Raw genomic sequence first — 446,401 nt, 5'->3', positions numbered from 1 at the left:
GGCCGACGCCACAGCGCATCCTTGAAGTCGAATTCTTCCCACTCGGCATCGGCAGCTTCCCCTGGGCGGCATGCGGTCAGCGCGATAAGCCGCAGGCACAGCGCGGTTTCGGGATAGCCCCGGTAACCGCGCAACGCCAGATAGAACTTCTGGATTTGCTCGCGCGTCATCGCCGCCTTGCTTTCGCTCGCAGGCACGCGCAGCAGCCCGCGCAGGCTTGGAATCGGATTGGCATCCACCAGACCACGTACCACGGCGAACTCGAAGATGGCGGAAAGATCGCCTTTGACATGGATGGCAGCCCATGCGCCATGGGCCTTGCATTCCTCCAGCAGCGGGCGGATCTGCTTGACGCCAATGTCACTCATCGGCATCCCGTCGAACTTGGGCGACAGGTACTTCCTGATTCGGGACTCTTTCGTCCGGTAGGAGCTAAGCGCAAAGGCTGGCTTGATTTCCGCCAGGTAGGCCTGCGCCACCTTGGCGAACGAGCTTTCGCGGGCGCGCTTGCGCTCTTCCAGTGCTTCCAGGTTGCGCTGCTTGAGCTGCTGCCGCTCATGAGCAGGATGGATACCCTGCTTGACCAGGGCACGGGCCTTCTCTCGGGCCGCGCGCGCCTCTGCAAGGCTCACTTGGGGAAAGCTGCCGATGGCAAAGAGGTTTTCCTTGCCTTGCAGGCGGTACTTCCAGCGCCAGAGCTTGCCGCCGGTGATCTTGACCAGCAGGAACAGGCCCCCGCCGTCTGAAAGTTTCCAGTCTCGAGCAGCAGGTTTGACCGACTTGACCTTGGCGTCGGTGAGTAGATTCTCGGGCATCGTTGGACTCCACTGCGGGGGAAAGTACCCCCACGGTTGAACACGAGTACCCCCAACGCTACCCCCGATTTTTTTGGACTCCGATGAACAATAGGAACGCTCAGCAGACCGTATTGTTTTGCAAGTCATTGATTTCAAATGACATGCTCAATCCACTGAGCGTTACTGAACGCTCCTGAGTTCCTGAAAAATCGTCAGACGTTGATCACACGTTGTTCATACGTTGAACAAGAAGTTCATCACGTCCCCATCCCTGACGACGTAGTCCTTGCCCTCGCTGCGCATCTTGCCGGCGTCCTTGGCGCCCTGCTCGCCCTGGAAGGCGATGTAGTCCTCGAAGGCGATGGTCTGCGCGCGGATGAAGCCGCGCTCGAAGTCGCCGTGGATCACGCCGGCGGCCTGCGGCGCGGTGTCGCCGACGTGGATGGTCCAGGCGCGCACTTCCTTCACGCCGGCCGTGAAGTAGGTCTGCAGGCCCAGCAGCTTGAAGCCGGCGCGGATCAGCCGGTTCAGCCCCGGCTCCTCCTGGCCGATCTCGGCCAGGAACAGCTGCCGGTCTTCCTCACCCATGTCGGCCAGCTCGGCCTCGATCTTGGCGCAGATGGCGACCACGGGTGCGCCGTGGCCGGCCGCGTAGTCCTCCAGCCGGTCCAGCAGCGGGTTGTCCTCGAAGCCGTCCTCGGCGACGTTGCCGACGAACATCGCCGGCTTGGCGGTGATCAGGCACAGCGGCTTGAGCAGCGCCTGCTCTTCCCGGGACAGGTCGAGCGTGCGCGCGGGCCGGCCTTCGTTCAGCGCGGCCTGCACCGGGCCGAGCAACCTGACCATGGCCGCGGCCTCCTTGTCGTTGCCGCTCTTGGCGGCCTTGGCGTAGCGCGCCAGCGCCTTCTCGACGGTGCCCAGGTCGGCCAGGCACAGCTCGGTCTGGATGACCTCGATGTCGGAGATCGGGTCGACCTTGCCGGCGACGTGGATGACGTTCGGGTCCTCGAAGCAGCGCACCACGTTGACGATGGCGTCGGTCTCGCGGATGTGCGCCAGGAACTGGTTGCCCAGGCCCTCGCCCTTGCTGGCGCCGGCCACCAGGCCGGCGATGTCCACGAACTCGACGATGGCCGGCACCACGCGTTCGGGCTTGACGATCGCCGACAGCTGGGCCAGCCGCGGATCGGGCACCTCGACCACGCCGGTGTTGGGCTCGATGGTGCAGAAGGGGTAGTTCTCGGCCGCGATGCCGGCCTTGGTCAGCGCGTTGAAGAGGGTGGACTTGCCGACATTGGGCAGGCCCACGATGCCGCATTTCAGGCTCATGGCGGGGCTTTCAGCTCGGATTCGGGAAAGCCCGTGATTCTAGGAGCGCGGGCGGCGGAAATCCGGGCGCGCGCGGCGCGCGGTTCAGCAGCAGCGCCCGCCGCCGCTGCCGTAGCGCGCCTGCAGGCGCTCGCGGAAGAACTCCTCGTAGCTCATGGGCGCCCGGTCCGGGTGCGTGGCCGCCATGTGCGAGAGGTAGGTGTCGTAGTCCGGCAGGCCGACCATCAGCCGCAGCGTCTGGCCCACCGTCCGCAGGGCGCGGGCCGAGCGCGCGAGGTAGCGCCCGGCCTGCGGCAGCGAGGTGCTGGTGCTGGACGCCATCAGCCGGCCGCCGCGGGCTCGTAGGGCGTCTCGTGCACCGTGGGCCGGCTGGCCGCGCGCGCCGCCAGGCAGGACTTGACGGTGTAGAACAGCACGCTCAGCACCACCACCATGAACAGCCCGCACAGCGCGGCGTCCAGGCGGTCGTTGAAGATGATGCGCTCCATGGCCTCGGGGGTCTTGGCCGGCGCCACCAGCACGCCGTTGGCCAGGCCTTCGGTGTAGCGGGCCGCGTGCGACAGGAAGCCGACCTTCGGATCGGGCGAGAAGATCTTCTGCCAGCCGGCCGTCAGCGTGCAGGCCAGCAGCCAGGCGGCCGGCGCGGCGGCGACCCAGGCGTAGCGCTCGCGCTTCATGCGGAACAGCACGACCACGCCGAGCAGCAGCGCCACCGCGGCCAGCATCTGGTTGGAGATGCCGAACAGCGGCCACAGCGTGTTGATGCCGCCCAGCGGATCGACCACGCCCTGGTACAGGAAGTAGCCCCAGGCCGCCACGCACAGCGCCGTGGCCAGCAGGTTGGCCGGCAGCGAGTCGGTGCGGGCGAGCGCCGGCACGAAGCTGCCCAGCAGGTCCTGCAGCATGAAGCGGCCCGCGCGGGTGCCGGCGTCCACGGCGGTCAGGATGAACAGCGCCTCGAACAGGATCGCGAAGTGGTACCAGAAGGCCATCATGGCCTGCCCGCCGATGACCTGATGCAGGATGTGCGCCATGCCCACGGCCAGCGTGGGCGCGCCGCCGGCGCGGCCGAGGATGGTGCTCTCGCCCACGTCCTTGGCGGTCTGCACCAGCATCTCGGGCGTGACCGAGAAGCCCCAGCCGGAGATCGTCTGGGCCACGGCCTCGGGCGTGGAGCCGACCAGCGCGGCCGGGCTGTTCATCGCGAAGTAGACGCCGGGCTCGATGCACGAGGCGGCCACCAGCGCCATGATGGCGACGAAGGATTCGGCCAGCATGCCGCCGTAGCCGATGTAGCGGGCATGGCCCTCGTTGTCCAGCATCTTGGGCGTGGTGCCCGAGGAGATCAGCGCGTGGAAGCCCGACACCGCGCCGCAGGCGATGGTGATGAACAGGAACGGGAACAGGCTGCCGGACCAGACCGGGCCGTTGCCCTGCGCGAACTGCGTCAGGGCCGGCATCTGCAGCATCGGGCCGACCCAGACGATGCCCAGCGCCAGCGCGACGATGGTGCCGATCTTCAGGAAGGTGGACAGGTAGTCGCGCGGCGCCAACAGCAGCCACACCGGCAGGCTGGCGGCGATGAAGCCGTAGCCGATCAGCATCCAGGTCAGCGCCTTGCCGTCGAAGGTGAACATCGGGCCCCAGGTCGGGCTGTGGGAGACGGCCTGGCCGCCGAAGATCGCGGCCATCAGCAGCACGAAGCCGATGATGGAGATCTCGCCGATGCGGCCGGGGCGGATGTAGCGCAGGTACAGGCCCATGAACACCGCCACCGGGATCGTGGCCGCGACCGTGAAGGTGCCCCAGGGCGATTCGGCCAAGGCCTTGACCACGATCAGCGCCAGCACCGCCAGGATGATGATCATGATCATGAAGGTGCCGAACAGCGCGATCATGCCGGGCACCGGGCCCATCTCCTGCTTGACCAGGTCGCCGAGCGAGCGGCCGTCGCGCCGCGTGGAGATGAACAGCACGATGAAGTCCTGCACCGCGCCGGCGAACACCACGCCGGCCAGGATCCACAGCATGCCGGGCAGGTAGCCCATCTGCGCGGCCAGCACCGGGCCGACCAGCGGGCCGGCGCCGGCGATGGCGGCGAAGTGGTGGCCGAACAGCACGTTCTTGTCGGTGGGCACGTAGTCCAGCCCGTCGTTGTGGCGGTGCGCCGGAGTCTTGCGGCTGGGGTCCAGGCCGAGCACCTTGTTCGCGATGAACAGGCTGTAGTAGCGGTAACCGATCAGGTAGACGCAGATCGCGGCGGTCACGATCCACAGCGCGTTGATGCTCTCGCCGCGTGAAAGGGCCACGGTGCCGAGCGCGAACGCGCCGACGATGGCCACGGCGAGCCACACGAGGTGGCGGCTGATGCTTGGCATGCGGATGTCTCCTTATTGGACGTGAATTCGTGCATTTTGTCGCACGGCGGTCCCCGCGCGCATCCGTCGCAGCGCGCGGGCGGCCTACGCGCGACCACCTAAGTGCTAACCCGCATCCTGCCCCGGGCCGCGCGTGTGCTCCACGGCATAGCGGATCAGCTCCGCGAGGCCGTCGATGCCGAGGCGCCGCTTGATGCTCTGGCGGTGTGCCTCCACGGTGCGCACGCTCAGGCCCAGCGCGCGGGCGATCTGCTTGCTGGATTCGCCGCGGCCCAGCGCGGCCAGGATCTCGGTCTCGCGCGGCGTCAGCAGCGGGCGCGGCGGGCGCTGGGGAAACAGCTTGCGCGCGACGGCCGGGCTCAGGAAGGTGCCGCCGGCGGCCGCGGCCTCGATCGCGGCGACGATCTCCGCGGCCGGCGCGTCCTTCAGCACGTAGCCGCGTGCGCCGAGCTGCAGGGCCTGCTGCACGTACTCGTGGTTGTCGTACATGCTCAGCATCACGATCTGCGGCGCGGGCCGGCGCTGCAGCACGCGGGCGGCCAGCGCCAGGCCGTCCATGTCCTTCATGCCCACGTCCATCAGCAGCAGGTCGGGCCGGGCGGCGTCGAGCAGGTCCAGTGCCTCGGCGCCGCTGCCGGCCTCGCCGACGACCTCGATCCAGGGCACGGCGCCGAGCCGCGCGCGCAGACCGTCGCGCACCAACGGATGGTCGTCGACCAGGAACAGGCGGACCGGCGTGCTCACCGGCGTCCCTTCGCCGGCACGGGCGGCGGTGCGCGCACCGTGGGGCGGCCCGGCGGCGCTCATGCGGACCGCTCCAGGGGCAGCGGCAGTTCGGCCTCGACCATGGTGGCGCCGGGCGCGGAAACCAGGTGCAGCCGGCCGCCGATGGCCTCCATGCGCTCGCGCATGTTGCGCAGCCCGATGCCGCGGCGCGCGTCGAGCTGCACGGCCAGCACGTCGAAGCCCTGGCCGTCGTCCTGCACGCGCAGGCGCACCGCGTCGCCGTCGAACGCCAGGACGATGCGCACGCGGTGCGCGCCGGCGGCGTGCTTGTGCACGTTGGTCAGCGCCTCCTGCGCGACGCGGAACAGCGCGGTCTTGGCGTCGGGCTCCAGTTCGCAGGGCGTGCCCTGGACCTGCATCCCGGCGCGGATGCCGCCGGCCGCGTCGAACTCCTGCGCCAGCCGCTCCAGCGCGGCCGCCAGGCCCAGCGTGTCCAGCAGCGCGGGCCGCAGCCGGTGCGACAGGCCGCGCACCTCGGCCAGCGCGGCGTGCAGCCGGTCCAGCGCCGTGGCCAGCGCGGGCGGGCGCTGCGCCAGCGTGTCGGTGTAGGACTCGATCTGCAGCTTCACGCCGACCAGTGCCTGGCTGGTGCCGTCGTGCAGCTCGCGCGCGAGGCGGGCGCGCTCGTCCTCCTGCGACTGCACGACGCGCCGCGCCAGCAGGCGCAGCTTGGCCTCGGCCGTGCGGTGCCCGCGCAGGTTGAGCAGCAGGCCGGCGGCGCTGACGCCCGCCAGGCACAGCGCGGCGATGCCGGCGATCCACAGCAGCGTGGCGGCGACGTTGGCGCTGGTCTGCCGGTCCATGGCCGCCAGCGTGGCCTGGATGTCGTCCAGGTACAGGCCGGTGCCGACCATCCAGTTCCAGCGCGGCAGCAGGGTCACGTAGCCGAGCTTGGGCGCCAGCTGGGCGCTGGAGGGCTTGCGCCATTCGTATTCGACGAAGCCGCCGCCGTTCTGCTGTGCGGTGTGCAGCAGGTCCTGCAGCGTGTAGCGGCCGTGCGAATCGCGCAGGTCCCAGAGCTGCTGGCCGACCAGCTCGGGCTGGCGCGAGTGCATCAGCGCACGGCCCTGCAGGTCGTAGACGAAGAAGTAGCCGTCGCTGCCGTAGTCCAGCGCGGCCAGGCGGCGCAGCGCCTCGGCGCGGGTGGCCTCGTCCTGGCGGCCGCTGTCGTACAGCGGCCGCACCGTGCTGACGGCCAGCTCCACGTAGGCGCGCAACTCGTTGCGGCGCTGGGCCATGTGGCTGGCCTCGATCAGCGTGCGCTCGCGCTGGGCGAGGCCGTGCTCCTGGTGGCGCACCGCCAGCGCGACCAGCGCCAGGGCCAGCAGCAGCGGCACGACGGCGAGCGCGACGATCTTGGTGCGCAACTGCATGGCGCCGCCGGGCAGGCCCTTCACGCGAACCGGTAGTCGGCCGCGGCCGGCTGGCCGGTGCGCAGCGCATGGTCGATGCCGTCCAGCACGATGGCGTTCATGCCGAAGGCGATCGCGCCGTCGACCGCCGGGTGTGCCCGGTAGGCCTGCAGCGCGTCGCCGACCTCGGGGCTGGACAGCGCGGTGGCCGGATCGATGTTCGGGATCGGGCAGCGCGGGCAAGGCTTGACCATGCGCAGCCGGGCCAGGCCTTCGCCGGTGGCGATCTGCAGCTCGTCGAGGCGGTCCTCGTCGTGCGCGTCCAGGCCGTCGAGCACGAGGTTCGGGCGGAAGCGCTCGACGCCGGCCGGTGCATGCCCGGCCGCGGCCAGGCGCTGGTTCAGGCCGTCGAGCGAGGCCTGGCTCAGCACCAGCACCGGGTAGCCGTCCGAGAACTGGTTCGGCGCGTCGGCCTCGCCGGTCCAGCGCTTGCTCGACAGGCGGCGCTGCTCGGGGTCGAAGCGCACCAGCCGCAGCCGCTGTGCCGGCCGGCCGGCCGGGCGCCCGGCGTTCAGGAAATCGCTGAACCACTGGGCGGCGACGTCGCCCATGTCGTAGGCCTTGACGCGGTCGTTCCAGACCGTGACCTCGACCGGCGCCTCGACCGCGTCGAGCGCGATGTGCAGCGCCAGCATGCCGGGCGCGCGCAGCACCATGTCGAACTGCCGCAGCTGCGGGCGGATCAGCGCCATGCGCGGCAACTCGCGCTGGGTCATGAACACGCCGGCCTCGTCCACCACCATCCAGGCGCGGTCGAACTCCAGGCCGGTCTCGGTCAGCAGCACCTCGGCCAGCTCCACGCCGGCGCAGGACTTGATCGGATAGACGAACAGGCGCGCGATGCGGGCCTGCACGTCGGCGGAGGGAAGGTCGGCGGTCATGGGCGGGGCATCGGGCACGGGCTGGCGGCGGAAGCTAAATTGTGCCTGCGCGGCCGCGGGGCACTGGGTAGGGCAGCCGTGGCGCGGGAGGCGGCTCCTACAATGCCGCGATGCCCTCCTGCCAGGCTTTCGACATCTGTGTGCGCGGCGGCGGCATCGTCGGCCGCACGCTGGCCCTGCTGCTGGCGCGCGAACGGCTGCGGGTCGCGCTGGTGCCCGGCGCTGCGGCGCGCGCCGGCGAAGCCTCCGACGTGCGCGCCTACGCGCTGAACGCGGCCTCGCGCCAGCTGCTGGAGGGCCTGCGCTGCTGGCCCGATCCGGAACATGCGACCGCCGTGCTGGCGATGCAGGTGTTCGGCGACGACGGCGGCGAGGTCAACTTCGACGCCGCACGCCAGGGCCGCGGCCTGCCGCTGGCCTGGATCGTGGACGTGCCGGCGCTGCAGGTGCGCCTGGCCGACGCGGTGCGCTACCAGCCGCAGATCGAGGTGCTGGAGCAGCCGCCGGCGCAGGCAGCGCTGACGGTGGTCTGCGAAGGCAAGGCCAGCAGCAGCCGCGCCGAGCTGGGCGTGGCCTACGACGTGCACGCCTATGGCCAGACGGCCATCGCCACGCGGCTGCAGTGCGAGCGCCCGCACGGGCAGGTGGCGCGGCAGTGGCTGCTGACCAACGAGGTGCTGGCGCTGCTGCCGATCGGCGGCGCGGAAGGCCGGCAAGTGGCCGTGGTGTGGTCCGTACCGCAGCAGCGTGCCGCGGCCTGCATGGCGCTGGACGATGCCGGACTCGCCCAGGCGCTGGAAACCCTGAGCCATGGCGCGCTGGGCCAGTTGCAGGTCAACGGCGAACGCGCCGCCTGGCCGCTGCAGCTGGCGCAGGCGCAGCATTTCGTCGGGCGGACAGCGGGTTCGGCGGATGGCCCGGCCTTCGCTTGGGCACTGGCGGGCGACGCGGCCCACACCGTGCACCCGCTGGCCGGCCAGGGCCTGAACCTGGGCCTGGGCGACGCGGCCGAACTGGTCGAGCAACTGCGCGGCCGGGCGCCCTGGCGCAGCGTGGGCGACATGCGCGTGCTGCGGCGCTACGAACGCGCACGCAAGGCCGCACTGGCCGCCATGCGGCTGGCCACGGACGGCCTGCAGCAGCTGTTCGCACGCGACGTGCCAGCCTGGCAGAGCGTGCGCAACCTGGGCATGCAGGGCTTCGAACGCAGCGGGCCGCTCAAGCGCTGGGTCACCCGCCAGGCCATGGGCGTGCAGGACTGACGCTCCATTTTTTGATGAAGGATTTCCCGTGATCGCATCCCTGATCCGGCCGCGCGCGCTGATGGCCGCACTGGCCCTGGCGGCGCTGGCCAACGCCCACGGCGCCCCGCCCCAGCCGCCGGCCGGCGGCCCGCAGGCGGCCATCCGCAAGAACCTGGCCGAACGGCTGCCGCAGCTGCCGGCCATCGAGGAGATCACCGCGACCGGCATCCCCGGCCTCTACGAAGTCCGGCTGGCCGGCGCGGAGATCGTCTACACCGACGCGCAGGGCGACTTCCTGCTGCAGGGCCAGCTGTTCGACACGCAGCAGCGCCGCAACCTGACCAAGGAGCGCATCGACAAGCTGACCGCGATCGACTTCGGCGCACTGCCGCTGAAGGACGCGTTCAAGCTCGTGCGCGGCAACGGGCAACGCAAGCTCGCGGTGTTCGCCGATCCGAACTGTGGCTATTGCAAGCGCTTCGAGCGGGATCTCGAAAGCATCGACAACGTGACCGTCTACCTGTTCCTGTATCCGGTGCTCGGTGCCGATTCGGTCAAGAAGTCGCAGCACATCTGGTGCGCCAAGAGCCCTGCGGAGACCTGGTCGAACTGGATGGTGCGCGGCCAGCCGATCCCGGCGGCGGACTGCGATGCGGCGGCCGTCACGCGCAACGTCGCGCTCGGCCGCAAGCACAAGATCAACGGCACGCCGACGCTGCTGTTCGCCGACGGCACGCGCGTGCCCGGCGCCGTGCCGGCCAGCGAGGTCGAGAAGCGGCTGGTCGCCGCCAGCGCGCCAGCCAAGCCCTGAACGGCAGCGGCGCTCCTGTATTCTCCGGAGCATGCCGACCTCCCCCTCCGCCGCGGTGCTGGCGCGCCAGCCGCAGCTCGACACGCCGCCGATCGCCTACCACGTCGAACTGGCCGATCTCCACGCGCACCTGTACCGCATCACGCTGACGGTGCAAGCGCCTGCGGCGGTACAGCGTGTCTCGCTGCCGGTCTGGATTCCGGGCAGCTACATGGTGCGGGAGTTCTCCAAGCACCTGCAGCAACTCGAAGCACACCAGGGCCGGCGCACCGTCGCCTGTACCCAGTTGGACAAACACAGCTGGGAACTGCAGGCCGAACCGGGCAAGCCGCTGGTGCTGCGCTACCTGGTCTACGCGCACGACACCTCGGTCCGTACCGCATTCCTCGATGGGCGGCGCGGCTTCTTCAACGGCACCAGCCTGTTCCTGCGCGTGCATGGCCAGGAGGCGCAACCGCACGGACTGGAACTGACCCCTTCGCGCCAGGCCGTCGGCTGGTCCGTCGCCACCGGATTGCAGCCCGCCGCCGTCGACGAGCACGGCTTCGGCCACTACCTGGCGCCCGACTACGATGACCTGGTCGACTGCCCGGTCGAACTCGGCAGTTTCTGGCACGGCGAATTCAAGGCCTGCGGCATTGCGCACCGCTTCGTGGTCGCGGGCGCTCCGCCCTCGTTCGACGGCAACCGGCTGCTGCAGGACACCCAGAAGATCTGCGAGCAGCAGATCCGCTTCTGGCATCAGCAGCACGGCCCTGCACCGCACGGCAAGCCGCCGCACAGGCGCTACGTCTTCCTGCTGAACGCCGTCGACGACGGCTATGGCGGGCTGGAGCACCGCAACTCCACCGCCCTGGTCTGCAACCGGCGCGACCTGCCGCGCCGCGACGAGGCCGGGGGCGAAGCTGCCCGCCAGGGCGAGGGCTACACCACCCTGCTCGGCCTGATCAGCCACGAGTACTTCCACACCTGGAACGTCAAACGCCTGCGGCCTGCCGAGTTTGCCCGCTACGACTACGACGCCGAACAGTACACCCGCCTGCTCTGGTTCTTCGAGGGCTTCACCAGCTACTACGACGACCTGCTGCTGCGCCGCTGCGGACTCCTGGAGAACACCGGCTATCTCCGCCTGCTCAACAAGACCATCAACCAGGTCATGCAGACGCCTGGCCGGCTGATTCAGTCCGCGGCGGAAGCCAGCATGGACGCCTGGGTGAAGTACTACCGCACGGACGAAAACACGCCCAACGCCACGGTCAGCTACTACGCCAAGGGCGCGCTGGTCGCGCTGTGCTTCGACCTGACGCTGCGCCTGGAAGGCAAGGGCACTCTGGACGACGTGATGCGCCGGCTCTGGGACCGATGCGCGGCCGGCCCGATGTCCGAAGCCGACGTCGCCGCTGTGCTGGCCGATGTCGGCGGCCGCAGCTTCGAGCAAGAACTCGCAGCCTGGGTCCACGGCCGCGGCGATTTGCCGCTGCGCGAGTTGCTCACCCGCCATGGCGTCGCCATCCATGACGAGCCGTCACAGCTGGCACAACGGCTCGGGTTGCGCGCCAGCGATGGCCAGGGCAGCGTGCAACTGAAAGTCGTGCTGCGAGGCGGCGCTGCCGAGCAGGCCGGCATGGCCGCCGGCGACGAATGGATTGGCGTCGAAACGGAAAACGAAGGCTGGCGCCTGAGCCGCCTGGACGATCTGCTGCTCTACACCGGCCGCACGCGTTCGATCACCGCTCTGGTTGCCCGCGACAAGCTCCTGATGCGCCTGCGCCTCGAACTGCCGGCACTCCAGGACGAGAAAACTTGGCGTATCGATATCGAAAACCAACAAGCCGTCGATGGCTGGCTTTCCGGATCGACGTAGGGAAAATGGCTCGCCCAAAGAAAAACGCCCAATCTTTCGACTGGGCGTTTTTGGCTGTAGGAGCCTGACGATGACCTACTTTCACACGGGAACCCGCACTATCATCGGCGCGGAGGCGTTTCACTGTCCTGTTCGGGATGGGAAGGAGTGGGACCACCTCGCTATGGTCATCAGGCATAACTTGTTGCTCAGCGGTTTTTGGGTCCGCTGGGCGAATTCATAGAGTTCTGGTCAGCTGTATTTTGACTGCGTCACTTGGCATAACGACCTTGAATCGGAAGCGATCAAGGTTATAGGGTCAAGCCGCACGAGCAATTAGTATCGGTTAGCTTAACGCATTGCTGCGCTTCCACACCCGACCTATCAACGTCCTGGTCTTGAACGACTCTTCAGGGGGCTCAAGGCCCCGGCAGATCTCATCTTGGAACGAGTTTCCCGCTTAGATGCTTTCAGCGGTTATCTCTTCCGCACATAGCTACTCGGCAATGCCACTGGCGTGACAACCGATACACCAGAGGTGCGTCCACTCCGGTCCTCTCGTACTAGGAGCAGGCTTCCTCAAATCTGCAACGCCCACGGAAGATAGGGACCAAACTGTCTCACGACGTTTTAAACCCAGCTCACGTACCTCTTTAAATGGCGAACAGCCATACCCTTGGGACCGGCTACAGCCCCAGGATGAGATGAGCCGACATCGAGGTGCCAAACACCGCCGTCGATATGAACTCTTGGGCGGTATCAGCCTGTTATCCCCAGAGTACCTTTTATCCGTTGAGCGATGGCCCTTCCATACAGAACCACCGGATCACTATGTCCTGCTTTCGCATCTGCTCGACTTGTCAGTCTCGCAGTTAAGCACGCTTATGCCATTGCACTATCGTCACGATGTCCGACCGTAACTAGCGTACCTTCGAACTCCTCCGTTACGCTTTGGGAGGAGACCGCCCCAGTCAAACTGCCTACCATGCACTGTCCCCGACCCGGATCACGGGCCTAGGTTAGAACCTCAAACACACCAGGGTGGTATTTCAACGTTGGCTCCATGCGATCTAGCGACCGCACTTCAAAGCCTCCCACCTATCCTACACAGATCTGTTCAAAGTCCAATACAAAGCTACAGTAAAGGTTCATGGGGTCTTTCCGTCTTTCCGCGGGGAGATTGCATCATCACAAACATTTCAACTTCGCTGAGTCTCGGGAGGAGACAGTGTGGCCATCGTTACGCCATTCGTGCAGGTCGGAACTTACCCGACAAGGAATTTCGCTACCTTAGGACCGTTATAGTTACGGCCGCCGTTTACTGGGACTTCAATCAAGAGCTTGCACCCCATCATTTAATCTTCCAGCACCGGGCAGGCGTCACACCCTATACGTCCACTTTCGTGTTTGCAGAGTGCTGTGTTTTTAATAAACAGTCGCAGCCACCGATTTTTTGCAACCCATTCATGCTCCGTTGCTCACTTCACACTACTAGGGCACACCTTCTTCCGAAGTTACGGTGTCAATTTGCCGAGTTCCTTCTCCCGAGTTCTCTCAAGCGCCTTAGAATACTCATCTCGCGCACCAGTGTCGGTTTGCGGTACGGTCGTGTGCAGCTGAAGCTTAGTGGCTTTTCCTGGGACCTCGTTCAATCACTTCGCGAGCAAGCTCGCTCGATCGGCAGCCTCGGTATATGCCAGGCGGATTTGCCTACCTGACGCCTACTTCTGCCTAAACCGGGTAATCCAACACCCGGATGACCTATTAAGATCCGTCCCCACATCGCACTGCACATCGGTACAGGAATATTGACCTGTTTCCCATCAGCTACGCATCTCTGCCTCACCTTAGGGGCCGACTCACTCTACGCCGATGAACGTTGCGTAGAAAACCTTGCGCTTACGGCGAGCGGGCTTTTCACCCGCTTTAACGCTACTCATGTCAGCATTCGCACTTCTGATACCTCCAGCAGCCTTTACAAGCCACCTTCACAGGCTTACAGAACGCTCTCCTACCACGCACATTGCTGTGCATCCGCAGCTTCGGTAACTGGCTTAGCCCCGTTACATCTTCCGCGCAGGACGACTCGATCAGTGAGCTATTACGCTTTCTTTAAATGATGGCTGCTTCTAAGCCAACATCCTGACTGTTTTAGCCTTCCCACTTCGTTTCCCACTTAGCCAATTTTAGGGACCTTAGCTGGCGGTCTGGGTTGTTTCCCTCTTGAGTCCGGACGTTAGCACCCGGTGCTCTGTCTCCCAAGCTGTACTCTTCGGTATTCGGAGTTTGCATAGGTTTGGTAAGTCGCCATGACCCCCTAGCCTAAACAGTGCTCTACCCCCGAAGGTAATACTTGAGGCACTACCTAAATAGTTTTCGGAGAGAACCAGCTATTTCCAGGTTTGTTTAGCCTTTCACCCCTATCCACAGCTCATCCGCTAGTTTTGCAACACTAGTCGGTTCGGACCTCCAGTACCTGTTACGGCACCTTCATCCTGGCCATGGATAGATCACCTGGTTTCGGGTCTACACCCAGCGACTGAATCGCCCTGTTCGGACTCGGTTTCCCTACGCCTTCCCTACTCGGTTAAGCTTGCCACTGAATGTAAGTCGCTGACCCATTATACAAAAGGTACGCCGTCACCCTTTCGGGCTCCGACTTTTTGTAAGCACGCGGTTTCAGGATCTATTTCACTCCCCTCCCGGGGTTCTTTTCGCCTTTCCCTCACGGTACTAGTTCACTATCGGTCAATGATGAGTATTTAGCCTTGGAGGATGGTCCCCCCATCTTCAGACAGGATTACACGTGTCCCGCCCTACTTTTCGCTAGCTCAGTACCACACGTCTCTTTTCACGTACGGGGCTATCACCCGCTATGGCCGGCCTTTCCAGACCGTTCCGTTAAGAGTCGCGCTATCACTAGCAGGCTTCTCCGATTTCGCTCGCCACTACTTTCGGAATCTCGGTTGATGTCTTTTCCTCGAGCTACTGAGATGTTTCAGTTCACCCGGTTCGCCTCGTGACCCTATGTATTCAGATCACGATACCCTTGCAGGTGGGTTTCCCCATTCGGAAATCTCCGGATCAAAGCTAATTTGCCAGCTCCCCGAAGCTTATCGCAGGCTATCACGTCCTTCGTCGCCTATCATTGCCAAGGCATCCACCACGTGCTCTTATTCACTTGACCCTATAACTTTGACGCCTCTCACGATTGACCAAAGTTGCCAAGGAATTGTCAGGTCTCGCACCTGACGCGTTATGCCGTTCTTCAATTTCTTGAAGACTTGAATTTCAAACAAAGTTTGATATTCGATTCGACGCAATCAAATTTGTCGCTGGCGGCACGGTATGCACTAAACCTTTACGAATGTGCACTTTCCGCCAGCAACGCTGATTCGAACTCTATGAATTTTTTAAAGAACAGCCGATCGATCAAGAGATCTTGATCAACACCAAAGCAGCCTTGGGCAAAGCCGCTTTGGTGTTGAACGATTTTTTGGTGGAGGTGACAGGACTCGAACCCGCTACCTACTGCTTGCAAAGCAGCCGCTCTCCCAGCTGAGCTACACCCCCGCAAACGCATGGACATTGGAGGGATGGTGGGTCTGGTTGGTCTCGAACCAACGACCCCCGCCTTATCAAGACGGTGCTCTAACCAACTGAGCTACAGACCCAAGCCGGTCGCTTCAGCAGGCAGCAGATGCCTGACCGTTGGCGACAACCTTCCAACAACCGATAAGTGTGAGCGTTTGAGCTTCGTTGCAGTTTCCAGAAAGGAGGTGATCCAGCCGCACCTTCCGATACGGCTACCTTGTTACGACTTCACCCCAGTCACGAACCCTGCCGTGGTAATCGCCCTCCTTGCGGTTAGGCTAACTACTTCTGGCAAAACCCGCTCCCATGGTGTGACGGGCGGTGTGTACAAGACCCGGGAACGTATTCACCGTGACATTCTGATCCACGATTACTAGCGATTCCGACTTCACGCAGTCGAGTTGCAGACTGCGATCCGGACTACGACTGGTTTTGTGGGATTAGCTCCCCCTCGCGGGTTGGCAACCCTTTGTACCAGCCATTGTATGACGTGTGTAGCCCCACCTATAAGGGCCATGAGGACTTGACGTCATCCCCACCTTCCTCCGGTTTATCACCGGCAGTCCCATTAGAGTGCCCTTTCGTAGCAACTAATGGCAAGGGTTGCGCTCGTTGCGGGACTTAACCCAACATCTCACGACACGAGCTGACGACAGCCATGCAGCACCTGTGTTACGGCTCTCTTTCGAGCACCAAGCCATCTCTGGCAAGTTCCGTACATGTCAAAGGTGGGTAAGGTTTTTCGCGTTGCATCGAATTAAACCACATCATCCACCGCTTGTGCGGGTCCCCGTCAATTCCTTTGAGTTTCAACCTTGCGGCCGTACTCCCCAGGCGGTCAACTTCACGCGTTAGCTTCGTTACTGAGAAAATTAATTCCCAACAACCAGTTGACATCGTTTAGGGCGTGGACTACCAGGGTATCTAATCCTGTTTGCTCCCCACGCTTTCGTGCATGAGCGTCAGTGCAGGCCCAGGGGATTGCCTTCGCCATCGGTGTTCCTCCGCATATCTACGCATTTCACTGCTACACGCGGAATTCCATCCCCCTCTGCCGCACTCCAGCAATGCAGTCACAAATGCAGTTCCCAGGTTAAGCCCGGGGATTTCACATCTGTCTTGCATTACCGCCTGCGCACGCTTTACGCCCAGTAATTCCGATTAACGCTCGCACCCTACGTATTACCGCGGCTGCTGGCACGTAGTTAGCCGGTGCTTATTCTTACGGTACCGTCATTAGCCCCAGGTATTAGCCAGGACCGTTTCGTTCCGTACAAAAGCAGTTTACAACCCGAAGGCCTTCATCCTGCACGCGGCATTGCTGGATCAGGCTTGCGCCCATTGTCCAAAATTCCCCACTGCTGCCTCCCGTAGGAGTCTGGACCGTGTCTCAGTTCCAGTGTGGCTGGTCGTCCTCTCAGACCAGCTACAGATCGCAGGCTTGGTAGGCCTTTACCCCACCAACTACCTAATCTGATATCGGCCGCTCCAATCGCGCGAGGTCTTGCGATCCCCCGCTTTCATCCATAGATCGTATGCGGTATTAGCTACGCTTTCGCGTAGTTATCCCCCACGACTGGGCACGTTCCGATACTTTACTCACCCGTTCGCCACTCGCCACCAGGATTGCTCCCGTGCTGCCGTTCGACTTGCATGTGTAAGGCATGCCGCCAGCGTTCAATCTGAGCCAGGATCAAACTCTATAGTTCGATCTTGATTGTTTGCCCGATCTCTCGGGCGACTCATAAAAACGGAATTGAAGTGACTTCACTTCTATTTCCATGAGCATCTGAGTGCCATGCACTCGTTCCGAAGAACTTCGCATCTCCACCCAAACGCCCACGCTTATCGGCTGTATGTTTTTAAGGATCAGAAGAACTCAAGCTCGCACTTGACTTTTCTTCTCGGCTCGCGCTGCGATCAGCGGAACCTTAGATTCTAGCACAGTTTTATCGAACCGGCCGAATTTTTTCGCATCTCTTTTTCACCCCACCCCGACAACCGCCCGAAGGCCCCTGTCGTCGTCGTGAAGCGCTGTGATCAGCGAAGCCCATGACTATACACCATCCTTTGCGGCATGCGCAAACTTTTTTGGACGGCGCTGATAATTTGCCTCCATGGCACTCATCACACTCCTGGACGCCCAGCTGGCCTTCGGCCACGTCGCGCTGCTGGATCACGCGCAGATCGCGATCGAGAACACCGAACGCATCGGCCTCATCGGGCGCAACGGCGCCGGCAAGTCCTCGCTGCTGAAGATCCTCGCCGGCATCGAGCGGCCGGACGATGGCGTCATGCACCGGCAGCAGGGGCTGCGGACCGCCTACGTCGCCCAGGAGCCGCAGCTGCAGGAGGACGACACCGTGTTCGCCGCCGCCAGCGCCGGCCTGGCGCAGGCGATCGCCGCGCGCGAGGCCTACCTGCGGGGCGACGGCGATGACCTCGACGCGCTGCAGACGCAGGTCGAGGCGTTCGACGCCTGGAACTGGGAGCAGCGCGTGACGGAGACGCTGCAGCGCCTGCACCTGCAGGCCGACGCCCGCATCGGCGAGTTGTCCGGCGGCACGCGCAAGCGCGTGGCGCTGGCCCAGGCGCTGGTGGCGCGGCCCGATGTCCTGTTCCTGGACGAACCGACGAACCACCTCGACCTGGAGGCGATCGCCTGGCTGGAGGATCTGCTGCTGGACTTCAAGGGCAGCGTCGTGACGATCACGCACGACCGCAGTTTCCTGGACCGCGTGGCCACGCGCATCGTGGAGCTGGACCGCGGCCAGCTGCTGTCCTACCCGGGCAACTTCGCCGCCTACCAGGCGCAGAAGGAAGCCCAGCTGCAGCAGGAGGCCGTGGTCAACGCCAAGGCCGACAAGCTGCTGGCGCAGGAGGAGGTCTGGGTGCGCAAGGGCGTGGAGGCGCGCCGCACCCGCAGCCAGAGCCGGGTGCGGCGGCTGCAGGCGCTGCGCGCCGCACGCAGCGCCCGCCGCGAGGCCCTGGGCCGCGTGCGCATGGACGTGGACGCCGGCCAGGCCGGCGGCAAGATCGTCGCCGAGCTGCAGGACGTGCGCCTGGCCTTTGGCGACAAGACCATCGTCGACGGCTTCTCGGCCACCCTCCTGCGCGGCGACAAGATCGGCCTGCTGGGCGCCAACGGCGCCGGCAAGACCACGCTGCTCAAGCTGATCCTGGGCGAACTGCAGCCCGACGGCGGCAGCGTGCGCCGCGGCAGCAACCTGCAGGTCGCCTATTTCGACCAGATGCGCAACGCCCTGGACCTGGACGCCACGCTGGAGCACTTCATCAGCCCCGGCAGCGAATGGATCGAGATCGGCGCCCAGCGCAAGCACGTCAGGACCTACCTGGGCGACTTCCTGTTCTCGCCGGCGCGCGCGGCCTCGCCGGTGCGCTCGCTGTCCGGCGGCGAGCGCAACCGGCTGCTGCTGGCCCGGCTGTTCGCGCGGCCGGCCAACGTGCTGGTGCTGGACGAGCCGACCAACGACCTCGACATCGACACGCTCGAGCTGCTGGAGGAACTGCTGCAGAGCTACGAAGGCACGGTGTTCCTCGTCAGCCACGACCGCAGCTTCGTCGACAACGTGGCCACCGGCATCATCGCGCACGAGCCGGACGCCGGACGGCCGGGCGTCTGGCGCGAGTACGAAGGCTCGGTGCAGGACTGGCTGGTGCAGTCGCAGCGCATGCGCGAGCGCCTCGCCGCACAGGCCCCGCCCCCCGCCCCCGCGGCGGCAGCGCCCCAGCAGCCCGCGCCCAAGACGGCGGCCGCGCCGGCGGCGCCGCGCCGCAAGCTCAGCTACAAGGACCAGCGCGAACTCGAGGCCCTGCCGGCGCGCATCGCCGCGCTGGAGGCCGAGCAGCAGCGCATCGACGCCGAGCTGGACGGCGGCGCCCTGTACGCACGCGACGGCGTGCGCGCCGCCCAGCTCGCCCAGCGCCACGCCGAACTCGACGAGGAATTGATGCAGGCGCTGGAACGCTGGGAAGCGCTGGAGCAAGGCGGCTAACACCCACGGCCATGCGGCGACCCGGCCTACAGACATCGCCGGACCGGTGCCGCTACGCTGGCGCCGCCATGCCGCCCCTCCGCTCGTCCGCCGGCCTGCCTTTCTGGGCCCGGGTGCTGGCATGGCTGGCCCTGCTGCTCGCCGCGGGCGGGCTGCCCGGCTGCAGCAGCCTGCCGACCGAGGTGCAGCGCCCGGTCTCGTGGGCGCTGCGCACGCCCGAGACCACGGCGCTCGGCCGCGCCGTCGCCGACTACGCCACCCGCACCGGCCAGCGCCAGGATTCGGGCTTTCGCCTGCTCGGCGGCACCGAGGCCGCCTACGCCAGCCGGCTCGCCCTGATCGACGCGGCCGAGAAGACGCTGGACCTGCAGTACTACGCCATCCTCGCCGACCCCAGCACCGCCCTGTTCGCGCAGCGGCTGCGCGCCGCCGCGGCGCGCGGCGTGCGCGTGCGCATCCTGCTGGACGACTTCAACACGGCCGGGCCCAACGCCCAGGTCCTGCGCCTGGGCTTCGTGCCGAACATCGAGATCCGGCTGTTCAATCCGCTGGCCGGCTCGCGCCGCTCGCTCGCCGGCCGCCTGCTGGGCTCGCTCGGCAACCTCGACCGCATGCAGCGCCGCATGCACAACAAGATGTTCATCGCCGACAACGCCATCGGCATCATCGGCGGACGCAACCTGGGCGACGCCTATTTCGGCCAGAGCGCGGACAGCAACTTCATCGACGTCGACGTGCTGGCCGCCGGCCGCATCGTGCACCGCATGTCGGCCAGCTTCGACGCCTACTGGAACAACCCGCTGGCCTATCCGGTCGCGTCGCTGCTGACGCGCGGGGAGCTCGACGCGATGCGGCGCCCGGACGCGCCGTCGCCGCTGCCGGACGCCGGCCCCGGCGGCGCCTCGCCGCTGGACCTCTCCCCGGCGCGGCTGACCTGGGCGCCCTCGCTGCTGCTGGTCGACCAGGCCGACAAGCTCGCCGCCGAGGAGCCCGGCGCGCAGGACACGGTGGTCGACGGCCTGCTGCGCCTGATGGCCGGCACCCGGCGCGACCTGTTCATCGTCTCGCCCTATTTCGTGCCCGGCGGCGCGATGATGGACGTCCTCGCGCGGCTGCGCGCCGCCGGCGTGCGCGTGCGCGTGCTGACGAACTCGCTGGCCGCGACGGACGCGCCGCTGGCCCACGTCGGCTACGCCCGCTACCGCGAGCGGCTGCTGCAGATCGGCGTGGAGCTGTACGAAATGCGGGCCGAGCCGGGCCCCGGCGGCTCGGCGCTGTCCAGCGGCTCGGCCCGCGTCGCGCGCGTGCTGCGCCGCGGCTCGGAAGGCAGCCCGCCGCGCGCCGCCGGCGCCGGCGCCGGTTCGGTGTCCGCCTCGCGCGCCAGCCTGCACGCCAAGACGCTGGTGCTGGACGGCAGCGTGCTGGTGGTCGGCTCGATGAACCTGGACCTGCGCTCGCAGCTGCAGAACAGCGAGGTCGCGCTGCTGATCCGCAGCCGCGCGCTGGCCGGCCTGGCCCTGGAGATGGCCGCGCCGGTGCTGGCGCACGATGCCTACCGCGTGCAGCTGCAGGACGGCCGGCTGGCCTGGCTGCCCCCCGACGGCGCGCCGCCCCACACCGGCAGCGAGCCCGACGCCGGCCTGGGCCTGCAATGGCTGCTGCGGCTGATCGGGCCGCTCGCGCCCGACGAGGTGCTGTAGCGAGGGCCGCGAAAAGCACCGTCGCCGGACATATCCACGGCAGATATTCGATCGCATACCGAACGACTCACGCCGAATGTGTAGGATGCGGCGACGAACCCAGGCACCCGGCCGACAGGCGCTTGCCGGGCCTCGCCGACCGCCGAAAGTGCCCCTGCCATGGCCGACGACGCTGCTGCCGCCCCCCCGATCCGCATCCTGCACCTGGAGGATTCGGAGATCGACCATCAGCTGGTGGCGCTGACGCTGCGCCGCCACGGCATGGCCTGCAGCCTGGCGCGCGTGGAGACGCTGGACGAGTTCGCCCGGGCCCTGGCCGGCCCGCCCTGGAGCCTGATCCTGGCCGACTACCACCTGGGCGGCTTCACCGCGCTGGACGCCTGGGCGCTGTCGCGCGCGCAGGAGCACCGGCCGCCCTTCGTGCTGCTGTCCGGCGCGATCGGCGAGACGGTGGCCGTGGAGGCCATCCGCCTGGGCTTTTCCGACTACGTGCTGAAGGACCACATCGGCCAGCTGCCGCACGTGATCGAGCGCGCGCTGGAGGTCTGGCAGGCGCGCCGGGACAAGGCCCGCGCCCATGCCGAACTGGCCGAGTCCGAGCGCCGCCTGGCCGCGCTGGCCGAGCACCTGCAGACCTCGATCGAGCAGGAGCGCGCCGCCATCGCGCGCGAGGTGCACGACGACATCGGCGGCTCGCTGGCCGCCATCCGGCTGGACCTGGCCTGGATCGCCCGCCACAGCCAGGGCGACGCCGCCATGCAGTCCCACGTGGCCGCCGCGGCCGACATGCTGCAGCACGCGCTGAGCGCCAGCCAGCGCATCATGATGAACCTGCGCCCCCCGATCCTGGACCAGGGCCTGGTCGCCGCCATCGGCTGGCTGGCCGAGGCCTTCGAGCGGCGCACCGGCGTGGCCACCACGGTGCGCGCCGCGCGCGAGCGCATCGAGGTGGACAAGCAGCTGGCCCTGGTGGCCTACCGCACCGCGCAGGAGGCGCTGACCAACGCCGCCAAGTACGCCGGCTGCAGCCGCGTGACCATCGAGCTGTCCGACGCCGAGGGCGTGCTGACGCTGGAGGTCAGCGACGACGGCTGCGGCCTGGCGCCCGGGGCGCTGGCCAAGCCCCGCTCCTTCGGCCTGCGCGGGCTGGCCGAGCGCGCCCGGACCGTGGACGGCTGGCTCGACGTGTCCAGCCAGCCGGGCCGCGGCACCACCGTCATCCTGTCCATTCCCCTGCATGCCGAGGCGGCCGAGCGCGTGGCCGCGGGAGAAGCCGAATGATCCGCGTCGTGCTGTGCGACGACCATGCCGTGGTGCGCCGCGGCATCCGCGACACCCTGGCCGAGGCCGTCGACATCCAGGTCGTCGGCGAGGCCGGCAGCTACGGCGAGGTGCGCGAGCTGCTGCGCGGCACGCCCTGCGACGTGCTCGTGCTGGACCTGAACCTGCCCGGCCGCGGCGGCATGGAGGTGCTGAGCAGCCTGACCGAGGCCGGCTCGCCGGTGAAGGTGCTGGTCTGCTCGATGTACCCGGAGGACCAGTACGCGATCCGCTGCCTGCGCGCCGGCGCCCAGGGCTACGTCAGCAAGGCCGGCGACCCGGCCGAGCTGGTCCGCGCCGTGCGCACCGTGATGCAGGGCCGCAAGTACGTCACGCCCGAGGTCGCGCAGATGCTGGCGGACAGCCTGGCCCGGCCGCAGCACGAGGCGCTGCACGCCGCCCTGTCCGAGCGCGAGCTGCAGACCGTCGTCAAGATCGCCAGCGGCAAGCGCCTGTCGGACATCGCCGAGGAGCTGATGCTGAGCCCCAAGACCGTCAGCGTGTACCGCACGCGCGCGCTGGAGAAGCTGAACCTGGCCAACAACGCGGAGCTGACGGTCTACGCGATCCGCAACGGGCTGGTCTGAACCGAAGGAGAACTGCATGCAGCAACGCGCCCTGGGCCGCACCGGCCTGTCCATCGCCCCCGTCGTGTTCGGCGGCAACGTGTTCGGCTGGACCATCGACGAAGCCACCAGCTTCGCCGTGCTCGACGCCTTCGTGGACCACGGCTTCAACGCCATCGACACCGCCGACGTCTATGCGCGCTGGGCGCCGGGCAACCGCGGCGGCGAGTCCGAGACCATCATCGGCCGCTGGCTGCGGGCCCGCCCCGGCCTGCGCGATCAGGTGGTGCTGTTCACCAAGGTCGGCTCCGACATGGGCGAGCCCGGCCACAAGGGCCTGTCCGAACGCTGGATCGTGCAGGCCGTGGAAGACTCGCTGCGCCGGCTGCAGGTCGAGCGCATCGACCTGTACTTCTCGCACTGGCCCGATCCCGACACCGGCCACGCCGAGACGCTGGGCGCCTACGCCCGGCTGCTGGCGGCCGGCAAGGTGCGCGCCATCGGCGCCTCCAACCTGGACGCCGGGCAACTGGCCGACGCGCTGGCCGTGGCCCGGCGCGAGAACCTGCCCGCCTACCAGGTGCTGCAGCCCGAATACAACCTGGCGGACCGCAGCGGCTTCGAAGGCCCGCTGCGCGACCTGTGCCGGCGCGAGGGCCTGGGCGTCGTCACCTACTACAGCCTGGCCTCGGGCTTCCTCTCGGGCAAGTACCGCAGCCAGGCCGACCTGGCCGGCCGCGCGCGCGGCCAGGGCGTGGCCCGGTACCTCGACGCGCGCGGGCTGAAGATCCTGCAGGCGCTGGACGCCGTGGCCGCCGCGCACGGCGCCGCGCCGGCCGAGGTCGCGCTGGCCTGGCTGATCGGGCGCGCGGGCGTCACCGCGCCGATCGCCAGCGCGACCAGCGTGGAACAGGTCCGCAGCTTCGCGCGGGCGGCCGGCCTGCGCTTGTCCGCGCAGGAGACCGCGGCGCTGGACGCGGCCGGGGCGTGAGGCGGCGACGCGGCGCGCGGCCTGCTCGCCCGGCCTGATCAGGCCGGGCCCGCGGCGTCGCTGCCCGGCGCGCCCGCGCCCTGGCGCAGGATGGACACCAGCTCCGGCACGAGCGCCTGCGGCCCGGACCGCTGCAGCGCCGATTCCAGCGTGGCCAGGACCGCGGCCGCGATCTGCCGCGGCAACGCCGCATCACCCGCCATGGTGTGGTAGTAGTCCAGGTCCTTGCGCGCGTTCGCGATCGAGAAGCGCAGGCCCGAAGGGTCCGCCGCCAGCAGGTAGGGCTTGAGCCGCTCCAGCGCGATGCCGCCCCCGCCGCCCTGGGCCAGCACGTCCACGAAGGCCTGGGGCGCCACGCCGCAGGCCTGTGCGCAGGCGGCGGCCTCGGACAGCAGCGCCACCATGCCGAGCGAGACGTAGTTGTGCAGCAGCTTCATGCCGTGGCCGGCCCCCGTCGGGCCGACGTGCGCGACGTTCTCGGCGAAGCACGCCAGCAGGGGCCGGCAGGCCTGCAGCAGGCCGGCGTCGCCGCCCACCAGCAGGTTCAGGCGGCCCTCGGCCGCCTCCTTGGGCGTGCGGGTCATCGGCGCATCCAGGAAGCGGCCGCCGGCCGCCTCCACCGCGGCGGCCATGCGCAGGGTGGACGAGGGGATCGAGGTCGAGCAGTCGATCACCACGCTGCCGGGCCGCAGGCCCGAGAGGATGCCGTCCGGGCCGGTCAGCACCGCCTCCACCTGCGGCGAGCCGGTCAGCACCAGGATCACGGCCTCGGAGCGGGCCGCCAGATCCTTCAGGCTCGTGCAGCCTTCGGCGCCGGCGGCCTTCAGCGCGTCCAGCGGCTGGTTGCCGGGATGCTCGAACAGTGCAAGCGCATGGCCGTGCCTGGCCAGATTGGTCGCGATGCCGTGGCCCATCAGGCCGATGCCCACCATGCCGATCTTCTTCATGGGTCTCCTTCGTTCGTTCATGCGTTGGCGGGGACAGCACGGCCGACGGTGCAGCCGCGGCCTGTCTCCCTGGATGCCGGGCCATGCTAGAGCGCCGCCCCCGGCGGGACCATCTGAATTTGGGCAACGCCGCGGACGCCGATTCCGAAGTGCCGCCGCCCCGGGCCTTCGCATTCCTCGAACCCGGCGTATCCCGAAATCGGATTGTTCGCCATGCGACCGCGCCTTAGGATCGCCCTGCCTTAGCGAACCGGAGACAAGACATCATGGCCCAGCAGATCACCTACAAGCGCATCGGCCTCGTGCAGCGCAAGAAGTCGCTGACGCGCGAGCAGTTCGAGGCCCACTGGCTCGGCACGCACGCGGAACTGTGCAAGAAGCTGCCCGGCATGCGGCGCTACTCGGTCAACCTGATCGAGCCCGGGCGCTTTCCGCATTTCCCGTACGACGGCTTCTCCGAACTGTGGTTCGACTCCGAAGAGGCGCTGAACGCCGCACTGGACAGTCCCGAGGGCCGTACGCTGCTGGCCGACCTGCCCAACTTCGTCGAGAAGATCGATCCGCTGGTGGTGCAGGACCACCTGATGCTGTGAGGCCGGGCGCGCCATGGACCTCGATCGCCTGAGCATCGGCTTCGTCGGCTGCGGCCGCCTGGCCAAGGCGCTCGCCTGGCATGCCGCGGAACGCGGATTGCGCGTGGCCGGCGCGGCGAGCCGGCTGCACAGCGAGGCTGAGGAACTGGCGCAGCGCCTGCCGGGCTGCGCGGTGCTGGACGCGCAGGCCGTCGCCGACCGCTGCGACCTGGTCTTCGTGACCACGCCCGACGAAACGATCGAGTCCGCCGCCCGCGCCGTGCGCTGGCGCCGCGGGACCTTCGCCGTGCATTGCAGCGGCGCCACCAAGGTCTCGGCGCTCGCGAAGGCGGCGGCCGACGGCGCCCACATCGGCGGCTTCCACCCGCTGCAGACCTTCGGCGACCCCGAGGCGGCGGCGCGTTCGCTGCCCGGCTGCACCGTCACGGTCGAGGCCGCGCAGCCGCTCGACGCGCTGCTGGTGGCCCTGGCCCAGCGCCTGGGCTGCGCGGTGAACCGGCTGCCGCCCGGCGCGCGCCCCCTCTACCACGCGGCGGCGGGCTACACGTCGCAGTTCGTCAACGCGCTGCTGCACGAGGCCGCGGCCATGTGGCAGTCCTGGGGCGCGAGCGAAGAAAGCGCGGTCCGGGCGCTGCTGCCGCTGGTGCGCGGCACCGTGGCCTCGATCGCCCAGGCGGGGCTGGCGCAGGGCATGCCCGGACCGGTCTCGCGCGGCGACGTCGCCTCGGTGCGCAAGCACGTGCAGGCGCTCGAACGCTTCGGCGCCGACAGCGTGCCGCTGTACCGCGCGCTGTGCGAGCGCACGGTCGTGCTGGCGCTGGCCGGCCACCGCATCGACGCGGCCACCGCGCAGCGCGTGCGCGGCGTGCTGGCGCAGGCCGGCCGGCCGGAGCCCAGCCGCGCGGCATGAGCCCGCAGGCATTGCGGCGGCTGTTCGGCACGGAAGAGGCCGTCGCGCCCGCGCTGGCCCTGCACGCCGGCCCGCTGGCGGCCCGGCTGCAGGGAACGCGGCTCGGCCCCATCCTCTGCGAGGGCCACGAGGTCTGGCACGGCGTGGACTTGCTCCACCGCGATCCGCACTGGGGCACGCCCGCGGCGCACGTGCAGCAGGTGGAACACCTCCAGTCCGGCGCGGGCTTCGAGGCCTGCGTGCGCGGCCATGCCGGGCCTGGCGCGCAGATCGCCTTCGAGATCCGCATCGCGGGCAGCGCCCGGAGCCTGCGCTACACGGCCACCGCCACCGTCCGCGAAGACCTGTGGACCAGCCGCACCGGCATCGTGCTCATGCACCCGCTGGCCGCGTGCGGCCGGCTCGTGGAGGTCGAGCACACCGACGGGCGCCGCAGCGCGTCCACCTTCCCCACGCTGATCGCGCCCTGGCCGCCCTTCACGCTGGTGCGCGCGCTCCGGCACGAATTCGCGGACGACGCCTGGGCCGTCGCCCGCCTGACCGGCGACGACTTCGAGCTGGAGGACCAGCGCAACAACGCCGATGCCTCGTTCAAGACCTACAGCCGCTCGAACCTGATGCCGCGCCCCTACCTGCTGCGCGCCGGCACCGTGCTGCGCCAGTGCGCGGACCTGTCGATCGAGTCCGTGCCGCGGCCTGCGCACGGGCGCCGCGCCGGGCCGGTGCACGTCGGCATCGGCGCGGCCGAAGGGGAACTGCCGGCGATCGGCACGGCCGTCTCGGCGGCCGACCTGCACGCGCCGCCGGAAGTGCACGCGGCGCTGCGCACGCTGGCGCCGGCGCACCTGCACCTGTCGCTGCAGTCGGGCGACGCGGTCGACGGGCCCGGCATCGCGCGCCTGCTGGACGCGGCCGGATGCGCGCTCCACCTGGAGATCGACACACCGGCCGGCGGCGACGCGGCGGCCGCGCTGCAGCGCATCGCCGCCGCGCTGCGGGCGGCGGCGGTGGTGCCGCGGGCCGTCGCGGTGTTCCCGAGCACCGCGCCCGTCATCGCCGCGGCGCGGCGCGCCTTCCCGGCGTCGCGCATCGGCGGCGGCACCCCCTTGTTCTTCACCCAGCTCAACCGCATCGAAGACCTGGGGACCTGCGACTTCCTGTGCTTCGGCACCGCCAGCGTGGTGCACGGCAGCAGCGACGACGAGATCATGGCCGGGCTGCAGAGCCTGCCCGCCATGGTCGCGACGCTGCGCCAGCGCCACGGGCAGGTGCCGGTGCACGTCGGTCCGAGCGGCATCGGGGCGCGCCGCAGCCCTTTCGGCGGGCAGCCGGACTCCGACGGCGGGCGCCGGACCGCGCTGGCGCGGCGCGACCCACGCACGCGCGGACAGTACGGCGCCGCCTGGGCGCTGGGCTACCTGGCGCAGTTCGTGTGCAGCGGCGCGCAGGCCATCACGCTGTTCGACCTCGCGGGCGACGCGGCGCTGGTGGCACCGGACGGGCCGGTGCCGGCGTTCGAGGTGATGCGCCGCCTCGGGCGCCCGGCAAGCTGGCGACGGGCCCGGGTCTTCGAACCCGAGGCCGTGGCCGCCCTCGCGCTGGAAGCCGACGGCCGCCGCGAGGTCCTGGTCGCGAACCTGCAGGGCACGGCGGTGGCGGTGCAGATCGACGATGCCGGCGCCGGCCGGCGCATCGACCTCGGCCCCTACGACGTCGCGGTGTTCCAGGCCGGCGGATAGCGCGCCATCTTCGTGAGAACCGGACGAGACAGCCATGCTTCCTGACATCGACTCCCTGGCCCTGTTCGTTCGCGCAGCGGAACTGCGCAGCCTCACCAAGGCCGCCGAGGCCTCGCACATCGGCCTGGCCGCCGCGAGCCGGCGCATGGCGCTGCTCGAGCACCGCTTCAAGACGGCGCTGCTGGAGCGGTCGCCGCGCGGCGTGGAACTCACCCCGGCCGGCGAGTCGCTGCTGCCGCACGCCAGGACGCTGCTGCTGGAGATCAACCAGATGCAGGCGGAGATGCAGGACCACGCCGACGGCCGCAAGGGCGCGCTGCGGGTCCAGGCCAACACCTCGGCCATGACCGAGTCGCTGCCGGCCGACCTGGCCGCCTTCCAGCGGGCCAACCCCGACATCCGCCTGGCCCTGCAGGAACGCTGGAGCAGCGAGATCGTGCACGACCTGCTGGCCGGCGAAGCGGACGTGGGCATCGTCGTGGAGGGGGTGCAGACCGACGGCCTCGACATGCGCGTCTACTGCACCGACCGCATCGCGGTCGTCATGCCCGCCGACCATCCGCTGGCCCGCCTGCCCACGCTGAAGTTCGCCGACGTGCTGGACGACGACCTCGTCGCGCTGGAGTCCAACGCGTCGATGATGCGGCTGCTGACGGAGCAGGCCGTGATCGAGGAGCGCACGCTGCAGCTGCGCGTGCAGGTGCGCAGCTTCGAGGCGGTGTGCCGCATGGTGCAGGCCGGCCTCGGGCTGGGGCTGCTGCCCTTCGAGAGCGCCAGCGTGATCGGCGACGCGCTCGGGCTCGTGGTGCGCCCGCTGCCCGAGCCCTGGGCCGAGCGCAACATGCTCGTGTGCGCCAAGAAGGACCGCAGCGCGAGCACCTCGGTGGCGAAGCTGGTCGAGCACCTCGTCTCGGCGCGCGCGGTGAGCCCGGCATGCTTCGAAAAACACAGAGTCCGACTTGACCAGATTCCCATGGACGGTGGCTGCGGCAGCTCGAAGAATCTCCCGCATGGCTGACCCGCGCATGCGGCGCGGGCGGCCGCCAGCCCAAGGAGCCAGTCGATGCAGCCCGCCGATCCCGACCTGTACCCCCATGCGCGCCGCTGGCGCGACGCCCTTCCCCAATACGGCCACCTGATCGGCAACGCCTGGCACGAGGCCGGCGACGTGGTCGGCGTGGCCGCGCCGGCCAGCGGCCGGCCGCTGGCCTGGCTGGGGCGCGGCACGGCGGCCGACGTCGATGCGGCCGTGGCGGCGGCGCACGCGGCGCTGGCGGGCGAATGGGGCCGCACCGACGCCGCCGGCCGCGGCCGCATCCTGCAGGCCTTCGCCCGGCTGGTGCTCGCGCACGAGGAACGGCTGGCCTGGGTCGAGGCGCACGACACCGGCAAGCCGATCTCGCAGGCGCGCGCCGACATCCGCGCCGTGGCGCGCTACTTCCAGTTCTACGGCGAGGCCGCCGACAAGGTGCACGGCGAGGTCATCCCCTACCTGAACGACTACAGCGTGGCCGTCGTGCGCGAGCCGCTGGGCGTGACGGCACACATCACGCCGTGGAACTATCCCGCCCAGATGTTCGGGCGCACACTGGCGCCCGCGCTCGCGATGGGCAACGCCGCGGTGCTCAAGCCCGCCGAGGAAGCCTGCCTGGTCTGCCTGGAGCTCGGCGCGCTCGCGCTGCAGGCGGGCTTTCCCGCCGGCGCGCTCAACATCGTGACCGGCCTGGGCGAGGAAGCCGGCGCCGCGCTGACGCGCCATCCCGGCATCGCCTTCATCTCCTTCACGGGATCTCCCGAGGTGGGCCGCCTGGTGCAGGAAGCCGCGGCGATCCACCACATCCCCGTCGTGCTGGAGCTCGGCGGCAAGTCGCCGCAGCTCGTGTTCCCGGACGCCGACCTCGACGCGGCCGCCGCCAGCGTGTGCGGGGCCATCACGCAGAACGCCGGGCAGACCTGCTCGGCGGGCAGCCGCGTGCTGGTGGCGCGCAGCATCTACGCACCCTTCATCGAACGGCTGGCGGCGCGCTTCGCCGCGCTGCGCATCGGCGTGCCCGGGGAGGACGCCGACCTGGGCCCGGTGATCAACGCGACGCAGCAGCGCCGCGTGCTCGACTTCATCGAGAACGCGCAGCGCGGCGGCCTGCCCCTGCTGGCGCAGGCGCCGGTGCCGGCCGGCACCGGCGGCTTCTTCGTGCCGCCGACGGTGTTCGGCCCCGTGCCGTCGGACGACCCGCTGGTCTGCCGCGAGGTCTTCGGGCCCGTGCTCGCCGTGCAGGTGTTCGACGACGAGGACGAGGCCGTCGCGCTGGCCAACGGCACGGAGTTCGGGCTGGTGGCCGGCGTGTGGACGCGCGACGGCGCGCGGCAGCAGCGCCTGGCCCGCCGCATCGTCTCGGGGCAGGTGTTCATCAACTGCTACGGCGCCGGCGGCGGCGTCGAACTGCCCTTCGGCGGCACCAAGCGCAGCGGCCACGGGCGCGAGAAGGGCCTGGCGGCGCTGGACGAAGTCAGCACCACCAAGACCGTCGTCCACTACTACGGCTGACACGGCGCAGGCCGCAACCAGGCAGGAGACACCCATGAGCAGCAAACCGCTCGAAGGCATCGTCGTCGTGGCGCTCGAGCAGGCCGTCGCGGCCCCCTACTGTTCGAGCCGGCTGGCCGATGCCGGCGCGCGCGTCATCAAGATCGAGCGTCCCGGCGGCGACTTCGCGCGCGGCTACGACACCGCCGTGTTCGGCGAATCCTCCTACTTCGTCTGGACCAACCGCGGCAAGGAATCCGTGGTGCTGGACCTCGCCCGCGCCGAGGACAAGGCGCGGCTGCACGCCCTGGTCGGCATGGCGGACGTGTTCATCCAGAACCTCGCGCCCGGCGCGGCGGCGCGCCTGGGCTTCGGCGCGGCGCAGCTGCGCGCCGCGCACCCGCGCCTGGTCACCTGCGACATCAGCGGCTACGGCGAAGCCGGACCGCTGCACCAGCTCAAGGCCTACGACCTGCTGGTGCAGGCCGAGAGCGGGCTGGTCGCGGTCAGCGGCGCGCCCGGGCCCTGGGGCCGCATCGGCGTCTCGGTCTGCGACATCACGGCGGGCATGAACGCGCTCATCGGCGTGCAGCAGGCGCTGCTGCAGCGCGCGCGCACCGGCCGCGGCAGCGGCGTCAAGGTCTCGCTGTTCGACTCGGCCGCCGAGCTCATGGCCGTCCCCTACCTGCAGGCCCGCTACGGCTCCGGCGCGCCCGAACGGGTCGGCCTCAAGCACCCGAGCATCGCCCCCTACGGCTCGTTCATCTGCTCCGACGGCCGCGAGGTGGTGCTGTCGATCCAGAACGAGCGCGAGTGGGCGAGCTTCTGCCAGGTCGTGCTGGGCCAGGCCGAACTCGCCGCCGACCCGCGCTTCGCCAGCAACAGCCTGCGCACGCGCCACCGCGAGGAGCTCGAGGCATCCGTGCAGGCCGTATTCGGCCGCCTGACGTATGCCCAGGTGATCGACCGCCTCACCGAGGCCCAGACGGCCTACGGCGCGATCAACTCGGTGCACGACCTGATCACCCACCCGCAGCTGCGCACGCGGCGCATGGACGTGCACGGCCGGGTGGCGGAGGTACCGGCGCCGCCCTATGTCACGGAATGGGACGACCCGGCCTTCGCGCCGGTGCCGGGCATCGGGGAGCACGGGCCGCTGCCGGCGACGCCAGCATGAACGCACCAGGCTGAACGCACGAAGGGCCGCGCAAGCGGCCCTTCTCGCTCCTGCCGATGCGCCGCGACGCAAAAGAGCCCGGCCGCGCCGGGCGCGCGGGCGCTGCGCGCCGTTCAGGCCGGCGGCGCCGCCCCTTCCACGAGGATCAGGTTCGAGACCGCGGACAGCTGCCGCAGGCGGCGCGCCGGCGCGTACTCCGGCGAGTCGATCCAGGCCCGGGCCTGCTCGACGCTGGGGAACTCCAGGATGACCAGGCGCCGCGGCGACCAGGCGCCTTCCAGCACCTCGGTGCGGCCGCCGCGCGCGAGGAAGCGCCCGCCGTACTGCGCCACCGTGGCCGGCGACAGCTTCTTGTACTCCTCGAACCGCTGCGGGTCCGTCACTTCCATGTCGTTGATGACGTAGGCGGGCATGGCGATTCCTTCCGTGGGCGCGGGTTCAGGCGGCCTGGGTTGCGGCCGGGCCCTGGCGGACCTGGATGCCGAGCTCCCGCTCGCGCTCGAACAGGATGGCGGCCGTGTCCCGGTCGCCCAGCCCGCGCGCGATGGCGTTCTCCATGGTCTTCTGGGCGGCGCGGCCGACCAGCGGCTGAAAACCCAGCGCCTCGCCCAGGTCGCAGGCCAGGCGCACGTCCTTGCAGGCCAGCTTGATCGCGAAGCCCGGGCTGTCGTCGCCGACGAAGGCCTTCTTGGGCATGGCCACGGCCAGCTGCTGGTTCCAGCCCATCGTGGTGCGGATCACCTGCTGGATCAGCTCCAGCGTCAGGCCCGACTTGATGCCGATCGCCAGCGCCTCGGTGTTGGCCATCATGATGGTGGTGGCCAGCAGGTTGTTGGTGATCTTCATCGCGTGCCCGGTGCCGGGGCCGCCGCAGAAGAAGGTGTCCGTGCCCATGCACTTGAGCACCGGCATCGCCTGGTCGATGGCGGCCTGGTTGCCGCCGACCATCAGCGTCAGCGTGCCGGTCGCGGCGTGCTCGGAGGTCTTGCCCACGGGGGAGTCCACCAGCTCCATGCCCCGCGCGCGCAGCGCGTCGCCGACGCGGCGCGAGGTCTGCGGGTCGATGGTGCTCATCTCGATGACCAGCCCTCCCGGGCGCAGGCCCTCGATCACGCCGTCCTGGCCCAGCACCACCTGCTCCACGTGCTGCGGCTCGGGCAGCATGGTGACGACGACCTCGCTGGCCGCGCCGACCTCCCGGGGCGAGGCGGTCGCCTGCGCGCCCGCCTGCACCAGGCGCTCGACCGCCTGCGGGCTGCGGTCGTAGACGGTCAGCGCGTGGCCGCCCTTGAGGATGTTCAGGGCCATGGGGCCGCCCATCACGCCGAGACCGATGAATCCGACTTTCATGTTCACTTCACTTTCAGGTTGGGGAATTGCGGGAAGGGTGCGCTCGGAAGCGGTGCATGGTGAGGGGTGCGTTCACCGCGTCTCAGCCGGGCTGCCCCCATTGGTCGATTTCCCACACCGGGCGGCCGCGCAGGTCGGCCACGTCGGTGCGCAGGAATTCCGATGCCTCGGGCTTGGCGCCCAGCTTGTCGTAGGCCTGCTTGACGAGCGGCGCGGCGCGCTGGAACTGCGCGCGCACCGTCTCCCAGGACAGCGGCTTCTGGATCTGCTTGTTGTCGGCCATGTACCGCGACGAGGCCAGGATCGCCAGCGCGTCCTTCTCGGTGGGCCAGGACCAGCCGCGGGCGAACAGCACGTCGTCCTTCACCACCTTGCCGCCGGCGGCGGCGTCCAGCTTCCAGTACTGCTTGACCAGCTGCGACACCTCGCCCGGGTCCATGGCCGAGAGCGCCGCCACGGCTTCCTGCTGCGCCACGATGAAGGCCGCGACCGCCCGGGGATGCTGGTCGATCAGCGCGTTGCGGCCGATCCAGAACGAGCGGTGCAGGTAGTAGCCGTCGGGGAAGAACTGCGACTTCTTCACGGACGGCATCAGGATGCCGCCGCCCTTGCCCAGCGGGCCCTCGTAGTAGTCCTCGGTGTAGCCGAAGGAGTTGGCGATCGCCACGGTGCCGCTGGCCTGCGCGGCGTAGTAGGCCGGCGAGATGGTGCAGGTGGCGTCGACCCCCGTGGGCACCGACGCGGCCTGCGCATGGGTGGGCATGTTGACGTAGCGGATGCCGGCCTCCTTCATCACGTCCTGCACGCCCAGCTCGGCCTTGAGCATCTCGGTGAGCGCGCTCTGCGGGTCGCCGCCGAGCGAGACGCCGATGGTCTTGCCGCGCAGCTGTGCAACGTTGCGGATCGGCGAGCCGTTGCGCGTGGTGATCAGGAAGCGCAGGTGGCCTTCGCCGACGACCAGGGGGCTGATCGGCAGGCCGGAGGCGATGGCCCGGATGATGGGCGTGTTGCCCCACATGCCGATGTCCAGGTTGTTGCCGACCATCGCCTCCACCATCGGCAGCGCGGTCGGGTACTCGCGCCAGTCGATCGCGAGGTCGTAGCCGTACTCGGCGGCGCGCTTCTCCAGCAGCTTGTGCTCGATCATGTACTGCGTCATGGGCGAGTTGCCGGCCGACCAGGGAATGCGCCCGATCGACAGCTTCAGCGGCTGGCGCGAGCCCTGGGCGTGCACGTAGGCGGGCGCGCCCACCAGGGCGCCTGCGGCCAGCGCGGCGCCGCCCAGCGCCAGCCGGCGGCGGGAAATGGCGGGAATCGGATTGGACATGGGTGTCTCCTGTCGGGGGTGGTCGGTGCGTGGCCCGGTTCAGGCGCTGCTGGTGGCGGCCGCGCCGGTCGCCGCCTCCGCGCCGTCGATCGCGCGGTAGGCCTCGTCGCGGATCAGGCGCCAGATCTGCTCGGCGAGCTCGCCGAAGCGCGGATGGGCGCGCGCGTGCTCGTCGCGCGGGCGCGGCAGGTCGATCGGCAGCACGGCGCGCACGCGGCCTGGGTGGCTGCTCATGACGACGACGCGGTCGGCCAGGAACACGGCCTCCTCGATGTCGTGCGTGATGAAGACGGCGGTCTTGCGCTGCGCGCGCGGGGCGGTCTGGCCCCAGATGCGCAGCAGCTCGATCTGCAGGATGAGCCGCGTCTGCGCGTCCAGCGCGCCGAGCGGCTCGTCCAGCAGCAGGATGTCCGGCCCGTTGGCCAGCAGCCGGGCGAGCGCGACGCGCTGGCGCATCCCGCCCGAGAGCTGGTGCGGGTACTTCTTCTCCGCGCCCTTCAGGCCCACCAGCTCGACGAAATGGCGGATGCGCTCCTCGCGCTGCGCGGCGGAGAACGCCTTGCCCGGCGTGCCGTAGCGCAGGCCGAAGCCGACGTTGTCCTGCACGGTCTGCCAGGGCATCAGCGCGTAGTCCTGGAACATCACGCCGCGGTCGGCCCCGGGGCCCTGGATCGGCACGCCGTCCTTCTCCAGCACGCCGGCGGTGGGCTTGTCGAGACCGGCGATCAGGTTCAGCACGGTGGACTTGCCGCAGCCCGAAGGCCCGACGATGCAGATGAACTCGCCGTCCTCGATGTCCAGCGAGACGTCGGCCAGCGCCAGCGTCTGCTGGCCGGTGCGCGGCGCGATGAAGCTCTTGGTAATGCCCTGGAGGTGCAGCTTGGGCGCGGTGGGTGTGCTCATGTCAGGTTCTCCAGCGGAGCAGCCGCGCCTCGGCGGCGCGGAAGACGCGGTCGATCAGAAGGGCGACGACGCCCACCATGACCATGCAGACGACGATCGCGTTGAGGTCGATGTTGTAGGCATAGAAGACGAACATCATCTGGCCGATGCCGCCCGAGCCGCCGCCGCCGGACTTCGCGCCCACGGCCAGCTCGGCGGCGATGATGGCCGTCCACGCCACGCCCATGGCGAGCCGGGCACCCAGCAGGATGCTCGGCGCCGCGCCGGGCAGGATCACGCGCAGCAGGATGGTCGGGCGCGGCACGCCCATGGTGAGCGAGGCCAGCACCAGCTTGCGGTCCACGCGGCTGACGCCGTACACGGTGTTGACCACCACCGGGAAGAAGGCCGCGTAGCCGACGATCGCCAGCGCGGTGGGCGTGCCGGTGCCGAACCACAGGATCGCCACGGGCAGCAGCGCCATCGGCGCGATCGGCCGGAAGCTCTCGATGATGGGGTCCAGGTTCTCGCGCACCGCGCGGCTCGAGCCCATCAGCAGGCCCAGCACCACGCCGACGACCAGCGCACCGGCGAAGCCGAGCGCGACGCGGCCCAGGCTCTGCGCCGTGGCCTGCAGCAAGTTGCCGGTGGCGACCAGCTCGACGGCCGCGCGGGCCACGCGCAGCGGCGCCGGCGCCGGGCTATCGGCGGGCAGGGTCGAGGCCCAGGCCTGCCACAGCAGCAGCAGGACCAGCGGCAAGGCGACGCTGCGGGCGCCGCGGCGCCAGCGCGATGCTTCGCCGGGGACGGCGGCAAGGGTCGGGTTCATGCGAGCTCCGTTCCTTCGGACCAGGGGGTGAGCCGGCGCTGCAGCGCGCGCAGCGCGAGGTCGCACAGGTAGCCGACCAGGCCGATGACGGCGATGAACGCGAACACGTTCGGCGTCATGAGCATCTGGCGGTTCCACTCGATGGCGAAGCCCAGGCCGCTGGGCGAGCCGATCAGCTCCGCCGCCACGATCGCGGCCCAGGAGGCGGCGAACGCCAGCCGCACGCCCACCATCACCATCGGCAGCGCCGCCGGCACCAGCACGTGCAGCAGCAGCGCGGTGCGGCCGACGCCCATCGTGTGCGCGGCGGCAACCAGCTTGCGGTCGGTCTGCCGCACGCCCGCCATGGTGTTGATCAGGATCGGGAAGAAGCCGACGTACACCATGATGAACACGGGCAGCGTGTCGCCGATGCCGAAGATGAACAGGGCCAGCGGCAGCCACGCGATGCCGGAGATGGGGCGCAGCAGCTCGACCATGGGGTCGATGTAGGCCTCGGCCGTGCGGCTGGCGCCCATCCAGAAGCCCAGCGGCACGGCCAGCACGATCGCGATGGCCAGCGCGACCAGCAGCCGCGTGGCGCTGATGCCCGCATGCTCCAGCAGCTCGCCGCTGGCCGCCAGGTCCCGCAGCGCGGACAGCACCGAGGCCGGCGAGGGCAGTTGCAGCGGATTGGCGTTCCACAGGAACAGCGCGTGCCACAGCGCGACGAACACGGCGAAGGTGCGCACGGCGACGAACCAGCGCTGCCGCAGCACGCGCCGCACCCCTGCCTGGCCGGACCCGGCGCGGCGCGCTGCCGCGGCCCGCGGCGCCTTGGCGAAATTCATGGCAGCCTCCGACATCGCCGTTCAGCGCGTGACGGACAGGAAGCCGCCGTCGATGTACAGCGTGTGGCCGTTGATGTAGGCGCCCGCGTCGGAGGCCAGCAGCAGCGCGGCGCCGCAGATGTCCTCCGGCCGGCCCCAGCGCCTGGCCGGCGTCCAGCCGGTGACGAAGGCGTTGAACTCCTTGTCGTTGGCCTGGCTGAACTCGGTGGCGGTGTAGCCGGGCGCCAGCGCGTTGACCGTCACGCCGGTGCCGGCCAGGTCGGCGGCCAGCGCGCGCGTGAAGGCGGAGACGCCGCCCTTGGCCGACACGTAGGGCACCAGCCGCGGGCGCGCCACGTGGTTCATGATCGAACCCATGTTGATGATGCGGCCGCCGCCCTGCGCGACCATCCGGCGCGCGGCCTGCTGGGCGACGAGGAAGCAGGCCGTCAGGTCGACGTCGATCACCTTCTGCCACTCCTGCTTCGTCAGTTCGAGGAAGGGCGTGCGCACGATGACGCCGGCGTTGTTCACCGCGATGTCCAGGCGGCCGCAGGTCGCGACGGCCTGCTCGATCGCGGCGGCGACGGCCTGCTCGTCGGTCACGTCGAACACCAGCGCGTGCGCGTCGGCACCGGCCTCGCGCAGTTCCTGCGCACGCTGGTGGACGGCCTCGCTGCGGTCGGCCAGGACGATGCGCGCGCCGGCCGCCGCGAAGCCGCGCGCCAGGCCCGAGGCGATGCCGCCCGCGCCGCCGGTGATCAGGGCGACCTTGCCGGCGAGCGAGAAAAGGGCGCCGGGCGCAAGGCCCTGGAACAGGTGCCGGTCCGCGCTGTGCGCGCCGGGAACCGGGGTGGCGATGTTCATCGGCTGGTCTCCGTACGGAAGTTTCGGGAGGATGCTAGGAGCCGATGCCCGCGCGCAGGAATTGGAACTTGGGCAAGGCGCACTTCGCGAAAAGTCGAATCCCCGGGCATTCCCTGACTTCGCGGTGCGCGAACCCCCGGTTGCCGCAAAGCAGATGGCCGGCGGCGTGCCGGCGCGCCTACGATCCGGCCCACTTCGGACACACACACGCATCTGGCCATGACTCCAACCGTGCGCATCGGCAGGCAGCGCGACATCCTGGGCGAGAGCCCCCTGTGGGACGAGCGCGCGGGCTGCCTGTGGTGGGTCGACATCCGCCAGCCCGCGATCCGCCGGCTCGACCACGCGAGCGGCGCGGTGGACACCTGGCCCCTGCCCGATCTGGTGGGCTCCATCGCGCTCGTGGAGGACGGGCGCCTGCTGGTGGCGCTGCCCCGGCAGCTGGCGCTGTTCGATCCGCGCGACGGCAGCCTCGCGCCCTTCGTCGAGCCGCCACCGATGCCGGCGGAGCACCGCTTCAACGACGGCCGCTGCGACCGCGAGGGCCGCTTCTGGGTCGGCAGCATGCACAACCGCACCCGGGCGCCGGAAGGCGTGCTGTACTGCCTGGACGGGCCGGTGCTGCGCGCCGAGCGGTCGGGCGTCTGCATCCCCAACAGCCTGGCGTTCAGCCCGGACGGGGCGACGATGTATTTCGCCGACTCGCTGCGCTACACGCTGTTCGCCTACGACTACGCGCCGGCGACGGGGCACCCGGGCGCCGAACGCGTGCTCGCGGCGACGACGCCGCCGGGCTTTCCCGACGGCTCGGCGGTCGACGCGCAGGGCTTCCTGTGGAACGCCGAGTTCAACGCATGGCGCGTCGTGCGCTACGCCCCCGACGGCCGCATCGACCGCATCGTCCCGCTGCCGGTGCAGCGGCCCACCTGCTGCGCCTTCGGCGGCCCCGGCCTGGACGTGCTGTACGTCACGACCGCCAGCCAGCAGATGACGCCCGCCCAGCTGCAGGCGCAGCCGCTGGCCGGCGCGCTGCTGGCGCTGGACGCCGGCGTGCGCGGCCTGCCCGAACCCCGCTTCGCCCTGGCGGGCGCCCGAACCGAGAGAACCCCGACGCCATGAACCCGATCCAGCTCGCCTCCATCGAAGCCTTTGCCTTCCGCGTGCCCGTCGCGCAGCCGATCAAGGTGGCCTTCGGCACCTTCCGCGACCGGCCGTTCGTGCTGGTGCGCGTGGTCGACCGGGACGGCGCGGTGGGCTGGGGCGAAGCCTGGGCCAACTGGCCCGCCGTCGGCGCCGAGCACCGCGCGCGGCTCGTGGTCGACCTGGGCGAGCGCCTGGTCGGCCAGACCTACGACACGCCGCAGCAGCTGTTCGAACAGTTCAGCCGTTCGCTGGAAGTGCTGGTGATCCAGACCGGCGAGGTCGGCCCGATCGCGCAGGCCGTGGCGGGCATCGACATCGCCGTGTGGGACCTGGCCGCGCGCAAGGCCGGGCAGCCGCTGCACCGCCTGCTGTCCGCGCGCGAGGTCGAGAGCGTTCCGGTCTACGCGACCGGCATCAACCCCGACGCGCCGGAGAAGTTCGCCGCGGCGCGCCAGGCCGAGGGCCACCGCGCCTTCAAGCTCAAGACCGGCTTCGGCCACGCGCTGGACGTGCGCAACCTGCGCGAGATGCGCGCCGCCCTCGGGCCGCAGGCGGTGATCACCTGCGACGCGAACCAGACCCACGGCCTGGAGGAAGCCATCGCCTTCGCGCGGGCGGTCGAACCCCTGGGGCTCGACTGGTTCGAGGAGCCGATACGGGTCGACGCGCCGCCGGCGGACTGGCAGGCGCTCGCGCGCGCCTCGACCACGCCGTTGGCGGGCGGCGAGAACCTGCAGGGCGCGCAGTTCGACGCCGCCATCGCCGGCCAGGTGCTGCAGGTCATCCAGCCGGACGTGACGAAGTGGGGCGGCATCACCGGCAACTGGGCGGTGGCGCGCCAGGCGGTGGCGGCCGGCAAGCGCTACTGCCCGCACTACTTCGGCGGCGGCATCTCCCTGCTGGCCTCGCTGCACCTGCTCGCCGCCGCGGGCGGCGAGGGGCTGCTGGAGTTCGACTGCCACCCCAACGCCGGCCGCGAGGCGGTGGTCGGCGCGCTGCTGCCCGTGTCGGACGGGCGCGTGCCCGTGCCGCGCACGCCCGGGCTCGGCGCGGTGCCCGACCTGCAGGCGCTGGCGCCCTACCGGACCTGGCCACCGCGCGCCTGAGCCCGCGGCCGGCGGCGCGGCAGGCCGCGCGGGCGGTCGGCGCCCCGGCCCCGCCGGCTCGCCCAGGCCGGGCGCGGCCCGCACGCGCCGGGCTATAGTGCCCGCTTTGCTCCGCCGCGCCCGCTGCCGTGTCCATCCAGACTGACGACTTCGCCGTGCCGCCGACCCGCCGCGTGGTGTCGGCCGCGCCCGCCTCGCCGAACGAGGAAGCGATCGAGCGCGCGCTGCGCCCCAAGCTGCTCGACGAGTACGTGGGCCAGGCCAAGGCGCGCGAGCAGCTGGAGATCTTCATCGGCGCGGCGCGCAAGCGCGCCGAGGCGCTGGACCACGTGCTGCTGTTCGGCCCGCCGGGCCTCGGGAAGACCACGCTGTCGCACATCATCGCGCAGGAACTGGGCGTGAACCTGCGCCAGACCAGCGGGCCGGTGCTGGAAAAGCCCAAGGACCTGGCCGCGCTGCTGACCAATCTCGAGAAGAACGACGTGCTGTTCATCGACGAGATCCACCGCCTGTCGCCGCTGGTCGAGGAGATCCTGTACCCGGCGCTGGAGGACTACCAGATCGACATCATGATCGGCGAGGGCCCGGCCGCGCGCTCGATCAAGCTGGACCTGCAGCCGTTCACGCTGGTCGGCGCGACCACCCGCGCCGGCATGCTGACCAATCCGCTGCGCGACCGCTTCGGCATCGTCGCGCGGCTGGAGTTCTACACCGCCGAGGAACTGGCCCGCATCGTCGCGCGCAGCGCCGGCCTGCTGAACGTGCCGACCGAGCCGGCCGGCGCGATGGAGATCGCCGCGCGCTCGCGCGGCACGCCGCGCATCGCCAACCGGCTGCTGCGCCGCGTGCGCGACTACGCCGACGTCAAGGGCACGGGCACCATCACCCAGGACATCGCCAACCGCGCGCTGGCGCTGCTGGACGTGGACCCGCAGGGCTTCGACGTGATGGACCGCAAGCTGCTGGAGGCCGTGATCCACCGCTTCGACGGCGGCCCCGTGGGCCTGGACAACATCGCCGCCAGCATCGGCGAGGAGCCCGGCACGATCGAGGACGTGATCGAGCCCTACCTGATCCAGCAGGGCTTCCTGCAGCGCACGCCGCGCGGGCGCATCGCCACGCAGGCCGCCTGGCGCCACCTGGGCGTGGCGCCGCCGCAGGCCGCGCCGGATCTGTTCTCCTGATGGTCCCGCCGGCGGAGGCCCAGGCGGACGCGCCCGGCGACGGACCGTTCACGCCGCTCGAATTCGCGCCCACGCGCCATACCCAGAGCCGGCTGCTGGCCGTGGCACTGGCCGCCGGCGGCCCGCTGGCGGCCTGGTGGATGCTGGCGGGCTCCCTGCGCGACGCCGGCTGGCCCGGGCGCGTGGCGGCGGTGGCCGTGCTGCTGGCCGCGCTGTGGCTGGCGCACCGGCTGTGGCGCCAGGCGGCGAGCCGCGCGCCGGTGCTGCGGCTGGATGCGTACGGCATCGGCGGCGCGGCGCTGCCCACGCCCGTGCCCTGGGAGGCGCTGGAAGACGCGACGCTGGAACGCGGCAGCCTGCTGTGCCTGCACCGCCGGCCCGCGGCGCCCGGCGCCGAGCGGCGCGGCAGCCGGCTGCGGCTGAGCCTGCAGCTGCTGAGCCCGCAGCAACAGGACGCCGCCCACGACGCGATCCACGCCCGGCTCGACCTGCTGCGCCAGCGCAGCGGCGCCGGCGAGGCCGCGAGCCGCCGCGAGGCCCGGGAGGAGGCCGCGTTCGAGAGCCGCCTGGACCGCCTGGTGCCCACGCCCTGGGCGCTGTACGCGGTGGTCGCGGCCAACGTGCTGGTCTGGGCCATGACGGTGGCGGCCGGGCTCAGCCCCTGGCGGCCGGGCACGGCCGAGCTGTTCCGCTGGGGCGCCAACACGGCCTCGGCCGTGGTGCTGGACGGCCAGTGGTGGCGGCTGCTGACGGCGGCCTTCCTGCACGGCGGCCTGGTGCACCTGTCGTTCAACATGCTGGGCCTGTGGGAGGCCGGCAAGCAGCTCTGCCGGCTGCTGGGCAACGGCCAGTTCCTGCTGGTCTACCTGGCCAGCGCGCTGGCCGGCGGCACGGCCAGCCTGCACTGGGCAGCGCAGAACACGGTGTCGGTCGGCGCCTCCGGCGCGGTGTTCGGCGTGCTGGGCGCGCTGCTGGCCGCCAGCTGGCACTACCGCGCGCTGGTGCCGGCCACCAACCGGCGCCGGCTGTGGGCTGGCCTGAGCTTCTTCATCGGCTACTCGCTGCTGCACGGTTTCATGCAGCGCAACGTGGACAACGCGGCCCACGTCGGCGGCCTCGCCGGCGGCCTGCTGCTGGGCCTGGTGCTGCTGGCGCCGATCGACCGGCGCGCCTCGCCGGCGCGGCGCCGCCGCCGCGCCGCGGGCGCCACCGCGCTGAGCCTGCTGGCGCTGGCCTACGGCGTGCTGGCCACGCCGCTGCCGCGCGGCTGGCAGTCGCAGGTGTATGCGGCGCAGGAACGGCTGCCGGCGCTGCAGCGCCAGCTCGACCTCGCGCTGCACGCGCTGGCCCAGGCCGGCGCGCGCGTGCAGCGCGGCGAACTGCCGCAGGCCGCCTACCTGGCGCAGGCGCAGCAGATCCTGGCGCCGGCCTGCAGCGACATCGAGGCCGGGCTCGCGCCGCTGCGCGTGCCGCTGTGGGAACGCAGCGGCCGCGCCGTGCAGGCCCAGCTGCGGCTGTGCACCGTGGCCATGCGCTCCCTGCAGCTGGAAGCCGCGCTGCTGCGGCGCGACCCGGCGCTGCCGCCCGATGCGCCGGCGCAGCTGCAGCAGCTGTCGACCGAGCTGAAGTATTGGCTGCGGCAGCGCGGCGCGCTGCCGCAAGACGCCATGCGTCCATCCGGAGGTCCGCGTGCGGCCGCGCCCGGCGCCTAGGCGCCGGCGCGCCGTGCGCCTGCTGGCCCTGGCCGCGCTGCTGGCCGCGGCCTGGGCGGAGCGCGGCACGCTGGCCGACGCCTGGCCCTGGTGGTTCGGCGGCGCCGCGCCGACCCTCGCCCGGCCGCTGGCCACGCTGTCGCCCGCGCTGGACCCCGCCGCGCTGGCCGCCCGGCTGGGCGCGCCGCCGCTGCGCTGCCAGGACACCGACGCCGGCCGCCAGTGCGAGGGCACGGTGCCGGCGGCACCCGGCGGCCGGGCCGCGGCCACGCTGCAGGCGCGCTGGGTGCAGGGCCGGCTGGCGGAGGCCGCGTTCCACCTGCCCTGGGCCGGCTGGCAGCCCGCGGCCCGGGCGCTGGTCGCGCAGCTCGGCGCGCCGACCGCGCTCGACATCCAGCCGCCGGGCGCCATCGTCTGGCTGCCGCCCGGCGGCGCGGTGCGGCTGCCGCAGGCGCCGGGCTGGTCGCCCTGGCAACCGGTCACCGTGCGCTGGAACGCGCGCCCGGCGCCGGGCTGAAAAGCTCTGTGAACGCATCCCCCTCGCCCACGCGAGGGCCCCGGATGAGCCTCCACGCGCATCGCCAGCGCCGTGCCCGGGGCGTCGCCCTGCGGGCCGGGATACGCCTCCCAGGCGGGCGTTGCCGTCCTGGCCCCGGCACCCGCCGGGGCGGCGGCCTGCGCCTGTGCATGTGGCCCGGCGCACCCCGTCGTGGGCGCGGCCGAGCCCTTCACAGCCTCTGCGCCGTGCAGGAAAACCGGGTGCGTGATAAGGTCGCCCCCAGGGTTTTCCCTAGCATCCGATCCCGGTCCGGCCCCTCGCAGGCCGCACCCTTTCCAGGAGTCTCCGTTGAACCGCACCGACACCGCCGGCGGCGCCACCGCGCCCGCCGCCGCCCCGGGCTTCGCCCGCGCCGTCTTCGCGCTGGGCGTGGGCGGCTTTGCCATCGGCACCGGCGAATTCGTCATCATGGGCCTGCTGCCCGAGGTGGCGGCCGACATCGGCACCACCATCCCGCAGGCCGGCCACGTGATCAGCGCCTACGCGCTGGGCGTGGTGCTGGGCGCGCCGGTGCTGGCCGTGCTGGCCGCCGGCATGGGCCGGCGCGCGCTGCTGGTGGCGCTGATGGCGGTGTTCGCGCTCGGCAACTTCGCCAGCGCGGCGGCGCCGGGCTACTGGTCGCTGAACCTGCTGCGCTTCGCCGCCGGGCTGCCGCACGGCACCTACTTCGGCGTCGCCGCGCTGGTGGCCGCCACGCTGGCACCGCCGGGCCAGCGCGCCCGCGCCGTGGGCCTGGTCATGCTGGGGCTGACCGGCGCCACGCTGGCCGGCGTGCCGCTGGCGGCGGCGCTGGGCCAGTGGCTGGGCTGGCGCGCGGCCTTCGTGCTGGTCGGCCTGATCGCGCTGGCCGCCGTGGTGCTGGTACAGCGCAGCGTGCCGGACCTGCCGGCCGACGCCGGCGCCAGCCCGCTGCGCGAGCTCGGCGCGCTGGCGCGCCCGCAGGTCTGGCTCACGCTGGGCATCGCCGCCATCGGCTTCGGCGGCATGTTCGCGGTGTTCAGCTACGTCAAGCCCACGCTGCTGGAGGTGGCGGGCCTGCCGCTGTCCTGGGTGCCGGCGGTGCTGGGGCTGTTCGGCCTGGGCATGGTGACCGGCAACCTGGTCGGCTCGCGCCTGGCGGACAAGGCGCTGATGCGCACGATCGGCGCGATGCTGGCCTGGGCCGCGCTGGTGCTGGCGCTGTTCACGGTCACGGCGCACCACCCGGTCACGGCGGCGCTGAACGTGTTCCTGGTCGGCACCATCGTGGCCATCGGGCCGGCGCTGCAGGTGCGGCTGATGGACGTGGCCGGCGACGCGCAGACGCTGGCCGCCGCGCTGAACCACTCGGCCTTCAACGTCGCCAACGCGCTGGGCGCCTGGCTGGGCGGCGTGGCCATCAGCGCCGGCCTGGGCTGGACGTCCACCGGCTGGGTCGGCGCGCTGCTGGCGCTGGCCGGCCTCGGCATCTATGCCTGGGCGCTGGCGCATGCGCGCCGCCGCGCGCGGCAACCGGCCACGGCGCCGGCCTCCTGCGCGGAGCAGGCCGGCTGAGCCCCCGGGCCGGCGTCGGAAGGTTTGAACGAACCGGCCGCGCCCACGGCGAAATGGAAAGTGGGCGGGCCGCAGGCGTAGGCGCGGCCGCCGCCCCGGCGCATGCCAGGGCAAGGACGGCAACGCCCGCACACCGCCTGACGCGCCCCGGCCCGCAGGGCGAGGCCCGGGGAGCGGCGGTGGTACGTACAGGAAGCAGCTGGCCACCGGACCCCGCCTCGGTGTGCGCGGTTCGTGCACACCTCGTCAGCCGGCCGGCGACTCCTGCACCACCTCGCGGATCGCGTCGAGCGCGGTGCGCACGGCCCGGCGGTCCTCGGCGTCCTTGCGCCAGTACAGCGTGATCGACACCGACACCTGCAGCGGCACCGGGATCACGGCCAGCAGGTTCAAGCGCCGGTAGCGCAGCGCGGGCCGGCGCGAGGTCACGCCGATCATGTCGCTGTTCAGCAGCAGCGTGGTCGTCAGCGTGGCGGCGTTGGACTCCACGTAGTGCGCCGGCGGTACCTGGCCGGCCTTGACCAGCGCGCGGTCGAACGCCGTGCGCACCGGCGTGCCCTTGGCCCACAGCGCCCACGGGTAGCCCAGCACGTCGGGCCAGCCCATGGTCTGCAGCAGGAAGATCGGATGGTCGGTCCGCGCGACCAGGTGGATCGGCTCGACGTACAGCAGCTCGGAGCGGATCAGCGGGTCCGGCGAACTCATCTCCGAGGGCCCGACCACGATGTCGGTCAACCCCGTGGACAGCCCGTCCATCAGGGCCTCGACCTTGTTCTCGGACAGCTGGATGTGGGCGCGCGGCAGCTTCTCCACGATCTTCAGCACCGCCATCGGCACGGTGTCGACCGACGAGGCGCCGGCGAAGCCGATGGTCACCAGGCCGGCGCCCTCCTCGCGCATGCGGAACATGTCGTCGCGCGCCGTGTCCAGGTGCGCCTGGATGCGCCGCGCGTGCGCGATCAGCGCCTCGCCGGCGGCGGTGGGCCGCAGGCCGCGCGCATGGCGCTCGAACAGCACCATGCCGACATCGGCCTCCAGATCCTTGAGCCATTTGGACAGGCCGGGCTGCGTGGTGTGCAGCGCCTCGGCCGAGTGGCTCATGTTGCCGGTCTGCGCCAGGCTCAGCAGCATCTGCAGGTTGCGCAGGCGCAGCCGGTGGGTCCAATCCATCGCCATCGGAATCGTTCAGGCATGACCGAGAAGCTATGGATCATATGAATTCTCCATTTCCCCGGATATGGCTACGCGCGCATAGTCCCGTCCGCACACAGCAACACGACGGAGACAGAACGCGATGCAGCCACAGCATGCAGCCGCCGCGATGCGGCGTTTCGAGGGCCGGGTGGCCCTGGTGACGGGCGCGGCGTCCGGCATCGGCCGGGCCACGGTGGACCGCCTCGTGCGCGAGGGCGCACGCGTGCTCGCCTGGGACATCGACGCCGCGCGGCTGGACGCCTGCGCCGGCACGCACGGCGCCGCCGTGCTGGCGCAGCCGGTGGACGTGACCGACGCCGCCGCCATCGACACCACGCTGGCCCAGGCACTGCCGGCCTGGGGCCGCCTGGACATCGTGGTCAACGGCGCCGGCATCGTCGGCCCGAACGGCCCGTTCTGGGAAACCACGCCGGCGCAATGGGACCGCGTCATGCAGATCAATCTGCGCGGCACCTTCCTGGTCGCGCGGGCCGCCTGCCAGCACCTGGTGCGCAATGGCTGGGGCCGCATCGTGAACATCGCCTCGGTCGCCGCCAACGAGGGGCCGAAGAACCTCTCCGCCTATGCCGCCACCAAGGCCGGCGTGGTCGGCCTGACCAAGGCCATGGGCAAGGACCTGGCCGGCACCGGGGTGCTGGTCAATGCCATCACGCCGGCGCTGATCGCCACCGAGCTGCTGCAGCAGCTCACGCCGCACTACAAGGCCGCGGCGCTGGCGCGCATTCCGCTCGGCCGGGCCGGCACGCTGGACGAGGCCGCCGCGCTGATCACCTGGCTATGCTCGGAAGAGGCCTCGTTCTCCACCGGCGCCACCTTCGACCTGTCCGGCGGGCGCGGGCTCTGAACCGCGCCCGCCACACCACCACCGCACCATGACCTCCTCCGCCCCCGCCTCCCGCCTGCCGGTCGCCGTGCTCGGCGCCGGCGCCATCGGCCGCATGCACATCGAGCGCATCGTGGCCCATCCCGACGTGCGCCTGTCCGCGGTCGCCGACCCGTCCGACGCCGCGCGCGACCTGGCCGCCGCGCTGGACGTGCCCTGGTTCGCCGACCCGCGCGCCCTGCTGGCCGACAGCCGCGACACGCGCGCCGTGATCGTCGCCACGCCGAACGCCACGCACACGCCGATCGGGCTGGACTGCGTGGCGCGCGGCCTGCCGCTGCTGGTCGAGAAGCCGATCGCCGACACCGTGGCCGACGGCCAGCGCCTGTGCGATGCCGCGGCGGCGGCCGGCGTGCCGTTGATGGTCGGCCACCAGCGCCGGCACAACCCGATCCTGCGCCAGGCACGCGCGCTGGTGCGCGGCGGCCTGCTCGGCCGGCCGGTGTCGGCCACCGTGATGGCCACCTGGCTCAAGCCCGACAGCTATTTCGACATGGCCTGGCGCCGCCAGGCCGGCGGCGGTCCGGTGCTGATCAACATGATCCACGACATCGACCTGCTGCGCTTCCTGCTCGGCGAGGTGGTGTCGGTGCAGGCCCAGGTCTCCAGCGCGGTGCGCGGCTTCGCGGTCGAGGACACCGCCGGCGCGCTGCTGCGCTTCGCCAGCGGCGCGCTGGCCACGCTGGCCGTCAGCGACGCCACCGTCGCGCCATGGAACTGGGATCTCGCCGCCGGCGAGGCCGCCCACTACGCCAAGCAGGACGTGGACGCGATCTTCCTCAGCGGCACCGAGGCCTCGCTCACGCTGCCGCAGCTGCAAATCGCGCGCTACCGCGGCAAGCGCGGCTGGCACGAGCCGCTGACGCTGGAACGCACGCCCGTGCACCGCGGCGACCCCTACGTGGAGCAGCTGCGGCACCTGCGCGCGGTGGCCGAGGGCCGCGAGGAACCGGTGTGCTCCGGCCTGGACGGCCTGCGCACGCTGCAGGCCACGCTGGCCGTGCACGAGGCCGCGCGCAGCGGCGGCACGGTGCGGCTGGCGCAGGACTGACGGCGCCCTACATCCGCGCCAGCATCCCCCCGTCGATCGCCAGCGTCTGCCCGTTCACGAAGCCGGCCGCCGGAGACACCAGGAACAACACGACCGGCGCGATGTCCTCCGGGCTGGCCCAGCGTCCGGCGGGCACCGCCGTGCGCAGGAAGTCCTCGAAGCCCTCGCGCTGCTGCAGCCCGGCCGTGAAGGCGGTGCGCACGAAGCCCGGCGCGATCGCATTGGCCGTGATGCCGTGGCCGCCGCACTCCACCGCCACCGCGCGGGTGAACGCGGCGACCGCGCCCTTGGCCGTGGCATAGGCCGCGATCAGCGGCATCGTGGCCTGGCCCGCGACCGAGGACATCAGCACCAGGCGGCCGAAGCCGCGCGCCCGCATGGCCGGCAGGAAGGTGCGCGCGCAGTGGAACGCGCCGTTCACATGCACCTCCATCAGCTGCTGCCATTCGGCCGGCAGCATGTCCTCCAGCGGCTTGCGGTTCTGGTTGCCGGCGTTGTGGACCAGCGTGTCCACGTCCCAGCCCGCGGCCTGCAGCGCCTGCTGCGCCGCGGCGACCGCCCCGGCATCGGCGACGCTGAAGCAGGCCGCGCGGGCCGCGATGCCCTCGGCCTGCAACTGCGCGACGGCCGCGGCGCAGGCCTCGGCCCGCAGGTCGTTGACGGCCACGCGCGCGCCGGCCAGGCCCAGCGCGCGTGCGATGGCCAGGCCGATGCCGCGCGCCGCGCCGGTCACCAGGGCCGTGCGGCCGGCCAGGCCGAAGGTCGATTGCAGGTAGTCGTTCATGGGCGTGCCTCCTGGCGGGACGGGTACAGCGGGTCGCGGCCCGCGGCATGCATGGCCACGCGGTAGCCGAAGGTCAGCGCCGGGCCGAGCGTGGTGCCCGGGCCGGGATAGGTACCGAGCATGATGGACGCCATGTCGTTGCCACAGGCGTACAGGCCGGCGATGGCCCGGCCCTCGGCGTCGAGCACGCGGCCATCGGCATCGGTCCGCAGGCCGGTGCTGGTGCCGATCTCGGCCGGCCACACGGCCACGGCCACGAAGGGGCCGCGCTCGATCGGCCGCAGGCAGGGATTGGGCCGCTGCGCCGGATCGCCGTTGAAGCGGTTCAGCGCGCTGCTGCCCTTGCCGAAGTCGGCGTCGTGGCCGCTGCGCGCCAGCGTGTTGTAGCGCTCCACGGTCGCGGCCAGCGCAGTGCCGTCGATGCCGAGCTTGGCGGCCAGCGCCTCGATCGTCGGCGCCGTCCGGAGGTAGCCGGCGCGCTCCAGCGGCGCCAGCCGCGTGGTGCCGGGATGCACGTTGCCCAGGCCGTAGCGGCGCACGAAGTCGGCCTCGCAGACGAGCCAGGCCGGCATCGCCGGCACGCCGGCGTGGTGCGAGGCGTACATGGCCTGCACGAAGTCGTGGTACGAGTCGGCCTCGTTGACGAAGCGCCGCCCGGCGACGTTGACCGCGATCAGGCCGGGCTTGGCCCGGTCCAGCGACAGGTGCGGGAACAAGCCCTCGCTGCCGTCGGCGCGGCGGGTGCGCGACACCGGGGTCCAGAACGCGCCGGGGCCCTGTGTCTGCGGCGCGATCGTGCCGCCGTGCCGCAGGCCCAGCTCGATGCCGCCGCCGGTGTTGCTGGCGCAGGCCATGGTGAACGGCGGCGTGGGCAGCGGCATGCAGCGCTGGCGCAGCGCTGTGTGGTGGCCATAGCCGCCGGTGGCGATGACCACCCCCTTGCGCGCGCCGATGCGCAGCAGGCGCCCGCCCTGCTCGACCCGCACGCCGGCCACGCGGCCGCCCGCGTGCACCAGGTCCTGCACTGCGGCCTCGAACAGGATGGGCACGCCGTTGTGCCGCAGGCTGTGGAACAGCCGCGCGACCAGCGCATTGCCCATGACCAGGCGCGTGCCGCGTGCATGGCGCAGCCGGTCGCCCAGGTAGCGCAGGAACAAACGGCCCGCGTACACGAAGTTGCCGACCGAGCGGAAGCGCCCGACCAGGCGCGGGATGTCGTCCTTGCCGGCCATCATGCCGCCCAGCACCATGAACTCGGGGATCGGCGGGCGCACCCGTGCGAAGTCGCGGCCGAGCAGGCGGCCGTCGAACGCCTGCGGCGCCAGCGCCCGGCCGGTCACGGCGGCACCGGGCATGTCGCGGTAGTCGGGATGCCGGCCGCAGGGCACGAACTGCACCGCGCTGCGCGCGCGCAGGTAGTCCACCGCCACCGGCCCGGTGGCCAGGTAGGCGCTGCGCAGGCCGTCGCCGTCGGGCGCGCCGATCAGGCCGTCCAGGTAGCGCGCGGCGGCCGCGGCGGTGTCGTCGTAGCCGGCCGCACGGCTCTGCGTGTTGCCGGGGATCCAGACCGTGCCGGCCGAGGTGGCGGCCGTGCCGCCGACCTGGCCGGACTTCTCGAGCACCAGCACGTCGAGCCCCTCCAGCGCGGCGACCAGCGCGCAGGACATGCCGCCAGCGCCGGCGCCCAGCACGACCAGGTCGGCCTCGCGGTCCCAGGTGTTTGCAGTCGCTGCCATCGCCTGCGCCTCAGGCCGCGCCGCGCAGCGCGGCCACGATGGCCTCGCCGGCCAGCATGCCGAACACGCCGGACTTGGACAGCCCGCCCGAGTAGCCGGCCGCGGCGCCCTGCCCCTCCAGCCCGCCGGTGCAGGCGCCCGCCGCGTACAGGCCCGGCAGCGGGCGGCGCTGCGCATCCAGCACCCGGCCCTGCGCATCGGTGGCGATGCCGCCCATGGTGTAGGTGATGCCGGCGCACAGCTCGACCGCGTGGAACGGCCCGTGCCGCACCGGCCAGGCCTTGTAGGGCTGCGTGGTGCGCGGCGGCTGGCCGTCGGCGGCGGCGCCGTCGGCGAGCCGGTTGTAGCGGGCCACGGTGTCCTGCAGCGCCGCCGCATCCAGGCCGAGCTGCTGCGCCAGCTCCGGCAGGGTGCCGGCGCTGACCAGGCTGCCGCCGGCGCTCAGCAGGTAGGGATTGGCCGGCAGCAGCCAGTCGCGGCCGGGGCCGTTCCAGGTGGCGTCGTCGAACACGGCCACGGCCGACAGCGGATCGTCGAGCCGCGCGACCGCATTGGTCACGTAGACGCCGCCCAGGCCCTCGTCGCAGAAGCGGCGCGCGCCGGCATCCACCACCAGGCCGGCCGTGGCCAGCGAATCCAGCACCGGGTAGGGCCACAGCGCCTGGTCGGTCATGGCGCGGCGGTGCTGCAGGTGGCCGTAGAAGCGGTCCATCCCGACCAGCTGCGCGCCGGCCGCCTCGGCCATGCGCAGGCCGGCACCGCGGCCGCTGCCGGCGTTGCGCTGCAGCAGCCGCTCGGGCCGGCGGCAGATGAAGCGCGCCAGCAGCTCGGGGTCGGCCTGGAAGCCGCCGTCGGCGATCACCACGGCGCGCGCCGCGAAGGCGAGCGCCGCGCCGCCGGGGCCGGCCGCGTCCACGCCCTGGCAGCGCCCCTCCTGCATGCGCAGGTGCTGCGCGGCCACGCCGCGGCGCAGCTGGCCGCCGCGCGCCGCCAGCCGTTCGCCCAGCGTGCGCAGCATCACGTCCCCGGCGCGGCCGCGCCAGTTCAGCCCGGTCTGGCGCACGCCCGGCGGCGCCAGCGCATTGCGGCGCAGGCCGTCCGGCCCGGCCTGGATGAAGCGCACGCCCAGCGTGGCCAGCCAGCGCAGCGTGCGGCGGGCGTTCTGTGCCAGCGCGTCGGCCAGCGCCGGGTCGGCGGTGCCGCGCGTGGCGTGCACGAGGTTGCCGCGCACCCAGTCCGGCTCGCCGGCCATGTCGTCCATGGCGATGTGGAACAGGCCGCCGGTGTAGCGGCTGTTGCACAGGTAGGCCTCGTCCGGGCTCTGCTCCAGCACGGTCACGCGCAGGCCGGCCTCGGCCGCCTTGTTGGCCGCGGCCAGGCCGGCCAGGCCGGCACCGACCACGAGCACGTCGGTGTCTTGCACGGGGGTCATGGTCCGCTCCTCAGTACTTGGGGATCAGGGTGTCGGCGATGATGCGCAGCACCTCGACATAGCTCAGCAGCAGGCCCAGCAGCACGCCGGCCGCGACGAGGGCGGCAGGCAGCAGCCACAGCGCGCCACTGGCCAGGCCGAAGCCGCCCAGCACCAGCAGCAGCAGCCCGCTCAGCGCGATGGACAAGCCCTTGCCGCGCGCCACGAGGAACTGCACGACGGGATAGGTAGGAGTCTGGTATTCGGTGGTCATGGTGATGGTGCGGAAACGCGGGAAAGAAAATCAGGCCGCCGTGCCGGCCCGCGCCCGGGCCTGCTCGGCGGCGAAGCGGCCGGCACGCCGGCCCGAAGTCACGGCCCAGCCGATGTGGTGGCCGTGGCCGGCCAGGATCACGCCGCCCTGCCCGGCCGAGCCGGCCGCGAACAGCCCCGGCACGGACCGGCCCTCGGGCGTGACGACCTCGTGGCGCGCATTGACGGCCAGGCCGCCCTCGGTGAACACGATCCAGCTCATGACCGGCCCCAGCGCGTAGACCGGCCCCTGGTGGATCGGCAGGCGCGCGTCGCCCGGCGCCAGCGCCGCGTTGTGCGCCTGCACGCTCTGCTGCAGCGCGGACGCGGGCACGCCCATGCGCTGCGCCAGGCCGGCGAGCGTGGGCGCCTCGTGGTACAGGTCGGGCCGCGTGCGGCGGTAGTCGTCCAGGTAGGCGTAGGCCACGCCGGGCGCGGTCGACACGAAGTCGGGCCACTGCCGGAAGCGCCGGCCGACCACGCCGTCGAACACCAGGAAGGCCTCCTTCCCGGGCTGGTGCGGCACCTGCAGCTCGGGCCGCGCCAGCTCGTCGGCGAAGCGCTCGCCACGCCGGTTGACCAGGATCGCGCCGGCGCGCAGCAGCGAGGGCTCCGGCGCCAGCGAGGCCGTCATGAAGCGCGTGACGAAGGGCCGGAACATCCACAGCGGCAGATGGGTCAGCGCGAACTGCATCGGCCGCGTGATCCAGCGGTACGGCGGCAGGCGGCGCAGCAGCGTGTCCACCGGCGGCGCCTTGAAGCGCATGCTCGGCCCCCACATCACCTCGGCGTTGCGGATCCAGCCGCCGACCTGCTGCGCGATCACATGGCCGTCGCCGGTACTGGCCGGGTTGATCGCATCGACGTGCGCGGCGTGCGGCACGTGCGCCTGCTTCAGCGCGGCGCCGGCACTGAAGTCGCCGCTGGCCAGGATCACGCCGCCGCGCGCGCGGAACTCGGTCGGGCCCTCGCCCGCGTCGGCCACGATGCCGGCGACGCGGCCGTCCTCCACCACCAGGCGCAGCGCACGCGCGTTCATGCGGATGTCCACGCCCTGGCGCCGGCACTCCTTTTCCAGGTAGTAGGCATAGGCGCGCGAGTTCGGCAGCACGTTGTGCATGCGCCGCTTGCGGTGCGGCGGCTCGGGCATGGGGCCGTAGAAGCTCAGGCCGATGCGGACCAGCCATTCCAGCGCCTCGGGCACGTGGTCAACCAGCACGCGGCGCAGCTCCAGGTTCTCCTTGGCCGCCAGTTCCTCGTTCAGGAACAGCGACATGTCCGCGAAGTGCTGGTCGGGCGTGTCGTCGATGCCCTTGGCCTTCTGGAAACGGGTGCCGGCGGCGGTGATGGAACCGACCGACAGGCGCGTGGTGCCGCCCAGGTGCGGGTTCTTCTCGAGCAGGACGACGCGGGCGCCCTGCTCGGCGGCGGCAATGGCCGCGGCCATGCCGGAGCCGCCGCCACCGACGACGACCACGTCGGCCTGTTCACGGCGCTGGGCAATGGGAGTGGGATGCAGCATGGTGTGCGGGTTCCAGGACAGGGACAGGCGGCACCCGCGCACCGGCGCGGATGCCGGCGGGCGATCACATCTTGCAGAGCGGCGACGGCGGCGGCGTCAGCGAGGCCGGGAAGGTCTGCTCGATCACCGGCGTGACCTGGCCGTCGACCAGCTTGGCGCGGCCCACGTAGTTGGGCAGCAGCAGCTGGTTGTCGGCCGCGCGCATGGTCACGCTGCCGTAGACGGTGTCGAACTGCGCGCCGCGCAGCGCCTTGGACACGTCGGCCGGCTTGACGCTGGCGGCCAGGCGCACGCCCTCGAACAGCACCTGCGCACCGTTGTAGGCCTGGCCTTCGGTATCGGTCGGCACCCGGTTGAACCTGGCCTTCCAGGCCGCGACGAAGGCCTTGTTGCGCGCGCTGTCGATGTCCGGCGCATAGCCCAGGTTGCCCGGCGTGTTGGCCAGCGCCTTGCCGGTGGCGTTGAGGATGAAGTTCGACAGCAGCGCGTGGCCGATCAGCGGCGTCTTGGCCAGCAGGCCGAACTCCGCGGCCTGCTTGACGAAGGCGATCGCGTCGCGGCCCGGAATGGCCACCCAGATCGCGTCGACGTTGGCGGCCTGGAGCTGCGCGATGTAGGGCGCGTAGTCCTTGGTGCCCAGCGGCACGAACAGCGACAGCGGCACCTTCTTGCCGCGCGCCTCCATCGCCTTCTTGAACGCGCCGCCGGAATCGCGGCCCCACACGTAGTCGGCGCCGACCACGGCGAAGTTCTCGCCGGGGATGTTGCGCGTCCACTCGTTGATCATCGCGATGTCCATCGCGTCGGAGTGGTTGGTGCGGAAGCTGCGCGGGCGGCAGGTGTCGCCGGTGAGCTTGTCGCTCTTGCTGGCCACGATGAAATAGGCCGCGTCCCAGCGGTCCAGGTTCTGCGCGATGGCCAGCGAGATCGACGAGGGGATGGCGCCGATCAGCAGGTTGTGGCCCTCGCGCGCCAGCTTCTCGGCCACGCGGCGGCCGGCCTCGGGCGTGCCCTCGTCGTCGCCCTCGGCCACCTCGACCTTGCGGCCGTCCACGCCGCCCTGGGCGTTGGCCTCGTCGATGGCGAAGCGCACCGCGCGGAACACCTCCTCGCCCATCTCGGCCCAGACGCCGGTCTTGGTCGACACCAGGCCGACCTTGACCGGCTCCTTGCCCTGGGCATGGGCGCTCATCGCAGCGGCCGCGCACAGCGCGATTGCGGCCATGGCGGCCGGCGGGCGTTTGATCTGGAACATGGGTACTGTCTCCTTGGTGTGGATGTGCCGGAGGCGGTCCGACGGCCGTTGGTTGAAGGGAAGATGTGCGGCGGCGAGGCAATGCGGCCGTCAGACCGTCACATGGGCCTCGAGGTCGAGGAGGCTTTGGCGGGAGTTGAGGACGGGGCCGTGGGCGATGACGGTGCCCTTGGCCATGGCGTAGTAGCGCTGAGCCACGCGCACGACCAGGCTCATGTTCTGCTCGATGAGCAGCAGCGCGGTGCCCTGCTGGGCGACGCGGTTGAAGATGTCGGCGAGCTGGTCGACGATGACCGGCGCCAGGCCCTCGGTGGGCTCGTCCAGCAGGATCAGCGCCGGGTTGGCCATCAGCGCGCGGCCCACGGCCAGCATCTGCTGCTGCCCGCCGGACAGCGCCGTGCCCGGCGTGTGCGCGCGCTCGCGCAGGATCGGGAACAGCTGGTAGACCGCTGGCACCGTCCACGGCCCCTTGCGCCCGGTGGCCGCGCCCAGCAGCAAGTTCTCCTCCACCGTCAGGTTGGCCACGATGCGCCGGCCCTGGGGCACCACCACCACGCCGTGCTGGGCGGCCTGGTAGGTGCGCGGGCGCGCCAGCGTGCGCCCGCCCACGCGCACCGTGCCGGCGCGCAGGCTGGCGATGCCCAGGATGGTGTTGACCACCGTGGTCTTGCCCACGCCGTTGCGCCCGACCAGCGCCACGCGCTCGCCGGCGCGCACCGACAGGCTCAGCGCGTGCAGGATGTGCGCGGAGCCGTAGAAGGCATCGACCTGCTCCAGTTCCAGCAGCGCGCCCGTCATGCCGCGCTCCCCAGGTAGGCCTCGCGCACGCGCGGGTCGGCGCGCACCTGGGCCGGCTTGCCGCTGGCGATCACGCGGCCCAGCTCGAAGACGGTGACCTCGTCGGAGATGCCGAAGACCACGTCCATGTCGTGCTCGACCAGCAGCACCGAGACGTTCCAGCGCGTGGTCAGCGCCTTCAGGTGCTGGGCCAGGTCCAGCGACTCCTTGACCGACAGGCCGGCCATGGGCTCGTCCAGCAGCAGCACCGTGGGCCGCCCGACCAGCGCCAGCGCCAGGTCGAGCCGGCGCTGCTCGCCGTAGCCCAGGTCCTCGGCGGTGTCGCCGGCGCGCGCCAGCAGGTCCAGCTCCTGCAGCACGGCCTGCGCGTCGGCCTGGCTGTTCTGCGGGTTCATGCAGTGCGCGGCCAGCTCGACCTGGCGGCGCACCTGCATCTGCCCGAAGACACTGGTGCGCTGGAAGCTGCGCGACAGCCCGCGCGCGCGGCGCTGCACCGCGCCCAGCTGCGTGACGTCCTCGCCGCCCAGGCGCACCCGCCCGCGGGTGAGCCGGCGCCGCCCGGTGATGGCGTCGATCACGGTGGACTTGCCGGCGCCGTTGGGCCCGATCAGCCCGCGGATCTGCCCGCGCTCGAGCGTCAGCGCCACGCCGTCGAGCGCCTTGACGCCGCCGTAGTGGATGGCCACGTCCTCGGCCTGCAACACGTACTCGGTCATGTCTGCTCTCTCCTGTGCACAAGGGGGGGATTCAGTGGGCCGCGGCCGGGCGGGCGGGCGCGGCGCGCGGCTTGCGCCGGCCGGGCAGCAGGCGCTGCAGCGCGCCGGCCAGGCCGGTGGGCGAGAACACGATCACGCTGATCAGCGCGACGCCGAAGATGGCCATCCAGTGGCTGGCCCATTCGCCCAGCACGTCCTTGAACAGGAAGTACACGATGGCGCCCAGCGGCGGGCCCCACAGGGCCTTGTAGCCGCCGACCACGACCATCATCAGCGCCACGCCCGAGACGCTCCAGTGCAGCGCCTCCGGGGAGATGAAGCCGGTGTTCAGCGAGGACAGCAGCCCGGCCAGCGCGGCGATCACCGCCGACAGCGCGTAGATGGCCGCGCGCGGCACCAGCGTGCGCAGGCCGATGAAGCGCGCGCGCTCCTCGTTGTCGCGCACGGCCTCGGTGACGGCACCGAAGCGCCCGCGCAGCAGCAGCGCCAGGCCCAGCACCAGCAGCACCAGCACGCACCAGCACACCAGGAACAGCACCGCCGGGCGCAGCAGCAGCGACTGCGGCACGCCGAACAGCGTGGCCGGCCAGTTCACGTTCATGCCGTCGGCCCCGCCGGTCAGCCCGCGCGAGCGCGAGGCCGTCAGGAAGAACATCTGCCCGATGGCCAGCGTCATCATGCTGAAGGCCACGCCGGGCACGCGCACGATGACCAGGCCGATGACGAAGGCGAACACGCCCACGGCGGCCAGCGTGGCCAGCATGGCCAGCTCGGCCGGCAGCCAGTGCAGCTCCAGCGCGATGCCCATCGCGTAGCCGCTCAGGCCGAAGTACAGCGCGTGGCCGAAGCTGACCATGCCGTTTTGGCGCAGCAGCAGGCCCACGCCGCTGGCGAACACGGCGTAGACCACGGCCTGCGTGAGCAGCGACAGCACGGTGCCCGAGCCCACCAGCGCGGCCAGCGCGCCGCCGGCGGCCAGCGCGCAGGCGGTGTACAGCCCGATCCGGACGATCGTCATGGGTGTCTCCTGAGGAATGGGAAAAAAAGGGGGGAGGAGGGGGTGGCGCGCCCGGCAACTGCGAGTGGTGCGTCCACGGCCGCTCAGGTGCGGCTGCCGGCGAAGCCCGAGGGCTTCCAGATCAGCACGGCGACCATGATCGCGAAGGGCAGCACGGCCGACAGGTCGGGCAGGTAGACCGCGCCGAGCGCCTGCACCATGCCCAGCACCATGGCGGCGACGAAGGCGCCGGCCAGCGAGCCCAGCCCGCCGACCACGACCACGACGAAGGAGTCGATGATCACGTCGCTGCTCATGGAGGGCGACAGCGACAGGAACGGCGCGGCCACCACGCCGGCCAGGCCGGCCAGCGCGGTGCCCAGGCCGACCACGCCGGCCGACAGGGCGTCGGTGTTGACGCCCTGCATGGCGGTGGTGGTGGGGTCGGTGCTGGCCGCGCGCACGAACAGCCCGACCCGGGAGCAGCGCAGCCAGGCCGTCAGGCCCAGCGCCACGGCCGCGCCGATGGCGATCACCGCGAGGCGGTAGGCCGGCAGCGGCGTGCCCAGGAAGTCCACCGAGCGCGCCAGCAGCGCCGGCGTGTCCACCGTCAGGTTGCTCTTGCCCCACACGGTCTGCACCGCGTCCTCGATCACCAGCAGCAGCCCGAAGGTGACCAGCACCACCGTCAGCGGGTCGCGCTCTTGCAGCAGCCGAAAGCCGTAGCGGTCCAGCGCCACGCCCAGCAGCGCCATCAGCGCCGGCGCGGCCACCAGCGCCACCCAGAAGTTGCTCTGCTGCGCGATCGAGTACCCCAGGTACGCCCCCAGCATGTACAGCGAGCCGTGCGCGAAGTTCACCACCCGGCGCAATCCGTAGATCAGCGCCAGCCCAGAGCACATCACGATCAGCAGCGATCCGTACACCAGGCCGTTGAACAGGTTGATGGTCAGCATCGTCGGTCTCCTCTCGAATTCGGGGGACGTACGCGTCCCCCACCGCGTGCTCCCCGGGGTGGAGGCGGTCGGATGGCGGGTGCCGCAGCATGGCGGCGGGGGAAGTGGAGCGGGGCGGCGCAGCCCCGCGCGGCGAGGCCCCGGCTAAGGCGCGCGCTGCGCCCCGCGTGGAAGCGGCGGGTGCGGGCGGTGGGTCAGGTGCTGCTGCATGCTGTTGTCTCCGGCTCTCGGTCTGTGCAGCACGTTCTGCGCTGCGATCTGCGGGACAGTGTCAGCCCTCATCCATGCCAATGAAAATGAAGAAATCATCTCATCCATACGGTGAGAGACATATCTGGAATGAACCGTGCCAGGCCTGGGCACTGGCAGGGGCAGCCCCGGGCCAGGACCGGGTACCGGTGCCCGGCAGGTGGCGGCCGAAGGCCTGCGCGGCGTCGGCCACGGCCCGGACGAAGGCCCGCACGCCCAGCGCGTTGTCGTGCCGGCCGGCGTCGGAAGCCGGGAAGCGCAGGTACGGCGACCGCTCCTCGTCGGGTATCGCCCTGGGGGCCTGCCCCCCGGCTGCGCGGCCTGGCCTGCGCGCACCACCGCGCACACAGGCCCTGCAGCGTGCCGCGCTGGCGATGCTCGCGGCGACCATCGCGGCCCGCCTGCACGCGCACCAGCATTCGGGCTCCACTCCACATGCCTCATGGGTGGATCGTTCGCGGCTTGTCAGACGAGAATCGATCCGAAAACCACCTCGATGAACTGGTTCAGGGAGACATCGCTTTTCTCCGCGCGCATGCGCAGCAAGGCGCCTTCCCAACTGTTCAGAAGGAACTGAGCGAGCAATGCAGCAGGCATCCGGTTGCGAATGGCACCAGTCTGCTGCGCCTGCTCGATGCAGCTTTCGAACAGGCTGCTCCATGTCCGGAAATGCACGGCGAGCCGATCACGGATGAGGGGGCTGTGGTCGGCCACTTCCAGGCTGAAGTTCCCGAGCAGGCAGCCTCTGACATAGCCCGCACTGCGAAAGCCGCGAACCCTGAGCTCGAAATAGTTGCGCAGGCGCTCCAGAGGAGCGGTTTTCTCGTCGCACAGCAACTCGCGCAGCTTGGAAAGGCCGCTCTCGAAATAGAGGTCGATCGCCTCTTTCCCGAAGGCTTCCTTGTTCTCGAAGTAGTTGTAGAACGACCCCTTGGGAACCTGGGCGGCATCCACGATGTCCTTGATGCCCGTTGCCGTGTACCCCCCCTCGTGGAGCATCTTCACCCCCAAGCGCAGAAGGTTCTCTCGCACGTGCGGCCGGGGCTTCGGGCCGCGCCGCGCCCCTGTTGATTGCGTTTCCATCGAGCAGCTCTCACAAATATCAGGCGACTGGTCATCTGGAGTCTTGCCGACGCATGGGATTTGTCAAGCGACCCGCTCGGCGCGGGTTGCATGAATGGCGACTGTCCCGTGTGCGACATCGGTGCGTCATAAATTAAAGACGACCGGTCATATAATTATAAAGATCAAGCGCTCGCCCGAGGTGCCGCTGGACAGTGGGAACGCCAAGGGCGCGATGTGTCCTTCTCCAAGGAGTGTGCCGATGTCTCTACCGTCCCTGTTCTCACCCCTGCGCATCGGTCGCCATGACCTGGCCCATCGCGTGGTGATGGCTCCACTCACGCGCATGAGAGCCGGCCCCGGCAATGTGCCGAACGGGCTGGCCGCCACGTACTACGGCCAGCGCACCAGCGAGGGCGGCCTCCTCATTGCCGAGGCCACGCAGGTCACACCGTCCGGACAAGGCTATCCGGCGACACCGGGAATCCATTCCGCCGAGCAGGCCCAGGGCTGGAAGAAGGTCGTTGACGCCGTTCATGCCAGGGGCGGGGTCATCTTCCTGCAACTGTGGCATGTCGGCCGCTCGTCCCATTCGAGCTTCCAGCCGGGCGGCGTCCTGCCGGTCGCCCCTTCGGCGATCGCCATCACCAGCCTTGCATCGTTCACCCCGGAATGGAAGCAGGTGCCCTACGAAACGCCACGCGCGCTCGCGCTGGACGAAATCCCCGCCCTCATCGAGGCCTACCGGGATGGCGCGCGCAACGCCTTGGCCGCAGGGTTCGACGGTGTGGAAGTGCATGGAGCCAACGGCTACCTGCTGGAGCAGTTCCTGCACAGCCGTTCCAACAAGCGCTCCGATGCCTACGGTGGAACAGTGGACAACCGCGCCCGCCTGCTGCTCGAAGTCACCCAGGCGGTGATCGAGGTATGGGGCGCCGACCGCGTCGGCGTGCGACTGTCGCCGTTCAACCTCTACGGTGATGTGGGGGATGACGATCCGATCGGGCTCTACAGCCACGTTCTCGCCCGGCTGGCGGAGCTCGACCTGGCCTATCTGCACATGATCGTGGGACGCGATGGCCCGGGATTCGACGGAGAGAGCCCGCCCGAGATCGACGACCTGCGCCCGTTCTGGCGCAAGCCGCTGATCCTGGCTGGCGGCTTCACCGGGGAATCCGCGGACGCCGCCATCCGTGCGGGCCGTGCGGACGCCGTGGCGTTCGGCCGGCAGTTCATTGCCAATCCCGATCTTCCCCAACGGCTCCGGCGGGGCGCCCCGCTCAACGCCTACAACCGTTCGACCTTCTATGGCGGCGGCGCGGCTGGGTACACCGACTACCCGGCGCTGGAAATGGAAGGTTGAGTCTTTGTCTTTGCCGCTGTTTCTGAAAAGCACAGGCCGGATTTCGCCCGGTTCTGCTTCGTCCGCTCGACAAGGAGTATTCCCATGAACGTCGTTCTCCTGGCCGCGACCGGCCGTGCCGGTCGCACCATCCTCCATGAACTCATCGGCCGTGGCCACCAGGTCACGGCGGTAGCCCGCAATTTCGACAAGCTCCCCCAGCAACTGCCCGAAAGCGTCCAGCGCGTTCAGGATGACCTGGGCAATGCCGACCGGATCGCGCACATCGTCGCCGGCGCGGACGCCGTCGTCAGCGCCTTCGGGCCGTCCTCCAGCGACCCACGCTACACCTCGGACGAGCGTTACACCGATCAACTGGTCAGCGTGACGGAACGCGCGATCACGGCCGTGCGCAAGGCCGCTGTGCCGCGCCTGATCGTGGTCGGCGGCTGCGGCTCGCTCGAGTTCTCTCCCGGCGTGACCGTGCTCGATTCCGGCCATTGGCCCCGGCAGTACGGTCCCATCGCCAGATCGCACATGAAGGCCCTTGCGGCGCTGCGCACGTCGAGCATCAACTGGACGTACTTCAGCTGCCCCATGTCGATCACGCCCGGCGAGCGCACGGGCAGGTTCGTGCTGGGCGGCGACAGGCTCATCCAGGATGCCGAAGGCAAGAGCCGGATTTCCTTCGAGGACTATGCCGTGGCCCTGGTGGACGAACTCGAACAGCCGGCGCACGAGCGCGCCCGTTTCACGGCCGGCTATGCCTGAAACGCCGTTCTACGGCTGGCGGATCGTCGCCGCCTGCATGGCCTTCGTCTCGGTCAGTTGGTCGCTCGGGATCTTCGGCATGGGCGTCTATGTCTATGCCCTGACGGAAAGCCGCGGTTTCTCCATCGGCACGGTCTCCACGGCCGTGACCACGGCCTACGTCGTCAGCGCCGTGCTGATGGTCGGCGTGGGGCGCTTCATCGCACGCCGGGGGCCGCGCCCTGTGGTCGCCGTCGGCGTGCTGGCCATGACCGTCGGCGTAACCGCCATGCCGCATTGCCAGCAGCCCTGGCAAGTCCATGCGGCCTTCCTGACCCTCGGTCTGGGCATGGCCTGCCTGTCCACGAACACAGTGGGGAGCACACTCGCGCCATGGTTCGAGCGGCACCAGGGCCGGGCCATGTCCACGGCCATGTTGGGCGCCAGCATTGGCGGCATGACCGGCACGCCGCTGCTGATGGCCGGAATACGCGCCTGGGGCTTCCAGGCGACGATGGCGCTGGCCGCTGTCATCGCCGTCGTGGTGGTATTGCCCTTGGCGGCCTTCGTGCTGAAAACACGGCCGCAGGACATGGGGCAGCTCCCCGATGGCATGCCTGCCACGGAACAAGGCCAATCCGCCCAGGCCATTCGGTGGAATCTCAAGGAGGCCATCGCGACACGGCAATTTCGCAGCCATGTCATGGCGTTCGGCCTGGGCCTGATGGTTCAGGTCGGGTTCCTGAGCCACCATGTTCCCATCGCCATTCCGGTGCTGGGGCCGCGAGGCGCGGCAGCAGCGGTGTTCTCGGCGGCAGTGGCCGCGTTCCTCGGCCGCCTCCTGCTGGCCCGCTATGCGGACCAGGTGGACATTCGCAAGGTCGGCGCATGCGTGTTCCTGCTGGCGGCGGCTTCTTTGGTCTGCATGGCCCTGCTGCCCGGACCGTGGGCACTGATGGCAACGAGCGTCAGCTTCGGCCTGACTGTCGGCAATGTCACCACGCTGGCACCGATGATTCTTCGGCGAGAGTTCGGTGCTGCGTCGTTCGGCGTGGTCTTCGGATTGGCTGCCACCCTGAACCAGCTCTCGATGGCTCTTGGGCCGACGGTGTACGGCTTGCTACGCGCTGCTTTCGGCAGCTATGGGCCCGCGCTTCTGCTGTGCGGCTTGCTGAACCTGGGAGCCGGCATGGCGATTGTCTGGGGTGGACGGCGCCCGCTGACTGCGCCTCATGGCGTCGCCCGCGTGCGATCGGCGAACTGAGCACCGTCCACTCCACGCACATGCCGCAGTTTCTGCGCCCTGGGCTCGGTGCCTGGTGAGCCTCCTGTCACCGCGCTGGCGCACGGACCCGCACGGACGCCACGCGCATTGCGGGCCTGCCGGGCCCGGTGCCGCAGCCCGATTCCTGCGCGCCGGTAGACTGGCCAGAACGTGCCGTGGTCATCGAGCGGCGCATCCGAATGCTGGCAAGTGGATGAAACCCTTTGACGACTTGGTCACCGAGGCGGAGGCGGCCGATGTGAGCGGCTGGGGTTTCGACTGGCTGGCCGGGCGGGCCAGCGAGGAGCGCCCGCCCTGGAGCTATGCCCGGCTGCTCGCGCAGCGGCTGGCCCGCGTGGCGTCGGCGCTGGACCTGGACACGGGCGGCGGCGAGGTCCTGGACGAGGTGCCCCGGCTGCCGCCGCGGATGTGCGCCACGGAGGCCTGGCCGCCCAATGCACGCGCGGCACGCGATCGCCTGGGCGCACGTGGCGTGCAGGTGGTGGAGGTGGCGAGCGGCGCCGCGCTGCCTTTCGCCGACGCGTCGTTCGCGCTGGTCACGTCGCGCCATCCGGTGCGCCCGGACTGGGCGGAGATCCGCCGCGTCCTCGCACCGGGCGGGCACTACTTCGCGCAGCACGTGGGGCCGGCCTCGGCCTTCGCGTTGATCGAGCATTTCCTGGGCCCTCTGCCGCGCGAACGGCACCTGCGCGATCCGCAGGAAGAGGCGGCAGCGGCACGGGCTGCGGGACTGACGGTGACGGACCTGTGCACGGCACGCTGCCGCATGGTGTTCCACGACGTCGGCGCGGTGGTCTGGATTCTTCGCAAGTGCGTGTGGTGGGTGCCGGACTTCTCGGCGCGCAAGTACCGGAATGCGCTGCTCGGGCTGGATCGCCAGATGCGTCAGGGCGTGCCCTTCGTGGCGCACTCGACCCGCCATCTGATCGAAGCGCGGCGCTGACGCGGCGGGCAGAACGCCCGCACGTATCGGCACGATGCGCCGCCGGCCGATGCGGGCAGCGCCCCATGCCGTCACCGTGCAGCAGCGTCAGCGCAAAAGGACGCCCGACGCGTCCGGCATGTTGCAGGTGTGCAGCAGCAGCCGGGCCTGGTCGGCGATGGCCTCGGCAACCCGGCATGGGCATGCCCAAGGCTGGTCACGACGCCCCCCGACAACGGCGTCGGAATACTCCGCACCATCGACATCCCACAGGCGCGCACCCCGCCCGCGAACGCACGAAACGGATTGGCGGGAATAGACATGCGCCAGGTGGGCGCGGGATACCGGCATGCGCCGCGCTGTCCTGGATCTGGTCGTTTCAAGCGTCGAGGGAAACGGACGCGGCCAGCACGGGCATCGCCATGCCGTTGCCGACCCGGCCGCGGGTCACCAGCGACTGCACGGAAACCACGCCGAGGAGCAGCGGATGCCGCGGCGGCGCCGGCCCGCAGCCTCGGCCGGACGCGTCACCGGGCGTCTCCCGTTCCTTCCGGTGGCCAGTAGTCGGTGTCCGGCGTGGCGCGCGCACCGAAGATCGCCTGTCCGACGCGCACGACGGTCGCGCCCTCCTCGATGGCGATCTCGTAGTCGCCGGACATGCCCATCGACAGTTCGTCCAGCCCGATGCCGTCCGGTGCATCCTGGCGCAGCCGGTCGCGCAGCTCGCGCAGCAGGCCGAAGCACCGGCGCACGCGCCCGGGCTCGGCCGACAGCAGCGCCAGCGTCATCAGGCCGCGCACGCGCAGCGCCCCGCAGGCGGGCAACTGGCGCAGGAACGCGGCGACGGCATCGGGCGGCAAGCCGTACTTGCTGGCCTCGCCCGAGGTATTGACCTGCACGAACACATCGAGCGCGCGGCCTTCGGCCTGCAGGCGCCGCTCCAGCGCCTCGGCCACGCGCAGGCTGTCCAAGGCCTGGAACTCGCTGGCGCAGCGCGCCACCAGCTTGGCCTTGTTGGTCTGCAGATGGCCGATGACCGACCAGCGCAGGCCGGGCAGGTCCGCCAGGGCCTCCCATTTCCGGCAGGCCTCCTGCGGCTTGTTCTCGCCGAGTTCGCGGCAACCCGCGGCATAGGCCAGGCGGATGCTGGCCTCGGGCTTGGTCTTGCTGACCGGCAGCAGGCGTACGCCCGCGGGGTCGCGCCCGACCCGCGCGCAGGCCGCCGCGATGCGCGCATGAACGGCCGCGAGGTTGTGGCGGAAGTCGTCCACCGATTCCGCCTGCGGCCAGCGGCCATGCCGGTCGTGCCGGGTGAGGGTTTCCAGTGAGGAGCCAGAAGTCACGGGTCGCATCCCAACGTCAGAAGGCGGATCGCCGGCGGGCAGCGCCGCCACCGCCGGGGTCATGTACCATTGTCCTATGACAAACTCTAGCATGTCCTAGTCACCATGGACATCGTCGGAAGAACCGCGGCAGAGATCTTCGAGAGCATCCGCGCGCAGACGCGGACGGGCGCCTTCGTGCCCGGCCAGGAACTGCCCTCGGTGCGCGACCTGGCCACCACGCTGGGCGTCAACCGCAACACGGTGGCGATGGCGTACAAGCGCCTGGCCGCAGCCGGGGTCGCGGCCACGCAGGGGCGCCTGGGCACGGTGATCCGCGAACCCCTCGGCCCCGGCGAGCAGGAAGGCCTGGTGCCCGGTTCGCCGCTGACCGACCTGGGCGGCGGCAATCCCGGCCTGCAGTGGCTGCCCGACATGGCCGCCGTGCTGGCAGGTGCCGCTTGCCGCCGCCCCCGCCTGTATGGCGAGGCGACGGTCGATCCGGCATTGGAGGCCGCCGGGCGCGACTGGATGGCAGGGCAGTGCCCCCGGGACTTCGCAATCACCCTCACGCACGGCGCGGTGGATGCGGTCGAGCGTCTGCTGGCTGCCTATCTCGTCGCTGGCGACAAGGTGGCCGTGGAAGACCCGTGCTTCCTCGGCACCATCAACGTGCTGCGCATCCACGGGTTGCGGCCCCTGGGCGTCGCCATCGATGCCGAGGGCATGCAGGCCGCGGCGCTGGAACAGGCGTTGGCCCAGGGCGCGCAGGCCGTCATCCTCACACCGCGGGCGCACAACCCGACCGGGGCCAGCCTGGGCGCGGCACGCGCCCGCCGGCTGCGTGCCGTGCTGGCCCGCCACCCGCAGGTGCTGGTCATCGCCGACGACCACTTTGCGCGCCTGGCCGCCACCGGCTACCACGACGCGGTTCCGCCCGGTGCGCGGCGCTGGGCCCTGGTCCGCTCGGTGTCCAAGATGCTCGGGCCCGACCTGCGCCTGGCCTTCGTGGCGAGCGACGAACAGACCGCCCAGCGGCTGCGGCTGCGCCTGGCGCCCGGCATGAACTGGGTCAGCCATCTGCTGCAAGATGCCGTCCGGGCCTGCCTGGCGTCCCCGGAGATCGGCGCCCGGATCGACCAGGCCCGTGCGGACTATGCCCGCCGCCGCCAAATCATGGCGGCGGCCCTGGCCGCGTACGGCATCCGTGTGGCCGGGCCCGCCGACGGCCTGAACCTGTGGCTGCCGTTGCCGGGCAGCAGCCAGCCGGTCGTGCTGGCGCTGGCGCAGCGCGGCTGGCTGGTGCGTGGCGGCGAGCCCTTTGGCGTGCAGTCGCCGGCGCATGGGTTGCGCATCACGGTCTCGGCCGTGGACGAAGCGAGCGCGCAGGCCTTTGCGCAGGCGGCCAGCCATGCGCTCCATCCGCGATAGCGCCGCCCCGCGGAACGGCCCGGCCCGCCGGGGTCTCATCGACGGCCGTGGATGGCCGAGGAGGAACATCATGATGAAGGTGCATTTCGTCGTACACGAATCGTTCGAGGCGCCGGGCGCCTACGAGACGTGGGTCAGGCAGCACGGCTACCAGGCCGGCTATTCCCGCGTCTACAACCGCGAACCGCTGCCGGAGTCGATCGACGGGATCGACCTGCTGGTGGTGATGGGCGGCCCGCAGTCCCCCTCGACCACGCTGGCAGAGTGCCCGCATTTCGACGCCCAGGCCGAGCAAGCCCTGATCGCGCGATGCGCTGCCGCGGGAAAGGCTGTCGTGGGCGTCTGCCTGGGCGCGCAGCTGATGGGCGAAGCGCTGGGCGCCCCCTGCGAGCGCAGCCCGGAGAAGGAGATCGGCAAGTTTCCGATCACGCTGACGGCGCAGGCAAAGGCCAGCGGCAAGTTCGCCCACTTCGGCGAGAGCTTGGAAGTCGGGCACTGGCACAGCGACATGCCGGGGCTGACCGAAAGCGCCAGGATCATGGCGTACAGCGAAGGCTGCCCGCGCCAGATCATCGAGTATGGCGATCTGGTGTACGGCTTCCAGTGCCACATGGAGTTCACGCCCGAAGTCGTCGAGTTGCTGATCGCGGCCTCGGAGCCGGAGCTCAAGACGCTTGCCGCGCACCGGTTCGTGCAGCAGCCCGACGCCCTGCGCGCCCATGACCATGGCGCCATGAACCAGGCGCTCTTCGGCTTCCTCGACCGCCTGGTGGAGGCCTACATCCAGAAGCGGTAGGGCGGCACGGAGCGCCGCTCGAAAACGCACCGGCACAGGCGACCGCCCACATGCCGAACATCCAAAGGCAGTGCATGGCCCGTCCGTCGCTCTGCCTGGATCCCGATCGCTGACGTGGAAGGACCGCACCACCATGAACCGAGAGGACGATGTCCCCGATGCCCTCTACACCGCCACCTTCACGTTCGCCAAGCGCGCGTTCGACGATGCGTTCCACGCGCTGGACAGCACCATTGCCCGGATCGCCAGGTCCATCCCCGGCTACATCGGCGAGGAGGCCTGGGAGAACGCCGCCACCGGCTTGATCTCCAACGTGTACTACTGGGACAGCCTGGAGGCGCTACGCACCCTGATCGACCATCCCGCCCACCAGGAGGCGAAGCGCCGGCAGGCCCGCTGGCTCAACGGCTACCACGTCGTCATCGCCCGGGTGGTGCGCACCGATGGCGATGGCGGCATCCCGCATCCGCTGGGCGCACGGCAGGTGCCACGGCGCTGAGAAGCCCCGTCAGGTGCTGGCACCCGGCAGGTGGCGGCCGAAGGTCCGCGCGGCGTCGGCCACGGCCCGGACGAGGGCCTGCATGCCCAGCGCGTTGTAGTGCCGGCCGGCGTCGGAGGCCAGGAAACGCAGGTACTGCGACAACTCCCCGTCGGGCACGGCGGCATAGGCCCGGGCCGACATCGCCAGCGACACGGCGCGGTACGACTGCACCATCTGCGCGCGCTGGGCCTGCAGCGCCGCCCACTGCTCGCCCGGGCTGGCGGCCGCGGCCTGATCCTGCAGGCTCGCCATCCCCTGGGCCATCGCCACGGCGGCGGCGATGGTCAGGTCGGCGCCCATCTCCGCCAGGCCGGTGACCCGGACGAGCTCGTCCAGCAGCGCGCGGCGCGGTGCGGGCAGGGCCTGGAACAGGGCCGCGCCCTGCTCCACGGCCACCGCCGGTTCCGTGGTGTCCGCGGCGGCGGCTTCCTCGGCCTGCCGCAGCGCGCGGCCCGCGGCGCTGTCGTACCAGGCGTCCAGCGCGGGCAGATGCCGCGGGTCCAGCCCGGCAGCGATGGTGGCCGCGCAGGCGGCGCGCAGGGCCGGCGCCGAGAACGCATGCTCGGCGGCCTGCACCAGCCGCTGCACGGTGTCGGCGTCCGGCGCGGGCCGGGACTGGGCAGCGGCGGCCTCCACGCCGGCGCGCATCTGCTGCGGGATCTCGGCCAGCTGCTGCCACAGGCCGGACTTCTTCATCAGCGCCTCGGTGGCGGCCGCATCGGCCTGCGCCGACGCCCCCGCGGCGAGGAACGACAGGCCCAGGCCCAACACGAACAGACGGGCAATGCGCAGCACGGCGATCTCCGGAAATGAGGGGATGCCGCGTGCCCCCCGGCACGCGGCCGCGCATTGTCGGCCGCGCCGCCGGCTCAGTGCGCCTCGGCCTGCCGGGCCGCGGCGATGGCGGCGGCGGCATCGAACTTCGTGCCGTTGAGGAACACGTTCAGCAGCACGGCGGTGATGGAGGTCAGCAGGATGCCGGACTCGATCAGCGAATGCAGGCTGTGCGGCATCCACTGCTTGAAGTTGGGCGCCAGCAGCGGAATCATGCCGATGCCGATGGACACCGCCACGATCATCGCGTTGTAGCGGTTGTGCTTGAAGTCCACGCCGGCCAGGATGCGGATGCCGGTGGCCAGCACCATGCCGAACATCACGATGCCGGCGCCGCCCAGCACCACGGACGGCAGGGACTCGACCAGCGCCGCCATCTTGGGCAGCAGCCCGAGCACGATCATGATGCCGCCGGCGGTGGCGCAGACGTAGCGGCTCTTCACGCCCGTGATGGCCACCAGCCCGACGTTCTGCGAGAAGCTGGTGTAGGGGAAGGTGTTGAAGATGCCGCCGATCAGCGTGCCCAGGCCGTCGGTGCGCAGCCCGCGCGTGAGGGTGTCGCGGTCGACCGGGCGCTCGCACATCTCGCCCAGCGCCAGGAACATGCCGGTGGACTCGATCATGATCACCACCATGATCAGCGTCATGGTCAGGATCATCATCGGGTCGAACTGCGGCATGCCGAAGTGGAACGGCGTGACGATGTCGAACCAGGCGGCCTCGCCGACCTTCTCGAAGGTCATCAGGCCCAGCGCCGTGGCGACGACGGCGCCGACCACGATGCCGAGCAGCACCGAGACGTTGGCCAGGAAGCCCTTGGCGAACTTGACGATCAGCAGGATGGTCACCAGCACGATGGCCGAGATGCCCATGCCGGTCAGGTCGGCGTAGCGGGGGTTGGGCACGGTGGGCGCCGGCATCAGGCCCTGGGGCGGCGGCAGCGGCGAGCCGGGCGCCGAGGCGTCGGACAGCCACTTGAGGTAGGCCGGGTCGACCACCGCCGGCGCGGTCGGCCCGACCGGGTTGCCGAAGATCCAGTTGATGCCCACGCGCATCAGCGTGATGCCGATGACCGCGATGATGGTGCCGGTGACCACCGGCGGGAAGAAGCGCAGCATGCCGCTGATGACCGGCGCGATCAGGATCGCCAGGATGCCGGCGCCGATGATGGAGCCGAACAGCAGCTGCGCGCCCACCGCGCCGGGGTTGGCGCCGGCGATCGCCACCATCGGCGCGACCGAGGCGAAGGTCACGCCCATCATCACCGGCAGCTTGACGCCGAACCAGCGCGTGAAGCCCAGCGCCTGGATCAGCGTGGCGATGCCGCAGCAGAACAGGTCGGCCGAGATCAGCATGGCGACCTCGTGCGGGCTGAGCTTGAGCGCGCGCCCGACGATCAGCGGCACGGCCACCGCGCCGGCGTACATCACCAGTACGTGCTGCAGGCCGAGCGCCGCGGCCTTGGTGGGCGGCAGGGGTTGGTCGACGGGATGCACGTCCCCGGGGGGACGCGAGAGGGAGGGGCTCGTCATGGTTGCTCTCCTGGACGATTGCGCAACGGCGCGGGGCCTGCCGTCATGCAAGAACAGGACCAATCGGCGATCGGGGAAGCCGCACAATCCGATAAATCCATCGCCACCACCGATCAAACGGAGCCCACCCGTGCACCCCAAGTCCTCGCTGCCCGAACTGCGGGTGTTCCTGGCCCTGGCCGAGAGCGGCCACTTCACGCACGCGGCCGAGCGGCTGGGCATGTCGCAGTCCTCGCTCAGCGCCGCGCTGGCCCGGCTGGAGGACCAGCTCGGCGTGCGGCTGTTCGACCGCCACACGCGCGCCTGCCGCATGAGCGAGGCCGGCGCCGCGCTGCTGCCGGCCGCGCGCCGGCTGCTGGCGGACTGGGAACACCTGTTCGCGCAGGCGCGCGACGTCGCGCGCTTCGCCAGCGGGCGGGTGGCGGTGGCGGCGCCCAACGTGCAGTGCTCGCTGCTGCTGCCGCCGGTGATCCGCGCGTTCCGCGACGCGCATCCGGGCGTGCGCGTGGTGCTGCACGACGTGGCGGAGCACGAAGTGCACCAATTGGTGCGCAGCGGCGCCGCCGACCTGGGCATCGCCACCCAGACCGGGGCGCGGCTGGACCTGGTGGCCACGGCCATGGCGGCCGACGCCTTCGTGGCGGTGATGGCGCCCGGGCACCCGCTGGCCGCCCGGCGCACGCTGGAATGGGCCCAGCTGGCGCGCGAGCCGGTGATCGGCTACCTGCCGGGCAACCCGGTGCGCCGGCTGCTGGAGGAGCGGCTGGCCGCGCGCGGCATCGCGCTGGACTACGCGTTCGAGATCGCGCTGCCCTGGACCATGATGGGCCTGGCGCGCGAGGGCCTGGGCGTGGCCGTGGTCACGATGGCGCTGCGCCCGCTGGCGCAGTGGCACGGCCTGGAGGTGCGCGCCGTCGGCCGGCCGGAGATCGCGCGCACGATGACGCTGCTGCGCGCGCCCGGCAGCACGCTGGCGCCGGCGGCCGCGGCCTTCCGCGACATGCTGCTGGGCCTGCCGGCGGCGGCGGACGGCGCGCCGGCGCTCACGCCCCCCGCGCCAGCATCCGCCCCTCGCGCGCCAGCACCTGCGCCGCGCCCTCGCGGTACGCGCAGCGGCCGTTGACGTAGACCGCGGCCACGCCGACGCTGGGGCTGACCGGCTGCTCGTAGGTCGCCGTGTCGGCGATGCGGGCCGGGTCGAACAGCACCAGGTCGGCCGCGTGGCCGGCGCGCAGCAGGCCGCGGCCGGCCAGCCGGAAGTTGCGCGCCGTCATGCCGGTCATCTTGTGCACCGCCTGCTCCAGCGTGAACAGGCCGCGCCCGCGCCAGTAGCGCGCGAACACGCGCGGGAAGGCGCCCCACAGCCGCGGGTGCGGGTGGCGGTCGTGCGGCAGGCCGTCGCTGCCGATCATGCTGCGCGGGTGGGCGATCACGCGCTCCACGTCGTCCTCGTGCATCTGGAAGTAGCAGGCGCCGCCGGGCATCAGCCGGCGCGCGGCAGCCTTCTGGTCCACGCCCCAGCCGGCGGCGATCTCCGAGAGCATGCGGCCGCCCAGCTCGGGGTGCGGCGCGCTCCAGGTCAGCATCACGTCGATCACGCCGTCCACCAGGTCCTCGCGCAGCACGGTGGAGCCGGCCACGTAGGGGTAGACGTCCATCGCCACGTCCTGGCGCTCGGCCAGGCGGTCCACCAGCGGCAGCGTCTCGCGCGTGCGCCCCCATTGCGTGGGGCCGGCACACTTGTGGTGCGAGAGCACCAGCGGCACGCCCGCTTCGAAGGCGCAGTCGCCGGCTTCGTGCATGGCCTCCAGGATCGTCGCCATCTCGCTGCGCAGATGCGTGGCGTAGACGCCGCCGTGCCGCGCGACGATGCGCGCCAGCGCCGTGACCTCCTCGGCCGGCGCGGCGAAGGCTTCCTCGTAGAACAGGCCGGAGGACAGGCCCAGCGCGCCGTCGGCCATCGCGGCGTCCAGCAGCGCGCCCATGGCGGCGCGCTCGGCCGGGCTGGCGGCGCGCGAGAGGTCGTCCATGGTGGCGAAGCGCAGCGTGGTGTGGCCGACCAGCGCGGCCACGTTCAGCGCCGGCCGGGCCGTGTTCACCGCGTCGCGGTAGGCGGCCATGCTGGGATGGCGGAACGAGTCCGCGCCCAGCAGCGTCAGCGGCGGCCGGGCCTCGGCCGTGGCGTAGGGCGCCAGCGAGATGCCGCAGTTGCCGGTCACCACCGTGGTGATGCCCTGCGACAGCTTGGCCAGGTACTCGGGCGTGCGCAGCACGATGGCGTCGTCGTGCGTGTGGCAGTCGATGAAGCCGGGCGCGACGGCCAGGCCGCGGCAGTCCACCGCCTGCACCTCGTCCGGCGCCAGGCCGTCCGGCAGGCGGCCGCGCAGGCCCTCGCCCAGGCGCAGGATGCGCCCGTCCGCCACCAGCAGGTCGCCGGTCCACGACGAGCCGCCCGATCCGTCCACGATCAGGCCGTTCTCGAACAGGGTTGCTTGCTCAGCCATGCTGTACTCCTCCGCCATCCCAGCTCTGCAGCGGATGGGTCTGCACGTCGATGCCATGGCGCTGCAGCGCCTCGCGCACGCCGCGCAGGCGGCGCACGGCCGGTTCGCCCACGCGCTGGGCCACCAGCACCGTGAGGATCTCGATCAGGGTCAGGTGCACCAGGTAGGCGTCGATGCCCACGTGCATGACCGCGTCGTCGGGCACCGTGAGGCCCAGCAGCCAGTCGGCGCGCTGCGCCAGCGGCGTGCCGGGCCGCGTGATGGCGACCAGCCGGGCGCCCTGCGCGCGCGCGATGTCCACCGCGTCCAGCAGGCTGGGCATGCCGCCCACGTGGGTGATGGCGACGACCACGCCGCCGGCCCGCTGCGCGCCGGCCGCGACCTGCTGCAGGTGGTAGTCGGCCCAGGCCGTGGCCGACAGGCCCAACCGGAACAGCCGCGCCTGCAGGTCGCCGGCCATGAACCAGGAGGTGTTGCCCGCGCCCACGATGTCGATGTGCGGCGCGGTGGCGATCGCGTCCACCGCCGCCTGCAGCACCGCCATGTCGAGCTGGTTGCGCACGCCGGCCACCGAGGCGGCGGCACTGCGCGCGATCTTGCCGACCACCTCGTCGGCGGCGTCGGCGATGTTCACGCGCCGGTGCAGCGGCGAGCCGCCCAGCGCCAGCTCCTGCGCCAGCGCCAGCTTGAACTCGCGCAGGCCGGCGAAGCCCAGGGCGCGGCAGGTGCGCATGATGGTCGGCACCGAGCTGCCGCTGCGCTCGGCGAGCTGCTCGAAGCTCTCCTCCAGCGTGCGGTCGGGGTCTTGCAGCATCGCCTCCAGGATGGCGCGGCGCGTGGCCGGCGCGGCCTCGCGCGCCTGGGCAATGCGTTGCAGCAGGCTGGCGTCGTGCATCAGAAGTTCGTGGTGATCGCGTCCACCACGCCGTAGTGCTCGTCCACCACCGGCATCCAGCGCCATTTGTCGAAGGTGGTGCAGGGGTGCGAGATGCCCAGGCCGATGCGCTCGCCGACCGCGGGGGCCAGCGCGTCGTCGGCCGCGTCCCAGCGCAGGTAGGCGTGCTGGTCGTTCAGCGCGGTGATGCGCCAGCCCTCCGGTACCGCCTGCGGGGCCGCCGCGCCGCGCGCGGCGCGGGCGATGGGCCGCGGCAGCGACAGGTCGAACGAGATGTCGCGCCGGCCGACCGTCAGGATCGCCAGCTGCGGCTCGGGGCGCGACTGCACGGCGGCCCAGACCTCCAGCGCGGGCTGCAGGCCCTCGCCGCAGCCGCAGCCGATGCGCCGGTCCACGGCGTCCACCATGCGGGCGTAGAAACCGTGGTCGTGCGTGACGTAGCAGCCCGAGCGCAGCAGCCCGCGCACCGGCCGGCCGAGCGCGGGGCGCAGCCGGCCGGCCACCAGGTCGAAGATGGCCGAGCCGCCGGCCGAGAACAGCAGCTCGCCGGCCTCGAACAGCCCTTCGTCCACGCAGGCCTGGGCGACGGCCTGCACGCGGTCCATCAGCGCCGTGGCGTAGGCGGCATCGGGCCCGTCCTCGCCGGTCGCGCCCTGGCCCTCGTAGCACTCGATGCCGACCAGGCGCACGGCGGCGCTGGCCCGCAGCGCGCGCGCCAGCGCCAGCGCCTCCTCGTGCGTGCGGCAGCCGGTGCGCGCGCCCGGCACGCCGATCTCCAGCATCACCTCGAACGGCGGCCGGCCGGCACCATGGCGCGCGAACCAGCCCTCGACCAGCGCCAGCTGCGCCAGCGAATCGACCAGGAACACCACGCGCAGGCCAGCGTGCACGGCCTGCAACTGCGCGATGCCGGCCAGGTCCTCGTCCTGCACGACCTGGTTGGCGATCAGCGCGTTGCGCACGCCGGCCGCCGCGCCGACGGCCAGCTGCGCCACGGTGGCGAAGGTGATGCCCCAGGCGCCGGCGTCGAGCTGGCGCGCGAACAGCTGCGGCGACATAGTGGTCTTGCCGTGCGGCGCCATGTCCACGCCCTGGCCCTGCGCGTAGCGCTGCATCCAGGCCAGGTTGTGCGCCAGCGCCTCGCGCTTGATCAGCGCCAGCGGCAGCGGCAGGTCGCCGGCCAGCACGTTCCAGCCGGCGCGGCCGACGGCACTGCGCGCGCGCGGCGGCTGGCTGCGGGGGTAGCCCTTGTAGGTGGCGTCGAGGAGAGGGTCGATGAGTTCGGTCATGGAAGCGTCAATATCCAACGGCATGTCGAGGGCCCGGCGGCGCGGCACGGCCCGCTGCGCCAAGGGCCGCGGAGCGGGCCAGGCCAGCGGCCGCCGCGGAACCGGCTTCGCCGGGCCGCAGGCGGCGCCCCCTGGAGGGGGTGGACGGAGCGGAACGAAGTCCGCGCAGGCCGGGGGTGTACATCAGTATCCGCCCGCGATCGGATGGCGGGCGACGAAATGGCCGGGGCCGACTTCCACCAGCGGCTGCACCACCGGCTCGTCGCCCACGGCGCGGATCGGGCTCGGGATCTCGCCCTCGATCAGCGCGCGCTTCAAATGCCGGCGCTGGGGATCGGCCACCGGCACGGCGGCCATCAGCCGGCGCGTGTAGGCGTGCTGCGGATTCTCGAACACCGCGCGGCGCGGGCCGATCTCCACGATCTGGCCCAGGAACATCACGGCCACGCGGTGGCTGATGCGCTCGACCACCGCCATGTCGTGCGAGATGAACAGGATGGCCACGCCCATCTCGCGCTGCAGCTGCATCATCAGGTTCACGATCTGGGCCTGGATCGAGACGTCCAGCGCCGAGACCGACTCGTCCGCCACGACGACCTTGGGTTCGAGCGCCAGCGCGCGGGCGATGGCGATGCGCTGGCGCTGGCCGCCGGAGAACTCGTGCGGGTAGCGCTGCGCGGCCTCGGGCGGCAGCTGCACCTTCTGCAGCAGCCACTGCACCCTGGCCTGCACCTCGGCCGAACTGCCGACCTTGTGCACCAGCAGCGGCTCGGCCAGCGAGAAGCCCACGGTCTTGCGCGGGTTCAGCGAGGCGAACGGGTCCTGGAAGATGAACTGGATGTCGCGCCGCAAGGCCTGCACCTGGCCGACCGGCAGCTCCAGGATGTTGCGCCCGCCGAACTCGATGGCGCCGCCCTGGCTGTCCACCAGCCGCAGCAGCGAGCGCCCGGTGGTGGACTTGCCGCAGCCCGATTCGCCGACCACGGCCAGCGTCTCGCCCGGGTACAGGTCGAAGCTCACGTGCTCGACCGCGTGCACGCGGCGCGTGACCTTGCCGAAGGTGCCGTTCCTGAGGTCGAAGCGCGTCACCAGGTCGCGCACGCGCAGCACCGGGGCCGCGCCGGCCGGGCGGGTGTCCTGCGCCGGCGCGGGCTCCGGCGCCGCCGTGCCGTCCACGCGCAGCAGGTCGAACGGCCGCGGCAGCTCCGTGCCCTGCATCGCGCCCAGGCGCGGCACGGCCGACAGCAGCGCGCGGGTGTAGGCGTGCGCGGGGTGGGCGAACACGGCGTCGGTGCCGCCCTCCTCGACCCGGTCGCCGCGGAACATCACCAGCACGCGGTCCGCCACCTCGGCCACCACGCCCATGTCGTGCGTGATGAAGATGACGCCCATGTCCATCTCCTCCTGCAGCTGGCGGATCAGCCGCAGGATCTGCGCCTGGATGGTCACGTCCAGCGCCGTGGTGGGCTCGTCGGCGATCAGCAGCTGCGGCTTGCACGACAACGCCATCGCGATCATCACGCGCTGGCGCATGCCGCCGGAGAGCTGGTGCGGATAGCGGCCGAGCACGTTCTTCGCCTCGGGGATGCGCACCAGCTCCAGCATGCGCAGCGCCTCGGCGCTGGCGGCGGCGCGGTCCTTGCCCTGGTGCACGCGCACGGATTCGGCGATCTGCTCGCCGACCGTGAACACCGGGTTCAGCGAGGTCATCGGCTCCTGGAAGATCATGGCGATGTCGGCGCCGCGCACCGCGCGCATCTGCGCCTTGTCCGCCTGCACCAGGTCCAGCACCTGGCCGTTGCGCCGGCGCAGCAGCGCGCTGCCGCCGGCGATGCGCCCGCCGCCGTGCTCGATCAGCCGCATCAGCGACAGCGAGGTGACGGACTTGCCCGAGCCCGATTCACCGACGATGGCCAGGGTCTGGCCGCGGTCCACGGCGAAGCGCAGGTCGCGCACGGCCTGCACGCCGCCGCCGGGCGCGTCGAAGCACACCGTGAGGCCCTCGACGTCCAGCACGCGGCTGACGGGCAACGCGCTGGCGGACAGTGCGCGCGCGGACGCTGCGCGTTCCAGGGTGGTGGTGGTGGCGTCCATGCTCATGCCGCCTTCTTCAGCTTGGGATCGAGCATGTCGCGCACGCCGTCGCCCAGCAGTTGCAGCGACAGCGCCGTCAGGATGATGGCCAGGCCCGGGAACAGCACGACCCAGAACGCACGCTCGGCGTACTGCTGGCTGCCGGCGACCATGGTGCCCCAGGTCGGGATCTCCGGCGGCACGCCCACGCCCAGGAAGGACAGGCCGGCCTCGGCCAGGATCGCGTAGGCGAAGATGAAGGAGCCCTGCACCAGGATCGGCGACAGCAGGTTGGGCAGCACGTGGTGCCACAGGATGTGCGGCGTGCGCGCGCCGATGGCCCGCGCGGACTCGACGAACAGCAGCTCGCGCACCACCAGCGTGGACGCCCGCACCACCCGCGCCACGCGCGGCGTGTAGACCAGCACCAGCGCCAGCACCACGTTGGTCAGCGAGGGCCCGAGGATGGCCACCAGCGCGATCGCCAGCAGGATGTCGGGGAAGGACATCATCGCGTCCACCACGCGCATCAGCGGCGCGTCGAGCCGGCGGAAGAAGCCCGCCACCAGCCCGACCAGCGTGCCGAGGACGATGGCGCCCAGCGCCGTCAGCGCGGCGATCGACAGCGAGTAGCGCGCACCGTGGACCACGCGCGCGTACAGGTCGCGGCCCAGCTCGTCGGTGCCCATCAGGTGGGCGGCGCCGGGGGCCTTCAGGCGCTCCAGCACGGCCGTGTCGTTGGGGTCCGCGCTGGCGAACTGCGAGGCGCCCAGCGCCAGCACCACGATGGCGGCGAGCACCAGGGCCGCGGCCAGCACGATGCGGCGGCGGAACAGGCGAGAGAGGACAGCTTTCATCGCTCAGACCTTCACGCGCGGATCGACCACCGCATAGAGCATGTCGATCGCGAAGTTGATGAACACGTAGATCGCCGCGATGACCAGCAGCGCGCCCTGGATCACCGGGTAGTCGCGCCGCAGCACCGCGTTGACGACCAGGTTGCCGACGCCCGGCAGGCCGAACACCGTCTCGGTGACGACGGCGCCGCCGATCATCAGCGCCGTGGTCAGGCCGACCACGGTGACGATGGGCACCAGCGCGTTGCGCAGCGCGTGCTTGAGCACCACCACGCCCTCGCCCAGGCCCTTGGCGCGGGCCGTGCGCACGTAGTCCTCGCCCAGCACGTCGAGCATGGAGGCGCGCGTGAAGCGGGTGATCAGCGCCGAGTTCAGCAGGCCCAGCACCGTGGCCGGCAGCACCAGCGCGTGCAGGCGCTCGGCCAGCGGCGCGCCGGGATCGCCGTAGCCCGACACGGGGAACCAGCCCATCTTCACCGCGAAGATCTGGATCAGCACGATGCCCAGCCAGAAGCTCGGGATGCTGGCGCCCAGCATCGCGATGCCGGTGAAGAACTGGTCCACCGCCTTGCCGCGGAACACCGCCGAGACGATGCCGCAGGGAATGCCGATCAGCGCCGCCAGGCCCACCGCCATCAGCGTCAGCAGCGCCGTGGGCTCGGCGCGCTCGGCCAGCGCCTGCGTGACCGGCCGCTGCAGGAAGATGGATTCGCCCAGGTTGCCCTGCAGCACTTCGCGCAGCCAGTAGCCGAACTGCACCGGCAGCGGCCGGTCCAGCCCGTACTGCTGCTGCACGCGGGCGATGTCGGCCGCGGTGGCCTGGTCGCCCAGCAGCACCGCGACCGGGTCGCCCGAGGCCGCGCGCGTAAGCACGAACACCAGCACGGCGACGATGGCCAGCACGGCCAGCATGCCGGCGGCCTTGGAGAGGATGAAGCGGTGCACGATGGCGCCTCCTTCCGGGTCGATGAAACTTGTCGCTGTCGGAATCCTGCGCGGCGGGCCCGGCCGCGGCGCCGAAGGCCGCGGAGCAGGCCATGCCAGGGCCCCGCGGAACTGGCTCCGCCAGGCCGCCGGGGGCGCCCCCTTGGGGGAGCGCGCAGGCGCCTGGGGGTTACTTGACCTTCACGTTCCAGAAGAACGGCCAGGTCGCGGGCGTGTAGCCTTCCAGCGCCGGGCTGCGCGCAGCCAGGCCGCTGAACTTGCCGACGTTGATGTACGGCACCTCGTCGTAGACCACCTGCTGCACCTTGCCCCACAGCGCGCCGCGCCGGGCCGGGTCGGGCTCGGCGTTGAACGCGGCCAGCGCGGCCTGCTTGGCCGGCGTGTCCCACCAGCCTGGCGCGCCGTCGCCCAGCTGCGGCGGCGACAGCATGGGCTCGGGGAACTGGCCGGAGTGGGTCACGTAGACGTCCCAGAGCTTGGGATCGTTGCGGCGCTGCACCAGCGTGGCCCAGTCGACCACGTTCAGGTCGACCTTGAAGCCGGCGCGCTTGAGCTGCTCGGCCATCAGCAGCGCCATGTTGTAGTGGAAGTCGTACTGCCGGCTGGTCAGCACGCGCACCGGCTCGCCCTTGTAGCCGGCCTTGGCCGCCAGTTCCTTCGCCTTGGGCGCGTTGCGCTGGTTGTACTGGTCGGTGCCGGCCGTGGAGTAGAACGGCGACCCCTTCGGAAAGTGGTTGCCTTCCACCGTGAAGAAGCGCGTGTCGCCGAAGCCGGCGGCCAGCATCTCGCCCTCGCCCAGCGCGGTCTGCAGCGCCTGGCGCAGCGGCTGGCTGGCCAGCACGCCTTCCTTGGTGTTGAGCACCAGGTAGGGGAAGCCGAAGGCCGGCGTCAGCACGGGCACCGTCTTGCCGGCGGCCTTCTCCAGCCGCGGCAGGGCCTCGGTGGGCAGCAGGTCGGCGAAGTCGTACTGGCCCGCCAGCGCGCCCTCGACGCGGGTGTTGGCATTGGGCACGGGCACGAAGCGCAGCTCGCCGATCAGCGCCTCGCGCCGGCCCCCGTAGCCGTTGGCCGGCTCCTTGCGCGCGCTGTACTTGTCGAAGCGCTCCAGCAGCAGGTACTGGTCGGGCCGGCGCTCCTTGAACTTGTAGGGGCCGGTGCCGACGAATTCCTTCAGCGGCGTGGCGATCGACTCCTTGGCCATGATGGCCGCCATGCCGCTGGGCAGCGCCAGCTGGGCCAGCAGCGGCGCGTACGGCGACTTCAGCGCGATCTCCACCGTCAGCGGGCCCTTGGCCTGCAGGTGCTCGAGCTGCCGGCCCACGGCCTTGCCGCGCGGCGCCTGCTCGATCCAGCGCTGCAGGCTGGCCACCACGTCGTCGGCGGTCAGCGTGCGGCCGTTGTGCAGCGCCACGTCCTTGCGCAGCGCGATGGTGTAGACCTTGCCGTCGGCCGAGATCTTCGGCGCGCCTTCGGCCAGCATGGGCACCACGTTCCACTTGGCGTCGTAGGTGTAGAGCGTCTCGTAGACGTGCTGCATGATGGTCCCGACCAGGTCGGCCGTGCTGGCCATCGGGTCCAGCGTCTGCGGCTCGGCCACCATGGCCAGCGTGGCGTGCGCGCGCGGCGCCTGGGCCGCGGCCTGGCCGGCCGCGCACACCAGGGCCAGCACGGCGGCGCCGTGCACCAGGCTGCGGCGGCGAAGGGTCGGGATCATCGTCATCGGGGCTCTCCTATGGTGCGGGTGGCACCGGGATAGTGAAAATTAATTTCAGAAAACCGTACTCTGATCCAACATCGCAAGATGCGTACCCGGGTTTTCCCGATGCTTTGGCACGAATGTTGAAATAAACTTTCCTTCTCGACCTTTCAGGAGATCCCATGCCACTCGAATACCTGGGCAACCCGCCCGTCGCCTCCGACCGCCAGGCGCGGCCGTTCTCGCCCGCCGTGCGCGCGGGCGACTTCATCTACGTGTCCGGCCAGGTGCCGGCCAATGCGCAGGGCGAGATCGTGGCCGGCGGCATCGAGGCGCAGACGCGCCAGGTGATGGAGAACCTGCGCGCCGTGCTGGCGCTGGCCGGCGCCACGTTCGACGACGTGTGCAAGTGCACCTGCTGGCTGCACGACGCGCGCGACTTCGGCGCGTTCAACCGCATCTACATGGAGTACTTCCCGAACGGCCGGCCGGCGCGCTCGACCACCGAGGCGCGGCTGATGGTCGACGCCAAGGTGGAGATCGACATGGTGGCGTACAAGCCCAAGGGCTGAGCGGTCACACCAGCCGCGCGATCCGCCGCCGGCGCCAGACCAGCTGGAAGTACGCGGCGTTCAGCACCAGCATGGCCGCGAAGGTGATCGGGTAGCTCATCCAGACGCCGCGCAGGCCGACGGCGGCGGACAGCGCGTAGGCAGCCGGCAGCTCGACGCAGGCGATGCAGGCCACGCTCAGCAGCATCGGCACCATGACCGTGCCGGACGCCCGCATCACGCCGCCCAGCACGCTGGCCCAGCCGTGCAGCAGCAGGCTCCACAGCAGGATGTGCAGCAGCGACTGCGCCAGCGCGATCACGTCCGGGCGCGTGATGAACAGGGCCAGCAGGCGCTCGGAAAACCCGTAGCCGAGCAGTACCAGTCCGCCCGTCACCACGAGGTTGAGCCCCAGCGCCGTGCGCGTGATCGCGCCCAGGCGCTCCGCGCGGCCGGCGCCGATGGCCTGCGCGCACAGGATGGACGCGGTGATGGCGATCGACATGGCCGGGAACTGCACGTAGTTGACGATCTGGTTCACCGCGCCGTAGGCCGCCACGGCGTCCGGGCCGTGGCCGTTGACCAGCGCCAGCAGCACGATCTCGGCCAGCGAGACCACGATCATCTGCACGCCCGCGGGCATGCCGATGCGCAGCATCAGCCGCAGCGTGGGGCCGTGCGGCCGCATCTGGCGCAGCAGCTGCGCATCGAGCGCCAGCGGATGCCGCCGGCGCCGCAGATGCCAGGCCAGCCAGCCCAGCGCGGCGACGTAGGAGGCCACCGTGGCCGCGGCCGCGCTGACCAGCCCGAGCTGCGGCAGGCCGGCCCAGCCGCGGATCAGCGCCGGCGTCAGCACGCAGGACAGCGCCGTGGACAGCAGCATCGCGACCATCGGCGAGAAGGTGTCGCCGACGCCGCGCAGCAGCTGCGAGAACAGGATGAACAGCAGCAGCCCCGGCATCGCCAGCATCAGCGTGCGCGCGTAGAGCACGGCGTCCGCCAGCACCTCGGGCGGCGTGTGCAGCGCGCGCAGCGCCGGCGCGGCGAACGCGCTGCCGAGCCATGCGGCGCACACGCCGACGACCAGGCCCGCCAGGATCGCGTTGCCGGCGATGTGGCGCACCTTGTGCAGCTCGCCCGCCCCCCAGGCCTGGCCGATCAGGATCGACGCCCCCGCGCCGACGCCGATCACCAGGGACACCAGGAAGAACACGATCGGGAACATGCCGGCCGTGGCGGCCAGCGCCTGCGTGCCCAGCATCTGGCCGACGAAGATGCCGTTGAGCGTGCCCGACATGCCCTGCAGCACGTTGCCGAGCACCATCGGCCCGAGGAAGGCGAGGAACACGCGCCACAGCGGGCGCGCATCGGGCGGCGCTGCTGGCGCCGAGGGCGCAGCGCGCGGCGCGGTCGAGGAAGCCTCCACCGCGGTCAGCCCGGCGGCGTGCCGAAGGCGCCGTCGGCCAGCGCGCGGCCGTGGGCCAGCACGTCGTCCGGCCAGCCGGCGGTCGCCGCGTCGAACGCGGCCAGGTCGCCGCGGAACAGCGCGCGCAGCGCCTCCTCGTAGCCCGGCAGGTCGCCGGCGATGGCGCGCAGGAACTGGTAGCAGCGCTCCTGGGCGGCGCGCACGGCACCGCGCCCAGCCAGGTTGCGGCGCGCCTCGTGCACCAGCTTGCGCAGCGCGACCGAGGCGCCGCCCGGCTGCAGCGCGAGCCACTCCCAGTGCTGCGGCAGCAAGGTCACTTCGCGCGCGACGACGCCGAGCCGCGGCCGCCCGGGCGGCGGTGGCGGCGCGGCCTCGCCGCCGCGCGGTGCGGCGGTGGCGGTGGCGGCGTCAGAGGCGGACGGCGGCAGGTCCAGCTCGACCAGCGCGCCGCTCGCGTCGTCGAACACCAGCAGCGGCGCCGAGGCCGCGGCGGGCGAGCCCAGAACACGCCGCGCGGCCCGCGCCACCGCGGCGCGCGAGCCCCGGCCGATGCGCCGATGGCCCAGGAAGGCGGTGACCGCGCCGCTGGCGGACGCAGCCGGGTCGGGAGAGCTTGGATCGGAAGTCATGCCGGAATATTACCCGGGTGAAAATAACCCGCCCATTTACCCGGGTAAAACTCAGATCCTTCCACGACTGGGCGCGGCGAATGCGCATGCCGTCACGCATACAGATCGTCGCGCGTCCAGTGGCGGGAACCGGCCGGGCCAGCAGGGCGGTGCGCGCAGCCTGCCGCCCGCGCACCATCGGCCCCATGCGCGCCACGGGCGTGCCGTGCCATGTCACGACCACTTCGCCGCCCTGCGCCACCTTGCGCAGGAGGGCGGAGAAGCGCCGGCGGGCATCCCCCGGGCGGTGACGGTTTCCACGTGAGCCTGCAAGTCGTTTCTCCCATGACTTCATGCAGGCAGACTGTCACATCGCTCCACGCACCCGCTCGAACACCGTCCAGAACGCCTGCGCCTGCGTGGTCGTGAAGTTGATGCGCATCAGCAGCCATCCCGCGGCGCTGTCACCGCCACAGCGCGCGCATGCTCAGACCTTGAACGGATTCAGCAGCGGTACGCCGAACGGCTTGAAATCGGCCACGTTCCTGGTCGCAACCGTAAGGCCATGGACCTTGGCGGTCGCCGCGATCATGGCGTCCTCGTACACCGTGTTCGACCGCCGGTGCATCAGCTGCGCCCAGGCTCGGAAGGTGGTGGCGTCCATCGGCAGCACGTTGTACGAACTGGCAACCATCTCCAGCCAGGCTTCGATCTCCGATGCCTTCGCCGCGTCCTGTTCCCGCGTGATCTCGATGCCGGCCTGAATCTCGCCGACGGTCACCGCCGAGAGGTGCAGTTGGACGTCGGCGAGGCTCTCGATCCATGCCAGCACAGCGCCATGAGGCTTGGGCTTGCGCAACTCGGAGACGACATTGGTGTCGAGCAGGTACATCAGCTCACCGCCATCGGAGCGCGCCTGCGGGCCGCGCCACGGGGCGGGACGACAAGCTCCGCACGCCCTTGGTCAGAGAGCAGCAGTTGCTTGAGAGACGGTCGCGCCGCGGCCTGGAGCCGGCGCCATTCTTCCACCGACACCAGCACCGCTGCCTCTGTACCGCGCTTGGTCACCATCTGCGGCCCCTCGGCCAGGCAAGTCTCCAGGAACTCGCTGAACCGTGCCTTGGCATCCTGGATCGGCCATGTCTGCATGACGCCCCTCGAAATGACTAGAACTCTGACTAGTTTACCGTCGCTGCTGGCCAGCCGCCGCCTGATCTCGGCCCGGGCTGGCGGGCCATGGCAAGGCAGCCGCCGCTACATTCCCGCCCGCACCCGCTCGAACACCGTCCAGAACGCCTGCGCCTGCGTGGTCGTGAAGTTGATGCGCATCAGCGAGCCGGGGCGCCGGCCGGCGTGGAACAGCGCGCCGGGCGCCAGCAGGTAGCCCTCGTCCAGCATGCACTGCGACAGCCGCTCGGTGTCCACCCCGGTGTCGACCCAGCCGAACAGGCCGGCCGGCTCGCTGACGAAGCGGCAGCCGGCCGCGCGCGCCAGCCGCACGCTGCGCTCGCGCGCCTGGTCCAGCCGCGCGACGACGCGCTGCGCGTGCCGGCGCAGCCGGCCCTGGGCGATGCACCAGGCCATGGCCTGCTCCAGCAGCGCCGGCGTGGTCAGCGTGGCCAGCAGCTTGGTGTCCAGCAGGCGCTGGACCAGCGCCGGCGGCGCGGCCAGGTAGCCCACGCGCCAGCCCGGCGCCAGGATCTTGGCGAAGCCGCTGACGTAGACCGTGCGCTGCAGCCCGTCCAGCGCCGACAGCCGGGTGGCGTGGTCCGGCGCCAGGTGGCTGTAGGTGTCGTCCTCGACGACGTGGAAGCCGTGCTGGTTGGCCAGTGTCAGCACCCGGTGCGCGCTGCCGGGCGACAGGCAGTAGCCCGTCGGGTTGTGCAGCACGCTGACGCTGACGAACAGCTTGGGCGCGTGCGCCTCGCAGTAGCGCGCCATCACCGCCAGGTCCGGCCCGTCCGGCCCGCGCGGCACCGGCAGGATCACGGCGCCCAGCGCCTGCAGCCGCGCGAACTCGATGGCCCAGCCCGGCTCCTCGACCATCACGTGGTCGCCGGCGCGCAGCAGCGTGCGGCTGACGATGTCCAGCGCATGCGTGGCGCCCAGGGTGGTGACGATCTGCTCCGGCGCGGCCGGCACGTTCAGCCCGGCCAGCTTGTGCGCCAGCGCCTGGCGCAGCCCCGGGTCGCCGGCCGGCTCGCCGTACTGCAGCGACAGCGGCGCCAGGGCCTGGCGCGAGGCGACGTGGCGCACCGCGGCGGCCACCACGTCGCTGGCCAGCCAGTCCGGCGGGAACACGCCGATGCCGGGCTGCGGCAGTTCGCCGGCGCCGTGGAACATGCCGCGCATCAGCGCCGCCGCGTCCACCGGCGGGCGCACGGCGCCGGCCGTGCGCGCCGCCGCGCCCGACAGCGGCCCCAGGCGCTGCTCGCGCACGAAGAAGCCGCGCTGCGGCCGCGCCTCCACCAGGCCCTGGGCCAGCAGCCGGTCGTAGGCCGCCACCACGGTGGCCGGGCTCACGCCGTGCTGCTGCGCGCACTGGCGCACCGAGGGCAGCCGCGTGCCGGCGGCCAGCAGCCGGTCGGCGATGCGCTCGGCAAAATGGGCCGCCAGCTGCTCGGTCAGCGATTGCGAGGCGGTGCGCGTCAGCATCGTGGCGGGTCCTCCATGTATCGGCCGGGTGAGCGGTACAGCGGCGCCACTGGCCCGCCAAACTGTATTGGTACTGTGCTGGTCGAGACTATAGAGTCTGTGCTCCCATGAACGCAAGCGAACTGAGCGCCCTGCTGTTGCTGGCCACGGCGATGAGCTTCACGCCCGGGCCGAACACCACGCTGTCCTCGGCACTGGCGGCCAACCACGGCCTGCGCCATGCGCTGCCCTTCATCCTGGCGGTGCCGGCCGGCTGGGGCCTGCTGCTGCTGGCCTGCGCGCTGGGCCTGGGCGCGCTGCTGCTGGCCGCGCCGGCGGCGGCGCTGGCGATCAAGCTCGCCGGCGTGGCCTACCTGCTGTGGCTCGCGTTCAAGCTGGCGCGCAGCGCACGGCCCGGCCCGGTCGATGCCGCGCGCCTGCAGGTGGGCTTCCTGCAAGGCATGGCGCTGCAGTTCGTGAACATCAAGGCGTGGATGCTGGCGCTGGCCATCGTCGGCGGCTGGATCGCGGGGCGCGAGGACCTCGGCCTGCGGCTGGCCCAGGTGCTGCCGCTGATGCTGTGCTTCGCGTTCTTCAGCAACCTCAGCTACGCGCTGGTCGGCGCGCTGCTGCGCCGATGGCTGACGCAGGGCCGGCGGCTGCTGTGGTTCAACCGGGCGATGGCGGCCATGCTGGCGCTCACCGCCGTGTGGATGCTGGGGGCGGCGCGGTGAAGGACGCAGGCAGAGAGACCCTGGGCCTGTGGCTGGGCGTGCTCGGCGTGGCAATGTTCGCGGTCACGCTGCCGATGACGCGGCTGGCCACCGGCACGGCCGCGGCGCCGCAGCTGTCGCCCTGGTTCGTCACGCTGGGCCGCGCGGCGCTGGCGGGCCTGCTGTCGGTGGCCTTCCTGCTGGCCACGCGCTCGCCGCTGCCGCGGCGCCGGCACCTGCTGCCGCTGGCGATGGCGGTGCTCGGCAACGCGATCGGCTATCCGCTGCTGCTGGCGTTCGCGCTACGCATGGTCACGGCCAGCCATGCGGCCGTGGTCACCGCGCTGCTGCCGCTGGCCACGGCGGCGATCGCGGCCTGGGTCATGCACCAGCGCGCGCCGGTCGGCTTCTGGCTCTGCGCGGCGGCCGGCAGCGCGCTGGTAGTGGCGTTCTCGCTGTTGCGCGCGGCGCAGCACGGCGGCGGGTTCGGCCTCGAATGGGCGGACCTGCTGCTGGTCGGCGCGGTCTTCGCGGCCTCGCTGGGCTACGTCTACGGCGCCAAGATCACGCCCGAGCTGGGCGCCGAGCGCGTGATCTGCTGGGTCTGCGTGCTGGCGCTGCCCCTGAGCCTGCCGGCCGCGCTGGCGCTGTGGCCGTCCACGCCGGTGGCGCCCGCCGCCTGGGGCGGCTTCGTCTACGTCGGCCTGTTCTCGATGTGGATCGGCTTCTTCGCCTGGTACCGCGGCCTGGCCCTCGGCGGCGCGCTGCGCGTGAGCCAGACGCAGCTGCTGCAGCCGTTCCTCTCGATCCTGGCGGCGGTGCCGCTGCTGGGCGAGCGGCTGGACGCCGTGACGCTGGGCTTCGCGGCGGCCGTGGTCGCCACCGTCGTGCTGGGCAAGAATCTGGCCCGGCCCCCTCATCCCCCCGCAACAAGGAACACATGATGTCCTGGACCCTGGCCGCACGCGCCGACAAGATGAACCCCTCGGTGATCCGCGAGATCCTGAAGGTGACCGAGAAGCCCGGCATCATCAGCTTCGCCGGCGGCCTGCCGTCGCCCAAGACCTTCCCGGTCGCCGAATTCCGCGCCGCCTGCGACAAGGTTCTGGCCGAGGACGGCGCCGGCGCGCTGCAGTACGCCGCCAGCGAAGGCTACGGCCCGCTGCGCGAGATGGTGGCCGCCGCCCTGCCCTGGCCGGTGGCGCCCTCGCAGGTGCTGGTCACCACCGGCTCGCAGCAGGGCCTGGACCTGATCGCCAAGATCCTGATCGACCAGGGCAGCCGCGTGCTGGTGGAGACGCCGACCTACCTGGGCGCGCTGCAGGCCTTCACGCCGATGGAGCCGCGCCACGTGGCCGTCGCCAGCGACGACGAGGGCGTGTCGGCCGAGGACTTCGCGGCCCAGGCCGGCCAGGGTGCCGAGCGCGCCCGCTTCGCCTACCTGCTGCCGAACTTCCAGAACCCGACCGGCCGCACCATGACCGAGGCGCGCCGCGCCGCCGTGGTCGCCGCCGCCAGCGCGGCCGGCGTGCCGCTGGTCGAGGACAACCCCTACGGCGACCTGTGGTTCGACGCGCCGCCGCCGGCGCCGCTGACCGCGCGCAACCCGGAGGGCTGCGTGTACTTGGGCTCGTTCTCCAAGGTGCTGGCGCCCGGGCTGCGGCTGGGCTTCATGGTGGCGCCGCCGGCGCTGTACCCCAAGCTGCTGCAGGCCAAGCAGGCGGCCGACCTGCACAGCCCCGGCTTCAACCAGCGCATGGTCGCGCAGGTGATGCAGGACGGTTTCCTCGACCGCCACGTGCCGACCATCCGCGCGCTGTACAAGAGCCAGCGCGACCACATGCTGGCGGCGCTGGCGCGCGAGATGCCGGCCGGCGTGCAGTGGAACCAGCCGGCCGGCGGCATGTTCCTGTGGCTGCGCCTGCCGGCCGGGCTGGACACGGTGGCCCTGCTGCCGCGTGCGGTCGAGCGCAACGTGGCCTTCGTGCCCGGCGCGGCCTTCTACGCCGAGGCGGCCGAGGCCAACACCATGCGGCTGTCGTTCGTGACGGCCAGCCACACGCAGATCGACATCGGCATCGCCGCGCTGGCCCAGACCATCCGCGAGGCGCTGGACGCGCAGCCCGCCGCGCGGCAACCGGCCGCGGTGCAGCCATGACGCCGCCCATGCTGCACCTGTGGGGGCGCCTGAGCTCCCTCAACGTGCGCAAGGTCGTCTGGACCATCCAGGAGCTGGGCCTGTCGGCCCAGCGCACCGATGCCGGCGGCCAGCACGGCCTGGTCAACGCGCCCGAGTACCGCACGCTGAATCCGAACGGCCTGGTGCCGCTGCTGCAGGACGGCGAGGTCACGCTGTGGGAGTCCAACGTGATCGTGCGCTACCTGTGCGCGCGCCACGCGCCCGGCACGCTGTACCCCGAGCCGCTGGCCGAGCGCTTCGCCGCCGAGATGTGGATGGACTGGCAGCAGACCACGCTGAACCCGGCCGGGCGCGACGCCTTCATCCAGCTGGTGCGCACGCCGCCGGCCCAGCGCGACGAGGCCGCGGTCGCCCGCTCCGCCGCCGCGACCGAGCCGCTGCTGGACCTGCTGGACGCCGTGCTGGCCACGCGCGCCTACCTGGCCGGCGAGCGGTTCACGATGGCCGACATCCCGGTGGCCTGCGAGATCCACCGCTGGACCGGCCTGCCGCTGCAGCGCCCCGCCCGCCCGCACCTGGAGCGCTGGTACCAGGCCGTCGGCGAGCGGCCCGGCGCCGTCGGCGTGCTGGACCAGCCCCTGGCATGAGACACCCCGCCCTGCCGCCGCGCGGCATCCGCCGCCCCGGGCCGCGGATGGCGCGGCGCCGTGGAGAACCGACATGAAGAACCGACCGTTCCGCCAGCTCGACGTCTTCACCGACCAGCCCTACCTCGGCAACCCGCTGGCGGTGGTGCTGGACGGCACGGACCTGGACGACGGCGCGATGCAGCGCTTCGCGCAGTGGACCAACCTGTCTGAGACCACCTTCGTGCTGCCGGCCACGGCGCCGGAGGCCGACTACCGGCTGCGCATCTTCACGCCCGGCGGCGAACTGCCGTTCGCCGGCCATCCGACGCTGGGCAGCTGCCACGCCTGGCTGGCCGCCGGCGGCCGGCCGCGCGGCGGCGACGCCATCGTGCAGCAATGCGGCGCCGGCCTGGTGCGGATCCGCCGCGAGGACGGGCGCCTGGCCTTCGCCGCGCCGCCGCTGCGCCGCGCCGCGCCACGGCCGGCCGAGCTGGCGCAGGTCGCCGCGGCGCTGGGCCTGAAGGCCGCGCAGGTCGTCAGCAGCCAAGTGCTGGACAACGGGCCGGTCTGGTTCTCGCTGCTGCTGGACGACCCGTCCACCGTGCTGCGGCTGCGGCCCGACCACGCCGCGCTGAAGGCGCTGGGCCACAAGGTCGGCGTGGCCGCGCTGGACGGCGCCGCCGCCGTGCCGCTGGTCGCGCGCGGCAACCGCGAGGCGCGCGCGTTCGGGCCCGCCGCAGCCGCGGCGGACACGCCGGCGCTGGTGGTGCGCGCGTTCGCCGCCGCGATCGGCGTGCCGGAGGACCCGGTCACCGGCAGCCTGAACGCCAGCCTGGCGCAGTGGCTGCTGGCCGACGGCCAGCTGGCCGCGCCCTATGTCGCCGCGCAGGGCGCCTGCCTGGGCCGCGACGGGCTGGTGCACGTGGCGCGCGACGCGACCGGCCAGGTCTGGATCGGCGGCCACTCGGTGGCCTGCATCGAGGGCGAGGTGCGGCTGTGAACGGCCTGCCGACCCTGCAGGACATCGAGGCCGCGGCCGCGCGCGTGCACCGGGTGCTGCCGCCCACGCCCCAGTACCGCTGGCCGCTGGCCAGCCAGCGCCTGGGCACAGACTGCTGGATCAAGCACGAGAACCACACGCCGGTGGGCGCGTTCAAGATCCGCGGCGGGCTGACCTACTTCGCCGCGCTGGCCGCGCGCGGCGCGCTGCCGGCCGAGGTGGTCAGCGCCACGCGCGGCAACCACGGCCAGAGCATCGCCTTCGCCGCCCGCGCGCACGGCGTGCGCTGCACCATCGTCGTGCCGCACGGCAACTCGGCCGAGAAGAACGCCGCCATGCGCGCGCTCGGCGCCACGCTGGTCGAGCACGGGCACGACTTCCAGGAAAGCCGCGAGCACGCGATGGCGCTGGCCGCCGGGCGCGGCGCGCACATGGTGCCGAGCTTCCACCGCGCGCTGGTCGAGGGCGTGGCCACCTACTGGTGGGAGTTCCTGCGCGCCGTGACGCAACTGGACGTGGCCTACGTGCCGATCGGCCAGGGCTCGGGCGCCTGCGCGGCGATCGCGGCCAAGCGCGCGCTGGGCCACCCGGCGCGCATCGTCGGCGTCGTCAGCGCGCACGCCACCACCTATGCCGACTCGCTGGCCGCCGGCCGCGTGGTCGAGGCCGCGGCCACGACCCGGCTCGCCGACGGCATGGCCTGCCGCGTCGCGGACGCCGAGGCGCTGCCCATCCTGGCCCAGGGGCTGGAACGCATCGTGCAGGTCACCGACGACGAGGTCGCCGCCGCCATGCGCGCGCTGTTCGCCGACACCCACAACGTGGCCGAGGGCGCCGGCGCGGCCGGCTTCGCCGCGGCGCTGCAGGAGCGCGCCGCGCTGCGCGGGCTGGCCGTCGGCACCGTCCTCAGCGGCGGCAACGTGGATGCGCCGATGTTCGCCGGCGTGCTGCAGGCCCGGTAGCCGGCCGATGGACGGCCTCGCGCTGGCCGTGTCGGGGCGCGAGGTGTCAGGATCGGCACGGCGGCACGGCGACATGCCCGGACGTGCGCACAGGAAGCACCCACCTCGCCGTGCGCGGATTCACCCCGCCGCCCGCGCCGTGGTGAGCTGGTAGCGGAACAGGTCGGCCCGGTACACCGTGCGCTCGAAGTGCAGCGGCGCGCCGTCGGCCGCCGCCAGCACGCGCTCGACCTGCAGCACCGCGCTGGCCGGCTCCACGCCCAGCAGCCGCGCCTGCGCCGGCGTGGCCAGCGCCGCGCCGATGGCCAGGTCCGCATGGTGCACCGCCAGCCCCAGCTCGTTCTCGTAGACCGACAGGATGTCGCGGTTGCCGATGTCCAGCCTGGCCAGCCGCGCGCCGATCGCCTGCGGCAGCCAGGAATGGTTCAGCGACAGCGGCGCCAGGTCCAGGTAGCGCAGCGTCTGCAGCTCCAGCACCCGCACCCCGGGCGCCAGGCCCAGCCGCTCGGCCACCGCCGCCGGCGCCTTGACCAGCCGGCGCGCGAGCTGCCGGCCGCGCACCTGGTGGCCGGCGCCGGCCATGGCCTCGCCCAGGCCGCGCAGCCGCGTCAGGTCCTGCGCGACCGACGGCCGGGCCACGAAGCTGCCCTTGCCGCGCGCCTTGACCACCAGGCCTTCCTTCTGCAGGTCGTTCAGCGCCTGGCGCACGGTGATGCGGCTGACGCCGTGGTGCGCGGTCAGCTCGCTCTCGGACGGCAACTGGTCGCCCGGCGCGCGCCGGCCTTCCAGGATCTCGGTGCGCAGCTGTTCGCGCAGCCGCGCGTACAACGGCTGTGCACCCGGCACCACGATGGCGCGCGCCTCGGCCGCCACCGCCCCCGCCCGCCGCCGCGCGGCCGGCTCCGGCGCTGGCATAGGGTTTGCATCAGTTGTCACGACTTGTCATAACAAGTTGAATCCGCATCGTCATGGTGCGTTCTCCCTTCCCGTCCACAGGAGTCGATCATGCGTTTTCCGAACATGTGCAGGACGCTGGCGCTGCTGGCCGCCCTGGCCGGCACGGCCGCGGCGAGTATCGCGCAGGGCCCGCAGGCCGGCGCCTGGCCCGCGGGCCCGGTGACCGTGGTGGTGCCGTTCCCGGCCGGCGGCAGCGTGGATGCCGCCGCGCGCATCGTGCTGCAGCGCCTGGCCGAGCGGCTCGGCCAGCCGGTGGTGGTGGACAACGTGCCGGGCGCGGCCGGCACCATCGGCACGCAGCGCGTGGTGCGCGCCAAGCCCGACGGGCAGACCCTGCTGTTCGCGGTGGCCAGCCCGGTCACCGTGGCGCCGCTGGTGTCGCCGCAGACCGTCAAGTACGACGCGCTGAAGGACCTGGCGCCGGTCAGCGGCGTGGCGGTGGCGCCCTTCGTGCTGGTCGGCCAGCCGGCGCTGGCGCCGCGCACCACGGCCGAGCTGGTGGCGCTGGCGCGCCGCCGGCCCGGCACGCTGAACTACGGCACCGACGGCGTCGGCACCTCGATGCACGTGGTGGCCGAGCTGATCAAGCAGCAGGCCGGGCTGGACCTGGTGCACGTGCCCTACAAGCTCGGCCCGCAGGTGCTGACCGAGCTGGCCGGCAACCAGATCGAGCTGGCCGTGCTGCCGGTCACGCTGGCCCAGCCGTTCATCAAGGAAGGCCGGGTGCGCGCCTACGGCGTCAGCTCGCGCCAGCGCTGGCCCTCGCTGCCGGACGTGCCGGCGCTGGCCGAGACGGCGGAGCTGCGGCAGGTGGACGTGGAATCCTGGTACGGCCTGCTGGCGCCGGCGCAGGTGGACCGCGCCATCGTCGAGCGCCTGGCCGGCCAGGTGGCGGCCGTGCTGGCCGAGCCGGACATCCAGCGCAAGCTGGACGACGCCGGCCTGAAGCCGCTGCCGATGCCGCCGGCGCAGTTCGCCGCCTACCTCGCGCGCGAGCGGCAGGCGCTGGGCGCGGTGGTCGCGGCCGCGGGCATCCGCGTTCCATGAGCCCCGCCCGGCCGCCCGAAGCGGCCCGCACCGCAGCCCATACGGGCGAAAGTACTCCCGTGGGCGCCACGCGGAAGAAGGCGGCCCGGTGAGCCTGGCGGCCCTGGCCCTGGTGCTGTTCGCCGGCCTGGCGGTCGGCATGACCAGCATCGGCGGCGTGCTGCTGGTGCCGGTGCTCAGCGCGGTGGACGGCGTGCCGATCGCGCGCGCGGTGCCGGCCGCGGTGTTCGCCTTCCTGCTGACCGGCGCCGCCTCCGCCGGGCAGTACCTGTGGATGCAGCGCCGGGCGCTGGCGCAGGGCCGCCCACCGACCGGCGCGCCGCGCGCCGCCATCCTGGCGCTGCAGGCCGGCACGCTGCTGGGCGCGGCCGCCGGCGCGCTGAGCCTGCGCTGGGTGCCGGTCGTGGCGCTGCACCTGGCACTGGCGGCGATGGCCCTGGGCAGCGGCGCGCAGGCGCTGTTCGTGCGCGCACCGGCCGACGCCGGCACGCCGCCGCCGCCCGCCGCGCTGGCCGCGATCGGCCTGGCCGTCGGCCTGGGCTCGGCCTGGACCGGCACCGGCGGTCCGATCCTGCTGCTGCCCATCCTGCTGGCGCTGGCCACGCCGCTGCGCGCGGCGATCGCCATGGCGCTGGCGGTGCAGATCCCGATCGCCGGCGCCGCCAGCGCCGTGAACTGGTGGGCCGGCCAGCTCGACCTGCGCCTGGGCCTGCTGCTGGCCGCGCCGCTGATCGGCGGCTGGGCCATCGGCCTGGCGATCGCGTCGCGCATGTCCACCGCGCGGCTGCGCCAGGCGCTGGGCCTGCTGCTGATGGCCACCGGCCTGTGGTACGGCGTCCACATCCTCACGCACTGAACACGACATGAACGACGAGACGACCTCCCTGCGCGCCGCGCTCGCGGCCCCCGAACTGCTGCTGGCGCCCGAATGGCTGCTGCTGGACGAAGGCCCCGCGCCGGGCCAGGCGGTGCACCTGGCCGGCGGGCGCATCGCCGACGTGGGCCCGCTGGACGCGCTGCGCCAGCGCCATCCGCAGCTGGCGCCGCTGGCCCTGCCGCGCCGGCTGCTGATGCCCGGCTTCGTGGACACGCACCACCACCTGACGCAGTCGTTCGGCAAGGCGCTGGCGTTCGGCGAACCCTCGGAGATCTTCCGGCGCATCTGGGTGCCGCTGGAGGCCAGCCTGGACGCGCGCAGCCTGTACCTGGCGGCCAAGCTGGCCAGCCTGGAGGCGCTGCGCGGCGGCTTCACCACGGTCTGCGACGCCGGCACGCGCGCGCAGAGCGGGCTGGAGGCGATCGCCCAGGCCACGCAGGACGCCGGCATCCGCTGCGTGCTCGGCCTGACCTGCAACGACGCCGGCACCGACGCGGCCGGACGCGCCGCGCTGCAGGCCGCCGCCGCGCGCCACCTGGCCGGCTTCGCCGGCCAGCCGCTGCTGCACCCCTCGCTGGCGATCTCCATCCCCGAGGCCGCCAGCGACGAGCAGTTGCACGCGATCTCGCGCATGGCGGCCGAGGCCGGCGCGGTGTTCCAGGTCCACGTGAACGAGCACCTGGCCTCGGTCGAGCGCTCGCTGGTGGCGCGCGGCCAGCGCCCGCTGGAGCACCTGGACGCCGCCGGCGCGCTCGGCCCGCAGGCGCTGATCGCGCACGCCACCATGGTCACGCCGACCGAGATGCTGCGCCTGCGCGACACCGGCACGGCCGTGGCCTACAACCCGGTGGCCAGCAGCTGGAAGGGCAACGCCGTGGCCGACGCGCCGATGATGGCGGCGCTGGGCATCCGCTTCGGACTGGGCACGGACGGCACGCGCAGCGACGGCTTCCGGCTGATGGACGCGGCCGAGACCGCGCAGCGCCTGACGCAGGGCCTGGCCAACGGCGACTCCTCCTGCGGCGCCGGCTGGCTGTGGACCGAGGCCGCCACCGGCGCCGGCGCCGATGCCGCCGGGCTGCGGGCCGTGACCGGCCGCATCGCGCCCGGCCTGGCGGCCGACCTGCTGCTGCTGGACCTGGACGTGCCCGAGCTGTGCCCGTCCTGGGACCTGGGCTGGGAACTGGTGCGCCTGGCCGCGCGCGACCAGATCGAGGCCGTGCTGGTGGCCGGCCGGCTGCGGCTGTGGAAGGGCTGGCCGGTCGACTGGGACGCGCGCGCGCTGATGGAGGAAGTGCGCCGCGTCGCGCGCGAGGACGTGGCGCGGGCGCCGATCCACAAGGTGCACCCGGTCTCCCCGGCGCACCGCGCCGCGGCCGCGGCGCAGCGCCAGAGCCGCTAGAGTCGCGGTCCATGGGAACTCCTGACCTCGACCTGCACCTGCGCCGCAGCGCCGCCGGCGCGTCCGCCACCACGCCAGGCCGCCGCGGGCTGCCGGCCGACGGCACACGGCCGCCCCCTGCGGGCCACGCCGGCGGGATCGCCGTCGCCTGACCAACCACCACCGGGCCGCGGCACGCGGCTTGCTGGCCGCCGAGCATGGTTCCCCCGACCGGATCCGCCGACTCCCCCGCCGCGCACTGGCATGCGCAGGAAATGCAGCTGCTGCAGGCGCTGGTGGGCCGCCTGGGCGCGCATGGCGAGCCCGACCCGCTGCTGCACGCCATGCTGCAGCTGATGGCCGAGCTGGTGGGCCTGAACCGCGGCCGCATCGTGCTGCAGGCCGGCGCCGGCCGGCACACGATCCACCACGCCTACGGGCTGGCGCACGAGGAGAGCGCGCACGGCGAAAGCGCGATCGGCCACGTGCTGACCACCGGCCAGGCGCTGGTGGTGCGCGACCGGGACGTCGCGCACGACGGCTCGCTGTTCCTGGCGCTGCCGATCCAGCGCGGGCTGCGCACCATCGGGGTGCTGGCCTGCCAGCGCAACCGCCGGCCGGGGCGCACGCTGGAAGACGACCTGGCGCTGCTGCGCATCCTGGCGGCGCTGGCCGCCCACCGGCTGCAGCGGCTGGACGACGCGGCGGACGACGGCGCGCCGCCCGTCGCGCCGCTGGTGCGCACCTACCTGCCGGCCGCGTCGCACACCGTCGAGCAGCTGGAGCACGCGCTGGCCGAGCACGACGGCGTGCTGCGGCGCGCCGCCGAGTCGCTGGGGCTGACGCCGCGCCAGTTCAGCTACCGGCTGCGCAAGGCCCGCGGGGACTGACCGGATCAGACGCGCAGCGTGTCGCCGGCCGTGCGGTCCAGCCGCGCGAACCACGGCAGCGACAGCATGGTCATCGCGCCGACGCACCAGAACGCCGGCGCGAAGTCCGCCGCCAGCAGCTGCGCGGCATCGCCGCCGCGCCAGCGCGCGGCCGCGGCCAGCAGCGTGGCGCCCAGCAGCACGCCGGCCGACAGCGAGACCTGCTGCGCCATGGTGTTCAGCGTGGTCGCGTGGCTCATGCGCGGCTTTTCGATCTCCGAGAAGCCCAGCGTCTGCAGCGCCACCATGCCCATGGAGTTGACCAGCCCGCCCAGCAGCAGCACCGCGAAGATCAGCGGATGCGGCGTGGCCGGCGTGAACAGCCCGTAGCTGGCATAGGCCAGGCTGGTCGCCACCGTGGTGCCCAGCAGCAGCGGCTTGAAGCCGAGCGCGCGGATGGTGTGCGTCATCACCACGCGCGTGGCCAGCGAGCCGACGGCGGTGGCCATCGTCAGCGCGCCCGACGCCAGCGGCGACAGGCCGAAGCCCAGCTGCAGCATCAGCGGCAGCAGGAACGGCGAGGCGCCGATCGCGATGCGCAGCGGCGTGCCGCCGACGATGGAGGCGCGGAAGGTCGGATGGCGCAGGATCGCCAGGTCGATCAGCGGATGCGCCACGCGCCGGCTGCGCCAGGCGTACAGCACCAGCGCCGCCAGGCCCAGGCCCGCGGCCAGCCACTCCAGGCCGCCGGACACCAGGCCCTTGCCGGCCGTGTCGATGGCGCCGAGCAGCGCCGTCAGCCCGACCGCCAGCAGCCCGAAGCCCACGCCGTCGAATGGCGGCGGCGCCTGCAGCGGCGCGCCGGAGCGGTCGATGAAGGCCAGCGCCAGCGCGATGCCGAGCAGCCCGCACGGCACGTTGATCAGGAAGATCCAGCGCCAGGAGGTGAAGCTCACGATGGCGCCGCCGACCAGCGGCCCGAGCATGCGGCCGATCGCCGGCGGCACCGTGAACCAGACCATGGCGCGCACCATCAGCTCGGTCGGCACGCTGCGCAGCAGGATCAGCCGGCCGACCGGCACCATCAGCGCGCCGCCCAGGCCCTGCAGCACGCGGAACACCACCAGCTGGTGCAGCGACTGGGCGACGCCGCACAGCGCCGAGCCCAGCGCGAAGCAGCCGATGGCCCAGCAGAACACGCGCCGCGCGCCGAAGCGGTCCGCGCACCAGCCCGACAGCGGCAGGAACACCGCCAGGCTCAGCAGGTAGGCGGTGATGGCCAGGTTCAGCCGCAGCGGCTCGACCTGCAGCGCCTGCGCGATGCCGGGCAGCGCCGTGGTCATGATCGAGGTGTCCAGGTTCTGCAGGAACAGCGGCGCCGCCACCACCACCGGCACCACCCGCATGCGCCAGCCCGCGGGCGCCGCCGCCGGGCTCGGGGCCGGGGCCGTCATCGGATGCGGCGCCGCGGCAGGTCCGGCGCGCCGGGCGGGTAGCGCAGGCCCAGCCCCTCGAGCCGGCGCTTGAGCAGCGTGGCGATCATCAGGTTGCGGTGCGTCTTGGAGTCGGCCGGCACGATGGTCCACGGCGCCCAGGGCGTGCCGGTGGCGGCGATGGCCTGCTGGTAGGCGGCCTGGTACTCGTCCCAGCGCTTGCGCACCAGCAGGTCCTCGCTCTGGAATTTCCAGCGCTTGTGCGGGTCGTCCAGCCGCGCCTGCAGGCGCTCGCGCTGCTCGTCCTTGCCGATGTGCAGCATGAACTTGCAGACCACGGTGCCGGTCTCGACCAGCATGCGCTCGAAGTCGTTGATCTGGGCGTAGCGCTGGCGCGTCTGCTCCGGCGTGATCCAGGCGTGCACCACCGGCACCAGCACGTCCTCGTAGTGGCTGCGGTTGAACACCACGATCTCGCCGGCGCGCGGCACCTCGCGGTGGATGCGCCACAGGTAGTCGTGCGCCTTCTCCTCCTCGCTGGGTGCCTTCCAGCCCACGGTGCGCACGCCCAGCGGGCTCATGCGGCCGAACACGCCGCGCAGCGTGCCGTCCTTGCCACTGGTGTCGATGCCCTGCAGCACCACCAGCAGCTTGAAGCGCCGGTCGGCGTAGAACAGGTCCTGCAGCGCGTCGAGCTCCACGGCCAGCGCCTCGACGGCCGCCTTGTCCGCGGGCTTGTCGCCGCAGGAGAACGGCTTGGCCGCGGGGTCGATGCGGTCCAGCCGGAAGCGGTCCGAAGGACGCTGGTGGACGAAGGCGGCGAGCTGGCGGGCGCTCGGCCCGGGCGCGGTGGCGGCTGGCATGGCGCGACGATACCGCAGGCCGCCGCCGGCCGCAGCCCATAGACACCGGCGTCATAAGCAACCGACGATTCGATCGTTCCCCTTTGCGCGGCGCACTCCCAGAATCCGCGGCTTTCAACGATTCCGCGAGCCTTTCCGATGCGCACACGCCGCCACCTCCTGAACCACGCTTCCCGCGCCGCGCTGGCGCTGTCGCTCGGCGCCACGCTGGCGCCGCTGGCCGCGCAGGCGCAGCCGGCGCCGGTCACGCTGCTGAACGTCTCCTACGATCCCACGCGCGAGCTCTACGTCCAGTACAACAAAGCCTTCGCCGCCTACTGGAAGGCCAAGACCGGCCAGGAGGTCACGGTCAAGCAGTCGCACGGCGGCTCGGGCAAGCAGGCCCGCTCCATCATCGACGGCATCGACGCCGACGTGGCCACGCTGGCGCTGGCCGGCGACATCGACGCGCTGGCCGCCAACGGCCACCTGGTCCCGGCGGACTGGCAGAAGCGCCTGGCCCACAACTCGGCGCCGTACACCTCGACCATCGTGTTCCTGGTGCGCAAGGGCAACCCCAAGGGCATCAAGGACTGGGACGACCTGGTCAAGCCCGGCGTGAAAGTCATCACGCCCAACCCCAAGACCTCCGGCGGCGCGCGCTGGAACTACCTGGCGGCCTGGGAATACGCCCGCCGCACGCTGGGCGGCGACGCCAAGGCCCGGGAGTTCGTCGGCGCGCTGCTGAAGAACGTGCCGGTGCTGGACACCGGCGCCCGCGGCGCCACCGTGACCTTCGTGCAGCGCAACGTCGGCGACGTGCTGCTGGCCTGGGAGAACGAGGCCTTCCTGTCGATCAAGGAATTCGGCGCCGACAAGTTCGAGATCGTCGTGCCCTCGGTCAGCATCCTGGCCGAGCCCTCGGTCACGGTGGTGGACAAGGTGGTCGACAAGCGCGGCACGCGCGCCGTGGCCGAGGAATACCTGAAGTACCTGTACTCCGACGAGGGCCAGGACATCGCCGGCCGCAACTTCTACCGCCCGACCGAGGAACGCGCCAAGGCCAAGTACGCCAGCCAGTTCCCCAAGCTCGCGCTGTTCACGATCGACCAGGCCTTCGGCGGCTGGGCCAAGGCCGACAAGGCCCACTTCGCCGACGGCGGCAGCTTCGACCAGATCTACGCCAAGTAGTCCACCACTGCCGCGCGAATTCGTGCGCGCGGGATCGACAACCCATGGCGGCATGCGTATGCTCGCCGGGCCCTCAACGACCGGAGACCCCCGCATGCACGCTGCCCCCCGCTTCCCGACCAGACTGCTCGCCGCCACGGCCCTGGCCGCTGCCGCCGCTTCGCCCGCCTGGGCCCAGAAGGCCGGCGACGTGTTTCTGGGCGCCGGCTGGCTGCGCTACTCCCCGCAGGAGGAAAGCACGCCGCTGCGCTTCACGCAGCCGGTCCAGCGCGAGGTCCCGGGCTCGGGCTCCTCGATCCCCAGCGTCAACACGCTGGGCCTGAACGTCCACTACTTCTTCACCGACAACTTCGCGATCGAAGGCGTGCTCGGCGTGCCGCCCAAGCTCAAGCTCGACGGCGCCGGCTCGCTGGCCGGCCTGGGCAAGCTGGGCAACGCGCGGCTGTACGGCCCATCGGTGCTGGCCAAGTATTTCTTCGGCCAGTCCAGCGACCGGCTGCGCGTGGGGGTCGGCGCGGGCGTCACCTACGCGCGCTTCGCCGACACGCAGCTCAGCCAGAACCTGCAAAGCACGCTGGGCGCCACGCTGGGGCTGCCGCCCGGCGCGTCCACGACGTCCGCGAAGATCGACAGCCGCTTCGGCCCGGTGGTCAGCGTGGGCGTGAACTACGCGGTCACCGACCGGCTGGGCCTGACCGCCTCGATCTCCTACGTGCACATGAAGACCAAGGCCACGCTGTCGACCACGGCCGGCGGGCGCGTGGTCGCGGTGTCCGAGAGCAGCCTGAAGCTGAACCCGATCATCCCGTTCGTGTACGCGACCTACCGGTTCTGAGGCTCACACCCCCGCGCCATGGTCGACGAAGACCTTGGCGCGGCGCGGCGTGACCACCAGCGTCTCGCCCTCGCGGAAGCCGCGGGCCTGGAACTCTTCTGCCGTCAGCTGGGCCTCGATGACGGCGTCGCCGTCGGCACCCTGCTGGGGCACCAACTCCAGCCGGGCGATCGGGCCGACCACCAGCGCGCGCGTGAGCTGGGCGACGATGCCGCTGGCGCCGGGCGAGTAGCGCTCGACCTCCAGATCGTGCGGGCGCACGTAGGCGAAGGCCTTGGCGTCCTCGGCGCCGTGGTGCTCGGGCGCGTCGATCTTCAGCCCCTCCACGTGCAGCTCGCCCTGGTGGGCGCGGCCGTGGAACAGATTCACGTCGCCCAGGAAGCCGTAGACGAAGGGGCTGGCCGGGTGCTCCCAGACCTGCTGCGGCGTGCCGATCTGCTCGATCCGGCCCTTGTTCATCACGACCACGCGGTCGGCCACTTCCAGCGCCTCCTCCTGGTCGTGCGTCACGAAGATGCTGGTCACGTGCAGGTCGTCGTGCAGCCGGCGCAGCCAGCGGCGCAGCTCCTTGCGCACCTTGGCGTCCAGCGCGCCGAAGGGCTCGTCCAGCAGCAGCACCTTGGGCTCCACCGCCAGCGCGCGCGCCAGCGCGATGCGCTGGCGCTGCCCGCCCGACAGCTGCGAGGGGTAGCGGTCGGCCAGCCAGTCCAGCTGCACCAGGCCCAGCAGCTCGTGCACCTTGCGCTTGATCTGCGCCTCGGCCGGGCGCTGGCCGCGCGGCTTCATGCGCAGGCCGAAGGCCACGTTCTCGAACACCGTCATGTGGCGGAACAGCGCGTAGTGCTGGAACACGAAGCCGACCTGGCGGTCGCGCACGTGCACGTCGGTCGTGTCCTCGCCGGCGAACAGGATGCTGCCGGCGTCGGCGCTCTCCAGCCCGGCGATGATGCGCAGCAGCGTGGTCTTGCCGCAGCCCGACGGGCCCAGCAGCGCGACCAGCTCGCCGGACGCGATGTCCAGGCTGACGTCGTTCAGCGCGCGGAAGTCGCCGAACTGCTTGCTGACGTTGCGGATTTCGATGCTCATGGGAAGGGCTTTCTCAGGTGGCCGCGGCGGCCGGCTGCGGGCGCTCGGGCGGCAGCTCGGCCGCGGCGGCGATCTCGCGCTCGTGCTTCCATTCGACCCAGCTCTTGATGACCAGCGTGACCAGCGCCAGCAGCGCCAGCAGCGAGGCCACGGCGAACGCGGCCACGGACTGGTATTCGTTGTAGAGGATCTCCACGTGCAGCGGCATGGTGTTGGTCTGCCCGCGGATGTGGCCGGAGACCACCGACACCGCGCCGAACTCGCCCATGGCGCGCGCGTTGCACAGGATCACGCCGTAGATCAGGCCCCACTTGATGTTGGGCAGCGTGACGTGCCAGAAGGTCTGCCAGCCGTTGGCGCCCAGCACGATGGCGGCCTGCTCCTCGTCGTTGCCCTGGGCCTGCATCAGCGGGATCAGCTCGCGCGCGATGAACGGGAAGGTCACGAACACCGTGGCCAGCACGATGCCGGGGATCGCGAAGATGATCTTGATGTCGTGCTCCGCGAGCCAGGGACCCAGCCAGCCGTGCGCGCCGAACACCAGCACGTACATCAGGCCGGCCACCACCGGCGAGACCGAGAACGGCAGGTCCACCAGCGTGGTCAGGAAGGCCTTGCCCCGGAACTCGAACTTGGCGATGGCCCAGGCCGCCGCCACGCCGAACACCAGGTTCAGCGGCACGGCGATGACGGCCGTCAACAGCGTGAGGCGGATGGCGGCCCAGGCGTCGGGCTCGCGCAGCGCCTCCAGGTAGGCGTCCAGCCCCTTGCGCAGCGCCTCGGTGAACACGGCCGCCAGCGGCAGCACCAGGAACAGCGCCAGGAACACCAGCACCACGCCGATCAGCGTGCGGCGCACCCAGGGCGCCTCGGTGGTGGTGATGCGCTTCTTCGTGAGGTCGCTCATGCGCCGGCCCGCTTTCTCTGCCAGGCCTGCAGCCCGTTGATGACCAGCAGCAGGACGAACGAGATCGCCAGCATCACCACCGCCACCGCGGTGGCGCCGGCGTAGTCGTACTGCTCCAGCTTGCCGATGATGATCAGCGGCGTGATCTCCGACACCATCGGCATGTTGCCGGCGATGAAGATGACCGAGCCGTACTCGCCCACCGCGCGCGCGAAGGCCATCGCGAAGCCGGTCAGCAGCGCCGGCGCGATGGCCGGGAAGATCACCCGCGCGAAGGTCTGCCAGCGCGTGGCGCCCAGGCACATGGCGGCCTCCTCCAGCTCCTTCTCCGTGTCCTCCAGCACCGGCTGCACCGTGCGCACCACGAACGGCAGGCCGATGAAGATCAGCGCGATCACCACGCCGTTGGGGTTGTAGGCCAGCTGGATGCCCAGCGGCTCCAGGTACTGGCCGATCCAGCCGTTGCCGGCCAGCAGCGCCGTCAGCGCGATGCCGGCCACGGCCGTGGGCAGCGCGAACGGCAGGTCCACCAGCGCGTCGACGATCTTCTTGCCCGGGAACTCGTAGCGCACCAGCACCCAGGCCACCAGCAGGCCGAAGAAGGCGTTGACCACCGCCGCGATGAGCGAGGCGCCGAAGGTCAGCCGGTACGAGGCCAGCACGCGCGGCGAGCTGACGGCCTCCCAGAACTGCGGCCAGGACAGCGTCAGCGTCTTGAACACCAGCGCCGACAGCGGGATCAGCACGACCAGGCTCAGGTACAGCAGCGCATAGCCCAGCGTGATGTTGAAGCCCGGCAGCACGCGGCGGCTGCCGGTGCGCCGCGCGGGCGTGGCGCCGGCCGGCGCCGCCAGGGCGCCGGCGGAAGATCCGGACATGGCGTTACTTGACGGTGTAGAGCTTGTCGAACTGGCCGCCGTCGTTGAAGTGGACCTTCTGCGCCTCGGCCAGCGAGCCGAAGTAGTCCTCCACGCGGAACAGCTGCACCGGCTTGAACACGTCGGCGTGCTTCTTCAGCACGGCCGGCGAGGTCGGGCGGATCGCGTGCTTCGCCGCGATCTCCTGCGCCTCGTCGGTGTACAGGAAATCGAGGTAGGCCTTGGCCAGCTCGGCCGTGCCCTTCCTGGCCACCGTGCGCTCGACCACCGCCACCGGGTTCTCGGCCACGATGCTGACCGAGGGATGCACCGCGTCGACCTTGCCCTTGCCGAACTCGTTGTCCACCGACACGACCTCGGACTCGAAGGTCACCAGCACGTCGCCCATGTTGCGCTGCAGGAAGATCGTGGTCGCGTCGCGCCCGCCCTTGGCCAGCACCGGCACGTTGGCGTAGATCTTCTTGACGAACTCGGCGGCCTGCGCGTCCGTGCCGCCGGTCTTGCGCACGTAGCCCCAGGCGGCCAGGTAGGCCATGCGGCCGTTGCCGCCGGTCTTGGGGTTGACGACGATGACCTTCACGTCCGGGCGGGTCAGGTCGTCCCAGTCCTTGATGTTCTTCGGGTTGCCGTTGCGCACCAGGAACAGCATGGTCGAGGTGGTGGGCGCGGCGCCGTTGGGGAAGCGCTGGCGCCAGTCCTTGGCCACCACGCCGGTGGAGGCCAGGAAGTCCACGTCCGTCGTGGTGTTGAAGGTCACCACGTCGGCGGCCAGGCCGTCGTTGACGGCGCGCGCCTGGGCGCTGGAGCCGCCGTGGGCCTGCTCGACCTTCACGTCCTTGCCGGTGGCCTTCTTGTAGGCCGGCACGAAGGCGGCGTTGATGTCCTTGTAGAACTCGCGCGCCACGTCGTAGGAGACGTTCAGCAGCGTCTGGGTCTGGGCGGAAGCGGCCGTGGCGGCGGCCAGCACGGCAGCGGCCAGGACGGAACGGGCCGTGCGGCCCCGGAAGAAATTGGTCATGACAAGGGATCCCTGAGCAGAGCCGCGCATTGTCTCCATGCCGGCGCTATGCGTAAACGACAGTTTTTTTGTTTGCTTTCATCCGAAAACTTATAAGCGATACCCTCGATTGTCACCAGGACGTGAACAATCCATTTCAGCCAGGCCGGTTGGTGGCGACTGCGGCGCTGCGGACAATCGAATCCATCGTTTCCACCACCTCGAGCACCACCATGCGCATCCTGCACGTCGACTCCAGCATCCTCGGCCCCGACTCCGTCACCCGCCAGCTCACCGCCCGCACCGTGGCCGCCTGGCGCGCCGCCCATCCCGGCGCCGAGGTGGACTACCTGGACCTGGCCGCCGAGCCGCCGGCCCACTTCACCGCGGACGCGCTGGCCTTCAAGCTCGGCCTGGACGCCGCCACGCTGACCGAGGCGCACCGGCGCGAGAACGCCGTGACCGAGCGCTACCTGCAGCAGTTCCTGGCGGCGGACGTCGTCGTGGTCGGCGCACCGCTGTACAACTTCTCGATCCCCACGCAGCTCAAGGCCTGGATCGACCGCCTGGCCCAGCCCGGCCGCACCTTCCGCTACACGGCCGAAGGCCCGCAGGGGCTGGCCGGCGGCAAGACGGTGATCGTCGTCTCCGGCCGCGGCGGCGTGTACTCGTCCAGCGAGCGCGGCCGCGCGCTGGAACACCAGGAAAGCTACCTGCAGGCCATGTTCGGCTTCTTCGGCATCACCGACGTGCGCTTCGTGCGCGCCGAAGGCGTGGCCATGGGCCCGCAGGCACGCGCGCAGGCGCTGGCGCAGGGCGAGGCCGCCATCGCGCAGACGCTGGCCGCGGAGCCGGCCGAAGCAGCGGCCTGAGCCCCGCTCAGGGGTGCAGGCTCGCGTTCAGCTGATCCACCACCTCCGCCCAGTCGGCATCGCGGCTGACCTGCTCGCGCAGGAACTGCGCCTGCGCGGGCGACCAGAACGGCGCCTCGTGCAGCGGCACGTCCTGCGGCAGCGGACGGTGCCGGGTGATGAACTGCTGCACCGACGCCTCGTCGTTCGGCAGGCCGAGCTGGGCGAACAGGTCGTGCATGGTGGGGCTGTCGATCTGCATGGCGGGTTCCTCCTGCTAGTGGGTGGGCGCAAAGCGCCATGATGGCGCGTTCGCGGCGGGGGCGCTGTAGGAAGGCGGAGCAAGCATATGCTGGCCTTGTCGACGCGCAATGTGGCATGTTCTATGCACCCATGCACATCAGTCGATCAAATGTAACGATGCCTCCTTCGCCTCTCCACGCAACCTGCAACTCCAAGTCGCAAACGGCGCTTCGCAGCATGCTGGGAAATATCGCAAGCCGTACTCGCGAAACCCCTTGATCTGCTCGTTTCAATCCGCGCCGGGTGTGAATTTAAGCCGCCCGGATACTCCGGCCCCACAGTCACGGTCAGGCATCGCCCGGCCTCATTGCCGAGTGTATATTGAAACAATCAGGGCCATCCGAACGCGCCGCCGCGGGTGCGGCATCGTTCGGCTTAGTTTCACGACAGCCAATTCGACCGATGCCGACTAAAAGGCAGAATAGCAGCACTTCGATCCTTTCAATCCACGTCTGGCATCCAAATCCAAGAACATCAAAGAACATCAAAGAACATGGCCTGATCGAAATCTGCAAGCAAGAGTTTCAATCCGGACCCGGGAAATAATCGTGACCACACATGCCAAGGATAGCCCGATCAATCCTATCAAGCCGATTATTCAAATCAGCCCGAATGACTCCGCCATCGTAGGCTTCCATTAACCCGCATCAATCCACACCTTGCGATTACGACGAGCAAAATTCTAGTTGACTAGCCTGCTTCGTCCACACCGACCAGGCTTCAATCCGAGCCCGACGATGAAATCAGGCAATGCGTACGAGTCGCACCATGATCTGCGACCTCTGGAGTTTTCAATCCAAGCCCACTATTTAAATCCAGGCGACGCGGCGGCACATCGGCACTGCCGTACTACGAAGCCCTGTTTCAATTCACGCCCGGTAATGAAACCGAGCGATGCGCTGCCCCGCGTTATTCACCATGCTCTGCGTCGTATTTCAATCCATGCGCGGCGATTAAGCCGGACGGCACCTAAAGACTCTGTCCCGAGCAGTTCATGGCGTAGTTGCAATCTACGCCTAGCGATTAATACTGGCGATGCACGCATGATGATGAGACCGAGCGCATCCGTATGGCGCTTCAATCCACGTCCGGCAGTGAAGCCAGGCGATGCTCGAGAACGTGCGTCGCCCGCTAATCAACACGATGCTTCAATCCACGCCCGGCAATTAAGCCAGGCGATGCTTCGAGATCGGAGGCGCTTGATGGCGACCATCGAGTTTCAATCCACGCCCGGCAATTAAGCCAGGCGATGCGGCCCAGGCCGTCCAGCTGGGCCGGCGCCCAGTGGTTTCAATCCACGCCCGGCAATTAAGCCAGGCGATGCAGGCGGCTAGGTTCGCGCTGATGATGAAGATGAGGTTTCAATCCACGCCCGGCAATTAAGCCAGGCGATGCCCGAGGATTGAGACGGCGAGGCCGCACACCTGATCGTTTCAATCCACGCCCGGCAATTAAGCCAGGCGATGCCCACACGCAGCGCGCCACGCTCGACCCGTGCCAAGTTTCAATCCACGCCCGGCAATTAAGCCAGGCGATGCGGCTTCACGATGCCGCCTCGGACCAGCTTGGCGCGGTTTCAATCCACGCCCGGCAATTAAGCCAGGCGATGCCTCCTCAGGAATGTCCACCTCTGCGCCGAGACGGGTTTCAATCCACGCCCGGCAATTGAGCCAGGCGATGCGGGCCTTGCCGCATCTGCCTTGCCCAGGCCCGCGCGTTTCAATCCACGCCCGGCAATTAAGCCAGGCGATGCAAGCGTGCTGCGCTCGGCCTCCGACACCTGATGGGTTTCAATCCACGCCCGGCAATTAAGCCAGGCGATGCGCGGCCGTTGGCGCCACTGCACGTCACCCGTGACGTTTCAATCCACGCCCGGCAATTAAGCCAGGCGATGCCTGGTCGCCGCCTCGGCCGCCCAGCGCCTGGCGATGTTTCAATCCACGCCCGGCAATTAAGCCAGGCGATGCGGGGGGGGTGCGGGGTAGTTTGCCGTCGCCAAAAAGTTTCAATCCACGCCCGGCAATTAAGCCAGGCGATGCTCTCGGGCTACGTCAGCACCTTCCCGTTCAGCTTTGTTTCAATCCACGCCCGGCAATTAAGCCAGGCGATGCGCGCGCGAACGGTGGTACTGGTCCAGCACGCAGAGTTTCAATCCACGCCCGGCAATTAAGCCAGGCGATGCCCTCCGCCAGCCGGCGGAAATTCTCGGTCTTGATGTTTCAATCCACGCCCGGCAATTAAGCCAGGCGATGCGCTTTGCAGCAAGCCAAAAATCACTCTCTATCCTGTTTCAATCCACGCCCGGCAATTAAGCCAGGCGATGCGCTCGACGATCTTCTGGGCCTCCGCCAGCCGGCGGTTTCAATCCACGCCCGGCAATTAAGCCAGGCGATGCCAACGGAGGCGGCGGCTGATGGCGCACGCCTCCGAGTTTCAATCCACGCCCGGCAATTAAGCCAGGCGATGCCCAACCAGTACGCCGGGCGAACCCTAACTGTAAAGTTTCAATCCACGCCCGGCAATTAAGCCAGGCGATGCGACCAGTCGCCGGCGGTGTTGCCGTGCGAGGCGAAGTTTCAATCCACGCCCGGCAATTAAGCCAGGCGATGCCATGCGGCGCTACGTTAACAGGGAGAACTGAAATGTTTCAATCCACGCCCGGCAATTAAGCCAGGCGATGCGCGGACGGACTGCTGGTAAGGGACAGCGCTGCAGAGTTTCAATCCACGCCCGGCAATTAAGCCAGGCGATGCTGCTGCACAGCCACTGCCCGCGCTCGGTCCAGTCGTTTCAATCCACGCCCGGCAATTAAGCCAGGCGATGCGCGCCGACGGCGTGCGCGTGTCGCGTGACGCCGCGTTTCAATCCACGCCCGGCAATTAAGCCAGGCGATGCTCGTCGACTGCGACCTCGTCGGCGCGATGACGCAGTTTCAATCCACGCCCGGCAATTAAGCCAGGCGATGCGGGGCTGGCAGCAGGCATGGCTGCACCCGGACGAGTTTCAATCCACGCCCGGCAATTAAGCCAGGCGATGCGCCCACCGGTGTGCCGCGCTGGCCGAGAATAGTGTTTCAATCCACGCCCGGCAATTAAGCCAGGCGATGCCCGAGGAGGAGTTTCGGGCCCTGGGTGTGCCGCTGGTTTCAATCCACGCCCGGCAATTAAGCCAGGCGATGCGTTGGAGTTCCGCCTCGAGCGCTTCGAGCCGGCGGTTTCAATCCACGCCCGGCAATTAAGCCAGGCGATGCAGTGGGTCTGGTACCGGCCCGGGATGCACCCGGTGTTTCAATCCACGCCCGGCAATTAAGCCAGGCGATGCGTCGCGGCATCCATCACGACCGTGACCTCCGGCGTGTTTCAATCCACGCCCGGCAATTAAGCCAGGCGATGCCGGCGTTGACCCAGACATTCAATCGCTTCGTCAGGTTTCAATCCACGCCCGGCAATTAAGCCAGGCGATGCCGAGGATGCCGCCAGGCGAGGACCGGTTGCCGAAGTTTCAATCCACGCCCGGCAATTAAGCCAGGCGATGCGACGATGGCCGCCAACTTGGCAAGGAGCGCGCTAAAGTTTCAATCCACGCCCGGCAATTAAGCCAGGCGATGCCGGCTACCGTGGCGCGCTGGTCAGCGATGAGCTGCGGTTTCAATCCACGCCCGGCAATTAAGCCAGGCGATGCACGACGGCCATGTTGAGGAGGCGCCAGTTGAGGCGTTTCAATCCACGCCCGGCAATTAAGCCAGGCGATGCGCTTCGCTCGTAAGTTGCCCCCACTGCGGCACATTCCACCGGTCTTGCGCGAATGTTGCAGAGACGAAGTGCCGCGCGGTGCCAGTCGACCGTTTCTGCATAAGAAATCCATGCAAAACAACAGCTTACGAAGCGCGCGAACCCTCAAGGCCGGGAACCGGCACTTGGGGTTCGCGTCGAGATGTTAGCCGGGGCCGGGCTCAGAACACCAACGGTCCTTCGAAGTCGACCGCCTTGAATTGGCCGTACTCGCGCACTTCTGCGCCGCGCGTACTGGGCAGGCGGTACAGGCGAAGGCAGTCTTGCGCAAGGTCCACCTCGGCCAGCAGGCGCCGTTCGAGTTGCTCGAATTCCGCGAGAGTAACCTGGCACTCGAACACCGACTTCTGAACCCGCTGGCCTGTGCTTTCGCACACCTTCGCCACCCGGCGCAGCCGCCGGCGGCCGGCCCTGGTTTCAGTGCTGACGTCGTAGCACACGATGATCAGCATTGCAGGCCCCTGCCTGCTCCGCCGTGCGGGCGGCTAGCGAACGATGAACGGCACATATCCCGCCTCCTGGCCCTGGATGTCGCGCTCGCCCCGGACGGCTCGTGCCATCACACGGGCCTGCACCAGCGGAACGAGGCCCAATGAAATCGGCTGTGCCAGCAGCGGGTGCTGGATAGCTTCCTGCTTGCGCTCCTGGAACGCCACCACCACAGCTCTGCGCGCCTCCGCGCGCAGCGACACGCCGCCACCGTCCCGCACGTCGAACCCGCTGGCATCGATCTGCCCGCGGTTGACCAAGGTCAGCGCCAAGCGATCGGCGAACGGACGGAATTCCTCCATCAGGTCCAGGGCCAGTGCGGCGCGCCCAGGCCGCAGCGCGTGCAGGAAGCCGACCTGCGGATCCAGCCCCGCCGCCTCCAGCGCGCTGCGACAGTCGTTCATCCACATCGCGTAGAGAAACGACAGCAGCGCGTTGAAGCGATCGCGCGGCGGTCGGCGAGTACGCCCGTCCATGGCGAAATCCGCGCGCAGGTCGGCCCGCACCAGATGTGGCAGGCGGGCGAAGTACTGGCGGGCAGCCTCGCCCTCCAGTCCGCGCAAGGCATCCAGGTCGGCCGCGTCCGGCAGCGCCCGCAGCGTCGCGGCCAGGTCGAGAGCGCCGCGCGCGAGCGCCGATGCATCCTCCTCGGTCTTGGCCTCCCGCGCACCGCGCAGCAGCACCTGCCGCGCATTCTTGACCTTGCCCGCAACGCAGGCACGCGCCACGTCGAGGCTGAAGCGCGCATCGTCCGACCGTGCATGCTGGGCGCGCCGCAGCAGCACGTTGCCGGACACGCGGCCTTCCAACCGCGCCCTGAAGCGGCCGCTGTCGTCCAGCAGAACCAGCGCGATGCATTCGTCCGCGAGCCGGTGCATCAGCGGCACCGACAACCCGATGCGGCCAAAGCACACCACGGCATGCAGGTGGTGCAGCGGCACACGCAGCCGCGTCTCTTCCGCCACCTGCACGCGCAGGGTATCGTTATCCAGCCGGAGGTAGCTCTCGGGCTGCGTGACGTACAAGGTATTGAGCAATTGCATGGGAGCGTCGGACGTCAACGGATTCAGGCATCCGGATCGAACAGATGCGCACGCACCGCCGCCCAGGCCGGCGACGCGGCAGCCTCGGGCTGGCAGCGCTCCTTCAGCGAGCAGCCGCGGCAGCGTTGCGCCGCTATGGCCCCCACCAGTGGCGGCGGCAGGGTCTGCGACTGCAGCATGGCCCGCACCGCCGCCGCAGCATCCGCAACGGCTTGGCGCAAGGCCACGTCGATCGGCACCACGCGGCGCCGCTTGGAACTGGCGTAGTACAGCGCACCTTCCGGCACCGCCTGGCCCGTCATCGATTCGAGGCACATCGCCTGCGCGGCCAGCTGCAGGTCGTCGCAGGCCGCGATGGCGGCAGCCTTGTGCCGGCTGCCGTGCTTGTACTCGACCGGATAGGGCGCACCCGCCGGCGTGAACTCGACCACGTCGGACTTGCCGATCAGCCCCAGCACGTCATGCCAGACCGGCAGGGCCCGCGCCACCCGCACCCCCTTGGCTGTCTCGACGCCCGGCTGGTCCACGCGCGCATGCACGGCGTTGCCGCGCAGCGTGTGCAGGTTGTCGTCGAAGGCCTGCTCCAGGTGGATCAGTCCGCACTGGCGCGGGCAGTAGGTCCAGTGCTGGAGGGCGGAGAGGGGGATGGGGTCGGGCGGGTCGGCGTCCATCGCGGGGCGCGGCGTTCAGCCGACCTTGCGCAGCAGCGTCACGTTCGACGGCATGCCAGCCTCGTCGATACGCACCTCGTAGTCCGAGAAGGCACGCGGAACTTCCACGGTTTTGCGAACCTGTATGCGGTCGAACAGGGCATGCGCCGGCGCGTTGCCCAGTTCACTGCCATGCTGGAACACGTACAGCCCGCGGGTGGACATCTCGCCACGCGCGGCCGAGCGGTCGTGCTCGAACATGGTCGACAAGGCCTGCCACAGCAGTTCCAGGTCCTCCGTGCCAAAACCCGTCTGTTTGGCAAGAAAAGAGGAAACAAAGCCATGGGCCACATACAGGCCATATGGCACGGTGTGCTTGCGGCCCATGGTGCGGTTGTCGCCTTCCTGCTTTTCCGATTCGGCCTCGGTCGCCACGGCCATGCGGGTGATCGAGTGCTCGCTGGCGATGATCGGATCGACAGATCGGGCGAAGGTCAGCTGCACCGGACCACGCACCTGGCCGCAGTTCACGCCGGTGGACATCACCGCGCCGAAGGTGCGCACGTCGAAGTAGTTCTGGCACATCCAGCCGCGTGCCTTGCGCACGCTGTCTTCGCTGCCCTTGCGCTTCTTCTTGGCGTCCTTGGCCTCCTTGTCGTCAGCCAGCTCGTCCGCCGCACCGATTTCCTTGTAGGCCTCGCGATGCAGGCGTTCGAGCACGCCCTTCTCCTTGACGTAGATGTCGTACGGCCGCTGGCAGTCCTTGACCATGCCGACGAAGTTGCGCACCTTGCGCTTGATCGATACGTCGGTCACCAAGCCGTGCCCGGTCTCGGCATCCAGGCGCGGCAGGTTGCCGGCATCGGGGTCGCCGTTGGGATTGCCGTCTTTCACGTCGAACAGCAACACGAAGTCATAACGGTTGGCGATGGGCATGTTCAGGCTTCCTCGGTGGTTGCGATGGAGGTGGCGGAGGGGTGGGGAACGTCAGCGGTCGGTGCTTCGTCCTTGCGGCTGTAGAAGGCCTGGCGCTGGTGGTAGTAGCCGAGCGCAAAGCGCCCCTGGTCGGCCAGCGTCAGCTGGCGCGGAAACTCGGTCATGGCCTGCACGGTGTCGCCGATCAGGCGCTCGAAGTACGCCACCTGGCCGTCCGACAGCTTCTTCAGATGGGCGTTCTTCAGCCGCAGCAGCGTCGTAAACACGACTACCGGCGTCGTGCTGGCCGCGCCGTAGTAGCGGTCGCGGATCGTCGCATTGATGCCCGGCTGCGCCTGCTGCTGGATGCGCTCCAGCACGGCGAACAATCGGCCGAGCCGGTAGGGCACGTTGTCTTGCTCCATGTCCAGGTTCTCCTTGAAATGAGCGTGGTGAATCGGAAGCGTGGGATCGGCCCGCCGCTGCTCGCGGTTGAGCCAGGCCTTGAGCACGGCGGCGCGCAGGTAGGTGACATCCCGCTCGGCCTTGCAGCGGATCACGGCCGCATTCAGCAGGCCCGCGGGGTACGGCAAGCCTTCGAGGATGGCGCGCATCCACTCGCCGCCCAGCCGCGGCGGCACGTTGTCCAGCTTGCCCTGCAGCGCCAGGCCCGACAGCAGGCGGAACAGCGATGGCGTGGGCGGGTCGTTGTCGAATCGGCGCACGACGCGCAGGTCGTCGAAGTGCTGCAGGATGCGCGGCGCCAACTCGCCGAACGGCGCCTTGATCCAGAAGCGCACACTGATGCGCGCCGCATTGGGTGCCAGGCCGAGCACGAAGAACTGCACGTCGTGTTCGCTGTGCGGCAACTGGCCGCTTTGGAGAGCATTCAGCAAGGCGGCGACCGTGTTGCGCCCACGGTCCGGCTCGTCCTTGTCCTCGCCGAACAGGTCCGACAGCAGCGTCGGGAATGCGGTCGCACGGTCGGCCCAGAACACGGTGGACGCATCGCCGACCTGCAGGCGGTTCTTCGAGTCCTTGCCCAGCAGGCTGTTCAATGCCGTGGTGTAGGCGAAGGCTGCTCGCTGCCCGATGGGTGCGTTCTCACCCTGGCGCTTGGCTTTACCGTAAGACTCGAAGGCACGCTCGTTGAATGAGACCACGTTGGCCCCCGACGTTTGCGCGTCCCGCACCCCCTTGATGGAAGCGTGCACGCGCTGGATCGGTTGTTCGACCCCGTCCACCAGACAAAGACCGACGGCGTCGTCCGGCGCAGCGGCAGGCATGGCTGCAGCGACCACCGCGGGGCGCTGGCAAACCAGGTCGGCGTCCCGCGCCAGTTGGAAGGTCATCACCGGGTTGGTCTCGCGGATCTCGGGCCAGGCCGGATGCGCTTCCAGCACCGACCAGTCGTTGCGCTCCAGCGCCGCCAGCACCGCGCGCACGCCGGCGTCGCTGCGCGCTGCTTCCGGCAGGGTTTCGATACGCTGGCGGTAGGCCTGCGCCGGCGTCAGTTCGGCTTTGCCTTTGCGCTCGCGGGCCAAGCCGATCACGTAGGCCGCCGTGTCCCACAGCAGGTTGGCCTTGATCCCCGACGTCTTCTTCTCGCCCAGCGGAACGAGGTGGACCTTGGCGCGCAGCTTCTTGCCGACGGGCATGCGCGTATCTTTCAGCTGCAGCACCGTGCCGTCTGGCGCCAACTCGATGACAAACGGAATCTCCTTTTCTTCCAGGCCGAAGGCCGGCAGACGTTGCGCCGGGTCGGGGTCGGCGCAACGGCGGTCGTAGTAGTCGGTCAGCGCCTGCAGGATCATCGCGCCACCCCGCCGGCGCCCACCTCGATGGCACCACGCCGCATCTGCGCCCGGAAGAACACCGGCTGCGGGTCGGACGGGTTAGCGAAATCCATGTCGTGCAGCATCCAGCCCAGGTCGCGGCTGTCGTCGATGGGCGCGGGCTCGGCCGAAATATCGGTCACCAACCGCACCCGTGCCGCAAACTCGCGGCACCCGAGGTAAGGCTGGTTCACGCACTGGCCCGCCAGTGCCCGCCGCTCGAACATGGTGTGGAATTTGGCTTCCGGCGCTGGATCGCTGCGGTCGGCGCACACCTCCATGTCGGCATGCAGGCGATACGCTACGTCGCGCAGGAACAGCGCGGCCCGCTGCACGCGCTCGTCGGGCTCGTCCGCATAGATACCGACGTCGGCGTCGCCTCCTTGCATCGCGCTGACCACGGACGACACGGAGACCTTGCTCTTGACTTCATTGCGCCGCAGGTTGACCCAGCGCACGGGGGCCAGCACCTCGATACGCCGCACATGCCAGCGGATCGACGGCTTCCAGAAGATCGACTCGAACACGGCCCGCGCGGCCGACGGCGTGATCACGTCGTAGGACACGCGTTCGACTTTCATCTCGGGCCGTGTGAAGCAGGCGAAGTCGCCGGTGACTTCTAGGCAGAAGCGTTTCACGGGTTGGTTCTCCTTCAGTGAACGGTGTCAAACATAGAAGTATTCGGGATCGAGCGGAGTGTCGTCGGGCAGCAAGCCCATCCGGTCGTCGTAGCGCACGTCGTCTTGCAGGACGAAGCAACCGGGTAGCACTTCTTGCACATCCTTTTGCTGCTGCCATTGCCCCACTTGCCGTCTGCGTACCGTCACGGTGTAGCGCTGCAACGCGCGCATCAGCCAGCGATCCACTTGGCCCGCCCGCAGCTTGGCGATAAGCGGCGTCGGGTCTGCCACGCCCTCAGTGGTGCTCACATAGGGCACGATGACCTGTACCTGGTCCTCGTCGTCGATCAACTTGAACTTCGCGGCTGCGGAGCGAAAGCTGAAGTCGAAGTCTTTGTTGAACTTCAGCAGACCAACGATACCGTGCGCATCACGGCTGTGGAAAGCGTCGTAAAACTGCGGGAAGTAGCGCTGGAACACGGCCGGCCCGAGCGTATCGCCCATGCCTCCGGAACGGACACTGATGCTGGCTTGCACACCATTGCGCAACTCGGTCAGCACCTTGGGCACCACGCGCACAAACACCACGACGCGCCCCTTGGCACCGCCAGGCAGCAAGCCCTCGCGGTTGCAACGCCCAGCAGCCTGTGCGATCGAATCGAGCCCAGCCAGGGCGCGGAACACCACGGGGAAATCGATGTCCACGCCGGCTTCCACCAACTGCGTGCTGACGACGCGCAGCGGACGCGGATCGGTGCCGGCCCGTCGAGCAGCCAGGCGCTCGCGGATCTCACGGATCACATCGGCCCGATGCTGGCCGCACATGGCAGCCGACAGGTGCAAGGCGCGGTCGCCCGTCGCCGCGTCCAACGCTGCGACGATCTCGGCCGCATCCCTGCGCGTGTTGACGATGGTCAGCACACAGGGCTCGGCCGCCAGTCGCCGAACGAGCACGTCAGTCGGCAGCGGTGTCTGCAGGTCGGAAGGCCATTCGATGCATACACGCTCCAATGCGGTAAATAGCGCAGCCTCGTCGTCGATGATGGGGGTCGCCACAGGCAGGCCCCGCAGACTTTCGCGTGGATCGAAACGCTGACGATCGGTCAACGCCGGCTGCGTGGCCGTGCACAGGAGCAGCGTAACGCCATAGTGCGCCACCAGCACATGCAGTGCATCCAGGATGGGCTGCAGAAAGGAAGGCGGCAGCAGTTGCGCCTCGTCGAGAACGATCACACTGCCAGCCAGACGGTGCAGCTTGCGGGAGCGCGACGTGCGAGCAGCGAACAGCGACTCGAACAACTGGACGTTGGTCGTCACGATCAGCGGCGCATCCCAGTTCTCGCACGCCAGCCGGCTGCGCGGCGTCTCGGCCTTGGGGTCCACATCCGCCTGGCTGTGGTGCTCGATCACCGCATCGGCGCCGAAGATGCCAGCCAGCACGTCGGCAGTCTGCTCGATGATGCTGGTATATGGAATCGCATAGACCACCCGGCGCTGCCCATGCCGCTGCGCATGGGCCAGCGCAAACGCGAGCGACGAAAGGGTCTTGCCCCCGCCGGTTGGCACCGTCAGCGAGAACACGCCGGGAGGCAGCGCGGCCTTGGCGCGGCATTGGGCCAGCACGGTCTGGCGCGCCAGCATCACAGGATCGTGGCCGCGGCCGGCTGCATCCACCTTGCTGGCCATCTGTGCCAAGTGCTGGTCGAGCCGTTCACGGTAGGCAGAAAGCGGCATGAAGCCAGCGCGGCGGTCGCTGCGACCCGCATCCATGAAGCGCTCGGTATCGAGAAAGTCGGCGTCGACCAGGGCCGAGAACAGCATGCGGACCCAGACCGAGAACGCGAGTGGATTGCGGCTGCGCAGCCCGGGAATGGTGGCCGCAGCCGAGCGCAAATCGAAGTCGGTCGGCAGTTTCAGCAGTTCCGGCGCCTCTCGGAGGCATTCGGCCCGGGCCTCGTCGTATTCCCGACGGCTGTCCGGTCCACGGGTGCCGAGCAAACGCGTATCCAGCCCGTTCGTCCAGTCATCCAGCCCGGCATGGTGCCCCGCGATGATGTAGGCGAGCACCCGGGCAAATGCCCGGCCAGCCGGCCCATCGCGTCGCGCAAACGCGTCCAGTGCATGCAACGCACCGGCTGCGGAATGGCTTTTTTCGCTACCGGCGGGCCACTTCCCTTCGATATGGGCATCGACGCCGGTCACGGCACGGATATAGCGATAGAAGCCCGGTCGGAACTTGCCGAGATCGTGCCAACGGCCGGCAATCTGCGCCCATTGCGGACCGAAAGCGGCCGCAAAGCATTCGGCCAGAGCGGCAACGTCGTTGGAATGGTCGACCAGCCAATGCTCGACGATACGTTGCGTGTCCTGCTCCACGCGGATGTGGGCCAACGCAATCTTGGTGTTGTTCACTGCAACCCTTTCACAGACGCCGAGCCCCACGCCCCCTCACCTGGCATTGAAACAACGGCCATCCATCTGCTGTCCATGTACGCGATCCTCGCGCCTCTCAGGCTCACCAAATGACCCTCGCCCCGGCTCTTTCCCTGATCTTTCATCCAGCCTCCCCCATCCTGCGCAGCCCCTCCCGCAATCGCTGCCGCACCTCGTCGGCCAGTTCCTCCGGCCACAGCACCTCCACCTCCGGCACGTGGCGCAGGATGTCCATGACCAGTTCGCGGTCGTCGGTGTACGGCAGATCCAGCAGCCAGTGGCCGTGCGCGTCGTAGCGGCCGCGCTGGTCGCCGTGCCATCGCTCGGCCGCCACCCAGCGCGCGCGTTCCGGCGTGAAGCGCAGCCGCGCCCAGCGAATCTCGTGGCCAGCGAAGACGCCGTAGCCCTTGGCCAGCAGGTCGTCCAGATCGGCGTCGGCCATGTCGTGGGCGACGGCCTCCAGCACCTGCGCGCGCTCGACCGCATCGAGGCTGAAGCGGCGCAGTTGCTCGCGTCGGTGGCACCAGGCGTCCAGGTACCAGTTGTCGCGGTAGTGCACCAAGCGCTGCGGCGAGACCTCGCGCTCCTCGACCCGCCCATGGCTGCGCGCCCGGTAGACGATGCACAGCCGGCGACGCCGCAGCACGGCGTGGGCCGCCGACTGGAAATGCGGCAGTTCCAGCCGGCGCGCGCCCAGCGCCAGCACGCGGATGCGCCGGGCCACGTCCACCGGCGCGCGCAACCCCTTGTCGAGCAGCCGGCCGAGGCGCTGCTGCAGCGCCGCCACCTGCGCGCCCAGCAGGCCACCGGGCTCCAGCTGCGACAGCAGGTGCTGCATGCTCAGCAGCGCGTGGATCTCGTCCTCGCGCAGCGGCACGCCCAGCGTGTAGCCGCTGCCCGCCCTGGCCGCGGCGGCGTCGAGCCGCCAGCCGCCACGCGCGCGGTCGAAGCCGATCGGCATTCCGCAGCGGTCGCGCAGGTAGGCGATGTCGCGCTTGAGCGTCGCCTCCGAAACCTCGAACTCCGCGAGCAATCCCCGCTTGCTCAGCGTCTGCCCCGCGTCCAGCCTGTTCTTGATCTTGTGGTGCCGTTCCGTCTGTGCCATGTGCGTCCACGTCGGTGTGCAACGCGGACCATGGTAGGCGGGCCGCCGCGCCGGCCTGCGGCCCGGAGCGACCGGACGTCGCACGCGCCACCGCGCCGGTCACCGAGGCAACGGGGCGCCACGGCCTCGCCCGCCCGCGTCAATGCCCTGCCGCCGCGCCCAGCGCCGGCCGCGCCGCGGCGCGCTGCGTGCCCGGCACGACCGCGCCGGCGATGGCCGCCGGCACGGCCAGAGGGATGGAACGCGCCGCCCGTCAGTTGCCGGCGGCCAGCCGCTGGTCGATCCAGGCGAAGGCGTTCAGCACGTCGTAGTTGCCGGCATGCCCCTGGTCCCAGTGCAGCGCAAAGTCCACATCGCCGACCTTGGCGTCCGCCTTCAGCGCGCGGCTGAGGTTGTACGCCACGGTGAAGGACGTGTCGCGGTCGCGCGCGCCGACGCGGATGCGCCAGTGCTTCGTGATGCCGTCGGTCTTGCCGACGTAGGGCAGCGCATTGATCATCTTGTACTGGTTCAGCAGGAAGGCCTGCTGCGGGTTGGCGGCCCAGGTGTAGCCGCTCTTCGCCAGGCCGACGTCGCTTTGCGTGGCGTTGACGGCGTCGCCCCCGTTGTTGTTGTTCCAGGCGTATTCGGTGAAGTTGGAATAGACCTGGGCCGCGGTGCCGAACAGGTTGGACTCGCCGCCGCTGTAGTTGCCGTAGATGACGGCGCCGGCCTGGGTGGTGTCGGCCGTGGCGGTCGTCGCGAGGGCGGGGGTCTGGCCGACCTGGTCGAATGCCGGCACGGCCTTGAGCCGGGCCTGCTTGGCGACGAACTTCAGGTAGTTCGACATGTCGAAGTGCGTGACCGTGCCGCTCGCGTCCACGTCGATGAAGTCGTTCTGGTAGTACAGGGTCCCGCTGCCGCCGGCCACGCCGTTGGCGGCGGCCGTCCCGTAGGCGTTGTAGGCGACGATGCTCTTGCCGGACTGGACGTACGCGCTGGCGGCCTTCTTGAACTCGGTCTGCAGGGCCGCCAGCATGTTGTCGGCGGTCAGCGCCGTGCCGTCCTCGTTCTTCAGGCCCAGGCCGGCCTGGTAGGCGACGAACTGGTTCATCAGCGCGGCGCTGCCGGCGGGGTCGGGGTTCGAGGCGCGGACGAGCTCGTTGCCGCTCGCATCGACGATCAGCCCGGCCTTCTGGTCCGCCGAGACCAGCGCGCGCGTCCCCAGCACGTTGAACATCCATTCGTAGGCCAGGTCGGCGCTGCCCATGTCCTGGATCGGGCAGTAGGCGACGATGGCGAACACGCTGTCGCTGATCGAGCTCTTGCCGTTGGCGTCGATGCCGGCCGCGCCGACGGCTTGCAGGTAGGAGAAGTAGTCCGCGCTGTCGCCCGCGGCGCCGAGCTGCGTGCTCTGCGCGCCCCCGCCGCTGGTGCCGTTCACCACGATGCGGCTGGCGTTGCCCGGCATGAGGTTGTCGTTCAGGCGCAGGTAGCGCACGGCGGCCTTGGCGTCGACGATGGCGGCCGGCGCCTTGCCCTGGTAGATGCCGTCGTCGTAGACGCCGGCGGGGGCGGTGGCGCCGCGGCTGCGCGAGGCCATGTTGATGTACACGAAGCCGCGGGCGAGCGCGGCGCCTCTCTTGTCGGTATCGCTGGTGCTGACGTAGGTGCCGCCGTTGACGATGTCGGCGCCGGCGTAGTTGGCGTTGGTGATCGGGGCCGAGCCATCCCAGCCGCCCTTGCCGCCCTGGTAGCTGGCCAGCCAGCCGGCGTTGTTGACGTTCAGCAAGATGGCGTTGTCCTGCCTGGCCGCGTCCACCTCGCGCACGAAGATGTTCATGTTCTGGTAGCCGCAGGCCTGGTTGTCCACCGCGCCGGCGGACTGCGTGGGCGCCAGCCGCATCGGCTTGCCGACGTAGCACACCTCCCGGTACCAGCGCACCGGCGTGCTCACGCCGTCGAGCGTGACCGTGATCGTCGTGTACTTGGTCTTGTCGAAGGCCAGCGCGCTGTCGTAGACGCCTGGACTGTCGCCGTCGCCGCCGCCGCAGGCGGTCATGAGGCCGGCGGCCGAGATCGCGGCGATGGAGGCCGCAAGTGCGCGCGGCTTGAATTGGGAATGCATGGAAGTCTCCTGGGCCCGTGGGGCTGGTTGATGGAATCGTGGTTTTTCCGGAGCCGGCGCACGGCGTGTCACGCCGCGGGCTCGGCGTCCCAGGCCAGCGGCTGGCTGTCCTGGCCGGCGACCGAATACAGCGCCTTGGTGTTGCGCGTCTTCTGGAAGTCTTCGAGGCTTTCGCCGCGCATCGCGGCGTAGATGTGCAGGTTCGACACGCCGACCACCGCGCCCAGCTTCTCCAGCAGGAAGAAGATGACGCCGTGTTGGATCAGGCCGCGCCAGTTGCGCGCGCGCACCAGGCGCCGCTCCTCGTCGGCCAGGCCGGCCGCGCGCATGGCGCCGTCCTCGTCGGCCAGGAAGCGCGCGCGCTGCGCCGGGTCGATCAGCCCGTGCAGGAAGTGGTTGAGCCGGTAGCCCTGCACGCTGCGCGCCAGCGTGAACGGGTAGGTGCCCGCCAGCGCCTCGGCGCCGGCCAGCTGCTCGGCCACGCGGCGGCGGTGGCGCTCGGCCGCGCCGGCCGGCATCTCCTGCTGCACCGGCTCGTAGATCGCGGTGGCGATGCCGGTCATCGACGGCAGGTAGTAGCTGCGGTGCAGGCACCGCACCTGGCCGGCCAGCGCGCCGCGCATGACCAGCCACATGATGACCTCGGCGCCCTCCATGCCGCCCAGCGCGGCGTACTCGGCATGGGTGATGCCGGCCAGCGCCTCGGGATCGCGCTCGAACAGGTCCAGGAAGTGCGCGTCCCACTCGGGGTTGTTGAAGCCGGCGCGCTCGCCGTGCACCTGGTGCGACAGGCCGCCGGTGGCGACGATGGCGACCCGCAGGTCCTCGGGCCAGCTCTCGATGGCGCGGCGCAGCGCCTGGCCGAGCCGCCAGCAGCGGCGCGCGGTCGGGATCGGGAACTGCAGCACGCCGACCTGCAGTGGCACCAGCCGCACCGGCCAGGCCGGGTCGTCGCAGTCCCCGCGCGCTTCGCGCTGCGGTGCCGAGCTCCTCGGGTCGGCCCGGCGGTGCCCGTGCGGGCACATCACCGACAGCGGCGAGAAGATGCCGTGGTCCAGCGCCCTGTGCTGGAAGAACGCCATGTCGAACTCCTCGGCCATCAGGCTGTGGCCGATGTGCGCGGCCAGCGCCGGATGGCCGGCGATCGGCGGCAGGTCGCGCGCGCCGCCGCCCTCGTCGGCCACGCTCCAGGCCTCGCCGATGCCGAGCGCGAAGGCCGAGTAATGGTCGAAGAAGAACGAGGTGACGTGGTCGTTGTAGACCATCAGCAGCACGTCGGGCCGCTGCGCGGCGATCCAGTCCTGCACCGGGGCGAAGGCGTCGAAGATCGGCGCCCAGTCCGGGTCGTGGCGCTTGCCGCGGTCGAAGGCGAAGCCGATGGTGGGGGTGTGCGATGCGGCGATGCCGCCGATGATCTGGGCCATGGATGTGCGGGACCGTTGAGGTGGGTCAAGGACGACGGGACGCACTGTAGGCAGCGCTGCCGGCGCGGAGAAGATGGCGGAATCGGAGGCGCGATAGCCGCTGGTTATCATGGTTTTCCATGGGGACGATCAAGCTCGCGGCGCTGCAGGCGCTGCTCGCCGCCACCGACGAGGGCAGCCTGCGCGGGGCCGCGCGCAGGCTCGGCGTGTCGCAGCCGGCCGTGACCAAGGCCGTGCGCGAGCTGGAGCGCGCGGTGGGCGCGCCGGTGCTGCAGCGCTCGACGGCCGGCGTGTTCCCGACGGCGCAGGGCAAGGTGCTGCTGGAGCACGGCCGGCGCGCGCTGCGCGAGCTGGACGACGCGCAGTCGCAGATCGACCAGCTGGGCGGCCGCATGCTCGGCACGCTGTCCGTCAGCGCCGTGCCGCTGGCGGTGCTGCTGCTGATCCCCGAGACCATGCGCACCTTCGGCCGCGACTATCCGGACATCCAACTGCAGGTGCGCGAGGAGCTGTACGTGGCGCAGCTGACACAGCTGCGCGCGGGCGAGGTGGACGTGATCGTGGGCCCGGTGCCGGCCAGCCTGCCGGCGGGCGAGTTCGAGGTCGAGGCGCTGATGCCGATCGAGATGGCGGTGGTCGTCGGCAAGGGCAACCCGCTGGCGCGCACGCGCTCGCTGCGCCAGCTCGCGCAGGCGCGCTGGGTGTTCACCAGCCTGACCGGCAAGTCGGGCTACGCGCGCCAGCTGTTCGAGCTGCACGGGCTGGTGCCGCCCTCGCCGGCGGCGGTGGTCAATTCCACGCTGACGCTGCTGGCGCTGCTGACGCAGGGCGACTACGTGGGGCTGATGCCGATGCCGATCGCGCAGCACCCGCTGGCCGCGCAGTTCATGGCCGTGGTGCCGATCCGCGAGGGCCACCTGCCGCTGGCACTGGGCGCGATCGTGCGCCGCGGCGCACTGCTCAAGCCGGCGCTGCGGCACTTCGTGGCGCACCTGCACCGGGCGGCGGCGCAGGTGCGCCGCAGCTGATCAGCCGGGCGGCACGGCGGACGCGCCGCCCGAGCGAACGGGGATCACCCCACCGCAGGCGCCCGGTCACGGCCGGGCGCCCCCCGCCTGCATGCCCGCGACGATGAAGCGGATCAGGTAGTCGGCCTTGTGTTCCAGGTCGCCCGTATGGGTCTGGCCCTCGGAGATGCGCTCGATGCGGCGGTCGAACACGCTCATCACCAGGGCGCCCACGGCGTACAGGTAGGCCCAGTGCGCATAGTGGGGATCCTGCTGCGGCAGCGCCTTGCGGATCGCCCGGATGAACTCGACGGCGAAGGGGTCGAAATAGTCGGCCACGATGCCGCGCTCGGCCTCGCGCGGGTCCGACGCTTCCCGTGCCACCAGCTTGGCGTAGGCCATGCCCGCTTCGCCGCGCTGGGCCTGCAGCACCGGCAGCACGAAAGCGCGCACGATGTGCTCCAGCGGATCGGCGCCCGGCGCCATCGGCGCATGCAGCGCCGCCAGGCGCGCGTCCAGCAGCGCCTTGAAGCGGACGAACAGGGCGCGATACAGGTTCTGCTTGGTCTCGAAGTGGTAGACGATCAGCGGCAGGCCGACGCCGGCCTGCGCGGCGATGTCGCGCATGGACACGCCGTCGTACCCGCCCTTGGCGAACAGCGCCTCTGCCGCATCCAGGATCCGGTCGCGCTTGCTCAGGGTGGCCTCGTTCCGGGCAGGGGCTGTGCGCTTTGACAAGGGCTTGTCGGGCATGCATCTCCTTCATGAAGCCCCGGAATTCTAGGGAGCCGGCGTCCGGCCCCTCGCCACGCGGGTTTCCCCTAGAAAACAGAAAACTGACTGCTCGTACAGTCCGTTCTTCCCGAAACTGACTGATCGATCGTGCAGTGCCCTCCCCACAGCGGCATGCACCAGGAGACAACCACCATGCCCCCCTCCCCATCCACGTTGAAATGGCGCGTGCTGACCGGCTACTTCCTGAGCTACATGTTCGATGCGGTGGACATCATCATCCTCGCGATCGCCATGCCGGCCATCACGGCATCCCTGCAGATCGGCCCGGCGCAGGCCGGGCTGCTGGTCACGGCCACGCTGCTCGGCGTGGGCCTGAGCGGCCTGGTCATGGGCCCGCTGGCCGACCGGTGGGGCCGCCGCGCCGTGCTGCTGCTGTCGCTGGCGGGCTTCGGCGTGCTCACGATGGCCATCGCCGCCGCCACCGACTGGCGCCAGGTGCTGGTGCTGCGCTTTCTCTCCGGGCTGGGCCTGGGCAGCGTCTGGGGCATCGCCGCCGCGCATGTGAACGAGACCTGGCCGGTCCACCAGCGCGCGCGGGCCACGTCCTTCGTGCTCAGTTCGTTCTCGATCGGCGCGGCCGTGGCGTCGGCCGCGGCGGCCTACGTGCTGCCCACGCATGGCTGGCGCGTGCTGTTCTTCGTCTGCGGCGCCGCAGTCGTGATCGCCATGGCCTACGTCTGGCTGCGCGTGCCCGAGTCCGAGGCCTGGCAGGCCGAGCAGCAGCGCAAGCGCAGCGGCCAGCAGCAGGCCGCGGGAAGCCAGGGCATCGCCTCGCTGTTCTCCCCGGCCCTGCTGCGCGTGACGCTGCTGGGCACGCTGACCTCGGCGCTGGCGCTGGCCGCTTACTGGGGCGCGAGCACCTGGCTGCCGACCTTCCTGGTGAAGGAGCGCGGGCTGGACATGGGCACCATGGCGCGCTTCCTGATCTTGCTCAACATCGGCATGTTCGTCGGCTACAACGCCTTCGGCTACATCGCCGACCGCATCGGCAAGAAGAAGGCCCTGATCCTGTCGCTGGTCTGCTCCGGCCTGCTGCTGCCGCTCTACGTGCAGGCCACCGACCACACGCTCCTGCTGCTCCTCGGCCCGGTGTACGCCTTCTTCATGTCGTTCGCAGGGCTGATGGGCTCGTATTTCGCGGAACTGTTCCCCACCCAGGTACGGGCCACGGGAACGGGCTTCTGCTTCAACGTGGGACGCGGCTTCTCCGCGTTCGCGCCGCTGCTGCTGGGCTCGATGTCCAGCGCCTTCGGCTTCGGCCCGAGCATCGCCGTGTGCGGCGGCGTAGTCTTGGCTGCCGCGCTCGTGGTGGCGATGCTGCCACCCGGCGAAGCCGTGCCCCCGGAAGAAGCCGTTGCCGCGCACTGAACACGGCCGGTTCTGTTCCCTCCCCCCAATGAAAAGGAGTCCCCGCCATGCCCCGCAAATTCGTCGATCTGTCGATCTACCTTGAAAACGACGTGATCTCGGACCCGCCGCCCTTCGCGCCCAAGATCCAGTACTTCACCCACGAGACCACGGTCGAGCAGATCGCGCCGTTCTTCCCCGGCCTGAAGAAGGAAGACCTGCCCGACGGCGAAGGCTGGGCCGTGGAGCAGATCAACCTGTCCACCCACAACGGCACGCACCTGGACGCGCCCTTTCACTTCCACAGCACCATGGACAAGGCGCTGGGCGAGAAAAAGCGCGCCTGGACCATCGACGAGGTGCCGCTGGAGTGGTGCTTCCAGCCCGGCGTGAAGCTGGACTTCCGCCACTTCGCCGACGGCTACGTGGTGACCGCCGCCGACGTGCAGGCCGAGCTCGCGCGCATCGGCCACACGCTGCAGCCGCTGGAGATCGTGGTGGTCAACACGCGCGCCGGCAGCCGCTACGGCCACGACGATTTCGTCTCCACCGGCTGCGGCATGGGCTACGGGGCCACCATGTACCTGCTCGAGCGCGGCGTGCGCCTGACCGGCACCGACGCCTGGAGCTGGGACGCCCCGTTCGTGCACACCGCCGAGAAGTACGCCGCCACGCACGACGCCGGCCTGATCTGGGAGGGCCACAAGGCCGGGCGCGACATCGGCTACTGCCACCTGGAGAAGCTGCACAACCTGGAGGCGCTGCCGCCCGACGGCTTCTTCATCAGCTGCTTTCCGCACAAGATCCGCAACGCCTCGGCCGGCTGGACGCGCGCCGTGGCCATCTTCGACGACGCCTTGATGGCCGCGCGCTGAGCGCGGGCGCGTCGGCAGCGCCTGCTTCGTCCCCCCTTCATCCCCCTCTTCAGGACTATCCATCCATGAGCAAGACCATCATCAGCTGCGCCATCACCGGCTCCGTGCACACGCCCACGATGTCGCCGTACCTGCCCTGCACCCCCGAGGAGATCGCCGAGCAGAGCATCGCCGCGGCCAAGGCGGGCGCCGCCATCATCCACCTGCACGCGCGCAACCCGGCGGACGGCAGCCCCTCGCCCGCGGCCGAGGTGTACATGCAGTTCCTGCCGCGCATCGCCGAGCAGACCGACGCGGTGCTCAACATCACCACCGGCGGCAGCGTGGCCATGACGCTGGACCAGCGGCTCGAAGGCGCCCTGCGGGCCTCCTCGGAGATGGCCTCGCTGAACATGGGCTCGATCAACTTCGCCATGTTCCGCATGGCCGACAAGCCGCGCCAGTGGAAGCACGACTGGGAGGTGCCGTACCTGAAGTCCACCGAGGACGGCATCTTTCGCAACACCTTCCGCGACATCCGCTACATCCTGGAGACGCTGGGCCAGACGCACGGCACCAAGTTCGAGTTCGAGTGCTACGACATCGGCCACCTGTACAACCTGGCCTACTTCGTGGAGATCGGCCTGGTCAAGCCGCCGTTCCTGATCCAGTCGGTGTTCGGCGTGATGGGCGGCATCGGCGCCGACCCGGAGAACGTGCTGCTGATGAAGCAGACGGCCGACCGGCTGTTCGGCAAGGACTACGTCTGGTCGCTGTTCGCCGCCGGCCGCCAGCAGATGCCCTTCGTGACCATGGGCGCGGTGATGGGCGCCAACGTGCGCGTGGGCCTGGAGGACAACCTGTACATGGGCCGCGGCCAGCTCGCCACCTCCAACGCCGAGCAGGTGGCCAAGATCGGCCGCATCCTGACCGAGCTGGGCCTGGACATCGCCACCCCAGACGAGGCGCGACAGATCCTGCAGCTCAAGGGCCGTGCCAACGTCGCGTTCTGAACCACAGGCCCTGGAGGCAGCCGCCAGCGCTGATGTTCCAGCTGTGGCCGACGTTGAAAACAAGCGAACTCCCCAAGAGGCAAGGCCATGATTCAAACCATTCAAGGCAAGGTGGCCCTCGTCACGGGCTCGACCAGCGGCATCGGGCTGGCCGTGGCCCGGCAATTGGCCCAGGCGGGCGCCGGCGTGGTGCTCAACGGCTTGGGCGATGCCGCCCAGATCGAGCGGCTGCGCGCCTCGCTGGCCGAGGAATACGGCGTGCCCGTGCGCTACAGCGGCGCCGACATGTCGCGGCCCGAGCAGATCGCCGAGATGGTGGCCACCGCCGAGCGCGAACTCGGCGCGGTGGACATCCTGGTCAACAACGCCGGCATCCAGCACGTGGCGCCGGTGGACGAGTTCCCGCAGGCCAAGTGGGAGCAGATCCTGGCCATCAACCTGTCGTCCAACTTCCACGCCATCCGCGCCGCGCTGCCGGGCATGAAGTCGCGCGGCTGGGGCCGCATCGTCAACATCGCCTCGGCGCACGGCCTGGTCGCCTCGCCGTTCAAGTCGGCCTACGTGGCGGCCAAGCACGGCGTGGTGGGCTTGACCAAGACCGTGGCCCTGGAAGTCGCCGAGTCCGCGATCACCTGCAACGCCATCTGCCCCGGCTACGTGAAGACCCCGCTGGTCGAAGGCCAGGTCCGCGACCAGGCCAAGGCCCACGGCCTGAGCGAGGAGCGCGTGGTGCGCGAAGTCATCCTGGCCTCGCAGCCCAACAAGCGCTTCGTCGAAGCGCAGGCCATCGGCGACATCGTGCTGTTCCTGTGCTCGCCCGCGGCCGATGCCATCACCGGCATCGCGCTGCCGGTCGAAGGCGGCTGGACCGCGCGCTGACCAGGAGCCCGCCATGGCCCGCACGCCCCGCGCCCCCACCATCCCCTTCGAGCACCGCGACCGCGGCAAGCTCGTCGCCGCCGAGGCGGCCGTGCGCCTGATCCGCCCCGGCGACACGCTCGCCACCGGCGGCTTCGTCGGCATCGGCTTCCCCGAAGCGGTGGCGGCGGCCCTGGAAGCGCTGTACCTCGACCCGGACGTGCCCGCGGACGAGAAGCCGGCGGACCTGACGCTCATGTACGCAGCCGGCCAAGGCGACGGAAAGGCGTGCGGGCTGAACCGGCTGGGCCATGCCGGCCTGGTCCGGCGCGCCATCGGCGGCCACTGGGGACTGGTGCCCAGGCTGCAGAAGCTGGCGCTGGACAACGCGATCGAGGCCTACAACCTGCCGCAGGGCGTGATCACGCACCTGTTCCGCGACATCGCCGCCGGCAAGCCCGGGCACCTGAGCCGCATCGGCCTGGGCACCTTCGTCGACCCGCGCCACGGCGGCGGCAAGCTCAACGCGCGCACCACCGAGGACCTGGTGGAGCTGATGCAGCTGCGCGGCCAGGAATACCTGTTCTACCCGGCGCTGCCCATCGACGTGGCCATCGTGCGCGGCACCACGGCCGACCCCGAGGGCAACATCACCATGGAGCGCGAGGCGCTGACGCTGGAGATGCTGTCCATCGCCATGGCCGCGCGCAACAGCGGCGGGCTGGTGATCGCGCAGGTCGAACGGCTGGCCGCGCGCAGCTCGCTCAACCCGCGGCAGGTGAAGATCCCCGGCATCCTGGTCGACTGCGTGGTGCTGGCGCCGCCCGAGCAGCACCGCCAGACCTTCGGGACCACCTACAGCGCCGCCTACGCCGGCGAGCTGCGCGTGCCGGACGACACGGCGCAGCCGATGCCGCTGGACCTGCGCAAGGTGATCGCCCGCCGCGCCGCCATGGAGCTGCGTGCCGGCAGCGTGGTCAACCTGGGCATCGGCATGCCCGAGGGCGTGGCGGCGGTGGCGGCCGAGGAGAAGATCGCCGAGCTGTTCACCCTGACGGCCGAGCCCGGCGTGATCGGCGGCATCCCGGCCGGCGGCCTGGACTTCGGTGCCGCCCTGAACGCCCAGGCCATCATCGACCAGCCCTACCAGTTCGACTTCTACGACGGCGGCGGACTGGACGTGGCGGTGCTCGGCCTGGCGCAGGCCGACGCCGAGGGCAATGTCAACGTCTCCAAGTTCGGGCCGCGCCTGGCCGGCGCAGGCGGCTTCATCAACATCAGCCAGAGCGCCAAGAAGGTGGTCTACACCGGCACCTTCCTCACCGGGGCCTGCGAGATCGACGTGACGCCCGAAGGACTGTGCATCCGCCGTGATGCGCGGGCGCGAAAGTTCGTGTCGGAAGTGGAGCACCGCACTTTCTCGGGCCGGCATGCCGCCGCGCAGGGCAAGGAGGTGCTGTACGTGACCGAGCGCTGCGTGCTGGAGCTGCGCGCCGACGGCCTGGTGCTGACCGAGATCGCGCCCGGGGTCGACCTGGAGCGTGACGTGCTGGCCCACATGGCCTTTCGCCCGCGCATCGAGGGGCCCAGGCTGATGGATGCGCGCATCTTCCGCGACGCGCCGATGGAGCTGCGCAAGCGCCTGGTGGGCCTGCCGTTCGAGGCGCGCTTCGCCTATGACGCCGCGAAGAACGTGCTGTACCTGAACTTCGAGCGCCTGGAGATCAAGACCGCGCAGAGCGTGGACGCCATCGGCGCGAAGGTCGCCCAGCTCTGCGAGCCGCTGCTCGCCCAGGGCCGGCGCGTGCAGGCCGTCGTCAACTACGAGGGCTTCGAGCTCGAGCGCGACCTGGAGGACCGCTACGCCGAGATGGTGCGCGAGTGCGTGCAGCGCTACTACGCCGGCGTCACCCGCTTCACCACCAGCGCCTTCATGCGCGCCAAGCTCGGCCAGGCCCTGGCGCGCCGCAGGCTCGCGCCCCATATCTTCGAGAGCCAGGAGGAGGCCCTGGACACGCTGGCCACGCTGCGGTCCGCAGGGGCCGGCGGCGCGGCCGACGGGCCGGGCACCGGACGCTGAACGGGACCGCGCCGGGCGCCGGCGCCGCCCGCAGGCACAGGTCAGCCGGCCAGGTCCGGCCGCTCCACCAGCGTGCTCAGCGGCAGCCGCGAGATCTCTTGCAGCAGCGCCGCGAGCTGCCGCCCCGCCGCTTCCACGACCAGGCGGCCCTTCTCGGCCGTGGCCGCCGCGGCGTTGCCGGCCGCGCCCTTCGGGTTGTAGTCCTGCATGTGCCAGCCGAGCTTGGCGCTGCGGCCGTTGCCGAGGATGGGGTAGGCCGCGGCGCGGTCGCGCGAGGTCGAGTGGAAGTCGCGCGCGGCCTGCATGCGCACCAGCTGCGGCTGCAGCGCCAGCATCATCGAGGTCTCGATGTCGCCGCCGTGCACGCCGAAGCGGTGCTCCTCGGGCGGGAACAGCGCGTCGACCGCCTCGCCCAGCGGCAGGCCGTACCAGCTCGCGCCGTAGACGATCAGGCCGCAGCGCCCACGCAGCTCGCGCGCGACGAGGTCCATGGCCGAGACCTGGCCGCCGTGGCCGTTGAACAGCAGCAGCTTGCGCACGCCGGCGCGGGCCACGCCCTCGCCGATCTCGGTCCACAGCCGCAGCAGCGTCTCGGGCGACAGGCTCAGCGTGCCCGGAAAGCCGGTGTGCTCGGCGCTCGCGCCCACGGCCTGCGTGGGCAGGAACAGCACCGGCAGCTGTTCCGGCAGGTGCGGCAGCGCGGCGGCGACCACGCCGTCGACCAGCGCCGCGTCCACGCACAGCGGCAGGTGCGGGCCGTGCTGCTCGGTGGCGGCCACGGGCAGCACCGCCACGGTGGCGGCCGGGTCGATGCCCAGGAAGTCGCGCGTGCCCAGTTCGGACCAGAAGCGGGAGGGAAGAGCCATGCGGGCATCTTACGGGCGCGCCCGGGCAGGCCGCGGGGACGGCTAACATGCCGCCCTTCCCCCGCCCGCCGTATGCCGTCTTCTCCCCCTGCCGCGCCGCCGCGCACCCCGGGCCCCTGGGCCGTGGCGCTGGCCGGCGCCGTCTCGCTGGCCGTGGCCATGGGCATCGGCCGCTTCGCGTTCACGCCGCTGCTGCCGCTGATGCTGCACGACGGCCTGCTCGACCTGCCCGGCGCGAGCTGGCTGGCCAGCGCCAACTACCTGGGCTATCTGCTCGGCGCGCTGCTGTGCACGCTGCAGCCCTGGCTGTGGGCGCGCATCGGCCACCCGCCGCCGCCCGACCCGGCCGCGATGGCGCGCGGCGGGCTCGTCGCCACCGCGCTGCTGGCCGTGGCGATGGCGCTGCCCTGGCCGGCCGCCTGGCCGGTGCTGCGCTTCGCCGCGGGCGTGGCCAGCGCCGTGGTGTTCGTCTACATCTCGGGCTGGTGCCTGGTGCAGTTGGCGCGGCGCGACCGCGCGGCGCTGGGCGGCACCATGTACACCGGGCCGGGCCTGGGCATCGCCGGCAGCGGGCTGGTGACGGGCGCGGTGCAGTCCGCCGGCGGCGGCGCGGCCGTCGGCTGGGGCGTGTTCGGCGTGCTGGCGGCGCTGCTGGCGGCCACGGTCTGGCGCACGCTGCAGCACGGCACGCTGGCCGCGCCGCCCTCGGCCGCCGCCGCGCCGGGCGCCGCCGGGGCCGCGGCACCGCCGGCCGGCCGCGGCGAGGTCGCGCTGCTGGCCGGGGGCTACGGCTGCGCCGGCTTCGGCTACATCATCACGGCGACCTTCCTGCCGGTGATCGCACGCGCGGCGCTGCCGGCTTCGCCCTGGCTCGACCTGTTCTGGCCGATCTTCGGCATCGGCGTGATCGTGGGCGCGCTGGCCACCACGCGCGTCTCGCTGGCCGGCGACATGCGGCACCGGCTGGCCGCCTGCCACGTGGTGCAGGCGGTGGGCGTGGCCGCCAGCCTGGTCAGCCCGACGACGGCGGGCTTCGTGGTCGGCAGCGCGCTGCTGGGTTTGCCGTTCACGGCCATCACCTATTTCGCGATGCAGGAGGTGCGGCGCCTGCGCCCGGCCAGCGCCGCCAGCACCATGGGGCTGCTGACGGCGCTGTACGGCATCGGCCAGGTGCTGGGGCCGCCGGTGGCGGCGCTGCTGATCCGCTGGTCCGGCTCGGCCGACCGCGGCTTCACGCTGGCGCTGCTGGCGGCGGCGGCCACGCTGCTGCTGGGTGCGGCGCTGTACCTGCAGGCCGCGCGGCGCCATCCGAAAGCCATCCGCCGCTGAAGCCGGCCGCTTCCGCCAGGCTGCCGGCGCCCGTGTAGACGGCTTCCTTCGGGTACGCACACGGCGGGCGCGTGCGGCCCGTCCAGGGCGCGCCGGCCCGCAGCCCGACTGGCCGACGTTACTCATCGCCGCCACCTCCCGGGCCAAACGCACCCATGCGCGCCATGCACGCCCTCCTCTCTAACATCGCGCCATGCACTACACCGTCGCCGTGCGCACGCTGTGCGAGTTCACGGCCAAGGCCGGCGACCTGGACCTGCGCTTCACCCCCGCGCCCACGGCGCTCGAAGGCATGGCCGGCCATGCGCTGGTGCGCGGCCGCCGCGCGGCCGGCTACGAGGCCGAGGTGGCGCTGCAGGGCACACACGGCGATCTGCTGGTGCGCGGCCGGGCCGACGGCTTCGACGCCGCGCGCGGGCGGCTGGAAGAGATCAAGACCCACCGCGGCGACCTGGCGCGCCAGCCGGCGCCGCAGCGCACGCTGCACTGGGCGCAGCTGAAGGTCTACGGCGCGCTGCTGTGCCGCGCGCGCGGCCTGCTGGCGCTGACGCTGGCGCTGGTGTACTTCGAGCTGGAGAGCGAGCGCGAAACGGTGTTCGAGGAGCGGCACGAGGCGGCGGCCCTGGAGGCCTTCTTCGCGGCGCACTGCGACCGCTTCGCCGCCTGGGCGCGGCAGGAGCAGGCGCACCGCGCGGCGCGCGACGCGGCGCTGGCCGCGCTGGCCTTCCCGCACCCGGAATTCCGCCCCGGGCAGCGCGCGCTGGCCGAGGGCGTGTACCGCGCGGCCGTGCGCGGGCGCGTGCTGCTGGCCCAGGCGCCGACCGGCATCGGCAAGACTGTGGGCACGCTGTTCCCGCAGCTCAAGGCCATGCCGGCCGCGCGCATCGACAAGCTGTTCTACCTGGCGGCCAAGACCCCGGGCCGCCAGCTCGCGCTGGACGCGCTGGCGCGCATCGCCCCCGGCGGCCAGCCGCTGCGCGTGCTGGAACTGACCGCGCGCGAGAAGGCCTGCGAGCACCCGGACAAAGCCTGCCACGGCGATGCCTGCCCGCTGGCGCGCGGCTTCTACGACCGGCTGCCGGCCGCGCGCGCCGCTGCGCTGGCCGCCGGCCCGCTGGCCCGCGCGCCGCTGCGCGCCGTGGCGCTGGACCACCAGGTCTGCCCCTACTACCTGGCGCAGGAACTGGCCCGCTGGGCCGACGTGGTGGTCGGCGACTACAACTACTGGTTCGACGGCAGCGCCCTGCTGCACGCACTGGCGCAGCAGGACGCATGGCGCGCGGCGCTGCTGGTGGACGAGGCCCACAACCTGCCCGAGCGCGGCCGCGCGATGTACTCGGCCGCGCTGCGCCGCGCCGAGCTCGGCGCGCTGCGGCGCCAGGCGCCGGCGGTACTGAAGCGGCCGCTCGACCGGCTGGACCGGCGCTGGCGCGCGCTGCTGGCCGAGGACACGCGCGCCTACACCACGCGCGACGCGCTACCGGCCACCTTCGTCGCCGCGCTGCAGGACGCGGCCGGCGCGCTCGGCGCCTACTTCGCCGAGGCCGCGCCGGCCGCGCCCCATGCACTGGACGGCGCGCTGCAGCAGTTCTGGTTCGCGGCGCTGCAATTCCTGCGGCTGGTGCAGAGCTTCGGCCCGCATTCGCTGGTCGACCTCGCGCGGCTGCCGGGACCGGCGCGCGGCGACGCGCTGCTGGGCATCCGCAACCTGATCCCGGCGCCGTTCCTCGGGCCGCGCCTGGCCGCGGCCTGCACCGCCACGCTGTTCTCGGCCACGCTGACGCCGCCGGCCTACTACCGCGACATGCTGGGCCTGCCGGAGGACACCCCCTTCCTCGACATCCCCTCGCCCTATGCCGATGGCCAGCTGGAGGTGCGCTTGGCCACCCACATCTCCACCCGCTTCGCCGCGCGCGAGGCCTCGGCCGGGCCGATCGCAGCGCTGATCGCCCGGCAATACCAGGCCGCGCCCGGCAACTACCTAGCGTTCTTCAGCAGCCACGACTACCTGGCCCTGGTGGCCGAGCGCTTCGCCGCCGACCACCCCAGCATCGCGCACTGGCGCCAGGCGCGCCGCATGGACGAAGCCGAGCGCCAGGCCTTCCTCGACCGCTTCGCGCCCGGCGGGCGCGGCATCGGCTTCGCGGTGCTGGGCGGCAGCTTCGGCGAGGGCATCGACCTGCCGGGCGACCGGCTGGTCGGCGCCTTCATCGCCACGCTGGGCCTGCCCCAGGTCAACCCGCTGAACGAGGCCATGCGCGCCCGCATGGACCAGGCCTTCGGCGCCGGCCACGACTACGCCTATCTGTACCCGGGCCTGCGCAAGGTCGTGCAGGCCGGTGGCCGCGTCATCCGTACGCCGGCCGACCGCGGCGTGCTGGTGCTGATCGACGAGCGCTACCGCCGCCCCGGCATCCGCCAATTGTTACCGGCGTGGTGGCTGCTGCGCTGACGTTCACTGCGCGATGCAAATCGGCGCATGGATTTGCTCAAATTATTAAACCATTGATTTGATTCGATATTTTTCCGATCGAATCGCCTGTCGGAGGATCTGACAGGTGCTGTTTACCGTCGATCATGGCCTCATGCGAGACCATTGAATGTATTCAATATTTCCAATCAGGCACACAACCTGCTGTATGTATCAGGTCGCCACACAGTGCGACACAAGACTGAAACAAACCGCACGCGTATACAGAGGAATCGACCATGAGCATCGCCTTCCGCAAATCCTTCGCCGCACTGGGCGTGGCCGCCACCATGGCCCTGGCCGCCGGCAGCGCCTCCGCCGCTGCCATCACGAACTGGGAATACCAGGTCAGCAGCATCTTCACGGCTGCCACCTTCACGAACGGCACGGGCAGCCATCCCGTGACGGCCTCCTCCATCACCTGGGGCGGCAACGGCGCCTCCAACCGCAGCGGCATCGGCATCGAAGACAGCCCGAAGAGCGGCACCATCGTGACCGACGGCGGCGCGGAAGATGCCAATACCTATACGCACACCAACAACCCGATCAGCTCGGCCTACGCCACGCTGAGGACCGCCACGATCCAGGCCACGCTGCTGCTGCGCCCCGAGGGCAGCTCCGACCCGTTCCAGTCGTTCGACACCACCTACACCATCCGCTTCGCCGAGACCCCCAACCAGACGCCTTGCGCCGCCGCCAGCGTGACCCCCTGCGCCGACATCTGGGTCATCGAAGGCTCGCTGAACAAGAGCTTCACGATCGACAACTACCAGTACTTCTTCAGCTTCTACGCCGTGCCCGAACTCGCCGCGCTGCCGACCAACGTCTGCGCCGCCGCCGGCGCGCCGGCTGGCTGCATCGGCTTCACGACGCAAGAAGGCCGGGTGAACGAAGTGGGCTTCCGCATGGAAGTCACCAGCAACGAACTCGAAGTGCCGGGCGGTGAAGTGCCCGAGCCCGCCTCGCTCGCGCTGATGGGCGCCGGCCTGCTGGGCATGGCCGGCCTGCGCCGCCGCCAGCAGAAGAAGGCCTGATCGCCCCGGTCAGCCTGCTTCCGGCATGAAGCCCCGCCACCCGGCGGGGCTTTTTCGTTGCTGCGGCACCGTGCACGGCCTGCGGCGACCGTGCCGGCGCCGGGGCCCGGCACGGTTCGTGCAAACTTCCGGCTTTCGTTTTCAGGAAACAGTCCCCATGCACGTCGTCCACGGCATCGCCGAACTGCGCCGGGCGCTGGCCGACGGCCCGCGCCCCGCCTTCGTCCCCACGATGGGCAACCTGCACGAAGGCCACCTGGCCCTGGTGCGCCAGGCCAGGAGCCGCGGCCTGCCGGTGGTGGCCAGCATCTTCGTCAACCGGCTGCAGTTCGCCCCGCACGAGGACTTCGACCGCTACCCGCGCACGCTGGCGCGCGATGCCGATCTGCTGGCCGGCGCCGGCTGCGACCTGGCGTTCGCGCCCGACGAGCGCGAGATGTATCCACAGCCGCAAACCTACGAGGTCCGGCCGCCGGCCGCGCTGGCCGACATCCTGGAGGGCGCGTTCCGCCCCGGCTTCTTCACCGGCGTGTGCACCGTCGTCATGAAGCTGTTCCAGATCGTGCAGCCGGGCGTGGCCCTGTTCGGCAAGAAGGACTACCAGCAGCTGCGCGTGATCGAGGGCATGGTGCGCGACTTCGCGCTGCCGGTCGAGATCGTGCCCGGCGAGACCGTGCGCGCCGACGACGGCCTGGCCCTGTCCTCGCGCAACGGCTACCTCAGCGCCGCCGAGCGCACCGAGGCGCTGGCGCTGCGCCGGCAGCTGCAGGCCGTGGCCGACGCCGTGCGCGCCGACCGCAACGGCGCCGCGGCCGCCGAACAGGCCGCCATGCAGGCCCTGCGCGCGCGTGGCTGGCAGCCCGACTACGTGGCCGTGCGCCGCCGCAGCGACCTGCTGGCGGCCGAAGGCGACGAGCCGCTGGTCGCGCTGGCCGCGGCCCGGCTGGGCAACACGCGCCTCATCGACAACCTGGAGATCTGACCATGGCCATCCTGGACGCCTTTGCCGACGTGGGCCGCTTCCGCGCGCTGCGCCGCGACATCCACGCCCATCCCGAGCTCGGCTTCGAGGAGCACCGCACCTCGGACCTGGTGGCCGGGATGCTGGCCGAATGGGGCATCGAGGTGCACCGCGGCATCGCCGGCACCGGCGTGGTCGGCGTGCTGCGCGGCCGCCGGCCGAACAACGGCCGCACCATCGGCCTGCGCGCCGACATGGACGCGCTGCCGCTGCAGGAGGTCAACCAGTTCGCCCACCGCTCCACGCAGGCCGGCAAGATGCACGCCTGCGGCCACGACGGCCACACCACCATGCTGCTGGCCGCGGCCTGGCACCTGGCGCAGCGGCCCGACTTCGCCGGCACGGTGCATTTCATCTTCCAGCCGGCCGAGGAGATGGGCAAGGCCGGCGCCAGAAAGATGATCGACGAGGGGCTGTTCGAGCGCTTCCCGTGCGAGGCGGTGTTCGGGCTGCACAACTTCAACGTCGGCAGCGTCGGCAGCTTCGCGCTGAATCCGGGCGCGCTGATGGCGTCCAGCAACACCTACCGGATCACCGTGCGCGGCCGCGGCACGCACGCCTCGATGCCGCACACCGGGCTGGACCCGGTCGGCGCCGTGCTGGAGATCGCGCAGGCGCTGCGCAGCCTGGTCGCGCGCACGATCCCGAGCACCGAGCGCGCGCTGCTGGCCGTCACGCAGATCCAGGGCTCGGACGCGCCCAACGTGATTCCCGACGAGGCCTGGGTCGGCGGCACCGTGCGCACCTTCTCGGTCGAAGCCATCGACAAGATCGAGGCGCGGCTGCGCCGCCTGGCCGAGCACATCGCCCAGGCCAACGAGTGCACGGCCGAGGTGATGTTCCGCCGCGCCTCGCCGCCGGTCGTGAACCATCCGGCCGAGGCTGCGTTCGCGGCCGCCGTGATGCGCGAGATCGTCGGCGACGCGATGGTGGAGGACGCGCTGCCCGGCGTGATGGCGGCCGAGGACTTCGCCCACATGCTGATGGCGCGGCCCGGCTGCTACGCCTTCCTCGGCAATGGCGACGGCGACCACCGGCTGGACGGGCACGGGCCCGGTCCTTGCATCCTGCACAACACCTCGTTCGACTTCAACGACGACATCATTCCCGTCGGCGCGAGCTACTTCGTGCGGCTGGCCGAACGCTGGCTGGCCCGCTGATCCACCCCATCGCCCCTGGAGCCTCCATGCACCGCTTCTCCCCCGTCCCGCTGTACGCCGCCGCCGCTCTGGCGCTGGCCTGCACACTGCCCGCCCACGCCCAGCGCGTGGTCCACCTGGTCGTGCCGTTCGGCACCGGCGCCGTGCAGGACACGGTGGCCCGCGCCATCAACAACGAACTGGGCCGCGCGCTGGGCGCCACCGTGATCGTGGAAAACCGCGCCGGCGCCGGCGGCAGCGTCGGCACGTCCTACGTCGCCAAGGCCGCGCCAGACGGCAACACGCTGGTGCTGGCCGCAGCCAGCCACCACATCGCGGGCTACCTGTACAAGTCGCTGTCCTACCACCCGCTGAACGGCTTCACCGGCGTCGGCTACATCGGCAACTCGGGCTACGCCATCCTGGCCAGCGCCGGCCTGGGCGCGTCAGACACGCGCGAGTTCATCGCCAAGGTCAAGGCCAAGCCGGGCGCCTACAACTATTCCTCGGCCGGCAACGGCAGCGCCACGCACCTGGGCATGGCCGCCTTCGTGGCGATGGCCGGGCTGGACATGCAGCACATCCCGATGAAGTCCACCGGCGACGCCGTGAACGAGGTGCTGGCCGGCCGCGTGCAGGCCGTGACCTCCTCGCTGGTCGGCGTGCTGGGCTACAAGGACGACCCGCGCGTGAAATTCATCGGCTACACCGGCAAGCAGCGCTCGCGCTTCCTGCCCAATCTGCCGACCGTGGCCGAGAGCGGCCTGCCCGGCTACTCGTTCGACTCCTGGTTCGGCCTGCTGGCGCCGGCCGCGCTGCCGCGCGCGGAGGTCGAGCGCATCCACGCCGCGCTGCAGAAGACGCTGGCCGACCCGGCCGTGCAGGAACGCCTGGCGCGGCTGGGCATCGAGAGCAAGCCGATGGGCGTGGACGAATTCAACAAGCTGCTGAAGGCCGATTGGGACGGCATGGGCGCGATCGTGAAGTCCTCGGGCGCGAAGATCGAATAAGCGCCCACCGCCCGCCCGCCCGTGGCCGGGCGGCGCGCGGCGGAACTTCGCCGCGGCCGGGCGGCTCCCATCCGCGCAGTTTTCCCCACATCGATGCCGATCCGATTTCTCGTTCCGTTCCTGGCGCTGGCCTGCCTGGCCGCGCTGCCGGCCGCGGCCCAGCCGGTGCCGTCCGCCGTCGTCACCACGCCGCGGGTGCGCGCCGAGCTGGTGGCCGTGGCGCCCGAGGGCGTGGCGCCGGGCAAGCCGGTCTGGGCCGGGCTCGCGATCACCCACGAGCCGCAGTGGCACACCTACTGGAAGAACCCGGGCGATTCGGGGCTGCCGACCGAGCTGCAGTGGCAGCTGCCCGGCGGCGTGCAGGCCGGCGCGATCGCCTGGCCGCTGCCGCACAAGATCCCGTTCGGGCCGCTGGCCAACTACGGCTACGAAGGCACGGTGCTGCTGCCGGTGCCGCTGACCGTCGGCACGGACTTCGCGCCTGCCGGCGGGCAGCTGCAGATCCGCCTGAGCGCGCGCTGGCTGGTGTGCCGCAAGGAATGCATTCCCGAGGAGGGCGAGTTCGCGCTGTCGCTGCCGGCGCAGGGCGCGACCGCGCTGCACCAGGCGGCGTTCGACGCCGCGCTGGCCGCCGGCCCGCAGCCGCTGCCCGCCGGCAGCACCACGCAGGTGGTGGACGGCACGACGCTCGCCGTGGCGGTGCGCGGCCTGCCGGCGGCAATGCAGGGCCGGGCGCTGGAGTTCTTCGCCGAGACGCCCGAGGTCGTCGAAACGGCCGGCGCCTGGACCCAGGCCTGGGACGGAGCGGTGTGGACGGCGCAGGTGCCGCTGTCCGCGCTGCGCAGCCACGGCCCCGCCGTGCTGCCGGTGGTCGTGGCGCTGGAGGACGGTGCGCAGGGCCGCCAGGGCTGGCGCGCCGAGGCCGCCGTGACGAACGCCTGGCCGGCCGTGGCCGGGGCCACGCCAGTGCCGGCGGCACTGAGCGAGGCCCTGGCCGCCAATGCCGCGGCAGCGGCGGCCGCGCCGGTGCCGGCCGGCGGCGCGTCGCCGGGCTGGGTCGCGGCGCTCGCCGGCGCGCTGCTCGGTGGCTTGATCCTGAACCTCATGCCCTGCGTGTTCCCGGTCCTGGCGGTCAAGCTGCTGGGCTTCGCGCGCCACGGCGGCGCTTCGCCGGCGCGGCTGCGGCTGCACGGGCTGGCCTATGGCGCCGGGGTGGTGCTGTCGTTCGTGGCGCTGGGCGCCCTGCTGCTGGCGCTGCGCGCGGCCGGCGAGCAGCTGGGCTGGGGCTTCCAGCTGCAGTCGCCGGGCGTGGTGGCGGCGCTGGCCGGGCTGTTCACGCTGCTGGGGCTGAACCTGGCGGGCCTGTTCGAGTTCGGGCACGTGCTGCCCTCGGCGCTGGCCACGGCCCAGGCCCGGCACCCGGTGGGCGATGCCTTCCTGTCGGGCGTGCTGGCGGTGGCCATCGCCTCGCCCTGCACGGCGCCGTTCATGGGCGCCTCGCTGGGCTTCGCGGTCGGCCTGCCGGCCGGCCAGGCGCAGGCGCTGTTCGCGGTGCTGGGCCTGGGCATGGCGCTGCCGTTCCTGCTGGCGGCCTGCGTGCCGGCGGTGGTGCGCTGGCTGCCGCGGCCGGGGCCGTGGATGGAGGTGTTCCGCCGCTGCATGGCGTTCCCGATGTTCGCCACGGTGGCCTGGCTGGTCTGGGTGCTGGGCCAGCAGAGCGGCATCGACGGCGCGGCCGCGCTGCTCGGCCTGCTGGTGGCGCTGGCGGCCGTGGTCTGGGCGCTGGGCCTGTCCGGGCGCACGCGCTGGTGCATGGGCGCGCTGACGCTGGCACTGGGCGCGCTGCTGCTGGGCTGGCTGGGGCCGGCCGTGGTACGGCCGGTGGAGGCCGCCGGCGCCCCGCGCGCCGACGCCCGCTGGCAGCGCTGGACGCCGGGCCGCGTGGAAGAGGCACTGGCCCAGGGCCGGCCCGTGCTGGTGGATTTCACGGCCGCCTGGTGCGTGACCTGCCAGTACAACAAGCGCACTGCGCTCGCGGACGAAACGGTGCTGGCCGACCTGCAGGCCAAGAACGTGCAGCTGCTGACGGCCGACTGGACGCGCCGCGACCCCGAGGTCACGGCGGCGCTGCAGGCGCTGGGCCGCAGCGGCGTGCCGGTCTACGTGCTGTACGCACCGGGCGCGGCGCCGCAGCTGCTGTCCGAGATCCTGCGCGTGGCCGAGCTGCGTGCCGCGATCGCCCGCCTGTGACCGCCTGTGACCACCCGCCGGCAGCTGCCATGGCCCGATGCGCCTGTCCGTCCCGCCGCCGCGCCTCGCGGCGGCGAGATCAGCGGCGAGAATCGCGGGGGTTCGCATCCTCGAACCCCTAGCGCCCCTCCTCCTGCCATGCCTTCCGGCCCGCACGCCGCCCCCCGCCGCCCATCCCTCCTGCCCGCCTTGCTGCTGATGCTGGCCCTGCTGGGTGCGCCCGCGCGGGCCGAGCCCTTGGAAGGCCTGAGCCTGCGCGATGCGCTGGCCGGCGTGCTGGCCTACACGCGCTGGCCGCAACCGCCGGACCCGCTGCGGCTGTGCTTCATCGGCAACAGCCCGTATGTCGAAAGCCTGCTGCGCGAGGGACTGCCGAGTCTGCAGCGCACGCTGGTGCTGCACCGGCTGCCGTCGGAGCGCCTGGTGTCCGGCCAGTGCGACGCGCTGTACGTGGCCTCGGTCGCGGTGCAGGACTGGCAGCGCCTGCAGGCCGAGCTGGACGGCCAGCCGATCCTGACGGTCTGCGAGCGCTCGGACGCCTGCACGGCCGGCGGCATGGTGCGGCTGAACCTCGATGGCGGCAGCCACAACGTGCGCTTCGAGATCAACCTGGACGCGGTGGCGCGCAGCGCGGTGCGCATCCATCCGCAGGTGCTGCGGCTGGGCCGGCGCAGCGCGCGGGAGGTGACGCCGTGAGCCGCCACCGCACCCCGGCGCCGCAGCCGCCGCGCCAGAGCCTGCTGCGCACGCTACAGCGCGCGCACCTGCGCCTGGCCATCGTGAGCATGGGCGCCGGCGCACTGGCGCTGACGCTGGCCGCGGTGCTGGCGCTGCGCACCTACGCCGGCAGCCACCTGGAGCTGGTGGCGCGCTCCATCGCCTACAACGTGGAGGCGGCGGTGATCTTCCGCGACAGCAACGCGATCGAGGAACAGCTGGCGGCCATCGCCGGCCGCGAATCGCTGCGCAGCGCGGAGCTGGCCGACAGCCAGGGCCGCCTGCTGGCGCGCTACGCGCCCTCCTCCGCCGACGAGAAGCTGCTCGACCGCGCCGGCGAATCGCTCGGCCGGCTGCTGATGCCCGGCCCGGTGACCGCGCCCATCCTGGACCGGGGGCGCCGCATCGGCACCGTCAGCCTGCGCGGCAATGGCGCGGTGTTCGCCGGCTTCCTGGCGACGGCGGTCGGCGGCATCGCGCTGTGCATGCTGCTGGTCGGCTGGACGCTGCGCATGTCGCTGCGCCGGCTGCAGCGCGACATCGTCGATCCGATGCGCGAACTGATCGAGCTGACGCACGGCGCGCGCACGCAGCGCAGCCGGCCGCGGCGGCTTCCGGCCTCGCACATCACCGAGTTCCACCAGCTGGGCGAGGACTTCGACGCGCTGCTGTCGGAGATCGAGGCGCAGCAGGCCCGCCTCGCGCAGGAGAACCGCTCGCTGGCGCACATGGCCAACCACGACAGCCTGACCGACCTGTACAACCGGGCCTACTTCAGCCGCCGGCTGGCCCGCATCCTGCAGGACGCGCAGTCCCAACGCTCGCGCATCGCGGTGCTGTACATGGACAACGACCATTTCAAGGAGGTCAACGACCGCTACGGCCACGCGGTCGGCGACCTGCTGCTGGTCGAGGTGGCGCAGCGCATCCGCGCGCAGCTGCGCGAGGGCGACCTGGTCGCGCGGCTGGGCGGCGACGAGTTCGCGGTGCTGCTGGCGCCGGTGCACCACCGGCGCGACGCGCTGCGCATCGCCGAGAAGATCAACGCCGCCGTGGCGCAGCCGATGGCGCCGCCGCATGCGCACATCACGCCCTCGGTCAGCATCGGCGTCGCGCTGTACCCGGAGCACGGCGAGAGCGCCGACCAGCTGCTGCGCGCGGCCGACCGTGCGATGTACCTGGCCAAGAAACACCGCCGCGGCACCAGCCAGCTGGCCGAGGGCACCGAGGCGGCTTCCGATCTGACGGAGTTCTGATCCCCATGCAAGCCCATCCGACGCGACTGCGGCGCCAGTGCCTGGCAACGGCGCTGGCCGGCACCGCCTGGCTGCTCGCCGCCTGCGCGACGCGCCCCCTGCCGGCACCGCCGGCGCCACCGGCTGCAGAGAACGAGGCGACGCGCCGGGACCAGGCGCTGCGCGCACTGGGCTTCCAGCCGATCGAGGACGGCTGGGAGTTCACGCTGAACGGCCGGCTGCTGTTCGGCACCGACGCCGACGGCCTGGACGCCGAGGCCCTGGCCACGGCCGAGCGGCTGGGCCACGCGCTGGCCCAGCTCGGCGTGGAGCATGTGCGCGTGGAGGGCCATTCCGACAGCCTGGGCAGCCATGCCTACAACCAGGCGCTGTCGCTGCGCCGCGCGCAGACGGTGGCGCGCGTGCTGGAGGACGCCGGGCTGCGCGCCCGCATCGAGGTGGTCGGCCTGGGCAAGACGGCGCCGATCAGCGACAACCGCACGCCGCAGCAGCGCCAGCAGAACCGGCGCGTGGCAGTGGTGGTGCCGTCGCAATAGCCGGCCGCCGCGCCTAGCGCGCGCCGAAGATCGCGGTGCCCACGCGCACCAGCGTGCTGCCGGCGGCGATGGCGGCCTCCAGGTCGGCCGTCATGCCCATGGACAGCGTGTCGAACGCCGGCCCGAGCCCCCCGCCCGCGCGCAGCTGCTCGAACATCTCATGTGCGCGCGCGTGCACGGCGCGCTGCGCCGCGAAGCCGGCCACGGGCTCGGGGACCGTCATCAGCCCGCGCAGCACCAGCCGCGGCAGGGCGGCCACGGCCGCGGCCAGCGCGGCCGCCTCCTGCGGCACGACGCCCGACTTGTTCCCGCCGCCGTCGATGTTGACCTGGATGCAGACCTGCAGCGGCGCCAGTTCCGCCGGCCGCTGTTCGGACAGGCGCTGGGCGATCTTCAGCCGGTCGACGCCGTGGAACCAGTCGAAATGCGTCGCGGCCAGCCGCGTCTTGTTGCTCTGCAGCGGGCCGATCAGGTGCCACTGCACGGCTGCCGGCGCCGCGCCGCTCTCGGCCTCCCAGGCGCGCACGGCCTGGATCTTGGCCACGCCTTCCTGCACGTAGTTCTCGCCGAAGGCGCGCTGACCGGCCGCGCACGCCTCCAGCACCGCAGCCACCGGCATGGTCTTGGACACCGCCAGCAACTCGACGCTGTCCGCGCGGCGCCCGGCGGCGGCACAGGCGGTGGCGATGCGGGCCTGCACTTGCTGGAGATTGTTGCGTATGCTCGTCATAATTGGCTTGGCAAGAGTATCAAATCGGGGAAGGCTTTCCGTGGACATCACCCAGCTGCTGGCCTTCACGGTCAAGAACAAGGCCTCCGACCTGCATCTCTCGGCCGGCCTGCCGCCGATGATCCGCGTGCACGGCGACGTACGGCGCATCAACGTGGACCCGCTCGACCACAAGACGGTGCACGCCATGGTGTACGACATCATGAGCGACAGCCAGCGCAGGCACTACGAGGAATTCCTGGAGATCGACTTCTCCTTCGAGATCGAAGGGCTGTCGCGGTTTCGCGTGAATGCGTTCAACCAGAACCGCGGCGCCGGCGCGGTGCTGCGCACGATTCCCTCGAAGATCCAGACGCTGGAGCAGCTGAACGCGCCGCGGGTGTTCGGCGACCTGGCGCTCAAGCCCCGCGGGCTGGTGCTGGTGACGGGGCCGACCGGCTCGGGCAAGTCCACCACGCTGGCGGCGATGGTGAACCACCTGAACGAGAGCCACTATGCCCACGTGCTGACGATCGAGGATCCGATCGAGTTCGTGCACGAATCCAAGAAATGCCTGATCAACCAGCGCGAGGTCGGGCCGCACACGCGCTCCTTCGCCAGCGCGCTGCGCTCGGCGCTGCGCGAGGACCCGGACGCGATCCTGGTCGGCGAACTGCGCGACCTGGAGACCATCCGCCTGGCGATGACGGCGGCCGAGACCGGCCACCTGGTGTTCGGCACGCTGCACACCTCCAGCGCGGCCAAGACGATCGACCGCATCATCGACGTGTTCCCCGCCGAGGAGCAGGGCATGGTCCGCGCGATGCTGTCCGAATCGCTGCAGGCCGTGATCTCGCAGACGCTATGCAAGACCAAGGACGGCCAGGGCCGCGTGGCGGCGCACGAGATCATGCTGGGCACCAGCGCCATCCGCAACCTGATCCGCGAGGCCAAGGTGGCGCAGATGTATTCGACGATCCAGACCAGCAACGGCGTCGGCATGCAGACGCTGGACCAGAACCTGACCGACCTGGTGCGGCGCAACGTGATCGCCGTGGCCGAGGCCCGCAGCAAGGCCAAGATTCCGGAAAACTTCCCCGGATGAGCGACCTGCCGCGCAAGGATGCACCGCCATGAGGAACTGGTTCGGCCGGTGGCGCGCGCAGGGGGCCGGCGACCGGGCACCGGCGTCGGCTGCTAGCGGGCTGGACAGCGCGCTGTTCGCCCTCGCGCCGCAGGGCCTGGACGACGCGGTGATGGTGCCCTGGGAGGCGCGCGCGGCCGAGCTGGGCGCGCGCAGCATCGCCGCGGCGCCGGCGGTCGAGACGCTCAAGACGCTGTGGGCGCGCGACCGCCACATGGGCAGCCTGGAGCCCGGCGAGGTGCAGCGGCTGCAGCGCTTCCTGCAGTTCGTGGCCGTGGGCGCGGGGCGCGAGATCATCCGCCAGCACGAGTACGGCAACTTCATGGTGGTGCTGCTCCGCGGCGCGATGGCGGTGGACCGGTGCCAGCCCTGGGGCGAGCGGCTGCGGCTGGCCGAGAGCCGGCCCGGCGAGATCCTGGGCGAGATGTCGCTGCTGGACAGCGGCGTGCGCTTTTCGGCCTGCACCACCCTCACGGACTGCGACGTCGCCGCACTGTCGGCCGAAGCCATGGATGAGATGATGCGCAGCGACCCGCGCCTGGCGGCAGCCATCGCCACGCTGCTGGCGCGCAAGCTGTCCCTGCGGCTGCGCGCGGTCAGCGCGCGGCTGAGCGACCGCCCCCACTAGGAAGCCCCCTCATCATGGAACGCGACCAGGCCAGTAAATTCATCAACGACCTGCTGCGCCTGCTGGTCAGCCGCAGCGGCAGCGACCTGTTCGTGACGGCGGATTTCCCGCCGGGCATCAAGGTCGACGGCCGCATCATCAAGGTCTCGCCGCAGCCGCTGCAGGCGGCGCACACGATGGCGCTGGCGCGCGCGATCATGAACGACCGGCAGGCCGCCGAGTTCGAGCGCACCAAGGAGTGCAACTTCTCGATCGCGCCGGGCGGCATCGGCCGCTTCCGCGTCAATGTCTTCCTGCAGCAGGGCAAGGTCGGGCTGGTACTGCGCGTGATCCCCAGCACGCTGCCGTCGATCGACGGCCTGGGCATGCCGCCGGTGCTCAAGGACATCGTGATGGCCAGGCGCGGCCTGTGCATCCTGGTCGGCGCCACCGGCTCGGGCAAGTCGACCACGCTGGCGGCCATGGTGGACTGGCGCAACGAGCATTCGCAGGGCCACATCATCACCATCGAGGACCCCGTGGAGTTCGTGCATCCGCACAAGAACTGCGTGGTGACGCAGCGCGAGGTCGGGCTGGACACCGAGAGCTGGGAGGCGGCGCTGAAGAACGCGCTGCGCCAGGCGCCGGACGTGATCCTGATGGGCGAGATCCGCGACCGCACGAGCATGGACCAGGCCGTGGCCTTCGCCGAGACCGGCCACCTGTGCCTGGCCACGCTGCACGCCAACAACGCCAACCAGGCGCTGGACCGCATCGTCAACTTCTTCCCCGAGGAGCGGCGCGCGCAGCTGCTGATGGACCTGTCGCTGAACCTGAAGGCCGTGGTCTCGCAGCGCCTGGTGCCGCGCCAGGACGGCCGCGGCCGCGTGGCCGCGGTCGAGGTGCTGCTGAACTCCCCGCTGATCGCCGACCTCATCTTCAAGGGCGAGGTGGCCGGGATCAAGGAAGCCATGAAGAAGAGCCGCAACCTGGGCATGCAGACCCTGGACCAGTCGCTGTACGACGCCTTCGAGGCCAACCTGATCGGCTACGAGGACGCGCTGCGCCACGCCGACTCGGTCAACGACCTGCGGCTGCAGATCAAGCTGAACAGCCAGCGCGCGCGCAACAGGGATCTGGCCGCCGGCACGGAGAGCCTGAGCATCCTCTGACTCCGACCGGCGGCTTCCTAGAATCGCGGCCTCGTTCGCACCAAGGAGATCAGACCGCATGGCATCCACCAATCCCCGCAGCTACGCCGCCACCCCTGCCCGCAAGGTGGCCTTCCTGGGCCTGGGCGTGATGGGCTTTCCGATGGCCGGCCACCTAGCCCTGGCCGGCCACGAGGTGACGGTCTACAACCGCAGCGCCGCCAAGGCCAGGGCCTGGGGCGAGGAGTTCAGGGGCCGCGCCGCCGCCACGCCGCGCGAGGCCGCGGCCGGCGCCGAATTCGTGTTCTGCTGCGTCGGCAACGACGACGACCTGCGCTCGGTGGTGCTGGGCGCGGACGGCGCCTTCGCCGGCATGGCGGCCGACGCGGTGTTCGTGGACCACACCACGGCCTCGGCCGACGTCGCGCGCGAACTGCACGCCGCGGCGCGCGCGGCCGGCCTGCATTTCGTGGACGCGCCGGTCTCCGGCGGCCAGGCCGGCGCGCAGAACGGCATGCTGACCGTGATGTGCGGCGGCGACGCCGCGCCGTTCGCGCGGGTGGAGCCGGTCGCGCAGGCGTTCTCGCGCTCCTTCGTGCGGCTGGGCGAGAGCGGCGCGGGCCAGCTCGCCAAGATGGTCAACCAGATCTGCATCGCCGGGCTGGTGCAGGGGCTGTCGGAGGCCATCGCCTTCGGCCAGCGCGCCGGGCTGGACATGGAGCAGGTGCTGGCCGTGATCGGCAAGGGCGCGGCCCAGAGCTGGCAGATGGACAACCGCGGCAAGACCATGGTCGAGGGCCGGTTCGACTTCGGCTTCGCGGTCGACTGGATGCGCAAGGACCTGGGCCTGGTGCTGGACGAGGCCCGGCGCAACGGCGCACGGCTGCCGGTGACGGCGCTGGTCGACCAGTTCTATGCCGACGTGCAGCAGGCCGGCGGCAACCGCTGGGACACCTCCAGCCTGATCACGCGGCTGAAGTGAGGCGCGCGGGCCCCGCGGCCCGCGCACGGCGCATCACCTGGCGCCGGACTGCTGGCCCAGGCGGGCCAGTTCTTCCTCGGAGATGCTCTCGAACAGGCGCACGACCTTGGCCACGTCCTTGACGCCGCGCGCGATCTCGGTGGCGCGCGCCGCCTCGCGCGGCGTCACGCGGCCCATCAGGTAGACGACGTTGCGCTCGGTCACGACCTTGAAGGCGTTGGCGTGCAGGTCCTTGGCATCGATCAGCGAGGCCTTGACCTTGCTGGTGATCAGCGTGTCGGCCGAACGCTGCGTGAGCGTGGACGGCATGCCGACGATCAGGTCGTTGACGACGGAGGACACGTTCTCCACGCGGGCGACGATCTGCTCGGCGCGCTGGATGTCCTCGTGGCGCGCCACCTCGCCGGTCAGCAGCACCTGGCGGTTGTAGCTGGTCACGCTGATGTGGGCGCCCTCGCCCAGCGCATCCTTCAGCCGGTTGGCCGCGCGCAGCTCGATGCCCTGGTCTTCCAGCTGGGCGCCGGAGGTGCGGCGGTCCATCGCCACCAGCGCGCCGCCGGCCACGCCGCCCACGACCAGCGGGGCGCAGGCCGACAACAGGCCGGCCGCCAACGCAGCCGCCACCACGGCCATCGGCACGAAGCGCTTGGAACTCAGATTCATAGACTCGTTTCCTGATCACCTAGCAGTTGGGAATCCACGCCGTCGCACAGGCAGTGCAGCGTCAGCAGGTGCACTTCCTGGATGCGGGCGGTCCGCTCGTGCGGCACGCAGACATGCACGTCGGTCTCGCGCAGCGCACCGGCCATCTTGCCGCCACCGCGGCCCGTCAGCGCCACCACCGTCATCTCGCGCGCATGCGCGGCCTCGACCGCGGCCAGCACGCTGGGCGAATTGCCGCTGGTGGAGATCGCCAGCAGCACGTCGCCGGCCGCGCCCAATGCACGCACCTGGCGCGCGAACACCTGGTCGTAGCTGTAGTCGTTGGCGACGGCGGTCAGGATGGAGGTGTCGGTCGTCAGCGCGATGGCGCCGAGTTCGGGCCGCTCGCGCTCGAAGCGGCCGACGAACTCGGCCGCGAAGTGCTGCGCATCGGCGGCCGAGCCACCGTTGCCGCAGGCCAGCACCTTGCCACCGCTGGTCACGCTGACGAGGATGGCCTGCACGGCGGCGGCGATCGGCTTGCTCAAGGCCTGGGCCGCCTGGTATTTCAGGTCGGCGCTGTCGATGAAATGCTGTTGGATGCGTTGCTCGAGCATGGCCGCGGATGATACGCCGGCGGTATTCCCCGGAACCGGCAGGGACGCCAGTGCCCGCGCGGCGGTCACTCCGCGTCGAACGCGGCCTTGAGCCACTGCGGCCCGGCCGGGTCGAGCACCAGCACGTCGAAGCGGCACGGCGGCAGCGCCGGCAGCCGCATCAGGTAGTGGCGCGCCGCGAACACGATGCGCCGGCGCTTGGCCACGCCGATGCTGGCGGCGGCCCCACCGTGCGACAGGCTGGCGCGGCGGCGCACTTCCACGAACACCAGCGTACCGTCGGGCTCGCGCAGAATCAGGTCGATCTCGCCGCCACCGCGGCCCGGCGTCCGATAATTGCGCGCCACCAGCCGCAGGCCGGCGCGCTCGAGCAGTGCCAGCGCCTGCGCCTCGGCCGCGTCGCCGGACTGCTTGGTCGTCGGGCGCGGCGCCTGCGACCTGTTCCAGAGGAATCCCATTGAGCGCTTCTTTCGCCTTGGCCCTGCGCGCGGCGCACGACGCGGCCGCGGCCCAGCATTATCCGAAGCCGGCGCTCTACATGGTCGCCACGCCGATCGGCAACCTGGCCGACATCGGGCTGCGCGCACTGCACGTGCTGTCCCTGGCCGACGCCATCGCCTGCGAGGACACGCGCCACACCCAGGGCCTGCTGCGCGCCTACGGGCTGGACCGCCCCGGCCTGCCGCTGCTGGCGGCGCACCAGCACAACGAGGCCGAGGCCGCGCAGGCGCTGCTCGCGCGGCTGCAGCAGGGCCAGCGCGTGGCCTACGTCAGCGACGCAGGCACGCCGGCGCTGAGCGATCCGGGCGCGCGCCTGGCGGCGGCGGCGCACGCGGCCGGCCACCCCGTGGTGCCGCTGCCGGGCGCCAGCAGCGTGACGGCGGCGCTGTCGGTCGCCGGCATCGCGGACGACGGCGGCTTCGTGTTCGCCGGCTTCCTGCCGTCCAAGTCCGGCGAGCGCGACACCGCGGTGCAGGCGCTCGCGGCCGAGCCGCGCGCCGTGGTGCTGCTGGAGGCGCCGCACCGCATCGAAGCGCTGGCGCGCGCGCTCGCGCCGCTCGGCGCGCGCCGGCTGACGCTGGCGCGCGAGCTGACCAAGCAGTTCGAGGAGATTGCGCAGCTGACCGCTGCCACGCTGGCCGGCTGGCTGGCCGAACAACCCCAGCGCCGCCGCGGCGAATTCGTGCTGGTATTGCACCCCGCTCCACCGCATGCGCACGACGACGTGCACGACCTGCGCGTGCTGCAACTATTGCTACCGGAACTGCCGCTGAAAACCGCCGTGCGGCTGGCCGCCGAGATCACCGGGCAGGCGCGCAACGCCTTGTACGCGCAGGCCTTGAGGCTGAGGCCGCAGGCCACCGATGACGGGGAGAAACACTAGGACTGGCGCGGCTGGCGGGGATCGAACCCACGACCCTTGGCTTCGGAGGCCAATACTCTATCCACTGAGCTACAGCCGCAACCGGGCGCGATTGTAGCGGGGCGCACGAACGGCCTTCGGACGAACACGGCCGGGACTGCGCGGCCGGGCCGCGCCAGCTGCGTCATCGCCCAGACGACGCCGGGCTTCAGTCGCCGCGCGCGCCGTCGGATCCCAGCCCCAGGCCGACCAGGTACACCGCCAGCATCTGGTCGCCGAGCGCCGGCAGGTCGAATGCCTGCGGGTCGAGCAGCCAGTTGGAGATCAGCCCGTCGATCAGCGCATGCAGGCCGGCCGCCGCGCGCGCGGCCGGCATACGCAGCCGGCAGCCGCGCTGGCGCGCCGCCAGCCGCAGCGCGCGGCCGATGTCGACCACGCAGCGCTGGCGCACGTGGAGGTGGCGCATGCGCACCGCGTTCATGTCGTCCACGTATTCGACCCGGTGCATCGCGATCTCGACCACGCGGCGCAACTGGGCATCGTCGCGCATCTGCGACAGCGCGGCCAGCAAGGCCGCGCGCAAGGCCGCCAAGGGCCCGCCCCGGGCGTCGGGCGCCTGCTGCAGCGACTGCTCCAGCGGCAGCGTGACGCGCTCCATCATGGCGTTGAACAGGTCGGCCTTGTCGCGGAAATGCCAGTAGATCGCGCCGCGCGTGGTGCCGGCTTCGGTCGCGATCTGCTGCAGCGAAGTCTGCGACACGCCCTGCCGGTGGAACACGCGCTCGGCGGCGTCGAGCAATCGGTGGCGCGTGGCCTGGGCCTCTTCCTTGGTGCTGCGCGCCACTGTTTCTCCCTGGGCAAAAGTCCGTTGTAGACAACCCTCCCAATATACATTCATCGATGCATGTAAGTAAGCTACACTCCGCGCACGTCGGGGATCGGGAGCCGGCTGCAGCGCTGCCGGTCGGCTCGCCCGATGCGCCGCCACCCCCACCGATTGATGAGACCGCGCCACCGCGACGGCGGTGGTCGCGGCGTTGTGTTGCTGTTCGTGGAAGGAATCGCATGTCCGTCTCGCGTCTTGGTTCCCTGAATGCCGTGGCGGCTCCGCTGCGGCCGGCCGTGCTGGCCACGCTCGTCCTGTTGGCCGCCTGCGGCAAGGGCGACGACAAGGCCACCGGCCATGCCGCGCCGGCCGGCGGCGGCATGCCGCCACCCGAGGTCGGCGTGATCGTGGCCACGCCGGGCGACATCGGCCTCGTGACCGAGCTGCCGGGCCGCCTAGAGGCCTCGCGCGTGGCCGAGGTGCGCGCGCGTGCGGCCGGCATCCTGCAGCGCCGGCTGTTCCGCGAGGGCAGCGACGTGAAGGCCGGCCAGCCGCTGTTCGCGATCGACCCCGCACCCTACCAGGCCAGCTACCAGAGCGCGCAGGCGCAACTGGTGCGCGCGCAGGCCAACCTGACCAAGGCCAGCGAGACGGCCAAGCGCTACGAGCCCTTGGTGGCCGCCAACGCGATCAGCAAGCAGGACTATGCAGACGCCGTGGCCGCGCGCACGCAGGCCGAGGCCGACGTGGGCGTGGCCAGGGCCGCCGTGCAGACCGCGAAGATCAGCCTGGACTACGCGGCCGTCACGGCGCCGATCTCCGGCCGCATCGGCCGCGCGCTGGTGACCGAGGGCGCCCTGGTGGGCCAGGGCGAAGCCACGCCGCTGGCGGTGATCCAGCAGATCAACCCGCTGTACGTGAACTTCACGCAGTCGGCCTCCGACGTACTGCAGCTGCGCCGGGCCATGGAAGCCGGCACGCTCAAGCGCGCCGGTGGCGAGTCCGCCGCGGTGCGCATCCTGCTGGAAGACGGCAGCACCTACGCCGAGAACGGCAAGCTGCTGTTCTCCGACCTGACGGTGGACCAGGCCACCGGCCAGGTCACGCTGCGCGCCGAGGTGCCCAACCCCAAGGGTGACCTGCTGCCCGGCCTGTACGTGCGCGTGCGCATCGAGCAGGCACAGGCCAGCAACGCGATCGCCGTGCCGCAGCAGGCCGTCACGCGCACGGAGACCGGCGACAGGCTGACCGTGGTCGGCGAGGGCGGCAAGCTGGAGCAGCGCCAGGTGAAGGTGACGGCCGGCCAGAACAACCGCTGGATCGTGACCGAAGGCCTGAAGGCCGGCGAGCAGGTCATGGTCGACGGCTTCCAGAAGCTGCAGATGCTGCCGCCCGGCACGCCGGTGAAGGCCGTGCCCTGGCAGGCGCCCGGCGCGCAAGCGGCCGCGCCCGCCGCGCCGGCCTCGGCCCCCAAGCAATAAGGCGGATCCATGGCCAAGTTCTTCATCGAACGCCCCATCTTCGCCTGGGTGATCGCGCTGTTCATCATCGTGATGGGCGCCGTCTCGATCACCCAGCTGCCGATCTCGCAGTACCCGCCGGTCGCACCGCCGGCCATCGTCATCAACGCGTCCTACCCCGGCGCCTCGGCGCAGACGCTGGAAGACAGCGTGCTGTCGGTCATCGAGCGCGAGATGAACGGCTCGCCCGGCCTGATCTACATGGAGTCGGTCGCGCAGGCCGACGGCACCGGCTCGATCACGGTGACCTTCGAGCCCGGCACCAACGCCGACCTGGCGCAGGTGGACGTGCAGAACCGGCTGTCGCGCGCCACGCCGCGGCTGCCGGCGGCGGTGACGCAGCAGGGCGTGCGCGTCGACAAGTCGCGCAACAACTTCCTGCTGTTCACCATGCTGTCCTCGGACAACCCGGACTTCGACACGGTGCAGCTGGGCGACTACGCCGCGCGCAACATCCAGCCGGAGCTGCAGCGCATCAAGGGCATCGGCCAGGTGCAGCTGTTCGGTTCGGAGACCGCGATGCGGATCTGGCTGGACCCGGCCAAGCTGCAGGGCTTCGGCCTGTCGTCGGCCGAGGTGCTGGCGGCGATCCGCGCGCAGAACGCCCAGGTCGCCTCGGGCACGATCGGCGACCTGCCGAACGTGGCCGGCCAGGGCATCTCGGCCACGGTCGTCGTCACGGGCCAGCTGTCCAGCGTCGCGCAGTTCCGCGACATCGCGCTGCGCGCCAACCCCGACGGCTCCACCGTGCGCCTGAAGGATGTGGCGCGCGTGGAACTGGGCGGCCAGAGCTACGCCACCTCGGCGCGCCTGGACGGCGTGCCGGCCGTGGGCATGGGCGTGCAGCTGTCGCCCAGCGGCAACGCGCTGGAGTCGGCGCGGCTGGTGCGCGAGAAGATGGAGGAGCTGTCGGGCTTCTTCCCCAAGGGCGTGAAGTGGAGCATTCCCTACGACAGCTCGCGCTTCGTCAAGATCTCCATCTCCCAGGTCACGGAGACGCTGCTCGAAGCCGTGGCGCTGGTGTTCCTGGTGATGTTCCTGTTCCTGCAGAACTGGCGCTACACGGTGATCCCGACGCTGGTGGTGCCGATCGCGTTGCTCGGCACCTTCGCCACGCTGCTGGCGCTGGGCTTCTCGATCAACGTGCTGACCATGTTCGGCATGGTGCTGGTGATCGGCATCGTGGTGGACGACGCCATCGTGGTGGTGGAGAACGTCGAGCGCATCATGAGCGAGGAAGGCCTGCCGCCGCACGAGGCCACGAAGAAGGCGATGCAGCAGATCTCCGGCGCCATCATCGGCGTCACGGTGGTGCTGATCTCGGTGTTCGTGCCGCTGGCCTTCTTCGCCGGCTCCACGGGCAACATCTACCGCCAGTTCTCGGCGGTGATGGTGGCCTCGATCGCGTTCTCGGCCTTCATGGCGCTGTCGCTGACGCCGGCGCTGTGCGCCACGCTGCTCAAGCCGGTCGAGGCCGGCCACCACCACGAGAAGCGCGGCTTCTTCGGCTGGTTCAACCGCAGCTTCTCGCGCACGGCCAAGGGCTACGAGGGCGTGGTCGCGCGCATCCTCAAGCGCGCGGCGCGCTACCTGATCATCTACGCAGCCATCATCGGCGCCGTGGTGGTGGTGTACCAGCGGCTGCCCACCTCGTTCCTGCCGCAGGAGGACCAGGGCAACATCCTGGTCAACGTGCAGCTGCCGCCCGGCGCCACGCAGGAGCGCATGCTGGAAGTGATGCAGCAGGTCGAGGGCTTCATGCTCAAGCAGCCGGAGGTGCAGAGCATGGTCGGTGTGCTGGGCTTCTCGTTCTCGGGCCAGGGGCAGAACGCCGGCATCGCCTTCGTGACGCTGAAGGACTGGGCCGAGCGGCACGATCCGCAGCACTCGGCCCAGGCGCTGGCCGGCCGTGCGTTCGGCGCGCTGTCGGGCATCCGCGACGCCTTCATCTACCCGTTGTCGCCACCGCCGATCCCGGAACTGGGCGCCGCCAGCGGCTTCTCGTTCCGGCTGCAGGACCGCGCCGGGCAGGGACACCAGGCGCTGGTCAACGCGCGCAACCAGCTGCTGGGCCTGGCGGCGCAGAGCAAGGTGCTGTCGCAGGTGCGCCCGGACGGCCTGGAGGACGCGCCGCAGCTGCAGATCGACATCGACCGCGACAAGGCCCAGGCGCTGGGCGTCGGCTTCGACGCGATCAACAGCACGCTGTCGACCGCGCTGGGGTCCAGCTACGTGAACGACTTCCCGAACCGCGGCCGGCTGCAGCGCGTGATCGTGCAGGCCGACGCGCCGGCGCGCATGCAGCCGGAGGATCTGCTGCGCCTGAACGCGCCCAACGCGCAGGGCCAGCCGGTGCCGCTGTCGGCCTTCGCGACCACGCGCTGGATCACCGGCGCCATGCAGACCGTGCGCTACAACGGCTATCCGTCCATGCGCATCAGCGGCGACGCCGCGCCCGGCCAGAGCACCGGTGCGGCCATGGCCGAGATGGAGCGGCTGGCGGCCCAGTTGCCGGCCGGCTTCGGCTACGAGTGGACCGGCCAGTCGCGCGAGGAAAAGCTCGCCGGCTCGCAGGCCATCATCCTGTACGGCTTCGCGATCCTGGCGGTGTTCCTGTGCCTGGCCGCGCTGTACGAGAGCTGGTCGATCCCGCTGGCCGTGATCCTGGTGGTGCCGCTGGGCGTGATCGGCGTGCTGCTGGCCACGCTGCTGCGCAGCTACGCGAACGACGTGTACTTCCAGGTGGGACTGATCACCATCATCGGCCTGTCGGCGAAGAACGCCATCCTGATCATCGAGTTCGCCAAGGACCTGCAGGCGCAGGGGCGCAGCGCGGTGGAATCGGCGCTGGAGGCCGCGCACCTGCGCTTCCGCCCGATCGTCATGACCTCGCTGGCCTTCGGCCTGGGCGTGGTGCCGCTGTTCATCGCCTCGGGCGCCGGCTCGGCGAGCCAGCGCGCGATCGGCACCGGCGTGCTCGGCGGCATGGTCACCAGCACGCTGCTGGCGGTGTTCTTCGTGCCGGTGTTCTTCGTCGTGGTGCGCAGCGTCTTCAAGGGCAGCAAGCGCCAGCAGGAGATTTATGCCGCCCATGCACGCGAGGCCGGCGTGGGCGAACACAAGGGAGCCGCCCATGAGTAAGAAGCAACTACCCCGTCTCGCGGTACTGGCGGCTGCGGCCTGGCTGGCCGGCTGTTCCTTCATGCCGGCCTACGAGCGGCCCGCCGCGCCGGTGGCCGCCCAGTGGCCGGTTTCCGGCCCGCCCGCCGACACCGCCGCGCAGCCCGTGGCCGACATCCCGTGGCAGCGCTTCGTCAGCGACGCGCGCCTGCGTGCGCTGATCGAGCTGTCGCTGGAGAACAACCGCGACCTGCGCGTGGCCGTGCTGAACATCGACAAGGCCCGCGCGCAGTACCGGATCCAGCGGGCCGATCGCCTGCCGACCATCGGCGTCGGCGCCAGCGGCTCGCGCACGCCGCAGCCGGGCGGCGAGGACGTGACGGTCTACCAGGCCGGCCTGACCCTGTCGTCCTGGGAACTGGACTTCTTCGGCCGCGTCGCCAGCCTGAGCGAAGCCGCCCTGGGCCAATACCTGGCCACCGAGGAGGGCCGCAAGTCCGCGCAGATCAGCCTGGTGTCTTCGGTCGCCAACGCCTACCTGGCGCTGCTGGCCGACGACGAGCTGCTGGCGCTGACGCGCCAGACGCTGGCCACGCGCGAGGACTCGGCCCGGCTGTCCCGGCTGCGCTTCGACAGCGGCGTCGCCTCGGAACTCGACTGGCGCCAGGCGCAATCGCTGCTGGAGGCCGCGCGCGCCACGCTGGCGCAGCTGCAGCGCCAGCGCGCGCAGGACCAGAACCTGCTGACGCTCCTGGTCGGCCAGCCGGACTGGGCCGCCCGCATCGCCGGCGTGCCGGCGGCCGGCAGCCTGGAGTCCACGGTGATGATGGCCGAGCTGCCGGCCGGCCTGCCGTCGGACGTGCTGACGGCGCGGCCCGACATCCGCCAGGCCGAGCAGCTGCTGCGCTCGGCCAATGCCAACATCGGCGCGGCGCGGGCGGCGTTCTTCCCGCGGATCACGCTGACGGCCGGCTTCGGGACGGTCAGCACGCAACTGTCGGGCCTGTTCGAGAGCGGCAGCTGGGGCTGGAGCGTGGCGCCGCAGCTGCTGCTGCCGATCTTCGACGCCGGGCGCAACCAGGCCGGGCTGGACGTCGCCAACGTGAACCGCGACATCGCGCTGGCGCAATACGAGAAGGCGATCCAGACGGCGTTCCGCGAAGTGGCGGACGCGCTGGCCGGCCGCGCGACGCTGGGCGAGGAACTGCGCGCGCAGCAGGCCCAGGCCGAGGCCGAGGCCACGCGCTTCAGGCTCTCGGACCTGCGCTACCGCAACGGCGTGGCCAGCTACCTGGACCTGCTGGACGCCCAGCGCTCGCTGTTCGCGACGCAGCAGGCGGTGGTGCAGACCCGGCTGGCGCAGCTGCAGAACCAGGTCGCGCTGTACCGCACGCTGGGCGGCGGCTGGACGGCCCAGCCCTGAGGGACGGGCGGGCGGCGCCCTTCCGCGCAAGCCCTTCCGCGCAAGCCCGGCCTCGCAAAGGCCGGCCGCTATACTTGCGGGTTCGACGAAAGCCCCCGACGAGACTGAGGACAACATGAGCGATCACGCGTACGAGCATGCGGACGGCGGCGCCCACACGGGCCCGATCAAGACGCCCCAGCAACTGCTGATGGCGACGCTGTTCTCCTTCATCGTGCCGATCTTCGTGATCATCGGCCTGGTCTATTTCGTGGTGTCGGCGGTCAAGCCCTCGGGCAGCACCGATGCCGATGCGCGCACGCTGGGCGGCGTCAGCGAGCAGGCGCTGGCCCAGGGCGTGGCCCTGCGGCTGCAGAAGATCGGCACCGTGGAGATCCGCGATGCGAACCGTCCGCTGGCCAGCGGCGAGGCCGTGTTCAAGGCCCAGTGCGCCGCCTGCCATGCCACCGGCGTGGCCGGTGCCCCCAAGTTCGGCGACGCGGCGGCCTGGGCCGCGCGCATCGCCACCGGCTTCGACGCGCTGGTGCACTCGGCGCTCAAGGGCAAGGGCGCCATGGCGCCGCAGGGCGGCGGCGACTTCTCCGACTTGGAGATCTCCCGCGCCGTGGCCTACATGGCCAACGCCGGCGGCGGCAAGTTCGAGGAGCCGGCAGCCCCGGCGCCTGCCGCCGACGGCGCCGCCGCGCAAGCCCCCGCCGCCCAGTGACCTGAAACGGCTCAGGCCCGCGGCAATTGCTGTGGGCTGAGCACGAAGCCGTGGCGTGCGGGCAGTTCCGCCGCCCGCACCTCGCGCAGCACCCAGCCGGCCTGCTCCACCGCCGTGGCCACGCGGTCCACGTCCAGCGTGTGCACCAGGCCCAGCCCCAGATCCGTCGCCAGGAACACGCGGCCCTGCTCGTCCAGCAGGCACTCGCGCAACGCAGCGCCAACGCCGGTGTGGCTGGTCAGCAGGAAGTCGTCGGCCACGCGCCAGATCCAGGGCGTGACCTCCAGTTCCACGTAGACGCGCTGCGGGCCGTTCTGGAAAAACCAGCAGCCGCGCGCGTCGCACTCGTAGTTGCGGCCGATGAACGCCAGCAGGCCCTCGTGCCGCAGCCGGTCGCCCTTGGCGCCCGGACGGCCGCTGCCGAACGGCCCGGCCGCCTGGGCCTGCGCATCGCGCAGGTACCAGTCGCCGCGCGCATCCAGCCCGAGCCAGCCGTAGCAGTGCGGCACGTTGGGCCATTTCGCGATGGCCTGGTGCACGATGTCGTCCATGGCGCGGATTATCAGCGGCACGCCGCCAGCAGCCAGTTGCCAACGATTTCCGGCATGCCGCGTACGTGGCCGGGCCATTGCCCGAAGGGAAAGCCGACATGCCCGCCCTCCTGCGGTTGCCACAGCGTGACGTGCGGCCCGGCCTGCCCGGGCCCCGGCAGGCTGGCGGCCGGTACGAACGGGTCGTTGCGCGCATTGACCACCAGCGCCGGGATCTGGATGCGGCACAGGTGCGGGCCGGCGGAGGCCCGCGTCCAGTAGTCCTCCACGCCGCGGTAGCCGTGCAGCGGCGCCGTGAACACGTCGTCGAAGCTGTACAGGTCGCGCGCGGCCAGCAGTGCGTCGCGGTCGAACAGCCCCGGATGCTGCGCCAGCTTGCGCAGCGCCTTGGGCTTCATCGAGCGCAGGAACATGCCGGTGTAGACCAGCCGGTTGAAGCCCCGGCCCAACGCCCGGCCGCCGGCCGCCAGGTCCAGCGGTGCGCACACCGAGGCGACGGCCGTGACGCAGCCGGCGGCCGCGGCCCCCATCTCCTGCGCCCAGCGCAGCAGCGCATTGCCGCCGAGCGAGACGCCGACCGCGACGATGGGGCCGTCGTGCCGCGCGCGCATGCGCTGCAGGATCCAGCCGATCTCCTCGAAGTCGCCGGAGTGGTAGGCGCGCGGCGCCAGGTTCAGTTCGCCGCTGCAGCCACGGAAATGCGGCACCGCGTAGACCATGCCGTGCGCGCGCGCGAAGTCGCCGAACGCCTCGGCATAGTGGCTGCGGCTGGAACCCTCCAACCCATGGAACAGCACCATCAGCGTGCGCTGCTCGGGGCTCGCCACCGGGTCCACGGCATCGGCGGCGGCATCGGCGATGTCGACGTCGATGAAGTCCATGTCGGGCGTGATCCAGCGTTCGCGCTTGAACTGCAGGGCCGGCCCGTGGCGGCGCCGCGCATGCAACGCGGCCCAGATGGTTTGCAGGTTGCCGCCGGGCAGCCACCAGGGGGCGCTGTAGTCCATCGTGCGGGTCAATGCAGGGTCGGCGGCCTGCCCGGAACCTCGGGCGCATCGCCGTGGCCGACACGGTCCACGCTGGTGTGGTGGACCACCAGGCGCCAGCCCTGCGCGGTCTTGTGGTAGACGTTGGTGGCGAGTATCCGGGCCGCGCGCGGCCCCTGGTCCGTCAGCACCTCGATGCGCTCGACGACGCCGTGCACGACGCAGGTCAGCGACTCGATCCGGCGCAGGCGGTGCGCCGACACTCGGACCGGTCCGGCGGCGAACAGCGCCTCGTAGGCCGCGCGGATCGCCGGGCCGCCAGCCAGGCGCGGCCCGTCCGGATGGACGCACACGATGTCGTCCTCGTCGGCCCAGCAGGCCATCATGGCTTCCACGTCGCCGTGCTGCATCGCGTCGTAGAACGCGGCCTCGGTGTCGTCGGCGCTGCCGGCGAACGCGGCAGACGGCAGTCGGGCTCTGGTCATGCGTGCGGCCTGCGGATCGTCTAGCCGGGCGATTGTGCAACGAAACGCACACGGCCGGACGCCACGGCGAGCGGCCGCGCAAGCTCCGGTATGCTCGCCACCGACCGGCCGGGTATGCCGGACGCACAGGAGAACGAGGACATGCAACGCTGGCTTTCCATCATCGCGCTGGCGCTGGCCCTGACGGGCTGCGGCTACAACGACTTCCAGCGCCTGGACGAGCAGTCCAAGGCCGCCTGGAGCGAGGTGCTGAACCAGTACCAGCGCCGCGCCGACCTGGTGCCCAACATCGTGGCGACGGTGAAGGGCGAGGCCGCCTTCGAGCAGGACACGCTGACGCGCGTCGTGGAGGCGCGGGCCAAGGCCACCTCGATCCAGGTCACGCCCGAGACGCTGAACGATCCCCAGGCCATGGCGCGCTTCCAGGCCGCGCAGGGCGAACTCGGCAGCGCGCTGTCGCGGCTGATGGTGGTCAGCGAACGCTATCCGGACCTGAAGGCGAACCAGGGCTTCCGCGACCTGCGCGTGCAGCTCGAGGGCACGGAGAACCGGATCACCGTGGCCCGCAACCGCTACATCCAGACCGTGCAGGACTACAACGTGCTGGCCCGCAGCTTCCCGACCAACCTGACGGCCATGGTGTTCGGCTATCAGGCCAAGCCCAGCTTCAGCGTGGCCAACGAAGCGCAGATTTCCGCGCCACCGGTGGTCGACTTCGAGAAGAAGTAAGCCTTGCTGCGCGCCTGGATCGTCCGCTGGGCCTGGCTGGCCGCGCTGCTGCTGGCGGCCGTGGCCGGGCCTGCCCGGGCCCAGCCGCTGCAGCCGGTGCCGGCGCTGACCGCGCACGTGGTCGATACCACCGGCACGCTGGACGCCGCGCAGCGCGCAGCCCTGGAAGAGGCGCTGGCACGCCTGGAGCTCGAGCGAGGCGCACAGGTCGTGGTGCTGCTGGTCGGCACCACGGCGCCCGAGGACATCGCCTCCTACGCCAACCGCGTGGCCAATGCCTGGAAGATCGGCCGGCGCGACATCGGCGACGGCGTGCTGGTGCTGGTCGCCAAGAACGACCGGCAGCTGCGCATCGAAGTGGCCAAGGCGCTCGAAGGCGCGATCCCCGACCTCGCGGCCAAGCGCATCATCGACGAGGCGATCACGCCGCGGCTGCGCCAGAACGACTTCGCGGGCGGCCTGCTGGCCGGCGTGGCCCAGATCGATGCACGCATCCGCGGCGAAAACCTGCCGCTGCCCGGCGCTGGCGGGAACGCTGCGCCGCCCGACACCGGACTGGACACGCTGCCGATCCTGCTGTTCGCGCTGGTCTTCGTAGTGCCGATCGCGGCCGGCGTGCTACGGGCCATGCTGGGCCGTCGCCTGGGTGCGGCAGCCACCGGCCTGGGCATGGGCGCGTTCGCCGGCCTGGTCCTGCAGACCGGCCTGGCGCTGGCCGCGGGCGCAGCGCTGCTGGCCTTCGTGGTGGCGCTGCTGGCCGGCCTGGGCCCGCTGCTGCGGCCCTCATCCTCCGCCCGACGTCCGCGCGACCCCCGCTCCGGTGGCTGGCCGGGTGGCGGCGGTTTCGGCGGGGGCGGGGGCTGGGGCGGTGGTCGCGGTGGCGGTGGCGGCTGGGGTTCCGGCGGCGGTGGCAATTTCGGCGGCGGCGGCGCCTCCGGCGGCTGGTGAGGAACGCCATGCAGATGTGGTCCGGCCTGAAACGCTATGCGAAGCACCGCTGGCACGACGTGCACGACGCCCAGCGCGCGGTCGACGCGGCCATGCAGCAGCGGCTGGAGCAGCGCATCGCCGCCAGCGAACAGCGCCATACCGGCGAGGTGTGCATCTGCGTCGAGGCTGCGCTGCCGCCGAGCTACCTCTGGCGCGGCGCCAGCGCACGCGAGCGCGCGCTGGCGCTGTTCGGCAAGCTGCACGTCTGGGATACGGAGCACAACAACGGCGTGCTGATCTACCTCTTGCTGGCCGAGCACGCGATCGAGCTGGTGGCCGACCGCGGCCTGAACCGGCACGTGGATGCCGCCCGCTGGCAGGCCATGGCGTCGCATCTGAGTGACGCGCTGCGGGCCGGCCGGCTGGAAGACGGACTGACCATGGCGCTGGAGGAAGTCTCGGCGGTGCTGGTCGAATACTTCCCGCTGGCCGCCGGCACGGCCCGGCCGAACGAACTGCCCAACCGCATCGACATCCGCTGAAAAACGAAAGCCGCTGCGACCAGGGCCGCAGCGGCTTTCGGGCCGGACGCCGCACCTGCGTGCGGCCCGGCATCACTTCTTCTGGCGGTACTTGCGCAGGGCTGCGATCTGTGCCGCCATCACGGCCAGTTCGGACTGCGCGCGCGCGATGTCCAGTTCGCCCTTGGCGTTGCGCAGCGCCTCCTCGGCCGCAGCCTTGGCCGCGTTGGCTTTCTCGTCGTCCAGGTCCTTGCCGCGGATCGCGGTGTCGGACAGCACGGTCACCGCGTCAGGCTGCACCTCCAGGATGCCGCCGGCCACGAAGATGAATTCCTCGCTGCCGTCGGGACGCTCGATGCGCACCGAGCCGGGCTTGATGCGCGTGATCAGCGGCGTGTGGCGCGGGTAGATGCCGAGCTCGCCGGCCTCGCCGGGCAGAGCCACGAAACGGGCCTCACCCGAGAAGATGGACTCCTCGGCGCTGACGACGTCGACTTGAATGGTCGTTGCCATGGAATTCCTTCAGCCGCCGGCTCAGGCGATCTTCTTGGCCTTCTCGAAGGCTTCGTCGATCGTGCCGACCATGTAGAACGCCTGCTCGGGCAGGTGGTCGCATTCGCCGGCCACGATCATCTTGAAGCCGCGGATGGTTTCCGACAGCGGCACGTACTTACCGGGCGAACCGGTGAACACCTCGGCCACGTGGAACGGCTGCGACAGGAAGCGCTGGATCTTGCGGGCACGAGCCACGACCAGCTTGTCCTCGGGCGCCAGCTCGTCCATGCCCAGGATCGCGATGATGTCGCGCAGCTCGCGGTAGCGCTGCAGCGTACCCTGCACGGCACGGGCCGTCTCGTAGTGGTCGGCGCCGACCACCAGCGGGTCCAGCTGGCGGCTGGTGGAATCCAGCGGGTCCACGGCGGGGTAGATGCCCAGCGCCGCGATGTCGCGCGACAGCACCACGGTGGAGTCCAGGTGGGCGAAGGTCGTGGCGGGCGAGGGATCGGTCAAGTCATCCGCCGGCACGTAGACGGCCTGGATCGAGGTGATCGAGCCGATCTTGGTCGAGGTGATGCGCTCCTGCAAACGGCCCATTTCCTCGGCCAGCGTCGGCTGGTAGCCCACGGCGGAGGGCATGCGGCCCAGCAGCGCGGACACCTCGGTGCCGGCCAGCGTGTAGCGGTAGATGTTGTCCACGAAGAACAGCACGTCGCGGCCTTCGTCGCGGAACGACTCGGCGATCGTCAGGCCGGTCAGCGCCACGCGCAGGCGGTTGCCGGGCGGCTCGTTCATCTGGCCATAGACCATGGCCACCTTGGATTCGGCCAGGTCGTCCAGCTTCACGACGCCGGACTCGGCCATCTCATGGTAGAAGTCGTTGCCCTCACGGGTACGCTCGCCCACGCCGGCGAACACCGACAGACCCGAGTGGGCCTTGGCGATGTTGTTGATGAGTTCCATCATGTTCACGGTCTTGCCGACGCCGGCGCCACCGAACAGGCCCACCTTGCCGCCCTTGGCGAACGGGCAGACCAGGTCGATCACCTTGATGCCGGTTTCCAGCAGTTCCTGCGAGGGAGACAGCTCGTCGTAGGCAGGAGCCTTGCGGTGGATGGAAGCGGCCAGCGCGTGATCGATCGGGCCGCGCTCGTCGATCGGGTTGCCCAGCACGTCCATGATGCGGCCCAGCGTGGCCTTGCCGACCGGCACCGTGATCGGCGCGCCGGTGTTGAACACCGTCAGGCCGCGGCGCAGGCCGTCGGAAGAGCCCAGCGCAATCGTGCGCACCACGCCGTCGCCCAGCTGCTGCTGCACTTCCAGCGTCAGCGGCGAGCCTTCCATCTTCAACGCGTCGTAGACCTTGGGCATCTCGTCGCGCGGGAACTCGACGTCCACCACGGCGCCGATACATTGAACAATCTTGCCTTGTGCTTGGGCCATGTTGTGCTCCAAAAATTTCGATTCCGGGTCGGCGTCAGACCGCCGCGGCGCCGGCGACGATCTCGGACAGTTCCTTGGTGATCGCCGCCTGGCGCGACTTGTTGTAGACCAGCTTGAGTTCGGCGATCACGTTGCCGGCGTTGTCGGTGGCGGCCTTCATGGCCACCATGCGCGCGGACTGCTCCGAGGCCATGTTCTCGGCCACGGCCTGGTAGACCAGCGCCTCGACGTAGCGCACCAGCAACTCGTCGATGACCGACTGCGCATCGGGCTCGTAGATGTAGTCCCAGCTCATGGCCTTGCCCTTGGCCGCGGCATCGGCCTTGGACTCGCTCTGGATCTTGGCGGCCGACAGCGGCAGCAGCGGCTCGACCACGGCCTCCTGCTTCATCGTGTTGATGAAGCGCGTGTAGCACAGGTAGACCGCACCGAGCTTGCCTTCGGCGTACGCGTCCAGCAGCACCTTGACGGGGCCGATCAGCTTGTCCAGATGCGGCGTGTCGCCGAGTTGCGTGACATGCGAGACCACGCGCGCGTTCACGCGGTTCAGGAAGCCCAGGCCCTTGTTGCCGATCGCCACCGTGTGGGCGATACCGCCGGCCGCCTGCACCTCGCGCAGCTTGGTCGTGACCATGCGCAGCACGTTGGTGTTCAAACCGCCGCACAAGCCCTTGTCGGTGGTCACCACGATCAGGCCCACGTCCTTGGCGTCGTTGGCCTTCATGAAGGCGTGCACGTACTCGGGGTTGGCCTCGCCCAGATGGGCGGCGATGTCGCGCACCTTGGTCGCATAGGGGCGCGCGGCCCGCATGCGGTCCTGCGCCTTGCGCATCTTGGACACCGAGACCATTTCCATGGCCTTGGTGATCTTCTTGGTGTTCTCGACCGACTTGATCTTGCCCCGAATCTCTTTACCGGCAGCCATGCAGGACTCCTTCGGTCAGTGCTTCAGGCAAAGGACTTCTTGAACGCGGCGATGGCGTTGTTCAACTCGGCTTCGGCATCCTTGTCCATGGCCTTGTCGGCTTCCAGCTTGGCCAGCAGCGCAGCGTGCTTGTCCTTCAGGTAGCCGTGCAGGCCGTGCTCGAACGGCAGCACCTTCTTGACGTCGATGTCGTCCATGAAACCCTTGTTCACGGCGAACAGCGTGGCGCCCATCAGGCTGATCGGCAGCGGCGCGTACTGGGCCTGCTTCAGCAGTTCGGTCACGCGGGCGCCGCGGTCCAGCTGCTTGCGGGTGGCCTCGTCCAGGTCCGAGGCGAACTGCGCGAACGCGGCCAGCTCGCGGTACTGCGCGAGGTCGGTACGGATGCCGCCGGACAGGTTCTTGATCAGCTTGGTCTGGGCTGCACCACCGACGCGCGACACCGAGATACCGGCGTTGATGGCGGGGCGGATGCCGGCGTTGAACAGGCTGGTCTCCAGGAAGATCTGGCCGTCGGTGATGGAGATCACGTTGGTCGGAACGAAGGCGGACACGTCGCCGGCCTGCGTCTCGATCACGGGCAGCGCGGTCAGCGAACCGGTCTGGCCCTTGACCTCGCCCTTGGTGAACGCCTCGACATAGTCGGCGTTCACACGCGCGGCACGTTCCAGCAGACGGCTGTGGAGATAGAACACGTCGCCCGGGAAGGCCTCGCGGCCCGGCGGGCGGCGCAGCAGCAGCGACACCTGGCGGTAGGCCACGGCCTGCTTGGACAGATCGTCGTAGACGATCAGCGCGTCCTGGCCGCGGTCGCGGAAGTACTCGCCCATGGTGCAGCCCGAGTAGGCCGACACATACTGCATGGCCGCGGATTCGGAGGCCGAGGCAGCCACGACGATGGTGTACTCCATCGCGCCGGCCTGCTCCAGCGCGCGCACCACGTTCTTGATCGACGACGCTTTCTGGCCGATGGCGACGTAGATGCAGGTCATGTTCTGACCCTTCTGGTTGATGATCGCGTCGATCGCCACGGCCGTCTTGCCGGTCTGGCGGTCGCCGATGATCAGTTCGCGCTGGCCGCGGCCGATCGGCACCATGGAGTCGATGGACTTCAGGCCGGTCTGCATCGGCTGGCTGACCGACTGGCGTGCGATCACGCCCGGAGCGACCTTCTCGATCACGTCCGTCATCTTGGCGTTGATCGGGCCCTTGCCGTCGATCGGCTGGCCCAGGGCGTTGACCACGCGGCCGATCAGCTCAGGGCCGACCGGCACTTCCAGGATGCGGCCGGTGCACTTGACGGTGTCACCCTCGGAAATGTGCTCGTACTCGCCCAGAATCACCGCGCCGACGGAGTCGCGCTCCAGGTTCAGCGCCAGGCCGAAGGTCTGCGCGCCACCGGGAGCAGGCGGGAACTCCAGCATTTCGCCCTGCATCACGTCGGACAGGCCGTGCACGCGCACGATGCCGTCGGTCACCGACACCACGGTGCCCTGGTTGCGGATGTCGGCGCTGACACCCAGGCCTTCGATGCGGCTCTTGATCAGTTCGGAAATCTCTGCGGGATTGAGCTGCATGACTCTTTCCTTCTTTCAATATTGGGAGACGCCGTCGCCGCCGCCTAGGCGGTGAGCGCAGCTTTCATCTGTTCCAGGCGGGCCTTCACCGAGGTATCCAGCACTTCGTCGCCGACCACGGCGCGGATGCCGCCGATCAGCGAGGGATCGACCTCGACCCGCGTCGTCAGCCGGCGGCCGAAGCGCTGCTCCAGCATGGACGTGACGTCCTGCAGCGTGGCGCCGTCGATCGGGAATGCGCTGTAGACCACGGCGTCCGCCGCGCCGCTGACGGCGTTCTTCAGCAGCCGGAACTGCGCAGCGGCTTCCGGCAAGGCCTGCAGGCGGCCGTTGTCGATCAGCACGCGCAGGAAGTTCTTGCCCATCTCGGGCAGGACAGTGGGCGTGGCACCGGCGATCAGATCGAACACCTGACCAGGCGTGACCTTGGGATTGGCCGCCAGGTCGATCACCTGGGGATCGGCCACCACCGCGGTCAGCTGGTCCAGCCAGTTCTGCGTGCCTTCCAGGTCGGATGCACCCGCCTTGAACAAGGCCTCCGCATAGGGGCGTGCAATGGTCGCGAGTTCTGCCATGGCGCGCTCAGAGCTCCGTCTTCAGGCGCTGCAGCAGATCCGCATGGACGCCGGCATCGACTTCCTTGCGCAGGATCTGTTCCGCACCCTTGACGGCCAGCACGGCGACCTGCTCGCGCAGCGCCTCGCGGGCACGCACGGCCTGCTGCTCGGCCTCGTCGCGCGCGTTGGCGACGATCTTCGCAGCCTCCTCGTTCGCACGGGCCTTGGCCTCTTCGATGATCTGCTGGGCGCGGCGCTCGGCATCGGCCAGGCGGCTGGCGGTCTCGTTGCGCGACGCCGCCAGTTCCTGCTCGACGCGCTGGTTGGCGGCGTTGAGATCGGCCTTGGCCTTCTCGGCGGCCGCCAGGCCCGCGGCGACTTTCTGTGCCCGTTCATCCAACGCCTTCGCGATGGGCGGCCACACGAACTTCATCGTGAACCACACCAGCAACAGGAAGACGACGGCCTGAACGAACAGGGTAGCGTTGATGCTCACGTCAACACCTCTCTACTCGTTGGGACGTCTACCGCCGATCAGGCTGCCGGCAGGGCGGCGATGAAGGGGTTGGCGAAGGCGAACAGCAGCGCAATGGCCACGCCGATCAGGAAGGCCGCGTCGATCAGACCGGCCAAGATGAACATCTTGGTCTGCAGATCGTTCATGAGTTCAGGCTGGCGCGCCGAGGACTCGAGGAACTTGCCGCCCATCAGGGCAATACCGATGGAAGCACCGATCGCGCCGAGACCGACGATCAAACCACAAGCCAGAGCGACGAGACCGAGAACGTTTGCCATGATGACTCCTTAAATCAATGAAAAGGCAAGAGAAAGCGAAAACGAGAGAGAGGTGCCGCGGGATTCAGTGCGCGTCATGCGCCTGGCCCAGATAAATGAGCGTCAGCATCATGAAGATGAATGCCTGCAGCGTGATCACGAGGATGTGGAACACCGCCCAGATGAAGCCAGCGACCAGGTGACCCACCGTGAGCGCCATGCCGGAGAAGCTGAAGGCCATGGCGCCGCCCATGAGGGCGATCAACATGAACACCAGTTCGCCTGCATACATGTTGCCGAACAACCGCATCCCATGCGAGACGGTCTTGGCAAGGTATTCGATGGCCTGCATCAGCAGGTTGATGGGCCACAGCAGCGGGTGGGCGCCGAAGGGCGCGGTGATGAGCTCGTGGCCCCAGCCCCCCAGGCCCTTGATCTTGATGCTGTAGAGGAAACACAGCAGCAGCACGGAGGTGGACAGGCCCAGCGTGGTCGACAGGTCGGCCGTCGGCACCACGCGCATGTAGGCATGGTGCGGATCGTGGCCCATGGCCCCATTCAGGTGCGTCCACGCCGCCGGCAGCAGATCGACGGGCAGCAGGTCCATCGCGTTCATCAGGAAGATCCAGACGAACACGGTCAGCGCGAGCGGCGCGATGAACTTGCGGCTGTTGGCATTGTGGATGTTCGCCTTGGCCTGGTTGTCGACCATTTCGACCAGGATCTCCACGGCCGCCTGGAAGCGCCCCGGCACGCCGGAGGTGATCTTGCGCGCGGCCAGCCACATGACCAGGCAGCCCAGCACGCCCAGGATCACCGAATACAGCACGGAATCCAGGTTGATGACGTTGAAATCGACGATGGAGGTCTGCTTGACGGGGTTGAGCCCCCAGTCCACCTGCCAGTGCTGCAAGTGGTGCACGATGTACTCACTTGCGGTCGGTCCATGTCCTTCAGCGGCCATCTTGTAGGTCTCTTCAGTTCCGTTTCAACAACTTCGGCCGCACCACCAGGGGCAGCCAGTACATCTTCAGCGCAGCCACCACCCCGCACAGCAGGGCCAGCCAGTGCAGGCCGTCGACCAGCCAGGCCGCGCCGGCGAGCATCAACACGCTCAGCGCCAGCTTGACCAGCTCCCACACCGCAAACCTCAGCATCACCGCGGAATGCGGACCCGCCGCCACGCGATGCGTCGCCCGCACGAACAGGGCCGCGGGCAGCGCCACCGCCAGCGCACCGTACAGCGCCGACCAGGCAGCGGACCACTCCCGCACCCACGCCAGCGCAAGCACGGCCACGAGCACGCCCGCACCCACCTGGGCCGCGATCACCCACAAGGGTGACAGCGCGGGATTCGCGTCGCGCAGCCGCTGCGCTTCTTCGGCCGTCAAGGGCTTGAAATCTGCGACTTCAGCATCCATCTCGGACACAGGAGCATGGGTTGTCATTCGTTGTCGCTCCTGATGCGCAGCCATCGCCGGAACCGCCCAACCGGGGCGTGGCATCGACCACGAACCCTGTTGCTGCGTGCCCCTCGAAGCCTCCCCCGAGAATTTCACAAAGCCTCTTATTATACGTAGAAGCTCGTGGCGCTCGACTTCTCCACGATAGCGCGCTCTGCCAAGGACGATCCGATGACCGCACCGACCCCGCCCCGCGACACGCGGGACTCGCTGATCGAGTACCCCTCACTCTTCCCCATCAAGGTCATGGGCGCCAAGGTGGACGGCTTCGTGCATGCAGTGACCCACATCGCGCGCCAGTTCGATCCCGCGTTCGACGCCAGCCGCGTGGAGCTGCGCGAGAGTAAGGGCGGCAACTACCTGGGCGTCACCATCACGGTGACGGCGACTTCCCGCGAGCAGCTCGACGAGCTCTACCGGACGCTGACCACGCATCCGATGGTCAAGGTCGTGCTGTAGCCCGCGCCGCATGGCATCGATCCGTGTCGTCACGCGTGGCCTGTTGGACTGCGCAACAGCATGCGCCGAGATGCAAGCCTTCACCCAGGCACGCACCGCGCAGACATCCGACGAACTGTGGCTCTGCGAGCATCCGCCGGTGTTCACGCAGGGCCTGGCCGGCAAGCCCGAGCACATCCTGCTGCCAGGCGACATCCCGGTGCTGGCCACGAATCGCGGCGGCCAGGCCACCTACCACGGCCCCGGCCAGGTGGTGGCCTACCCGCTGATCGACCTGCAGCGCGCCGGCTACTACGTCAAGGAATACGTGTACCGCATCGAGGAGGCGGTACTGCGCACGCTGGCGCATTTCGGCATCACCGGCCACCGCGTGCGCGGGGCGCCCGGGATCTACGTGCGGCTGGACGACCCGTCCGGCCACGCGCGCCTCGCAGCCACGCCGGCCGACGCGCCGCTGGACTTCGCCGGCCTGGGCAAGGTCGCCGCGCTGGGCATCAAGGTCAGCCGCCACTGCACCTACCACGGCGTGGCGCTGAACGTCGCCATGGATCTCGAACCCTTCCGGCGCATCAACCCCTGCGGCTATCCTGGCCTGCAGACGGTCGACCTTTCTACAATCGGCGCCCCCATCACCTGGAGCCAAGCGGCGTCCGTGCTGAGCGACAAGCTCGTCGCGCACCTCGCGCCCTGACCGAACATGAGCAGCACCGAAGTCGTCCGCGAAGCCCAAGACGCCGCCTCCTACAACGCGCTGGCCAAACAGAAGGCCGCAGCCAAGCTGTCGCGCATCCCGGTCAAGGTGGAGCAGGCCGAAGTCCTGAAGAAACCCGAGTGGATCCGCGTCAAGGCCGGCTCGCCGACCACGCGCTTCTACGAGATCAAGCAGATCCTGCGCGAGAGCAACCTGCACACGGTCTGCGAGGAAGCCTCCTGCCCCAACATCGGCGAATGCTTCGGCAAGGGCACGGCGACCTTCATGATCATGGGCGACAAGTGCACGCGGCGCTGCCCGTTCTGCGACGTGGGCCACGGCCGCCCCGATCCGCTGGACCCCGAAGAGCCCCTGAACCTGGCCCGCACCATCGCCAAGCTCAAGCTCAAGTACGTGGTCATCACCAGCGTGGACCGCGACGACCTGCGCGACGGCGGCAGCGGCCATTTCGTCGAGTGCATCCGCCAGACGCGCGCGCTGTCGCCGCAGACGCAGATCGAGATCCTGGTGCCGGACTTCCGCGGCCGCGACGACCGGGCACTGGAGATCCTGAAGGCCGCGCCGCCGGACGTGATGAACCACAACCTGGAAACGGTGCCGCGGCTGTACAAGCAGGCCCGGCCCGGCAGCGACTACCAGTTCAGCCTGAACCTGCTGAAGAAGTTCAAGGCGCTGCATCCGAACGTGCCGACCAAGAGCGGCCTGATGGTGGGCCTGGGCGAGACCGACGAGGAAATCCTGGACGTCATGCGCGACATGCGCGCGCACGACATCGACATGCTGACCATCGGCCAGTACCTGTCGCCCAGCAACAGCCACCTGCCGGTGCGCCGCTACGTGCACCCGGACACCTTCAAGATGTTCGAGACCGAGGCCTATGCGATGGGCTTCAGCCACGCGGCCGTCGGCGCGATGGTGCGCTCGAGCTACCACGCCGACCAGCAGGCCGGCCACGTGCTGGCCGGCCACTGACACCGGGCCGACGCCGGCAGCTCAGGCCTTCTGGGGCTGGGCCAGCAACGGGGCCGGATCGTCGGCCTGCAGCACCTGCTGCGCCCAACCGACCAGCTTGCCGGAGTCCGCGCGCAGGATCTCCTGCTTGACGGCCAGGATCTGCGCCGGATGCATCGAGAAGCTGCGCAGGCCGAGGCCCAGCAGCAGCCGCGTGCACTGCACGTCGCCGGCCATCTCGCCGCAGACGCTGACGCCCTTGCCCTGTGCCCGGCACTCGGCGATCGTGTCGGCGAGCAGGCGCAGCACGGCCGGATGCAGCGGGTCGTACAGATGGGCCACGGATTCATCGGCGCGGTCGATCGCCAGCGTGTACTGGATCAGGTCGTTCGTGCCGATCGACAGGAAGTCGAAGTACTTCAGGAACAGCTTGACCGTCAACGCCGCGGCCGGCACCTCGATCATGGCGCCGAGCTGCACGGGGCCATGGGCCACGCCGCGGTTGTCCAGTTCGGCACGCGCGAAATCGATCAGCGACAGCGTCTGCCGGATCTCGCTGCCATGCGCCAGCATCGGGATCAGTAGATGCACCGGCCCGTGCACGGCCGCGCGCAGGATGGCGCGCAGCTGGGTGCGGAACATCGACGGATCGGCCAGGCTCCAGCGGATCGCGCGCAGGCCCAGCGCCGGGTTCAGGTGCGCCTCGTCCTTCACCGCCCGGTCCAGCGGCTTGTCGGCCCCCACGTCCACGGTGCGGATCGTGACCGGCAGGCCTTCCATGCCGAACACGGCGCGCCGGTAGGCCTGGTACTGCTCTTCCTCGTCCGGCAGCTGGCCCTGGCGGCCCATGAACAGGAACTCGCTGCGGAACAGGCCGACGCCGGCCGCACCGGCCTTGAGCGCCCCCGGCGCGTCGTCGGGCATCTCGATGTTGGCCAGCAGCTCGATGCGTTCGCCGTCCAGCGTCACGGCCGGCGTGTGCCGCAGCCGCGCCAGGCGTTCGCGCTCCAGTTCGCCCTGGCGCTGCTTGAAGCCGTACTCGGCCAGGATGATCGGCGAAGGATCGACGATGACCACGCCGGCATCGCCGTCGATGATGACCCAGTCGTCCTGGCGCACCAGCTGGCTGGCGCTGCGCGCGCCGACCACGGCAGGAATGTCCATGCTGCGCGCCACGATGGCCGTGTGCGAGGTCTTGCCGCCCACGTCGGTCACGAAGCCGGCGAACACGCTCTGCTTGAACTGCAGCATGTCGGCCGGCGACAGGTCGTGCGCGACCAGCACCAGCGGCACGTCCACCGTGTCGTCGAGCAGCAGGTCCTGCTGCGTCTTGCGCCGCGGCGTGGCCGGCGGCGCCACCGGCGACGCCACGCCCTTCATGTAGCGCAGGATGCGCTCGACCACCTGCTCGAGGTCGGCCTTGCGTTCGCGCAGGTACTCGTCCTCCATCTCGTCGAACTGGCGCGCGATGATCTCCAGCTGGGTCGTCAGCGCCCATTCGGCGTTGTAGAGGCGCTCCGTGATCCAGTGCTTGACACCGCTGGTCAGCGCTTCGTCCTGCAGCAGCATCAGGTGCACGTCCAGCATGGCCGACAGTTCGTGCGGCGCATCGTTCGGCCCCATCTGGGCCACGCTGAGCTGCAGGCGGTGCAGTTCGTCGACCACGGCGTTGCGGCCCGCGCGCAGGCGGTCGATCTCGCCCTCGATGCGCTCGGGCTCGATGAAGTAGTGGGCGACGTCGACCCGGCTCGACGCCATCAGCACGGCGCGACCGATCGCCACGCCGCGCGCGACTGGCAGTCCGTGCAGCGAGAACGTCAACGCCGGCCCCGCATCGCGGTCACTCCGCCTCGCCGAACTTGTCGGCGATCAGCGCCAGGATCGCATCCATGGCTTCCTGCTCGTGCTGCCCCTCGGTATCGATCACCACGGTGCTGCCGACGCCGGCAGCCAGCATCATGACGCCCATGATGCTCTTGGCATTGACCCGGCGCTCGCCCTTGGCGATCCAGACCTCGCAGGGAAAGCTGCCGGCCAGCTTGGTCAGCTTGGCGGAGGCGCGCGCGTGCAGGCCCAGCTTATTGTTGATGCTCGTGGTGGCTTTGATCATTCCTCTTCCTCGCCTGGTTCTGGGGTGCCGTGATCGCCACCTGCATGACCCCCTGGGTGCCGCCCGCCAGCGCCCGCGCGACCAGCCCCTCCAGCGGCTCGTGCCGGTAGCTCACCGTGCGGAGCAGCATCGGCAGATTGACACCGGCCACGAGCTTGGAGCGCACGCCGTCCACCAGCCGCTGGGCCACGTTGCAGGGCGTGGCGCCGAATACGTCGGTCAGCACCAGGACCGGCCCCGCGCCCATCTGCGCCATCGCGATCCGGGCACTGGCGAAGGTCTCGTCCGGCGACACGTTCGGCTGGACATCCACCGCATGGACGCCGTCCCCGCAGTCGGGGAACACGTGCAGCGCACACTGCCGCAGGGCATGCGCCAGCGGCGCGTGGGCAACGATCAGGATGCTGGTCATCGGACGGGATTATGGTGCGGCGGCCATGCCGGCGAAAAAGGTTTCGGCCAGCTCGGGCCGTGCCTGCGGCGCCAGCACGACGGCGTGGTAGAGATGGACGCCCGCGCCGTCCCGGGCGGCCAGCCATGCCGCGTGCACGGCCAGCGGTGTTCCGCCGCCGCGCCGGCCCCGGGCCTGCAGCTGCAGCGCCGGCGGCACCGCCATGGCGCCGGCAGGCGCCCAGGCCCGTTCCTGCACATCCTGCGCCTGCAGGTGCGCCAGCACCGCCGCCTTCCAGCCGGCCAGCAGCGCCTCGGGGGCCGGTGCCAGCACGTGCGAGACGGCGAATGTCGCGCCATCCGCCTCGCAGCCGAGCATCTGCAGCGTCAGGTCCTGCCCGCCCATCGGCACGGTGCGCTCGGCCCGGTCCGGCTTGCACGGCAATGTCAACCGCAGGGGACCGGCCGGTACGGCGCCCTGGGGAAACATCGCGTCCAGCCGCAACGCGCGCCAGTTCAGGGCCGGACTGCAGCCGAGCAATGCCAGCACCAGCAGACAGCGAAGCCCAAGGCCAAGTCCACGCATCGCCGGATTATCGGTGGCCGCTGCGCATGCCCCGCCGCCCCGGCGGACGCGCGGGATGCAGGCGGAAGGTGCACAATCGGCGCAGCCGACGGCTGTCAGCCTGCCCCTGCACCGCGCCGTGCAACGGCCGGACCGGCAGAACTTCCGCCCCGGCTGCGAGTCCTGCAGTTGGCGCCTTGCGTACACCCGATGAAGAAACTCACCACCCTTGCCATCGCCGCCGTCGTGCTGACGGCCGGTGCGCTGGGCTATCACGTGATGGCCCGTCCCACGCCGGCCCCGGACGCGCAATACGTGCTGCTGGACGGCAGCAGGATCAGCACCCAGGAGTTCAAGGGCCGCGTCACGCTCGTGAACTTCTGGGCGACGAGTTGCACGACCTGCGTGGCGGAGATGCCGCGCATCATCGACACCCACGCCAAGTACCAGGCGCGCGGCTACGACACCGTCGCGGTGGCCATGCAGTACGACCCGCCCAGCTATGTCGTGAACTTCGCCGAGACGCGCAAGCTGCCGTTCCGCGTCGCCATCGACAACACCGGTGCCGTGGCCAAGGCCTGGGGCGACATCCAGCTGACGCCGACGACCTTCGTCGTCAACAAGCGCGGCGAGATCGTCAAGCGCTATGTGGGCGAGCCCGATTTCGCCGAGCTGCATCAATTGATCGAGCGCCTGCTGGCGGAGGCCTGAACGCAGGCCGCGCCAGCGGCGCAGACGGCAACCGCTATTTGCGGAAGTTGTCGTGGCAGGCCTTGCAGCTCGCCGCCGTCGGGCCAAAAGCGGCCTTGAGGTTGTCCAGGCTACCGGTCTTGGCGGCCGCGGCCAGCTTGACGGCCTCGCCCTGGAACTTCTCGGCCGCAGCCTTGAATTTGTCGTTCTCGGTCCAGACCGCCGGCTCGGCCCGGGTGGAAGCCCCCTTGTCGGAACCAGGAACGAAACCGGCCCACGGCAGATGCGACAGCGTCAGCACGAGGTCGGCGTTCTCGGCCGCGGCCTTGGCATCGAAGGGCGCGCGCCCGTTGGCCATGGCACCCAGGCGGCTGAAGTGCTGCCCCATCACGAACAGGGCGCCTTGGCGGTATTTGATCGCGTCTTCCGACTTGGCGAACTGGGCGGCCGCCGGAAAAGCCGTTGCGAGCAAGGCGCTGGCCAATGCGAACACGGGAACTGCTTTCATCATGGTGCGGTCTGCTTTCTACGAGTGGGAAAAGGGCACCGCCGGGGTATCCAGCGGTGCAGACTACAGTGTCCGCTGAAAAGCTTCGCGTCGGTACCATGCCCCCCAAGGGTTGTCCGGTAGCGTTGCGCCAGCACTTCGCCGCCAGGAGCTGCCATGAATCATCGCGTCCGCGTCTGGGATCTGCCCACGCGCCTGTTCCATTGGATCCTGTTCGGCTGCGTCGTCGCGCTCGTCGCGACCGCCAAGGCCGGCGCGATGCAGTGGCACTTCCGGCTCGGCTATGCCGTGCTGGCCTTGCTGGTGTTCCGCTTCGCCTGGGGGCTGTTCGGCGGACGCTGGTCGCGCTTCGGCAGTTTCCTGTACGGTCCGAGCAGGCTGCTGGCCTACCTGCAGGGGCGCGGCCACCCGGAATGGTCGGTCGGCCATTCGCCGCTGGGCGCGCTGTCGGTCTTCGCGCTGCTCGGCGCACTGGCCTTGCAGGTGGCCAGCGGCCTGCTCAGCGACGACGAAATCGCCTTCGCCGGACCGCTCGCGCACCTGGTCTCCAGCGACTGGGTGAGCCTGGCGACCTGGTACCACAAGGACATCGGCCAATGGCTGGTGATCAGCCTGGCCGGCCTGCATGTCGCCGCCGCCCTGTTCTACCTGTGGGGCCGTGGACAGAACCTGATCGGCCCCATGGTCGGCGGCGACAAGCATCTCGACCGCGCCGTGCCTCCGTCGCGCGATGACGCCGGCACGCGGCTGCTGGCGCTGGTGCTGGCGGGGGCCAGCGCTGCGCTGGCCTGGTGGGTTTCCGGGTTGAGCGCCTGAACGAACTGGCTACACTGGAACGCGTGCCTTCATCCACCCTCCTGTTGAAGCCGCAGGTCAGCATCCTCCAGCCTGCCACGCCCGACTTGCTGGATGCGACGCGCGACATCTTCGTCGAGTACGGCGCCAGCCTCGAAATCGACCTCGGGTTCCAGCAGTTCGACGACGAACTGGCCGGCCTGCCCGGAGACTACGCCGCGCCGCGTGGCGCCCTGTTGCTCGCCCTGGTGGACGATGCCGTGGCCGGCTGCTGCGCCCTGCGCCCGCTGGAAGACGTCGACTACCCGAACGCCTGCGAAATGAAGCGCCTGTACGTCCGCAAGGCCTTCCGCGGCTTCGGCCTCGGCCGCATGCTCGCCGAAAGCGCCATGGATGCGGCCCGCCGCGCCGGCTACGGCTGCGTGCTGCTCGACACGCTGGACGAAATGGAAACGGCCCGGGCCCTGTACGAAGACCTGGGCTTCGAGGAAGTGCCGCCCTACTACCACAACCCGATCGCGGGCGCGCACTACCTCAAGGCGGAACTCTGACGCAGGCTCAGCCCTTCGCCTGCCGGAGCAGCGTGGCGGCGTCGCTGACCTCGAACTGGCCGGGGCCCTCGACGTTCAGCGCAACGACCTGGCCATCCTTGACCAGCATCGAATAGCGGTTGCTGCGCAGCCCCATGCCCCGCGCCGTCAGATCCAGCGTCAGGCCGGTGGCCTTGGCGAACTCGGCGCTGCCGTCGGCCAGCATGCGCACCTTGCCGTCCGTCTTCTGGTCGCGCGCCCAGGCGCCCATCACGAAGGCATCGTTCACGCTGAGGCACCAGATCTCGTCCACGCCCGCCGCCTTGAACGCCGCCTGGTTCTCGACGTAGCCGGGCAGGTGCTTGGCCGAGCAGGTCGGGGTGAACGCCCCCGGCAGCGCGAACAGCGCAATCGTCTTGCCGGCGCTGGCCTTGGCCACGTCGACAGGATTGGGGCCGAGGCTGCAACCCTCGCCCTCGGTTTCCGAATACTCCATCAGGGTCACGGCGGGCAGCGTGTCGCCGACTTTGATCATGGTGCTCTCCTTACGGTGGTGTGAAAAAGCAAAACGGCCCACATTGTGGGCCGTTTCGGCAATGGATCCGCCGGGGTCGCCGGCGACTCCATCAGGCTTCGGGGGCCTTCTGGACCAGACGGGTCGCGACCCAGGTCTTGGTCTTGGAGATCGGCCGGCTCTCGGTGATCTCGATCAGATCGCCCAGCTTGTACTCGCCCTTCTCGTCGTGGGCGTGGTACTTGCTGGAACGGGCCACGATCTTGCCGTACAGCTCGTGCTTGACGCGGCGCTCGATCAGCACCGTCACCGTCTTGGCGCGCTTGTCGCTGACGACCTTGCCGATCAGAGTGCGCTTGAGGGAGGGTTTGGCTTCCGTCATGGTGCTACTCCTTACTTGGCAGCCGCATCAGCGCTGCGCTTTTGCGCCAGGATGGTCTTGGCGCGCGCGATCTCGCGGCGCGTCAGGCGCAGCGAAGCCGTGTTGTTCAGCTGCTGCGTGCCCTTTTGCATGCGCAGGCCGAAATGGGCCTTCTGCAGCGACTTGACTTCGGCCTCCAGGCCGGCCACGTCCTTGGCGCGCAGGTTCTTGCGGGATTCCGTGATCTTGGACATTCGGGTCTCCTCGCCTTACTGGCCGATCATGCGCGTCACGAAGGTCGTGCGCAGCGGCAGCTTGGCAGCCGCCAGGCGGAACGCCTCGCGCGCCAGTTCTTCCGGCACGCCGACGATCTCGAACACGATCTTGCCGGGCTGGATCTCGGCCACGTAGTACTCGGGGTTGCCCTTGCCGTTGCCCATGCGGACTTCGGCGGGCTTCTGCGAGATCGGCTTGTCCGGGAAGACGCGGATCCAGATGCGGCCACCGCGCTTGACATGGCGCGAGATGGCACGACGGGCCGACTCGATCTGGCGCGCCGTCAGGCGGCCGCGGTCGGTGCACTTCAGGCCGAAATCGCCAAAGGCGACCGAGTTGCCGCGCGTGGCGACGCCCGTGTTACGGCCCTTCTGCTCTTTGCGGTATTTGCGGCGAGCGGGTTGCAACATGATTACTCTCCTTTACCGTCGGCCGCGCCAGCGGCCGGCGCGGCTACCTTGCGGACGCGCTGAACGGTAGATTTCGGTGCATTCGCACCTGCGGTTTCATTGGCACCATCGCGGCGCGGACCGCGGCCGGGACGGTCGCCGGGGCGGCCATCGCGGCGCGGGCCACGCGGGCGGCGCTCTTCTTCGGCGCGCGGCTCCTGCGCCGCCGGCACATCGCCACGGCCCAGCGTATCGCCCTTGTAGACCCAGACCTTGACGCCGATGACGCCATAGGTGGTCTTGGCCTCGGACACGCCGTAGTCGATGTCCGCGCGCAGCGTGTGCAGCGGCACGCGACCTTCGCGGTACCACTCGGTACGGGCGATCTCGATGCCGTTCAGGCGGCCGGCGGACATGATCTTGATGCCCTGGGCGCCCAGGCGCATCGCGTTCTGCATCGCGCGCTTCATCGCGCGGCGGAACATGATGCGCTTTTCCAGCTGCTGGGTGATGCTATCGGCGATCAGCTTGGCATCGATCTCGGGCTTGCGCACTTCCTCGATGTTGACCGCCACCGGCACGCCCAGCTGCTTGGCCAGTTCGCGCTTGAGGTTCTCGATGTCCTCGCCCTTCTTGCCGATCACGACACCCGGACGGGCCGAGAAGATCGTGATGCGGGCGTTCTTGGCCGGACGCTCGATCAAGACGCGCGAGACCGAGGCGTTCTTCAGCTTGGTCTTCAGGTAGTCGCGCACCTTGATGTCTTCGGCCAGCATGCCGGCGAAGTCACGGTTGCTGGCATACCAGCGGCTGGCCCAGTTGCGGCTGACCGCGAGGCGGAAGCCGGTCGGATGGATTTTCTGTCCCATAGCTTTCCAGCCCCTCAGTTGCCGACCGTCACGTACACGTGGCACGTGGGCTTGCTGATGCGGTTGCCGCGGCCCTTGGCGCGCGCGGCGAAACGCTTGAGCGTGGCGCCTTGCTCGACGTAGATGGTCTTGACCTTCAGCTCGTCGATGTCGGCACCGTCGTTGTGCTCGGCGTTCGCGATCGCGGACTCCAGCACCTTCTTGATGATGACGGCGGCCTTCTTCTGCGTGAACTGCAGCGTGTTCAGCGCCTGGTCCACCTTCTTGCCGCGGATCAGGTCGGCCACCAGGCGGCCCTTGTCGACCGACAGACGGACACCCCGCAGGACTGCACGTGTTTCCATGGTCATTCCTTACTTCCTCTGGACCTTCTTGTCCGCGGGGTGACCCTTGAAGGTACGGGTCAGCGCGAACTCGCCCAGCTTGTGGCCGACCATCTGGTCAGTGATGTAGACCGGCACGTGCTGCTTGCCGTTGTGCACCGCGATCGTCAGGCCGATGAACTCGGGCAGGATCATGGAGCGGCGCGACCAGGTCTTGATCGGCTTCTTGTCCTTGGTGGCGACGGCCTTGTCGGCCTTGGCCACCAGATGATGGTCCACGAAGGGACCCTTCTTGAGAGAGCGGGTCATGTGCTATCTCCGTTACTTCTTGCGGCGCGACACGACCATCACCTGGGTGCGCTTGTTGTTGCGGGTGCGGTAGCCCTTGGTCAGGTTGCCCCACGGGTCGACCGGGTGGCGGCCTTCGCCGGTGCGGCCCTCGCCACCGCCGTGCGGGTGGTCGATCGGGTTCATCACCACGCCGCGCACGGTCGGGCGGATGCCCATCCAGCGCGTCACGCCAGCCTTGCCCAGGCGGCGCAGGCTGTGCTCCTCGTTGGCCACCTCGCCGATGGTCGCGCGGCACTCGATGTGGATCTTGCGCACTTCGCCCGAGCGCATGCGCACCTGGGCGTAGGCGCTCTCACGCGCCAGCAGCGTGGCCGAAGCACCGGCCGAGCGCGCGATCTGCGCACCCTTGCCCGGCTGCAACTCGATGCAATGGATCGTCGAACCCACCGGGATGTTGCGGATCGGCAGCGTATTACCGGCACGGATGGGTGCCTCGGAACCCGAGACCAGCGTCGCGCCGACTTCCACGCCGCGCGGGGCGATGATGTAGCGGCGCTCGCCGTCGGCATAGCACACCAGCGCGATGTGGGCCGAGCGATTCGGGTCGTACTCGATGCGCTCGACCTTGGCCGGCACGCCGTCCTTGTCGCGCTTGAAGTCCACCACGCGGTAGTGGTGCTTGTGGCCGCCACCCTTGTGGCGCACCGTGATGTGGCCGTTGTTGTTGCGGCCGGACTTCTGGAACTGCGGCTCCAGCAGCGCCGCGTGCGCGGCACCCTTGTGCAGGTGGCTGCGCGAGACCTTCACCATGCCGCGACGGCCCGGCGAGGTCGGTTTCATCTTGATGACGGCCATGTTATGCAGCCTCCCCGGTCAGTTGGAGCTCCTGGCCCGGCTTGAGCGTCACGTACGCCTTGCGCACGTTGTCGCGGCGACCGATGGAGCGGCCGAAGCGCTTGGTCTTGCCCTTGGTGTTGACCACGGACACGCCCTGGACCTCGACCTTGAACAGCAGTTGCACTGCCGCCTTGATTTCGTGCTTGGTCGCGTCCTGCAGCACCTTGAAGGTGACCGCATTGGACTTCTCGGCGACCATGGTGGCCTTCTCGGAGACGACAGGCGCGACCAGCACCTGCATCAGGCGGCCTTCGTCGAACTGTTGCGTTGCCTTGGAGGAGCTCATGCGAACATCTCCTTGAGTTTATCCATGGCGCCCTTGGTCACCAGCACCTTCTTGTAGTGCACCAGCGACACCGGATCGGCGTAGCGCGGCTCGACCACCAGCACGTTGGCCAGGTTGCGCGAAGCCAGGTACAGGTTCTCGTCGACCTCGTCGGCGATGACCATCACCGAGGACGCCAGGTTCATGGCCTTCAGGCGCGTGGCCAGGGCCTTGGTCTTGGGCGTGTCCACGTTCAGCGACTCGACCACGGCCAGGCGGCCTTCGCGCGCCAGCTGCGAGAAGATGGACGCCATGCCGGCGCGGTACATCTTCTTGTTGATCTTCTGCGTGAAGTTCTCGTCCGGCATGTTCGGGAAGATCCGACCGCCCCCGCGCCACAGCGGCGAGGACGTCATGCCGGCGCGTGCGCGACCCGTGCCCTTCTGCTTGAACGGCTTCTTGGTCGAGTGCTTGACCTGTTCCCGGTCCTTCTGCGCGCGCGTGCCTTGGCGAGCGTTGGCCTGGTAGGCCACCACCACCTGGTGCACCAGGTCTTCGTTGTAGTCACGACCGAACACGGTATCGGGCGCATCCACCGTGGACGCGGCCTGGCCCTGGTCGTTCAGGAGTTCGAGCTGCATCAGTTCGCTCCCTTCTCAGCCTTGGCCTTGACGGCCGGACGAATGGTGACGAAGCCGCCCTTGGAGCCGGGCAAGGCACCGCGCAGCAGCAGCAGCTGGCGCGCTTCGTCGACACGGATCACGTCGAGGTTCTGGGTCGTCACGGTGTCGGCGCCCAGGTGGCCCGACATCTTCTTGCCCGGGAACACGCGGCCCGGATCCTGCGCCATGGAGATCGAGCCCGGCACGTTGTGCGAACGGCTGTTGCCGTGCGACGCGCGCTGCGAGCCGAAGTGGTGGCGCTTGATGGTGCCGGCGAAGCCCTTGCCGATGGTCGTGCCCTGCACGTCCACCTTCTGGCCTGCGGCGAAGAGTTCGGCGACCGGCAGCTGGCTGCCTGCGGCGTACTTCGCGGCGGCTTCGGCCGTCACACGGAATTCCTGGATGACTTCACCGGCTTCGACACCCGCCTTGGCAAGGTGGCCGGCTTCCGGCTTGGTCACGCGCGAGGCCTTGCGCGTGCCGAACGTCACCTGCAGGGCGACGTAGCCGTCGGCCTCTTGGGTCTTGACCTGGGTCACTCGGTTGTTCGACACATCGACCACCGTGACGGGCACTGCATCGCCGTCATCGGTGAACAGACGCATCATGCCCACCTTGCGCCCCAGCAACCCGAGGGAGTTGCTCTGACTCATTTGTTTCTCCGAAGCTTCCACCGCCGCGACTGCAATTGGCCGCGGCGTTTGGATATGGAAGATGGTTGATGAACTCCAGCCCAAAATGGGCGGAGCCAAAAATTATAGCCCGAAGCTGCCGAATCGGCAACTTCGGGCCAGGCCAGAAATCAGGCTGCCTTTACTGCAGCTTGATCTCGACGTCCACGCCGGCCGGCAGGTCCAGCTTCATCAGCGCGTCCACGGTCTTGTCGGTCGGATCGACGATGTCCATCAGGCGCTGGTGCGTGCGGATCTCGAACTGGTCGCGGCTGGTCTTGTTGACGTGCGGCGAGCGCAGGATGTCGAAGCGCTTCATGCGCGTGGGCAACGGCACGGGGCCCTTGACGATGGCGCCGGTGCGCTTGGCGGTGTCGACGATCTCGGCCGCGGACTGGTCGATCAGCTTGTAGTCGAAGGCCTTCAGGCGGATGCGGATCTTCTGCTTGCTCATGACGCCTCCGCTCACTCGATGATCTTGGCGACCACGCCTGCGCCGACGGTCTTGCCGCCTTCGCGGATGGCGAAGCGCAGGCCTTCTTCCATGGCGATCGGGGCGATCAGCTTGACGGTGATCGACACGTTGTCGCCGGGCATGACCATTTCCTTGCCTTCGGGCAGGCTGATGGCGCCGGTCACGTCGGTGGTGCGGAAGTAGAACTGCGGGCGGTAGTTGTTGAAGAACGGGGTGTGGCGCCCGCCTTCGTCCTTGCTCAGCACGTACACCTCGCTGGTGAAGTGGGTGTGCGGCTTGATGGAGCCGGGCTTGCACAGCACTTGGCCGCGTTCGACTTCTTCACGCTTGGTGCCGCGCAGCAGGATGCCGACGTTGTCGCCGGCCTGGCCCTGGTCGAGCAGCTTGCGGAACATTTCCACACCGGTGCAGGTGGTCTTGACGGTCGGGCGGATGCCGACGATCTCGATTTCCTCGCCGACCTTGATCACGCCGCGTTCGACGCGGCCGGTGACCACCGTGCCGCGGCCGGAGATGGAGAACACGTCTTCCACGGGCATCAGGAAGGTGCCGTCCACGGCGCGTTCGGGGGTGGGGATGTAGCTGTCCAGCGCGTCGGCCAGGTTCAGGATGGCTTTCTCGCCCAGTTCGCCCTTGTCGCCTTCGAGCGCCAGCTTGGCCGAGCCCTTGATGATGGGGGTGTCGTCGCCGGGGAAGTCGTACTTGCTCAGCAGTTCGCGCACTTCCATCTCGACCAGTTCGAGCAGTTCGGCGTCGTCCACCATGTCGCACTTGTTCAGGAAGACGATGATGTACGGCACGCCGACCTGGCGGGCCAGCAGGATGTGCTCGCGCGTCTGGGGCATGGGGCCGTCGGCGGCCGAGCACACCAGGATGGCGCCGTCCATCTGGGCCGCGCCGGTGATCATGTTCTTCACGTAGTCGGCGTGGCCGGGGCAGTCCACGTGGGCGTAGTGGCGGTTGGCCGTCTCGTATTCCACGTGCGCGGTGTTGATCGTGATGCCGCGCGCCTTTTCTTCAGGGGCCGCGTCGATCTGGTCGTAGGCCTTGGCCTGGCCGCCGAACTTGCTCGACAGCACCGTCGTGATGGCCGCCGTCAGCGTCGTCTTGCCGTGGTCCACGTGTCCGATCGTCCCGACGTTCACGTGCGGCTTGGTACGCTCGAATTTCTCTTTTGCCATGTCAAATCTCCAAAGAACATTTCCCGTGAAAGCGTTTTAGGTCTGCACGGCATTGCGGGTTCGCCACGCACGGGCACGTGGCGGCATGCCGTCGCAGACCGGTTCGAATTACTTGGCGCGCGCGGCGATGATGGCCTCGGCCACGTTCTTCGGAGCTTCGGCGTAGTGCTTGAACTCCATCGTGTACGTGGCGCGCCCCTGCGACATCGAACGCAGCGTGGTCGAGTAGCCGAACATCTCGGACAGCGGCACCTCGGCCTTGATGACCTTGCCGCCGCCGACCATGTCGTCCATGCCCTGCACCATGCCGCGGCGGGACGACAGGTCGCCCATCACGTTGCCGGCGTAGTCCTCGGGCGTCTCGACCTCCACGGCCATCATGGGCTCGAGGATGACCGGGCTGGCGCGCTTGGCGGCTTCCTTGAAGCCGAAGATGGCGGCCATCTTGAACGCCTGCTCGGACGAGTCCACGTCGTGGTACGAGCCGAAGGTCAGCGCGACCTTGACGTCCACGACCGGATAGCCGGCCAGCACGCCGTTGTTCAGCGCCTCTTCCACGCCCTTCTGCACGGCCGGGATGTACTCGCGCGGCACCACGCCGCCCTTGATCTCATCCAGGAACTCGAAGCCCTTGCCCGGCTCCTGCGGCTCCAGGCGGAACACCACGTGGCCGTACTGGCCCTTGCCGCCGGACTGGCGCACGAACTTGCCTTCGACGTCGGAGACGCTCTTGCGCACGGTCTCGCGGTAGGCCACCTGCGGCTTGCCGACGTTGGCCTCCACGCCGAATTCGCGCTTCATGCGGTCGACGATGATTTCCAAGTGCAGCTCGCCCATGCCGGCGATGATGGTCTGGCCCGATTCCTCGTCGGTGTTGACGCGGAACGACGGGTCTTCCGAAGCCAGGCGCTGCAGCGCGATGCCCATCTTCTCCTGGTCGGCCTTGGTCTTGGGCTCCACGGCCTGGCGGATCACCGGCTCGGGGAACACCATGCGCTCCAGGGTCACGATGGCGTCGGGATCGCACAGGGTCTCGCCCGTGGTCACGTCCTTCAGGCCCACGCAGGCGGCGATGTCGCCGGCACGGATCTCGTCGACCTCGATGCGCTCGTTGGCGTGCATCTGCACGATGCGGCCGATGCGCTCCTTCTTGCCCTTGACCGGGTTGTAGACGGTGTCGCCCTTGGACAGCACGCCGGAGTACACGCGCACGAAGGTCAACTGGCCGACGAACGGGTCGGTCATCAGCTTGAATGCCAGCGAGGAGAACTTCTCGCCGTCATCGGCCTTGCGCGTCGTCTCTTGCTCGTCCTCGTCCAGGCCGGCCACCGGCGGGATGTCCACCGGCGCCGGCAGGTAGTCGATCACGGCGTCCAGCATGCGCTGCACGCCCTTGTTCTTGAACGCGGTACCGCACAGCATGGGCTGGATCTCGGTCGCGATCGTGCGCGTGCGCAGGCCCAACTTGATCTCGTCCTCGGTCAGGTCGCCCTCTTCGAGGTACTTGTTCATCAGCTCCTCGCTGGCCTCGGCCGCGGCCTCGATCATCTTCTCGCGCCACTCCTTGGCGGTCTCCACGAGGTTCGCCGGGATCTCGGCGTACTCGAACTTCATGCCCTGGGAAGCTTCGTCCCAGATGATGGCCTTCATCTTCAGCAGGTCGACCACGCCCTTGAAGTTGTCCTCGGCGCCGATCGGGATCACGATGGGCACGGGATTGGCCTTCAGGCGCAGCTTCATCTGATCGTGCACCTTGAAGAAGTTGGCGCCGGTGCGGTCCATCTTGTTCACGAAGGCCAGGCGCGGCACCTTGTACTTGTTGGCCTGGCGCCAGACGGTTTCCGACTGGGGCTGCACGCCACCCACCGCGCAATAGACCATGCAGGCGCCGTCCAGCACGCGCATGGAACGCTCCACCTCGATCGTGAAGTCCACGTGGCCCGGGGTGTCGATGATGTTGAAGCGGTGCTCGGGATAGGACAGGTCCATGCCCTTCCAGAAGCAGGTCACGGCCGCCGAAGTGATCGTGATGCCGCGCTCTTGCTCCTGCTCCATCCAGTCGGTGGTGGCAGCCCCGTCGTGCACCTCGCCCAGCTTGTGGTTCACACCGGTGTAGAACAGGATGCGCTCGGTCGTGGTGGTCTTGCCGGCGTCGATGTGCGCCGAGATACCGATGTTGCGGTAGCGCTCGATGGGGGTTTTGCGGGCCATGGAAAAAACTCCTTGAACGGCGCGGAGCCCGCCCGCCTCGTGGGCAGGTCGGGCTCCAGGCCTTTAGAACGACAGAATGGAGATCAGAAACGGAAGTGGCTGAACGCCTTGTTGGCCTCGGCCATGCGGTGCACTTCGTCGCGGCGCTTCATGGCGCCGCCACGGCCTTCGGTGGCCTCCATCAACTCATTGGCCAGGCGCAGCGACATGGACTTCTCGCCGCGCTTGCGGGCAGCTTCCTTGATCCAGCGCATCGACAGCGCCAGGCGGCGCACCGGGCGCACTTCGACCGGCACCTGGTAGTTGGCGCCGCCGACGCGGCGGGACTTGACCTCGACCATCGGCTTGACGTTGTTGATGGCGATCGTGAAGGCTTCCAGCGGGTCCTTGCCCGGGTTCTTCTTCTCGATGAAGTCGAGCGCGCCATAGATGATGCGCTCGGCGACCGCCTTCTTGCCGCCCTCCATGATCACGTTCATGAACTTGGACAGCTCGACATTGCCGTACTTGGGATCCGGCAGGATTTCACGTTTGGGAACTTCGCGACGACGCGGCATGTTTCACCTCTTTGTTGCTTCAGTTGGCCCTGGCTCCAGGACCGCGGGAGTCATCCAGACCCCCACTTACTCGACCCGCCCGGAGCATTCCAGGCTGCGGGCCACTACGCCCACCGCGCATGCCTTGCGCACGACGGGCACCGAATGGCAGACCTGCGGTCAGGCCTTCTTGGGACGCTTGGCGCCGTACTTGGAACGCGCTTGCTTGCGATCCTTGACGCCTTGCAGGTCCAGCGAGCCGCGCACGATGTGGTAGCGCACGCCGGGCAGATCCTTGACACGACCGCCGCGCACCAGCACCACGCTGTGCTCCTGCAGGTTGTGGCCTTCGCCGCCGATGTAGGAAATGACCTCGAAGCCGTTGGTCAGGCGGACCTTGGCCACCTTGCGGAGCGCCGAGTTCGGCTTCTTCGGGGTCGTGGTGTAGACCCGGGTGCAGACGCCGCGGCGCTGCGGGGAGTTTTGCATCGCGGGGCTCTTCGAGTTGATGGTCTCGACCTCGCGCCCCTGACGCACGAGCTGATTGATGGTTGGCACTCAAGCCTCCTTGTGATGGCCACCCCTGCGCCCCAACAACGCGAGATGGCCGACAACCGTAAAAACGGCAAACGTGAATCCCTCGGAATTTTCCGAAAAGCCCGCGAGTATAGCCGGGCCCGCCGGATGCGGCAAGAAGCGCCGCGCCTACTTGATCCAGAGCCGCAGCGCGTCCCAGGCGCGGCCGAGCACGCCAGCCTGCTCCACGGGCTCCAGCACGACCAGCGGCACGTTGACCAGGTCCTGGCCGTCCAGCGCGACCTTCAGCGTGCCGACGGCCTGGCCCTGGGTGAACGGCGCGACCAGCGGGTCCGGGCGCGCGATGTCCGACTTGACGCGGGCGGCGCTGCCGGCCGGCACGGCGACGACGATCGGCTCGGTCCGGCCGAGCTTGAGGGTGTCAGCCTTGCCCTTCCAGACCGGCGGCGTGGCGACGGGCTGGCCGGCATCGAACAGGCGCACGGCCTCGTAGGCCGTGTAGCCCCAGTTCAGCAGCTTCTGCGATTCGTTGGCACGCGCGTTCTCGCTGGAAGCGCCGAGCACGATGGACAGCAGCCGGCGTCCGCCCGTCAGGTTCGGGAAGTCGCGCTTGGCCGTGGTGATCATGCAGTAGCCGGCGGCATTGGTGTGGCCGGTCTTCAGGCCGTCCACCGTCGGGTCGCGGAACAGCAGCAGGTTGCGGTTGGTGTCGTTGGAGACCGGCGTGCCCTGGTAGCGGTACTTCTTGATGCTGTAGTAGTGCACGTACTCCGGGAAGTCGTGCATCAGCCGGGTCGACAGGACGGCCAGGTCGCGCGCCGTCGTGGTGTGGCCGGGCTCGGTCAGGCCCTCGGGATTCTTGTACGTGGTGTTCTGCAGGCCCAGCGCCTTGGCCTGCTCGTTCATGAGCTGCACGAAGCGCTCCGCCGTGCCGCCGACCGCCTCGGCCAGCGCCATGGTCGCGTCGTTGCCGGACTGCACGATCATGCCCTTGATCAGGTCCTCCACCGGCACCTGCATCTTGGGGTCGATGAACATGCGCGAGCCGGGCATCTTCCAGGCGCGCTCGCTGACGGGCAGCGCCTGGGTCAGGCTGAGCTTCTTGGCCTTCACGGCGTCGAAGACCAGGTAGGCCGTCATCAGCTTGGTCAGCGAAGCCGGCTCGACCGGCATGTCCGCATCCTTCTGCAGCAGCACCTGGTTGGCGGTGACGTCCATCAGCAGGTAGGCGCGGGCGGCGATTTCGGGCCCCTGCGGGGCCTGCGCGGACGCGAGGGAAACGGCGGCGGCCAGCAGCGGCGCCGCCAGCATTTTCAGGAAACGGTTCATGAGGATCGGCAGAAAAGACACGGCCCGGCTCCGACACGCGGAACCGGGCACAAGTTTCAGGCGGAAGCGCGGGCCCGGAGGTGGCGCACCACCAGGCCCTTGAGCAGCGGCAATTGTCCGTGAAAGAAGTGGCCGCCTCCGGGCACGACGGTGACGGGCAGCGATTGCGGGCGCGCCCAGTCCATCACCGAGTCCAGCGGCACGGTGTCGTCCTGCTCGCCGTGCACGACCAGGGTGCGCTCGTGCAGCTCCGCCGGGACGGGCTGCACCGCGAAGCGCGAGGCCGCCGTGCCGACGAGCACGAGCTGCTCGATGCGCCGCGCCGCGTGCACCGCGGCCAGCGCCCGGCTGGTCACGAAGGCGCCGAACGAGAAGCCGGCCAGCGCGGCCGGCGCCGCGGCCTCGCCGCCGAGCTGGGCCAGCACCGCCAGCAGGTCCTCGGTCTCGCTGATGCCCGCGTCGTGCTGCCCGGCGGTGGCGCCGACGCCGCGGAAGTTGAAGCGCACGGCCGTCCAGCCGCATTGCACGAAGGCGCGCGCCAGCGTCTGCACGACCTTGTTGTCCATGGTGCCGCCGAACAGCGGATGCGGATGCGCGATCACCGCCACGCCCTGCGGCGCGGCACCGGCCGCTGGCGCGTCGCGCAGCGCTTCGATGGCGCCGACGGGGCCCGCCAGCATCAGGCGTTCGGTCGATGCGTTCATGCGCCGGCTCCTCAGCGGCCCAGGTGCGGCGGCGTCAGCAGGCGCTCGACGACCTTGCCGTGCTTCAGGTGCGACTCGACGATCTCGTCGATGTCGTCCTCGTCCACGTAGCTGTACCAGACGGCCTCGGGATAGACCACGGCCACCGGGCCGGCGGCGCAGCGATCCAGGCAGCCGGCCTTGTTCACGCGCACCTGGCCGGGCCCGGCCAGCCCCGCCGCCTTGACCTTGGCCTTGCAACGGTCGAACGCCTTCTGGGCGCCGTGCTGGGCGCAGCAGTCCTCGCCGCTGGCGCGCTCGTTCAGGCAGAAGAAGACGTGGCGCTGGTAGTAGGAGGGAGGAGACGTGCTCATGCGCGGCATTTTAGGAAGCCGCCGGCGGCTTCGCGTCCGGCCGCGACAGCCGCCGCAACAGGTAGGCCGCCGCGCCGTAGGGCCACAGCCAGCCCAGCCACTGCACCAGGCCGTGGAAGCGGATGAAGCGGCCCTGCTCCCAGGTCTGCAGCGTCTGCGCGAAGTAGGCACTGGTGGGCGCCTGGTTCAGCAGGCTCAGGTGCAGCGCCAGCGCCAGCAGCGCCAGCGCCGCGCAGCCGCGCCGGCGCAGCGGCAGCAGCAGGCCGGCGATCAGCACCGCCGCGCCCCAGCCCGCGCGCACCGGCGGCGTCCACCAGGTCCAGGCGTGCGCCGGACCGTAGCTCAGCGCGGCCGACAGCGCCGTGGCGCCGACACCGACCAGCGTCAGCAGCAGCAGGAACCAAGCGCGCCGCCGCACGCCGGTGACCACGCCGTAGCCGACCAGGCAGGGCACCAGCGCGCCGAGCATCACGCACAGCATCTCGGCGCCGGGCACCAGCGGCTGCAGTTCGATCGCGCGCACCGGCAGCCACTCCAGAAACGGCGTGTCCGCCAGCATCGCCGCCAGCGCCTCCTCCACGCGCTCGAACACCTGGCCCAGGCCCAGCGGCACCGCCACCGGAAACAGCAGCGCCACCGGCCACAGCGCCAGCAGCACCATGGCGCCGCGCGCATCCGGCGCCAGCCAGGCCTCGCGGAAGCGGCTCCAGCGGTCGATCGTGCCCGCGCGCTGCAGCAGCCAGGCGAGCACGGCGCCGAGCCAGCTGCCCGCCGCGTTCAGCGCGAGATCCACGTTGGACGGCACGCGCCGCGGCAGGAAGCCCTGCGTGGTTTCCATCAGCAGTGCCACGCCGGCGCCGGCCAGCGTGGCCAGCAGCACGGGGTGGCGGGTGCGGCGGGAGCGCAAGCCGCTCAGCGCCAGCAGGAAGCCCAGCGGCGCATACCCGGCGACGTTGACCTGCACGTCGAACCACGTCCACCAGCGCGGCAGCGGCGCCCCCAGGAAGGCCCAGGGCGCAATGCCCTGGTCGCGCCAGCCCTCGAACGGGTACAGGCTGGCATACACCACGAGCCCCAGGTAGGCCAGCGCGAGCGGCCAGGCCGAGGTCTTGTGCATGCGCGTGCGGCCGCGTTCAGAACGGCTTGACGACGGCCAGCACCACGGCGGCGATCAGCAGCAGCACCGGCAGTTCGTTGAACCAGCGGTACCAGACATGGCCACGCGTGGCCTGGCCGCGGCGAAAGCGCCCGAGCTGCCGCGCGCAGGCATGGTGGTAGCCGAGCACCAGCGCCACCACCAGCAGCTTGGCATGCATCCAGCCGTTGCCCGGGCCGCGGCCGATGCCGTAGTACAGCCACAGCACCAGGCCCAGCGCCAGCGCCGGCACGGCCAGCAACGTCGTGAAGCGCAGCAGCTTGCCGGCCATCAGCAGCAGCCGCGCACGCTCCGCCGGCGAGTCGGCCGGCACCATCGCCAGGTTCACGAAGATGCGCGGCAAATAGAACAGGCCGGCGAACCAGCTCGCCACGAACACGATGTGGAACGACTTCACCCAGAGCATGGCGGCAGTGTAGGGGCCGCGCTCCGGGCAAAAAAATACCCCGACCGGCGCGAAGCAGTGGTACGGGGTGGCAAGCCTGTCGGCTGTTACACGTCGAGGCCCCGCTCAGGGAGGTGAAGCGGGCAGGCGGCGAACCGCCCGGAGCGCAATCTAGCAAAGGCCACCCCGGCCAGTACTAGGGCTTGCCCTGGGCTTGCGGCACAATTTTCGGCATGAGCCACGACCTGTCCCCCCTGGCCGCGTTTCCGGCCGCACGCCCGCGCCGGCTGCGCCGCGACGCCTTCACGCGCAACCTGGTGCGCGAACACGCGCTGTCCACGCACGACCTGATCTACCCGGTGTTCGTGCAGGCCGGCGAACGCCGGCGCACGCCCGTCCCGTCCATGCCCGGCGTCGAGCGGCTGAGCCTGGACCAGTTGCTGCCCGTGGCCGAGGAATGCGTGCGCCTGCAGGTCCCGGTGATGGCGCTGTTCCCGGTGGTGGACGGCAGCCTGAAGACCGACGACGGCCGCGAGGCCTGGAACCCCGACGGACTGGTGCCCCGCGTGGTGCGCGCGCTGAAGGACCGCTTCCCCGAGCTCGGCGTGATGACCGACGTGGCGCTGGACCCTTACACCAGCCACGGCCAGGACGGCCTGCTCGACCCCACCGGCTACATCCTCAACGACGAGACCACGGCCGTGCTGGTGCGCCAGGCGCTGGCGCAGGCCGAGGCCGGCGTAGACATCGTCGCTCCCAGCGACATGATGGACGGCCGGATCGGCGCGATCCGCACCGCGCTCGAATCGCGCGGCGCGATCCACACCCGCATCATGGCCTACAGCGCCAAGTACGCCTCGGCCTTCTACGGCCCGTTCCGCGACGCCGTGGGCTCGGCCGCCAACCTGGGCAAGAGCGACAAGAAGGTCTACCAGATGGACCCGGGCAACGGCGACGAGGCGCTGCGCGAGGTGGCGCTGGACATCGCCGAGGGCGCCGACATGGTCATGGTCAAGCCCGGCATGCCCTACCTGGACGTGGTGCGCCGCGTGAAGGACCGCTTCGGCGTGCCGACCTTCGCCTACCAGGTCAGCGGCGAGTACGCGATGCTCAAGGCCGCCGCGCAGAACGGCTGGCTGGACCACGACGCCGTGATGATGGAAAGCCTGCTGGCCTTCAAGCGCGCCGGCGCCAGCGGCGTGCTGACCTACTTCGCGCTCGACGCGGCCCGCCTGCTGCGCGCCTGACCCGGCCGCGCGCGCCATGCAGATCGTCGAGTTCGGTGCCGGCACGCTGCGCTTCGCCGATGCGCTGCCGGCCCGGGCACCGGCCGCCGGCTTCGTCTGGATCTTCCTGGACCGCGGGCAGCTGGAAGCGGCCCTGCCCGCCCTGCAGCAGGCCGCGCAGCGCCTGGGCGGCTCGCAGCTGCTGGACCTGCACTGCGCCGACCTGCTGAACGCGGCCCACCCCTCGCACTACGACTACACCTCGGTCTACGACCTGGTCGTGTTCCGCCGCCTGTCCACCCAGGAGGAAGGCGGCCAGGACGCCGCCCGGCACGCGCCCGCCGGCCGGCCCGAGGCGATGCCCGCCGCGTTCCGCCGCATCAGCACGCGCGCGGTCGGCTTCGCGGTATTCGACAGGCTGCTGATCAGCGTGCACCCGGACGGCTGCTCCGCCGCGCACACCTTCCTGCAGCGCTACCTGGCCGACGCCGTGCACAGCGAGGGCCTGCCGGCCGCCGCGCGCAGCCGGCTGCCGGCCAGCGCCGCCGACCTGATGCTGCGCATGGTCAACCAGATGGTCGACAGCTACCTGGAGCTGCGCAAGCAGCTGAGCCAACAGCTGGACCACTGGCAGCAGGAGCTGCTGCGCCCGCACTCGCGCTTCGCGAACTGGAACGCGCTGATGGCCGCGCGCAAGGAACTGCACGTGCTCGAAGACCTCTGCGAGGAGCAGCACGACGCCATGCAGGAATGGCTGGACACGCTGCGCGAGCAGCCCGCCGGCCAGATGCCGCAGGCCGAGCGCGACGGCCTGATCGCCCGCTCGCGCGACGTGATCGAGCACATCCAGCGCGTGGTGCACCACGTGCGCCGGCTGGAGCAGAACGCCGAGACCGTGGTGCAGATCCATTTCTCGGCGCAGAGCAACCGCACCAACGACATCATGCGCGTGCTGACCGCGCTGACCGCGGTGTTCCTGCCGCTGAACCTGATCGCCGGCATCTTCGGCATGAACTTCGAATTCATCCCGCTGCTGCACGAGCGCGGCGGCTTCTGGTGGGCCATCGGCGCGATGGCGCTGATCACCGTGGCACTGGTCACGCTGTTCCGGCGCAAGCGCTACCTGGCCCGCACCGGGCGCTGATTCAACAGCGCGCGGCCTCGCGCTGCAGGCGCACGATGCGCAGCGCCTCGGGCTGGTCGACCATCACGCAGGTCTTGCCGGTGCGCCGGCAATGGTCGCGCACGCGCCAGTAGTCGCCATGGCTCAGGCAGCCGGTCTGGCAGATCACCAGGTCGGCGGCCACCAGGCTTTCCTCCAGGGCGGCGCTGTCGCCCTCGCCCACCGCCGCCACGCCCTGCTGGCGCGCCCAGGCCAGCGCCGTGGTGCGCACCATCACGGCCGCGCGCGTGCGCAGCAGCTCGGCTTCGAGCTGCTGGATGCGCCGGTGCTGCGCGCTGATCACCTCGCTGCAGCGCTGCTGCGCGGCGCCCAGCCGGCGCCACGGCAGCAGCAGTTCCGCGGCCTGCAGCCGCAGCTCGACATCGTCGGTCATGCCACCCCTTTCCACGAGAATCTCGATCTTAGTTGAGAATGGTTCTCAACCAAAGACGATTCCCGGATGCGTGCCAGGGGCGCCCCTCAAGCGAGCGGCAGCAGCGGCTGGAACTTCGCCCGCCGCAGGCTGAAGAAGGCCTTCACGTTGCGCACGTTGGCGTCGGCGGTGAACAGCCGCTCGGCCAGCGCCAGATAGTCCGGCATGTCGCGCGCATGCACCACGAGGCAGAAGTCCGGCCCCGGCGACACGCGGTAGCACTGCTGCACCGCGTCGTCCGCCACCACGCGCGCCTCGAACGCGGCCAGGTGCCCGGCGTCCTGCCGGTCCAGCGTGATCTCGACCAGGGCGGTCAGCCCATGGCCCAGCAAGGGCGCCAGCCGGTCCGGCGAGAGGATGGCGATCTGGCGCTCCACCACGCCGGACTCGACCAGCCGCTTGACACGCCGCAAGCAGGTCGGCGGCGACACGTGGGCGCGCTCGGCGAGCGCCTGGTTGCTCTGCGAAGCGTCGCGCTGCAGCAGATCCAGCAAGCGAAGGTCTACGGCATCGAGATCGATTGATTCCATGAATCGATCATCGGCGAAATTTTCAGTCTCCATGATGTAACAAAGAAATTATCGTTCGTGGTGCGTGAAGAAATAAACGAAATTATCCACCTCCTTCTTCTAGGATGCGCGCCATTCGATTGATCGGAGAACACCCATGTGCGGCATCGTCGGCGCTGTTTCCAAGCGCAACATCGTTCCCATCCTGGTCCAGGGCCTGCAACGGCTGGAATACCGGGGCTATGACTCCTGCGGCGTGGCCGTCCACGCCGGCAGCCTGGGCACCACGCGCCGCGCGGCGCTGCAGCGCACGCGCAGCACGGCCCGCGTGGCCGAGCTGGCGGCGCAGGTGGAGCAGGACCACATCGAAGGCGGCACCGGCATCGCCCACACCCGCTGGGCCACCCACGGCGCGCCGGCCGTGCACAACGCGCATCCGCACTTCAGCCATGGCGCCGGCCCCGACGCGCCGGAACGCCCCGGCCGCATCGCGCTGGTGCACAACGGCATCATCGAGAACCACGACGCGCTGCGCGCGCAGCTCAAGGCCCGCGGCTACTACTTCGCCAGCCAGACCGACACCGAGGTCATCGCGCACCTGGTCGACAGCCTGTACGACGGCGACCTGTTCGAGGCCGTCAAGGCCGCCGTACAGCAACTGCATGGCGCCTACGCCATCGCCGTGTTCGCCAAGGACGAGCCGCACCGCGTGGTCGGCGCCCGTGCCGGCTCGCCGCTGATCCTGGGCGTGGGACGGGAGGGCGGCGAGCATTTCCTGGCCAGCGACGCCATGGCCCTGGCCGGCGTGACCGACCAGATCGTCTACCTGGCCGAAGGCGACGTGGTGGACCTGCAGCTGGGCAAGTACTGGATCGTCGACCAGGCGCACAAGCCGGTCGAGCGCCCCGTGAAGACGGTGCAGGCGCACAGCGGCGCGGCCGAGCTGGGCCCGTACCGCCACTACATGCAGAAGGAGATCTTCGAGCAGCCGCGCGCCATCGCCGACACGCTGGAAGGCCTGGTCGGCATCGTGCCCGAGCTGTTCGACGGCCAGCCCGACGAGCAGGGCCGCAGCGCGAGCGCGCACCGCGTGTTCAAGGAGATCGACCGCGTGCTGATCCTGGCCTGCGGCACCAGCTACTACAGCGGCTGCACCGCCAAGTACTGGCTGGAGAGCATCGCGAAGATCCCCACACAGGTCGAGATCGCCAGCGAATACCGCTACCGCGACTCCGTGCCCGACCCGCGCACGCTGGTCGTCACGATCAGCCAGAGCGGCGAGACGGCCGACACGCTGGCCGCGCTGCGCCACGCCCAGGGCCTGGGCATGGCGCACACGCTGACCATCTGCAACGTGGCCACCAGCGCCATGGTGCGCGAATGCAAGCTGGCCTACATCACGCGCGCCGGCGTGGAGATCGGCGTGGCCTCGACCAAGGCCTTCACGACCCAGCTGGCGGGCCTGTTCCTGCTGACGCTGGCGCTGGCCCAGGCCAAGGGCCGGCTGACGGACGAGGAAGAACAGCAGCACCTGCAGGCCATGCGCCACCTGCCGGTGGCGCTGCAGGCCGTGCTGGCGCTGGAGCCACAGATCATCAGCTGGGCCGAGGACTTCGCGAAGATGGAGAACGCGCTGTTCCTGGGCCGCGGCCTGCACTTCCCGATCGCGCTGGAAGGTGCGCTCAAGCTCAAGGAGATCACCTACATCCACGCCGAGGCCTACGCCGCCGGCGAGCTCAAGCACGGCCCGCTGGCCCTGGTGACCAGCGCCATGCCGGTGGTGACCGTGGCACCCAACGACCAGCTGCTGGAAAAGCTCAAGAGCAACATGCAGGAAGTGCGCGCGCGCGGCGGCGTGCTGTACGTGCTCGCCGACGGCGACACGCAGATCGACAGCGGCGAAGGCATCCACGTGATCCGCATGCCCGAGCACTACGGCGCGCTGTCGCCGCTGCTGCACGTGGTGCCGCTGCAGCTGCTGGCCTACCACACGGCCTGCGCGCGCGGCACGGACGTGGACAAGCCCCGAAACCTGGCCAAGAGCGTCACGGTCGAGTGAACCCGGGTCGCGTCAGGAGTCCTGCGCCAATGTGCCCCGTGGCGAAGCCGGGGGCCATTGCGCGGCGGCGACTCGGTCCGCATACCAGCGGTGCATGACGGCATCTTCCAACGCGTATTCACCGCGTGCCGACGTCCACACCAGGGCCGGCGTACGCTGGCGCAGGGCTGCCACCAGGGCCTTTGCGCCTGCGGCACGCTGACCGAACGACCGCCCAACGGCTCGCGGTAGAAGCACAGGGCTTCGGCGTCACAAGAACGGAAGCGCGGCCCCTGGTGGAGCATGCGCAAAGCACCACCTGCTCGGTAGGCTTGAGCCCCAGGTAGTCGGATTCCATCTGCGCCGCGTCTTGTTGCGCCTGCCGATCCTGCGCGGCCTGCTGCAACGCCGGCTCGAACCGGCCGCAGCAGCCCGACAGTGGGCGGAACACCGCCCCCATGGCAGCCATGAAGAACTGCGGCCGATGGCCGAAGGCGGCAAACGCCGCGTGCAGCGCAGCCCGGCCCACAGGCACAAGATCAGGCCGCCGGGCTTCCACCAGGCCGGCCACATGCGCGATGAAACCAGCCGTCCAGCGGCGGCAGCGCCTGAATCTGCGAGCCGTAGAACGGCGCGCCTGCGCTGACCACCAGGCGCAGCAGCTTGTCGCGGCCAGAGCCTGACATCACCAGCATCGGATTCACCTGGCCGGACTGGTTCATCTGGTCGCGCGCCGACTTCAGCGCTGCCATCGCCGCCTCGCCTGCCTCGCTGGTCAGGGGGCGTGCTGGGCCTCGTCGATGACCAGCGCCACGGGCCGGCCTGCAACCTGTTGCAGGCTGCGCAGTGCATCCACCAGGGCCAGGCCATCGGCCTGGCCGATCTTGCTGGCATCGATGTCCAGTGCACCTGCCACCTTCACGCCCTTGGCACCGGCCTTCCTGGCCGTGCGGGCCACCAGCCCCAAGTGCGGCTGCAGGGCACGGGTGATGGCTTCGGCGATCAGGACGCCAGGGTCGCGACGGGTGTCGGTCCACATGTCCACATCCGCCACCTCGACGCCCGCTTGCTGGAGGGCTGGCACCAGGTCGCCCTGCAAGGAAGGTGCTCTTGCCGGTTCGGCGAGAGGTGCCGCCAAGAACAGCCCGTTGTGCGTATCGCCCCACAGCGAACGCCCCGGCAAAGCTTGCACCAACTGCTGCGCCAGCGCCGTACAGTGGTACGCAATCGTGCGACTACCTCTTCTTATCTCTATCAAGGTAGTCAGAGATGGTTCAGGTAACGCAGTGCGTTCAGATGCCAGCCAACCGCGCCCGGGCGTCAGTGAACCTCACTCCCTGCTGGCCCACCAGCTCACCGTCTTCCTTGCAATTCCTGAACGCCTGGGCCGGATCGGTTTGCGCCCGGTTTCTTCACCAAGAAATCCTCCAGGCGCTTCTCCATCGCGCAAACCACCGAACCGTCCTACCACGGGGTCTAAGGCCGCGATGCCGGGCGCCTGCACCACACGCCCCGGCGCTGTCGGGTATCGGACGGCGCGCCGTCAGCGCGCGCGGATCATGGTGCCGTAGGCCTGGTCGGTCAGGATCTCCAGCAGCATCGCGTGCGGCACGCGGCCGTCGATGATGTGCACCGCGTTGACACCGCTCTTGGCCGCATCCAACGCACCGGCGATCTTGGGCAGCATGCCGCCGGAAATCGTGCCGTCGGCGAACAGTTCGTCGATCTCGCGTGCGGACAGGTCGGTCAGCAGCTCGCCGGCCTTGTTCAGCACGCCCGGCGTGTTGGTCAGCAGCACCAGCTTCTCGGCCTGCAGCACCGTGGCCAGCTTGCCGGCGACCACGTCGGCGTTGATGTTGTAGCTCTCGTTCTGCTCGCCAAAGCCGATCGGGCTGATGACCGGGATGAACTGGTCGTCCTGCAGGGCGTTGACCACGCCCGGGTCGATGGCGGTGATGTCGCCGACCAGGCCCACGTCGTGCTCGATGCTCGGGTCGTCCTTGTCCGCCATGCGCAGCTTCTGCGCACGGATCAGGCCGCCGTCGCGGCCGGTCAGGCCCACGGCCTTGCCGCCGGCCTGGTTGATCAGGCCCACGATGTCCTGCTGCACCTCGCCGGCCAGCACCCATTCGACGACTTCCATGGTTTCGGCGTCGGTCACGCGCATGCCCTGGATGAACTCGCCCTTCTTGCCCAGGCGGTTCAGCGCCGTCTCGATCTGCGGGCCGCCGCCGTGGACCACCACGGGCTTGATGCCGACCAGCTTGAGCAGCACCACGTCCTCGGCGAAATCGGCCTGCAGCGCAGGGTCCGTCATCGCGTTGCCGCCGTACTTGATGACCATGGTCTTGCCGTGGTACTTGCGGATGTACGGCAGGGCCTGGGCCAGGATCTCGGCCTTGTCGCGCGGCGCGATGGCGGACAGGTCCGGCTCGTTGTTCGTGGTCATGGCGGAGCGCTCCGGGGGCTGAAAATGCGGCGGATTGTAGGGGCCGCCGCTCGCCCTCCACCCGTCACTTGCGCAGCCAGCGCGGCACCTTGAAGCGGATGATGGCGAGGTAGGCGCAGACGTAGCTGAACGCGAACAGCAGGCAGAACACGAACAGCACGCGGGTGTTGTGCCAGAACATGACGGCCGGCACGACGGACAGGGCCGCGAACATCCACAGGTAGGGCGAGGTGCGATTGTTGCGCGCCAGCATCTCCTCGGCCTCGCCGTCCTCCAGCACCACGCGCACGATGCGCCGGAAGATCAGTTGGTGCAGGTGCAGCGCATCGGCCGTGCCGGGCGACTGGCCGCGCGCGAGCTTGCGGTAGATCGAGAACAGCGTCTCGCCGACCGGGTACATCAGCACCAGCATCGGAAACCAGGGCGACACCAGCGGATGGCGCTGCACCAGCAGCACGCAGGCCACGGCGATCACGAAGCCCCAGACGTAGGCGCCGCCGTCGCCAGCGAAGATCTTGCCGTACGGATAGTTCCAGAGCAGGAAACCGCCCGTGGCCCCGACCAGGCAGGCCAGCATGCCGGCCAGTTGCCGGTCGCCGACCTGCAGCGCCACGTGCATGATGGCCAGGCTGACCAGGATCGCCACCATGCCGGCCAGGCCGTTGTAGCCGTCGATCAGGTTGAAGGCGTGCGGCAAGCCAGCGATGGCGACCACGGCGAACAGCGCCGCCGCCCAGGGAGTGGCCTGCAGCCAACCGTCCAGCAGACCAAGACCGACCCGATCCACCCCCAGGCCCAGCAGCCATGCCAGCAGCACCGCAGACAGCGCCGTCAGGCCCAGGCGCAAGCGCGCGCGCAAACGCTGCGTCATATCCTCCACGATGCCGGCCAGCACCGCCGGCGCCATGCTCATCAGTAGCAGCCACAGGAACACGGAGTTGGCCTGCCAGTCCACGTTCAGCGGCGCCGCCTGCGGCGTACCGGCATAGGCCCAGGCCAGCGCCAGGCCGGCGAAGATGCCGACGCCGCCGATGCGCGGCACATGGCCGACGTGGAAGCGCTGCGGCATGTCGTGCGCGTACCGGCGCGCGTGGCGACGCGCGAGCCGGATCACGAGAAAGACCGTGACCGCCGAGATGGAGAAGCTGAGGACGACGAGAAAAATCATGGAACTGGGAACCTAAAATTCCCTGAGCCGAAATTAGACCATGCAAGATACGCTCCACCGACCAATCACGGTGTCCATCGTCAGCCATGGGCAACAGGAGTTGCTGCTCCCCTTGCTGGAACAATTGGGCCGGCACTGTGCAACGTCCATCGCGAAGGTGATTCTGACCATCAACATTCCGGAAGCTGACCTATTGGCCCAGGCCAACCTGGGCTTTGCAATAGAACGCATTGTCAACATACGACCGCAGGGCTTCGGCGCCAACCACAATGCGGCGTTCGCACACTGCGAAAGCGACTGGTTTCTGGTGCTGAACCCGGACATCCGGCTCGACAACGATGTGCTGCAGACTTTATTGGCGCGCGCTCGCGTCGACAGTGGTGTGCTGACCCCTCGCATCGTCGAGCCGGGCCGCAATGCGCCGGAACCACATCGCGGCCTGCTAACCCCTCGCGAGATCTTGCTGCGCAACCGGCGAGGCTACTGCGCTCCACCAAATCCTGCCTGGATCCCCGGCATGTTCATGCTGCTGCGCGCCGCGGCGTACCGGCAAATTGACGGCTTCGATACACGCTTCTTCATGTATGGCGAAGATTTCGATCTATGCGCACGGTTACAGTTGGCCGGCTGGCATATTCAAGTCGCAGAAGAATTGCAGGTGCAGCACGCCGCTCGCCGAGCCAGCCGGCGCGACATGCATCACCTCTGCTGGCATTGCGAGAGCCTTATCAAGGTCTGGACTTCTGCGACGTTTTGGCGCTATAGGTCGCTATGGCACATGCGGGGGGAAGCGACACCCTCCCCATCAGAATAATATCGCCACCCCACTTCACGCGGGGCACTACGCCTCCAATCGAAGTCGACGGCGCCTACTGGTGGACTTGAACGCAAGTCGCTGAGGATTCGAAAAAGCGCAGTACATCCGTGAGACTGCCGATCCCAACGCCCTCACCTACCTCTCTGGCATTGCCAAAGCACAGCCGCGTCGGCACTCCAGCCGCGCGCGCAGCCTCCATATCCGACGCCTTGTCGCCGACCATGATCGAAGTCTCTAGCGCGATGCCAATCTCCTCCGCCGCACGAAGCAGCATACCTGGCCCCGGCTTGCGAAAATCCGTGTCGCGGCGATAGGGCCCGATCCCATGTTCAGGGTGATCAGGACAAAAATAAACTGCGTCGATTCGGCATCCCCGCCGCTCAAACTCCGTCCTGACCCAATCCATCAGCCGGAAAAAATCGGCTTCGGAATAGTAGCCACGACCGATTCCCGCTTGGTTGGTAACAATCACAACAACATATCCAGCCCGATTCGCCGCGCTCACGACGTCAAAGATTCCATCGATAAAATGAAAATCCTCAGTCCGGTAGACATAGCCATGATCGACATTAACGACACCATCCCGATCTAAAAAAAGCGCCGATCTCAAGGACATCATAGGTAACGGCCGGCCAGTTTTTTTTGAGCCAGCAAGTAATCCTCTGGAACTCCGATGTCGATAAAGTCACCCTTAGTCAGAAATGCATCGACACGCATATGGTTCACGGCAGCCTCCAAAAAATCTTTTTCCAAAGAGAACGCCCTACCCGCTTCAAATGCATCTAAAGCTTCACGAGGAAATATATAGCAGCCAGCGTTGATGAACCCAGGCCCCGAAACACCTTTCTCCGTAAACCCACGAACCCGCCCATCCTTGACAACGAGCCGTCCGTATCTCGCTGTGTCTTCGACCTCACGTCCCACGATGATAATAGAGCGCGTCGATGCCCAGGCAGCCTCCACCGCATCGACCTCCAGATCCAAGAACGTATCGCCGTTGAATACGAATACATGATCCGACGCGCATGCCGTCATTGCTAGCCGCACCCCCCCCCCGGTTCCAAGCGCCTGCGACTCCACCACATATTTAAGTTGCAAGGCCCCGAACGCATCGCCGAAATGTCCGGCAACTTTGTCCGCCATAAACCCCAAAGACAGCACGACCCGCTCAAACCCGCGAGCCCCAAGAAACGATAGCAAAATCTCAAGGAACGGCCGTCCCGCTACGGGCGCCATGGGCTTTGGCAGATCCGGAACCAGTTCACGCAATCGCGTTCCGAAACCACCCGCCAGAACAATCGCTTCGCGCATGCTTCAATGCCTGAACATCGCGTTCTCAACCAAGCCACACAAAATATGGCCCATCACCAGATGTCCCTCCTGAATTTTTGGGGTATCGACCGACGGCGATCGCAGCAGGTGATCGCACAGTTCGGCCATGCTACCTTCTCGCGTGCCGGTCATTCCAATACACACCAAACCCAAGGCACGTGCTTGGCGCAAGGCAGCCAAAATATTAGGTGACTTCCCCGAAGTGCTGTATGCAACGAACACATCGCCGGCCCTCCCCAAGGCTTGCACCTGCCGCTCGAACAACTTTTCGTAGCCGTAATCGTTTCCTATAGCCGTCAGGATCGACGTATCTGTCGTCAACGCCACGGCAGGCAAGCCCGGGCGATCGAAAGCGAATCTACTAACGAATTCGCCAGCTATATGTTGTGCGTCCGCCGCACTGCCACCATTTCCCGCGAGCAAAATCTTTCCTCCAGACCGCAGGCTTGCAATGCAAGCCTCCGCCGCTAGGGCAATGGACTGCTGCAACACGTCATCTTCCGACATTGCTGCAATGATATTCTTGGCCTCATCGAACTGGGCAGAAATATACGGCCTCATCAGATCTTCCATGCTTGCGCACCGTGCTTAGTAAAATGGCAATTACTGACCTGCCCGCCAAAATCTCTCAACGTCCGAACTACATCCATGCGCCTCTCGGTCGGGACGAAAAACCACATGAAGCCACCGCCGCCAGCACCGGAAACCTTGCCAGCTAAGGCCCCGGATTTGCAAGTCTCCTCATAGATCTCATCAATCTGAGGATTAGAGACCGTCTTTGCCGAGCGCTTCTTGTTGTCCCAACCTTGGCGCATGGACTCAACCACACCATCAAAGTCACCACGCAAAAGGCACTCTTTCATGACGAGCGCCTCTCGCTTGATGCCATGCATGGCCTCAAGCGCATCGACCGCCCCCAATTTCACATTGTTGCTCTGATCAGCAATGATTCTTGCAGACTCCCGCGAAACACCAGTGAAATACAGAACCAATGATGCCTCCAACTCACAAATTACCCAACTCTTGATTCGCAATGGATTTATCAGGGCATGCTCATGCGCATAAAACTCCATAAAATTAAACCCACCGAAGGTCGCCGAATATTGGTCCTGGCGCCCGCCCTGCAGCCCACAGTCCACTCGCTCAATCTTGTACGCAAGATGGGCGATCGAATAATCATCCAGCGGCAGATTCAGCAGCTCGACAAAAGCGCGAATTATCGCAACCACAAGCGTCGACGAAGAGCCGAGTCCAGATCCGGCTGGCGCATCGCAAAACGTGGTCAACTCCAACGGAATGCGAACTCCACCGTTATATGCATCCATCATGTGACAGTATATGGCCCGATGCAATTCCAAGGGGCCATCCATCATGGGTTGATCCAGTTGCCACACTTCGAATTTTTTCTGATCCGTGGCCGAGAAACGCAGCTCGCGCACCTCCAAGGTTTTGATCACTGCGTAGGCATAGCGATCAATTGTTCCATTTAAAACATAACCACCATGGATATCACAATAAGGAGACACATCCGAACCTCCGCCCGCTAAACCAAGACGCAACGGCGCCCGCGTTCTTACGATTGTCATAGTAAGACGAACCCCTTCATCTTCAAAAATCGAACGGCAAACTTACCGGTTCAAGGGAATCTTACCCTGCGATATCTCGCTGCGCCAATGATTCAACAAATCCGCAAACATCTTCCGCGCTGGTATCTCCGGCTTCCAATCGATAGTCGCACGAATTTTTCTATTGTCGAACATCTGATAATCCGCATCGATTGGCCGGAGTCTATCTGCATCCGTCTCCACCTTGATATCCTTACGGTTGCTCATACTCAGAAGAATCTCAATCACCTCCGGCAACTGAAATGCCTCCTCGCCCGCGATGTTAAAGTAATCGCCACACCCAACACGACCAGCCTCACTGGCCTGCAACAGCAAGAAGTACGCTCGGACCGCGTCGCGCGCATCTTGAAACGTACGCGTACTCGCCAAGTTGCCGACCTTGATCACGGGCTCTTGGTGGCCCAACTCGATCAATGCGATTTGCTTCGCCACTGTGCTTTCAAAGAAAACATCACTACGCCGCGGCCCCGAATGTGTACCCATCCGCGTAACAAAAGTCCGCAGCCCATACGCCTCACCGTAGAAGCGGCCTAAATAATCAGATCCGATCTTGCTGATGCTATATGGACTCGCACCATGAAACGGCGTATCTTCATTCAATGGCCGACCAGGAGTGGCCCGACCATAAACTTCGCTGGATGAACAAACATGAACTACCGGATCATAGCTATCATGCTCTCGCAGTTGCCGGATGCACTCCAATAAATTGGCCGTACCAATAATATTGGTATGTAAGGTTTCGATTGGAATATCAAACGAAGTCTTAGGATAAGACTGCGCCGCCAAATGAGAAACATAAGAGGGGCGAACTGATTTTAGCATTCTTGCGATCGAAGAATAGTCATTCAAATCAGCGTAAACAATACTAACGCGATCTTTATGATTAATCCGATTCGCCAAATGCGAAATGTTATCCAAAGGCTCCTGCCAGCGCATCATCCCGATAACATCGAGATCCGTTTCGCCTAGAACGTAGTCCGCTAGCTGGGAGCCAACTTGCCCCGTAATACCCGTGATTAATATAGATTTAGCCATTAATCCATCCAAACAATTGGTTATTCACCACAAACCACCAAAACCCCACCGCGCCCCGAAACACTAAGAAGCAGCACTTCGAGTTAGCCACCCCAAAGTAACGCATAGCACCAACTTCAACATAAACAGACGGACCTTAACGATCCGAAAGAATTTCCTCGGCTGCAGTGGAATAAATCACCCATCTTGAACCTCCACTCTCGCTGCTTCAGTCGTCGCGAGCGCTACTTTCAGCAACCACCCCACGACGTCCCGATCTCACGCAAAGTCAAGATCCGACACGGGCGATAACTAGCATCGGGCGCTTGTCGGATTCACTACTTTAAGGAAATCTTCGAGAAGAAACTCCTAACCCAGCCGCAACTCCCAACACTCAACCATGCAGTTTCCCGATCGACCAAAACGCACACTCGAATGCTAAATTCCCAAAACCCAGGCCCAAACCGACGGACGACTTACCTAAAGCGATCCCTCAAATTTCCATTCAACGCCCAACACATGGACAACCCAGTCAAACAGCGAGCGATTAAAGAATAGGCACAAAAATGCTGCGTACACCCCCTCACCCTCTTGGGTAGAGTATGAGCCTCTTCAAACATTCTTTGCTTAATCTTGAGGTCGTCCTCAGCTACCACTCGCAAACATCCGCGCCCCGAACATCAACACCTTACCGATGCCCAATGCCTCTCATACCATTCGTAGGTTCTGCGAACACCTTCAGCCAGACTCACTTGCGCCTTAAATCCAGTCTCGCCCAGACGATCAAGATTGTAATATCGAATCAATTGACCATCAGGCTTGCTCGAATCCCATTCAACATCCACCCCAGTTATTTCCTGAAGAATCGACACAATATCTCGGATCGGATGTCGCATGCCGCTCCCCATATTAATCGGACCTTCAAAATTAAATAAGATAGCAATCAAAGCACGCGCGACATCTTCAGAAAAGGAGAAATCTCGAATAGCGGCACCAGTTCCCCATACTTTTACAGGCCTCCCACATCGCTTAGCATCAAAGAATTTCGCAATCAGCGACGGCGTGACATGACCATCCTCTACATTAAAATTATCATGAGGCCCGTAGAGATTACCGCTAATCACAAAAGCGGAGCGCAGTCCATATTGATGCCCGGCAGCATCGAGTTGCGCCAGCATAAGCCTCTTGGCATGCGCGTAAGAATCTTCCGAAGGGTGAGGCGGCCCGACCCAAATCTGGCTCTCAAAAAGCTCTTGATGGCCTTTTAATTCTGGATAGACACAACCAGAGCCCATCGCAACAATTTTCTTCACTCCGGATTTTCGCGCGTGTTCAACGACGTTCGTATTTATCAACACATTATCGACCAGTACGTCTGACTTGTATTTTGCATTGCCCCCAAGTCCATGAACACGCGCAGCCATATGAAATACATAGTCAGGCCGCACTTCACGAATCAGCCCCTCAACCGCTCCCGAATCCCTCAAGTCGCAGTCACGGCTTCCAACACTAACAACTTCAGAAAACCCCTGAGATCTCAATTCGTCCACGAGCGCGCGCCCTACAAGACCCGTCCCGCCAGTGACCAGAAATTTCGACGTTGAATTAATTATGATGGAATCAGACACTTTCTTTCCTCCAATTCTTCGCGTGCGCGTAGCGTTCTTTGAATTTCTTCCAATATAACGGATTCAGGAACACGGAAATCACCAACTTAAACGCGCAACTCACTGCCGCACGAGGCGCGATCTGGAGACACGCAACAGCCACGTCTCTCCACGAGGTTGGCTCATACAGGAAGCGCACGACGTCGCTACTCATCACTCGTGCAAAGTCCTTGGTTGGTAGCCCAGATCGTCGAAATAAGCAATATTTAGTCAGTATGAATTCAGCTTGAGAGCGCGCAGACTGGACCCGCACCCGAGAAGTCTCTTCGTGCTTTCTGAAGCGGCTTAACGGGCGATGGCAAAACTCTACGTCGCCATGCTCGAACACGTTACCCACGAACAGCCAGTCCCCTGTCAATCGAAGGCGTTTCAGGAATGGCTCAAAAGCTTTCGTGAATGCGTCAGCGACGAACAGCGCCGAACTCATATTAGGAATGACCTGACCGCGCAGTTGAAAATAAACAAGCTCATCTCGGCCGGAAGCCGTAAAATCCTGTTCCCATCGCGACTCTTTCCATGTATCTCGAAAATAGCTCTCCGTGTGGCCAATGATTTTACTCTGATCATTGATGACGTATGAATTCGAATAAAATGCCACAGCTTTCTGGTTTTCCTGAAGCCGACCGACAGCGGTCACCAGAAAGTCTGGCTCTGCCACATCATCGCTTTCGCATATCCAGATATATCGACCACGAGCCATTGAGCCAATCCGCTCCCATGCGGCGAAGGGCGTTCCGGTATTACGATCATTTCGAATATAGGTAAACTTGAACTTCTTCTGAAGACTCTTGAGGACATCATCTGAATGATCTTTTGAGCAATCATCAATGACAATGAGCTCGAAGTCTTCGAAACTCTGAGCCATGATGGACTCAATTCGCTCTTCAAGAAACCGCCCGTGATTGTAGGACGGAACAAGAACAGTCACCAGCGGCATTGTCATTTCGCATACTCCTTTACGCGGTAAGTAGTCGCGATACTGGCCCACTTAGATTGCCATCCATAGGTCTGGATGCAGATTCGTCTAGCTTGAGCTGCGATTTCGTCGTTCAACTCATCGTCTAGCAAAAGTCGAATGCAGCATCGAGAAAAATCACTGGGACTATCAGCGGCAAGAATGCTCTGACCGTCACGGTATGCCAAACCCTTTAGGGCGATCCTGGTCGCGACAGCAGGAACTCCCAATACAGCGTATTGGTTGATCTTTCCGCGGAAACCAGACCCACCCAAAGCAGGCGCGATGCCGTGGTTCGCATTGCGAATATAGGGTTCCAGCACTGGAACCTCCCCCACCAACTCGACCGAAGAACCAGCATAGGAATGGAATGCTGAAAGATCACCTCGCCCAACTACGACCAATTTATATCCAGGCACAGCCTTGACGATATCGGGATGAACATTTTGCAAAAACCATTCCAAAGCCTTTATATTGGTGTCAGATCCAAAATAGGCGACATAGATGACTGATCTCGAACGGTCTTTACTACGGGGGGGCACGAAATTGTCTGCAAGCGCATTCGAAAACTCAAAAGGCGACAGACCTGTTTCAATCCCTCGAACATGGCGTCCGCCCCCGACAGCGCGAATAAACGCCGCATCGGTCTTTGATACACAGACGACGGCGTCCGCCTTGCGACAGAACGATATCTCCTCAAATGCCAACTTGAACAGTGCAGCCAGTTTTCGCAATCCCACTTTTCCATTACGCCGAATTTGCTCATGCATCTCGAGGTACAAGGCCTTGGCTTGAGACTCCATCGGGGTGAAAAGAATCCTGCGACCGATCGTTCGATATGCAGACAGATGATGGGCAGATTGATGGAATTGAAGATCCACTACGTCGTATGCTGTCGCGCCCCCCTGGACGAATGCTGCGAACGCTCTAGGTGAAAGATCCTCTTGAGCGCATAAATATACATTGTTAAAAATCGAATACACCTCACTCATCGACCAATCAATCTCCGGTCGATGGTGGGTGAACAGGTCGAGTTGCACCTCGGGGCACATCCGCTTGAGAAGCGCATAGATGTCGAGAATTCGTAGGCCCCCCGCATGGGCCCGTGTCGGGCAGTAGTAACTGACAAGCAAAATGCGGTAGGGAACAGCAGTCGACCCCGTAGGGGTCGGAACTCGGCAATCAGATCCGGACACCACCGATGTGGACGCGGAATCCGCGGCACGCACAACCGCCGGCGTGATGCCATACTCTGCACTGGCTGTAGGCCAACGTCGGCGCAGCAAGATCGATGTCGCTTTGCGCAACGGTGCTGTGATGCGCCAGGACCGCGACTGATAGGTTTGCGCAAGTTGCTCTCGAAGTGCATCCGCGACTGCGCGTTGCTGCTCGTTATCGGATGCCAGAACCTCGCGTGTCTCCTTGAGCTCATGGGACTGACGTGCGAGATCTGCCGCGCGGGCTTCGAGTTCGTGGATCCGGGATACGTGCTCGCCAATCAGAATTCCGCAGCGAACAGTTTCTCTCTGCGCTACCTCTAACTGTTGTCGCATGCAGCCAATGTCTTGCGTATACTCGTCACGCAAGCGGACCATGGTGGACTCATGCTCGGCAGATCGACGCTGCACGATTTCATGCACGGTTTCCACGGCCTGTCTGTAAGCATCGCGCTCAGCCATCACGGCTTCTACAGTAGTCCGCAACTCATCCACCCCGGCCTGCAATCCGCTCAGCTCATTCGCGCGAGACTCTGCTGCATCGCGCTCTGCCGAACGCAAACGCAGTGCCTCCTCCAAATTGCCGATCGCACGCTTATAGGCGTCGCGCTCAACTATCAAAGCCCCCACGGTAGTCCGCAATTCATCTACGCCGGCCTGCAATCCGCTCAGCTCACTTATCCGGGACTTCGCGGCATCGCGCTCTTCCGACCGTGAGCGCACTGCATCCTCGAGATCGCGGATCGCTCGCTTGCAAGCATCGCGCTCCGTAACGACGGCGTCCAAAGCGGTACGCAACTCATCCACCGCATCCTGCAAACGCGCCGCATGCTCTTGGCAGTCTTTGACAGCCGGTGCGCTGCTCAACGGAAGATCAAAGATACCGGTGCCGAGCGTCGGCACAGATCCGTCCGAAGCGACAGCAATCAAGTAGACCGCGTACGGTACGCCGGCATATGCACGCGGCTGAAAATCATCCATCGCGTAGCTCTCCGTCTGCTGCGGACCGTCGTCGCCTTCGCTGAGTACGACTGACCCGTAGGCCACGCGTTGCCCATACAGTCTATGGTGCGAAAAATGTCTCGCGAGCAGTTGCTGAAACTCGCTACGGTAGAGTTCCTTAACGTGAAATTCATTCACGTAACCAGGTTTGTCAGAGTACTCCAGTTTATCCGGACTCGAGATAATCAGAACACCGTCCGGACGCAAGACGCGCTTGATCTCGCGTAGCATTTCCTCATGCTGGGAATGGTGCTCAATAGTTTCGAAGCTTACGACGACATCGACACAGGCGTCAGACAGCGGGATAGCGGCACAGTCGCCGACGCGAAATTCCAGCCGTTCGTTACCGTATTTTTCTTGGGCATGGCGAACAGCATCTGGCGCAATATCCACACCTGTGACATACGCAGCGTCCCGAGCCAGCATGGCAGAGCCGTAACCTTCTCCACTAGCAATATCCAATACGTGCTTTCCAGCCGCGATCTTGCAGGCCTGCAGATAACGATGCAAATGCTCGATTTCAATATCACCGTGAACACCAGGTATATATCGCTCACCGGTAAATTCCAAATCCCGTACCTGGTGCGCCATCACAAAACCTCTACTTTCAATTCAATCGACCGCATGGGGATTCCGACTAAACCAGTAGCTAAACTGCTTGATTCAGACTTGAACAAGACTGCATCGTGAATCCAGTGATGCTGCACGTGCTCCTGCTGCGTTCCGGAAGCAACAGCCACGGCAATGGTGTAGTCGCCGTGCGGCATGACGGGCATATCGAACTGAAACCGCGCACCGAAGAAATCACCCTCTTCGCAGCGCATAGGCTCGTCTAAATAGGTCAGGTAGGAATTGTCCCCAAACAGCGTCTGCCCCAGTCGATCCTTGACAAGGAATCCGACGATAGGTGAATGCAATGCGATGGAGGCCTCGATGCGGATATATAGGGTTACTGTCTCACCTCCGACAACCCATGCCAGTGGCCGCTCGTGTTCATCGAGCAGACGCACGTCGACAATACGCGCGCTACCATCGCCGAAAGACGCAGCGCCCGGATCGAACTTAAAAACCTGCAAGTCATTTCTCAAATTGCTGGCGTTGACAAAATCCAGCCGCTGGTCCCGCAGTGGTAATGACGCGGCTCCAACCTCAGCACGACCAGCAGCCTTAGGTGACACCCGACCACCTGCGTTTGAACTTTCATAGAACGCTTCAAGATAACTCTCGCAGACCTCCTTGGGACTTCCTTCGCGCATGATCTGTCCATGGTCCATCCAGACAGCACGATTGCACAAGCTCTTAATGCTGCCAGTATCGTGGCTGACGAATAGTAAAGTGCCGCGCTCGATGAAGTCGCGAAAGAAACGCATGCACTTTTGCGTGAAAAATGCGTCACCGACGGCAAGTGCCTCATCGACAATTAGGATCGCAGCGTCTACATGTGCGATGACTGAGAACGCAAGCCGTACCATCATGCCACTTGAGTAGGTCTTTACAGGCTGCTCGATGAAGTCGCCGATGTCAGCAAACGCGGCAATTTCGTCAAAGCGTGCATCAATCTCGGCCGTTGACAAGCCCAGCACCGAAGCACTTAAGTATACGTTCTCGCGGCCAGTAAACTCCGGACTAAAGCCCGACCCCAATTCCAGCAGGGCGGCAATCCGTCCGTTGACCTGAATATTGCCTGCAGTAGGATTCAGCGTGCCGCAAACCATCTGAAGCAGCGTGGACTTTCCGCTTCCGTTACGCCCGATGATGCCTACGGTTTCGCCGCGTCGAATATCTAGCGACACGTTCCTGACAGCCCAAAACTCACGGTAATAATTGGTCGATGGACGGCCCAGTGCCCGCTTCATACGCGGCAACACAAATTGTTTCAAGCGATCACGCGGTACATCGTAAATTTCGTAGCATTTGCTCAGGCAATCGATGCGAATGGCGACATCGTCAGAGGACATCCGCAAATCCTTTCCTGGTATGCTGGAACCAAGCAAATCCCATCCAAGCAAATAAAGATGCCCCGCACCACAACATGGCAAGATTTAACATATCAATACCTCGCCCCCAATACAAGACCGCCCTCAGATCTTCGATGATGACAGTAAGAGGATTCAGATGCATCACCCCCCTGTAGACTTCTGGAACAGAACTTAACGGATAGAAAATAGGACTCAAAAACATCAACATGACCACAACAGCGCCAATCACTTGAGATACATCTCTCAGATAGACACCCAGTGAAGACAAGATCCAACACGAACCTACGGTGAAGCCAATCAACGGAAAAGCAATCAGCGGAGCAATCAAGGCAGTGACTGGAGGCAAGCCAAAGAAAATAAGATGTGCCACCAGCCAGACGGACAGACTAATCACACCATGAAAAAGCGCCGACAAAACCGATACGAACGGTAGAATTTCCAGCGGAAAGACCACTTTCTTGACGTAGTTCGGATTCGACAGAATCACCGCCGGAGCACGATTGACACATTCGGAAAAAAAATTAAAAGCAATCAACCCAACAAATAAGACCAGCGCAAATTCCATTTTTGACTGAGATGTCAGATTCCAACGTGCTTTGAAGATTTCGCTAAAAACAAAAGTATAAACCGTCAGCATCAGTAATGGATTAAAAAAGGACCACAACAATCCAAAAATTGATCCTTTATAGCGCCCCAAAACTTCTCGCTTCGTCATTGCCAATATCAGGCTTCTATTTCGCCACATCCCGGCGACCATTTCTACCGGGCTTCTCAAATTCTTCATTCGCCAACGACCTCGCGTACAAACCCGCCCATATCAAGCAAAGGACATCTCAAAGGGCGAGATCAATATTTTTCCGAACCAAACTCACAGCTTTTTTAATAGCGTCAACAACAGAAAGCTAAGAAATGCAAATGGAGTTTGCGCATAAACACCGGATCGCCAAAAACCAATCATCCGTTCGACAAAGCCACCATCTCTTGCGCTGGAAAAGTGAGACAGAATTTCGACACTCTTTGGTGTCAAAAGGTGCCTTACCCGCGTAAGCGCATCGACATTCATCCCACTCCAAGCATGAAATTTTCCAGCCCAATGCATATGCAGCCGCTTCACTCGGAGTTTCCAGCCGGAGTTGGCACCTACAATATTATTTCCGTGCTGCCGATATCTCACAGATGGAACTTCATCGTAGTGGATCACTCCGCCGCATCCACTAACAAGCAGATAAAGCCACCAATCGTGCATCGGCACATTCAATACTCCACCGGCCCTGAGCAACTGCATAGCGGAATGATTAAAGACCATGGTATTCCCACCAGCCACGTTCTGCAAAAGCGCATTCGCAAACGAAGCCGGCCTTGAAAACAGTGGAGAAAATCCGACAAAATCCCCCTGCACATCCATGACGCGCGTTCTGGAGCAATAAACAATCGGTATTGTTTCGGGAACCAAAGAGAGCACTTTAATTGCCCTATCCAACTTCCAACGCTCCCATACATCGTCTTGATCCGAGTATGCGTAATAAGACGCCCGAATATCCGAACGACAAGACAAGGAAAGGAAGTTTGCAACAACGCCGGATCTCGGCCCGTCTTCTACTACCAACTCTCTATTAATCCCCCCCCATTTCCTCTTAAAATCCAGCAATATGCTTTTTGTAGCATCATCAGAGCCGTCGTCTGACACCCATAGTTTCCAGTTTCTGAATTCCTGCTCTTCAATAGACTGCAATTGCTCAGCCAAAAACTCCTGCCCATTGAATGTGCACAACAATATTGCCACTTGGCCATTGACAAATCCGTCACTCTCATCTCGAAGAGAGGAGTGCCCCCCCTGAATGGTCAATCGATTAGGTTCGCCCGTCTTGACCATGCTCCTCCTACTAGATTAACGCGAATGACCTCACGACAATGAACCGCAACCACAAGCGGCAACTCCAGAATCAGATCTTCTCAAGCAGCTGGATCCCCAACCTGTAATCTTCCACTCGGATGGATCAATGGTCAGCGTGCAAGAGCAATTAAAATTGTTGAAGTATGACTTGCCGAATCATGACTCCAATTTCCCGATAGGACAGCCACACTGGAAGCATTTTTCAGAAAATCCAGGTCGCACTCTTCACCAGACTTTCATCTCTGAAATACCCAGGGATCCAAGTCAGCTCACAGCATCCAGGGCATACGTTTCAGCCGCCACCAGAAGAGCGCCAGCTGCATCCTTTGCGGAAACCACGGGAGAGTCGATGCCCCAGCAGATACCAACTGCAGGATCATTCCAAAATATTGTTCTCTCGTATTCCGGGTAGTAGTATTCGTTCGTTTTATACAAAAAATCTGCGCTATCGCTTAGCACCAGAAAGCCGTGCGCAAATCCCTCGGGAATCCATAATTGCTTCCGATTGTCTTCATTCAACTCGACCCCCACCCACTTCCCGAAATTTTCCGACCCCCTCCGAACATCAACAGCGACATCGAAGACCGCCCCTCGCGTCACCCGGACCAGCTTTGCTTGTGGGAATTGCAATTGATAATGCAACCCACGCAGCACCCCCCTAGCTGATCGCGAGTGATTATCTTGAACAAAACTGACATTCTTTCCTACGGCTTCATTGAAAACCTTCTGATTGAAGCTTTCCATGAAAAATCCTCGAGCGTCTCCAAAGATTTTGGGTTCCAAGATCAATACGCCCGGGAGATCAGTATGGGTGATTTTCATGGAGCTCTTCCTTCTTTCACAAGACGCAACAGATATTGACCATAGGTGTTTTTTTTTAGCAGTTCACCTTGACGACCCATTTCTGCATCATTAATCCATCCGCATCGCCATGCAATTTCCTCCAGACAGGCGATCTTCAACCCTTGCCGGTTCTCAAGCGTTGCGATGAATTGACCTGCATCCAATAGACTTTCATGCGTCCCGGTGTCCAACCAAGCGTAACCACGCGGCATTCGCCGTACATCTAGCAAGCCTTCTTCGAGGTACGCATGGTTGACTGCTGTGATTTCAAGCTCACCTCGCGCGCTTGGCTTGACACCCTTTGCAACTTCGACCACCTGTTCGTCATAAAAATACAACCCGGTCACGGCATAGCTACTTTTGGGCAGGGCCGGCTTCTCCTCAATGCTGCTGGCCTTGCCCTGGGAGTCGAACGCGACGACGCCGTACCGCTCGGGGTCGTGAACGTGGTAGGCGAATACCGTCGCGCCGGCCTGCTGCGCGTCGGCACTTTTCAATAGCACTGCCAAATCGTGCCCATAGAAAATGTTGTCCCCTAACACCAGCGCACTTGGCGCTCCCTTCAGAAACTTCTCTCCGATCAAGAATGCCTGAGCCAACCCGTCGGGGCTGGGCTGCACGGCGTACTGCAAGTGGATTCCCCACTGGCTCCCATCGCCCAGCAACTGCTCGAACCGCGGCGTGTCCTGCGGCGTGCTGATGATCAGGATCTCGCGGATGCCCGCCAACATCAGCGTGCTGAGCGGGTAGTAGATCATCGGCTTGTCGTAGACCGGCAGCAGCTGCTTGCTGATCGCCAGCGTGGCCGGGTGCAGGCGGGTGCCGGAGCCGCCGGCCAGGATGATGCCCTTGCGTTTCGTCGTCATGCGGTGCGTTCCAGGGTTTCGGTCAGCATGCGGGCCACGCCGCACTGCCAGGCGGGAAGTTCCAGGCCGAACGCGGCGCGCAGCTTGCGCGTGTCCAGCCGGCTGTTGGCAGGCCGCGGCGCGGCGGCCTTGAAGGCGCTGGACGGCACCGGCTGCACGGCCTCGCCCACGGCCTTGAGCGCCACGCCGCGCTGCTGCGCGAAGTCGATCACGAAGCGCGCATAGCCGTGCCAGGAGGTCTCGCCGGCCGCGGCGAGGTGGTAGATCCCGGCCAGGCCGTCGCCACCACGCGCGCACGCCTGCCGCAGGGCCAGCGCGGTCACGTCGGCCAGCAGTTCGGCGCCGGTCGGCGCGCCGAACTGGTCGTCGACGACCGTCAGCCGCTCGCGTTCCGCGGCCAGCCGCAGCATGGTCTTGGCGAAGTTGCCGCCCCGCGCCGCATAGACCCAGCTGGTGCGAAAGACCAGGTGCCGGCTGCAGTGCTGCTGCAGCAGGCGCTCGCCGGCGAGCTTGGTGCGGCCGTACACGGAAAGCGGCCCGGTCGGGCTGTCCTCGGTCCACGGCGCGGTGCCGCTGCCGTCGAACACGTAGTCGGTCGAGTAGTGGACCATCCACGCGCCCAGCGCCTGAGCCTCGCGCGCCAGCACGCCCACGGCCTGCGCGTTCAGCGCATCGGCCAGTTCCGGCTCGCGCTCGGCCTGGTCCACGGCGGTGTGGGCGGCGGCATTCACGATGACCGTGGGCGCCACCTGCCGCACCGTCGCGGCCAAGGCCTCCGGCTGGGTAAAGTCGGCCGCGCGGCGATCCAGCGCCACCAGTTCGCCCAGCGGCGCCAGGCTGCGCTGCAGTTCCCAGCCGACCTGGCCATTGCACCCCAGCAGCAGGATCCTCATGCTTGCGCGCGCTCGCCGTAGTGCCTCGACACCCACTCGCGGTACGCGCCGCTCTGCACCCGCGCCACCCATTCCGGATGCGCGAGGTACCAGTCCACGGTCTTGCGGATGCCGGTCTCGAAGGTCTCGGCCGGCTTCCAGCCGAGCTCGCGCTCGATCTTGCGCGCATCGATGGCGTAGCGGCGGTCGTGCCCGGGCCGGTCGGTGACGAAGGCGATCTGCGTGGCGTAGGACTTGCCGTCGGCACGCGGGCGCCGTTCATCCAGCAGCGCGCAGACGGTGCGCACGATCTCCAGGTTGGGCTTCTCGTTCCAGCCGCCGACGTTGTAGGTCTCGCCGATGCGCCCGGCGTCCAGCACGCGCCGGATCGCGCTGCAGTGGTCGCCGACGTAGAGCCAGTCGCGCACCTGCTGGCCGTCGCCGTAGACCGGCAGGTCCTTGCCCGCCAGCGCATTGACGATCATCAGCGGGATCAGCTTCTCGGGGAAATGGAACGGGCCGTAATTGTTGCTGCAATTCGTCGTCAGCACCGGCAGGCCGTAGGTGTGGTGGTAGGCGCGCACCAGGTGGTCGCTGGCGGCCTTGCTGGCGGAATAGGGGCTGTTGGGCTCGTAGCGGTGCTGTTCGGTGAAGGCGGGTGCCTGCGGCGCGAGCGAGCCGTAGACCTCGTCGGTGGAGACGTGCAGGAAGCGGAAGGCGCCGCGCCGGGGCTCCGGCAGCGCGCCCCAGTAGACGCGCACGGCCTCCAGCAGGCCGAAGGTGCCGACCACGTTGGTCTCGATGAAGGCGGCCGGGCCGTGGATGGAGCGGTCCACGTGCGATTCGGCCGCGAAGTTCACCACCGCCCGCACCTGGTGCTCGGCCAGCAGCCGCGCCACCAGCGCGCCGTCGCCGATGTCGCCCTGCACGAAGACGTGGCGCGCGTCGCCTTCGAGGCTGGCCAGGTTTTCCAGATTGCCGGCGTAGGTCAGCTTGTCCAGGTTGACGACCGGCTCGCCGGTGGCGGCGATCCAGTCCAGGACGAAGTTGGTGCCGATGAAGCCGGCGCCGCCGGTGACCAGGATCATGGGTTGCTCATCCTTCTACAAACGAACCGGCAATTATCGTCGCCGGGCGCTGCCCTTACATTCGCCCCTTCGACAGCTCTCGGGAAACGCCATGGCCAGGAAGCCCCATTCCTTCGACCCGTCCGGCGACGACGCCACGGCCGCGCATTTCGGCGAATCGGTGCGGGCCTCGGCGCAGCAGGTCTGGCTGGCCGGCCTGGGCGCGCTGGCCAAGGCCCAGGCCGAGGGCAGCCGGATGTTCGAGGCGCTGGCCAAGGAGGGCGCCGACATGCAGCGCCGCACGCAGGCCGCCGCGGAAGAGCGCCTGGGCGAGGCCGGCGAGCGCATGAGCAGCGTGGCCAGCGCCCTGGGCGTCCGCGCGGCCGGGCAGTGGGACCGGCTGGAAGGTATCTTCGAGGAACGCGTGTCCAAGGCCCTGCGCAAGCTCGGCGTGCCGAACGTCGAGGACCTGGAGCGCCTGGCGGCGCGCATCGAGGCGCTGGAGCGCGCCGCCCGCCGCCCGGCCCCGCGCAAGCCGCCGGCGGCCGGGCATGCCGCCAGCGCCGCGGCCCCGCAGCCGGCGCCGGCCCGGCGCACCGCCCGCAAGCGCAGCGCGCCGAAGTCGCCATGACGACGCCGCCACCGGGAAAGACCTGACCGCCACGCCCCGGACACTGCGGCATGCTGGAACGCCACGGAGACAAGCCATGGCGAAGAAAGCGCCGCGCCGCACGGCCGAACGCATCCTGGAAGTCACGCTCGCGCTGTTCAACCGGTTCGGCGCGCCCAACGTGTCGACCACGCTGATCGCGGCCGAACTCGGCATCAGCCCCGGCAACCTGTACTACCACTACCCGGCCAAGGACGCGCTGCTGGGCGCGCTGTTCGACCGCTACGCCCAGGCCATGCAGGAACTGCTGGGCGCCGGCCACGACGTGCGCGACGTGGAGGACGCCTGGTTCTTCCTGCACTCGCTGTTCGAGCGCATCTGGGAATACCGCTTCCTCTACCGCGACCTGAACGACCTGCTGAGCAACCACCGCCGGCTGGAGCAGCAGGTGCAGCAGGTGCTGGACGGCAAGCTGCTGGCGGTGCGCGGCATGCTGGCCGGCATGCAGGCCAGCGGCGCGCTGCACATCGACCCGCGCGAGGCCGGCGCCACGGCGACCAGCATGGTGGTGGTGCTGAGCTACTGGCTCAGCTTCGAATATGCGCGCGCGCCGCGCGACGCGCTGGAGCCCGCGGCGGCGCAGTCGGCCCTGCTGCGCGGGGCGAGCCACGTGCTGGTGCTGCTGGCGCCCTACCTGGTGCCGGCGCAGCGCAGCCACCTGCTGGCGCTGGCGGCCGCGTACGCGAAACCCGCGGAAATACAAACCACCTAGACTCCGGTCAAGCCGCCAACCCGAGGAGACCACGATGAGCGACTGGAGTCCGTTTCCGCACGCCGGCGTGTTCCACCTCGATGCCGCGCAGGTGCTGCAGCTGTGGCCGCGCCTGCATGCGGGCGACGTGGAGCCCGTGCCGGACGATGCCGCGGTGCTGCAGGCCTGGGTGCTGTTCCACAACGGCGAGTTCGAGCGCGCGTGCCGGGCGGGCCTGGCCGCCGGCGCGGCCGGCACCACGGTGGCCAACAAGGCCACGGCGATCTACGCGACCTACCTGGAGCCGAGCGAGAAGCGGCGGCTGGAACTGTTCCGCGAGGTCGCCACGCGCGCCGAGCAGCAGATCGCCCAGCACCCGGACGCGCCCAACGCCTGGTTCTGGCACGCCTACGCGCTGGGCCGCTACAGCCAGGGCATCAGCCTCGCAAAAGCGCTGGCGCAGGGCCTGGGCAACAAGGTCAAGCAGGCGCTGGAGAAGGTCATCGCGCTGGCGCCCCGGCATGCCGATGCGCACATCGCGCTCGGCGCCTTCCACGCCGAAGTCATCGACAAGGTGGGCGTGCTGATCGGCAGCATGACCTACGGCGCCAAGAAGGACGTGGGCCTGCGCATGTTCCAGCAGGGGCTGCGGCTGCACCCGGACTCGGTCATCGGCATGGTGGAACACGCCCACGCGCTGCTGATGCTGGAGGGCGAGCGCGCGATCGACGAGGCGAACCGCCTGTACGAACGCGCGGCGGTGGCCGAGCCGATCGACGCGGCCGAGCGGCTGGCCGTGGACCTGGCGCAGGCCGAACTGGCCGACTGAGCACCGGGCGCTGGTCCTACAGGCGGAACGGCCGCCCGGCGCTGGCGCCGCCACGGATCCCGGCCGACGATGCGGCGACGCATCTTCCCTCCGGAGCACCGACGATGAACCTGAACATTTTCGAAGCCCTGCGCATCAGCCACACCCTGCAGCGCGCGCTGGCCGACCAGCTGACTGCCACCAGCGGCGACACGCCCGAGCGCCAGCGCCTGTTCCGCGACCTGTGCCAGGAACTGGCCGCGCACGAGACGGCCGAGGAGCGCTGCTTCTACATGCCGCTGATGGGACACGACGCGGCCGTCGACACCGCGCGGCACGGCATCGCCGAGCACCACGAAATGGACGAGATGGTCGAGGAGCTGGCCGAGTTGGACATGTCCTCGCCGACCTGGCTCGCCAAGGCCCGCGCGCTGCAGCGCAAGCTGAACCACCACCTGGACGAGGAAGAGCAGAAGTTCTTCCAGCTTGGCGGCAAGGTGCTCAGCGCGGCGCAGAAGAAGGCATTGGCCAAAGAGTACGAGGCAGAATTCACGACCCAGCGCGTGCATGCCTGATGCCCGGCGGGCCGGGCCGCGGCGCGCACCCCCTGCCACTCTTCCGAGGAGAACGCCATGTCCCAACTGCAGACCGCTTTCCAGGCCGCCGTCATCCAGGTGCAGCAGCGCAGCCAGCGCCCCGACAACGCCACGCTGCTGCGGCTGTACGGCCTGTACAAGCAGGCCAGCACCGGCGACAACGCAGTGCCCAAGCCGGGCTTCTCCGACATGGTGGGCCGGGCCAAGTGGGACGCCTGGAACAAGCTGCGGGGCATGTCGGCCGAAGATGCGATGCAGCAGTACCTCGACGCCGTCGCCGCGCTGGACGACTGACCCCCGCTCAGCCGCCCAGACGGGCCAGCGCGGCGTCGCGCTCGGCCCGGGGCCGGGCCGCCAGCGCCGCCACGGCGGCGTGGAAGCGCGCCCAGTCGCGGCCTTCCCGTTCGAACAGCGCCTCGAAGGCGGGCACCCAGCCGTCGTAGGCGGCCTGCACGCCGAAGATGGCGTTGTTGGCACGCGCGATGTAGGCGTCGTAGCCAGCGTCGCCGTGCCAGCGCTCGCGCTTGAGCACCGCGTAGGCCGCATGGAAGCGCTGCAGGGCCTGGGCCTTGCGCTCGGCCATCGGCACGGGGTTCGCGGCATCGGCATAGACGGCCTCGAGTTCGCGCCGCGTGTCCAGCATCAGCATGCGCAGTTCGCGGCGCCGGGCGTCGAAGCGCGCGTATTCGGCGCGGGCGGCCTCGCCCGCCTCGTCGCGCAGCCAGGCCTGGGCGCCCAGGCGCTCCACGGCCGTGGCGTAGGACTCGTTGAAGCGCGTGTCGTCCTGCACGTAGACCACCTGGTGCGCCAGTTCGTGGAACAGCATGCGGGCCAGCTCCCCTTCCGGCTGGCGGATGAAGGTGTTGAGCAGCGGATCGCCGCCGAGCCAGTTCATCCAGCCCAGCGTGGAATAGGCGGGCACGCCGTACACGGCGGCCTCCAGCCCCTCGCCGCGCAGCTGCGCCGCCAGCGCCTGGGCGTCGGCCTCGTCGTAGTAGCCGCGATAGCCGATGCAGCCGGCGAACGGGAAGCACCAAGTCTTCAGCTCCAGCGAGTACGGCGGGGCCGCCACGGTGTTCCAGACGGCGGCGCGCCGGTGCAGGTCGGCGTAGCGGTGGTAGCTCGCGTTGTCGGGCAGATGCAGCCGCTGCACCGCGAACACCCGCATGCGCTGCGCCAGCAGCAGCTGGCGGCGCAGGTCCTGCGGCGTGGACGGATCGTCGATCCAGTCCTGCACCGGCCGGGCCGCCTGCATCAGCGCCAGGTGGCCGCGCGCCGACTGCAGGTAGTACGACAGGTCGGCGCAGCCTGCCAGGGCCAGCAGCAGCACCGCGGCGGCGGCGCGGCGCATCACGCGAACGGGATTGCACACGCGGCCAGTGTACGGGCGCTGCGCGGCCGCCTGGCACGCAGGTTGCAGCAGCGCCGCGCAAGCCCCGGCGGCCGTGAACCAAGGCCTCCGCAACGCGTCAAAGGACCCGCCATGACATTGCCTGCTGCACGCGCATCCACCCCCTTTCGCCCCGGCCGGCCGGGAGGCCATTGACATGGCACGCCCGGCCCGCCCCAAGAGCCAGTACGGCCGCCTCACGGCGATCGCCAGCGGACACCACCTGGCCACGCTGACGGCGCAGCGCGTCGTCGAGCAGGGCGGCTCGCTGGTCGATGCCATGGTCGCCGCGTCGGCAATGTTGACAGTGACGTTGCCGCACGCCGGTTCGCTGGGCGGCTGCGGCCTGCTGCTGGTCTACGACGCCGCCTCGCACCAGGTGCAGGTGCTCAACGGCACGGGCCGCGCGCCGGCCGCGACGCCGGTGGAAGAACTCGGCGTGGGCGAGATGCCGCGCCTGGGCGTGCGCGCGGCCGTGACACCCACGCTGGTCCGCCTGTGGGCCCGCGCGCACGAGCGCTTCGGCCGCCTGTCCTGGGCCCAGCTGCTGGCGCCGTCGATCGCCGCCGCCACCACCGGTGTCGGCACGGCCGAGGAACTGGCCGGCAGCCTAGCCGGAGCCGACGCTGCCCTGCGCGCCCAGCCCGGCTTCACCGACTGCTTCCACCGCAACGGCCAGCCGCTGACCGCCGGCCAGCCGATGCGCCAGCCCCAGCTGGCAGAGGTGCTGCAGGCCATCGCGCGCCAGGGCGAGTCCGGCTTCTACAGCGGCTGGGTCGCGCGCAGCCTGGCCGCCTTCTGCGCCGAGCACGGCGGCTGGCTGGGCCAGGACGACCTGGCGCGCGCGCAGGCCGACTGGTACGAGAGCTGGAGCACGCACTACGCCGGCCGCCAGGTGCACGTGGCGCCGCCGAACTCGCTGGGCGTGCTGCTGCTGCGCCAGCTCAACCTGCGCACCGCCGCCAGCGGCGGCGGCGACGCGCCGGGCCCCGCCGACGACGTGCTGCGCGCCGTCGCGGTGCTGCAGCGCTACCGCGCCCGCATCGGCGACCCGGCGCGCCGGCGGCTGCTGCCGGGCGATTTCGAGCTCGGCGAGCGCCGCATCGGCCCCGGCCCGAGCGATCCGGTGGCCACGCACGCGGCCCCGGCCGATGCCACCGGCTTCGTCGCCATGGACGTGGACGGCAACGCCGTGGCCCTGCTGCAAAGCGTGTTCCAGCCGCTGGGCAGCGGCGCCGCGGACCCCGGCACCGGCGTGCTGCTGAACAACCGCATGGCCGAGTTCCGCGCCGAGCCGGGCCTGCCGAACAGCGTGCACCCGATGGCCCGGCCGGCCCACACGCTGTCGCCCTGGATCGTGGTGCGGGGCAACCGCCCCGAGCTGGCCGCGATCTCGCCCGGCGGCATCGGCCAGACCACGGCCGGCCTGCAGTTCGCCGCCGGCGCGCTGGAAACCGACGCCACGCTGGGCGAGCTCGCCGGGCGGCCGCGCTGGAGCCTGAACAGCGCCGGCGAGGTGCTGCTGGAGCCCGGCATGGACGCCACCGTCGCCGCGGCGCTGCGGGCCCGCGGCCTGTCCGTGGTCGAGGACGCGCTGCAGGACCAGTACTTCGGCTCGATCAAGGCCGTGCGCGCCAATCCGCTGGGCGGGCTGGAGGCCGTGGCCGACCTGCGGCGCCAGGCGCACGCCGTCGCCTGGTAGACAAGCGGCCTGCGGCGGCATTCCTGTCGCCTGCGGGACGCCCGGCGCTGGCAGCGGCGCCATTGCGTACAGACCATGCCTTGACGCTGGCTTTTACGATTGGCAAGAATTTGCCACATGCGCAATCCCCTCATTCCCAAGATCGAAGCCCAGCTGCAAGGGTTGCCCGTGCCCGTGGCCCTGCAACTCCCTGCCGGCGAGCGCGTCGGCTCTCCCAGCGCGGCCGTGACGCTGTCGTTCGGCGACTGGTCGAGCCTGGCCACGATGGCCGCCGGCCAGATCGGCCGGCTGGCCGAGGATTTCGTCGAAAGCCGCGTGCAGCTGCAGGGCCGCATGCGCGACCTGATGGAAGTGGCCGCGCGGCTGCTGCCCGGCCACCCGGGGGAGCAGCCCTCGTCCAACTGGTGGAGCGGCATGCTGCGCCGGGCCAAGTCGCTGGCAGCGCATTCGCAGGCCAAGGACGCGGCGCAGATCCAGTTCCACTACGACGTGTCGGACGACTTCTACGCGCTGTGGCTGGACGACAGGCGCGTGTACTCCTGCGCCTACTACCGCGACGCCGGCATGACGCTGCGCCAGGCCCAGGAGTCCAAGCTCGACCACATCTGCCGCAAGCTGATGCTGCGCCCGGGCGAACGCTTCCTGGACATCGGCGCCGGCTGGGGCGGCCTGCTGCTGTGGGCCGCCGAGCACTACGACGTGGACGCCACCGGCATCACGCTGTCGCACAACCAGCACGCCCACGTGAACCGCGAGATCGAACGCCGCGGCCTGTCGCACCGCGTGCGCATGCTGCTGTGCGACTACCGCGACCTGCAGGCGGCGCAGCCGTTCGACAAGATCGCCTCGGTCGGCATGTTCGAGCATGTCGGCCGCGTGAACATGCCGACCTACTTCCGCCGCATCCACGAGCTGCTGCGCCCCGGCGGCCTGGTGCTGAACCACGGCATCACCGGCTCGGCGGCCGACCACGACCAGCTCGGCGCCGGCATGGGCGACTTCATCGAGAAGTACATCTTCCCCGGCGGCGAGTTGCTGCACGTCTCGCACGTGCTGCACGAGATGGCCCTAGCCGGCCTGGAGATGCTGGACACCGAGAACCTGCGGCCGCACTACGCGCGCACGCTGTGGGCCTGGTCCGACGCGCTGGAGGAACGGCTCGACGAGGCCCGCCGCGTGCTGGAATCCACCGCCAGCGCGCCCGGCGCGGCCGAGCGCATCCTGCGCGCCTACCGGCTGTACCTGGCCGGCAGCGCGATGAGCTTCGAGCACAACTGGATCTCGCTGCACCAGATGCTGGCCAGCCGGCCCAGCGGCAGCACGCAGGACGGCCCGATGACGGGCGCACAATCGGCCTATCCCTTCAACCGCGGCTACATGTACCGCTGAAGCGCATGCTGTTCAAGTTCAAATCCAAGGCGACGGGCGACCTGATCATGCTGGAGCCCAACGGGCGCCGGGTGCTGCAGCTGATCGGCAAGGAGCCGGGCGCGAGCGGCATCATCCTGCCCGAGCAGATGCCGGCCGCGATCACCGCGCTGGAGGCCGCCATCGCGGCGGAGGAAGCCGCGCAGAAGGCCGCCGAGGACGAGGCCCGTGCCCATGGCGAGCATCCCGATCCCAAGCCGGAGATCGTGTCGCTGCGCCAGCGCGCCGTGCCCTTCATCGAGATGCTCCGGCGCGCCCATGCGGCGGGCCGGGAAGTGGTCTGGGGCGTGTAGCGGCGGTCAGTCCACCTTGGCGCCGGAGGCCTTGACCACCGGCCCCCACTTCTTCAGCTCCGCGTCGATGAAGCGCCCGAACTCGGCCGGCGTGTTGCCGCCGGGAATCGCGCCCTGGGCCTGCAGCCGCTCGCTGACCTCCCGCGTCTTCAGCGCCTTGGCGACGTCCTGCTGGATGCGGTTCACGATCTCCGGCGGCGTGCCGGCCGGCGCCAGCAGGCCGAACCAGGAGCTGGCCTCGAAGCCCTTGACCGCCGGGCCGCCGGCCTGCTCGACGGTCGGCACGTCCGGCAGCGCCGGCGAGCGCTGCGCGCTGGTCACGGCCAGCGCGGTCAGCTTGCCGCCCTTGATCTGCTGCATGGCCGACGGCAGGTTGTCGAACATCACGTCCATGTTGCCGGCCACCATGTCCATCAGCGCCGGGCCGGAGCCCTTGTACGGGAAGTGCACCATGTAGGCGCCGGTCATGGTCTTGAACAGCTCGCCGGCCATGTGGATCGAGGTGCCGTTGCCGCTGGAGGCCATGTTCAGCTTGCCGGGGTTGGCCTTGGCGTAGGCAATGAAGTCCTGCACGTTGTGGATCTTCAGCGCCCGCGCCTTCTCGGTATTGACCACCATCACGTTCGGCACGCCGGCCACCAGCGTGATCGGCGTGAAGTCCTTGACCGGGTCGTAGGGCATCTTGTCGTACAGCCATTTGTTGATGGCCTGGGTGCCCACCGTCCCCATCAGGATGGTGTAGCCGTCCGGCGCGGCCTTGGCCACGATGTCCGCGCCGATGTTGCCGCCGGCGCCGGCCTTGTTGTCCACCACCACGGCCTGGCCGAGCGACCTGGCCAGCTCGACCGCCACGGCGCGGGCCATGATGTCGGTGGTGCCGCCGGGCGCGAACGGCACCACCATGCGGATCGGCTTGTTCGGCCAACCGGCCTGCGCCAGCACCGGCAGGCTGGCCGCGCAGGCCGCCAGCGCGGCGGCGCCCAGCAGCAGGCGGCGGATGGCAAGGCATGAAGTCATCGCTCGGTCTCCTTCGTCCAGATCGGTCCGGCCGTCTGCCGGTGCCCGCGGGCGCGGCCTTCTTCCGGCATCGGCCACCCGCGCAAGAGCGCCATGCTAGCCAGCGCCAACGTGGCGCCGCGCCCGTGCTTTCCCCAGATGGCGGCCTGCGCTGGACGAAAAAAAGCCGCCGGGGCCTGGCACCCGGCGGCTGGTCATGCGCGCGACGGCGCTCAGTCGGCGTACACGCCGGCGGCCTTGATCACCGGGCCGAAGCGCGCGACCTCGGCCTGCACGAACTTCTTGTGCTCGGCCGGCTCGACGCGCTTGTCGGTGGTGACCACGGCGCCCAGGCCTTCCTGCTTCTTGATGAAGTCGGCGTCCTTCAGCGCGGCCTTCAGCGCCGTGTTCAGCTTGGTCAGCACCGGCGCCGGCGTGCCCTTGGGCGCGTACAGGCCATGCCAGATCGTGACCTGGAAGCCCTTCATGCCGGCCTCGTCCAGCGTGGGCAGGTCCTTCAGCGCCGGGGTGCTCAGGCGCTTGGCCGTGGTCACGGCATAGGCCTTGACCTTCTTGCCCTCGATCTGCGAGGTGGTGTTGGTGGTCTGGTCGCACAGCAGGTCGATCTGGCCGCCCAGCAGGTCGGCGATGGCCGGCGCCGTGCCCTTGTACGGCACGGTCGTCATCTCGACCTTCAGCTCGCTCTGGAACATCAGGCCGCACAGGTGCGAGGCCGAGCCGATGCCGGCGTTGCCCAGGTTGATCCGGCCGGCGTTGGCCGTCATCCACTGGCGCAGCTCGCCGAAGTTGTTGGCGGCCAGCTGGGGCTTGCCGATCAGCGTCATCGGCACGTCGTTGATGATGCCCAGGTACTCGAAGTCGGTCTCGTAGTTGTACGAGAGCTTGCGGTACAGCACCGGCGTGGTGGCCATGCCCACGTGGGTGACCAGCAGCGTGTAGCCGTCGTTCTTGGCGCGCGCGACCTTGGTGGTGCCGATGGTGCTGCCGGCGCCGCCCACGTTCTCGATGACGATCGGGCTGTTGCCCATGTGGCGCTGCATGGCCTCGGCCAGGTCGCGCGCCACGCGGTCGGTCGGGCCGCCGGCGGCGAACGGCACGACGATGGTGATCGGCCTGCCGCCGGGAAAGTCCTGGGCCTGGGCACCCCAGGCCGCCAGCGCCATCGCGGCAACGGTCCATACCTTCTTCATGTCGACTCCTGATATCAAAGGGAAAAAAGCGGCGGGATGGTAGCCGAGCACCGCCGCGGGGGAATTCAGAAAACCACCAGGGCTTGCGCTGGCGCAAGCCCATCTCGTGACTTCCTACGCATGGTCGCGCCGGTCGTCGATCAGCCGGCCGTCGTCCGGCAGCGTTCCCGGCCCGCACCAGTGCACCTCGCCGCGCAGCCGGGTCACCTCGCGGATGGCCTCGGCCACGCGCGCGCGCAGGCCTTCGTCGGGCGCCGCGCACTCGGCGTGCAGCACCATCGCGTCGCTGGCCATGGCGCCGGTGACGACCAGGCGCACCCGCTCCAGGCCGGGACAGCGGCGCACGATCTCCTGCACCTGGCTCGGGTGCACGAACATGCCGCGCACCTTGGCGGTCTGGTCGGCCCGGCCCATCCAGCCCCGGATGCGGGTGTTCGTGCGGCCGGTCGGGCAGCGCCCCGGCAGCACGGCCGACAGGTCGCCGGTGCCGAAGCGCAGCAGCGGGTAGTCGGCATCGAGGCTGGTCACGACGACCTCGCCGATCTCGCCCTCGGGCACCGGCCGGTCGTCCGGGCCGACGATCTCGACGATCACGCCCTCGTCCAGCACCAGGCCCTCGCGCGCCGGCGTCTCGTAGGCGATCAGGCCGATGTCGGCGGTGGCGTAGCACTGGTAGGCCGCCACGCCGCGCGCGGCGAACCAGTCGCGCAGCGCGGGCGGGCAGGCCTCGCCGCTGAGCAGGGCCTTGGTCAGCGACAGCGGTCCGCCGGCCTGCTCCAGCACGATCTTCAGGAAGCCGGGCGTGCCGCAGTAGCCGTGCGGACGCAGGTCCCGCATGGCCTGCAGCTGCAGCTCGGTGTTGCCCACGCCGCCGGGGAACACCGTGCAGCCCAGCGCCAGCGCGCCCTCCTCCATGATCGCGCCGGCGGGCGTCAGGTGGTAGCTGAAGCTGTTGTGCACCAGGTCGCCGCGGCGGAAGCCGGCCGCGTGCAGCGCACGCGACATACGCCAGGCGTCGGCCCCGAGGCCCTGCGGCTCGTACAGCGGGCCGGGCGACTGGAACACGCGCCGGGCCGCGCGCGGCAGCCCCAGCCCGCCCCAGCCGCAGGCCGAGAAGCCGCCGAACGGATCGCCGCCGGCCGCGCGCGCGGCCTGCTGGCGGGCCAGCAGGTCGTGCTTGCGCAGCACGGGCAGGTCGGCCAGCGCGGCGCGGCTGGCGACCGCGGCGGCCTCCACCTGCGCCAGCCGCTCGGCCTGGGCCGGGCTGCCGGCCTTGGCCCGGGCCACCAGGGCCGGCAGGGCCGCCATCAGCGCGGCTTCGCGCTCGGCGGGGTCGCGCGTCTCGCGCGCATCGAGGGTGGCGGCATGCATGCAGGCGGGTCCGGAAGATGGAAACGGGGGAACGGGCGTCACGCCAGCCAGCGCTTGCGGCGCTTGTAGCTCTTGACGTCGCGGAAGCTCTTGCGGCCTTCGCCGCCGGCGCCCAGGTAGAACTCCTTGACGTCCTCGTTGGCGCGCAGCGCGTCGGCCGAGCCGTCCATGACCACGCGGCCGCTCTCCAGGATGTAGCCGAAGTCCGCATAGCGCAGCGCCATGTTGGTGTTCTGCTCGGCGAGCAGGAAGGTCACCCCCTCCTTGGCGTTCAGGTCCTTCACGATCCCGAACACCTCCTCGACGATCTGCGGGGCCAGGCCCATCGACGGCTCGTCCAGCAGCACCATCCGCGGGCTGGCCATCAGCGCCCGGCCGATCGCGCACATCTGCTGCTCGCCGCCCGAGGTGTAGGCGGCCTGGCTGGCCCGGCGGGTCTTCAGCCGCGGGAAGTAGGCGTAGACCTTCTCCAGCGTCGCGGCGACGGCAGCCCGGCCGTCCCGGCGCGTGTAGGCGCCGGTCATCAGGTTCTCCTCGATCGTCAGGTGGGCGAAGCAACGCCGCCCCTCCATGACCTGGACCACGCCGCGGCCCACCAGCTCGGCCGGCGTCAGGTTCTCGATGCGCTCGCCGCGCAGGGAGATCGAGCCCTTGGTCACGGCGCCGCGCTCGGCCTGCAGCAGGTTGGACACGGCCCGGAGCGTGGTGGTCTTGCCGGCCCCGTTGGCGCCGAGCAGGGCCACCACGCTGCCCTCGTCCACGCGCAGGGAGACGCCCTTGAGCACCAGGATCACGTGGTTGTAGATGACCTCGATGCCGTTGACGTCGAGGAGCGCACGGCGCGCGGCCGGAGGCGGGGCGGACATGGCGGCGGCAGGCGGCGACGCGTCAGGAGCAGTTGCGCGGCGTGATGTTCTTGTCTTTGGCGTAGCGGGCCGACAGCTCCTTGACCAGCGGGTCGACCATCGACGGGTCGGCCTGGTACCAGTCCGAGGTGATGTTCCACTTGCCGCCGTCCCACTGCACGATGCGCGCCCAGTCCGTGCCCATGTGGTTGGCGCACGAGGTCTTGACCGGCCGCATGATCTCGCCGAAGCCCAGCGCCCTGAGCCGCTCGGCCGTGAGGTCCAGGTTCTCGAAGCCCCATCGGACCTGCTCGGGCGTCATGACCTTGCCCTTGCCGAACTTCTCCTGCGCGGCGCGGATCGCCTCGACCTGCAGCATCGAGATCATCATGCCGCGCGTATGCGCCATCACGCCGATCTCGCCGGCGTTGCCGGCCGTGCCCTGGCCCTTGTCGTAGACGAACTGCTTCAGGTCGCCGTGCACCTTGTCGCGGGCCGCGCTGTTGTGGATCGTGACCGCGTTGTAGCCCTTGGCGCCGGCGCCGATGTCCTTGACGTCGTGGTCGGAGCCGGCCCACCAAATCGCGTAGATCTTCTCGCGCGCGTAGCCGGTGGCCTGGGCCTCGCGGATGCCGGCCGGCGTCATCACGCCGGCGGACCAGAACAGCACGTAGTCGGGGCGCTGCTGGCGGATCTGCAGCCAGGTGCTCTTCTGCTCCACGCCGGGCGGGGTGACGGGGAACAGCACCAGCTCGAAGCCCTCCTTGGCGGCGCGCTTGTGCAGCAGCGGGATCGGCTCCTTGCCGTAGGGCGAGTCGTGGTAGACCAGCGCGATCTTCTTGCCCTTCAGGCTGCCCTTCTCCTTCTTCAGGATGTCCTGCACGATCACGTCGGCGGCCGTCCAGTAGGTGCCCAGCAGCGGGAAGTTCCATTCGAACACCGTGCCGTCCACCGACTGCGACAGGCCGTAGCCCATGGTCTGCACCACCATCTTGTCGGCGAAGGCCTTGTCGGTCACGGCGAAGGTGATGCCGGTGGACTGGGGATCGAAGCCGGCCGCGCCGCCGCCCTTGCCCTTCAGGCGCTCGTAGCACTCCACGCCCTTGGCCGCGTCGTAGGCCGTCTCGCACTCCTCGTACACCAGCTTCACGCCGTTGACGCCGCCGTCGCGCGCGTTCACGAGCTTCAGGTAGTCCTGCTTGCCGTCGGCCCAGGGGATGCCCAGCGGCGCGAACTGGCCGGTGCGGTAGACCAGCAGCGGCACGAACTGCTCGGCCTGGGCGAACGCGGCGGGCGCCGCCAGCAGGGACAGGCCGGCGGCAGCGAGGGCGGCGAGGGGTTTGAGCTTCATCGGATGTCTCCTGGAAAAAGGCACGGGTGCGCGCCGGGTGGGAATCAGTGCGGGAAGGGCCACAGCCGCAGCTTCTCGCGCGCCGTGAGCCACAGCCGCGCCAGGCCGTGCGGCTCGACGATCAGGAAGAACACGATCAGCGCGCCGAAGATCATGTGCTCCAGGTGCGAGGCGGTGGCCGTGGACAGCGGCAGCCCCAGCCAATGCGGCACGTAGTTCAGCAGCAGCGGCAGCAGCACCATGAAGGCCGCGCCGAGGAAGGCGCCGGCGATCGACCCCAGCCCGCCGATGATGACCATGAACAGCAGCTGGAACGAGCGGTCGATGCCGAACGCCGCCGGCTCCCACGAGCCCAGGTGCACGAAGCCCCACAGCGCGCCGGCCACGCCGACGACGAAGGAGCTGACGGCGAACGCCGACAGCTTGGCGTAGACCGGGCGGATGCCGATGACCGCCGCCGCGACGTCCATGTCGCGGATCGCCATCCACTGCCGGCCGATCGCGCCGCGCACGAGGTTCTTGGCCAGCAGCGCGAACACGCAGACCAGCGTCAGGCACAGCAGGTACTTCTGCACCGGCGTCTCCACCGGCGCGCCGAAGAAGGACAGCGCGCCGACGCTGACCGAGCCCGACGGCGAATCGTTGGTGACCCAGGCCACGCGGTTGGTGAACCAGTCCGTGAAGAACTGCGCCGCCAGCGTCGCCACGGCCAGGTACAGCCCGCGGATGCGCAGGCTCGGGATGCCGAACAGCACGCCGAACACCGTGGCCGCCAGCCCGCCGCCGACCAGCGACAGCAGCAGCGGCATGCCCGGGACGCGCACCTGCAGGTTGTAGGCGGCGTAGGCGCCGATGGCCATGAACGCGCCGGTGCCCAGCGAGATCTGGCCGCAGTAGCCGACCAGGATGTTCAGCCCGAGCGCCGCCAGCGACAGGATCAGGAACGGGATCAGGATGGCGCGGAAGAAGTAGTCGCTGCCCACGAGCGGCACGGCGACGAAGGCGACCAGCAGCAGCACGCCGACGGCGATCCGGTCCTGCAGCACCGGGAAGATCTGCAGGTCGGCGCGGTAGGTCCGCTTGAACTGGCCGTTCTCTCGGTACAGCATGTCAGTCGTCCGTCGCGCACCAGGCCTGGTGCCCGGCATGCAGCGGCGCGTCGCAGGCCGCAGTTCCGATGGCCGCGGCGCGCCCGCGGAACTGGCTTCGCCAGGCCACCGGGTGCGCCCCCCTCGTGCAGCGGAGGGGGGGTGGCGGAGCGCGGGGCGCGGGGACCGGGGGGGTCATACGCGGTCGATGATCTTGTCGCCGAACAGGCCCTGCGGGCGCAGCAGCAGGAAGGCCAGCGCCAGCACGTAGGCGAACCAGTTCTCGATGCCGCCGCCCAGCAGCGGGCCGATGTAGATCTCCGACAGCTTCTCGCCGGCGCCGATGATCAGGCCGCCGACGATGGCGCCGGGCACCGAGGTCAGGCCGCCGAGGATCACGACCGGCAGCGCCTTCAGCGCCACCAGCGAGATCGAGAACTGCACGCCCAGCTTGGAGCCCCAGATGATGCCGGCCACCAGCGCGACGATGCCGCCGATGGTCCAGACGATGACCCAGATGCGCGACAGCGGGATGCCGATGGACTGCGCGGCCTGGTGGTCGTCGGCCACGGCGCGCAGCGCGCGGCCGGTCGGCGTCTTCTGGAAGAACAGGGTCAGGCCGAGGACCAGCAGCGCCGAGACCAGCGCCGCGTACAGGTCTTCCTTGCTGAGCAGCAGGCCGCCCTCGAAGAGGTTCTCCAGCACCATCATCGGGTCCTTGGGCATGCCCACGTCGATCTTGTAGGTGGCGCTGCCGAACAGCAGCTGGCCGGCGCCGTCGATGAAGTAGGCGATGCCCAGCGTGGCCATCAGCAGCGCGATCGGCTCCTGCCCGACGAGCCGGCGCAGCGCCAGCCGCTCGATCAGCCAGGCCAGCACGGCCATCAGCGCGATGGCGGCGAGCAGCGCCAGCGCGTTGGCCAGCAGCAGGCTGTCGAAGCCCAGCCACTGCGGCAGCCATTCCGACAGGCGCGCCATTGCCAGCGCCGCGAACAGCACCATCGCACCCTGCGCGAAATTGAACACGCCCGAGGCCTTGAAGATCAGCACGAAGCCCAGCGCGACCAGCGCGTAGAGCATGCCGGCCATCAGGCCGCCGAACAGGGTTTCGAGGAAGAAGCCCATGGCCGCCTCAGCCGCCCCAGGCAATGAAGGGCATGGGGGTCATCTCAATGGTCCGTGCCCAGGTAGGCGCGGACCACGTCCGCGTTGCCGCGCACCTCGTCCGGCGTGCCGTCGCCGATCTTGCGGCCGTAGTCGAGCACGACCACGCGGTCGGAGATGTCCATGACCACGCCCATGTCGTGCTCGATCAGCACGACCGTGGTGCCGAACTCGTCGTTCACGTCGAGGATGAAGCGGCACATGTCCTGCTTCTCCTCCACGTTCATGCCGGCCATGGGCTCGTCCAGCAGCAGCACCTGCGGCTCCATGGCCAGGGCCCGGCCCAGGTCCACGCGCTTCTGCAGGCCGTAGGGCAGCCGGCCCACCGGCGTCTTGCGCCAGGGCTGGATCTCCAGGAAGTCGATGATGCGCTCGACCTGCTCGCGGTGCGCGATCTCCTCGCGCTCGGCCGGGCCCAGGCGCAGCGCCTGCAGCAGCAGGTTGCTCTTCATGCGCAGGTTGCGGCCGGTCATGATGTTGTCCAGCACGCTCATGCCCTTGAACAGCGCCAGGTTCTGGAACGTCCGCGCCACGCCCATCTCGGCCACCTGGCGCGGGTTCATGTGCCGGAAGGTCCGGCCGCGGAAGGCCACCGCGCCCTCCTGCGGCGCGTACACGCCGTTGATGCAGTTGAGCATGGAGCTCTTGCCGGCGCCGTTGGGGCCGATGATGGCGCGGATCTCGTGCTCGCGCACGTCGAAGCTGATGTCGGTCAGCGCCTTCACGCCGCCGAAGCGCAGGCTGATGTTCCGGACCTCCAGGATCACGTCGCCGATCCGGCGGCCGGCCTGCGGTGCGGTCGCCGCCGCCATGGCCGATGCGTCCATCAGGCGGCCCGCCGCACCGGCGCGAAGGTGCGGGCGTCGACGATCCGCAGCGTGGCGCTGACGCTGCCGCTGCGCCCGTCCTCGAACCGGACCTGGGTCTCGACGTACTGCTCGGCCTTGCCGCCGTACAGCGCGTCGACCAGCACCCTGTACTTCTCGGCGATGAAGCCGCGGCGGACCTTGTTGGTGCGCGTCAGCTCGTTGTCGTCGGCGTCCAGTTCCTTGTGCAGCACCAGGAAGCGGCTGACCTGGTTGCCGGCCAGCATGGCGTCCTGCGCCAGGTCGGCGTTGACCTGCTCGACGCATTCGCGCATGAGTTCGTAGACCTCGGGCTTGCCGGCCAGGTCGGTGTAGCCGGCATAGGGCAGGCCGCGCCGCTCGGCCCAGTTGCCCACGGCCTCGAAATCGATGTTCAGCATCACGCAGACCGTGGCGCGGCCGTCGCCGTAGGCCACGGCTTCCTTGATGTAGGGGAAGAACTTGAGCTTGTTCTCCACGTACTTGGGCGCGAACATCGCGCCGTCGTTGGCGCCACCCTGCAGGCGGCCGACGTCCTTGACGCGGTCGATGATCTTCAGGTGGCCGCTGGCGTCCAGGAAGCCGGCGTCGCTGGTGTGGTACCAGCCGTCGGCGGTCAGCACCTCGGCCGTGGCCTCGGGGTTCTTGTAGTAGCACTGCAGCAGGCCGGCCGAGCGCACCAGGATCTCGCCGTTGTCGGCGACCCGGATCTCGACGCCGTCGATCGGGATGCCCACGGTGTCGGCCCGCACCTGGTGGTCCGGCTGCAGGCAGACGAACACCGCGGTCTCGGTCGAGCCGTACAGCTGCTTGAGGTTGATGCCGATGGCGCGGTAGAAGGCGAACAGGTCGGGCCCGATGGCCTCGCCGGCGGTGTAGGCCACGCGCACGCGCGAGAAGCCCAGCGTGTTGCGCAGCGGGCCGTAGACCAGCAGGTCGCCCAGCGCGTACCTCAGCCGGTCCAGCGCGCCGACCGGCCGGCCGTCCATGCGCGCCGGGCCGACGCGCCGCGCCAGCGCCAGGCAGCGCTGGAACAGCCAGCGCTTGAAGCGCCCGGCGTCCTCCATGCGGATCATCACGCTGGTCAGCAGGCCCTCGAACACGCGCGGCGGCGCGAAGTAGTAGGTCGGCCCGATCTCCTTGAGGTCGATGCCGACGGTAGCGGCCGACTCGGGGCAGTTGACCACGTAGCCGCAGGCCAGCCACTGCGCGTAGCTGAAGATGTTCTGGCCGATCCAGGCCGGCGGCAGGTAGGCCAGCACCTCCTCGGCGGCGGTGAGCCGGTCGAAGGCCGCGCCGGCGCGCGCGCGGTCCAGCAGGCTCGCATGCGTGTGCACCACGCCCTTGGGGTTGCCGGTGGTGCCGGAGGTGAAGAACATCGCGGCCACGTCGCCGCTGCGGCCCGCGGCCACGCGCTCGGCGAAGAAGCCCGGCGCCTGCGCGGCGCGGGCCGCGCCCTGCTGCAGCAGGTCGGCGACGGACGCCAGCCCGCGCTCGCGGTAGTGGCGCAGGCCGCGCGGGTCGTCGTACCAGATGCGTTCGAGCGCCGGGTACTGGCCGCGCACCTCCAGCATCTTGTCGACCTGCTCCTGGTCCTCCACCACGCACAGGCGCACCTCGGCGTTGGACAGCGGGTAGACGAACTCGGCGGCCACCGCGTCCTGGTACAGCGGCACCGGGATCGCGCCCAGCGCCTGCGCGGCCAGCATGCAGGCGTACAGCCGCGGCCGGTTGGCGCCGACCACCGCCAGGTGCTCGCCCGGCCGCAGCCCGGCCGCGTGCAGGCCGCAGGCGGCTTGCTCGACCATCTGCGCCAGCGCGCGCCAGCCGAGCGTCTGCCAGATACCGAACTCCTTCTCGCGCATGGCCGGCGCATCCGGCCGTTCGGCGGCGTGCTGCAGCAGCAATCTCGGGAAGGTGGTGTCCATGGAGCTCCTCGGCGCGAGCGAATACTAGGCGCGGCTTTGACGCCGCCGTGTCGGCCGGAAGACAATCTAAGGGTGAGCCCTCCCCCGGAATTTCCCCAGGCCCGCCGGCGCGGCGCGGTCGCGGCCGACACGCTGCACCAGCGCCGCCGCACGCCGACGGCGCGCGAGCTCGCGGCGATTCCCTGGCTGTCCCAGCTGACCGGGCCCGAGTGCGCGCGCGTCGTCCCCGAGATCACGGCGGGCGACGCGCTGCCGGGCGACCACGTGTGCCGCATCGGCCGGCCGGTGACCTACTGGTTCGGCGTGGTCGAGGGCCTGTTGAAGATGAACTCGGAGACCGCGCAGGGCCAGACCATGACCTTCGCCGGCCTGCCCGCGGGCGGCTGGTTCGGCGAGGGCACGGTGCTCAAGCGCGAGCCCTACCGCTACAACGTGCAGGCGCTGCGGGCCAGCACCGTGGCCGGCCTGCCGGTGGACAGCTTCCACTGGCTGCTGGACCACTCGCTCGCCTTCAACCGCTTCATCATGAACCAGCTGAACGAGCGGCTGGCGCAGTTCATCGCCGCGCGCGAGATCGACCGCCTGGCCGACCCGGACCTGCGCGTGGCGCGCAGCCTGGCGGCGCTGTTCAACCCGGTGCTGTACCCCGGCGTGGGCCAGGTGCTGCGCATCACGCAGCAGGAGCTGGCCTACCTGGTGGGGCTGTCGCGCCAGCGCGTGAACGAGGCGCTGGCGGCACTGCAGGCGGCCGGGCTGATCCGCACCGAGTACGGCGGGCTGCGCGTGCTGGACCTGCCGGGCCTGCGCACGCTGCCGTCGGCCCGGCCGGCCGCCGGGCCATCCGGCGCCACCGATCATCCCGGCGCCGACGCGGATGCGTGCGCCGCCGGCGCCGGGCGTGTATGTTCGTTTTCTCCCGGCCAACAACCAGGGCCTGCGGGCCCACCCCAGCGATGAAACCCATGCGACTCCTTTTCCTTGCGGCGTGCTGCCTGTGCGCCAGCGCCATGGCCCAGCCCGCCGGCTATGTCAAGACGGTGGCGGGCGAGGCCAGCATCGTGTCGGCCAGCGGCACCCAGCCGGCGCGCCCCGGCGCGGCGCTGTCCATCGGCGACACCGTGCGCACCGGCCCGGACGGCAGCCTGGGCGTCACGCTGAAGGACAACACCATGCTGTCCTTCGGGCCCTCGACCTCGTTCACGCTGGAGGATTTCCTGTTCGCGCCGGCGCAGGGCCAGCTCCAGCTCGGCGGCAGCATCGCCACCGGCACGCTGCAGTACATCTCCGGCACGATCGCCAAGCTCCGGCCCGAGGCGGTGAAGATCAAGACGCCCAGCGGCATCGTCGGCGTGCGCGGGACGCGCTTCGTCGTGGTGGCGCAGCCGTGATGCAGCGCCGCCTGCTCCTGGCGTCGGCCGTGCTCGCCGCGGCGCTGGCCGCCTGCTGCGCGGCGCCGCCAGCGCCACCGGCGCCGGCGGCCGCGCCGCCCACCCCGCGCGCCTACGTGGCGCTGCTGCCCAACGCCGACGGCAGCACCGGCCAGGTGGTCTACACCGGGCCCATGGGCCGCACGGAGCTGAGCCGCGCCGGCCAGGCCGTGGCGCTGAGCGGCTCGGCCGAGCCGTTCATGGTCAGCGACGAACAGCTGCAGCGCGACGCGGGGCGGGCCATCGCCGCGCAGCCGCGCCCGCCGCGCACCTTCCTGCTGTACTTCGGCACCGCGGAGATCACGCCGACCTCACAGGCGCTGCTGCCGCAGATCCTGGCGGAGGTCCGGAGCCGCCCCACCGCCGAGCTGTCCATCGTCGGCCACACCGACACAGTCGGTCCCGCCGAGCAGAACGCCGTGCTGTCGCTGCGCCGCGCCGAGCAGGCCGCCCTGCTGCTGCAGGACGCGATCGCCTCGGCCCAGCAGGTGGAGATCACCTCGCACGGCGAGAACGACCTGCTGATCCCCACGCCGGACGAGACCGCCGAGCCGCGCAACCGCCGCGTCGAGGTCACCGTGCGCTGATGGCGCCAAGGGTGCGGCCCGCCGCCCGTCACTTCGCGTCGAGCACGATCAGGTCGCCGCGCTCGCCGCGCCGCAGCCGCGCCAGGTGCAGCTGCACCAGCGGATCGCCGGGCTGGCGCGCGGCCAGCGCCTCGAACGCGGCCAGCGCCCCGGGCGCCTCGGCCGCCATGGCGTCGTAGGCCTGCGCATAGGCCTGCAGCGCGGCCTCGTCCACCGGCCCGTCCAGGCCGTCGTGCAGCGGCTGGAACACGCGCAGCGGCTGCGTCTTGCCCTTGGGCAGCAGGCGGCCGACGCAGCGCGCGCGCGCGCCCGGACAGCCCGCCAGCGTGGTCTCGGACACGCAGACGCGCGTGCCGAGGTACTTGTTGGCGCCTTCCAGCCGCGCCGCGGTGTTGACGGCGTCGCCCAGCGCCCGGTAGTCGAACATCGCGCTGCCGCCGAAGTTGCCGACGATCACCCGGCCGCTGTGCACGCCGATGCGCGTGTGGCCCAGCACCTGGCGGCCGGCGGCGAACTCCTGCGCGAAGCGCTGCATCTCCAGCGCGCAGTCGAACGCGCGGCGGCGGTGGTCGGGCTGGTGCACCGGCGCGGAGAACATGATGGCCAGCGCGTCGCCGACGATGCGGTCCAGCGTGCCCTGGTGCCGGAACACGATGGCGATCATGCCGTCCAGGTAGGCGTTCAGCAGGCCCACGGCGTCGGCCGGGTCGATGCGCTCCATCAGCCCGGTGAAGCCGGCCAGGTCGGTGAAGATGAAGCTGCAGTCGCGCCGCTCGCCCGACAGCGCCAGCTCGTCCGGATGGCGCACGATGTAGTCCACCAGATTGGGCGAGACGTAGCGCGAGAAGGCCTGCGACAGCCAGCGCCGGCGCTGCTCGCTGGCGTGGTGGCGCAGCAGGCTGCACGGCAGCAGGACGGCCAGCACGCCGAGCGCCGGCGTCAGCGGGTCGACCAGCAGCTGCTGCCGGGTGAACGCCCACCAGCCCGCGCCGCCGAACGCCGCCAGCACGGCCAGCGCGGCCGCCGCGCTGGGCAGCGGCCCGCGCGTGAGCGCCAGCGTGCCGACCAGCAGGCCGCCCAGCAGCATCGCCAGCAGCTCCAGCGTCTCCACCCAGGTCGGGCGCAGCAGGAAGTGGCCGGACAGCGCCTGCTCCAGCGCCTGCGCGTGCACCTCCACGCCGGGCACGGCGGAGCCCAGCGGCGTGGAGCGCAGGTCGCGCAGGCCCTGCGCCGAGGTGCCGACCAGCAGCAGCCGGCCCTGCAGCGCCTGCGCCGGCACCCGGCCCTCCAGCAGCTGCCAGGCCGGGATCGTGCGGGCCGGCGCCGGCGGGCTGAAGTGCAGCCAGATCTCGCCGTCCGGCGTGGTCGGCAGCGCGATCCGGCCGACGCGCAGCTCGGCCAGGCCGTCCTGCGGCTCGGCGCCGGCGCGCAACACGAAGTTCGTCTCATGCTGGCCCACGCGCAGCATCTCGGCCACCAGCGAGGGCAGCAGCCGCTGCTGCGCCTGCTGCCGCAGCAGCAGCGGCAGGCGGCGCAGCACGCCGTCGCCGTCGGGCACGTAGTTCATCGCGCCGATGCCGGCCGCGGCCTCGGCCAGCAGCGGCAGCGGGGCGACCACGGTGCCGGCCTCGAGCAGCCGGTCCGCCAGGGGCCAGCCGAGCAGCACGAAGCGCGCCCGCTCGGGCAGCGGCACGGCCGGCGCGGCGCCATCCGCCTCGGGCCGCACCGCGAAGCCCAGCACCACGCCGCCCGGCGCCAGGCTGGCCGCGAAGCGCTGGTCGTAGTCCGGCAGCCGCTCCAGGGCCTCGCGCAGCGGCGGCGGCAGCGGCCACTGCGGCGCCAGGACGCGCGGCGAGCTGCGGTCCGGCTCGGCGAACACGAAGTCGAAGCCCAGCGCCGCGGCACCGGCCGCGCGCGTGCGGTCGACCAGCTCGGCCAGCCGGGTGCGCGGCCAGGGCCACTGGCCCAGGCGCGCCATGCTCTCGTCGTCGATGTCGATCACGCGCACGGCCAGGTCCTGCCAGGCGCGCGGCTGCCAGCGCTGGTACTGGTCGAACACCATGTGGCGCAGGGTCTGCAGCCAGTCCGGCGCCACCACATGCAGCGCCGCGGCGGCGGCCAGGATCGCCGCCAGCACCAGCGCGTGCACGCGGCCGCGCCAGCGCGGCCGCGTGCGGCGGCGCGGGTCGGCGGCCGTCACAGCACCACCCGGAAGCAGCTGCCGCGCCCCGGCCGGCTGTGCACCTCGATCGTGCCGCCGTGGGCCTCCAGCGCCTTCCGGACGATGGCCAGGCCCAGGCCGGTGCCCGGGATGTCGCCGACGTTGCTGGCGCGGTGGAAGGTTTCGAACAGGTGCGCCTGCTCGCCGGCGGGGATGCCGATGCCGCTGTCGGAGACCTCGATCACGCGCCGCGCCCCTTGGTCGCGCACGGCCAGGCGGACCGGCCCGCCGCCGGGCGAGTACTTGACGGCGTTGGACAGCAGGTTGGTCAGCACGTGCCGCAGCAGCCGCTCGTCGAAGTCGCCGACGGCGCTGGCGCAGGCGTACTCCACGACCACGTCGGCCGCGCGCGCCGGGTACTGGGCGCGCACCTCCTCGGCGCAGTGCCGGCACAGCGCGGCCAGGTCCAGCGGCTGGGGCTGGCATTCGAGCAGCTGCGCGTCGGCGCGGCCGATCAGCAGCATGCGGTCGAGCATGCGCGTCATGCGCTGCACGGCGCTGGCGATGCCCCGCAGCACGTCGGCGCGCTCGGCGGGCGGCATGCGCTCGCCGTAGTGCGCGACCAGGTCGGCCGACGACAGGATGGTGGCCAGCGGCGTGCGGAACTCGTGGCTGGTCATGGCCACGAAGCGCGAGCGCAGCGCGTTGAGCTCCTGCTGGCGCGCCAGCGCCGCGCGCATGTGGTCCTCGGCGCGCTTGCGGTCGGTGATGTCCAGGCAGGTCCAGATCGTGCCGGCCTCGGGGTCGCGGCCGAACAGGCAGCGGCCGGCCATCTGCACCCACAGGCGCTCGCCGTTCTTGCGCACCAGCTGCCGCTCGATGACGCAGCGGCCGTCGCGCGACAGGTGCTCGCGCGCCAGCACGCCCTCGCGCCGGTGGCTCTCCTCGTCCGGGTACAGCAGGCGCGAGGACGCGCCGGTCAGCTCCTCGCGGCTGTAGCCCGTCAGCTCGGCCAGCTTGTCGTTGACCCAGCGGAAGCGCCGGCCCACGTTGAACGCGATGCCGACCAGCGAATGGTTCAGGATGGTCTCGCGCTCGGCCAGCGTCTCGCGCAGCCGCGCCTGCAGCGCCATGCGCGGGCCGACGTCGGAGAAGAAGCCCAGCAGGGCATGCCGGCCGTCCCAGGGCACCCGGGTCACGCCGATCTCGATCCAGGTGGCGCTGCCGTCCGCCTGCGCCAGGCGCAGCTCGTGGCGCGCCGGCACGCGCCGGCGCGCGCCGGCCAGCAGCGCGCGGTCGTCCGGGTGCACCGGCTCCAGCAGGCTGCGGCCGATCAGCTGCTCGCGCGTGCGCCCGGCGATCTGCAGCGCGCGCCGGTTCGCGAACACGAAGCGGCCGCGCTGCACCACCACCATGCCCTCGCCGGCATGCTCCACGACGGCGCGCATGCGCTCCTCGGACGCGCGCAGCGCCTCGCGCGTGGCCTTGGCCTCGGTGACGTCGGAGAAGAACACCAGCATCGCCGGCCGCCCGTCCCAGGGCACGGCGGTGGCCTGCACGTCCAGCCAGCGCACCCGGCCGTCGGCGGTGATGCGGCGCAGCTCGCCGCGGCGCGGCCGGCGGTCGCCGCGCTGGCGCGCGCGCTGGCGCACCTCGGCCAGGCGCCGGTCGTCCGGGTGCAGCCAGGGCAGGTAGTCGGCGCCGTCCGCCTGGTCGGCGCGCAGGTCCATGATCTGCAGCGCGCGCGCGTTCCAGAACGCCACGCGCCCGTCCTGGATCACCGCCATGCCCTGGCCCATGTGCTCGACCACCGCGCGGTAGCGCGCCTCGGAATCGCGCAGCGCGCGCGTGGCCGAGCGGCGGCCCGAGATGTCGCGCAGGAACAGGCCGGCCCCGCCGTCCGGCAGCGCGAAGGCCGACAGCTCCAGCGTGGCCACGCTGCCGTCGCGGCGGCGCAGCGGCAGTTCCAGCAGGTCGTCCAGCCCGCGCGCGGCGGCGGCGCACAGGCCGGCGACCAGGGCGCCGGCGGCCGGCTCCTCGGCCAGCGCCAGCGCCAGCAGCGAGGCCAGCGGCCGGCCCAGCGCCGCCTGCGGCGGCCAGCCCAGCAGCCGCTCGGCGGCCGGGTTCCAGGCGACGACGCGGCCGGCCGCGTCGGTGGCGATCACGCCGTCGCGCGCATGGGCCAGCAGGCCTGCCGCGGCGGCGGTCTGGGCGAGGTCGGACATGGTGGCAGGGGGCCGGAGAGGAAAGCCGGCGCAGCATAGCGCAAGCCTACAATCGGCCATCGACTCCCCAAGGACGCACAAGATGGAGCCGTTGGAAGGCGCCACCCGGCCGAGGCTGCTGGTCGTGGACGACGAAGCCGACCTGCGAGACGTGCTGGCCCGCTACTTCGGCTACAACCATTTCGACGTGCGCACCGCGTCGGACGCGGCACAGGCCCGCGCGCTGATCGCCGAAGCCGAGCCGGACCTGGTGCTGCTGGACGTGAACATGCCGGGCGAGAGCGGGCTGTCGCTGGCGCGCTGGCTGCGCGAGGCGCATCCGCGCGCCGGCCTGGTCATGCTGACCGGCGCGGCCGACCCGGTGGACCGCATCGTCGGCCTGGAGATCGGCGCCGACGACTACGTGACCAAGCCGTTCGAGGCGCGCGAGCTGCTGGCCCGCGTGCGCAACCTGCTGCGCCGGCTGGTGCCGGCGGGCCCCGCGTCGCTCGCGCCGGCGCGGCACGTCCCCTTCGGCCTGTGCGCGCTGGACCTGGACGCGCGCCGGCTGCTGCGCCGCGAGGACGGCGGCGAGGTCCCCGTCTCGGCCGCCGAATTCGACCTGTTGGCGCTGTTCGCGCGCCACCCCAACCGGCCGCTGAGCCGCGACCAGATCATGGCCTACGGCCACAACCGCACCTGGGACGCGCTGGACCGCTCGATCGACCTGCGCGTGATGCGGCTGCGCCGCAAGATCGAGCCCAACCCGGACAAGCCCAGCGTGATCCGCACCGTGCGCAGCGTCGGCTACATGTACGTGCCGGACGATCCCGAGAAGCTGTGAACGCATCCCTCGCGGCCACGCGAGGCCCTGACGAGCACCCATGCGCATCGCCGACGCCGTGCCCCGGGCCCTAGCCCTCCGGGCTCTCGCCCGCCGGGCCGGAGCATGCCAGGCTTCATGTGAGCGTCGCCGCCCTGGCACCCGCCAGGGCGGCGGCCCGCGGCCCGGCGCACCCCGTCGTGGGCGCGATCGGTCCGTGCACCCTGGACACGGCAGCTGGGTGATGGCGCGAGCCGAGAAAAGCAAGTGCCGGCACGGGGTGACGGCCGTTTTCGACAATCGCGGAGCAGCCCCGAACGGGTGAACCGCACGGCCGATCGATCCAGGGGGCAGCAAGCACCTGCCTGCGTTCCGGCCCGTCCACGGCCGTTTCCAGGTTCACGGCGTGTGGGCCGGTGCCCTCACGCCGGGTCCATGCCCTGCCGGCGCTTGGCCTCGGCCGCGGCGGGCGCTGCGAAGAAGGCCAGCAGCGCGCGCGCCGCCTCGGGCTGCCGGCAGGCCGCGGCGACGCCGCCGGAGAAGACCGTGGTGATCTGCACCGCGTCGGGCAGCGGCCCGAGGAGGTCGATGCCCGGCACGTGGATCAGCTCGGCCAGCTGCTGGAAGCCCAGCTCGGCGTCGCCGCGCGCGACCAGCGCGCCCACCGGCACGCCGGGCGGCGCCTGCACGATGCGGCTCTGCAGTTCGTCGGCGATGCCCCAGCGCTCGAACAGCTTCGTCAGCGCCACGCCGCTCGGGCCGGTGGAGTAGCTCAGGCTGCGCGCGGCCAGCACGGCCTGCCGCAGCGCCGCCTCGCTGCCGATGTCGGGCCGCGGCGCGCCGGCGCGCACCGCCACGGCCACGCCGGAGCGCACGATGTCCACGCGCGAGCCGGCCAGCACATGGCCGCCGGCGACCAGCTTGTCGATCGCGTCCTGCGCCAGCATCACGAGGTCGAAGGCCTCGCCGGCCTGCACGCGCTTGGCGGCGTCGACGCCGCCGACCGATTCGAGCTGCACCTCGGCGCCGTGCGCCTGGCGGTACTGGGCGATGAGTTCGGCCAGCACCTGCTTGGTGGCCATCGAGGAAATGATCTTGAGGGGGGTTGCCATGGCCCGGGGTCTCCTGCGCAAAGAAGCCGCGGATTATCCGGGGCGTCCCGGGCCTCGGCACGGCAGGACGCTCGCGGGCGACGGCGGGCACGCGCGACGGGGGACGGCCACGCCGGCCGCGCTCAGTGCGGCAGGGCCGTCGCCTCGTAGGCCAGCGGCAGCCGCACCTGGGCCACGATGCCCTGGGGGTCGCGCCGCAGCTTCACGTCGCCGCCATGGGCGCGGGCGATCGAGCGGCACACCGCCAGGCCCAGCCCGGTACCGCTCTTGCCCGACGCACGGGCGCTGGGCGCGCGGTAGAAGGGCTCGAACACGCGCTCCAGCTCGGCCTCGGGCAGGCCGGGGCCGTGGTCGCGGATCTCGGCCACCACGTCCTGACGGTCGGTGAACAGGCTGACCTCGGCGCGGTCGCCGTACTTCACCGCGTTCTCGATCAGGTTGTCCAGCAGCCGGCGCATGCCCACCGGGTCGGCCTCGACGGTGGCGGCCCGGTGCGGGCCCAGCGTCACCGGCTTGCCGCCCGCGGTGGCATGGCCGACCACGTCCTGCACCAGGTCCGCCAGGTCCAGCCGCTGGCGGCCGGCGGGCTCGGAGGCGTCGCGGACGAAGGCCAGCACCGAGCTGATCATCTGCTCCATCTCCTCCACCTCGTACAGCAGGCCGGCGCGCAGGTCGTCGGGCGCGTCCTCGATGCGAAAGCGCATGCGCGTCAGCGGGGTGCGCAGGTCGTGGCTGATGGCGCCGATCATCGCCGTGCGGTCGTCGATGAAGCTGCGCAGCCGGTGCTGCATGCGGTTGAACGCGTGGGCGGCGCGGCCGACCTCGGCCGGGCCTTCCAGCGCCAGCACCGGCGCCGCGGGGTCGCGGCCCAGCCGCTCGGCCGCGTCGGCGAAGGCGGCGATCGGCCGGGCCAGCCGGCGCGAGAACAGCCAGCCCAGCGGCGCGACGACGGCCGCGGCGACGGCGAACCACAGCAGCACGCGCCGCTGCCAGGCATTGGGAAACGGCGCCGGCACCGGCTGCACCACGGCCCAGCTGCCTTCGGCCAGCTGCACCGCGGCGATGAAGTCGCCTTCGACGAAGGGCGCCGGGGCGGGCAGGCCGAACAGGCCGCGCAACAGGCCCGGCGGTTCCGCGCCGGGCGGGTCCGGGCGCTGGCCGCCGGCCAGGGCCGCCGCCGCGCCGGCCGGGGCGGCGGCATGGCCGGCATCCACCGGCGGGGCGGGCGGCGGCGTTGCCGCGGCCGCTGGCCGGGACGCCGGCGCGGCAGGGCCCGCAGGCGAGGCGCTGGCACCGGCATCGGCGGCCGGCCGCCGCGGCGGGGCCGCCGGCGCGGCGCGCGGTGCGGCCGGCGCGGTGCGGCCCGCCGAAGCCGGCGGCTGGCGCAGCGGCGCGTCGCCGGCAACAGGCTGGGTACCGGGCCGGGCCGCCGGGCCAGGTACGGTGCCGGCGTCAACGGAGGGCTCCGGCCGGGCCGCCGGACCGGGCGCCGTGCCGGCGTTGCCGGGGGACGCCGGGCTCGCCGCGGCCGGGGCGGCGCCGGCATCGCCATGGGCCGGCCCGGGCGTGTCGGGCGCCGCGGCCGGACCGGGAGGCTGGGCTGCCTGGGCGGCCTGGGCGGCAGCCGGCTCGGCAGGCGGCGCGGCGGGCGAGGACGGCGGCGCCGGCGTGACGGGCGTGACGGGCGTGACGGATGTGGCGGGCGTGGCGGGCGTGGCGGGCGTAGCAGACACGGCAGGCGCACCAGGCGCATCAGGCGCGGCGGAGGGCTGGTCGCGCTGGGGCTGGGGGACCGGGGCCGGCGCGGTGCCGGCGGGGCGGTCCGGCCAGCCGAACCCGCCCGGGCCGCCCCCGGGACCGCCGCCGGGCCAGCCACCCGGGCCGCCGGCACCGCCGCCCGTGCCGCCGAACGGCCCGGGCCCGCCGAGGCCGCCCGGCCCGTGGCCGGCCTGGGCCACCACCCAGTGCGTGGCGCGCAGCAGGCGCGGCATGCCGTCGTCCCGCTCGTCGTTTCGTTCGTCCCGCCATGACGAGGGCCGGCGCAGCGCCGGCGCCGGCCCGCCGGCGTCCGGCGGCGCCAGCGGGCCGTGGGCCGTGCCGGCGAACGGCAGGGGCGTATAGAAGAACAGCCGCACCTGCGCCTCGTCGCGCCCCAGCATCTGCGCCAGGTCGTGGCGCGCGCGTTCCGAGGTCAGCCAGCCCGGCCCGGAGGGCGCGGGCGGCGACGCGGCCAGGCTGCGCTGCAGCCGGCGCGCGCCGCCCGGGGCGGCGGCGAAGGCGCTGTCGCCCAGGGCCTGCGCGATGTCCTGCAGCCGGTACTGCGGCGGCGGCTCCGGCGGCACCAGCAGCGTCAGGGCCAGGGTGACGGCCTGGGCGACGACCAGCCCGCCCAGCAGCAGCGCCATCACCTGCAGCGAGATCGGCGGCCCCGACCAGCGCCGGGTCGTGCGAGCGTGTTCCATGCCCCGCATGCTGCCACGCGGCCCGGCCGGCCGGCGCCGGAGGTACCGGCCGCGGCCGGGCGCGGGCAGGCGCCGCACCGGGCGGACGGCAGGCGCCGTCATGGCCGCCGGCGCAGCTCGCGGGTGGCGGCGATCTGGACGATGCCGCGCCGGCCATGGCGGCGGCCCAGCTGCACCACCAGGTCCACCACCGAGCAGGCGTAGTCGATGGTGTCGGCGCGCGACAGCCCCAGCCCGGCCTGCATCACCATCAGGGCCAGCTGCTCCAGCGCGCCGGCCGGGCTGTTGGCGTGGATGGTGCTGAACGAGCCCGGGTGGCCGGTGTTGACCGCGCGCAGAAAGCTCACCGCCTCCTCGCCGCGCAGCTCGCCGACCACGATGCGGTCGGGGCGCAACCGCAGCGCGGCCTGCAGCAGGTCGTGCGTGGTCAGCCGGGCCTCGCCCAGCGCGCCCTTGACGGCCACCAGGCCCAGGCCGTTCGGCCCGGGCAGGCGCAGCTCGGGCGTGTCCTCGACCAGGACGACCCGCTCGCCGGCCGGCAGCTCGCGCAGCAGCGCGTTCAGGAACGTGGTCTTGCCGCTGGAGGTGCCGCCGCTGACCAGCACGGTGGCGCGCGCGGCCACGGCGCGGCGCAGCGTGCCGACCGGGTCGGCCGGGTCGATGGCCAAGGGCTCCGCCGGCGCGATCGCGCCGCCGGGCGCGGCGTAGGCGTCCAGCGCGATGTGCTGCACGCGGTGGCGGCGGATGGCCAGCACGTGGGCGTCGCCGCGCGTGGCCGGCGGCGCCACCACCTGCACGCGCGAGGCATCGGGCAGCGTGGCGGCCAGCAGCGGCCATTCGCGGTTCACGCCCTGGTGGCTGGCGCGGGCGATCTGCTCGGCCAGCCGGCGCAGCCAGGTGGCGTCGAGCTGCGGCACGGCGACGCGCTGCATCGCGTCCGCGCCGGCCCGCTCGATCCACAGCTCGCCGGGGCGGTTGACCAGGATCTCGCTGACGTCGTCGCGCTGCAGCCAGGGCTGGAGCGGCGCCAGGTAGCTGTGCAGGTAGGCGCCGGCGGGCGCATGGCCGGCGGGCGCCGGCTGCTCGGGCAGCGGGTGCATCACCGCTCCTCGGCCGCCAGGCCGGAGAAGTCCAGGTCGCGGGCGACGAAGACCCGCACCGGCGTGCCCTGGGGCACGCGGATGGTCGGCGGGATCTGGGCGTCGCGCTGGGCCGCCACGGCGGCGGCGCTCTGCGCGCCCGAGATCACCGTGGCCGCGGTGCCGATGGCGGCGAACACCTCGACCACCGACAGCATCACCGCCGAGCCGAAGCGCTCGATGAAATGGGTGTCGACCTCGCCGGCCATGCCGGTGCTGCCGGCGAAGTCGGTGGCCGGCGAGGCCAGGGCGATGGACACGCCGTCGGGCCGCAGCAGGCGCGACCACATCACGTAGGCGCGCTTCTGGCCATTGGCCACGTTGCTCTTGTACTGGCCGATCAGGCGCGAGCCGCGCGGCACCAGCACGCGCGAGCCGTCGAACGAGCGCAGGTCCTGGCTGACCACGGCGCGGGCGTAGCCGGGCAGGTCGCTGTCGATCGCGGTTTCCAGCACCGCGGCGATCAGGCTGCCCTGCACCACGGTGTGGGCCGGGTCGGCCAGCCGGCTGGCGCCGACGGTGTCGGCCGCGCTGCTGCCGATGCGCTCGGCGAACGACTCCTCGGCCGACAGCGGCTGCTGCGCGCCGCGCGGGGCATTCCCCGGCTTGGCAGCGACGGGCGCCTCGGCCGGCGGGGCGTGGCCGGCCGGGGCCGGGGCGGGCGCGGCCGGCGCCATGTCCACGATCAGCGACGGCGCGTTGGCGCGCAGGTCGCGCGGATCGGGCTGCGGCACCGCCCGCGGCCTGGCCGCCGGTGCGGGGGGCGGAGCGGCCACCGGGCCCGGCGCCGGCAGGGCCGGTGCGGGTGGCGGCGGCGCCGGCAGCGGCGGCGTGCGCTGCTGCGACAGCGACCAGAACGCCGCCGCGCCCAAGGCCAGCGCACAGGCGGCGCCGGCGGCCAGGCCGAAGCGGTCGCGCCGCTGCACGTGGCCGGCCACCACCGGGAAGGCGTTGCGGCTGGCCAGCGCCAGGGCCTGGGCGTCCAGCGTGCGGCGCGGATCGGCCAGGTGCGCCGGGGGGACGGTGGCCGCCATGGTGGCCAGCGGCAGCGCGGGGACGGGCGTGTGCATCGGCTTCATGGGCCACCGAACAGCCGTGCGTCCAGCGCCGCCGAGGCGGTGCCGGCAGAGGCGGTGCCGGCCGGGGCGGTGCCGGCCGGGGCGGGGTCGGCGTCCAGCCGGGTCAGCACGGCCGCGTCCCGGCCCACGCGCAGCACCAGGCGGGTGGCCGGGCCGTCGACCACCAGGGTGCGGCCTTGCACCGTGTAGTTCACCGGCCCTTCGACGCCGTCCGGGCCCGCGCTCAGGATGGCCGGCAGCGGCGCATCGGGCCGCCAGTCCAGGAAGACCGAGCGGCCGTCGTCGAAGACGTGCGCCGGCAGCAGCTGGCGCGCGCCTTCCTGGCGCCAGGCGAAGTGCAAGGCCGCCGCGCGCGGCGCCGGGGCCTGGGCCACGGCCGGCTGCGGCTCCGGCGGCGGCGCGGGGGGCGCCGCTGCAGGCGCCGCGGGAACGGCCTCGGCCGGCGGCGCGGCCGGCGCCACCCGGTTGAAGCGCAGGCTGTACAGCGCCGGCCTGGCCTTGGCGGCCGGCGCCAGGTCGAACAGGTAGACCCGCTTGTCGGTGACCACCGTCATGTTGGTCGCCGTGCTCCGCGGCATGGGCTTGAGGAACAGCAGGTTGCCGCGCTTGTTCGGCGTCACCTGCCAGCCCAGGCTGTCGCCCACGGCCACGTTCTCGATCTTCTCGTCGTCGCCGAAGACGATGGACGACTGGAAGCCTTCGCGGCCGGCGATGCGCAGCACGGCGTCGGCCGCGTAGTCGACGCTGCGGATGCGCGGGTCCGGGGCCTCGGCCCGGGCCTGGATCGCCGCGGCGGCCAGCAGCCCCAGCCATGCCGGCCTGAGCAGTCTTGGTGGTTTCATGGGGACACCTCGGGTGGTTGGGGAGCAGCCGGGCGCAGCCGCGCCAGGCCGTGGATGCGCTGCCGCGCGCCGGACGGGGCCGCGGCCGGGCCCGTCCGGGGCCAGGGGCCGGCCGGGCCGGGACCTTGTGCCGGGCCCGGGCGGACCGCCGTGCCCGCGGCCACCAGCTGGCGTATGCGCTCGTCCTGGGCCGCGGCGGGCGGTGCCGGGCTGGCGGCGCCCGCGCGCGCGGCGGCATGCAGCGCCAGCGCCGCCGGCAGCGGCGCCTGGGTGGCGGCCGGCAGCGCTGCCGGCACGGCGGGCGGCACCGGCCCGTCGGCGGGCAACCCGGCCGCCGGCGCCAGCGACCAGCCATGCGTCAGCGACGCGGCCGCCCGCAGCGCGATCGCCATCAGCGCCAGATGGACGCAGGCCACCAGCAGCAGGCCGGCGGCCTGGCGCAGCGTGACCGCGCTGCCGGCGTTGCCGATGGCCTGGACCATGGGCGTGACCAGGCGCAGGGCGCCGCTGCCCGCCAGCACGCCCAGCAGCGGCGCCAGGGCGAACAGCAGGGTGCTCTTCAGCCAGCCCTCGAACAGCCCGCGCGTGGCCCGGAACAGCGCCAGCACGATGAACACCGGCCCCAGCGCCAGCAGCGCCGCCAGCGTGATCCTGGCGGCCACGTGCAGCCCGGCGGTGCCCAGCATCAGCAGGAAAGCCGCCAGCCCCAGCACGCCGGCCGGGGTGACCGGGCCGGCCCTGCCGGCCGCCGCGCCGCCGGTGGCGGCATTGGCCTCGGCCGCCTGCTCCACGCCGGCCAGGAGGTCGTCCAGGCGCCGGGCATAGCGGTCCACGGCCGAGCCCGGCTCGCCGGCCAGCACGCGCGCCAGCTCGTCCGGCACGTCCATGGCCAGGTTGACCACCACCTGCTGGTAGGCCAGCCACGAGGTGGCGAAGGTCAGCACCAGGCCCACGGTCAGCGCGCGCGGCGCCAGCAGCGACAGCCGCAGCCGCGTGCGCCCGCTGAGCAGGCCCAGGCCCAGCAGCGCCACGTAGATCGCCAGCAGCACGGTCAGCGCCTGCGACAGCGCGCCCTGCGGGCCGAACAGCCGGCCGAAGGCACCGGCCGTGGCCTGGCGCGACAGGCAGTCGACCGCGCGCAGCGCCTGGGCGATGCCCTCGGGGCCGTCGAGCGGCAGGCCGGTGCAGCCCATCGTCATGCGGCCTCCTCGAAGCGGTCCGGCACGCCGGCCGCCGGGCGGCCGTCCTGGCCGGGCCAGGACGCGCCGGTGAGCAGCGGGTACCAGGCGGCCGGCGCGTCGCCGACGCGCGCGCGGATCGTGTCGAGCCGGCGCACGGCCGACTCGCGGCCGGACAGCACCATCAGCAGGTCGTCCATGCCGCCCAGGTCCAGCCGCGCCACCACCGACTGCTGGGCGTGCCGCACCAGGAAGCAGCGGCTGCTGGCCGGCAGCGCGCGGATCAGCGCGTGCTCGTGCGCCGACAGGCCGAAGCCGCCGCAATAGTCCTCGGCCCGCGCCTTGGCGTTGGGCATGAAGATCATGGTGGCGGTCTGCTCCACCAGGGCCGGAGCGATGCTGCTGTCCAGCGCGTCGCGCGCGCTCTGCGTCGCGAAGCCGACGATGGCATTGCGCTTGCGCAGCGTCTTCAGCCAGTCGCGGATGCGGGCGGCGAACTCCGGGTCGTCCAGCGCCTTCCAGCCCTCGTCGATCAGGATCAGCGTCGGTTCGCCGCGCAGGTGCTCGTCGATGCGGTGGAACAGGTACATCATCACCGGCGTGCGCAGCCGCGGCTGGTCCAGCAGCGTGGTCATGTCGAAGCCCATGACCATGCGCTCGAAGTCCAGCGCGTCGCGCGCGTTGTCGAACAGCCAGGCGTGCTCGCCGCCGTCCACGTAAGGCGACAGGCGGGCGGCCAGGTCGCCCGCGCTGGGGCGCCGGCCGCCGGCCAGCAGCTCGCGGAAGTGGCGCAGCCGGCGCAGCGCGGGCGTGCCGTCGAAGCAGGCATCCACCGCATCGGCGATGGTGGCCAGCTCCTCGGCGCCGTCGGCCGCCAGCAGCACGGCGAACCAGCGGCACAGAAAGGCCCGGTCCTCCGCCGTGCCGGGCAGGGCCAGCGGGTTGAAGCCGGTGCGCTGGCCGCGCGCGATGCGGGCGTAGTGGCCACCCAGCGCGCGCAGGAAGATCTCGGCGCCGCGGTCCTTGTCGAAGAAGACCACGCGCGGCGCGAACTTGCCGGCCTGCGCGGTGAGGAAGTTCAGCACCACGGTCTTGCCCGAGCCCGAAGGGCCGATCACCGTGAAGTGGCCCAGGTCGCCGGCGTGGAAGTTGAAGTAGTACGGCGTGCCGCTGGTGGTCTCGAACACGGTCACGGCCGGGCCCCAGTGGTTGCCCGCGGCCCGGCCGCCGGCAAAGCCGTGCAGCGACAGGAAGCCGGCGGCATTGGCGCTGGAGACCAGGGCGCGGCGCACCAGCAGCGCCTCGTTGCCAGGGAACTGGCCCCAGAAGGCCGGCTCCAGCTGGGTGTCCTCGCGCACCGCGACCACGCCGGCGTCGGCCATGGCCGCGGCCACCTCGGCCGCCGCGGCATCCAGCGCGCCGGGCGTGGCGGCGCGCACCAGCAGCGTCAGGTGGTGGTCGCCGAAGGCGGTGGCGCCGGCCGACAGCGCGTCCTTGGCGGCCAGCATGTCCAGGCGCTCGCTGGCCGCGTCGGCATCGGCCACCTTGAGCCGGCGCAGCGCCAGGTCGATGCGCTCGCGCGCCACCTGGCGCTCGGCCGGCGCGAAGCTCTCGCTCAGCGTGATCTCGTGCGGCAGGCGCAGCAGGGCGTCCAGGATGCCGGGGCGGGTGGCGGCCGGGTAGTCCTTCAGCGACAGCAGGGCGGCGAAGCTGCGCGTGCCGGCGCCGGCCGTCTCGATCGCGTTCAGGCCGAAGCTCACCCGGGCATAGGGCAGGTGGTGGCCGACGTCGGCCTGGCGGGTGGCGCGGGCCGTACCGGCCGCGGACGGCGCCGCGTCGGGCAGGGCCACCGGGCGCAGCTCGCCGTTGTACAGGGCCGACAGCAGTTCCAGCGGCCGCGCCAGGCGCACGCCGCCGGCCGCGTCGTCCACGCCCAGCAGCGTGGCGCCGTAGGGCGCCAGGCCGCTCAGCAAGGCGGTGGTGGCCGCATCCAGCTCGCGCCGGGCGTCGGCCTGCTGGTCTTCGGGCGCGCGCAGGCGGCGCAGCAGCCGCTCGGCCCAGCCGGTCTTGCCGCGCGCCGGGCGGCGCAGCACGGTGATGAACTGCTCGTTGGCGTACAGCGGCTGGCGGGCCAGGTGCGCGCGCCGGCGCTCGTCCAGCGCCTCGGCGAAGGGCGACTCGAAGATGCCCTCGATCGCCACCGCGGTGCGCAGCCGCAGGATGTGGTGGTAGACCACGAAGCGGGCGTCGACGGCGCTGCGCAGCAGCAGCTCGCGCACCGCCTGGTGGTGGTCGAGCGCGTCGGCGTCGTCGGTCTCGAAGGGCAGGCCGGGGACGCGGATGACCCGCATCACCGCGCCGTCGCGCAGTTCGACGGTGCCGTCGTCGTGCTGGCGGCGGTAGGGCAGGCGCGTGCCGGCGCGCACCTCGCGCGCCGACCAGGCGGCCGGTCCGGTCCATTGCATGGCGGTTTCCTCGTTCAGGTCAGAAGCTGTGGATGGATCGACCGCGCCCGTAACGGGGTGCGGCGGGCCGCAGGCGCAGGCCGCCGCCGTGGCGGGTGCCTGGGCAAGGACGGCAACGCCCGCATGGAAGGCGTGCCCCGGCCCGGAGGGCTAGGGCCCGGAGGGCTAGGGCCCGGAGGGCTAGGGCCCGGAGGGCTAGGGCCCGGAGGGCTAGGGCCCGGAGGGCTAGGGCCCGGAGGGCTAGGGCCCGGGCACGGCGCCGGCGATGCAGATCGGCGTTCATTCGTGGCCTCGCGCGGACATGCGCAATGCGTCCACGGCCTCTCGGGCGGGGGGACGGCTCAGGGCGCATAGCTGTTGCAGCCCCAGCGCTTCCAGTTCGGCAGCCGCGGGCAGCGGCTGACGCGGGTGAGCCACAGGTCGAACACGCGCGGCTCGCGCAGGCAGGCCAGGTAGCCCGCGGCATGGACCAGCAGCGCCAGCGGCAGCACCGCGAACGACTGGCTGACCAGGAAGGCCTCGGTCGTCACCAGCGCGTTGAGGACGAAGAAGCTGTAGGTGACGCCGGCGAACATCTGCGGCCGGGTCAGGGCGCGGAACACCGGCGTGCTGGCCAGCGCGGCCATGGCTCACTGCCCGGCGGCGATCGCCGCGCCGCGGATGCCGGTGACGATGGCCGCCGAGCCGAACAGGATGAAGCAGCCCAGCACCACGGTGGCGCCGAAGCGCCAGTTGAGCCGGCCGGTCAGCATCATGAAGCCGACCATGGCCACGGCGATCACCGCCACCGCGGTGGCCACGTTGCCCAGCAGCGTGCCCTGCACCCAGGCCAGCGCGGCCAGCAAGGGGCCGGAGCCTTGCGGATCGGCGGCGGCGAAGGCCGGGCCGGCGAGCGCGAGCGCGGCGGCATGGCCGGCGGCGCGGATGGCCCGGCGGGCCGGACGGTGGGGGACGGACGGGACGGCGAAGCGTCGGCGCATGGCGGAGCCTTTCAGGGTTGGGGAGAGGACAGGGAAGAGGACGGAGAAGAAGGCCAGGCAGGGGCGGCGGAAGACGGCGTGGACGCGGCCAGCCGGCCGAGCACCTGGTCGACGAAGCCGCGGGTCTCGGCAAAGGCCGGCACGCCGCCGGCGGCGTCCACCGCGGCCGGGCCGGCGTTGTAGGCGGCTAGCGCCAGCCGCAGGTCGGCGTAGCGGTCGAGCTGGCGGCGCAGGTAGCGCGCGCCGCCTTCCAGGTTGGACACCGGGTCGTGCGGGTCCACGCCCAGCTCGCGGGCGGTCTCGGGCATCAGCTGGGCCAGGCCGATCGCGCCCTTGGCCGACCGCGCGCCGGGCTGCCAGCGGCTTTCCTGCCAGACCAGGGCTTCGAGCAGGGCCGGGCTCAGCCGGTGGCGGGCCGCGGAGGCGTGCAGCGCCTCGCGCAGCGGCGCGGGCACGGCGCCCGGCCCGGCTGGCGCCGGGCCGGCCGGGCGGGGGTCGGCCGCCACGACCTGCAGCCGGCCGGCGGCGTCCAGCGCGAAGACATCGCCATGGGCGCGCGGACTGGCCAGGGCGCAGGCCGCCAGCGCGGCCAGGGTGGCCAGGGTGGCCAGGCAGGGCGCCGGCAGCGGGGCGAAGAAGCGGTCGGTGGGCAAGGCGGCAGGGCGTGGGTGGACGGTGCCGGCACTGTGCGGGCCGCGGCTTGCCGCCGGATTTCAGCGCCTTGCCGAGCGATTGCGGCGCGATTGCAACGCATTGCACGGCTGCAAACTGGTGCAATCGGCGCCCCCGTTGCCTGCGAGCGCCTATCCTGTCGGGGGCGCTGCCCTTTTCGCACCATGGACCTGTCCACCCGCATCCTCATCGTCGACGACGACGCCGGCATCCGCGAACTCGTGTCCGGCTACCTGGGCAAGCACGGCTTCCAGGCCGACAGCGCGGCCGATCCGCCCGCCATGCGCGAACTGCTGGCGCGCCAGCGCTACGACCTGATCGTGATGGACGTGATGATGCCGGGCGAGGACGGCCTGACCGCCCTGCGCGCCCTGCTGCGCGACGGCGGGCCGCCGGTGATCATGCTCTCGGCCGTGGGCACCGACGTGGACCGCATCGTCGGCCTGGAGATCGGCGCCGAGGACTACCTGGCCAAGCCCTGCAACCCGCGCGAGCTGCTGGCGCGCATCCGCACCGTGCTGCGCCGGGCGGCGCGCGGCGGCGCGGACGCGGCCGGGGGCGCCAATGCGGCCGCGCCGGCCGACGCCGCGCCGCCGCCCTGCCTGTGCTTCGACGGCTGGCGCCTGAACCTGCAGGAACGCCTGCTGCACGCGCCCGAAGGGCAGCCGGTGGCGCTGTCGGACGGCGAGTTCCGCCTGCTGCGGGCCTTTGCCGAGCACCCGCGCCGCGTGCTGACGCGCGACCAGCTGATGGACTACGCGCTGGGCGCCGACAGCCAGGCCTACGACCGCGCGATCGACGTGCAGATCAGCCGGCTGCGCCGCAAGCTGTCGGAGTTGCCCGGCGGCGCCGGGCTGATCCGCACGGTGCGCCACGAGGGCTACATGTTCGTGCCCGCCGTGACGCGCGGCTGATCCGGGCTCCCCCCCGCCGCATGCCCCGCGCGCGGGCATGCAACGCCGTGCAATGCGGCTGCAAACGCACGCAATCCGGCTGCAAAGGCGGCGACGGAAGCTGGCGCTCCCCTCTACCCAAGGAGCGCGTCTTGACGACCGACCATCCCCACTCCCCGCGGCCGCCGGCCGACCGCCCGGCCCACGCGCATGCCGGCCATGGCCACGGCCTGGCCGAAGACCTGGCGCAGATCGCGCAGCTGCGGCTGCCGCGGCGGCGCGCGATGTCCTGGCTGGCCACGGCGGCCGGCAGCGGCCTGGCGCTGGCCGGCGGCCCTGCGCTGGCGGCGCCGCCCCGCCGCGGCGCCGCCGCCGGCCACGCCAGCCCGCCGGGCGCCGCCGGCGCGCCGGCCTCCAGCGGCGGCTCGTCCAGCACGGCGAGCACGTCCGGCACGTCCAATAGCAGCTGCACGGCCTACGCCACCGAGACCAACGGGCCGTACCCGGCCGACGGCACCAACAGCGCGTCGGGCGCGACCTCGGACATCCTGACCGCCAGCGGCGTGGTGCGCAGCGACATCCGGTCCAGCTTTCTGGGCACGGGCAGCATCGCCCAGGGCGTGCCGCTGGCCTTGACGCTGACCCTCGTCGACAGCAACGGGGGCTGCGCACCGCTGCCGGGCTACGCGGTCTACGTCTGGCACTGCGACCGGGCCGGGCTGTACTCGCTGTACACGGCCCCCGCCGAGAGCTACCTGCGCGGCGTGCAGGTGACCGATGCCAACGGCCAGGTCAGCTTCACCACCATCTTCCCGGCCTGCTACGCCGGGCGCTGGCCGCACATCCACATGGAGGTGTTCGCCAGCCTGGCGTCGGCCACCACCGGGCGCAACGCGCTGCTGGTGTCGCAGCTGGCGCTGCCCAGCGCGGCCTGCAGCGCGGTGTATTCCGGCGCCTCGGGCTACAGCGCCAGCGTCTCGAACTTCTCGCAGATCACGCTGGCCAGCGACAACGTGTTCGGCGACAACGGCAGCGCCCAGCTGGCGGCGATGACACCCGCGATGAGCGGCAGCGTCTCGGCCGGCTACGCCGGCACGGCCACCGTCGGCCTGGCGGCCTGAGCGGGCCGGCCCCTCCCCTTCCCCTTCTTCTCGAAGCACCCCCCAAGGATTTCCCGATGCACAAGCACAACCTGTTTTCCGCGCCGGACCATGGCCACAGCCTGGGCGAGGACCTGCCCCGCATGGCGGCCCTGGCGCAGCGCCGCCGCCTGCTGTCCTGGCTGGCCGCCGGCCCGGCGCTGGTCCTGGCCGGCTGCGGCGGTGGCGGCGACGACGGCGGCACCTCCAGCACCACTACCACAACCTCCAGCACCACCGCGTCCGGCGGCACCGGCAGCGGCTCCAGCAGCAGCGCGTCCGACACGTCCGGCAGCAGCAGCGGCAGCTGCACCCGCTACACCACCGAGACCAACGGCCCGTACCCGGCCGACGGCACCAACAGCTCGTCGGGTTCGACCTCGGACGTGCTGACCGCCAGCGGCGTGGTGCGCAGCGACATCCGCGCCAGCTTCATCAGCTCGACCACCGTGGCGCAGGGCGTGCTGCTGACCCTGACGCTGACGCTGGTGAACACCAACGCCAGCTGCGCCCCGCTGTCGGGCTACGCGATCTACGTCTGGCACTGCGACCGGGCCGGGCTGTACTCGCTGTACACCGTGCCCGCCGAGAGCTACCTGCGCGGCGTGCAGGTGACCGACGCCAACGGCCAGGTGACCTTCACCACCATCTTCCCGGCCTGCTACGCCGGGCGCTGGCCGCACATCCACATGGAGGTCTTCAGCAGCCTGTCGACCGCGACCACCGGGCGCAACGCGCTGCTGGTCTCGCAGCTGGCGCTGCCCAGCGCCGCCTGCAGCGCGGTGTATTCCGGCGCCTCGGGCTACAGCGCCAGCGTCTCGAACTTCTCGCAGATCACGCTGGCCAGCGACAACGTGTTCGGCGACAACAGCAGCACCGAGCTGGCGGCGATGACGCCGTCGATGAGCGGCAGCGTGTCGGCCGGCTACGCCAGCGCGGCCACCGTCGGCCTGGCGGTCTGACACCGCCGTGGCGCGGACCGGCTAGAACCGCAGGGCCCGGAACAGGCCGTTGCGGCCGTCGGTCCACGGCGGCGCGTCCGGCGGCGGCCGGGGCGGCCAGCCGGTCTGCTGCAGCGCCTCGGGGATGCTGCGGGCGACCAGCACCCAGGTGGTGGCGCTCAGGTGCTCCTCGTCCGGGCTGTCCTCGATCTGCCAGGCCGACAGGCCCTGGTCCTCGGCCAGCCGGGCGACCACCGGCGCCAGGTCCAGGTAGCGGTTGGAGACGTGGAAGGCGACCAGCCCGTCGGGCCGCAGGTGGCCCAGGTAGGCCTGCAGCGCCTCGCGCGTCAGCAGGTGCACCGGGATCGCGTCGCTGGAGAAGGCGTCCACCGCGATCACGTCGTAGCCGCCGGGCCGGCCGGCGGCCAGTTCGCGCTCCATCGACAGGCGCGCGTCGCCCAGGCGCAGGTCCGGCGCCGCGGCGGCCTCGGCGACGAAGCGGAACCACCGCCGCGCCACCTGCACGACCTGCGGGTCCAGCTCGTAGACCACGTAGGCGTCGGCCGGGCGCGCGTAGCTCAGCAGCGTGCCGGTGCCCAGGCCGATGGCGCCCACGCGCACCGGCGCCGGGCCGGCGGCCTGGGCCTTGTGCGCCAGCGCCAGGCCGATGCCGCTGCGCGGGCCGTAGTAGCTGGTCGGCAAGCGCCGCCGCTCCGGGGCCGTGAACTGCTCGCCGTGCATGATGCCGCCGTGCAGCAGGCGGCGCGTCTGCAGGTCGCCGCTGCCCTGCTGCGTCACGCGCAGCAGCCCGTAGGCGCTGCGCACGGACGCGATCGCGCCGGCCCGCTGGTCGTGCAGGTACTGCACGCCGTACCAGCCCACGCCGGCCACCGCTGCACCGGCCGCCAGCAGCGCCAACGCGCGCGAGGACCCGCGGCCCGGCCCCCCGCGCCAGGCGGCCGGCAGGCCCGCCAGCGCGGCGGCCAGCAGCAGGCCGGGCAGCTCCCAGTAGCCCGACAGCACGCGCGGCGCGAGCAGGCCCACGCCCAGGCCGCCGATGGCGCCGCCCAGCGCCAGGCACAGGTAGAAGCGCGTGAGGTGCCGCGGCGCCGGCCGCAGCGCCGCCAGCTCGCCGTGGCAGACCACGCTGGCCAGGAACAGGCCGGCGGCGAACAGCGGGATCGCCACGCGGATGTGCAGCACGCCGCCGCTGGCCGACAGGCCCCAGGCCATGGCCACGGTGGCGCCCAGCATCGCCAGCAGCCACAGCCGGCGCGCCACCGGGCCGAGGTACCAGCCCTGCCCGCCGCGCCCCTCGAACACCAGCATGAAGGACAGCAGGTACAGCGCCAGCGGCACGATCCACAGGAACGGGATGGCGGCGATGTTCTGCGTCATGTGCGCGGTGACGGCCAGCAGCAGCGCCGAGGGCAGCGCGGCCAGCGCCACCCAGGCGGCCTGCCGGCCCCACCCTGGCGGCGCGGCGGCCGCGCCGGGCAGCGGCGCATCGGGCGGCGCCGGCGCGCCGGGCGCGGTCGCCTGCCAGGCCACCCCGGCGCAGGCCAGCGCGAACGCGCCGTAGGCCCAGCTCCAGGCGTGCGACTGCTGCAGGCTGTCGAACCAGGGCTCGACCAGGAACGGGTAGGCCAGCAGCGCGGCCAGCGCACCGGCGTTGGACCAGGCGAACAGCCGGTAGACCTGCCGCCGCGCGGCCGGCGCCAGCGACTGGCTCAGCCAGCGCTGCAGCAGCGGCGAGGTGGCCGCCAGCGACAGGTAGGGCAGCCCCACGGTGGCCAGCAGCAGCACCAGGATGGCGCCGGCCGCGTCGCCGTCGCCGGCCGGCTTGGAGGCCGCGTCCGGCACGATGGGCAGCACCGCCAGCGCGGCGGCCAGCAGCGCCAGGTGCACCGCGCGCTGCAGGCGCCGCGGCCGCGCCTGCAGCCAGTGCGCGTACAGGTAGCCGGCCAGCAGCAGGCTCTGGAAGAACACCATGCTGACGCTCCAGACCACGGCACTGCCGCCGAACCAGGGCAGGATCTGCCGCGCCACCAGCGGCTGCACCAGGAACAGCAGGAAGCTGGACAGCACGATGGTGGCGCCGCAGGCGAGCGTGAGGGGCATCGGGGCATTCTGCCGAGCCGCCCGCCGCCGGCCGTAGGAGAACACCCACGGCGCGAACGCCTGCCCGCCGCTGGCGGGCGCGGCCGGCACGCCGCATGCTTGCCGGTACGCCAGGCACCACAGGAGCTGTTCGACATGACCCAGACCGCACAGATCACGGGCACGGTGGAATACCGCGCCGGCGATGGCCCGATGCAGACCATCCCCAAGGGGCCGGTGGAGATCGTGGCCACCGCGCTGGACGCCACCATCAGCTGGCAGGACGGCGGGCTGAGCAACAGCGCGGCCGTGCCGATCGACGAGTTCCAGCGCTACGTGGCGCAGGGCGACATCCGGCTCGACGGATAGCGCCGCCGCCGCTCAGGCCGTGGGCGCGCGCCGGCAGGCGCCGGCGATGAACTCGGCCAGCACCGCCAGGCTGCCATGCTTTTCCTGCGCATCGACCGTGAACAGCTCCTGCACCGCGGCGCCGCGCAGCGCGGAGAACACCACCGAGGCCACGCCCTGCGGGTGCGGATGGTCCTGCAGCTCGGGGAACACCGCGAAGAACTGCGCGTAGAAGCCCTGGTCCACGTGCCGGCGGTAGCCCTCGATGCGCTCGAACAGCGCGGGGATGGCCTTGCAGCCGAAGAACAGGCTCCAGGCCGTCTGGTAGTTCGGCGCGCCGAAGATGCCGTTCCAGGCGCGCTCGACAAACTGCCCGGCCCGCTCGTCCAGCGGCAGCGCCCGGTCGGGCCAGACGCCGCCCTGGTCGCCCAGCGGCGCCATGACCTCGGCCACCAGCCGCTCCATCAGCACGTCGCGGCTCTCGAAATGGTGCTGCAGCGCCCCCAGGCTGACCTCGGCGCGGCGCGCGATGGCCTGCAGCGTGGCGGCCTTGAAGCCCTCCTCGCGCAGCAGCGCCAGCGCCGCGTCGATGATCTTGCGCCGCGTGGCCTCCACCCGCTCGCTCTGCGGCGTGCGCACGCGGGTGTCGTCGGCAAGGGCGGTGCTGCTGCGGCGGCGGAGGGTCATGGCAAGAATAATAAATTGATATGGAAGCCTGATACCCGCCTTCCGCCGTCCTGTCCATCGGCAGAAACTCTATGCAATAATAATTTATTGATACTGCAAAATCACCGACATCCCCGCCCCACCTGAAGGAGTCCTCCAATGGCCGACCTGTTCGACAACCCCATGGGCCTGTGCGGCTTCGAGTTCGTGGAGTTCGCCTCGCCCGCGCCCGGCGTGCTCGAGCCGCTGTTCGAGAAGCTGGGCTTCACCGAAGTGGCGCGCCACCGCTCCAAGGACGTGTCGCTGTACCGCCAGGGCCACATCAACTTCATCATCAACCGCGAGCCCAGGAGCCAGGCCGCCTACTTCGCGGCCGAGCACGGCCCGTCGGCCTGCGGCCTGGCGTTCCGCGTCCGGGATTCGCACAAGGCCTACAACCGCGCGCTCGAACTGGGCGCGCAGCCGGTGGACATCCCCACCGGCCCGATGGAACTGCACCTGCCGGCCATCAAGGGCATCGGCGGCGCGCCGCTGTACCTGATCGACCGCTTCGAGGACGGCAAGAGCATCTACGACATCGACTTCGAGTTCCTGCCCGGCGTGGACCGGCGCCCGCCAGGGCACGGCTTCGCGCTGGTGGACCACCTCACGCACAACGTGTACCGCGGCCGCATGGGCTACTGGGCCGACTTCTACGGCAGGCTGTTCAATTTCCGGGAGATCCGCTACTTCGACATCAAGGGCGAGTACACGGGCCTGACCAGCAAGGCCATGACGGCGCCGGACGGCCTGATCCGCATCCCGCTGAACGAGGAGGCCCGGCAGGGCGGCGGGCAGATCGAGGAGTTCCTGATGCAGTTCAACGGCGAAGGTATCCAGCACATCGCGCTGCTGTGCGAGGACCTGCCGGACGCCATCGACCGGCTGCAGATGGCCGGCATCCCGCTGCTGACCGCACCCAACGACGTCTACTACCAGAACCTGGAGAAGCGCCTGCCCGGCCACGGCCAGCCGGTGGGCGAGCTGCAGGCGCGCGGCATCCTGCTGGACGGCACGACCGAGGGCGGCAACCCGCGCCTGCTGCTGCAGATCTTCTCCGAGCCGCTGCTCGGGCCGGTGTTCTTCGAGTTCATCGAGCGCAAGGGCAACTACCGCGAGGGCTTCGGCGAGGGCAACTTCAAGGCCTTGTTCGAGTCCCTGGAGCGCGACCAGATCAACCGCGGCGTGCTGGAGGCGGCGGGGACGCACGAGGCCTGAACCGGCGCGCAACCGCTCCCCTGGCTGCTGCCGCCGCCGCGCGGCGGAACCGAACGATCACCGCCGCCGGCGGTCCAACCCGCCGAGGAGCACGACCATGCACGAGCCCGCCCCGAGATCCGGCAAGCACGGCCTGGCCGGCGGCGACCGCCCCGAGCGGCCGGACTGGACCGTCGACCAGCGCTGGGAGCACTACACGGCCGAAGAGCACGCCGTCTGGAAGACCCTGTACGAACGCCAGAGCCGGCTGCTGCCCGGCCGCGCCTGCGCGGCGTTCATGCGCGGCATGGCCGAGCTGCCGATCGGCGCCGACCGCATCCCGGACTTCGGCCGGCTCTCCGAGGCGCTGATGCAGCGCACCGGCTGGCAGATCGTGGCCGTGCCCGGCCTGGTGCCGGACGACGTGTTCTTCGAGCACCTGGCGAACCGCCGCTTTCCCGCCGGGCGCTTCATCCGCCAGCCGCACCAGCTGGACTACCTGGAAGAGCCCGACGTGTTCCACGACGTGTTCGGCCACGTGCCGATGCTGGCCAACCCGGTCATCGCCGGCTTCATCCAGGCCTACGGCCAGGGCGGCCTGCGCGCCAGGCAGCTGGGCGTGCTGCCGCAGCTGGCGCGCGTCTACTGGTACACGGTGGAGTTCGGCCTGGTGCGCGAAGAAGGCGGCGCACCGCGCATCTACGGCGCCGGCATCGCCTCCTCGGCCACCGAGACCGTGTTCTCGGTGGAGGACGACTCGCCCAACCGCATCCGCTTCGACCTGGAGCGCGTGATGCGCACGCGCTACCGCATCGACGACTTCCAGGAGACCTACTTCGTGCTCGACAGCCTGGACGAGCTGCTGGCGCTGGCGCAGATCGACTTCGCCCCCCACTACGCGCGCGCGGCGCAGGCGGCCGAGCTGCAGCCCGGCGAGGTGCTGGACGGCGACACCGTGCTGGCCCGCGGCACCGGCCGCTACCACGCCGGCAGGCGCGCGGGGGAGGCGTAAGCACCGCCGCGGCGGCACCCAGGGATGCGGACCGCAGGCGCACGGGACGAAGGCAGGCCTGCGGACACACACTTGGCGGGCTGGGCTGAACTGTCTGCGCGGCAGTGAACCCGCCGACTTCGTCCGTCGTAACCGGACCGCTTTTCTGAGTTGCCGCATAGGCAGCTCAGAAACCTGAAACCCCGGAGGCGCGGCTGCTGCTGACGTTCACTGCCGCATAGGCAGCTCAGAAAATGGCCACGACGAGAACCTGCCTCGCCCCGCGGTTCACTGCCGCATAGGCAGCTCAGAAAAGTGTCGGCGGTTGAAGACGGGTTCGTCGAACGTTCACTGCCGCATAGGCAGCTCAGAAAGGCCAGATCGGCGAGCGGCCGGTAGAACGTCAGTTCACTGCCGCATAGGCAGCTCAGAAAGCAAAGCGCGTGGAGTTCGCCGTGGGAGTGTTGTTCACTGCCGCATAGGCAGCTCAGAAAATGACCATCGGCTTAACCAGGTCGCGCACATACGTTCACTGCCGCATAGGCAGCTCAGAAAAAATTGGGCGCACACGTCGTATGGCCGGAAAAGTTCACTGCCGCATAGGCAGCTCAGAAAAGTCCCTATTCCAGCCGGATGGATGTCCGGGAGTGCACTGCCGCATAGGCAGCTCAGTTCGCGCCGCGTGCGCTTGTTCTTTATCGCGCACTCGGCATTGGAAAAGCTACGTCGATTCATCTCGGCGGAACTATGACTTGCGGTGCCTTCACGCATGCAGGCGCTGTGCCTGCTGGGACCTATTTTTCAGCGTCTCCTTATGCAATGTGGCAGTGAGCCGCAAAGCGGTGAGTTAGACCAAGCTTGTGGTTTTCTGAAGTATCTACGCGACAGTGAGCCCTCACGTCGAAAAAGAACCCGGGCAGAAAATTTTCTGAGCTGCCTATGCGGCAGTGAACTGAATCGGCCATGGAGGCGGTGCTCGATCGGATTTCTGAGCTGCCTATGCGGCAGTGAACGTGAACAGGCCGGCCTTGATCCGATCGTACAATTTCTGAGCTGCCTATGCGGCAGTGAACTACAGTTTGACTGCGCGCACGACAATATTTTGTTTTCTGAGCTGCCTATGCGGCAGTGAACGCGTTCATCCCTGCGGCCACCACGGTGACGGATTTCTGAGCTGCCTATGCGGCAGTGAACAAACCCGCCGATCAGCCGTGGACGACGTACCCTTTCTGAGCTGCCTATGCGGCAGTGAACGTGGGTGTTCAAGAACTCGTACTACGGCGGATTTTCTGAGCTGCCTATGCGGCAGTGAACCACCGAGACAGTGAGCGGCTTGATCAGCTCCATTTCTGAGCTGCCTATGCGGCAGTGAACGCCCGACTGGTCCGACGAGCGCTGGCAGGTGACTTTCTGAGCTGCCTATGCGGCAGTGAACAAGTGGAACCGGCGCAACCCGGAAAGCCCGGTTTTCTGAGCTGCCTATGCGACAGTGAACTCGTTCATTTACACCGATCCCAGCGACGCTGTTTTCTGAGCTGCCTATGCGGCAGTGAACGCCGCGACGCCGATCAACAGCAAGCTGGGGTCTTTCTGAGCTGCCTATGCGGCAGTGAACACAGTCCACTCCGGGGCCGAGTTGTTGCCGATTTTCTGAGCTGCCTATGCGGCAGTGAACGCGGGATCGGGTCGCCGGGCTTACCGCCTTCCTTTCTGAGCTGCCTATGCGGCAGTGAACGCTGTCGCTCAGTTCGAGCGGTCGTTGATCCGTTTCTGAGCTGCCTATGCGGCAGTGAACTGCTAGGCGGGCTTGCCGGTACGCTGGGGCACTTTCTGAGCTGCCTATGCGGCAGTGAACATAGCGTGCGGCTTGATTGGCCGAGCCACGACTTTCTGAGCTGCCTATGCGGCAGTGAACTCTGATCGTGGTGGACGAGTTCCAGAAGATATTTTCTGAGCTGCCTATGCGGCAGTGAACCCTGGAGGTCGATAAGCCCCGGCAATTCAAGGTTTCTGAGCTGCCTATGCGGCAGTGAACGTTCTGGGGCTGAAAGACTCGCCCGCCGTCACTTTCTGAGCTGCCTATGCGGCAGTGAACGAGCTGGGGCCACTATACGCTGACCGCGTGACTTTCTGAGCTGCCTATGCGGCAGTGAACGCTCGCGATGCGGACTACCTGCGGTTCGTGCATTTCTGAGCTGCCTATGCGGCAGTGAACCCAGCGCGACAAGTTGTTGGTGCACCTGGCCATTTCTGAGCTGCCTATGCGGCAGTGAACGCCGTCGCGCGCGCGCTGACGCGAATGGGCATTTTCTGAGCTGCCTATGCGGCAGTGAACCAGCACGTTGCCCCTGTCCAGCCGGGTCATCATTTCTGAGCTGCCTATGCGGCAGTGAACATCGACGCGATGGAGGCCGTGCGCAGGGAGCTTTTCTGAGCTGCCTATGCGGCAGTGAACGTCGGGCAAGCGTGACGCAGGCATCGGATGAATTTCTGAGCTGCCTATGCGGCAGTGAACGACCGGGGCGCGGCCAGCAGCACGGGCTACCAGTTTCTGAGCTGCCTATGCGGCAGTGAACGTCATTCTCTTCGGGCGCGCCGCGTTCCTGGATTTCTGAGCTGCCTATGCGGCAGTGAACCTGTGCCAGGAGGAAAATGCGGGGGCTCTCCCTTTCTGAGCTGCCTATGCGGCAGTGAACTAACCCGCAACCCGCGTAACCCCTTGCCGGGACAGCAGAATCCCGCCGGTTCGGCCGTCCGACCCAAGTTCCGGCGGCGGCGCCAAGTCCTTGATGCAGCTGGGCGCCGGGCGGCCGGTCGGAAAAAGGGTCAAAACCAGGGCACCGTGGCGTGGTCGCTCAGGCCGTAGGCGTTGAAGGTGCCGGCACGCGGCACGGTACCGATGGCGCCGTGCTCGACGAACAGCCTGAAGTGCTGGCCGGTGCTGGCACTGCGCAGCTGCAGATACGGCAGGTCCAGGCGCTGCTCGACGCTGTCGGGAATGCGCTGCAGCGCTTCGGCCTCGTCGATACCGTGGCGCCGCATCAGGCGGCGGCGCAGCCGGGCTGCGCCGCTCTTGGCCTGGACGCGGCGGACCACCCGGTGGCGGGCGTCCGACGGCACCGGGCGAACGGCCTCGACGGCCACGTGGTCGCGCAAGGCCACCAGCCAGGCGCCCGCATGGAACGGCGCCAGGGCCGGCTGCGGCCCGTGCAGGCGCAGCACGTCGCCGAGCCGCCGCCCGTCCACGCGCGGAAAGCTGACGCCGATGCCTGCGTCCGCACCGCCGGCGTGCGCCGCCAACACCCCATGCAGCCTGCCGAACAGCGCGTTCATCAGCACGGATGGCGCTGTCTCCGCGTCCGCCAGCAGCCGCAGGTCGAGGTAGTGGTCCACCGCTCACTCCTTGCCCGAATCGCCGAACACGCCGCCGCGGATCAGCGTGGCGACGACGAAGTGCTGCTGCTCCACGGCGGGCGCCTTGTCCTTCAGCAGCCAGTTGTCCAGCAGGTTGTAGAAGTCCAGCTTTTCCTTGGGCTTGCCGTCCTCGTCCTTGCCCGGGTTGGGTTGGCGATAGGCCTTGCCTTCGGTGGTGACCGAGCCGTAGGGCTCCACCGCGATCGGGCCCTGCCCGTCCGCGCCGGGGTACCAGGTGTCGATGGTGCGGATGGCGTTGCCGATCTTCTGCGAGTGGATGGCGGCGACCTTGTCCACCTCGTAGAGGGTCTTGCTCTTGTCACCACGGCTGCGGTCCAGGACGAGTTCCTGCGACGGGAACACCTCCTGCCCTGCGCCCAGGCGCACGAACGCGGTCACCTCCAGCAGCACGTGGCGGTCGACGGCCAGGCCTTCGGCGATCAGCGCGGCCAGTTCGTCCAGCGCCGCGCCACCAGCACCGTCAAAGCGGCGCAGCGGCAGTTGCAGTGCGTCGAAGACCCAGCGTTTGGCGGCGGCACCGTCCACCAGCTGCGCGATCTGCACCTCCACCTGCTCGGCCCCCACGCGGTTGCGCCACAGGAAGCGGCCGTTGGCCAGGTTGGCGGCATAGCGGCGGGCCAGCTCGCCAAAGCCCTGGGCCTGCTTGTAGCCCTCCACCGTGGCCAGCAGCTTGGCGCGATAGTCGGCGTTGTTGCAGGCCGAGGGCGTGCCCGCACCGCCCAGCACCCGCAGGCTGAAGCGCACCCGCAAGGTGTCGGCCTCGGCCGGCAGCGCGGCCACGTCCACGGTCTGCAGGTTGGGCTTCTGGATCGAGGCATCCAGCTTGGCCGGGTCTTGCTCGCCGGCTTTCAAGCGGTTGGAGATGGTGCCGCGCACCGATTTCTCGCGCAGCGCGATCGGCGTCCAGGCTGCGGCGTCGGCCCGTGCCTGCCAGGTGCCGGCGTGCATCAGCGCGTCGGAGGGATCCAGCTTGCGTTCGAAGGCGAGGACGGAGGCGGTTTCCAGTTTGGTGGTGGCCATGGTGGTGAATTTCCTGATGAATGGTCGAGGCTCAGAACCCTTCGTCCAGCAGCACGTCTTCGTCGTGCAGCGTGGCGGGGCGAACAAAGTGGTTGACGCAGCGGTACAGGCCCCGGGCCGGATCGGCCCAGGCAGTCCACAGCAGGTCGGTGGGCAGTTGCAGCCGGTGCGGGCTGATCCATTGGCCGATGCCGTACAGGCTTTCGACGAAGCGGAACGGCGTGACACGGTCGCGCGCACGCGCCACGCTGCCGGGCGGGTGCAGCTCGCTCAACGCGCCGTAACCCACCGGCATGGGCACCAGCCAGCCGGGGCGGCGGTCGGCCCGCCAGGCCACCGGCTTGCGGGCGGCGCGGCCCGTGGTGGCGTCCTCGGGCTCCGGCGGCTCGGCGCGCAGGTTCAGGCGCGACAAGTCCAGCCAGGCGTCCAGCAGGCTGGCCTGGGGCTGGCGCCGGCGCAGCAGGGCCAGATGCGATGCCAGCAGGTCGTCGCGCGAGACCAGCGCGAAGCCGGGCAGCCACCGCCGGCGCTCCTGGCGGAACAACTCGGCCTGCGCATCGCCGCCCACGTCGAAGGCCACCAGGCGCGGCCGGCGCAGTGCCTCGGGCAGGCGGCGCAGCGGCGGCACCACGCTGCCGCCGGCCACGCGCATGCCCGCCACCCGCTCGGCCACCTGGGCGGCACGCCGCTGGCGCTCGGCCTCGTCGCGGGGCAGCCCTTCGGCGAACCGCACGCCGAACACCAGCGTCAGGTCCAGGTGGATGCGCCCCTCTTCCACGATGGCGGCGGTGCTGCCGTTCTTTTTCACCGGGTTGCGCGTCAGGTTGAACTGCCGGGTGTAGCCGCCCGTGGTCTGCGCCTGGAAGTCATGGCACACCACCCCAACGCCCACGAAGCGCAGGCCGCAATCTGCCGGCAGCTTGCGCTGCACCGCCTGCATCAGCCCGAGGAAGCCCGAGATCGCCGGAAAGCCCCAGGTCAGCGGGCTGGAGATGGCATTGGCGTTCTGGATGCGCAACCGCGGCAGCACCAGCAGGGCATCGATCACCGGCGGCTCAGCGGTCGCCATCGAGGCCCCCTTTCAGCGCCTGCAGCTTGGCGATGCGGCGGCGGAACTGGTCGGTTTGCCACCGCAGCTCCTGCTCGTCTTCAAAGCCCTGGGCCCAGTGGCGGCTCTCGGGGTCACCCACGGGCAGGCCGGCCAGCGCGGTCAGGCGCCCGTTCAGCCACTGCGCGAAGTCCTCGTAGACCTGTTCCATCCAGTCCTTGCGGTGCCAGGCGCGGGAGAACTCGTCATCCTCCACCGCCCGGTATGGGTCCAGCCACAGGCGCTGGTGCTCGGGCAGCTCGCAGCGCTCGTCTGCGCTCCAGCCCGGCGGGTGCAGCAGGGCCAGCGAGTGGGCGTAGTGCAGCAGTTCGTCTACCAGGGTGTCGGTCCACACGTCGCGGCTGTCGCGGGTGGACATGATGCTGCGCGGGCCGGCCTTCAAGAAGGCTGCCAGCTCCCGCACCAGGCGCCGCACCTCACGCAGGCGGCCAAAGCTGCGCATGGCATCCGTGGTGCGCAGCGGCAACGGCAGCTCGCTGGTCTCCCAGCGCGGTGGCAGGCCGGCCAGCAGGTAGTTCATGCCGCGGCGCTCGCTGTTGAGCTGGCTGATGTTTTGTGGATTGGTACCGCCCAGCTTCTGCACCGCGATCTGCGGGTACTCGTGCAGCACCGTGTCGCTGTACACACCATCGCGCCGCGCCTGCCTGGCCTGCTTGGCCTCGTCGCCGAAGCGGTGCTCGGTGATCGTGGCGTGCACCGCATGCGCCAGTGAACTGGCGCGCAGCGGCGCCAGCAGGTGGTAGGCCTCGTCGTCGGACGGGTCACCGCCCACATGCCAGTACACCTGCTTGGCCAGGGTGTGCGAGGCTGGTTTCTCCCCCGCCTGCGTGATGCCGATGAAGGCTTCGGCCCAGGCTTGCGCCTCGACCGGATCGTCGCTGAACGCGGCCAGCAGGTCGGCATCGCCGGCCTGCAGCAGCGCCAGCAGGCTGCAGCCGTCATGTTCCACGCGCAGGAACTGGTAGACGTAGAGCGCGGGCGCATTGCCCGTCACGTCCTCTGTGAAATCGTCGCCCAGGCAATGGCTGCCCACCAATGGGTGCTGCGGCAGCGTGGGCGGCGGCGTATACAGACTGGTGCCGAGCGCATCGGGGTGCGTGGCCTTGAGCACGTGGGTCACCCTCTGGATCTGGCGGGCGCAGCGCGCCGCGTCGGGGATCCAAACTTGAGGGACGTATCGCGCCGGCAATTCCTGACGCTTGGGGTCATCGGGCTTCAGCGGCTTGAGCTTGGCGTCCAGGCGCTCCTGGAGGAAGCGCTCGATGGACAGCCGAAGCGCCGCCACACGCCCGGAAACAGAATGAGGCATACCAATCCTTCAAAGTGAGGATGTAGATCCATAGAATGCCCCGATGCGCCAACGGCATCGGGGCGCCTTGCCCGCGCTTAGCGGGCTTCAGGCAGTTCTGTTGACGTGGTTGCTACGCACGATAGCCTCCTGACTTTGTTTGCCAACGGGTTGAGGGACCAGGCTTGCCGGCCTGGGGTGCGGCAGAAGCGGGTGGGGCCATCCGGCCCCACCTTCATCTGTTGAGCGGGACTGTAACTGCCGCATAGGCCGCCCCATGAAACCGTCCGACTCCGTCCGCGACAAGCGTGACGCCATCCGTCACCTGACCAGCCGGTTCAAGGTGACCAATCCGCGCATCTTTGGCTCGGTGCTGCACGGCAGTGACACCGAGGGCAGCGATCTCGACTTGTTGGTCGATCCACTGCCCGGCACCACGCTGTTCGACCTTGGCGGCCTGCAGGCCGAACTGGAAGGCCTGCTCGGCGTACCCGTGGATCTGCGCACGCCCAAGGGTCTACCGGAAACCTTCCGCGCTCAGGTGCTGGCCGAGGCCCAGCCGGTATGAAGCGTGAGAAGCGCCTGGCCGACCATGTTCGCGACATGCTGGCTGCGGCGAAGCAAACGTTGCAGTACACGGCAGGCATGGATCGCGCAGGCTTTCTGGCCGATGTACGCACTCAGCAGGCGGTGTTCTTCAACGTCGTGATGCTGGGCGAAGCGGCGGCCCGGGTGATGGATCGCCATGCCGCCTTTGCCTTGGCGCATCCGCAAGTGCCATGGCGCGCCGTCCGCAACCAGGTCGCACACGGGTACGCGTCGATCGACACCGATCTGGTCTGGGACACAGTCACCCAGTCGCTACCCGACTTGCTCGCCGCGCTGCCTGCCGTCATTGCCGAGGCCGACGCGCTGGCAGGTCATGACACTCTGCCTTAAATCTCGCTTTACATGCGCTTGCTGAAACCCAGCGCCGGGTGGAAGCGCCAGCCGCGGTCGTGCTCCGGCAGCGTCACCTGGCCATAGCGCTGGCCGCAGGCCTGCAGCGGTCGGCCTCGATGCTGCGCCAGCGCCGTCAGTTCGGCCAGGTAGTCGGGCACGGCCCAGGGGGCGATGCGCTCGCCCAGCACCACGCTGTCGGGCAGTTGCGTCAACAGGCGGTCCACCTCGATGTAGGGCTGGCTTTCGCCCTGCCGACGCTCGTGCTCGGGCAGCACCGTGCAGAGATGCAGACGCTCGCCCTCCTCATCGGGCATCAGGCAGGCGTCCACCTCGGCACCGGCATGGCGCCGGAACGGCTGCTGTTGCTGCAGCACGGCCGCCATCAGCCCATCGGTGCGCGGCAGCGTCCACCAGTGGTGCGCGCACAGGTCGCGGATGGGCGGGTCCCCGGCGCCCCCGCCCAGCATCGTGGCCTGCAGCCGCGCATGCTCCAGATCGACAAGGCTGAGCCTGGGTTGCAGCTTCTTGCGCATGCGGATGCGTGAGCGGGCGTCGATCACGTCGCGCTCGCTGTCGCGCAGCAGTTCACCCAGAGGCTTGCGCGGCAAGGGCCAGTCCACTTTCGTTTCGAAACCCGGCCGGCAGAACGCGGGGCCGTCCGGCCGGCGCCAGAAGCGCAGGTTGTGGTCCAGCACGATGACGTTGGGCTCGGCGCACACCCGCTCGGGCTGGTGCCGCCACACCCGGCCGACCAGCTGGATCAACGAGCGCATCGACGAGGGCTCGACCACCGCCCAGCTGTACGAGTGGTCCCTGCCCACTTCCGTGACCGGGCTGCCGAGCACCACGAACATCTGGTCGGCTTCGTCGTGCGCGTCCAGCCGTTCGCGCACTTCGGCCTGGGTGAACAAGGCCTGCGGGTCGCGCCGGTCCAGCACGCGGTCGAGCACGCGCTCGATGGCCGAGCGCATCAGCAGCGGATAGCGCGCGTGGTACGCGCACAGGTGCAGCCGCAGGCCCGGTGGCGCGCCCAGCCGGTACAGGGCCAGCGCCACCTCCACCAGCGGCTCGATGTTGGCCATGCGCACCAGCCCGATGCTGACGCGGCGGCCGGTCACCGGGTCGGTCTCCGCATGGCGGTGGTGCAGCGTGGTGATCGCTTCCAGGATGCGCTGCGCGGCCACGGTGTTCAGGTCCGGCCGACCCTGCTGGCCGGGCGCGGGGGAAGGCGCGAAGGGCAGCAGTTCCATGCGGCGGCGTGGTGGTGCCTGCACCAGGGCGTCGTAGCGGCGGGCGACGAAGGCGTCGTGCTCACGCACAAAGCTGGCGCTGTCAGCGCAATCCAGGCGGCGCTGGTCGAACTCGTCGATCCACGCGCAGGCCACGAGCGCTTGCTGGCCAGGCCGCTGGCCGCGGTTGCGGGCGTACAGGCTGCGGCCATCACGGTAGGCCTCGAACATGCCCCGCACCAGGGCCGGCGGCAAGGTGGCCGAGGACACCAGCACCCGCGCTCCCAGCATGCCGGCCCAGTGCACCAGCCGGGCCACGGCGGGCAGGTCGTCGATGTCGAAGTCGTCCAGCTCGTCGATGACCAGGTCGGCGCTCATCAGCCGCAGCATCGGGCCGATCTGGGCGCCGCCGCGCTGGCTTTCGGTGGCGGGCACCAGGTGGTCGACCGTACAGGCCAGCACCGGGGCGGCCAGCAGCTTGCGCATCGCCGGGTTGCGGAAGGCCCTGGCCAGCAGCGGATGGCTGGCGTCGCCCTCGAACAGCACGCCGCCGGCGTCGTCGTCCTGCCGGCCGTCTTCGCTGCCGTCGTCCAGCAAGGACTGCGCCGAGGCCGAGCCGCTTGCCTCGGCCAGCGCGGCGTAATGCTCGAACAGCTCGCGGCTGGCCGCGCCGCCGACGCGGATGGCCAGTTGGTCGTCGTCCAGCTTCAGGGTCTGGCGATAGGCGCGCCCGGTTTGCAGCGTCAGCGTGCGCAGCCCCAATGCGAAGCTGCAGCGCATGCCGAGCTGCGGGTCGGCCAGCGCGTACATCACGCGCGCATTGGCCAATGTCTTGCCGCAACCGGTGGACGCCATGTTGACGATGAAGGCGCCGCCCTGGGCGGCGGCCTCGCGCATGCCGGCAGCGGTGTCGGCGGCGTGGTCCTGCCAGCGGAAGCGCGGATCGTCGCTGCGCTTCTCCAGGCCCTCGTGGCAGGCCAGGCGCGGCAGGTGCTGCTCGAAGCGCGGCAGGGCATGGCACAGCTCGGTGCTGTGGTTGGCCACGCCCAGCAGGTGCTCGTCCAGCGCCTGGTTGGGCACGCGCCGGCCTTGCGCATCGAACTTGGTGTTGGCCACCAGCGGTGAGCCGGGCAGGCCTCGCACACGCTGCGGGTCCTGCGGATCGATCAGGCTGGAATAGTGGTGGTCGGCCAGCATCAGCACCAGCCGCGCCACGTGCATCAGGTACGGGTGCCCAGCCAGTCGCCTTGGCCGGGCTGCCCGACCAGCGCCTGCAACCCCCGCGCGACGCGGGCCGCACACTGGCGCCAGGCCCCGGTGGTGACCGGCAGCCCCTGCGGAAACTCCCAGTACGGCGCCAGGGCTTGGGGATCGTCGGTGCTGCGCCGCTCGTTCCACTCGGCATCCACCTGGGCCAGCAGGCCGGCCATGTCGGCCGGGCTCAACTTGTCCAGCGGCTGGCCCAGCCAGCGACCGCCGGGCTTGACCGGCAGGCGGTGGTGCGTCAGCACCAGCCAGCCCACGGCCCGGGCCAGCGGCGGCAGTGTGTCGAACGGCTTGTCGCAAGGCGCCCCCATGCCGTCGCACTGCAGCCGGTCCAGCCAGTGGGCATCGTCCTGCGGGCCGGGCGCGGCCAGCCGGGCCAGCCAGGTGGCGTCGTCGTCCTGGCCGACGAAGGCCTGGAACAGGCGCAGCGAGACCCATTCATGCCGGTACAGGTTGCGCGTGAGCGCGCCCTTGCCCTGCAGGCGCTGCTGGAACGCGGCCGTGGCCTTGCCCAGGTCATGCAGCAGCGCGGCCAGCGTGGCCAGCAGCCGGATGTCCTCGCCGGTGTGCCAGTCGTTCTCGTCGCGCGCGCGCAGCACGTTGCGCCGCGTGGTGTTGGTGGGCACCGCGCCTTCGGCGTTGAAGCGGCGCCTGTCGCCGACGATCCACAGCAGCTCGCTGTGGTCCAGCCCGCGGATCCAGTGGCAGGCCACGGCCGTGTTCTTGCGCGCGGTCCTGCGCAGCAGGCGGCGCAGCGTGTCCAGGCCGTCCTGGGTGATCGGGGTCTGCCAGGTGCGCTCGCCGCGGCGCTCGGCGAACTGGTCCAGGATGCGGCGGGTCTCGGTCAGCGCGCGCTTGTCGCACTGCGCGATGAGCAGGACGTTCATGCGCTCTTCGTCTGCGCCAGCCGACCGGTCTGCTCGGCCACGGCCTTGACGGTGTCGATCATGAAGTCCAGCGCCTCGCCACGTGTCAGGCTCTCGATGCAGGCGCGGCGGAAGTCCTGCTCCTCGTCGCCGCGCACGGCGGCGACGAAGGCCAGCGGCAGGATGGTGGCGCCCTTCACCAGGTCGGCCACGTCGAACACACCAGGCCACCGCGGCGCGTCTTGCCGTGCAGTACCGCCAGGCCGTGCGGCAGGCCCAGCACCCAGGTGGCGGTGGCGCCCAGGCCGTAGGCCAGGTAGTTGCCGTGGTCGAGGAAACGGTTGGCCGGGTCCGCGCCCTGGCCGCGCTGGGCGCGCGTGAACGCGCCGTACTGCGTCGCCTGCGCGGCGAGCCTGAACAGCTGCTTGCTCAGGCGCGCTTCCTCGGTGAGCAGGAAGGTGTTGTCGGGCGCCGCGTCGATGGCGCGCAGCGAGGCGGCCAGCGCGGCCTCCAGCGCCGCGGCGTCGATGGCGAAGCCGGCGTCCTTCAACGCCTTGCTCCTGAGCCACTGCGTGGCGATGCGCCGCAGGCGGGCGCGCTGGAAGGCCTTGGCCGCGGCCAGCCGCAGCGCGTCGTCGAACCAGAAGCGCACCCAGTGCTGCAGGTATTCGGTGGGCCGGTATTCGCTCTGCGGCGTGCGCCAGGCCACGTCGACGTCGACCTCGCCGGCCGAGAACAGCGGCGTGCCGCCTCCGCCGCAAAAGCCGACCAGCACGCCGGCCTTGGCCAGTTCGCGCATCGCCGCCTGGGTGACCGAGGTACCGGTGCCCAGCAGCAGCGAGGTGGTGTTGGCGATCGGGATGTTCCAGTACAGCTGGCGTTGGCCCGCGTCGGTCACGTACTCGACGCGGCCGCCGTTGACGAGCACGCGGCAGTGCTCCAGGCAGTACAGGTTGGCCCGCTTGGAGTGCAGGATGGCCTTGAGGTCCGACGGGCTGAAATCATCCATGGCCCGCCGATTCTGGAACATCCCCCGCGCCGCGACGGCATCGCGGCGGGTCCGTCCCCCCGGGGAGGGACGTCAGTAGGTCAGCACCTTCGCGCGCGTGCGGCTGGTGCCTTCCAGGCGGTTGCCTTCCAGCACGACCTTGCGGTCGCCGGCGCGCACGCGCAGGTAGACACCGTTGGACGGCCGGTCGTCGACCAGCGTGTTGTTGCGCATCACCAGCTCGTTGGTCGGCCAGTTGTAGCCTTCGGCGCCGTACGACACCATGGTCGAGTTGCTGGTGGCCGGCCCCTGCCGGACGCGGCTGCCGCTGACCGTGACCACGCCGCCGTTCGGGAATTCCAACTGGTAGCTGGTCTGGCCGGCGTCGCTGTCGACGAACTGGCTGTCGCGGATGTCGGTGGCCGCGGCGCGGCTCTTGAGCAGGTGGCCGACGCGGGCGTCGCGGAACTCGCTGTTCTTGACCGTCAGGCGCGCGATGCGGCCCACGTAGAGGTTGTGGCTGTAGCCATCGCCGGCACCGTTGGAGCGGAACACGCTGCGCTCGATCGCCAGTTCGGCCAGCGGATCGGCACCGGTCAGGATGCCGTTCTCGTTGTCCTCGAACAGGCAGTCCACCACGGTCAGCTGGCCGCGCTCGAAGCGGATGCCGGCGCCGTTGCGGTCGGGCACGCGGGCACCCACGAAGTCGAAGCCCTGCACGCGGATGTCACCGCCGCGCACGACCCAGATGCCCTTGCCTTCGGCGTAGGCGCCATTGGCGACGAGGCGCGCGCGGCCGCCCACGGCGCGGATGTCCAGCCGACGCTGCGTCCACACGGCGACGTCGGCCCGGTACTCGCCGGCCCGCACCTGCACCGTGTCGCCGTCCTTCGCGGCGCGTGCGGCCGCGCCGATGCTGGTGTAGGCGCGGCCGGGGCCGACCTCCAGCACCGCGGCGGCGGCAGAGTTCGCGAGCCCCAGGCTCCAGAGGGCGAAAACGGCCACGGCGGCCAGGGAACGAGTCAGACGATTGAGCATGTCGATAAATCTCCTTGCGCATCCAGGCGTGCGCTGTCGCCATCAGAACATTTCTTGCCCGGGAAGAAGCGGCCGCCGGCCGCCGCCCATCGCGCCACGCCGCCCGGTCGTCCCGCGGCGGCCGGATCCGTCAACAGGAACCCTCGTCCACCAGCGCGGCGGCGTCCAGGTGGCCGGTATCGGCCCAGCCGACCAGGGTCAGGCCCTGCGGCGTCCACAGCAGGCGGTTGATCGCGGCGTTGCCGAGCGCCCAGGTGCGCGGCGCCTGCAGTTCCTGGCCGGTGGCGGCTCGGTACAGCACGTCCATCACGCCGCCGTGGCCGACCAGCGCGATCTGCTCGCCCGGATGGCGCGCGGCCAGCCGGTTCAGCGTGTCGACGACGCGCGCGCGGAACGCCAGCAGCGATTCGCCGCCCGGGGGCGCGAAGGCCGGGTCGCGGCGCCGCCACAGCAGGGCCTGGTCGGGCCAGTCGGCCTCGATCTCGGCGAAGGTGCGGCCCTCGAAGCGGCCGAACGCGCGCTCGCGCAGGCCGGGCTCGGGCGCCACCGCGAGGCCGGCGGCATCGGCCACGGCGTGGGCGGTCTGGAACGCGCGGGCCAGGTCGCTGGCGTAGACCGCCGCCAGCGGCTCGCCGGCCAGCGCGGCACCGAGCCGGCGGGCCTGCCAGCGGCCGGTGTCGTTCAGCGGGATGTCCAGGTGGCCCTGGATGCGCGTATCCACGTTCCAGGCCGTTTCGCCATGGCGGATGGCGACGATGCGGGTGGCGTCCATCCGCGAGGATTCTAGGAGCCGCCTCCTTCAGGCGATTTCGAAAGACCCACCCGGCAGCAGGTTCACTGCGCGCCGGCGCGCGGCACGGTGATGTTCACGCGGCGCACGCCGGCCGGCGGCTGCGGGAAGCTGCTGAGCGCGGCGTCGAACATCGGCGCCAGCACGGCCGGGTCGGACGGCCAGCGCGATTCGTGCAAGGCGCGCGTCTCGTAGACCACGCGCTGGTTCGACAGCTCGCGGATCACCACGCTGACCTCGCGCAGCACGTAGCTCTGGTCCCACATGCCGTACGGGTAGCCCCAGTACGGCCCCCAGCCATAGGGGCCGAAGGGCCGGCCGTACGGTCCCCAGGGCCCGAAGCGGCCATACAGCCAGGGATCGACCACCTGCGTGGAGGCCTGCACGCCGCTGTCCACCTGCACGCTGTAGCGGGGCGCGGCCTCGTCGCGCACCCAGCCGGCCTTGGCCAGCGCCGGCTCGGCGGCGGCCTCGATGCGGGCCTGCTCCTGCGCGGAGGCCTGCTGCGAGGGCAGCCGCTCGAAGCGGTAGGTGGCCGGCACGGGCACCGCGCTCAGCTGCGAGAAGGTCTGCACGTCGTTCTCGACGACCCAATGGGTGCTGGTGGCGCAGCCCGCCAGCAGCAGCACCGCGGCGGCACCGCCCGCGGCCAGGATCGTTCGCATCAGGGTTCGCATCGTCATCTCCCGGGAAAGTGCCGCCGTCAGAGCCGGACGACCTGCATCAGCGGTGCGACGGGGGCCGCGATCTCCTCGGCGTCGAACGCCTTGTCGCCCGCCGGATCGGGCACCCCGGTGGCCTTCAGACCCTTGAAGTCGTAGTGCGTTCCATCCATCAGGTGCGAGGGCACGACGTTCTGCAGCGCGGTGAACATGTTCTGCACGCGGCCGGGGAATTTCTTCTCCCATTCCTGCAGCAGCGCGGCGACCTGCTTGCGCTGCGCGTTCTCCTGGCTGCCGCACAGCGTGCAGGGGATGATGGGGAAGCCGCGGTGCGCGGCCCAGCGCGCCAGATCGCGCTCGGGCACGTAGGCCAGCGGGCGGATCACGATGTGGCGGCCGTCGTCGCTGACCAGCTTGGGCGGCATGCCCTTGAGCTTGGCGCCGAAGAACATGTTCAGGAACACGGTCTGCAGGATATCGTCGCGGTGGTGGCCCAGCGCGATCTTGGTCGCGCCCAGCTCGCCGGCCACGCGGTACAGGATGCCGCGGCGCAGCCGGCTGCACAGGCCGCAGGTGGTCTTGCCCTCGGGCACGATGCGCTTGACGATGCTGTAGGTGTCCTGCTCCTCGATGTGGAACGGCACGCCGACGCTGCGCAGGTACTCGGGCAGCACGTGCTCGGGGAAGCCGGGCTGCTTCTGGTCCAGGTTCACGGCCACGATGTCGAAGCCGACCGGCGCGCGCCGGCGCAGCTTGAGCAGGATGTCCAGCATGCCGTAGCTGTCCTTGCCGCCGGACATGCAGACCATGACCTTGTCGCCGGCCTCGATCATGTTGTAGTCCACGATGGCCTGGCCGGCCAGGCGGCACAGGCGTTTCTCCAGCTTGTGGTGCTCGCGCTCGATCTTCAGCGGCGCGGCGGCGGCAGCGGGCGCCTCGGTGGCGGCGGGGTCTTCGGCGGTCCAGACGGCGTTCATGGACGCGGATTTTCCGCGAAGCCGGCGCCGGTGCGCGCCCGCAGGGGATCGGCGCCTTCTGCCAGGGCGCGCGGACGGCTGCCCAGGCGCGCGCCCGGGGCCGGCCTGGGCCCTCACCACTGCCCGGCTTCGACCCGGATCGCGACCTCGCAGTCCTCGAAGATCTCCAGCTTGGCGATCCTCACGCGCACGCCCAGCACGCCGGGCAGCTGCATCAGCCGCTGCGCCAGCTTGCCGATCAGGCTCTCCAGCAGGTTCACGTGCTCGGCCGTGCACTCGTCGATGATGATCTGGCGCACCTTGCGGTAGTCCAGCACGTGGGTGATGTCGTCGTCGCGCGGGCGCAGCGGCTGGGTGCCGAGGTTCAGCTCGGCGTCGACCTGGATCGGCTGCGGCGCCGTCTTCTCGGAGGCGAGGATGCCCAGGTTGGCGTCGAAGCGCAGCCCGGTCAGGTGCAGCGTCTGGTTGCCGGCGGCGTTGATCGTCATGACGGCTTTCCCATCAGCGAGAAATCCCGCTCGAATTTCATCAGGTGCTGGCCGCCGTCGACCAGCAGCGTGGTGCCGGTGATGGACTGGTTCTCCAGCGCGAAGCGCACCGCCGCGGCCACGTCCCCGGGCGTGGACGAGCGGCCCAGCGGCGACAGCCGATGGCGCGCGGCGAACTCGTCGTCGCTCAGCAGGTGGCTGGTCAGCGTCAGGCCGGGCGCCACGCCCACCACGCGCACCAACGGCGCCAGCGCCTGGGCCAGCAGCGTGGTGGCGGCCTCCAGCGCGGCCTTGGACAGCGTGTAGCTCAGGAAGTCGGGATTCGGATTCCACAGCTTCTGGTCCAGCAGGTTCACCACGGCACCGCTGCACGGCGGCGCGGCGCGCGCCGCCAGCAGCCGGTGCAGCTGCTGCGCCAGCACGATGGGCGCGCCGGTGTTGCCGCGCCAATGGCGCTCCATGGCGGCATAGCCGAAGTCCGCCACGCTGTCCTGCTCGAACAGCGAGGCGTTGTTCACCACCGCGTCGACCGGCCCGAGCGCGGCCTCCACTTGCGGCAGCAGCGCGCGCGTGGCGCTTTCATCCGCCAGGTCGCAGGCGAATGCGGCATGGCGGCGGCCGGCGGCGGCCGGGCACGCGGCGCAGTCGGCCACGGTCCGCCGCGCGTCGGCCTCGGAGCTGCGGTAGTGCACGGCCACCTGCCAGCCGGCACCGGCCAGTTCCAGCGCGATGGCGCGGCCGAGCCGGCGGCCGGCGCCGGTGACCAGCACCGTGCGGGGAGCGGATGTCATTCGGCGAGAATCCTGCGGTGCACGAAAAGACTGCGCATCCTACTGGAAGCCCCGCGCTGCAGGACCGCATCGCCCAGGCCATCGACGCCGCCGGCGGCTGGCTGCCGTTCGACCGCTTCATGGCGCTGGCGCTGTATGCGCCGGGCCTGGGCTACTACGCGAACGCGCAGCCCAAGTTCGGCGCGATGCCGCAGCAGGGCAGCGATTTCGTGACGGCGCCCGAGCTCTCGCCGCTGTTCGGCCGCACGCTGGCGGTGCAGGTGGCCGAGGCGCTGGAGCGCACCGGCACCGACGAGGTCTGGGAGTTCGGCGCCGGCACCGGCGCGCTGGCCGCGCAGCTGCTGGACAGCCTGGGCGAGCGCGTGCGGCGCTACACCATCGTCGACCTCTCGGGCACGCTGCGCGCCCGCCAGCAGGCGCGGCTGGCCGTGCACGCCGGCCGGGTGCGGTGGGCCGACGCGCTGCCCGACCGCATCGACGGCGTGCTGGTCGGCAACGAGGTGCTGGACGCGATGCCGGTGCGCCTGTTGCACCGCGTGGGCGGGCAGTGGCACGAGCGCGGCGTGGCGCTGCAGGCCGGCGCGCTGGCCTGGCGGGACCGGCCGACCGCGCTGCGCCCGCCGGTCGCGATCCCCGGCACGCACGATTACCTGACCGAGATCGGCCCGCAGGCCCAGGCCTTCGTGCGCACGCTGGCCGGCCACGTCGCCCGCGGCGCAGCGCTGTGGATCGACTACGGCTTTCCCGAGGCCGAGTACTACCACCCCCAGCGCAGCGCCGGCACGCTGATGTGCCACCAAGCCCACCGCGCCGACGCCGACCCGCTGGCCGACGTCGGCGCCAAGGACATCACGGCGCACGTGGACTTCAGCGCCGTCGCCGTGGCCGCGCAGGACGCCGGCTGGAACGTGCTGGGCTACGCCAGCCAGGCCCGCTTCCTGATCAACTGCGGCCTGCCCCGGTTCATGCAGGATGCGCCGCTGCCGCAGCGCGCGATGGCGCACCGGCTGATCGCCGAGCACGAGATGGGCGAGCTGTTCAAGGTGCTGGCGCTGTCCCGGGGCGTCGCGCCCTGGGACGCCGTCGGCTTCGTGCAGGGCGACCGCAGCCACACGCTCTGACCCCATGCTGCGCTGGCTGCTCGTCGTCTTCCTGGCCTTGATGCTGATCAACTGGCTGCAGCCCCTGCTGGCCAAGCTGGGCTTCGGCCGGCTGCCGGGCGACCTGCACTTCCGGCTGTTCGGCCGCGACTGGTCGGTCCCGCTGACGAGCACCGTGCTGCTCAGTGCCGTCGCCAGCCTGATCGCCAAGCTGATCTGAGAACGCACATGAAAGCCTGCATCGACATCGGCGGCACCAAGGTAGCCGTCGGCCTGGCCGCGCCGGCGCCGCCGGGCGCGCTGCCCGCCATCCTGGCGCGCCAGAGCGAGCCGACCGCCAAGACCGGCCCGCCCGAGGCGCTGGCGCGGCAGATCCTGCGGCTGCTGGACGCGGCCTGCGCCGAGGCCGGCGTCGATCCGGCCCGGGTGCGCTCGGCCGGCGTGTCCTCGGCCGGCCCGTTCGTGATGGAGGACGGGCGCATCGCGCTGGCCACGCCCAACATCTGCGGCGGCATCGCCGGCCCCGCGCGCGGACTGCCGAACGACTGGACCCGCGTGCCGATCGAGGCTCCCCTGGCCCATCGCTTCGCGCACCTGCGCGTGGAGAACGACTGCGTGGCCGCGCTGGAAGCCGAGCGCCGCTGGGGCGCGTTGCAAGGCCAGGACCACTGCGCCTACGTGACCTGGAGCACCGGCATCGGCGTGGGCCTGTGCGTGGACGGCCGCGTGCTGCGCGGCAAGAACGGCAATGCCGGGCATGCCGGCCACACCTTCGTCAGCGACGACGACGCGGCCCTGTGCGGCTGCGGCAACGTCGGCGACGTGGAAGCGCTGGTGGCCGGCAATGCCATCGCGCGCCGTTTCGGTGCCGACGCCGCGCACTGGATGGCCCGCGCTCGCCAGGGCGACGCCGCGGCCGAGGCGATCGTCGACGGCCTGTGCCGCGTGCTGGGCCGCCTGCTCTACAACCTGGTCGCCACCCTGGATCTCTCGCGCATCAGCCTGGGCGGCAGCGTGTTCTGGCACCACCGCGCGTATTTGCTGCCACGGCTGCAATCCATCGTGCAGGCCCATTTGCCGCCGTTGACGCAGGGCGTTTTGCTGCACGAGGCCGGCCTGAAAGACCAGGTGGGCGATTATGCGGCGCTGGCCCTGGCGCCCGATTGGACGAATCCGGCGGCCGATTAACCCGGGAATATCCGCACCGCCCGGCACCCATTCACCTGCGCCGCCGGTTTTTCCTATAATGCGCCGGCCTGCCAGGGACCGGCAGGGAAAATGGATGGACGCAATGAGCACTTACAAGGAATTGCTGCAGCAGCGCGAGCAGCTGAATCAGCAGATCGAGCAAGCCAGGCAACGCGAGAATCAGGAGGCCGTCGACAAAGTCCGCGCGATCGTGGCTGAATATGGCCTGACGCCGGACGACGTGTTCGGCCGCCGCGGCAAGGGCGCCAGCACCGCCGGCACCAAGGTCGCCCCCAAGTACCGCGACAAGGCCACCGGCGCAACCTGGACCGGCCGCGGCAAGCCCCCGAAGTGGATCGAGGGCAAGAACCGCGAGGAATATCTGATCGACTGATCCGCGCTCTCGCGCACCGCGCCGCGGCGTCACACCGCCGCGGCCGGCCGGAGATATTCCTCCAGCGCCCGCACCCGGGCCTGCCAGATCCGGTCGCCGATTTCCGGCCCCTTTCGCCCCTGCGCCAGCGCCTGTGCCGATATGACGTCGGTCGGCACGGCCAGTGCCGCGCGCAAACCCTCCGCCAAACGCTTCGCCTGGGGATATTCGTCCTCCTGGCGGCCCGCGCGCCCGCGGGCGTCGCATTCGCAGGCCAGCAGCGCCGCCTCGAATCGCGCCGGCTTGCGGATCGCATCGCAGCGCTCGAACAGGCGCAGCATGGCGGCGGCGCCCAATTCCATGGAACGGTGGATGTTGCCGTGCTCGCGCGCGACGAGATCGGCCAGCTCGCGGCATTCATTCGGCACGCGCAGCCGGCCGCACAGGCCGGCCAGCAGCTGGGCACTGCGCAACTCGTGGCCGTGGTGGCTCGGCAACAGATCGGCCGGCGTCGCGGCCTTGCCCAGGTCGTGGCACAGGCACGCGAAGCGCACCGGCAGCGGTGCCTCCAGCCGCGCGGCCAGGTCCAGCACCAGCATCAGGTGCACGCCGGCGTCCACCTCGGGGTGGTGATCGGGGGGCTGCGGCACGCCCCACAGCGCGTCGACCTCGGGCAGCAGCCGGGCCAGCGCGCCGCAGCCGCGCAGCACCTCGAACATGCGCGAGGGCCGCGGCTCCATCAGGCCGCGCGCGAGTTCCTGCCAGACGCGCTCGGGCACCAGCGCATCGACCTCGCCCTCGTCCACCATCTGCCGCATCAGCGCCTGGGTCGCGGGCGCCACCGTGAAGTCGGCGAAGCGCGCGGCGAAGCGCGCCAGCCGCAGGATGCGCACCGGGTCCTCGCGGAAGGCCTCGGACACGTGGCGCAGCACCCGGGCCTGCAGGTCGCGCGCGCCGCCGTAGGGGTCGACCAGGCCCTGCCACCCCCGGGCGCCGGGCGGCAGCGCCATCGCGTTGATGGTCAGGTCGCGGCGTGCCAGATCCTGCTCCAGCGTGACGTCCGGCGCGGTGTGGAACGCGAAGCCGTGGTAGCCGCGCGCGGTCTTGCGCTCGGTACGGGCCAGCGCGTATTCCTCGTGCGTCTGCGGATGCAGGAACACCGGAAAGTCCTTGCCGACCGGCAGGTAGCCGGCGTCCAGCATCTGCTGCGGCGTGGCGCCGACCACCACCCAGTCCCGGTCGTGCACCGGCAGGCCCATCATCGCGTCGCGCACCGCGCCGCCCACCTGGAAGATCTGCATCGCGGCAGTGTAGTAACCGTGCGATGCCGGGGCGCATGCGCCCCGCATGCGCGGCACCCGCGGGGCGCCCGGCCCCACGGGTGCCGGCCATTCAGAAGAAGCCCAGCGCCTTCGGGCTGTAGCTGACCAGCAGGTTCTTGGTCTGCTGGTAGTTGGACAGCGCCATCTTGTGCGTCTCGCGCCCGATGCCGGACTTCTTGTAGCCGCCGAAGGCCGCGTGCGCCGGATACAGGTGGTAGCAGTTGGTCCACACGCGCCCGGCCTGGATCGCGCGGCCCATCTGGTAGGCCTGCGTGCCGTTGCGCGTCCACACGCCGGCGCCCAGGCCGTAGGTGGTGTCGTTGGCGATGGCGACGGCTTCCTCCATGGTCTTGAAGGTGGTGACCGAGGCCACGGGGCCGAAGATCTCCTCCTGGAACACGCGCATGTCGTTCCGGCCGAACAGCAGCGTGGGCTTGACGAAGAAGCCCTCGTCCAGCTCCTGGCCGGGCCGGTTGCGCTCGCCGCCGGTGAGGCACTGCGCGCCCTCCTGGCGGCCGATGTCGATGTAGCCCAGGATGCGCTCCATCTGCTGCTGCGACACCTGGGCGCCGACCATGGTGCTGCGGTCGAGCGGGTGGCCCTGCTTCATCTTCTGCACGCGCTCCACGGCGCGCTCGATGAAGCGCTCGTACACCGACTCCTGGATCAGCATGCGCGACGGGCAGGTGCAGACCTCGCCCTGGTTCAGCGCGAACATGGCGAAGCCTTCCATGGCCTTGTCGAGGAACTCGTCGTCGGCGTCCATCACGTCGGCGAAGAAGATGTTGGGGCTCTTGCCGCCCAGCTCGACGGTGGAGGGGATCAGGCTCTCGGCGGCCGCGCGCAGGATGCGCTGGCCGACGGCGGTGGAGCCGGTGAAGGCGATCTTGGCGATGCGCCGGCTGGTCGCCAGGGCCTCGCCGGCCTCCTTGCCGAAGCCGTTGACCACGTTGACCACGCCCGGCGGCAGCAGGTCGCCGATCAGCTCCATCAGCACCATGATCGACGCCGGCGTCTGCTCGGCGGGTTTCAGCACCACGCAGCAGCCCGCGGCCAGCGCCGGCGGCAGCTTCCAGCAGGCCATCAGCAGCGGGAAGTTCCACGGGATGATCTGCCCGACCACGCCGATGGGCTCGTGGAAGTGGTAGGCCACCGTGGTCTCGTCGATCTCCGAAATGGCGCCTTCCTGCGCGCGGATGCAGCCGGCGAAGTAGCGGAAGTGGTCGATCGCCAGCGGCAGGTCGGCCACCATGGTCTCGCGCAGCGGCTTGCCGTTGTCGATGGTCTCGGCCACTGCCAGCAGCTCCAGGTTCTGCTCCATGCGGTCGGCGATGCGCAGCAGGATGTTCGAGCGCTCGGCCACCGGGGTCTTGGCCCATTTGTCCTGCGCGGCGTGCGCGGCGTCGAGTGCACGGTCCACGTCGGTGGCGTCCGACTGCGCCACCTTGCAGAACGGCTTGCCGGTGATCGGCGAGACGTTGTCGAAGTAGCGGCCCGCGGCCGGCGCCACCCATTTCCCGCCGATGAAGTTGTCGTACTGCTGCTTGTACGGGTAGGCGAGGTCGAGGTTGAAGCGCTTGAGCTCGAACATGTCCATGGGATGTCTCCTGCGAAGGCGAAAGGGAAGCCGTTATCGCACGTTCCACGCCGGCGCGGCCACGCCTCGCCCCCCTGGGATTTACCCTGATCCCGGGTGCGTTGCATACTGCGGCCCATGTCCACCACCGAACCCTCCGCCGCGCTGCACCTGCGCATCACCGGCCGGGTGCAAGGCGTGTACTACCGCGCCAGCATGGCCGGACAGGCCCGCGCGCTGGGCGTGCGCGGCTGGGTGCGCAACCGCGCCGACGGCAGCGTGGAAGCCGAGGTCCACGGGCCGGCCGCGGCGCTCGACGCCCTGCTGGCATGGTGCCGCCGCGGCCCGCCGGCCGCGCGCGTGGACGCCGTGCAGTCCACGCCGCTACCGGCCGGCACTGCGCCGCCGCCGGCCGGCTTCGAGACGCGGGCCGACGCGCCATGAACCACAGGCCGCACACCGGCCGATCGCCCTCCGCTCACAGCTCACAGCTCACAGCTCACAGCTCACAGCTCACAGCTCACAGCTCACAGCTCACAGCTCACCATACCCCCGCATTCCATGCCATCGACTGTCCTGATCCTCAAGGCCGGCTCCACCTTCCGCGCGCTCGTGCCGCACATCGGTGATTTCGAGGACTGGATCCGCGCCGGCCTGGACGCGCCGGAGCTGGCCGTGCGCGTGGCCGACGCGCGGCGCGACCCGCTGCCGCCGGCCGAGACGCTGGCCGGCGTGGTGATCACCGGCTCGCACGCCATGGTGACCGACCGTGAGCCCTGGAGCGAGGCCGCCGCGGCCTGGCTGCGCGGCGCGGTGCAGGCCGGCCTGCCGGTGCTGGGCATCTGCTACGGCCACCAGCTGCTGGCGCATTGCCTGGGCGGCGAGGTCGGCTACCACCCCGGCGGCATCGAGATCGGCACGGTGCCGGTGCAGCTGCGGCCCGCCGCCGCGGACGACCCGCTGCTGGGCGGGCTGCCGCCGCGCTTCGAGGCCCACGTCGTGCACCGGCAGTCCGTGCTCGCCCTGCCCGAGGGCGCGGTGCTGCTGGCCGGCAACGCGTTCGAGCCGGTGCAGGCCTTCCGCGCCGGCAGCGCGGCCTGGGGCGTGCAGTTCCATCCGGAGTTCAGCGCCCAGGCCATGCGCGGCTACGTGGACGGGCTGCGCCAGGACCTGCTCGACGACGGCCGCGACCCGGACGCGATCCACCGCCAGGTGGCCGACACGCCGGCCGCCGCCAGCGTGCTGCGCCGCTTCGCGCACCACCTGCAGCGCCGCGCCTGACGCGCGTTCGCGCCACCCCACGGCCGGGACGGCATGGCGCCGCGGCCATGCCGGCAGCCGCCCGGCTTCAGGGCTCCACCAACCCCAGGAAATGGTCCAGGATCTGGAAGTGGTCGTCGTGGAACTGGTCCTCCAGCTCCGGCAGGCGCGCGATCGGCACCCATTCCACGTCGCGCGCGTCGTCGCCGGCCTGCACCGCCGGCAGGGCGCGGTCGCCCAGGTCGAAATAGTGCGCATGCGTGATGGTGCGGCCGCGCTGGCTGCGGTCCGGTGCGTCGAACACGGCGACGGATTTCAGGCACCGGCGCAGCGCGGGCTCCAGCATGGCCAGGCCGGTCTCTTCCTCCAGCTCGCGCACGGCCGACTGGTAGACCGTGTCGCGCGGCTCCAGGAAGCCACCCGGCACCGCCAGCAGGCCGCGGCCGGGCGCCTGGCCGCGCCGGATCAGCAGCACCTGGTCCTGGCAGCGGATCACCGCGTCCACCGTCACGAACACCGGCGGGTACGGCGCGCCAGCCCATTCGGCGCGGCCGCGCGCGAGCGCACGCCACTCCTCGGCCAGCGCAGGCAGGTGGCCGGCGTCGAGCCAGCCGCGCAGGAACTCCTGCGTGTTCGGATGCAGCAGCGGCGCCATGCGCGCCAGCGCCTCCTGCGCCTGCCCGGGCGCGGCGCCCAGCAGCGCATCGCGCACGGTGCGGCTGTCGTAGGGGCCGAAGCCGTCCACGGTCCACAGCTTCCATGCGGGAAAGTCGCGCAGCCAGGCGCTGCTGGCGTCCTTGAAGTGCGCGGCCAGCAGCACGCGGCCGTCCGGCGCGAGTTCGTGCGCGGCGCGGCGCACGCTGGCGGCCCAGCGCTGCTCGTCGTACAGGTCGCGCAGCGGCCGCAGCTCCACGCGCTCGCGCTCGGCCTCCGGCAGCGCCAGGCGCAGCATCTCGGCGCGCTCCTGCCAGGTCCACGGCTGGCGCGGCGTGCGCGGCTGGTGGGCCGAGCCCAGCAGCACCAGGCAGCGGCGCGCCTGCGCCAGCGCCTGCAGCAGCACGGCCCGGTGGCCCAGGTGGAAGGGCTGGAAGCGGCCGATGCAGACGACCAGGTCGCAGGGGCGATGGGGCATGGCGGCTCCAGGGGGCGGGACGGCGGCTCGGACCGCGGGGTCAGAGCTTGGAGAAATCCGGCTTGCGCCGCTCCATGAACGCGCCGAAGGCCTCGCGCGCGGCGGGCTCGCCGAGCATGCGGCGGAACAGCGCACCCTCCTCGTCCATGCGCGCGAGCACCTGCGCGGCCTGGCCCTGCTTCAGCAGGCGCTTGGTCTCGACCAGCGAGGTCAGCGGCTTGGCCGCCAGCTTGCGCGCCTGGGCCTGCGCCAGCGCGTTGGCCTCGGACGGCGGCACCACGCGGTTGACCAGCCCGACCTCCAGCGCGGCCTCGGCCATGAAGGGCTCGCCCAGCAGCAGCGCCTCGGCCGCGCGGTGGTAGCCCATGGCCTGCGGCACCAGCAGGCTGGAGGCGGCCTCGGGCACCAGGCCCAGGTTCACGAACGGCATCGAGAACGCCGCGTTGTCGCCGGCGTAGACCAGGTCGCAATGGAACAGCATGGTCGTGCCCACGCCGACGGCCGGGCCGCAGACCGCCGCCAGCAGCGGCTTGGACAGGCCGGCGATGCCGCGCAGGAAGCGGAACACCGGCGAGTTCTCGCGCGAGGGCGGCGCGTTCAGGAAGTCGCCGATGTCGTTGCCGGCGCTGAAAATGGTCTCGTGGCCCTGCAGCACGACCACGCGCTGCGCCGGGTCGGCGTCGGCCGCGGCCAGCGCGTCGGCCAGTTGGCCGTACATCGCGGCGGTGATGGAATTCTTCTTGTCGAGCCGGTTGAAGGTCAGGGTGGTCACGCCCGCGTCGATGTGGATCAGGATGTCGCTCACGGGTCACTCCTTGTAGTAGACGATCTGGTGCGAGGTGGCCAGCATCTCGCCGGCCTCGTTCCACAGCTGGGCGGCCTGGTCGAAGAAGCCGTTGCGGAACGCCTGGCCGCGCGCCTGGCCGAACAGGTAGCCGGTGCCCGAGCGCGCCAGCAGCGCGGCATCGGCATGGAAATAGGTGGTGAGGGACACGGTGCCGGCCGGCACGCGCGTGGCGCGGCGCAGCCACACGCGCGGATAGAACACGTCGGCGATGGCGGCCAGCGACAGGAAGTCCAGCGGGCGCTCCGGCACGTCGCGCACCCACATCTGCGTCAGGCTGTGCTCGCCGCCGCCGTCCCAGCGGCCGGGCAGGTGCCCGTGCACCGGGCGCATGTCGTAGCGGTTGAGCCACTCCACGCCCAGGATCGTCTGCCGCGCCAGCCCGCCCGGCCGCGGCGCGGGCGGCATGGCCTCGTCGCTCAGGCCCCAGGTCTCGCGGCGCACGGCGGTGACGGCGGTGCCGGTCAGCACGGTCTCGGGCTGGCCGTCGGCGCCGGGCTGCGTCATGGCCAGCGTCCAGTGCTGGGTCGAGCGGTTGGTGCGCACCGGCACGGCGGCCAGCCGGTACTCGCCGGGAGCCAGGGCCGCGGCGTAGTTGACGGTCAGCGCGACCGGCGCGCCCAGCAGCTGCGGGTGCGCCAGCACGCCCTGCAGCGCGCTGGCGGCCGTGATGCCGCCGAACGGGCCAACCATGTTGGCCCAGGCCGGATGCGGCGTGCCGCGGTAGTGGTCGCCGCCCTCGTGCCGCAGCGCGACGGCCTGGTCGAACGGATGCGTGCTCATGTCGGGGTCGCCTCCTCGGCGGGTGCCGGCGGCAGGGGCTCGACCAGCCGGTCGATGAACTGCGGCTCGGCGAACAGGAAGCCCTGCGCCTGCCGGATCGTGGTGTGCGCGAGCAGGTACTGCCGCTCGGCCTCGGTCTCCACGCCCTCGGCCACCATGTCGATCTGCAGCGCGTTGCACAGCGACTCGATGGCCTTCAGGATGCCCTGGCTGCGCGGGCGCTCGTGGATGGCGGTGACGAAGGCGCGGTCCACCTTGACCTCGTCGGCCGTGATGTCGGCGAGCATGGACAGCGAGGAATAGCCGGTGCCGAAGTCGTCGATCGAGACACGCACGCCCATGGCGCGCAGCTGCGGCAGCACGTGGCGCTGGAAGCGCTGGGTGGCGACCAGCGCCTCCTCGGTCAGCTCCAGCACCACGTGGCGCGCCAGGCCGCTGGCCTGCAGCCGGTGCGCCACGCTTTCCATGAAGGGTACGTCGCCGGCCTGGCGCGCGGTGATGTTCAGGCTGACCCCGATGTGCGCGCCGTGGCGCTGCACCAGCGCCGGCAGGTGGCCGAGGACGTCGTCCAGCACGAAGCCGGTGATCTCGTCCACCAGGCCGAGCTCGCTGGCCAGCTCGATGAAGCTGCCGGGCAGCCGCACCGTGCCGTCGGGCTCGACCCAGCGCACCAGCGCCTCGAAGCCGCGCACCGCGCCGCTGGCCAGTTCCAGCTTGGGCTGGAACGCCGCGCGCAGGCGCCGCTCGCGGATCGCCGCGCGCAGCCGCTGCTCCAGCGCCATGCGCGCCGTCAGCGCGTTGCCCATGGCCATGTCGAAATAGCTGGCGCTGCCCTTGCGGTCGCTCTTGGCGCGGTACATGGCGCTGTCGGCGCAGCGCTGCAGCGCCTCGTAGGTGGTGCCGTGCAGCGGGTAGATGCTGGCGCCGACCGAGGCCGAGGTCAGCACCCGGTGGCCTTCGATCTCGAACGGCTGCTTCAGCACGTCGAGCACGCGGTTGATCAGCGCCGGCAGGTACTGCTCGTCGTCCAGCGGGTTGATCAGCAACAGGAACTCGTCGCCGCTGATGCGCGCCAGCGTGTCGGCCGGCCGGATCGTGGCGGTGATGCGTTCGGCCACGGCGCGCAGCAGCGCGTCGCCGATGGCGTGGCTGTAGTAGTCGTTGACCTGCTTGAAGTTGTCCAGGTCGATGAAGGCCAGCGCGAACATGCCGCCGCGCTGGTGCGAGCGCATCGCGGTGTCGACGATCTGCTGCATCAGCGTGCGGTTCGGCAGGCCGGTCAGCGCGTCGTGGAAGGCGCGGCGCGACAGCTCCTGCTCGAACAGCTTGCGCTCGGTGATGTCCACCATCGCCGACAGCAGCAGCCGCTCGTCCAGGATGCGCACCGGCTTGCCGGTCACCAGCAGCGTGTGCGGCACGGCGCCGATCACCACCGTGCGCTCGCGCGAACGCTGCTCGCCGCTGTCCAGGTGCCGCGTGAAGGCGGCGCGCCGGCGTTCGCAGTCGACGGACGATCCGCCCAGCAGCGCGAACGACGGCCGGTTGCGCAGCGCCTCGATCGGCTCGCCCAGCGCCTGCGCCACCAGGTGGTTGGCGATCAGCAGCCGGCCCTCCTCGTCCTGCACGGCCACGCCCATGGGCAGCATGTTGACCGTCTCCTCCAGCAGCTGCGCGTTGCGGCGCGCCGCCTGCTCGCTGCGGCGCAGCTGCTCGGTCAGCTCGCGCAGGCGCTGGCTCTCGGCCGCGCTCTGGCTGGCGTAGCGGGTCGCCAGCGCGTGCGAGACCAGCACCGAGAAACGCCGCGCCAGCGCCACGTGGCCGCGGTCGAACGGCTCGCCGCCCGCCGGCCGCAGCAGCACCAGGATGCCGCGCCGCTCGCGCACGCGCAGCGGCATGTACAGCGCCGACTGCACCGGCGACAGCCCGCGCGCCGCCGCGCCCTGCCATTCCGGCAGGTCGACGCTGGTGAAGGTGGTCGCCACGCGCCCGGCCAGCACCTTGCGGAACAGCGCCGCGACCGGCCAGACGGCGCCCTGCAGCGCCGCCGGCTCGGCGACGATGCAGGCCAGCTGCGGCGCCTCGCCGCCGGCCACGGCGTCCTCGGGCTCGGCCAGCAGCATGGCCTGCGAGAAGGTGAACACCAGGTGCAGCGAGGCGAACACGCGCGCGAAGGGGTCGTCATCCACGCCCAGGCTCAGCAGCGATTCCAGCGCGTCCAGCAGCTGCTGCGCCTGGGCGCTGGAGCGCTGCAGCGCGTCGTGCCGGCGGCGCAGCGACAGCAGGGCCTCGCGCAGCTCCTCGGTGCTTTCCAGCGGCGCGGGCGGTTGCAGCTGCAGCGATTCGGGCATGTGCATCAGCGGGCGAAGACCAGGGCCGAGATCATCAGGTTGCCGTGCACGTTGCGCCCGATCAGGTAGCCCTGCTCGCCGAACGTGAAGCAGCTCAGGAACGGCACGGCGTCCAGGCTCCGCGCCACGGCCTGCGCCACCTCGCCGATCTGCGGGCCGACCGCCGTCTTGCAGCCGCTGCAGTACACCAGCAGCACGCCTGCCAGCGGCGCCGACGGATCGGGCAGCGCCGCGCGCGCCTGCGCGACGACCTTGCCGGCGCGCTCGATCAGCCGCTGGCGGTCGCCGCGCATGGCGTAGACGCGCTCGCCGGCCTGCAGGTCGCAGAACGTGCGCAGCGCGCCCTGATCGGTGACCGCGAGCGGATGGACCAGCAGGAACTGCGAGACGCCGTCGGCCTGGCCGGCCAAGGTGGCCAGCGGATGCATGGTGGTCTCGGCCAGCACGGTGCCGCCGTCCAGGTGCGCATCGATGCAGCCCGCGGTCCAGCGGTTGTAGACCGCGGCGGCGGGCTCGTCGTCGATCGAGACGATCTCGCGGCCGCTGGCATCATCGGCGCCGGCGGCCGCCGGCAGCGGGCCGATGCCGGTCACGATGCCGCTGGGGCCGGCCGGCTCGTAGCCGCCCTGGAACGCGAAGCCGACCGGCGTGGACGGCAGCAGCACGGCCACCACCAGGCCATCGGTCAGCGGCCCCTGCGGGCCGAGCTGGCGCCAGCGGCCGCTGATGTCGTCGTCGGCCGAGGAGCCGCCGATGACGGGGCAGCGGTCGCCCACCACGCGGCGCAGCCCGCGCAGCACCTGCTCCTCGCGTCCGGGCGCCTGGTAGATCCAGATCAATTCGGGCAGTTCGCCGGGCGCACCGGCCACGCGCAGCGCCTCGTGCAGCAGCGCCTCGGCGCCTTCGGCGGCATCCTCGCCGAGCGGGCCGGCGGCGACGCCGTAGTCGCCGTCGGGGTCGGACAGGCACAGCAGCCCGATCGATTCGGACCCGCCGAAGCCCTGCCGGCTCAGCACGCCACCGCTGGACGTGCCGCCGATCAGCCCGGCCTGGGCAAAGCGCTCGCGCAGCCGTTGGTGCAGCAGCGCATCGTCATGGCCGCAGCCGTAGAACACGAAGACCAGCTGCGGGTCCGGGCAGCCGGCCGCCTGCCCCATCAGCGCATCGAGCGCGTCCTGCGTGCTCGGCGCGCTGGCCACGTAGCTCGTCAGTGCCGTCATGGTGTGCCTGCGAATGCGCCCCTCGGCGCGAAGAGCGGAACGGTAACACGCCTTACGACGCTCGCACGGCACGCGGCGGGCTATACGCGCTCGAAAATACCCGCCGCACCCTGCCCCATGCCCACGCACATGGTAACCATCCCGTAACGCAGCTTCCGGCGCCGGAGGGCATGCACCACGGTGGCCGAGCGGATCGCACCGGTCGCGCCCAGCGGGTGGCCCAGCGCGATCGCGCCGCCCATCGGGTTGACCTTGGCCGGGTCCAGGCCCAGCGTGCCGATCACCGCCAGCGACTGCGCGGCAAAGGCCTCGTTCAGCTCGAACCAGTCGATGTCGGCCAGCTGCAGGCCAGCGTTGGCGAGCGCGGCCGGGATCGCCTCGACCGGGCCGATGCCCATGATGTGCGGCGGCACGCCGCGGCTGGCATAGCCGGCGAAGCGCGCCAGCGGCACGAGGCCGAACCGCTTGAGCGCGCGCTCGCTGACCAGCACCAGCGCGCCGGCGCCATCGGAGGTCTGCGAGCTGTTGCCGGCCGTGACCGAGCCGCGCGCGGCGAACACCGGCCGCAGCCGGGCCAGGCCTTCGAGGCTGGTGTCGGGGCGCGGGCCCTCGTCCAGCGCCAGCGTCCGGCGCTGCTCGACGGTCCGGCCGGCGGCCAGGTCGGCGGTGCGGTCGACCGCCTCGATCGGCGTGATCTCGTCCGCGAACTCGCCGGCCTGCTGGGCCGCGAGCGCGCGCTGGTGCGAGGCGAGCGCGAACGCGTCCTGCGCCTCGCGCGAGACCTTCCACTGCAGCGCGACCTTCTCGGCCGTCAGGCCCATGCCGTAGGCGATCCCGTAGTCGTCCAGCTTGTCCGTGTCGGCGAAGATGCTGGGCGACAGCGAGGGCGAGTTGCCCATCATCGGCACCATGCTCATGCTCTCGGTGCCGGCGGCGATCATCACGTCGGCCTCGCCGACGCGGATGCGGTCGGCCGCCATCTGCACGGCCGACAGGCCCGAGGCGCAGAAGCGGTTGACCGTGATGCCGCCCACGCTGTGCGGCAGCCCGGCCAGCACCGCGCCGATGCGCGCGACGTTCAGGCCCTGCTGGGCCTCAGGGATGGCGCAGCCGCAGACGACGTCTTCCACGGCCTTGGGGTCCAGCCCCGGCACCTGGGCCATGGCCGCGCGCAGCACGGCGGCCAGCATGTCGTCGGGCCGCAGGTTGCGCAGCGCGCCGCGGTGGGAACGGCCGATCGGCGTGCGCGTGGCCGCGACGATGTAGGCGTCTTGAACTTGCTTGCTCATGTTCTTCTCCGGGGGTCAGTTGCGCAGCGGCTTGCCGGTGTTCAGCAGCCCCAGGATCCGCTCCTGCGTCTTGGGATGCACGATCAGCGCGCAGAACGCCTGGCGCTCCAGCGCCATCAGGTACTCCTCGTCGACCAGCGTGCCGGCGTCCACGTCGCCGCCGGTGACAACGCCGGCGATCAGGCTAGCGATGTGGAAGTCGTGCCGGCTGATGAAGCCGCCGTCGCGCATGTTGACGAGCTGGCCCAGGATCGTCGCCCTGGCGCTGCGGCCGGCGACCGGGAACTGCCGCCGCATCGGCGGCCGCCAGCCGGCATCGGCCATGGCCTTCGCCTGCGCCAGCGCCACGTACAGCAGCTCGTCCTTGTGCGGCACGACGATGTCGGCGTCGAGCAGGTAGCCGAGCTTGCGGCTCTCCAGCGCGCTGGTGCCGACCTTGGCCATCGCGGCAGCGGCGAAGCCTTCGCTCAGGAACTTCAGCAGGTCCTTGTCGGTCGAGGCGGCCGCGTTCTCGGCGGCGCGGCGCGCGATGTAGGTGAGCCCGCCGGCGCCGGGCACCAGGCCCACGCCGACCTCCACGAGGCCGATGTAGCTCTCCATCGCGGCCACGCGGCGCGCGCTGTGGACCGCCAGCTCGCAGCCCCCGCCCAGCGCCAGGCCGCGGATCGCCGAGACCACCGGCACCGCGGCATAGCGCAGCCGCAGCATGGTCTGCTGTAGGAAGCCCTCGGCATCCTCGATCGCGGCCACGCCCACGGCCATGAAGGCCGGCAGCATGGCCTGCAGGTCGGCGCCGGCCGAGAACGGCTCGTCGCCGGACCAGATGACCAGGCCCTGGAAGTCCTGCTCGGCCAGCTCGACGGCGCGCATCAGGCCTTCGGCGACCTCGGGGCTGATGGCGTGCATCTTGGTCTTCAGGCTGGCGATCAGCACCTCGCCGTCCAGCGTCCACAGGCGGATCGAGGCGTCCTCGTGCAGCGTGGTGCCGGCCGTAGAGAACGGCTGCGCGCCGCTGCCCAGCACGCTCTCGGGGAACAGCTGGCGCGCGTGCACGGGCAGGCGGCGCGGCGGCTCGAAGCGGCCGCTCGCCGGGTTGAAGGAACCCTCGGGCGTGTGCACGCCGCCGGCCTCGGCGACGGGGCCCTTGAACACCCACGCGGGCAGCGGCGCGCTGGACAAGGCCTTGCCGGCGTCGATGTCCTCCTGCACCCAGCGGGCGACCTGCAACCAGCCCGCCTCCTGCCACAGCTCGAACGGCCCCTGGCGCATGCCGAAGCCCCAGCGCATGGCCAGGTCCACGTCGCGCGCGGTGTCGGCGATCGCGGCCAGGTGCACGGCCGCGTAGTGGAAGCTGTTGCGCAGCACGGCCCAGAGGAAGCGGCCCTCGGCGCCCTCGGCCTCGCGCAGCAGCTTCAGGCGCTGCGCGGCGGGCTTCTTCAGCATGCGCTCGTAGACGGCGTCGGCCTTGCGGCCGGCGGGCACGTAGTCGCGGCTGGCGAGGTCGAAGCGCAGCACGTCGCGGCCGACCTTCTTGTAGAAGCCGGCCTTGGTCTTCTGGCCCAGGTGGCCGAGCTCCAGCAGCGCCTTCAGCACCGGCGGCGTGCCGAAGCTGGCGTAGAACGGATCGGTCTCGGCGCTGAGCGTGTCCTGCAGCGTCTTGATCACGTGCGCCATGGTGTCCAGGCCCACGACGTCGGCCGTGCGGAAGGTGCCCGAGGAGGCGCGGCCCAGCTTCTTGCCGGTCAGGTCGTCGACCACGTCGTAGGTCAGGCCATGGCGCTCGACCTCGTGCATCGTGGCCAGCATGCCGGCGATGCCGATGCGGTTGGCGATGAAGTTCGGCGTGTCCTTGGCGCGCACCACGCCCTTGCCCAGCGCCGTGGTGACGAAGGTCTCCAGGTCGTCCAGCACCTGCGGCTGCGTCGCCGGCGTGGCGATCAGTTCCACCAGCTGCATGTAGCGCGGCGGGTTGAAGAAGTGGATGCCGCAAAAGCGCGGCGCCACGGCAGCCGGCAGCGCCTGGCCCATCTTGGCGATCGACAGGCCCGAGGTGTTGGACGCCACGATGCCTTGCGGCGCCAGGTGCGGCGCGATCTTCGTGTACAGGTCCAGCTTCCAGTCCATGCGCTCGGCGATGGCCTCGATCACGAGGTCGCAGCCGGCCAGCAGGCCGAGGTGCTCGTCGTAGTTGGCGGGCTGGATCAGCGCGGCGTCGTCGGCCACGGCCAGCGCGGCGGGCTTCATCTTCTTGAGGCCCTCGATCGCGCGCAGCGCGATGCCGCTCTTCGGGCCTTCCTTGGCGGGAAGGTCGAACAGCACGACGGGCACGCGCACGTTGACCAGGTGCGCCGCGATCTGCGCGCCCATGACGCCGGCGCCGAGCACGGCGACCTTGCGGATTGTGAATTTCGACATGTTCGATTCCTTGTCAGGGCTGGCGCAGCCAGGTCTGCGTGCGCCAGAACGGCCCCACCGAGCCGCGTACTTCGAGCTTGCTGCCGCCCTCCACGGGCGTGAGCCGCAGCGTGTAGACCTTGCCGGACTCCGGGTCGAGGATCTTGCCGCCTTCCCAGACGTCCCGGCCTTCGGCCTTGTGCGCGCCGCGGATGATCTCCAGGCCGACCAGCGGCTGGTCCTTGCGCTCGTCGGTGCAGGCGGTGCAGCGCGCCTGCGGGTCGGCGCCGGGGCGCAGCAGCCGCTCGATGCGGCCGCTGAGCTGGCCGTCCTGCTCGAGGATCTGCATCTGCGCCTTGGGCTCGCCGGTCTTGTCGTCCACGCTCTGCCAGCGGCCCACGGGCGTCATCTGCGCCTGCGCGGCGGCGGCCGCGGCGCCGGCCAGCAGCGCGATCGCGAGCGGCTTCATGCCAGCGCCGCCTCGGTGTCCATCAGCGTGCGGCTGCCGGCACGGGCCGTGCGCATCAGGCTGGCGGTCTCGGGGAACAGCCGGGCAAAGTAGAAGCGCGCGGTCTGCAGCTTGGCGGTGTAGAACGGGTCGGCGCTGCCGGCCGCGATCGCGCGCAGCGAGGCCTGGGCCATGCGCGCGAAGCAGTAGCCGAACACCAGGTGGCCGGCCACGCGCAGGTAGTCCACGGCCGCGGCGCCGACCTCGTCGGGGTTCTGCAGGCCCTTGAAGCCGATCTCCATCGTGAACTTGGTGATCTGCTCGCCCAGCACCGCCAGCGGGTTGATGAACTCGGCCATCTTCTCGTTCACGCCTTCTTCCTCGACCAGCGCGGCGACGAGCCGGCCGAACTTCTTCAGCGAGGCGCCGTTGTTCGACAGCACCTTGCGGCCCAGCAGGTCCAGCGCCTGCACGGTGTTCGTGCCCTCGTAGATCATGTTGATGCGGGCGTCGCGCACGTACTGCTCCATGCCCGACTCCTGGATGTAGCCGTGGCCGCCGAACACCTGCTGGCACAGCGTGGTCGCGGCGTAGCCGTTGTCGGTGAGGAAGGCCTTGACGATGGGCGTCAGCAGCGCGACGAGTTCGCCGGACTCCTTGCGTACCGCGGCATCGGGGTGGTGCGCCTCCTTGGCCAGCAGCAGGCTGCAGTACAGCGCCATGGCGCGGCCGCCCTCCGCGTAGGCCTTGGCCGTCAGCAGCATCCTGCGCACGTCGGGGTGCACGATGATGGGGTCGGCCGGCTTGTCCTTGGCCTTGACGCCGGAGAGCGAGCGCATCTGCAGCCGGTCCTTGGCGTAGGCCAGCGCGTTCTGGTAGGCCACCTCGGTCAGCCCCAGCGACTGGTTGCCCACGCCCAGGCGGGCCGAGTTCATCATCACGAACATCGCCGCCAGGCCCTTGTTCGGCTCGCCGACCAGCGTGCCGACGGCGCCTTCCAGCACCATCTGGCAGGTGGCGTTGCCGTGGATCCCCATCTTGTGCTCCAGGCCGGCGCAGAAGATGCCGTTGCGCGGGCCGAGCGTGCCGTCGGCGCCGACCAGGAACTTGGGCACGGCGAACAGGCTGATGCCCTTGCTGCCGGCCGGCGCGCCGGGCAGGCGGGCCAGCACCAGGTGCACGATGTTCTCGGCCATGTCGTGCTCGCCGGCCGAGATGAAGATCTTGGTGCCGGTCAGCGCGTAGCTGCCGTCGGGCTGCGGCTCGGCCCGGGTGCGCAGCATGCCCAGGTCGGTGCCGCAGTGCGGCTCGGTCAGGCACATGGTGCCGGTCCATTCGCCGCTGGTCAGCTTGGGCAGGTACATGCGCTTCTGCGCGTCCGTGCCGTGCACGTGCAGCGCCGCGTGCGCGCCGTGCGACAGGCCCGGGTACATGGTCCAGGCCTGGTTGGCCGCGTTCATCATCTCGTACATGCACTGGGTCAGCACCGCGGGCAGGCCCTGGCCGCCGAAGTCCGTGTCGATCGACAGCGCGGGCCAGCCGCCTTCGACGTACTTGGCGTAGGCCTCCTTGAAGCCGTCGGGCGTCTTGACCTCGTGCGTGGCCGGGTCTAGCGTGCAGCCCTGGCGGTCGCCGACCTGGTTCAGCGGCTGCAGCACCTCGGCGGCGAACTTACCGCCCTCCTCGAGCACGGCGTTCACGGTGTCGGCATCGACCTCGGCGTAGGCCGGGATGGCGGCGAACTCGTCGGTGACGCGCAGCACTTCGTGCAGCACGAACTGCATGTCGCGCAGGGGCGGCGTGTAGGTTGGCATGGGCTTACTCCTTGGGTCGGGACGGGTGGTGGCGGTGGGAAGCCTGCGCGCGCGGGCGCGCGGCGGGGGGCGAAGGGGCCGCGGGCGCGGCGATGGTGGTGGCGCGGTAGCGCGCCAGGATGTGCTCGAAGCCGGCCTCGGCACGGTGGAGGGAGCCGGGGCGGTGCAGGAAGCGCTCCTCGTAGTGCAGCGCCAGGATCAGGCCATGGATCTCGAAGGCCATCTGCCGCGCGTCGGCGTCCGGGCGCAGTTCGCCGGTCTCCTGGGCCAGCGCGACGGCGCGGTCCAGGGCGGCCAGCCAGGCCTTGACCGAGCCGACCAGCGCATCGCGCACCGGGCCCGGCCGGTCGTCGAACTCGGCCGCGCCGCTGATGAAGATGCAGCCGGACTGCAGCTCCACGGCCACGCGCTTCATCCAGTTGGCGAACAACGCGCGCAGCCGCTGCAGGCCGCGCGGCACCTGCAGCGCGGGATGGAACACCTCGTCCTCGAAGCGGTGGCCGTACTCGCGCACGACGGCGATCTGCAATTCCTCGCGCGAGCCAAAATGCGCGAACACGCCGGACTTGCTCATCCCGGTCAGCTCGGCGACGGCACCGATGGACAAGCCCTCCAGGCCGATCTGCGAGGCCAGCCCCAGCGCCGCGTCGACGATGGCGGCCTTGGTCTGGCGGCCTTTGGGCAGCGTCCCGCCGGCCCGCCGGACAACGGGTCCGGGATCGGCGGCGGAACGCTTGGGCGGGCGGGGCATGGCAGCTCAATAGAACGAACGATCGTACTATTTTCCAGTAAAAAAAGCCGCGCGCAAGAGGGCACGAAGCTTTTTTCACCATGGCGGCCGATCCGGAGGATCGAACCGGCCGCTGCCAGACCGCCGCGTCCCGTGCGGACGCGATCAGCGATCAGAAAGGAAGGAGCACTGCCGGATGGCCGGCGGTACGGGGCCGGTCAGGCCAGCGGGCCCTGGCGGCGGCTGCGCTGCCATTCGTCATGCACGCGCCACAGCCGCGCCCGTTCGCGCCGCCTGGCCTTGCGCCATTGCACATACCCCACCCCGACGGCCGTCCCGAGACCGCCCAGTCCCAGCACCAACACCAGCAACCACATCGACGTACGACTCCCATCGCGACCACCGGTGTCGCACACCGGCAACCGTTTCATGATCGCACCACGCGGCCGCACCGCCGCGTCCACGGCGCGGAGGCCCCAGCCCGGAAAGGCCTTATCAGCGCTGCGGGCTTCAGGGACGGTTCAGGCGGCATGGAGGGCGCCCAGCACGCGCTCGCCGCGCGCGCCCGTCACGCTGGCCAGGCTGCCGGGCAGGCCCTGCAGGCGCCGCCATGCCAGCCAGGCGAACGCGGCGGCCTCGACCTGCTGCGGCGGCAGGCCCAGCGCCGCGGACGACTCCACGCGCAGCGCCGGCAGGCCGGCCTGCAGCCGGCGCATCAGGTCGCCGTTCAGCGCGCCGCCGCCGCAGACCACCAGCCGCGCCGCGCCAGGCGCATGCCGGCGCACGTCGTCCACGCACACGCCGGCCGTCAGCGCGGCCAGCGTGGCCTGCACGTCGGCCGGCGCCAGGCCGGGAAAGCCGGCCAGGTGCCGGTCCAGCCAGCCGGCATGGAACAGGTCGCGGCCGGTGCTCTTGGGCGGCGGCAGCACGAAGTACGGCTCGGCCCGCAGCGCCGCCAGCAGCGGCGCCTGCACCCGGCCGCCGGCCGCCCAAGCGCCGTCGGCGTCATAGGGCTGGCCGCGGTGGCGCTGGCACCACAGGTCCAGCAGCGCATTGCCGGGCCCGCAGTCGAAGCCGAGCACGGCCGCCGGGCTGCCGTCCGGCGGCAGCACGCTGAGATTGGAGATGCCGCCCAGGTTCAGCACCGCCAGCGTGGCGTCCGGCTGGCCGAACTGGGCCCGGTGGAACGGCGGCACCAGCGGCGCCCCCTGGCCACCGGCCGCCAGGTCGCGGCTGCGCAGGTCGGCGACGACGGGAATGCCGGCCAGTTCGGCCAGCAGCGGGGCATTCAGCAGCTGCACGGTGTAGCCGACGCCGTCCACCGCCAGCGGCTGGTGCCGCACGGTCTGCCCGTGGGCGCCGAGCGCGGCCACCGCGCCGGGCCCCAGCCCGGCATCCTGCAGCAGCTGGTGCACGACCTGCGCGTAGGCGCGCGCCACGCCGTTGGCCGCCAGCGCGGCACGGTGCAGTTCGTCGGGTCCGGGCGTGTTGAGCGCCAGCAGTTCGGCGCGGAGGGCCGGCTCGAACGGCCGGCTCGCATGGTGGTGCACGGTGAGGCGGCCATCGCCCTCGACGAGGGCCAGCACGCCGTCCACGCCGTCGAGCGACGTGCCCGACATCAGGCCGATCAACCGCTCGGCCACCGGGGCGGCCCTACTGGGCGCTGGCCTGCTGGATGCCGCTGGCGAAGGCCAGCTGCTGCCGCATCACGGCGGCCTGGCGCTCGAACGCGGCCCGGGCGGCTTCCGACACGGCGCCGGCCCCGGACTGCCCGGCGATCGTCGCCGGATCCTGGTGCTCGCCGTTCACGCGGAATTCGAAGTGCAGGTGCGGGCCGGTCGCCCAGCCCGTCATGCCGACGGCGCCGATGCGCTCGCCCTGCTCCACCGGCTCGCCCTGCTTCACGGAGATCTGCGACAGGTGGGCGTAGACCGTGACCATGTCGTCGCGGTGCTTCACGTAGACCACGTTGCCGAAGCCGTTCTGCGCGCCGGCGAACTCGACCACGCCGTCGCCGACCGTGCGCACCGGCGTGCCGATCGGCGCCGCGTAGTCCACGCCCAGATGCTGGCGCCATTGCTTCAGCACCGGATGGAAACGGCTCGCGAACCCGCTGGTCACGCGCGAGAACTCCATCGGCGAGCTCAGGAACGCCTGCCGCAGGCTGTGCCCGTCCAGCGCGAAGTAGCCGCCCTTCTTGCCCGGCTCCTGGAACCACATGGCCTGGTGGACCTTGCCGCCGCTCTCGAACTCGGCGCTCAGCACGCGGCCGGCGCGCAGCACCTCGCCGTCGGCTTCCAGCGTCTCGTAGACGACCGAGAAGCGGTCGCCCCGGCGCAGCCTGGTATGGAAGTCGATGTCGCCGGAGAACATCTCGGCGAGCTGCGAGGCCACGGTGTCGGGCAGGCCGGCATCGTCGGTGGCGGCGAACAGCGTGGTGCGGATCACGCCGCTGGCCAGCTGGCTGCCGGCCACCAGCGGCGCCTGCTCGATGCGCGCGCTGAAGCCCTTGTCGCCGCGCTCGACCACCAGGCGCTGGAACTGCGTGGCGTCGGCGCTGGCGATCCAGCGCATGCTCAAGCGATGCAGGCTCTGGTCGTCGCCGGCCTCGGCCGTGACCAGCCGGCCGGCCTTGCCCAGCAGCGCCTGGCGCGCACGCGCGTCGCGGCCGAGGTAGGCCACGGCGGCCGGGTCGGCGATGCCGAGCCGGTCCAGCAGCGAGCGCACGGTGTCGCTGGAGCGCGTGGTCTCGCTGCGGTACAGGTTGAAGCGGAAGACGTCGAGCGCCTCGGCCTGGGCGGCCAGCGGCGCCTGGGGCAGGACGGTCTGCGTCAGCTCGCGCACCGGCATGTCGGCCACGTCCGGCCCGAGCGAGGCCACGGCGAACGCGCCGCCGCCGCCACACAGCAGGACGGCCGCCAGCACGGCGGACAGGCGACGGGGATGGCGCCTGAGCGCCGCCAACAATGCAACGGAAACGGTAGCCAGACCGTTGTTCAAACCTTGTCCCCTGATCGACGGAAATGGAAGACGGCGAATCCGCAAGCACGGATTGCATGGAAGCGGGATCTCGTCCTGCAGCGGAACCTAAAATCGCAACAAAACCGTTAAATTATAACGACGTGCTCTCCGCGCAACAAATGGAAAACCCTCATGGACCAGAACGTGGACACCGCTGCAGTGTCTTCCTTGACTGACGGTGTACGGCAGGCGCTGGCCGTCACGCTGCGCGGCTGCGACGAACTGATCCCCCAGGACGACTGGATCCGCAAGCTGCAGAAATCCGAGGCCAGCGGCCAGCCGCTGCGCATCAAGCTGGGCCTGGACCCGACCGCGCCGGACATCCACATCGGCCACACCGTGGTGCTGAACAAGATGCGCCAGCTGCAGGACCTGGGCCACCAGGTGATCTTCCTGATCGGCGACTTCACGACCACCATCGGCGATCCTTCGGGCCGCAACAGCACGCGCCCGCCCCTGACGCGCGAGCAGATCGAGGCGAACGCCCGTACCTACTACCAGCAGGCCAGCCTGGTGCTGGACCCGGCCCGCACCGAGATCCGCTACAACAGCGAGTGGAGCGACGCGCTGGGCACGCGCGGGCTGATCCAGCTGGCCGCCAAGTACACCGTGGCGCGCATGATGGAGCGCAACGACTTCCACGCCCGCTTCACCGCCGGCACGCCGATCAGCGTGCACGAGTTCCTGTACCCGCTGATGCAGGGCTACGACTCGGTGGCCCTGAAGGCCGACCTGGAGCTGGGCGGCACCGACCAGAAGTTCAACCTGCTGATGGGCCGCCACCTGCAGGCCGAATACGGCCAGGAGCCGCAGTGCATCCTGACCATGCCGCTGCTCGAAGGGCTGGACGGCGTGGACAAGATGTCCAAGAGCAAGAACAACTACATCGGCATCACCGAGCCGGCCAACACCATGTTCGCCAAGGTGCTGTCGATCAGCGACGCGCTGATGTGGCGCTGGTACGTGCTGCTGTCGTTCAGGAGCGAGGCCGAGATCGCCGCGCTGAAGGCCGAGGTGGACGCCGGCCGCAACCCCAAGGACGCCAAGGTGCTGCTCGCCAAGGAGATCACCGCGCGCTTCCACAGCGCGCAGGCGGCCGAGGCGGCCGAGCAGGACTTCGTGAACCGCAGCCGCGGCGGCGTGCCGGACGAGATCCCCGAGCTGCAGCTGCCGCTGGGCGAGGGCGGCGCACCGATGGGCATCGCCGCGCTGCTGAAGGCCGCCGGCCTGGCCGCCTCCAGCGGCGAGGGCAACCGCCTGATCGACGGCGGCGGCGTGCGCGTGGACTCCGGCGTGGTCAGCGACAAGGGCCTGAAGCTCGGCGCCGGCACCTACGTGCTGCAGGTCGGCAAGCGCAAGTTTGCGCGCGTCACGCTGGGCTGAACCGCGCCGCGCGCCCGCGCGCTCCGACATGGCTGCGCCCGGGCCAGCGCCGGAAGCGGGCGCAGCGTGTCCTGGCCGCCGGCCAGGCCTTCACTTCAGCAGGTCCTGCACCTTGGCGATGGCCGCGACGGCGCATTGCTCGTCCAGGTGCCCGCCCGGCGCACCGCCGACGCCGACCGCGCCGATGGTCTCGCTGCCGACCTTGATCGGCACGCCGCCGCCCAGCAGCAGGAAGCCCGGCAGATGGACCAGGTTGGCAGCACCGGGGTTCTTCTGCGCGCCTTCCATCATGGCCTGGGTCGCGTTCCTGGCCGAGGCCGAGGTCCAGGCCTTGCGTTCGCTGGAGGCCAGCGTGTGCGGGCCGGCGCCGTCGGCGCGCTGCACGGCGCGCACCACGCCAGCCTGGTCGACCACGGTGGCGGCGACGGCGTAGCCGTTGGCGGCGCAGGCGGCCACGGCGCCGGCGGCGACCTGGTTGGCCAGCTCCAGCGAGATGCTGCGTTCGGTGCGCACGGCCTGGGCGGAGGCGCCCTGGGCGGCGAAGACCAGCAGGCTGGCGGCGAGAAGTGTTCTTGTGGCGTGCATGGGAAGATCTCCAGGGAAAGAGCCGCCACTGTAGGAATGGCGCCGCCGCGCCGCCATGCGGGCGGCTACGCCCGCACCTGCGTAGAACTACGGAGCGGCCTCGCCGTCGGCCAGCGCCGCATAGCGCCGGATCAGCTGGGCCAGCGACTCGGCTTGCAGCTTGTCGAACAGATGGGCGCGGTGCGTCTCCACCGTGCGCGGCGACAGCGCCAGCGCGCGGCCGATCTCCTTGTTCGTGAGGCCCTCGACGATCAGGCCCAGCACCTCGCGCTCGCGCGGCGAGAGCTGGGCATAGCGTTCGCGCGCCGCGCGGTCGGCCTGCAGGCGCTCGCGCGAGCGCACGTGCTGGCGCACGGCGTTCTGCAAGGCCTCGATCAGCAGGTCCTCGTCGACCGGTTTTTCCAGGAACTCGGCCGCGCCGGACTTGAACGCGCGCCGGCACAGCTCCACCGTGCCGTGGCCGGTCAGCATGATCACCGGCTGGTCCACGCCCTCGGCCGCCAGGCGCTGCAGCACCGCCAGGCCGCTGGTGCCGGGCATGCGCATGTCCAGCACGATGGCGCCGATGGCCGCGCGCTCGAAGCGCGCGAGGAAGTCCTCGGGCGCGGCCCAGGCCTGCACGCGCAGGCCGATGGTGCCGATCAGCAGCGACAAGGCCGCGCGCACGGCCGCGTCGTCGTCGATCAGGTGGACCAGCGGCGTGCTGGGGCCGGGCGCCGTCATGCCGCGGCGCCTTCGGCCAGCGGCAGGCGCAGCCGGAACATGCCGCCGCGCAGCGTCGCGTTGGCTGCGCTGAGGCTGCCGCCCATGCCCTGGGCCAGGCTCTCGCACAGGCTCAGCCCCAGGCCCAGCCCGCCCGCGCGCGTACTGAAGAAGGGCTCGAACACATGGGGCAGCACCTCGGGCGCCAGGCCCGGCCCGCTGTCCTGCACGGCCAGCACGCCCTCGGCCTGCTCGCGCGCGAGCGTCAGCGCGAGCCGGCGCTCCTCAAGCGGCACCTGCTCCAGCGCCTGCAAGGCGTTGAGCAGCAGGTTGTGCACGATCTGCTCCAGCGCGACCGGATCGGCGCGCACCTGCACATCGGTGGCGCCGTCCAGCTGCAGCACCACGGCACGGCGTTGCAATTCGGGCTCCAGCAGGTCCAGCGCCTTGCGCACCGCGGCCGGCAGGTCCACCGCCTGCAAGGCCGCCCCGGGCCCGGGCCGCTCGACCGCGCGCCGCAGCCGGCCCACGACCTCGGACGCGCGGCGCGCCTGGGCCACGGCCTGGTCCATGGCGGCGCGCGCGGTGGCGATCTCGGGCGGGTCCTCGGCCACGAGCCGGCGCGCGGCCTGGGTACTGGCCAGCAGGGCCGTGAGCGGCTGGTTCAGTTCGTGCGCCATGCCGGCCGCGAGTTCACCGAGCGCGTTGAGGCGGCCGACCTGGCCCAGGCGCAGCAGCGCCTCGGCGCGGCGCCGCGCGTCCGCCTGCCGGCGCAGCCAGCGCGCCGTGGCCAGCGCAGCGGCCACGGCGGCCGACAGCGCCAGCATGCGGCCCCAGGGCAGCTCGGACCAGCCCACGGTGCGCGTGGCCACCAGCGCGAAGGGCTGGCTGGGCGCGGCCAGCGTCTTGCGGAAGGCATAGGACCAGCCGTGCGCGACGGCGCGCCCCGCCTGCACGGGCAGGCGCTGCTCGCCCAGCACCAGGGCCACGGCCACCGGGCTGCGTTCGCGCGCCATCGGCCATTCGTCCCAGGGCACCATGCTGGCCACGTCGATCTGCAAGGCATAGGAGGCCGGCTGGGCCGCCTGCACGAGCCGATAGCGGCCCCGGGCCACGTCGAGGTCCGCCAGCGCGGGCTGGCGTGTCGTGCGCGAACGCGCCTCGGCCTCGCGCAACGCGGCCCCGGGCCAGGGCGCCTCGGCGTCGCTGCGGCGGATCGAAAGGATCTGCGAATACACCGAGGGCAGCCGTGCGAGCGCCGCATCGCCGGGCTGCAGCAGCGCCAGCATGGCCAGCACCGCGTCGTGGGCGACCACGCGCTGGCTCAGCAGCCGGTGCGCGATGCGCGCGTCGGTCTCGAACGCGGCCTGCTCGCGCTGCAGCGCCTGCTGCGCGAGCACCAAGCCGCCGGCCAGGCTCAGCAGAGCCCAGGCCAGCCACCATCCCCAGGAACGCGGCAGCGAGCGCATGCCGCGATTGTGGGTCAGCCGCCGAACACCATCGCGCGGTGCATGGCCGCACCGGCCAGCACGCCCTGGGCGGCGGCCTGCGTGGCGTTGCTCCAGGCCATCGCCGCGTCGCCGGCCGCGAACACACCCGGCACCGTGGTCTGGCCATCCTCCACGCGGATGAAGGGGCCGGCCGGCGACGCATCGAAGGCGCAGCCCAGTTGCCCGGCCAGCGGGCTGGCCATGGCCACCGTGGGCGCGATGAACAGGCCGCGCAGCGGCACCACGCGGCCCGCGAGCCGCACGCCGGCCAGCGCCGTGCCCTCGCCTTCCAGCGCCTGCACGGGGCCGGGCTCGACCGCGATGCCGAGCGCCGCCAGCTGGGCACGCTCGGCGTCGCCGATCGCATGGCCGTCCAGGAACAGCGTGGTCGGTCCCCATTCGGCGACCAGCTGGGCCTGGTGCAGCGACAGCGGCATGCGGTAGAGCACGCCCAGCGGCTGGCGGTCGAACTCGTAGCCGTGGCAATAGGGACAGTGGGCGACGCTGAGGCCCCAGCGTTCGGCCAGGCCCGGCAGCCCGGGCAGCAGGTCGCGCACGCCCGTGGCCAGCAGCAGCCGACGGCCCGCGAGGCGCTCGCCGTCGTCCAGCGTCAGCGCGAAGCCCTCGCCCTGCGGTGCCGCCGCAACGGCCTGGGCCGCCACGAAGCGCACCGTCGGGTAGGCCAGCAGTTGCTGGCGCGCCTGCGCGATGAGCGCCAGCGGCGCGCGGCCGTCGTGGCCGAAGAAGCCGTGCGAAGCGCTCGCGCAGCGGTTGCGCGGCGCACCCGCGTCCACCACGCAGATCCGGCGCCGCGCCCGCGCCAACTGCAAGGCCGCCGAGATGCCGGCGAAGCTGCCGCCGACGACGATGGCATCAATGTCCATGTCCGATCTCCTCTGAAAAACCATGGGATGGCCGGCCGCTGGCCCGCATGCGGCGGTGGAAGTCGGCCGACAGCTGCGCCAGCGTGACGTCGCCCAGGCGCGCCAGCAGCAGCGCCTCGGCCTGCTGGTAGGCGCCCTGCAGGGCGGTGTTGACGGCCTGCTCGACGAGGCACTCCGGGTTGTCGCTGCGGTGGCCCACGGCCAGCAGCGCCGGCGCGCCCACGGCCTCGTGGATGTCGCGCAGCGTGATGCGCTCCAACGGGCAGCAGAGCATCCAGCCGCCGCCATGGCCCTTGGCCGAGGCGACGAAGCCGGCCTCGCGCAGGCCGGCCATCAGCCGGCGCACCACCACCGGGTTGGTGGACATGGCGCGCGCCAGGGTTTCCGAGGTGGCCGGCCCCGGCATCTCGGCCATGTGCAACAGGGCGTGCAGCACGCCCGACAACCGGCTGTCCTTGTTCATGCAACATTATGAGTTGCATGAAAGGAAGAATGCCGGCCGGCGGCGCGATGCCCCCGTCCGGCGCAGGGCCGGAGGTTCAGCGGCGGGTGGCCACGACCCTGTCCGCCACCTCGCGCGGCGCCTGCGCGTAGTGCCGGAACTCCATGCTGTAGGTGGCGCGGCCCTGGGTCAGCGAGCGCAGCGTGGTCGAGTAGCCGAACATCTCGGCCAGCGGCACCTCGGCGCGCACCAGCTTGCCGCTGCCGCCCGGCATGTCCTCCATGCCCTGCACCATGCCGCGGCGCTGCGACAGGTCGCCCATCACGTGGCCCATGAACTCCTCCGGCGTCTCCACCTCCACGGCCATCATGGGCTCCAGCAGCACCGGCCCGGCGCGGCGCAGGCCCTCGCGCAGCGCCAGGCTGCCGGCCATGCGGAAGGCGTTCTCGTTCGAGTCCACCTCGTGGTAGGAGCCGAAGGTCAGCGTGACCTGCACGTCCACCACCGGAAAGCCGGCCAGCACGCCGGCCTTGAGCGCCTCCTGCACGCCGCGGTCCACGGCCGGGATGAACTCGCGCGGCACCACGCCGCCCTTGATCGCGTCGACGAAGCGGTAGCCGCCGCCCTCGGGCAGCGGCTCGACCTTCAGCACCACGTGGCCGTACTGACCCTTGCCGCCGGACTGCTTGACGAAGCGGCCCTCCACCTCCCCGGCCGCCGTGCGGATGGTCTCGCGGTAGGCCACCTGGGGCTTGCCCACGCGGGCCGCCACGCCGAACTCGCGCAGCATGCGGTCCACCAGGATCTCCAGGTGCAGCTCGCCCATGCCGGCGATGATGGTCTGGCCCGACTCCTCGTCGGTGCGCACGCGGAAGGACGGGTCCTCCTGCGCGAGCCGCGCCAGCGCGATGCCCATCTTCTCTTGGTCGGCCTGGGTCCTGGGCTCCACCGCCTGCGCGATCACCGGCTCGGGGAAGGCCATGCGCTCGAGCAGCACCACGTGCGCCGGGTCGCTGAGCGTGTCGCCGGTCGTCACCTCCTTCAGGCCGACCGCCGCGGCGATGTCGCCGGCGTGGACCGCCTCGATCTCCTGCCGCGCGTTCGCATGCATCTGCACCAGGCGGCCGATGCGCTCGCGCCGGCCCTTGCCCGGGTTGTAGACCTGCTCGCCCGACGTCACCACGCCCGAGTACACGCGGAAGAACACCAGCTGGCCGACGAAGGGGTCGGTCATGATCTTGAACGCGAGCGCCGCGAACGGCTCGGCGTCCGAGGGGTGGCGCTCGACGGTCCTGTCGGGGTCGTGCTCGTCGTGCCCGACGATGGCCGGCACGTCCAGCGGCGACGGCAGGTAGTCCACCACCGCGTCCAGCAGCGCCTGCACGCCCTTGTTCTTGAACGCGCTGCCGGCCAGCATCGGCACGATCTCGCCGGCGATGGTGCGCTGGCGCAGGGCGGCCTTGATCTCCTCCTCGCTCAGGGACTGGCCGGTCAAGTACTTGTCGAGCAAGGCTTCGCTGGCCTCGGCCGCGGCCTCGACCAGCTTCTCGCGCCATTCGCGGGCGGTCTCCACCAGCGCGGCCGGGATGTCGGCATAGGAAAAGCGCACGCCCTGGCTGGCCTCGTCCCAGACGATGGCCTGCATCTTCACCAGGTCGACCACGCCCTGGAAATGGTCCTCCGCGCCCACCGGGATCTGCACCGGCACGGCGTTGCCCTTCAGCCGCTCGCCGATCTGGCGCTGCACGCGCAGGAAATCCGCGCCCACGCGGTCCATCTTGTTGACGAAGGCGATGCGCGGCACCCGGTACTTGTTGGCCTGGCGCCAGACCGTCTCGCTCTGCGGCTGCACGCCGCCGACGGCGTCGTAGACCATCACGGCGCCGTCGAGCACGCGCATGCTGCGCTCGACCTCGATCGTGAAGTCCACGTGGCCGGGCGTGTCGATGATGTTGATGCGGTGCTCGGTGCCGGTGCCGGCCATGCCCTTCCAGAAGGCGGTGGTGGCGGCCGAGGTGATGGTGATGCCGCGCTCCTGCTCCTGCGCCATCCAGTCCATGGTGGCGGCGCCGTCGTGCACCTCGCCCAGCTTGTGGTTCACGCCGGTGTAGAACAGGATGCGCTCGGTGGTCGTGGTCTTGCCGGCATCGATGTGGGCGCTGATGCCGATGTTGCGCACGTTCTGGATGGGGGTCTTGCGGGACATGATGGATGGCTCACTGGCAACGGAGCCGGTCCACGCGCAAGGAAAGGAAGGCGGCCGGCCCCGGGAACAGGGGCGAGCCGCGCACGCACGGCTCAGGTCGGTGGGAAAGCGGGGGCGTGCCGGTACATCGGAATCTCCATGCGGATCGAGAGCCGCAGCTTAGACCAAACCGGCGGACGGCGCGCGGCAGCGCAGCCGCCCGGCCGGCGCATGCACCGCATCGAGGCGCCACGCCCAATGTCAGGGCATTCCACGGTACGAAAAATCCATTGCGGTGCATTCATGCACGAGAATGGCGCCCCTTTCGCGTCATTCCTTTTCGACATCAGCTCATGCAATACACCGATTGCCACGCCTTCATGGCCCATGTCGCCCAGCGCAACCCCGGGCAGCCCGAGTACATCCAGGCCGTCACCGAGGTCATGGAGAGCCTGTGGCCCTTCATCGCCGAGCACCCGCGCTATGCCGAGCAGAGCCTGCTGGACCGGCTGGTGGAGCCCGAGCGCATCGTGGTGTTCCGCGTCTCCTGGCTGGACGACCACGGGCAGATCCAGGTCAACCGCGGCTACCGCATCCAGCACAGCCTGGCGATCGGGCCGTACAAGGGCGGGCTGCGCTTCCACCCCTTGGTCAACCTGTCGATCCTGAAGTTCCTGGCGTTCGAGCAGACCTTCAAGAACGCGCTGACCACGCTGCCGATGGGCGGCGCCAAGGGCGGCTCGGACTTCGACCCCAAGGGCAAGAGCCCGGCCGAGGTGATGCGCTTCTGCCAGGCCTTCGCCAGCGAGCTGTTCCGCCACGTGGGCGCGGACACCGACGTGCCGGCCGGCGACATCGGCGTGGGCGGGCGCGAGGTGGGCTTCATCGCCGGCATGGTCAAGAAGCTGACCAACCGCGCCGACTGCGTGTTCACCGGCAAGGGCCTGGCCTTCGGCGGCTCGCTGATCCGGCCCGAGGCCACCGGCTACGGCACGGTCTACTTCGCGCAGGAGATGCTGGCGCGCGCCGGCCGCTCGTTCGACGGGCTGCGCGTGGCGGTCTCCGGCGCCGGCAACGTGGCGCAGTACGCGATCGAGAAGGCCATGGCGCTGGGCGCCAAGGTCGTGACCGTGTCCGACTCCAGCGGCACCGTGGTCGACGAGGACGGCTTCACGCCCGAGAAGCTGGCCGAGCTGATGGAGGTCAAGAACCACCTGTACGGCCGCGTGGAGGACTACGCCCGCCGCGCCGGCGGCCGCTTCGTGGCCGGCGCCACGCCCTGGGGCGTGAAGGTCGACGTGGCGCTGCCCTGCGCCACGCAGAACGAGCTGAGCGGCGAGGACGCGCGCCGCCTGGCCGACAACGGCGTGGTCTGCGTGGCCGAGGGCGCCAACATGCCCTCCACGCTGGAGGCGGTACAGGTGTTCGAGCAGCGCGGCGTGCTGTTCGCCCCGGGCAAGGCCAGCAACGCCGGCGGCGTTGCCACCTCGGGCCTGGAGATGAGCCAGAACGCGATGCGCCTGAGCTGGCCGCGCGAGGAAGTGGACGCGCGGCTGCTGGAGATCATGCGCAGCATCCACGCCGCCTGCGTGCGCCATGGCACGCGGCCGGACGGCAGCGTCAGCTACGTGGACGGCGCCAACATCGCCGGCTTCGTCAAGGTCGCCGACGCGATGCTGGCGCAGGGCGTGCTGTAACAGCGCGGCCGGCCCGGCCCGCGCCCGCCGCGGCTAGCGCGGCAGCGTGATCTCGACCACCAGCCCGCCGCCCGGGCGGTTGGCGAGCCGGATGTCGCCGCCGTGGCGCTGCGCCACGCGCTGCGCGATGGACAGGCCGAGCCCGGCGCCGGCATGGCCGCCGGCGCGGGCCGGATCGGCCTGGAAGAACGCGGTGAACACCTGGCCCAGCAGCTCGGGGGCGATGCCCGGCCCCCGGTCGCGCACCGCGATCCGGACCTGCGCCGCATCGGCCTGCAGCGACACGTCGACGCGCCCACCGGGCGGCGTGAACCGCAGGGCGTTGCGGACCACGTTCTCCAGCATGCTCGACAGCTCGGCCGCGACGCCCTGCAGCGGCACGGCCGCGGGCGGCGCCTGCCAGGCCACGGCCTTGCCGGTGGCCTCGGCCTCGTAGGCCACGTCGGCCAGCGTGTCGCCCACCAGCGCCGCCAGGTCCAGCGGCTGCCCGCGGACCGGCTGCGGATCGCGCAGGCGCGCGAGCCGCAGCACCTGCCCGGTCAGGCCTTCCAGGCGGTCGCACTCGCGCTCGATCCGGTCGAGCTGGGCGGCCGGGCCCTGGCGGTCCCGGCGCGCCAGCTCCAGCGCGAGCCGCAGCCGCGCCAGCGGCGAGCGCAGCTCGTGCGAGACGTCGCGCAGCAGCCGCTCCTGCGCCGACACCAGCTCCTGCAGCCGCTGCGCCGTGGCGTTGAAGTCCGCGGCCAGCGCGCCCAGCTCGTCGCGCCGGCCGGCCAGCGCCGGGCCCAGCCGCGCGTCGAGCGCGCCGCCGGCCAGCCCGCGCAGCCCGTGCTGCACCGCCAGCAGCGGGCGCGTGATGTGCCGCGCGACCACCCAGCAGATCGCGCCGCTGACCAGCACCGCGCACAGGAACAGCAGGACCAGCACGTAGGGCACGCCCAGCACCTCGTAGGCCGAGGAATCGAACGGCAGGAACAGCGCGAAATGGACCGCGCCGCCCGCGCTCTCCACCGCCGGCACGTTCCACCAGGAATCGGGCACCGGCACGGGCGCGCGCCGGTGCGCGGACGCCGCGCCGGGCAAGGCCTCGGTGCGCAGGGCCTGCCACTGGGCGACCGTCTGCGCGAGGTTCAGGCCGGCCCAGTCCCGCAGCCGCACCGGCAGGCGCCGGCCCAGCAGCTCGCGGCCCTGCGGGTCCACCAAGAACACGCGCAGCGTCGGGTAGCGCGCCTCGGTCCGCCGGACCCAGCGCTGCAGCGCATCGGTGCCGTCGCGCCCGGCCGCGCGCGCCTCCTGCGTCAGCCGGGCCGAGCTGACGCCGTCCAGCGCATGCAGCCGGGCCGAGGTGACGGCCAGCGTGACGCCGACGCCGATCACCAGGATCAGCACCAGGCCCGCCCAGAACGACAGGAAGATGCGGCGGAACAAGGCTGGCTCAGGCCATCGCCGGCGCGTGCGCGGACGCCACCGGGCGCGCGTGCAGCACGTAGCCCACGCCGCGCGCGCTGCGCAGCACCGGCAGGTCGGCCCGGCGGCCGTCCAGCCGCAGCTTGCGCCGCAGGTTGCTAACGTGCGTGTCCAGGCTGCGGTCGGTCGGCAGCAGCACGCGGCCCAGCCCCCAGCGCGTCAGCTGCGCGCGCGAGACCGGGCGGTTCGGCGCGCGCATCAGCGCCTCCAGGATGCGGGCCTCGGCCGCGGTCAGCGCCACCGGCGTGCCGGCGACGGCGGCCAGCGCCCGGGACGGATCGAGCTGCAGCGCATCCAGCCGCAGGCCCGGCGCCGGCGCGTCCGCCGCGGCGGGCGCGGCCCGGCTGCGGCGCAGCATGGCGAACAGGCGCGCCCGCAGCTCGCGCGGGTTGAACGGCTTGGACAGGTAGTCGTCCGCGCCGGCCTCCAGGCCCATGATCCGGTCGTCGTCCGAGCCGCGGGCGCTCAGCATCAGCACCGGCGTCGGGCGCCGCCGCTCGCGCAGCCCGCGCAGCACGGCGTAGCCGTCCAGCCGGGGCAGCATGAGGTCCAGCAGCACCAGGTCGAAGGCCTCGCGGGCCAGCCGGTCGGCCGCCTCGGCGCCGTCGTGCACGCACTCCACCTGCACCGGCTCGGGCTCCAGGAACTCCTGCAGCATCCGGCACAGCTCCAGGTCGTCGTCGACCAGCAGCACCCGCGGGATCGGGCCGCCAGCGGCGCCCGCACTCCACCCGGCAGCCGCGCACAGGCCGAACGGCTCCGGAGTTTGCAAAGAATTCATAAGAAACATCAACGACTTGTTTCAGCTTCCTATTATCCATATTGAGAATAACTCCCATTTGCCCTGCATTCGCGCCGGGCCCAACGTTCCATCGAGGTATCCGTGAGTTCCCGACATGCCGTCTCCGGCAAGGCGCTGGCGCCTTGCCTATTCACCCTTTTCCTGACCCAGGCCCATGCGCAGGGCCAGCCGGCCGCGGCCAGCCCCGACACGGCGCTGCAGACCGTGGTGGTCACCGCCTCCGGCACGGCGGTGGACATCCAGGAAGCGCCGGCCAGCATCAGCGTCATCACGCGCGAGGACATCGAGCGCAAGCCGGTGACCAGCCTCGGCGAGCTGCTGTCCACGGTGCCGGGCGTGACGGGCGGCATCTCCGGCACCGGCGCGCAGTCCAAGATCAAGCTGCGCGGCCTGCCCGAGAAGTACACGCTGATCCTGGTCGACGGCAAGCGCCAGGGCAGCTCGGCCGGCCTGAACTACCGCGACGACCTGGGCCAGCAGGACCTGGACTGGATCTCCCCGGACATGATCGAGCGCATCGAGGTGGTGCGTGGCCCGATGTCCTCGCTGTACGGCTCGGACGCCATGGGCGGCGTGATCAACATCATCACGCGCAAGATCGGCACGCGCTGGGGCGGCTCGGTCACGGCCAACTACTCGCGCCCGGACGACGCCGAGCGCGGCGACCGCCGGCAGGTCGGCTTCAACGTCAGCGGCCCGCTGGCCGAGAAGTTCGGCCTGCGCCTGGGCGGCAACTACACGCTGCGCGAGGCCGACGAAGGCAACGGCGGCTTCCCCGGCACCTATTTGTCCACCGGCGGCTCGCGCAACCAGAACCTCAGCGCGCAGCTGGCCTGGCAGCTCACGCCAGACCAGGTCGTCACGCTGGACGCGAGCCAGGGCACGCAGCGCGCGCTGGCCTCCCACGCGCAGGGCCCGAACGGACGGCCCGTCGTCTCGGCCTGGGGCCTGTCCAAGCTGGAGCACACGCACTTCGGACTCGGCCACGAGGGCCGCTTCGGCGATTGGCGCTCCACGCTCAACCTGGTGCGCCACGAATACGAGAACAAGGGCACGGCGCTGGGCAGCAACTCCGGCGAGACCACGCTGGACGGCCGGCTCGACCTGCCGTTCAAGCTGCTCGGCCTGGACCAGGCGCTGACGCTGGGCGGGCAGTGGCGGCGCGAGAGCCTGGAGAACCGCGACACCATCGGCACGGTGCCGATCGACTACGCCGGCAACCCGGTCGGCGGCGCCCGCCTGAGCGCGACGACCTGGGCGCTGTTCGGCGAGGACCAGGTCTTCCTGCGCGAGAACCTGTCGCTGACGCTGGGCCTGCGCATGGACCACCACAAGAAGTACGGCAGCAACTGGAGCCCGCGCGGCTACCTGGTCTACCACCCGGCGCCGGCGTGGACCGTGCGCGGCGGCGTCTCACGCGGCTTCCGGGCGCCCGGGCTGAAGGAGAACTCGGCCGGCGCGGCCACGCAGTCCGGCGGCAACGGCTGCCGCGGCCTGATCGGCATGGGCTGGAGCAGCACCAGCGTCGACATCGACGGCCAGCGCGGCTGCTACATGGCCGGCAACCCGGACCTGCAGCCCGAGACCAGCCTGAACCACGAGCTGGGCGTCGGCTACGAGCGCGGCGGCTGGTCCGCCGGCGCCACCTATTTCCACACCAACTTCCGCAACAAGATCGACTACCAGCCGCTGGGCTTCGCCAACGGCTACTGGTGGACGCGCATGGCCAATGCGCAGCGCGCCCGCACGCGCGGCCTGGAGGCCTACCTGAACGTGCCGCTGGCGAAGAACCTGGAGTGGAAGAACAGCCTCACGCGGATGTTCGAGTCCAAGAACCTGACCACCAACGCGGCGCTGCTGGCCGTGCCCGAGCTGTCGGCGACCTCGGCGCTGAGCTGGCACATCCAGCCGGCCTGGACGGCCGACCTGAGCGCGCGCTACGTCGGCAAGGAAGTCGTGGTCAGCGGCACCGCCACCACGTTCGCCAAGGCCTACACCACGCTGGACGTGGCGACCAACTACCAGGTGAACGACCTGCTGACGCTGCGCGCCGGCGTGCTGAACCTGTCGGACCGCCAGTCGCGCGAGACCGGCGCCAACTACGACAACGGCGGGCGCACCTACTTCGTCGGCATGACGGCGCGGTTCTGACCGGCGCGCGCGGCCGCCGGCCGGCGTGCCGGCGGCTGCCTATGATCCGCCGATGCTCTGGACTCCCCGCATCGCGGCCCTCACGCTCGGCCTGGCCGTGCTCGGCGGCCCCGCGCCGGCGGCCTCGCCGGCCGAGCCGGCCGCCGCGGCCGCCGCCCGGGCCTCGGCGCCCGAGGCCCTGCCCGACGTCTCCGAACTGCGCGCGCGCTTCGCGCAGCTGCCCGAGATCGCCAGCGGCGCCGACGAGGTGCGCGCGCTGCAGGCCCGCTACGGCGCGCTGGTCGCCGACGCCAACCGCTTCATCGCCGCGCGCACCAGCCAGCTCAACGACCTGAACGCGCGGCTCGGCGAGCTCGGCAACCCGCCGGCCGCCGGCGCCAGCGAAGACCCCGACATCACCCGCCAGCGCGCCACGCTGACGCGCGAGCGCAACACGGTGGACGCGGACATCCGGCTGGCGCGGCTGGTCGTGGTCGACGCCGAGCAGCGCAGCGCCGACCTGCGCAGCCGCCAGCGCGACCTGTTCGAGGCCCAGATGGCCGACCGCGCCGCCTCGCCGCTGGGTGCCGGCTTCTGGCGCGAGCTGGGCGAGGCCTGGCCGGCCGACCGGCAGCGCCTGGCGCCGCTGGGCGAGGAGCTGCGCGCGGCCGGCGCGCGGCTGGCCCAGCCGGAGCACCGCGGGCCGGTGGCGCTGGCGCTGCTGCTGGCGGTGCTGGCGATCACGGTCGGCGACGTGCTGGCCGAGCACGGCCTGACGCGGCTGGCGCGCCGCCTGCTGCCGAACGGGCGGCTGCGCCGCTCGCTGCTGGTGATCGCGATCGTCGCGGTCAACCTGCTGGTCGTCGCGCTGGCCACGCGGACGGCGCTGCGCACGCTGGCCGTGCATGCCGACTTCGGCCCGCTCAGCGGCAGGCTGGTGGCGCTGGCCGACGCGTCGGTGCTGTTCATCGCCTTCGTGACGAGCCTGGGCCGTGCGCTGCTGGCCAACGCGCGGCCGTCCTGGCGGCTGCCGCGCCTGCCGGACGCGACGGCGCGCCGGCTCAGCCCCTACCCCTGGCTGGTGGCGCTGGTGGGCGTGCTGGTGTGGCTGCCATCGCAGGTCAACGACATCGTGCAGACCAGCCTGGCCGCCGTGCACGCGACGCAGGCCGCCACCGCGCTGGCGCTGGCGCTGCTGGGCTTCGGCGTGCTGCGCCGGCTGCGCGGCGCGCCGGACGACGCACCGCCGCCCGGCGGCGACGCCCCGCCCGAGCGCCCGTTCTGGGTCGGCCTGGTGCTGGGCCTGGTGGCGCTGCTGCTGCTGGGCGTGCTGGTGCTGGTCGCCGCCGGCTACCTGGCGATCGCCAGCCTGCTGGCCGCGCAGCTGGCCTGGACCGGCCTGGTCGCCGTGACCTTCTACGTGCTGCTGCGCTTCGCCGACGACCTGTGCATGGCCTTGTTCACCGCGCGCAGCGAGTTCGGCCAGCGGCTGCAGCGCGGCTTCGGGCTGGCGCCGGCCACGCTGGACCAGACCGCCGTGGTGCTGTCCGCGCTGGCGCGGCTGGTGCTGTTCTTCTACATGGTCATCGCGCTGCTGGCGCCGCTGGGCACGGGGCCCGAGCAGGTGCTGGGGCAGACCGGGCGCATCGGCCGGGGCCTGTCGATCGGCGAATTCCAGCTGGTGCCGGCCGCCATCTTCAGCGCGCTGGCCGTGCTGGCCGGCGGCTTCGTGGCGCTGCGCGTGTTCCAGCGCTGGCTGCGCGAGCACTACCTGCCCACGACCACGATGGAGCCGGGCATGCAGAGCTCGCTGGCCACGCTGCTGAACTACGTGGGCGTGGCGCTGGTGGTGGCGGCCGGGCTGTCCGCGCTGGGCATCGGCATCAACCGCATCGCCTGGATCGCCAGCGCGCTGTCCGTGGGCATCGGCTTCGGGCTGCAGGCCATCGTGCAGAACTTCATCTCCGGCCTGATCCTGCTGGCCGAGCGGCCGGTGAAGGTGGGCGACTGGGTGGTGCTGGGCACGACCGAGGGCGACATCCGGCGCATCAACGTGCGCGCCACCGAGATCCAGCTCGGCGACCGCTCCACCGTGATCGTGCCGAACTCCGAGTTCATCACCAAGACCGTGCGCAACATGACGCTCAGCAACGCCGAGGGCCGCGTGCTGATCCGCCTGCCGATGCCGCTGGCCACCGACGCGCCCAAGGTGCGCGAACTGATGCTGGCGGCCTGCGCCGCGCACCCGGCCGTGCTGCCGGCGCCGGCGCCCTCGCTGACGCTGGAGGGCGTGGAGAACGGCATGCTGGTGTTCCAGTCGATCTGCTACGTCGGCGGCCCGCGCCTGGTGGGCGGCGTGCGCAGCGAGCTGCTGTTCGCGATGCTGGAAGCGTTCCGCGCCGCCGGGCTGGCCATGGCCACGCCGCCGACGGTGGTGGTGGCGCCGGCGCCAGCGCCGCCGCCGGCCTGAAGGGGTGAACGAACCGGCCGCGCCCACGACGGGGCGGGGCGGACTGCAGGTGCAGGCCGCCGCTCCGGCGCATGCCGGGGCAAGGACGGGAATGCCCGCATGCGGCCCGCCGCGCACCAGCCCGGGGCGTGGCGGCGTGGTGCAGGAAGCAGGACATCGGGCCTCGCGTGGGTGCGCGCGCTTCGTCCGCACCTTCCGAAGCCCGCCGAGTCGCCCCGGCCAAGCCCGCATGGCCGCTGGGGGCTCGCGCGCGGCGTGGGCGCCCCTGCCCACAATGGCCGGTCCGCCGCAGCGAGGAGCCCCCGTGACGACCCGTGCCCGCAGCCCGCATCCGTCCTCCACGGGCGCCCGGACGCCATGACGCCGCCGGCCGCCGCCGCGCCGCTGACGCTGCGCCACGCCGTCGCGATCACGGTCGGCGTGGTCATCGGCGCCGGCATCTTCAAGGCGCCCTCGCTGGTGGCCGGCAGCGTGCCCACGGCCGGCTGGATGTTCGCGCTGTGGGCGGCCGGCGGGCTGGTCGCGCTGGTCGGCGCGCTGTGCTATGCCGAGCTGTCCGCCGCCTACCCGAGCGCGGGGGGCGAGTACCACTTCCTCGCGCGCGCGTTCGGCCGCGGCACGGCGCTGCTGTACGCCTGGGCGCGCTTCACCGTCATCACCACCGGCTCGATCGCGCTGCTGGGCTTCGTGTTCGGCGACTACATGGCGCAGCTGGTGCCGCTGGGGCCCTATGGCAGCGCGCTGTGGGCGGCCGTCGCCACGCTGCTGCTGACGGCGCTCAACCTGCGCGGCATCCGCAGCGGCGCCGAGGCGCAGGCCTGGCTCACGGTGGCGGAGGTCGGCGGGCTGGTGCTGATCGTCGCCGCGGCGCTGTGGGCCGGCGGCACCGGCGCCGGTGCCACGCCGCCGGCGGCGGCCGGCCCGGCCACGCCGGCCGGCATCGGATTCGGCATGGTGTTCGTGCTGCTGACCTTCGGCGGCTGGAACGACGCGGCCTGCATCAGCGCCGACCTGCCCGACCGCCGCGCCATCGCGCGGGCGCTGCTGTCGTCCGTGCTGATCGTCACGGTGCTGTACCTGCTGGTCAACTGGGCCTACTGGTCGGTGCTGGGGCTGGCCGGCATGGCGCAGTCGCCGGCGGTGGCCAGCGCGGTGCTGGCCGCCGCCTTCGGCCCGCGCGCCGGCCAGCTGGTCGCGGCCATGGTGGCCGTGGCCGCGCTGACCTCGATGAACGCGACCATGATCGTCGGCGCCCGCACCGCCAGCGCGCTCGGCCGCGACTGGCCGGCCCTGCGCGTGCTGGCGGCCTGGGACGACGCGCGCCGCGTGCCGCGCCACGCGCTGCCGATCCAGTGCGCGCTGGCGCTGACGCTGATCGCGCTGGGCGTGGCCTTCAAGGGCGGCTTCCAGGCCATGGTGGAGTACACGGCGCCGGTGTTCTGGCTGTTCTTCCTGCTGGTCGGCATCGCCCTGCTGCGCCTGCGCGCCACCGACGCCGCGCGCGAGCGCCCGTTCCGCGTGCCGCTGTACCCGCTGGTGCCGCTGCTGTTCTGCGCCAGCAGCGCCTGGATGCTGTGGTCCAGCCTGGGCTACGTCTATTCCCAGCGGCTGGGCGGCTTCAACGCGGCTTGGATCGGCGTGGGCGTGCTGGCCAGCGGCGGCGTGCTGTTGCTGCTGCTGCGCGCTGGCCCGGGCCGGCGCTGAGCCCCGCCCGGCCGGCGCCGCCGGCGCGCTTCAGCGCGCCAGGCCGGCCAGCCAGGGATCCCTGGGTGCTCCGCCGTAGTGCTCGACCAGGAAATCGACGAACGCGCGCGTACGGCGCGGCAGGTGCTGGCGGCTGGGCCAGGCCGCGTAGATGTGGAAGCAGGACATGGCCCAGTCCGGCAGCACGCGCCGCAGCCGGCCCTCGCGCAGGTCGTCGGCCACGTTCAGCGACAGCGTGCCGGCAATGCCGTAGTGCCCGCGCGCGGCCCCGATCAGCACGGCCGCGTTCGCCGAGCCGATGGCGGCGCGCTGCGGCTGCAGCGCGATGGTCCCGTCCGGGCCGTCGCGCCCCTGGGAGCGGAACAGCCAGACCTTGCGCTCGAACGCCGACTCCGGCACCAGCAGCGTGTGCTGGCGCAGGTCCTCGGGCCGGGTGATCTTCGGGTGCCGGCCCAGGTACTCGGGCGTGGCGCACAGCACGGCCTCGGCATGCGCCAGCAGCGTCGCGAAGAAGTTGCCGTCCAGCGGCTCCGCGCCGTGGACCAGGATGGTCACGTCGGCCGCGTCGTCGGGCACCGCGGCCTGCGGGCTGGACAGCAGCAGCTGGATGTCCAGCCCCGGGTGGCGCTCGGCGAACCGCGGCACCAGCCGGGCCAGGCTGGCGGTCAGGAATTCCTGCGGCGCCGCCACGCGCAGCAGGCCGCGGATGCGGCCGGTGGCCGCGGAGGCCTGCTCGTTGGCGTCGTCGATCTCCTCCAGGATGCTGCGCACGCGCTCCAGGTACTGCGCGCCCACCTCGGTCAGCGACAGCGCGCGCGTGGTGCGGTTCAGCAGCCGGGCCTTCAGCGACTCCTCCAGCTCGGCGACGGCGCGCGTGACCACCGAGTTGGCCACGTTCAGCGCGCGCGCGGCCCCCGCGAAGCTGCCCTCGTCGACGACCTTGACGAAGGTGCGCATGGTCTTGAGTTCGTCCATGCGGGCATTGTCCGCGGCGGCGCGGTGCGGGCGGTCTTCCTTCAAATTGCCGATGACCGCGGCGCCCGGCATGCGCATGATGCCCACCGGAGGGCATGCACATGAGCGTCGATCACGAACCACCGGCCGACCGCTTCTGCGATCTGGTCATGAAGGGCGGCATCACCAGCGGCGTCGTCTACCCCAAGGCCATCGCCACGCTGGCGCGGCACTACCGCTTCAAAAACATCGGCGGCACCTCGGCGGGCGCGATCGCGGCAGCCGTGACGGCGGCGGCCGAGTACAGGCGGCGGACCACCGGCACCCGGGCCGGCTTCGATCACCTGGAACAGCTGCCCGAAGCGCTGCAGGAAGAGGTGGCGCCCGGCCGGCGCCGGCTGCTGAGCCTGTTCCAGCCGCAGCCCCGGACGCGCCGCCTGTTCTCCGTGCTGGCTGCGGCGCTGAACAGCGCTTCGGCCGGCCAGCGCATCCGGCGCATCGTGCTGGGTGCCGTGCGCGCCTACTGGCCGGCGACATTGGCCGCCATCGTGCTGGCGCTGGTAGCCGCGTGGCTGGGCAGCGGGCTCTACGGCGCGGTGCTGACCGCCGTGGTGGCGCTGGTGGCCGGCCTGGCCGCCGGCGTTTTGCGCGACGCGACCGGGCCGGTCGTGGCCAACGGCTTCGGCCTGTGCCAGGGTACGGGCACGGATGCGCGGCTACCAGCCCTGATGCCCTGGCTGCACACGCAGATCCAGACAGCCGCCGGCCTGTCCGAGAACGAGCCACTGACCTTCGGCCACTTGTGGGAGGCGCCGGGCTTTCCGGTAGGCCCTTTCACGGTTCCGGAAGGGGCAACGCGCAAATCGATCCATCTGCAGATCTTCTCGACCAACCTGAGCCACGGCCGGCCCTACATCTTTCCGCTGGCCGCAGCCAATGAAACGCCCACCGGTTTTCGCACGCAGGACAGGCTGTTCTTCAATCCCGAAGACTTGAAGACCTATTTGCCGGCAGTTGTGCTGGAACACCTGAAAACGCACGGCACGCCCTATCGCTGCGATCCGAAGCGCGCGGGCCGCGATCCATCGGATGAGGACGCCAAGCAGCTTGGCCTGCTGGAACTACCTGCGCCGGACAAGTTCCCCGTACTGCTGGCGGCCCGCCTGAGCCTGAGCTTCCCGTTCCTGATCTCGGCCGTTCCGCTGTGGGCCATCCACTACGACACCCCGGGGCAGGCAAGCTTCAGGCGCTGCTGGTTCTCCGACGGCGGGCTCAGCTCGAACTTCCCGATGCACCTGTTCGACAGCCTGGTGCCTTGCTGGCCCACGTTCGGCATCAATCTGGAGGACGTGATCGACCAGCGCGAGCGCGTCTACCTGCCGAAGAAGTACACCTCGGGCTACGGCGAGCGCTGGCATCTGTTCGGCAAGAAGGACCTGGGCCGGCCCGATGCCGACGACCCGCAGCAGGCCACCACTTCAGGCTTTTCCCGCCTGGGAGGCTTCGTGCTGGCGCTGGTCAACACCATGCAGAACTGGAACGACAACGCGCTCTCGCGCATGCCGGGCGTGCGCGACCGCATCGTCCGCGTCCGGCTGGCGTCGAACGAGGGCGGGCTGAACCTGAACATGGAACCTGAAACGCTCACGAACGTCGCGGGCCGAGGCGAGAAAGCAGCCGACGAGTTGCTGGCGCAGTTCTCCAACGGAGGACCTGGCTGGGACGAACAGCGCTGGGTGCGCCTGAGCGTGCTGCTCCGGCTGCTGCAAGAACGTGCGCCGGGAGTACTGACCGCGCTGCAACAGGATCTGCCACATGCCACGGACTTCCAGAGAATCGCCGAACGGGCCGTGGATTCGGGTACGGCGCCAGCAGGCTATGAGAAGCCGCTGACGCCCGAGCAGCACAAGGCACTGTTACGCGCCATCGAGGCGCTGCAGGAATTCATGCGCGCCTGCACGGACAAGACGGCCGCCACCGCATTCGAGCCGGTGCCCCGGCCTGAGCTGCGCCTTCGTCCACCGCTCTGACGCCAGCCGGCTCCTGACCGGCACCCCTGCTCTGCGTAACCTGGGCAGCAGCGGCTCCCGGCCCGCACGCGGCACAATCCGCGCCCCGTGCCCGCCCCCTCCCGCGCCTCGCCCGCGCCGCCCTACCCGCGGCCGACCGCACTGCTGCTGATCGCCGCGGTCGCCTGCGGCTTCGCCGGCAACCACGTGGCCGCGCGGCTGGCGTTCGACCACGGCACCGGGCTGCTGGCCGCGATCCTGTGCCGGTCCGGCGCCGCGCTGGCCCTGCTGGCGGTGCTGGTGGCCTGGCGGCGCGACCGGCTGGCGCTGCCGGCCGCCGCGCGCGGCTGGCAGCTGCTGCTGGGGCTGCTGATCGCCGTCCAGAGCCTGTGCCTGTACTCGGCCGTGGCGCGCATCCCGGTGGCGCTGGCGCTGCTGGTGTCCAACACCTTCCCGGCGCTGCTGGCCCTGCTGACCTGGGCGCTGGGCGGGCCGCGGCCGACGCGCCGCGCCTGCCTGGTGATGGGCGTGATCCTGCTCGGCCTGCTACTGGCGCTGGACGTGCCCGCGCGCCTGGCCGAGGCGCGCGCCGGCGGCGCCGGCACGGCCTGGGGCGCCGGCGTCGCCTTCGCGCTGGCGGCCGCCGGCGTGTTCGCCTGCGGCATCTGGGTCACCGACCACCGGCTCGCGGCCCTGCCCGGCGCCGTGCGCAGCCTCTACACCATGCTGGCGGTGTTCTGCAGCATGGCCGTCGCCGGCGCGGCCGGCCTGGTGCCCGGCGGCATGGCCTGGCCGCACGACGCACCGGGCTGGGCCGGCCTCGGCGTGCTGATGCTGCTGTACTGCAGCGCGTTCACAGCGCTGTTCGTCAGCGTGCCGCGGCTGGACATGGCGCGCAACGCGCCGATGATGAACATCGAGCCCATCGCCACGCTGTTCATCGGCTGGGCCGTGCTGGGCCAGTGGCTGGCGCCGCTGCAGATCGCCGGCACCCTGGTGGTGCTGGCAGGCATCGTGCTTCTGTCGCGCGACAAGCGCTGAAGACTGCGCAATTCGGTGCCTGCCATGGCACCATCCGCGCAGGAAACGACCAAGAGCAAGAACTATGAGCCTTCCGTCCCCGTCTCCGCTGCAGCGGCGCCAGATCAGCATCCTGATGTGCGACCTGGTCGGCTTCACCGTCATGAGCGAACAGCTCGACCCCGAGGCGCTGGCCGAGGCCATGCACACCTACCGCCAGGCCTGCACCGCCACCATCGAGCGCCACGGCGGCGTGGTGGCCCAGTACATCGGCGACGGCATCCTGGCCTACTTCGGCTACCCGCACTCGCGCGAGGACGACGCCGAGCGCGCCGTGCGCGCGGCGCTGGACCTGGTGCCGGCCGAGCCCGAGCAGGTGCCCGCGCTGGGCCCGGTGCGGCTGCACGTGGGCGTGGCCACCGGGCTGGTGGTGGTCGGCAACATCCCCGACGCGCCGGAGATCGCCGCCAGCCGGCTGCAGCTGCCGCACCACGACGTGGCCGCGATCGGGCTGGCGATCAACCTGGCCTCGCGGCTGCAGGCGCTGGCGCCGCCGGGCGTGGCGCTGGTGGCCGACGAGACGCGCGCGCTCACGCGCAGCATCTTCCGCTACGAGGACTACGGCCGCCATCCGCACAAGGGCTTCGCCGAGCCGCAGCAGGCCTGGCGCGTGACCGGCGAGCGCGTGCCGCGCAGCCGCTTCGCCGCGCTGCGCGCGGCCGAGCTGACGCCGCTGGTCGGCCGCAACGAGCTGATCGCGCGGCTGCAGCAGCGCATGGAGCAGGCGCGCGGCGGCGCCGGCCGCGTGGTGCTGCTGTCCGGCGAGCCGGGCGTGGGCAAGTCGCGCCTGGCCGAGGCGATGGCCGCCAGCCTGGACCCGCAGCGCGCGCGCAGCACCTGGTTCGCCTGCTGGCCGCACCTGCAGAACAGCCCGCTGGCGCCGCTGATCCGGCACCTGACGCGCGTGATCGGCATCGCCGACGGCGACCCGCCCGAGACCGTGCTCGACCGCATCGACGCATTCGCGCAGCAGCAGGTGCCGGACGGCGACGAGTTCGCGCCGCTGCTGGCCGACCTGCTGGCGGTGCCCACGCAGGACCGCTACCCGCCGCTGCCGATGTCGCCGCAGCGCCAGCGCGCGCGGCTGTTCGCGCTGCTGATGCAGACACTGCGCGCCGCCGCCGAGCCGGTGCCGCTGCTGGTGGTGGTCGAGGACCTGCACTGGGCCGACCCCTCGACCGACGAGCTGGTCGCCACCTTCGTCGCCCTGCTGAAGGACTGGCCGGTGCTGGCGCTGCTGACGGCGCGGCCCGACTTCGCGCCGCGCTGGGCCGGCGAGCCGCACGTGGAGACGATCGCGCTGGAGCCGCTGGAGACGGCCGCCGCGGTGCGCATGGTCGAGTCGATCTGCGGCCGGCAGGCCATGCCGCCGGCCCTGGTGCAGGCCATCGCGCGGCGCGCCGACGGCATGCCGCTGTTCATCGAGGACCTCACGCGCGACCTGCTGGAGCGCGTGGCCGGCGGCGCGGCGCACGCGCCCGAGGCCGAGGCCGGCACGGCGCCGATCCCGATGACGCTGACCGACGCGCTGGCCGCCCGGCTGGACCGGCTGGGGCCCACGCGCCGCATCGCGCAGGTCGCCTCGGTCATCGGGCGCGAGTTCTCCGGCGCGCTGCTGGCCTCGGTCTGCGGGCTCTCGGACGCCGCGCTGCAGGACGCGCTGCAGCAGCTGATCGCCGCCGGCCTGGTGGTGCCCACGCCAGCGGCCGGCTACATGTTCCGCCACGCGCTGGTGCGCGACGCCGCCTACGCCAGCCTGCTGCGCAAGGAACAGCAGGCGCTGCACGCACGCATCGCCGAGCGGCTGGCGCAGGACTTCCCGGACACCGCGCCGCGCCACCCCGAGCTGCTGGCCCAGCACCTGGAAGACGCCGGCCAGCTGGCCGGCGCGGTGCCGCACCTGCTGGCCGCGGCCCGGCTCGCGGCGCGGCGCTCGGGCTTCGCCGAGGCGCTGGCGCTGCTGGAGCGCGCGCTGCGGCTGCTGCAGACCCTGCCGCCCACGCGCGCGCGCACCGAGCAGGAGATCGCGGTGCTGAGCCGGCTGGGCGCGCTGAACGTGCGCCACCGCGGCTTCTCGGCGCCCGAGAGCCGCGCCGCCTACGCCGCGGCGCTACAGCGCTGCCGCGCGCTCGGCGACGCGCCGGACACCTGCGCGGTGCTGAGCGCGCTGGGCTCGTGCGAGATCATGCTGGCGCGCTTCGACCTCGCGCGCCAGTTCGCCACCGAATGCCTGGCGCTGGCGCAGCGCCAGAGCGGCCAGGCGCCGCACATCATGGCGCACCGCCTGCTCGGCGGCGCGCTGCTGCTGCAAGGCGAGTTCGCGCAGGCGCGCACGCACCTGGAGCAGGCGCTGCAGCGCCACGCCCACGCCGGCGCGGACGACCCGGCCCAGGGCGTGTTCGTGCAGGACTACAAGTCCAGCGCGCTGTGCTACCTGGCGGTGCTGCAGACCATCATGGGCGACGCTGCGGCCGGCCGCGAGGCGGCGCTGGCCAGCCTGGCGCACGCGCGCAGCATCGCCGACGCGCACACCGTCAACTTCGCGCTGTGCTTCCTGGCCTGCGTCTGCCACATCGCCGGCGATGCCGACGCCGCCTGGCTGCACGCCGACGCCTCGCTGGCGCTGGCGCGCGAGCAGGACTTCCCGACCTGGGTCGGCGTGTCGCAGCTGGTGCGCGGCACCGCCGCGATCGCGGCCGGCCGGCGCGGCGACGGCGCGCGCGACGTGCAGGCCGGCATTTCCGCCTACGAGGGCATGGCCGCCGTGGCCTACCAGACCTTCGCGGTCGGCGTGATGGCCCAGGCCATGCTGGGCCTGGGCCGCAGCGCCGACGCCGCGGCGCTGGCCGGCCGGGCGATCGCCGCGGCCGAGGCCACCGGCGAGCGCTTCTACCTGGCCGAGATCCTGCGCACCAGCGCGCTGGCGCAGCAGCAGGCCGGCGACGCCGCCGCCGCCGAGGCCACGCTGGCGCGCGCGATCGCGCTGGCGCAGCGCCAGGGCGCCAGCCTGTTCGAGGCGCGCGCCCGGCGCGCGCTGGAAGGGCTGGGCGCCGGCATGGCGGCGGTACCGCCGCACGCCTGACCCGGCGGGCGCCCCTCCCGCCCTTCCCACCCATCCATCCCGCGCGGCCCGCCGGCCTTCCCCCCGCCGCGCGCGGACGAACCATCCGCGTCGGCGCGCGCGACCGCGACACGTCCCCTTTCCCTCGCCGCGCGCGGGCGAACTGGCCCGGCTGCGCCGCTCCATGGGAACATGGCCGCGCCACGGGGCCGTTTCCCGATCCGGCAGGAGCCTGCATGACCGCCACACGCAGAACCTTCGTCGCCACGCTGTGCCTGGCCGCGCTCTGCCGCGCGGCCGCCCAGCCCGCCCCCTACGCGCCGCGGGTCGGCCAGGCCGGCAAGGACGTGGTGTGGGTGCCGACCTCGCAGGCGCTGGTGGACCGCATGCTGGACATGGCCGGACTGACGCCGCAGGACCGGCTGGTCGACCTGGGCTCGGGCGACGGCCGCCTGGTGATCACGGCCGCCAGGCGCGGCGCCACCGCGCGCGGCATCGAATACAACCCCGACATGGTGGCGCTGGCCCGGCGCGCGGCCGAGGCCGAGGGCATGGCCGGCCGGGCCAGGTTCGAGCAGGCCGACATCTTCCAGTCGGACTTCTCGGACGCCACCGTGGTCACGCTGTTCCTGCTGCCGGAGCTGAACCTGCGGCTGCGCCCGATCCTGCTGGACATGGCCCCTGGGACGCGCGTGCTGTCCAACTCCTTCGACATGGGCGACTGGCAGCCCGACGCGCGCATCACCGTGGAAGAGGGCTGCGCCGGCTACTGCAACGCGCTGAAGTGGGTGGTGCCGGCCCGGGTCGCCGGCCGCTGGCGGCTGGGCGACGCCAAGCTGCAGCTGGCGCAGACCTTCCAGATGCTGGAAGGCACGCTGCACCGCGCCGGCGACCAGCCGCTGCCGATCATCGAGGCGCGCCTGGACGGCGCGCAGATCCGCTTCCGCGCCGGGACGGACCGCTACCAGGGCGAGGTGGACGGCGACACGATGCGGGGCACCGTCAACGGCCGGACGCCGTGGCAGGCAGTCCGCCGCTAGAGCGCCGTCAGGCCGCCCGGGCCCGCGCGTGGCCGACGGCCGTGCGCAGGGCCAGCAGGTAGCTGTCCACGCCGAAGCCGGCGATCTGGCCCTGCACGATCTCGGCGAACACCGACTGGTGGCGGAACGCCTCACGCGCGTGGATGTTGGACATGTGCAGTTCCACGACCGGGCAGGTCAGGATCGCCAGCGCGTCGCGGATGCCGTAGCTGTAGTGCGTCCAGGCGCCGGCGTTCAGCATCACGCCGTCCACGCCGTCGAAGTAGGCCTGGTGGATGCGCTCGACCATCTCGCCTTCGTGATTGGTCTGGAAGTGCTCGAAGCCGACGCCCAGTTCGCCGGCCAGCGCGGCCAGCTGCGCGTTGATCTGCGCCAGCGTGGTCGTGCCGTACTGCTGCGGGTCGCGCCGGCCGAACATGTTGTGGTTGATGCCGTGCAGCATGAGGAACTTCATGGAGGGTCTCCGCAGGGTGGATGGATGGGTTCAGGAAACTTCGACGACGCGGCCGGACGCGGCGGCCTCGACGATGGCTTCGGTCAGGCGCAGGTTGCGGAAGCCGTCGCGTGCGCTGACCAGGGGCTCGGCCTCGCCGCGGACCACCGCGCCGAAGTGCTCCATCTGGCGCTGGATCGGGTCCTCGCGCACCAGGCCCACGGTGCCGGCCTCGAACGGCTTCCACCACGAGCGCTCCTCGGGGCGCGGATAGGTCTTCAGCCGCATGGTCGGGATCGACAGGCTGCCGTTGGTGCCGGTGAGCACGTAGCAGTCCTCGTCCGCGTAGGTCGGGTAGGCCTTGTTCTCCTGGCTGGTCTGTTCCCAGCTGCGCGGGCAGGCGGCCGTGTCCGACAGCAGGAAGGTGCCCAGCGCGCCGCTGTCGAAGCGCAGGTTGATCGCCACCGTGTCCTCGACCGCGAAGCCGCGCACGGCGTGCGACTTGAACGCCTGGACCGCCGCGATCTCGCCGCACAGCATGCGCAGGTTGTGCACCTCGTGGATCATGTTCAGCAGGATGGGGCCGGCGCCGATCTCGCGCCGCCACGGCGCGTCCGCGAAGTAGTGGTCCGGCTTGTAGAAGGTGGCGCTGCCCATCACCGCGACCAGCCGGCCGAGCTGGCCGCTGTCCACCACCTGCCGGGCCTTGGCCATGATGGGGCTGTGGGCGCGGTGGTGGCCCACCAGCACGCGCGCGCCGGCGCGCTCCACGGCCTCCACCAGCCGGGCGCCTTCGGCCACCGTGGTGGCGACGGGTTTCTCCAGCAGGATCGGCAGGTGCGCCGCGATGCACTGCAGGGCCTGCGGCACGTGCAGCTGGTTCGGCGTGGCCAGCACGAGGCCGTCGGGCCGGTCCTCGGCCAGCAGCGCGTCGATCGAGGCGTACAGCGGCACGCCGGCCTCGGCCGCCAGGGCCGCTGCGGCCGGCGACGGGTCCACGATGGCCGCCAGCGTGCAGTGCGCACTGGCGCGCGCCGCCGCCATGTGCGCCTGTCCGATGTAGCCGGCGCCGGCGACGGCGATGCGGGTCTTCTTCATGGGCAAGATCCTCGAGGGAGCAAGTGGAATGCGCGTGCGGATGCCTGCATCCGGCCAGCCGGTCCGGCCGGCGGCGACCCGGGCATCGCTCGTGTCATGGACGTCTTCTGCGGGAAGGAATGAAAAGCCGCGAAAAGCCGTGGAAGGGGGGCGCTACGCCAGTGGAACGGTCAGCCGCCGGATCACCGCGCCGGTCTCGGGCCGCACGCCGCGCCACCAGGCGAAGGCCTCGGCCGCCTGCTCGACGAGCATGCCGACGCCGTCGGCCAGCCGGCGGGTGCCGCTCTGCTGCGCCAGGCGCAGGAAGGGCGTGAGCCCCTTGCCGTAGGCGAGCTCGTAGGCCAGCCCGTCCGGCTGGAACACGCTGGCGGGCACGGGCGGCAGCTCGGCGCGCAGGCTGGCCGAGGTGGCGTTGACCACGAGGTCGAAGCGCTGCCCCGCCAGGTCGGCGTAGCCGCAGGCGCGGACCGGGCCGCGGGCCTGCGCCTCGGCCTGCAGGGCCTGCGCCTTGTCGACGCTGCGGTTGACGATCACCAGCTCGGCGGGCTGCTGCTCCAGGAACGGCAGCAGCGCCCCGCGCGCGGCCCCGCCGGCGCCCAGCAGCAGCACGCGCCGCCCGCGCATCGCGCAGCCGAGGTTGTGCACCACGTCGCGCGCCAGGCCGATGCCGTCGAAGTTCTCGGCGAACACGCGCTCGCCCTCGAACTTCAGCGCGTTCGCGGCGCCCGCGAGCCGGGCGCGCTCCGAACGGTCGGTCGCGAACGCGACGGCGTCGAGCTTGAACGGCGCGGTCACGTTCATGCCGCGGCCGCCGCGCGCGCGGAACGCCTGGGCGTCCTCGGCGAAGTGGCCGGGCCGGCCTTCGATCGCGGTGTAGGCCATGTCCTGCCCGGTGGCCTCGGCGAACAGGCCGTGGATCAGCGGCGACTTGGTGTGGCCGATCGGATGGCCGATGACGGCGTAGGCATCGGCCATGTCAATGCTCCTTGGAGAACAGCACGCCGTCGGCCTGCATGGCCGCGATCTCCTCGTCGGAGAAGCCCAGTTCGCGGGCGATCGCCGCGTTGTGCTGCCCCAGGTCGGGCGCGACCTGGGTGACCGTCGTGTCGCAGCCGGAGAAGCGGAACGGCAGGTTCGGCAGCCGCAGCGTGCCGAGCACCGGATGCTCCTGCTCGACCACCATGCCGCGCGCCTGGATCTGCGGATCGGCGAGCACCTCGTCGATGCGCTGCACCTTGGCGCTGGGCACGTCGATGCCGTCCAGCAGCGCCAGCACCTCGGCGACGCGGCGGCCCGCGACCCAGGCCTTCACGACGGACAGGATCTCCGCGCGGTGCGCGTTGCGGCCGGTCAGCTGGTGCAAGCGCGTGTCCGCGCCGAACCCGGCCGGGCCGCCGTGCGCCTCGACCAGCGCCGCGAAGCGCTTCCAGGCGTCGTCGACTTGCGCCGCGATCACGAGGTCGCCGTCGGCCGCGCGGAACACGCCGTACAGCGTGGAGGTCGGCATGTCGTGGCCGGTCTGCACCGGCAGCTCCTTGCCGCCGGACAGCGTGTAGCACTGCACCGCGTACTCGTGCATGGAGACCAGCGTGTCGTACAGCGCCATGTCGATGTGCTGGCCCCGGCCGGTCTGCGTGCGGCCCAGCAGCACGGCGTTGATGGCCGCCACGGCGTGGATGCCGGTGTACATGTCGCCCAGCGAGATGCGCAGCAGCGGCGGCGGCTCGCCGGGGGTGCCGACCATCTGCATGATGCCGCTCTTGGCCTCGGCGATCAGGCCGAAGCCGGCGCGGTGCGCGTCCGGCCCAGTGTGGCCGTAGGCCGAGATCGAGCAGTACACCAGGCGCGGGTTGCGCGCGCTCAGCTCCGCATAGCCCAGGCCCAGCTTGTCCAGCGCGCCGGGGCGGTAGTTCTCGACGAAAACGTCGGCGCTGTCGACCAGCTTGCGCATCAGCGCCTTGCCGCGCGGATCGCGCATGTCCACCGACAGGCCGCGCTTGCCCATGTTGAGCTGCAGGAAGTAGCCCGAGTAGGCATCGTCCTCGCCGACGAACCAGGCATGCTGGCGGCCGGCGTCGCCGCTGCCGGGGCGTTCGACCTTGATGACCTCGGCGCCCAGCGCGGCCAGGCAGCGGCCCACGTAGGGGCCGGCCAGGAAGTGGCTGTAGTCGACGACGCGGATGCCGGCCAGCGGCAGCGGCTGCTTCTGGCTCATGCCGGCCTCCGGGGAATCATCAGCCGGTGTTCCCCCTTCTGCACGACCTCGCCGTGCTGGTTGACGAGCTCGGACGGCAGCACCACGATGCCCCAGCCGGGCCGGCTCTTCGAGGCGCGCAGGCCGGTCACCGTGAACTTCACGTGCAGCCGGTCGCCGATCCTGATCGGCAGCAGGAAGTCCCAGGTCCAGCCCAGCGACATGCCGGGCAGGAAGCGGTACTCGCTGCGCGTCTTCAGGCCGTCGGCGATCGACAGGCCGAGCAGGCCGTGCGCCACGCGCGTGCCGAACGGCGTGGTCTTCGCGTACTCCTCGTCGATGTGCACCGGCGTGTAGTCGCCGCTCAGCTCGGCGTAGGCGTTGATGCGCGCCTCGGTGACCTCGTACTCGGGACTGGTGCAGGCGTCGCCTTCGGCGGCGTCGTCCCAGTAGCGCTCGGGCGTACTGAACTGCAGGGGTGGAGGGGTGAGTTTCACGGGCAGGGTCTCCTGATGGAATGAACGGGCAGAAGTTGTGAATGGATCGCTCGCGACCACGACGGGGGGCGCCTCCCACGCACAGGCGCAGGCCGCCGCCCGGACGGGTGCCAGGGCCAGGGTTGCAACGCCCACGTGGCGCCTGGCGTGCTCCGGCCCGAGGGGCGGGGCCCCGCAGCACGGCGATGGCGAGACGGAGCGCTCATCGGGGGCCTCGCGTGGGCGTGAGGAATCCGTTCTTCAGCGCTTCTCAGCCGCGCGGTCGCACGGCGAGCGCCTGGGCGACGCTGCCGGGCGCGGCCTGGATCAGCTCCACGGCCAGGCCGTCGGGCAGCTGCAGCCAGTTGCGGCCCGGCGGCAGCGGCTGCACGCCCCAGGCCTGCGCGGCCTGCAGCGCGGCCTCCAGGTCGTCGACCATCACGCCGAGGTGGGCCAGCCAGCCGGCGTCGTGGCTGGGGGGCGCCGCGAAGTCGGGCGTCGCCACGAACTGCAGGCCGCCCAGCGTCCAGTACTGCCGGGGCGCCTCGGGCGGGCCGTCGATCTCGCGCAGCTCCATGCCCAGCACCTCGCGGAAAAAGCGGATGTGCCAGTGGATGTCGCGCACGCGGATCGCCACGTGCTCGAGGTAGGCGCGGGTGGGGGGAACGCGGGGTGTGCTCATGTCGCTCGTCTCCGGAATCAGGGGGTGGTGGTGCGGGCGCGCTCGATGCCCTTGATGCAGGCCACCAGCGTGGCGTTGACCGGCGTGGCCACGCCGCAGCGCTGGCCCCAGCGCACCACCGCGCCGTTGATGAAGTCGATCTCGGTGGGCGAGTCCTTCTCCAGGCTCTGCAGCATCGAGGTCTTGAAGTCCTCCGGCAGCCCGGCCGCGGCCTTGTCCCAGGCCGCGCGCGGATCGGCGGTGGATAGCCGCACGCCGCTGGCGCGCGCCACGTCCATGGCCTCCTGCACCGCGGCGATGGCGGTGGCCTCGATCTCGGGGATGCGGTACAGCGGGCCGTACGGCAAGCCGGTGATGCCGCTGACGGCGCCGGTGGCCACGTTGACCAGCAGCTTGTCCCAGATCGTGCCCAGGATGTCGTCGCTGACGGTGGTGGCCAGGCCCGCGGCCGAGAAGCAGTCGGCGATGCGCTGCACGCGCGCACTGCGGCTGCCGTCGAGCTCGCCGATCAGCGTCTCCTTGCCGTCCACGCCGGCGAGGATGCGGCCCGGGCCCAGCAGCACGCCGCCGACGTAGGTCTTGCCGGCCAGCACGTGCTCGCCGCCGACGATGCCGGCCAGGATGTCCTCGTGGCCCAGGCCGTTCTGCAGCGACAGCACGGCCGTGCCGGGACCGACCAGCGCCGAGGCGGCGGCCATGGCCTCGCGGGTGTGGAAGGACTTGACCAGCACGATCACCAGGTCGACCGGGCCGAGCCCGCGGCAGTCCGTCGCGGCGCGGACCGGCACGGCGCGCTCGCCGTCCGCGCTGCGCATGCGCAGGCCGTGCGCCTCGATCGCCTCGACGTGCGCGCGGTTGCGGTTGATCAGCACCACCGCGTTGCCGGCCGCGGCCAGCGTGCCGCCGATCGCGCAGCCCAGCGCGCCGGCTCCCAGAACTGCAATCTCCACTTCGGTCTCCGTTGGTCGAGAGCGGATTCTGGAGAGCGCTGCCCATGATGGAAATCGCATGGCCGCAATACACTGCATTGCCGCACCACATGATCGAAGACGATGGCCGACCTCGATTTGCTCGACACCCGGCAGCTCCTGCTGATCGACCTGCTGCACAGCACCGGCAGCGTCACGCGCACGGCCGAGCGGCTGGGGCAGACGCAGCCCACGGTCAGCATCTGGCTGGCGCGCCTGCGCGAGCAGCTGGGCGATCCGCTGTTCGTGCGCACGCCGCAGGGCATGCTGCCGACGCCACGCGTGGAGGCGCTGATCGGCACCGTGCGCAGCGTGCTGGCCGGGCTGCGCACGCTCTCGGAGCCGCCGGCGGCGTTCGACCCGGCCAGCGCGCAGCGCAGCTTCCGGATCTTCATGACCGATGCCAGCCACATCACGCTGCTGCCGCAGCTGTTCGCGCAGGTGCGCGCCCTGGCGGGCGGCGTCACGCTGGAGGCCGTGGGCATCCACGCCGGCATGGCAGCGGAGCTGGAGGCCGGGGCGGCCGACCTGGCGCTGGGCCTGATCCCGGAACTGGAGGCCGGCTTCTACCAGCAGACGCTGTTCGACCAGGACTGGATCTGCCTGGCGCATGCGGCCCATCCGCGCATCAGGCCGCGCGCGTTCGGGCTGGCGGACTACACGCGCGAGGCGCACGTCGGCATCGTCTCGGGCACCGGCGCGCAGCTGCTGGAGAGCACGGTGCGGCGGCTCGGCATCGAGCGCCGGCTGGCGCTGCAGATCCCGGGCTTCCTGGGTCTGCCGGCGATCCTGTCCACGACCGACCTGGTCGCCACGCTGCCGCGCCACATCGGCGAGACGCTGGCGCAGGGCGGCGGCCTGCGCGTGCTGCCCTGCCCGGTGCCGATCCCCGGCTTCTCGGTGCGCCAGCACTGGCACGCCCGCTTCCACCAGGACCCCGGCAACCGCTGGCTGCGCGGCGTCTGCGCCGGGCTGTTCCTGCGGGCATCCACCCGCGGCGCCGTTCAGTAGGCGGCAGCCGGCGCGCCGCCCAGGAACAGCCGCTCGATGTGCGGATCGGCCAGCAGCTCGGCCGCGGGCCGCTGCAGCACGCGCCGGCCGGACTCCAGCGCGATGGCCTCGTCGGAGATCTTCAGCGCGCTCCTGACGTTCTGCTCGACCATCAGCACCGTGGTCCCCTGCGCGGCCAGCGTGCGCAGCAGCCGGAAGACGTCCTGCACCACGATCGGGGACAGGCCGATGCTGGGCTCGTCGATCAGGATCACCTTGGGGCGCAGCAGCAGCGCCCGGCCGATCTCCAGCTGCTTCTGCTCGCCGCCGGACAGGCTGGACGCGGCGCTGCGCAGCCGCTCCCTGACGCGCGGGAACAGCTCCAGCACCTCGGGGATGCGTGCATGCGTGGCCTTCATGCCGATGGTGATGCCGCCCAGTTCCAGGTTCTCGAACACCGACAGCTGGCCGAACAGGTTGCGCCCCTGCGGCACGAACGCGACGCCCTTGCCCAGCAGCCTCTTCTGGTCCGCGCCGGCGATGTCCTCGCCGTCGAGCAGGATGCGGCCCTGCCGCGGCCGGAGCAGGCCGAACATGGTCTTCAGCGCCGTGGACTTGCCCGCGCCGTTGGGGCCCAGCAGCAGCGTGATCGCGCCGCGCCTGGCCTGGAAGCTCAGCTTGTTCAGGATCATGAAGTCCCTGTAGCCCGCGACGACGTCGTCGAACTCGATGCAGATGCCGTCCGATGCCATGTCAGTTCTCCACCGTGCCGGCGCGCCACCCGCAGCGCATGAAGCCGGGCCGCGAGCAGCGGTCCGACAGGCCGCGGAGCCGGCCGTGCCGGCGGACGCCACGGGCCGGCCTGGCCGGAGCGCAGGCCCGCCTTGCAGGCCGCAGCGGCTCCGGAGGAGTGGCCTCGTCGGGCCGTCCACGCCCGCGCAGGCAGGCGGGGAGCCACGGCCCTCCGCCGCCTCGAAAGGGGTGGCGGAGGGCGCAGCGCGCAGACCGGGGGTGTTTCATGTCAGTCTTCCATGGCCATGGCGCCGCGTCTCAGTTTCCGAGGTAGGCGTCCAGCACCTGCTTGTTGGCGCGGATCTCCTCGGGCGTGCCGATGGCCATCACGCGGCCCTCGACCATGACCATGATGCGGTGGCACAGGTCCATCACGAAGTCCATGTTGTGCTCGATCACGACGAAGCTCGCGCGCTTGTCCGCGGCGGGGTGGCGGTTCAGGTCCTTCAGCAGCGCGCCGATGCCGCCGACCAGGCTGGGGTTCACGCCGGCGCAGGGCTCGTCGAGCAGCACGAGGTCGGGCTCGCTCATGAAGGCCATGGCGATGTCCACCAGCTTCTGCTGGCCGTAGGACAGTTCGCCGGCCCGGGTGTCCGCGACGTGGCGGATGCGGAAACGGTCGATCAGCGCGTCGGCACGCGGGCCGAGCCCGCAGTCGCCAGGCGCGAACATGCGGCTGAACATGGAGCCGTGGTGCTCCTGCGCGGCCACGAGCAGGTTGTCGCGCACGGTCATCTTGCCGAACACCTGCAGCGTCTGGAACGTGCGCCCCACGCCGCGGCGGTTCAGCGCCATGGGCCCCAGGCGCGTGACGTCCTCGCCGTTGAGCTCGATGCGTCCCTCGTCGGGCACGATCTGGCCGAGCATGCTGTTGAACAGTGTGGTCTTGCCCGAGCCGTTGGGGCCGATCACGCCGAAGATCTCGCCGGCGCGCACCTCGAAGTCCACGCCGGCGACGGCCTGGATCGCGCCGTAGCGCTTCTTCAGGCCGCTCACGCGCAGCACCGGCGCCGGGTCGCCGGCCTTCATGCCCCGGCTCCTGCGGAACGCGCGGCCGCCGCGCGCGCGGCCGAGGCCGCGCGCGACTGCCGGCGCGCGCGGATCCGGTCGGGAATGGACAGCAGCCCGTCGGGCAGCCAGATCATCAGCGCGACCACCGCCGCGCCGAACAGGCACAGGTACCAGGCCTGCGCGAAGCGCAGCCACTCGGGCAGGAGCACGCCGACCGCCGCGCCCAGCACCGGCCCGAAGAAATAGCCCGGCCCGCCGACGACGACCATCAGGTACATCATGATCGAGGCGAGCACGGTGAACGGCGCGGGCTCGATGAACTGCACCAGGCTCGCGAACAGTGCGCCGGCGATGCCGGCGTAGGCCGCGCCGATGGCGAAGCTCAGCAGCGTGTAGGCGCGGATGTCCACGCCCAGGCTCTCGGCGCGGATCGGGTTGTCGCGCAGCGCGGTGAAGGCCTTGCCCCAGGGCGAGCGCAGCAGCCCCCACAGCAGCAGCGCCAGCAGCGCGGCGACGGCCAGCACCAGGTGGTAGTAGGCGAGGTTGCTCTCCACGCTGAAGCCGAACACGCTGGGCCGCGCGATGTTGTTGATGCCGAAGGTGCCGCCGGTCAGCCATTCCTCGTTGCGCATCACCAGCCAGACGGCGGTGTTGAAGCCCAGCGTGGCGAACGCGAGGTAGATGGTCTGCACCCGAAGCGCCGGGAAGCCGAGGATCAGGCCGACGGCGAAGCAGATCAGCGCGGCGGCCGGCAGCGCGGCCCAGAAGCCGATGCCGGCCTGCATCAGGATCACCGAGGCGTAGGCGCCGATGCCGAAGAACGCCGCATGGCCCAGCGACTTCTGGCCCGCGTAGCCGACCGTCAGGTTCAGCCCCATCGTGGCGATGACGTAGACCAGCCAGGACGTGAGCAGGTAGATCCCGTAGTTGCGCAGCCAGTGCGGCGCCACCAGCAGTGCGACGGCCGCGAGCCCGAGCGCGATGGACTTCTTCATACCTTGCGCTCGACTTTCTTGCCCAGCAGTCCCTGGGGCTTGAACAGGATCACGACCATGAAGATCACGAGGGCCACGGCATCCTTGTAGGCGGGCGAGATGTAGGCCGCGGCCAGGTTCTCGCACACGCCCACGATCAGGCCGCCCAGCAGCGCGCCGCGGCTGTTGTTGAACCCGCCGATCACCGCGGCGAAGAAAGCCTTGGTGCCCAGGCTCTCGCCCATGTCGAACTTGGCGAGGTAGGTCGGCGTGACCAGCAGGGCCGCCGCGGTGGCCAGCACCGCGTTGATGGCGAAGGTGTTCAGGACCATGCGCGGCACGTCGATGCCCAGCACGGCCGCGCTCTCGGCGTTCTGCGCCACGGCCTGCATGGCGCGGCCCGTGACCGTGCGGGACAGGAAGCCCTGCACCGCCAGCACCAGTGCCAGCGCCAGCACGAAGGTGCCGACGTCGGCGGCCGAGACCGTGACGCCGCCCAGGTTGAACAGCGTGGCCGGGAACAGGCCCGGGAAGGGGTGCGCCTCGGCGCTGAAGCCGGCGCGCACGCCGTTGCGCAGCGCGATCGACAGCCCGATCGTGGCGACCACGATCGGCATCATCCCGTGCTTGAACAGCGGGTCGACGATGCCGCGCTTGAAGCCCCAGCCCAGCACCAGCGTGGCCACGCCGGCCGACAGCACGAAGGCCAGCCACAGCGGCACGCCCGAGGCCATGAAGGCCAGCATCGCGAACGCCGGCAGCATGACGAACTCGCCCTGCGCGAAGTTGATGGTCCCGCTGGCCTGCCAGAGCAGCGTGAAGCCCAGCGCCGCCAGCGCGTAGATGGCGCCGGTGGACAGGCCGCTGAAGAAGAGTTGGATGAAGTCCGTCATGGATGTGCAGGGCGGCGCGGGGACGTGCCGGTGCGTCGGCGCCCGCGCCGCGCGCCGTGCCTGGCCGCTTACCGGGCCGCCTTGAGCGTCTCGATCACCTGCGCCTTGCCGTCGACGACGCGCACGAAGAAGCTCTCGCGGTCCAGGTCGCCCTTGTCGTCGTAGGTCACGTCGAACAGCACGCCGGGGTACTGCTGCGCCGAGATGGAGATGCCGTGCATGGCCTGGGCGAATGCCTTGGGATCGACCTTGCCGACCTTCTCGAAGCCGGCGCGGGCCACGTGCATGCCGATGTAGCCCTTCATGGCGTTGTGGTCGGCCTTGGTCCTGTACTCGGCCTGGTAGCGCTGCGCGAAGGCCTGCACGGTCGGGTTGGGCGCGTCGGCGGTCAGGCCCACGTGCGCGATCACGCCGTTGGCTGCGGCGCCGGCGAGTTCGATCACCTTGTCGTTGGCCAGCGTGGTCTCGCCGACCACGGGCTTGTCGTAGCCCTGCTTGCGCAGCTCCTTCAGCAGGCGGGCCGACTCCTCCTCGTTGGAGTACACGAACAGCGCATCGGCGTCGGACTGCTTGGCCTTGAGCACGGCGCTGGAGAAATCCACCTGCCCCTGGTCGGTGGAGATGTCCGCGGCGATCCGGATGCCCTTGGCCTCGACGGCCTTGGCGATCATGTCGCGGCCGCCCTTGCCGAAATCGTTGTTCACGTAGATGACCGCCAGCGTCTTCACCTTCAGGCTGTCGGCCAGGTAGCGCGCGACCTTGGGCATGGCCGCGGCCTGCGTGAAGGACGCGCGGAACACGTAGGGGTTGCCTTGCTGGGTGATCGCCGCGGCCTCGCCGCCGATGATGTTGGGCACCTGCGCACGGCGCGTCTCGTTCATCGACACCAGGATGGAGCCGGAGAACACGGGCCCGATCACGAGCGGCACGTCCTGGTCCACGGCCTTGGCCGCGAGCCCCTTGGCGACGCCGGGCTGGGTCTGCGTGTCCAGCGCGGTGTACTGCACCTTGCGCCCGAGGATGCCGCCCGCGGCATTGATCTCCTTGACGGCCAGCTTGACGCCGTTGTCGAAGTTCACGCCGGCCGTGGCGCCCGGACCCGACAGCTCGACGATGCCGACGACCGGCAGCGTCTGCGCCCCCGCGATGGCGCCCATGCCGGCCACGGCCGCGGCTGCGGCCGCCTGCTTCACCCATTTCCTCATGTTGTCTCCTGTTGATCGAGCGACCCGAACGGCCGGCCGCGACTCTAGGCGAACGCTTCCCGGCTGGAAATGCGAGAAAGAACATGGTCGCCATGTCCCTGCGCAATGGGGGGCGCTGCTACCGTGCACGCCGAAAGGACGCCGACATGCACGCCAGCCGCTACCGCCATTGCCTGTACGAGGTGGAGGGCCCGCTCCTCACGCTCACGCTGAACCGCCCGCACGTGCTGAACGCGCTGCACCCGGCGGCGCACCGGGAACTGGCCGACGCGTTCGACCGCTACGCCGCCGACCCGGACCTGCGCGTGTGCATCGTGACCGGTGCCGGCGAGCGCGCGTTCTGCGTGGGCACGGACCTGAAGGAGCTGGCCGCCACCGGCGACCACGCCAAGCCGCCGACCGGCTTTGCCGGCATCACCCACCGGTTCGACCTGTGGAAGCCGCTGATCGCGGCCGTCAACGGCCACTGCCTGGGCGGCGGCATGGAGATCCTGGCCGCCTGCGACCTGGGGGTGGCGTCCGAAGACGCCCAGTTCGGCCTGCCCGAGCCGCGCGTCGGCCTGGCGGCGCTCGGCGGCGGCCTGCTGCAGCGCCTGCCGCGCCAGATCGCGGCCAAGGACGCCATGGCCCTGGTGCTGACGGGCGCCCCGATCACCGCGGCCGAGGCCCGGCGCATCGGGCTGCTGAACGAGGTGGTGCCGCCCGGGCAGGTCCTGCCGCGGGCCCGGCAGTTCGCCGCGGAGATCCTGGCCTGCGCGCCGCTCGCGGTGCAGGCCTCGAAGCAGGTGATGCTGCAAAGCATGGCGGTCGCGGACCTGCAGCAGGCGATGCACGAACGCTACGAGGCGGCGCAGCGCATGCTGGCCAGCGACGACGCCCGGGAAGGCCCGCGGGCGTTCGCGGAAAAGCGCAGCCCCCGATGGACCGGGCGCTGACCGTCCTCAGCCCGGGATCGTCCCCGGCAGCAGGATGCTGCGGTCCACGTTGCGGATGTCGGTGTGGCCGCAGAAGGCCATGGTCACGTCCAGCTCCTTGTGGATGATCTGCAGCGCCTTGGTCACACCGGCCTCGCCCATAGCGCCCAGGCCGTAGGCCATGGCGCGGCCGATCAGCGTGCCGCGCGCGCCCAGCGCCCAGGCCTTAAGCACGTCCTGGCCGCTGCGGATGCCGCCGTCCATCCAGACTTCCAGCCGGCTGCCGACGGCCGCGACGATGGCCGGCAGCGCCTCGATGCTAGAGGGCGCGCCGTCCAGCTGCCGGCCGCCGTGGTTGCTGACCACGATGGCGTCGGCGCCGGCCTGCGCGGCCAGCTCGGCGTCCTCCGGGACCATGATGCCCTTGAGGATCAGCTTGCCGCCCCACTGCTCCTTGACCCAGGCGATGTCGGCCCAGGACAGGCGCGGGTCGAACTGCTCGTTGGTCCAGGCCGACAGCGAGCGCATGTCCGACACGCCCTGCACGTGGCCCACCAGGTTGCGGAAGGTGTGGCGCTTGGTGCCCAGCATGCCCAGGCACCAGCGCGGCTTGGTCGCCAGGTTGACGATGTTGCGCAGCGTCGGCCGCGGCGGCGCGGTCAGGCCGTTCTTCAGGTCCTTGTGGCGCTGGCCGATCACCTGCAGGTCCAGCGTCAGCACCAGCGCGCTGCAGCGGGCGGCCTTGGCGCGGCCGATCATGCGGGCCATGGCGTCGCGGTCGCGCATCATGTAGAGCTGGAACCAGAACGGCGCGTTGGTGTGCTCGGCGATGTCCTCGATCGAGCAGATGCTCATCGTGGACAGCGTGAATGGGATGCCAAACTTCTCGGCCGCGCGCGCGGCGTGGATCTCGCCGTCGGCGTGCTGCATGCCGGTCAGGCCGACCGGCGCGATGGCCACCGGCATCTTCGCCGCCTGGCCGGCCATGGTGCAGGCCGTGGTGCGGCCCTCCATGTTCACGGCCACGCGCTGGCGCAGCTTGATCTTCTGGAAGTCGGCCTCGTTGGCGCGGTAGGTGCCCTCGGTCCAGGAGCCCGAGTCGGCATAGTCGTAGAACATCCGCGGCACGCGCTTCTCGGCCAGCACGCGCAGGTCTTCGATGGTGGTGATGACGGTCATGACAGTCCGGATTCTCGCCCCTGCCCGACCAGGAGCACATGCAGGAAGCCCGGCCCGTGCGCCCCGCGCACGTAGCTGCCCTCGATGTCGGTGGTGCCGCTGGGGCCGGTGATCAGGATGGCGTTGCGCGGGATCGCGCCGGCGGCCAGGCGGGCGGCGTAGTCCTCCAGGTAGGGCATCAGCGTGGCCTCGCGCAGCACGACGACGTGGTGCAGCGCCAGGAAGGACAGCAGGATCGGCGCGTGCGGCCCGGAATGCACGACCAGCGAGCCGCTTTCGGCGATGCCGCCCTCGGCCAGGCCCAGGGCCACCGGCTCGTCGGGCGCCAGGGTGGCGTGGCACTCGATGCCGCCCCAGTCCAGCGCGGCGAACTCGGCCGCCGGCTGCAGCGCCACCGAGGGCCGCAGCCCCTGCGCGTCCAGGTAGCGGCGCAGCGCCTGCGGCACCTCGGCCAGCGCGGCGACGCGCTCCAGCGTGGTACCCAGCGCCGTGGCCTTGTTGGCGAAGGCCTCGGCCAGCGTGGCGCCGGCCAGCGCCGGGCGCGACGCGGGGGCGTCGGCCAGCAGCGCGGCGGCCTCGGCGGCGATGGCCTCGGCCGGGCGCGGCGGCGCGGCGGCACGCACGGCGGCGAGGATGCGGTCGCGGGAATCCATCACCGCCCTCCCTTCCGCTGCGCGCGGTACTGCTCCATGAAGGTGCGGCCGGCCGGGCGCGGCAGGTCGCGGCAAGCGGTCCAGCCGCCGGCCAGCGGCAGGCTGGCGATCCAGCCGCCGCGGCCGAACAGCCGCAGCACGCGCACGCCGACGCCGCTGGCCAGCCGGTACAGCGCCGGGCGGCGCGCCAGCTGCGCCCACACCCCCAGCCCCATGCGCAGCGCGCCGGGCTCCAGCCGCTCGCGCCAGCTGCGCGTGCGCCAGGCGCGCAGCAGCGTCGGCAGCGGGATGCCGACCGGGCAGACCTCGGCGCAGCGGCCGTTCATCGTGCAGGCGTTGGGCAGGTCGCGCGAGCCGGCCAGCCCGTCCAGTACCGGGGTCAGCACCGAGCCCATCGGGCCGGGGTAGGTGCCGCCGTAGGCATGGCCGCCAATCTGGCGGTAGACCACGCAGTGGTTCATGCAGGCGCCGCAGCGGATGCAGCGCAGCATCTCGCGGAACTCGTCGGCCAGCATGCGCGTGCGGCCGTTGTCCACCAGCACGATGTGCATCTCCTCGGGCCCGTCGGCGTCGCCGGCGCGCTTCGGCCCGCAGTGGAAGGTGGTGTACTGCGTCAGCTCGCCGCCGGTGGCCGAGCGCACCAGCAGGCGCAGCAGCGCGAAGGCATGGGCGGTCGACGGCACGATCTTCTCGATGCCGGCGGTGACGATGTGCACGCGCGGCGGCGTGGTGGTCAGCTCGGCGTTGCCCTCGTTGGTGACGGTGCAGGTGGCGCCGGTGTCGGCGACCAGGAAGTTCGCGCCCGAGATGCCGACGTCGGCGCCCAGGAACTTGGCGCGCAGCTGGCGGCGGGCGCTCTGCACCATGGTCGGCGGGTCGTCGGCCGCGGGCGGCGGGTGGTGGCCGGCCTTGAACAGCTCGGCCACCTGCTCGCGCGTGCGGTGCATCGCCGGCCAGACGATGTGCGAGGGCGGGTCGCCGGCCAGCTGGATGATGTGCTCGGCCAGGTCGGTCTCGACGCGCTCGATGCCGGCATCGGCCAGCGCGTGCGGCAGGCCGATCTCCTCGCCCAGCATCGACTTGGAACGCGTCACCAGCTTCGCCTTCGCCTCCAGGCACAGGCGGGTGACGATGGCGCGCGCCTCGGCGTCGTCGGCCGCCCAGTAGACCTTGGCGCCGGCCGCGGTGGCGTTGCGCTCGAACATCTCCAGGTAGTAGGCCAGGTTGGCGACCACGTGGTTCTTGATCGCCTTGCCGCGCGCCCGTGCGGCCTCGAACTCCGGGAAGGCCGCGACCGCGGCGGCGCGCTTGCGCTCGGCGTTGCCGGTGGTGCGGTCGATCGCCAGCTTCAGCGTGCGGTCGGCCAGCGCGGCGCGGGCGCGTTCCTTGAAGGGCGGCTTGGCGGCGGCGTGGGCGTGCATGCTCAGCCCTCCTCGCCGATGGCCGGGTCGCGCGCGCCCGCATGGCCGGCCAGCACCTCGATGGTGTGGAAGCAGCGGGTCCGGGCGCCGCGGCGGTGCAGCTTGCCGGCCATGTTCATCAGGCAGCCCAGGTCACCGGCCAGCAGCAGGTCGGCGCCGGTCTTCTCGATCGCCTCGGCCTTCTCGCCGACGATGGCGTTGGAGATGTCCGAGTACTTGACGCAGAAGGTGCCGCCGAAGCCGCAGCAGACGTCGTTGCCTTCCAGCGGGCGCATCTGCAGCCCCTCGACCTGCGCCAGCAGCCGGCGCGGCTGCGCCGCCACGCCCAGCTCGCGCAGGCCGGAACAACTGTCGTGGTAGGTGGCGGTGGCGTCGAGATGCCGGCCCCGGGGCGCGAAGCCCATCACGTCGGCCAGGAAGCTGGTGATCTCGTGCGTCTTCGCCGCCATGGCCTGGGCGCGCGCGGCCCAGGCGGGGTCGTCGGCCAGCAGCTCCGGGTAGCCGTGCACCATGGTCCCGGCGCAGGAGCCCGAGGGCAGCACGACGTGGTCGTAGCCCTCGAAGGCGGCGATGGTCTGGCGCGCCAGCGTGGCGGTGTCGGCGGCGTCGCCGCTGTTGAGCGCCGGCTGGCCGCAGCAGGTCTGCGCCGGCGGCACCTCGACGCGGCAGCCGGCCTCCTCCAGCAGCTGGATCGCCGCGAAGCCGATCTGCGGGCGCATCGCGTCGACCAGGCAGGTCACGAACAGGCCGACCGTGGGATGGTGGGGCTGGGCGGACATGGCCGAGCCCTCAGTGCACGACCATCAGCGTGAACGGCCAGACGTAGGCCTGCATGGTGACGAACAGGCCCACCAGCGCCGCCAGCGCGATCGAATGGAAGAACACGTAGCGCAGGATGTCGCCTTCGTGGTCGAACCAGCGCGTGGCGGTGGAGGCCACGACGATGGACTGCGCGTCGATCATCTTGCCCATCACGCCGCCGGAGCTGTTGGCCGCGCCCATCAGGTTGCCCGACAGGCCCAGCTGCTCGGCCGCCACCTTCTGCATGCCGCCGAACAGCACGTTCGATGCGGTGTCCGAGCCGGTCAGCGCCACGCCGATCCAGCCCATCAGCGTGCCGAAGAAGGGGTACAGCACGCCGGTGTTGGCGAAGGCCAGGCCGAGCGTGGTGTCGGTGCCGGAGAAGCGCGTCAACGTGCCCAGCGCCAGCATCAGCACGATGGTCAGCAGCGAATAGCGCACCAGCCAAAAGGTCTTGAAGAAGGTGCGCACGATGGCGACGGGGTTGTACTTCATGACCAGCGCGCTGATCACAGCCGCCAGCAGGATGCCGCTGCCGGTGGCCGACAGCAGGTTCAGCGTGTAGACCGCGGCCTCGGGGTGCGGCGTGGTGACCACTGGCGGCACCTTCATGATCAGGTTGTGCAGGCCGTCGATCGCGAACTTGGGCGCGAAGATGCCGTTGAGCCAGTTCTTCACCGGCGGCAGGCCCCAGACGAACACGAACACCGACAGGATGGCCCAGGGCGTCCAGGCCGCGACCAGCGCTTCCTTGGAATGGCGCACCACCGGCTGCGGCGGCTTGGCCTCGGCGGCGCTGATGTCCTTGCCGCGCATCGCCGGCGAGGTCCAGATCTTCTTCGGCTGCCACACGCGCAGGAAGGCCACCAGGCACAGCATCGAGACGATGGCGGCGATGATGTCCACCAGCTCCGGCCCCATGAAGTTCGACACCAGGTACTGCGGGATCGCGAAGGACAGGCCGGTGACCAGGATCGCGGGCCAGATCTCCTTCATGCCCTTGAAGCCGGCGAAGGCCCACACCACCCAGAACGGCACCAGCAGCGAGAACAGCGGCAGCTGGCGGCCGATCATGGCCGTCACCGCGTGCAGGTCGTAGCCGTGCACCTGGGCCAGCGTGATCACCGGCGTGCCGAGCGCGCCGAAGGCCACCGGCGCGGTGTTGGCGATCAGGGAGAGGCCGGAGGCCGCCAGCGGCGAGAAGCCCAGGCCGATCAGGATCGCGGCCGTCACCGCCACCGGCGTGCCGAAGCCGGCCGCGCCCTCGAAGAAGGCGCCGAAGCAGAAGGCGATCAGCAGCAGCTGGATGCGCCGGTCCTCGGTGATGCCCGACAGCGAGTCCTGCAGTACCTTGAAGCTGCCGTTCTGCTCGGTCAGCTGGTGCAGGAAGATGATGTTCAGCACGATCCAGCCGATCGGCAGCAGGCCGGTGAAGGCGCCCAGCATGGCGGCGCGCCCGGCCATATCGGCCGGCATGCCGTAGGCGAAGACGGCCACCGCCAGCGCGGCGAGCAGGCCCATGCCGGCGGCGATGTGCGCCTTGATGTGGAAGAAGCCCAGCGCACCCAGCATGACCACCACGGGGATGGCCGCCAGCGCGGTGGAGATGAACATGTTCCCGAACGGGTCGTAGATCTGCTGCCAGGACATGGCGGATGTCTCCTGAACTGTTGGACGTTGGTCTGAGGACGGGGCGGCGCGGGCTTCGGCCGGTCAGCGCAGCGCGAGCGACTTTACGTGGAGGAGTTCACGCCGTACATGAAAAAATGTTGCGGCGGGGCTTGAAGGTTTTTCACGCGCCGCCCCGTGGCCGGCGCACCCGGGCCGACCGATTCACTGGGTCATTCCACGGAGGCCGACAATGCGGACGCACCCCGGGAGCGTTTGCGCCTGCCGGGGCCGACCGCCCGTGGCACACGACGATGCACACCATGCCCCGGCCGCCGGCAGCCTGACCCCCGAGGCTGCCGAAGCCACGCTCGACGCCCTGCTGGCAGGACGGCGGGTGGCACCGTGCGTCTGGGACGGCCAGCCCGCGTTCGCCAAGCGGCTGTTCCGGCGGCGCCCGTGGGAGGGCTGGCTGCTCGGCGCGTTCGCGCCGCTGCTGCGGCGGCTGCTGGCCCCGGGCCTGCCGTTCACGCCGGTGCGCCGTACCGCGCTGCATGTGTTCGAAGTACAGCGGCTGCGCGAACTGCATGCCGCAGGCGCTGCCGTCCCGCGCGTGCTGGCCGTCGCCCGCAGCGCCTTCGTGATGGAGCCGGCCGGCCGGCCGCTGCCGGCGTGCGGGCGCGACGGCGCGGCGCCCCGTGCGGACCTGCTGCTCGCCGCGGCCGAGGACCTCGCGCAGTTCCACCGCGCCGGCCACTGGCACGGCGGCGCCCAGATCCGCAACGTGGCCTGGAACGGCACCGGCTTCGTGCGCTTCGACTTCGACCGCGCGTTCGACCGCCACTTTCCGCTGCCGATGCTGCAGGCGCTGGACGTGCTGCTGTTCCTCTCCAGCCTGGCCGACATCGACGCGCCCGGGCTGCTGGAGGCGGCCGCAACAGCCTGCTGCGCCGGGGAGGACGGCCCGGTGCTCGGCGTGCTGGCGCGCCTGCGGCCCACGGTGCAGCGGCTCGGGCACGCGGGCTGGATGCGGGCCCTGGCGGCCAAGGAGGCGCGGCGCTGCGAACGCATCGCCGCGGCGCTCGGGCCGGCGCTCGCGCCGTGAGGCGCTGCGCCGCCGCCATCGTCACGGCGCGTCGCGCATCGCCTGCCGCAGCCAGTCCACGAAGGCCGCGCATTCCCAGCGCTCCAGCGCGCCCGGCCGCCAGCACAGGTAGTAGCTGTGCGGCGACGGCACGCTCTGCGGCGACAGGCGCACCAGCCGCCCGCTGTCCAGCCAGCCGCGGCCGAGCCGCAGCCGCGTCAGCGCCACGCCGAAGCCGGCCACGGCCGCGTCCAGCACCAGGCCCAGGTCGTTGAACTGGGCACCGCTGGCCGGCTCGGGGCGCTGGATGCCGCAGGCGCGGAACCAGGTGCGCCAGGGCTCCAGCGGCGTGCGGATCAGCCGCGCGCGGCCGACGTCCTGCTCGCTGGCGAAGCCGTCGAAGGGGCCGGCCTCGTGCAGGTAGTCGGGGCTGCAGACCGGGCAGACCGTGTCGGCCAGCAGGTGCATGGATTCGCGCTCGGGGAACGGGCCGGTGCCGAAGCGCACCTCCAGGTCGGCCTCGCCGTCCACGACGTGGGCGCCCGGGATGGCCACCTGCAGCGTCAGCTCCACCTCGGGATAGGCGTGGCGGAACAGCGCCAGCCGCGGCAGCAGCAGCTCGCGCGAGAAGGTCGGCGTGACGGCCAGCCGCAGCCGCGTCGGCGCGCCGGCCTGCGCGTCGCGCCCGGGCACCTGCTGCAGCGCGGCCAGGGCTTCGCGCACCCGCGCCAGGTAGGCGGCGCCCTCGGCGCTGAGCGTGAACTCGCCGCGCGTGAACAGCTTGACGGCCAGCTGCGTCTCCAGTTGGCGGATGCGGTGGCTGACGGCGCTGGGCGTCACGCTCAGCGCCTCGGCCGCCTGGGTGACGCTGCGCAGCCGCGCCAGCGCCTCGAAGGCCTGCAGCGCCTGGATCGGGGGAATGCGGACGGGGGCCATCGGAGCCGCATCATGACACCGGCCGGCCGCGGCCGGTGGCGGCCGGATCATCCGGCGACCGCCCAGCCCACCTTGCGCCCGGCGTCCACGATCTCCTGCCAGGTCGCGTCGTCCAGCACGATGCCTTCGCGCGCGCGGCGGGCGCGGGCCTCGCGCTCGGGCTCGCCGGCGATGCGCACCCGATCGTGGCCCTGGCCGGCCGGGGCCTGGCGCAGCCAGTCGACGAAGGCCGCGGCCTCCCGCTCGAAGGCCGGCCGGGTGCCGAGCTTCGCCGGGTCGATCAGCACCGCCAGCATGCCGTTGAGCACCGTGCGCGCGGTGTCGGCGGGGCGGTGCCAGGTGCCGCCGCCGGTCAGCGCGCCGCCCAGCAGCTCGCAGGCCACGGCCATGCCGTAGCCCTTGTGCTCGCCGAAGGTCATCAGCGCGCCGAACAGGCCCTCGCCCTGCGGCACGACGACCACGCCGGGGTCGGTGGTCGGCCGGCCCTGCGCGTCGATCAGGTAGCCCTCGGGCACGCGCTCGCCCTTGTTGTGGGCCACGCGCATCTTGCCCTGCGCCACGCGGCTGGTCGCGAAGTCGAGCACGAAGGGGGGCTGGCCTTCGAGCGGGATGCCGATGCAGCACGGGTTCGTGCCGAAGCGCCCGTCGCCGCCGCCGAACGGCGCGACCACCGGCCGCGACAGCACGTTCACGAAATGCAGCGACACCAGGCCCGCCTCCACCGCCATCTCGGCGAAATGGCCGATGCGGCCCAGGTGGTGGCTGTTGCCGACCGTCACGATGCAGCTGCCGTGCCGCCGGGCCCGCTCGATGCCCATGCGCATGGCCTGCTCGCCGACGATCTGGCCGTAGCCGCGCTGGCCGTCCAGCGCCAGCATGGTGCCCAGGTCCACGCCGGCGCGCACGCCGGTGTTGGGCTTCAGCCCGCCTTCCAGCACCGCGTCGACGTAGCGCGGCACCATGCCCACGCCGTGCGAGTCGTGGCCGGACAGGTTGGCCAGCACCAGGTTCGCCGCGACCTTGTCGGCCTCGGCCTGCGCGCTGCCGGCGGCGGCCAGCACGTGGGCCACGAGGTCCTGCAGCTTCTCGGGGGTGAGGGTCTTGCTCATGAGGGCTCCGAAGTGGGGCGGCCGCCGCTGCCCCGCCGGAGGGAGGCGCCGCACGACCGCGGGGAAGGGAAGGCCGGGGCGCTCACATCACCGCGCCCACCTGCCAGGGAACGAACTCGCTCTGGCCGTAGCCGTGCCGCTCGCTCTTGGTGGTCTGGCCCGAGGCGGTGGCCAGCACCAGCTCGAAGATGCGCTGGCCCATCTGCGCGATGCCGGCCGTGCCGTCGACGATCTCGCCGCAGTTGACGTCCATGTCCTCTTCCTGGCGCCGCCACAGCGCGGTGTTCGTGGCCAGCTTCAGCGAAGGGGCGGGCGCGCAGCCGTAGGCCGAGCCGCGGCCGGTGGTGAAGCAGATGAGGTTGGCGCCGCCGGCGACCTGGCCGGTGGCGCTGACCGGGTCGTAGCCCGGCGTGTCCATGTAGACGAAGCCGTGCGCCGTGACCGGCTCGGCGTATTCGTAGACCGCCTCCAGGTTGCCGGTGCCGCCCTTGGCGACCGCGCCCAGCGACTTCTCCAGGATCGTCGTCAGCCCGCCGGCCTTGTTGCCGGGCGAGGGGTTGTTGTTCATCTCGCCGTCGTTCAGCGCGGTGTAGCGCTCCCACCAGCGGATGCGCTCGACCAGCTTCTCGCCGACCTCGCGGCGCACGGCGCGGCGCGTCAGCAGGTGCTCGGCGCCGTAGATCTCGGGCGTCTCCGACAGGATGGCCGTGCCGCCGTGCGCGACCAGCAGGTCCACCGCCGCGCCCAGCGCCGGGTTCGCGCTGATGCCGGAGTAGCCGTCCGAGCCGCCGCACTGCAGGCCGATGGCGATGTGCGCGGCGCTGCAGGGCTCGCGCACGACGGCGTTGGCGCGCGGCAGCATGGCCTCGATCAGCGCGATGCCCTTCTCGACCGTCTTGTGCGTGCCGCCGGTGTCCTGGATGTTGAAGGTGCGCAGCGTCTCGCCCTCGACCAGGTGGCCGCTGGCCAGCCAGGCGTTGATCTGGTTGGCCTCGCAGCCCAGGCCCACGACCAGCACGCCGGCGAAGTTGGCGTGCGTGGCGTAGCCGGTCAGCGTGCGCTCCAGGATGCGCATGCCCAGGCCCTCGGTGTCCATGCCGCAGCCGGTGCCGTGCGTCAGCGCGACCACGCCGTCCACCTGCGGGTAGGCGGCCAGCGCCTGCGGGTTGATGCGGCGCGAGAAATGGTCGGCGATCGCGCGCGCGGCGGTGGCCGAGCAATTCACGCTGGTCAGCACGCCGATGTAGTTGCGCGTGGCCACGCGGCCGTCGGCGCGGCGGATGCCCAGGAAGCTGGCCTCGCGCCGCGCCGGCGGCGGCCGCACGTCGGCGCCGAAGGCGTAGTCGCGGGCGAAGCCCCCCTTGTCCGGCCCCATGTCCAGGTTGTGCGTGTGCACGTGCTCGCCCTGCGCGATCGGCCGGCTGGCGAAGCCGATGATCTGGTTGTAGCGGCGCACCGGCGCGCCTTGCGCGATGTCGCGCGCGGCGATCTTGTGGCCGGCGGGCACCAGGCCGCGCACGGCGAAGCCTTCGACGCTGGCGCCGCCGACCAGCTGGCCGCGCGCGATCACCACGTCGTCGTCGGGGTGCAGGCGGATGAAGGGGGTCATCGGAAAGCCTCCCGCAAGCGCATCAGAAGAACATCCTGGGCAGCCACAGCACCAGCTCCGGCACGTAGGTGATGATGGCCAGGCTCAGCAGCAGCGGCACCAGCCAGGGCAGGATGGCCATGGTGGTGCGCTCGAAGGAGAGCCCGGCCACGCGCGCCAGCACGAACAGCACCAGGCCCATCGGCGGGTGCAGCAGCCCGATCATCAGGTTCAGCACCATGACCAGGCCGAAGTGCACCGGGTCGACGCCCAGCTGCGTGGCGATCGGCAGCAGGATCGGCACGAGGATGGTGATCGCCGCCGTGGGCTCCAGGAAGCAGCCGACGAACAGCATCAGCAAATTGGCCAGCAGCAGGAACACCCAGGCCTCGCGCGTGAAGCCCAGCACCCAGGCGGCGATGTCGGTGGTCACGCCGGTGGCCGTCAGCATCCAGCCGAAGATGGACGCGGCCGCGACGATGAACAGCACCGTCGCGGTGGTCTCGATGGTCTCCAGGCAGACCTTCAGGAACATCTTCCACTGCAGCGTGCGGTACCACAGGAAGCCCAGGATCATGGCCCAGACGCAGGCCGCGATCGCGCCCTCGGTGGGCGTGAACAGGCCGGTGCTCATGCCGCCGATCAGCAGCACCGGCGTCATGATGGGCAGCAGCGCCTCGAACCGGAAGATGCGGTCGAGCACGAACAGCGAGGCCAGGCCCACGAACACCGCGGGCTGCGCCGGCACGTCCAGCTTGGCCACGACCAGCCACAGCAGCAGCGGCCAGCCGACCACCACCGCCAGCTCCGACAGGGCCTTGACCAGGCGCGGGCCGGAAAACTGCATGTCGCGGCCCCAGCCGTTGCGGTGCGCGTAGTAGGCCACCGTCAGCATCATCAGGATGGTCATCAGCAGGCCCGGCATCAGTCCGGCCAGGAACAGCGCGCCGATCGAGACGTTGCCCATCATCCCGTAGATCACGAACGGCAGGCTGGGCGGGATGATGGGCCCCAGCGTGGCCGAGGCGGCCGTGACGCCGACCGCGAACTCGGTGCTGTAGCCGTGCTCCTTCATGGCCTTGATCTCGATCGTGCCGAGGCCGGCCGCGTCGGCGATGGCGGTGCCGCTCATGCCGGCGAACACCACCGAGCCGACGATGTTCACGTGGCCCAGGCCGCCCTTGAGCCAGCCCACCAGCGCCAGCGCGAAGTTGTAGATGCGCGTGGTGATGCCGGCGTTGTTCATCAGGTTGCCGGCCAGGATGAAGAACGGCACGGCCAGCAGCGGGAAGCTGTCGATGCCGCTGACCATGCGGTGCACCACCACGAACGGCGGCAGGTCGCCCGAGATCAGGATGTAGACCAGCGAGGCGCCGGCCATGGCGATGGCCACCGGGATGCCGCCGGCCATGAAGACCAGGAACAGGATCTTGAGCATGGGTCAGCGCTCGTCGATGGTGGATTCGGGGCGCTCGAGCACGCTGTAGCCGCGCGACCAGTGGATGCGCGCGACCTGCAGCGAGCGCCAGGCCATCGCGACGAAGCCGACCAGGCACACGCCGTAGACGATGTTCATCGGCGCGTCGATCACGGTCATGCGCGTGTTGCCGCCGATCTTGAGCATCATCTGCACCGTCATCACCGCGGCCGCGACGAAGAACGCGGTGCGCACCACGTCGACCAGCCGCGACAGCCAGCGGCCCATCGCCGCCGGCATGTGGCGGTAGAAGAAGTCCACCTGGATGTGGTTGTTCTTGCGCACGCCGATGGCCGCGCCGATGAACACCACGCCGATCAGCATGTAGCGCGCCACCTCCTCGGTCCAGGCGGCCGAATCGTTCAGCACGTAGCGCGTGACGAACTGGTACAGCACGGTGGCCCCCAGCAGCCAGAACAGCAGCAGCGCGACCCAGCCCTCGGCGATGGTGCCGGACAGGTCGACCGCTTCGTCCTCGGCGTGGAAGTGGCCCTCGTCGTCGATGATCCTGTGCTCGGACATGGCGTCTCCCGGCGTTGGCTCGGCGGCCTACTGGATCGCCACGATGCGGTCGTAGTCCTGCTGGCGGTAGCCGTGGTCCGTGGGCTTGGTGTTCTTCAGCACGGCCTCGCGGAAGGCGTTCTTGTCCACCGTGATCACGTTGTTGCCGCGCTTCTTGAACTCCTCGACCAGGCGCGCCTCGGAGGCGATGATCTCGCGGCCGGTCTTCTCGGCCGCTTCCTGCATGACCTCGGTGAAGATCTTCTGCTCGTCGGCCGACAGGCGCTTCCACAGGCTGCCGGAGACCACCGTCAGCAGCGAGTCGACGATGTGGCCGGTCAGCGAGATGTTCTTCTGCACCTCGTAGAACTTCTTGGCCTCGATCGTGGGCAGCGGGTTCTCCTGCGCGTCCACGGTGTTGTTCTGCAGCGCGAGGTAGACCTCGGCGAACGCGATCGGCGTGGCGTTGGCGCCCAGCGCGCGCGGGAAGGCCAGGTAGGCCGGCGCGTCGGGAACGCGGATCTTCAGGCCCTTCATGTCCTCGGGCTTGGCCACCGGCCGCGCCGCGCTGCTGGTGACGTGGCGCGCGCCGTAGTAGGAGAGCGCCGTGATGTGGTTGCCGGTCTTGTCGCCGTAGCCCTTGGCCAGTTCCCGGAACACGTCGCTGCGGGCGTACTTGAGCTGGTGCTCGGCGTCGCGGAAGATGAACGGGAAGTAGGTGATGGCCAGCGGCGGGTAGCTGCGCCCGGAGAAGCTGGCGCCGCTCAGCACGATGTCCACCGTGCCCAGCGTCAGGCCCTGGTTGATGTCGGCCTCCTTGCCCAGCGTGGAGGCCGGGAACACCGTGATCTCGTACTTGCCGTTGGTGCGCTTCTTGATCTCCTCGCCGGCCCAGACCGAGTACTTGTGGAAGGGCTCGGAGGTCTCGTACACGTGGGCCCACTTGAGCTTGGTCTGGGCCTGGGCCGGGCCCAGGGTGCAGGCCAGCACGGCGGCCAGGGCCAGGGTCTTGAGCGTGCGGCGCTTGTCGGGCATGGTGTCGTCTCCTTGGTGTCGTCAGGCGGGGGTGGGGAAATCCTTGGCGCGCCGCCAACTGGCGGAAAAGCGCTGGTGCGACTTGTCCATGTGCGTGTGCATCGCCGCACGCGCGGCGCCGGCGTCGCGCGCGGCGATCGCGCCGCGGATGGCCTCGTGCTCGGCGATCGCCATGCGCCAGGAGGCCACGGTCTCGAAGTAGCCGCCCAGCCGCGTGAAGATGGGGCCGCGGCGCGAGTCCCAGAAGCCCTGCACGGTCTCGGTCAGCACCTGGTTGCCGCAGGCCTGCACGATGGCCAGGTGGAAGGCGCGGTCGCCCTCCAGCGGCATGGTGTTGCGCGCGGCCGTGGCGCGCATGTCGTCCAGCGCCTGGTCCATCGCCTGCAGGTGGGCGCGCTTGCGCTGCCGCGCGGCGATGGCGGCGGTCTCGCCCTCGACCACGCGGCGCGCGCGGATCAGCTCCAGCGGCCCCCATTCGTTCTGCGCGGCGGCCGCCGCCGGCGCGGCCGAGCGGCGCGACCGCCCGAGCACGTACACGCCCGAGCCGGTGCGCACCTCGACCCAGCCCTCGACCTCCAGCGCGATCAGCGCCTCGCGCACCGAGGGGCGGCTCACGCCCAGCTGCTGCGCCAGCTCGCGCTCGGCCGGCAGCCGCGCGCCGACGGCGAACTCGCCCTGCGCGATCAGCTCGCGCAGTTGGTCCGCGATCTGGCGGTACAGGCGTTGGGGGGCGACGGATTGCAGCGGCACGGGTCTAGGGATAGTCCTGAATTGGCCAAGTGGTCAGGCCAATTGATACTGGCACGGCTTCCGGAGGCGACCCATCCGGCGAAACCCTGAACGAGGAGAGGCGATGCGGGATCGAGGCAGATTGCAGGGCAAGAGGGTGCTGGTCACCGCGGCCGGCCAGGGCATCGGCCGCGCGGCCGTGCTGGCGATGGCGGCCGAGGGCGCCGAGGTCTGGGCCACCGACGTCGACGCGTCGCTGCTGGCCGCCTACGCCGGCGCCGAGCGCGTGCACGCCGCGCGGCTGGACGTGCTGGACAAGGCGGCGATCTTCGCGGCCGTGGCCGCGATGCCCGGCATCGACGTGCTGTTCAACTGCGCCGGCGTGGTGCACAACGGCGCCATCCTGGACGCCACCGACGACGACCTGGCCTTCGCGCTGCACCTGAACGTGCGCGCGCAGTTCTGGGCGATCCAGGCCGCGCTGCCGCGCATGCTGGCCAACGACGACGGCCGCGGCGGCCAGGGCCGCGGCAGCATCGTCAACATGGCCAGCGTCTGCAGCAGCCTGAAGGGCCTGCCCAGCCGCTGCGTCTACGGCACCAGCAAGGCGGCCGTGGTCGGCCTGACCAAGAGCGTGGCGGCCGACTACGTGACGCGCGGCATCCGCTGCAATGCGATCGCGCCGGGCACCGTGGACACGCCCTCGCTGGCCGAGCGCATCAACGCCTACGACGACCCGGTGGCCGCGCGCGCGGCCTTCGTCGCGCGCCAGCCCATGGGCCGGCTGGCGCAGGCCGAGGAGATCGTGCCGGTCGTGGTCTACCTGGCCAGCGACGAGTCGCAGTTCGCCACCGGCCAGGTGTTCTCGGTCGACGGCGGCATGACGATATGAACCAGCTCGACCTGCAGGGCCGCCACGCCGTCGTCACCGGCGGCGCCACCGGGCTGGGCCTGGGCATCGCGCAGCGCCTGCTGGCCTCGGGCGCCACGGTCACGCTGTGGGACGCCAACGGCCCGGCCCTGGCGCAGGCGCGCGTCGCGCTGGGCGCGGGCGCCGACGCGGTGCAGACCGACGTGGCGCGGCACGCCAGCGTGGCCGAGGCCGCGCGCCGCACGGCCGACGCGCACGCGGCCATCGACATCCTGGTCAACAGCGCCGGCATCACCGGCCCGAACGTGAAGCTGTGGGACTACCCGCCCGAGGACTGGGAGCGCGTGCAGCAGGTCAACCTGAACGGCCTGTTCTTCTGCTGCCGCGAGATCGTGCCGCTGATGCGTGCGCGCGACTACGGCCGCATCGTCAACATCGCCTCGGTCGCCGGCAAGGAGGGCAACCCGAACGCCAGCGCCTACAGCGCCAGCAAGGCCGGCGTGATCGGGCTGACCAAGTCGCTCGGCAAGGAACTGGCCGACACCGGCATCCGCGTGAACTGCATCACCCCGGCGGCCGTGAAGACCGCGATCTTCGCGCAGATGACGGCCGAGCACATCGCCTTCATGCTGGGCAAGATCCCGATGGGCCGCTTCGGTACAGTCGAGGAGGTGGCCGCCATGGTCGGCTGGCTGTGCTCGGAGGAGTGTTCGTTCACCACCGGCGCAGTGTTCGACCTGTCGGGCGGCCGCTCCACCTATTGAACCGTTCACCAGGAGAACAAGGCATGAAACTCGTCCGCTACGGCAACCCGGGCAAGGAGAAACCCGGTCTGATCGACGCCGACGGCCAGCTGCGCGACCTGTCGGCCGTGGTGCCGGACATCGGCGCCGCCCAGCTCGGCGACACCGCGCTGGCCAGGCTCGCGAAGCTCAAGACCGACAAGCTGCCGCTGGTGCGCGGCAAGCCGCGCCTGGGCTGCCCGGTGGCGGGCATCGGCAAGTTCATCGCGATCGGGCTGAACTACGCCGACCACGCGGCCGAGTCCAACATGCCGATCCCGGCCGAGCCGGTGGTCTTCACCAAGGCCACCAGCTGCATCCAGGGGCCGAACGACCCGGTCATGCTGCCCAAGGGCTCGGCCAAGGGCGACTGGGAGGTGGAGCTGGGCGTGGTCATCGGCACGCGCGCGCGCTACGTCTCGCAGAAGGACGCGCTGCAGCACGTGGCCGGCTACTGCGTGGTCAACGACGTGAGCGAGCGCGCCTGGCAGCTGGAGCACGGCCTGACCTGGGACAAGGGCAAGGGCTTCGACACCTTCGGTCCGATCGGGCCCTGGCTGGTCACGCGCGACGAGATCGCCAACGTGCAGCGGCTCGGCATGTGGCTGGACCTGAACGGCGAGCGCGTGCAGACCGGCAACACCAGGACCATGATCTTCGGCGTGGCCAAGCTGGTCAGCTACGTGAGCCAGCTGAACACGCTGATGCCCGGCGACGTCATCACCACCGGCACGCCGCCCGGCGTGGGCATGGGCATGAAGCCGCCGCGCTTCCTGAAGAAGGGCGACGTGATGACGCTGGGTATCGAGGGCCTGGGCGAGCAGCGGCAGGAGGTCGTGCCGTTCAAGCTGTGAGCGTGTCGCGCGGCGGGGCTCAGCGGCCCAGCCGGTACGGCTCCTCGAAGTCCAGGAAGGTCTGCTCGGCCTTCGCCTCGTCGATCCAGCGCCGGACGCCGGGCAGCGCCTGCACGCGCTGCACGTAGGCCGCGATGGCCGGCGGCACCGGCAGCGCGTAGGTGGCCAGCCGCATGCAGACCGGCGCGTAGTACGCGTCGGCGATGCTGAAGGCGCCGAACAGCATCGGCCCGCCGTGCGCGGCCAGCAGTTCCTCCCACATGGCCACGATGCGCTGCACGTCGGCGCGCACGCCCGGCTTGTCGCGCCAGACCAGCTGGCCGACCTCGGGCAGGCTGGCCTCGATGTTCATGCCGCAGTTCGAGCGCAGGGCGGTGAAGCCGGCGTGCATCTCGGCGCAGATGCTGCGCGCCCGCGCGCGGGCCCTGGCGTCGGCGGGCCAGAGCGGCTTGCCGGGAAAGCGCTCGGCCAGGTATTCGGCGATGGCCAGCGTGTCCCAGACCGCCAGGTCGCCGTCGACCAGCACCGGCACCTTGCCGACCGGGCTGATGGCCGCGACGGCCTGCTTGAACTGCGAGCCGGCGTCGAACGAGTCGAAGCGGACCATCACCTCCTCGAAGTCGATGCCGGCCTGGGCCATCAGCACCCAGGGCCGCATGGACCAGGACGAGTAGTTCTTGTTGCCGATGTAGAGCTTGAGCATGGCGCGCCTTCCGCAGGGGTGGAGGTGGACATGCTAGCCGCGGCGCGGCGCGGCCGCGATGCAAAGAACGCGGCGGATCGATGCGGCGCGCGCGTCCGTCGTCAGTACCGCTCGGGCACGATCATCTCCGCCGGCACCGGGTGGCGGATGTAGTCCGGGTTGCGCGCCCGCGCGGGCAGCACGATGCTCGGGTGCGGGATCTCCTCGTAGGCGAACTGGTCCAGCAGGTGCGCGATGCAGTTCAGCCGGGCCCGCTTCTTGTCCACGGCCTGCACCACCCACCAGGGCGCCTCGGGGATGTGGGTGCGCTCCAGCATGGTCTCCTTGGCCTTGGTGTAGGCCTCCCAGCGGCGCCGGCTCTCGAAGTCCATAGGGCTGAGCTTCCACTGCTTCAGCGGGTCGTGGATGCGGCCGAGGAAGCGCAGGTGCTGCTCGTCGTCGGTGATGGAGAACCAGTACTTCAGCAGCACGATGCCCGAGCGCACCAGCATCTTCTCGAACTCGGGCACCGAGCGGAAGAACTCCTCGTACTCGTCGTCCGAGCAGAAGCCCATGACACGCTCGACGCCGGCGCGGTTGTACCAGGAGCGGTCGAACAGCACGATCTCGCCGCCGGCCGGCAGGTGCGCCACGTAGCGCTGGAAGTACCACTGCGTGCGCTCGCGGTCGTTCGGCGCCGGCAGCGCGGCCACGCGGCACACGCGCGGGTTCAGCCGCTGCGTGATGCGCTTGATCACGCCGCCCTTGCCGGCCGCGTCGCGGCCCTCGAACAGGATCACGACTTTCTTGCGGTGGTGCTGCACCCAGTCCTGCAGCTTGACGAGCTCGCCCTGCAGCCGCAGCAGCTCGCGGAAATAGGCCTGGCGCGCCAGGCCGTGCTCGGCGCTCTGGGCCGGGGCCAGCGGGTCGAAGTCGTTGCCGGCCAGGCGCTCGTCGTCGACCTCCATCTCCAGCTCCTCGTCGTAGCTGTCGAGCAGGTCGCGCTCGATGCGCTGCATCACGCTGTCGTGGTGGTCGGGAATTAGTTTGTCGTTCATGGCGCGGTCCTCGGGACGGCCATGCTAGGCGGCGTCCGTGACGGTTTCGTGTCGGCCACATGACGCGGCCACGGGCGCCGCCGCCGGCGGCGTCAAGGCAGCTCGGCGCTGGGGTCGGAGGCGCCCGGCGCCAGCGGGCCGACGGTGCCCAGCCGGGCCTTCAGCGACTGCGGCTGGCCGCTCAGGATGGCGGCGTAGACGGTGGCGTTGGCCAGCACCTTCTTGACGTAGTCGCGCGTCTCGGTGAACGGGATGTTCTCGGCCCAGATGGCGGCCTCCAGCGTCGGCGCGCCGGCCTGGCCGCGCCAGACGCGCGGCCGGCCGGGACCGGCGTTGTAGGCGGCCGCGGCCAGCGGCAGCGAGCCCTCGAAGTCGTCCACCACCAGCTTCAGGTAGCCGGTGCCGATCGCGATGTTGACGTCGCGGTCGTTGATCTGCGCGGGCCTGAAGTCCGGCAGGCCGATCTTGCGGGCGGTCCAGCGCGCGGTCGCGGGCATGACCTGCATCAGCCCGGAGGCGCCCACGCCCGAGCGGGCGTCCATGATGAAGCGCGACTCCTGGCGGATCAGGCCGTAGACGAAGGCCGGGTCCAGCGCGATCGCGCGGCTGCGCGCGACCACCGCGTCCCGGAACGGCATCGGGAAGCGCTGCCGGTGGTCGAACGCCTGGCGCGTGCGCTCGCTGGTGTTGATGCAGCGGTCCCAGACCTGGGCCTGGCAGGCCAGGTCGGCCGCGGCCAGCAGGTCGCGCTCGGCCAGACCGCCCTTGTCGTGCAGGTTGGTGGCGTAGTTCCACTCGCGCACGCCTTCGCCGCGCAGGCCGATCGAGATGGCGTACAGCGCGCGGCGCAGGCTGGGGTTGTCGCGGGCCAGCGCCTTTTCCTCGGCGGTCGGCGCCGGCGGCGGGGGCGGGATCTCGACCGCGCGGCCGAGCTCCTCCAGCGCCAGCTGTTCGTAGAAGCCGCGCACGCCGGCGATGCCCGCGTACAGCTGCAGCGCCTCGGCGCGGTCGGCCTCGCCGCCGATCTTCTGCAGCGCGCGGGCGCGCCAGTAGATCCAGGTCGGGTCCAGCCGGGTCTCGTCGCCCATCGCCTGGATGGTGGTGGCCAGGGCCTTCCACTGGCCTTCGCGCAGCGCGGTGCGGGCCTTCCAGACCAGCAGGTCGTCGTGCAGGTCGGTGTCGCGCTGGACCTTGCGGAAGTAGTCCCAGGCCCCCGGCAGGCGCCGCAGCGCGGCCTGCTCGCCGATCACGCCCCAGACCCAGTTGCGCTCCTCGGCCGTGAGCTGCACGCTCCACTTGGCGTCCAGCGCGGCGGCGGCCTGCTCGGGGTCGGCCGTGGCCTGCTTGATCAGCGCCAGCGTGACCAGCTCGCGCCGCTGCTTGGACACCGCGATGGCGCGGCCCATCAGGTAGCGCACCGGGCTGTCGAGCAGCTGCGCGGCCTGGTCCATCGCCTCGGGCGCGACGATCTGCACCGCGTCGCGCGCGGCGCGCGAGCGGTTGTGCTCGATCGACAGCCGCGCCTTGCGCCAGACGTCCGCGGCCGGCAGGCGCCGGGTGGCGTAGAGCCGGTCGGCCGCCTGCGTGCAGCCGTCGTCGGCGTCGCGCTGGGCCAGCCACAGGCGGCGCACCTCGTCGGCGACGGGCGCGGCGGCCGGCTGCTCGCTCTGCAGCTGTTCGATCAGCAGCGCGTAGCAGCGCACCTGGCGGTCGTCGCCCATGCGGTAGAGCGCGTGCTGCTCGGCGAACTGGCCCCAGTCGCGGCGCTGGCCCAGGAGCAGCAGCCAGTCGTTGCGCAGCCGGTCTTCCTGGTAGGTGCCGGGATAGCGCGCGCTGAAGGCCTGCATGTCGGCGCCGGTGAACTCCTCCAGCCGGCTGCGCGCTTCCCAGTAGGCGGCCCAGGGTTCGAGCACGTGGCCGCGCACCTGCGGCAGCAGCGCGGCCAGGCGCGGGCCGTCGTTGCGCTTGAACGCCTGCTGCATCTCCAGGATCAGCTCGTCGCCGCGGCCGTCGCCGGGGGCCGGTTGCGCGGGGGCTGGAAGGCTCGCGGCCAGGCCGGCCGCCAGGGCGATCGATGTCAAAATGACCCGCAGTTGCATGGGGGAGGATTATGGAGAAGTCGGCCGAGCAGCGCGCTCTCGAACGCAAGGCCTTGCGTGCCCGCCTGCTGCAGGAGCGGCTGAGCCTGGCGGACCGCCTGGAGCGCGCCCGCGCGCTGCAGCAGGTCATGCGCATCTGGCTGGTCGGCCGCCCCGACACCGTCATCGGCGCCTACTGGCCGATCAAGGGCGAGTTCGATCCGCTGCCCGCCCTGCACCGCTGGAAGGAAGACGGCGAGTTGCAGGGCGATCCCACGCGCAAGCGCATCGGCCTGCCGGTGGTCGACAAGGTGCACAAGACGCTGACCTTCCACGCCTGGTACCCCGGCTGCCCGATGGAGGAGGACGCCTACGGCATCCCCAAGCCCAAGGGCACCGAGATGGTGGTGCCGACGCTGCTGTTCGTGCCCTGCGTCGGCTACGCGGCCGGCGGCTACCGGCTGGGCTACGGCGGCGGCTTCTACGACCGCACGCTGGCCACGCTGCAGCCCAGGCCGATGACGGTGGGACTGGGCTTCGGCTCCGGCTTCCTGGAGGACTTCGAGCCCGAGCCGCACGACGTGCCGCTGGACGCCATCCTGAACGACCACGGCGTGGTCTGGCCGGTCGGCATCAAGGCCTGAATCACAAGCCGTGCATGGCACCGAGCGCACCCACGACGGGGTGCGCCGGGCCGCAGGCACAGGCACAGGTCGCCGCCCTGGCGCCTGCCGGGGCAAGGACTGCAACGCCCGCATGCGGCCTGGCACATCCCGGCCCGAAGGGCGAGGCCCTGGGAGCACGCGTGATGCGAGAAGCAGGCGGTCATCGGGCCGCGCGCGGGTGTGGGCGGTTCGTTCACACCTTCAGTCCAGGTGGTCGACCGTGTCCGGGTCGGGCACGTCGCCGACGGCCGCGCGCGTGCGAGCCGACTGGTCCATCAGCCAGTCGCAGAAGGCGCGGATCTCCGGGCGCTGGGCGCTGCGCGCGGCCAGGATCAGCCAGTAGGCCATCGGCGAGTCCATGCGCCGCTCGGGCAGCACCTCGACCAGGTCGCCGTTGGCCATGCTCTCGGCCACCAGCGGCAGCCGCGCCAGCACCAGGCCCTGGCCCGACAGCGCGGCCTGCACCATCTGGTAGGCGTAGTTGAAGTACAGCCAGCGCTTGGGCTGGAAGCGCCGCGCCCCGGCCGGGGGCAGTTGCAAGTCGATCCAGCGCCGCCAGGTCAGCCATTCCAGGTGCGTGCGGTGCGCGTCGCCGGCCTCGATCAGCGTGCACTGCGCCAGGTCCTCGGGCTGGCGCAGCGCCCGCCCGCTCTTGAGCAGCCAGGGGCTGGCCACCGGCGTCAGCTGCTCGCCGAACATGCGGCGCGCGCCGGCCGGCATGCTGGCGGCCGGGCCGTAGCGCAGCGCCAGGTCGACGTCGGCCAGCTCCAGGTCGAGCGCGGCGTCGGTCGCGTCGATGCGGATGTCGATGTCCGGGTGGTCGCGCTGGAAGGCTTCGAGCCGCGGGATCAGCCACATCGAGGCGAACGAGGCGAAGGTCGTGATCGAGACGATGCGCCGGCCCGCGTTCTGGCGGATCTGCCGCACCGCGCCGTCCAGCCGCGCCAGCGCCGGCGACACGGCGGCCAGCAACTGGGCGCCGGCGCCGGTCAGCTCCACGGCGCGGGTGTGGCGCAGGAACAGCGGCACGCCGATCTCCTCCTCCAGCGACTGGATCTGGCGGCTCACGGCCGATTGCGTGAGCGCCAGCTCCTCCGCCGCGACGCGGAAGTTCAGGTGCCGGGCCACGGCGACGAAGGCCCGCAGGTTGCCGGCCGAGACCGGGCGGGTGCGCAGGTGGGTCTGTGAATGCTGCATGGAAGGGGCGCGCCATTGATGCGCGACGCGAATCAAAAGCCTAGCCGGATTTCATTGGACCGCCAAGCCATCCGGGCCGAACATCGCAGTCCAAGTTCCCGCACCAGGAGCCCGACATGCACCCCCACCCCCTCCATGCCACGCATCAATCGCCGTCCCTGCCGATGCTGCCGGGATGCTGGAAGCTGGAGGCTGGCCACGCGCTGACGCTGCAGCCCGCGCGCGCCGGCGTGCTACGCATCGCCGACGGCCGCGTGTGGCTGACCCTGGACAGGCTGCGCGGCGACGTGCAGGCCCGCGGCGACCTGTTCCTCGCCCCGGGCGCCAGCCTGGTGGTGCAGGCCGGCCAGCGCGCGGTGCTGGAGCCGGCCGGCACCGACCGCCGTGCGCCGGCCTATTTCAGCTGGGAACCGCTGCCGTCGCAGGCCCAGGCCGGCGCGCCGCGCCCCCGCTGGCAGCAGGCCGTGGGTCAGCCGGTGCGCGACTTCGGGCTGGCGCTGGGCCAGGCCGCCGCCGCGCTCGGGCGGCTGGCGCGGGGCGTGGCCGGCCTGCTGGGCGCGCCGGTGCGCGGCCGGCAGACGGTCTGAAAACCGGTGAACGGGTCCCTCACCTCCACGCGAAGCCCCGCTGAGCACCCATGTGCATCGCCGTACCCGGGGCCTCGCCCTTCGGGCCGAGGGGCGCCGGGCCGCATACGGGTAGCACGACAGCCCTTGCCCTCGCACCAGCCAGGGCGGCAGCCTGCGGCCTAGCGCACCCCGTCCGTCATCGGCGCGATCGATTCGTTCGCAGCGTCCGAGCCGGCGTCACCAGCGCGCCGGCAGCCTGGTCAGCAGCGCGATGCGCCGGTCGCGCAGGCCGATGTAGCCGCCGGCTTCGAGGTCGCGCAGGATGCGGCTGACCATCTCGCGGCTGCAGCCGACGCGGCTGGCGATCTCCTGCTGCGTCATGCGCTCGCGCACCAGCGCGGTGCCGTCGGGCTGGGGTTCGGCCAGTTCCACCAGCAGCTGCGTGATGCGGCCGTAGACGTCGGTGAAGGCGAGGTTGCGCACCGCGTTGGTGGCCGAGCGTGCGCGGCGGATCACCTTGCCCAGCAGATCCAGCGCGAAGCTGGGTTCCTGGCCGATGAACTCCAGCAGCGCGGGCCGCGAGACCAGCGCGCAGACCACCGGCTCCAGCGTGATCACGCTGGCCGAGCGCACGCCGCCGTCCAGCGCCATCTCGCCGAAGTAGTCGCCCGCCACGATCACGCCCAGCGTGATCTCGCGGCCACTGGAATCGGTGCTGTAGACCTTGACGCGGCCCTCCATCACGACGAACAGCGTGTCGCCGTGGTCGGCCTCGTGGATCAGGATCGTGCCCTTGCGGTAGCGCCGCACCTCGCCGAGGGCGGCCAGGCGGCGCAGCGCGGGCGCGACATGCGGGTTGTCGTAGAAAGCGTCGGTCTGCGCGCTCAAGTCGGAGATCATGGCTCGGCGTGCCGGGCTGCGGCAGGACTGGTGGCGTCGCGCCAGTCTAAGCCATGCACATGGCGGCCGGCCAGCCGGCCGGCCCTGGGCGGGCACGGCGGTCAGTTGAGATGGCGGGCCATCGGTGGCAGCAGCGACACCGTCTGCACCAGCTCGCGGATGGAGCCGCAGCGCGTCTTCTGCCGGATCGACAGCAGCTGGCTGCGCACCGTGGACACCTGCACGCCGTGCTGGCTGGCCACTTCGTGCGGGCGCAGGCCTTCGCAGACGGCGGCCAGCACGTTGCTCTCGGCCGCGGTCAGGTCGTGCGAGCGCGCGAACAGCGCCAGCGCCGAGGCGTCGCACAGGCGCCGCCGGGCGAAGATCAGCAGCGCGTGGCCGTCGTCCTCCGGGCCGCACAGCGGCACCACGGCCACGGTCGTGCGCCGGCCGGCCGGGCCCAGGGTCAGCAGGTCGCGCACGCCGGTGCGGGCCAGCGTCAGGCTGCGGTCGAGCGCGCGCTCGTCCTGCGGATGGAAGGTGCAGACTTCCCCGGCCGCCACCATCAGGCCGCTGCTGTGCCCGCTGTCGGCGCTCATGGCCAGCAACGCCGGAGCGTTGGCCAGGCGCAGGCGGCGCGAGGCGATGGAGATCAGCGCCAGACCGTAGTCCACGTGCTCCAGCACGCAGCGCAGCAGCGCGGTGGCGTTCGCGGCCAGGCGCTGGCTCTCGTTCACGGGCAGTGCGGCGGTGCCCCAGGCGGCGGGGGCAGGGGCGGCATGGACACTTGCGGAGCTCTCCAACATGGCGGTTCTCCTCCCCGCGTCGTGTTGCGAGGGCGAAGTGAGCTTAGGCGCCGCTCATTCGTTCACAGAGTGACCGTCACACAGCGGGTTTGTGACGCATTCACACATTTTGGAGCAGTTTCTTGCGTCGATTAGCGCATGTTCACGCGCGCATCGCGCCGCCGCCGAGGCGTCGGCCACCCGATACCCGGCCTTCCATGGCGTCCACCCTGCCCGCCCTGCCGCCAGCCTGCGCCCGCTGCGGCCTGCGCGCCAGCGGGGCCTTCCGCCACCTGGCGGCGAGCGAACTGGACCGCATCGAGGCCTTCCGCACCGAGCGGCTGCGCCTGGCCACCCGCCGGCCGGTCCTCCGCGAGCAAGCCGGCACGCAGCAGCGCTGCACGCCGGCTGGGCCATCCGCTGCGAGCGGCTGCGCAACCCGAACGCGCTGGCCCGGCTGGCCGCGTCCGCGCAGCAGCCGCTGGACACCGTGCCGCCGCTGTAGGAACGGGCCGACGGCCGTCGCAAGCCGCGGACGACGCCGGCCGAGCGCAGCGCGGCCTAAGCTGCCATTTCCACGCCACCAGCCCCGCCGCCCAAGGTCGCCGCCATGCCATCCGCAGCCGAATTCCACGATGCCCTGTCCGCCGGGCTGCAGCAGCGCGCCGAGCGGCCCGACAGCCGCCAGCAACAGCAGGACAACGGCACGCGCGAATTCCAGCCGCCGCGCCAGCAGGGCGACGACGCGGCCCGGGACGACGCGCGCCACACGCTGTCGGCCTACCTGGAGCGCTGCCGCCAGCGCGGCGAACTGCCTCGCCCGGCGGCGCAGCGCCCGCGGCCGGCGCTGCGGCTGGCCCGGTAGCGGCACGCGCCTGCCCGCAGCCGTTCAGCCATCGCAGCCGACCGTTGGCGCCCCGGTGCGCGCCAGCCGTGCGGAACCGCAACCGCCCGCCCCCGTCCCGCCCCTCGCCAGCCCGATAATCCGCGCGGATTTCGAACATAGCGAACACAGCAAAGCGAGGTAGTGCATGGCATCCGTCGATGTGGTGGTCATGGCCGCGGGCAAGGGCACGCGCATGAAGAGCAGCATCCCCAAAGTGTTGCACCGGCTGGCCGGGCGGCCGCTGCTGGGCCACGTGCTGGCCACGGCCGCGCGGCTGGCGCCGCGGCGCATCGTCGTGATCACCGGCCACGGCGCCGCCGCGGTCGAGGGCTTCGTCGCCGCCAGCGGCGGGGATGCGGCGGCGCTGCAATGCGTCCGGCAGGAGCCGCAGCTCGGCACCGGCCATGCCGTGCAGCAGGCCGCCCCGCACCTGCCCGACGACGGCACGACGCTGATCCTGAACGGCGACGTGCCGCTGATCGAGGAGGCCACGCTGCAGGCGCTGCTGGCGCAGTGCGCCGGCGAACGCCTGGCCCTGCTGACCGTGGACATGCCCGACCCCACCGGCTACGGCCGCATCGTGCGCAGCGGCGACACGGTGCAGCGCATCGTCGAGCACAAGGACGCCACGCCCGAGCAGCGCGCCATCGGCGAGATCTACACCGGCGTGATGGCCGTGCCCAGCGCCCGGCTCAAGCAGTGGCTGGCACAGCTGCGCAACGACAACGCCCAGGGCGAGTACTACCTGACCGACATCGTGCAGATGGCCGCCGCCGACGGCGTGCCCGTGGTCGCCGCCAAGGCCCCCGAACGCCTGCAGGTGGACGGCGTGAACAGCCCGGTGCAGCTGGCCGAACTGGAGCGCGCCTACCAGCTGCGGCTCGCCCAGCGGCTGATGGAACAGGGCGTGCGCCTGGCCGACCCGGCGCGCCTGGACGTGCGCGGCAGCCTGCAGTGCGGCGCCGACGTGGAGATCGACGTGAACTGCGTGTTCGACGGCGAGGTGCAGCTCGGCGAGGGCGTGCGCATCGGCGCCAACTGCGTGATCGCCAACGCGCGCATCGCGGCCGGCGCGGTGGTCCAGGCCTTCTGCCACATCGAGGGCGGCGCCGCGGCGGCCGACCAGGTGCAGGTCGGCGCCGGCGCCAGCATCGGCCCCTATGCGCGGCTGCGCCCGGGCGCCAGGCTGGGCGAGGAGGTGCACATCGGCAACTTCGTCGAGGTCAAGAACTCCACGCTGGCCAAGGGCGCCAAGGCCAACCACCTGGCCTACCTGGGCGACGCCAGCGTGGGCGAGCGCGTGAACTACGGCGCCGGCAGCATCACCGCCAACTACGACGGCGCCCGCAAGCACCGGACCGTGATCGAGGCCGACGTGCACGTGGGCAGCAACTGCGTGCTGGTCGCGCCCGTGACCATCGGCGCCGGCGGCACCGTGGGCGGCGGCTCCACCGTGACCAAGGACGCCCCGGCCGGCGCGCTGACTGTGGCCCGCGGCCGGCAGACCACCATCGCCAACTGGAAGCGCCCGACCAAGAACGGCGCGTGAACGCCGGCCCCGCCGACGAACTGCAGGCGCTGCGCGCGCAGCTGGCCGCGGCCCGGGCCGACACGGAGGAGTTCGCGCGCATGGTCTCGCACGACCTGCGCGCGCCACTGCGCCACGTGCTCGCCTACGGCGGCCTGCTGCGCGAGATGCTGGAGAGCGGCGAGGACGTGGCGCCCGCGCTGGACACGCTGGAGCGCGCGGCGCGCCAGCTCGGCGAGCGGCTGGACGCCGTGGTCGCGCTGGCGCGGCTGGCGCGCGCGCCGCTGCAGCCGGTGCACACGCCCGGCGCGCTGCTGGTCGAGGAGGCGCGCCGCCTGGCGCTGGCCGCGCTGCCCGAGGCCGACCGCGCCCGCACCATCGCCTGGCAGATCGCGCCGGACCTGCCGCCGCTGCCGGGCGACGCGCCCCAGCTGCGCCAGGCGCTGGCCGCGCTGCTGGCCAACGCGCTGAAGTTCACGCGGCCCCGCGGCGCGGCGCGCATCGAGGTCGGCGCCGCGGCGGCCGGGGACGGCGGCGTGCGCCTGTACGTGCGCGACAACGGCGTCGGCTTCGACCCGGCCCACGCCGCGCAGCTGTTCCAGCCGTTCTCGCGGCTGCACGGCGCGCGCTTCGAGGGACTGGGCACCGGGCTGGCGCTGGTGCGGCAGGTGGCGCGCCGCCACGGCGGCAGCGTGCACGCTGAAGGCCGGCCCGACCAGGGCTGCACGGTCTGGCTGGCACTGCCGCCGCTGGCCCGGCCGGCTGCCTAGGTCAGGCCTGCAGCGCCAGCTCCAGCGGCCGGCGCGCACGAAACGCCCACTTGGGGCCGGCGCGCAGCGTTTCCAGCTGGGTCGAGCTGGCCTCGGCGAAGAACAGCGCGTCCGACAGCCCCAGCCGCTCGAACGCGCGGCGCTGGCGCAGCGAGCGCCGGCGCAGGTCGCCCTCGAACGCATCGCCCTCGCCGCGCGAGGGTTCGAAGAACGCCGCCGCGCGCGCCAGGTTCTGCAGCGCCGCGGCCTGCAGCGCCGGCACCGCCCGCGGCGCCGACAGCCGCGCCTGCGTGATGAACGGGTTGCGGCCCACCACCAGGCCCCAGGGGCGCCGGCCCTCGACGGGGTCCACGCTGAGCGCCTCCAGCTTGGTCAGGCCGAAGTCGCGCGCCAGCGTCAACCGCAGCGCCAGCCACGGGTCCTTCTGGCGCACCTGCTCGATGCCGGCGCGCGCGGCCTCCTCGTCGCCGGCCACGGGCAGCACCAGCGACTGCAGCAGCCGCTGCGCGTGCGCGTCGCCCTGCACCGCGGCCGCGTGCAGCCAGCCGATGGCCTGCTCGGTCTCGGCCAGCGAGGTGGCCGCGCGCAGCACCAGCGCGCCGAGCTTGCGCTGCGCCGGCGCGCGGCCGAGCGTGGCGGCCTTCTCCAGGAAGAAGCGCGCCAGCTGCGGGTTGGCAACCGAGTGGCGGTGGTCGGCATGGGTGGCGTACAGGTCCATCCAGGCGTCGTCGCGGCCGGCATCGGCGGCGCGCAGCAGCAGCGCCACGCCCTTGCGCATGTTGCTGCCGGCCGCCAGCCGCGCCGGCGCCAGCGCGCCGCTGTCGATGCCGCACAGCGCCCGGCCCAGCAGGCAGGCGGCGTCGCGGTCGCCGCGCGCGGTCGCCATCTCCAGGCTGGCCTCGACCTGCTCGGGCGGCAGGCCGCGCAGTTCCTCGCCCGACGCCTCGGCCTGGCGCAGCGCGGCGACCACTAGGTCCGACAGCGCGTGCGTGAGCCGCGGCGCCAGGGCCAGCGCGGTGCGCAGGCAGTCGGCGAACACCGGCAGCGAACCGCCCTCGCGGGCGCGGCGCGCGGCCATCACGGCCACCTGCGGCAGGTCCAGCGCGGCGCTGGTGCCGACCGCCTGCAGCAGCGCCGGCAGCGCCTCGGCGGCGCGCGCCTGCTGCAGCGCGGCCACGGCCTGGCGCGCCTCGACGTGGCCACCGGCGGCGGCGCGCTCCAGCCAGGCGGCGCCGGCGTCGGCGCGGGCCTGCTGCAGGCACAGCCAGACGCCGAGCTTGAACTGGGCCAGCAGGCTGCCGGCGGCAGCGGCCCGGCGCAGCGCGTCCTCCTGCTGCAGCTGCAGCAGGTCCTGCAGCGGCAGGCTCTCGGCGACGATGCGCGCCGTCTCGGGCAGGTCGCGCACGCTGGGGTGGGCCAGGTATTCCATGCCGGTGGCCACGTGGCGCGGAAAGCCGTCGCCGCCCACGAGATAGCGGCGCCCGGCCTCGCTGCGCGCGGCCGCGTCGCCCTGGCGGGCCAGGGCCAGCAGCTGGATGTCTTGTCGGCGCATGTTGAGCTCCCTTGTTGCAGGGGCGCGACGCATGGCGCTGCGGGATGCCGCGCCGCGGCCATCGCCCCCCTAGTTTTCGGACGGTTTGGAGCTTAGGCGGCGGCACCTGACGGCAACATGGCCCGAACATGACATTCGCGTCAGGTCCGTGCCGGCCGGGCGCAAAAAAGCCCGCATCCCTTGCGGGCTGCGGGCCGAATACCTTGGAGAAGCCCGCCGGGCACGCCGGCGGGCGGAGCCGGTGCCGGCTTAGAACACGTGGCGCAGGCCGATGTCCAGACCCTTGGAGTTGTCGTTGGCGCTGGTCAGCGTCGCGCCGTTCAGCGCCACGCCCGCGCCGCCCTTGTTCTTCACGTAGGCGAAGGTGGTGTAGACGGCGGTGCGCTTGGACAGGTTGTGGACGTAGCCCAGCGCGAACTTGTCGGCCTTGGCGTCCACGCCGGTGAACTCGGTCTCGAAGCGCGACCAGGAGGCGCGGATCTCGCCCGCACCCACCGGCACCTTGGCGCCGACGATGTAGCCCGTGCCTTCCGGATCGCCGAAGGCGGCGTTGTTGACTTCCTGCTTGCGGTAGGCGGCCATCACGCTGGCCATGCCGAAGTCGTAGCTGGCGCCCAGGCCCCAGTCCTTGATGTCGCCGACGCGGTAGTCGGCGGCATCGGCCGCGTAGTCGGTCTTGGCGTACGACAGGCCGACGTCCAGCGGGCCGTTCTTGTAGCCGATGCGGGCGCCGTAGCCGTTGCCGTTGCTGTGGTTCGTGCCGGCCGGCTGCTCGCCGCGGTAGGCCTGCACGGCGCCGTAGAAGCCGCCGAAGTTGGGCGTGAAGTAGGTGGCCGAGTTGCCCACGCGCGTGGCGACCGGGCCGCCCAGGCCCATGCGGGTGTTGGTCAGCAGGGTCGAGCCCACGCCGTTGTCGCCGAACGGGTCGTAGGCGGAGGCGTTCAGGTATTGCAGCGAGAAGTCGCGGCCCAGGCGGAACTCGCCCCAGCTGTCGCCCATCAGGCTGACCGTGGCGCGGCGCGCGAAGCGCAGGCCCGAGCCGGCGCTGTAGCCGGAGTTGAACTGGTTGTTGTAGTCGCCGCCGGACAGGTTGCTCGAACCGGTGCCGTCGTCGAGGTTGAAGCCGGACTCCAGCCAGAAGCCGGCCTTCAGGCCGCCGCCCAGGTCTTCGACGCCGCGGAAGCCGATGCGGCTGGACGCGTTGCCGCCACTGCCCAGGCCGCTGTTGTTGGAAGCGCTGCCGCGGCCGAATTGCACGGTGGCATCAGCCACGCCGAACAGCGTGACGGAGGATTGTGCGAACGAGGCGGCGCTGGCGACGGCCAGCACGGTCAGCGTGGCGAGTTTCTTCATGGTCATCCTTAAGAGGTTGCGTGATCGGTTGCATGTCCCACGTCGCTTTCGCACAGGACATGGCGTCAGCGTAGGCACCGGCCGCCCGTGCCGACAGGCCCGATGTCGCAATGCACCGGGGTGCGCGAACGCACCCCCCGGGGTTTCGGAGCACCCCGTTCCGCGGCTGCGACAGCGGCCTGCGGGCCCGGCGTCATTTCCGTGGCGGCAACAGTGCGTTGCCGGGGTCCGCCTTGATGCGGCGGCGGGAGCCGCCTAGAGTCAGGGTTTTCCCGCAACCAGGCCGCGAGAAGGCTCGCGCGCAAGCCGGAGTCCTTCGCCATGCGCCTGCTGTCCATCGAAGACGAACCCAAGACCGCCGCCTACCTGCACAAGGGCCTGACCGAGCACGGCCATGTCGTCGACACCGCCCGCGACGGCGTCGAGGGCCTGCACCTGGCCACCTCGGGCCACTACGACCTGATCCTGCTGGACATGGCGCTGCCCGGCGCCGACGGCTGGCAGGTGCTGCGCGAGTTGCGCGGGCGCCAGCGCACGCCGGTGTTCGTGGTCAGCGGCCGCGGCGAGCTGGAGGACCGGGTGCGCGGCCTGCAGCTCGGCGCCGACGACTACCTGGTCAAGCCCTTCGCGTTCGCCGAGCTGCTGGCGCGCATCCAGGCGGTGGCGCGGCGCGCCGTGCAGCCGGCCGCCGCCGACCCCGTGGTGCGCGTGGCCGACCTGGAGGTCGACGCCGCCCGCCGCGTGGCCCGGCGCGGCGGGCGGCGGCTGGTGCTGACGGCCAAGGAGTTCGCGCTGCTGGAATACCTGTCGCGCCAGGTCGGCCAGGCCGTGCCGCGCACGCTGATCGCCGAGCACTGCTGGGACATGCACTTCGACAGCGACACCAACGTGATCGACGTGGCCGTGCGCCGCCTGCGCGCCAAAGTCGACGACCCCTTCGAAGACAAGCTGATCCACACCATCCGCGGCGTCGGCTATGTCCTCGAGCACCGCACGGCCTGAGCCGCCGCCGCGCCCGCGCCGGGCGGGGCCCCTGCTACGCGGCTCGCTGGCCGTGCACATCGCGCTGGCGGTGGCGCTGGCCGCCGCGCTGGTGATGCTGGCCGGCTGCTGGCTGGGAGGCCGGCTGATCGAGCAGGAGTTCACCGCGCTGCCGATGGCGCTGGCCGAGGAACACCGCGCCGCCTTCATCGCGCGCGCCTGGCGCGCGATGTTCTGGACGCTGGCCGCCGGCGCCGTGGCCACGGGCCTGCTGGCCTGGTTCATCACGCGGCGCGTGCTGGCCTCGGTGCGCCGCCTGGGCGAGACCGCCGACCGCATCGGCGCGCAGGCGCTGCAGGAACGGCTGCCGCTGGACGCCATGCCGGCGGAGCTGGCGCCGGTGGCGCGCGCGTTCAACGCCATGCTGGACCGCCTGCAGGACGCCTTCGACCGGCTCTCGGGCTTTTCCTCCGATCTCGCGCACGACCTGCGCGCGCCGATCCACCGGCTGCTGACGGCCACCCAGGTCACGCTGGCCCGGCCGCGCAGCGCCGACGAGTACCGCGCGGTGCTGGAATCGGCCGTGCAGGACTACGAGCGCATCGGGCGGCTGATCGACAACATCCTGTTCCTGGCGCGCGCCGACCATGCGCAGACCCGGCTGCAGACCGGCTGGCAGGACCTGGACCTGCGCCTGGGGCGCATGGTGGAATTCTTCGGGCTGCTGGCCGAGGAGCGCGGCCTGCAGCTGGCGCTGCAGGTGCAGCCCGGCCTGCGGGCCTGGGCCGACGAGGTGCTGCTGGCGCGCGCCGTGGGCAACCTGCTGACCAACGCGCTGCGCCACGCGCGGCCGGGCAGCACGGTGCAGCTGTCGGCGCACGCGCTGGCGCCGGGCGCGGTGCGCATTGCCGTGTCCAACGCCGGCGAGCCGATCGCGCCGGCGCACCAGGCCGCGATCTTCCTGCGCCGCTACCGCGTCGGCGCGCCGGCGGCGGAGGCCGGCTCCGGCCTGGGCTTGGCCATCGTCAAGAGCGTGATGGACCTGCACGGCGGCCAGGCCGGCGTGCGCAGCGCGCCGGGCCTGCCGACGGTGTTCACGCTGGACTTCCCGGCGCCGCCGCGCGTGCCGGTGCGCATCACACCGGCGGTTCGCCGATCTGCTCGGTAGCGTAGGCGCGCTGCACGGCCGGGCGCGCCAGCACGCGCAGCAGGTACGGGCCCAGGTGCGTCAGCGTGCGGGCCGGGCGGCCGAAATGCCGCGTCCAGCGCGCCAGCATCAGCAGGTAGGGGTCGAGCACCGTGTAGCGCTCGCCCAGCAGCCAGGGGCCGCCGTGGCGCGCCAGCTCCTGGTCCAGCAGCTCCAGCAGCTGGCCGGCGCGCGCCTCGGCCCGGGCCTTCAGGTTGGTGGCGCCCTGCACCAGTTCGGCCGAGGCCCAGCGCTCGGGATAGAAGTACAGGTTCAGCGTGGCGTGCAGCGTGTTGCTGAGCCAGAACAGCCACTTGTACAGATGCGCACGCTCGCTGCCGGCGAGCGCCGGCGCCAGGCCCGCCTGCGGATGCGTGTCGGCCAGGTGCAGCAGGATGGCGGCGGTCTCGTAGAGCACCGTGTCGCCGTCGACCAGCACCGGGATCAGCCCGTTGGGGTTCAGCCGCAGGTAGGCCTCGGACTTGTGAGCCTGGTTGGCGCGGTCGACCAGCACCAGCTCGAAGGGCACGCCCAGCTCCTCCAGCACCATGTGCGGCGCCATGCTGGCGTCGGTCGGGTGGTAGTACAGCTGCAGCATGGGCGGGGTCCTCGGCAGCGTTCAGCCCAGGTGCTTGCCGAAGAAGGCCAGCGTGCGCTCCAGCGCCAACTTGGCGGCGGCCGCGTCGTAGGAGCCGCGCTGGTCGCAGTTGAAGCCGTGGTCGGCCGCGTAGACGTGCACCTCGACCTCGGGATGCGCCTGCCCGAAGGCCTTCACGCTGTCCAGCGGGATCCAGTGGTCGCGCTCGCCGAAATGCGCCAGCACCGGCACCTTGGGCTTGCGCGCCACCTCGGCCTCGGTGGTCACGCCGCCGCCGTAGTAGGGCACGGCCGCGGCCAGCCCGTTGGCGGCGCAGGCGGCGCGCCAGGTCAGCAGGCCGCCCCAGCAGTAACCCACGATGCCGACCTTGCCACCCCGGGCGGCATGGTCGATCGCGGCCTGGATGTCGGCCTGCACGCCGGATTCCGGCAGTTCCTCGACGGCGGTCTTCAGCTTGAAGCCGGCCTGCATGTCGGCGTCGGTGTAGCCCAGCTCCACGCCGGCCTGCACGCGGTGGAAGGTCGACGGCGCCACGGCCAGGTAGCCCGCGCGCGCGTAGCCGTCGGCGACGCTGCGGATGTGCGAGTTGACGCCGAAGATCTCCTGCAGCACCACCACGGCGCCCCGGGGCGTGCCGGCGGGCTCGGCCACGTAGGCGGGAAAGGTGAATCCGTCCGAGGACTTCAGGTCGATGAACTGGCCCATGCTGTCGTGCTCCTTCGATGCGGGTGGCGGAAATGGGAAATGCGCGGTTTTAGCAGGATTCGCGCGCCCATGGATAACATGCCCCGGCATCACCCCAGGAGACCTTGGATGGACAAGATCGTGCTCGTCACCGGCGGCAGCCGGGGCATCGGCGCAGCCACCGCACTGCTGGCCGCGCGCCAGGGCTGGGCCGTGGCCGTGAACTACGCGCAGCATTCGCTCGCCGCCGACGAGGTGGTGCGCAGCATCCGCGCCGCGGGCGGGCGCGCCATGGCCGTGCAGGCCGACGTGGCCGACGAGGCCCAGGTGCTGCGCATGTTCGAGCAGGTCGACGCCAGGTTCGGCCGGCTGACCGCGCTGGTCAACAACGCCGGCATCGTGGACCGGGCGCAGCGCCTGGACCAGATGGACATCGCGCGCTGGCGCCGCATGCTCGACGTGAACCTGCTCGGCAGCCTGCTGTGCGCGCGCGAGGCCGTGCGCCGCATGAGCACGCGCCACGGCGGCGCCGGCGGCAGCATCGTCAACCTGTCCAGCGCCGCGGCGCGGCTGGGCGGCGCCGGCCAGTACGTGGACTACGCGGCCAGCAAGGGCGCGATCGACGCGTTCACGATCGGCCTGGCGCGCGAGGTCGCGGCCGAGGGCGTGCGCGTGAACGCGGTGCGGCCCGGGCTGATCGAGACCGAGATCCACGCCTCCGGCGGCCAGCCCGAGCGCGTGCGCGAGCTGCAGCACCTGGTGCCGATGCAGCGCGGCGGCACGGCCGAGGAGGTCGCGCAGGCCATCGTCTGGCTGATCGGCGAGGCGGCCAGCTACACCACGATGGCGATCCTGGACGTGACCGGCGGGCGCTGATCAGGCGGCCAGCGCGGCGCGCCAGGCCGCGGCCTTGGCCGCCAGCGGCATGCCGGCGTGCGCCGGGCTGGTGGACGGCAGCCGCAGGCAGTCCGGCGCCGGCAGCCCGGCCGGCAGCGGCAGCACGCGGCGGCGGAACACGGCCTCGGCCTTGGCGCCGTTGAAGCACACGCGCGCGATGCGCGGGTGCGCCGCGAAGAAGGCCGCGAAGTCGTTCGGCACGATGCTGGCGTCCACGATCGCGCTGTCCAGGCTGCCGGTGCGCGCGCAGCGGGCCGCCACGTCCCACAGCGCCACGCCGTGGTCCTGCAGCGCCGCCAGCCGCGCGGCGTAGGGCGTAGCCGCCGGATCGAAGCCGAACGCCGCGCCCATGATCTGCCAGAACGCATTGCGCGGATGCGCGTAGTACTGCTGCTGCCGCAGCGACAGGGCGCCCGGCATGCTGCCCAGCACCAGCACGCGCGCATCGGCACGCGCCACCGGCGGAAAGCTGCAGAGCAGCGGGGCGGAATCGGTCGCGGAGCCGTGTCGCATGCCGGCCGAGCATGCCAGAGACGGCGCAGCGGCACGCGGGCCACCGCATGCGCGGCCCAAGGCCGCAGGCGAGCTGCCCGAGGTGGCGCCGGTCGCCTGCATGCGCAAGCGGCTGACCGTGCGCAATGCCATGGTCCAGGCCGGACCGGCGAACCTCGGGACAAGTCGCTTCACGGCGCTTGACTTTGCAGACGGTTGCTCAGAAGGCGTGAACGGATCGATCGCACGCACGGCGGGGTGCGCCGGGCCGCAGGCGCAGGCCGCCGCGCCCTGGCTGGTGCCGGGGCAGGGACTGCAACGCCCGCATGCGGCCCGCCGCATCCCGGCCCGAAGGGCGAGACCCCGGGGGCTCGGCAATGGCAATGGCGATGCAGGGGGTCGCTCACCGGGAGCCTCGCGTGGGTGCGAGGGATTCGCTCACAGCGTCTCACCCCAGCCACAGCTGCACCGCCCGGTTCAGCACCGCGCCGCCGGCGGCCAGCCAGGCGAACAGCAGCAGCGCCAGCGCCAGCGGCCGCGGCCCCGCCTGCCGGATCGCGCCGGCGCGCGTGGCCAGCCCCAGGGCGGCCATGGCCGTCGCCAGCAACAGGTTGCCGGCCGCCGTGACCGCGCCGACCACGGCGGCCGGCAGCAGCTGCAGCGAGTTGAGCAGCACCACCGCCACGAAGCCGACGGCGAACCAGGGGACGGTGATGCGCCGCGGCCCGGCGTCGGCGGATTCCAGCCCGGGATGGCGGGCCAGCCAGGCCGACAGCGCGACCAGGAACGGCGCCAGCAGCATCACCCGCACCATCTTCGCGATCACCGCCGCATCCGCCGCGGCCGGGCCGATGGTCTGGCCTGCGGCCACCACCTGCGCCACTTCGTGCACGGTCGCGCCGATGTAGATGCCGAACCCGCGCTCGCCGGCCGGCACCACGTGCCACAGCGCGTTCAGCTGGAACAGCAGCGGGTACAGGAAGGTGGCGAGCGTGCCGAACACCACCACCGTGGCCACGGCCACCGCGACCTGCTCCGGCCGCCCCTTGACCACGGGCTCGGTGGCCAGCACCGCGGCGGCGCCGCAGATGGCGCTGCCGGCGCCGATCAGCATCGCCGCCCGGCGGTCCAGCCCCAGCCAGCGCACGCCCAGCCAGACCGCCAGGCCGAAGGTGCTGGCCACGACCACGACGTCGATCAGCAGGCCGGCCGCGCCGACCTGGGCGACGTCCTGCAGCGTCAGCCGCAGTCCGTACAGCACGATGCCCAGCCGCAGCAGCGTCTGCCGGGAAAAGCCGACGCCCGGCGCGCAGCGCGCCGGCACGCCGCCGCGCACCAGGTTGCCCACCAGCATGCCGAGCACGATGGCCAGCGACAGCGCGCTGAGCTCCAGCCGCCGGACCCAGGCCCCGTCGGCCAGCAGGACCGCCCCGCATCCCAGCGCCGCGCTCAGGGCCAGCCCCGGCATGCAGCGCGCCACCGGCCCGGCTGCTGCGGCCGGCTGCAAGCGCTCTTCGTTCATGGCGGCGACTCTAGGGAGCGCGCGGCAACCCGTCCAACGCATTGCTTTCCTAGAATCGACCGGTTTTCCAGGTCAACGAACGCGAGGAGACGGACCATGGCCACGCTCCGGCTGACCCTGCGGCAGCTCCAGATCTTCGCGGCGGTCGCCGAGCACGGCAGCACCGCCGCCGCGGGCGCCGGCATCGGGCTGTCGCAATCGGCGACCAGCGCCGCGCTGAACGAGCTGGAGCGGCTGCTATCGCGCCAGCTGTTCGACCGGGCCGGCAAGCGCCTGCTGCTGAACGACCACGGCCGAGCGCTGCTGCCCCAGGCCCGCGCACTGCTCGACGGCGCCGCGGAGATCGAGCGCAGCGCCGGCGGCGACGGTGACGGCGACGCGCCGCCGCCGCTGCGCATCGGCGCCAGCACGACGATCGGCAACTACCTGCTGCCCCGCGCGCTGGGCAGCTACCTGCGGCGCTGGTACGTGCCGGGCGCCGCCGCCGACTGGCACGCGCAGGTGACGATCGGCAACACCGCGGAAATCTGCACCGCGGTGGCCCGCTTCGAGCTCGACCTGGGGCTGATCGAGGGCCCCTGCGACACGCCGGAACTGGACGCCCGGCCCTGGCTGGCCGACGAGCTGGTGATCGTCGCCGCGCCGGCGCTGGCGCGGCAGCTGGCCGCGGACGCGGGCGGGGCGCCGCACCTGCCCCTGGCCCTGCTGCGCCAGCAGGTCTGGCTGCTGCGCGAGGCCGGCTCCGGCACCCGCGTCGCCACGGACCTGGCGCTGCTGCCCCACCTGCGCGCCTACCGCCGCAGCATCGAGATGGGGAGTTCGGAAGCCAACAAGCACGCCGTCGCCGACGGCCTGGGCCTGGCCTGCATGTCGGAATGGGTGGTCGCGGACGACCTGGCGTCGGGCCGGCTCGTGCGCATCCGCACCCCGCTGCCGCGGATGGTCCGGCAGTGTTACCGCGTGCTGCACCGGCGCAAGCAGCCGACGCCGGCGCTGCAGCGGCTCATCGCACATCTGGATGCGGCGGTGCGCTGACAGCAGCTTGCGCAACATGCGCTCGCCGTCGAAATACCGCGGATGTTGCGCGTGCAAGGGTCTTGAATCTTGCGTCAGGCAGGCCAGCCGCCATAGCTGCTGAGGCGAGGTTGTTGTTCTCCTCAGGCCGGTCACCTCGGCGGACTTCGACCAGAACGACGAGCCGATCAACGAGAGCTACCCGGCGGCCGTGGGCAGCACGTACACGGTGCGCGATGGGCCCGTTGGTCGGACGGACCGATCGGCCCGGCGGTCATGGCAGACGGTGCCCCAGGCCCCATGCCATGCCCTACTTGCCAGCCAGGCGCAGAAACTGCGCCGGCACGGCGGCCGTGAGCCAGACACCGTTCTCCGCCTGGTGGAACCCGAGGCCCTGGCGGTGCATGGCCTCGGCCTCGACGACCAATGCCACGGGCTTGCCGTAGCGCTGGCCCACGGCGGTCGCCGTCTCCACGTCCTCGGACAGATGCACGTACTGCCGCTCACCGGGCTTCAGCCCTTCCCGCCGGATCGACTCCAGGAATCGCTCCGCCGTCCCGTGGTACAGCGTCGCGGGCGGCACCTTCTCTGCAAAGCGGATCGCCACGCGGGCGGTCGAATGCCCCTGCACCGCCCGGATGCTGGAGCCGTCCGGCGACAGCGCGAACCGCTTCTTGTCGCTGGTCGCCACCACCTGCTCGATCAGGGCCCGGTCCAGGATGCGCCCATGCCGCGCGGCGGCGGCGATCAGCGTCTCGACATGGGTCCAGCCCTCGCTGTCCAGGGCCAGGCCGATGGCCTGCGGCTCGTGGCGCAGCACGTAGCTCAAGAACTTGCTGGCAGCGGCATGGTCTTGCCGGCGCATGCCTTCTTCCTTCTCTGCCGTGCTCGGGGCCTGCTCGCCGGCCGGCCCGTTCTTCGTCTCGCCGAGCCCGGCGCCCGCCCTCACGGCTGCGCCGTCTCCAGCCACTGCGCCAGGTCCGCCGCCGCCGCGTCCGTGGCCTCGGCCAGCGCGCGCACGCCGCCGGCGGCGTCGGGCGTGGGCGCGGGGCGCTGCACGATGAGCTGGCGCTGCGCCAGCACCCGTTCGCCGGCCGGCAGGTTGTCGACCAGCGTGGCGCGCAGGCGCAGCAGGCCGAAGCTTTCCACCGGCGAGCCGAACAGCTGGCTGAACTCCTCCAGCTCCAGGCGCAGCACCGTCGGCTGCCGGCCGCCTTCGCGCAGCATCGCCGCGCCCTCGCCGGCGCCGACGATGGTGCGGTGCTGGCCCAGTTGCTCGCGCACGCGCTGGCGCACCAGCTGGGCCGGCGGCATGCTCCAGCGCGCCAGCGCGTAGGGGCGCAGCTGCCGGTCGTCGGCATAGCCCAGCCGGTACAGCACGGCGGTGCCGGCCTCCAGCGGGCCGCTGGCCTCGACCTCGGCCAGCGCCAGCGGCGGCAGCGGCGCGCTGCGGCCGGCCGGCGCGGCGGCGGTGGGGACGGGACCGGGGCCGAAGTCGTACTGGGCCGGGCGCTGCGGCCGGTCGGGCAGGGCCGAGCAGCCGGCCAGCACCAGCAGGGACAGAAGGACGGGCGTGGCACGGCTCATCGCGTGGCTCCTGGTGCGGCGAAGCCCGGCTCGCCGGGCCCCGGGGAAATGCTGCCGCTGCCGAAGATCAGCGACTGCGGGTTGTCGTTGATGGCGTTGACGGTGCGGCCGAGCTGGCGCACCGCGCGCGCGGTGTCGTCGCTGGCGCGGTTGACGCGCGGCAGCGTGGCGGCGCCGAAGGTCTCGGCCGCGCGCGACAGCGCGGCCGAGCCTTCGGCCAGGCGGTCCAGCGGGCCGTCCTGCGCGTTCAGCCGCAGGGCCAGCGCATCGACGTCGCCGGACAGCCGCGCCACCTGCTCGGCCGCCTGGCGCACGGCCTGCAGGCTGCGCTGGGCCTCCTGCGTCATCTGCGGCATGCCGGCCAGCGCCGGGTCGACGCTGCGGCGCAGCGTGGACTCGATCTGCGCCGCCAGCTGCTCGATGCCGCGCGCGGCCTTGCCGATGCTGGCCGTGGCCTCGCCGGTGTTGGCCAGCACGGTGCCGAAGTTCTTCACGTTCTGCTCGCCCAGCACGGCGTTGAAGTTGTCCAGCAGCAGCTGCACCTTGGCCATCAGCTCGGGCGCCTGGTCGGTCAGCTCGCCCAGGCGCGAGTTCTTCAGCGCCAGCCGGGGCACGCGGCTGGCGCCCGGGGGCAGCTGCTGCGGCGGGCCGCCCAGGTCGTCCAGCTGCACGAAGGCCAGGCCGGTGATGCCCTGGTAGCTCAGCGTGGCGAAGGTGCTGGGCGTCAGCGGCGTGGTCTCGTCCACGGCGATGCGGATCACGATGTTGCCGGTCACGTCCGGGTCGAAGCCGATGTGGGTGACCTTGCCGACCGCCACGCCCTTGAAGCGCACCGGCGCCTGCGGCTGCAGGCCGGTCACCGCTTCGCTGGTGGACAGCTCGAAGGTGCGGGTGCTGCCGCTCTCGCGGCCGAGCCAGACGGCCAGCGCGATCAGCAGTGCGGCGACCACCAGCACGAAGATGCCGGCGGCCATGGCGTGGGCCTTGTTTTCCATCAAGCCTCCTGGGCGGGGTCGGGTTCGGGGGCGGGCGCGATGCGCTCGATCGGCGCCATGGCGCGGCGGCCGCGCTCGCCCTGGAAGAAGTCGCGCACGAACGGATGGTCGAAGGCCGCGACCTCGCGCGGCGGCCCTTCGACCAGCACGCGCTTCTCGGCCAGCACCAGCACGCGGCTGGACAGCGCGAACAGCGTGTCCAGGTCGTGCGTGACCATCACGACGGTGAGCCGCAGCTCGCGGTGCAGCGAGCGCAGCAGCTCGACGAACTCGTCCGAGCCGTGCGGGTCCAGCCCGGCCGTGGGTTCGTCCAGCAGCAGCAGCGGCGGGTCCATGGCCAGCGCGCGCGCCAGCGCGACACGCTTGATCATGCCGCCGGACAGGTCGGCCGGCATCTTGCCGGCGTGCTGCGGGCCCAGGCCGACCATCTGCAGCTTGACCAGCGCCGTGTCGTAGACCAGCTCGTCCGGCAGCCGGCGCAGCTCGCGCAGCGGGAAGGCGATGTTGTCCAGCACGCTGAAGGCCGAGAACAGCGCGCCCTGCTGGAACAGCATGCCCACGCGGCTGGCCGCGCCGCGCCGGCCGAGCTGCGCGGCCGGCTCGCCCAGCACCGTGACCTCGCCGCGGTAGGGCCGCTCCAGCCCCAGCATCTGGCGCAGCAGCACGGTCTTACCGGTGCCCGAACCGCCGACCAGCGACACGACTTCGCCGGCGCGGATCGACAGCGCCAGGTCCTGGTGGATCACGACCTGCCGCGGCGGCTGGCCGAAGGCGGTCCACAGGCCCTGGATGGAGACGACCTCGGGTGCCTGCGCCGCCGCCATGTTCAGATGCCCACGCTGCGGAAGGCGACGGCGAACAGCGCGTCGATCAGGATCACCGCGGTGATCGCCGTGACCACGGAGGCCGTCGTGCCCTGCCCCAGGCTCTCGGTGTTGGGCTTCACGCGCAGGCCGTAGTGGCAGCCGATCAGCGCGATCACGACGCCGAACACGACCGACTTGCCGACCGCCAGGCCGAGGTTGGCGACGCTGACGGCGGCCGGCAGCGCGTTGGCGAAATACGCCGGCGTGATGCCCAGCGCCAGGTCGGCCGCCAGCATGCCGCCGGCCAGGCCGGCCAGCGTGGTCCAGGTGGCGATCAGCGGCATCGCGATGGACAGCGCGATCGCGCGCGGCAGCACCAGCCGGAAGCCGTGCGCGATGCCCATCACGCGCATCGCGTCCAGCTCCTCGGTCACGCGCATCACGCCGATCTGCGCGGTGATCGCCGAGCCGGAGCGCCCGGCCACCAGGATCGCGGCCAGCATCGGCCCCAGCTCGCGCACCAGCGACACGCCGAGGATGTTGACGATGAAGGCCTCGGCGCCGAACTGGCGCAGCTGCAGCGAGGTCAGGTAGGCCAGCACCACGCCGATCAGCGCGCCGACCAGGAAGGTGATCGGCAGCGCCAGCGCGCCCATCTGGTACAGGTGGCCGGAGATGTCGCGCCACGGGCCGGCCGCCGGCCGGCGCAGCAGGCGCAGGCCGTCCAGCACGAGCTGGCCGACCAGCCGCACGCCGTTCTTGAACTGGCCCAGGCTGTCCAGCACGTGGGCGCCCAGCGCGTCCACGGCCTGCGCGAAGCCGCGCTCGGGCCGCGTCTCGCGCGCGGTGGTGAAGGCGGCCACGCGCTCGAGCATGCTGCGCTGCTGCGGCAGCAGGGCCAGTTGGTCGGGCCAGCGGCGGCCCCAGCGGTTCCACAGCAGCTGCGCGCCGAGGTGGTCCAGCCGGTCGATCTGCTGCAGGTCCCAGCCGACCGCCGGCGGCAGCGCGGCGAGCTGGCGGTCGGCGCGGCGCAGCCGGTCGCCGGTGGCCAGGGCCGCCGCCGTCCAGCGGCCCCGCAGCACGGCCGTGCCGCCATCGGCCAGGACCTCGGGCGCCTGCGGCGCGGGCGTGGACGGCGGCGGATCTTGCATGCAGGCGGGTGGACGCGAACGGTGGACGAGGCGGGAGCGAGCGACGATCCTACCAAGCCAGGCGGCGCGGGGTGCGTCGGCCGGGGCCGCGCCCGGCACGACGGCGCGGCCGCGCCGGGCGGCGGGTCAGTCGAACAGCGCGGTGCAGTCGCCCTGCTGCACCTTCTGCACCAGCGCCTCGCGCAGCGGCTGCGCGGCCGCGTAGGTCTCGCCGTCGACCTGTTCGCGCCAGTAGTCCTCCTCGCGCGCATAGTCGCAGCGGCCCTGCAGCACGCAGGCACTGCCGACGTAGCTGGAGTGCGCGTCGCAGCCCTGGGGGTCCAGGTCGCAGTACGCCAGGTGCATCGCCAGGTTGCGCTCCGGCGCCGCCCCGGCGTGCAGCGGATGCGTGGGGCGGTCCGCCGCCCCGCGCAGCGCCAGGCCGATCCAGCGCACCGCGCGCGGCTCCTCGCCCTGGCGGCGCACCACGTCGCAAGCCAGGTCCGCCAGCATCCGCGTGCCGAGCGCGTCGTCCGGCGCGGTATTGCTGGCCAGCGCGTCGCGCAGGCGCTCCAGCGCGCTGCCGGCCTCGCGCGCGCGCTGCATCAGCGCCTCGGCCTGCTGCGCGGCCTGCGGCTGCCCGATGAAGCCGGCGCAGCGCGCGGCCGCGGCGCGCGCGTGGCGGGCACGCCGCTCGCGCTCGTCGGGCGCCAGGTCCTCGGGCAAGACCATGTCCAGCCAGGACTGCAGGCCCTCGGTGCCGTCGCCGACATAGCTGGCGCAGGCCCGCCAGGCCGCGATGCCCTCGGCGACCACGGCCGGATCGGTGCTGGCCAGGGCCAGCTGGAACAGCGAGTAGAGGTTGCGGTTGTCGAACGCCGGGCCGCCGTGGTCGGCCGCCGCGGCGTCGGGCTGCGGCGCCTGCGGCGGCGGCACGTCCGGCGGCTCGGCCTCGACGGGCGCCGGCTGCGACTGCAGCGCGCCCGCGGCCAGCACCACGCGGGGCGCCGGGGCCGATGCGGTCCACCAGGTGCTGGCGGCGACCACGCCGGCCAGCACGACCGCGACCGCCGCGGCCGCGCCGGCGAGGCGGCCCGCCGCCCGCCAGTCGGCGCGCGGCGCGCGGCGCTCCAATACCAGGGTTCTCGATCCAGAAGACATCGCGGGGATGATCGCCCATCCGGCGCCGGCGCCGCCCGGCACGGCCGACCGCTGCGCGGCCGGTACGCACCGTTCAGCGGCTGGCCGCCTGTTGCGCAGCGGCGCTCCGCGCCACGCGCCAGCCGCGGGGCGGCGTCATGGCCTGCGGCCGGCCTCGGTGGTCCCGTAGCCGATCGCCTTGATGACGATGCCACTGCCCGGCAGCGCCAGGTTGGCGGCGTCGGCGCCCAGATCGATCAGGCGCTCGCGCGTGAAGCGCTGGGTGATCTTCTCGTCGAACCAGTGGCCCGACTCCACGACCTCGCCGGTCAGGCCATCGACCTCGATCACGCCGGTCTTGTCGGCCGGTCCCCAGCGGTATTCGAAAGCGAACACCGGCCGCGCGTAGAGGTGGCGGCGCTCGAACTCGAAGTCGTTGCGCATGACCTCGTGCGCCGTGACGACTTCGCTCGACAGCCGCGCCATGGCCAGATCGGTCGCCGCCTGCAACGGCAGCGCGGGCTTGAGCAGGGCTGGGTTCTCGTACTCCTCGTGCTCCGTGAACTTGTAGCGCTTGACATAGCCCGCCAGCACGCTGGGCGCGACGCCGCGCTGCATGCCATCCAGGTACTCGTCGTAGCTGATCTTGCGGTGGCATTGCTCGACCGCCACGAACTCGATCCTGGCTTTGTCCTTCTGGCGCGCGACATCGAACCGGAGACCCTCGATCTGCAGTTGCTGCGCATAGGCGTTGTGCACAGGCACTTGGTAGGTCGCCTGGCTGCAGTAGTCGATCGAGCGCGTCGCGGTGATATGCCAGAACGGCTCGTAGCGCAATTCTTCCTTGGTCAGTTGGACGGTATCGGGCGTGGGCCGACGCCGCAGGTTGATCTTGGCCAGCAGGCCGAAGGCGCTGAGCTTCTTCTTCTCGGCCTGCTCCTGCGCAGCCCTGAACGGGTAGACCTCGTCGAACACGAAGATCCGGGTCGAGCCGGGAACGCAGGACATCGAAGGAGCGGTCATGGTGCAGCGGGCAAGTAGGTCCGGCGAAAGTATGCATGCATCTTCCGCGTTCGCCAGCCCCCCTGGCACCGCTCCCTGCGTCCCGCCCGCCGGGCCCGGACGGCCCCGCCCGCCGCCTGTCTCAGCGCTGGCCGGGGACCTGGCCGGCCTGCGGCGAGCGCGGGCCGGGCAGGATGCCGTCCGCGCGCGGCGCGCCCAGCAGGCGCTGGCTGGCGATGCCGGCGTAGCCGTAGGCGGCGTCGGTGCTGGTGTCGACGATCTGGCGGATCAGCGCCGTGACCAGCGCGCCCACCAGCCCGCCACCCTGCGACTGCTGCTGCTCGGCCGAGGAGGCGCTGGCCTTGCCTGCCCAGAGCTGGCGGCCGTCGCGCAGGTCGACGATGCGCCCCTCCACCGTCACCCGCGTGTCGCTGGCCAGCAGCTGGTAGCTGGTGCCGTACTCGGTGACCTTCAGGTAGACCGCCGCGTCGGCGCCGAAGAATTCGCGCAGCTTCGTGAACGGGATGCCCTGGGCCTCGTAGCCGCCGTGCACGCCGTTCTGCCGGAAGGTCTCGTCCACCAGCGCGGCCGGCAGCACGTAGTAGCCGGCCTCGGCCAGCGGCAGCGTCGCCTGCGCCCACACCGCGGCCGCGGCGCCGACCTCGGGCGAATCGTTCAGCGGCGGCAGCACCAGCAGCGAGGCCGGCCGGGCCTGCAGGAAGGCGCTGTAGTCGTACGGCGCGCGCTGGTGGACCGCGCAGCCGGACAGCAGCGCCAGGCCCGCGGTGGCCGCCAGGGCCGCGAGGCGGGCCCTCATGCCGGCCCGCCTGCCGGCGCCGCGGGCCGGCCGTCCAGCCGCTCCAGCAGCCGGTCCATGTACGGCGCCGACTCGGGAAACGCGGCCTTCTCGGCCAGCCAGCTCGCGCGCGCCTGCCCGGCCGCGCCGACCGACAGCTGCAGCATGCCCAGGTGCGCACGGAAGCCCGGCGGCAGCGCCGCGCCGGCCGCGCGCGCCTTCTCGGCCTGCACCTGCATGGCCTGGATCTGCGCGTTCGGGTCGGCGCCCGCGTGCTGCAGCACCTCGTACTGCCGGCGCGGGAAGTCCTCCCACTGGTACAGCGGCCGGGCCGGCGCCGCGCAGCCGGCCAGCAGCAGCACGCCGGCCAGCGCCGCCGCGCCACGCACGCCGCCGCCGCGCATGGTCACTGCGCGCCCCAGCGGCCGGCGTCGCGGCCGGCCACCAAGCCGCCCACGGCCTCGCGCATGGCCAGGTCCAGCACCTTGCCGTTCAGCGTCGCGTCATAGCCCGCCGTGCCACCGAAGCCCAGCACTTCGCGGTTGGACAGCGCGTACTCGCCGGCGCCGCTGGTCGAGTAGACGACCTCGGAGGTCAGCGCATTCACCACGTTCAGCGTGACCTTGGCGTAGGCCACCTGCTCCTTGCCGCGGCCCAGGATGCCGAACAGCTGGCGGTCGCCCACGTCCTTGCGGCCGAATTCGGCGATGTCGCCGGTGATCACGTAGGAGGCGCCGCGCAGCTGCTGCGCCTGGCCGGCCAGCTTGGCCTCCTGGGCGGCCTCGGCCATGTTGTCGCGGTCCAGCACCGAGAAGCGCTGCGACTGCTGCAGGTGCGCGATCAGCGTGGTCCGGGCCTGGCCGCCGAGCCGGTCCACGCCGTCGGAGAACACGCCGCGCATGAAGCTGGAGCGGTTGTCGAACTTGCCGACCGCGACCGGCAGGCGCGGGCCGCTGTAGGGCGTGGCGGCGGACGCCACCTGCGCCGCCTGCACGGTGCGGGAACTCTCGGTCGCGCAGCCGGCCAGGCCGAGCACGGCCACCGCGGCCGCGCAGGCCGCCAAACGTCGTTGCATGGAATACCTCCGGTCGAACAAGCGGCCGCATTGTAGGAATGCCGCGCCCCGGCGCGCCGGCCGGCTCAGGGCTGGGCCAGGAACGGCAGCGCCTCGGCCAGCAGCGCCTCGGGCGCCTCCTCGGCGATGTAGTGGCCGCAGGGCAGCGGGCCGCCGCGCACGTCGTCGGCCACCTCGCGCCACAGCGCCAGCGGCTCGAAGCAGCGGTGCACCACGCCCTCGGCGCCCCACAGCGCCAGCAGCGGCGCCGCGAGGCGCCGGCCGGCGGCGCGGTCGTGCACCAGGTCGATGCCAGCGGAGGCGCGGTAATCCTCGCAGATGCCGTGCGCGGTGCCCGGCAGGGCCAGCGTGCGCTGGTACTCGGCCAGCGCGCGCGGGTCGAACGGCGCCAGCCCGGCGCTGCGCCGGCCCATGACCTCGCGCACGTAGGCGGCCGGGTCGGCCTCGATCAGCCGCTCGGGCAGCGGCGCCGGCTGGATCAGGAAGAACCAGTGCCAGTAGGCGCGGGCGAAGGCCTCGCCGGTGCGCGCGTACATCGCCAGCGTGGGCGCGACGTCCAGCAGCACCAGGCGGTGCACGGCCTGCGGATGGTCCATGGCCAGCCGGTGCGCGACGCGCGCGCCGCGGTCGTGCGCCAGCACGTCGAAGCGCGCATGGCCCAGCGCCTGCATCGCGCGCAGCAGGTCGCGCGCCATCGTGCGCTTGCTGTAGTTGGCGTGGTCGGCGTCGCCGGCCGGCTTGGACGAATCGCCGTAGCCGCGCAGGTCGGCCAGCACCAGCGTGAACCGCTCGGCCAGCGCCGGCGCCACCTTGTGCCAGATCGCATGCGTCTGCGGATGGCCGTGCACCAGCAGCAGCGGCCGGCCCTGGCCGCCGCTGCGCACGCGCAGGCACACGCCGGCGTCGGTGGCGATGTCCTGCGTGGTGAAGCCGGGGAAGAGGTCGTCGGGTGTCGTCATGGCGCGGCCTTGGGGGATGCCGTGCGCATCGTAAGCGGGCTGGATAAGCTCGCCCCCATGCCCCAGACCATCGCAAGCGCGGTCGAGCACGAGCTCGTCGTCAAGAAGAGCCGCTTCCTGGCGTGCGTGCAGCCGGTGGCCGGCCGCGCGCAGGCGCTGCAGGTCGTGGCCGCGCTGCGCGCCGGGCATCCCGGCGCGGCCCATGTCTGCTGGGCGCTGCTGGCCGGCGGCGATTCGGCCGCCGTGGACGACGGCGAGCCCGGCGGCACGGCCGGCCGGCCCATGCTGCACGTGCTGCGCCAGCAGGACCTGGATGGCGTGCTGGCCACCGTGGTGCGCTATTTCGGCGGCATCAAGCTCGGCGCCGGCGGCCTGGTGCGCGCCTACACCGACGCCGTGGCCCAGGCCCTGCTGCGGGCCGACAAGACGGCGCTGGTGCGCTGGTCCGCGCTGGACTGCCAGCTGCCCTATGCGCTGGAAGGCGCGGTGCGCCGCGCGCTGGAGGCGGCCGGCGCACGCGGCCTGCAGGTCGATCACGGCCCGCTGGTGCGCATGCGCTTCGAGGTCGCCGCCGAGGCCGAGGCCGCGCTGCGCGCGCGGCTCGACGATCTCTGCCAGGGACGAATCGGCTGGGCGTGAGCCTCGAAATCGCGCGGTTCTTGCGCTAGCGCAAAGGCCACGGGGCAGGCCCGGTCCACAGTGCACAACCATGTGCACGCCTGCCGACTGCCAATCCGACTCGACGCTCCGCCATGCAGCGGCCGGCGAGTTGCTGGCCGCCCGCTTCGCCGTGCCGACGCAGGCGCTGTACCTGCAGAGCGGGCGGGTGGTGGCCGGCCTGCTGCAGCGCGGCCAGCTGCGCCACCGGCTGGTGGACTTCGAGGCGCCGTGCTGGCTGGACATCGCCTCCGTGCTGCTGAACCAGCCCACGCCCTGGGACTGGGTGGCCGATGCGCCCACCGTGCTGCGGGCCTTCGACGCGGAGGCGCTGCGCCGCTGGCATGCCGGCCTGCCCGAGGCCGCCGGCCGGCTGATGCTGGACCTGGCCTGGGCCCAGCGCCGCCAGGCCGAGGCCGCGCTGGCGTTGCTGGTGCAGGACGCCGAGACGCGCTGCGCCCAGTGGCTGCTGCAGCACGCGCGCCGCGCCGACGACGGCCACGTCGGCATCGAGCTGCAGCAGCGCAAGCGCACCATCGCCGCACAGCTGGGCATGGCGCCGGAGACCTTCTCGCGCGTGCTGCGCCAGCTGCGCGAGCGCGGCCTGCTGGCCCAGAACGGCGGCCGGCTGCTGCTGCCGGACCCGGACGGCCTGCAGCAGATCGCCACCGCCTAGCGCGGCCCCTCCCCGGGCGCCGGGCGCCACCAGTGCCAGGCGGCCACCGCCAGCGGCAGCGCCAGGCCGAGCCAGGACCACCAGTCGCCCCAGCCGTCGGCCACCAGCGCCGTGACCAGGCCGCTGCCGCTGGCCAGGCCGAGCGCGATCGGCCAGCCCCACAGCCGCCAGAACGGGCGCCAGGACGCGGAACGCATCAGGCGCGCACCCGCGCCGCGGCGGGGCCGGCTTGCGGCACGGGCCGCGCCGCCGGCCGGCGCCGCAGCCACAGCACCAGGCCGGTGGCCAGCACGACGATGGTCGCGACGTCCAGCAGCGCCCACAGGATCTGCATCGGCCGCCCGCCGTAGTCGCCGAAGTGCAGCGGCTGCGAGACCAGCAGCGCCTTGAGGTACCAGGGCAGTTCGCGGCTGTCGGTCACCTGGCTGGTGGCGGCGTCGACCAGCACCGGCTTGAGCAGCTTGGCCGTGACGTGCTCGCCGCCGCGCAGGAACACGCCGTAGTGGTGCGGGCTGGAGAAGCTGGTGCCGGGAAAGGCCACGAACGCGACCTTCATGCCCGGCTCGCGGGCCAGCGCGGCGGCCACGGCGCCCTGCAGCGAGCCGGGCGAGGCCAGCGGCGGCTTGTCCTTGTACGGCGCCAGCATCGCGGCGACCTCGGTGGACTGGTAGTACTTGACCAGCAGGTCGGCCCAGGCGTTGATGACGCCGGTGGCGCCGACCACCGTGAACCAGACCAGCGTGACGATGCCGACGAGGTTGTGCAGGTCCAGCCACTTGGCGCGCGCGCTGCGCGTGCGCCGGATCTCGCCGAAGCGCAGCTTGCGCATGAACGGCGCGTACAGCACCGTGCCCGAGACCAGCGAGACCAGCAGCAGCACGCCCATCAGGCCCAGGAACAGCATGCCGGGCAGGCCGGCGAACAGGTCGATGTGCAGCGAGCGCATGACGTACATGAAGCCGCTGTCCAGCGAGGGTTCGCCCAGCGCCTGGCCGGTGCGGGCGTCCACGGCGACCTGCTTGAAGCCCGCGGTCGCGTCGGGGCGCGGGGCCAGCGTGACGTACCAGACGCGGTCGTCGTCCTCCTCCTGCGAAGCGAACATGCCCTGCAGGCCGGGGTGGCGCGCCGTGGCCAGCCGCATGACCGCGTCCAGGTCGGCGCGCGGCGCGTCCGGCGGCATCTCGGCCGCCTCGATCTCGGTGCCGAGCAGGTGGCCGATCTCGTGGTGGAAGATCAGCGGCAGGCCGGTGATGCACAGCAGCAGCATGAACACCGTGCAGACCAGGCTGGACCACTTGTGGGTCCAGGTCCAGGCACGGATGGCGCGGCTGCCGAGCATCGGGCAGGTCAGGAGTCGGCGCGCGGGGACGTCGCCGCCCTCACAGGCGGTACTGCAGCTGCAGGTCCAGCGTCCGGCCGCCGCCGTAGTAGCAGTAGAAGTCGCAGCCGCTGACGTAGGTCTTGTCGGTCAGGTTGCGCGCGTTCAGCTGCAGCGCCCACTGGCGGTTGATGTCGTAGCGCACCATCAGGTCCAGCAGCGTGTACGCCGCCACCTTGCGTCCCGGGTAGTTGGCCTCGTCGACGGTGGAGCCGTTGTAGCGCGCACCGGCGGCCACCGTGACGGCGCTGTCCGCGCCGGGCAAAGCGAAGCGGTGGCTCACCCACAGGCTGGCCTGGTTCCTGGGGATCAGCGGCGTGCGCAGGTTCTGGGTGACGCTCAGGTCCTGGCGCGAGTCGTTGTGGGTGTAGGAGGCCTTGATGGCGGTATCGCGCTGAATCCTGAAGTCGCCTTGCCACTCCACGCCGCGGTTGGTGCGCTTGCCGATCTGGCGCTGGATGTTGGAGGCATCCGCCGCCAGGGCGTTCTTCTCTTCCAGGTCGAAGTAGGCGAGCGTCATGTTGCCGCCATTGAGCCAGGACGGTTCCAGCTTCAACCCGACCTCGGCCTGCCGGCCTTCGTAGGGCCGGTAGGGGTTGTTGTAGCCGTCCACGCCCGTGGTCGGCTTGAACGACTCCGAGTAGCTGGCGTAGGGCGCGATGCCCAGCGCGCTGATGTACATGACGCCCGCGTTGAAGCTGTTGTGGCTGACGTCGTAGCCGCCCTGCACGCGGCTCTTGGCACGGTCGTGCCGGATGCCGGCATTGAAGTTCCAGTGGCTGCCCACCTGCAGCTGCCCGGAGGCGTAGGCGCCCAGCTGGCGCAGGCCTTCCCGGTACGGCGTGCTGCTGACGTTGAACGGCGCGCCGTACACCGGCGCGAACATGTCCAGGTTCGGCACCACGCCGAAGCCGTTGTTGTGGCCGTTGGTGTCGGACTTCAGGTAGTCCACGCCCACCGTGGGGCGCAGGGTCACGTCGCCCCAGCGCAGCTTGCCGTTCACACGGTTGTCCAAGTAGTGGTTCTGCGTGTTGCCGTGGGTGAGGGTGTAGCCGCGCACGGCCTGGCGGTCGTTGTCGGAAGCATAGGCGAACACGTTCTGCTGATCGATGTTCAGGCGCGAGAACTTGTAGTTCTGCGTGAAGGTCCAGTCGTCGGCGAATTCGTGGCGCAGCAGCCAGCCGGCGCTGATCTGCGTGCGCTTGAGGTGGTCGAAGTCCGGCTCGCCCATGTTGGTGCGGCGGTTCACGCGGCCGTAGGGCGTATCGATGAGGGAGCCCCAGGCGGGCAGGAAGCCGTTGGTGGGCTTGCCGTCCTCGCGCTGCACGCTGCCCAGCAGCGTCAGCGCGGTGCGCGGGCTGAACTCGACGGTCGCGCTGGGGGCCAGGTAGTAGCTGGCCATCTCGGTGCCCCGTTGCATGCCGTCCTCCGTGCGCGCCTGCGCCACGAGGCGGTAGTAGACGGAGCCGTCGCTGTTGGCGATCCCGTTGTAGTCCACGCCCAGGCCCCGCTTGCCCCGGTTGCCCACCTCGGCGTCCACAGACAACGCCTGCACCTTGTGCGGGCGCTTGGTCACGAGGTTGACGACGCCGCCGGTGTTCGCCGCGCCGAACACGAGCGAATTGGCGCCCTTGACCACCTCGACGGACTCCACACCGAACAGTTCGGGCTTCCAGACGAAAAAGCCGTTGGGGGTCGTGGGCGTGCCATCCAGCGAGACCGAGGCGTCGAAGCCGCGGATCTTGAACCACTCCACCTTGTTGTCCGCGCCGAAGGGCTCGCTCACGATGCCGGCCTGGTACTGCAGCGCCTGGTCCAGCTTGCGGCTGCCCATGGCCTCGATGGCTTCGCGCTGGATCACCGCGCTGGAATTGGGCGCATAGAAGTCCAGGTTCTGCAATGCATCGACCGAGCCGATGACGGTCACGGTGGACAGCGCCCGCTCGTTGTCGGCCGCTGCGGCCGCCTGGGCCCAGGCGGCTTGCGACAGGCACAGGGCCAGGGGAGTCAGCGCGCAGCCGGCAGCGGCGCGCAGGGCAAAGGATCGGACAGGCATGGCGAGCTCACCCAGGGAAGTGTGGACGGGCTGGCTCGGCGCGGGGCCGCGCAGGCCCCCTGCCTGGCTGGCGGGAAGGGGCGCAAGTTTACGCCCGGCCCCCCAGCAACGGACCGGATTGTTGCGGCCCCGCGACAGGGCCGCCGCAGGCGCGGGAGGTCAGCGCAGCAGCAGCACCGGCACCTTGCACAGGCTCAGCACCTTGGTGGCGACCGAGCCCATGATCAGGTTGCCGAGCGCGCCATGGCCATGGCTGCCCAGCGCCAGCAGGTCGTAGCGGCCCTCCGTGGCGGCACGCGCGATCTCCTCGGCCGGATGGCCGGCCTTGAAGACGAACTCCGCGGAGGCACCCTTCTGCGCGAAGAACTCGCGCACCGGGCCCAGCACCTTCTCGGCCTCTTCCTCGTAGTACTCCTGCACCAGCCGGGCATCCACGTACGAAGCCGCGCGCTTGGGCACCTCCAGCACCACGGTCATCACCGTGTACTCGTTGCCCGGGCGCAGCCACTCGTGCGCCGACAGGTACGCCAGCATGCGCTTGGTGTGCTCGCTGCCGTCGACGGCAATCAGGATCTTCATGTGCGCGCTCCTTTTCCTTCGTTCGTTGGATGGCCAGGTGAAATTTCAGTATCGCGCATCGGCATGGACGGATCTTGATCTCCGTCTACTCCGCGGGGCCAAGCGAGAATGCCCGCATGCCGTCTCCGTCCGCCCTGCCCCGCTGCGCCTGGTGCGGCAGCGATCCGCTGTACCAGCACTACCACGACCACGAATGGGGCGTGCCCGAGCGCGACAGCCGCGCACTGTGGGAGACGCTGATGCTGGAGGGCTTCCAGGCCGGCCTGTCCTGGATCACGGTGCTGAGGAAGCGCGCGGCCTTCCGCGCGGCGTTCGACGGCTTCGACCCGCGCCGCGTCGCCGGCTACGGCGAGGCCAAGGTCGCCGCGCTGCTGGCCGACCCGGGCATCGTCCGCTCGCGCGCCAAGATCGAGGCCACCATCGCCGGCGCCCGCATCTACTGCGCGATGCAGGACGCCGGCGAGGACTTCGCGGACTTCTGCTGGGCCTTCACCGGCGGGCAGGTGCTGCAGGGCGACGGCGTGCACTTCGCCGCGGCCACGCCGCTGTCCGAGCGCATCGCGCGCGAACTCAAGCGCCGCGGCTTCAAGTTCGTCGGCCCGACCATCGTCTACGCCTGGATGCAGGCGATCGGCATGGTCAACGACCACGCCGCGCACTGCTTCCGCTACCGGCCGCTGGGCGGCGGCTGACCGGCGCGTCAGAGCCGCGACGGCAGGTCCGACAGGCGCGCGATGCGCTGCACGGCGGCGGGCAGGTCCGCCGGCTGCTCGCCGAGCGCGAACACGCGCATGCCGGCGGCCAGGCCGGCGGCGATGCCGGAGGCGCTGTCCTCCACCACGGCGCAGTCGGCCGGCGCGAAGCCCAGCTGCGCCGCGGCGTGCAGGAACAGGTCGGGCGCGGGCTTCCAGGCGCCGACCTCGTAGGCGCTGAAGATGCGGCCCTCGCACCAGGGCAGCAGGCCGGTCAGGCCCAGCACCAGCTCGATCTTGTGGCGCGGGCCGTTGGAGGCGACGCAGAACGGCAGCCGCAGCGCGGGCAGCAGCTCGCGCGCGCCGGCGATGGGCTGCAGGTGGGCGCGGAACAGGTCGGCCATGCGCGCGCGCACGCGGGCCTCGAAGTCGGCCGGCAGCGGCGCGCTGGCGTGTTCGGCCACGAACGCGATCTGGCGCGACATCGGCGCGCCGCGCAGGGCGTCCAGCGCCGCGCGCGCCGCGGCCGGCAGGCCGTGCAGCGCGCCCTCGGCCAGCATGGCCTCCAGGAGCCAGGGCTCGCTGTCGACCAGCGTGCCGTCGCAGTCGAAGATCAGGGCGCGTACAGGAGTCATGCGGAACTGGGGGATCGTGCGGGGAAGGGCGGAGGATAGCCCCGCCGCGGCCGCCCCGCGTCAGGCCGGCTTGATGCCCAGGCGCTGGATCAGCGCGCGGAAGGTCGCGTTGTCGCGCGCGATCAGCGCCTTGAACGCGGCCTCGTCCAGGTAGCCCTCGCCCATGTTCTGCTTGGCCATGGTGTCGCGCAGCGCCGGTTCGCGCAGCGTTTTGGCCATGGCCTCGCGCAGCACCGCCAGCACCTCGGGCGGCGTGCCCTTGGGCGCGGCCAGGCCGCGCCAGCCGCCGACCACGAGGTCGATGCCGCGCTCCTTCAGCGTCGGCACCTGCTCCCAGCCGGCCGCGATGCGCTGCTCGGCCATCACGGCCAGCGGGCGGATCTTGCCGGCCTGCACGTAGGTCGCCACTTCCACCGGCGTGACCGCCACGGCCTCGATGTGGCCGCCCAGCAGGTCGAGCACGGCCGGGTTGGCGCCGCGGAACGGCACGTGGTTCAGCTGCACGCCGGCCTTGTCCTCCAGCGCCGCGGCGGCCAGGTGGCCCAGCGAGCCGGGCCCGGCATTGCCCACGCGCAGGTCGCCGGGCGCCTTGCGCGCGGCCGCCAGCAGCGCTTCCAGCGTCGCGTGCGGGGAGTCGGCCCGCACGGCGATGGTGGCCGGGTCGGCGTTCAGCCGCGCGATCGGGTGCACGTCGTCGGCCGTGAAGCGGACCACGCCCAGGTGCGGGATCATGGTGATCTCGACCGTGACGATGGCCAGCTTGTAGCCGTCGGGCCGGGCATTGACCAGCTCGGCCCAGCCCACGCCGCCGCTGGCGCCGGCGCGGTTCACGACGATCAGGCTCTGGCCCAGGTGCGGGCGCGCGGCCTCGGCCAGCGCGCGGGCCAGCACGTCGGTGCCGCCGCCGGCCGCGAAGGGCACGATGAGCTCGATCGGCTTGCCGGGATAAGCGGCCTGGGCCAGGCCGGCCACCGGCAGCGCGCCGAGCGCGGCGACGGCGGCCAGGGCCTGGCGGCGGGTCGGCAGGGGCATCGGGAATCGGTGCATCGCGGTCTGGCTCCGGTTCAGTCCAGGCGGATGTTGGCGGCCTTGATCACGCCGCTCCACAGCTTCTGCTCGCTGGCGACGAAGCTGCCGAGCTGCGCCGGCGTCATCGGCATCGGCTGGATGCCGATCTCCTCGAGCTTGGCGCGGGTCTCGGCATGGGCCAGCGCGGCGCCCAGGTCCTGGTTCAGGCGTTCGACCACCGGCGCCGGCAGGCCGGCCGGGCCGACCAGCACCTGCCAAGCGTAGGCCTCGAAGCCCGGCACGCCGGCCTCGGCCATGGTGGGCACGTCGGGCAGGATCGCCAGCCGCTCGGGCGTGGCGATGGCCAGCACGCGCACCTTGCCGGCGCGGATCATCGACAGGCTGGGCGGCAGGTCCACGAACATGCTGTTGACCTGGCCGGCCATCAGGTCCTGCAGCGCCGGGGCCGAGCCCTTGTAGGCCACGTGCAGGATGTCGGTCTGCGTCTTCTGCTTGAACAGCTCCAGCGCCACGTGCAGCGGCGAGCCGGGGCCCGAGGAGGCGGAGGACACCGCGCCCGGCGCCTTGCGCGCCAGCGCCAGGAACTCCTGCACGTTCTTCGCCGGGAACGACGGGTGCACCGCCAGCACCAGCGGCATCTTGCCGAGGCCGCCGATCCAGCTGAAGTCCTTCTGCGCGTCGTAGGTCAGGCTGGCGTACATCGCCGGGTTGAACGCCAGCGTGCCGGAATCCACGGTGCCCACGGTGTAGCCGTCGGGCGCGGCGCGGGCGATGAAGGTCGCGCCGATGATGCTGGCCGCGCCGGGCTTGTTGTCGGCGACGACGGGCTGGCCCAGCGTCTGGCCCATGCGCACGGCGAGCTGGCGCGCGATCACGTCGGTGGTGCCGCCCGGCGCGTAGGGCACGACCCAGCGGACCGGCTGGTGCGGGTAGGCCGCCTGGGCCTGGGCGGTGGCGGGCACGGCGGCGGCGAACGCCGCGGCGGCCAGCAGTTGCAGGAGGGATCGCTTGTGCATGGTGGTTGTCTCCGGAAAAGAGGTCGAGTTCGGGGCCGGCGCGGCGCCCCTCAGCGCGGCGCCAGCATCCATTCGTGCGCGGGATCGTTGCGGAACGCCCAGTGGCGGTGCGGGCCGGCCATGGTGTTCAGGTAGTACAGCGTGTAGCCGTGCGGCGCCACGCAGGGGTGGTAGCCGCGCGGCACGAGCACGGTGTCGCGGTGCTCGACGGCCATGGTCTGGTCCAGGCTGCGGTCGTCGGTGTAGACGCGCTGGAACGCGAAGCCCTGGGCCGGGTCGAGCTGGTGGTAGTAGGTCTCCTCCAGCACGGTCTCGCCGTCGCCGGCGGTGTCGTGCTTGTGCGGCGGATAGCTGGACGCATGGCCCGGCGGCGTGACGACCTCGACCACCAGCAGCCGCTCGGCCGGCTCGGTCTGCGGCAGGATGTCGCAGACGTAGCGCGTGTTGCTGCCCTGCCCGCGCACGCTGCGCGCCATCTGCTGCGGCGCGATCACGCGCGGCGCGAAGCGGCCCTCGGCCGGGGCGCTGCTGAGCGCGACCTCGGCCGGCCCGGCGGCCTCGATGCGCACGGCCTGGCCCGGCGGCACGTAGACCGCGGCCGGCGCGCGCTCCTCGAACACCGAGGCGCGGTTGCCGACGGCGCCGTAGCGCTGCGCGCCGACCTGCACGTCCACCGCGCCGGCGAGCACGGTGATGCAGTACTCGCAGGCCCCGGTGTCGAACGCTTCCACGTCGCCGGCGGCCAGGCGCAGGGCCTTGAAGCCCACGTAGGTCCAGCCGGCGCTGGCCGGGGTGATGTCGGCGACGATACGGCCCGTCGCCCGGGCCTTGACCAGCAGGTTCATGCGGCCTCCCCGGCCTGCGCCGCCGCGGGGCGGTTGGCGCGCCAGCCGGCGATCAGCCGGCGGAAGTTGGCCGCCACCTGCGCCTTCAGCGCCGCGTCGTCGGCCTGGCCGCGCAGCCAGGCCTCGGCCGGCGCGGTCCAGCAGCTGCGCCCGACCATGAAGCCCTTGACGACCGGCGCCTGCGCGGCGGCCGCGAAGCCTTCGATGAGCCGTTCGATCGGCTGCGACAGGCCCAGGATCACGGCGCCGCGGCACCAGGGGTCGTGCTCGCGCACCAGCGCGTCCAGCGCCTGCCAGTTCGCGGCCGACATCGGCGCGAGCTTCCACCACTCCGGCTTGAAGCCCAGCGCGTAGAGCCGGCGCACGGCGCGCACCACGGCCTCGCCCTGGTCGCCGGGTGCCAGGCGGTCGGCCGGCGGGATGATCTCCAGCAGCAGCTCGTGGCCGCTGGCGCGCGTGGCCTGCCAGACCTGCTGCAGCCATTCCTCCTGCTCGGCGCGCAGCGGCTCGGCGTCGTCCGGGTGGTAGAAGGCCAGGCACTTGACGACCTGCTCGCGCGGCCAGTGCGCCAGCTCCGAGCCCAGCGAGGCCGTGCCGTCGAAGCGCAGCGGGCGCGAGCCGGGCAACTCGACCGGGCGGCCCAGCCACCAGCCGCGGCCGGCGGCAGCATGCAGCGCCGCCTGGCCGATGCGCCCATCGATCAGCACGCCGATGCGGCCGCGGTTGCCGGCGTCCTGCTCGACCTCGGCCACGACCTCGTTCAGCAGCAGCTTGAGGGTGGACAGGCGCGCGGCGTCGGCGCCGGCCGCGCGGGCCATCTCCTCCAGCTGCGCGCGGTGGTCGTAGGCCATCACGCACAGCTCGGGCCAGTGCGGCCGCGGCGCGGACACGCGGTGCAGGTGCGAGAGCACCGGGTCCTGGTCGGGCCGGGGATGGCGGTGGCCGGAGAACCAGTGCGCGAGCTCGGCCTGCGTGGGCATGGCCGGCGCGCAGCCGTGGCGCGAGACGACGATGGCGCCGCAGGCGTTGGCGATCGCGGCCGACTCGGCCAGCGTCCGCCCGCGCAGCAGCCCGGCCAGCAGGCCCGAGGCGAAGGCGTCGCCCGCGCCCAGCACGTTCAGCACCTCCACGCGCTCGCCCAGCACCGTGGGCGCGTCGTCGATGGCGGCCGGCACGGCGCCTTCGATCAGCGAGCAACCCAGCGGGCCGCGCTTGACGACGAACACCGCCTGCGTAGCCTCGCGCGCGCGGCGCAGGCTGGCCATCAGGTCGCCCTCGGCGCCGCCGGCGATCATCCACTCCTCCTCGGTGCCGATGATCAGCTCGAACTGGCCGAGCTGCGCCTGCAGGTGGGCCGACACGCTGTCGCTGCCGACGTAGCGCGTCTCGCCGTCGCCCTTGGCGGCCAGGCCCCACAGCACCGGGCGGTAGTCGATGTCCAGCGCGCGCACCAGGCCGTGGCGGCCGGCGATCTCCAGCGCGCGGCGGCTGGCGGCCAGCACGCCGGGCGTGGACAGGTGCGTGCCGGTGACGACCAGGCAGCGGCAGCGCGCCAGGAAGCCCTCGTCGATCGCCGCGGCGTCGATCGCCATGTCGGCGCAGTTCTCGCGCGCGAACAGCAGCGGAAAGCTGTGCTGGTCGCGCAGGCCCAGCAGCACCATGCCGGTCAGGCGCTCGCGGTCGACCTGCACCTGGCTCACGTCGCAGCCCTCGCGGCGCAGCGTGTCCAGCAGGAAGCGGCCGTTCTGCTCGTCGCCCACGCGCGAGAGCATGGCCGAACGCAGGCCCAGCCGCGCGGTGCCGAAGGCCATGTTGCCGGAGGAGCCGCCCAGGTACTTGCTGAAGCTGTGCGCCTCCTCCAGGCTGCAGCCGACCTGCTGCGCATACAGGTCCACGGCCAGGCGGCCCAGGCAGGCCACGTCGAAATCGCGCGCGTCGGCGGGCGGGAAATGCAAACTCGCCATCAGGCTGTCTCCAGGTAGGGGCGTCGTCGGAACGGCCGCCATGGTAGCGTGTTTGGAATTTTATTTCCACAAAATTGAAATACAGAAACACGCGGGCCCGCGCGCTGCAGGCCGAAGCGGGCCGGCCGTCCCGCCGCAGAACGCGCGTGCGGCGCTGCCGCCTTCCGCCGCGCCCCACCCCTGCACCCCGCACCGTGCCGCCCGCCGCCACCTCCTTCATCCATCGGTTCATCGGCACAGTCCGCCAGGCCCTGAACGCCCGCCTCCCATGGAGCGCAAGCGGGGCGAATGCGTGCTCGGCTTCCCCGGCGACCGGCCACGTACGCGGCGTCCAAGCCGGCGGCGCTGGCCGGCGTGTCCAGCACCACCGTCACGCGCGTCATCCGGCGCCTGGTCGACGCCGGCTACGAGGACGCGCGGCGCCTGGCGCGCGAGGCGCGCAGCAACGGCGCGCCGCTGTTCCTGTCCGCACCCGGCATGCGCGGCGCCGAAGGCTCGGTCGCCGCGCGGATCGTGCAGGCACAGGACCACATCGCCGCCACCGTCAACCACATCCCGGCCGCGCCGATCGACGAGATCGCCGAGGCCCTGGCGGGCGCCGAGGGCGGCTGGTTCCTGAGCTGCCGCAGCAACCGTGACCTGGCGGCCGACCTGCGCTGGCCGCTGGTGCAGCGGCTGCCGCACACCCACCTGGTGCCCGGCCTGGACGAGACGCTGGGCGAGTACGCGGCCGACATCGGACCGAAGACGGGCGGCGCCGGTCGTGTTCGCGCTGCGGCGCAGCGTGCCGATGGCGCTGCGCGGCGCCGCCATGGCAGCGCGGGCCGGCGCCCGGGTGCTGGACATCACCGACCATGTCTCCAAGGCCGCGGTGCCGGCCCGCTGGCCGCCGCGCTGCCACACCCAGGCGCCCGGCCCGCCGGACCGCCACACGGCGGTGATGCCGCTGTGCCACCTGCTGGCCACGCGCGTGATGCACCACGCGGGCAGCCGCGGACGGCACCGCATGGCGGGCATCGAGGCGCAGCGCGACCAACTGGCCGAGCTGCACGGCGGAGGAGTTCGGGGGCAGGCTCCCGGCTGCGGCGCGCCAGACGCCGCCGCGGCCGCCCGGCGCAGGACCCGCCGCAGGCCGCCAGCAGCTGGCGCACCGCGCGCGGCCGGCACCGGCGCGACCACGGGCACCCGCAGCAACGGCAGCACGTGCTGCGCGGCCTGCCCCTGCGGGCCACTACTGCCGACTACCACGCCTGCGCGCCGTCGTCTTCCACGCAGCGCCGCGCTGCGGCGGCCAGCGCCTGCGGCAGCCGCGGGGGATCGGCCGCCATAGCGCGCGGAGCGCCGTCCGTGAGCCGGATGCCGGCATGGGCGCCCGCCAGCCCGAGGCGCGCGGCATGGGCCTGGATCACGTCCGCCAGCCGCGGCGTGACCGTCGCCACGCCGAAGCAACGCCCATGCGCGCCGCCCTCGCGCAGCGCGGCCCCGCAGATGCCGACCACGCACCCGCGCCGCCGCGCGCACCAGCGCGATGCCGGGGTCGCCGAACGCGCCGATGATCACGCCGTCCCAGGGCTGCGCCGCGCCCGCTGCCGAGGTGCGCAGCACCTCGGGCGCGGCCCGGCGCATTTCTTCGGGGTCGGTGGTCATCGGCATCCCGGCATCCCCGCGCGCACCGCATCCGCGGACGGCCCATCCAGCCGGGAGCGCCCGCGCGTCGATCCCGGCCATCATGCGCGGGGTGGCCGGCGAGTGTTCGGCTTGATCAGCAGGATCTGCGGCAGGGCGCGGGCGGGGTGCAAGAGCCGGGCCGCTGCCGCATGCCGCAGGGTGGCGCTACAGCGGCAGTTCGCCGGGCGGGCGGCCCAGCCACTTGCGCGACAGGCGTTCGATCTCGCCGTTCTGCCGGGCCTCCAGGATGATGGCGTTGAGCCGGTCGCGCAGCGCGGTCTCGCCCTTGGCCACGCCGATGAAGTTGGGCGAATCCTTGAGCACCAGCTTGAACTCCACGTTCAGCTGCGGGTTCTGCTGCATGATCATCCCGCCCTCGGCCGCGCTGGTCGCGATCACCTGCACCTGGCCGCTGGTGAAGGCCGACACCGTGCCCACGTGGTCGTCGAAGCGCCGCACCGTCAGGTCCGGCGGCATGACCTTGGCCAGTTCCGTGTCGGCCATGGCGCCGCGCGTGACCGAGGCCGTCTTGCCCGACAGGTCCTGCCAGTTGCGGACCACCATGGACTTGGGCGCGAACACCGCCTGGAAGAACGGCGAGTACGCGTGCGTGAAATCGACCACCTGCTCGCGCTCGGGCGTCTTGCCCAGCGTGGAGATGATCACGTCGACCTTGCGCGTCTGCAGGTAGGGCACGCGGTTGGCGCTGGTCACGGGCACCAGCTCGGCGCGCACGCCGAGCTTGCCGGCGACGTAGGCGGCCATGTCGATGTCCAGCCCCTGCGGCGTCAGGTCCTTGCCGACGAAGCCGTAGGGCGGATAGTCCGTCGGGATCGCGATGCGCACGACCCGGGCGCGCTGGATGCTCTCGAGCGCCTGCTGCGCCTGCGCGGCGGTGGCGGCGGACACGGCGATGGCCAGCGCGCCGAGCGCCAGGCGGCGGTTGCACGAGTTCATGGTGGACTCCTCAAGGTTGCGGGGAAGGAAGGGAAGGCTGACAGGGGGAATGCGAAGGCCGGCGCGGCCGTGCCGCATCCGCGGCGGGCCTGGACCAGGTGGGCGGCGGAGCGGAGCGGGATGACCAGCGGCACGCCGCGGCGCCCGGCCAGGGCGCGCGCCGCCTCGTCCAGCGGGCCGCCGCCGAGGACGGCAGCCTGCGTGCCGTCGATCGCCACGCATTCGGCGATCGCGGCGGCCAGCGCGTCCCGCAGCGCCGGCGCGCCGCGCACCAGGGCCCGGACATCACCCGGCCTCGCCTTCGGGCCGGTGTCCGGCAGTGCGGCGCCCGGCGCGCGGGCATGCGCGTGCGGCACGGCGGCCAGCGCCGGCATGGTGATCGCGACGCCGCAGCGGGGGCCGTGCCCTGCGCGGCCGCCAGCATCGCGGCCTCGCACCGCCCCGTCACGGGCACGGCGGCCTGCCGGCGCAGCTCCACCAGCCCGGGATCGCCGAAACAGGCCAGGGCCACGCCCGCGCAACCGGCACCGGCCCGCCGCCAGGCGTCGAGCACCTGCCGCACGGCGGGCCTGCAGCTGCACGGCGTCCACGGTCATCGGCACGCCGGCCCGCGCCGCCGCACCCGCGACCTGCACCTGCACCGGCAGTTCCGCCTGCACGATGCCGACCATCATCGCGGCGGTGGCCACCGAGGTGTCCGGGTTGATCGGCAGGATTCCGGGCAAGGACCGTTCCGGTACGTCGGTTTCGTCGGCATGGATGATGGGAATTGCTTTTTGCGTCTCGGCCACTTAGCAATCGGCAGGCCAGCGCGAACGGCAGCCGCCGTGCGGCCTGCGCCGGACGCCGGCCCAGGCCGCACGGCGGGTTGTTTTCAAAAGGGAAGTGGCGTCGCGCCCCGCTGGAACGGCACGGTGCCGCTGCGGCGCCCAGCCCGCGGGCGGGATGCGCGCGACCCGCAGCCGCACACCAGGCCGGTGCCGGCCCGGGCCCGTGCGCGCCGAAGCGGTGCCGCGACACCCGAAGGACCGCGCAAGGGCGCCGCGCTGGAGGAACGGCGCAGGCCCGGCATGCGCTTGGTCCGTCAGGCCGGCCCGGCGGCGCTCCTCACCACGGCCCGGCCCCCGCACCGCCCGGACGACTACAGCCTGTCCAGAAACTCCCCGACCCTCGCCACGCAATGGTCGAAACCCGGCGTGTAGTCCAGCATGGCGATCGCCTCGAACGCGGTGCGCAGGCCGGCATGCGGTTGCCGGATCTGGACCAGGCATGCCGTCCGGTGGCGCAGCAGGGACGGCGTCGCCGCCAGAAGCTGCCGGGGCTCACGCTCGATCACGAGGGCCAGGTCGAACAGTTCGCGCGCCGTGGCCCGGTCGCCACGGTGGTACATCTTCTTGGCGATGATTTCGGCGGACGCCTCCACCTGCACCGACCTGCCACCGATGTTCCAGGTCTCCCAGGCATCTTCCAGCAGATGGGGAGCGGCCACGAAGTCGGTCTCGCCCTCCTCGAACTGCAGCTTGACGAAGGCGCCGGGCTGTTCGACGTCGTCCTGCGTCATGTCCGCCGCCTTATCGCTCAACCGAGGCGTGACGAAGCCGAGGTATTGCGGATCGGGCGCGAAGATGTCGATGTCTTGCTCTGCCGATGCCGGCAACGGAGCATCGGCACGGTCCCGCCGCCAAAGGTCCAGAACGGATCCGCCATGCCGCCGTACCGGCTGATCTCGTCGATCAGCGCCAGCGCCCGCGGAAACAGCTGCTCCCAAAGACCGCCGGGGCAGCGCCCCGGACGTCATGCCCACAGCGCCCGCCGATGCACGGACAAGGATTCAGCCAGCCTTGCCACGTTGCGCCAGACTTGCCGCGGCGGCAGATGCGCGCGCGGCTGCCTCTTTCCTCGGCCATCACGACGATGGGCACGGGCGCTTCATCGAGCAAATGGGTCCGGTGCGGGACGAAGGGCGGCGGCACGTCGCCGCTCGCCAGAACCCGCTCCAGCGCATCGGGGGCCAGTTCACGTGCATGGCTGACGCTGGCCGTCTTGGCCGCCATCCACAGGCCGCGCTTCTTGCGGCGCGCCAGCGTATCCGGCCTGGGGCTGTCCAGCCCCAGCACCGCCATCACCTGCCCCACGCGGTTGACGCCCAGGTCGCCCAGCGCGCCGCTCGCACCTTCCGACCTCGCCGCACACGGACACGCATGGCCACGCTCACCGCGGCCACAGCGCCCACATCCGGAGCGGCTGCTTGAGCCTGCCGGCGATCTCTCCCGCCTGCGGCCCCCAGCCGGCGAAGTAGTCGGCCCGCACGGCGCCGACGATGGCGCTGCCGGTGTCCTGCGCCAGCACCAGCCGTGCCAGGTTGGCGACCGGCCCGCTGGAGGCCAGCCAGACCGGCGTGCCGTACGGGATGCTCTGCGGGTCCACGGCGATCGAGCGGCCCGGCGTCAGCGCCACGCCCTGCGCGCCGCGCGGGCCGAAGGCGGCGTCGAACTCGGGCAGCGGCTCCTCGCGGAAGAAGGTCATGCGCGGGTTGGACCACAGCATGTCGCGCACGCGGTCCGGGTTCTGCAGGGTCCAGGCCTTGATGCCGGGCCAGGTGGCGTCGCGGATCGCGCCCTGGTCCAGCAGCCAGCGACCCACGCTCTTGTACGGCTGCTCGTTGGTGCCGGCATAGGCCACGCGGACCAGGCGCTGGCTGCCGTCGGGCTCGGTCAGGCGCAGCCGGCCCGAGCCCTGGATCTGCAGCACCAGCGCATCGACCGGGTCGGCCAGCCAGGCGATCTCGCGGCCGGCCAGCTCGGCCTGGGCCTGCGGCAGCGTCTCCATCTCCTGGCGCGTGTACCAGGGCCGGCGCTGCGCCAGCGAGGGCGGCGGCTGGTACAGCGGCACCGGGAAGGCCGCGCTGGGCTGGCGCGCGGCGTCGAACATCGGTTCGTAGTAGCTGGTCAGCAGGCCCTCGGTGGCGGGCTGGCCGGGCAGCGGCGCGATGCGGTAGGGCTGCAGCCGCGCCATCATCCAGGTGCGCCGCTCCTCGGGCGTGGCGATGGAGAGCTGGCGCACCTCGGCGCACAGCGCGGCCCAGATGCGGCCGGGGCGCTCGCAGCTGCGCATCCAGGCGTTCCAGGCCTCGTGCAGCGCGTCCTCGCCGACGCCGGGCAGCTCGGCCCAACGCACCGGGATCCACTGGCTGCGCCCGCGCAGGACCACCGGCGGCAACGGCGCGGTGTCGCCGGGCCAGTCGGCCACCGGCGGCAGTGCCGGCAGGCCGGCGGGAGGAGGCATGGAGGGGCCGGGGGCATCAGGCCGTGGGGGCTTGCTGGAGCAGGCGAACAGCATTCCTACAATCGCCGCGCATCCCACCCACCAGGAGAGTCGCTTCATGGTCCTGATTCTGCTCGAAGCCCTCGCCGCGCTGCTGCTGCTCGCGGGCATCGTGTGGTGGACCATGTTCTCCGGCCGCGACAAGGGCGAGCTGCCCGGCGCCGAACGCCCCGGCGAGCGCCCGGCCGCGCCGCGCGACGCCGACGGCGGCCCCTGATCCCCCCGCGCGCATGCGCCAGCGCCCCGCCCCGCATGCGCGGACCCTGCTGGCCGTGCTGGCGGCTGCGGCGCTGGCCTGGTCGTTCTGGCGCGACGGCGGATGGCTGCGCCTGTGCGCGGGGCTGGCGCTGTTCCTGTTCGGCATGCAGTGCCTGGAGCAGGGCGTGCGCGACCTCGCCGGCAGCCAGCTCGAGCGGCGGCTGGCGCGCAGCACCGGCACGCCGCTGCGCGGCCTGGCGTTCGGCATCGGCGCCACGGTGCTGCTGCAGTCCAGCACGCTGGTCTCGCTGCTGACCATCGCCTTCATCAGCTCGGGCCTGATCGGGCTGGCCGGCGGCCTGGCCGTCATCTTCGGCGCCAACCTGGGCGCGACCAGCGGCATCTGGCTGCTGGCGCTGGCCGGCCACGGCTTCAGCCTGGCGCCGCTGGCGCTGCCGCTGCTGGTGTTCGGCGTGCTGGCCGGCTTCACCGGGCCGCGCGGCAAGGCGGGCGGGCGCGTGGCGCTGGGCGTGGCCTTCCTGTTCCTGGGCATCGACGACATCAAGGCCGGCTTCGAGGCCTTCGGCGGCGGCATCGACATGGCGACGGCCGGCCGCGGCGCCGGCACGCCGGCCTTCGTGGCCGTCGGGCTGGCGGCCACCGTGGTGCTGCAGTCCAGCCACGCCACGCTGATGCTGACGCTGACGGCGCTGGCGGCCGGGCAGCTGACGCCCGACCAGGCGCTGGCGGTCGCGATCGGCGCCAACGTGGGCAGCAGCGTCACCACCGGCGTGGTCGGCGCGCTGGGCGGCAACCGCAGCGGCCAGCGGCTGGCGCTGGCGCACGTGCTGTTCAACACCGTGACCGCCGCGCTGGCGCTGGCGCTGCTGGCGCCGCTGGCCTGGCTGGTGCGCACGGTGGCCGGCGCGGCCGGCTTCGGCGGCAACGCGCTGCTGCAGCTGGCGCTGTTCCACACGCTGTTCAACGCCGCCGGCGTGGCGCTGTTCTGGCCCTGGCAGCGGCAGCTGGCGGCGTGGCTGCTGCGCTGGCTGCCGGACCGGCCCGAGGCGCCCGCGCCGGCGCGCGCAGGCGACCTGCCGCGCGTGCACGCCTGCCACCTCAGCGAGCAGGCGCTGCAGTCGGCCGACGCCGCGGCCGCCGCGGTCGCGCTGGAGCTGCGCCACCTCGGCCGGCGCAGCCTGGACGTGATCTGCCAGGCGCTGTACCTGCCGCCCGCGCTGCTGGCCGAGCCGGCGCCCGACCCGGCGCAGCTGGCGGCCCGCCCCGCGGACGACGCGCCCGACGCCGAGCAGCTCTACCAGCGCGAGATCAAGGGCGTCTACGGCGACCTGCTGCGCTTCATGGGCCGGCTGGACCTGTCGCTGGACGAGGAGCACCAGCGCTTCTGGACGCAGAGCCAGATGGCGGCGCTGGGCCTGGTCGACGCCGTCAAGGACGCCAAGCACCTGCAGAAGAACCTGGGCGCACGCCTGCGCGCGCCCGACTCGCCGCTGCGCGAGGCCTACCTGGCGCTGCGGCGCCATCTGTTCGGCCTGCTGCACGAGCTGCGGGCGCTGGGGCCCCGCCTGGCCGACGACGCCGGCCGGCAGGCGCGGCTGCAGGCGCTGGAGCAGCAGGCCGCGGCCTTCGACGCCGCGATGCGCCAGAGCCTGTTCGCGATGGTGCGCCGCGGCGAGCTGGACGGCCTGCAGACCGGCTCGCTGATGAACGACCTGGGCTACGCCGGCCGCATCCAGCGCAGCCTGCACGCCGTGCTGGCGCTGGCCGAGGAGCCGGCCTCGCTGCGCCTGCTGCGCCGGCTGGCGCAGGCCGGCCCGCCCGCCGGCGCATGACCCTGCGCCGGCGCCGGCCACGCGGCGCCGCTACAGTCTCGCCTCCCCGGAGACTCCCGCCTTGCTGTTCCGCCACTTCGAGAAACTGCTCGCCCCGTACCCGGGCGCCGAACCCTCCCCTCCCCCGCGCGGCTTCTTCGCCTTCCTGTGGGCCATGACCGACGGCCTGCGCGGCAAGGTCGCGCTGATGGCGCTGCTGACGGCCGTGTGGGCCGGCTTCGAGGCGCTGCTGTTCGCGCTGCTGGGGCGCGTGGTGGACTGGCTCTCCGACATCGCGCCGCAGCAGCTGTGGGCCGAGCGCGGCACCGCGCTCGGCTGGCTGGCCGCGGCGCTGGCGGCCAGCGTGCTGGTGGTCGGCCTGCAGACCATCGTCAAGCACCAGGTGCTGGCGATCAACCTGCCGATGCGGCTGCGCTGGAACTTCCACCGCCTGATGCTGGGCCAGAGCATGGCCTTCTACCAGGACGAGTTCGCCGGCCGCATCACCACCAAGGTGATGCAGACCGCGCTGGCGGTGCGCGACATGCTGTTCGTGCTGGCCGACGTGCTGGTGACCATGGTGGTCTACGTCGCCACCATCGCGGTGCTGGCCGGCGCGTTCGCCGGCGGCCTGGTCTGGCCCTTCGTCGCCTGGCTGGTGCTGTACCTGGCGACCACGGCCTGGTTCGTGCCGCGCCTGGGCCGCGTGGGCCGGGCGCAGGCCGACGCGCGCTCGGCCATGGTCGGCCGCGTGACCGACGCCTACACCAACATCGTCACGGTCAAGCTGTTCTCGCACACCCGGCGCGAGGCGCAGTTCGCGCGCGCGGCGATGCAGGACTTCATCGTCACCGGCTACCGCCAGATGCGGCTGGTGAGCGCCTTCGAGATCGTCAACCACGCGCTGTCGATGGGCCTGGTCGGCAGCATGGCCGGCGTGTCGCTGTGGATGTGGTCGCGCGGCGAGGTCGGCGCCGGCGCCGTGGCCGCCTCGGTGGCGATGGCGCTGCGGCTGCAGGGCATGTCGCACTGGATCATGTGGGAGATGACCAGCCTGTTCGAGGCCGTGGGCACGGTGCAGGACGGCATCAACACCCTCAGCCGGCCGCGCACCGTGGTCGACGCGCCGCACGCCACGGCGCTGCAGGTCACGCGCGGCGAGGTGCGCTTCGAGGACGTGAGCTTCCGCTACGGCCCGGACAAGCCGCCCGTCATCGAGCACCTGGACCTGACGGTCGCGCCCGGCGAGCGCATCGGCCTGGTCGGCCGCTCCGGCGCGGGCAAGAGCACGCTGGTGAACCTGCTGCTGCGCTTCCACGACGTGGCGGCCGGCCGCGTGCTGATCGACGGGCAGGACATCGCCCACGTGACGCAGGACTCGCTGCGCGCGCAGATCGGCATGGTCACGCAGGACACCAGCCTGCTGCACCGCTCGCTGGCCGACAACATCGCCTACGGCCACCCCGAGGCCAGCGAGGCGCAGATCCGCGCCGCCGCCGAGCGCGCCGAGGCCACCGGCTTCATCGACCAGCTGACCGACCCGAAGGGCCGCCGCGGCCTGGAAGCGCACGTGGGCGAGCGCGGCGTAAAGCTCTCCGGCGGCCAGCGCCAGCGCGTGGCGATCGCGCGCGTGATGCTCAAGGACGCGCCGATCCTGTTGCTGGACGAGGCCACCAGCGCGCTCGACTCGGAGGTGGAGGCGGCCATCCAGCAGAGCCTGAACCGGCTGATGGAAGGCAAGACCGTGATCGCGATCGCGCACCGCCTGTCCACGATCGCGGCCATGGACCGGCTGATCGTGCTGGACGGCGGGCGCATCGTGGAGGAAGGCAGCCACCGCGAACTACTGGCCCGCGACGGGCTGTACGCGCGCCTGTGGGCGCACCAGAGCGGCGGCTTCCTCGGCGAGGAATGAGAAGCGGCGAAGGCGGCGGCCAGGTGCGGCGCTACGCCCCGCGCAGCAGGTTCGCCAGCTCCACCGCCGACTTGACCTCCATCTTGTCGAACACGCGCGCGCGGTGCACCTCGACCGTGCGCACGCTGATGTCGAGCTGGTCGGCGATCAGCTTGTTCGGCAGGCCTTCGACCACCAGGCGCATGACCTCGCGCTCGCGCTCGGTCAGCTCGGCCAGGCGCTCGCGCAGCCAGTGCGTGCTGCGCCGGCGCGCCAGCATCGCGGCCGATTGCACCAGGGCCTGCTCCACGCGGTCCACCAGCGCGTTGTCCGAGAACGGCTTCTCGCAGAAGTCGAAGGCGCCGCGCTTGACGGCGTCGACCGCGGTCGGCACGTCGGCATGGCCGGTCAGGAAGATCACCGGCAGCACGGCGTGCAGGTCCAGCGCGATCAGCTTGTCGAACAGCGCCAGCCCGCTCATGCCGGGCATGCGCACGTCCAGCAGCAGGCAGCCGGGCTGCGCCGGCGCGAAGCCGGCCGTCAGCCGCGCCTCGAAGGCCTCGGCGCTGTCGTAGCTCTCGCTGGCCAGGCGGCGCGAGCGCAGCAGCCAGGACAGCGCGTCGCGCACGCCGGCGTCGTCGTCGATGATGGTGACCAGGGCGTCCTCATGGGGCTGCATGCGTTTCCTCCGGCGGCGCCGCGATTGTCATAGCCGGCGCGGCGGGCTCGGCCGGCAGCGTGAAGCGGAACACCGTGCCGCGCGGCCGGCGCGGCTCGTGCACCAGCGCGCCGCCGTGCTGCTCGACCACGGTGCGGCACAGCGACAGGCCCAGGCCCATGCCCTCGGCCTTGGTCGTGAAGAACGGCGTGAACAGCCGCTCGGCGACCTGCGGCGCGATGCCGCTGCCGCGGTCGGCCACGCTGAACTCCAGCCAGCCGTGCGGCCGCGTGGCGCCCTCGCGCGCGCCGGCCGGCGCCACGCGCAGCAGCAGCTCGCGCTCGGCGACGGACGTGCCGTCCATGGCCTGCATGCCGTTGCGCGCCAGGTTCAGCAATACCTGCTCGACCATGGTCCGGTCGCAGCGCACGCGCGGCAGGCCGGGGGCGACCTCGGTGCGCAAGCGCACCGCCAGCTTGCGCGCCTGCAGGCTGACCAGCGGCCAGATGGCCTCCAGCAGGTCCTGCGGCGCCACGGCCTCGTGCGCTTCCTCGCGCCGGCGCACGAAGTCGTGCACGCTCTTGATGACGCGGCCGGCGCGCTCGGCCTGCTCGGCGATGCGGCGCATGGCCATGCGCATGTCGTCGGTGCTGGCCGGGCCGTGCTCCAGCATGTTCAGCGCGCCGGTGGCGTAGCTGGAGATCGCGGCCAGCGGCTGGTTCAGCTCGTGGCTCAGCAGCGAGGCCATCTCGCCCACGGTGGCCAGCCGCGCCGTGGCCTGCAGCCGCTCCTGGCTGGCGCGCGAGAGCTCCTCCACGCGGCGCTGCTCGCGGATGTCCAGGAAGGCGCTCATCCAGCCGGTCTGCACGCCCTGGGCGTTGATCAGCGGCGCCTCGATGATCAGCACCGGAAAGCGCGTGCCGTCCTTGTGCTGGAACACGGACTCGAAGCCCTCGCGCGGCGGCAGGCGGCCGGTCATCCGGATCGCCTGGCGCTGCTCGTACTCGCCCACCAGCTCGGGCGGCCAGTACGGCGCCGGCACCGAGGTGCCCCACAGCTCCTCGGGCGAGTAGCCGACCATGTCGCAGAACGCCGGGTTGACGTAGGTGATGCGCCCGTCCAGGTCGCGCGCGCGCAGGCCGGTCAACAGCGAATCCTCCATCGCCTTGCGGAAGGCCAGCGCGTCGGCCAGGTCGCGCTCGGCGCGCTGGCGCCGGCGCATGTCCTTGGCCAGCAGCGCCAGCACCGAGACCAGCGCGATCGACATGCCGGTGACCAGCCCGGTCATCACGTCGGGCAGCAGGTCGGGCGCGGCGCGCCAGCTGGACAGGCGCAGCAGCAGCGCGTTGCCGGGCAGATCCAGCAGCTGCTGCGCGGTGAACACGCGCGCGCCGCGGCGCGTGGCGCCGTGCAGCGCCAGCCGCGTGCCGTCGGTCTCGACGAAGGAGGCCTCCTGGTGGTGCGGCAGCTGCCGGCCGATGAGCTCGGCCAGCACGTCCTGCAGCGCGTAGGTGGCCAGCAGGTAGCCGGCCACGCGGCCGCCGGCGTGCAGCGGCAGGCACAAGTCCATGGCCTCCAGGCCGCGGCCGTCGGGCTGCGGCAGGTAGAAGCTGGTGGAGTAGGCCGGGCCGTCGAGCCGGCGCGCGGTGGCGCAGTTCAGGGCGACGTCGGTCTGCATCTCCTGCCGCGCCGACGCACCGAACACCTGCGGCCGGTAGGGCGTGTCGCGCGCGGCCAGCAGCTGCAGGTCCGGCGTGCGCCATTCGATGCGCATCAGCTCGCGGCGCTCGTGCAGCAGCTCGCCGGCGCGGCGCTGCCACGCCTCGGCGTCGGGCCGCTCGGCGTGCAGCGCCCGCAGGCTCTGCACGTTGCGCGCCAGCGCGGCGCGGATGTCGGCCGCGGCGTCGGCGGTGTCGCGCTCGACCTTGCTCTGCACCTGGCTGACCTCGTAGCGCCCGGCCAGCCAGACCAGCGTGACCAGCAGGCCCACGACCAGCGCGATCAGCAGCGACCACAGCGACCAGCGCCGCCGCAGGAATTGCAGCCAGTGCTGCACGGAGCGGGCCAGCTGCCTCACAGCCGCCGATGCTCCAGCGCCGGCAGCTGGGCGCGCAGCCGGGCCAGGCGCTGCGCGTCCAGCGCGCCGGCCACGCAGCCGGCGCCTTCGGCCTGCTGCGCCAGCACCTCGCCCCAGGGGTCGACCAGCATGCTGTGGCCCCAGGTGCGCCGGCCGTTCTCGTGCAGGCCGCCCTGGGCCGGTGCCAGCACGTAGGCCAGGTTCTCGATCGCGCGGGCGCGCAGCAGCATCTCCCAGTGGGCCTGGCCGGTGGTGTGGGTGAACGCGCTGGGCACCAGCAGCAGGTCGGCGCCCTGCGCGGCGTAGCCGCGGTACAGCTCGGGAAAGCGCAGGTCATAGCACACCGACAGGCCCACGCGCCAGGTCCGGCCGTCGCGCGCGGCCAGCGTGAACAGCGCCGGGGCGTCGCCGCGCTCGAGCACGCGCGCCTCGTCGAAGTGCTGCGCGCCGTCGTCGAAGCGGAACAGGTGGATCTTGTCGTAGCGCGCCACGCAGCGGCCCCGGGGGTCGAACACCAGGCAGCTGTTGCGCGCCCGGTCGGCGCCGCGGCCGGCCAGGGGCAGCGTGCCGCCGGCGATCCACAGGCCGAGCTCGCGCGCGCTGCGCGCCAGGAAGTCCTGGATCGGGCCGGCGCCGAAGGGCTCGGCGATCGCCAGCTTGTCGGTGTCGCGCGCACCGAGCAGGCAGAAGTATTCCGGCAGCACGGCCAGTTCGGCGCCCGCGGCGGCGGCCTGCTCCAGCAGCCGGCGGGCCTCGGCAAGGTTGGCGTCCAGCACGGTGCCGGAGACCATCTGCAGCGCAGCGACCTTCATCGCATGGTTTCCTTCTCCTGTTCGGTGGGTTCCTGCCGGGCGAGCGGCCCGCTGCGCGCCACGCGCTCGATGCGCGGGTCGCTCCAGGTGCCGTCGATGTGGAACTGCTGCGTCGCCGCCTCCATCAGCGGCCGGCGCAGCACCCATTGCGCGAGGAAGCTGCCCAGGCCGATGGCCGGGTTGATCACGGTGGCCACCAGCGAGGCCGTGCCGGCGTTGATCTCGGGCACCACGACCACGCGCAGGTCCTGCGTCTCGCGGGCGATGTCGGCGCGGCCGTCCATCAGCACGGCGGCGTTGACGCCCTTCATCTGCAGGTTGTTGGAGCTGACCACGCCCTCGGCGATGCGGGCGTCGCCGCGCACGAAGTCGAAGGCGAAGCCGGCGCTGAAGATGTCGCGGAAGTCCAGCGTCAGCCGGCGCGGCAGCGCCTGCAGGCTCAGCACGCCGAGCAGCCGCGCGGGGCCGGCGTCGGCCTTCAGGAACTGGCCGTTCTGCATGTCCAGGTGCAGCTGGCCGCTCATGCTGGGGTAGTCCAGCGCCAGCGGCGAGCCGGTCCAGGCGACCTGCCCCTGCAGCCGGCCGGCGCCGCGGCGGAACACGCCGGGCATGCCGAGCCGGCCCAGCAGCGCGCCGGCATCGTCGACGTCGAGCCCGAAGTCCATGGCCGTGCGGCGCGGCTGGCCGCCCGTGCGTGCGCGCCACTGGCCCGAGGCTTCGAGCCGGGCCTCGGGCATGTGCAGCGCGAGCCGGTGCAGCTGCCATTCGGCGCCGTGGTTCTCGGCCTGCATCTCCAGCCGGCCGAGCTTCCTGCCGCGCAGCTCGAAGTCCTCGACCACCACGTCCAGCGCCGGCACGCTGGCGGGCTGCTCGTCCAGCAGCGTGGTCACCTCGTCCTCCTCGCCCTGGGCGATCACCAGCCGGGCCAGCCGCGCATGCACGGCGCCGGGCGCATCGCCGTCGCCCTCGCGGTATTCGAGCCGGCCGCTCAGCTCGCGCGCGCGCACGTCGGCGCGCCAGGTGCCGCCGTCGCGCGCGCCCTCCAGCGTCACCTCGTGCAGGTGCCGGCTGCCCCAGCGCAGGCTGTCCGCGCGCAGCGCCAGGCGCTGCGGCAGGTAGCCGGCCTCGGCTTCGGACGAGGCCGCGGCCGCCGGCGCGCCGAAGGCGGCGTGCCAGGCGTCCAGCGGCGCATCGCCCAGCCGCACGCTGGCGCTGACGCCGGCCGCGGGCAGGGCCGGCGCCTCGCCCGGCGGCAGGCCGACGCCGATGGCGCCGCGCAGCACGCGCGGCTCCGCGCCGGACAGGTCGCGCACGTAGCGCGCGGCCACGGTGTCGGCCAGCCGCACGCTCAGCTCGTCGGTGCCGCCGGCCTGCGGCGCCAGCGCCACGTGCAGCGGCCAGGCGGCGTCGGCCGGCTTGGCCAGCGGCGCCGGCAGGTCCAGCGCCAGGCCCTGCAGCGTGCTGTCCAGCCCGAAGCGCAGCGCGCCCTCGGCCGTGCGCGCCAGCGTGGCGGTGTAGGCGGCGCCGCCGCTGGCGCGCTGCGCCAGCCGGGCCAGCGCGCCGGGCACGCCGTCCGCGCGCAGGCCCTCGGCCGTGGCGCTGCCCTGCACGCGCAGGTCCAGCGCGCCGTTCTGCAGGCCGCCGTCCACGCGCACCTCGCCGCCCAGCACCGTGGCCTGCACGCCGGCCAGCGCGAAGCCCTGGTCGCTGAACGCGACGCTGCCGCGCGTGCGCGCCAGCAGCGGCGTGTCCGGCCGCAGCCGGATGTCGTTGCCGGCCAGCTGCACGCTGCCCTGCGCGCGGCTGGCCGCGAGCCGCGCCAGCGGCAGCGCCAGCTGCAGCCGCAGCTCGGCCGTGCCGCTGCCCTGGGCCTGGTCCAGCGCGCCGCCGGTCAGCTGCGCCACCGGCGAGGCGGCGACGCTGGCCAGCATGGCCGCCAGCGGCCCGCGGCCCTCGGCGCGCACGGCCACCTCGGGCTGGCCGAAGTCGCGGATCTCGGCCTCCACCTGCGGCACCGCGAAGCCGGCCGCGGCGCTGCCCAGCTGGCCGCGCGCGTTGCGCACCTGCATGCCGTTGCGGTCGAACACCAGCCGCCCGGCCAGGCCGCTCAGCACCGGCCAGGGCGGCTCGCCCGGGTCCTGCAGCCGCGGCGGCACGTAGGCGTACAGCACGTCCTGCACGTCGGCCTCGATGTGGAACTCGCCCTGGCGCGGATCGGCGAACGGGAAGCGGTCGAGGTCGCCCTTGACCCGGAACTGCACGCGGCTGGCCTGGCCGCGCTGCACGGCGTCGCGCACGTAGTGGCGCGCCTCGGCGTCCACTTCCAGCGGCAGGTAGCGGTGCACGCGGGCGCCGTCGGCGCGCTCCAGCGTGCCGGCCAGCTCCAGCACGCCGGCACCCGGCGGCTGCGCGCCGCCCGCTTCGGCGCGGCTCCAGCGCGCCTGCAGCCGGCCGGCGGCGTCGGCGTTGGCGAAGCGCAGCTCGGGCACCTGCAGCGCGAGCCGGCCGCCACCGTGCTGCCAGCGCAGCTGGCCCTCCAGCCGGTCCAGCGGCACGCGCGGCTCCTCGAACACGCCGGGAAACTCCAGCGCGCCGTCGTCCAGCGCGACCTGGGCCTGGCCGCCGCCCTCGGTCAGCGTGAACTCGGCCGACAGGCCGGCCACGCCGGGGCGGCCGATCGGGTGCGGCTGGTCCGGGCGGCGCGGCGGCAGCGGGCCCGCGGCCAGCGCGAGGTCCTGCACCCGGCCCTGCGCCTGGTAGCTGGCGGGAGCCTCGATGCGGCCGGTCCAGCGCGCCTGCAGCTGCTCGATGCGCCCGCGCGGCGCCAGCGCCGCCAGCTCGGCCTGCCAGGCCGGATCGAGCGGCAGCCGCGCCGCCACCGCGGCCAGCACGGCCAGGTCGACGCGGCCGGCGCGCAGCTCGCCCTGGCCGGGCATGCGGCTCTCGCCGCGCAGGTAGCTCAGGAACAGGTCGCCCTCGGGCCACTGGGCGCCGTCGGCGGTGGCGAAGCGCAGCTGCTCGGTGTCGAACTCCATGCCGCTGGCCAGCTGGCGCACACGCAGGCGGCCCTGCAGGCTGGCCAGGGCCAGCGGCTCCAGCCCGGCACCCAGGCGCGCGGCGGCATCGGCCAGCGCCAGGTCGAGCTGGCCGCCCAGCACCTCGCCATGCACCACGTCGGCCCAGGCGCGCAGCTGGCCGCGGCCGGCCTGCAGCTCCACCTCGCGCAGCAGCACCGGGTCCACGTGGGCGCGCAGCGGCGCCAGGTCGACCTGCGGGAAGTCGGCGTAGACCGTGCCGGTCCAGTCGCGCCAGTCGCCGCGGTGCCGGTGCAGCAGCGACTGGCGCATGTCGGCGCGCAGGCTGAAGCGCGCGCCCCAGTCGGCGGGCGGCGTGGCGTCGAGCCGCAGGCGGTGGCTGCGCGCGCCGTTGCGGATCACCAGCTCGGCATCGGCCAGCTCGACCGGCGCCAGGCCGCGCTGCTCGTCGGTCCAGCGCACCGTGGCGCCGCGCACCACCAGCTCGCGCTGCGAGAAGATCCAGTCGGCGGCGCGGCCGTCCTCCTCGCCCGGGCCGCCGGACAGGTCGATGCCGGCCGCCAGCAGCCGGCCGTCGGCCGTGCGGCGCAGGTCCAGCACCGGGCCGTCGAGCACCAGCTGCTCCAGGCCGCGCCGGGCCAGCGCGCGCGGCGACAGCTGCGCCGACACCCGGGCCAGCCGCAGCCCTTCGTGGCCGGCGGCGTCCCGCAGCACCACGTCGCGCAGCTCGAAGCCGGGCAGCAGCCAGCCCGGGCCGGCCGAGATCGCGCCGATGCGCACCTCGGCGCCGAGCAGGCGGCTGGCGGCGGCTTCCACCTGCGGACGGAACTCGCCGATTCGCGGCACAATCCAGCCGTGCAGCACCCCCCAGGCGATGCCTGCGAGCAGCCACAGCGCCAGCACCAGGCCCAGTGCCCAGGGCGCCAGGACTGCCGCCAGCCTGAGCAGCCATGAAGGACGTGGCATCGGGTCTGTCATCGCAAGCTTGATCGGCCAGGAATTATGACCCGCGACCCCGGCACCGGTTCCCCCAGCGCTCCTGCGCATCCCCCGGCTCCGGCCTCCCCGGACGCGCCCCCCTTGTCGGCGCACGCGCGCTTCGTGCAGCGGCTGCGCCGGCGCTATGCGGACGAACTCGGGCTGCTGCCGGACGGCGCGCCGCGACGCGACGCGATGCTGGCCACGCTGGCGCTGCTGCAGTCGCGCGGCCATGGCCTGGGCGCGGCGCTGCGCATCCTGCGCCAGCTGGTGATGGAGCGGCTGGTGACGCTGGACTGCGACCGGCAGGCCCCGCTGGAGGTGGTGACCACGGCCGTCACCGAGCTGGCCGAGGTGGCGCTGGACCAGTCGCTGCTGGCGGCCGAGCGCGAGCTCGACGAGCGCCACGGCATGCCGCTGGCGCCCGACGGCCAGCGCGCGCAGCTGTGGGTCATCGGCATGGGCAAGCTCGGCGCGCGCGAGCTGAACGTCTCCAGCGACATCGACCTGATCTACATCTACGACCACGACGGCGAGACCGCCGGCAGCGCCGAGGGCCGCGGCCGCATCAGCAACCACGAGTACTTCTCGCGCGCGATCAGGACCGTCTACGCGCTGGTCGGCGACACCACCGAGCACGGCTTCGTGTTCCGCGTGGACCTGGCGCTGCGGCCGCACGGCAACAGCGGCCCGCCGGCCGTCTCGCTCGGCGCGCTGGAGGACTACCTGCTGGTGCAGGGCCGCGAGTGGGAGCGCTTCGCCTGGCTCAAGAGCCGCGTGGTCGCGCCGAGCCGCTGCGTGCAGGACGGCTCGGCCCAGGCGCTGCGCGGCGTGGTGCTGCCCTTCGTGTTCCGCCGCTACCTGGACTACAACGTGTTCGAGGCGCTGCGCTCGCTGCACCGGCAGATCCGCGAGCAGGCGGCGCGGCGCGCGGCCGGCCACCCCGAGCGCGCCAACGACGTCAAGCTCTCGCGCGGCGGCATCCGCGAGATCGAGTTCATCGTGCAGCTGCTGCAGGTGGTGCGCGGCGGCCAGTTCCCCGAGCTGCGCACGCGCTCCACGCTGGCCGCGCTGCCGCGCCTGGCCCGCGCCGGCCTGATGCCCGAGGCCGCGGCCGCGGCGCTGGCCGAGGCCTACGTGTTCCTGCGCCGCGTGGAGCACCGCATCCAGTACCTGGACGACCAGCAGACCCACGTGCTGCCCACCGCCGACGAGGACCTGCACTGGATCGCGCAGAGCCTGGGCTACGCGTCGTGCTGCCCGTTCCTGTCGGAGCTGGACCGGCACCGCGAATTCGTCGCGCAGGAATTCGACATCCTGCTGGGCGGCAACAAGCCCTGCAGCGGCAACTGCAAGGGCGGCCCCAAGGCGGGCGCCGGCGCGGCGCCGGACCTGGACGCCGTGCTGGAGCAGCTGCCGCCCGCGTTCCGCGAGCGCATCGCGGCCTGGCGAACCAATCCGCGCGTGCAGGCCCTGCGCGACGACAGCCGCGGCCGGCTGCTGCGCCTGGTGCAGCGCACCGCCGACTGGCTGCGGGAGCCCGGCGACGCCGGCCTGGACGCGGCCCGCCGCCTGCAGGGCGCGGTGCGCTGGGCCGACTGGGTCGAGCCGCTGCTGCGCCGCGAGAGCTACCTGGCGCTGCTGCTGGAGCGCCCGGCCACGCACGACCGGCTGCTGCGGCTGCTGAGCGCGGCGCGCTGGCCGGCGCGCTACCTGCTGCGCCATCCCGGCGTGATCGACGAGCTGGCCTCGGCCGACATGCTGGGCGAGCGCTTCGACGCGCCGGCCTTCGCGCACGAGCTGGAGGAGCGCCGCCGCTCGCTGGCCCGCACCGGCGAGGACGACGAGGAGGCGCTGCTGAACCTGCTGCGCCGCGCCCACCATGCCGAGACCTTCCGCACGCTGGCGCGCGACGTGGAAGGCCGGCTGACGGTCGAGCAGGTGGCCGACGACCTGTCGGCCCTGGCGGACACGCTGCTGCGCGTGACCGCGCGCTGGTGCTGGCAGCGCCTGAAGAACGCGCACCGCGAGGAGGCGCAGTACGCCATCCTCGGCTACGGCAAGCTCGGCGGCAAGGAGCTGGGCTACGGCAGCGACCTGGACATCGTGTTCGTCTACGAGGACGAGGACGAGCGCGCCCCCGAGGCCTACGCCGCCTTCGTGCGCAAGATGATCAACTGGCTGACCGTCAAGACCGGCGAGGGCGACCTGTTCGAGATCGACACCGCCCTGCGGCCCAACGGCAACTCCGGCCTGCTGATCACCAGCTTCGACGCCTACGCCAACTACCAGAAGGGCCGCGGCAGCAACACCGCCTGGACCTGGGAGCACCAGGCCATGACGCGCGCGCGCTTCGTCTGCGGCATCGAGGCCCTGCAGCCGCGCTTCGAGGCCGTGCGCAGCGCCGTGATCACCGCGCCGCGCGACCTGGCCGCCCTGCGCGGCGAGATCGTCGCGATGCGCGAGAAGGTGCGCGCCGCGCACCCGGTGCGCGGCGAACGCTTCGACATCAAGCACAGCCCCGGCGGCATGGTGGACGTGGAGTTCGCCGTGCAGTACCTGGTGCTGGCGCACGCGGCCGCGCATGCCGGCCTGATCGACAACGTGGGCAACATCGCGCTGCTGCAGCGGGCCGAGGCCTGCGGCCTGCTGCCCGCCGGCGTCGGCCGGGCCGCGGCCGACGCGTACCGCACGCTGCGCCACCTGCAGCACCGCGCGCGGCTGGACGAGGCCAGCACCCAGCTCGAGCCCGACCAGGCGGCCGCCGAGCGCGCGGCCGTGCTGGCGCTGTGGCGCGCGGTGTTCGGCTGAACGCCGCCGCGCGGCGGCGCAGCCGGCCGCCGCGCCTGCCCTATGCTCCGCGGACCACATTCCAAGGAGACCGCCCATGCACCGACGCCACCTGCTGGCCGCCCTCGCCGCCGCCCCCCTCGCCCACCTGCCGGCGCACGCCCAGGGCGACCAGCCGATCCGCTGGGTCGTGCCCTACCCGGCCGGCGGCGGCACCGACGTGCTGGCGCGCTCGCTGGCCGAGGCCATGCGCGGGCCGCTGGGCCAGAACATCGTGGTCGACAACCGGCCCGGCGCCGCCACCAACATCGGCGCCGAGCTTGTGGCCCGCGCCAGGCCCGACGGGCGGACCATCCTGTCGGCCGACAACGCCGTGCTGGCCTTCAACGAGCACCTGTTCGGCAAGCTGCCGTTCGACCCGGCGAAGGACTTCAGCTACATCGGCACGATCGGCCGCTTCCCGCTGGCGCTGGTCGTGCACCCGGACTTTCCGGCGCAGGACTTCGCCGGCTTCCTGGCCTACGTGAAGGCCAACCCGGGCAAGGTCAACTACGCCTCGCCCGGCAACGGCTCGCCGCACCACCTGGCGATGGAGCTGTTCAAGAACCGCACCGGCACCTTCCTCGTGCACATCCCGTACCGCGGCGCGGCGCCGGCCATGGCCGACGTGATGGGCGGCCAGGTGCCCTGCATGTTCCTGGACCTGGCCGCCGGCCTGCCGGTGATGCGCAGCGGCAAGGTGCGCGTGCTGGCCATCGGCTCGGCCAGGCGCAGCGCGCTGCTGCCCGGCGTGCCGACGCTGGCCGAAGCCGGCGTGAAGGACGGCGAGGTCTACGCGTTCCAGGGCGTCCTGGGCCCGGCCGGCCTGCCGGCACCCGTCGTCGCGCGGCTGAACGCGGAGCTGAACCGCTCGTTCCAGGACGCGGCCGTGCGCCAGCGCTTCGCCGACATGGGCATGGAGCCCATGCCCGGCACGCCGGAGCAGTTCCTGCAGCTGGCGCGGGCCGAGTCCCGCCGCTGGGGCGCGGTGATCCGGGCGGCGGGCATCCGGCTGGATTGATCAGCCGCCGCGCAGCACCACCACGGCGCCCGAGAAGCTGAAGAACGCGATGGCCGTGGACCACAGGATGATGCGGGCGATGCGCCCGTTGTCCGCGCCCATGCGCTCGGCCAGCAGCGAGACGTTGCTGGCGCTCGGCAGCGCCGCCGCCAGCACCATGGCCGTCAGCGCCGACGGCTGGATCGGCAGGCCCAGCGCCAGCGCGCCGCGGCCCGCGCACCAGACCAGCAGCGGGTGCAGCAGCAGCTTGGCCAGCACCACCGGCGCCACCTCGCACCAGGGGGTGGGCCGGTGCCGGCCCACGTCGGCCAGCATCTGCGAGCGCGCCAGCACCGCGCCGATCGTGAACAGCGCCACCGGCGAGGCGGCGGCGGCCAGCAGGCCGATGGTCGCCTCCAGCGGCGGCCACAGCGTGAACGACAGGGCCTGGCAGGCCATGCCCAGCGCGATCGACCAGGGCATCGGGTTGCGCGCCACGCCCTGCAGCGCGCGCCACAGCGCCTGGCGCGCGCCGGCGGCGCCGGCCGCGCCGAGCCGCGACAGCGCCACGCAGACCGAGGAGGTCAGCAGCAGGTCCGCCACCAGCGTCAGCATCACCGGCCCGGCGGCGCCGGCGCCGAGCAGCGCCACCAGCAGCGGCACGCCCATGAAGCCACTGTTCGGGAACGCGCCGACCAGGGCGCCGAAGGCCGCGTCGTTCCAGCCCAGGCGGCGCCGGTCGCGCGCGACGATCGCGCCCACCAGCACCAGCGCCACCAGCAGGTAGACCGCCGCCAGCAGCGGATCGAGCAGCAGCGGCAGCGGCGTGGTCGCGCCGAAGCGGAACAGCATGCAGGGCAGCGCGAAGAACAGCACGAAGCCGTTCAGGCCCGCCACCGCCTCCAGCGGCAGCAGGCGCCGCCGCGCGGCGACGTAGCCGGCCAGGATCAGCGCGAAGAACGGGAAGGTGGCGGACAGGATGGCGAGCACGGGCGCGATTGTGGCTGCGCCCCTCCCCGGCGCCTGCTATACGCCGTGGCCACCGGCGCGGACGGCCGCGTCGAGGCGTTCCAGCCGGCCGGGCGCCGGCATGCGGCCCGGCGCCCGGCGCACCGGCATCGGCAGCCGCCTGCGCAGGCGCAGTCAGCCGATGGCGCGCGGGCCCCGCCAACGCCAGCGGCCGAGCCGCAGACGCAGCGCGCGATACCAGGGCTCGGCCCCCGGCAGACAGCGCACGCGCGCGGCACCGGAACCGGCCGCCTGCACCCGCACCCAGCCGGCCCGTTCGACCACATGCGCCTGCCCCTGGGCCAGCACGCCGCGCACGGGCACCATGCGCTCGGCCAGCCAGCGCGGCGCCTCCTCGACGCGGACGGCGCCGTCGGCCGCCAGCAGCACGGCGCCGGCATCGACGGACAGGTGCAGGACCTCGCCGCACGCCAGCGCGACATCGGAAGGGAAGGACTGGGACATCATGGGCATCTCCGGAGCACGGCGGGATGCGGGAAATCGTAGGCAGCCGGCCCGCGCGCCGACAGGCACACGGGCCGCCTTTCGGCACCGCAGCAGACGGTGCCGCAGGCCCTCTGTTATGGTCCGCGCGGCCGCAACTGCATCTGTTCCCCCGGCGCCGCCGGATGCACCATCGCGCCATGCCCCCGCCGCCCCGCTATCGCCAACTGGCCGACCACTACCTGCAGGCCATCCGCGCCGGCTCCTTGCAGACCGGCGACCGCCTGCCCTCCCTGCGCAAGCTGATGCAGCTGCATGGCGTGAGCCTGTCGACGGCGCTGCAGGTCTGCCGCACGCTGGAGAGCGAGGGCTGGGCCGAGGCACGCGATCGCTCGGGCTACCTCGTGCGGCGTCCGCACCGGCTACGGACCAGCCCGATGGACGAGCCGGAGCCCGGCCGCGCGCCCGAACCGGCGCAGTTCGTCGGTATCCACCAGAAGGTCTCCGACTTCGTCACCCGGCAACGCTACAGCGAGGTCCGGCTGGACCTGTCGGTCGCGCGCGGCGCGCCGGCCCTGTATCCCGGTGACGCGCTGCGGGCGGCCATGGTGTGCGCGCTGCGGCAGCGGCCGCAGATGCTGGCCCAGCCGTCGTCCTCGCGCGGCAGCACGCCGCTGCGCGAGGCCGCGGCCCAGCGTGCCGTGCGCATCGGCATGGCGCTGGCGCCCGCCGACGTGCTGCCCACGCAGGGCTGCATCGAGGCGCTGAACCTCGCCCTGCGCGCAGTGGCGCAGCCCGGCGACACGGTGGCCGTGGAGTCGCCCACCTTCTACGGCCTGCTGCAGGTGCTGGAAAGCCTGGGCATGCGGGCGCTGGAGATCCCGACCAGCCCGCGCACCGGGCTGTCGATCGAGGCGCTGGAACTGGCGATCGCCGCGTATGGCGACATCAAGGCCGTGGTCGTGGTCCCGCACCTGCAGAACCCGCTGGGCAGCGTGATGCCCGACACGCACAAAGCCCGCCTGGTCGCGCTCTGCGCGTCGCACGCCATCGCGCTGATCGAGGACGACACCTACAGCGAGCTGCTGGATGCGCCCGCCCCACCCCGCGCGCTGAAGTCCTTCGACCGCAGCGGCAGCGTGATCCACTGCGCCTCGCTGCACAAGGTGCTGGCGCCGGGCCTGCGGCTGGGCTGGATCCATGCCGGGCGCTGGCACGCGCGCGTGGAGATGCTCAAGTACGCGCAGTCGCGCTGCAACGAGGAACTGGGGCAATGGGCGGCGGGCAGCTTCATGGCCACCGGCGCCTACGACCGCCACCTGCGCCAGCTGCGCGAAAAGCTGCGCGTGCAGCGCGAACGCACGGCCGACGCCATCGCCCGGCACTTTCCCCGCGGCACGCGCATCAACCTGCCGCCGGGCGGGCTGCAGCTGTGGGTGGAACTGCCGGAGCAGTTGCCCGCGATGGCGGTGTTCGATGCGGCGCTGCGCGAGCACATCCTGGTCGCACCGGGGCCGCTGTTCTCCGACACGCGGCGCTGCGACCATTTCCTGCGCATCAACTGCGGCTGGCCCTGGTCGGACGAACTGCAGGCCGGGCTGCGCCGGCTGGGCGAGATCACGGCAGCCGCCCTGGCCGTGCAGGCGGCGCGGCCCCTGGCACTGCCGCGCGGCGGCCAGGGCATGGCCCTGGCGCCATGACCCCGATCCCTCGCTCCCCGCGCTGCGCCGGTATGATCCGGCGCCCGCGCCGAGCCGGCTCGCGAGCCGCAGCGCTTCCCCGCCTTTCCCATGTCCGCTGGTCTGAACGTCGCCCAACAGGAAGCCGTCAACTACATGCACGGGCCCTGCCTGGTGCTGGCCGGGGCGGGCTCGGGCAAGACGCGGGTGATCACCGCCAAGATCGCGCGGCTGATCCAGGCCGGGCTGGAGCCCAGGCGCATCGCCGCCATCACCTTCACGAACAAGGCCGCGGCCGAGATGCGCGAGCGCGCCAGAGGCCTGGTCGGCAAGCCGGCCAAGGAGGTGGCGATCTGCACCTTCCACGCGCTGGGCGTGCGCATGGTGCGCGAGGACGGGCACCGCGTGGGCCTGAAGCCGCAGTTCAGCATCCTCGACGCCGACGACGTGACCGGCATCCTGAAGGACGCCGGCGGCACCACCGACGCGGCCACCGCGCGCCAGTGGCAGTGGACCATCAGCAAGTGGAAGAACATGGGCCTGTCGGCGCGCGAGGCCGAGGCGCAGGCAGCCGACGACAGCGAGCGCATCACCGCGCGCATCATGGCGCGCTACGAGGAGCGGCTCACCGCCTACCAGAGCGTGGACTTCGACGACCTGATCGGCCTGCCGCTGCGGCTGCTGCGCGACCATGCCGAGGTGCGCGAGAAGTGGCAGCGCGTGCTGGGCCACGTGCTGGTCGACGAGTACCAGGACACCAACGCCACGCAGTACGAGGTGCTGAAGCTGCTGGTCGGCGAGCGCGCGCGCTTCACGGCGGTGGGCGACGACGACCAGTCGATCTACGGCTGGCGCGGCGCGACGCTGGACAACCTGAAGCGCCTGCCGGTCGACTACCCGCAGCTCAAGGTCGTCAAGCTGGAGCAGAACTACCGCTCCACCAGCGCCATCCTGCGCGCGGCCAACAACGTGATCGGGCCCAACCCCAAGCTGTTCCCCAAGACGCTGTTCTCCGAGCTGGGCGAGGGCGAGCCGGTGCGCATCGTCGACGCCGACAGCGAGGAGCACGAGGCCGAGCGCGTGGTCGCGCGCATCCAGTCGCTGCGGGCCAACTCGGCGCACCAGGAGTTCCGCCACTTCGCGGTGCTGTACCGCGCCAACCACCAGGCCAAGCCGTTCGAGAAGGCCCTGCGCAAGGCGCAGATCCCGTACAAGGTCTCGGGTGGCACCAGCTTCTTCGACCGCGCCGAGATCCGCGACCTGTGCGCCTGGTTCCGGCTGTGGGTCAACAACGACGACGACCCGGCCTTCCTGCGCGCGGTGACCACGCCCAAGCGCGGCATCGGCCACCAGACGCTGGCGCAGCTGGGGCAGTACGCGACGCAGTACAAGCTGTCGCTGTTCGCATCGCTGTTCTCCGGCTCGCTGGCCAGCCTGCTGCCGCGCCGCGCCCACGAGGGGCTGACCGAGTTCGGCCGCTACGTGAACGACCTGGAATACCGCGCGCGCCAGACGCTGGGGGCCGAGGCCGCGCGCGGCTTCATGCTGGAGTGGCTGCAGGAGATCGGCTACGAGCAGCACCTGTACGACCACGAGGAGAGCGAGCAGGCCGCCGCGGCGCGCTGGTCCAACGTGATGGACTTCGTGGACTGGATGTCGGGCCGCTGCGGCGGGCAGGTGGACGATGCGGCGGGCGTCGCCACGCAGAGCGAGGTCAAGTCGCTGCTGGAGGTCGCGCAGACCGTCTCGCTGCTGTCCACGATCAGCGAGCGCGAGCAGGACCAGGACCTGGTCGTGCTATCCACGCTGCACGCGGCCAAGGGCCTGGAGTGGCCGCACGTGATGCTGGTCGGCGTCAACGAGGGCATGCTGCCGTTCAAGCTGGACGACGACGGCGGCCGTCAGCAGAAGGTGAGTGACGACGTGGCGCAGCGCCTGCAGGAGGAGCGCCGGCTGATGTACGTGGGCATCACGCGCGCACAGCGCACGCTGGCCGTCAGCTGGACGCGCAAGCGCAAGCGGGGCCGCGAGCTGGTGCCGGCGCAGCCCAGCCGCTTCATCGCCGAGATGGGCCTGGACCAGGCCACCGCCAAGGAAGACCCGCGCGAGAAGCTGCGCGCGCTGCGCGCCGAGTTCGCGAAGAAGGCCGCGGGCAGCAGCCCCGCCGCGGCATGAGGGCGCCATGAGCCGGCCCCTCCTGCCCCCCGCGTTCCGGCGCCTGGCCGCGGCGGCCGTGCTGCTGTCGGCGCAGGCCGGCGTGCCGGCCCAGGAAGCGCCGTCCGCCTGCCCCGCGCCGGACGAACTGCGCGCCGTCCACCTCTACGGCCAGTGGCGCGCCCGCTGGACCAACGCCGCCGAGGGCACGACCGGCGCCGTGCTGCAGCTGGAGCGCCACCCCGAACTCTCCGACAGCGTGCACGGCCGGGTCGAGCGCGACGGCATCAGCGCGTTGCTGGCCGGCGACGTGCACGAGGGCGACCTGACGCTGGAGGAGTCGCGCGACGGCCGGCGCATCTCGGCCACCTGGCTGGGCGAGGTCGTGCCCGACAGCTGCGGCAAGGAGATCCGCGGCCGCTGGACCGATGCCGACACCGGCGCCGAGCGCGGCTTCGTGCTGCGCCGCCAGGGCGGCTGGCAGTGATACGCCCCGCCCTCCGTTCAACCACACCCCACGAGGACCTTCCATGCCCGGCTCACCTTCCCTGCTCCGCCTCGGGCCGCTGGCCGCGCTGGGGCTGATCCTGGGCGCGCCCGGCGCCGCGCCGGCACAGACCGGCCCGGTGCCGAGCTGGCAGACCTGCGCCGCCCAGACCGGCAGCGACGCCGACCGCCTGCGCTGCTACGACCAGTGGGCGCGCCAGCAGCAGGCCGAGGCCGCGGCCATCAACGCCCAGGCCGCCGCCAGCGAGCCCGGCGCCGGCATCACCACCAACCGGCCGGCCAGCACCGGCGACACCGCCACCACGGCCGTGGCCAGCGGCCCGGCGGCCCCGCTGGCCGCGCCCGAGGCGCCGGTGGTGCCGCGCTGCCACGACACGCGCTTCTCGGTGCTGTCGCGCATCTGGGAGCTGGAGTCCGGCACCGACTGCGGCGTGTTCAGCCTGCGCGGCTACCACCCGGTCACGCTGTCGATGGCCCAGTCCAGCAACGTCAACCGCACGCCCGGCACGCCGAACCCGGACAACCAGTCCACCGACGTGGACGGCTACCGCCGCTCCGAGGCGCGCATCCAGCTGTCGGTGCGGACCAAGATCGCGCAAGGCCTGCTGACGCCGCGCGAGGGCGGCGCGGTGGACTCGCTGTGGCTCGGCTACTCGCAGCAGTCGTTCTGGCAGGTGTTCACGCCGCAGCTGTCGCGCCCGTTCCGCGCCACCGACCACGAGCCCGAGCTGATCTACGTCTACCCCTCCACGCTGGACCTGGGCAGCTGGCGGGTGCGCTACAGCGGCCTGGGGCTGGTGCACCAGTCCAACGGCCAGAGCCTGCCGCTGTCGCGCAGCTGGAACCGCGTCTACCTGATGGGCGGCATGGAGAGCAAGGACGGCCGCTTCCGCCTGACCGGCCGCGTCTGGAAGCGCATCCACGAGAGCGCCGACAGCGACGACAACCCCGACATCGTCGAGCACATCGGCCGCGCCGAGCTGACCGGCAGCTGGACGCTGTCCAACCGCGACAACCTGCTGCTGACGCTGCGCCACCCGCTGATCAACGCCAACGGCAAGGGCTCGGCCCGGCTGGAGTGGATGCACGCGCTGGGCCCGCAGGGCGAGGGCGGCTGGCTGCGCAGCGGCCTGCGCCTGCACACCCAGTTGTTCCACGGCTACGGCGACAGCCTGATCGACTACAACGTGCGCAAGACCGTGTTCATGCTGGGCCTGAGCCTGATGGATTTCTGAGCCCGGCGCTCCGCTCCCGCGGCGGGGCCGGCGGCGGGCGGCCGCTTCAGGCGTGGGTGTCCTCGCTGCCGTCGGGCTCGGCGTCCGGCGGCAGGCGCTGGGCCAGCACCTTGTCGATGGTCTTGCCGTCCATGTCGACGATCTCCAGGCGCCAGCCCTCCCATTCGGCGGTGTCGGCCACGCGCGGCAGCCGGCCGGACAGCAGCATCAGCATGCCGGCCAGCGTGTGGTAGCGGCCGCGCTCCTCCTCCGGCACGGTGGCCAGGCCCAGCCGGTCCTTCAGCTCGGGCACCGGGATGTGGCCGTCCAGCAGCCAGCTGCCATCCCCGCGCTGCACGGCCCAGGAATCCTGCGGATCGCGCGGCTGGAACTCGCCGGTGATGGCCTCGATCAGGTCGCGCAGGGTGACGATGCCCTGCACCTCGCCGTACTCGTCGATCACGAAGGCCATCTGCATGTCGCTGGAGCGGAAGTTGTCCAGCAGCTCCATGCCGGTCAGCGTCTCGGGCACGTACAGCGGCTGCGTCAGCAGGTCCAGCGGCAGGTCGTCGCGCTCCTCGCGCAGCGCGCGCGACAGCCACTGCCGCGCGTTCAGGATGCCCAGCACGTTGTCCAGCCCGCCGCGCACCACCGGAAAGCGCGCGTGGTCGCTCTGGTCGATGCGCTGCAGGTTCTCCGCGAACGGCACGTCCACGTCCAGCGTCACCACGTCGCTGCGCGGCACCATCAGCGAGACGATCTGCCGGTCGTCCAGCCGGAACACGTTGCGCACCATGTCGTGCTCGTGCGTCTCGATCACGCCGGCCGTCGTGCCCTCGGCCAGCATGGCGTGGATCTCCTCGGCCGTGATCGGGTTGGGGTTGCCGTCCTTCACGCCCAGCAGGCGCAGCAGCGCTTGCGTGGACACGGTCAGCAGCCGCACGAAGGGCTTGGTCGCGATCGCCAGCCAGTCGATCGGCCGCGCCACCAGGCGCGCCAGCGTCTCCGGGTGCGTCTGGCCCAGGCGCTTGGGCACCAGCTCGCCGGCGACGATGGAGCAGTAGGTGATCAGCACCACGACCAGGGCGGTCGCGACGATGCCGCTGGAGGCGGCCGGCACGCCGACGCGGGCCAGCCACGCGGCCAGCGGCGCAGCCAGCGCGGCCTCGCCGACGATGCCGTTCAGCACGCCGATCGAGGTGATGCCGATCTGGATCGTCGAGAGAAAGCGCGTCGGGTCCTCGCCGAGCTTGACGGCTGCCGCGGCGGCGGTGTCGCCTTCGTCGATGAGTTTCTGCAGCCGCGCGCGGCGCGCGGTGACGAGCGCGATCTCCGACATCGCGAACAGGCCGTTGAGGATGATCAACGCCAGCAGGATCAGTATTTCCACAAAACACCCGATGGGTAAGACGAGAGGGAAGAAGAAGGGCCGGCGCGCGCGCAGCGGCGCGGACCGGCGGAGCGGCGGCCTCCCTGCCGGGAGCGCACGCGCGGGAACTCAGGCGCGGGCGATGGGCGGCCGATGCAGCGCATCGAGATCCGGCGCCAGCCAGCCGGGCGGCGGCAGGGGCTGCGGGCGCACGCCTGCGCCGGGCGCGGCCGGCACGTCGCCGGGGCCCAGCAGGCCGACCAGGTCGGCCAGCAGCTGGAAGGGAAGGTTGTCCAGGTGGTGATCGTCCAGCGAGCCGCCGCCACCGCTACCGCCGCTGGCGCGCGCGTCCGGCGGCTGGTCCGGCATCTGCCCGGTCAGCGTGGCGGAGCTGATCTCGGCGGCCTGCTCCTGGGCGGAAAAGCCCATCCAGGCCATGACGACGGCGAGAAACAAGGCAAGGGCCCGCGAACGCATGGTGGCCCGGATTCTACGAGGCGGGCCGATGCACCCGCCCGCGCCCCGGTCCGGGGCCGCTGCCCGGCGCGGGCTGCACCGAGAATGGCGCATGCCCGAATCGAATTGCGCGGACCTCGCGTTCGCCCGCCTGCCGCTGGCCGCCACCACCCTCGCCAACCTGTCCCAGCTCGGCTATGCGCAGATGACGCCCGTGCAGGCCGCCAGCCTGCCGCCGGCGCTGGCCGGCCGCGACCTGATCGTGCAGGCCGAGACCGGCAGCGGCAAGACCGCCGCCTTCGGCCTGGCCCTGCTGGCCTGGCTGAACCCGCGCTTTCTCGGCACGCAGGCGCTGGTGCTGTGCCCCACGCGCGAACTGGCCGACCAGGTGGCGCAGGAGCTGCGGCGCCTGGCGCGCGGGCAGGACAACGTCAAGACCGTCACCCTGTGCGGCGGCGTGCCGCTGCGCGGCCAGACCCAGAGCCTGCAGCACGGCGCCCACATCGTGGTCGGCACGCCGGGCCGCGTGCTGGACCACCTGCAGCGCGGCCATCTCGACCTGCAGGGCCTGCGCGCGCTGGTGCTGGACGAGGCCGACCGCATGCTGGACATGGGCTTCGCCGACGACATGGCGGCCGTGGCCCGCCACTGCCCGGCCGAGCGCCAGACGCTGCTGTTCTCGGCCACGTACCCGGAGGGCATCGGCAAGCTGGCGCAGCAGTTCCTGCGCTCGCCGCTGCAGATCCGCGTCGCGCCGCAGCGCGACCGCGCCGCCATCGCCGAGCACTGGTACGAGGTCGACGAGGCCACGCGCCTGGACGCCGTGGTGCGCCTGCTGCAGCACCACCGGCCCGACAACGCGCTGGCCTTCTGCAACACCAAGCAGCAGTGCCGCGACCTGGTGGCCGTGCTGCGCGGCCACGGCTTCGCGGCGCTGGCGCTGTCCGGCGAGCTGGAGCAGGTCGAGCGCGACCAGGTGCTGGTGCGCTTCGCCAACCGCAGCGCCAACGTGCTGGTGGCCACCGACGTGGCCGCGCGCGGGCTGGACATCGCGCGCCTGGCGGCCGTGGTCAACGTGGACGTGACGCCCGACCCCGAGGTGCACGTGCACCGCATCGGCCGCACCGGCCGCGCCGGCGAGAGCGGCCTGGCACTGAACCTCGCCAGCATGGACGAGATGGGCCGCGTGGGCCGCATCGAGCAAGCCCGCGGGCAACCGGTGCAGTTCACGCCGCTGGCCAGCCTGCGCGGCGACGGCCAGCCACCGGCCCCGCCGCCGATGGCCACGCTGCAGATCGCCGGCGGGCGCAAGCAGAAGATCCGCGCCGGCGACGTGCTGGGCGCGCTGGCTGGCGAGGCCGGCCTGACGCGCGAGCAGGTCGGCAGGATCGACGTCAACGAATTCTCGACCTACGTGGCGGTGGCGCGCGAGATCGCCGACGAGACCGTCCGCCGGCTGGACGCCGGCCGAGTCAAGGGCAGGAGCGTCAAGGTCCGCCGGCTGCCGGACTGAAAAGCCGTGAACGCATCCCGCACGCCCACGCGAGGCCCCCGATGAGCGTCCACGCGCATCGCCAGCGCCGTGCCCGGGGCCTTGCCCTTCGGGCCGGGGCGCGCCTCCCCTGCGGGCGTTGCGGTCCTCGCCCTGGCGCCAGCCAGTGCGGCGGCCTGCGCCCGGGGCCCGGCGCTCCCCGTCGTGGGCGCGGTCGATCCAGGCACAGTTTCTGAGCCATGGCCAGCGCCGCGCCATCCGCCAGCGCCGATCAGCGGCTGCGGGCCCGCGCCCAGGCGCTGGGCCTGCGCGACCCGGTGCTCGAACTGGAGCTGCTCAAGGTCTTCCTGTGCGTGCTCGACAGCGGCAGCTTCACCGCCGCGGCGCGCAGCCTGGACCGCACGCAGTCGGCCGTGAGCCTGCAGATCAAGCGCCTGGAAACGGTGGCCGGCGTGCAGCTGCTGCACCGCACCCGCAGCGGACTGGCGGTGACCGACGCCGGGTGCACGCTGCAGCGCTATGCGCACGAGCTGCTGCGCCTGCATGCCGAGGCCATGGCCGCGCTGCAGCCGGACACGCTGAGCGGGCGCATCCGCATCGGCGCGCTGGACCAGTTCGCCACCGTGGTGCTGCCGCCGCTGATCGCGGCCTTCCGGGCGGAGCACCCGGGGGTGCGGATCGAGGTCGAGACCGGCGTCACGCACCTGGCGCGCGAGCGGCTGGGCGCCGACCTGGACCTGCTGGTGAGCATCTATCCGCACGACGCCGCGGTCGGCGGCGTCGTGCTGCAGCGCGACACGGTGGTCTGGATCACCGCCACGCGGCATTCCCCGCACCGGCGCGTGCCGCTGCCGGTGGCGCTCGGCATCCAGGGCGGCGTGCTGCGCCGCATGGCCACGGCCCGCCTGCAGGAGAGCGGGCGCCCCTGGCATCCGGCCTACGAGACGGGAAACACGGCGGCGCTGGAGGCGGCCGTGCGGCAGGGCCTGGCGATCGGCGTCTGCCGGCGCCGCAACATCACCGCCGGCCTGCGCGAACTGCGCCCGCGCGACGGCTTCGCGCCGCTGGGCGACGTGCTGGTGGTGCTGGACGCCCCGCCGCGCATGCCGCTGCCGCGCCACGTGGCCGCGTTCCGCGCGCTGCTGGTGCAGTCCGCCCGGTCGGGGCCACAAGATTCGCTCATGGCGCCTTGACGAAGTTTCGTTTGGCAGCGCGCCGGCCGCGCCCCAAGAATCGCGCCGACCCGAGCACCCAGGAGACTTCGCATGCCCCGTCCGTTCCATGCCGTGCCACGCCGCACGCTGCTGGCTGCCGCCGGCGCCGCCGCGCTCGCCGGCGCCTGGCCGCCCGCGCGAGCCCAGGGCCCCTGGCCCGACAAGCCGGTGCGGCTGCTGGTCGGCTTCTCCGCCGGCACCTCGCCCGACCTGCTGGCGCGCCTGCTGGCCGAGCCGCTGGCCGCGCGCTTCGGCCAGCCCTTCATCGTCGAGAACCGCGCCGGCGCCAGCGGCAACATCGCCGCCGGCCAGCTGGCCAAGGCGGCCGACCAGCACACCTTCGGCGTGGTCGGCGCCGCGGTGCTGACCAGCGCCCCGGCGCTGTACCCCCGGCTCGATTTCAAGACCGACGAGCTCGCCCCGATCTCGGTCATCGGCAGTTCGCCGCTGATGCTCGTGACCTCGCCGAAGATCGCGTTCGACGGCGTGCGCGGCTTCCTGGCCACCGCGCGCGAGGCCGGCAGCCGCTGGAGCTACGGCTCGCCCGGCGTCGGCAGCAACGGCCACCTGTCGATGGAGCTGCTGAAGGAGAAGACCGGCATCGCGGCCGTGCACGTGCCGTTCGGCGGCGCGCCGGCCGTGCTGACCGCCATCATCGGCGGCGACATCCAGATGGCGCTGCTGCCGATCGGCAACGCCATGACCCAGGTGCAAGCCGGCCGCATCCAGGCCGTCGCACTGACCTCCAGCGGCCCGAGCCCGCTGGCGACCGGAGTGCCCGCGCTGGCCGAGCACGGCGTGCCGGACCTGCGCCTGGACACCTGGAACGCGGTGATGGCGCCCGCCCGCACGGCGCCGCCGGTCCTGGAGCGCTTCGGCAGCGCGGTGCGGGAGGTGCTGCAGTCCGAGGACATCCGGCGCAAGCTGTTCGCCCAGGGCTGGATGGCCGAGGGCGGGCCGGCCGAGGACCTGCGCCAGCGCATCGCCGCCGACGCGGCGCTGTACGGCCGCATCGTGGCCGAACGCGGCATCCGGATCGAGGGCTGAGCGTGGCGGACGCGCATTTCGACGTCGCCGTCGTCGGCGGCGGCGCCGGCGGGCTGGCCGCGGCCGCCGCCGCGGCGCGCTGCGGCGCGCGCACGCTGCTGGTCGAGCGCTACGGCTTCCTGGGCGGCGCCGCCAGCAACGCCCAGGTGCTGTCGTACTGCGGCTTCTACAAGCAAGGCACCGCAGGGCCCGAGCCGGCCGTCGCCGGCATCGGCGAGGAACTGCTGGCCGGCCTGCGCAGCCTGGGCATGGACACCACGCCGCTGCGCGCGCGCAGCGGCAACTGGATCGTGATGCTGGACACCGAGGCGGTCAAGCTGGCATTCGACCGCCTCGCCCTCGGCGCCGGCGTGCACCTGCGGCTGCACAGCCTGCTGGTGCAGGCCCACTGCGAGGACGGCCGGCTGGCGCAGCTGACGCTGGGCGACCACCAGGGCCTGCACCGGATCCGCGCGCACGCCTTCGTCGATGCCAGCGGCGAGGCCGACCTGGCCCGGCTGGCCGGCGTGGCCATGGGCATGGATGCCGGCACCGGCGCCCATGCGCAGCCGGCCTCGCTGCCGATCCGCATCGGCGGCATCCCGGCCGGCACCGCGATCGACCGCGCCCGCCTGGGCGCGCTGATCGCCGACTACAACCAGCGCCGCGGCGCGGCGGCCGGCCTGACGCGCCCCGACGGCGGCGTGCTCGCGCGCCTGCCGCTGTCCGGCGACCTGTGGACCATGGTCGTCGACATCGCGACCGACGGCGTGTCCGCCGGCGACCTCACGCGCGCGGAGACCCGGTCGCGCGCGCTGGCCTGGGACTTCGTGCAGCTGCTGCGCCAGTTGCCCGGCTGCGCGCAGGCCTACCTGGCCGCCACCGGCCCGCAGCTGGGCGTGCGCGAATCGCGCCGGCCACGCGCGGTGGACGACGTGACGGCGGACGATGCCGCCGCCGGACGCCTGCGGCCGGAGGACGGCATCGCCCGCGGCTGCTGGCCGATGGAGGTGCACGAGGCCCCGGGCCGCGTGCGCTTCACGCCGATCGGCGGCGGCGGGCACTTCGACATCGGGCACGCCGCGCTGCTGGCCCGGGGCGTGCCGAACCTGCGCCTGGCCGGCCGCGTGATCGGCGCCGATGCCCAGACCTACGGCTCGATCCGGGTCATGGGCACGGCCTTCGCGACCGGCCAGGCGGCCGGCGTCTCGGCCGCGCTGCACGCCAGCGGGCCGCCGCCGGCGGCCGCAGCCGTGCGCCAGGCGCTGCTGCGCCAGGGAGCCCTGCTGTGAACGCCGCGCCCCCGCCCACCCTGGCAGGCCAGGTGGCCATCGTCACCGGGGCGGCCCGCGGCATCGGCCGGGGCATCGCGCGGCGCCTGGCGGCGGCCGGCTGCCGCCTGGTGCTGTGGGACCGCAGCTTCGCGGCCGCGCCCACGGCCGACGACGGCCTGGCCGGCGCCTGGCCGATGGTGGTCGACGTGACCGACGCGGCCGCCGCCGCCTGGGCGCAGGCCGAAGTCATGGCGCGCTTCGGCCGCGTCGACATCCTGGTCAACAACGCCGGCATCAACGGCCCGGTCGCGCCGGTCTGGGACTATCCGCTGGACGACTGGGCACGGGTGCTGGCGGTCAACCTCGGCGGCGTGTTCCACGGCTGCCGCGCCGTCGTGCCGGCCATGCGCGCCGCCGGCTACGGCCGCATCGTCAACGTCGCCTCGATCGCCGGCAAGGAAGGCGTGCCCGGCATCGCCGCCTACGCGGCGGCCAAGCACGGCGTGATCGGCTTCACCAAGTCGCTGGCGCGCGAACTGCTGGACAGCGGCGTGCTGGCCAACTGCGTGGCGCCAGTGATGGCCGAGACCGACCTGCTGCGCGAGATGACGCCCGAGCACATCGCCGCCACGCGCGCCAAGATCCCGATGGGCCGCTTCGTGCGCGTGGCCGAGATCGCGGAGACCGTGGCGTTCGCCGCCAGCCCGGCCTGCAGCTTCACGACCGGCTTCACCTTCGACCTGTCCGGCGGACGCGCCGACTACTGACGCGGCGCACCGCGCGCCATCGCGGCGGCAGGGGCGGCTGCCTATACTGGCCGAATGAACCAGACGGTACATTCCCGGCGCCGCCCGCCTGCGGGGGCCCGTCGCACGGGCAAGGAGACGACGCGCACGAACGACCCGGAGCGCACCATGGCCGACATCCTGGACGTGGCGCTGAAGGAGTTCGCCGAGAAGGGCCTGGACGGCGCGCGCATCGACGAGATCGCGGCCGCCACGCAGGCCTCCAAGCGCATGATCTACTACTACTTCGGCAGCAAGGAGGGCCTGTACCTGGCGGTGCTCGAAGCCAGCTACCGGGCCATGCGCGAGACCGAGGCCGAGCTGCAGCTCGACGGCCTGCCGCCGGCGCAGGCGCTGCGCCGGCTGGTGGAATTCACCTTCGACCACCACCTGCGCAGCGAGCCCTACGTCCGCGTGGTGATGGCCGAGAACATGCAGCGCGGCCACTACATGGCGCAGAGCCAGAGCATCCAGCAGCTCAACGTGCCGGTGATCGCGACCATCGAGAAGCTGTACGCGCGCGGCGTGGCCGCCGGCGTGTTCCGCCCCGGCGTGGACCCGGTCGACCTGCACGCCACGATCTCGGCGCTGACCTTCTTCAACGTGGCCAACCGCCACACCTTCGGCCTGATCTTCAAGCGCGACTACGCCGACCCGGCCGTGGCCGTGGCGCGGCGCGCCTCCATCGTCGAGACCGTGCTGCGCTTCGTGCAGGCCTAGGGGAAAACACCAGATACGACAAAACTAACTGGTTAGTACATTCCACGTTCCTGGAGGAGACCCCGTCGTGATACAGAAACTGATCCACGGCTATTGCCGCCTGCTGGGCTGGCTGATGGTCGCCAGCCTGGCGCTGATGGTCGTCATGGTGTTCGGCAACGTCGTCATGCGCTACGCCTTCAACTCGGGCATCACGCTGTCCGAGGAGCTGTCGCGCTGGCTGTTCGTCTGGATGACCTTCCTGGGCGCGGTGGTCGCGCTGAACGACCGCGCGCACCTGGGCACGGACACGCTGATCTCGCGGCTGCCGCGCGCGGGCCAGAAGCTGTGCCTGCTGCTGAGCCTGCTGCTGATGTGCTTCATCTGCTGGCTGATCTTCGACGGCGCCTGGGAGCAGGTGAAGATCAACTGGGACTCCACCAGCGCCGTGATGGAGACCTCCATGGGCTACTTCTACGCCAGCGGCATGGTGTTCTCGATCCTGGCCGCGCCGGTGCTGCTGCTGCACCTGGTGCGCCTGCTGACGGGCCGGCTCGGCGACGACGAGCTGGTGGGCATCCGCGAGAACGAAGACCAGCCGCACGGCTGAGGAGGAGACACCCCATGACCATCACCATCTTCGTGGGCTCGCTGCTGGCCGCCATGGCCATCGGCGTGCCGATCTCGTTCGCGCTGCTGGCCTCCGGCGTCGCGCTGATGTGGCACCTGGACATGTTCGACGCGCAGATCCTGGCGCAGAACCTGATCGAGGGCGCCAACAGCTTCCCGCTGCTGGCCGTGCCGTTCTTCATGCTGGCCGGCGAAATCATGAACGCCGGCGGCCTGTCGCGGCGCATCGTGCAGTTCGCGATGACGCTGGTCGGCCACATCCGTGGCGGCCTGGGCTACGTCGCCATCAGCGCCGCCGTGATGATGGCCGCGCTGTCCGGCTCGGCCGTGGCCGACGCGGCCGCGCTGTCGGCGCTGCTGCTGCCGATGATGGTGGCGGCCGGCCACGACAAGGCGCGTTCGGCCGGCCTGCTGTCGGCGGCCAGCATCATCGCGCCGGTGATCCCGCCGTCCATCGGCTTCGTGATCTTCGGCGTGGCGGCCAACGTGTCGATCTCCAAGCTGTTCCTGGCCGGCATCGTGCCCGGCGTGCTACTGGGCGTGGCGCTGTGCTTCACCTGGTGGTGGCTGAGCCGGCGCGAGCAGGTCACGCCGCAGCCCAAGCGCAGCGGCGCCGAGGTCTTCGCGGCGCTGAAGGACGCGCTGTTCGCGCTGGGCCTGCCGGTCATCGTCGTCGTGGGCCTGAAGTTCGGCGTGTTCACGCCGACCGAGGCCGCGGTCGTGGCGGCGGTCTACGCGCTGGCGATCTCGGTGCTGGTCTACGGCGAGCTGCGGCTGCGGCAGCTGCCCGGACTGTTCCTGGCGGCGGGCAAGACCACGGCGGTGATCATGTTCCTGGTGGCGGCGGCCATGGTCAGCGCCTGGCTGATCACGGTGGCGCAGCTGCCCGACCAGATCGTCGGCCTGCTGGAGCCGCTGATGGACGACCCGCGCCTGCTGATGGCCGCGATCATGGTGCTGGTGATGGTGGTCGGCACGGCCATGGACATGACGCCCACGATCCTGATCCTGACGCCGGTGCTGATGCCCATCGTCAAGGCCGCCGGCATCGACCCGGTGTACTTCGGCGTGCTGTTCATCATGAACAACGCGATCGGCCTGATCACGCCGCCGGTGGGCACGGTGCTCAACACCGTGGCCGGCGTCGGCCGGATCAGCATGGACCAGGTCACCAAGGGCGTGTGGCCGTTCATGATCGCCCAGTTCCTGCTGATGTTCCTGATGGTCCTGTTCCCCGAGATCGTGACCGTGCCGGCGCGCTGGATCGCCGGCTGATTCCCCCATTCCTCACTGGAGACCCGTATGAAACGACTGATGCTCAAGACCCTGGCGGCCGCCGCCGTGCTGGCCGCGTTCGGCGCCGCGCAGGCGCAGGACACGCGCACGATCAAGTTCGCCACGCAGAACCCCAAGGGCCATCCCATCACGCTGGGCATGGAGAAGTTCGCCGAGATCGTGAAGGCCAGGTCCGGCGGCAAGCTCAAGGTCAACCTGTTCCCCGGCGGCACGCTGGGCAGCGACCAGGCCAACGTCTCGGCGATCCAGGGCGGCACGCTGGAGATGGCGTCGATGAATTCCGGCATCCTGGCCAGCCAGGTCAAGGAGTTCGCGATCTACGACTTCCCGTTCATGTTCGCCAACGCCACCGAGGTCGAGGCCATCGTCGACGGCCCGTTCGGCAAGAAGCTGCACGAGCGGCTGAAGGACAAGGGCCTGATCGGCCTGGCCTATTTCGAGCTGGGCTTCCGCGACATCACCAACAGCAAGCGCCCGATCAACAAGGTCGAGGACCTGGCCGGCCTGAAGCTGCGCGTGATCCCGAACCCGATCAACGTGGACTGGGTCAAGGCCGTGGACGCCAACCCCACGCCGCTGCCCTTCCCCGAGGTCTACGCCGCGCTGGAGCAAAAGGCCATCGACGGGCAGGAGAACCCGGTCACGGTGATCAACGCCAACAAGTTCTACGAGGTGCAGAAGCACGTGGTGCTGAGCCACCACCAGTACAACCCGCAGTCGGTGCTGATCAGCAAGAAGTTCTGGGACAGCCTGCAGCCGGCGCAGCAGAAGATCATCGCAGACGCGGCCGCCGAGGCCACGACCTACCAGCGCCAGCAGGCCCGCGACCAGGTGGCGGCCGCGCTGGACAACATGAAGAAGAACGGCATGCAGGTGACCGAGCTGCCGCCGGCGGAAGTGGCCAAGCTGCGCGACCGGATGCGCCCGGTGACGGCCAAGCACGCCGTGACGGTGGGCCAGGACGTGGTGGCCGAGCTGCAGGCCGAGCTGGCCAAGGTGCGCAAGTAAGCCGATGGCACGCATCGCCGTCGCCGGCGCCGGCCTGATCGGCCAGGCGCACATCGCCGCGATCCAGGCCGAGCCCGGCTGCACGCTCGCGGCCATCGCCGACCCCTCGCCCCCGGCGGCGGCCGCCGCGCAGCGCGCCGGCGTGCCGCTGTACGCCTCGGTCGAGGAACTGCTGGCCCGGGACCGGCCCGACGGCCTGGTGCTGGCCACGCCGAACGCGCTGCACGTGCCGCAGGCGCTGCAGTGCATCGACGCCGGCGTGCCGGTGCTGGTGGAAAAGCCGGTCGCCACCACGGTGGCCGAGGGCCGCGCGCTGCTGGCGCGCGTGGAGGCCACCGGCGCGCGCGTGCTGGTGGGCCACCACCGCGCCCACAGCCCCATCATGGCCAAGGCCCGGCAGGTGGTGGACAGCGGCCAGCTCGGCCGGCTGGTCGCGGTGATGGGCAGCGCCACCTTCTACAAGCCGGACGGCTACTTCGCCGCCGGCGCCTGGCGCAAGGAGCCCGGCGGCGGCCCGATCCTGATCAACATGATCCACGAGGTGCACAACCTGCGCATGCTGTGTGGCGACATCGTCGCGGTGCAGGCCATGGCCTCGCAGGCGGTGCGCGGCTTCGCGGTGGAGGACACGGTGTCGATCAGCCTGCGCTTCGCCAATGGCGCGCTGGGCAGCTTCCTGCTGTCGGACACCGCGGCTTGCCCGCGCAGCTGGGAGCAGACCAGCCAGGAGAACAAGGCCTACCCGAGCTACGCCGACGAGGACTGCTACGTGGTCGCCGGCACCGACGGCAGCCTGTCCGTGCCGACCATGCGCCTGAAGACCTACCCGCGCCCGGATGCGCGCTCGTGGTGGAAGCCGTTCGAGGCCGGCACCGTGGGCATGGTGCGCGAGGACCCGATCCAGCGCCAGATGGCACACTTCGCCGCCGTCGTCCGCGGCGAGGCCGAACCGCTGGTGAGCGTGCGCGACGGCCTGCAGAACCTGATGGTCACCGAGGCCATCGCCCACGCCGCCGCCACCGGCCAGACGGTGGCGATTCCATGAACCCCGAGGAACAGACCATGAAGATCCTGACGCTGCACGGCATCAACCTGAACATGTTCGGCAAGCGCGACCCCAAGCAGTACGGCACCACCACGCTGGCGGAGATCGACGCGCAGCTGGTCGCGCTCGGCCAGGAGTTGGGCGTGGAGGTCGAGTGCTTCCAGACCAACTTCGAGGGCGCGATGGCCGAGCGCATCCACGCCGCCCACGCCGAGGGCGTGGACGCGGTGGTCATCAACGCCGGCGCCTGGACGCACTACAGCTACGGCATCCGCGACGCGCTGGCGATCCTGAAGTGCCCGATCATCGAGGTGCACATGTCCAACGTGCACGCGCGCGACGCGTTCCGCCACCACTCGGTGATCGCCGAGATCGCGCAGGGCCAGATCGCCGGCTTCGGCGTGGACAGCTACCTGCTGGGCCTGCGCACCGCCGTGACGCACGTCAGGGCCCGCCAGGGCTGAACGCCGATGCGCCGTGCCATCGCCACCGTCTGCCTCTCGGGCATGCTGCGCGAGAAGCTGCAGGCCGCCGCCGCCGCGCGCTTCGACGGCGTGGAGATCTTCGAGAACGACCTGCTGCAGTTCCCCGGCAGCGCCGCCGAGGTGCGGCGCATCGCCGAGGACCTGAACCTCTCGATCGACCTGTTCCAGCCGTTCCGCGACTTCGACGCGGCCGACCCGGCGCAGCTGGCGCGCAACCTGGCGCGCGCCGAACGCAAGTTCGACCTGATGGCCGAGCTGGGCACGACCATGCTGCTGGTGTGCTCCAGCGTGCAGCCCGACGCGCTGGGCGACGCCGACGCGCTGGCCGAGCAGTTCGCGCGGCTCGCCGAGCTGGCCGGCCGGCGCGGCATGTTCGTGGCCTACGAGGCGCTGGCCTGGGGCACCAGGGTGAACCGCTTCGCCCAGGCCTGGGAGGTGGTGCGGCGCGTGGACCACCCGCACCTGGGCCTGGCGCTGGACAGCTTCCACACGCTGTCGGTGCGCGACGACCCGGCGCCGATCGCGCAGCTGCCCGGCCAGAAGATCTTCTTCGTGCAGCTGGCCGACGCGCCCTGGGTCAACACCGACGTGCTGACGCACAGCCGCCACTACCGCTGCTACCCGGGCCAGGGCGAGTTCGACGTGACCGGCTTCACGCGCGCCGTGGTCGACGCCGGCTACGCCGGGCCGCTGTCGCTGGAGATCTTCAACGACGAGTTCCGCTCGGCTCCGGCGCGCGCCAACGCGGTGGACGCGATGCGCTCGCTGCTGTGGCTGGAGGAGCAGGTGCGCCACCACGGCGGCACGCCGCCCGTGGCCAAGGTGCCGCTGTTCGATCCGCCGGCGGTGCCGCCGCTGCAGGGCTGGAGCTTCGTCGAGTTCGCGGTCGATCCGGCCACCGGCGCGCGGCTGGCGGACTGGCTGCAGCGCACCGGCTTCGCGTGCATCGGCCGGCACCGCTCCAAGGACGTGGCGCTGTACGGCCAGGGCGCGCTGCGCCTGGTGCTGAACCTGGAGGCCGACTCCGCCGCGCGCAGCCACTTCGACCTGCACGGCCCCTCGGTCTGCGCGCTGGCGCTGGCCACGCCCGACGCGCCGGCCGCGCTGGCCCGCGCCGAGGCGCTGCTGTGCCCGCGCGTGGCCAGCCGCATCGGCCAGCAGGAGCTGACCATGCCCGGCGTGCGCGCGCCGGACGGCAGCCTGCTGTATTTCTGCGCGCCGCCCGTGGACGGCCGCCATCCGTTCGAGGCCGACTTCGTGCTGGACGAGGCGGCGCTGGCCGAGGCGCCGCTGGGCGCGGCCGCGCGCATCGACCACGTGGTCTCGGTGGTACCGCCGGGGCAGGTCGAGCCCTGGCTGCTGTTCCAGCGCGCGGTGCTGGGCCTCGCGGCCGAGCGCAGCGTGGTGCTGCACGACCCCTACGGCGTGATCCGCAGCCGCGAGCTGGAGTCGGCGGACCGTGCCGTGCGCTGGTCCGTCACCGTGTCCGAGCGCGACAACACCTCGTCCGCGCGCGCCGTGGCGCAGTTCCACGGCGCCGGCGTCGAGCAGATCGCCGTGCAGGTGCCCGACCTCGTGGCCGCGGCGCGCGCGTTGCAGGCGCGCGGCGCGCCGCTGCTGCCGGTGCCGGCCAACTACTACGACGACCTGCAGGCGCGCTTCGGCCTGGACGACGCGCTGCTGGCCGAGCTGCAGTCGCTGGGCATCCTGTACGACCGCGAGGCCGGCGGCGGCGAGCTGCTGCAGCTGTACCTGGCGCCGTTCGACGAGCGCTTCCACTTCGAGCTGATCGAGCGCCGCGGCGGCTACCAGGGCTACGGCGCGCCGAACGCGCCGGTGCGCCTGGCGGCGATGGCGCTGTGGCGCGAGCAGGCATGAGCCGGCCGCGCCGGCCCGACGCGCGGCGGCAGCGCCGGCGCCCGGCATGATCGGTGCCGGCGGCGTGCTGGCCGCCACCGCGCCGATCTACCTGCTGATCCTGGCCGGCTTCCTGGTGGTGCGCTACGGCGTGTTCACGCAGGAGCAGATGCGCGTGCTGGGCCGCTTCGCGACGCTGGTCGCGCTGCCGGCGCTGCTGTTCCGCGCGCTGTCCAGCCGCCCGCTGGGCGACATCCTGAACCCGCGCTACCTGCTGGCCTACGGGGCCGGCTCGCTGGCGGTGCTGGCCAGCGTCTGGTGGTGGGCGCGCCGGCGGCGTCGCGAGGGTTCGGCCAAGTCGGCGCTGCTGGCGCTGGGCATGAGCAATTCCAACAGTGCCTTCATCGGCTACCCGGTGGCTTCGCAGTTGGTCGGCGGCGCGACCGCCGGCGTGGGCCTGGCGCTGACGATGCTGATCGAGAACCTGCTGATCATGCCGGCCGCGCTGGCGGCCGCCGACGCCGACGGCGATGCCGGCGGCAGCCTGTGGATGCGCCTGCGAGCGATCGCCGGCCGCCTGGTGCGCAACCCGCTGATCATCGCCATCGCCGTGGGCCTGGCGGTCACCGCGCTCGACATCGAGGTGCCCGACGTGCTGCAGCGCACCGTCGGCGTGGTGGCCGCCGCCGCCAGCCCGCTGGCGCTGTTCGTCATCGGCGGCGCGCTGGTCGGCCTCAGGCCCGGCGGCATGCTGGGCGACGTGGCCACCGTGGCGCTGGGCAAGCTGCTGCTGCATCCGGCGGCGGTGCTGGCCGCGAGCCTGCTGCTGCCGATGGACCCGCTGCTGCAGCGCGCCGCCGTGGTCTACGCCAGCGTGCCGATGCTCAGCATCTACCCGGTGCTGGCGCAGAAGTACGGGCTGGACAGCCTGGCCGCCGCCGCGCTGCTGGCCGCTACCACGCTGTCGTTCCTGACCATCAACCTGTGGATGGCCTGGCTCTGAGGCCCATGCGCCCCGGCCTCGGCATCGCGCTGACCGTGCTGGCCACGCTGTGCTTCGCGGCGCTGGACACGGTTTCGCAATACCTCGGGCCGGCGGTGCCGGTGCTGATGATGGTGTGGCTGCGCTACCTGACGCAGGCCGGCCTGACGGCGGCGCTGCTGCTGCCGCAGCACGGCCGCGCGCTGCTGCGCACGCGGGCGCCGCACTGGCAGCTGCTGCGGGCGCTGCTGATGGTCACCTCCAACACGCTGGCCTTCCTGAGCCTGCGCCACGTGCCGGTCGGCGAGTTCACGGCGGTCATGATGCTGGCGCCGCTGGCCGTCACGGTGCTGGCCGCGCTGCTGCTGGGCGAGCGGGTGCGCCCGGTCGGCTGGGCGCTGGTGGCCGGCGGCCTGCTGGGCGCGCTGCTGGTGGTGCGGCCGCGCGGCGGCGGCTTCCAGGCCGCGCTGCTGCTGCCGCTGCTGCTGGTGCTGGCCAACGCCGGCTACCAGGTCGTGACCAGCCGCATGGTGCGCACCGAGCACCCGGGCACCACGCACTTCTACACCGGCCTGATCGGCCTGGCCTGCTGCACGCTGGCGCTGCCCTGGGGCTGGGCGCCAATGGCCGAGGGCCGGCTGTGGGCGCTGGCGGCGCTGGTCGGCGCGCTGGGCTCGGTCGGCCACTACCTGCTGATCCGCGCCTACAGCCTGGCGCCGGCCGCGCGGCTCACGCCGTTCCTGTACTGCCAGGTCGGCTTCGCGACGCTGGCCGGCTGGCTGGCCTTCGGCCACCGGCCCGACGGCTGGGCCTGGCTCGG

At 71.0% G+C, this 446,401-nt stretch carries 419 protein-coding genes, 3 tRNA genes, 3 rRNA genes, 1 pseudogene and 2 CRISPR repeat arrays (2 of these 428 running past the window's edge); of the genes and pseudogenes, 160 read left to right on the top strand and 266 right to left on the bottom strand.

What is annotated here, in order from left to right:
- From QM782_RS11045 to QM782_RS11015, 7 genes are all read right to left on the bottom strand, one after another.
- Positions 1-815, bottom strand: the 5' portion of a protein-coding gene (locus QM782_RS11045; RefSeq protein WP_415202960.1) for a tyrosine-type recombinase/integrase. The gene continues 397 nt to the left of window position 1, outside the view; 815 of the gene's 1,212 nt are visible here — the first part of the coding sequence; the start codon lies at positions 813-815; its stop codon lies off the left edge, out of view.
- A gap of 216 nt (positions 816-1,031) precedes the next feature.
- Positions 1,032-2,126, bottom strand: a complete 1,095-nt coding sequence (gene ychF, locus QM782_RS11040) for a redox-regulated ATPase YchF (RefSeq protein ID WP_415202959.1) — start codon at positions 2,124-2,126, stop codon at positions 1,032-1,034.
- Between the two features lie 84 nt (positions 2,127-2,210).
- Positions 2,211-2,447, bottom strand: a complete 237-nt coding sequence (locus QM782_RS11035; protein WP_415202958.1) for a YbdD/YjiX family protein — start codon at positions 2,445-2,447, stop codon at positions 2,211-2,213.
- The gene (locus QM782_RS11030) at positions 2,447-4,504 is read right to left on the bottom strand and encodes a carbon starvation CstA family protein (protein ID WP_415202957.1); all 2,058 of its coding nucleotides are present in this window, start codon (positions 4,502-4,504) and stop codon (positions 2,447-2,449) included. The genes QM782_RS11035 and QM782_RS11030 overlap by 1 nt, the downstream gene beginning before the upstream one ends.
- A 105-nt stretch (positions 4,505-4,609) precedes the next feature.
- Positions 4,610-5,311 (bottom strand): response regulator, encoded by a 702-nt coding sequence (locus tag QM782_RS11025; protein ID WP_415202956.1) that lies wholly within the window; start codon positions 5,309-5,311, stop codon positions 4,610-4,612.
- Positions 5,308-6,663: a cache domain-containing protein gene (locus QM782_RS11020; protein ID WP_415202955.1), complete on the bottom strand. Its 1,356-nt coding sequence runs from the start codon at positions 6,661-6,663 to the stop codon at positions 5,308-5,310. The genes QM782_RS11025 and QM782_RS11020 overlap by 4 nt, the downstream gene beginning before the upstream one ends.
- Before the next feature lie 20 nt (positions 6,664-6,683).
- Entirely contained in the window at positions 6,684-7,583 is a 900-nt protein-coding gene (locus tag QM782_RS11015; RefSeq protein ID WP_415202954.1) for an MOSC domain-containing protein, read from the bottom strand.
- A gap of 110 nt (positions 7,584-7,693) precedes the next feature.
- Here QM782_RS11015 and QM782_RS11010 point away from each other — a divergent pair, with 110 nt between their 5' ends.
- The 3 genes from QM782_RS11010 (at position 7,694) to QM782_RS11000 (ending at position 11,502) form a co-directional block, all read left to right on the top strand.
- Complete coding sequence (locus QM782_RS11010) at positions 7,694-8,845, top strand: FAD-dependent monooxygenase (RefSeq protein WP_415202953.1); 1,152 nt, start codon at positions 7,694-7,696, stop codon at positions 8,843-8,845.
- 61 nt (positions 8,846-8,906) lie between these two features.
- Positions 8,907-9,638, top strand: a complete 732-nt coding sequence (locus tag QM782_RS11005) for a DsbC family protein (RefSeq protein WP_415205628.1) — start codon at positions 8,907-8,909, stop codon at positions 9,636-9,638.
- A gap of 31 nt (positions 9,639-9,669) precedes the next feature.
- A complete protein-coding gene (locus tag QM782_RS11000) occupies positions 9,670-11,502 on the top strand; it encodes a M61 family metallopeptidase (RefSeq protein ID WP_415202952.1) in 1,833 nt (610 codons plus the stop codon).
- 62 nt (positions 11,503-11,564) lie between these two features.
- On the opposite strand, the gene rrf is transcribed toward QM782_RS11000, so the two are convergent.
- The 5 genes from rrf to QM782_RS10975 all read right to left on the bottom strand — a co-directional run bounded on the left by rrf (position 11,565) and on the right by QM782_RS10975 (position 16,784).
- A 5S ribosomal RNA gene (gene rrf / locus QM782_RS10995) occupies positions 11,565-11,677 on the bottom strand.
- A gap of 119 nt (positions 11,678-11,796) precedes the next feature.
- Positions 11,797-14,668 (bottom strand): 23S ribosomal RNA (locus QM782_RS10990).
- 310 nt (positions 14,669-14,978) lie between these two features.
- Positions 14,979-15,054: transfer RNA gene (locus QM782_RS10985), tRNA-Ala, on the bottom strand.
- Positions 15,055-15,078: 24 nt separating this feature from the next.
- Positions 15,079-15,155: transfer RNA gene (locus QM782_RS10980), tRNA-Ile, on the bottom strand.
- 98 nt (positions 15,156-15,253) lie between these two features.
- Positions 15,254-16,784, bottom strand: a 16S ribosomal RNA gene (locus QM782_RS10975).
- The 16S, 23S and 5S rRNA genes sit together here with 2 tRNA genes alongside, the layout of an rRNA operon.
- Before the next feature lie 408 nt (positions 16,785-17,192).
- Here QM782_RS10975 and QM782_RS10970 point away from each other — a divergent pair.
- The 5 genes from QM782_RS10970 (at position 17,193) to QM782_RS10950 (ending at position 23,668) form a co-directional block, all read left to right on the top strand.
- Positions 17,193-19,091 carry an ATP-binding cassette domain-containing protein gene (locus QM782_RS10970; protein ID WP_415202951.1) on the top strand — a complete coding sequence of 633 codons (1,899 nt, stop codon included), beginning with the start codon at positions 17,193-17,195 and terminating at the stop codon, positions 19,089-19,091.
- Between the two features lie 68 nt (positions 19,092-19,159).
- On the top strand, positions 19,160-20,791 hold the full coding sequence (locus QM782_RS10965) for a phospholipase D family protein (RefSeq protein ID WP_415202950.1): 1,632 nt from the start codon (positions 19,160-19,162) through the stop codon (positions 20,789-20,791).
- Positions 20,792-20,950: 159 nt separating this feature from the next.
- Positions 20,951-22,072 carry an ATP-binding protein gene (locus QM782_RS10960; protein ID WP_415202949.1) on the top strand — a complete coding sequence of 374 codons (1,122 nt, stop codon included), beginning with the start codon at positions 20,951-20,953 and terminating at the stop codon, positions 22,070-22,072.
- Positions 22,069-22,698, top strand: a complete 630-nt coding sequence (locus QM782_RS10955; protein WP_415202948.1) for a response regulator — start codon at positions 22,069-22,071, stop codon at positions 22,696-22,698. Before QM782_RS10960 ends, QM782_RS10955 begins: the two co-directional genes overlap by 4 nt.
- A gap of 16 nt (positions 22,699-22,714) precedes the next feature.
- Positions 22,715-23,668: an aldo/keto reductase gene (locus QM782_RS10950; RefSeq protein ID WP_415202947.1), complete on the top strand. Its 954-nt coding sequence runs from the start codon at positions 22,715-22,717 to the stop codon at positions 23,666-23,668.
- Between the two features lie 38 nt (positions 23,669-23,706).
- On the opposite strand, the gene QM782_RS10945 is transcribed toward QM782_RS10950, so the two are convergent.
- Entirely contained in the window at positions 23,707-24,615 is a 909-nt protein-coding gene (locus QM782_RS10945) for an NAD(P)-dependent oxidoreductase (RefSeq protein ID WP_415202946.1), read from the bottom strand.
- A 266-nt stretch (positions 24,616-24,881) separates the two neighbouring features.
- On the opposite strand from QM782_RS10945, the gene QM782_RS10940 reads away from it, so the two are divergent.
- The 6 genes from QM782_RS10940 to QM782_RS10915 are packed head-to-tail and all read left to right on the top strand — an operon-like array spanning position 24,882 to position 31,558.
- Positions 24,882-25,208 carry an EthD family reductase gene (locus QM782_RS10940; protein ID WP_415202945.1) on the top strand — a complete coding sequence of 109 codons (327 nt, stop codon included), beginning with the start codon at positions 24,882-24,884 and terminating at the stop codon, positions 25,206-25,208.
- A gap of 13 nt (positions 25,209-25,221) precedes the next feature.
- A complete protein-coding gene (locus tag QM782_RS10935; RefSeq protein ID WP_415202944.1) occupies positions 25,222-26,118 on the top strand; it encodes a Rossmann-like and DUF2520 domain-containing protein in 897 nt (298 codons plus the stop codon).
- Complete coding sequence (locus tag QM782_RS10930; protein ID WP_415202943.1) at positions 26,115-27,857, top strand: hypothetical protein; 1,743 nt, start codon at positions 26,115-26,117, stop codon at positions 27,855-27,857. Before QM782_RS10935 ends, QM782_RS10930 begins: the two co-directional genes overlap by 4 nt.
- 34 nt (positions 27,858-27,891) lie before the next feature.
- Positions 27,892-28,875 carry a LysR family transcriptional regulator gene (locus QM782_RS10925; RefSeq protein WP_415202942.1) on the top strand — a complete coding sequence of 328 codons (984 nt, stop codon included), beginning with the start codon at positions 27,892-27,894 and terminating at the stop codon, positions 28,873-28,875.
- A gap of 45 nt (positions 28,876-28,920) precedes the next feature.
- Positions 28,921-30,402, top strand: a complete 1,482-nt coding sequence (locus tag QM782_RS10920; RefSeq protein WP_415202941.1) for an aldehyde dehydrogenase family protein — start codon at positions 28,921-28,923, stop codon at positions 30,400-30,402.
- A 34-nt stretch (positions 30,403-30,436) separates the two neighbouring features.
- On the top strand, positions 30,437-31,558 hold the full coding sequence (locus QM782_RS10915) for a CaiB/BaiF CoA transferase family protein (protein ID WP_415202940.1): 1,122 nt from the start codon (positions 30,437-30,439) through the stop codon (positions 31,556-31,558).
- Positions 31,559-31,671: 113 nt separating this feature from the next.
- On the opposite strand, the gene QM782_RS10910 is transcribed toward QM782_RS10915, so the two are convergent.
- The 7 genes from QM782_RS10910 to QM782_RS10880 form a co-directional block, all read right to left on the bottom strand.
- A complete protein-coding gene (locus tag QM782_RS10910; protein WP_415202939.1) occupies positions 31,672-31,971 on the bottom strand; it encodes a DUF1330 domain-containing protein in 300 nt (99 codons plus the stop codon).
- A 25-nt stretch (positions 31,972-31,996) separates the two neighbouring features.
- Entirely contained in the window at positions 31,997-32,908 is a 912-nt protein-coding gene (locus QM782_RS10905) for an NAD(P)-dependent oxidoreductase (protein ID WP_415202938.1), read from the bottom strand.
- Positions 32,909-32,990: 82 nt separating this feature from the next.
- Positions 32,991-34,235 (bottom strand): ABC transporter substrate-binding protein, encoded by a 1,245-nt coding sequence (locus QM782_RS10900; protein ID WP_415202937.1) that lies wholly within the window; start codon positions 34,233-34,235, stop codon positions 32,991-32,993.
- Between the two features lie 39 nt (positions 34,236-34,274).
- On the bottom strand, positions 34,275-35,138 hold the full coding sequence (locus QM782_RS10895) for an ABC transporter ATP-binding protein (protein ID WP_415202936.1): 864 nt from the start codon (positions 35,136-35,138) through the stop codon (positions 34,275-34,277).
- Position 35,139: 1 nt separating this feature from the next.
- The gene (locus QM782_RS10890; RefSeq protein ID WP_415202935.1) at positions 35,140-35,946 is read right to left on the bottom strand and encodes an ABC transporter permease; all 807 of its coding nucleotides are present in this window, start codon (positions 35,944-35,946) and stop codon (positions 35,140-35,142) included.
- Complete coding sequence (locus tag QM782_RS10885) at positions 35,943-36,776, bottom strand: ABC transporter permease (protein ID WP_415202934.1); 834 nt, start codon at positions 36,774-36,776, stop codon at positions 35,943-35,945. The genes QM782_RS10890 and QM782_RS10885 overlap by 4 nt, the downstream gene beginning before the upstream one ends.
- A 21-nt stretch (positions 36,777-36,797) precedes the next feature.
- Positions 36,798-37,622: an SDR family NAD(P)-dependent oxidoreductase gene (locus QM782_RS10880; protein WP_415202933.1), complete on the bottom strand. Its 825-nt coding sequence runs from the start codon at positions 37,620-37,622 to the stop codon at positions 36,798-36,800.
- Positions 37,623-37,841: 219 nt separating this feature from the next.
- On the opposite strand from QM782_RS10880, the gene QM782_RS10875 reads away from it, so the two are divergent.
- From QM782_RS10875 to QM782_RS10850, 6 genes are all read left to right on the top strand, one after another.
- Positions 37,842-38,741, top strand: a complete 900-nt coding sequence (locus tag QM782_RS10875; protein WP_415202932.1) for an SMP-30/gluconolactonase/LRE family protein — start codon at positions 37,842-37,844, stop codon at positions 38,739-38,741.
- A complete protein-coding gene (locus tag QM782_RS10870; RefSeq protein ID WP_415202931.1) occupies positions 38,738-39,871 on the top strand; it encodes a mandelate racemase/muconate lactonizing enzyme family protein in 1,134 nt (377 codons plus the stop codon). Before QM782_RS10875 ends, QM782_RS10870 begins: the two co-directional genes overlap by 4 nt.
- 128 nt (positions 39,872-39,999) lie before the next feature.
- Positions 40,000-41,055, top strand: a complete 1,056-nt coding sequence (ruvB, locus tag QM782_RS10865) for a Holliday junction branch migration DNA helicase RuvB (RefSeq protein ID WP_415202930.1) — start codon at positions 40,000-40,002, stop codon at positions 41,053-41,055.
- On the top strand, positions 41,055-42,767 hold the full coding sequence (locus QM782_RS10860; protein WP_415202929.1) for a rhomboid family intramembrane serine protease: 1,713 nt from the start codon (positions 41,055-41,057) through the stop codon (positions 42,765-42,767). The genes ruvB and QM782_RS10860 overlap by 1 nt, the downstream gene beginning before the upstream one ends.
- Before the next feature lie 13 nt (positions 42,768-42,780).
- Positions 42,781-43,284, top strand: coding sequence for a hypothetical protein (locus tag QM782_RS10855; protein ID WP_415202928.1), 504 nt, complete (start codon positions 42,781-42,783; stop codon positions 43,282-43,284).
- A gap of 330 nt (positions 43,285-43,614) precedes the next feature.
- Positions 43,615-44,859, top strand: coding sequence for an MFS transporter (locus QM782_RS10850; protein WP_415202927.1), 1,245 nt, complete (start codon positions 43,615-43,617; stop codon positions 44,857-44,859).
- Between the two features lie 246 nt (positions 44,860-45,105).
- Here QM782_RS10850 and QM782_RS10845 read toward each other — a convergent pair whose 3' ends face one another.
- A complete protein-coding gene (locus QM782_RS10845; RefSeq protein ID WP_415202926.1) occupies positions 45,106-46,029 on the bottom strand; it encodes a LysR family transcriptional regulator in 924 nt (307 codons plus the stop codon).
- A gap of 124 nt (positions 46,030-46,153) precedes the next feature.
- On the opposite strand from QM782_RS10845, the gene QM782_RS10840 reads away from it, so the two are divergent.
- Both QM782_RS10840 and QM782_RS10835 read left to right on the top strand, forming a co-directional pair.
- Complete coding sequence (locus QM782_RS10840; protein WP_415202925.1) at positions 46,154-46,918, top strand: SDR family NAD(P)-dependent oxidoreductase; 765 nt, start codon at positions 46,154-46,156, stop codon at positions 46,916-46,918.
- Between the two features lie 28 nt (positions 46,919-46,946).
- Positions 46,947-48,008 carry a Gfo/Idh/MocA family protein gene (locus QM782_RS10835; protein ID WP_415202924.1) on the top strand — a complete coding sequence of 354 codons (1,062 nt, stop codon included), beginning with the start codon at positions 46,947-46,949 and terminating at the stop codon, positions 48,006-48,008.
- A gap of 7 nt (positions 48,009-48,015) precedes the next feature.
- Here the strand turns inward: QM782_RS10835 and QM782_RS10830 are convergent, their stop codons facing one another.
- The 11 genes from QM782_RS10830 to QM782_RS10780 form a co-directional block, all read right to left on the bottom strand.
- The gene (locus tag QM782_RS10830) at positions 48,016-48,792 is read right to left on the bottom strand and encodes an SDR family NAD(P)-dependent oxidoreductase (RefSeq protein WP_415202923.1); all 777 of its coding nucleotides are present in this window, start codon (positions 48,790-48,792) and stop codon (positions 48,016-48,018) included.
- A complete protein-coding gene (locus QM782_RS10825) occupies positions 48,789-50,528 on the bottom strand; it encodes an FAD-dependent oxidoreductase (RefSeq protein WP_415202922.1) in 1,740 nt (579 codons plus the stop codon). The genes QM782_RS10830 and QM782_RS10825 overlap by 4 nt, the downstream gene beginning before the upstream one ends.
- A 10-nt stretch (positions 50,529-50,538) precedes the next feature.
- Positions 50,539-51,960 carry an FAD-dependent oxidoreductase gene (locus QM782_RS10820; protein ID WP_415202921.1) on the bottom strand — a complete coding sequence of 474 codons (1,422 nt, stop codon included), beginning with the start codon at positions 51,958-51,960 and terminating at the stop codon, positions 50,539-50,541.
- A 10-nt stretch (positions 51,961-51,970) separates the two neighbouring features.
- Positions 51,971-52,213: a hypothetical protein gene (locus QM782_RS10815; protein WP_415202920.1), complete on the bottom strand. Its 243-nt coding sequence runs from the start codon at positions 52,211-52,213 to the stop codon at positions 51,971-51,973.
- Between the two features lie 30 nt (positions 52,214-52,243).
- On the bottom strand, positions 52,244-53,773 hold the full coding sequence (locus tag QM782_RS10810) for an FAD-dependent oxidoreductase (RefSeq protein ID WP_415202919.1): 1,530 nt from the start codon (positions 53,771-53,773) through the stop codon (positions 52,244-52,246).
- Between the two features lie 64 nt (positions 53,774-53,837).
- Positions 53,838-55,028, bottom strand: coding sequence for an ABC transporter substrate-binding protein (locus QM782_RS10805; RefSeq protein WP_415202918.1), 1,191 nt, complete (start codon positions 55,026-55,028; stop codon positions 53,838-53,840).
- Positions 55,029-55,118: 90 nt separating this feature from the next.
- Positions 55,119-55,826: an ABC transporter ATP-binding protein gene (locus QM782_RS10800; protein ID WP_415202917.1), complete on the bottom strand. Its 708-nt coding sequence runs from the start codon at positions 55,824-55,826 to the stop codon at positions 55,119-55,121.
- On the bottom strand, positions 55,823-56,542 hold the full coding sequence (locus QM782_RS10795) for an ABC transporter ATP-binding protein (RefSeq protein WP_415202916.1): 720 nt from the start codon (positions 56,540-56,542) through the stop codon (positions 55,823-55,825). The genes QM782_RS10800 and QM782_RS10795 overlap by 4 nt, the downstream gene beginning before the upstream one ends.
- 31 nt (positions 56,543-56,573) lie before the next feature.
- Positions 56,574-57,560, bottom strand: a complete 987-nt coding sequence (locus tag QM782_RS10790; protein WP_415202915.1) for a branched-chain amino acid ABC transporter permease — start codon at positions 57,558-57,560, stop codon at positions 56,574-56,576.
- A gap of 83 nt (positions 57,561-57,643) precedes the next feature.
- Entirely contained in the window at positions 57,644-58,495 is an 852-nt protein-coding gene (locus tag QM782_RS10785) for a branched-chain amino acid ABC transporter permease (RefSeq protein ID WP_415202914.1), read from the bottom strand.
- Between the two features lie 714 nt (positions 58,496-59,209).
- Positions 59,210-59,827 (bottom strand): TetR family transcriptional regulator C-terminal domain-containing protein, encoded by a 618-nt coding sequence (locus QM782_RS10780; RefSeq protein ID WP_415202913.1) that lies wholly within the window; start codon positions 59,825-59,827, stop codon positions 59,210-59,212.
- Positions 59,828-60,068: 241 nt separating this feature from the next.
- On the opposite strand from QM782_RS10780, the gene QM782_RS10775 reads away from it, so the two are divergent.
- The 4 genes from QM782_RS10775 to QM782_RS10760 all read left to right on the top strand — a co-directional run bounded on the left by QM782_RS10775 (position 60,069) and on the right by QM782_RS10760 (position 64,126).
- Positions 60,069-61,169, top strand: coding sequence for an alkene reductase (locus tag QM782_RS10775; RefSeq protein ID WP_415202912.1), 1,101 nt, complete (start codon positions 60,069-60,071; stop codon positions 61,167-61,169).
- 84 nt (positions 61,170-61,253) lie between these two features.
- Entirely contained in the window at positions 61,254-61,919 is a 666-nt protein-coding gene (locus QM782_RS10770; RefSeq protein ID WP_415202911.1) for an NAD(P)-dependent oxidoreductase, read from the top strand.
- Entirely contained in the window at positions 61,912-63,162 is a 1,251-nt protein-coding gene (locus QM782_RS10765; RefSeq protein ID WP_415202910.1) for an MFS transporter, read from the top strand. Before QM782_RS10770 ends, QM782_RS10765 begins: the two co-directional genes overlap by 8 nt.
- 214 nt (positions 63,163-63,376) lie before the next feature.
- Positions 63,377-64,126, top strand: coding sequence for a class I SAM-dependent methyltransferase (locus QM782_RS10760; protein WP_415202909.1), 750 nt, complete (start codon positions 63,377-63,379; stop codon positions 64,124-64,126).
- Between the two features lie 506 nt (positions 64,127-64,632).
- Here the strand turns inward: QM782_RS10760 and QM782_RS10755 are convergent.
- Positions 64,633-65,448 carry a YggS family pyridoxal phosphate-dependent enzyme gene (locus tag QM782_RS10755; protein ID WP_415202908.1) on the bottom strand — a complete coding sequence of 272 codons (816 nt, stop codon included), beginning with the start codon at positions 65,446-65,448 and terminating at the stop codon, positions 64,633-64,635.
- Positions 65,449-65,553: 105 nt separating this feature from the next.
- On the opposite strand from QM782_RS10755, the gene ptsJ reads away from it, so the two are divergent.
- From ptsJ to QM782_RS10740, 3 genes are all read left to right on the top strand, one after another.
- On the top strand, positions 65,554-66,858 hold the full coding sequence (gene ptsJ, locus QM782_RS10750) for a transcriptional regulator PtsJ (RefSeq protein ID WP_415202907.1): 1,305 nt from the start codon (positions 65,554-65,556) through the stop codon (positions 66,856-66,858).
- Between the two features lie 70 nt (positions 66,859-66,928).
- Positions 66,929-67,654 (top strand): type 1 glutamine amidotransferase, encoded by a 726-nt coding sequence (locus tag QM782_RS10745; protein WP_415202906.1) that lies wholly within the window; start codon positions 66,929-66,931, stop codon positions 67,652-67,654.
- A gap of 133 nt (positions 67,655-67,787) precedes the next feature.
- Positions 67,788-68,153 (top strand): antibiotic biosynthesis monooxygenase family protein, encoded by a 366-nt coding sequence (locus QM782_RS10740; protein WP_415202905.1) that lies wholly within the window; start codon positions 67,788-67,790, stop codon positions 68,151-68,153.
- A gap of 9 nt (positions 68,154-68,162) precedes the next feature.
- On the opposite strand, the gene QM782_RS10735 is transcribed toward QM782_RS10740, so the two are convergent.
- Together QM782_RS10735 and QM782_RS10730 are read right to left on the bottom strand one after the other, a co-directional pair.
- On the bottom strand, positions 68,163-68,990 hold the full coding sequence (locus QM782_RS10735) for a hypothetical protein (protein ID WP_415202904.1): 828 nt from the start codon (positions 68,988-68,990) through the stop codon (positions 68,163-68,165).
- A 74-nt stretch (positions 68,991-69,064) separates the two neighbouring features.
- Positions 69,065-70,561: a nucleobase:cation symporter-2 family protein gene (locus QM782_RS10730; RefSeq protein WP_415202903.1), complete on the bottom strand. Its 1,497-nt coding sequence runs from the start codon at positions 70,559-70,561 to the stop codon at positions 69,065-69,067.
- A 130-nt stretch (positions 70,562-70,691) separates the two neighbouring features.
- On the opposite strand from QM782_RS10730, the gene QM782_RS10725 reads away from it, so the two are divergent.
- Complete coding sequence (locus QM782_RS10725; RefSeq protein ID WP_415202902.1) at positions 70,692-71,684, top strand: LysR family transcriptional regulator; 993 nt, start codon at positions 70,692-70,694, stop codon at positions 71,682-71,684.
- Here QM782_RS10725 and QM782_RS10720 read toward each other — a convergent pair.
- From QM782_RS10720 to QM782_RS10690, 7 genes are all read right to left on the bottom strand, one after another.
- Positions 71,605-73,065 carry an N-acyl-D-amino-acid deacylase family protein gene (locus tag QM782_RS10720; RefSeq protein WP_415202901.1) on the bottom strand — a complete coding sequence of 487 codons (1,461 nt, stop codon included), beginning with the start codon at positions 73,063-73,065 and terminating at the stop codon, positions 71,605-71,607. The two genes, QM782_RS10725 and QM782_RS10720, sit on opposite strands and share 80 nt — an antisense overlap.
- On the bottom strand, positions 73,058-73,960 hold the full coding sequence (locus QM782_RS10715) for a MurR/RpiR family transcriptional regulator (protein WP_415202900.1): 903 nt from the start codon (positions 73,958-73,960) through the stop codon (positions 73,058-73,060). Before QM782_RS10715 ends, QM782_RS10720 begins: the two co-directional genes overlap by 8 nt.
- Positions 73,960-75,249, bottom strand: coding sequence for an alanine racemase (locus QM782_RS10710; RefSeq protein WP_415202899.1), 1,290 nt, complete (start codon positions 75,247-75,249; stop codon positions 73,960-73,962). The genes QM782_RS10715 and QM782_RS10710 overlap by 1 nt, the downstream gene beginning before the upstream one ends.
- 183 nt (positions 75,250-75,432) lie before the next feature.
- Positions 75,433-77,343, bottom strand: coding sequence for a dipeptide ABC transporter ATP-binding protein (locus QM782_RS10705; protein ID WP_415205627.1), 1,911 nt, complete (start codon positions 77,341-77,343; stop codon positions 75,433-75,435).
- A gap of 2 nt (positions 77,344-77,345) precedes the next feature.
- The gene (locus QM782_RS10700; protein ID WP_415202898.1) at positions 77,346-78,179 is read right to left on the bottom strand and encodes an ABC transporter permease; all 834 of its coding nucleotides are present in this window, start codon (positions 78,177-78,179) and stop codon (positions 77,346-77,348) included.
- Positions 78,180-78,182: 3 nt separating this feature from the next.
- On the bottom strand, positions 78,183-79,124 hold the full coding sequence (locus tag QM782_RS10695; protein ID WP_415202897.1) for an ABC transporter permease: 942 nt from the start codon (positions 79,122-79,124) through the stop codon (positions 78,183-78,185).
- Positions 79,125-79,293: 169 nt separating this feature from the next.
- Complete coding sequence (locus tag QM782_RS10690; RefSeq protein ID WP_415202896.1) at positions 79,294-80,844, bottom strand: ABC transporter substrate-binding protein; 1,551 nt, start codon at positions 80,842-80,844, stop codon at positions 79,294-79,296.
- A gap of 158 nt (positions 80,845-81,002) precedes the next feature.
- Here QM782_RS10690 and QM782_RS10685 point away from each other — a divergent pair, with 158 nt between their 5' ends.
- The gene (locus tag QM782_RS10685) at positions 81,003-81,392 is read left to right on the top strand and encodes a RidA family protein (protein WP_415202895.1); all 390 of its coding nucleotides are present in this window, start codon (positions 81,003-81,005) and stop codon (positions 81,390-81,392) included.
- A gap of 4 nt (positions 81,393-81,396) precedes the next feature.
- Here the strand turns inward: QM782_RS10685 and QM782_RS10680 are convergent, their stop codons facing one another.
- From QM782_RS10680 to QM782_RS10655, 6 genes and pseudogenes are all read right to left on the bottom strand, one after another.
- The gene (locus QM782_RS10680) at positions 81,397-82,695 is read right to left on the bottom strand and encodes an MATE family efflux transporter (RefSeq protein ID WP_415205626.1); all 1,299 of its coding nucleotides are present in this window, start codon (positions 82,693-82,695) and stop codon (positions 81,397-81,399) included.
- A gap of 107 nt (positions 82,696-82,802) precedes the next feature.
- Complete coding sequence (locus tag QM782_RS10675; RefSeq protein ID WP_415202894.1) at positions 82,803-83,426, bottom strand: DUF2239 family protein; 624 nt, start codon at positions 83,424-83,426, stop codon at positions 82,803-82,805.
- A 199-nt stretch (positions 83,427-83,625) separates the two neighbouring features.
- Positions 83,626-83,760: pseudogene (locus tag QM782_RS10670) on the bottom strand (type II toxin-antitoxin system Phd/YefM family antitoxin); the annotation flags it as partial.
- A gap of 132 nt (positions 83,761-83,892) precedes the next feature.
- The gene (locus tag QM782_RS10665; RefSeq protein ID WP_415202893.1) at positions 83,893-84,297 is read right to left on the bottom strand and encodes a type II toxin-antitoxin system VapC family toxin; all 405 of its coding nucleotides are present in this window, start codon (positions 84,295-84,297) and stop codon (positions 83,893-83,895) included.
- On the bottom strand, positions 84,297-84,554 hold the full coding sequence (locus QM782_RS10660; RefSeq protein WP_415202892.1) for a type II toxin-antitoxin system Phd/YefM family antitoxin: 258 nt from the start codon (positions 84,552-84,554) through the stop codon (positions 84,297-84,299). The genes QM782_RS10665 and QM782_RS10660 overlap by 1 nt, the downstream gene beginning before the upstream one ends.
- Positions 84,555-84,659: 105 nt before the next feature.
- Positions 84,660-86,060 carry a PLP-dependent aminotransferase family protein gene (locus QM782_RS10655; RefSeq protein ID WP_415202891.1) on the bottom strand — a complete coding sequence of 467 codons (1,401 nt, stop codon included), beginning with the start codon at positions 86,058-86,060 and terminating at the stop codon, positions 84,660-84,662.
- Positions 86,061-86,167: 107 nt separating this feature from the next.
- Here QM782_RS10655 and QM782_RS10650 point away from each other — a divergent pair, with 107 nt between their 5' ends.
- The 6 genes from QM782_RS10650 to QM782_RS10625 all read left to right on the top strand — a co-directional run bounded on the left by QM782_RS10650 (position 86,168) and on the right by QM782_RS10625 (position 91,483).
- On the top strand, positions 86,168-86,773 hold the full coding sequence (locus tag QM782_RS10650) for a LysE family translocator (RefSeq protein WP_415202890.1): 606 nt from the start codon (positions 86,168-86,170) through the stop codon (positions 86,771-86,773).
- A complete protein-coding gene (locus tag QM782_RS10645; protein WP_415202889.1) occupies positions 86,770-87,696 on the top strand; it encodes a DMT family transporter in 927 nt (308 codons plus the stop codon). The genes QM782_RS10650 and QM782_RS10645 overlap by 4 nt, the downstream gene beginning before the upstream one ends.
- Positions 87,693-88,910 carry a PLP-dependent aminotransferase family protein gene (locus QM782_RS10640; RefSeq protein WP_415202888.1) on the top strand — a complete coding sequence of 406 codons (1,218 nt, stop codon included), beginning with the start codon at positions 87,693-87,695 and terminating at the stop codon, positions 88,908-88,910. The genes QM782_RS10645 and QM782_RS10640 overlap by 4 nt, the downstream gene beginning before the upstream one ends.
- 8 nt (positions 88,911-88,918) lie before the next feature.
- Complete coding sequence (locus QM782_RS10635; protein WP_415205625.1) at positions 88,919-89,539, top strand: glutathione S-transferase family protein; 621 nt, start codon at positions 88,919-88,921, stop codon at positions 89,537-89,539.
- Positions 89,540-89,612: 73 nt separating this feature from the next.
- Positions 89,613-90,521: a PhzF family phenazine biosynthesis protein gene (locus QM782_RS10630; protein WP_415202887.1), complete on the top strand. Its 909-nt coding sequence runs from the start codon at positions 89,613-89,615 to the stop codon at positions 90,519-90,521.
- Complete coding sequence (locus tag QM782_RS10625; protein WP_415202886.1) at positions 90,518-91,483, top strand: threonine dehydratase; 966 nt, start codon at positions 90,518-90,520, stop codon at positions 91,481-91,483. Before QM782_RS10630 ends, QM782_RS10625 begins: the two co-directional genes overlap by 4 nt.
- Positions 91,484-91,603: 120 nt before the next feature.
- Here the strand turns inward: QM782_RS10625 and QM782_RS10620 are convergent, their stop codons facing one another.
- Positions 91,604-92,398 (bottom strand): GntR family transcriptional regulator, encoded by a 795-nt coding sequence (locus tag QM782_RS10620; protein ID WP_415202885.1) that lies wholly within the window; start codon positions 92,396-92,398, stop codon positions 91,604-91,606.
- 90 nt (positions 92,399-92,488) lie between these two features.
- On the opposite strand from QM782_RS10620, the gene QM782_RS10615 reads away from it, so the two are divergent.
- From QM782_RS10615 to QM782_RS10595, 5 genes are all read left to right on the top strand, one after another.
- Positions 92,489-93,487 (top strand): Bug family tripartite tricarboxylate transporter substrate binding protein, encoded by a 999-nt coding sequence (locus QM782_RS10615; protein WP_415202884.1) that lies wholly within the window; start codon positions 92,489-92,491, stop codon positions 93,485-93,487.
- Between the two features lie 88 nt (positions 93,488-93,575).
- On the top strand, positions 93,576-94,343 hold the full coding sequence (locus QM782_RS10610) for a TSUP family transporter (protein WP_415202883.1): 768 nt from the start codon (positions 93,576-93,578) through the stop codon (positions 94,341-94,343).
- A 7-nt stretch (positions 94,344-94,350) separates the two neighbouring features.
- Positions 94,351-95,766 carry an amidohydrolase family protein gene (locus QM782_RS10605; RefSeq protein ID WP_415202882.1) on the top strand — a complete coding sequence of 472 codons (1,416 nt, stop codon included), beginning with the start codon at positions 94,351-94,353 and terminating at the stop codon, positions 95,764-95,766.
- A gap of 11 nt (positions 95,767-95,777) precedes the next feature.
- The gene (locus QM782_RS10600) at positions 95,778-95,918 is read left to right on the top strand and encodes a hypothetical protein (protein ID WP_415202881.1); all 141 of its coding nucleotides are present in this window, start codon (positions 95,778-95,780) and stop codon (positions 95,916-95,918) included.
- Between the two features lie 45 nt (positions 95,919-95,963).
- Complete coding sequence (locus tag QM782_RS10595) at positions 95,964-96,635, top strand: GAF domain-containing protein (protein WP_415202880.1); 672 nt, start codon at positions 95,964-95,966, stop codon at positions 96,633-96,635.
- 5 nt (positions 96,636-96,640) lie between these two features.
- Here QM782_RS10595 and QM782_RS10590 read toward each other — a convergent pair whose 3' ends face one another.
- The gene (locus tag QM782_RS10590) at positions 96,641-98,068 is read right to left on the bottom strand and encodes an MFS transporter (RefSeq protein WP_415202879.1); all 1,428 of its coding nucleotides are present in this window, start codon (positions 98,066-98,068) and stop codon (positions 96,641-96,643) included.
- On the bottom strand, positions 98,065-98,910 hold the full coding sequence (locus QM782_RS10585) for a PPK2 family polyphosphate kinase (protein WP_415202878.1): 846 nt from the start codon (positions 98,908-98,910) through the stop codon (positions 98,065-98,067). The genes QM782_RS10590 and QM782_RS10585 overlap by 4 nt, the downstream gene beginning before the upstream one ends.
- A 138-nt stretch (positions 98,911-99,048) precedes the next feature.
- Between QM782_RS10585 and QM782_RS10580 the strand changes: the two genes are divergently transcribed.
- Positions 99,049-100,080 carry a sulfate ABC transporter substrate-binding protein gene (locus QM782_RS10580; RefSeq protein ID WP_415202877.1) on the top strand — a complete coding sequence of 344 codons (1,032 nt, stop codon included), beginning with the start codon at positions 99,049-99,051 and terminating at the stop codon, positions 100,078-100,080.
- A 94-nt stretch (positions 100,081-100,174) separates the two neighbouring features.
- Complete coding sequence (locus QM782_RS10575; RefSeq protein ID WP_415202876.1) at positions 100,175-100,915, top strand: OmpW/AlkL family protein; 741 nt, start codon at positions 100,175-100,177, stop codon at positions 100,913-100,915.
- A gap of 3 nt (positions 100,916-100,918) precedes the next feature.
- On the opposite strand, the gene QM782_RS10570 is transcribed toward QM782_RS10575, so the two are convergent.
- From QM782_RS10570 to QM782_RS10555, 4 genes are read right to left on the bottom strand one after another with little or no spacing between them, the layout of a single operon-like run.
- A complete protein-coding gene (locus QM782_RS10570) occupies positions 100,919-102,001 on the bottom strand; it encodes a sulfate/molybdate ABC transporter ATP-binding protein (protein WP_415202875.1) in 1,083 nt (360 codons plus the stop codon).
- A gap of 13 nt (positions 102,002-102,014) precedes the next feature.
- Positions 102,015-102,908 carry a sulfate ABC transporter permease subunit CysW gene (gene cysW, locus QM782_RS10565; RefSeq protein ID WP_415202874.1) on the bottom strand — a complete coding sequence of 298 codons (894 nt, stop codon included), beginning with the start codon at positions 102,906-102,908 and terminating at the stop codon, positions 102,015-102,017.
- On the bottom strand, positions 102,905-103,786 hold the full coding sequence (cysT, locus tag QM782_RS10560) for a sulfate ABC transporter permease subunit CysT (protein ID WP_415202873.1): 882 nt from the start codon (positions 103,784-103,786) through the stop codon (positions 102,905-102,907). The genes cysW and cysT overlap by 4 nt, the downstream gene beginning before the upstream one ends.
- A 4-nt stretch (positions 103,787-103,790) precedes the next feature.
- Positions 103,791-104,804, bottom strand: a complete 1,014-nt coding sequence (locus tag QM782_RS10555) for a sulfate ABC transporter substrate-binding protein (protein WP_415202872.1) — start codon at positions 104,802-104,804, stop codon at positions 103,791-103,793.
- Between the two features lie 212 nt (positions 104,805-105,016).
- Between QM782_RS10555 and QM782_RS10550 the strand changes: the two genes are divergently transcribed.
- Positions 105,017-105,655, top strand: a complete 639-nt coding sequence (locus QM782_RS10550; protein ID WP_415202871.1) for an FMN-dependent NADH-azoreductase — start codon at positions 105,017-105,019, stop codon at positions 105,653-105,655.
- Between the two features lie 7 nt (positions 105,656-105,662).
- Here the strand turns inward: QM782_RS10550 and QM782_RS10545 are convergent, their stop codons facing one another.
- From QM782_RS10545 to QM782_RS10495, 11 genes are all read right to left on the bottom strand, one after another.
- A complete protein-coding gene (locus QM782_RS10545) occupies positions 105,663-105,896 on the bottom strand; it encodes a DUF2789 domain-containing protein (protein WP_415202870.1) in 234 nt (77 codons plus the stop codon).
- Between the two features lie 1,115 nt (positions 105,897-107,011).
- A CRISPR array of direct repeats spans positions 107,012-109,689; the repeat unit is 37 nt; unit sequence GTTTCAATCCACGCCCGGCAATTAAGCCAGGCGATGC.
- 200 nt (positions 109,690-109,889) lie between these two features.
- Positions 109,890-110,180: a CRISPR-associated endonuclease Cas2 gene (cas2, locus tag QM782_RS10540; protein WP_415202869.1), complete on the bottom strand. Its 291-nt coding sequence runs from the start codon at positions 110,178-110,180 to the stop codon at positions 109,890-109,892.
- A gap of 33 nt (positions 110,181-110,213) precedes the next feature.
- Positions 110,214-111,260 (bottom strand): type I-C CRISPR-associated endonuclease Cas1c, encoded by a 1,047-nt coding sequence (cas1c, locus tag QM782_RS10535; protein WP_415202868.1) that lies wholly within the window; start codon positions 111,258-111,260, stop codon positions 110,214-110,216.
- A 23-nt stretch (positions 111,261-111,283) separates the two neighbouring features.
- Positions 111,284-111,931 (bottom strand): CRISPR-associated protein Cas4, encoded by a 648-nt coding sequence (gene cas4, locus QM782_RS10530; protein ID WP_415202867.1) that lies wholly within the window; start codon positions 111,929-111,931, stop codon positions 111,284-111,286.
- A gap of 15 nt (positions 111,932-111,946) precedes the next feature.
- Positions 111,947-112,846, bottom strand: coding sequence for a type I-C CRISPR-associated protein Cas7/Csd2 (cas7c, locus tag QM782_RS10525; RefSeq protein WP_415202866.1), 900 nt, complete (start codon positions 112,844-112,846; stop codon positions 111,947-111,949).
- A 2-nt stretch (positions 112,847-112,848) separates the two neighbouring features.
- Positions 112,849-114,639 (bottom strand): type I-C CRISPR-associated protein Cas8c/Csd1, encoded by a 1,791-nt coding sequence (gene cas8c, locus QM782_RS10520; protein ID WP_415202865.1) that lies wholly within the window; start codon positions 114,637-114,639, stop codon positions 112,849-112,851.
- Positions 114,636-115,298 carry a type I-C CRISPR-associated protein Cas5c gene (cas5c, locus tag QM782_RS10515; RefSeq protein ID WP_415202864.1) on the bottom strand — a complete coding sequence of 221 codons (663 nt, stop codon included), beginning with the start codon at positions 115,296-115,298 and terminating at the stop codon, positions 114,636-114,638. The genes cas8c and cas5c overlap by 4 nt, the downstream gene beginning before the upstream one ends.
- A gap of 27 nt (positions 115,299-115,325) precedes the next feature.
- Complete coding sequence (locus QM782_RS10510; RefSeq protein WP_415202863.1) at positions 115,326-117,692, bottom strand: CRISPR-associated endonuclease Cas3''; 2,367 nt, start codon at positions 117,690-117,692, stop codon at positions 115,326-115,328.
- A 142-nt stretch (positions 117,693-117,834) separates the two neighbouring features.
- The gene (locus tag QM782_RS10505; RefSeq protein ID WP_415202862.1) at positions 117,835-118,818 is read right to left on the bottom strand and encodes a helix-turn-helix transcriptional regulator; all 984 of its coding nucleotides are present in this window, start codon (positions 118,816-118,818) and stop codon (positions 117,835-117,837) included.
- A 253-nt stretch (positions 118,819-119,071) separates the two neighbouring features.
- Positions 119,072-120,925, bottom strand: a complete 1,854-nt coding sequence (locus tag QM782_RS10500) for a subtype B tannase (protein ID WP_415202861.1) — start codon at positions 120,923-120,925, stop codon at positions 119,072-119,074.
- A 68-nt stretch (positions 120,926-120,993) separates the two neighbouring features.
- Positions 120,994-122,349 (bottom strand): gallate dioxygenase, encoded by a 1,356-nt coding sequence (locus QM782_RS10495; protein WP_415202860.1) that lies wholly within the window; start codon positions 122,347-122,349, stop codon positions 120,994-120,996.
- 119 nt (positions 122,350-122,468) lie between these two features.
- On the opposite strand from QM782_RS10495, the gene QM782_RS10490 reads away from it, so the two are divergent.
- Entirely contained in the window at positions 122,469-123,377 is a 909-nt protein-coding gene (locus tag QM782_RS10490; RefSeq protein WP_415202859.1) for a LysR family transcriptional regulator, read from the top strand.
- 66 nt (positions 123,378-123,443) lie between these two features.
- Here QM782_RS10490 and QM782_RS10485 read toward each other — a convergent pair whose 3' ends face one another.
- Positions 123,444-124,109 carry a TetR family transcriptional regulator gene (locus tag QM782_RS10485; protein WP_415202858.1) on the bottom strand — a complete coding sequence of 222 codons (666 nt, stop codon included), beginning with the start codon at positions 124,107-124,109 and terminating at the stop codon, positions 123,444-123,446.
- Positions 124,110-124,283: 174 nt separating this feature from the next.
- On the opposite strand from QM782_RS10485, the gene QM782_RS10480 reads away from it, so the two are divergent.
- From QM782_RS10480 to QM782_RS10460, 5 genes are all read left to right on the top strand, one after another.
- Entirely contained in the window at positions 124,284-125,519 is a 1,236-nt protein-coding gene (locus tag QM782_RS10480) for an MFS transporter (RefSeq protein ID WP_415202857.1), read from the top strand.
- A 47-nt stretch (positions 125,520-125,566) separates the two neighbouring features.
- Positions 125,567-126,373: a cyclase family protein gene (locus QM782_RS10475; RefSeq protein ID WP_415202856.1), complete on the top strand. Its 807-nt coding sequence runs from the start codon at positions 125,567-125,569 to the stop codon at positions 126,371-126,373.
- A gap of 65 nt (positions 126,374-126,438) precedes the next feature.
- The gene (locus tag QM782_RS10470) at positions 126,439-127,365 is read left to right on the top strand and encodes a 3-keto-5-aminohexanoate cleavage protein (RefSeq protein ID WP_415202855.1); all 927 of its coding nucleotides are present in this window, start codon (positions 126,439-126,441) and stop codon (positions 127,363-127,365) included.
- Between the two features lie 87 nt (positions 127,366-127,452).
- Positions 127,453-128,244, top strand: coding sequence for a 3-hydroxybutyrate dehydrogenase (locus tag QM782_RS10465; RefSeq protein ID WP_415202854.1), 792 nt, complete (start codon positions 127,453-127,455; stop codon positions 128,242-128,244).
- 13 nt (positions 128,245-128,257) lie between these two features.
- On the top strand, positions 128,258-130,303 hold the full coding sequence (locus tag QM782_RS10460) for an acyl CoA:acetate/3-ketoacid CoA transferase (RefSeq protein ID WP_415202853.1): 2,046 nt from the start codon (positions 128,258-128,260) through the stop codon (positions 130,301-130,303).
- A gap of 41 nt (positions 130,304-130,344) precedes the next feature.
- On the opposite strand, the gene QM782_RS10455 is transcribed toward QM782_RS10460, so the two are convergent.
- The gene (locus tag QM782_RS10455) at positions 130,345-131,169 is read right to left on the bottom strand and encodes a creatininase family protein (protein ID WP_415202852.1); all 825 of its coding nucleotides are present in this window, start codon (positions 131,167-131,169) and stop codon (positions 130,345-130,347) included.
- A gap of 72 nt (positions 131,170-131,241) precedes the next feature.
- Between QM782_RS10455 and QM782_RS10450 the strand changes: the two genes are divergently transcribed.
- From QM782_RS10450 to QM782_RS10405, 10 genes are all read left to right on the top strand, one after another.
- The gene (locus tag QM782_RS10450; protein ID WP_415202851.1) at positions 131,242-132,498 is read left to right on the top strand and encodes a YbfB/YjiJ family MFS transporter; all 1,257 of its coding nucleotides are present in this window, start codon (positions 131,242-131,244) and stop codon (positions 132,496-132,498) included.
- 193 nt (positions 132,499-132,691) lie between these two features.
- Positions 132,692-134,950: an ATP-dependent DNA helicase gene (locus tag QM782_RS10445; RefSeq protein WP_415202850.1), complete on the top strand. Its 2,259-nt coding sequence runs from the start codon at positions 132,692-132,694 to the stop codon at positions 134,948-134,950.
- Between the two features lie 257 nt (positions 134,951-135,207).
- Positions 135,208-136,002: a THxN family PEP-CTERM protein gene (locus tag QM782_RS10440; protein WP_415202849.1), complete on the top strand. Its 795-nt coding sequence runs from the start codon at positions 135,208-135,210 to the stop codon at positions 136,000-136,002.
- A gap of 157 nt (positions 136,003-136,159) precedes the next feature.
- On the top strand, positions 136,160-136,984 hold the full coding sequence (gene panC, locus QM782_RS10435) for a pantoate--beta-alanine ligase (RefSeq protein ID WP_415202848.1): 825 nt from the start codon (positions 136,160-136,162) through the stop codon (positions 136,982-136,984).
- A 2-nt stretch (positions 136,985-136,986) separates the two neighbouring features.
- Positions 136,987-138,183 carry a M20 aminoacylase family protein gene (locus QM782_RS10430; RefSeq protein WP_415202847.1) on the top strand — a complete coding sequence of 399 codons (1,197 nt, stop codon included), beginning with the start codon at positions 136,987-136,989 and terminating at the stop codon, positions 138,181-138,183.
- Positions 138,184-138,209: 26 nt separating this feature from the next.
- Complete coding sequence (locus QM782_RS10425) at positions 138,210-139,172, top strand: tripartite tricarboxylate transporter substrate-binding protein (RefSeq protein WP_415202846.1); 963 nt, start codon at positions 138,210-138,212, stop codon at positions 139,170-139,172.
- Between the two features lie 93 nt (positions 139,173-139,265).
- Positions 139,266-141,422 carry a protein-disulfide reductase DsbD family protein gene (locus tag QM782_RS10420; protein ID WP_415202845.1) on the top strand — a complete coding sequence of 719 codons (2,157 nt, stop codon included), beginning with the start codon at positions 139,266-139,268 and terminating at the stop codon, positions 141,420-141,422.
- Positions 141,423-141,620: 198 nt separating this feature from the next.
- Positions 141,621-142,118 (top strand): YfiR family protein, encoded by a 498-nt coding sequence (locus tag QM782_RS10415; protein WP_415205624.1) that lies wholly within the window; start codon positions 141,621-141,623, stop codon positions 142,116-142,118.
- Positions 142,115-143,395 carry a diguanylate cyclase domain-containing protein gene (locus QM782_RS10410; RefSeq protein ID WP_415202844.1) on the top strand — a complete coding sequence of 427 codons (1,281 nt, stop codon included), beginning with the start codon at positions 142,115-142,117 and terminating at the stop codon, positions 143,393-143,395. Before QM782_RS10415 ends, QM782_RS10410 begins: the two co-directional genes overlap by 4 nt.
- A gap of 5 nt (positions 143,396-143,400) precedes the next feature.
- Positions 143,401-143,931, top strand: a complete 531-nt coding sequence (locus QM782_RS10405; protein ID WP_415202843.1) for an OmpA family protein — start codon at positions 143,401-143,403, stop codon at positions 143,929-143,931.
- 13 nt (positions 143,932-143,944) lie between these two features.
- On the opposite strand, the gene QM782_RS10400 is transcribed toward QM782_RS10405, so the two are convergent.
- Positions 143,945-144,661 (bottom strand): YggS family pyridoxal phosphate-dependent enzyme, encoded by a 717-nt coding sequence (locus QM782_RS10400; RefSeq protein WP_415202842.1) that lies wholly within the window; start codon positions 144,659-144,661, stop codon positions 143,945-143,947.
- 40 nt (positions 144,662-144,701) lie between these two features.
- Between QM782_RS10400 and QM782_RS10395 the strand changes: the two genes are divergently transcribed.
- Genes QM782_RS10395 through QM782_RS10380 form a run of 4 tightly spaced genes read left to right on the top strand, consistent with a single transcriptional unit; the run spans position 144,702 to position 148,524 of the window.
- Positions 144,702-145,745, top strand: a complete 1,044-nt coding sequence (locus tag QM782_RS10395; RefSeq protein ID WP_415202841.1) for a type IV pilus twitching motility protein PilT — start codon at positions 144,702-144,704, stop codon at positions 145,743-145,745.
- Positions 145,746-145,773: 28 nt separating this feature from the next.
- Positions 145,774-146,412 carry a Crp/Fnr family transcriptional regulator gene (locus QM782_RS10390; RefSeq protein ID WP_415202840.1) on the top strand — a complete coding sequence of 213 codons (639 nt, stop codon included), beginning with the start codon at positions 145,774-145,776 and terminating at the stop codon, positions 146,410-146,412.
- 14 nt (positions 146,413-146,426) lie between these two features.
- Positions 146,427-147,563: a PilT/PilU family type 4a pilus ATPase gene (locus QM782_RS10385; protein ID WP_415202839.1), complete on the top strand. Its 1,137-nt coding sequence runs from the start codon at positions 146,427-146,429 to the stop codon at positions 147,561-147,563.
- Positions 147,564-147,621: 58 nt separating this feature from the next.
- Complete coding sequence (locus tag QM782_RS10380; protein ID WP_415202838.1) at positions 147,622-148,524, top strand: NAD(P)-dependent oxidoreductase; 903 nt, start codon at positions 147,622-147,624, stop codon at positions 148,522-148,524.
- Positions 148,525-148,557: 33 nt separating this feature from the next.
- Here QM782_RS10380 and QM782_RS10375 read toward each other — a convergent pair whose 3' ends face one another.
- From QM782_RS10375 to QM782_RS10365, 3 genes are all read right to left on the bottom strand, one after another.
- Positions 148,558-149,187 (bottom strand): BON domain-containing protein, encoded by a 630-nt coding sequence (locus tag QM782_RS10375; RefSeq protein WP_415202837.1) that lies wholly within the window; start codon positions 149,185-149,187, stop codon positions 148,558-148,560.
- Complete coding sequence (locus tag QM782_RS10370) at positions 149,184-149,783, bottom strand: phosphoheptose isomerase (RefSeq protein WP_415202836.1); 600 nt, start codon at positions 149,781-149,783, stop codon at positions 149,184-149,186. The genes QM782_RS10375 and QM782_RS10370 overlap by 4 nt, the downstream gene beginning before the upstream one ends.
- Before the next feature lie 65 nt (positions 149,784-149,848).
- Positions 149,849-150,241: a YraN family protein gene (locus tag QM782_RS10365; RefSeq protein ID WP_415202835.1), complete on the bottom strand. Its 393-nt coding sequence runs from the start codon at positions 150,239-150,241 to the stop codon at positions 149,849-149,851.
- Here QM782_RS10365 and rsmI point away from each other — a divergent pair.
- Complete coding sequence (rsmI, locus tag QM782_RS10360) at positions 150,241-151,167, top strand: 16S rRNA (cytidine(1402)-2'-O)-methyltransferase (RefSeq protein WP_415202834.1); 927 nt, start codon at positions 150,241-150,243, stop codon at positions 151,165-151,167. The two genes, QM782_RS10365 and rsmI, sit on opposite strands and share 1 nt — an antisense overlap.
- A gap of 3 nt (positions 151,168-151,170) precedes the next feature.
- On the opposite strand, the gene QM782_RS10355 is transcribed toward rsmI, so the two are convergent.
- A tRNA-Arg gene (locus QM782_RS10355) sits at positions 151,171-151,246 on the bottom strand.
- A 108-nt stretch (positions 151,247-151,354) separates the two neighbouring features.
- Positions 151,355-151,990, bottom strand: a complete 636-nt coding sequence (locus QM782_RS10350; RefSeq protein ID WP_415202833.1) for a TetR family transcriptional regulator — start codon at positions 151,988-151,990, stop codon at positions 151,355-151,357.
- Between the two features lie 221 nt (positions 151,991-152,211).
- Here QM782_RS10350 and QM782_RS10345 point away from each other — a divergent pair, with 221 nt between their 5' ends.
- The 4 genes from QM782_RS10345 to QM782_RS10330 all read left to right on the top strand — a co-directional run bounded on the left by QM782_RS10345 (position 152,212) and on the right by QM782_RS10330 (position 158,741).
- Positions 152,212-153,453 (top strand): efflux RND transporter periplasmic adaptor subunit, encoded by a 1,242-nt coding sequence (locus tag QM782_RS10345; RefSeq protein ID WP_415202832.1) that lies wholly within the window; start codon positions 152,212-152,214, stop codon positions 153,451-153,453.
- Between the two features lie 9 nt (positions 153,454-153,462).
- Positions 153,463-156,633 (top strand): efflux RND transporter permease subunit, encoded by a 3,171-nt coding sequence (locus QM782_RS10340; protein WP_415202831.1) that lies wholly within the window; start codon positions 153,463-153,465, stop codon positions 156,631-156,633.
- Entirely contained in the window at positions 156,626-158,035 is a 1,410-nt protein-coding gene (locus tag QM782_RS10335; protein ID WP_415202830.1) for an efflux transporter outer membrane subunit, read from the top strand. Before QM782_RS10340 ends, QM782_RS10335 begins: the two co-directional genes overlap by 8 nt.
- Before the next feature lie 115 nt (positions 158,036-158,150).
- The gene (locus tag QM782_RS10330) at positions 158,151-158,741 is read left to right on the top strand and encodes a c-type cytochrome (protein ID WP_415202829.1); all 591 of its coding nucleotides are present in this window, start codon (positions 158,151-158,153) and stop codon (positions 158,739-158,741) included.
- 11 nt (positions 158,742-158,752) lie between these two features.
- Here the strand turns inward: QM782_RS10330 and QM782_RS10325 are convergent, their stop codons facing one another.
- From QM782_RS10325 to QM782_RS10315, 3 genes are read right to left on the bottom strand one after another with little or no spacing between them, the layout of a single operon-like run.
- Positions 158,753-159,292 (bottom strand): DUF2946 family protein, encoded by a 540-nt coding sequence (locus QM782_RS10325; RefSeq protein ID WP_415202828.1) that lies wholly within the window; start codon positions 159,290-159,292, stop codon positions 158,753-158,755.
- Between the two features lie 11 nt (positions 159,293-159,303).
- The gene (locus tag QM782_RS10320) at positions 159,304-160,299 is read right to left on the bottom strand and encodes a YheT family hydrolase (RefSeq protein ID WP_415202827.1); all 996 of its coding nucleotides are present in this window, start codon (positions 160,297-160,299) and stop codon (positions 159,304-159,306) included.
- A gap of 8 nt (positions 160,300-160,307) precedes the next feature.
- Positions 160,308-160,763 carry a YybH family protein gene (locus QM782_RS10315; protein ID WP_415202826.1) on the bottom strand — a complete coding sequence of 152 codons (456 nt, stop codon included), beginning with the start codon at positions 160,761-160,763 and terminating at the stop codon, positions 160,308-160,310.
- Between the two features lie 141 nt (positions 160,764-160,904).
- On the opposite strand from QM782_RS10315, the gene QM782_RS10310 reads away from it, so the two are divergent.
- The 3 genes from QM782_RS10310 to QM782_RS10300 are packed head-to-tail and all read left to right on the top strand — an operon-like array spanning position 160,905 to position 162,964.
- Positions 160,905-161,492, top strand: a complete 588-nt coding sequence (locus QM782_RS10310; protein ID WP_415202825.1) for a LemA family protein — start codon at positions 160,905-160,907, stop codon at positions 161,490-161,492.
- A 6-nt stretch (positions 161,493-161,498) separates the two neighbouring features.
- On the top strand, positions 161,499-162,440 hold the full coding sequence (locus QM782_RS10305) for a TPM domain-containing protein (RefSeq protein ID WP_415205623.1): 942 nt from the start codon (positions 161,499-161,501) through the stop codon (positions 162,438-162,440).
- An 8-nt stretch (positions 162,441-162,448) separates the two neighbouring features.
- Complete coding sequence (locus QM782_RS10300; RefSeq protein WP_415202824.1) at positions 162,449-162,964, top strand: TPM domain-containing protein; 516 nt, start codon at positions 162,449-162,451, stop codon at positions 162,962-162,964.
- A gap of 72 nt (positions 162,965-163,036) precedes the next feature.
- On the opposite strand, the gene QM782_RS10295 is transcribed toward QM782_RS10300, so the two are convergent.
- The 9 genes from QM782_RS10295 to QM782_RS10255 all read right to left on the bottom strand — a co-directional run bounded on the left by QM782_RS10295 (position 163,037) and on the right by QM782_RS10255 (position 170,138).
- Positions 163,037-163,456 carry a F0F1 ATP synthase subunit epsilon gene (locus QM782_RS10295; RefSeq protein WP_415202823.1) on the bottom strand — a complete coding sequence of 140 codons (420 nt, stop codon included), beginning with the start codon at positions 163,454-163,456 and terminating at the stop codon, positions 163,037-163,039.
- Between the two features lie 21 nt (positions 163,457-163,477).
- Positions 163,478-164,884, bottom strand: a complete 1,407-nt coding sequence (atpD, locus tag QM782_RS10290; RefSeq protein WP_415202822.1) for a F0F1 ATP synthase subunit beta — start codon at positions 164,882-164,884, stop codon at positions 163,478-163,480.
- A gap of 34 nt (positions 164,885-164,918) precedes the next feature.
- Positions 164,919-165,809 carry a F0F1 ATP synthase subunit gamma gene (gene atpG / locus QM782_RS10285; RefSeq protein WP_415202821.1) on the bottom strand — a complete coding sequence of 297 codons (891 nt, stop codon included), beginning with the start codon at positions 165,807-165,809 and terminating at the stop codon, positions 164,919-164,921.
- A 23-nt stretch (positions 165,810-165,832) separates the two neighbouring features.
- The gene (gene atpA / locus QM782_RS10280) at positions 165,833-167,386 is read right to left on the bottom strand and encodes a F0F1 ATP synthase subunit alpha (protein WP_415202820.1); all 1,554 of its coding nucleotides are present in this window, start codon (positions 167,384-167,386) and stop codon (positions 165,833-165,835) included.
- Between the two features lie 44 nt (positions 167,387-167,430).
- Entirely contained in the window at positions 167,431-167,961 is a 531-nt protein-coding gene (locus QM782_RS10275; protein WP_415202819.1) for a F0F1 ATP synthase subunit delta, read from the bottom strand.
- A gap of 7 nt (positions 167,962-167,968) precedes the next feature.
- On the bottom strand, positions 167,969-168,439 hold the full coding sequence (locus tag QM782_RS10270) for a F0F1 ATP synthase subunit B (RefSeq protein WP_415202818.1): 471 nt from the start codon (positions 168,437-168,439) through the stop codon (positions 167,969-167,971).
- A gap of 38 nt (positions 168,440-168,477) precedes the next feature.
- Entirely contained in the window at positions 168,478-168,738 is a 261-nt protein-coding gene (atpE, locus tag QM782_RS10265; RefSeq protein WP_056667590.1) for a F0F1 ATP synthase subunit C, read from the bottom strand.
- Positions 168,739-168,802: 64 nt separating this feature from the next.
- A complete protein-coding gene (gene atpB, locus QM782_RS10260; protein ID WP_415202817.1) occupies positions 168,803-169,681 on the bottom strand; it encodes a F0F1 ATP synthase subunit A in 879 nt (292 codons plus the stop codon).
- Between the two features lie 13 nt (positions 169,682-169,694).
- Complete coding sequence (locus tag QM782_RS10255) at positions 169,695-170,138, bottom strand: ATP synthase subunit I (RefSeq protein ID WP_415202816.1); 444 nt, start codon at positions 170,136-170,138, stop codon at positions 169,695-169,697.
- A gap of 213 nt (positions 170,139-170,351) precedes the next feature.
- Here QM782_RS10255 and QM782_RS10250 point away from each other — a divergent pair, with 213 nt between their 5' ends.
- Genes QM782_RS10250 through lipA form a run of 3 tightly spaced genes read left to right on the top strand, consistent with a single transcriptional unit; the run spans position 170,352 to position 172,323 of the window.
- Entirely contained in the window at positions 170,352-170,639 is a 288-nt protein-coding gene (locus tag QM782_RS10250; RefSeq protein ID WP_415202815.1) for a YbeD family protein, read from the top strand.
- A gap of 10 nt (positions 170,640-170,649) precedes the next feature.
- Complete coding sequence (gene lipB, locus QM782_RS10245; RefSeq protein WP_415202814.1) at positions 170,650-171,330, top strand: lipoyl(octanoyl) transferase LipB; 681 nt, start codon at positions 170,650-170,652, stop codon at positions 171,328-171,330.
- A 6-nt stretch (positions 171,331-171,336) separates the two neighbouring features.
- A complete protein-coding gene (gene lipA / locus QM782_RS10240) occupies positions 171,337-172,323 on the top strand; it encodes a lipoyl synthase (RefSeq protein ID WP_415202813.1) in 987 nt (328 codons plus the stop codon).
- A 21-nt stretch (positions 172,324-172,344) separates the two neighbouring features.
- Here the strand turns inward: lipA and ptsP are convergent, their stop codons facing one another.
- The 4 genes from ptsP to QM782_RS10220 are packed head-to-tail and all read right to left on the bottom strand — an operon-like array spanning position 172,345 to position 175,352.
- Complete coding sequence (ptsP, locus tag QM782_RS10235; protein WP_415202812.1) at positions 172,345-174,123, bottom strand: phosphoenolpyruvate--protein phosphotransferase; 1,779 nt, start codon at positions 174,121-174,123, stop codon at positions 172,345-172,347.
- A 19-nt stretch (positions 174,124-174,142) separates the two neighbouring features.
- On the bottom strand, positions 174,143-174,412 hold the full coding sequence (locus QM782_RS10230) for an HPr family phosphocarrier protein (RefSeq protein WP_415202811.1): 270 nt from the start codon (positions 174,410-174,412) through the stop codon (positions 174,143-174,145).
- Positions 174,381-174,824: a PTS sugar transporter subunit IIA gene (locus QM782_RS10225; protein ID WP_415202810.1), complete on the bottom strand. Its 444-nt coding sequence runs from the start codon at positions 174,822-174,824 to the stop codon at positions 174,381-174,383. Before QM782_RS10225 ends, QM782_RS10230 begins: the two co-directional genes overlap by 32 nt.
- Before the next feature lie 9 nt (positions 174,825-174,833).
- Positions 174,834-175,352: a hypothetical protein gene (locus QM782_RS10220; protein WP_415202809.1), complete on the bottom strand. Its 519-nt coding sequence runs from the start codon at positions 175,350-175,352 to the stop codon at positions 174,834-174,836.
- A 225-nt stretch (positions 175,353-175,577) separates the two neighbouring features.
- Here QM782_RS10220 and QM782_RS10215 point away from each other — a divergent pair, with 225 nt between their 5' ends.
- The gene (locus tag QM782_RS10215; RefSeq protein WP_415202808.1) at positions 175,578-176,078 is read left to right on the top strand and encodes a TlpA family protein disulfide reductase; all 501 of its coding nucleotides are present in this window, start codon (positions 175,578-175,580) and stop codon (positions 176,076-176,078) included.
- A gap of 34 nt (positions 176,079-176,112) precedes the next feature.
- Here QM782_RS10215 and QM782_RS10210 read toward each other — a convergent pair whose 3' ends face one another.
- The gene (locus QM782_RS10210) at positions 176,113-176,565 is read right to left on the bottom strand and encodes a c-type cytochrome (RefSeq protein ID WP_415205622.1); all 453 of its coding nucleotides are present in this window, start codon (positions 176,563-176,565) and stop codon (positions 176,113-176,115) included.
- Positions 176,566-176,721: 156 nt separating this feature from the next.
- Here QM782_RS10210 and QM782_RS10205 point away from each other — a divergent pair, with 156 nt between their 5' ends.
- Both QM782_RS10205 and QM782_RS10200 read left to right on the top strand, forming a co-directional pair.
- The gene (locus tag QM782_RS10205; RefSeq protein WP_415202807.1) at positions 176,722-177,381 is read left to right on the top strand and encodes a cytochrome b/b6 domain-containing protein; all 660 of its coding nucleotides are present in this window, start codon (positions 176,722-176,724) and stop codon (positions 177,379-177,381) included.
- 41 nt (positions 177,382-177,422) lie between these two features.
- Positions 177,423-177,911 (top strand): GNAT family N-acetyltransferase, encoded by a 489-nt coding sequence (locus tag QM782_RS10200; protein ID WP_415205621.1) that lies wholly within the window; start codon positions 177,423-177,425, stop codon positions 177,909-177,911.
- A 7-nt stretch (positions 177,912-177,918) separates the two neighbouring features.
- Here the strand turns inward: QM782_RS10200 and QM782_RS10195 are convergent, their stop codons facing one another.
- From QM782_RS10195 to QM782_RS10095, 21 genes are all read right to left on the bottom strand, one after another.
- Entirely contained in the window at positions 177,919-178,425 is a 507-nt protein-coding gene (locus tag QM782_RS10195; RefSeq protein WP_415202806.1) for a peroxiredoxin, read from the bottom strand.
- 91 nt (positions 178,426-178,516) lie between these two features.
- Entirely contained in the window at positions 178,517-178,786 is a 270-nt protein-coding gene (gene rpsQ / locus QM782_RS10190; RefSeq protein WP_415202805.1) for a 30S ribosomal protein S17, read from the bottom strand.
- 11 nt (positions 178,787-178,797) lie between these two features.
- Positions 178,798-179,019 carry a 50S ribosomal protein L29 gene (gene rpmC / locus QM782_RS10185; protein WP_415202804.1) on the bottom strand — a complete coding sequence of 74 codons (222 nt, stop codon included), beginning with the start codon at positions 179,017-179,019 and terminating at the stop codon, positions 178,798-178,800.
- A gap of 15 nt (positions 179,020-179,034) precedes the next feature.
- Complete coding sequence (gene rplP, locus QM782_RS10180) at positions 179,035-179,451, bottom strand: 50S ribosomal protein L16 (protein WP_415202803.1); 417 nt, start codon at positions 179,449-179,451, stop codon at positions 179,035-179,037.
- Between the two features lie 2 nt (positions 179,452-179,453).
- Positions 179,454-180,299 carry a 30S ribosomal protein S3 gene (gene rpsC, locus QM782_RS10175; RefSeq protein WP_415202802.1) on the bottom strand — a complete coding sequence of 282 codons (846 nt, stop codon included), beginning with the start codon at positions 180,297-180,299 and terminating at the stop codon, positions 179,454-179,456.
- Positions 180,300-180,313: 14 nt separating this feature from the next.
- Positions 180,314-180,643 carry a 50S ribosomal protein L22 gene (rplV, locus tag QM782_RS10170; protein ID WP_056178823.1) on the bottom strand — a complete coding sequence of 110 codons (330 nt, stop codon included), beginning with the start codon at positions 180,641-180,643 and terminating at the stop codon, positions 180,314-180,316.
- 9 nt (positions 180,644-180,652) lie between these two features.
- Positions 180,653-180,931, bottom strand: coding sequence for a 30S ribosomal protein S19 (rpsS, locus tag QM782_RS10165; RefSeq protein ID WP_415202801.1), 279 nt, complete (start codon positions 180,929-180,931; stop codon positions 180,653-180,655).
- Positions 180,932-180,943: 12 nt separating this feature from the next.
- Entirely contained in the window at positions 180,944-181,768 is an 825-nt protein-coding gene (rplB, locus tag QM782_RS10160) for a 50S ribosomal protein L2 (protein WP_415202800.1), read from the bottom strand.
- 1 nt (position 181,769) lies between these two features.
- A complete protein-coding gene (rplW, locus tag QM782_RS10155) occupies positions 181,770-182,096 on the bottom strand; it encodes a 50S ribosomal protein L23 (RefSeq protein ID WP_415202799.1) in 327 nt (108 codons plus the stop codon).
- A complete protein-coding gene (gene rplD / locus QM782_RS10150) occupies positions 182,093-182,716 on the bottom strand; it encodes a 50S ribosomal protein L4 (RefSeq protein ID WP_415202798.1) in 624 nt (207 codons plus the stop codon). The genes rplW and rplD overlap by 4 nt, the downstream gene beginning before the upstream one ends.
- On the bottom strand, positions 182,716-183,390 hold the full coding sequence (gene rplC / locus QM782_RS10145) for a 50S ribosomal protein L3 (protein ID WP_415202797.1): 675 nt from the start codon (positions 183,388-183,390) through the stop codon (positions 182,716-182,718). Before rplC ends, rplD begins: the two co-directional genes overlap by 1 nt.
- A gap of 160 nt (positions 183,391-183,550) precedes the next feature.
- Positions 183,551-183,862, bottom strand: coding sequence for a 30S ribosomal protein S10 (gene rpsJ, locus QM782_RS10140; RefSeq protein ID WP_003059431.1), 312 nt, complete (start codon positions 183,860-183,862; stop codon positions 183,551-183,553).
- Between the two features lie 11 nt (positions 183,863-183,873).
- Entirely contained in the window at positions 183,874-185,064 is a 1,191-nt protein-coding gene (gene tuf, locus QM782_RS10135; protein WP_415201999.1) for an elongation factor Tu, read from the bottom strand.
- A 108-nt stretch (positions 185,065-185,172) separates the two neighbouring features.
- Complete coding sequence (gene fusA / locus QM782_RS10130; protein WP_415202796.1) at positions 185,173-187,275, bottom strand: elongation factor G; 2,103 nt, start codon at positions 187,273-187,275, stop codon at positions 185,173-185,175.
- A gap of 83 nt (positions 187,276-187,358) precedes the next feature.
- Complete coding sequence (gene rpsG / locus QM782_RS10125; RefSeq protein WP_415202795.1) at positions 187,359-187,832, bottom strand: 30S ribosomal protein S7; 474 nt, start codon at positions 187,830-187,832, stop codon at positions 187,359-187,361.
- A gap of 159 nt (positions 187,833-187,991) precedes the next feature.
- Positions 187,992-188,369: a 30S ribosomal protein S12 gene (gene rpsL / locus QM782_RS10120; protein ID WP_145552590.1), complete on the bottom strand. Its 378-nt coding sequence runs from the start codon at positions 188,367-188,369 to the stop codon at positions 187,992-187,994.
- A gap of 147 nt (positions 188,370-188,516) precedes the next feature.
- Complete coding sequence (locus tag QM782_RS10115; protein WP_415202794.1) at positions 188,517-189,677, bottom strand: D-alanyl-D-alanine carboxypeptidase family protein; 1,161 nt, start codon at positions 189,675-189,677, stop codon at positions 188,517-188,519.
- Between the two features lie 56 nt (positions 189,678-189,733).
- Entirely contained in the window at positions 189,734-190,381 is a 648-nt protein-coding gene (locus QM782_RS10110; protein WP_415202793.1) for an alpha/beta hydrolase, read from the bottom strand.
- 11 nt (positions 190,382-190,392) lie between these two features.
- The gene (locus tag QM782_RS10105; RefSeq protein WP_415202792.1) at positions 190,393-190,734 is read right to left on the bottom strand and encodes a (2Fe-2S) ferredoxin domain-containing protein; all 342 of its coding nucleotides are present in this window, start codon (positions 190,732-190,734) and stop codon (positions 190,393-190,395) included.
- 10 nt (positions 190,735-190,744) lie between these two features.
- Positions 190,745-191,851 (bottom strand): VanZ family protein, encoded by a 1,107-nt coding sequence (locus QM782_RS10100; RefSeq protein WP_415202791.1) that lies wholly within the window; start codon positions 191,849-191,851, stop codon positions 190,745-190,747.
- 16 nt (positions 191,852-191,867) lie between these two features.
- Positions 191,868-192,296 carry a CopD family protein gene (locus tag QM782_RS10095; RefSeq protein ID WP_415202790.1) on the bottom strand — a complete coding sequence of 143 codons (429 nt, stop codon included), beginning with the start codon at positions 192,294-192,296 and terminating at the stop codon, positions 191,868-191,870.
- A gap of 212 nt (positions 192,297-192,508) precedes the next feature.
- Between QM782_RS10095 and hemB the strand changes: the two genes are divergently transcribed.
- A complete protein-coding gene (gene hemB / locus QM782_RS10090; protein WP_415202789.1) occupies positions 192,509-193,522 on the top strand; it encodes a porphobilinogen synthase in 1,014 nt (337 codons plus the stop codon).
- Between the two features lie 16 nt (positions 193,523-193,538).
- Complete coding sequence (locus QM782_RS10085; RefSeq protein ID WP_415202788.1) at positions 193,539-194,645, top strand: magnesium transporter CorA family protein; 1,107 nt, start codon at positions 193,539-193,541, stop codon at positions 194,643-194,645.
- Position 194,646: 1 nt separating this feature from the next.
- On the opposite strand, the gene QM782_RS10080 is transcribed toward QM782_RS10085, so the two are convergent.
- Together QM782_RS10080 and QM782_RS10075 are read right to left on the bottom strand one after the other, a co-directional pair.
- Positions 194,647-195,057: a DUF2325 domain-containing protein gene (locus tag QM782_RS10080; protein ID WP_415202787.1), complete on the bottom strand. Its 411-nt coding sequence runs from the start codon at positions 195,055-195,057 to the stop codon at positions 194,647-194,649.
- 86 nt (positions 195,058-195,143) lie between these two features.
- Positions 195,144-195,626: an Lrp/AsnC family transcriptional regulator gene (locus QM782_RS10075; protein WP_415202786.1), complete on the bottom strand. Its 483-nt coding sequence runs from the start codon at positions 195,624-195,626 to the stop codon at positions 195,144-195,146.
- 136 nt (positions 195,627-195,762) lie between these two features.
- Between QM782_RS10075 and glmS the strand changes: the two genes are divergently transcribed.
- Positions 195,763-197,664 carry a glutamine--fructose-6-phosphate transaminase (isomerizing) gene (gene glmS, locus QM782_RS10070; RefSeq protein WP_415202785.1) on the top strand — a complete coding sequence of 634 codons (1,902 nt, stop codon included), beginning with the start codon at positions 195,763-195,765 and terminating at the stop codon, positions 197,662-197,664.
- Between the two features lie 518 nt (positions 197,665-198,182).
- Here the strand turns inward: glmS and QM782_RS10065 are convergent.
- From QM782_RS10065 to QM782_RS10050, 4 genes are all read right to left on the bottom strand, one after another.
- Positions 198,183-198,395, bottom strand: a complete 213-nt coding sequence (locus tag QM782_RS10065) for a hypothetical protein (RefSeq protein WP_415202784.1) — start codon at positions 198,393-198,395, stop codon at positions 198,183-198,185.
- Positions 198,396-198,418: 23 nt separating this feature from the next.
- On the bottom strand, positions 198,419-198,742 hold the full coding sequence (locus QM782_RS10060) for a hypothetical protein (RefSeq protein WP_415202783.1): 324 nt from the start codon (positions 198,740-198,742) through the stop codon (positions 198,419-198,421).
- A 444-nt stretch (positions 198,743-199,186) separates the two neighbouring features.
- Entirely contained in the window at positions 199,187-200,092 is a 906-nt protein-coding gene (argB, locus tag QM782_RS10055) for an acetylglutamate kinase (protein WP_415202782.1), read from the bottom strand.
- Between the two features lie 64 nt (positions 200,093-200,156).
- On the bottom strand, positions 200,157-201,260 hold the full coding sequence (locus tag QM782_RS10050; protein ID WP_415202781.1) for a glycosyltransferase family 4 protein: 1,104 nt from the start codon (positions 201,258-201,260) through the stop codon (positions 200,157-200,159).
- A gap of 40 nt (positions 201,261-201,300) precedes the next feature.
- Between QM782_RS10050 and QM782_RS10045 the strand changes: the two genes are divergently transcribed.
- On the top strand, positions 201,301-202,074 hold the full coding sequence (locus QM782_RS10045) for a glycosyltransferase family 2 protein (protein ID WP_415202780.1): 774 nt from the start codon (positions 201,301-201,303) through the stop codon (positions 202,072-202,074).
- Between the two features lie 55 nt (positions 202,075-202,129).
- On the opposite strand, the gene QM782_RS10040 is transcribed toward QM782_RS10045, so the two are convergent.
- From QM782_RS10040 to rfbB, 15 genes are all read right to left on the bottom strand, one after another.
- On the bottom strand, positions 202,130-202,693 hold the full coding sequence (locus tag QM782_RS10040) for a D-glycero-alpha-D-manno-heptose-1,7-bisphosphate 7-phosphatase (protein WP_415202779.1): 564 nt from the start codon (positions 202,691-202,693) through the stop codon (positions 202,130-202,132).
- Positions 202,693-203,388, bottom strand: a complete 696-nt coding sequence (locus QM782_RS10035; protein ID WP_415202778.1) for a nucleotidyltransferase family protein — start codon at positions 203,386-203,388, stop codon at positions 202,693-202,695. The genes QM782_RS10040 and QM782_RS10035 overlap by 1 nt, the downstream gene beginning before the upstream one ends.
- 3 nt (positions 203,389-203,391) lie before the next feature.
- Entirely contained in the window at positions 203,392-203,982 is a 591-nt protein-coding gene (locus QM782_RS10030) for a D-sedoheptulose 7-phosphate isomerase (protein WP_415202777.1), read from the bottom strand.
- Positions 203,970-204,995: a dehydrogenase gene (locus QM782_RS10025; protein WP_415202776.1), complete on the bottom strand. Its 1,026-nt coding sequence runs from the start codon at positions 204,993-204,995 to the stop codon at positions 203,970-203,972. Before QM782_RS10025 ends, QM782_RS10030 begins: the two co-directional genes overlap by 13 nt.
- A gap of 42 nt (positions 204,996-205,037) precedes the next feature.
- Positions 205,038-206,069: a GDP-mannose 4,6-dehydratase gene (locus tag QM782_RS10020; RefSeq protein WP_415202775.1), complete on the bottom strand. Its 1,032-nt coding sequence runs from the start codon at positions 206,067-206,069 to the stop codon at positions 205,038-205,040.
- A gap of 659 nt (positions 206,070-206,728) precedes the next feature.
- Positions 206,729-207,676, bottom strand: coding sequence for an NAD-dependent epimerase/dehydratase family protein (locus QM782_RS10015; protein ID WP_415202774.1), 948 nt, complete (start codon positions 207,674-207,676; stop codon positions 206,729-206,731).
- Positions 207,669-208,658 carry a glycosyltransferase family 2 protein gene (locus tag QM782_RS10010; protein WP_415202773.1) on the bottom strand — a complete coding sequence of 330 codons (990 nt, stop codon included), beginning with the start codon at positions 208,656-208,658 and terminating at the stop codon, positions 207,669-207,671. Before QM782_RS10010 ends, QM782_RS10015 begins: the two co-directional genes overlap by 8 nt.
- Entirely contained in the window at positions 208,655-211,480 is a 2,826-nt protein-coding gene (locus tag QM782_RS10005) for a methyltransferase domain-containing protein (protein WP_415202772.1), read from the bottom strand. Before QM782_RS10005 ends, QM782_RS10010 begins: the two co-directional genes overlap by 4 nt.
- Entirely contained in the window at positions 211,480-212,847 is a 1,368-nt protein-coding gene (locus tag QM782_RS10000) for an ABC transporter ATP-binding protein (protein WP_415202771.1), read from the bottom strand. The genes QM782_RS10005 and QM782_RS10000 overlap by 1 nt, the downstream gene beginning before the upstream one ends.
- Complete coding sequence (locus QM782_RS09995; RefSeq protein WP_415202770.1) at positions 212,837-213,652, bottom strand: ABC transporter permease; 816 nt, start codon at positions 213,650-213,652, stop codon at positions 212,837-212,839. The genes QM782_RS10000 and QM782_RS09995 overlap by 11 nt, the downstream gene beginning before the upstream one ends.
- Positions 213,653-213,736: 84 nt before the next feature.
- Positions 213,737-214,741 carry a glycosyltransferase family 2 protein gene (locus QM782_RS09990; RefSeq protein ID WP_415202769.1) on the bottom strand — a complete coding sequence of 335 codons (1,005 nt, stop codon included), beginning with the start codon at positions 214,739-214,741 and terminating at the stop codon, positions 213,737-213,739.
- Between the two features lie 285 nt (positions 214,742-215,026).
- The gene (gene rfbC / locus QM782_RS09985) at positions 215,027-215,584 is read right to left on the bottom strand and encodes a dTDP-4-dehydrorhamnose 3,5-epimerase (protein WP_415202768.1); all 558 of its coding nucleotides are present in this window, start codon (positions 215,582-215,584) and stop codon (positions 215,027-215,029) included.
- Positions 215,581-216,471 carry a glucose-1-phosphate thymidylyltransferase RfbA gene (gene rfbA, locus QM782_RS09980; RefSeq protein ID WP_415202767.1) on the bottom strand — a complete coding sequence of 297 codons (891 nt, stop codon included), beginning with the start codon at positions 216,469-216,471 and terminating at the stop codon, positions 215,581-215,583. Before rfbA ends, rfbC begins: the two co-directional genes overlap by 4 nt.
- A complete protein-coding gene (gene rfbD / locus QM782_RS09975; protein ID WP_415202766.1) occupies positions 216,468-217,364 on the bottom strand; it encodes a dTDP-4-dehydrorhamnose reductase in 897 nt (298 codons plus the stop codon). Before rfbD ends, rfbA begins: the two co-directional genes overlap by 4 nt.
- Entirely contained in the window at positions 217,361-218,431 is a 1,071-nt protein-coding gene (gene rfbB / locus QM782_RS09970) for a dTDP-glucose 4,6-dehydratase (protein ID WP_415202765.1), read from the bottom strand. The genes rfbD and rfbB overlap by 4 nt, the downstream gene beginning before the upstream one ends.
- Before the next feature lie 91 nt (positions 218,432-218,522).
- Here rfbB and QM782_RS09965 point away from each other — a divergent pair, with 91 nt between their 5' ends.
- The 5 genes from QM782_RS09965 to QM782_RS09945 all read left to right on the top strand — a co-directional run bounded on the left by QM782_RS09965 (position 218,523) and on the right by QM782_RS09945 (position 221,469).
- Entirely contained in the window at positions 218,523-219,041 is a 519-nt protein-coding gene (locus QM782_RS09965; RefSeq protein WP_415202764.1) for a phasin family protein, read from the top strand.
- A 76-nt stretch (positions 219,042-219,117) separates the two neighbouring features.
- Positions 219,118-219,792, top strand: coding sequence for a TetR/AcrR family transcriptional regulator (locus QM782_RS09960; protein WP_415202763.1), 675 nt, complete (start codon positions 219,118-219,120; stop codon positions 219,790-219,792).
- A 34-nt stretch (positions 219,793-219,826) separates the two neighbouring features.
- Complete coding sequence (locus tag QM782_RS09955; RefSeq protein WP_415202762.1) at positions 219,827-220,600, top strand: hypothetical protein; 774 nt, start codon at positions 219,827-219,829, stop codon at positions 220,598-220,600.
- A 104-nt stretch (positions 220,601-220,704) separates the two neighbouring features.
- Positions 220,705-221,154 (top strand): hemerythrin domain-containing protein, encoded by a 450-nt coding sequence (locus tag QM782_RS09950; RefSeq protein WP_415202761.1) that lies wholly within the window; start codon positions 220,705-220,707, stop codon positions 221,152-221,154.
- A 57-nt stretch (positions 221,155-221,211) separates the two neighbouring features.
- Positions 221,212-221,469 (top strand): acyl-CoA-binding protein, encoded by a 258-nt coding sequence (locus QM782_RS09945; protein ID WP_415202760.1) that lies wholly within the window; start codon positions 221,212-221,214, stop codon positions 221,467-221,469.
- A gap of 7 nt (positions 221,470-221,476) precedes the next feature.
- Here QM782_RS09945 and QM782_RS09940 read toward each other — a convergent pair whose 3' ends face one another.
- A complete protein-coding gene (locus tag QM782_RS09940; RefSeq protein WP_415205620.1) occupies positions 221,477-222,526 on the bottom strand; it encodes an aminopeptidase in 1,050 nt (349 codons plus the stop codon).
- Between the two features lie 196 nt (positions 222,527-222,722).
- Here QM782_RS09940 and QM782_RS09935 point away from each other — a divergent pair, with 196 nt between their 5' ends.
- The 3 genes from QM782_RS09935 (at position 222,723) to QM782_RS09925 (ending at position 225,988) form a co-directional block, all read left to right on the top strand.
- Positions 222,723-224,267 (top strand): gamma-glutamyltransferase family protein, encoded by a 1,545-nt coding sequence (locus QM782_RS09935; protein WP_415202759.1) that lies wholly within the window; start codon positions 222,723-222,725, stop codon positions 224,265-224,267.
- Positions 224,268-224,384: 117 nt separating this feature from the next.
- Positions 224,385-225,656 (top strand): class I SAM-dependent methyltransferase, encoded by a 1,272-nt coding sequence (locus QM782_RS09930; protein ID WP_415202758.1) that lies wholly within the window; start codon positions 224,385-224,387, stop codon positions 225,654-225,656.
- A 5-nt stretch (positions 225,657-225,661) separates the two neighbouring features.
- Complete coding sequence (locus tag QM782_RS09925; protein ID WP_415202757.1) at positions 225,662-225,988, top strand: DUF1840 domain-containing protein; 327 nt, start codon at positions 225,662-225,664, stop codon at positions 225,986-225,988.
- 6 nt (positions 225,989-225,994) lie between these two features.
- Here QM782_RS09925 and QM782_RS09920 read toward each other — a convergent pair whose 3' ends face one another.
- From QM782_RS09920 to QM782_RS09880, 9 genes are all read right to left on the bottom strand, one after another.
- Positions 225,995-227,005, bottom strand: a complete 1,011-nt coding sequence (locus QM782_RS09920) for a Bug family tripartite tricarboxylate transporter substrate binding protein (protein WP_415202756.1) — start codon at positions 227,003-227,005, stop codon at positions 225,995-225,997.
- Between the two features lie 212 nt (positions 227,006-227,217).
- Positions 227,218-228,195 carry a tripartite tricarboxylate transporter substrate-binding protein gene (locus tag QM782_RS09915; protein ID WP_415202755.1) on the bottom strand — a complete coding sequence of 326 codons (978 nt, stop codon included), beginning with the start codon at positions 228,193-228,195 and terminating at the stop codon, positions 227,218-227,220.
- Between the two features lie 114 nt (positions 228,196-228,309).
- Entirely contained in the window at positions 228,310-229,566 is a 1,257-nt protein-coding gene (locus tag QM782_RS09910; protein WP_415202754.1) for a phenylacetate--CoA ligase family protein, read from the bottom strand.
- 38 nt (positions 229,567-229,604) lie between these two features.
- A complete protein-coding gene (locus QM782_RS09905) occupies positions 229,605-230,432 on the bottom strand; it encodes an ABC transporter ATP-binding protein (RefSeq protein ID WP_415202753.1) in 828 nt (275 codons plus the stop codon).
- A 22-nt stretch (positions 230,433-230,454) separates the two neighbouring features.
- The gene (locus QM782_RS09900) at positions 230,455-231,762 is read right to left on the bottom strand and encodes an ABC transporter substrate-binding protein (protein WP_415202752.1); all 1,308 of its coding nucleotides are present in this window, start codon (positions 231,760-231,762) and stop codon (positions 230,455-230,457) included.
- Between the two features lie 44 nt (positions 231,763-231,806).
- Positions 231,807-232,871 carry a branched-chain amino acid ABC transporter permease gene (locus tag QM782_RS09895; RefSeq protein WP_415202751.1) on the bottom strand — a complete coding sequence of 355 codons (1,065 nt, stop codon included), beginning with the start codon at positions 232,869-232,871 and terminating at the stop codon, positions 231,807-231,809.
- A gap of 174 nt (positions 232,872-233,045) precedes the next feature.
- Positions 233,046-233,975, bottom strand: coding sequence for a branched-chain amino acid ABC transporter permease (locus tag QM782_RS09890; protein WP_415202750.1), 930 nt, complete (start codon positions 233,973-233,975; stop codon positions 233,046-233,048).
- 44 nt (positions 233,976-234,019) lie between these two features.
- Positions 234,020-234,826 (bottom strand): ABC transporter ATP-binding protein, encoded by an 807-nt coding sequence (locus QM782_RS09885; RefSeq protein ID WP_415202749.1) that lies wholly within the window; start codon positions 234,824-234,826, stop codon positions 234,020-234,022.
- A gap of 14 nt (positions 234,827-234,840) precedes the next feature.
- Positions 234,841-236,787, bottom strand: coding sequence for an AMP-dependent synthetase/ligase (locus QM782_RS09880; protein ID WP_415202748.1), 1,947 nt, complete (start codon positions 236,785-236,787; stop codon positions 234,841-234,843).
- 72 nt (positions 236,788-236,859) lie between these two features.
- Here QM782_RS09880 and QM782_RS09875 point away from each other — a divergent pair, with 72 nt between their 5' ends.
- The 3 genes from QM782_RS09875 to QM782_RS09865 are packed head-to-tail and all read left to right on the top strand — an operon-like array spanning position 236,860 to position 238,801.
- Positions 236,860-237,744, top strand: a complete 885-nt coding sequence (locus QM782_RS09875; RefSeq protein WP_415202747.1) for a Crp/Fnr family transcriptional regulator — start codon at positions 236,860-236,862, stop codon at positions 237,742-237,744.
- A 5-nt stretch (positions 237,745-237,749) separates the two neighbouring features.
- Positions 237,750-238,175, top strand: coding sequence for a FecR domain-containing protein (locus QM782_RS09870; RefSeq protein WP_415202746.1), 426 nt, complete (start codon positions 237,750-237,752; stop codon positions 238,173-238,175).
- Positions 238,175-238,801 carry an OmpA family protein gene (locus tag QM782_RS09865; RefSeq protein ID WP_415202745.1) on the top strand — a complete coding sequence of 209 codons (627 nt, stop codon included), beginning with the start codon at positions 238,175-238,177 and terminating at the stop codon, positions 238,799-238,801. Before QM782_RS09870 ends, QM782_RS09865 begins: the two co-directional genes overlap by 1 nt.
- Positions 238,802-238,829: 28 nt before the next feature.
- On the opposite strand, the gene QM782_RS09860 is transcribed toward QM782_RS09865, so the two are convergent.
- On the bottom strand, positions 238,830-241,001 hold the full coding sequence (locus QM782_RS09860) for a CHASE2 domain-containing protein (protein WP_415202744.1): 2,172 nt from the start codon (positions 240,999-241,001) through the stop codon (positions 238,830-238,832).
- Complete coding sequence (locus QM782_RS09855) at positions 240,998-243,187, bottom strand: PAS domain S-box protein (RefSeq protein ID WP_415202743.1); 2,190 nt, start codon at positions 243,185-243,187, stop codon at positions 240,998-241,000. The genes QM782_RS09860 and QM782_RS09855 overlap by 4 nt, the downstream gene beginning before the upstream one ends.
- Positions 243,188-243,269: 82 nt before the next feature.
- On the opposite strand from QM782_RS09855, the gene QM782_RS09850 reads away from it, so the two are divergent.
- Positions 243,270-244,010: a response regulator gene (locus QM782_RS09850; RefSeq protein ID WP_415202742.1), complete on the top strand. Its 741-nt coding sequence runs from the start codon at positions 243,270-243,272 to the stop codon at positions 244,008-244,010.
- A 401-nt stretch (positions 244,011-244,411) separates the two neighbouring features.
- Here QM782_RS09850 and QM782_RS09845 read toward each other — a convergent pair whose 3' ends face one another.
- The 10 genes from QM782_RS09845 to QM782_RS09800 all read right to left on the bottom strand — a co-directional run bounded on the left by QM782_RS09845 (position 244,412) and on the right by QM782_RS09800 (position 255,899).
- The gene (locus QM782_RS09845) at positions 244,412-245,101 is read right to left on the bottom strand and encodes a substrate-binding domain-containing protein (RefSeq protein WP_415202741.1); all 690 of its coding nucleotides are present in this window, start codon (positions 245,099-245,101) and stop codon (positions 244,412-244,414) included.
- 122 nt (positions 245,102-245,223) lie between these two features.
- The gene (locus tag QM782_RS09840) at positions 245,224-247,563 is read right to left on the bottom strand and encodes an ATP-binding protein (protein ID WP_415202740.1); all 2,340 of its coding nucleotides are present in this window, start codon (positions 247,561-247,563) and stop codon (positions 245,224-245,226) included.
- 98 nt (positions 247,564-247,661) lie between these two features.
- Entirely contained in the window at positions 247,662-248,663 is a 1,002-nt protein-coding gene (virB11, locus tag QM782_RS09835) for a P-type DNA transfer ATPase VirB11 (RefSeq protein WP_415202739.1), read from the bottom strand.
- The gene (locus QM782_RS09830; RefSeq protein WP_415202738.1) at positions 248,663-249,772 is read right to left on the bottom strand and encodes a TrbI/VirB10 family protein; all 1,110 of its coding nucleotides are present in this window, start codon (positions 249,770-249,772) and stop codon (positions 248,663-248,665) included. Before QM782_RS09830 ends, virB11 begins: the two co-directional genes overlap by 1 nt.
- 5 nt (positions 249,773-249,777) lie before the next feature.
- Positions 249,778-250,623, bottom strand: coding sequence for a TrbG/VirB9 family P-type conjugative transfer protein (locus QM782_RS09825; RefSeq protein ID WP_415202737.1), 846 nt, complete (start codon positions 250,621-250,623; stop codon positions 249,778-249,780).
- Entirely contained in the window at positions 250,620-251,822 is a 1,203-nt protein-coding gene (locus QM782_RS09820; RefSeq protein WP_415202736.1) for a type IV secretion system protein, read from the bottom strand. The genes QM782_RS09825 and QM782_RS09820 overlap by 4 nt, the downstream gene beginning before the upstream one ends.
- Positions 251,819-254,266: a VirB4 family type IV secretion/conjugal transfer ATPase gene (locus QM782_RS09815; RefSeq protein ID WP_415202735.1), complete on the bottom strand. Its 2,448-nt coding sequence runs from the start codon at positions 254,264-254,266 to the stop codon at positions 251,819-251,821. The genes QM782_RS09820 and QM782_RS09815 overlap by 4 nt, the downstream gene beginning before the upstream one ends.
- 341 nt (positions 254,267-254,607) lie before the next feature.
- Positions 254,608-254,892, bottom strand: a complete 285-nt coding sequence (locus QM782_RS09810) for a type IV secretion system protein VirB3 (RefSeq protein ID WP_415202734.1) — start codon at positions 254,890-254,892, stop codon at positions 254,608-254,610.
- A gap of 3 nt (positions 254,893-254,895) precedes the next feature.
- Entirely contained in the window at positions 254,896-255,246 is a 351-nt protein-coding gene (locus QM782_RS09805; RefSeq protein ID WP_415202733.1) for a TrbC/VirB2 family protein, read from the bottom strand.
- Positions 255,247-255,257: 11 nt separating this feature from the next.
- On the bottom strand, positions 255,258-255,899 hold the full coding sequence (locus QM782_RS09800; protein ID WP_415202732.1) for a lytic transglycosylase domain-containing protein: 642 nt from the start codon (positions 255,897-255,899) through the stop codon (positions 255,258-255,260).
- A gap of 183 nt (positions 255,900-256,082) precedes the next feature.
- Between QM782_RS09800 and QM782_RS09795 the strand changes: the two genes are divergently transcribed.
- The 3 genes from QM782_RS09795 to QM782_RS09785 all read left to right on the top strand — a co-directional run bounded on the left by QM782_RS09795 (position 256,083) and on the right by QM782_RS09785 (position 258,912).
- Positions 256,083-256,832 (top strand): response regulator, encoded by a 750-nt coding sequence (locus tag QM782_RS09795; protein WP_415202731.1) that lies wholly within the window; start codon positions 256,083-256,085, stop codon positions 256,830-256,832.
- A 131-nt stretch (positions 256,833-256,963) separates the two neighbouring features.
- The gene (locus tag QM782_RS09790) at positions 256,964-257,932 is read left to right on the top strand and encodes an intradiol ring-cleavage dioxygenase (protein WP_415202730.1); all 969 of its coding nucleotides are present in this window, start codon (positions 256,964-256,966) and stop codon (positions 257,930-257,932) included.
- A 56-nt stretch (positions 257,933-257,988) separates the two neighbouring features.
- Positions 257,989-258,912 (top strand): intradiol ring-cleavage dioxygenase, encoded by a 924-nt coding sequence (locus QM782_RS09785; protein WP_415202729.1) that lies wholly within the window; start codon positions 257,989-257,991, stop codon positions 258,910-258,912.
- A gap of 21 nt (positions 258,913-258,933) precedes the next feature.
- Here the strand turns inward: QM782_RS09785 and QM782_RS09780 are convergent, their stop codons facing one another.
- Entirely contained in the window at positions 258,934-261,012 is a 2,079-nt protein-coding gene (locus tag QM782_RS09780) for a spermidine synthase (protein ID WP_415202728.1), read from the bottom strand.
- 135 nt (positions 261,013-261,147) lie between these two features.
- Here QM782_RS09780 and QM782_RS09775 point away from each other — a divergent pair, with 135 nt between their 5' ends.
- Positions 261,148-261,360, top strand: a complete 213-nt coding sequence (locus QM782_RS09775; protein ID WP_415202727.1) for a hypothetical protein — start codon at positions 261,148-261,150, stop codon at positions 261,358-261,360.
- A gap of 12 nt (positions 261,361-261,372) precedes the next feature.
- Here QM782_RS09775 and QM782_RS09770 read toward each other — a convergent pair whose 3' ends face one another.
- Positions 261,373-262,026, bottom strand: a complete 654-nt coding sequence (locus QM782_RS09770) for a TetR/AcrR family transcriptional regulator (RefSeq protein WP_415202726.1) — start codon at positions 262,024-262,026, stop codon at positions 261,373-261,375.
- A 138-nt stretch (positions 262,027-262,164) separates the two neighbouring features.
- Here QM782_RS09770 and hppD point away from each other — a divergent pair, with 138 nt between their 5' ends.
- Together hppD and phhA are read left to right on the top strand one after the other, a co-directional pair.
- Positions 262,165-263,262, top strand: a complete 1,098-nt coding sequence (hppD, locus tag QM782_RS09765) for a 4-hydroxyphenylpyruvate dioxygenase (RefSeq protein ID WP_415202725.1) — start codon at positions 262,165-262,167, stop codon at positions 263,260-263,262.
- A gap of 97 nt (positions 263,263-263,359) precedes the next feature.
- Entirely contained in the window at positions 263,360-264,253 is an 894-nt protein-coding gene (phhA, locus tag QM782_RS09760; protein ID WP_415202724.1) for a phenylalanine 4-monooxygenase, read from the top strand.
- Positions 264,254-265,157: 904 nt separating this feature from the next.
- Positions 265,158-266,928: direct repeats of the CRISPR family, unit length 28 nt; unit sequence TTTCTGAGCTGCCTATGCGGCAGTGAAC.
- A gap of 130 nt (positions 266,929-267,058) precedes the next feature.
- On the opposite strand, the gene cas6f is transcribed toward phhA, so the two are convergent.
- Genes cas6f through csy1 form a run of 4 tightly spaced genes read right to left on the bottom strand, consistent with a single transcriptional unit; the run spans position 267,059 to position 271,104 of the window.
- Entirely contained in the window at positions 267,059-267,625 is a 567-nt protein-coding gene (gene cas6f / locus QM782_RS09755; protein ID WP_415202723.1) for a type I-F CRISPR-associated endoribonuclease Cas6/Csy4, read from the bottom strand.
- A 3-nt stretch (positions 267,626-267,628) separates the two neighbouring features.
- Positions 267,629-268,687, bottom strand: a complete 1,059-nt coding sequence (gene csy3, locus QM782_RS09750; RefSeq protein ID WP_415202722.1) for a type I-F CRISPR-associated protein Csy3 — start codon at positions 268,685-268,687, stop codon at positions 267,629-267,631.
- 31 nt (positions 268,688-268,718) lie between these two features.
- Complete coding sequence (csy2, locus tag QM782_RS09745) at positions 268,719-269,756, bottom strand: type I-F CRISPR-associated protein Csy2 (protein ID WP_415202721.1); 1,038 nt, start codon at positions 269,754-269,756, stop codon at positions 268,719-268,721.
- On the bottom strand, positions 269,743-271,104 hold the full coding sequence (csy1, locus tag QM782_RS09740) for a type I-F CRISPR-associated protein Csy1 (protein WP_415202720.1): 1,362 nt from the start codon (positions 271,102-271,104) through the stop codon (positions 269,743-269,745). The genes csy2 and csy1 overlap by 14 nt, the downstream gene beginning before the upstream one ends.
- A 256-nt stretch (positions 271,105-271,360) precedes the next feature.
- On the opposite strand from csy1, the gene QM782_RS09735 reads away from it, so the two are divergent.
- Both QM782_RS09735 and QM782_RS09730 read left to right on the top strand, forming a co-directional pair.
- Positions 271,361-271,651 (top strand): nucleotidyltransferase family protein, encoded by a 291-nt coding sequence (locus tag QM782_RS09735; protein WP_415202719.1) that lies wholly within the window; start codon positions 271,361-271,363, stop codon positions 271,649-271,651.
- A complete protein-coding gene (locus tag QM782_RS09730; RefSeq protein WP_415202718.1) occupies positions 271,648-272,022 on the top strand; it encodes a DUF86 domain-containing protein in 375 nt (124 codons plus the stop codon). Before QM782_RS09735 ends, QM782_RS09730 begins: the two co-directional genes overlap by 4 nt.
- An 8-nt stretch (positions 272,023-272,030) precedes the next feature.
- Here the strand turns inward: QM782_RS09730 and cas3f are convergent, their stop codons facing one another.
- The 10 genes from cas3f to QM782_RS09680 form a co-directional block, all read right to left on the bottom strand.
- Complete coding sequence (cas3f, locus tag QM782_RS09725; RefSeq protein WP_415202717.1) at positions 272,031-274,475, bottom strand: type I-F CRISPR-associated helicase Cas3f; 2,445 nt, start codon at positions 274,473-274,475, stop codon at positions 272,031-272,033.
- On the bottom strand, positions 274,475-275,407 hold the full coding sequence (locus tag QM782_RS09720) for a CRISPR-associated endonuclease Cas3'' (protein ID WP_415202716.1): 933 nt from the start codon (positions 275,405-275,407) through the stop codon (positions 274,475-274,477). The genes cas3f and QM782_RS09720 overlap by 1 nt, the downstream gene beginning before the upstream one ends.
- Positions 275,404-275,598: a hypothetical protein gene (locus QM782_RS09715; protein ID WP_415202715.1), complete on the bottom strand. Its 195-nt coding sequence runs from the start codon at positions 275,596-275,598 to the stop codon at positions 275,404-275,406. Before QM782_RS09715 ends, QM782_RS09720 begins: the two co-directional genes overlap by 4 nt.
- A complete protein-coding gene (gene cas1f, locus QM782_RS09710; RefSeq protein ID WP_415202714.1) occupies positions 275,583-276,395 on the bottom strand; it encodes a type I-F CRISPR-associated endonuclease Cas1f in 813 nt (270 codons plus the stop codon). Before cas1f ends, QM782_RS09715 begins: the two co-directional genes overlap by 16 nt.
- A 72-nt stretch (positions 276,396-276,467) precedes the next feature.
- Positions 276,468-277,412, bottom strand: coding sequence for a hypothetical protein (locus QM782_RS09705; RefSeq protein ID WP_415202713.1), 945 nt, complete (start codon positions 277,410-277,412; stop codon positions 276,468-276,470).
- Positions 277,413-277,542: 130 nt separating this feature from the next.
- The gene (locus tag QM782_RS09700; protein ID WP_415202712.1) at positions 277,543-278,184 is read right to left on the bottom strand and encodes a histidine phosphatase family protein; all 642 of its coding nucleotides are present in this window, start codon (positions 278,182-278,184) and stop codon (positions 277,543-277,545) included.
- A 62-nt stretch (positions 278,185-278,246) separates the two neighbouring features.
- Positions 278,247-278,879 (bottom strand): DUF4136 domain-containing protein, encoded by a 633-nt coding sequence (locus tag QM782_RS09695; RefSeq protein ID WP_415202711.1) that lies wholly within the window; start codon positions 278,877-278,879, stop codon positions 278,247-278,249.
- Positions 278,880-278,905: 26 nt separating this feature from the next.
- Complete coding sequence (gene ttcA / locus QM782_RS09690) at positions 278,906-279,841, bottom strand: tRNA 2-thiocytidine(32) synthetase TtcA (RefSeq protein ID WP_415202710.1); 936 nt, start codon at positions 279,839-279,841, stop codon at positions 278,906-278,908.
- 113 nt (positions 279,842-279,954) lie between these two features.
- Positions 279,955-280,329, bottom strand: coding sequence for a dihydroneopterin aldolase (locus QM782_RS09685; RefSeq protein WP_415202709.1), 375 nt, complete (start codon positions 280,327-280,329; stop codon positions 279,955-279,957).
- Positions 280,326-281,120, bottom strand: a complete 795-nt coding sequence (locus QM782_RS09680; RefSeq protein WP_415202708.1) for an SDR family oxidoreductase — start codon at positions 281,118-281,120, stop codon at positions 280,326-280,328. Before QM782_RS09680 ends, QM782_RS09685 begins: the two co-directional genes overlap by 4 nt.
- Between QM782_RS09680 and QM782_RS09675 the strand changes: the two genes are divergently transcribed.
- From QM782_RS09675 to QM782_RS09660, 4 genes are all read left to right on the top strand, one after another.
- Complete coding sequence (locus QM782_RS09675) at positions 281,114-282,241, top strand: class I SAM-dependent methyltransferase (protein WP_415202707.1); 1,128 nt, start codon at positions 281,114-281,116, stop codon at positions 282,239-282,241. The genes QM782_RS09680 and QM782_RS09675 overlap by 7 nt on opposite strands.
- 4 nt (positions 282,242-282,245) lie before the next feature.
- Entirely contained in the window at positions 282,246-282,440 is a 195-nt protein-coding gene (locus tag QM782_RS09670) for a DUF2905 domain-containing protein (RefSeq protein WP_415202706.1), read from the top strand.
- Between the two features lie 8 nt (positions 282,441-282,448).
- On the top strand, positions 282,449-283,408 hold the full coding sequence (locus tag QM782_RS09665; RefSeq protein WP_415202705.1) for an ROK family protein: 960 nt from the start codon (positions 282,449-282,451) through the stop codon (positions 283,406-283,408).
- 103 nt (positions 283,409-283,511) lie between these two features.
- Positions 283,512-283,802: an H-NS family nucleoid-associated regulatory protein gene (locus QM782_RS09660; protein WP_415205619.1), complete on the top strand. Its 291-nt coding sequence runs from the start codon at positions 283,512-283,514 to the stop codon at positions 283,800-283,802.
- Between the two features lie 29 nt (positions 283,803-283,831).
- Here QM782_RS09660 and QM782_RS09655 read toward each other — a convergent pair whose 3' ends face one another.
- Entirely contained in the window at positions 283,832-285,082 is a 1,251-nt protein-coding gene (locus tag QM782_RS09655; protein ID WP_415202704.1) for a multifunctional CCA addition/repair protein, read from the bottom strand.
- Between the two features lie 91 nt (positions 285,083-285,173).
- Positions 285,174-286,700, bottom strand: a complete 1,527-nt coding sequence (locus QM782_RS09650) for an aldehyde dehydrogenase family protein (RefSeq protein ID WP_415202703.1) — start codon at positions 286,698-286,700, stop codon at positions 285,174-285,176.
- Positions 286,701-286,817: 117 nt separating this feature from the next.
- On the opposite strand from QM782_RS09650, the gene QM782_RS09645 reads away from it, so the two are divergent.
- The gene (locus QM782_RS09645) at positions 286,818-287,123 is read left to right on the top strand and encodes an acylphosphatase (RefSeq protein ID WP_415202702.1); all 306 of its coding nucleotides are present in this window, start codon (positions 286,818-286,820) and stop codon (positions 287,121-287,123) included.
- 117 nt (positions 287,124-287,240) lie between these two features.
- Positions 287,241-287,960: a glutamine amidotransferase gene (locus QM782_RS09640; protein WP_415202701.1), complete on the top strand. Its 720-nt coding sequence runs from the start codon at positions 287,241-287,243 to the stop codon at positions 287,958-287,960.
- A gap of 67 nt (positions 287,961-288,027) precedes the next feature.
- Here QM782_RS09640 and QM782_RS09635 read toward each other — a convergent pair whose 3' ends face one another.
- The 13 genes from QM782_RS09635 to QM782_RS09575 form a co-directional block, all read right to left on the bottom strand.
- Positions 288,028-289,071 carry an NUDIX domain-containing protein gene (locus QM782_RS09635; protein ID WP_415202700.1) on the bottom strand — a complete coding sequence of 348 codons (1,044 nt, stop codon included), beginning with the start codon at positions 289,069-289,071 and terminating at the stop codon, positions 288,028-288,030.
- A 40-nt stretch (positions 289,072-289,111) separates the two neighbouring features.
- Entirely contained in the window at positions 289,112-289,876 is a 765-nt protein-coding gene (locus tag QM782_RS09630) for an enoyl-CoA hydratase (protein WP_415202699.1), read from the bottom strand.
- A 3-nt stretch (positions 289,877-289,879) separates the two neighbouring features.
- Positions 289,880-290,698 carry an acyl-CoA thioesterase gene (locus QM782_RS09625; protein WP_415202698.1) on the bottom strand — a complete coding sequence of 273 codons (819 nt, stop codon included), beginning with the start codon at positions 290,696-290,698 and terminating at the stop codon, positions 289,880-289,882.
- Positions 290,695-293,052, bottom strand: a complete 2,358-nt coding sequence (locus QM782_RS09620; RefSeq protein WP_415202697.1) for a putative bifunctional diguanylate cyclase/phosphodiesterase — start codon at positions 293,050-293,052, stop codon at positions 290,695-290,697. Before QM782_RS09620 ends, QM782_RS09625 begins: the two co-directional genes overlap by 4 nt.
- Positions 293,052-294,266: an FIST signal transduction protein gene (locus QM782_RS09615; RefSeq protein WP_415202696.1), complete on the bottom strand. Its 1,215-nt coding sequence runs from the start codon at positions 294,264-294,266 to the stop codon at positions 293,052-293,054. The genes QM782_RS09620 and QM782_RS09615 overlap by 1 nt, the downstream gene beginning before the upstream one ends.
- 80 nt (positions 294,267-294,346) lie before the next feature.
- Entirely contained in the window at positions 294,347-295,555 is a 1,209-nt protein-coding gene (locus QM782_RS09610; RefSeq protein WP_415202695.1) for an acetyl-CoA C-acyltransferase, read from the bottom strand.
- Between the two features lie 15 nt (positions 295,556-295,570).
- Positions 295,571-297,970 carry a 3-hydroxyacyl-CoA dehydrogenase NAD-binding domain-containing protein gene (locus QM782_RS09605; protein ID WP_415202694.1) on the bottom strand — a complete coding sequence of 800 codons (2,400 nt, stop codon included), beginning with the start codon at positions 297,968-297,970 and terminating at the stop codon, positions 295,571-295,573.
- A 13-nt stretch (positions 297,971-297,983) separates the two neighbouring features.
- Entirely contained in the window at positions 297,984-298,418 is a 435-nt protein-coding gene (locus QM782_RS09600; RefSeq protein WP_415202693.1) for a DUF2147 domain-containing protein, read from the bottom strand.
- The gene (locus QM782_RS09595) at positions 298,415-300,211 is read right to left on the bottom strand and encodes an acyl-CoA dehydrogenase C-terminal domain-containing protein (RefSeq protein ID WP_415202692.1); all 1,797 of its coding nucleotides are present in this window, start codon (positions 300,209-300,211) and stop codon (positions 298,415-298,417) included. The genes QM782_RS09600 and QM782_RS09595 overlap by 4 nt, the downstream gene beginning before the upstream one ends.
- A gap of 4 nt (positions 300,212-300,215) precedes the next feature.
- Positions 300,216-300,962, bottom strand: a complete 747-nt coding sequence (locus tag QM782_RS09590) for a TetR/AcrR family transcriptional regulator (RefSeq protein ID WP_415202691.1) — start codon at positions 300,960-300,962, stop codon at positions 300,216-300,218.
- Positions 300,963-301,159: 197 nt separating this feature from the next.
- Positions 301,160-301,372 (bottom strand): hypothetical protein, encoded by a 213-nt coding sequence (locus QM782_RS09585; protein ID WP_415202690.1) that lies wholly within the window; start codon positions 301,370-301,372, stop codon positions 301,160-301,162.
- A 90-nt stretch (positions 301,373-301,462) separates the two neighbouring features.
- Positions 301,463-302,584: an anhydro-N-acetylmuramic acid kinase gene (locus tag QM782_RS09580; RefSeq protein ID WP_415202689.1), complete on the bottom strand. Its 1,122-nt coding sequence runs from the start codon at positions 302,582-302,584 to the stop codon at positions 301,463-301,465.
- 10 nt (positions 302,585-302,594) lie between these two features.
- On the bottom strand, positions 302,595-303,941 hold the full coding sequence (locus tag QM782_RS09575; RefSeq protein ID WP_415202688.1) for a peptidoglycan DD-metalloendopeptidase family protein: 1,347 nt from the start codon (positions 303,939-303,941) through the stop codon (positions 302,595-302,597).
- A 153-nt stretch (positions 303,942-304,094) separates the two neighbouring features.
- On the opposite strand from QM782_RS09575, the gene tyrS reads away from it, so the two are divergent.
- Entirely contained in the window at positions 304,095-305,345 is a 1,251-nt protein-coding gene (gene tyrS, locus QM782_RS09570) for a tyrosine--tRNA ligase (protein ID WP_415202687.1), read from the top strand.
- Between the two features lie 90 nt (positions 305,346-305,435).
- On the opposite strand, the gene QM782_RS09565 is transcribed toward tyrS, so the two are convergent.
- From QM782_RS09565 to fusA (QM782_RS09540), 6 genes are all read right to left on the bottom strand, one after another.
- Entirely contained in the window at positions 305,436-305,930 is a 495-nt protein-coding gene (locus tag QM782_RS09565) for a GlcG/HbpS family heme-binding protein (RefSeq protein WP_415202686.1), read from the bottom strand.
- An 87-nt stretch (positions 305,931-306,017) separates the two neighbouring features.
- Positions 306,018-306,653, bottom strand: coding sequence for a response regulator transcription factor (locus QM782_RS09560; RefSeq protein WP_415202685.1), 636 nt, complete (start codon positions 306,651-306,653; stop codon positions 306,018-306,020).
- A complete protein-coding gene (locus tag QM782_RS09555; protein WP_415202684.1) occupies positions 306,650-308,101 on the bottom strand; it encodes a sensor histidine kinase in 1,452 nt (483 codons plus the stop codon). The genes QM782_RS09560 and QM782_RS09555 overlap by 4 nt, the downstream gene beginning before the upstream one ends.
- 14 nt (positions 308,102-308,115) lie before the next feature.
- Positions 308,116-309,006, bottom strand: coding sequence for an NAD(P)/FAD-dependent oxidoreductase (locus QM782_RS09550; protein WP_415202683.1), 891 nt, complete (start codon positions 309,004-309,006; stop codon positions 308,116-308,118).
- On the bottom strand, positions 308,996-309,469 hold the full coding sequence (locus QM782_RS09545) for an Rrf2 family transcriptional regulator (RefSeq protein ID WP_415202682.1): 474 nt from the start codon (positions 309,467-309,469) through the stop codon (positions 308,996-308,998). Before QM782_RS09545 ends, QM782_RS09550 begins: the two co-directional genes overlap by 11 nt.
- 76 nt (positions 309,470-309,545) lie before the next feature.
- Positions 309,546-311,654 (bottom strand): elongation factor G, encoded by a 2,109-nt coding sequence (fusA, locus tag QM782_RS09540; protein WP_415202681.1) that lies wholly within the window; start codon positions 311,652-311,654, stop codon positions 309,546-309,548.
- 332 nt (positions 311,655-311,986) lie between these two features.
- On the opposite strand from fusA (QM782_RS09540), the gene gdhA reads away from it, so the two are divergent.
- Positions 311,987-313,330 (top strand): NADP-specific glutamate dehydrogenase, encoded by a 1,344-nt coding sequence (gene gdhA, locus QM782_RS09535; protein ID WP_415202680.1) that lies wholly within the window; start codon positions 311,987-311,989, stop codon positions 313,328-313,330.
- Positions 313,331-313,363: 33 nt separating this feature from the next.
- Here gdhA and QM782_RS09530 read toward each other — a convergent pair whose 3' ends face one another.
- A complete protein-coding gene (locus tag QM782_RS09530; RefSeq protein ID WP_415202679.1) occupies positions 313,364-314,755 on the bottom strand; it encodes an ATP-binding protein in 1,392 nt (463 codons plus the stop codon).
- Between the two features lie 7 nt (positions 314,756-314,762).
- On the bottom strand, positions 314,763-315,575 hold the full coding sequence (locus QM782_RS09525) for a response regulator transcription factor (protein ID WP_415202678.1): 813 nt from the start codon (positions 315,573-315,575) through the stop codon (positions 314,763-314,765).
- A gap of 102 nt (positions 315,576-315,677) precedes the next feature.
- Between QM782_RS09525 and QM782_RS09520 the strand changes: the two genes are divergently transcribed.
- The 3 genes from QM782_RS09520 to QM782_RS09510 all read left to right on the top strand — a co-directional run bounded on the left by QM782_RS09520 (position 315,678) and on the right by QM782_RS09510 (position 321,900).
- The gene (locus tag QM782_RS09520) at positions 315,678-317,747 is read left to right on the top strand and encodes a TonB-dependent receptor domain-containing protein (protein WP_415202677.1); all 2,070 of its coding nucleotides are present in this window, start codon (positions 315,678-315,680) and stop codon (positions 317,745-317,747) included.
- A gap of 52 nt (positions 317,748-317,799) precedes the next feature.
- A complete protein-coding gene (locus QM782_RS09515; protein ID WP_415202676.1) occupies positions 317,800-320,196 on the top strand; it encodes a DUF3772 domain-containing protein in 2,397 nt (798 codons plus the stop codon).
- Between the two features lie 357 nt (positions 320,197-320,553).
- Positions 320,554-321,900 (top strand): APC family permease, encoded by a 1,347-nt coding sequence (locus tag QM782_RS09510; protein WP_415202675.1) that lies wholly within the window; start codon positions 320,554-320,556, stop codon positions 321,898-321,900.
- Between the two features lie 30 nt (positions 321,901-321,930).
- On the opposite strand, the gene QM782_RS09505 is transcribed toward QM782_RS09510, so the two are convergent.
- Entirely contained in the window at positions 321,931-322,875 is a 945-nt protein-coding gene (locus QM782_RS09505) for a LysR family transcriptional regulator (protein ID WP_415202674.1), read from the bottom strand.
- A gap of 101 nt (positions 322,876-322,976) precedes the next feature.
- Here QM782_RS09505 and QM782_RS09500 point away from each other — a divergent pair, with 101 nt between their 5' ends.
- The 4 genes from QM782_RS09500 (at position 322,977) to QM782_RS09485 (ending at position 330,044) form a co-directional block, all read left to right on the top strand.
- The gene (locus QM782_RS09500; RefSeq protein ID WP_415202673.1) at positions 322,977-324,884 is read left to right on the top strand and encodes a hypothetical protein; all 1,908 of its coding nucleotides are present in this window, start codon (positions 322,977-322,979) and stop codon (positions 324,882-324,884) included.
- Positions 324,885-324,971: 87 nt separating this feature from the next.
- A complete protein-coding gene (locus tag QM782_RS09495) occupies positions 324,972-325,904 on the top strand; it encodes a DMT family transporter (protein WP_415202672.1) in 933 nt (310 codons plus the stop codon).
- A gap of 64 nt (positions 325,905-325,968) precedes the next feature.
- A complete protein-coding gene (locus QM782_RS09490) occupies positions 325,969-329,025 on the top strand; it encodes an AAA family ATPase (protein ID WP_415202671.1) in 3,057 nt (1,018 codons plus the stop codon).
- Positions 329,026-329,240: 215 nt separating this feature from the next.
- Positions 329,241-330,044: an SAM-dependent methyltransferase gene (locus QM782_RS09485; protein ID WP_415202670.1), complete on the top strand. Its 804-nt coding sequence runs from the start codon at positions 329,241-329,243 to the stop codon at positions 330,042-330,044.
- A 7-nt stretch (positions 330,045-330,051) separates the two neighbouring features.
- Here the strand turns inward: QM782_RS09485 and aroQ (QM782_RS09480) are convergent, their stop codons facing one another.
- From aroQ (QM782_RS09480) to QM782_RS09450, 7 genes are all read right to left on the bottom strand, one after another.
- Positions 330,052-330,498 (bottom strand): type II 3-dehydroquinate dehydratase, encoded by a 447-nt coding sequence (gene aroQ / locus QM782_RS09480; protein ID WP_415202669.1) that lies wholly within the window; start codon positions 330,496-330,498, stop codon positions 330,052-330,054.
- Between the two features lie 30 nt (positions 330,499-330,528).
- Complete coding sequence (locus tag QM782_RS09475; RefSeq protein WP_415202668.1) at positions 330,529-331,575, bottom strand: Gfo/Idh/MocA family protein; 1,047 nt, start codon at positions 331,573-331,575, stop codon at positions 330,529-330,531.
- A 153-nt stretch (positions 331,576-331,728) separates the two neighbouring features.
- Entirely contained in the window at positions 331,729-332,550 is an 822-nt protein-coding gene (gene aroE / locus QM782_RS09470; protein ID WP_415202667.1) for a shikimate dehydrogenase, read from the bottom strand.
- Position 332,551: 1 nt separating this feature from the next.
- The gene (locus QM782_RS09465; RefSeq protein WP_415202666.1) at positions 332,552-333,790 is read right to left on the bottom strand and encodes a CaiB/BaiF CoA transferase family protein; all 1,239 of its coding nucleotides are present in this window, start codon (positions 333,788-333,790) and stop codon (positions 332,552-332,554) included.
- Positions 333,787-334,266, bottom strand: coding sequence for a MaoC family dehydratase (locus QM782_RS09460; RefSeq protein ID WP_415202665.1), 480 nt, complete (start codon positions 334,264-334,266; stop codon positions 333,787-333,789). The genes QM782_RS09465 and QM782_RS09460 overlap by 4 nt, the downstream gene beginning before the upstream one ends.
- Positions 334,267-334,516: 250 nt before the next feature.
- A complete protein-coding gene (locus QM782_RS09455; protein WP_415202664.1) occupies positions 334,517-334,927 on the bottom strand; it encodes a VOC family protein in 411 nt (136 codons plus the stop codon).
- Positions 334,928-334,944: 17 nt separating this feature from the next.
- Entirely contained in the window at positions 334,945-335,877 is a 933-nt protein-coding gene (locus QM782_RS09450) for a ketopantoate reductase family protein (protein ID WP_415202663.1), read from the bottom strand.
- A 102-nt stretch (positions 335,878-335,979) separates the two neighbouring features.
- Between QM782_RS09450 and QM782_RS09445 the strand changes: the two genes are divergently transcribed.
- A complete protein-coding gene (locus QM782_RS09445) occupies positions 335,980-336,906 on the top strand; it encodes a LysR family transcriptional regulator (protein ID WP_415202662.1) in 927 nt (308 codons plus the stop codon).
- Here the strand turns inward: QM782_RS09445 and QM782_RS09440 are convergent.
- From QM782_RS09440 to QM782_RS09420, 5 genes are all read right to left on the bottom strand, one after another.
- On the bottom strand, positions 336,900-337,637 hold the full coding sequence (locus QM782_RS09440; protein ID WP_415202661.1) for an ABC transporter ATP-binding protein: 738 nt from the start codon (positions 337,635-337,637) through the stop codon (positions 336,900-336,902). The genes QM782_RS09445 and QM782_RS09440 overlap by 7 nt on opposite strands.
- Positions 337,638-337,935: 298 nt before the next feature.
- Positions 337,936-338,706 carry an ABC transporter ATP-binding protein gene (locus QM782_RS09435; RefSeq protein ID WP_415202660.1) on the bottom strand — a complete coding sequence of 257 codons (771 nt, stop codon included), beginning with the start codon at positions 338,704-338,706 and terminating at the stop codon, positions 337,936-337,938.
- Complete coding sequence (locus QM782_RS09430) at positions 338,703-339,683, bottom strand: branched-chain amino acid ABC transporter permease (protein WP_415202659.1); 981 nt, start codon at positions 339,681-339,683, stop codon at positions 338,703-338,705. The genes QM782_RS09435 and QM782_RS09430 overlap by 4 nt, the downstream gene beginning before the upstream one ends.
- Positions 339,680-340,555 (bottom strand): branched-chain amino acid ABC transporter permease, encoded by an 876-nt coding sequence (locus tag QM782_RS09425; protein ID WP_415202658.1) that lies wholly within the window; start codon positions 340,553-340,555, stop codon positions 339,680-339,682. The genes QM782_RS09430 and QM782_RS09425 overlap by 4 nt, the downstream gene beginning before the upstream one ends.
- A 68-nt stretch (positions 340,556-340,623) precedes the next feature.
- A complete protein-coding gene (locus tag QM782_RS09420; RefSeq protein ID WP_415202657.1) occupies positions 340,624-341,760 on the bottom strand; it encodes an ABC transporter substrate-binding protein in 1,137 nt (378 codons plus the stop codon).
- A gap of 146 nt (positions 341,761-341,906) precedes the next feature.
- Between QM782_RS09420 and QM782_RS09415 the strand changes: the two genes are divergently transcribed.
- Positions 341,907-342,695, top strand: coding sequence for an enoyl-CoA hydratase-related protein (locus tag QM782_RS09415; RefSeq protein WP_415202656.1), 789 nt, complete (start codon positions 341,907-341,909; stop codon positions 342,693-342,695).
- Positions 342,696-342,701: 6 nt separating this feature from the next.
- Here the strand turns inward: QM782_RS09415 and QM782_RS09410 are convergent, their stop codons facing one another.
- From QM782_RS09410 to QM782_RS09390, 5 genes are read right to left on the bottom strand one after another with little or no spacing between them, the layout of a single operon-like run.
- Positions 342,702-343,853 carry an L-lactate dehydrogenase gene (locus tag QM782_RS09410; RefSeq protein WP_415202655.1) on the bottom strand — a complete coding sequence of 384 codons (1,152 nt, stop codon included), beginning with the start codon at positions 343,851-343,853 and terminating at the stop codon, positions 342,702-342,704.
- Positions 343,850-344,506 (bottom strand): LutC/YkgG family protein, encoded by a 657-nt coding sequence (locus tag QM782_RS09405; protein ID WP_415202654.1) that lies wholly within the window; start codon positions 344,504-344,506, stop codon positions 343,850-343,852. Before QM782_RS09405 ends, QM782_RS09410 begins: the two co-directional genes overlap by 4 nt.
- The gene (locus QM782_RS09400; protein ID WP_415202653.1) at positions 344,506-345,927 is read right to left on the bottom strand and encodes a lactate utilization protein B; all 1,422 of its coding nucleotides are present in this window, start codon (positions 345,925-345,927) and stop codon (positions 344,506-344,508) included. The genes QM782_RS09405 and QM782_RS09400 overlap by 1 nt, the downstream gene beginning before the upstream one ends.
- 2 nt (positions 345,928-345,929) lie before the next feature.
- Positions 345,930-346,706 (bottom strand): (Fe-S)-binding protein, encoded by a 777-nt coding sequence (locus QM782_RS09395; RefSeq protein WP_415202652.1) that lies wholly within the window; start codon positions 346,704-346,706, stop codon positions 345,930-345,932.
- 10 nt (positions 346,707-346,716) lie between these two features.
- On the bottom strand, positions 346,717-348,378 hold the full coding sequence (locus QM782_RS09390) for an L-lactate permease (protein WP_415202651.1): 1,662 nt from the start codon (positions 348,376-348,378) through the stop codon (positions 346,717-346,719).
- Between the two features lie 259 nt (positions 348,379-348,637).
- On the opposite strand from QM782_RS09390, the gene QM782_RS09385 reads away from it, so the two are divergent.
- Positions 348,638-349,441, top strand: a complete 804-nt coding sequence (locus tag QM782_RS09385) for a hypothetical protein (protein WP_415202650.1) — start codon at positions 348,638-348,640, stop codon at positions 349,439-349,441.
- Between the two features lie 21 nt (positions 349,442-349,462).
- On the opposite strand, the gene QM782_RS09380 is transcribed toward QM782_RS09385, so the two are convergent.
- The 7 genes from QM782_RS09380 to QM782_RS09350 form a co-directional block, all read right to left on the bottom strand.
- A complete protein-coding gene (locus tag QM782_RS09380) occupies positions 349,463-350,356 on the bottom strand; it encodes a LysR substrate-binding domain-containing protein (protein ID WP_415202649.1) in 894 nt (297 codons plus the stop codon).
- 47 nt (positions 350,357-350,403) lie between these two features.
- Entirely contained in the window at positions 350,404-351,465 is a 1,062-nt protein-coding gene (locus tag QM782_RS09375; protein WP_415202648.1) for a malate/lactate/ureidoglycolate dehydrogenase, read from the bottom strand.
- Between the two features lie 82 nt (positions 351,466-351,547).
- Positions 351,548-353,074 (bottom strand): UxaA family hydrolase, encoded by a 1,527-nt coding sequence (locus QM782_RS09370; RefSeq protein ID WP_415202647.1) that lies wholly within the window; start codon positions 353,072-353,074, stop codon positions 351,548-351,550.
- A 22-nt stretch (positions 353,075-353,096) separates the two neighbouring features.
- Entirely contained in the window at positions 353,097-354,491 is a 1,395-nt protein-coding gene (locus QM782_RS09365) for a TRAP transporter large permease (RefSeq protein ID WP_415202646.1), read from the bottom strand.
- A gap of 3 nt (positions 354,492-354,494) precedes the next feature.
- Entirely contained in the window at positions 354,495-355,052 is a 558-nt protein-coding gene (locus tag QM782_RS09360; RefSeq protein WP_415202645.1) for a TRAP transporter small permease, read from the bottom strand.
- Between the two features lie 27 nt (positions 355,053-355,079).
- Complete coding sequence (locus tag QM782_RS09355) at positions 355,080-356,066, bottom strand: sialic acid TRAP transporter substrate-binding protein SiaP (protein ID WP_415202644.1); 987 nt, start codon at positions 356,064-356,066, stop codon at positions 355,080-355,082.
- A 21-nt stretch (positions 356,067-356,087) separates the two neighbouring features.
- Positions 356,088-356,816 carry a FadR/GntR family transcriptional regulator gene (locus QM782_RS09350; protein ID WP_415202643.1) on the bottom strand — a complete coding sequence of 243 codons (729 nt, stop codon included), beginning with the start codon at positions 356,814-356,816 and terminating at the stop codon, positions 356,088-356,090.
- 103 nt (positions 356,817-356,919) lie between these two features.
- Here QM782_RS09350 and QM782_RS09345 point away from each other — a divergent pair, with 103 nt between their 5' ends.
- From QM782_RS09345 to QM782_RS09335, 3 genes are read left to right on the top strand one after another with little or no spacing between them, the layout of a single operon-like run.
- A complete protein-coding gene (locus QM782_RS09345) occupies positions 356,920-357,687 on the top strand; it encodes an SDR family oxidoreductase (protein WP_415202642.1) in 768 nt (255 codons plus the stop codon).
- Complete coding sequence (locus tag QM782_RS09340) at positions 357,684-358,430, top strand: SDR family NAD(P)-dependent oxidoreductase (RefSeq protein ID WP_415202641.1); 747 nt, start codon at positions 357,684-357,686, stop codon at positions 358,428-358,430. Before QM782_RS09345 ends, QM782_RS09340 begins: the two co-directional genes overlap by 4 nt.
- 23 nt (positions 358,431-358,453) lie before the next feature.
- Positions 358,454-359,302, top strand: a complete 849-nt coding sequence (locus QM782_RS09335) for a fumarylacetoacetate hydrolase family protein (protein WP_415202640.1) — start codon at positions 358,454-358,456, stop codon at positions 359,300-359,302.
- Between the two features lie 19 nt (positions 359,303-359,321).
- On the opposite strand, the gene QM782_RS09330 is transcribed toward QM782_RS09335, so the two are convergent.
- From QM782_RS09330 to QM782_RS09320, 3 genes are all read right to left on the bottom strand, one after another.
- The gene (locus QM782_RS09330) at positions 359,322-360,005 is read right to left on the bottom strand and encodes a glutathione S-transferase family protein (protein WP_415202639.1); all 684 of its coding nucleotides are present in this window, start codon (positions 360,003-360,005) and stop codon (positions 359,322-359,324) included.
- A 101-nt stretch (positions 360,006-360,106) separates the two neighbouring features.
- Positions 360,107-361,042 (bottom strand): polyphosphate kinase 2, encoded by a 936-nt coding sequence (ppk2, locus tag QM782_RS09325; RefSeq protein ID WP_415202638.1) that lies wholly within the window; start codon positions 361,040-361,042, stop codon positions 360,107-360,109.
- A gap of 92 nt (positions 361,043-361,134) precedes the next feature.
- Positions 361,135-363,141 carry a transglycosylase SLT domain-containing protein gene (locus QM782_RS09320; RefSeq protein WP_415202637.1) on the bottom strand — a complete coding sequence of 669 codons (2,007 nt, stop codon included), beginning with the start codon at positions 363,139-363,141 and terminating at the stop codon, positions 361,135-361,137.
- Between the two features lie 11 nt (positions 363,142-363,152).
- On the opposite strand from QM782_RS09320, the gene QM782_RS09315 reads away from it, so the two are divergent.
- Complete coding sequence (locus tag QM782_RS09315; protein ID WP_415202636.1) at positions 363,153-363,764, top strand: 5-formyltetrahydrofolate cyclo-ligase; 612 nt, start codon at positions 363,153-363,155, stop codon at positions 363,762-363,764.
- Positions 363,765-363,986: 222 nt separating this feature from the next.
- Here the strand turns inward: QM782_RS09315 and QM782_RS09310 are convergent, their stop codons facing one another.
- On the bottom strand, positions 363,987-364,982 hold the full coding sequence (locus tag QM782_RS09310) for a LysR substrate-binding domain-containing protein (RefSeq protein ID WP_415202635.1): 996 nt from the start codon (positions 364,980-364,982) through the stop codon (positions 363,987-363,989).
- A gap of 116 nt (positions 364,983-365,098) precedes the next feature.
- On the opposite strand from QM782_RS09310, the gene QM782_RS09305 reads away from it, so the two are divergent.
- Entirely contained in the window at positions 365,099-365,569 is a 471-nt protein-coding gene (locus QM782_RS09305; protein ID WP_415202634.1) for a DUF2917 domain-containing protein, read from the top strand.
- Between the two features lie 219 nt (positions 365,570-365,788).
- On the opposite strand, the gene QM782_RS09300 is transcribed toward QM782_RS09305, so the two are convergent.
- Together QM782_RS09300 and QM782_RS09295 are read right to left on the bottom strand one after the other, a co-directional pair.
- Positions 365,789-366,451 (bottom strand): Crp/Fnr family transcriptional regulator, encoded by a 663-nt coding sequence (locus QM782_RS09300; protein WP_415202633.1) that lies wholly within the window; start codon positions 366,449-366,451, stop codon positions 365,789-365,791.
- A 101-nt stretch (positions 366,452-366,552) separates the two neighbouring features.
- Positions 366,553-367,236 carry a helix-turn-helix transcriptional regulator gene (locus QM782_RS09295; protein WP_415202632.1) on the bottom strand — a complete coding sequence of 228 codons (684 nt, stop codon included), beginning with the start codon at positions 367,234-367,236 and terminating at the stop codon, positions 366,553-366,555.
- A gap of 589 nt (positions 367,237-367,825) precedes the next feature.
- Here QM782_RS09295 and QM782_RS09290 point away from each other — a divergent pair.
- From QM782_RS09290 to QM782_RS09280, 3 genes are all read left to right on the top strand, one after another.
- Positions 367,826-368,080 (top strand): hypothetical protein, encoded by a 255-nt coding sequence (locus QM782_RS09290; protein ID WP_415202631.1) that lies wholly within the window; start codon positions 367,826-367,828, stop codon positions 368,078-368,080.
- Between the two features lie 166 nt (positions 368,081-368,246).
- A complete protein-coding gene (glmU, locus tag QM782_RS09285; protein WP_415202630.1) occupies positions 368,247-369,650 on the top strand; it encodes a bifunctional UDP-N-acetylglucosamine diphosphorylase/glucosamine-1-phosphate N-acetyltransferase GlmU in 1,404 nt (467 codons plus the stop codon).
- Positions 369,647-370,399 (top strand): sensor histidine kinase, encoded by a 753-nt coding sequence (locus tag QM782_RS09280; protein ID WP_415202629.1) that lies wholly within the window; start codon positions 369,647-369,649, stop codon positions 370,397-370,399. The genes glmU and QM782_RS09280 overlap by 4 nt, the downstream gene beginning before the upstream one ends.
- 1 nt (position 370,400) lies before the next feature.
- Here the strand turns inward: QM782_RS09280 and QM782_RS09275 are convergent, their stop codons facing one another.
- On the bottom strand, positions 370,401-371,951 hold the full coding sequence (locus tag QM782_RS09275; protein WP_415202628.1) for a hypothetical protein: 1,551 nt from the start codon (positions 371,949-371,951) through the stop codon (positions 370,401-370,403).
- Between the two features lie 249 nt (positions 371,952-372,200).
- On the bottom strand, positions 372,201-373,304 hold the full coding sequence (locus tag QM782_RS09270) for a porin (RefSeq protein ID WP_415202627.1): 1,104 nt from the start codon (positions 373,302-373,304) through the stop codon (positions 372,201-372,203).
- Between the two features lie 321 nt (positions 373,305-373,625).
- Between QM782_RS09270 and QM782_RS09265 the strand changes: the two genes are divergently transcribed.
- Together QM782_RS09265 and QM782_RS09260 are read left to right on the top strand one after the other, a co-directional pair.
- Positions 373,626-374,306 carry a heavy metal response regulator transcription factor gene (locus QM782_RS09265; RefSeq protein ID WP_415202626.1) on the top strand — a complete coding sequence of 227 codons (681 nt, stop codon included), beginning with the start codon at positions 373,626-373,628 and terminating at the stop codon, positions 374,304-374,306.
- A 52-nt stretch (positions 374,307-374,358) separates the two neighbouring features.
- Positions 374,359-375,453 carry a heavy metal sensor histidine kinase gene (locus tag QM782_RS09260; RefSeq protein ID WP_415202625.1) on the top strand — a complete coding sequence of 365 codons (1,095 nt, stop codon included), beginning with the start codon at positions 374,359-374,361 and terminating at the stop codon, positions 375,451-375,453.
- On the opposite strand, the gene QM782_RS09255 is transcribed toward QM782_RS09260, so the two are convergent.
- Complete coding sequence (locus QM782_RS09255; protein WP_415202624.1) at positions 375,422-376,069, bottom strand: glutathione S-transferase family protein; 648 nt, start codon at positions 376,067-376,069, stop codon at positions 375,422-375,424. The genes QM782_RS09260 and QM782_RS09255 overlap by 32 nt on opposite strands.
- Positions 376,070-376,090: 21 nt before the next feature.
- A complete protein-coding gene (locus QM782_RS09250; RefSeq protein WP_415202623.1) occupies positions 376,091-376,774 on the bottom strand; it encodes a dienelactone hydrolase family protein in 684 nt (227 codons plus the stop codon).
- A gap of 108 nt (positions 376,775-376,882) precedes the next feature.
- On the opposite strand from QM782_RS09250, the gene QM782_RS09245 reads away from it, so the two are divergent.
- Positions 376,883-377,629 carry an SDR family oxidoreductase gene (locus QM782_RS09245; RefSeq protein WP_415202622.1) on the top strand — a complete coding sequence of 249 codons (747 nt, stop codon included), beginning with the start codon at positions 376,883-376,885 and terminating at the stop codon, positions 377,627-377,629.
- Here QM782_RS09245 and QM782_RS09240 read toward each other — a convergent pair whose 3' ends face one another.
- Together QM782_RS09240 and QM782_RS09235 are read right to left on the bottom strand one after the other, a co-directional pair.
- Positions 377,630-378,163 carry a DNA-deoxyinosine glycosylase gene (locus tag QM782_RS09240; RefSeq protein WP_415202621.1) on the bottom strand — a complete coding sequence of 178 codons (534 nt, stop codon included), beginning with the start codon at positions 378,161-378,163 and terminating at the stop codon, positions 377,630-377,632.
- A gap of 427 nt (positions 378,164-378,590) precedes the next feature.
- On the bottom strand, positions 378,591-379,664 hold the full coding sequence (locus tag QM782_RS09235; protein WP_415202620.1) for a YeiH family protein: 1,074 nt from the start codon (positions 379,662-379,664) through the stop codon (positions 378,591-378,593).
- A gap of 96 nt (positions 379,665-379,760) precedes the next feature.
- On the opposite strand from QM782_RS09235, the gene QM782_RS09230 reads away from it, so the two are divergent.
- A complete protein-coding gene (locus QM782_RS09230; RefSeq protein ID WP_415202619.1) occupies positions 379,761-380,699 on the top strand; it encodes a LysR family transcriptional regulator in 939 nt (312 codons plus the stop codon).
- Positions 380,700-380,988: 289 nt separating this feature from the next.
- Here the strand turns inward: QM782_RS09230 and QM782_RS09225 are convergent, their stop codons facing one another.
- The 11 genes from QM782_RS09225 to QM782_RS09175 all read right to left on the bottom strand — a co-directional run bounded on the left by QM782_RS09225 (position 380,989) and on the right by QM782_RS09175 (position 390,168).
- A complete protein-coding gene (locus QM782_RS09225; RefSeq protein ID WP_415202618.1) occupies positions 380,989-381,543 on the bottom strand; it encodes an RNA 2'-phosphotransferase in 555 nt (184 codons plus the stop codon).
- Positions 381,544-381,623: 80 nt separating this feature from the next.
- Positions 381,624-382,265, bottom strand: coding sequence for an ABC-type transport auxiliary lipoprotein family protein (locus QM782_RS09220; RefSeq protein WP_415202617.1), 642 nt, complete (start codon positions 382,263-382,265; stop codon positions 381,624-381,626).
- Positions 382,262-383,260, bottom strand: a complete 999-nt coding sequence (locus tag QM782_RS09215) for an MlaD family protein (protein ID WP_415202616.1) — start codon at positions 383,258-383,260, stop codon at positions 382,262-382,264. Before QM782_RS09215 ends, QM782_RS09220 begins: the two co-directional genes overlap by 4 nt.
- The gene (locus QM782_RS09210; RefSeq protein WP_415202615.1) at positions 383,260-384,084 is read right to left on the bottom strand and encodes an ABC transporter ATP-binding protein; all 825 of its coding nucleotides are present in this window, start codon (positions 384,082-384,084) and stop codon (positions 383,260-383,262) included. The genes QM782_RS09215 and QM782_RS09210 overlap by 1 nt, the downstream gene beginning before the upstream one ends.
- A 2-nt stretch (positions 384,085-384,086) precedes the next feature.
- Positions 384,087-385,217 carry an MlaE family ABC transporter permease gene (locus QM782_RS09205; protein WP_415202614.1) on the bottom strand — a complete coding sequence of 377 codons (1,131 nt, stop codon included), beginning with the start codon at positions 385,215-385,217 and terminating at the stop codon, positions 384,087-384,089.
- Between the two features lie 126 nt (positions 385,218-385,343).
- Positions 385,344-386,357 carry a hypothetical protein gene (locus tag QM782_RS09200; protein WP_415202613.1) on the bottom strand — a complete coding sequence of 338 codons (1,014 nt, stop codon included), beginning with the start codon at positions 386,355-386,357 and terminating at the stop codon, positions 385,344-385,346.
- A 135-nt stretch (positions 386,358-386,492) separates the two neighbouring features.
- Entirely contained in the window at positions 386,493-387,359 is an 867-nt protein-coding gene (locus QM782_RS09195; protein ID WP_415202612.1) for a hypothetical protein, read from the bottom strand.
- A 121-nt stretch (positions 387,360-387,480) separates the two neighbouring features.
- Positions 387,481-388,155, bottom strand: coding sequence for a DUF799 domain-containing protein (locus tag QM782_RS09190; protein WP_415202611.1), 675 nt, complete (start codon positions 388,153-388,155; stop codon positions 387,481-387,483).
- Positions 388,152-388,538: a DUF4810 domain-containing protein gene (locus QM782_RS09185; protein ID WP_415205618.1), complete on the bottom strand. Its 387-nt coding sequence runs from the start codon at positions 388,536-388,538 to the stop codon at positions 388,152-388,154. The genes QM782_RS09190 and QM782_RS09185 overlap by 4 nt, the downstream gene beginning before the upstream one ends.
- Before the next feature lie 2 nt (positions 388,539-388,540).
- The gene (locus QM782_RS09180; RefSeq protein WP_415202610.1) at positions 388,541-389,209 is read right to left on the bottom strand and encodes a CsgG/HfaB family protein; all 669 of its coding nucleotides are present in this window, start codon (positions 389,207-389,209) and stop codon (positions 388,541-388,543) included.
- Between the two features lie 65 nt (positions 389,210-389,274).
- Entirely contained in the window at positions 389,275-390,168 is an 894-nt protein-coding gene (locus QM782_RS09175; RefSeq protein ID WP_415202609.1) for an alpha/beta fold hydrolase, read from the bottom strand.
- A gap of 57 nt (positions 390,169-390,225) precedes the next feature.
- Here QM782_RS09175 and QM782_RS09170 point away from each other — a divergent pair, with 57 nt between their 5' ends.
- Complete coding sequence (locus QM782_RS09170; protein ID WP_415202608.1) at positions 390,226-390,807, top strand: IMPACT family protein; 582 nt, start codon at positions 390,226-390,228, stop codon at positions 390,805-390,807.
- 70 nt (positions 390,808-390,877) lie between these two features.
- Complete coding sequence (locus QM782_RS09165; RefSeq protein ID WP_415202607.1) at positions 390,878-391,501, top strand: Crp/Fnr family transcriptional regulator; 624 nt, start codon at positions 390,878-390,880, stop codon at positions 391,499-391,501.
- Here QM782_RS09165 and QM782_RS09160 read toward each other — a convergent pair.
- The 4 genes from QM782_RS09160 to QM782_RS09145 all read right to left on the bottom strand — a co-directional run bounded on the left by QM782_RS09160 (position 391,498) and on the right by QM782_RS09145 (position 395,514).
- Positions 391,498-391,698, bottom strand: a complete 201-nt coding sequence (locus QM782_RS09160) for a hypothetical protein (protein WP_415202606.1) — start codon at positions 391,696-391,698, stop codon at positions 391,498-391,500. The genes QM782_RS09165 and QM782_RS09160 overlap by 4 nt on opposite strands.
- Positions 391,698-392,840, bottom strand: a complete 1,143-nt coding sequence (locus QM782_RS09155) for a PepSY-associated TM helix domain-containing protein (RefSeq protein WP_415202605.1) — start codon at positions 392,838-392,840, stop codon at positions 391,698-391,700. Before QM782_RS09155 ends, QM782_RS09160 begins: the two co-directional genes overlap by 1 nt.
- 40 nt (positions 392,841-392,880) lie before the next feature.
- Positions 392,881-394,935 (bottom strand): TonB-dependent siderophore receptor, encoded by a 2,055-nt coding sequence (locus QM782_RS09150; protein WP_415202604.1) that lies wholly within the window; start codon positions 394,933-394,935, stop codon positions 392,881-392,883.
- A 159-nt stretch (positions 394,936-395,094) separates the two neighbouring features.
- Positions 395,095-395,514 carry a universal stress protein gene (locus tag QM782_RS09145; RefSeq protein ID WP_415202603.1) on the bottom strand — a complete coding sequence of 140 codons (420 nt, stop codon included), beginning with the start codon at positions 395,512-395,514 and terminating at the stop codon, positions 395,095-395,097.
- A 116-nt stretch (positions 395,515-395,630) separates the two neighbouring features.
- On the opposite strand from QM782_RS09145, the gene QM782_RS09140 reads away from it, so the two are divergent.
- Entirely contained in the window at positions 395,631-396,206 is a 576-nt protein-coding gene (locus tag QM782_RS09140) for a DNA-3-methyladenine glycosylase I (protein ID WP_415202602.1), read from the top strand.
- 8 nt (positions 396,207-396,214) lie between these two features.
- On the opposite strand, the gene QM782_RS09135 is transcribed toward QM782_RS09140, so the two are convergent.
- From QM782_RS09135 to QM782_RS09095, 9 genes are all read right to left on the bottom strand, one after another.
- On the bottom strand, positions 396,215-396,841 hold the full coding sequence (locus QM782_RS09135; RefSeq protein WP_415202601.1) for an HAD family hydrolase: 627 nt from the start codon (positions 396,839-396,841) through the stop codon (positions 396,215-396,217).
- A gap of 60 nt (positions 396,842-396,901) precedes the next feature.
- Entirely contained in the window at positions 396,902-397,873 is a 972-nt protein-coding gene (locus QM782_RS09130; RefSeq protein ID WP_415202600.1) for a tripartite tricarboxylate transporter substrate binding protein, read from the bottom strand.
- A 32-nt stretch (positions 397,874-397,905) separates the two neighbouring features.
- Positions 397,906-398,886 carry a Bug family tripartite tricarboxylate transporter substrate binding protein gene (locus QM782_RS09125; protein WP_415202599.1) on the bottom strand — a complete coding sequence of 327 codons (981 nt, stop codon included), beginning with the start codon at positions 398,884-398,886 and terminating at the stop codon, positions 397,906-397,908.
- A 50-nt stretch (positions 398,887-398,936) separates the two neighbouring features.
- On the bottom strand, positions 398,937-399,731 hold the full coding sequence (gene iolB, locus QM782_RS09120; protein ID WP_415202598.1) for a 5-deoxy-glucuronate isomerase: 795 nt from the start codon (positions 399,729-399,731) through the stop codon (positions 398,937-398,939).
- Positions 399,728-401,695 (bottom strand): bifunctional 5-dehydro-2-deoxygluconokinase/5-dehydro-2-deoxyphosphogluconate aldolase, encoded by a 1,968-nt coding sequence (locus QM782_RS09115; protein ID WP_415202597.1) that lies wholly within the window; start codon positions 401,693-401,695, stop codon positions 399,728-399,730. Before QM782_RS09115 ends, iolB begins: the two co-directional genes overlap by 4 nt.
- A gap of 228 nt (positions 401,696-401,923) precedes the next feature.
- Complete coding sequence (locus QM782_RS09110) at positions 401,924-402,541, bottom strand: hypothetical protein (protein WP_415202596.1); 618 nt, start codon at positions 402,539-402,541, stop codon at positions 401,924-401,926.
- A 395-nt stretch (positions 402,542-402,936) separates the two neighbouring features.
- Positions 402,937-403,194, bottom strand: a complete 258-nt coding sequence (locus tag QM782_RS09105; RefSeq protein WP_415202595.1) for an aspartate/glutamate racemase family protein — start codon at positions 403,192-403,194, stop codon at positions 402,937-402,939.
- A 334-nt stretch (positions 403,195-403,528) separates the two neighbouring features.
- Positions 403,529-404,320: a transporter substrate-binding domain-containing protein gene (locus tag QM782_RS09100; RefSeq protein WP_415202594.1), complete on the bottom strand. Its 792-nt coding sequence runs from the start codon at positions 404,318-404,320 to the stop codon at positions 403,529-403,531.
- 10 nt (positions 404,321-404,330) lie between these two features.
- The gene (locus QM782_RS09095) at positions 404,331-404,831 is read right to left on the bottom strand and encodes a hypothetical protein (protein WP_415205617.1); all 501 of its coding nucleotides are present in this window, start codon (positions 404,829-404,831) and stop codon (positions 404,331-404,333) included.
- Positions 404,832-404,980: 149 nt separating this feature from the next.
- On the opposite strand from QM782_RS09095, the gene QM782_RS09090 reads away from it, so the two are divergent.
- On the top strand, positions 404,981-405,115 hold the full coding sequence (locus QM782_RS09090) for a hypothetical protein (RefSeq protein WP_415202593.1): 135 nt from the start codon (positions 404,981-404,983) through the stop codon (positions 405,113-405,115).
- A gap of 346 nt (positions 405,116-405,461) precedes the next feature.
- Here QM782_RS09090 and QM782_RS09085 read toward each other — a convergent pair whose 3' ends face one another.
- The 3 genes from QM782_RS09085 to QM782_RS09075 all read right to left on the bottom strand — a co-directional run bounded on the left by QM782_RS09085 (position 405,462) and on the right by QM782_RS09075 (position 407,770).
- Entirely contained in the window at positions 405,462-405,977 is a 516-nt protein-coding gene (locus tag QM782_RS09085; protein ID WP_415202592.1) for a nucleotidyl transferase AbiEii/AbiGii toxin family protein, read from the bottom strand.
- Between the two features lie 76 nt (positions 405,978-406,053).
- Positions 406,054-406,437 (bottom strand): hypothetical protein, encoded by a 384-nt coding sequence (locus QM782_RS09080; protein ID WP_415202591.1) that lies wholly within the window; start codon positions 406,435-406,437, stop codon positions 406,054-406,056.
- A gap of 94 nt (positions 406,438-406,531) precedes the next feature.
- A complete protein-coding gene (locus QM782_RS09075) occupies positions 406,532-407,770 on the bottom strand; it encodes a murein transglycosylase A (RefSeq protein WP_415202590.1) in 1,239 nt (412 codons plus the stop codon).
- Between QM782_RS09075 and QM782_RS09070 the strand changes: the two genes are divergently transcribed.
- The 3 genes from QM782_RS09070 to QM782_RS09060 all read left to right on the top strand — a co-directional run bounded on the left by QM782_RS09070 (position 407,703) and on the right by QM782_RS09060 (position 411,589).
- Complete coding sequence (locus QM782_RS09070) at positions 407,703-407,861, top strand: hypothetical protein (RefSeq protein WP_415202589.1); 159 nt, start codon at positions 407,703-407,705, stop codon at positions 407,859-407,861. The genes QM782_RS09075 and QM782_RS09070 overlap by 68 nt on opposite strands.
- A 13-nt stretch (positions 407,862-407,874) precedes the next feature.
- On the top strand, positions 407,875-409,695 hold the full coding sequence (locus QM782_RS09065) for a Na/Pi cotransporter family protein (RefSeq protein WP_415202588.1): 1,821 nt from the start codon (positions 407,875-407,877) through the stop codon (positions 409,693-409,695).
- A gap of 64 nt (positions 409,696-409,759) precedes the next feature.
- A complete protein-coding gene (locus tag QM782_RS09060) occupies positions 409,760-411,589 on the top strand; it encodes an ABC transporter ATP-binding protein (RefSeq protein ID WP_415205616.1) in 1,830 nt (609 codons plus the stop codon).
- Positions 411,590-411,620: 31 nt separating this feature from the next.
- Here QM782_RS09060 and QM782_RS09055 read toward each other — a convergent pair whose 3' ends face one another.
- From QM782_RS09055 to QM782_RS09040, 4 genes are read right to left on the bottom strand one after another with little or no spacing between them, the layout of a single operon-like run.
- Positions 411,621-412,247 carry a response regulator transcription factor gene (locus QM782_RS09055; protein WP_415202587.1) on the bottom strand — a complete coding sequence of 209 codons (627 nt, stop codon included), beginning with the start codon at positions 412,245-412,247 and terminating at the stop codon, positions 411,621-411,623.
- Positions 412,234-414,303: a two-component system sensor histidine kinase NtrB gene (locus QM782_RS09050; RefSeq protein WP_415202586.1), complete on the bottom strand. Its 2,070-nt coding sequence runs from the start codon at positions 414,301-414,303 to the stop codon at positions 412,234-412,236. The genes QM782_RS09055 and QM782_RS09050 overlap by 14 nt, the downstream gene beginning before the upstream one ends.
- Positions 414,300-415,115: a carbon-nitrogen hydrolase family protein gene (locus QM782_RS09045; RefSeq protein WP_415202585.1), complete on the bottom strand. Its 816-nt coding sequence runs from the start codon at positions 415,113-415,115 to the stop codon at positions 414,300-414,302. The genes QM782_RS09050 and QM782_RS09045 overlap by 4 nt, the downstream gene beginning before the upstream one ends.
- A complete protein-coding gene (locus tag QM782_RS09040) occupies positions 415,112-419,116 on the bottom strand; it encodes a YhdP family protein (protein ID WP_415202584.1) in 4,005 nt (1,334 codons plus the stop codon). The genes QM782_RS09045 and QM782_RS09040 overlap by 4 nt, the downstream gene beginning before the upstream one ends.
- A 36-nt stretch (positions 419,117-419,152) precedes the next feature.
- On the opposite strand from QM782_RS09040, the gene glnE reads away from it, so the two are divergent.
- Positions 419,153-421,939, top strand: a complete 2,787-nt coding sequence (gene glnE / locus QM782_RS09035) for a bifunctional [glutamate--ammonia ligase]-adenylyl-L-tyrosine phosphorylase/[glutamate--ammonia-ligase] adenylyltransferase (protein WP_415202583.1) — start codon at positions 419,153-419,155, stop codon at positions 421,937-421,939.
- Positions 421,940-422,015: 76 nt separating this feature from the next.
- Positions 422,016-422,978 carry a Bug family tripartite tricarboxylate transporter substrate binding protein gene (locus tag QM782_RS09030; RefSeq protein ID WP_415202582.1) on the top strand — a complete coding sequence of 321 codons (963 nt, stop codon included), beginning with the start codon at positions 422,016-422,018 and terminating at the stop codon, positions 422,976-422,978.
- On the opposite strand, the gene QM782_RS09025 is transcribed toward QM782_RS09030, so the two are convergent.
- Together QM782_RS09025 and QM782_RS09020 are read right to left on the bottom strand one after the other, a co-directional pair.
- Entirely contained in the window at positions 422,979-423,947 is a 969-nt protein-coding gene (locus QM782_RS09025) for an AEC family transporter (protein ID WP_415202581.1), read from the bottom strand. It abuts the gene before it with no gap.
- A 153-nt stretch (positions 423,948-424,100) separates the two neighbouring features.
- Positions 424,101-424,433: a hypothetical protein gene (locus QM782_RS09020; RefSeq protein WP_415202580.1), complete on the bottom strand. Its 333-nt coding sequence runs from the start codon at positions 424,431-424,433 to the stop codon at positions 424,101-424,103.
- Between the two features lie 176 nt (positions 424,434-424,609).
- Between QM782_RS09020 and QM782_RS09015 the strand changes: the two genes are divergently transcribed.
- From QM782_RS09015 to QM782_RS09000, 4 genes are all read left to right on the top strand, one after another.
- Positions 424,610-426,109 (top strand): PLP-dependent aminotransferase family protein, encoded by a 1,500-nt coding sequence (locus tag QM782_RS09015; RefSeq protein WP_415202579.1) that lies wholly within the window; start codon positions 424,610-424,612, stop codon positions 426,107-426,109.
- 90 nt (positions 426,110-426,199) lie between these two features.
- On the top strand, positions 426,200-428,263 hold the full coding sequence (locus QM782_RS09010; RefSeq protein ID WP_415202578.1) for an ATP-dependent helicase: 2,064 nt from the start codon (positions 426,200-426,202) through the stop codon (positions 428,261-428,263).
- A gap of 7 nt (positions 428,264-428,270) precedes the next feature.
- Positions 428,271-428,729, top strand: coding sequence for a hypothetical protein (locus tag QM782_RS09005; protein WP_415202577.1), 459 nt, complete (start codon positions 428,271-428,273; stop codon positions 428,727-428,729).
- 43 nt (positions 428,730-428,772) lie between these two features.
- Positions 428,773-429,984 carry a phospholipase A gene (locus QM782_RS09000; protein ID WP_415202576.1) on the top strand — a complete coding sequence of 404 codons (1,212 nt, stop codon included), beginning with the start codon at positions 428,773-428,775 and terminating at the stop codon, positions 429,982-429,984.
- A 46-nt stretch (positions 429,985-430,030) separates the two neighbouring features.
- Here the strand turns inward: QM782_RS09000 and QM782_RS08995 are convergent, their stop codons facing one another.
- Both QM782_RS08995 and QM782_RS08990 read right to left on the bottom strand, forming a co-directional pair.
- Positions 430,031-431,353, bottom strand: coding sequence for a hemolysin family protein (locus QM782_RS08995; protein WP_415202575.1), 1,323 nt, complete (start codon positions 431,351-431,353; stop codon positions 430,031-430,033).
- Positions 431,354-431,461: 108 nt separating this feature from the next.
- Complete coding sequence (locus QM782_RS08990; protein WP_415202574.1) at positions 431,462-431,809, bottom strand: hypothetical protein; 348 nt, start codon at positions 431,807-431,809, stop codon at positions 431,462-431,464.
- A 91-nt stretch (positions 431,810-431,900) separates the two neighbouring features.
- Between QM782_RS08990 and dbpA the strand changes: the two genes are divergently transcribed.
- The 14 genes from dbpA to QM782_RS08920 all read left to right on the top strand — a co-directional run.
- Positions 431,901-433,301, top strand: a complete 1,401-nt coding sequence (gene dbpA, locus QM782_RS08985) for an ATP-dependent RNA helicase DbpA (RefSeq protein ID WP_415202573.1) — start codon at positions 431,901-431,903, stop codon at positions 433,299-433,301.
- A gap of 218 nt (positions 433,302-433,519) precedes the next feature.
- On the top strand, positions 433,520-434,473 hold the full coding sequence (locus QM782_RS08980) for a LysR family transcriptional regulator (protein ID WP_415202572.1): 954 nt from the start codon (positions 433,520-433,522) through the stop codon (positions 434,471-434,473).
- A 72-nt stretch (positions 434,474-434,545) separates the two neighbouring features.
- The gene (locus QM782_RS08975) at positions 434,546-435,541 is read left to right on the top strand and encodes a Bug family tripartite tricarboxylate transporter substrate binding protein (protein WP_415202571.1); all 996 of its coding nucleotides are present in this window, start codon (positions 434,546-434,548) and stop codon (positions 435,539-435,541) included.
- Positions 435,542-435,543: 2 nt separating this feature from the next.
- A complete protein-coding gene (locus QM782_RS08970) occupies positions 435,544-436,812 on the top strand; it encodes an FAD-dependent oxidoreductase (RefSeq protein ID WP_415202570.1) in 1,269 nt (422 codons plus the stop codon).
- Complete coding sequence (locus QM782_RS08965) at positions 436,809-437,561, top strand: SDR family NAD(P)-dependent oxidoreductase (protein ID WP_415202569.1); 753 nt, start codon at positions 436,809-436,811, stop codon at positions 437,559-437,561. Before QM782_RS08970 ends, QM782_RS08965 begins: the two co-directional genes overlap by 4 nt.
- Positions 437,562-437,615: 54 nt before the next feature.
- The gene (locus tag QM782_RS08960) at positions 437,616-438,299 is read left to right on the top strand and encodes a TetR/AcrR family transcriptional regulator (protein ID WP_415202568.1); all 684 of its coding nucleotides are present in this window, start codon (positions 437,616-437,618) and stop codon (positions 438,297-438,299) included.
- Between the two features lie 67 nt (positions 438,300-438,366).
- Positions 438,367-438,888 carry a TRAP transporter small permease gene (locus QM782_RS08955; RefSeq protein ID WP_415202567.1) on the top strand — a complete coding sequence of 174 codons (522 nt, stop codon included), beginning with the start codon at positions 438,367-438,369 and terminating at the stop codon, positions 438,886-438,888.
- Positions 438,889-438,902: 14 nt separating this feature from the next.
- On the top strand, positions 438,903-440,183 hold the full coding sequence (locus QM782_RS08950; RefSeq protein WP_415202566.1) for a TRAP transporter large permease: 1,281 nt from the start codon (positions 438,903-438,905) through the stop codon (positions 440,181-440,183).
- Positions 440,184-440,210: 27 nt separating this feature from the next.
- The gene (locus QM782_RS08945) at positions 440,211-441,212 is read left to right on the top strand and encodes a TRAP transporter substrate-binding protein (protein WP_415202565.1); all 1,002 of its coding nucleotides are present in this window, start codon (positions 440,211-440,213) and stop codon (positions 441,210-441,212) included.
- 4 nt (positions 441,213-441,216) lie between these two features.
- Positions 441,217-442,257 (top strand): Gfo/Idh/MocA family protein, encoded by a 1,041-nt coding sequence (locus QM782_RS08940; RefSeq protein WP_415202564.1) that lies wholly within the window; start codon positions 441,217-441,219, stop codon positions 442,255-442,257.
- A 17-nt stretch (positions 442,258-442,274) separates the two neighbouring features.
- Positions 442,275-442,721, top strand: a complete 447-nt coding sequence (gene aroQ, locus QM782_RS08935) for a type II 3-dehydroquinate dehydratase (protein WP_415202563.1) — start codon at positions 442,275-442,277, stop codon at positions 442,719-442,721.
- 6 nt (positions 442,722-442,727) lie between these two features.
- The gene (locus QM782_RS08930; protein ID WP_415202562.1) at positions 442,728-444,620 is read left to right on the top strand and encodes a bifunctional sugar phosphate isomerase/epimerase/4-hydroxyphenylpyruvate dioxygenase family protein; all 1,893 of its coding nucleotides are present in this window, start codon (positions 442,728-442,730) and stop codon (positions 444,618-444,620) included.
- A 46-nt stretch (positions 444,621-444,666) separates the two neighbouring features.
- A complete protein-coding gene (locus QM782_RS08925) occupies positions 444,667-445,602 on the top strand; it encodes an AEC family transporter (protein ID WP_415202561.1) in 936 nt (311 codons plus the stop codon).
- Positions 445,603-445,607: 5 nt separating this feature from the next.
- On the top strand, positions 445,608-446,401 hold the 5' portion of the coding sequence (locus tag QM782_RS08920) for a DMT family transporter (protein WP_415202560.1). It continues 52 nt past the right edge of the window; only the first 794 of its 846 coding nucleotides appear in the window; the start codon lies at positions 445,608-445,610; its stop codon lies beyond the right edge, outside the window.

It is taken from the genome of Pseudorhodoferax sp. (genome assembly GCF_047601025.1).
Taxonomy (GTDB): Bacteria; Pseudomonadota; Gammaproteobacteria; order Burkholderiales; family Burkholderiaceae_C; genus Pseudorhodoferax.
Note: the sequence above shows the minus strand (reverse complement) of the source record. Positions and strands in the feature narration are given on the sequence as shown.

What these genes read in the sequence shown, in the direction of transcription:
- ychF (WP_415202959.1), bottom strand. Translation starts at nt 2,126, where the DNA reads ATGAGCCTGAAATGCGGCATCGTGGGCCTGCCCAATGTCGGCAAGTCC.
- QM782_RS11035 (WP_415202958.1), bottom strand. Translation starts at nt 2,447, where the DNA reads ATGGCGTCCAGCACCAGCACCTCGCTGCCGCAGGCCGGGCGCTACCTC.
- QM782_RS11030 (WP_415202957.1), bottom strand. Translation starts at nt 4,504, where the DNA reads ATGCCAAGCATCAGCCGCCACCTCGTGTGGCTCGCCGTGGCCATCGTC.
- QM782_RS11025 (WP_415202956.1), bottom strand. Translation starts at nt 5,311, where the DNA reads ATGAGCGCCGCCGGGCCGCCCCACGGTGCGCGCACCGCCGCCCGTGCC.
- QM782_RS11020 (WP_415202955.1), bottom strand. Translation starts at nt 6,663, where the DNA reads ATGCAGTTGCGCACCAAGATCGTCGCGCTCGCCGTCGTGCCGCTGCTG.
- QM782_RS11015 (WP_415202954.1), bottom strand. Translation starts at nt 7,583, where the DNA reads ATGACCGCCGACCTTCCCTCCGCCGACGTGCAGGCCCGCATCGCGCGC.
- QM782_RS11010 (WP_415202953.1), top strand. Translation starts at nt 7,694, where the DNA reads ATGCCCTCCTGCCAGGCTTTCGACATCTGTGTGCGCGGCGGCGGCATC.
- QM782_RS11005 (WP_415205628.1), top strand. Translation starts at nt 8,907, where the DNA reads ATGGCCGCACTGGCCCTGGCGGCGCTGGCCAACGCCCACGGCGCCCCG.
- QM782_RS11000 (WP_415202952.1), top strand. Translation starts at nt 9,670, where the DNA reads ATGCCGACCTCCCCCTCCGCCGCGGTGCTGGCGCGCCAGCCGCAGCTC.
- QM782_RS10970 (WP_415202951.1), top strand. Translation starts at nt 17,193, where the DNA reads ATGGCACTCATCACACTCCTGGACGCCCAGCTGGCCTTCGGCCACGTC.
- QM782_RS10965 (WP_415202950.1), top strand. Translation starts at nt 19,160, where the DNA reads ATGCCGCCCCTCCGCTCGTCCGCCGGCCTGCCTTTCTGGGCCCGGGTG.
- QM782_RS10960 (WP_415202949.1), top strand. Translation starts at nt 20,951, where the DNA reads ATGGCCGACGACGCTGCTGCCGCCCCCCCGATCCGCATCCTGCACCTG.
- QM782_RS10955 (WP_415202948.1), top strand. Translation starts at nt 22,069, where the DNA reads ATGATCCGCGTCGTGCTGTGCGACGACCATGCCGTGGTGCGCCGCGGC.
- QM782_RS10950 (WP_415202947.1), top strand. Translation starts at nt 22,715, where the DNA reads ATGCAGCAACGCGCCCTGGGCCGCACCGGCCTGTCCATCGCCCCCGTC.
- QM782_RS10945 (WP_415202946.1), bottom strand. Translation starts at nt 24,615, where the DNA reads ATGAAGAAGATCGGCATGGTGGGCATCGGCCTGATGGGCCACGGCATC.
- QM782_RS10940 (WP_415202945.1), top strand. Translation starts at nt 24,882, where the DNA reads ATGGCCCAGCAGATCACCTACAAGCGCATCGGCCTCGTGCAGCGCAAG.
- QM782_RS10935 (WP_415202944.1), top strand. Translation starts at nt 25,222, where the DNA reads ATGGACCTCGATCGCCTGAGCATCGGCTTCGTCGGCTGCGGCCGCCTG.
- QM782_RS10930 (WP_415202943.1), top strand. Translation starts at nt 26,115, where the DNA reads ATGAGCCCGCAGGCATTGCGGCGGCTGTTCGGCACGGAAGAGGCCGTC.
- QM782_RS10925 (WP_415202942.1), top strand. Translation starts at nt 27,892, where the DNA reads ATGCTTCCTGACATCGACTCCCTGGCCCTGTTCGTTCGCGCAGCGGAA.
- QM782_RS10920 (WP_415202941.1), top strand. Translation starts at nt 28,921, where the DNA reads ATGCAGCCCGCCGATCCCGACCTGTACCCCCATGCGCGCCGCTGGCGC.
- QM782_RS10915 (WP_415202940.1), top strand. Translation starts at nt 30,437, where the DNA reads ATGAGCAGCAAACCGCTCGAAGGCATCGTCGTCGTGGCGCTCGAGCAG.
- QM782_RS10910 (WP_415202939.1), bottom strand. Translation starts at nt 31,971, where the DNA reads ATGCCCGCCTACGTCATCAACGACATGGAAGTGACGGACCCGCAGCGG.
- QM782_RS10905 (WP_415202938.1), bottom strand. Translation starts at nt 32,908, where the DNA reads ATGAAAGTCGGATTCATCGGTCTCGGCGTGATGGGCGGCCCCATGGCC.
- QM782_RS10900 (WP_415202937.1), bottom strand. Translation starts at nt 34,235, where the DNA reads ATGTCCAATCCGATTCCCGCCATTTCCCGCCGCCGGCTGGCGCTGGGC.
- QM782_RS10895 (WP_415202936.1), bottom strand. Translation starts at nt 35,138, where the DNA reads ATGAGCACACCCACCGCGCCCAAGCTGCACCTCCAGGGCATTACCAAG.
- QM782_RS10890 (WP_415202935.1), bottom strand. Translation starts at nt 35,946, where the DNA reads ATGAACCCGACCCTTGCCGCCGTCCCCGGCGAAGCATCGCGCTGGCGC.
- QM782_RS10885 (WP_415202934.1), bottom strand. Translation starts at nt 36,776, where the DNA reads ATGAATTTCGCCAAGGCGCCGCGGGCCGCGGCAGCGCGCCGCGCCGGG.
- QM782_RS10880 (WP_415202933.1), bottom strand. Translation starts at nt 37,622, where the DNA reads ATGAACATCGCCACCCCGGTTCCCGGCGCGCACAGCGCGGACCGGCAC.
- QM782_RS10875 (WP_415202932.1), top strand. Translation starts at nt 37,842, where the DNA reads ATGACTCCAACCGTGCGCATCGGCAGGCAGCGCGACATCCTGGGCGAG.
- QM782_RS10870 (WP_415202931.1), top strand. Translation starts at nt 38,738, where the DNA reads ATGAACCCGATCCAGCTCGCCTCCATCGAAGCCTTTGCCTTCCGCGTG.
- QM782_RS10860 (WP_415202929.1), top strand. Translation starts at nt 41,055, where the DNA reads ATGGTCCCGCCGGCGGAGGCCCAGGCGGACGCGCCCGGCGACGGACCG.
- QM782_RS10845 (WP_415202926.1), bottom strand. Translation starts at nt 46,029, where the DNA reads ATGGATTGGACCCACCGGCTGCGCCTGCGCAACCTGCAGATGCTGCTG.
- QM782_RS10840 (WP_415202925.1), top strand. Translation starts at nt 46,154, where the DNA reads ATGCAGCCACAGCATGCAGCCGCCGCGATGCGGCGTTTCGAGGGCCGG.
- QM782_RS10835 (WP_415202924.1), top strand. Translation starts at nt 46,947, where the DNA reads ATGACCTCCTCCGCCCCCGCCTCCCGCCTGCCGGTCGCCGTGCTCGGC.
- QM782_RS10830 (WP_415202923.1), bottom strand. Translation starts at nt 48,792, where the DNA reads ATGAACGACTACCTGCAATCGACCTTCGGCCTGGCCGGCCGCACGGCC.
- QM782_RS10825 (WP_415202922.1), bottom strand. Translation starts at nt 50,528, where the DNA reads ATGGCAGCGACTGCAAACACCTGGGACCGCGAGGCCGACCTGGTCGTG.
- QM782_RS10820 (WP_415202921.1), bottom strand. Translation starts at nt 51,960, where the DNA reads ATGACCCCCGTGCAAGACACCGACGTGCTCGTGGTCGGTGCCGGCCTG.
- QM782_RS10815 (WP_415202920.1), bottom strand. Translation starts at nt 52,213, where the DNA reads ATGACCACCGAATACCAGACTCCTACCTATCCCGTCGTGCAGTTCCTC.
- QM782_RS10810 (WP_415202919.1), bottom strand. Translation starts at nt 53,773, where the DNA reads ATGCTGCATCCCACTCCCATTGCCCAGCGCCGTGAACAGGCCGACGTG.
- QM782_RS10805 (WP_415202918.1), bottom strand. Translation starts at nt 55,028, where the DNA reads ATGTTCCAGATCAAACGCCCGCCGGCCGCCATGGCCGCAATCGCGCTG.
- QM782_RS10800 (WP_415202917.1), bottom strand. Translation starts at nt 55,826, where the DNA reads ATGACGGGCGCGCTGCTGGAACTGGAGCAGGTCGATGCCTTCTACGGC.
- QM782_RS10795 (WP_415202916.1), bottom strand. Translation starts at nt 56,542, where the DNA reads ATGACCGAGTACGTGTTGCAGGCCGAGGACGTGGCCATCCACTACGGC.
- QM782_RS10790 (WP_415202915.1), bottom strand. Translation starts at nt 57,560, where the DNA reads ATGACGATCGTCCGGATCGGGCTGTACACCGCCTGCGCGCTGGCCGCC.
- QM782_RS10785 (WP_415202914.1), bottom strand. Translation starts at nt 58,495, where the DNA reads ATGCTGACCATCAACCTGTTCAACGGCCTGGTGTACGGATCGCTGCTG.
- QM782_RS10780 (WP_415202913.1), bottom strand. Translation starts at nt 59,827, where the DNA reads ATGGAAACGCAATCAACAGGGGCGCGGCGCGGCCCGAAGCCCCGGCCG.
- QM782_RS10775 (WP_415202912.1), top strand. Translation starts at nt 60,069, where the DNA reads ATGTCTCTACCGTCCCTGTTCTCACCCCTGCGCATCGGTCGCCATGAC.
- QM782_RS10770 (WP_415202911.1), top strand. Translation starts at nt 61,254, where the DNA reads ATGAACGTCGTTCTCCTGGCCGCGACCGGCCGTGCCGGTCGCACCATC.
- QM782_RS10765 (WP_415202910.1), top strand. Translation starts at nt 61,912, where the DNA reads ATGCCTGAAACGCCGTTCTACGGCTGGCGGATCGTCGCCGCCTGCATG.
- QM782_RS10760 (WP_415202909.1), top strand. Translation starts at nt 63,377, where the DNA reads ATGAAACCCTTTGACGACTTGGTCACCGAGGCGGAGGCGGCCGATGTG.
- ptsJ (WP_415202907.1), top strand. Translation starts at nt 65,554, where the DNA reads ATGGACATCGTCGGAAGAACCGCGGCAGAGATCTTCGAGAGCATCCGC.
- QM782_RS10745 (WP_415202906.1), top strand. Translation starts at nt 66,929, where the DNA reads ATGATGAAGGTGCATTTCGTCGTACACGAATCGTTCGAGGCGCCGGGC.
- QM782_RS10740 (WP_415202905.1), top strand. Translation starts at nt 67,788, where the DNA reads ATGAACCGAGAGGACGATGTCCCCGATGCCCTCTACACCGCCACCTTC.
- QM782_RS10730 (WP_415202903.1), bottom strand. Translation starts at nt 70,561, where the DNA reads ATGACGAGCCCCTCCCTCTCGCGTCCCCCCGGGGACGTGCATCCCGTC.
- QM782_RS10720 (WP_415202901.1), bottom strand. Translation starts at nt 73,065, where the DNA reads ATGGCTGAGCAAGCAACCCTGTTCGAGAACGGCCTGATCGTGGACGGA.
- QM782_RS10715 (WP_415202900.1), bottom strand. Translation starts at nt 73,960, where the DNA reads ATGCACGACGCCAGCCTGCTGCAACGCATTGCCCAGGCGCGCGAGGCC.
- QM782_RS10710 (WP_415202899.1), bottom strand. Translation starts at nt 75,249, where the DNA reads ATGACCGAACTCATCGACCCTCTCCTCGACGCCACCTACAAGGGCTAC.
- QM782_RS10705 (WP_415205627.1), bottom strand. Translation starts at nt 77,343, where the DNA reads ATGGACGCCACCACCACCACCCTGGAACGCGCAGCGTCCGCGCGCGCA.
- QM782_RS10700 (WP_415202898.1), bottom strand. Translation starts at nt 78,179, where the DNA reads ATGAAAGCTGTCCTCTCTCGCCTGTTCCGCCGCCGCATCGTGCTGGCC.
- QM782_RS10690 (WP_415202896.1), bottom strand. Translation starts at nt 80,844, where the DNA reads ATGACGATGATCCCGACCCTTCGCCGCCGCAGCCTGGTGCACGGCGCC.
- QM782_RS10685 (WP_415202895.1), top strand. Translation starts at nt 81,003, where the DNA reads ATGCCACTCGAATACCTGGGCAACCCGCCCGTCGCCTCCGACCGCCAG.
- QM782_RS10680 (WP_415205626.1), bottom strand. Translation starts at nt 82,695, where the DNA reads ATGGTGCTCGGCAACGTGCTGCAGGGCATGTCGGGCACGCTCAACGGC.
- QM782_RS10675 (WP_415202894.1), bottom strand. Translation starts at nt 83,426, where the DNA reads ATGACTTCCGATCCAAGCTCTCCCGACCCGGCTGCGTCCGCCAGCGGC.
- QM782_RS10665 (WP_415202893.1), bottom strand. Translation starts at nt 84,297, where the DNA reads ATGTACCTGCTCGACACCAATGTCGTCTCCGAGTTGCGCAAGCCCAAG.
- QM782_RS10660 (WP_415202892.1), bottom strand. Translation starts at nt 84,554, where the DNA reads ATGCAGACATGGCCGATCCAGGATGCCAAGGCACGGTTCAGCGAGTTC.
- QM782_RS10655 (WP_415202891.1), bottom strand. Translation starts at nt 86,060, where the DNA reads ATGCTGACGCGCACCGCCTCGCAATCGCTGACCGAGCAGCTGGCGGCC.
- QM782_RS10650 (WP_415202890.1), top strand. Translation starts at nt 86,168, where the DNA reads ATGAACGCAAGCGAACTGAGCGCCCTGCTGTTGCTGGCCACGGCGATG.
- QM782_RS10640 (WP_415202888.1), top strand. Translation starts at nt 87,693, where the DNA reads ATGATGTCCTGGACCCTGGCCGCACGCGCCGACAAGATGAACCCCTCG.
- QM782_RS10635 (WP_415205625.1), top strand. Translation starts at nt 88,919, where the DNA reads ATGCTGCACCTGTGGGGGCGCCTGAGCTCCCTCAACGTGCGCAAGGTC.
- QM782_RS10630 (WP_415202887.1), top strand. Translation starts at nt 89,613, where the DNA reads ATGAAGAACCGACCGTTCCGCCAGCTCGACGTCTTCACCGACCAGCCC.
- QM782_RS10620 (WP_415202885.1), bottom strand. Translation starts at nt 92,398, where the DNA reads ATGCCAGCGCCGGAGCCGGCCGCGCGGCGGCGGGCGGGGGCGGTGGCG.
- QM782_RS10615 (WP_415202884.1), top strand. Translation starts at nt 92,489, where the DNA reads ATGCGTTTTCCGAACATGTGCAGGACGCTGGCGCTGCTGGCCGCCCTG.
- QM782_RS10605 (WP_415202882.1), top strand. Translation starts at nt 94,351, where the DNA reads ATGAACGACGAGACGACCTCCCTGCGCGCCGCGCTCGCGGCCCCCGAA.
- QM782_RS10600 (WP_415202881.1), top strand. Translation starts at nt 95,778, where the DNA reads ATGGGAACTCCTGACCTCGACCTGCACCTGCGCCGCAGCGCCGCCGGC.
- QM782_RS10595 (WP_415202880.1), top strand. Translation starts at nt 95,964, where the DNA reads ATGGTTCCCCCGACCGGATCCGCCGACTCCCCCGCCGCGCACTGGCAT.
- QM782_RS10590 (WP_415202879.1), bottom strand. Translation starts at nt 98,068, where the DNA reads ATGACGGCCCCGGCCCCGAGCCCGGCGGCGGCGCCCGCGGGCTGGCGC.
- QM782_RS10585 (WP_415202878.1), bottom strand. Translation starts at nt 98,910, where the DNA reads ATGCCAGCCGCCACCGCGCCCGGGCCGAGCGCCCGCCAGCTCGCCGCC.
- QM782_RS10580 (WP_415202877.1), top strand. Translation starts at nt 99,049, where the DNA reads ATGCGCACACGCCGCCACCTCCTGAACCACGCTTCCCGCGCCGCGCTG.
- QM782_RS10575 (WP_415202876.1), top strand. Translation starts at nt 100,175, where the DNA reads ATGCACGCTGCCCCCCGCTTCCCGACCAGACTGCTCGCCGCCACGGCC.
- QM782_RS10570 (WP_415202875.1), bottom strand. Translation starts at nt 102,001, where the DNA reads ATGAGCATCGAAATCCGCAACGTCAGCAAGCAGTTCGGCGACTTCCGC.
- cysW (WP_415202874.1), bottom strand. Translation starts at nt 102,908, where the DNA reads ATGAGCGACCTCACGAAGAAGCGCATCACCACCACCGAGGCGCCCTGG.
- cysT (WP_415202873.1), bottom strand. Translation starts at nt 103,786, where the DNA reads ATGTCCGGATCTTCCGCCGGCGCCCTGGCGGCGCCGGCCGGCGCCACG.
- QM782_RS10555 (WP_415202872.1), bottom strand. Translation starts at nt 104,804, where the DNA reads ATGACCAATTTCTTCCGGGGCCGCACGGCCCGTTCCGTCCTGGCCGCT.
- QM782_RS10550 (WP_415202871.1), top strand. Translation starts at nt 105,017, where the DNA reads ATGCGCATCCTGCACGTCGACTCCAGCATCCTCGGCCCCGACTCCGTC.
- QM782_RS10545 (WP_415202870.1), bottom strand. Translation starts at nt 105,896, where the DNA reads ATGCAGATCGACAGCCCCACCATGCACGACCTGTTCGCCCAGCTCGGC.
- cas2 (WP_415202869.1), bottom strand. Translation starts at nt 110,180, where the DNA reads ATGCTGATCATCGTGTGCTACGACGTCAGCACTGAAACCAGGGCCGGC.
- cas1c (WP_415202868.1), bottom strand. Translation starts at nt 111,260, where the DNA reads ATGCAATTGCTCAATACCTTGTACGTCACGCAGCCCGAGAGCTACCTC.
- cas4 (WP_415202867.1), bottom strand. Translation starts at nt 111,931, where the DNA reads ATGGACGCCGACCCGCCCGACCCCATCCCCCTCTCCGCCCTCCAGCAC.
- cas7c (WP_415202866.1), bottom strand. Translation starts at nt 112,846, where the DNA reads ATGCCCATCGCCAACCGTTATGACTTCGTGTTGCTGTTCGACGTGAAA.
- cas8c (WP_415202865.1), bottom strand. Translation starts at nt 114,639, where the DNA reads ATGATCCTGCAGGCGCTGACCGACTACTACGACCGCCGTTGCGCCGAC.
- QM782_RS10505 (WP_415202862.1), bottom strand. Translation starts at nt 118,818, where the DNA reads ATGGCACAGACGGAACGGCACCACAAGATCAAGAACAGGCTGGACGCG.
- QM782_RS10500 (WP_415202861.1), bottom strand. Translation starts at nt 120,925, where the DNA reads ATGCATTCCCAATTCAAGCCGCGCGCACTTGCGGCCTCCATCGCCGCG.
- QM782_RS10495 (WP_415202860.1), bottom strand. Translation starts at nt 122,349, where the DNA reads ATGGCCCAGATCATCGGCGGCATCGCCGCATCGCACACCCCCACCATC.
- QM782_RS10490 (WP_415202859.1), top strand. Translation starts at nt 122,469, where the DNA reads ATGGGGACGATCAAGCTCGCGGCGCTGCAGGCGCTGCTCGCCGCCACC.
- QM782_RS10485 (WP_415202858.1), bottom strand. Translation starts at nt 124,109, where the DNA reads ATGCCCGACAAGCCCTTGTCAAAGCGCACAGCCCCTGCCCGGAACGAG.
- QM782_RS10480 (WP_415202857.1), top strand. Translation starts at nt 124,284, where the DNA reads ATGCCCCCCTCCCCATCCACGTTGAAATGGCGCGTGCTGACCGGCTAC.
- QM782_RS10475 (WP_415202856.1), top strand. Translation starts at nt 125,567, where the DNA reads ATGCCCCGCAAATTCGTCGATCTGTCGATCTACCTTGAAAACGACGTG.
- QM782_RS10470 (WP_415202855.1), top strand. Translation starts at nt 126,439, where the DNA reads ATGAGCAAGACCATCATCAGCTGCGCCATCACCGGCTCCGTGCACACG.
- QM782_RS10465 (WP_415202854.1), top strand. Translation starts at nt 127,453, where the DNA reads ATGATTCAAACCATTCAAGGCAAGGTGGCCCTCGTCACGGGCTCGACC.
- QM782_RS10460 (WP_415202853.1), top strand. Translation starts at nt 128,258, where the DNA reads ATGGCCCGCACGCCCCGCGCCCCCACCATCCCCTTCGAGCACCGCGAC.
- QM782_RS10455 (WP_415202852.1), bottom strand. Translation starts at nt 131,169, where the DNA reads ATGGCTCTTCCCTCCCGCTTCTGGTCCGAACTGGGCACGCGCGACTTC.
- QM782_RS10450 (WP_415202851.1), top strand. Translation starts at nt 131,242, where the DNA reads ATGCCGTCTTCTCCCCCTGCCGCGCCGCCGCGCACCCCGGGCCCCTGG.
- QM782_RS10445 (WP_415202850.1), top strand. Translation starts at nt 132,692, where the DNA reads ATGCACTACACCGTCGCCGTGCGCACGCTGTGCGAGTTCACGGCCAAG.
- QM782_RS10440 (WP_415202849.1), top strand. Translation starts at nt 135,208, where the DNA reads ATGAGCATCGCCTTCCGCAAATCCTTCGCCGCACTGGGCGTGGCCGCC.
- panC (WP_415202848.1), top strand. Translation starts at nt 136,160, where the DNA reads ATGCACGTCGTCCACGGCATCGCCGAACTGCGCCGGGCGCTGGCCGAC.
- QM782_RS10430 (WP_415202847.1), top strand. Translation starts at nt 136,987, where the DNA reads ATGGCCATCCTGGACGCCTTTGCCGACGTGGGCCGCTTCCGCGCGCTG.
- QM782_RS10425 (WP_415202846.1), top strand. Translation starts at nt 138,210, where the DNA reads ATGCACCGCTTCTCCCCCGTCCCGCTGTACGCCGCCGCCGCTCTGGCG.
- QM782_RS10420 (WP_415202845.1), top strand. Translation starts at nt 139,266, where the DNA reads ATGCCGATCCGATTTCTCGTTCCGTTCCTGGCGCTGGCCTGCCTGGCC.
- QM782_RS10415 (WP_415205624.1), top strand. Translation starts at nt 141,621, where the DNA reads ATGCTGGCCCTGCTGGGTGCGCCCGCGCGGGCCGAGCCCTTGGAAGGC.
- QM782_RS10405 (WP_415202843.1), top strand. Translation starts at nt 143,401, where the DNA reads ATGCAAGCCCATCCGACGCGACTGCGGCGCCAGTGCCTGGCAACGGCG.
- QM782_RS10400 (WP_415202842.1), bottom strand. Translation starts at nt 144,661, where the DNA reads ATGACGAGCATACGCAACAATCTCCAGCAAGTGCAGGCCCGCATCGCC.
- QM782_RS10390 (WP_415202840.1), top strand. Translation starts at nt 145,774, where the DNA reads ATGAGGAACTGGTTCGGCCGGTGGCGCGCGCAGGGGGCCGGCGACCGG.
- QM782_RS10385 (WP_415202839.1), top strand. Translation starts at nt 146,427, where the DNA reads ATGGAACGCGACCAGGCCAGTAAATTCATCAACGACCTGCTGCGCCTG.
- QM782_RS10380 (WP_415202838.1), top strand. Translation starts at nt 147,622, where the DNA reads ATGGCATCCACCAATCCCCGCAGCTACGCCGCCACCCCTGCCCGCAAG.
- QM782_RS10375 (WP_415202837.1), bottom strand. Translation starts at nt 149,187, where the DNA reads ATGAATCTGAGTTCCAAGCGCTTCGTGCCGATGGCCGTGGTGGCGGCT.
- QM782_RS10370 (WP_415202836.1), bottom strand. Translation starts at nt 149,783, where the DNA reads ATGCTCGAGCAACGCATCCAACAGCATTTCATCGACAGCGCCGACCTG.
- QM782_RS10365 (WP_415202835.1), bottom strand. Translation starts at nt 150,241, where the DNA reads ATGGGATTCCTCTGGAACAGGTCGCAGGCGCCGCGCCCGACGACCAAG.
- QM782_RS10345 (WP_415202832.1), top strand. Translation starts at nt 152,212, where the DNA reads ATGTCCGTCTCGCGTCTTGGTTCCCTGAATGCCGTGGCGGCTCCGCTG.
- QM782_RS10340 (WP_415202831.1), top strand. Translation starts at nt 153,463, where the DNA reads ATGGCCAAGTTCTTCATCGAACGCCCCATCTTCGCCTGGGTGATCGCG.
- QM782_RS10335 (WP_415202830.1), top strand. Translation starts at nt 156,626, where the DNA reads ATGAGTAAGAAGCAACTACCCCGTCTCGCGGTACTGGCGGCTGCGGCC.
- QM782_RS10330 (WP_415202829.1), top strand. Translation starts at nt 158,151, where the DNA reads ATGAGCGATCACGCGTACGAGCATGCGGACGGCGGCGCCCACACGGGC.
- QM782_RS10325 (WP_415202828.1), bottom strand. Translation starts at nt 159,292, where the DNA reads ATGGACGACATCGTGCACCAGGCCATCGCGAAATGGCCCAACGTGCCG.
- QM782_RS10320 (WP_415202827.1), bottom strand. Translation starts at nt 160,299, where the DNA reads ATGGACTACAGCGCCCCCTGGTGGCTGCCCGGCGGCAACCTGCAAACC.
- QM782_RS10315 (WP_415202826.1), bottom strand. Translation starts at nt 160,763, where the DNA reads ATGACCAGAGCCCGACTGCCGTCTGCCGCGTTCGCCGGCAGCGCCGAC.
- QM782_RS10310 (WP_415202825.1), top strand. Translation starts at nt 160,905, where the DNA reads ATGCAACGCTGGCTTTCCATCATCGCGCTGGCGCTGGCCCTGACGGGC.
- QM782_RS10300 (WP_415202824.1), top strand. Translation starts at nt 162,449, where the DNA reads ATGCAGATGTGGTCCGGCCTGAAACGCTATGCGAAGCACCGCTGGCAC.
- QM782_RS10295 (WP_415202823.1), bottom strand. Translation starts at nt 163,456, where the DNA reads ATGGCAACGACCATTCAAGTCGACGTCGTCAGCGCCGAGGAGTCCATC.
- atpD (WP_415202822.1), bottom strand. Translation starts at nt 164,884, where the DNA reads ATGGCCCAAGCACAAGGCAAGATTGTTCAATGTATCGGCGCCGTGGTG.
- atpG (WP_415202821.1), bottom strand. Translation starts at nt 165,809, where the DNA reads ATGGCTGCCGGTAAAGAGATTCGGGGCAAGATCAAGTCGGTCGAGAAC.
- atpA (WP_415202820.1), bottom strand. Translation starts at nt 167,386, where the DNA reads ATGCAGCTCAATCCCGCAGAGATTTCCGAACTGATCAAGAGCCGCATC.
- QM782_RS10275 (WP_415202819.1), bottom strand. Translation starts at nt 167,961, where the DNA reads ATGGCAGAACTCGCGACCATTGCACGCCCCTATGCGGAGGCCTTGTTC.
- atpE (WP_056667590.1), bottom strand. Translation starts at nt 168,738, where the DNA reads ATGGCAAACGTTCTCGGTCTCGTCGCTCTGGCTTGTGGTTTGATCGTC.
- atpB (WP_415202817.1), bottom strand. Translation starts at nt 169,681, where the DNA reads ATGGCCGCTGAAGGACATGGACCGACCGCAAGTGAGTACATCGTGCAC.
- QM782_RS10255 (WP_415202816.1), bottom strand. Translation starts at nt 170,138, where the DNA reads ATGGATGCTGAAGTCGCAGATTTCAAGCCCTTGACGGCCGAAGAAGCG.
- QM782_RS10250 (WP_415202815.1), top strand. Translation starts at nt 170,352, where the DNA reads ATGACCGCACCGACCCCGCCCCGCGACACGCGGGACTCGCTGATCGAG.
- lipB (WP_415202814.1), top strand. Translation starts at nt 170,650, where the DNA reads ATGGCATCGATCCGTGTCGTCACGCGTGGCCTGTTGGACTGCGCAACA.
- lipA (WP_415202813.1), top strand. Translation starts at nt 171,337, where the DNA reads ATGAGCAGCACCGAAGTCGTCCGCGAAGCCCAAGACGCCGCCTCCTAC.
- QM782_RS10230 (WP_415202811.1), bottom strand. Translation starts at nt 174,412, where the DNA reads ATGATCAAAGCCACCACGAGCATCAACAATAAGCTGGGCCTGCACGCG.
- QM782_RS10225 (WP_415202810.1), bottom strand. Translation starts at nt 174,824, where the DNA reads ATGACCAGCATCCTGATCGTTGCCCACGCGCCGCTGGCGCATGCCCTG.
- QM782_RS10215 (WP_415202808.1), top strand. Translation starts at nt 175,578, where the DNA reads ATGAAGAAACTCACCACCCTTGCCATCGCCGCCGTCGTGCTGACGGCC.
- QM782_RS10210 (WP_415205622.1), bottom strand. Translation starts at nt 176,565, where the DNA reads ATGAAAGCAGTTCCCGTGTTCGCATTGGCCAGCGCCTTGCTCGCAACG.
- QM782_RS10205 (WP_415202807.1), top strand. Translation starts at nt 176,722, where the DNA reads ATGAATCATCGCGTCCGCGTCTGGGATCTGCCCACGCGCCTGTTCCAT.
- QM782_RS10195 (WP_415202806.1), bottom strand. Translation starts at nt 178,425, where the DNA reads ATGATCAAAGTCGGCGACACGCTGCCCGCCGTGACCCTGATGGAGTAT.
- rpsQ (WP_415202805.1), bottom strand. Translation starts at nt 178,786, where the DNA reads ATGACGGAAGCCAAACCCTCCCTCAAGCGCACTCTGATCGGCAAGGTC.
- rpmC (WP_415202804.1), bottom strand. Translation starts at nt 179,019, where the DNA reads ATGTCCAAGATCACGGAATCCCGCAAGAACCTGCGCGCCAAGGACGTG.
- rplP (WP_415202803.1), bottom strand. Translation starts at nt 179,451, where the DNA reads ATGTTGCAACCCGCTCGCCGCAAATACCGCAAAGAGCAGAAGGGCCGT.
- rpsC (WP_415202802.1), bottom strand. Translation starts at nt 180,299, where the DNA reads ATGGGACAGAAAATCCATCCGACCGGCTTCCGCCTCGCGGTCAGCCGC.
- rplV (WP_056178823.1), bottom strand. Translation starts at nt 180,643, where the DNA reads ATGGAAACACGTGCAGTCCTGCGGGGTGTCCGTCTGTCGGTCGACAAG.
- rpsS (WP_415202801.1), bottom strand. Translation starts at nt 180,931, where the DNA reads ATGACCCGCTCTCTCAAGAAGGGTCCCTTCGTGGACCATCATCTGGTG.
- rplB (WP_415202800.1), bottom strand. Translation starts at nt 181,768, where the DNA reads ATGGCCGTCATCAAGATGAAACCGACCTCGCCGGGCCGTCGCGGCATG.
- rplW (WP_415202799.1), bottom strand. Translation starts at nt 182,096, where the DNA reads ATGAGCTCCTCCAAGGCAACGCAACAGTTCGACGAAGGCCGCCTGATG.
- rplD (WP_415202798.1), bottom strand. Translation starts at nt 182,716, where the DNA reads ATGCAGCTCGAACTCCTGAACGACCAGGGCCAGGCCGCGTCCACGGTG.
- rplC (WP_415202797.1), bottom strand. Translation starts at nt 183,390, where the DNA reads ATGAGTCAGAGCAACTCCCTCGGGTTGCTGGGGCGCAAGGTGGGCATG.
- rpsJ (WP_003059431.1), bottom strand. Translation starts at nt 183,862, where the DNA reads ATGAGCAAGCAGAAGATCCGCATCCGCCTGAAGGCCTTCGACTACAAG.
- tuf (WP_415201999.1), bottom strand. Translation starts at nt 185,064, where the DNA reads ATGGCAAAAGAGAAATTCGAGCGTACCAAGCCGCACGTGAACGTCGGG.
- fusA (WP_415202796.1), bottom strand. Translation starts at nt 187,275, where the DNA reads ATGGCCCGCAAAACCCCCATCGAGCGCTACCGCAACATCGGTATCTCG.
- rpsG (WP_415202795.1), bottom strand. Translation starts at nt 187,832, where the DNA reads ATGCCGCGTCGTCGCGAAGTTCCCAAACGTGAAATCCTGCCGGATCCC.
- QM782_RS10115 (WP_415202794.1), bottom strand. Translation starts at nt 189,677, where the DNA reads ATGAACCGTTTCCTGAAAATGCTGGCGGCGCCGCTGCTGGCCGCCGCC.
- QM782_RS10110 (WP_415202793.1), bottom strand. Translation starts at nt 190,381, where the DNA reads ATGAACGCATCGACCGAACGCCTGATGCTGGCGGGCCCCGTCGGCGCC.
- QM782_RS10105 (WP_415202792.1), bottom strand. Translation starts at nt 190,734, where the DNA reads ATGAGCACGTCTCCTCCCTCCTACTACCAGCGCCACGTCTTCTTCTGC.
- QM782_RS10100 (WP_415202791.1), bottom strand. Translation starts at nt 191,851, where the DNA reads ATGCACAAGACCTCGGCCTGGCCGCTCGCGCTGGCCTACCTGGGGCTC.
- QM782_RS10095 (WP_415202790.1), bottom strand. Translation starts at nt 192,296, where the DNA reads ATGCTCTGGGTGAAGTCGTTCCACATCGTGTTCGTGGCGAGCTGGTTC.
- hemB (WP_415202789.1), top strand. Translation starts at nt 192,509, where the DNA reads ATGAGCCACGACCTGTCCCCCCTGGCCGCGTTTCCGGCCGCACGCCCG.
- QM782_RS10085 (WP_415202788.1), top strand. Translation starts at nt 193,539, where the DNA reads ATGCAGATCGTCGAGTTCGGTGCCGGCACGCTGCGCTTCGCCGATGCG.
- QM782_RS10080 (WP_415202787.1), bottom strand. Translation starts at nt 195,057, where the DNA reads ATGACCGACGATGTCGAGCTGCGGCTGCAGGCCGCGGAACTGCTGCTG.
- QM782_RS10075 (WP_415202786.1), bottom strand. Translation starts at nt 195,626, where the DNA reads ATGGAATCAATCGATCTCGATGCCGTAGACCTTCGCTTGCTGGATCTG.
- glmS (WP_415202785.1), top strand. Translation starts at nt 195,763, where the DNA reads ATGTGCGGCATCGTCGGCGCTGTTTCCAAGCGCAACATCGTTCCCATC.
- QM782_RS10065 (WP_415202784.1), bottom strand. Translation starts at nt 198,395, where the DNA reads ATGGCAGCGCTGAAGTCGGCGCGCGACCAGATGAACCAGTCCGGCCAG.
- argB (WP_415202782.1), bottom strand. Translation starts at nt 200,092, where the DNA reads ATGACCACGAACAACGAGCCGGACCTGTCCGCCATCGCGCCGCGCGAC.
- QM782_RS10050 (WP_415202781.1), bottom strand. Translation starts at nt 201,260, where the DNA reads ATGATTTTTCTCGTCGTCCTCAGCTTCTCCATCTCGGCGGTCACGGTC.
- QM782_RS10045 (WP_415202780.1), top strand. Translation starts at nt 201,301, where the DNA reads ATGCAAGATACGCTCCACCGACCAATCACGGTGTCCATCGTCAGCCAT.
- QM782_RS10040 (WP_415202779.1), bottom strand. Translation starts at nt 202,693, where the DNA reads ATGTCCTTGAGATCGGCGCTTTTTTTAGATCGGGATGGTGTCGTTAAT.
- QM782_RS10035 (WP_415202778.1), bottom strand. Translation starts at nt 203,388, where the DNA reads ATGCGCGAAGCGATTGTTCTGGCGGGTGGTTTCGGAACGCGATTGCGT.
- QM782_RS10030 (WP_415202777.1), bottom strand. Translation starts at nt 203,982, where the DNA reads ATGGAAGATCTGATGAGGCCGTATATTTCTGCCCAGTTCGATGAGGCC.
- QM782_RS10025 (WP_415202776.1), bottom strand. Translation starts at nt 204,995, where the DNA reads ATGACAATCGTAAGAACGCGGGCGCCGTTGCGTCTTGGTTTAGCGGGC.
- QM782_RS10020 (WP_415202775.1), bottom strand. Translation starts at nt 206,069, where the DNA reads ATGGCTAAATCTATATTAATCACGGGTATTACGGGGCAAGTTGGCTCC.
- QM782_RS10010 (WP_415202773.1), bottom strand. Translation starts at nt 208,658, where the DNA reads ATGACAATGCCGCTGGTGACTGTTCTTGTTCCGTCCTACAATCACGGG.
- QM782_RS10005 (WP_415202772.1), bottom strand. Translation starts at nt 211,480, where the DNA reads ATGGCGCACCAGGTACGGGATTTGGAATTTACCGGTGAGCGATATATA.
- QM782_RS10000 (WP_415202771.1), bottom strand. Translation starts at nt 212,847, where the DNA reads ATGTCCTCTGACGATGTCGCCATTCGCATCGATTGCCTGAGCAAATGC.
- QM782_RS09995 (WP_415202770.1), bottom strand. Translation starts at nt 213,652, where the DNA reads ATGAAGAATTTGAGAAGCCCGGTAGAAATGGTCGCCGGGATGTGGCGA.
- QM782_RS09990 (WP_415202769.1), bottom strand. Translation starts at nt 214,741, where the DNA reads ATGGTCAAGACGGGCGAACCTAATCGATTGACCATTCAGGGGGGGCAC.
- rfbC (WP_415202768.1), bottom strand. Translation starts at nt 215,584, where the DNA reads ATGAAAATCACCCATACTGATCTCCCGGGCGTATTGATCTTGGAACCC.
- rfbA (WP_415202767.1), bottom strand. Translation starts at nt 216,471, where the DNA reads ATGACGACGAAACGCAAGGGCATCATCCTGGCCGGCGGCTCCGGCACC.
- rfbD (WP_415202766.1), bottom strand. Translation starts at nt 217,364, where the DNA reads ATGAGGATCCTGCTGCTGGGGTGCAATGGCCAGGTCGGCTGGGAACTG.
- rfbB (WP_415202765.1), bottom strand. Translation starts at nt 218,431, where the DNA reads ATGATCCTGGTCACCGGCGGCGCCGGCTTCATCGGCACCAACTTCGTC.
- QM782_RS09965 (WP_415202764.1), top strand. Translation starts at nt 218,523, where the DNA reads ATGGCCAGGAAGCCCCATTCCTTCGACCCGTCCGGCGACGACGCCACG.
- QM782_RS09960 (WP_415202763.1), top strand. Translation starts at nt 219,118, where the DNA reads ATGGCGAAGAAAGCGCCGCGCCGCACGGCCGAACGCATCCTGGAAGTC.
- QM782_RS09955 (WP_415202762.1), top strand. Translation starts at nt 219,827, where the DNA reads ATGAGCGACTGGAGTCCGTTTCCGCACGCCGGCGTGTTCCACCTCGAT.
- QM782_RS09950 (WP_415202761.1), top strand. Translation starts at nt 220,705, where the DNA reads ATGAACCTGAACATTTTCGAAGCCCTGCGCATCAGCCACACCCTGCAG.
- QM782_RS09945 (WP_415202760.1), top strand. Translation starts at nt 221,212, where the DNA reads ATGTCCCAACTGCAGACCGCTTTCCAGGCCGCCGTCATCCAGGTGCAG.
- QM782_RS09940 (WP_415205620.1), bottom strand. Translation starts at nt 222,526, where the DNA reads ATGCGCCGCGCCGCCGCCGCGGTGCTGCTGCTGGCCCTGGCAGGCTGC.
- QM782_RS09935 (WP_415202759.1), top strand. Translation starts at nt 222,723, where the DNA reads ATGGCACGCCCGGCCCGCCCCAAGAGCCAGTACGGCCGCCTCACGGCG.
- QM782_RS09930 (WP_415202758.1), top strand. Translation starts at nt 224,385, where the DNA reads ATGCGCAATCCCCTCATTCCCAAGATCGAAGCCCAGCTGCAAGGGTTG.
- QM782_RS09925 (WP_415202757.1), top strand. Translation starts at nt 225,662, where the DNA reads ATGCTGTTCAAGTTCAAATCCAAGGCGACGGGCGACCTGATCATGCTG.
- QM782_RS09920 (WP_415202756.1), bottom strand. Translation starts at nt 227,005, where the DNA reads ATGACTTCATGCCTTGCCATCCGCCGCCTGCTGCTGGGCGCCGCCGCG.
- QM782_RS09915 (WP_415202755.1), bottom strand. Translation starts at nt 228,195, where the DNA reads ATGAAGAAGGTATGGACCGTTGCCGCGATGGCGCTGGCGGCCTGGGGT.
- QM782_RS09910 (WP_415202754.1), bottom strand. Translation starts at nt 229,566, where the DNA reads ATGCATGCCGCCACCCTCGATGCGCGCGAGACGCGCGACCCCGCCGAG.
- QM782_RS09905 (WP_415202753.1), bottom strand. Translation starts at nt 230,432, where the DNA reads ATGTCCGCCCCGCCTCCGGCCGCGCGCCGTGCGCTCCTCGACGTCAAC.
- QM782_RS09900 (WP_415202752.1), bottom strand. Translation starts at nt 231,762, where the DNA reads ATGAAGCTCAAACCCCTCGCCGCCCTCGCTGCCGCCGGCCTGTCCCTG.
- QM782_RS09895 (WP_415202751.1), bottom strand. Translation starts at nt 232,871, where the DNA reads ATGCTGTACCGAGAGAACGGCCAGTTCAAGCGGACCTACCGCGCCGAC.
- QM782_RS09890 (WP_415202750.1), bottom strand. Translation starts at nt 233,975, where the DNA reads ATGGGCTTCTTCCTCGAAACCCTGTTCGGCGGCCTGATGGCCGGCATG.
- QM782_RS09885 (WP_415202749.1), bottom strand. Translation starts at nt 234,826, where the DNA reads ATGGCGGCGGCGACCGCACCGCAGGCCGGCCGCCGGATCGGCGACGTG.
- QM782_RS09880 (WP_415202748.1), bottom strand. Translation starts at nt 236,787, where the DNA reads ATGGACACCACCTTCCCGAGATTGCTGCTGCAGCACGCCGCCGAACGG.
- QM782_RS09870 (WP_415202746.1), top strand. Translation starts at nt 237,750, where the DNA reads ATGCGACTCCTTTTCCTTGCGGCGTGCTGCCTGTGCGCCAGCGCCATG.
- QM782_RS09865 (WP_415202745.1), top strand. Translation starts at nt 238,175, where the DNA reads ATGCAGCGCCGCCTGCTCCTGGCGTCGGCCGTGCTCGCCGCGGCGCTG.
- QM782_RS09855 (WP_415202743.1), bottom strand. Translation starts at nt 243,187, where the DNA reads ATGTCCGACCTCGCCCAGACCGCCGCCGCGGCAGGCCTGCTGGCCCAT.
- QM782_RS09850 (WP_415202742.1), top strand. Translation starts at nt 243,270, where the DNA reads ATGGAGCCGTTGGAAGGCGCCACCCGGCCGAGGCTGCTGGTCGTGGAC.
- QM782_RS09845 (WP_415202741.1), bottom strand. Translation starts at nt 245,101, where the DNA reads ATGGCAACCCCCCTCAAGATCATTTCCTCGATGGCCACCAAGCAGGTG.
- QM782_RS09840 (WP_415202740.1), bottom strand. Translation starts at nt 247,563, where the DNA reads ATGGAACACGCTCGCACGACCCGGCGCTGGTCGGGGCCGCCGATCTCG.
- virB11 (WP_415202739.1), bottom strand. Translation starts at nt 248,663, where the DNA reads ATGCACCCGCTGCCCGAGCAGCCGGCGCCCGCCGGCCATGCGCCCGCC.
- QM782_RS09830 (WP_415202738.1), bottom strand. Translation starts at nt 249,772, where the DNA reads ATGCACACGCCCGTCCCCGCGCTGCCGCTGGCCACCATGGCGGCCACC.
- QM782_RS09825 (WP_415202737.1), bottom strand. Translation starts at nt 250,623, where the DNA reads ATGAAACCACCAAGACTGCTCAGGCCGGCATGGCTGGGGCTGCTGGCC.
- QM782_RS09820 (WP_415202736.1), bottom strand. Translation starts at nt 251,822, where the DNA reads ATGACGATGGGCTGCACCGGCCTGCCGCTCGACGGCCCCGAGGGCATC.
- QM782_RS09815 (WP_415202735.1), bottom strand. Translation starts at nt 254,266, where the DNA reads ATGCAATGGACCGGACCGGCCGCCTGGTCGGCGCGCGAGGTGCGCGCC.
- QM782_RS09810 (WP_415202734.1), bottom strand. Translation starts at nt 254,892, where the DNA reads ATGGCCGCGCTGGCCAGCACGCCGGTGTTCCGCGCCCTGACCCGGCCG.
- QM782_RS09805 (WP_415202733.1), bottom strand. Translation starts at nt 255,246, where the DNA reads ATGCGCCGACGCTTCGCCGTCCCGTCCGTCCCCCACCGTCCGGCCCGC.
- QM782_RS09795 (WP_415202731.1), top strand. Translation starts at nt 256,083, where the DNA reads ATGGACCTGTCCACCCGCATCCTCATCGTCGACGACGACGCCGGCATC.
- QM782_RS09785 (WP_415202729.1), top strand. Translation starts at nt 257,989, where the DNA reads ATGCACAAGCACAACCTGTTTTCCGCGCCGGACCATGGCCACAGCCTG.
- QM782_RS09780 (WP_415202728.1), bottom strand. Translation starts at nt 261,012, where the DNA reads ATGCCCCTCACGCTCGCCTGCGGCGCCACCATCGTGCTGTCCAGCTTC.
- QM782_RS09775 (WP_415202727.1), top strand. Translation starts at nt 261,148, where the DNA reads ATGACCCAGACCGCACAGATCACGGGCACGGTGGAATACCGCGCCGGC.
- QM782_RS09770 (WP_415202726.1), bottom strand. Translation starts at nt 262,026, where the DNA reads ATGACCCTCCGCCGCCGCAGCAGCACCGCCCTTGCCGACGACACCCGC.
- hppD (WP_415202725.1), top strand. Translation starts at nt 262,165, where the DNA reads ATGGCCGACCTGTTCGACAACCCCATGGGCCTGTGCGGCTTCGAGTTC.
- phhA (WP_415202724.1), top strand. Translation starts at nt 263,360, where the DNA reads ATGCACGAGCCCGCCCCGAGATCCGGCAAGCACGGCCTGGCCGGCGGC.
- csy3 (WP_415202722.1), bottom strand. Translation starts at nt 268,687, where the DNA reads ATGGCCACCACCAAACTGGAAACCGCCTCCGTCCTCGCCTTCGAACGC.
- csy2 (WP_415202721.1), bottom strand. Translation starts at nt 269,756, where the DNA reads ATGGCGACCGCTGAGCCGCCGGTGATCGATGCCCTGCTGGTGCTGCCG.
- csy1 (WP_415202720.1), bottom strand. Translation starts at nt 271,104, where the DNA reads ATGCCTCATTCTGTTTCCGGGCGTGTGGCGGCGCTTCGGCTGTCCATC.
- QM782_RS09735 (WP_415202719.1), top strand. Translation starts at nt 271,361, where the DNA reads ATGAAACCGTCCGACTCCGTCCGCGACAAGCGTGACGCCATCCGTCAC.
- QM782_RS09730 (WP_415202718.1), top strand. Translation starts at nt 271,648, where the DNA reads ATGAAGCGTGAGAAGCGCCTGGCCGACCATGTTCGCGACATGCTGGCT.
- cas3f (WP_415202717.1), bottom strand. Translation starts at nt 274,475, where the DNA reads ATGCACGTGGCGCGGCTGGTGCTGATGCTGGCCGACCACCACTATTCC.
- QM782_RS09720 (WP_415202716.1), bottom strand. Translation starts at nt 275,407, where the DNA reads ATGAACGTCCTGCTCATCGCGCAGTGCGACAAGCGCGCGCTGACCGAG.
- cas1f (WP_415202714.1), bottom strand. Translation starts at nt 276,395, where the DNA reads ATGGATGATTTCAGCCCGTCGGACCTCAAGGCCATCCTGCACTCCAAG.
- QM782_RS09705 (WP_415202713.1), bottom strand. Translation starts at nt 277,412, where the DNA reads ATGCTCAATCGTCTGACTCGTTCCCTGGCCGCCGTGGCCGTTTTCGCC.
- QM782_RS09700 (WP_415202712.1), bottom strand. Translation starts at nt 278,184, where the DNA reads ATGGACGCCACCCGCATCGTCGCCATCCGCCATGGCGAAACGGCCTGG.
- QM782_RS09695 (WP_415202711.1), bottom strand. Translation starts at nt 278,879, where the DNA reads ATGCGAACCCTGATGCGAACGATCCTGGCCGCGGGCGGTGCCGCCGCG.
- ttcA (WP_415202710.1), bottom strand. Translation starts at nt 279,841, where the DNA reads ATGAACGCCGTCTGGACCGCCGAAGACCCCGCCGCCACCGAGGCGCCC.
- QM782_RS09685 (WP_415202709.1), bottom strand. Translation starts at nt 280,329, where the DNA reads ATGACGATCAACGCCGCCGGCAACCAGACGCTGCACCTGACCGGGCTG.
- QM782_RS09675 (WP_415202707.1), top strand. Translation starts at nt 281,114, where the DNA reads ATGTCATTCGGCGAGAATCCTGCGGTGCACGAAAAGACTGCGCATCCT.
- QM782_RS09680 (WP_415202708.1), bottom strand. Translation starts at nt 281,120, where the DNA reads ATGACATCCGCTCCCCGCACGGTGCTGGTCACCGGCGCCGGCCGCCGG.
- QM782_RS09670 (WP_415202706.1), top strand. Translation starts at nt 282,246, where the DNA reads ATGCTGCGCTGGCTGCTCGTCGTCTTCCTGGCCTTGATGCTGATCAAC.
- QM782_RS09665 (WP_415202705.1), top strand. Translation starts at nt 282,449, where the DNA reads ATGAAAGCCTGCATCGACATCGGCGGCACCAAGGTAGCCGTCGGCCTG.
- QM782_RS09660 (WP_415205619.1), top strand. Translation starts at nt 283,512, where the DNA reads ATGAGCACTTACAAGGAATTGCTGCAGCAGCGCGAGCAGCTGAATCAG.
- QM782_RS09655 (WP_415202704.1), bottom strand. Translation starts at nt 285,082, where the DNA reads ATGCAGATCTTCCAGGTGGGCGGCGCGGTGCGCGACGCGATGATGGGC.
- QM782_RS09650 (WP_415202703.1), bottom strand. Translation starts at nt 286,700, where the DNA reads ATGGACATGTTCGAGCTCAAGCGCTTCAACCTCGACCTCGCCTACCCG.
- QM782_RS09645 (WP_415202702.1), top strand. Translation starts at nt 286,818, where the DNA reads ATGTCCACCACCGAACCCTCCGCCGCGCTGCACCTGCGCATCACCGGC.
- QM782_RS09640 (WP_415202701.1), top strand. Translation starts at nt 287,241, where the DNA reads ATGCCATCGACTGTCCTGATCCTCAAGGCCGGCTCCACCTTCCGCGCG.
- QM782_RS09635 (WP_415202700.1), bottom strand. Translation starts at nt 289,071, where the DNA reads ATGCCCCATCGCCCCTGCGACCTGGTCGTCTGCATCGGCCGCTTCCAG.
- QM782_RS09625 (WP_415202698.1), bottom strand. Translation starts at nt 290,698, where the DNA reads ATGAGCACGCATCCGTTCGACCAGGCCGTCGCGCTGCGGCACGAGGGC.
- QM782_RS09620 (WP_415202697.1), bottom strand. Translation starts at nt 293,052, where the DNA reads ATGCACATGCCCGAATCGCTGCAGCTGCAACCGCCCGCGCCGCTGGAA.
- QM782_RS09615 (WP_415202696.1), bottom strand. Translation starts at nt 294,266, where the DNA reads ATGACGGCACTGACGAGCTACGTGGCCAGCGCGCCGAGCACGCAGGAC.
- QM782_RS09610 (WP_415202695.1), bottom strand. Translation starts at nt 295,555, where the DNA reads ATGAGCAAGCAAGTTCAAGACGCCTACATCGTCGCGGCCACGCGCACG.
- QM782_RS09605 (WP_415202694.1), bottom strand. Translation starts at nt 297,970, where the DNA reads ATGTCGAAATTCACAATCCGCAAGGTCGCCGTGCTCGGCGCCGGCGTC.
- QM782_RS09600 (WP_415202693.1), bottom strand. Translation starts at nt 298,418, where the DNA reads ATGAAGCCGCTCGCGATCGCGCTGCTGGCCGGCGCCGCGGCCGCCGCC.
- QM782_RS09595 (WP_415202692.1), bottom strand. Translation starts at nt 300,211, where the DNA reads ATGCCAACCTACACGCCGCCCCTGCGCGACATGCAGTTCGTGCTGCAC.
- QM782_RS09590 (WP_415202691.1), bottom strand. Translation starts at nt 300,962, where the DNA reads ATGCCCCGCCCGCCCAAGCGTTCCGCCGCCGATCCCGGACCCGTTGTC.
- QM782_RS09585 (WP_415202690.1), bottom strand. Translation starts at nt 301,372, where the DNA reads ATGAAACGGTTGCCGGTGTGCGACACCGGTGGTCGCGATGGGAGTCGT.
- tyrS (WP_415202687.1), top strand. Translation starts at nt 304,095, where the DNA reads ATGGACCAGAACGTGGACACCGCTGCAGTGTCTTCCTTGACTGACGGT.
- QM782_RS09565 (WP_415202686.1), bottom strand. Translation starts at nt 305,930, where the DNA reads ATGCACGCCACAAGAACACTTCTCGCCGCCAGCCTGCTGGTCTTCGCC.
- QM782_RS09560 (WP_415202685.1), bottom strand. Translation starts at nt 306,653, where the DNA reads ATGACGGCGCCCGGCCCCAGCACGCCGCTGGTCCACCTGATCGACGAC.
- QM782_RS09555 (WP_415202684.1), bottom strand. Translation starts at nt 308,101, where the DNA reads ATGCGCTCGCTGCCGCGTTCCTGGGGATGGTGGCTGGCCTGGGCTCTG.
- QM782_RS09550 (WP_415202683.1), bottom strand. Translation starts at nt 309,006, where the DNA reads ATGGACATTGATGCCATCGTCGTCGGCGGCAGCTTCGCCGGCATCTCG.
- QM782_RS09545 (WP_415202682.1), bottom strand. Translation starts at nt 309,469, where the DNA reads ATGAACAAGGACAGCCGGTTGTCGGGCGTGCTGCACGCCCTGTTGCAC.
- fusA (WP_415202681.1), bottom strand. Translation starts at nt 311,654, where the DNA reads ATGTCCCGCAAGACCCCCATCCAGAACGTGCGCAACATCGGCATCAGC.
- gdhA (WP_415202680.1), top strand. Translation starts at nt 311,987, where the DNA reads ATGCAATACACCGATTGCCACGCCTTCATGGCCCATGTCGCCCAGCGC.
- QM782_RS09525 (WP_415202678.1), bottom strand. Translation starts at nt 315,575, where the DNA reads ATGAATTCTTTGCAAACTCCGGAGCCGTTCGGCCTGTGCGCGGCTGCC.
- QM782_RS09515 (WP_415202676.1), top strand. Translation starts at nt 317,800, where the DNA reads ATGCTCTGGACTCCCCGCATCGCGGCCCTCACGCTCGGCCTGGCCGTG.
- QM782_RS09510 (WP_415202675.1), top strand. Translation starts at nt 320,554, where the DNA reads ATGACGCCGCCGGCCGCCGCCGCGCCGCTGACGCTGCGCCACGCCGTC.
- QM782_RS09505 (WP_415202674.1), bottom strand. Translation starts at nt 322,875, where the DNA reads ATGGACGAACTCAAGACCATGCGCACCTTCGTCAAGGTCGTCGACGAG.
- QM782_RS09500 (WP_415202673.1), top strand. Translation starts at nt 322,977, where the DNA reads ATGAGCGTCGATCACGAACCACCGGCCGACCGCTTCTGCGATCTGGTC.
- QM782_RS09490 (WP_415202671.1), top strand. Translation starts at nt 325,969, where the DNA reads ATGAGCCTTCCGTCCCCGTCTCCGCTGCAGCGGCGCCAGATCAGCATC.
- QM782_RS09485 (WP_415202670.1), top strand. Translation starts at nt 329,241, where the DNA reads ATGACCGCCACACGCAGAACCTTCGTCGCCACGCTGTGCCTGGCCGCG.
- aroQ (WP_415202669.1), bottom strand. Translation starts at nt 330,498, where the DNA reads ATGAAGTTCCTCATGCTGCACGGCATCAACCACAACATGTTCGGCCGG.
- QM782_RS09475 (WP_415202668.1), bottom strand. Translation starts at nt 331,575, where the DNA reads ATGAAGAAGACCCGCATCGCCGTCGCCGGCGCCGGCTACATCGGACAG.
- aroE (WP_415202667.1), bottom strand. Translation starts at nt 332,550, where the DNA reads ATGGCCGATGCCTACGCCGTCATCGGCCATCCGATCGGCCACACCAAG.
- QM782_RS09465 (WP_415202666.1), bottom strand. Translation starts at nt 333,790, where the DNA reads ATGAGCCAGAAGCAGCCGCTGCCGCTGGCCGGCATCCGCGTCGTCGAC.
- QM782_RS09455 (WP_415202664.1), bottom strand. Translation starts at nt 334,927, where the DNA reads ATGAGCACACCCCGCGTTCCCCCCACCCGCGCCTACCTCGAGCACGTG.
- QM782_RS09445 (WP_415202662.1), top strand. Translation starts at nt 335,980, where the DNA reads ATGGCCGACCTCGATTTGCTCGACACCCGGCAGCTCCTGCTGATCGAC.
- QM782_RS09440 (WP_415202661.1), bottom strand. Translation starts at nt 337,637, where the DNA reads ATGGCATCGGACGGCATCTGCATCGAGTTCGACGACGTCGTCGCGGGC.
- QM782_RS09435 (WP_415202660.1), bottom strand. Translation starts at nt 338,706, where the DNA reads ATGAAGGCCGGCGACCCGGCGCCGGTGCTGCGCGTGAGCGGCCTGAAG.
- QM782_RS09430 (WP_415202659.1), bottom strand. Translation starts at nt 339,683, where the DNA reads ATGAAGAAGTCCATCGCGCTCGGGCTCGCGGCCGTCGCACTGCTGGTG.
- QM782_RS09425 (WP_415202658.1), bottom strand. Translation starts at nt 340,555, where the DNA reads ATGACGGACTTCATCCAACTCTTCTTCAGCGGCCTGTCCACCGGCGCC.
- QM782_RS09420 (WP_415202657.1), bottom strand. Translation starts at nt 341,760, where the DNA reads ATGAGGAAATGGGTGAAGCAGGCGGCCGCAGCCGCGGCCGTGGCCGGC.
- QM782_RS09415 (WP_415202656.1), top strand. Translation starts at nt 341,907, where the DNA reads ATGCACGCCAGCCGCTACCGCCATTGCCTGTACGAGGTGGAGGGCCCG.
- QM782_RS09410 (WP_415202655.1), bottom strand. Translation starts at nt 343,853, where the DNA reads ATGACCGTCATCACCACCATCGAAGACCTGCGCGTGCTGGCCGAGAAG.
- QM782_RS09405 (WP_415202654.1), bottom strand. Translation starts at nt 344,506, where the DNA reads ATGGATTCCCGCGACCGCATCCTCGCCGCCGTGCGTGCCGCCGCGCCG.
- QM782_RS09400 (WP_415202653.1), bottom strand. Translation starts at nt 345,927, where the DNA reads ATGCACGCCCACGCCGCCGCCAAGCCGCCCTTCAAGGAACGCGCCCGC.
- QM782_RS09395 (WP_415202652.1), bottom strand. Translation starts at nt 346,706, where the DNA reads ATGTCCGCCCAGCCCCACCATCCCACGGTCGGCCTGTTCGTGACCTGC.
- QM782_RS09390 (WP_415202651.1), bottom strand. Translation starts at nt 348,378, where the DNA reads ATGTCCTGGCAGCAGATCTACGACCCGTTCGGGAACATGTTCATCTCC.
- QM782_RS09380 (WP_415202649.1), bottom strand. Translation starts at nt 350,356, where the DNA reads ATGGCCCCCGTCCGCATTCCCCCGATCCAGGCGCTGCAGGCCTTCGAG.
- QM782_RS09375 (WP_415202648.1), bottom strand. Translation starts at nt 351,465, where the DNA reads ATGAGCAAGACCCTCACCCCCGAGAAGCTGCAGGACCTCGTGGCCCAC.
- QM782_RS09370 (WP_415202647.1), bottom strand. Translation starts at nt 353,074, where the DNA reads ATGACCCCCTTCATCCGCCTGCACCCCGACGACGACGTGGTGATCGCG.
- QM782_RS09365 (WP_415202646.1), bottom strand. Translation starts at nt 354,491, where the DNA reads ATGCTCAAGATCCTGTTCCTGGTCTTCATGGCCGGCGGCATCCCGGTG.
- QM782_RS09360 (WP_415202645.1), bottom strand. Translation starts at nt 355,052, where the DNA reads ATGTCCGAGCACAGGATCATCGACGACGAGGGCCACTTCCACGCCGAG.
- QM782_RS09355 (WP_415202644.1), bottom strand. Translation starts at nt 356,066, where the DNA reads ATGCCCGACAAGCGCCGCACGCTCAAGACCCTGGCCCTGGCCGCCGTG.
- QM782_RS09345 (WP_415202642.1), top strand. Translation starts at nt 356,920, where the DNA reads ATGCGGGATCGAGGCAGATTGCAGGGCAAGAGGGTGCTGGTCACCGCG.
- QM782_RS09340 (WP_415202641.1), top strand. Translation starts at nt 357,684, where the DNA reads ATGAACCAGCTCGACCTGCAGGGCCGCCACGCCGTCGTCACCGGCGGC.
- QM782_RS09335 (WP_415202640.1), top strand. Translation starts at nt 358,454, where the DNA reads ATGAAACTCGTCCGCTACGGCAACCCGGGCAAGGAGAAACCCGGTCTG.
- QM782_RS09330 (WP_415202639.1), bottom strand. Translation starts at nt 360,005, where the DNA reads ATGCTCAAGCTCTACATCGGCAACAAGAACTACTCGTCCTGGTCCATG.
- ppk2 (WP_415202638.1), bottom strand. Translation starts at nt 361,042, where the DNA reads ATGAACGACAAACTAATTCCCGACCACCACGACAGCGTGATGCAGCGC.
- QM782_RS09320 (WP_415202637.1), bottom strand. Translation starts at nt 363,141, where the DNA reads ATGCAACTGCGGGTCATTTTGACATCGATCGCCCTGGCGGCCGGCCTG.
- QM782_RS09315 (WP_415202636.1), top strand. Translation starts at nt 363,153, where the DNA reads ATGGAGAAGTCGGCCGAGCAGCGCGCTCTCGAACGCAAGGCCTTGCGT.
- QM782_RS09310 (WP_415202635.1), bottom strand. Translation starts at nt 364,982, where the DNA reads ATGCAGCATTCACAGACCCACCTGCGCACCCGCCCGGTCTCGGCCGGC.
- QM782_RS09305 (WP_415202634.1), top strand. Translation starts at nt 365,099, where the DNA reads ATGCACCCCCACCCCCTCCATGCCACGCATCAATCGCCGTCCCTGCCG.
- QM782_RS09300 (WP_415202633.1), bottom strand. Translation starts at nt 366,451, where the DNA reads ATGATCTCCGACTTGAGCGCGCAGACCGACGCTTTCTACGACAACCCG.
- QM782_RS09295 (WP_415202632.1), bottom strand. Translation starts at nt 367,236, where the DNA reads ATGTTGGAGAGCTCCGCAAGTGTCCATGCCGCCCCTGCCCCCGCCGCC.
- QM782_RS09290 (WP_415202631.1), top strand. Translation starts at nt 367,826, where the DNA reads ATGCCATCCGCAGCCGAATTCCACGATGCCCTGTCCGCCGGGCTGCAG.
- glmU (WP_415202630.1), top strand. Translation starts at nt 368,247, where the DNA reads ATGGCATCCGTCGATGTGGTGGTCATGGCCGCGGGCAAGGGCACGCGC.
- QM782_RS09275 (WP_415202628.1), bottom strand. Translation starts at nt 371,951, where the DNA reads ATGCGCCGACAAGACATCCAGCTGCTGGCCCTGGCCCGCCAGGGCGAC.
- QM782_RS09270 (WP_415202627.1), bottom strand. Translation starts at nt 373,304, where the DNA reads ATGAAGAAACTCGCCACGCTGACCGTGCTGGCCGTCGCCAGCGCCGCC.
- QM782_RS09265 (WP_415202626.1), top strand. Translation starts at nt 373,626, where the DNA reads ATGCGCCTGCTGTCCATCGAAGACGAACCCAAGACCGCCGCCTACCTG.
- QM782_RS09255 (WP_415202624.1), bottom strand. Translation starts at nt 376,069, where the DNA reads ATGCTGCAGCTGTACTACCACCCGACCGACGCCAGCATGGCGCCGCAC.
- QM782_RS09250 (WP_415202623.1), bottom strand. Translation starts at nt 376,774, where the DNA reads ATGGGCCAGTTCATCGACCTGAAGTCCTCGGACGGATTCACCTTTCCC.
- QM782_RS09245 (WP_415202622.1), top strand. Translation starts at nt 376,883, where the DNA reads ATGGACAAGATCGTGCTCGTCACCGGCGGCAGCCGGGGCATCGGCGCA.
- QM782_RS09240 (WP_415202621.1), bottom strand. Translation starts at nt 378,163, where the DNA reads ATGCGACACGGCTCCGCGACCGATTCCGCCCCGCTGCTCTGCAGCTTT.
- QM782_RS09235 (WP_415202620.1), bottom strand. Translation starts at nt 379,664, where the DNA reads ATGAACGAAGAGCGCTTGCAGCCGGCCGCAGCAGCCGGGCCGGTGGCG.
- QM782_RS09230 (WP_415202619.1), top strand. Translation starts at nt 379,761, where the DNA reads ATGGCCACGCTCCGGCTGACCCTGCGGCAGCTCCAGATCTTCGCGGCG.
- QM782_RS09225 (WP_415202618.1), bottom strand. Translation starts at nt 381,543, where the DNA reads ATGCGCCGGCAAGACCATGCCGCTGCCAGCAAGTTCTTGAGCTACGTG.
- QM782_RS09220 (WP_415202617.1), bottom strand. Translation starts at nt 382,265, where the DNA reads ATGAGCCGTGCCACGCCCGTCCTTCTGTCCCTGCTGGTGCTGGCCGGC.
- QM782_RS09215 (WP_415202616.1), bottom strand. Translation starts at nt 383,260, where the DNA reads ATGGAAAACAAGGCCCACGCCATGGCCGCCGGCATCTTCGTGCTGGTG.
- QM782_RS09210 (WP_415202615.1), bottom strand. Translation starts at nt 384,084, where the DNA reads ATGGCGGCGGCGCAGGCACCCGAGGTCGTCTCCATCCAGGGCCTGTGG.
- QM782_RS09205 (WP_415202614.1), bottom strand. Translation starts at nt 385,217, where the DNA reads ATGCAAGATCCGCCGCCGTCCACGCCCGCGCCGCAGGCGCCCGAGGTC.
- QM782_RS09200 (WP_415202613.1), bottom strand. Translation starts at nt 386,357, where the DNA reads ATGTCTTCTGGATCGAGAACCCTGGTATTGGAGCGCCGCGCGCCGCGC.
- QM782_RS09195 (WP_415202612.1), bottom strand. Translation starts at nt 387,359, where the DNA reads ATGACCGCTCCTTCGATGTCCTGCGTTCCCGGCTCGACCCGGATCTTC.
- QM782_RS09190 (WP_415202611.1), bottom strand. Translation starts at nt 388,155, where the DNA reads ATGAGGGCCCGCCTCGCGGCCCTGGCGGCCACCGCGGGCCTGGCGCTG.
- QM782_RS09185 (WP_415205618.1), bottom strand. Translation starts at nt 388,538, where the DNA reads ATGCGCGGCGGCGGCGTGCGTGGCGCGGCGGCGCTGGCCGGCGTGCTG.
- QM782_RS09180 (WP_415202610.1), bottom strand. Translation starts at nt 389,209, where the DNA reads ATGCAACGACGTTTGGCGGCCTGCGCGGCCGCGGTGGCCGTGCTCGGC.
- QM782_RS09175 (WP_415202609.1), bottom strand. Translation starts at nt 390,168, where the DNA reads ATGACGACACCCGACGACCTCTTCCCCGGCTTCACCACGCAGGACATC.
- QM782_RS09170 (WP_415202608.1), top strand. Translation starts at nt 390,226, where the DNA reads ATGCCCCAGACCATCGCAAGCGCGGTCGAGCACGAGCTCGTCGTCAAG.
- QM782_RS09165 (WP_415202607.1), top strand. Translation starts at nt 390,878, where the DNA reads ATGTGCACGCCTGCCGACTGCCAATCCGACTCGACGCTCCGCCATGCA.
- QM782_RS09160 (WP_415202606.1), bottom strand. Translation starts at nt 391,698, where the DNA reads ATGCGTTCCGCGTCCTGGCGCCCGTTCTGGCGGCTGTGGGGCTGGCCG.
- QM782_RS09155 (WP_415202605.1), bottom strand. Translation starts at nt 392,840, where the DNA reads ATGCTCGGCAGCCGCGCCATCCGTGCCTGGACCTGGACCCACAAGTGG.
- QM782_RS09150 (WP_415202604.1), bottom strand. Translation starts at nt 394,935, where the DNA reads ATGCCTGTCCGATCCTTTGCCCTGCGCGCCGCTGCCGGCTGCGCGCTG.
- QM782_RS09145 (WP_415202603.1), bottom strand. Translation starts at nt 395,514, where the DNA reads ATGAAGATCCTGATTGCCGTCGACGGCAGCGAGCACACCAAGCGCATG.
- QM782_RS09140 (WP_415202602.1), top strand. Translation starts at nt 395,631, where the DNA reads ATGCCGTCTCCGTCCGCCCTGCCCCGCTGCGCCTGGTGCGGCAGCGAT.
- QM782_RS09135 (WP_415202601.1), bottom strand. Translation starts at nt 396,841, where the DNA reads ATGACTCCTGTACGCGCCCTGATCTTCGACTGCGACGGCACGCTGGTC.
- QM782_RS09130 (WP_415202600.1), bottom strand. Translation starts at nt 397,873, where the DNA reads ATGCCCCTGCCGACCCGCCGCCAGGCCCTGGCCGCCGTCGCCGCGCTC.
- QM782_RS09125 (WP_415202599.1), bottom strand. Translation starts at nt 398,886, where the DNA reads ATGCACAAGCGATCCCTCCTGCAACTGCTGGCCGCCGCGGCGTTCGCC.
- iolB (WP_415202598.1), bottom strand. Translation starts at nt 399,731, where the DNA reads ATGAACCTGCTGGTCAAGGCCCGGGCGACGGGCCGTATCGTCGCCGAC.
- QM782_RS09115 (WP_415202597.1), bottom strand. Translation starts at nt 401,695, where the DNA reads ATGGCGAGTTTGCATTTCCCGCCCGCCGACGCGCGCGATTTCGACGTG.
- QM782_RS09110 (WP_415202596.1), bottom strand. Translation starts at nt 402,541, where the DNA reads ATGTCCAGCACCCGGGCGCCGGCCCGCGCTGCCATGGCGGCGCCGCGC.
- QM782_RS09100 (WP_415202594.1), bottom strand. Translation starts at nt 404,320, where the DNA reads ATGAACTCGTGCAACCGCCGCCTGGCGCTCGGCGCGCTGGCCATCGCC.
- QM782_RS09090 (WP_415202593.1), top strand. Translation starts at nt 404,981, where the DNA reads ATGCCGACCATCATCGCGGCGGTGGCCACCGAGGTGTCCGGGTTGATC.
- QM782_RS09070 (WP_415202589.1), top strand. Translation starts at nt 407,703, where the DNA reads ATGGTCCTGATTCTGCTCGAAGCCCTCGCCGCGCTGCTGCTGCTCGCG.
- QM782_RS09075 (WP_415202590.1), bottom strand. Translation starts at nt 407,770, where the DNA reads ATGGTCCACCACACGATGCCCGCGAGCAGCAGCAGCGCGGCGAGGGCT.
- QM782_RS09065 (WP_415202588.1), top strand. Translation starts at nt 407,875, where the DNA reads ATGCGCCAGCGCCCCGCCCCGCATGCGCGGACCCTGCTGGCCGTGCTG.
- QM782_RS09055 (WP_415202587.1), bottom strand. Translation starts at nt 412,247, where the DNA reads ATGCAGCCCCATGAGGACGCCCTGGTCACCATCATCGACGACGACGCC.
- QM782_RS09045 (WP_415202585.1), bottom strand. Translation starts at nt 415,115, where the DNA reads ATGAAGGTCGCTGCGCTGCAGATGGTCTCCGGCACCGTGCTGGACGCC.
- QM782_RS09040 (WP_415202584.1), bottom strand. Translation starts at nt 419,116, where the DNA reads ATGCCACGTCCTTCATGGCTGCTCAGGCTGGCGGCAGTCCTGGCGCCC.
- glnE (WP_415202583.1), top strand. Translation starts at nt 419,153, where the DNA reads ATGACCCGCGACCCCGGCACCGGTTCCCCCAGCGCTCCTGCGCATCCC.
- QM782_RS09030 (WP_415202582.1), top strand. Translation starts at nt 422,016, where the DNA reads ATGCACCGACGCCACCTGCTGGCCGCCCTCGCCGCCGCCCCCCTCGCC.
- QM782_RS09020 (WP_415202580.1), bottom strand. Translation starts at nt 424,433, where the DNA reads ATGATGTCCCAGTCCTTCCCTTCCGATGTCGCGCTGGCGTGCGGCGAG.
- QM782_RS09015 (WP_415202579.1), top strand. Translation starts at nt 424,610, where the DNA reads ATGCCCCCGCCGCCCCGCTATCGCCAACTGGCCGACCACTACCTGCAG.
- QM782_RS09010 (WP_415202578.1), top strand. Translation starts at nt 426,200, where the DNA reads ATGTCCGCTGGTCTGAACGTCGCCCAACAGGAAGCCGTCAACTACATG.
- QM782_RS09005 (WP_415202577.1), top strand. Translation starts at nt 428,271, where the DNA reads ATGAGCCGGCCCCTCCTGCCCCCCGCGTTCCGGCGCCTGGCCGCGGCG.
- QM782_RS09000 (WP_415202576.1), top strand. Translation starts at nt 428,773, where the DNA reads ATGCCCGGCTCACCTTCCCTGCTCCGCCTCGGGCCGCTGGCCGCGCTG.
- QM782_RS08990 (WP_415202574.1), bottom strand. Translation starts at nt 431,809, where the DNA reads ATGCGTTCGCGGGCCCTTGCCTTGTTTCTCGCCGTCGTCATGGCCTGG.
- dbpA (WP_415202573.1), top strand. Translation starts at nt 431,901, where the DNA reads ATGCCCGAATCGAATTGCGCGGACCTCGCGTTCGCCCGCCTGCCGCTG.
- QM782_RS08980 (WP_415202572.1), top strand. Translation starts at nt 433,520, where the DNA reads ATGGCCAGCGCCGCGCCATCCGCCAGCGCCGATCAGCGGCTGCGGGCC.
- QM782_RS08975 (WP_415202571.1), top strand. Translation starts at nt 434,546, where the DNA reads ATGCCCCGTCCGTTCCATGCCGTGCCACGCCGCACGCTGCTGGCTGCC.
- QM782_RS08960 (WP_415202568.1), top strand. Translation starts at nt 437,616, where the DNA reads ATGAACCAGACGGTACATTCCCGGCGCCGCCCGCCTGCGGGGGCCCGT.
- QM782_RS08950 (WP_415202566.1), top strand. Translation starts at nt 438,903, where the DNA reads ATGACCATCACCATCTTCGTGGGCTCGCTGCTGGCCGCCATGGCCATC.
- QM782_RS08945 (WP_415202565.1), top strand. Translation starts at nt 440,211, where the DNA reads ATGAAACGACTGATGCTCAAGACCCTGGCGGCCGCCGCCGTGCTGGCC.
- QM782_RS08940 (WP_415202564.1), top strand. Translation starts at nt 441,217, where the DNA reads ATGGCACGCATCGCCGTCGCCGGCGCCGGCCTGATCGGCCAGGCGCAC.
- aroQ (WP_415202563.1), top strand. Translation starts at nt 442,275, where the DNA reads ATGAAGATCCTGACGCTGCACGGCATCAACCTGAACATGTTCGGCAAG.
- QM782_RS08930 (WP_415202562.1), top strand. Translation starts at nt 442,728, where the DNA reads ATGCGCCGTGCCATCGCCACCGTCTGCCTCTCGGGCATGCTGCGCGAG.
- QM782_RS08925 (WP_415202561.1), top strand. Translation starts at nt 444,667, where the DNA reads ATGATCGGTGCCGGCGGCGTGCTGGCCGCCACCGCGCCGATCTACCTG.